Source organism: Streptomyces sp. SCSIO 30461, from assembly GCF_037023745.1.
Lineage (GTDB): Bacteria > Actinomycetota > Actinomycetes > Streptomycetales > Streptomycetaceae > Streptomyces.
The window spans coordinates 3,713,877-4,175,249 of sequence record NZ_CP146101.1 but is presented as its reverse complement, the minus strand read 5'-3'; the positions used below and the strand labels follow the sequence as shown (position 1 = coordinate 4,175,249).

The following is a 461,373-nucleotide window of genomic DNA, read 5'->3' as shown; positions in this document are numbered from 1 at the left end:
AGAGGGTGGGCCTCCAGGAGGGTGTTGATCTGGGCCTCCATTGCCCGGCGCTGGGTGTGGACGGCGGCCAGGGATGCGGCCAGAGAGGGGATGACGAGGTCGAGGGTGCCGGTGCCGGGGACGACAACGGTCTGCTCGTCGAGCGCGTCGAAGATGTCGTCGATCAGCCGCTGGGCCATGCGGGGGGCTTTCGGGCGGATCAGCTCAACGAGTCTGCGGCGGCCGGCCTTGCGCAGGGCGGCCGGGGAGCCGTAGCGCTCCAGCAGCCAGGTCACGGCGGGGTGGTCGAGGCGGGGGCCGAGGACGCGCTCCAGGCTGGGGTGGAACTGGGTGAGCAGGCCGCGTATCCGGTTGCTCGTGCGGGTGGCCTCGGCAGCAAGGTCCTGGTCGAAGCCGACCAGCACGGTCAGCTCGGCGGTGATCTCGTCGGTCAGTTCCAGCGAGCGCAGGGTGTGCGGCATCGTCCGGGCGGCGTCCGCGATGACCGCCGCGTCCTTCGCATCGGTCTTCGCCTCGCCCGGATACAGGTCGGCGATCCGCCGCATGGCGAGTCCGGGCAGGTAGGCGACCTTGCAGCCGGTGTCGCGGGCGACGGTCAGCGGGAGGGCGCCGATCGAGGCGGGCTGGTCCACGATCACCAGGACGGTGCCGAACTTCGCGGTCAGTTTGTCGAAGACGGCCCGCAGTTTCGGCTCGCTGTTGGGCAGCTGCTTGTCGAGGACCTTCTTCCCGGCCGGGGTGAGTCCGTGGCCGTGATGGCTGCTCTTGCCGACGTCCAGGCCGAGGAACACGCCCACGTCTTCGGTGTCGAACATCGCGCCCTTCCAGGGGAGTTGTCCAGGCCGGCCTTGGCAGTGGTGTCGTACGCGCGCATCCACGTTATGCAGACCTGCCGCCCGCGAGCTGTCCGGCGTTGCGCCGGACCGGGCGGTGGCCGGACCTCTCATCAGCGTCTCCGACGGCACCTCCCGGGCCCGGTGACACCACCCCCCAGGTCATCCGTTCGACAGGGGGACACAGTCATGCCGGGCCCGGAGGCCAGCGGCCCCATTGCGGAGCCGCAGAAAACATAACGGGGGAGAAGGCCGTCAAGCACACGGCATCGGTGCCGTGCACAGCCGAGCAAGACCACCCGTACCAAACGACGGCCACCACGGTGACCACCCAGCGACGCGGGGTACCCCACCAGACCAGGCTGGAGACCTCATCAGCGTGGCACACCGCGGTCCCGCCCCGCCAGCCTGCGCCACCGCGCCGACTCATCCGGATCGGACACCATAGAGTAAAACCCCGCAAAAGCAAGCAGGATCCGGCCGGGTGTACAGGGGTGCGCTCTCACCTATGCCGAGAACGCAGTGCAAGAGGTGTTCCCGAGTCCGGGCCCTTGCGCTTCCCGGCGCCGTGCCGCGAAGTGACGGGGGCGGGCTCATCCCTGAGCGTGGTCGGCGCATTGAGCGACGACGCCGCGGAGGCCGCCGGTTCGGGCGATCAGCTCTCGCAAGCCCGGTGGCGCGTGCGGTGGCGTGGCTCAGTCGCGGCTGTCCTTGTCGCTGCTCGGCCAGACGCCTGTCGCACGGTGCACGATCTCGGCCCCGGACCGGTCGATCACGCTGCGGACGACGGCGAATATGGCGCCCTGTACCGCAGCCGCCAGTAGGATCTCGCCCCATCCCCGGTCACGGTCGAGCGCGTCGGGCGCGTTGTCCTCGTGGCGGAGCGCCTTCCACGCCTTCTGGAAGGCGATTCCGGCAAGTGTGCCGCCGCCCCAGCTCAGGGCGAAGCCGACCGGCTTGTAGGCGAGCGGTACCTTTCCCCGCCTCTTGAGCTTCATCTTGTTCACGGGTCCCCTTTTTCATCGTTCATCGTTCATCGTTCATCGGGGGAGGATGTGCCCATCATGTCCCATGATCGATACTCCTCCGGGTAACCAGTGGGAGTCTCCCTTGCGGGGGCGGTCGGTCGTCGTCGGAAGCCCCACCGTACGTGGCCGTGCGGCAGCGTCGACGTGTGTCTTTCACCTGACCGACAGGGAGGCGCTCAAACCCAACGTGCGGCCCCGGGTGGCTGCCTCCTGGAACCGGCCGGTCTCCGGGAGCAGGGTCGGTGGGGTTCTGGTCAGAACGAGTTACGGCGCCGTGGACGCTGTGGACGCCCGTCCGGGTCGACGAGGGCGCGGTACAGCGGCATCGCGAGCGCCCGCTCCCAACGCGAGAGCCGCGGCGCCCGACAGGCGCGCAGACGTCCGGGCGGCCTGGGGCCCGGGCAGCCGCGTTCGTACCAGGAGTCCGGTGCCGCGGCGGCGGAAGTGAACGCATCGAACGTGCCTCCGGGGTCGCGTAGTTCGTCCGATGCCTCTCGATCGCGCGGTGCCTCCCGGCCCAGGTGCTCGCGTACGAGCAGCAGCCGCAGTTCTCTGGCGAAGCGGCGCGCGCCGTCGCCCAGTCCTCCGGGGTCCTGTGGTTCCCGGGTGTCCGCTGTGTCGTCCACAACGGCGCAGCTGAGTTCGGAGTCATGTGTCCAGGACCGCAGGTTGACGTTGTCCGAGCCGACTGCCGCCCACACGTCGTCGATCACGCAGACCTTGACGTGCACGTACACCGGTGTCCCGGCGTGGTTCACCACCCCGTACACCGCGACCCGGCCGACTGTGATTTCTCGGGGAGTTCACCGTGCTCTCGGCCATGGCGGCTGAGCCCGGCCGGGTGTTCACCCGCAAGCTGACCGAGGCACAGGGTGGGACGGTCTCGGTGGCGAGTACACCGGGCCACGGCTCCGTCTTCACCGAACGGCTCCCGCAGCGGGCTACCGTCCGGTGATCCTGCCGCGGCACACCACGGCGCGGCGGTCGGACTCTCAGGGCGCGCGGCGAGCGCGCCGGTTCAAGCGGGGAATCCGGTCGAAGACCGCGGCGAGCCTGGCGGCCTGGTCGAAGTGGGCCGCAGGGCGGGAGCGGTCACCGTCGAGGTGGGTGAGAGTCTCCATGCCGAGGTAGAACGCCACTGCCGCGCTCGCCAGCACGGGCACGCGTACGACGGACGTGAGCGGTTTGCCGCGCAGGAGTACGGTCAGCAGTTCCTCGGCCAGCTCCTCCCAGTTCCGGGTCTCGACGGCAAGTCGGGCGGCGAGCCTCGACTCGGGCCTGGCGCCGGAGTACAGCTCATGTACTGCGGCGATGTGCCCGGTCTCGACGTCCTCGTTGTACAACTCGCGCAGCCGCGCGACCGCGTGAGCGGCCCGGTCCGTACCGGACAGCTCGGTGCGATAGCGTCGGATCCGGGACGCGCTGGTCCGCATCAGGGCTGCCACCAGCAGATCGTCCAGGTCCGCGAAGTGGTAGTAGATCACCCCGGGCGCGAAGCCGCCGGTCTGGGCGATCGCCCGTGCGGTGGTACCCCCGTGACCATTGCGGACGAGGCAGGCGAGGGTTGCCTCGAGGACGCGGTCACGCGTGTCAGACAACGCGCACCGGCCGGACCCCGCGGGCGGCCGGGTGGCCTTCCAGTCGGCGCGCGAGTTCCGGCAGGTGATGGCTGGGCACTCGGGGGTAGAGATGGTGCTCCAAGCGGTAGGTGAGCTCCAGGAACACGGCGGGGATGATCCTCCCGCGCAGTGTGCGGGTCTGCGTCAACGGGGTGTCTCCGTAGTCGTGGTGCGGAAGGTACACGGTCAGAAGGGGGTACACCCAGCTCCCGACGATTGCCATCAGCGTATAGACCAGCACCCCTGGCGTGTGGGGGAGTAGCACCACTCCCGCGCCCAGGGCGGCGAACGGGGCCGTGGCTTCGGCGAGAAGCCAACGGCGGTCGCGCCCGCGCCGGTAGGACCAGAACCACAGGCGTACGAGAAACACGGGTCCGTAGGCGATGGCGCCGAGCAACGACAACTCGGCCGGATACCCCTCCGGGTCGTCGGCGTGCGGGAAGATCCGGTGGTGCTGGGTGTGCGTGGACCGGTACGCGTGTCCGCTCTCCAGCAGGACCAGCCCCATACCGAACAGCGCCCAGTCGGTGGCGCGGGGAGACAGGCCGAGCGTGCCGTGCACCACGTCGTGGGTGACGGTCACGACGGCGACGAAGACACCGAAGAGGATCAGGGGCGTCAGCCACCACCAGCCCAGCCGCACGGCGCCTGCGAAGCACAGCACGCCGGCGCCGGGACGGCAGAGGGCGACGATCCGCTGCCTGCGGGTGGTGACCAGGAGATCGTCGTCCAGGGCCGCGAGGGACGGCAGCACTGGTGCCGGGGGTCCGGACGCCCGAGGTGCCGGAGTGGCAGGTGTGACGGGAGTGGTGGATGGTTCCGGCTCGGCGGCCGGGTCGAGCGGAGTCATCAGGCCCATCCCTTCTCCTTCAGCATGCCGTCGGCGACGATGCGGCTGCCCAGCACGCAGGCGACCGTACCGAGGCCGGGCCAGGTCGAGTCGCCGACGAGCCACAGCCCGGGGCCACCGAGATCGTGCGGAACGGCGTGCTGGTTGGTGTTGCGCAGGTTCTGGCGCACTCCGCCCACTGCTCCCTCCGGACGGAAACCGAACCGCTCGTAGCTGAGTGGCGTCCCGGTCTGCGTGAACACGGCTCGCTCTCCCAGCCGTGGGTACACCCGCCGGGCCAGGCCCACCAGCCGCTCGCCGGCCTCCTTCTTGCGTTGCTTGTACGCGGTCCGATCGAGGCCGCGCCAGGCGGTGAGGTCGGTGTGGGTGGAGATCATCACCGCCCGGTGCCCGGGCGGAGCGCTGAGCGTGTCGCCTGGTGCGGACACGGAGACGAACATGTTGTTGCCGTCACCCAGAGGGCGGGCGTACGACTGCAGGACTTGGTGGTGTGTGAGGTCCTGGCCCGCCACCTCCGACTGCGGTACGCCGAGGAAGACCACGGTCGCACCGCCCATCGCGTCCGCGTCCCGACGCAGGTACGTCCGCAGTCTGCGGGCGACAGGGAGTCCCGCGCAGATCGACGCGGTCGTCGCGGCGGGGACCGCGCAGACGAGACGGCGGGCGTGCAGCAGACCCTGACGGGTGGTCAGCCGATAGGAGCCGGGGCCGCCTTCGACGCACGCGACGCGGCAGCCCACCCGGAGCGAGCCGCCCAGGCCCCTGTAGTGCTGCACGAGTACACGCCAGAACCCGTGCATGCCTCCGGTGTGCCTGCTGAGCCCCGCGCCACGGATGGTCACCCCGAGCGCGGCATTGATGAGAGGCGCGTCGTCGACGCCGGTGTGCACCGTGTCCTCGACCAGCATGCCGAGAAGCCCGACGAGCGCGTGGTCCTCCCGCAGGGAGTGGTCCCGCAGGGCGTCTCCCAGGGTCCGGTTCAAGTGGCGCGCGAGCAACACGCCGGGCATCCCGACGGCCCGCAGATCGCGCAAGGCGTCGGCAGGGCCGCGTACGGGAAGGCGTATGCCTCTCCGGCTGGCCTGCCAGAAGGTGTCTGCCAGGCGGTCCAGCAGGGCCCAGAAGCGGCGGTGGGCCTCGCTGTCGCCGAGCTTGCGCAACCGTTCGTCATGCCACGCGGTGTGGTCCCGGTGCAGCACGACCTCACGGTCCGGCAGGAAGACCCGGTAGCCGGGGAGTTCATATGCGTCGAGCGGTGGGATGCCTGTGGCTTCCAGCAGTTCGCCGCCGACGCCGCCGGGGCCGAAGTCGACCAGGGTGGTAGCGCCCACGTCGAAGGAGAAACCGTGCTTCCGGTAGTACCCGGCGCAGCCTCCCGCGTGGCCGTGTGCCTCCAGCACCAGCGTGGACAGTCCGGCCGCCTGTAACCGCAGAGCCGTCGCCATGCCTGAGATGCCGCCGCCTATCACGGCCACATCGGCATGCTCCCGAACGTTCTGAACGCTTGTTCTGAACATGCGTTCAGAATGGGCCGCTTCACTCATCGAGTCAAGAGCGTTGCCGAGGAACGGGTCGGCGGAGCAGGTGTGTTCTCTACGCCGTCCACTCGCGGACGGCCCCGGCCCCGTGTCCCGGCAGCAGCCGACCCAGGCCGTGCGGCGCGCCGTGACGGACGGATCCCGGTCAAGCGGGTCCGGTACCCGTCACGTCGAGTGCTGCCACGGGGTGGCGATCCCGAGGGGGCGCCACCGTCCTGTGCCCGTCGTACCACTGTCGCGAACCTCGCACACGGTGCGGCGGCCCGTCCGCCGCGCTCCGGTCGGCGCGGGACGTGTGTGCCCTGTTGCGTGATGTGCGGATGAGTATGCGTGGGCACACAGGTGAGTAGGAGTACTCAGGGCACAACGATCCATGTCATCCACAGTGGTGGGCGGAACGACGACAGGAGCTGACATGTCCCTCACCCGCAGCAGGACCGACCGACTCGACGGTGTCTCCGCACCCCGCAGGGGGCGGGCTGCCACAGCCGCCGCGGCCTGTGCGGCCGTTGCGGCGGCGGTCGTGCTCACCGGATGCTCCATCCAGGACGACATCTGCAGCGAAGGCGAGTACCCCGTGATCGCGGTGGGGGACACTGGTGCGGCCTGTGTCCCGGACAAGGAACAGCCTCCGAAGGGCTACGTCCGCTATCCGCAAGGCAAGGAGCCGAAGAAGGTCGACGACGAGTGGGACGAGTTCTGGCGTACCCACACGGTCGACGAGGAAGGCAGCATCATCGACGCGCCCGGCGCGAGCTGACCGCGGTCCTTCCCCACCCGCCGACGGCCCACCGGCCGTCCTCGTGACCGGCCGGCTTCAGAGCCCACTCGTTTGCCCGAGCGCGGGCATCGGAGTGTTCACCGGAGCCGGTCCGAACACCGCGTGGGACAGCACTCTGACGGGTGTCCGACGTGCGCTCGAGTGCACCCGACGTCGACCGAAGGCGGCCCGCTTCCTGCCGGCTCGGGCTCCTGGACCAGCAGGAGTCGCTGGTCCGCGGCATCGCCGCAGGGCCCGACGACCGCTGCGACCGGCGCTGTTCCCGCCACCGTGCCGGAGACGCCGAGACATCGCCCGTCCGCGGTCCGCACCCGGTAGTCCGCGGCACGTACGGTGCCTGAGACATGCGTATCGGCCGTCTCGAGCCGCTCGAAGCTGAACACCTGGGTGGCCATGTTGCTGCGGCAGTCGCGCCAACAACATCACCGCGGCGGCGATCACATAACCGGGGCCAGACGATCGAGACTTGCAGCTACCGTGACCGAGCCACCGTACCCTTCGGATGGATCACACACCGCGATCGTCACGTTACCGAGAAGCCAGAAGAATGATTCGATCGTCTTCCTGGAAATCGATCCTGACATCCTTGTCCGGATTGAGGTGGACTCCAAAACTCGGGGGCCGCCCCATCTCATCCGATTTAAAGTATCCCATGGCGATCCATCCGCTCCGCTGGGCCCGCTCAATTATCGAGGAAAAGAAAATTCTGCCCCACGGAAAAGGTGTGTCGGTGAGGAGTGACGAAGGGGATGCGTACAAAATTCTCGCATCCATCAGCTTTCCGAGAACTCTATAAGAGTAGGCGTGGCTGCCGATCTGGGATATGAGTCCAGCCGACAGAGAGTTGAGGTCCACGATGTCGACGGCGCCAAAAATGGCGGGGTAGTCAATCTGTGCCACTTCATACATCTCTGCGATCTTTGCCCCCCGAAATTCTTCTATATGGGAGAGCTTCATGAGCCTCGCAAGCGTGAGGCAGTCCGCTTCATTCGGTTCCAAACCCTCTTCGGCAAGCAGGATCACATGTGTATAGCCCCCCATGGGCAAGGCGTCGAGATCATCCAACTGTGAGATATCCACATCCAGACGGGAAACTTTTGCCCCATGTGATGACCGGGCCGGGCTTTCACTCTCTCCGGAATCATTCCTCCAATCCTCATCCCCATCCCCTTGAAAGGCGACATTGATCATCGAATCTCTACTCGTCGACTTATTGAGACGATCAAGAAGGGGACCCGCACGCTGGTTCCATCCAATGACAAGCACTCTACTTGAGTGAGCGCCGGCTTCGGTCAACCCCTCCGCAGAGGCAGCTCGGTCGATTGGATTGTCATGAGTGCGCGGCAAATTTGAGGAGGTTCCGATGTCTTCATATACGCGACTTCCCTCCCTGGATATGAAGACAATCTTGTCACCGCTGCGTATCTCGGTACCCAACGCAGGCGGGAGTTCAATGTGGCCTCCCGCACTCAGCAGGCCTATGGGTGTGGAATGTTTGTACCTGCGGGTTATGCTCCCAAACTGCAGTCCGTTCACGTTCGGGTCGCGTTTCGCGTATATTTCATTCTCTGCGAAATTTAGAACCTCTCGACAGAAGTCAGGGAAACCGGGAAGGTGGAGCGTACGCGCAGTGATCCGAGAGAGGCGATCATTGAGACGGATGATCTGCAGTTCGTCGCTCGCGAGTTGCAGCATCTCCGCAGTCTCCATATCCCACACCGCAACACGAGTGTGCACGGTCACCCTTTTCTCGATCTCAATTTGTCTGAGGTGTAGAAGGGTCTTCAGCAGGCGGGGACCTTCAAGCGGCATAAGAATGATCGATCGGGCAGTTGCAGGGCTGACCAGATCCAGGTCTGACCTGCGTGATGGGTCCCCAACACGGCAAATCAGCTTCTTGGAAGAGAACTCTGACGGGCGGGTGCGTATTCTATCTCCAACCTTCTCATTGGTTTCCTTGTCGGCAAGGAGGACGATCGAATGCGGCTGCTTATCCGCAAGCAGCTCTGAAATGACCCTGAACCCGAACTCGGACCATCCAAGCAGGAGAACGTGACCGCCCTCCATTACTTGAGACCTCCCCTTTTGGTAATCCAGGATACGTGAACGAACCCTGTAGTTTATCACGCCTATCATGGAGCTCAGGAAAAGCAGTTGAATCATTCCGATGAATATCTCTATGAGCCGCGTCTGCCATTTCTCGTCATACAATTTAGGGCGGCTCAGTCGAAATAGTTCAGCAATGTGAATCAGTGACTGATTCGTCCAGTCGTAGAAGAATCCATTTCCGGTAGGAAATGTGACGGCCACAAGGGAGCTGAATATGATGGTAACGGTTATGCATATGGCGACCAGGGCCAGAGAGAGTGCAATGAAGCCATGACTGACAAAAAACGTCTCCACATGATAGTGGAGTCGCCTCAACGTGAGCTTCTGCGATGTGAAGATCCGCATCCCCTGCCCTCTCCAATCTGCTGGACCGGAGCGAAGTTCGGTGCGCAACCCCTATTCGCCCTCCCTGTGACTGGAAAGCAGAAGCGTTGCTTGGCCAGTATCGCGCCCTGATCACCGATCGGCACCCTCGGGACTACTGCTATGAGTCCGCCAGGGCCCCGGTGAGTGCCTGGACCGTCTGGTTTGATCATGTGATGCCGTAGAGGGCGAGGACACGCGGGCGTTCGATGTGGGCTCGTCGTCCGGCGGCGGTGTTGACGTAGCCGGCGAGCTTGAGCGTGCTGCGGATCAGGTCGCGGAGGGCACGGACGGCCGCACCGTGGGACTGCAACTGGGCGGGCGCTGGACCGATGGCACCGGCGCCACAGAGAACGCGCTGTGCTTCGATGGCCGCATCACCAGGATCGGCCGCGAAATGCGGTGTCGCTGGTCCATGGTCGGCCCGCTGGCTCCCTGGGCGAGGCTGATTCCCGGCGGGAAGCGCGGATGTGCGCCGTTAGAGCGCGCCCGATCAGGGCAGTGGGCCTCATGACGATCTTGGAACACCGTGGAAGGTGAGTGCCGCACATGACGATACCCATCCGACGTCCTGGACCGACCCGCCGAGGCACCTTCAGTCTGAGACAGACGTCGCTCTGGTTTGCCCTCACCGGTACGGTGATCAGCGGATGCGGTCTGATGATCAAATCCCTCTTCAGGGTCTGGGGTATGGCGGGGGCGTTCGCGGGCATCTGGCTGATCGGTACGTTCCTGGTCTTCCTGGGACTGTGGGGTGGGCGCCGCAGGAAAGTCGGGCGGCTTGCCGCCGAATCCGCCCCGGAAGCAACGCGACCGACCGATGGGTCGTACGACTTCGCGTCGATGGACCCCGAGGCGTTCGAATGCGCGATCGCCGCTCTCTGCGAGCGCGATGGCTGTACCGAGGTTCAGGTGGTGGGCGGTGCGGGGGATCTGGGCGCGGATGTGCTGGGCATTGCGCCCGACGGACGGCGCATCGTCATCCAGTGCAAGCGGTACGGCCCCGTCAACAAGGTCGGGTCGCAGGACATGCAGCGTTTCGGAGGTACGTGCTTTGCCGTCCACGACGCCCAGATCGCGGCCGTGGTGACCACGGGGGAGTTCACCGGCCCGGCCGAGGAGTACGCCGAGCAGTGCGGCATCCTCTGTCTCGACCAATCCGTGCTGACGGCCTGGGCCCAAGGCCTGACCTCCCCGCTGTGGGCCTCGAACGACTCGCGTTGACTCGCGGCTCCTCGGCGTGGTGAAGGTCGCCGCCCTCGCCGGCGAGCACTTCCGCGGCGGCTGGGTCAAGGGCGATGGTGATCCTCTGGCGGTGTGGACGGCGACCGAGGCTCCCGAGAGGTCCTCCGGTGCCTCCCGCCGGGACCGCTACGGTCAGCCGGTGCGCACCGCGGTGATGGTGAAGCGTTCGACTTCGGCGACGTGCCCGCCGGTGGAGGCGACGACCGTGAGCACCGGGTCCCGAGCGCCGGAGAACGGGACGGTCACCTGCCAGGGCTGCTTGTCACCGCCCGCCGATGTGCAGCACGGCGAGGTGCCGAGCGGCCCGGTCGACGATGGCTGGCGCACCTGAACGCGGATGCTCTCGTCGACTCCGGAGATCCGGCCGCCTGTCCTCAACGGTGAGCGCGCGAGTGATCCGTATACGGGCGTGCTGAGAGAGAACGTCGTGTCGTCGGTGCCCACGACCTCCCACGGGGCGTTCGGGCCGGTGCCGAACCGCACGAGGTGGATCACTGCCGCGGTGCCGCCTTCGGTCCCCGTCGGTGCGACGCCGATGCGGGCGTGCCGACCGCTCACGGTACGCGAGGTGATCCGGTCGATCTCGGTGAAGTCCAGGTAGTCGCGAGTGAAGGAGAGCGCGGTGTCGGCCGGGTCGAGATGCCAGGGCTGGTGGCCGCTGGACGCGTAGGAACGTTCCCACGCCTGGGCCTGGGCGAGTGTGCTGAACGGCCACACGGGCTGGAGGCCCGATGAGCCCAGTGGTGGCGAGCTGCCGGGGCCGGGTGTTGCGGGGCCCTGTGTGGTCGATGACGTGGCTGACGGCGATGACGGTGTGACGCCGGTGCCCGTCGCTTCGGGGGTCGTCGATACGGCGGACGGCGATTCCGGCGTGCGCGCGGCCCCGCCCGAGCCGCTGCAGGAGGCAAGCATCAGGCCGGCCAAGGTGGTTGCCGCGAGGAGCCGAAACGGTAGCCGGATGTCCATGGGACCCCCAGGAGAGGTGAAGCCGACCGCCGATCGGCCCGTCCGGGCCATCGTCTCACCGGTCCGGCTCGTGTCACAGGGACCGCGTTGCGGTTCGCCGGATCAGCTGGACGGTCGATCGGATGTACGGGCACGCGGTCTCGGCTGCCTCCGGAACGGGTCGGCCGTGCCGGCTTCGCGATGCCGCCGGTCCGTCTCCCTGCAGAAAACCTCAGATCGCCGTGTCGCGGCCCCCGGGTTCCTCCCGCGACACCGAGGCAGCACCACTCGGGAAACGGTGCGGCCCGGGCGGCTGGCGAGCTCGACTCGCCGCCCGTGCGCAACGGTCACCGCGTGCGCGATGCCGAGGCCCAGGCCGGTGCCCCCGGTACTCCGTACCACTGGTTGACCGACACGGTGGGAGCCGCACTGCTCGGAGCGGGGGCGGCGATCGGCACCGCCGTGGTCTTCGACCTGGTGGGCGAGCGAGGCCGAAGGCAGTCGCCCTCCGCCGAGACCTTGAAGGAAGCGCGGTGAGGCCTGCGCTTGTGACACGGGATCACCGCCCGTCGTCCACACGCGGAGAGCCGACCCTCGCCGGAGCCAGGCTGCCCGGCCGACTGCCGGATCCTGCCGCCCCGCTGCTCCGGCGCCTCGGCTCCACCAGGACAATGGCATCGTATGAGCTCCCAATCGCCGTCCGGGCCGCTGAGTCGGCTGTTCCGTGCCGCCAGGGCGTACCCGCGCCGTGCACCTCTCACCTTCGCCTATGTCTGCCTGCTCCTGAGCGGACATGCCTGGCTCGGGTATGGACTCTCGGACGAACGGGCAGTCGCCCTGCTCGACTTCCTCAGCACCAACCCCGACAACCTGCGTGATCATCCGGTGGCGGCGCTGCTCGGCAGCGCGCTGTTCTTCGACGGCACGCTCACGGACGTCGCTTCACCGGACTTCATCGGCACCCTGATCACCTTGGGCCTCGGCGTCGGCGGCTTCCTGGCCTGGGCTGAGTGCCGCTGGGGCACGCTGCGTGCCGCGGCCGCCTTCCTCGGCGGACACATCGCGGCCACCCTGCTCACCGCCGTAGTGATCATCGTCGCACTGCGGCAGGACTGGTACCCGACCGCGGTACGGCAGGCTTCGGACTACGGCGTCAGTTACGGCGCCCAGACGGTGTTGGCGCTCGGCATACTGGCCATGCCGCGGCGGTACGGGCTTCCGTGGGCTGTGTTCGTACTCGCCTGGCCCATCGGGGGCCTGGAATGGATGGGGCCGCTGCCGGACTTCACCACTATCGGCCACATCGTCGCGGCACTCATCGGCTTCGGAATCGTCATCGTCTCGCGACTCGTGCGGTCACGGTCCCAGGAAGCGGGGCCGTCGTCTGCCCCTCACAGCGTCGTGCCGGACTCGGATGGACCGGGCTCGGACCGCGGCCCGGACCTGGCGTCACCCGCAGCGGAAACAGACAGCCCCTCCCCGCCGGCCGCGCCCACCGTGCAGCAGGCAGGTAGCCCGCGGCACTCCTGACCGACCGACGCGCCAGGAGCGGGGGCGGGCGGGTCGGAGTCTCGGGGGAAGTCTCCGATGAGCCGAGCGCGGTGTGGCCGAGGGTCGATTGTCGGGTTCGTCCACCGGACACCCCGGTTACCCTTCGAACGAAATTCGAACGCAAGTTCGCGTGTAGGCAAGGGGGGTGTCTCCGCGCATACTGAGCTGCGATGACAAAGAGACCTGCGCCCCGGCGCCACATGCCCACAAGCCCGTTCAAGGCTCCTGCTGAGCCACCCCTCAAGCACTTCGCGCCCGGGGATCGCGTCTCGCACGACCGGCACGGCCTCGGGAGGGTCGTCGCCATGGAACCGGCGAGTGAGACGGCCGTTGTCGACTTCGGTACGTACCAGGTCCGGATCGTCACCCCCTACAGAGGGATGCACAAGCTCTGACCCGCGCCGCCGTCCGACCGAGACGCATAGGCGCGTACCGCCCTCCACCTGAAGGCCCCGCCGGGGCGCTTCCTCGGCGAGCCCGAATCCTTCCGGGAAGTCTTCCCGGAACTCCCGCGGGCTGGATCGGACTCCGATTCGACCATTGCTCCGATCAACACGATCGCAGGTGTGCGGGCGTGCTGAGAGGATGCGGCCATGGAACCCTCGAAGACCATCCAGGAGCTGTGGAACCGCACGCAGGCACGGGACTGGGCGGGTGTGGCGGACCTGCTCGCCGCCGTTGTCGTCGTCGATTGGCCGGTCAGCGGTGAACGGATCCCGCCGCCAGGACCGCGGCACGAACCGTCGCAGAACCCCGGTCGCGATCGGCGGCCGCACCGAGGAGGCGTGGGTGGGCTTCACGGGTGCGGCTTCCCGCCTCGGTCGGTCAGGGCAGGACCTCGATGTACCCGTCGGTTCCGTGCACGCGGATCCGTTGCCCGTCCCGGATCAGTCGGGTTGCCTGATCCACGCCCACGACGGCCGGCAAGCCGTACTCCCGGGCGACCACAGCGCCATGGGTCATCAAGCCGCCCACCTCAGTCACCAGGCCGGCGATTCCGACGAACAGTGGTGACCAACTGGGGTCCGTGAAGGTCGTGACCAGGATGTCGCCCGCTTCGAGGTCGGCGTCCGCCATGTCGAGGATGACTCGCGCCCGGCCCTCGATGGTCCCGGCGGAAACAGGGAGGCCGATCAGGGCGCCGGCAGGTACGTCGTCGCGCCGGTACGCCCCGGTGATGGCCTCCCCATCCGACGTGAGAACCCGGGGTGGCGTGAGCGCGTGGTACGCGCGGAACGCCTCCTTGCGCTGCCGGACGAGCCGGTGATCCACCTGGTTCGAGCGAACGACGTCGTGGAATTCCTGGAACGTGAGATAGAAGGCGTCCTCCTGCTCGGCAAGCACACCGGCCCGCACGAGGCGCGCGGCCTCCTCCAGCAGGGCCTGCTTGTAGACGAAGTAGCGGCTGACGATGCCGTACTTGGGGTACTCCCGGTACCCGATGAAGGTTCGGACCCGGTCGATCATTCGCTTCGCCTCGTCGGCCTTCCGATCCCCGTCGGGCAGGTCCCGCAGGCGCGACAGCACCTCCTGTTCCTTCATCCGCGCCGTCTGCCGCCCCGACTCGAAGCGCCGCTCGGCGGCGCCCGGCTCGAAGGTCCTGATGTGGTCGAGGATCACGGGCACGAGCGTGGTGGGCCGCTCGCGCCAACGCGGCCTTGTGATGTCGATCTCGCCGACGCACCGCATTCCGTACCGGTCGAGGTAGGCCTCCAGGGCGTCACGCGCTTCCGTCCCACCGACCGGCTTCGCCAGTTCGTCCAGGAAGCCCTCGTCCTCGACGCCCTGCAGGAACGCCACCACCTCCGGCCATGGGCGGATCACGTCCGCGACGTCGAGCAGGTCCAGTCCCATCTCGGACGTGACGTTGCCGGGGGCGGACAGCGTGAGTGTGTCAGCGGCGTTCTTCTCGCCCAGCCATTCCTGCAGCTTGTCGTTGAGCCACCAGGTGGCTTCCATCCCCGCCATGATCGCCTGAGTACTCAGCGGATCGCCGAGGACACGCTTGTGTTCCTCGAAGGCCTCGAGCAGGAAGTCGAACAGCTCCGTTCCGGTCTTCGTCCGGATGCCGCGTTCCAGAGCCGCGATGGACACCCGGCTGCGCTCGACCAACTCAGCGACGATGGCCGGATCGGTCTCGATCGGGGTGGACACTCCCGCAGATCGTGGCTCGCCGGGCCCGGCTTCCGGGAGCGACGGGACGAAACCGTCGTGGTCGAGGACGGCTTCCAGCGCATCCCTGATCAGCGGATCGCCTTTCCCTATCGCGTCCAGGAGGTCTGCTCGGCTCGCGGGTGCGGACAGTCGCCGGGTGACGTCGACGAAGAGCCTTCCGCCGGCCTCGTGCATCGGCACCATGGTCGTCAGCTGCCACATGGAGAGCCCGAGGGGCTTCATGGGGTCGGTCATCATCTGGCCGTGGCCAACGGAGACGTATACGTGGTTCTCCTGGTCGCGGGCCTCGGGGACGGGGAACAGCGTCGTGATCGGACGGCTCTGGACGATCCGGAAGTCGTCATCGACCAGGCACCACTCGATGTCCTGGGGGCGGCCGAAGTGCGCTTCGATCCGCCGTCCGAGCCGCACGAGCCGTACGGCCTGCGCATCCGTGAGCGCCGGCTGCTCCTGGCGCTGCGGGTCGATCGCCACTACCCGCGTACCACCGTCCGGCAGGGCGTGAACGGCATGCCGCTTGGCGGCGATCGCCCTGGCGACGACAGCACCGTGTCGCACCGTGAAGACGTCCGGGTCCACCCTGCCGGATACGACGGCCTCGCCGAGGCCGAACCCGGCGTCCACGGTGGCGACCTTCCGGTTGCCGGTGACGGGGTCGGCCGTGAACAGGGTTCCGGCCGCATGCGGGACGACCATCCGCTGTACGACCACGGCCATGCGGACCGTGCGGTGATCGATGCCATTCCGCCGGCGGTAGGCCACGGCTCGCTCGGTGAACAGCGAGGCCCAGCACCGGCTGATGTGCCGGAGAACCGCCGTCGGCCCCAGGACGTTCAGGTAGGTGTCCTGCTGACCGGCAAAGGATGCCGTCGGAAGGTCCTCTGCCGTCGCGCTCGACCGGACGGCGTAGGCGGTGTGCTCACCGTGCGGGGCGAGCGCGCCGCTGATCGCTGCGGCCAGATCGGCTGGGATGGCAGTTCCTTCGATGGTCCGACGAATCAGCTCGCTGAGAGTGCGGATCGCCTCCCGGTCGTCGGGGTTCAGGCGCGACAACCGTTCGAGGCTGTCGCCGATCGACGGCGCCTCCGCCACGACCCGACGGAAGGCGTCCGTGGTCACACAAAAGCCGCCGGGCACGCGGATGCCTTCGATCCGCGAAAGCTCGCCCAGGTGGGCGGCCTTGCCACCGACGACAGCGGCGTGCGTGCCGGCGATCTCTCGGAGATCCAACACGTACGCATCAGTCATGGGCGGTACCTCCGAAACAGCCGTGCTCCGTTGCACGGGGGTGGTCGATCGAATCACCGGCGCCTCCGGTTCCGGCGCCCAAGCTCTGTGGCTTCCAGTTTCGAGGCCTCTCACCGCGGCGAGTCTCTTGCCGAGCACGTCCTCATCCTTCGTCGCCTTCTCCCTGACGAGTCGGCGGGCCGCTCCGCCCGACCGGGCGGAGCGCACTCCCGCACCCCGCGCGGGCGCCGAAACACCCGCGACCTCCTTGCCGACCCACCACGGTTCGATGTGACCACGGCCCGCGTGCGTCGACAGCAGCACTTGCGAGCCGTGCCCCCACTGTCGCTGTTTGTGGTGTCGGTCGACGATTCTGCGGCGTGACCCGGGTCTTGCGGCAAGCCCCCCGGCGCGCTATAAGTTGAAGACGGCAAGGAGGAAGCGCCCTCCTTGCCATTGCCATTGCCCTCCGCTGGGACCGACGACGGGACCCGACGAGCGCGCGGGGCCGCGGTCCCGGACGAACCGTGGGGCCACGCCCGGATCAAGCCCCTGCGCCCTGGAACCGTCCGCGTCACATCGACTCCACCCGGCGGACACGAGTGCGCCTCAGTCTGCGAACCCGCTTCTGATCCCGAGACGGGATGCTCGGTGCTGAGTACCGGTGGAGGAGAACGGCTCCCGCCGTGGGCGGGAGCCGCGGGCGTCAGATGTGTGTCCGGCGCCGACTGGTGTGTCCTGCTTCGCGATGGCTGAGCCGCATGAGGGCAAGGACCGTGTCGAGGTCGTCGCCTTGGCGCGGGTCGTCGGCCATGCGATTGCGACGGCGTATGCCGCAGCCGGTGCATTGGTGGACGATCATGTAGCCCTTGGCGGAGTGGTGCTCGACGGCGATCGGGCGCATGAGCGCGCGACAGTCTTCGGCACGGTCTCCAGGCGAGATGTCCACGTGCAGCGAGTGCAGGCAGTGCGGGCAGTGGTTGCGGTAGCTTCCGTTGACCAACGCCACGACCACCCCGCCGCAATTCTCGCAGGTGAAGCCGGTGGGCATGCCCGCGCCCAAGGAGGCCATCGACCAGGCGCTCGCATCCGTTCACCTGGTGAAGGACAATCGCATGGCCGCGCAGCGCATCAAGACGAACCTTGAAATCCTCAAGCGCGAGACCCGTGTGACCGACACCGAGGTCGTTCGGGTGCCCGCTCCCTGCACACGCGGTGCGGAAGAAGGCGAGCGTGGGTGCCACGGTGATGCCGCGACTGAAGCGCATGGGTACCGATGGGATTCCGGTACCGGATTCGGTACGCGAGTACGGGCAGCAGAAGGAGCTCAGGCTGCACCGCGACGGTCCGCGGTCCGCGGTCCGGGACGAGGCCATGACCAGTGCGTACGTAACCGGCGCGGTCAACGGCATCCTGCTCGGGCGGGACCGCTATCTGGCTCCCCGGCAGTGAGGCCCGCTGATCGACGGCAAGGACGTGTTCACTGAGGCGGTGACAGCCGCGTACACGAAGGCCGGCATGAAGGTCTCGTATATCGACGACTGGTACACGTACCACCTCGGCGCGGGCGAGGTGCACGGCGGTACGAACACCCTGCGGGACGCATCCTCCGCCTGGTGGCGGTCCTCGTAGGTTCGGACAGGTTCGTGCCAGGGCCGCATCGCCTTCGCCTTGGCGGGAGCCCTGGTCTCGGACTCGAAGCGGTCATGGGCGGTGGCATCACACCGGGGCGGTTCCACGCAGCGGAGCGCACCCACCGGATGGCGTCACCGACCTGGGACGCGCATTGGGTGGCGGGACCTTCTCAGAACGGTGCGGGGCACGGAGTGAAAGCGGCCGAGACATCCCCGACGAGGGCGGGGTCAGAGGGGTTGAGCGCCATGACGGGAGCGCCGGGCGCCAGGTCGAAGTGGTCGAGCTCGGCCCACAGCAGGTTGGGACTGGTGGCCAGTTCGAGGAAGTAGCGCTTGCCCGTGAGATCGCAGATGGTGCGGTACTCGGTGTTGTAGGTCGCGAACCGCCCCGACCGGTAAGGCGCGCCGAACGGGACGGAGGCATTGCGGGTGACGGCCAGGAGGGCGGCGACCGACTGCTGTGCGTCGGCTGCCTCGGGCAGCAGCGAGCTGAAGTAGGCGGCGCGCTGGAAGCGGTCGACCGGGTTGACATTTCCCGGGAGGGGCAGTTCGCTGTCGGGCTCGTCGTGGCCGAGCTCCCGCAGGGTGTTCACCTGCTCCTCAAGCAGGCGGAGTTGCTCGGCGTAGGCGGGTGCGTTCGTCATGATCGTGTACGTGCGACCGTGATGTACCTGCCATTCCCCCGCGATGCACTCGATGATCGCCGAGTCTCCGAATCCGTCCTCCAATGCCACATGGACCGTGGCAGCGAAGCCCCGCAACCCGACCGTCACCAGTTGGAAGGTGCCGAGCAGGTCCAAGGCCTCGTCGACGCTCCCGGCGCAGTCCAGCAGGTACTGGATCCAGAGGGCGATCTGGAGACCAGGACGGTCCGCATCGCGGGGGCCGGGGTCACTGTCGTCCAGATAGAGCATGTGCGCCGCCAAGCCGGCTTCGTTGATTCCGTCGGCCGTGCCCGCGCCGTAGACCGTCGTCACCAGGCTGCCGTAGTCGCTCGTCCACAGCAGGGGGTTGTCGGCGACCACCGTGGTGCCTGCCAGTTTGCCGCCGTCGCGCTTCAGCCCCTGGGGAAAGACGGTCAGGACCGGCTCGGTCGACTCCGGCCAGTCCATCGTGCGGCCGGTGAGAACGGCGCGGCCGTTCGTGTTCCACAGAATCCGCGTGCACATGACTCGTCCCTCTCGTGTGCGTCCCTTGTTGAGCCCAGGCACCGGAGGGCCATCGTGCCTCCGGACGACCCCGCGCCGCCTGTGCCTGTGCCTGTGCCTGTGCCTGTGCCTGAAGGATTGCCACCAGCCGGTATGCCTGCCACCTCACTGGGCGGAAGATACCTTGATCAGCCCTGTCGGGGCAGCGGCGTACGGTCCCGGCGCCGTGTGCCGATTCGGTGGGGGAGTGGGCCGGTCGTCCCGCGGGGCCGGTGCCGGACTGCCAGCGCGTCCTCCTGGTGCCCGGCGGCCTCGCGGGACACGCGCTAGTCATGCCGCGCCAGCGCCTCGCAGACCAGCGGTACCAGCACGCAGACAGCGGCCAGGACCGCGGCTCGCACATCCTCCAGCAGACCGCGGCCGGCTCGGAAGACCGGGCGAGGCTCAGCGGCAGAGGACATGGTGACGGCCTCCGTGTAACGCCCGAGGCCGGCGGCCTTCACTCGGCGGGACTGCGGGGCAGCCCGCCGAGCAGCGCACCCGCCGAGCAGCAGACCCGTGCTCGCAGGGCCCCCGGCGTGGCCATATGGGCCGACCTTGTGGCCGCGCGGGTGGTCGCCGCCGCTGCGGTCGAGGAAGGCATCGAGGGAGCGCGCGGTGAAGGATGCCGTGCACCGCACTCGCCTGAGGGCTGCCCCGTAGTCCGCGGTGGATCAGAGCGCGGCGTCAGATGTATGGGGTCTCCCCGGCCCTTGGGGCCGAGGGGACGCAGCGCAAGGCGGAGGGTCGCCCTCGTACTGGGCGTATTCGGGCGTTCGAGAACGCAGCGTGGGGGCACCTCCCGGCGAAGCCAGGGGAGTGCCGTAGCTGTCGCCGCGCGCCCGCCGGGGATTACGGGACAGCCCTCAATCTCCAAGGGTGTCGTTTCAGCGGAAGATGTGGACGTGCTCCTCGGCCCAGTCGTCGAACGTGCGTGGAGGGCGGCCCGTCAGATCGGTGATGCCGGGGCGCTGGTCGAGCGTCCACTGTGTGAGTTCATCGAGGCGGAGGGTGTATTCACGGAGCGCGAAGAGGGTGACCTCGATGCCATCGTCCGGCCAACCCTGCTCGCGCCAGGCATCACGGCAGGCTTCCGGAGCGAGGTCGACGGCGGTGATCGGGCGGCCCATGGCCCGGCCGATGCTCTCAAGGCGGTCGCGGGTCGCCAGTGGGGGCCCGACTGCTTCCAGGACCGCACCCACGTGGTCGGTGCTACGGAGCGCCGTCGCCGCAACGGCGGCCAGGTCCTCCTCGTGGACGAAGGGGTAGTGGCCGGTGTCGATGAACGCCTCGCGGACTGCCGCTTCGCGTCGCACGGTCTCCGGCCAGTCCGATCCCGTGGCCGGATAGGTACCTTCCAGGACCGCGCCCATCACCGCGGACGGACGGATGTGAGTCCACTCCATCCCCGACGCCTCGACGGCCCGTTCGACGGCCAACCAGAACCAAGTCTCCGGCGGGTAAGCCTCCTCGTACTCGGGCCCATGCGACGAGAGGGTGACGATCCGCCGTGTACCGGCCGCGCTGGCGAGGCCGAGGGCGTCCCGGACGCTGGCTGGTACCGCGCCCGCCAGGAAGAGGGTGTCCGCGCCGACGAAGGCCTCGGCCCGTTCCGTGGGCCGGGTGACAGAGCCTTCGAGCACCTCGGTGCCGACGGGCCAGTCCGCCACCTGCTCGGGCTCGGCCAGGACGCGGACGCGGTCACCGGCCGCGAGCAGGCACCGGGCGAGACGTCGGCCCACCACCCCGGTGGGGCTGCTGCCCGCACCCTTCCGAGCCTTCACGGCGGTCAGCAGATGCAACGAAGACGGGGCCCGCATCGAGTTCGCATCGGGGGCAGGCAGAAGGCCGGGCATGGCAAGCACCTCCGGTACAGACAACGGAGATCTTGCGCCAACTCCCTGTCGGGAGAGTGGTTGCGGATCCGGAGCGCCAAGAGTAGCGATGATGACGGAGGAGGTACAGAGCCTTTCCAGCCCCTGAGTGCCTGTTTCTGATCCCGGGGCGTCAGTCAACGCTTGGCACAGACACGCCCAGGGCGTGCCGATCCGATCGTTGGATGCTGTGGAGTCGGTCTAGAAGGCTGCTGAAAATCTTGTTGTGGGGGCGGTCCGCCGGTGGCGGGGCCGCCCTCCGTGCTTCACGGTGTGGCCGGGGTCAGGGTCCAGGTGCCGTCGGCGGCCACTTCGAGGCCGAGGTTGACGAGCCGTCGGAGGTTGAGGGCGGCGGCTCGGTTGCGGAGCCAGGTGTCGTTCTTGAGGGTGCCGAGGTAGCGCAGTCTGCGGTTGCCTTTGGTGGTCAGCCAGGCGATGCCGCGTTCGACGGGTGGCCGCCAGCGGCGGTAGGTGTCTTTCCAGGCGGGGTCGGTGGCCTGGGCACGGGCGTCGGCCAGGCGCTGGTGCTGGGGGTGGACTTGCAGGACGCGGCCGGTCTTGGAGGTGGTGCAGCGTTCGCGCAGCGGGCAGCCGGCACACAGCTTCTTGAACTGAGCCTGCCGCAAGCCGGTCTTCCGGGGCTTGCCGAGGGGGACGATGTGCCCGGCAGGGCAGGTGACCTGGCCGTTCTCGGTGTCGATGTGGAAGTCGTCGCTGGTGAAGCCGCCGGGCACGGCCGCGCGAAGCGGGGGTGGTTTGAGGACGGCGTCGTGGCCCTGCTGTTCGAGGTGGTCGCGCAGGTCGGCGGTGCCGTAGGCGGAGTCGCCGAGCACCTCGCACGGCTCGTCCTCGGCGGCGAGGAGGTCCTCGGCGATCTTCGCCTCGTGGTTCTCGGGGCCGCAGCCCGCGGCGAGGGCGACCTCGGTGAATAAGCCGGTCTCCGGCTCGACGGCGACGTGGCCCTTGAAGCCTTCCTGGTGGCGGGTGCGGTTCTTGTGGATGTGCCTGGCCTCGGGATCGACGGTGGACACCACGCGGTCGCGGACGGTCCCCTGGGTGATGCGCCAGCGCCCGTCGCGCCCGTCGGAGCCCTCGGCGGGCTCCACATCCTGGCCCGCGACCAGCGCCAGCAGGCCGACCGCGTTCGCGGCCCGCTCGCCCAGCTCCTGCTCGGGCAGGCGGCCCAACAGGTTGAGCGCGTCCGTGACCAGCGCGTCCACCAACCCGGCGCGGGCCTGCTCGTCGTCCCAGGCGATCTTCGGCTTGCCCGGGTCGGTGTAGTCGTGAGCGGTGCAATGCCCGGCGGCGACGCGGCCGGCGCCGGGGACCTCGCGGATCACCCGGCGGATCGCCGAGATCAGCTGGGTGACCGTGTCCTGGGTGGCCACCGCGTCGTCGAACACCGTGGAGTCCAGCGCGCGGCGCCGCTTCCCGCGCAGGATGCCGGTGGCGGCCACGACCTCCTTGACCCGGGTGAAGATCCGCCCCGGATCCGAGGACCGCTGCAGGCGGCGCCGGAAGTAGGTCAGCAGCGACGGGTCGAACGCCGTGTCGTTCAGCCCCAGTCCGCACGCCGCCTTCCACCGCAGGTCGCACCGCAGCTCCAGCACGGTCTCCACATCCGAGGTCCCGAACAGGCTCTGCAGCACCACCGCCGTCGCCAGCACCTGCGGCGGCAGGCTCGGCCGCCCGTTGGCCGAGGGGTACATGTCCGCGAACATCTCCGGCGGCAGCAGCCGCTCGCGGTGCTCGGCCAGGAACGCGAACACACTCCCTGCCGGGATCAGCTCCCGGCAGGTCTCCCACACATCCGGCCCGACCGTCTCCCCGGCCCATTCCCCCTGCACACACAGCAGTCTGGCCCCGCGGGGCCACCCGCGGGGCCCAAACCCGAGATTTTCAGTGATCTTCTAGCGACAACTCCCTCCCGGTACCGGGAGGGAGAACGTTTGATCTATAAATGCCTGGAGCGGGGCGCGGGTGGTCCTGCGGCAAAGATCTCTAACGGGTGGGATCTATCGGGCGTGCATCACCACTATCAGATCAGGAACGTGCCATGAGAGTGCCGACAAGAGGCCGAATATCCGGTTTGGCCAAGGTCGCATTCATTTGCGCCGCACTGACGGTGGCGGGGTGCACCGCCGAAGGTGATGTCGAGACGGTAAGCGGGATGACCCCGGAGGCAAGCGCCTACCTGACTTCCGCGCTGGATGTGATGGAGAAGCACTCCCTCGTCACAGCAGACGTGGACTGGCCAAAGGTCCGTCGGAACGCCGTTGCTCGTGCCCAGAAGGCACAGACACCTGCCGAGACCTATGGGGCGATCCGGCAAGCGTTGAGAGACCTAGACGACCGGCACAGCACCTTTTTCGACCCCCAGGAAGCGTCCCAAGCCCTGAATGCGCCGGCTGACGACCTGATGCTCCCCGAAGGCCGCCACCTCGCGGGCGCCATCGGCTATCTGACGCTCCCGCCAGTGCCGTCCGACCGTGTTGCAGCCCCGTACGTCCGCGCGGCGCGTTCGACCGTCAGCGCGCTCGACGAACAGGGCACCTGCGGCTGGGTCATCGACATGCGGAGCAACAGCGGCGGAGACATGTGGGGGCCGCTTGCCGCCGTGGGGCCTATTCTCGGCGACGGGACGGTCGGCGAAGCTGTCTACGCAGACGGCGAGAAGGCTCCATGGACGATCGAGAACGGCACACCCCGCCAGTACATTGACGAATGGGGCTCCCCTCCGTCTCTCGCACGGCCAATGCCGCCGGTGGCCGTGCTGACCAGCGGGAGGACCGCGAGTGCCGCGGAGGCAGTCACCATCGCGTTCCGAGGCCGGCCCAACACCCGCACGTTCGGGCAGCCGACCGCCGGTGTCCCGACCGCGAACGCCCCGTACGAGCTCTCCGACGGCGCGCTGGTCATCTTGACCGTGGCCCGCGAAGCTGACCGGAACGGGAACCTTTACAGCGGGCCCATCGCCCCCGACGTAAATGTCCCGGTTACGGGCGGACACGACCAAGTGTTGACGACGGCTACGGACTGGCTCAGAACTCAAGACGGCTGCCGCAAGGCTCCGTGACTACCGAGTGCTGGGCCTTGAACCCGGCTTTCGCGCCAGGTGATGCCGACGTCACCGTGCGATCGGAGCGGGATGTCGGGCAGAGGCGGTTCAGGCTCTTGTTCCCCGAGTGAGACGTCTGGTCATGAGGGTGATCGCGGCCCAGGTGATCAGGGTTTCGGAGTGTTGGACGAGTCGTTCGTAGTCGCGTGCGTGCCGGCGGGCGTGCATCATCCAGGCCCAGGTCCGTTCGACGACCCAGCGACGCGGCAGCACGATGAAGCCTGAGGAGTCCTTCGGGCGGCTGACGGTCTTGATCGTGAGCCCGAGGTGCTTCTTCGCCCAGGTCACGAGCTTGCCCGCGTAGGCAGAGTCTGCCCAGACGATGGTGATCTCCGGGTGCATGAGGCGGAGGCGGAAGAGGACTTCCTTGGCCGCGTGGCTGTCGTGAAGGTCGGCGGGAGTGACCATCACGAACAGGGGAAGGCCGCGAGTGTCGACGATGAGGTGCCGCTTGCGACCGTTGATCTTCTTGCCCGCGTCGTAGCCGCGGGAGTCCTTGCCGACGGTCTCGGCGGTCTTGACGGACTGGGAGTCGATCACGGTAGCGACCGCCCTTGGGCCTTTGCCCATGTCGCGGCGGATCCGCCCGGCGAGGTGGTCACGGATCTGGCCGATCACGCCGCAGGCGGCCCAGCGGGCCATGAAGCCCCAGACGGTCCGCCAGGGCGGGAAGTCGGCGGGCAGGGCCCGCCATTTGCAGCCGGTGTCGACGACATAGCGGATCGCGTCGACGATCTCGCGACGGGGATGCTTCTCCGGCCGGCCGCCGGTCGGAGTGTCGCAAGCCGGGGTCGGCAGCAGCGGTTCGATCAGGGCCCACTCGGCGTTCGACATGTCCGAGGGATAGCGGCGGCGACGCATCACGGTGTCCTTCAGGCCCCGGCTTCCCCTGCTTCCGGCCGGTCGGCCGGAAGCAGGGACTCACGGTTCAGGCGGTGGCGATGAGGTCGAGGGTGGATTCGATGGAGTTGAGCTGGGCGACGATGTGACGTACCCATTTGTCGTTCGGATGGGCGGCGGCGTGTGGGGCGACCGTGCCGGTGATGAACCGGCGGAACTCGGTCAGCTTCTCGTTGACCACCGCCCGCTCGTATGCCTCCAGGGCGGCCCGCTCGGCGCCGAGCTGATAGCCGTTCTCCCTGGTCCAGATCAGCGGCGGCCAGCCGTTGGAGGCGATGACGTCGCGTAGACAGGCCAGCCCGGCGCGGACCTGACTCGGGGACAGTTCGCTGGCGCGGACCAACTGAGGAAACACCAGCCCCGCGGGCCGGGCCTCGAACAGGACGAACCGGAGGGTGTCAGCATGCCGCTGCGCGGCTTCGCCCCGGCGCCGTGAGGCGCGGGGCATGACTACTGGCCCTGCAGCAGACGGGCGAGCTCGTCGTCCATGTCGACCTTGCCGGTGTCGACGGCGGTCTCGATCCAGTCGAGCGTCGCCCGTACTTTCGCGACGTTCCCGTGCACGATCGTGCGCTCGTCCTCGTCGAGCGTGCGGTCCCGCAGGCCAGGAACGGCCCGACCGGCCGCGGCGACGAACGAGTGGCAGGCGGTGACCAGGTCCAGGAACTCCACGGTCCGGTCGATGTGACGGACCGCCGGGGCCACCGGGCTGGTGTCCTCGAAGCGCTCGCGGGCTTGCCGGGACCGCTCGACCTGGGCATGGTTGACCTGGAAGCGGGCGGTGTCGTCGCTCATCGCCTTGAACGCGACGTCCGGCCTGCGCAGCAGGTTCGTGGCCGCAGTGGTGGCCACTTGCTCGTCGCGGGTGAACTCCTCCACCACCCGGGCCTTATCCACCGTGGTCACCTTGGCTGTCACCTCGGGTCGCTTCAGGAAGTCGCTGGTCACCGCCGCGGCGACCTGGTCGTCCTGAGCGAGCGTGTGGATCGCGGTGATCTTCTCCTTCGGCGTCACCGGTGTCTCGACCCGGTTCCCGACCCGTCGGCTGGCGTCGTCCGGCGTCCACCGGGCCTTGCCCCCAGGCGGTGTGAGGATCGCGGCGAACCGTTCCTGATCGTTCTCGATGTAGGCCAGGATCCGGTGAACGGTGTAGGAGACGCCCTTCTGCCGACGGCCAGCCGGCCAGCGCGAGGACGTCCACCTCGCCGACTTCACTGTGCTGAACTTCAGGCCGATGTCCTCGGCCAGCCGCGTGAGCGTCGTGGTCACCGACCACTCCGGGTCCACCGCTTGGTGGCCGCCCGGCTCCCTCATCGGCTCAATCTCCAGGGCGCGGTCCCCGATCGTGAACTGCCCGCGCGTCTGCTGTTCCACCACGTCCCGCAGCTCGGACACGATCTGCTCGTACCGCCGCTGGGAAACACTTCCGATCTTGTCGATCTCCTCCGGCATGGCTTTCACCACCCATGCGCGGGCCGGGGCACGGCACCTCTCGCCGTGACGGGACAGGGCCCGCTTCCTTCAGCCGAGAGTCAGACCGCAAATCGGAAGATCACAACGATTGACTGCAAATGACCGTCTGGTGACTGAAGTCGGACTCAGGATGCGTTCGCGATACGGTCACTGTGACCGTTCGCCGAACAGTTCCTTCCGGGCCCTCCAGGCCCTCACCTTGCACCGCGTCGAGCAGTACACGGCCGTCGACCTCCGGTCGACGCCAGCCACCCAACGGGCCCCGCACTGAGGGCACTCGACCTCGCCCGAACCGTCCCGCACCGCCGCCAGACGCTTGCGCAACCGCCGCTCCGTACGCCACTGCCTGGCACGACACGCCGACGAGCAGAACACCGCCTGCGGCCTCGCCCCCGGCCTCAACCGGTCGCCACAAGCCCGACAGTTCCTCTCCCCGGCCCGCCCGGTGCTCTCGGACACCACGCCAGCGATAGGACCCAAGGCTACTCAGAACCGGGGCTCAGAAACAGGCACTGAGGGATGGGCCCGGACGCAGCGCCCGGGGGCGGTAGGTCACTGCGCGGAGACCCCCGCTCCAGGTGGTCGAGGCACGGCAGTCACTCGAACGGAGCGCGGGTTCGGCGGCGCGGACCTGGGTGTCGACGCGGCGCCATGACGCCCTCGGGGACGAGAACGGGACGTCCGTTCGGCTGCTCCGGCCGCAGCCCATCCCCGCCAGAAAGCGACAGCGGCCTGTGTCCCGGTGGTCGGGGTGCTGCCGAGGTCGGCTTGGAGGATGGCTCCGGTGGCTGCACTCCCTGGCGCACCGGCCAGTTGACATGTGGTGTCGAAGGCGCCCGAGTCCGAGCCGACCGGCGTGTGCTCCGGATTGCGCGCTGCGATGGCGGCGAGCGGAGCCGAGAGCGGCCCGCTGCCGGCCCCGGAGAGAGGAGGCGTCGGTCGCCCCGATTCGCCGATTCCTGTAGCGGCCGGTCCGTCCACCATGCCGGGGATGCCCGGTAGGGCTCGGTCCGATGCCATACGCCGTTCACCGTGACGTGGCGCGCTCCGGGCATGTCGGGCCTAACCGGCGGGGGTACCGGAGCTGGGACGTCAACGGACTGGGGTAGGGGCGATGATGACGCAGGCCGCATCGGACGACACCTCGGTTACGGAAGCCGACGAGAGCGCGGTGCATGGCGGCCGGCCGACCAGACCGCTCGTGCGCGGACTGGCCGTGCTGCTGGCCTTCGCCGGGACCGTGGCGTTCAGCGTGGTCCTTGCCCGGCTCACGCTCGAGCCTTCGGCGGCCTCGGAGGCACTGACCCACAGCAACCTCCGTCCCGGGGACTCCATACGTGAGTACATCGGCCAGCCCGCGTTCCTCGACACGGTCGGACAGCTCGGTGGCAACGTGCTGCTGGGTGTTCCCTTCGGCGTACTTCTGCCGGTGCTCCTGCCGAAGGCGCGGGGTCTGCTGCGGGTGGCGGCGGTGACTGCCCTCGTCATGATCCTGGTCGAGGTGGCCCAGGGTACGCTGATCACCGGCCGAGCCTTTGACATCGACGACGTCATCCTCAACACCACGGGTGCGCTGCTGGGCTGCCTGTTGCTCGGGCGGCGCCCCGTCCGCGCAGGCGTGTCCTGTGGCAGCCCGTAGCGCAGCGCCTCACCCCGTTGGACTCGCCGCCGCCCCGCGAGGTTGTACGTCTGGGAGCCGCGGATCGGAGCATGCGTTGCTCCCCAGGACCGCGCCCATGCCATGAGCGTGGTGATCGCCTCCGTCGGAATGCTCCTGCTCCACGAACGGGGCATCAGGCTCTGAGGGCGCGGCCCTTGGATCGCGCGCCCACGTCGCCGTCGTCGCTCCCGGTCGCCGATGCCCGGCGCTGAACAGCGACACCCCGAGGGGCGGCCGTCGTGGTCCGCACCTGAACCGTGGCACGTCCCCACCAGGGCGAATCCGGAACGGGGCTCGCCAGGCCGCTCATCCATCCGCGTCCAACGCTCGGCCGTCGAGCGGGCAAGAAGCCGGCATCCTTCCCCCGCCCCGATCAAAACCAGGCCTGGCCAGCGGAAAACAAACGATCATGGGCGGTTGGGGTGTGGCTCTCAAGAGAGTTGATTTTTCATCAAATTCCGCTGTTGACAAGGATCTTGACAATGACAATGAGGGGCGCGAATGATGAGCGCGCTCCGCCGTGGTGGCCACCACCTGGCGCCGGGCACGCCGTTACGGCAGTACGGCCGGGGGGACGCCCGCGCTGCCGCGGAGATGTCGTTGACATCGTGACGCGCACCGCGAAAACGACCGAAGCGGAGCGATCTGGGGGGGGCGAAGCATGGCGGGAACGACGAAGACGTCGGCAGGGCAGACACGCGCCGGTGCCGCCTCGGACCGTGCACGCGCCGTACTGGCGGTCGGCGCCGGTACGGCGGGGGTGGCGATCGTGCCCACCGGGGGCGACGGCAGGTGCCACCGGCCCGGCGGAACCGCGGCGGGGCCGTCACTCCCGCAGGCGGTCCAAGGGCCCCTTCACCGGGCCACGGCCCAGCGGCGGCAGCCGACCGCCGCACCGGTCGGTCCGCGCACGCCGCTCAACGGTGGGGACTAGGCACGGCGATGCGATTCGAGGTACTGGGGCCGTTGAGCATCACGGACGGCATGGAAAGCGTCGTGCTCCCACCTTCCAAACCGACCAACCTGCTGGCCGCTCTGCTGTTGAATGCGAACGGCGTGGTGTCCGCCGAGTATCTGCAGCGAGCCATCTGGGGTGAGGAACAACCGGCCGCGGCGAAGGCGGCGCTGCAGACCTGCGTCCTGCGCCTGCGGCGGCTCTTCGTCAAGCACGGAGTGGTGGACACCCCGATCGAAGCGGTCCCCGGCGGCTACCGGATCAGCGCGGGACCGCGGAGCCTCGACGTGATCGGGTTCCGGGACGGGGTACGCCACGCAGCCCGTCTCGCCCACACCCCGGAGTTGGAGCTACGCGCGCTCAAGGATGCGCTGGCGTTGTGGCACGGCTCGCTGCTGGCCAACGTCCGCTCTGAGGTGCTGCACCGGGACGAGGCTCCGCGGCTGGTCGAGGAGCGGCTGCGCACCGTGCAGCGCGTCTGCGATCTCGAACTGTCACTCGGCCGCTGCGGGGAGGCACTGGTGGCGTTGTGGAGCGAGACACGTGCCCACCCCGGCAACGAGCGGTTCCACGAGCAGTTGATAGAGGCGCTGTACCGCAGCGGGCGGCAGAGCGAGGCGCTGACCGAATACCGGCGGGTCAAGGGGTACCTGCTCGCGGAACTGGGTGTCGACCCTTCCCCGGGGTTGCGCCGGCTCGAGTTGGCCATCCTCCGAGGCGACGACCTGGGGCCGTCGGCCGACGGCGTGCGGGCAGTTGCCGCGATCGGCACGGCGGATGTCCGCCGATCCCCGGCCGAGGACCGCGGCGACCCGCCGCTTCCGGTGGTTCCGGTGCCCCCCGTGCCCTCCTTCACCGGCAGAGCGGCCGAGACCGCCGCAATGGAGGCCGAGCTGACCGAGGCCCGCGACGAGGCCGTGACGATCCTGCTCTCGGGCGCCCCGGGTATAGGCAAGTCCGCACTCGCCCACCACGTCGCCCACCGGGTACGGGACAGGTTCCCCGGCGGGCGGTTGCACGTGCCGATGGTGCACCCCGACGGCCGGCCGCGCGACGCCACCGAGGCCGCCGCCGCGGTGGAGACGGCCTTGCGGGTCCGCGAACCCGGCGCTCCGGTGCTTCTCGTCCTGGACGACGTCGTCGACGCCGGCCAGGTCAGGCCGCTGCTCCCGGCAGTGTCCGGCGGGGCCGTGATCATCACCAGCCGCAGGGGACTCGCCGGCCTGGTGGCCACCCACGGCGGTCGCGTCCACCGACTGTCCACCCTCGAAGAGGAGGACGCGCACCGACTGCTCGTCGCCACCATCGGTGCCGAACGGGTCAAGCCGGAAGAGGCCGCGGCACGCCGACTCGCCGCGCTGTGCGGGTATTTCCCGCTCGCTCTGCGCATCATCGCGGCCAGGCTGCTGACCCGTCCCGCGCTCGGTCTCGCGGACGCCGCGGGCTGGCTGGCCGACGACCCGCTGGCCCGGCTCTCCCTGGCGGACGACCCGGGGCTGTCCGTCATCCGGGTGCTCGACGCCGCCCTCGACCGGCTCGCCCCCCGACTGGCCGACGCCTTCGTGGGGGTCGGCTCCCTGCCGGCGGCCGCCTTCCCGGCCCAGGACGGCGTCTCCGCCCTCGGTACCGGCGCCGCCGAGGCCGAGGAACTCCTGGAACGGCTGGTCGACGCCGGGTTCCTGGAAGAGGGGCCCCCCGGCCCCTACCGAGTGCACGAACTGCTTCGCGCGTACGCCCGCAGAGCCGCCGCAGCAGGCGGCCCACGCCCCGAGACCACAGAGAGAGCGTGACCCCCATGGTCGACACCACGTTCGACGCACTCGCAGCGACCCGGCCCCGCATACGCAGGGACGTGCTGTTCACCGAGACCCCCGGCGGCGTGCTGTTCCACAACGCGGACGGCGGCTTCCACCTCACGGGCCGCACCGCCTACCGCTTCGCCTCCCTCCTCGTCCCGCACCTTGCCGGACAGCACACCCTGGGCGACATCTGCGAAGGCTTCGGACCGCCCCAGCGCGCCATGGCGGCGGAACTGGTGAAGACCCTCTACGAGCGCGACTTCGCCCGCGACGTCCCTGAGAAGGACACCGCCGAACCGGGCGCCACGACCGGCCCGGCCCGCCGGTTCTCCGCACAGATCGCGTACATCGACCACTACTCCGACGGAGCGCCCGCGCGTTTCGCCCGCTTCCGGGACACGCGTGTCGCGGTCCTCGGCGAAGACGACGTCGCCCGCTGGTGCGCGCTCAGCCTGGTCCGCAACGGCTGTGCCCACATCGCCGTCACCACCGATTTCCCCGACGTGGCTCGCGAGGCCGGCGAACTCGACGCGGACGACAGCCCGGTGCGCATAGCCCGACTGCCCGCGGTGTCCGGGTGGCCGGAGCTCACCGGCTACGAAGTCGTCGTCGTCACCGGCTCCGAAGCGGCGGCCACCACCCGGCGGCTGCTCACCGAGGGCGTGCCCGACGGGCACACCCTCATCCCCACCTGGGGCTTCGGCGGACACACCGTCACCGGCCCGCTCGCCACCGCCACCTCCACCGGCTGTTGGACCTGCGCGGCCCTGCGGCTCGGCGGCAACACCGACGAGGGAGCCGCCGCCGATCTCTGGGCCACCGTCACCGGCAGCGTCACGCCCCGGGCAAGCCGGGTACTGCCGACCGGGCCCGTCGCCTCGATGACCGGCAACCTCCTCGGCTACGAGGTCTTCCGGCTCACCACCGAAGCCCTGCCGCCCGAAACCAGGCAGCAGGTCCTCGTGCAGGACCTGGAGTCGCTGGACGTCGTCGCCGAGCCTGTGCTGCCCCATCCCCGTTGCCGCCGCTGCGCCGCGCTCACCACCACCGGGGGCTCCCCGCTCCCCGACGAACTCGCTCTCCCCGCCACCGCGACCGTGGAGACCGCACGCGACGCCGAGACCCTTGTCGAGGACCTCAACCGGATCAGCGGCGCGCTGGTCCGTCCGTACACGGGAGTCTTCCGCCGCTACGACGACGAGCAGATCACCCAGACCCCCCTCAAGATCAGCCGGGTCGAGGTCGCCCTCGGAGCCGGCGTACGGCGCACGATCGCCGCCTTCGACGTGCACCATCTGGCGGGTGCGCGGATGAGGGCGCTGTACGCGGCTGCCGAGACGTACGTCGAGCATGTGGTGCCGGCCGACGCCGGGGCGTCGGGCAGGGACGTCGCCACCGCGCTCGGCCCCGATCGGCTGACGACCGGCGGCGGCAAGGGCGGGACGGTCACGTCGTGGACCATCGCGACCTCCCTCCTCACCAAGGAGCCGATCCGGGTCCCCACGGCCGCGGTACGTCCCTTCGGGGAGCACAACCGGGCCCGGTCGATCCTCGCCACCCGCGCGGGGGCCGGGGCCGGCCCCACCCCTCAGACGGCGGCGGGCCGGGGCCTGCTGTCGGCGCTGAGCCACGACGCCCTGCTGCGCGCGGTCCGCGGAGCGACACAGGTGCGGCTGCTGGCCGCCGACGAGGCGGACGACGCCCCGGAGTCGGTCTTCCTGCTCAAGTCGGCCCGCACCCTGGGCGTCGACGTCGAACTGCTCGACCTGGGCGAGGCCGCACGTACTTCGGCGCACACCGTCCTGGCCAGGGCCGCCGACGGCCGCTGGGCGGTCGGCGCCGGACTGTCCGGCCGGGCAGCGGCCTGCTCGGCTCTCCGCGATCTCCTGGGCGGGGTCCAACTGGCGGCGGAGGACCCCGGTACCGCGGTGGACCTCGGTGACCCGCTGCTGGGCGACCTGGCGCCGGAGACGATCGCGGTCACCGGCCGGCCGATGGCCGTGAACGCGGTCACGACGGACTTCCCGACGATCCTGGACCGCCTCCGGGCCGCCGGCCGGGACGCCCTCCATGTCCCGACGACCCCCGCCGACCTGCCGTCGGGTGGCATCAGCGCGGCCTACGTCCTCCTCACGACCGACCCCGAGGACGCTGCCCATGCCCGTGACTGACGCGACGCGCCGCCTGGAGCAGGAGCTGCACGTCGCACTCGCCCGGTACGGCGTCAGCGTGGAACTCGACGTCGCGCCCCTTGGTGTCCGAGACGCCTTCAAGGCGGACGGCGACCGCCGGTTCGCAGCCGTGCCCGTACGGCACTACGGCCGTCAGGTCATCGTCGGGCCGTTCAGCGGGACGGCTCGCGACGTGCGGCGCCCGTGCGGCCTGTGCCTGGACCGCCGCTGGCAGGCGGTCCGCTCCGTCCCCCTGCGTGAGGCGCTGGAACTGGGTGCCGGTACCCGGGCGGCGGGGGAGACCCCGTACCTGACCCCGTTCGCCGCCGAAGCTCTCGCGGGGCTGATCGCCGCCCGCGCCTCCGGTGGCACAGGGCCCGTCACCGGCGCCTACCCGCTCGTCCACGTCGTGGACCTGGAGACGCTCCGTTCCCGCGCCTACCCCTTGGTGCCGGACCCCGAGTGCCCCGCCTGCGCGGAGCCCGAACCCGACACTCCCGAGGCCGCCGTCCTGCGCCTGCGCTCCGCCCCCAAGCACCGTCCCGGCAGTTTCCGCGTCCGGGACGCCGGTGCCTACGACCTCCCCCCCGAGGCCTACACCAACCCCGTCTGCGGGTCCCTGGGGTCGTCCGTCGTCCAGGACGTGTCCTCCCTGTCCACCTCCGCCACCATCGGCTGCTTCTCCATGCGCTCGGGCGCCTACCTCCGGGAGACGTTCTGGGGCGGCCATGCCGACACATTCGCCCAGAGCATGCGCATCGGGGTCCTGGAAGGACTGGAGCGCTACGCCGGCATGCGCGCCCGCACCAGGCGGGCAGGGGTGCTGGACTCCCTGGAGGGCCTTCGCAATCAGGGCAAGGCGGCACTGGACCCCCGCCGTTGCGGCCTGTACTCCGACGCCTTCCACCGCGCCAACCCCGCCGTCGCACCGTTCCGTCCCGACCGCGAGATCCCCTGGGTCTGGGGCTATTCGCTCGCCGACCGGCAACCGGTCCTGGTCCCCGAGGTGCTGACGTACTACCACGCACCGGGGCTGGAGAACCGCTTCGTCCAGGAGTCATCCAACGGCTGCGCCTCCGGTGGCTGCCTCGAAGAGGCCGTGTACTGCGGCCTCATGGAGGTCGTGGAGCGCGACGCCTTCCTGCTCACCTGGTACGGCCGGGCCGCACTCCCCGAGATCGATCCCCGCACCAGCGCCCGCCCGGCCACCCGGGCCATGGTGGACCGGCTGGAGATGTACGGCTACGAGGCCCGCTTCTTCGATACCCGGATCACCTTCCCGATCCCGGTCGTGACCGGCGTCGCGGTACGCCCCGACGGCGGCCTCGGCCGCATGTGCTTCGGCGGCGGCGCCGGACTCGACCCGGAGGCCGCGCTTGCCGGTGCCCTGTGCGAGATCGCGACCGACGCGGTGAATCTCCAAAGCCGCACGGAGCGCGACTGGGAGCGACTGCGGGCCATGGCGGACGACTTCGACAAGGTCGAGGCCCTGCACGACCACCCGCTCGCGTACGGCGTCCCGGAGATGGGCGAACACGCGCACTTCCTGATCGGGGAGCCCGGCGCGCCCAGGAAGCCCCGGCGGTCCTTCACGGAGCTCTACGGCGCGGACGCGCGCTGTCCGGCGCCCGAGGTGTCGGACGATCTGCGGGACGACCTGGAGTGGTGCGTCAAGGCGGTCACCGGCGCCGGGTTCGACGTGATCGTGGTCGACCAGACCATGCCGGAACAGCGGGACCTGGGACTGACCACGGTCAGCGTGATCGTGCCCGGGCTCCTGCCGATCGACTTCGGCCGGACACGCCAGCGCGCGCTGGGCATGCCCCGCCTGCGCACCGCCCTGCGCGAGGCCGGGCTGCGTGATCACGACCTCGTACCCGCCGACTTCAACCCCGCGCCGCACCCTTTCCCGTGAGCGCCCCCTACCGACCGAGCCACCGAGGAGCACGTCATGGGATACGCCCAAGAGTACGCGGCCGCGATCATGCGGCGCGGGCGGGTCGCGATGGAACCCGCCGCATTCGTGCCTGATTGGGCCGACGGCCCCCGCAAGACCAAGTACTACCCGGGTGTGGACACCATGCCGCTGCCCGGCAGCGGCTATCCGGCGGACGCGTCGCTCGACCGGGGCCTGGAACTGGGCCCGGACGCCGGCCCGGCCGACGGGATGTTCGACCTGGAAGCGCTGTCCGGGATGCTGTACGACTCGTACGGGCTGACCGGCCGCCGCCTGGGTGTCCAGGCCAACACGGACCTCGCCAGTCTGCCGAGCTATCCGCTCGCCAACTGGTCCCGGGGCACGGCGTCAGGTGGCGGCCTCTACCCCGTGAGCGTCTACTGGGTCTCCGGCCCCAGCGGGCCCGTACCGCCTGGCGTCCACTACTACGCGACCCGCCACCACGCCATGCAGCGACTGCTGACCGGCGATGTGTCGGGCGAGTTGCGCGCGGCCCTGGGCGACACCGCCCCGGGCGCCGGTGCGACCGACCAGTTCGTGGTGCTCGCGGTCAAGTACTGGCAGAACGCCTTCAAGTACAACAGCTTCTCCTTCCACGCAGTCAGCATGGACGTCGGCACCGTTGTGCAGACCTGGCGCATGTGGGCCCGGGCCAGGGGCCTGGAGGTCGAGCCGCTGATGTGGTTCGACGAGGAGCGGCTGGCCCGGCTGCTCGGCATACGGACCGAGCAGGAGGGCGTCTTCGCGGTCGTCCCCCTGCGATGGCGCGGCGCCCGCACCACGTCGGCCCCTGTCCCGGCGGCCGTACGCCACCGGGACGCCGAGCGGTCTCGCACCGTGCTCACCTTCGACGCCGTCACGCGGATGCAGACGGTCACCGCCGAGCACGCCGCGCGGCGTCCCGCCTCCGGAGCGCTCGCCTCTGCCGCTCCGGACCCCGGACCGAGCCGCACCGAGGTCCCGCTGTCCGCACCCCGGCCGCTGGACACGGACGTGCGTACCGCGCTGCGCCGCCGCCGCAGCAGCTTCGGCCGCTTCGAGGTGGGGCGGCCCGTCGGCCAGGACCAGTTGGCGGCATGCCTGAAGGCCGCAATGGCGGGGGCCCGGCTCGGAGGGGACACCGGCACGGGCGAGACCCGGCTCGTCAACCTGTACGCCTTCGTCAACCACGTCGACGGCCTCGCCCCGGGCGCGTACGCCTACGACCCCGACGCCCACTGCCTCGGGTCCGTCACCGAGGGCAGCCCCGGTGCCTTCCTCCAGCGGAACTACTTCTTGGCGAACTACAACCTGGAACAGGCCGGGGCGGTGCTGGTGCCGACCATCCGCACCACCGCCGTGCTCGATGCCGTCGGCGACCGCGGCTACCGCCTCGTCAACGCCACCGTAGGTGCCGTGTCGCAGGCCGTCTACACGGCGTCCTCCGCCATGGAGCTGGGCTGCGGAGTCGCCCTGGGCTTCGACAACATCTCGTACATCGAGGAGCTCGGTCTCCAGGAGACCGGCGAGGCACCACTCCTGATCATGATGATCGGCCATGAGCGGCCCACCCCGGCCGACTTCCGGTACGAGATCGCCTGAGGGGGCCGAGATGCCGTTCATGCTCCGGGTCGCCGGGCTGCCCATCGACACCGTACGTGAGCTGCGCTGCCCGGACAGCCGCCGCTGGGCCGACGACGTCCTTGCGACCGGTGACCGACTGGGCGTTGCGGGCGCAGCACTGGGTGATCTGCTGCACCCTTTGATCGGGCGATGTGCCGAAGACGCAGGGCGCCGTGCACTGTTGAAGCTGCGCCGGGACGTCTTCAACAACCGCCTGCCGGGCGATGCCGAGGCGGCGCTGTCCCTGGTGACCGGCCTGGACCAGGCGGTGGGAGAGGCGTTGGCGGACTGGCTCGCCGCACGCCGCGGCCTCGCGGCCCGCAGCGCGCAGGGAGCGGGACTGCTCGCGGTCGAGACCGCCCGCAGCCGCGCCGCGCTGTGCCGACTGGCGGGCGAGGAGCGGTTGCGCAAGGGCCTGCTGCTCGCCTCACCCGCCCTGGACGCCCGACTCGACACCTACCTACGGAAGACGACTGCGGCGCCGGACGCCCGCCCGGACAGGAGGACTCGCAAGATCGAGCGTTCTCTGCTGTCGTACCTGTATCGGACGGCCTGTAAGACCAGCCCGTTCTCGACCTTCACCGGGGTCGCGTTCGGTGAGTTCGGCGAGCGGGCCGAGTTCGGTTGGTCCGGCGAGCGTGCCGACCTGCAGTCTCCGGCGGGCGGACTGGAGGTGAGGATCGCGCAGGAGTGGACCAGCCATCCCCGCCTGAACGTCGTGGCACTGCGCCGACTCGCGGAGACCGTCGTCGCCGACCCGGCCCGCCGCGCCGACCTGCCCGTGTCCCTGGCCTCCGGCTGGGGCAGGGACGGCGAACGGGTGCGCTATGTGCGCCGATGGGTGACGGCAGGCGACGACGACACGGCGGTCACCTTCGACGCGGTCAAGGACCGGCTGTTCTTTCTGCGCCGCAGCGGCACCCTGGAGAGGCTGCTCGGGCTCTTCGAGAAGCGGGAGACCGTGCGGTTCGCCGAGCTGGCCGACTGGCTCGCCGCCGACCGGGACGCCGGCGACGAGGAGTGCGCCCAGTACCTCCAAGCCCTGCTGGACGTGGGCATGGTGCAGGTCCCATGCCTGCGGACCGAGGTGCACGACACCGATCCGCTACGGGCGTTCCAGGAGTCCCTGCGGGACCTCGGCCGTCCCTGGGCGAGCACACTGGCCGGCCGGCTCGAAGCGGCCGCTGAGTGCGTCGACCGATTCGGCAAGGCCGCCCCGGCCGCCCGCACCGCGCTGCTGCGCGAACTGAGAGACGAACTGAGTTGCATTCAGCAGGAGTTGGGTGCCGAGAAGGGCAGAGTCCCGCAGACCGTGTTGTACGAGGACGTCGCGGCGGGCCCTCCGACGACCCTGGGGCCGAGACTGTGGGCCGAACAGATCGAGCATCCCCTGCGCCAGGTGGAGCGGATCCTGCCCGCCTTCGACCTGACGCTGCCGCAGCGCATCACCTTCAAGGGGTTCTTCCTCGCCCGGTACGGGCAGGGCGGCCGCTGCGACGACCTGCTGAAGTTGGTCCATGACTTCCACGAGGACTTCTTCGACCAGTATCTGAGCTTCACCTCCGGCCGCACCCCCTTCGATGCCCGAGGCCGCTACGTCCCCGAGGTGAACTGGCTGGGACTGCCGCAGCTGAAAGCACTCGACACCGCCCGCGAGACCTTCGTCACGAGGATGCGGGCCCTGTGGGACGCCAGGGACGGGGAAGAGCTCGTCGTGGACGACGCCCTCATCGACGAGGTCGCCTCCGCACTGGTCCCCGTGACAGCCGACTTCCTGCCCATGAGCCATCACCTCCAGTTGGCCGACCGCGGAGACGGCCGTCCGCTGGCCGTGCTCAACCGCTCATACGGGGGGCTCTCTTTTCCCTTCAGCCGCTTCACCCACTGCTTCGACGGCATCGAGGAGCGACTGCTGCGCCGGGCGGAGGACATCCGGCCGGAAGGCGCAGTCTTCGCAGAGGTGACGGGTGGCCCGGTAACCAGCAACCTCAACCTCCACGGCCGACTCACGTCACACGAGATCGTCTGCCCGGGGGAAAGCGGCACGCTGGACCCGCAGTTCCGCATCCCACTCGACAGCCTCTGCATCGAGCACGACGAGCGAGCCGACCGGCTGGTGCTGCGCTCGGTCCGGCTCGGCCGCGAGGTGGTGCCGGTCTACCTCGGCTACCTGGTGCCGCTCGCCCTCCCCGAACTGCCCCGCACCCTGCTGCTGCTCTCTCCGACGTCCATCGCACCGCTCGACGTCTGGGGCGGTGTCCCCGAGGGCGAGCCGGACGACGGCGTCACCGGACGGCCGCGCGTGAGACACGGCAGCGTGGTGCTCAGCCGCCGCAGCTGGAGCTGTCCGGCCGGCCGGCTGCCGCTGGCCGGGCCCTCTGTGCCGGACGCCGAACGATTCCTCGGCTGGCACCGCTTCCGGCGCGCACACGGTCTGCCGGACCGAGTGTTCGCCACCGTCTCGGACTCCGGTGCCCGGGGCGCCACCGCCGCGAAGCCACAGTACGTGGACTTCGACAGCCCTCTGTCGCTCTCCGCGTTCGAGGGGCTGATCAGGACGGCGGAGTCCCGGGTCGTGTTCCGGGAGATGCTGCCCGACGAGGACGCCCTGCACACCGTGTCCGACCGGGGCCGCCATGTCTCGGAACTCGCCGTGGAGACGGCGACCGCCGCCCGCACCGCAGGAAGGAACCACCACGGATGACGACGACCGGAACACGTACGGGCACCGGGGCCTGGCAGGCCACCCACGTCTTCTACGCCGCCAACCCCCGCCCCATGCTGCTCCACTGCATCCGTCCCCTTGTGGCCGGGTTGGAGGCGGACGGGCTCATCGACGGCTACTTCTTCATCAACTACTGGCTCGAAGGCCCCCATGTCCGCCTGCGGATCAAGCCCTCCTCCCCGGATGCGGAGGACGAGGTCCGGCGCCGTACCGAAGCGGCCGTCGACGCGTTCCTCGCGGAGCGCCCCGCCCTGTACGAGGTCGACTCGGGCTTCCTCAGCGAGTTCTACAACACGCTCTTCGAGATCGAGTACCCCGCCGGCGAGCGCGCCCGCTACACCGACGACCAGGGCCGGATGCGGCTGCGGCCCAACAACACCCGCAGCCCGACCGAGTACGAGCCGGAATACGGCAAGTACGGTGGTCCGGCCGGAATCGAGCTGGCCGAATGGCACTTCCGGCACTCCAGCGATCTGGTCATCGAGGCCTTCCGTACCAAGAACCTGCACCTGCGAACCGTGCTGCTCGGCACGTCGGCGCAACTGATGATGGTCATGTCCTGCTCCTTCCTGCCTGGCGACGACGAGCTGGCCGACTACCTGGACAGTTACTACGCGTTCTGGCACCGGGCCTTCCCCGGTACCGGCTTCATCGGCAGCGAGGAATACGACACGAACTACGCGGCCATGGCGCCGAAGCTCGCATCCCGCTTCGCCGCCGTCCGCAACGCCGTCGCCGGCGGAGACGACACGCCCCGTCTCCCCGCGTTCCTCGCCGACTGGGCCGATCACTGCGCCGAACTCCGGGACCGTGCCCGCACCCTGGCCGACGACGGCGACCTGGTGTTCCGGTCGTGGGACGGCGAACGCGACGAGCGCGTCACCGACCCCGCCGTGGCGCTGCCTCGCCTGCTCTCTCCGTACATGCATATGACCAACAACCGGCTGCATGTGACCATCCGCGACGAGGCCTACCTCGCCCATGTCCTGGGCCGCGCCCTGCGAGAGCCGCGATGACCGCCCCGACTCCCTCCGCCTTCACGGCGTACCGGCCTCGGCTGCGCCCCGGGGTCCTGATCAGCGACGCGTTCCTGCACGGCAGGAACACCGTGCACCTGATCAAGGACACCGGCAGCGGGCAGTCCTTCAAGGTGGGCGTCAAGGAGCACTTCCTCATCTCCCGTATGGATGGGCACCGCACCCTGGAGGAGATCGGCTCGGAGTACGCCCGCGCATACGGGCGCAGGCTCGCCGACGCCCACTGGCAGCGGTTGCTGGGCATGCTCGGCACCCGAGGGCTCCTGACCGACTCCCCGGCCGTCGCCGGGCCCCCGGCACCGGCACCCGAGCCACGCGGAGTGCTGCGCGGCAGTCTCCGGCTGGTCGCGGACGCGGACGCGACGACCGCGCGGCTGCACCGGGCCGTGCGCCCGCTGCTGTCACCGTGGTGCGTGGCACCGCTGCTGGTGCTGCTCGCCACCATGGAGGTCGTCCTCGCCTGGCACGTCGGCGAACTGCTCCTGGCCACCAGGGAACTGTTCACCGATCCGTTCCTGCTGACGGCCGCGGCGACCCTGCTGTGGCTGAGCACCGCCCTGCACGAACTGGCGCACGGGGTGGTCGCCCGGCACCACGGCGGCCACGTCCACGAGATCGGACTGCGCTGGCGGCTTCCGGTCGTCATCATGTACTGCACCGTCGACGACTTCCTCTATCTGGGCACCCGCCGCCACCGGATCGCCACGGCGGCCGCCGGTGCCGTCATGAACCTTCTGTTCCTGCTGCCGTTCTTCGCCGTCTGGTGGTACGCCCCGGTAGACGAAGGGACCCGAGCAGCACTCGCGGGAATCCTGTTCCTCGGGAGCGTACAGGCGTTCACCATGCTCGTTCCCCTGCCCCCACTGGACGGATACAAGATCGCCGCCCAGCTGGCGGGCGCCACCGAACTGGCCGCATCAACCCGGACGTATCTGCGGCTGGCCGTACGCCGGGACCCTGCTGCCCGGGAGTACCCGCGACGGGCCCGTGCCGCCTACACCGCGTACGGAATGAGCGTCCCATTCGTGCTCGGCGCGCTCGTCACGGCGGTCACCGCGATCGTCCACCACCTGCTCACCAACGGGTGAGCGCCGTCAAGGCACCGGCTCGCCACATGGTGAGCCGCCCGACAAGGAGAGACCCGTGAGCACCACTGATCCCACGTCCACCGCCTCACCCTCCGCACAGGACGGGCCGGCCATCGTCCTCGACTCCGTGCGCAAGCACTACGGATCCACCAAGGCTGTGGACGGCATCTCGGTGACGGTGGCACGCGGTGAGTTCTTCGGGCTGCTCGGTCCCAACGGAGCGGGCAAGACCACCCTCATCGAGATCATGGAGGGCCTCCGGAAGGCGGACTCCGGTTCCGTGTCGGTCCTCGGCAGGGCCCCCTGGCCGCGCGACGTCGGTCTGCTGCCGAGGGTCGGAGTCCAGACCCAGGCGTCGGCGTTCTTCGTCCGGCTGACGGCGCGCGAACATCTGCGTACGGTCGCCGCCCTGTACGGCGCGGGACACGCCGCCGCCGAACGGGCCCTGACGTCCGTCCGGCTGACCGACCATGGCGATGTCCGAGTGGAGGACCTGTCCGGCGGTCAGCGCCAGCGTCTCGCCGTCGCCGCCGCCCTCGTCCACGATCCGGAACTGATCTTCCTGGACGAGCCGACCGCGGCCCTCGACCCGCAGGCCCGCCGGGACCTGTGGCAGGTGCTGCGCGACCTGAAGGGTGCCGGCCGCACCATCGTCTACACCACCCACCACCTGGACGAGGCGGAGGCCCTCTGCGACCGGGTCGCCATCATCGTCGCCGGGCGTCTTGCCGCGCTGGACACACCTGCCCGGATGGTGGCCGCGGGCAGTCCGACCACCCGGCTGCTGGTGCCCGCCGGCCGGCTCACGCTGGAGGCGGCCCGGGGCATTCCCGGTGTGCGGGAGGTGGCCCTGGAAGGCGACACGATCGTTCTGGAGACCCTGGACTCGGGCCCTGTCCTGGCCCACGTCGATGCACTCGCCGGACTCCAGGGCGTACGGACCCGCACCGCCAGCCTCGAGGACGTCTACCTCGAACTGATCGGCAACGCCACGGAACCCGCTTCCACCGAGGCTTCGTAGCCGCTGCCATCGCGGCACCGCCCCCGCACCCCGTTTCACGCGTACACGAAAGAGATACGCCACCATGAGCGCATACGCCGCGTTGAGCCAGGCCGGATACCGGGCCTACGTCCGCGACAAGGCCACCCTCTTCTTCACCTTCGCCTTCCCTCTCCTCTTCCTCGTCGTCTTCGGCCTCATCTTCCACGGCAAGAACGTGGAGCAGAGCGGGCAGCCCTACATCAACTACATCGCGCCCGGCGTGCTGGCCTGGGGCATCGCCAACGCGGCCGTCTTCGGAATCGGGTTCGTGCTGATGCAGTGGCGCCGTGACGACCTGCTCCGCCTCATCCGCATGACCCCGGTGCGGCTCCCCGCCGTGCTCGCCTCCCGTTACGTCCTGGCGCTGGGCATCGGCCTCGTCCAGGCCGTGCTGTTCGTGGGGGTGGCGCTGCTGCCGTGGTTCGGGCTGCGCCTGGCCTCCGGATGGCCGCTGGCACTGCCGGTACTGTTCCTCGGCATCACCGCCTTCCTGGCGATCGGGGTGATCGTCGGCACATACGCGCAGACCCCCGAGGCGGTCGCCGCGATCGCCAACTGCCTGATGATCCCCATGGCGTTCCTGTCCGGCTCCTTCTTCCCGCTGGACGCCATGCCGGACTGGATGCAGACCCTTGCCAGGGCCCTGCCGCTGTACTACCTCGTGGACGGGACCTCCGCCGCCCTCACCGGCAGCGACGGCGTCGGCGCCGACGTCATGGTGGCCTGCGGGGTGCTCGCCGGCTGCGCCGTCCTCTTCGGAGCCATCGCGCTCAAGACCTTCCGCTGGAGCGACAAGTCATGACGGGCGTTGTGCGTGAGCGCGAAGAGGCGCCCCTGGACACAGCCAGGAGCCGACTGCAGTGCGAGCTCACTGCCCGCCACCGGACGGCGGCTCTGCCAAACCTCCCCGTACCCCTGGTCGTACCGCTCGGCGCCGCCGACACCCTCGGCTGCGGTGTCCCGGACCCGTACGCCGCCGAGCGGCCCGCGGCGAACATCCAGCTCACCTCGCGTGCCGTGCTCATCGGCCCCTGGGGTGGCGACGCGGGCGACATCGGTCGTATGGACGGCGGCACGCGAACGGCCGCCTGTGGCCAGTGCCTGGCCATGCGGTGGCAGCGACTGCGCAGCCGTTCGGAGCGGGAGGCGCTCGAACTGGGCTACCCCTCGTACGGCGCTGTCGACTGGCCGGTCCTCACCCCCTTCACCGTGGACGCCGTCTGGGCGGCATACCTGGCGGTGTTGCCGGGGACGCGCAGGGCCCCCGAGGGGTTCACAGCGGCGGACCGGTCCCTGCCGCAGGTGACCCGCGTCGACCTGGGCACCCTGGCCACCGCCACGTTCCCGCTGCTGCCCGAGCCGCTGTGCCCCGCCTGCGTGAAGGAGCGCCCCGACACGGCCGAAGCGGCCCGTATGACGTTCGCCCCCCGACCGAAGCCGAAACCGGACGGCTACCGCATCCGACCCCTGGACGCCTATCCGCTCCCGACCGCGGCCCTGGCCAACCCCGTGTGCGGCGCCATCGGCTCCGACACCTGGATCAACCCCGCTTCCACGACCACAGCACCGGTAGCCGGCACCCATTTCGTACGGGGCTACGCCGGACTGAACGACGTCACCTGGAGCGGACAGTCCAACTGCTACAACACCAGCAGGAATCTCGCCTACCTGGAGGGCCTCGAACGCTACGCGGGCACCCACAGGCGCCGCGGTACCGCCCCCGTCATGGAGGCGTACAGCAGCCTCGCGGCCGGCGGCGCGCGCGTCCTGAACCCCGTCGACTGCGGCTTCTACGCGCCGGAGACCTATGCGAAGGACCACCTGGTCAGCCCCTTCGACCCGGACCGGAAGATGCCCTGGGTGTGGGGGCACTCGCTGCGCGACGACCAGCCCGCCCTGATCCCCGCCCGGCTCGCCCACTACGGCGCGGGCGTCGACGCCGACAACTTCGTCTTCGAGTGCTCCAACGGCTGTGCGACGGGCGGCAGCCTGGAGGAGGCGATCCTCTTCGGGCTGCTGGAGCTCATCGAGCGAGACGCCTTCCTGCTCGCCTGGTACAGCAGGGCGCGCCTCACCGAGATCGACCTGGCGACCTGCCGGACTCCCGCGATCCACAACATGGTCGACCGGGCCGCACTGCACGGCTATGACGTCCACGCCTTCGACACGCGCATGGGCCCGGCCGTCCCCGTCGTCACCGCCCTGGCGGTCCGCCGCGACGGCGGATACGGGACGCTCTCCTTCGCCGCCGCTGCCGGCTTCGACCCGGAAGGCACGGTCGAGGCAGCCCTGTCCGAGGTGCTGACCTACATTCCGTACCTGCCGTACCAGGTGGCCGAACGGCGCACCGAACTGGAGGAGATGGCCCGGGACTACACCAAGGTCCTCCACTTGAAGGACCATGCCCAGCTGTACGGCCTGCCTGCCATGGCGGGCCACGCCGCCGAGTACCTGGACCCGACCGCCGTGCTGCCGCTCACCCGGCTGTATCAGGATTGGGAGGACCGCCGCCCGCGCACCGGGGACCTACTCGACGACCTGTGGCTGGTCCGCGACGAACTGTGCGGCGCCGGGTTCGACGTGATCGCCGTCGACCAGACGACTCCCGAGCAGCGCCGCATGGGCCTGCACACCGTCAGGACCATCGTCCCCGGGCTCCTGCCGCTCGACTTCGGCTGGACCAGGCAGCGCGCCCTGCGCATGCCCAGGCTGCGCGCCGGACTGCGGGACGCGGGCCGGCGCACGGATGAGCTGCCGGAAGCCGAGATCAAGACTGTCCCGCACCCGTTCCCATGACCGGAGAGGACGCAGGGGACAGTACGGACAAGCCCCTTCCCGTACGGAGATGGTACTCCGGTTCGGGAAGGGGCTGCCGTGCGCGCGTACTTGCTGTCAGGCGCTGCAGGAGGTGGTGCTGGTGGTGCTGGAGCAGGTCGAGGTCGAGGAGGACGAACACGAACCGGCGAGTACGACCTCGGCCGCGTCCGAGTAGTCCGAGATCTCGAAGGTCTCCGACTCCAACTCCAGGATCTCGTCGGCGAGGGTGGCGAGCTCGGTCTTGGCCATGATGATCTCCTTGGATACCGACTACGGGTCAACGCCGCCGGAGTCCTCGGCGGCCACGACCGCGGCGGTGTCACCCGGCGACACCCCCATCCCAACCCCAGCCACTGTCAGATCGGCCGCGTTCCGCTGCCAGAGCGCTGACATGAGGTGACAGCGGACCGACTCCGACCGCACATCCGGCCTCCGGGTGCTCCTCCCGCTGCCACCGGCGGCACCTGCCGCGAAGCCGGGAGCGGGCCGGGCCCCGGGCATAACCCCGTACCGACCCAGCGAGGTGGACACCCGTGACCCACGCAACCGCAGGAGCGACGTCGCCCGGCACCACCATCCTGCCTCCCGGGACCCTGCGTCCCGCTCTGGAGCTCTACATCGACCTGCACTCCCATCCCGAGCTGTCCGGCACCGAGCAGCGCACTGCCGGCACCTTCGCGGCCGCACTGTCCCGGCACGGCTACGCGGTGACCCGGGACGTGGGGGGCCATGGCGTCGTGGGCGTCCTGCGCAACGGCCCCGGTCCGACCGTTCTCCTCCGCGCGGAACTGGATGCCCTGCCGGTGACCGAGGGGACCGGTCTGCCCTACGCGAGCACGGTCCCCGGCGTCATGCACGCCTGCGGCCACGACCTGCACCTGGCAGCCGTCGCGGGGGCGGCCGGAGAGCTGACCAGGCTGTCGGACCGCTGGCGAGGGACCGTGCTGATCGTCGGCCAACCTGCCGAGGAGACCCTGACCGGCGCCCGGGCGATGCTCGACGACGGCCTGTACGACCGCTTCGGCCTCCCTGACCTGGCGCTTTCCCAGCACGCTGCCCCGATCCCCGCGGGCACGGTCGCCCATGCAGCCCCCGGTGCCCCACTCCTGTCGGGCAGTGTCACGCTCGATGTGGTGATCCACGGCCGGGGCGGCCACGCGGGCACACCGCACCTCACGGCCGATCCGGTCCTGGCGGCGGCGGCAGCGGTCGTCCGCCTGCAGTCGGTCGTGGCGCAGCAGACACACCCCGCGGAGCAGGCGGTCCTGACCGTGAGCGTTCTCAGAGCGGGTGACCGTGCCAACGTTACTCCCGACAGGGCGGAACTCACGCTGTGTATAAGGGCGTTCACTGACGAAGTCCTCACCAGGCTGAGCGCGGTGGCACAACGCGTCATCCGCGCCGAGTGCGAGGCCTCCGCCTGCCCCCGTGACCCCGAGTTCACGATCGCCGCACGCTCGCGTTCCCTGATCCCCGACCACTCCGTGACGACCGCGCTGCGCCGGGTGCACGAGAATCTGCTCGGCGCGCAACGCGTGGTCCGCACCCCGGCCACTACGGCCACCGAGGACTTCTCCTGCTTCGGCGAGGACGGCGTCCCCCTGGCGTACTGGCTGCTCGGTGTCACCGGTGCCGGTGCGTGGCGGGCCGCCCGCGCGGGGGGTTATCCGGTACCGCCCAACCATGCGCCGGGCTTCGCCCCTGACGTACGAACGGCCCTCCCGGTCGGTATCGCGGCTCTCAGGGACGCTGCACTTCACTACCTGGACAAGGCGGTCACATGACGACCGGACCCGACGCGTGATCGACCGCGCCCGGTCCGCGGTCGCTGCCCGGACCGGAGGCGAAGGCCACCGTGCGTTGACCTCGACAGGACACGCGTCACGGACTGCCCGAGGCGCGGGGGCGCCGACCGGATCAGAAGCCTCCGGTTCGCTGGCTCAGGTATGAAGGCGAATGGTCCGCCGATTTCGTCGGCGGACCATTCGCTGTGTGGGACTACGGGTGCTACAGGGAGATCTGCCACACCTGTGCGTAGTTCCACTCCGGGTTGCAGGTCCACAGGGTGAGCCAGGTGCCGTTGGCCAGCGAGTTGCCCTTGTTGGTGATGCACTTCGACCCGTTCAGCGTCCGAATGCGGTCGGTGTACTGGTCGAAGTCGGTATCGAACCGCTGCGGGCTGGAAAGCGAGTTGAAGTCACAGGTCCACAGAGTGAGGACGGCGCCGTTGGTGCCTGAGGCGTTGCCGCGCGGAGTCAGGCACTTGCCGCTCACGTCGTGGACGAGGAACATGCCCTGCCAATGCCACTTCTGCAGGCTGCTGCCCGTGCAGTCCCACGTGGTGACGACCGTGCCGTTGGCGGTGCTGTTGCCCTCCGGAGTGGCGCAGTTGCCCATGTTCCACAGCTTGGTGTTGCCGACCGCCTGAGCCGGGCCGGCGGCGAGGAAGCTGACCCCGACCGCGGTCAGGAGCGCTATCAGCGCCGACATTGCCTTGCGAATCATCTGCTGTCCTTCTTGATCCCAGGCTCGTTGGGGCCGACAAGCTCCCCCCACCCGGGTCGGCCGGAAGTGCCGAGTTCTCGGGCATGGGTGCGGGTGGCCTTCCTGAGCCATCATGGCGATACGGCGCCGAGTGCTGCCGTTGATGATCAAGGTGCCAGCGATTTGAGAACCTGTCAAAAATCGGACAATACGGAATTGATTGTTCCATGTGGCCGCTGATCTTGGAAGACGTTGTGGTGCGTTTCCGGCATCCGGCGGATGCGCCGCGCGTTCAGACCGTGCTGCGGAAGGCGTATGCCGTCTTGGGGTCGGACAGCGGTACCTGGGACCAGGCGGTTCGTCATCTCTTCGATGACGGTGGCGCGGACGGTCGGCCCGTCGCCACGCTCCACGATGGTCGCGCGCACCGGCGTTCCGGTGAGGTATCCGGTGGCGACGTCGGCGACCGATGCGAGAGGGCACGCCGGAGTCAACTCCTGTTCCTCCTCCACGGTGAACCCGGCGGCCGAGAGGCCAGCGCCCACGACGCCGGGGTATGCGTAACCGTGCGGAACCGTCGGGAGGAACTGCGGCGGGTCGATCGGAAAGGCCCGCTCCAGCCCGGCCTGCACCGCGGCTGCCAGGGTGTGCGTGCGGCGCCGCGCCGGGCTGCTCGGGTGCGCGGCGAGCGGGCGCATCGTGCCTGGTCGCAACGGCCTCGTCGCGGCATGGTGCGCCTCGTCGCTTCTACGTTGTGTGCGGTCCACTACCGTTGCGCGCGGCTGCGTCCCACGTGCCGTCCCGTTCCGTGCTCGGGCGGGCGGCGCGCACGTCATCTCAGGCTTTGTGGTGCTCGGGGACGTTGCGCGGTGCGGGGAGCTCGGGCGACCGCATCCGGAACAGCGGCAGGGCTCCGGTCAGTTCCATGACCCTGCGGCCTTGTTCCGGGAGGCCGGACAGTTCCAGCAGGAAGCCCTCGGCTCCGGAGCGCTGCCGTAGGCGCAACAGCATGGTGAGGCTGCTGGAGTCCATGAACGACACCTTGCTCAGGTCCAAGATGAGGGTGCTGTTGTGCAGTGCCAGGGGAGCGACAGCATGGGTGACGTGGGGGCAGGTGTCGATGTCGAGTTCGCCTCGGAGGGCGACCACCACCCGGTTGGGGAGGCGGCTGACGTTCACATTGAAGTCCTGCATGATTCAGACGGCCCCTTCGGGACGGAGCCCAGAACGGCCGGCTTCCAAACGGGTGGAAGCTCGCCGTTAGGCGCGCGGCCATCGGTGCCGCGCACAGCCGAGCAAGACCACCCGTACCCTCCGGCAGCCACTACGATGACCGCCCGGCAGCGCGGGGCACCTCACCAGACCAGGCTGGGAAGTTCCCTCAGCCTTGCACACCCGCCTCTGCTTCGGCGAGACCACACCAAATTTACTTTATGTCATATTCGCGGGTTTCGGCTGGGCCGGTTTCCGTCGTCGTCGTGCCGGCGGGTATCGTCGGCGCGCCGCCGCCCAGCCGCTTGCCGCTCGAGCATGGCGGCGAAGGTGGCCCACGCGGGCGCAGCCGGGTCGGTGCGGGCAGGTGCAGCGTGACCGAGCCATGCGGCACCTTCTCCGCTCTCGGTGTCTGCGTCCCCGCACACGGGGCCTCGGTCGCGCCCGGCTTTCACTTTGCAGGCTTGGAAGGCGGCTGTGGCCGGTAGTTGCCGTCAGGTCAACGGGCTCCTGCCGGATTCCTGCTCGCTTCCGCCGACCTGTGCAAGTGGAATGACCAACTGCGGTTCTGGTAGCTCTGTCGGACCACAGGCCGTGCGACGAACGACGCCCCCGGAGACCGGCTGGATGCGACCATCCTTATCGGAAGTCATCTCAATTGGTGTTCCCGCCTATCGGTGTAGGTGAGTCAGAATCTCATCGCTCACGGGATAGGGGCGTTCGTGCGGCAAGAGTTGCTGGGCGGCGTCCAGCTCTCCGCCCTGTACATGGGCGTGGATCGTGCGGGCCAGCGGCGTGACGTCGGCGATGGAGACGATCCACTCGTCGGCGTAGAGACGTGCGGCTTCCTCGGCGAGGCCGAGTTGTAGCGATCGGTGGGGTAGGGGCCGAAGATGCAGGTCGCGTTCGGGGTCCCATTGAACCCGGGCAGGAGCCCGCTTCAGTTGGCGCCTCCATGTGTTGCGGTCGGTGTGGAGTCCGTGCTCATAGTGGGACAGGCAGGCGTGCCGCAGTGCCCACTCGAAGCCTTCCCGGGTGATCTCGACGGCGAGGACATGCTCCTGACCTTCCTTGGTGCCCCACCCGCAGCGGTACATCATCCACAGAAATGACGGCTTGATCCACGTCATCCGGTCCCGCTGCCACACTGCCGGGAATCGACCGTCTCGGGCCGCCACCAGACCGATCTCCGGCGAGTATGCCTGGTAGACGGTGATCGTCGAGTTCGTGTGCAGGGCTCTGATCTGATGCTTGGGTTGTGTCACTGGATCAGGATGATCACACCGCTTCACGTGCACCATCGAATTACTGCGGCGTGGCGCCTCCGGGTCTGCGGTAACAGATGAGGGTGCAGGCGATGCTTGAGAAGGAGATCGCCGCACACCAGTCCTTCAAGTACGCGCTGTTCGACGCGGCGGAGAAAGCTCTGCTCGGCTGTGTCTACATCGACCCACCGGAGAGGCCCGGCCCGGACGGCGAGATCTCCTGGTGGGTGGTGGGCGAGCTGGTGGGCAGCAAGGTCGAGCAGGCCCTCGACGTGCTGGTGCCGCAGCGGATCGCCGCCGACTGGCCGTTCGAGCAGCCGCGCTTCCTCGGCCGCGAGATCTCCTGGTTGGACTGGCTCGCCCTGCCGGAGCATCCCATGGTTGTTGCTTGTACCGATCTCGAAGGCTGTCGATCGAACGGGAGTCTCGATCGGGTGACCGCGGCGGTTCCGCAGGCTCCGTCGGTACCGACCTGGGTCGGTACCGACGGCGTCGTGGACTCGCGCACCGAGACCGCTGCGGTGACCGGCTGGCTGTATGACCTGCAGCCTTGCTCGTCCTCGGGAGAGCCGGGCAGCGTTGCGCCCGGCTCTCCCGCCTGCGTGGCGAACGTAGAGGGTCAGCTCCTGGACCTACGGGAGTAATCTTGCTGTACTCCTGCGGCGGTCCGGTGTTACGGCCAGCCCTGCGTCACCTTGGCGGGTGCGGTGTTCCAGCTCTTGGGTATGAAGGTGATGATGTAGGATCCGCGGTCGAAGTCCGCGTATCCGGCGGACCAGCTGCGGAACTTGCTCTCGTACACCTTCATGGGGCCCATGCCGCCGTTCGGCGAGTGATAGTGGTTGGCGTGGGTCCACACGGTCTTGTCGGGATCTGCTTCGTTCTGGTCGCCGAACCATCCGTAGTCGAAGTTGACATAGCTTTCACCGGGGTTGCCGGGGCTGCGAGAGGTGTTCCTGTCCTCCGACATGTCGACCAGGCCGGTGCTCGTGCTGGGGCGGAAAGCGTTCGGGTCGCCGTACTTCCTCTTGTCGGAGGAGCTTTGCGGATCCTGTCCGCTCCAGAAGTGCTTGGAGTAGATGACCGCCTTCATCTTGGACGGGTCGTAATTTCCCCCATCCCTGCTCTTGAAGGAAGGCGTATTCCTGAGAGCCGCGTAGAAGTTCGATCGGGCGTCCTCGTTGAGCAGCGCGTCATTGCTCCTTGTGAGTTCCGCCTTGAGGTTGTTGAGGTACGTCCCCTCGTCGTGGGCGTCCTCAAGGGCCTTGTTCATGACGGACGCCACATCGCGAGCTCGCTTGAAGCCCTTGCCTTCGTCGAAACTCTCCTTGGCGATGCGCCCTTCGAACTCAGCCCGCGTCTCGCCTGCCCTGGGAATCGTGTTCTCCAGAGCGTTCGTGTACTTGTCCTCGTCGAAGGAGGCGAACGCCAGTCTGTTCGTCGGGTAGGGCCCTGAGTTGACCCAGGTGACACCCACACAACCGTAGGACAGCTGCTCTCGCTGCGCTTCGGTCATCTGCCGAATCTGGCCGTCGCGTTGGCTGTAGACCTGCTGCCACTTGCGTATGTAGTTGCTGATGCCCGTGGTCGCCCTGCCTCCGTAGGCCCGGTAGGCCTCGGGCATGCGGTCGAGGGGCTCGGCGGGAGGTGTTACCCTGCCGCCTGCCGCCGCCGCGGCCCTGAGAGATTCGACGGTACTCGGCAGCGACGGCCCTGAGGGCTTGCCGACCCGCCCCAGATTCAGTGCCAGCTCGTTCAGAGCATTGATGTGCCTGATGTCATCTGCCGTCAGACCGTGTTCCTCGGCGTAGGACTCCCTGTCCTCCCTCTCGCCCCTGTCGGCGGCTTGGCTGACAGACGGCATGAGACCAGCCGTACACATCAATACGCCCACCGTGGTGACAGCGAGAATCCTCGAGCGTTTGTGCATGGAAATCAGGAACTCCTTTGCGGTGAAACGTCGTGAAGAGATGGCATGCGGGAGGAGAGGCGCAGGGGTACGCGATCGAGATGCAGGGGATGGGCCCGATACAGTGGGGACGGTGAGTCGCCGGACAGACGGCCGCGCCGTCTGGGCCGACTGAGGCCACCACGATCAGGTGACGGTCCTGTCGGCCCGATCAGGCAGGGCGACGGCTCCCGATATGGGCCCCGAGACTTCGACGCGCTGCGGATCGGGTGGCACGGGCCGCATCAGCGGACCGCGGCGTGCGAGGCGGAACTCATGAAGCCGATTCCGTCAGGCACACCTGACCGGGGATGAACGGCATTGTGATCTATGCCCGTTGGGTGAGGGAAGCAGAGACGGCCCGCGTTGAGGTCAAGTGGAGAGACCGTCCTGCGGCTTCCTCGCTGGGTGACGGAGTCCGGCACCCCGGACCGGACTTCGCATAGACCTGGCCTACGGGGACACAGGCGTCTGAAGACGGCCCGTAGGCTGTCGGGTCCGTTTCGTGGAGGTTCGGTGCATCACATCTCGGCTTCCGCATGGGTGGTCTTGCCGTACGAGAAAGGATCATGTCCCGGTGCCAACCCTCGGACAACACGGTGGTTTGAGAACCGGCCACGCTGTCACATAGGGGGTATTCGGTCATCGCTCCGAGGCCGTCCGGCTCGGGATGCGGAGCGGCGGAGTTCTCCTTGCCCCCGGCACTCGGTCCGCGGTCGGGCGGAGACGAGTGACGTCTGGGACACGCGGAGCGTCGGACGACGGTGCTGCAGACTGGTCGAGGAGTTGGCGGAGCGGCCGCCTGACCAGTCGCAAGAGTCGCGGTCGGTACGCGGAGGGTCGGAGCCATGCGAATCACGCAGGCCCTCGGATACAGCAAGATCTCCGCCACTCGCCGCTGCGAGTCTTTGCCCGCTTCACTCCGCCGACGGTCTTGTCACTCGTGCCACCCGCCGGTGAAACGGCCGGTAAGGCGCCCTCTGCCCGCGGGAGACGAGTGTCGCGAGATGTCCGGTGTTCGGTGCACCTGTTGATGTTGTTCCAGATGCTGTCTTCTAAGGGCTGTCCCGTAGTCCGCGGTGGATCAGAGCGCGGCGTCAGGTGCGGTGCAACGCAAGGCAGAGAGTCGCCCTCATACTGGGTGTATTCGGGCGATTCGACAACGCAGCGTGGGGGCACCTCCCGGCGAAGCCGGGGGGAGTGCCGTAGCTGTCGCCGCGCGCCCGCCGGGGATTACGGGACAGCCCTTAGGTGATCGGGGCTGCGGTGTCCGAGGCGGGAGTGACGGCGTCCTGAATGTTGTGGTGGTGCAGCCAGCGGAACGCGTCGAGGCGGGCCTCGCCTGCGCGGTGCAGGTGTCCTCGGCCGCGGCGATGCCGCTGTCCGGGCCAGGCCAGCCCTTCGGATCGCGGACGTCTTTTCCCTGCTCGTCGAAACGCTTTGAAGTCCTGCATGTGCCGTTGCGGCTGCCCTATTGTGCGATGGCCTCGACGGTGTCCTCCGACTTGCGGGCCAGCAAGTGGGCGTCGAGGAAGCCCCGCTCAGAGGCCGGGTCGTGGAGCAGCCGGGCGAACGTGACGAGACCGGCCTGGGCCAGGAGCTCGGCGAACCGGTCCGCCGGCCAGCTGTAGGCGGGTGTCACCTTGTGGTCGAAGCGGACCGGCTCGGGCCCGTCGGTCGCGAAGAACGAGGCCAGGAGCAGGCCCTCTGGCGCCAGGACACGCGCCTGCTCGGCGAGCAGCGCGGGTAGTTCCCCAGGAGGGGTGTGGATCATCGAGTAGTGGGCCAGCACGCCGCCGAGCTTGCCGTCCTCGACTGGCAGGGCCTCCATTCGCGCCTCCTCGAACTGCAGCGCTGGATGGGCCCGCCGGGCGTGGTCGACCATGGCTGGAGAGAGGTCGAGCCCGAAGGCATCCAGCCCCAGGTCATGCAGCATGGCCGTCAGATGTCCGGGCCCGCAGCCGACATCGGCCGCCCGCGGACTCCCCGTCCCGCGCACCAGCTCGGCGAAAGTGCCGATCATGTTCCGTGAGAACGGTTGCGTCTCCAGCCGATCAGCGAACATCGACGCGTACAGCTCGACGACCCCGTCGTAGGCCGCCCTGGTCTCGTCCTGGTGCTCCACCACGGGATAGAAGCTAACACCCGCCGTTCGCAGCTGTTCTCCCGCCTCGTGCCGAATCCCGCGCCCGCGCTGCGGACGCGGGCTGATTGAGGCCTCCGTCTGGCTGGATCACACCAACGTGCTCCAGTGGCAGTAGGCCCGGTCCAGGGTCCGAGCCATGAACGCAAACGGAGAACTTGGAGACATCGAGCCCAAAGGCATGTATGCCTGATTCCCCGTCAGGGGTACGTGTGCGTACGGAAGGAGCAGTTCAGGGTGCAAGAGGGCGCTCTCATACACGACCACGCGATCGTCGGCGCCTACTTCGGTTACCCGGAGAACCGCTGCTCCGCAGCCCAGTTGTTCCGGGCCTGGGTGGGTCCCGAGGAGTTCCCCGCGATCCTGGCGCACTGGGCCGACATTCTGCGCTGACCACCCATGAGGCAGCGACCGCGATCCCGACGACCGCCGATCTCGCACTTCAGCACCCGCAAATCCTCGCACTCAGCTGCGTCTGCGTGAGAGCGACCAGCCGGAGCAGGTACCCAGTCCTGGCTTCGAGGACATGACGGTCGGTCTTTGGGCCCCCGAGGAAGTCGGGGGCCCACGGCAGGTTGATCACGAGCCGCCTGAGCACCATGTGAACGAAGGCAGTCGCTCTGCCTGCGACGGCAGCCCCAGGACGCAGTTCACGCGAACAGCCATGTCTCCTCCGCAGAGTCAGGCTGTCGGGCGTGAGTGCGAATTCAGCCTGCGCCACCTCTTCGGTGGGCGCGGCGACGGGATGGCCGGGGGTTCGGCGCTCTCTCTGGTGGCGGGAAGAGGCCTGGTCGCCTGAGAGTGCTGCCGCCGAGGTGAGATGCTGTCAGACCTCCGCGGAGTGAACTCGACCGGAAGAGCGGCGGGCCGGGAGGTCATCCAGTCGGACGTGATGCGGATCTCGGAGTTCGGCACCGCCAGCCGTATGTCGGGCAGCAACTCCATCAGCACCTCGATGCCCGTGTCGGCGATCGCACGGCCGATGTCCCCACCAGGGCAAGCATGAGGACCGCTGCCCAGCGCCAGGTGCGCGCGATTGCCGGCCATCGAAACGGAAAGGTCCGGGCGCTGTTCAGGATCAATATGGGCTGCAGCGATGCCCATCAGGAGCATGTCACCCCTCTTGATCTGCTGCCCCGCAAGCGTGTGGTCGGCCAAGGCCCAGCGGCCCGGGAGCACATTGAGGCTGGGGTTGTCCCACATCACCTGGTCGAGTGCCTCCGGCAGCGTCATGTAGCCGCCGTTGAGCCGTCCGCGGAAGCTGCTGTCGGTCAGCATCAATCGCAGCGTCTGGGTGAGCAGGTTCACCGTGTTCTGATGTGCGGCGACGAGGATCAGCCGCAGATGTTCGACCACCTCTGTGTGGTTGAGCGCGGACTCGTGACCGAGGATGCGGGTGGCCAGGTCCATTTCACCGGGCGAGTTGGCCTTGTACGCGACCAAGTCCTCAAGCACCCGGGTGACGAGACGGTTGCTCGCCGGCGCGGTGTCGCTGCCCCGGATCAGGTCGAGCGTCGGTTCGACGAGCAGCGGACCCTTGTCCGGGCTCATGCCGATGATCCGGCTGACGACCAGCATGGGCAGGCGTTCGACGAAGTCGCTGACGAGGTCTGCCCTTCCGGATTCCGAGAAGCGCGCGACGAGCTGCTGGGTGAAGTACTTGACGTACCGTCGCATACCGTGTCGGCTGATCGCATCGAGGCTGTCCACCACGGCGCTTCGCAGTCGGGCGTGCTCTGCACCGTCGACGAAGGCGCACATCGGCTGCCAGCCGACCATGGGAACGAGGGGAGAGTCCATCGGCACGCGGCCCTCTTGGAACGCGCTCCAATGACGGGAGTCGCGGGCATACAGCCTGGGGGTCCGCATGACGTCGAGATTCTCGCGGTACCCGAGCACCAGCCAGGCGGGGAGGTCACCATGCAGCAGCACAGGCGCCACCGCGCCGTACTGGCGACGCAGGTTCTCGTACGTTCCCGCAGGGTCGGTGATCTCCGCGAGGCGCTGTAGGCCGTTCCGACCGCCGTGGGCCGGGCAGCCGGGAGGCGGCGCGGCCCCGTCAGGCATCGTTGAGGGGTGGTGGGGGGTCAAGTCGGTCGCCTCCGGAGATGGCGAGTGCGTCCGTCACGAAGGCCGGACAGGGCACTCATGATCGTCATTGCATGCCGCGCGCAGCAGCCCTGAGCATCCGCTTCATGAAGCACATGTTCGGAAGCCCAGCGCAGCATATCTCTGTCCGTACCAGTCCGGATATGACGTCAAGCCTCCTGGCGGTCGAGGACATTGGGGCGCCAGGAGGCCTCTGTTCGATGAGTCCTGCGGACAGCCCTTAGCGGTGAGCAAGCTGAACCGGCGCGAAGGGGAACGCGCACTCGCCCCCTGCTGCTCGGCGTAGGATCCGCCGTCGTCATGCTGGGTGCCGCCCTCGCCCCCACCACAGCGTCGGCGGCAGCTGACACTGCGTCCGCATCGCCCAGGGCCGAGGCACCGGCTGCCGGGTTCTGGTCGTGCACGGTACCGCCCGGCCACACGTTCACCGGTACTCAGAGCAGCCTGGCCTGCTCCCCTAGCGGGGTCCGCACCATGTACTACGTGCAACTCCCCGCAGACGGCATGTGGGCGTGCACCACGATGCCCGGCTTCACCTTCACCGGCGCGCAGAACACCCTGGCCTGCTCACCCAGCGGGGTCCGCACCATGTACTACCTCAGGGCGCTCTGACAGACCAGCCGGTTCCCGCCCACCGGTAGCACAGGGCGGCGGGAACCGGCCGTATCACCGTGGACAGCCTTCACCGCACCGCACCAGAGGTGAGCAGGGCGACGGGCGGCTCACATGGTCATTGCGATCGCCCACGATCCTGGCGTTGACGGATGACCATGGGGACACGTACGGGGTGTGCCACGGCGGCGACCGCCTCCTTCGGAGGCTTGCTGCCGGGGACCGAACGGAGCTGCCATCGGGGCAGGATCGTCGCCAGGGTGATCGTGGCTTCCATCCACGCAAACTTGTCACCAATGCACTTGTGGGCGCCTGCGCCCAGGGGGACGACATGCTGCCGCGGTCGTGCTGCCGTCTCCTCGGGGAGCCATCGGCCGGGGTCGAATCGGTTCGGATCCGGGTACAGGTCGGGACGCCGGTGGAGTGCGTAGAAGCTGAGGAGAACCTCCGTGTCCGCTGGGATGGTGTAGCCGCCGATGGTGACTTCCTCGGTGGTACGTCGCATCGTCGCGACCACCCCGTGAAGGCGGATGACCTCGTCCAGGACGCGGCCGACGCTCGGCAGGCGTGGCACGTCGGCGAAGGTGATCTGGCGGTCGCCGATCACCTCATCGATCTCGGCCAGCAGTTCCTGCTCCACCTCAGGGTGCCGGCCAAGGTAGTACAGCGTCCAGGCGAGGGTTGACACGACGGTCTCGGACCCGGCGAAGAGCATCGTCGTCAGTTCATCGCGTACTTCCTGGTCAGTGAGACTCGCGCCGGTCTCGTCACGTGCGGAGAGCAGCAAGGACAGCAGGTCGCCGCGGGCCTCTGGTTCGGATGCCCGGGTAGCGGCGATGGCATCGTCGAATACGGCTCGCATGCGCGCCGAGGCCTGGTCGAACGCCTTCCAGATCGGGAACCTGTCGAAAGACTCCGGGGCGATCGCTCTGCGCAGCAGGTAGCTGTTGAGGAGGGGAACATCCTCTTGGACAGCCCGGATCGCCGGAGCACCGATATCGGCACCGAAGAGCGTCTTCGTCAAGACGCCGATGGCGTAAGAGCCCATCACATCATGAGCGTCGATGACCTGCCCGTCGCTCCATGAGTCAGCGAGCGCGCGTGCCTGCTTGCCAATTGTCTCGGCATAGCCCGCCAAGCGCTCCTTGTAGAACATGGGTTGGATCAGCCGCCGCTGCCGTCGGTGGTAGGCGCCGTCTGAGCTGGCCAGTCCGTTGCCGGAGAAGGAGCGGACCCGGTCGAACATGCGGCCTTTGTTGAAGGCCTTGCCGTTGACCAGCACTTCGTGAACGGCTTCGGGGCTCGTTACCAGGACCACAGGCATGGTGGCGACCTGAAGACGGAGGACAGGCCCCTCGGTGTGGAGGGATCTCAGAGCCCCCAGGGGATCGCGCAGCAGTCGCGGCAGGTGGCCGAGGCCCGGGACGCGCCCCTTGGCAACGGGTATGGCTGTCAGTGACACAGACGTTCTCTCCTAGACGATCAGAAGCCGGCGTTCGGCCTTGCGGCTGACGTGTGGTGGTGAAGCGTGTTCCCGGTCGAATCGAAGCCGTCGGGGGGTCTCCCTGCTGAGGCTGCAGCTGACCCACCTGCGGCTCTTCTGGTGCATCATCATCAATGGGAATCCGCATCTGCGCCAGCGACGGTTGCTCCGTCACCCTTGCCCGGCGTCCGGCTGGGGCGATGAACAAGAGGCACCCGGCGTTTGATCCTTGCGACGTGGGCTTGTTGCGCTCTGACGGAATCCGGGATCGGGGGTTCAGCCCCAGGGGACGTCCATCATGGAGAGCGCGGGGAAGAATGAAGCCATCCCCTCGCCGCTCGTTCACGCCGGCATCCCACGCGCAGTTGCTCGTGGTGGGCCCGCCAGGTGCGGCCGTCCTCCCTCGGATACCGCATCGGTGCTGCAGCGCATGCCGCTCCGTACCATGCCGTCTGCCCGGTCGCCGCGGTGCCGAACACCCGAGTGCCTCCCGCGCGCAGCTGGGTCACCGATGCGGGACCTTGGTGTGGCCGACCCATCGGCACGAGTGGGTGCTACTTGCTCAGGTTGTCTTGTCACGCCGGCTGTTGTCCGTCGCACCGCCCTGCCCGGACGATCCGGGCAGGACGACCGAGCAGAGGGCGGAGAAGCCGTTACAGCACGCCTTGGCGCAGGGCGAAGGCGACGGGCTGGGTGCGGTTACGCAGGCGGAAGCGGCTGGTTACTCCGCCGAACACGTGCTTGACGGTGCGTTCCGAGTAGTTGAGGCGTCCGGCGATCTCCGTGGTGTCGAGCCCCTCCGACAGCAGCCGTAGCACAAGGATCTCCCGCGGGATCAGCCCGGACAGGGTCATGCCGATCGGGGCGAGCACCTCGCCCTGGAGGGAACGGATCTTGTCAACGAGCCGGCCTTGGAACTCCGGCGGCATGCAGGCGGCACCCTTCGCCACGCTCCGGATGGTGTCCACCACCACGTCGAACCCGTGCACCGACCTCGGTCACGCTGCGCAGCCCCCTGCACGGCCCGCAGTACATAGGGCTCCGGCACCTGGTCCGAGACGAGGATGATCGCTACGCCCGGATTGCGGCAGTTCGCGGCGAGTGACTCAAGCAGTCGCATCGTCGACTCGCGTATCTCGTCCGCGAGGACGAGCAGCACATCGGCCTTCGGCCGCTGCGCCGGTGACAGGATGCGGAGTTCGGGGGTGTCCGGTCTGGGGAGACGCCAAGGTCCTCGGTAGCTGACTCCCTGCGTCGCTCGACCTCGGTGCGTTGGTCTTTCTTGCTGTGCGCTTGAATCGGGAAGGCACTGGGGAACGTCAGCCATACAGAAGGCGTTTCGGAATCATCGGGAGAAGGGGCAGGCGATCGTGGGCAAAGGGCCGAGTTGGGCACGTTACTCCTCCATGGTCATCGGGGTCCTGGTGCTCGTCTTCGGACTCTCGGCACTACTGGCCGATCAGCCGGGAGTCGGCAAGTGGGCTGTAGGTGGTGTCTGCATGGTCGCCGGAGCGAGTCTCATAACCAGCGCCTGCGTGCTCAACCGCCGCGATGCCGTCCGGTCGGCTGGTACGGGGCGACGCGACCTCAGGATCCGCCCCTCCCACGAGCGTTCGGCGTCGGACGACGCATTCCTGACTACCGTGCTCGGAAAGGCGCGTCCTCCCCGGCGTCGGGAAGAGCCGCCGCCTGAGAGGCAGGCACGGGGCCCTGTCACTGTTCTCAGCAGCAACAAGGACACCGAGTTCAGTCTGAACGAGTCCGGCATGCTTGTCCGGGACAAATGGCCCCGTCCTGGGGGAGCATTTCGTTGGAAGGTCCGGCTGCAACTGCATTGGGAGGACATTGCCTCCCTGGGGTTCGACTACGGCAGCCACGACTCTGTCGTGTCGCTGTGGGCGGTGCTTTCGCATGGTGATCAGCGGCAGCACATCGTGGACTCCCGCGCGTTCGCGGGCTCGCAGTGGCAGGAACTGGCTCTCAGCTTCGCGGACCTGACCAGCGGGCGCCTGGCCGTCGACCTCACCGGACGGGACCATCCTGGCATGCTGCGCGACTCCTGATCACGGGCCCGATCCGCTACAAGAAGGTCTGCGAGTTCGACGGCGCGGAGGGTGTGTTGACCGAACTAACTGCGATATTTGTGCAGGTCAGAAGCCGTTCTGCTAGCTTCCCGCCATGCCTGAGGAGCAAAGTCCCGGAAGGGATCTGAAGAGCTTTGTCCTGCCCGATGACTCTGCTGCGCAATTCGTGGCGGGGGTGGGGCCGGGTCGGTGATGATCGTCTCTGGGTCGCTTTCGTGCCGTGCGGCCGTGGAGGTGGGACGGGTGTCGATGCGGCCGGTGGGGCTGCCGGAGATCCCGGAGCAGACGGTGAGGGTGGCTCGGGCGGCGTTCCCGAAGGGGAGCCTGGCGATACGGGCCCGGGACCGTCTGGCGGGGATTTTCGCTGATGAGCCGTTCGCGGGGGCGTTCGGGGTGCGGGGTGCTCCGGGGCTGTCGCCGGGGGTGTTGTCGCTGGTCACGGTGCTGCAGTACTGCGAGGACCTCACCGACCGGCAGGCCGCGGTGATGATGGTGCGGGCGATCGACTGGAAGTACGCGCTCGGGATGGAGCTGACGGACACCGGTTTCGACGTGAGTGTGCTGTCCAGGTTCCGGGCCCGGCTCGCGGACAATGGCATGGAACGGGTGGTCTTCGACCGGCTCCTTGAGCACTGCAAGGACGCCGGCCTGGTGGGGGACGGAGGCAGGCAGCGTACTGATTCCACCCATGTGATCAGTGCGGTGCGGGACTTGAACCGTCTTGAGCTGGCAGGGGAGAGCGTGCGGGCGGCCCTGGAGGCCCTCGCGACTGCGGCGCCGTCGTGGCTGGCCGGCCGGATCGATGTGGCGGGGTTCGCCCAGCGGTACGGGTCCCGGGTGGATGGCTGGCGGATGCCGTCCTCGCAGACCAAGCGCGACCGCCTCGCCCAGGTCTTGGGTCAGGACGCCCTCGCTTTATGCCGGGCGGCCTGGGCCGCCGATACAGCCCTGGCCCACATCCGTCTTGGTAGCGCCGAGGCCGATCAATCTGGTCACCTCGTCCTCGGTGCTGCCGTCGATCGGGCTGACGTCGAGGTGAAGCCGGTTCTTCACGGTCTTGCCCTCGGGTACCTGGATGAACAGCAGGGTGGGTGGCATCTGACGGGCCCGAACATCCTGGACGGTCGGCACCCAGGAACCGATCTCGACCCTGCCCGCGCTCCGGTCGATCACCTTGAAGTCCAGGACCTCGCACCAGAAGGCCGCGAGCCTCTCCGGATCACGGCAGTCAACGACCAACTCGGTGAACCTACTTGTCATGACTCTCCCAGATAGTGCGGACGGGGCTCAGAGTATTGGCCAGATCGCCCGTCCGACAGATCCGCGATCTTCCTGACTGGCCCAGACGGACTGACCCGGCATCAGGTATGCGAGTAGCCCCTGGTAGGAACAGGTCTGCGAAGATCACGTTCCGGAACCCAGAGGCTTCACGCGTTGACCAGTATCACCTATACCGCAACACTCGACGTCGGTAGGGAGACCGCCGAGTCTCTCGCCCGACTCTTGCGCGAGCACCGCGAACGGCTCGGCACTCGCAACGGGACCCGCGCTCTGGGCGTCTTCAAGCAGGGTGTCCTGGTGCTGCGGTGGTTCGTCGACGGGACGCGGCTGGCCCAACTCGCCCGGGACAACGGGGTTTCGGTTCCCACCGCGTACCGCTACTCGCACGAAGGGCTGACCGTGCTCGCCGACCACGCCCCGGATCTGTCCACCGCGCTGGAACGGGCGGCGTCCGCCGGCTACACCCATCTCAACCTGGACGGCACCGTCATCCGTGCCGGCCGCGTCGCCGCCCCCGGCCCCAACGGCGCCGACCTCTGGTGGTCCGGGAAGCACAAGCACCACGGCGGCAACGTCCAGGTCATCTCCGCCCCCGACGGCTGGCCGATCTGGGTCTCCCCGGTCCGCCCCGGCCGCGAACATGACACCACCTGCTCCCGCACCCACGGCCTGGTCGACGCCCTCAACCGGCTCGCCTCCACCCTTGACATTCCCACCCTGACCGACCTCGGCTACGAAAGCGCCGGCGACGGCTTCCGCCATCCGGTCAAGAAGCCCAAAGGCGGCGAACTCGACGACGGGCAGCAGGCGTTCAACTCAGTCATCCGAGGCGTCCACGCGGTCGCCGAGCGGGCCAACGCCCTACTCAAGGTCACCTTCAAGGCCCTGCGCCGGGTCAGCCTCGACCCCAGCGGCATCACCCGGATCGCCCGAGCCGCCCTCGTCCTGCTCCAGATGGAACACGGGTGCACCACCTGGCCGAAGATCACGAACCGTCACGAGACGTTACCGAGAAGGGTTCACTGAACGGCCTCGACTCGAAGAGATTCGGAACAACCTGTACGGCCGCATCGACGAAGCCGAACGTGAGGGCTGGCTCGGTGAAGCAGAAGGTCTTCGCATCAGCCTCACGGCTGCAGAAGGGGGTGAGCGGGCCATGACTGAGGTCCGGGAGTCCTCCGTTCGGGACTCATGTCTTCAACCGAGTTGCCGGGTTCCCGCGTCTGCGCAGCGGCTGCGCGCTCTCCTGCGTCCGCTTGGTGCGGCCCTGTCGGTCGGAGCCATGGGGATTTCGCGAACGCCTGAGGAAGCAGCCCGTGACCACCGCACAGGCTGCGACGGTGTGCGCGGTCGTGGCGATCACGTCCGGGTCGCCGCCCGACTGCGCGGTGACGTACTTGGCTGCGCCTGCCGCGGCTACCGTGAGCCACTCCCAGCGGCCGTCCAGGGCCACGAGTGCGATGAGCAGCAGCGCGTACCAGGAGTAGCCGGGTGTCAGCAGGAGGAAGGCCGTACCGGTGACCAAGAGGGCGCCATGCCACGGGCGTCCGGGATCGCCGCGGAGCAGCACGTGCACGACGACACACAACATCACGACAGCGACGGCCGGGACCGCCCAACTGCCGGGCAGCACCAGCCGTAGCAGGGCGTAGCGGCTTCGGGCCGACGAGTCCTCGTAACCCTCCTCCTCGACGTACCCGCCGAGATAGCCGAGGACGGAGCCCTCCGAGAGAAGCACATACGGCAGATACGTCAGTGCGACAACGGCGGCGGCAGGGATCACGATTGCGGCGGCGTCTCGCCATCTGCGCACTCCGGAGAGCGCGCCCGGCAGCAGGAGCGCGGGCAGCAGCTTGGCGGCAGTGGCGGCTCCGAGAAGGGCGCCGCCCAGCGTGCGGTGCCGCGCGACGGCGGCGAGACCGGCCACACCCAGAAGCACAGCGAGGACGTCGGCGTGGGCATTGTTGACCGCTTCGATGGGCACTGCCGGGCACCAGGCCCAGTACGCGGCATCGCGCGGATCGCCCCGTCGGCGCAGCGCCAGCAGCAGCACGCCGGTCACGCCCACGGACAGCAGCGCACCTCCCATCTGCAGGGGCTTGTGCCGGGAGTCATCCGGGGAAAGCGCGTGGACCAGTACGAAATAGCCCTCGGCCACCGGTGGGTAGATGGTGTGGACGCGTGGCCTGTTGAGCCGAGTACATCGGATCTCGCCGACGGGGCCGGGGATCCGTGCGCGCTCCGGGCCTGCGCAATCCGTGCCCGCCGGGAAGAGCCAGGGATCCCGCAACTCGGCGAGGGCGGGGGAGGCGGGAGGGTGGTCGTAGGGGGAGATCCCGGCAGCCTGCACCCGTCCGTCCCAGGCGTAGCGGTACGAGTCGCTGCTGGTACGTGGGGGAGCCATGAGCCCTGTCGCAGCGATGATCACGGAGCCGCCGAGAACCATCGCCACTGCGTGGCGGACGGAGACCTTCCTCAGGAACCGGACCGCCAGCGCGAACAGCAGCCAGCAGGCCCCGTACCAGCAGGCCAGGCCGACGGAATCCGTGACGTATCCGTCGTGTCGGACGGTGAGGGCGAGCGTGATGGTGAGAGTGGCCAGCAGCAGACCGGTGACGAGAGTGCGAGGGTTGATCACGCTGCTCAGCGTGCCAGCCGATGCTCTCGTGGGCGGGCCGCCGACGTCGACGTCAGCGATTCGTAAGGTGTCGAAGCAGCACCGAATGCCCCGTTCGGGGGTGTGATGGTGCCATGAGATGGCGACGCACTGGATGGGAACGTGGCCTCGTGGCATCCCTCACGGATCGGCTGCGCGCGTGCAGGGGGCGACTGCCCGTCGGTACATGGCTACCGTCCTTCAAAGGACGGCTCCACGACCCCCGCACCGCGACTGCCGTCGGCCGTTGGTCGGCTATGGCGATCGTGGTGTGCTTCCTGACCGGGCTGGCAAGCCACTTCCTGCAGAAGCCGCCGGACTGGCTGCTGCCGCTGCTGCCGCCCCGTCCGGTCTGGGGATACCGACTGTCCCAGGGCCTGCACGTAGCAAGCGGAATCGCCGTGATCCCGCTGCTGATGGCGAAGCTGTGGATTGTGTATCCGCGGCTCTTCCTCTGGCCGCCGGCCCGCTCCGTACTGCACGCCCTGGAGCGGCTGTCGGTGGCGGCGCTGGTGGCGACAGCGGTGTTCCAGGTGTTCAGCGGGCTGCTGAACACCTTCCAGTGGTACCCGTGGCCGTTCTCCTTCGTGCCGGTGCACTTCGCGGTGGCTTGGATGCTGGTGGGTGCGCTGCTGCTGCACGTCGCGGTCAAAGCTCCCCAGATCAGGTCACATTGGACCCGAAGGTCTCCGGGAACGCTGGAGCTTCCGGCTGAGGACGAGCCCGACAGACGCTCGTTCCTGGCAGGGGTCGCGGCGGCCGTCGGCGCGGTCACCCTTGTGACGGTCGGTCAGTCACTCACCCCGCTGAAGCGGTTCGACCTGCTGGCGCCGCGCCACCCGGACCACGGCCGACAGGGACTGCCCGTCAACCGCACAGCCGCCGCGGCCGGACTCGGCACCGGGGTGGCGGTGGATCAGTGGCGCTTGTCGGTAGCTGGGCCCCGACCGTACGAACTCTCGCTGGAGGAACTCCGATCCATGCCCCAGCACACCGTCAGCCTGCCCATCGCGTGCGTTGAAGGCTGGAGCGCATCGGGCGACTGGACGGGCGTGCGGATCCGTGACCTGCTCGACCTGGCCGGGGCGCCGCCGGGCGCGCTGCTGCGTGTGGTGTCCCTGGAGCGGCGCGGGGCCTACCGGATCATGGAGATGGGCCGAGGATACGCACGCGACCCGCTGACGCTGCTCGCGCTGAAGCTCAATGGAGAGGTCCTCTCCCTGGACCATGGTTTCCCGGCCCGTGTCATCGCCCCGAACCGTCCCGGCGTACTCCAGACCAAGTGGGTCACACGGCTGGAGGTCCTCTGATGCGGATCTTCATGGGCGGGATCGGCCTCGTCGTGATGGGATTCGGAGCCTGGCTGCTCTTCGGCACGGGCGACGTGCGGGATCCATGGGACGTGGTGATCTGGCTGGGTGGGGCGATCGTCCTGCACGACGTCCTCATCGCACCCGTGGTTCTGGCGGTGGGTTCTCTGCTGGCAGTACTACCCGGGCGCCCCGTGATCCGAGCGGCCATGATCGTATGCGGCGCACTGACCCTGATCGCGCTCCCACCGCTGCTGCGCCCGGGTGCTCCGGCGAATCCGTCCGCGTTGCCGCTGGACTATGTGGACAACTGGCTGCTGGCCTCAGGTGTCGTCGCTGTCCTGGCCGCCACCGCGCTGATCCTGCCGCGCGCTGTGCGGGCACTGGCCGCGCGGCGGACGCGTCACCGCGAGGAGAGCGACGGGGCCGACAGTGACGACGCCGCCGGAGACGGCAGGCCATAGACCTCCGAGTGCCGTACGGCGCAAGCGGCTTCGCTCACCCGCGGGAGAGTGCCGCGAAAGTGCGACCTGAGACCCTCCATGGTGCCGCGTGGCTCCATCCTGCCTCGGCGGCGCAGCCGAGGAGTGCGGGCAGACCCAACCGGGCCCATGGGAAGACCCCACCGGGGATTCCCTCTCCGTCCACCACCCGGACGTCCACGCGCTCGTCGACATCCGCCGGGTCCACCTCGACTATCAGCAGGCCGGCTGGGGAGACCAGCTGAGCGATTCGGGTCAGCAGCACGAAGGGGTCGCCGCCGATGCCGATGTTGCCGTCGACGAGCAGTGCGGTGCCCCAGCAACCCTCCTGGGGCAGCGGATCGAATACCGATCGGCACAGTGCACTGCCGCCCGAGTCGACGGTGCGCGCGACGGCCACCGGGCTGACGTCGACCCCCAGACTCGGCCGGCCCAGCTCAGCCAGTGCGGACACGAGCCGTCCTGGACCGCAGCCGATGTCCAGGACGGGTCCCCGGCAGCGGTCCAGGACGGTCAGATCCGCCGCGTCAGGGGCCGCGCACCAGCGTTCCACTTCCAGCGGAAGCAGCCAGCCGTCCGGACGGCGCAGGAACAGCGGGCCCCGGCCGGTGCGCAGTGCTCTTGTGTAGGGATCGGCCCGCCAAGCAGTGGCGGGAGTCGATGTCGTGGGCACGGTGGTCGTCATCGAACCCCCGACCCGGTGAGCTGCGCTGCTGCCGCGGAGAAGCGGCTCCTCGGGGTTTGGGCGGCCACTCGCGGCACATCGCCGGGTGTGTCGACGTCCCTCAGTCGGGGAAGCTCGCCCACTGTCAGACCCGCGGTGACCAGTCGGCGACGCAGGACGGCCCCTGTTTCCGCTACGGACATGGGCACGCCCAGCAGCAACTCGGGGTTGGGCTCGGCCAGCCCCAATGCCCAGAATCCGCCGTCCTCGGCGGGCCCGATCGCAGCCCCGCTCCTGGCGAGTTCCAACCCGTGGGCGAGCAGCCGCGGTGTGACTTGCGGGGTGTCCATGCCGACCAGCAGGGCCGTTCCCGAGCAGGACGCGAACGCGGCCGCGAGCCTCTCGTCCAGGCCGCCCGCGACCTGCGGTACGACGTCGATGCCGTCGGGCAACCACGCCCCCGGCACTCCGTCGAGCACGAGAACGCGCCGTCCCGCAGGGGTGGCACGTACCGCCCGTAGAGTGTCGGCCAGAGCGGCCTCGGCCAGCGCAGCCGCCTGCTCGGGCGTGTAGAAGGGGGTGAGCCGCGTTTTCACCCGTCCGGGCACGGGCTGCTTCGCGATGACGAGCAGCGTGCTCATACCGCCTCCTCGAAGGGCGGCGACTCCACCAGCACCGCCCGCATGTCGTGGACCGTCTGCCATGTGCCGCGCCACGTGCCGGTCACCTTCGACCTTCCGGTCCTGGACAGATAGGGCACGTCCAGCTCCGTCACCCGCCAGCCCGCGTCAGCAGCCCGGACGACCATCTGCAGCGGGTAGCCGCTGCGCCGGTCGGTGAGGCAGAGGTCCAGCAGGTTTTCGCGGCGCGCCGCCCTCATCGGGCCGAGGTCCCGGAGCGACAGCCCGGTGCGGCGGCGCAGCATGCGCATCAGGGCCAGATTTCCGGCGCGGGCATGCAGGGGCCAGACACCACGCTCATGCGCAAGGCGCCGACCCAGGACCAGGTCCGCCTCGCCGTCCGCTACCCGTCGCACGAAGTCCGGCAGCAGCAGGGGGTCCAGCGTGGCGTCGCAGTCGCAGAAGCAGACGTACTCCGCCGCAGCGGCCAGCAGCCCCGCGTGACAGGCCGCGCCGAACCCGCGGCGCGGCTCGTACACCACCGTGGCGCCGAGCGAACGTGCGACCTCAGCGGACCCGTCGGTCGAACCGTTGTCGACGACGATCGCCCTCCAACCGGCCGGAATGCGCTCCAGGACCCAAGGCAGTGCCTCGGCCTCGTCGAGGCAGGGCAGAATGACATCCCCCATCGCACTCATCCGTTCGCACCCCTCAGCTCCGCCGTCGCGAACTCCGCCATGCCCGCGGTGAAGCCGACCACCGGCTTCCAACCCAGCTCCGCCCTCAGCCGTCGCGAGTCGGCGGTGATGTGGCGTACGTCGCCGAGCCGGAACTCGCCGGTCACCACCGGTGCGGGACCGCCGCACGCGGCCGCCAGCTCGGCCGCCATCTCTCCGACCGTGTGGGGAGTTCCACTGCCCGTGTTGTACGCGGTCAGCACGCCGGGCTGCCGGTCACCCACTGCCTCCAGCGCCAGCACGTTGGCGCCCGCGACATCCCGCACATGGACGAAGTCCCGCCGCTGGCGCCCGTCCTCGAAGACGCGTGGCGCCTCGCCGCGCTCCAGTGCCGAGCGGAAGAAGGACGCCACGCCGGCGTACGGGGTGTCGCGCGGCATGCCCGGTCCGTACACGTTGTGGTACCGCAGGGCCACGGCCCGGCTGTTCGTCGATCGTGCCCAAGCTGCCGCGAGATGTTCCTGCGCGAGCTTGGTCGTGGCATAGACATTGCGCGGATCGGCCGGGGCGTCCTCGCCCACCAGACCAGGCGTCAGCTCCCGCCCGCAGGTGGGGCACTCGGGCTCGAAGCGGCCGGACTCCAGGGCCGCGCCTGGCCTCGGTCCCGGGCGGACCGCCCCGTGGACCGGACACTCGTAGCGGCCCTCGCCGTACACGACCATCGAGGAGGCCAGCACCAGATCACGGACCCCCGCCTCCGCCATCGCCGCGAGCAGCACCGCGGTGCCCAGGTCATTGCAGGCCACATAGTCGGGCGCCTCGGCGAAGTCCTTGCCGAGGCCGACCATCGCCGCCTGGTGGCAGACGGCGTCGACCTCCTGCAGCGCCCGCACGACTACGCCGCGATCCCGCACGTCCCCTTGGATGCGGTCGGCGCAGGTCGCCATCAAGGGAGGAACCGGATGGACCGAGGGGAGCAGGGCATCCAGGACGACCGGCTCGTGGCCCCGCGTGGTGAGGGCGGCCACGACCTGCGCACCGATGAAGCCTGCGCCTCCAGTGACAAGTACTCGCATGTCGCTGACGCTACGGCGGGATTCGCGTTCTGCCCCTGCCCCACGCCCGGCCGTCACAGGTCCGTAAGGTCTGCCCGGCGGACGCCGGAGCGGGTGGTGACGACAGGGGGGTCGACCAGGCGTCGGGGTTGCCGCGTCCGGGCAACGACGCAGCCTGACAGCCCGCCTGCGCAAGGGATCACGTGACGGACGGCCTCCCGTTCTCGATCGGTACCGCTACAAGAAGCGCAGCACCAAGGCGGGGAAGGGCTCCTCAGAAACGAGCCCCGGAGCCGGCAGCCGATCGTCCCGCCGCATTCGGTGAACGTGCGGGCATCCGCCCCGCCCCGCCCCGCTCGGGTCGACGGTTCGCGTCCGGATTCCCGTCCGGCCGACGGCGCTGCCGCGCCCGGTGCGCGGATACCGGGCGGTCGTGCACGGACGCGGCTCATCGGGAATCCTGTTCGGGCTTTTCCCCCCCAGGCGGTGAGCATGCCTGCCGACAGGTCGGCGCACTCCTCCGACTCCAGGTAGCGGACCGCCCTGTCGATGGCCGCGTCATCGACGAGTCCGGTGGCCAGCATCGCCGCTCTGCTCCGCTCCCAGGTGTCCGCCCAGAAGCGGCTGAGGGCACTGCCCGGCAGGAGCGGGGCACATGGAGCTCGGCCGCGACAGGCGAGAGACCTGCCTGGCGCAGTAGTTGCGGGTATGAAGGTACCCAGGAGACATCGGTGCCGATACCGACCCGCAGCCCCCGCCACATCGCCCGCATGGCTGCCGTGTACGGCGTTCGCGGTGTGTGGCCGCCCGTCAGGTCGACGGCGTCGCTGAGCACCAGCACCCCACCGGGCTCCAAGAGCGCTGCCAGCGAGTCGATCACACGCTCGTGCTCGGGCAGATGCATCAGCACGAACCGCGCGTGGACGAGCCGGAACCGGCCGGGGTCGAAATCCGGGGCGGCGACATCGGCTTCGAGCACGTCGAGCCCGGGTCGCCGGGTCAGGAAGCGGACGTCACGGTCCACGGCGACTACATGCTCCACCCCGGCCTCGTCAAGGAGGCGGCGGGAGACCGTACTCGTGCCGGCGCCCACGTCGAGGCAGCGCCATCCGGGACCGGCCCCGAGTGCCCGCAGCCGTGCCAGGGTGAGGTCGTCGTAGGCGAGGGCCCCGAGGCCGATGCGCGCGCCCCCACCTGCCTCGTCGGGGCGGAAGACGGTCCGACCGTAGCGTCCGTCACCCGTCGGATCCTCCCGCGGAGCAGCGGTCACCTCGCCGCCGTCATGCCACGGAAGACTGCGGCGAGACCGGGACGCGGGACCGGGACGACCGACGAAGGACGAGGGACAAGCGAGGTGGCTACGGGCTTCATGGCCGGGTCTCCTCACACGACAGGGACGGTGCCGAGCGGCAGCGCAGCCGCCGCACGTATTGTCCACCGGCCCTCACGCGCCCCATCCGAGGCGCGCGGAGGCTCTAATGTCTTTGGCCGAGCAGGTACGCTCCGACGATCTGGCAGGAGATCGCCGCAGCGTTCTGCCCGCCGAACGGGTGGCCCCCGGCCTCACTGAAAGAAGGATTGCAGCATGGCGCTCGGCATCGCCGTCATCTTCGGCCTGCTCGTCCTGCTCCCACTGATGGCAACGCTGTCCTACGCGGTCGGGCGCAGAACCTCTACCCGGGTCGGCTGGTGGTGGGCAGCCGTCGGCATGGGCACCCCGACACTCCTGGTCGCATGCTGGCTCATCGCCGCGAACACCGGCACCGCCCCCGAGTCGGAGCCGGACAACTACTTCGTCGGCAACCCCTACGAGCCGGGCACCGAAGCAGCCGCAGACTATGACTTCGGACGGGACCTCGCCACCAAGCTGGTCGACAAGGGCGAGGGCCCCGGATCCGGCATGGCAGACCAGGTGACCCGCTGGTGTACCGAGCAACTGGACCGGGCCGTCGCTGACGGCGAGGAAAAAGTCACTGAGGCGATGGCCCAGGGCTGCATCTCTGCGGCTTAGGTGCTGTCCGGTTTGGCTGCTGTGGCGATGGTCTGACGTCGTTTGCCGGGTGTCTGATGCTGCGCGACCATCTGCGGCCCGGCAACGCCGGGTCGAACACGGTCGCCGACCCACGCCCCGCACGAACACCTCCTGGCCCTGGGTCAGCGCGTTCACCACCGCCTGGAGCCGGATCTCCAGCCTCCCGGCCGTCACCTGACGGCCGGCCCGACCCCGACGAAGAGCAGAACGGAGGACACCAGCACCACCCGGGCCCGTGGAACCCGGCGCAGCCGCAGCGACACGCGACGCACCCTGACCTCTCCAAGAAGACAAACCAGGGTAAACCGATCACCTCACAGAAGCCCGGTCATGGCTGACGGATCGAGGTGAACGTTCAAGGCATCGGTGCCGAACACAGCGCGCGGCACGGTTGCACCCCCATGTACTGGCTTGCGTCCGCCGCTGGGCCACCCCACCCGTCCAGGACGATCCCGAACCGGTCACGTGCGGGCCCTCGGAGAGGTTCACCTGGGACATTACCCGGTTGCCCGGTCCGGCCAAGGCCTTCTGGTTCCACGTCTACGCGATCATCGACATCTTCAGCCGCACACCGTCGTACTCACCGAAACAGCCGAACGGGTCGAGGAACTGCTCCGTGAGGCTGTTTCACGCGACGGTATCGTGCCCCGTATCGTCCATATGCTGGTGTCCTTGGTCCACACAGGAACAACAACCGGCCCCATTGTCCAACCGCTGCCCCGGAGCCCGGATGGGTGAAGACGCTACAGTCCCTGTCACGCTGAGCTCTCTGGTCATTGTGGCCAATGGCTACGTGGATGCCTATCTGTACATGGCTCACGGTGGCGTCTTCGCGGGAGCGCAGACGGGAAATCTGGTCCTGTTCTGTGTCGACCTGGCCCAGCCTCGATCCCACGGATCTCTTACGCACCTGTGGCCCATGATGGCGTTCGTCGCAGGTGTCGTCGTAGCCGAGTCGTTCCGTGGCATCTCGACAAAAGGCAATCGAACTGCCCGCTGTCCGCTGCTGTACGCCCTCGCCCTCGAAACCGCGGTGCTGTCCGTGATCGGACTGGCGCCCGGGGGCATTCCACAGACCGCAGTCACCACATCCATCGGATTCGTCGTCGCGCTCCAGGTCGTCTTCTTCCAGATGGTCAGACCAGCCACCTTCCTCACGGTCGCTATGACCGGGAACCTGACAAGGGTCACCGGCGCGGCGCTGACCGCACGCCGCACCCGGAGCCAGTCCGACCTGCGTCTCGCGGTCTTGTACGCGTCAGTCATCTTGTCTTTCGGCACGGGTGCCGCGATCGGCGCGCTGGTCACTGCCGCTATGGGAACACGGTCGTCACTGGTAGCCGCAGGGCTCTTTGCGGTGTCCTGGGCGTCGCTCCGCGTGATGGGCCCCGGCAAAACGAGATCCTCGGACGGCACCGGCACATGACGAAGCAACCGAGGGTCGGCAACGCACGACCGGCACTATGCCCCTGGCGACCACACACGGTGCCGTCGCCCCTGGAGAGCCACGGAATACGCGACTCCCGGTTGCGCGAGGTCGCCAGTTCTGGCCCCTCCAGTCCAGGTCGTCACTTTCCCCGAGTTTGCGCTGGACGGCCTTTCTGCGCGACACGCCACGGCAGCCCCGAGGCTGCTATGTCGTGTCAAGCTGCGTGAGCGAGTTCTTCTTCGTTGCCGAGTCGGTTCCGGTCGGCGGGCTCAAGGATCCAGAAGATCTGACGGCAGATGACCCGCTTGAGGCATCGCTGCGCGTCACGGGAGGTCTTCCCTTCGGCGAGCTCGCGCCCCTTGGGCCCGTGCCCGAGATGACTGGCCTGAAGGCTCTTGTCCCGCAGGGTGCGGCAGTAGGTGAGGTGGTCCTCGGCGGCTGCGGCGAGTTCGTGCGCGCGCTGGTAGTGGCGCTGGCCGGTGCCGTGTTCGTTCTCGTACATCGTCATCCACCCGGTGAGGTAGGTGAAGTCGGCGACGGCCGCGCGCGTCGCCCGCTGTACCTGCGGGGTGCCGCCGGCCCTCGGGTAGGGGCCGGCGGTGTTGGCGAGGAACGCGGCGGCCATGGGGCGTGAGTGGCCGGGGCAAGGCCGCCGAAGACTGGCCAGAAACAGCACCGGAGGGCTCACCCGCTTGCGTCCGGCGTGGCCTCGTCCGTCCGTTTCTGCACCCCGCGCAGCAGCCGGGCCGCCTGCGCCGGATCCGAGGCGACCAGCGCCGAACGGTGCCGGTGGACCCGCCGGTCCGCCAGTGTTCTCGCCATCTCATCCAGAGCCGGGGCCTGTTCGCCGTTCGCGGCCGGTGTGAGCCGGTCGGCGAGCGCACCGGCCAGCCGTCCCAGTGCCTCGGGCGTGGCCGCCGACAGCGCGAACGGCCGGGGGCCGCCCCCCGTCCCGCTGGCCGCGGGCGGGACGGGGCGCCCTGGACCAGGACGTGGGCGTTGGTGCCACCCACGCCGAAGGAGCTGACAGCCGCGAGCCGTGTGCCGCGCCGGGGCCAGGGTTCGTTGTCCGCGGCGATCCGGAACGGCGATTCCTCCAGCTCCAGCAGCGGGTTGGGGCTGCCGAAGTGGGCGGTGGCCACGAGCTGTCCGTGCTCCATCATCAGCGCGGTCTTGATCAGCCCGGCGACGCCCGCCACCACGCCGGTGTGCCCGATGTTTCCCTTCACCGCGCCCAGCCGACACCAGCCGGTGGCCTTCGAGGCGTCCCGGAACACCTCGGTCAAAGCCTGCACCTCGACCGGGTCGCCGAGTTTGGTCGCCGTGCCGTGCGCCTCGACGTAGTCGATGTCGGCGGGGTCGACGCCCGCCATCCGCTGCGCGGCGCGGATCACCTCGCTCTGCCCGGTGATGGACGGCGCGGTGTACGCCATCTTGTCCGAGCCGTCGTTGTTGACCGCCGTGCCCGCGATCACCGCGGCGATGCGGTTACCGTCGCGCAGCGCGTCCGCGAGCCGCTTGAGCACCACCACGGCGACGCCCTCGCTGGGCACGGTGCCTGCCGCGTTCTCGTCGAACGGCCGGCAGCGGCCATCGGGGGAGAGAATGCCGCCCGGTTCGAAGAGATAACCCCACTCGCCCTCGGGCATCACGGTGACACCGCCCGCCAGGGCCGCGTCGCATTCGCCGCCGACGAGGGCCCGTGCGGCGAGGTGGAGGGCTGTCAACGAGGCCGAGCAGGCCGTCTGGACGGTGAGCGCGGGCCCGCGCAGCCCCAGCTTGTAGGCCACGCGGGTGGCGAGGAAGTCCTTCTCCTGCCCGATGTAGAGGGCAAGTTCGCTCAGGGAGTCGTCCCTGCGAACGCCGACCCGGTCGGCCCCCGCGTACACGCCGACCCGGCCCGGGAACCGGACGGGGTCGAGCGCCGCGTCGTCGAGGGCCGTCGTGGCGCATTCCAGGAACACGCGCTGCTACGGGTCCATCGCCGCCGCCTCGGCGCGGCTGTACCTGAAGAACGCCCAGTCGAACCGCCGGGAGCCGGAGATGACGCCATGGCCGGGACGAAGTTGTCGCGGCGCACGTACTCCGGGTCGGCTCCCCGGGCCAGCAGCTGCTCGGTCGTGCGGCGGCTGATGCCGTCCACGGCGCCCGTGAGCGCTGCCCAGTACTGCCGGACGTCATCGGCGCCCCGTAGCCGGCAGGCCATGCCGACCACGGCCACGGCGTTCTACGTCGACACGGTCACATCCCTCCGGTCCGGCGCGGTGCGGTGGCTGCCGGACCCGGATCGACGTACAGATGATCGAGGCCGACATAGGAGAGGCTGGGTCCCCACACGGCGGCGTCGGCGGCGAGGCGGGCACTCGGGAACCGCTTCGCGAGCCGCCGCAGCAGAACGGCCGCTTCCAGCCGGGCGAGAGGGGCGCCGATGCAGTAGTGCGGTCCATGGCCGAGGACGAGATGCGGCTCCGACCGGCCGGCTCCGGTCCCGGCCCCGTCCGAGCCTGCCCCCGTGACCGGACATCCGCCGCCGGTCGTGCGGTCGTCCGGCCGGTCCCCGTCGGCGAGCAGTCCTTCCCCGGTGAGGCTGACGAGCACGAGGTCGCCCTCCTTCAGGTGCGCGCCTGCCACCTCGTGATCACGGGCGACGACCCGTCCGAGGTGCCGCAGCGGTGGCCGCTGTACGAGCACGGTCTCGACAAGTTCCTCCACAGCGCCAGGCCGCTGCTCGCGGACCGCGTCCCACACGGCCTGATCGCCCAGTGCCGTCAGCACGGTCGAGCCGAGCAGCGACGCGGTCGTCTCCAGGCCGCCGAACAGGTTCATCGCCCAGGTCGCCGTCGTACGGGCCCGGTCCTGCGGTGTGTCGCGGGGGAAGGCCGCCGGGGCGGATGCGCGGGACAGCGCCCGGGTCATCTCCGTCATGGCGCGATGGGCCTCCCTGGCGTGGTCCTGCCGGTACATGGCTCCGATGAACAGGGACAGCGTCCGCGACCAGCGGTGCGGTACCTCCGGCGGCTCGTCGACACCGATCACATCGGCCATGACCGTGCCGGAGATGCCGTCGGCGACCGTCGGCACCACGTCGTGCGGCCGGGCCGCGGCGAGGTCATCGAGGCATGTGTCGACGATCTGCTCGATACGCGGTGCGAGGGAGCGGACGTACGAGGCGGACATCACCCTTTGCACCGGGCGGCGCAGCGCGGTGTGTTCGGGGGCGTCGGCCTGTACGAACCACAGCCGCAGAAACTCGGTGAGTTCGCTGAATTCCTCGCGTGCGGCCTCTGTCATGTAGAGCTGGAAGGAGCGCTCGAAGGTCCCGGAGGTGAAGCCGGGGTGGTTGAGGATCTGCCGGGCCAGCCGCGGATCCGCGACGACCCAGCATTCCAGTCCCTCGTCCCACTCCGGGGGCCGCACGCCGTCGGGAGACGGCGGTGCGAGGGCGGTTGTCGCCGGTGTACGGGTCACCGGCCGGTGGCCTTCTCGACAAGCGCCCGCAGGCCCTCCGGGGTCGGCGAGAGCAGGAAGTCGCGCAGACGCACGCTTACTCCGAGCTGCTCCTTGAGCCTGCGCATCAGCCGAACGACGCCGAGGGAGTTGCCGCCCACCATGAAGAAGTCGGTGTCGGCCACGACGTCTTCGGGCGGCCTGCCGCCTTCGATCACCGCGGCGAACAGCTCGGTGATCTGCTCGGTGAGGTCCGCAACGGCCTTGTGCGGAGCCTCCTGCGCCCCTTCGGTGACAGCTGCCCCCGACCGGCCCGCCTGGGCGGCGGGCACGGCCCCCGCCGCGAGCGCACGCCGGTCCACCTTGCCGTTGGCCGTCACCGGCAGCCGGTCCACGACGGCCCACAGCGTGGGCACCATGTACGCCGGAAGCCGCTCCTGCAGCAGGGCGCGCAGGCCGACCGCGTCGATCCCGGCGCCGGCGGCCAGGACCACCGCAGCCACCAGGCGCTTCTCCGCGCTGTCGCCGTCCGTGACATGGACGACGGCGTCCTGCACTTCCGGGTGGGCGGTCAGGGCGTCGCTGATCGCGCTGAGTTCGACCCGGTAGCCGCGCAGCTTGACCTGGTCGTCGGCCCGGCCGAGGAAGCACGGCCGGCCGAGGCTGTCGATCCGAACGACATCGCCCGTGCGGTAGAGGCGTTCGGGCACATCGGGGGAGAAGACCCGAACGAGCGTGCGGTCCCGGTGTCGTCGCCGAAGTAGCCGTCGGCCAGTCCTGCGCCTCCCGCATACAGCTCGCCGACCGCGCCAGGCGGCACCACTCTGCGGCGCTCGTCGAGCACGTACACCCGGGTGCCGGGCACCGGCCGGCCGATCGGCAGGGGGCCGTCGACGTCCTCCGGCCGCCGAGCCGAGTGCGTGGTGGTGAAGGTGGTGTTCTCGGTCGGCCCGTAGCCGTTGGTGATGATCAGGCCAGGGTGACGGGCGAGCGCGCGCGCCGTGTGCTCGTGCGGCACCACGTCACCGCCGGTCAGCAACTGCCGCAGCCCGGCGAGTGAGTCCGGGGCGAACTCCTCGACAAGCCGGAACAGGCCCGCGGTGAGCCAGGCGACGGTGACCTCGCGCTCGCGCAGGAACGCTCCGAGTTCCGAGGGCGATGCCAGACCGGCCGGGTGCACCTCCAGGGTGGCTCCGGTCAGCAGTGCCCCCCAAAGTTCCAGAGTCGAGGCGTCGAAGGCCAGCGGCGAGAGCCGCAGCATCCGCGCGCCGTGGCCGAGTCGCACATACTCCGCCTCGTGGACAAGGCGGATCACGGCGCGGTGCGGAATCGATACGCCCTTGGGCTCACCGGTCGACCCCGAGGTGAAGGCCAGGTATCCCTGCCGAGCGGAGTCCTCCGGCGGGAACGGAACGGATTCCCGCGGCGGCGGCACCGTCCGACCAGCACGGTTCCCATGTCGCCACGGGGGCGGCGCCCAGCCCGGCGAGGCGGCTCGCGGCGCTCCCGGGCACCGGGCCGACGAGCGCGGCGGCCGGTTCGGCACGCGCCACGATCTTCGCGAGATGGCTGTCCGTCCCGCTCAGTTCCACACCGACATATGCGGCGCCCGCCCACTGCACACCGAGGACGGCCACAACCTCGGCGACCGAGCGGTCCACGCCGACGAGCACGCGGTCACCCGGCCGGACACCGGCCGCGCTGAGCAGGCGAGCCTGCTCGGCTGCCGCGTCCGCGAGCTGAGCGTAGGTCAGTTCGGACGCCTCGTCGCGTACGGCGACGGCGTCCGGCGTCCGGGCGGCCGTCTCCCGGAAGAGCGCGTCGAGCGAGGTGTCCGGGAAGTCCCGGCGCGTCTCGTTGATCGCGTCGAGCCGCAGGCGGCCCTCGGGGGAGATGCCGCGCACATCCTCCAGCCGGGCGGCCGGGTCCGCCACGAGCTCATCGACGGTGGCGCGGAAGTCGGCGAGCCAGGACCACGGCCTCGCGGCCCTGAGGGTGCGAGAAGTGGAGAAAGCGGTAGGCCGGCGCGGTCGACAACTCGAAGGGCAAGCGCCCCTGTTCGGCGCCGACCCGTCGTACGAAGGCGTGAAAACCGTCCACGGGGCCGTCGTGGGTGAAGGCCGTCACATCCGGCGCGTGGGCGGGCGGTACCTCGCGCACGACGTCGTCTCCGGACTCGCGGAAGACGGTTCTCAGGCCTTCGTGGCGGGCCACGGTCTCGGCCAGGGCCTTCGTGAGCTTCTCCCGGTCCAGTCGGCCGTCCTCGACGAAGCAGCTGAAGACCAGGTTGTAGGGGGAGCCGCCGGCCACCCGCTCGATGAGCCACATTCCGCGCTGCGCGGGGGAGACGGCACTGTCGTCGCCGGCGCCGTTGCGCTCGCCGGCCCCTTTCGCGGTATGCGTGGCACCACCCGTGGCACCCGCCTCCACGGGCGCGGCGCCGGCGAGTACATCGGCGAGGGGCTCGCCGCCCAGTAGCGCCTTCACCGCGACGCGAAGGCCCAGCTGCTCCTCGATCAGCGCCGCCAGCCGCATGGCGCGCAGTGAGTCCCCGCCCAGTGCGATGAAGGTCTGCGAGACGAAGGTCGCCGGGTCCGTCGCTGCGCCGAGAACGGACGCCGCGAGTTCTTCGCGGGTCATCAGACGGCCTCGTCGGCCGTGCGGCGGTTGCGGGCGGCGTCGAGCAGGCCGGCGTCCCTCGTGCCGACAGCGGCCGGAGCGGGCGCCGATGAGGGCGCCGCGAGAAGCTCGGCCTGGCCGTTCACGGTGGCCGAGCGGAAGAGGTCGACGGTGCGCAGCCCCCGCCCGGAGGCCTGGCTCAGCCGCTCGACGAGCAGGACGAGCAGCAGGGAGTCGCCGCCCGATTCGAAGAAGCTGACGTCGTCGTCGACCTCGTCGGTACCCAAGACCTCGCGCCAGATGGACCGTACGAGTTCGAGCCGCTCGGCCGGGTCGTCGAGGGCGATCGCGTCGATGGACTGTTCGAGCACGGTTTCCTCCGGGGAAGTGGCAAGGTCCGCGGCACTGCGCCGCAGATCCATCAGGAAGGCGGCGACAGCGGCGTGGTCGGTGACGTCCGCCGGGTAGTCCAGCGAGAGTTCCAGCCTGCGTCCCTGGGGGCTGTCGGCGATGCGGACGAATGCCGCGAGGCCGTACTTGATGTACAGCGGGTCGAGCGGACGGAGCCGGCCGGTGACACCGGGCGCGAGCCGGGGGTTGTGCGGCGCGTCGTCCAGATTGAGGAGGACGGGGGTCAGCGGTGGCCAGAGCGCGTTGCGGTCGGGGTTGAGCTCGGCCGAGATGGCGTCCAGCGGCACGTCACTGTCCATGAACGCCTCCATGCTGCCGGTCCGCGCCTTGCTCAGCAGTGCGCGCCAGGTCGTGTCCGTGTCGAGGGAGACGCGCAGGACGACCGTCGTGATGAACATGCCGATGACATCGGCGGCCTCGGGATGGTCACGCCCGGGCCAGGCGAAGGCGATCAGGAAGTCCCGCTGGTCGCTGCTGCGGGCCAGGGTCCCGGCCAGCAGGCGACCCCCAGCATGAAGGTGGTGCAGCCTTCCGCCGCCGCGACGGCCAGTGCCTCGGCCGTCCGTTCGGCGTCGAGGCGGGTGGTGGCGCTGGCGCCCAGGAATGACGTTTCTTCCCCGGCGGCGCGATCGAAGGGCAGCCGTACGTCGGTGGGAGCGCCGCGCAGCCGTTCGACCACTTCCTGGACCTGGGCGGCTGTCTCCTCGTCGGAGCGGGTGGAGACTATCGAGGCCGGATGCGGAGGGCTGCTCAACTCCGGTTCCGTTCCGGCGAGTCCGGCCCGGTAGATGGCGAAGATCTCTTCCAGGAGCATGGTGCGCGACGGACCGTCGAAGACGATGTGGTGCGAAGTGAGTACGAGGAGCGTGCGTTCGGCGTCCATCCGGATGATCTCGGCCCTGGCGGGTGCCTCGGTGGCCAGGTCGAAGGGGGTGGAGCACAGGGCTTTGACGAGGCGGTCGATCTCCTCCTCGCTCCGGCCTTCGGCCGCCGCGTCGAGGAAACCCGCAACGGCCGGGGACTCGTGGCTGCTGTACTCGACGCGCCGACGCTTCACGTCGAGCCGGAACCTGGCCCGTAGCGACGGGTGCCTGGCGAGCGCGCCCGGTCGCGGCCACGAGCAGCGCGTGGTTCACCGGGCCGGCGAACTCGACGACGGAAGGAACGAGTTGAGTCGGCCTCAGAAGCTCATCGCGATCCAGTGCCCAGAGTCCTTGCTGCATACGTGTCACGGGGTACCAAACGGCATCTTCCAATGATGTATCGGACAGCAAGAGAGAATCCCCCGAAGACTCACTTGGATAATAGAACCAGGAATGCAAATTCCCGTGTCGCGCCTTATTTCGAAACCATTGGGAACAGGAAAGTAAGTCCTGTCAACGGCCGGACAGTATCTCCGACCAACGGCTGAATGGCGCTAGCTGCCTGTCAATCGGCGTGTCAAGGGTGATCTTGTTCGGGTTGCGAATGCCGCTCGGACCAGCCGATTAGTGTTTCAGGCCACCTGGCTCAAAAGCGCCCATAGACCGGAAGTCGCGGTTCAAGCCCTGACGCACGTCCGAATCGTAGCGGTCCGGAAAAGTGATTGGTTCACGTTCCGGCAGTCGTCCTGTACGTTGTCCTGCGGCATGCCTCCAATCGAAATGAAGAAGGGGTCGCCCCGCACTCGGACGAAAGGACGACGAAAGCCTTGAAAGTCCACGACGCCGCGATTTCCGGATGCCCGGTCCACCCGGGACCGACCGACCTCGTCGACCCTCTGCTCTACAGCGATGGTGACGCGCACGCCGTCTGGCGGCGCATGCGGGATCTGAACACGCTGACCCGTCAGGAGGTGGACGACAGACGCGGGTTCTGGAACATCGTCGGCTTCGACGACGCCGAGCGAGTCCTCCGCGACACCGCGACCTTCACCTCGGAGCGCGGCACCATGCTCGACCTCCTGGGCACGGACGACCCGGCGGGAGGCAAGCAACTGGCCGTCACCGACCCGCCCCGGCACACCGAGATGCAGACTCGCCTGAAGAAGGCCCTCGCGGTCAAGGCCGTGGAGCGCCAGAAGGACATGATCAGGCCCCTGGTCCTGGACCTCATCATGCCGCTCACGGACGGCGGGAGCTTCGACTTCGCCGAGGCCATGCTGGCGATGCCGATGTCCGTGACCGGTACGATGATGGGCTTGCCCAAAGCGGACTGGCCCTGGCTCAGCCGGCTCACCACGGTGTGCATCGCCGCGGACGGCCCGGAGTACCAGGATCAGGGCGGCAGGGACGCCACCCTGGAGCGGGCGCACCGCGAGCTTTTCGCATACTTCCAGGACCTGATGCGGTTCCGCCGGAACGACCTCGGTGACGACCTGCTGAGTGTGCTGATCTCCACTGAGTTCGAAGGCCGCCACATGGACCCCGGGGAGATCGTGGCGAACTGCTACAGCCTGCTGCTCGGCGCGAACGTCACCACCCCGCACTCACCGAACTACGTCATGGCCGAGTTCATCGACAGCGGAGTGCTGGAGGACTGGGCCGCTCACCCGGAGGTCAATGCCACCGCCGTCGAGGAAACCCTGCGCTGGGCGTCTCCCGTGAACCACTTCCTGCGCTACGCGACGCGCGACGTCGAGGTCCGTGACACGCTCGTCTCCGCGGGCGACGCGGTGGTGGTCTGGCTCGGCTCGGCCAACCGGGACGAGACCGTCTTCCCGGACGCGATGTCCTTCGACATCCGCCGCAAGCCCAACAAGCACGTGGCGTTCGGCATCGGCCCGCACTACTGCATCGGCCACAGCGGCGCCCGGGTCACGCTGCGGATCCTCTTCGAGGAACTCCTCGGCCGGTTCGACGACTTCCGGCCGGCGGGCAAGCCCGAGCGGCTGGCCTCGAACTTCGTCTCCGGCTACAAGCACGTACCGATCACTGCCCGGCCCCGTGCCGGTGTACGGCGGCCGGGGTGACCTCTGTCATGCCCGCAACCCCGCCGGACACCCCGTGGCTGCGCCGCTTCCACCCTGCGGAGCCCGGTGCCCTGCGGCTCTTCTGCTTCCCGCACGCAGGCGGCAACGCCTCGTACTACTTTCCTTTCTCGGCCATGCTCGCGCCAGGGACCGAGATGCTGGCCGTCCAGTACCCGGGCCGCCAGGAGCGGTTCAACGAACCCTGTATCGAGAGCATGACCGAGCTGGCCGACGTCATCGCCGCCGAACTGGCCGACTGGACCCATGAGCCCTTCGCCTTCTTCGGGCACAGCATGGGAGCCACGCTCGCCTTCGAGGTGGCCTGTCGGCTCCGGGCCGAAGGCGCCGAGGTGTCCGCCCTGTTCGTGTCCGGGCGCCGCGCCCCGTCGATTCCCGCGCCGGGCTCGGTGCACCTCGCGACCGACGAGCAGCTCATCGCCGATATGAAGCTCCTCGGGGGTACGGACACGCGGATGCTGGACAATCCGGACCTGCTCGCCGCCATCCTCCCCGCCGTGCGCAGCGACTACGTCGCCACCGAGACCTACCGCTACCGGGGAGCTCCCCGTCTCGACTGCCCGATCACCGCGTTCATCGGGGACGTCGACCCACGCGTGGACGCGGCGATGGCCCGGGCCTGGGCCGATCACACGACCGGCCCGTTCCGACTGCGGGTCCTCAGCGGCGGTCATTTCTTTCTGGTTCCCCATCTCGGCACCCTCGTGGAGGCCATCACCACTTCCGTAGCGGGTGAACAAAAGGCTCACCTGGACGCATCAGTTCCGCATACCGTCGGTACCCCCTGAAGAGGACTCCCTCATGAAATACCGCGTTATTGGCAGCGACCCGGCCACCCGCCGTGAGGTGAGTGTGCTGAGCCTCGGCTCGATGCTCTTCGGAACGGTGACCGACGAGGCGACCTCGTTCGCCGTTCTCGACCGTTTCGTCGAGGCGGGCGGCACGTTCATCGACACGTCCAACAACTACGCGTTCTGGGTCAACACGACACAGGGCGGCGAAAGTGAGGAACTGCTCGGCCGCTGGATCCGCACCCGGGGAATCGGCGACGAGATCACGATCGCCACGAAACTCGGCGCCCGCCCGAACGCTCCGACGAACGGATTCAGCCTCGACATCGAGGGCCTTTCGACCAAAGTCATTCGTGAATCCGCCGAGCGCAGCCGGGACCGACTCGGCATCGAGCGCATCCACCTCCTGTACGCGCACGTCATGGATGAGAAAACCCCGCTCGAGGAGACCGTCGAGGCATTCGGCGAGATCGTCGGCGACGGGATCGCCGGCCTGCTGGGCGCGAGCAACCACTGGGCATGGCGGGTGGAGCGCGCCCGCACGCTGGCCGCCGAGGCGGGGGTGCCCGGCTATGAGGTGCTCCAGCACCACCACAGCTACCTGCGCCAGCGCATGGACGTACCGAGCCTGCGGTCACCCGACGGCAATCAAGGCCTCGTCGGCGGCGACCTGCTGAGCTATGTGCGGGCCAACCCTGAGCTCACCCAGGTTGCCTACTCCCCGTTGCTGTCCGGTGCGTACGTCCGTGAGGACAAGCCGCTGGGGCCGGGCTTCGAGCACGCGGGCACGCCCGCGAGGCAGGAGGCGGTGAAGGCGGTGGCCGATGAGACGGGCGCGACCGTCAACCAGGTGGTTCTCTCCTGGCTGATGGGAGGCGACATCCCCATCCTTCCGCTGGTCGGCGCGTCCTCGATCGCGCAGCTGGACGAGAGCCTTGACGCCGTGGACCTCGAACTGACCGAAGAGCAGCGGGCGAAGCTCGATTCCGTGAACTGAGCCGACGGCCATGGTCGGCCGAACGGCGATGGCCGCTCCGGTACGTTCCGGAGCTGGTCGTCGCCGGATCCGCGTGTCCGGGCTCGTCCGCACCCGCACGCTCGCCGCGTCGTCGTGGGGCGCCGAGGCTCCGCGTGGGCTCCTTCATCCACCGTGCTACCGGACGCACCCGACCCGCTCACCGATACGACCTGATCCGGAGGCACGCTGAGTATGGGGACATCGACCGAGAAGGAACGGCTGACACGGATACGCGACGCCGCCGATGACGCCCTTGCTGCACGTGCGGCCTATGAAGCGGCGCTGGACAACCTGGACCAGTCTCTGGCGGTGCCTTCCGGTGAGGGTCCCCGCGAAGGATCAGGCGCCTTGGAGCCCTCGCGGGCTGGCGTGCCGTCCGAGGCCGGGACCCATGCCGGGCCGACGCGTGCCAGCGGGGTGATCGGCGGTTCGAACGAAGTCTGACTTTCGCCCAGCTCAGGGACAGGTGCTGAATACGCCCAGCCTTCGTCGGCAGGAGTTCGGCAGAGCGCCACTCCTGCCGAGTCAGAGGTCCGGGCTGAAGGCGTCTGTGCCAGGGGTCCATCCCGACGTCTATCGCCTCACCGAAGAGGGCGGCTGTCCGTTTCCCACCTGCCCGCATATCGGTGGGGGATAGAAGATGCGTGCCTGGACCACCGCAGGGATGAGCCTTCACGGACAGACGGGCTGCGCGCCTGGGGCTCGGCTGGGTCGGTGGTGGGTGTCGGCTCGCGAACGGTGGAGATGCCCAGCAGGTCGCGGTGCAGGGCCACGATGTCCCGGTGCCACGAATGCGAGAGCAGCCGTGTATCCGGCGGCCGTTGTGGGGAACTCGGCATCGGCGAGCTGGCCGCCGTGGTCGGTCACCCCGGCGACGTGGAGGGTGTCGGCGTGGGAGTCCACCCCGCCGATCACCACGGGTTCAGCGGCTGCCTCGGTGTCCGTTCCTGTCATGCCGGAGATGCCTTCCTGACCGGAGGTGGCTCCGGCCGGGCGGGGCAGACAGGACAGCGACGGGGCCTCTGGCCAGGCTCCCATGAGGTCATGATCCACCCGGCCGGGGCCTCGGGAACGGTCCCCGGCAAGCCGGACAGACCAAGGCGAATGCGCTCCAGGTCGCCGATGACGCGTGCGGAGGCCAGGGGACGTTGGGCGCGGGGGAGGCTGTGGCCGGGCAGCCAGGACGCCGGCCGGGGGGTGCCGGGCGGCGGGTCCTGGCCCAGGGCTTCGTCGGTGAGGCCCGCCCAGATGTACTCGGCGACGTCGCCATCGACGTAGAGCACCGCGGGTGCTGCAGTGGGGAGTTGGGTGCGGGTGGCGATGAGGGCCTGGTCGACGATGTCCCCGGCGGCGCGTGCCTGGAGTGTCTCGTCCGCGGCGGCGCGGTATCCGCTGACGTCCCAGGCGAGGTCGGCGGCGTGCAGCGCGGTGGTGGCCGGGCTGTGGGGCTGCCACTGCCCGGCCTGGGGACTGTAGGCCCAGACCTGCCAGGGGCGTCCCTTCCGCCGGTGGGGCGCATGGCAGTGAGGGTTGCGGTGATCGGTGCCGGTTCGGTGGTGCGGCGCTTGCCGGGCGTGCGGCGCTGGGCGTGGAGGCGGACGTGGATGCCGATGTGCCACCAGTTCTTGAGCGGCGGTTTGCCGGGTCTTCGAAGTTAAGCGGTGCGTGCGTACATGACAGCTTCCGGGCGGACGGCCGACGCGGTGCGCTGCCCGTGCAATGACTGGCCTGACCGCCCTCCCGGTCGACGACCGTCGTATTGGCATGGCCATGCCGCACCGCTTAACTTCGAAGACCCGGTTTGCCGAACGCGGCACCGAGGCGGTGGTCGGTGGCGCCGACGGTGCTGAGGATCTCGCGCAGCACGTTCGTGGTCGAGCTGTCGAGGCCGCTCTGGCGGGAGGCGACCTTCTTTACGCGGTACTTCTCGTTGTAGGGCTTGCCCTCCCGGGTGAGGGTGGGGACCGGAGGCGGGGCCTGCTTGATGTACTGGGAGGCCGCTGCGAGGCGCGCGAGAGCCTGCTTGGTGGGCCACTTGCCGTCCTCGGCCTCGGCCTTCTCGCGGGCTTCGACACTCGGGTACCAGCGCTCGGGGTCCCAGTCGGTCTCGCAGATCGCCGCGACGAGCGTGTCCTTGCGGGTGTGGGGGCGAGCATGTGTGCCAGGTCCCGCTCGCGCTCCGCGCTGGTGCGTGGTCCGCGGCCGAGGGCACCGGCCTTGTCGTGGAGGAAAACAACCTCGATACGCCCGCCGACGGCGGCTTCGACGACGCCTTCGACGGCCCTCCAATTTTCGCCGAGGCCCCACTGGGCGGCGATCGCCGCCTTCACCCGGGCGCGGACCTCGTCGGTGCTCCACAGGACGGGGACGAGGAGGGTGCCCACGTCGGCGGCGTCCAGGGCGGCGGGGATCCGTTCGAGGGGGATCGGTCCGCTGACGCGTGAGCCGCTCTCGGTTGGTGGCACCTTGATGCCGGGGACCTCGATGAACACGGGGCTGCGGTGGTTGTACTTCTCGCACCGGGTGTCGATGGCCTCCTCGATGCGGGGGAAGAACTCCATGCCGTGTCCGCGGCCCAGGCCGGGGGTGCGGACGCTGGCCGGGGCGACGGCCCAGACCGGCCCCGGGGGTGTCGGCCAGGGCGTCGTCGGCGAGGTGCTCAGGGAAGGGGGGGGGCACGTTCGGGCTCAGGCGGGGCAGGGCGGCCAGGCGGCGGCTGGCGGCGACCAATCCGCCTGCGCGGCACAGACGTAGCCGAGCGCTGGATGCAGCATGAGGCGCAGCAGCCGCACCCGTCACAGCTACCCCAGGCCGATTCGACTCCCGTCCAGTTCCAGGGGGATATCTGGCCGTCCGCGAGGAAACCCTTGGCCATGGGGGGCGACAAGCGGCCTCCCCCCGCCGTGGCGGGTCCGTTCGGTCCGCACTCCGTTACGCGGCATCTTGCGACTGATCCCCAGATCCTTGCCGATGCCCTCGAAGGTGTGGCTTGGGACCGACAGGTACGGCGCGACAGCATCCGCCTTGAAGTCAGGCGAGCAGACCTTCATCACCGTGGGAGATTCTCCTCTCGGGGGCCGGTCCCGTGCCGCTCAGGCCGTTTTCATGATCGACAGGCCCAGCCGGCCACTTCGGGCATGTCGTCGCCATGCTTCTGGATCCATGCGTGGTGGCGGGAGCGAGCGTCGGACATGGTCTGCCGCAAGGCGGCTGCGCGCGGACCAAGGTCTGGTACACGATCGATGACGTCCATGACGAGCCGGTAGCGATCGAGGTCGTTGCGCACAACCATGTCGAAGGGCGTGGTGGTGGTTCCCGACTCGAGGTAGCCGCGCACGTATAGTCGGGATTGGATCGAGCGGCGGAATGTGAGGCGGTCGACCAGCCATGGGTAGCCGTGATTCGCAAAGATCACCGGACGGTCGCGGGTGAAGAGCGCGTCGAACTCCTCGTCCGGCATGCCCCGGGGATGATGCCCGGGAGGGATGAGCCGCGCGAGTTCGACGATGTTGATGAACCGCACTGACAGGTCGGGAAGGTGACGGCGCAGCATTCCCGCTGCAGCCACCGCCTCTAAGGTGGGAACGTCGCCGGCACAGGCGAGTACGACGTCCGGGATACGGCTGCCGTCGTCGGTACCCGCCCAGCGCCAGATGCCCGCGCCCCGGGCGCAGTGCTCGCGGGCGTGCTCGATCGAGAGCCAGTCGAAGGTGGGTCGTTTGCCGGTGACAACGACGTTGACGTTGTCACGACTGTGCAGTACCTGCTCAGTGACGGCAAGCAGGGTGTTGGTGTCCGGTGGCAGGTAGACGCGGACCACGTCGGGGCTCTTGTCGAGGACATGGCCGATGCCTCCGGGGTCCTGATGGGAGAAGCCGTTGTGCTCTTGTCGCCATACGTGAGAAGTGAGCAGGTAGTTGAGGGACGCGACAGGGGCTCGCCAAGGCAGCTGACGTGCTGTGTGCAGCCATTTGATGTGCTGGCTCATCATAGAGGCGACAATGTGAACGAATGATTCGTAGCAGGAGAACAGGCCGTGCCTGCCTGAGAGCAGATATCCTTCCAGCCACCCTTGGCAGGTGTGTTCGGAGAGGATCTCCATCACCCGGCCGTCACCGGACAGGTGCTCGTCGGTCGCCAGGATGTCGTCCTGCCACGCCTTGCCGGTGGCCTCGTAGACGGCCTGCAGACGGTTGGAAGTCGTCTCGTCCGGGCCCACCAAGCGGAAGTCGCGACGCTGCGCGGTGTCCTCCATGACTTTCCTGAGCAGTCCGCTCAGGACCCGAGTGGGCTCGTGCTGCGTGATGCCCGGCTCGTCCACAGCAACGGCGTACTCTTCCAGCGGTGGTACCGGGAGGGCCTGCAGTCTCGAACCGCCATTGGCGTGGACAGAGGCTCCGAGAGTCCGAGGGCCGTCCGGCACACAGGACAGCACCTCGTCGGTGGGCTTGCCGTCGTCGTCAAACAGATCCTCCGGCCGATAGGAACGCAGCCAGGTCTCCAACTGAGCAAGATGGCCGGGGTCGTGCCGTGCGTGGGGAAGGGGCACTAGGTGGGAGCGCCAGGTTCCCTCCACTGGGACGCCGTCCACCTTCACGGGGCCCGTCCAGCCTTTGGGAGTGCGCAGGACGAGTACCGGCCAGCGGGGGCGCTCGTGGACGCCGTTGCACCGAGCTGCCTGCTGGATGGCATGGATCCGGTCGACCGCTGTGTCCAGCGCGGAGGCCATGGCTTGGTGAACGTGGGAGGGGTCGTCACCTGAGACGTACAGTGGCTCATGTCCCAGGCCTCGGAGGAGATGGTCGAGTTCCTCTTCCGGCAGGCGGGCCAGCACGGTCGGGTTGTCGATCTTATAGCCGTTTACATGGAGAATGGGCAGCACAGCGCCATCGTGTACGGGACTGAGGAACTTATTGCTGTGCCAGGAGGCAGCCAGTGCTCCCGTCTCGAACTCGCCGTCGCCGATCACGCAGGCGACCAGCAGGTCGGGATTGTCCAGTGCCGTCCCGTACGCATGGGACAGCGAATATCCCAATTCCCCTCCCTCGTAGACGGCACCCGGAGTCTCCGGGGCGATGTTGGTGGGCACACCGCCAGGGAAGGAATACTGGCGGAACAGCCTGGCCATGCCCGCAGCGTCACGAGTAACGTCTGGATAGGTACGGGTGTAGGTGCCCTCCAGCCAGCAACCCGCGAGAACCGCCGAGCCGCCATGCCCCGGTCCCCAGATGCAGAGAGCGTCCTGCCCTCGACTGCTGATGACGCGGTTGAGATGGGTGTAGACGAGGGTCAGCCCCGGAGTTGTTCCCCAGTGGCCCATCAGCCGCGGTTTGATGTGCTCAGGGCGCAGCGGTTCACGCAGCAGCGGATTCGACAGCAGGTAGATCTGCCCGGCCGCCAGATAATTGGCGGCGCGCCAGTGCGCATCCAGAGCTCGCAGTTCGCTCTCGGCGAGGGGTGCGGCACTGTCGACGGTCGGGGTCATCTGCGGCTCCGGGAGTTGCGTCGTCGTTTATTGGGCCGGAGGGGTGTGCCGACACGCATGGGTTGGGATGGAAATCCGTATGCCTGTGGCTTCCTGCCAGCCCTGGCTGCAGCTCGACGAGACAGTGAAGGCCCGTTCGTCGACCGCGACAACTGCGGGCTGGCAAGAAACGTCCGCACCTTGACTGCGCAGGTACGGTGCGCGGAGGGGCGGTCGGGTGCAAATCCCCTCGCCGGCTTAGAGGTTGTCTCACGTGGTGATGGTGTGGGCTGCGGCATGATGTCTCTTCGTGGGTGCTGATCTGTCGCAGCGGCTGGTTCCTGACGGGTTATGGGAGCTGGTCGCACCGTTGCTGCCGTCGTTCAACTCCCGTCCGCAGGGCGGTGGGATCGCGCCGCTGGATGAGCGGGCTGTATTCACGGCGGTGGTGTACGTGCTGACCAGCGGGTGCGCCTGGCGACACCTGCCGGAGAGGTTCGGCGTCTCGCCCGCGACGGCGCATCGCCGGTTCACCGCGTGGACCCAGGCAGGGCTGTGGCGCCGACAGCACCGGTCGGTCTTGGACGAACTTGGTGTCCGGGGTGAGCTCGACTGGACCTGCGTGATCGTGGACGCGGCGTCGGTGCGGGCGAAAAGGGGGGTGCGTTCACCGGGCCGAATCCGATCGATCGTGGCAAGAAGGGCAGCAAGCTGCACGTGCTGTCCGAGGCCCCAGAGCATTCCGCTCGCCGTCGCGGTGTCCGGCGCGAACATGCACGACAGCCTGGCCCTCAAGCCGCTGGTCCGGGCCATACCCGCCGTCCGCTCCCGCCGCGGGCCGCGGCGGCGCCGACCGGTCAAGCTCCGTGCCGACAAGGCGGACTTCTCCGCCGAGCACCTGTCCTGGCTGCGTGAGCGGGGAGTCGTCCCGCGTATCGCACGGCCGGGCATCGAGTCCGGTGAGCGGCTTGGCCGGCACCGCTGGAAGATCGAGCGGTCGATCGCCGGGCTGTCCGGCTACCGCTGGCTCACCGTTCGGTACGAGTGAAAGGGCTCCCACTTCCTCGCCTTCCTCGGCCCCGCAGCCGCCCTCACCTGCTACAAGAAGCTCGCGAAACTCACCACGTGAGACACTCTCTTAGAGATCGAGTACCCAGAGGCCACAGGAAGGCCTTTCTGGTCTTTTCAGTCCCGGCACCACCAACTCAATTCAGGATTACCGGACTTTATATCGAGGTGCCCCGGTAAGGTCGGCTGCGGAGTACCTCTCGACAGCAGAAGAGAGGTCGCTGGTGCCACTGAAGTAAGCGTAGAGGTTCAGACCCGAATAAACGGTGACGACCGCTCGTGTGTCGCACAGTTGCGATAGCCTTGATGGCACGTTAGATAGTGCTTCTTGTCAAGAGCGAGTCACGATTTGGTGTGTGTACCGCGTGAGGCTGCCCTGCTGACCTCGCCTTTTCGCTTGAGGCGATGAGGTGTCGTTGATCGTCTGCTGTCGGGTGGCCGAAGCGATTTCGGTGTTCGGGCATGGTGGAGCCCCGGCGCGGTGGTCGGGTTCTCCGGGGTCTTTCGGGTCGTGGGTGGTCAGGGGTTTGCGGGGCAGTGTGGCGAGGCGGTGGAAGGCTGTGGCCGGTTCGTGTCGCCAGGGTCAGGTCGCCGAGATGCGCAAGCGCAGGTGTCGGCCGCCGCGGGTGAGGCGGGCGGTGAAGTTTCCCCGTGATCTTGGACACTCGTTCGTTATGTCGCGAGGTCGTGTTGGTGCCGCTGTCGGGTCTCGGTCGGGGTGAGGTAGTCGAAGAGCTTGTGCTTGCGCAGGTGGTGGCGGTTGTAGAAGGTCTCGATGACCCCGTTGCCCGATTGGGTGAATGCCTCTGATCTCCACCTTGGTGGGTGGTTCAGGGGTGGAGCCTCAGGTCGGGGGCTTGAGTCGCGAGGCCGTCTCGGACTCGGGACGGAGGGGTTGGGTGTCGATGCGGGCGGACTCGGGTCGGGGGGTGCCTGAGGGAACGAGGGTGGTGGCTTGGGCAGCGTTTCCCAAGGGGTGTTTGGCGATGCGGGTGCGGGACGCGCTCGGTCCTCTGTTCGGCGACGAGGTGTTCAGGTCCGCGTTCGGCGTGCGTGGCCGCCCCGGTGTCGCTCCGGGCCAGCTGGCGCTGGTCAGCGTGCTGCAGTTCGCGGAGAATCTGACCGACCGCCAGGCGGTCCACGCGGTGCGCGCGAGAATCGATTGGAAGTACCTGCTTGGCCTCGACCTGACAGACCCGGGCTTCGGTTTCACCGTGCTGGCGGGGTTCCGCGACCGTCTCCTGGCCCGCAGTCTGGAGGAGGAGATTCTGGATCTGCTCTGGAACGGCTCACGGAGCTGGGGCTGGTGGCAGGCCGGGGCCGGCAGCGCACCGACTCCACGCATGTGCTTGCCGCAGTGAGGGACCTCAACCGCCTGGAGTTCGTCGGCGAGACGCTGCGGGCCGCGCTGGAGGCGGTCGCCGTTGCCGCACCCCAGTGGCTCGCGTCCTGGATGCCCCCGGCCTGGCAGAAACAGTACGGGGCCCGAATGGACTCCTACCGGCTGCCAAGTGATGAGAACGAGCGGACCCAGCTCACCTGGCGCATTGCAGCCGACGGCTACGGTCGTCGACGAGACCCACGACCGGCTCCACGCCAAGCACCTGCTTCCCGACGAACACCTGATGGACGCCGGGCCGTCTACACGATCCGCTCCGGCGTGGAGGGCACGATCCACCAGGCCGTCACTGCCACTGGCGCTCGCCGCACCCGCTACGCAGGACTACGGAAGACCGCCCTCTCACACGTCCTCACAGCCACCGCCATCAACCTCATCCGCATCGACGCCTGGTGGACCGGGCAACCACTCGCCCCGACCCGGACATCACACCTCGCTGCCCTTGACCTCGCCGCATAAGCAAGCGGGCAACGGGGTCATCGAGATCTTCTACAACCGCCGCCGCCTGCGCAAGCACAAGCTCTTCGGCTACCTCACCCCATATCGGCCCCACCCATCGCCGTTCGGTCGGACGACGGCCCCTCTGACGGCCACAGTAGCGAGTGTCATGAATCAGGTGTGAGCCTCCACGAAGGAGTCACCTGATGAATACGACGATGGATCACCGGATCGAGACCTCCGGCAGCGTGTCGCTTGCCGTGGCTGACAGCAGTGTTCAGGGTGCCGACGTGAAGTCGATGCCGGTGTCTCAGAACGGTCTGTCCAGCGAGCTGCTGGAGGAGCTGGCCGCGCTCGCGGCCGAGAAGGTCCGCGGGGAAGGGCTGCGGCTGATGGGCGAGGGCGGGCTGCTGCCCGAGCTGGCCCAGCACCTGATGCAGGCCGCCCTGGAAGCCGAAATGGACGAGCACCTGGCCGCCGAGGCCGGCCGGAGCGGTGGGCGAGGGTCCCGCTCGGGCGGCAACATGCGCAACGGCTACCGGACCAAGAAGGTCATGACGGAGGTCGGTGCCGTGACGGTGCAGATCCCCAGAGACAGGCTGGGCACCTTCCGGCCCCGGATGCTGCCCGTGTACGCCCGCCGCACCGGCGCGCTGGACGATCTGGTGATCTCGCTGACCGCCAAGGGCCTGACCTCCGGCGAGATCGTCTCCCACCTCGCCCAGACCTACGGGATGACGACGACGAAGGAGACCATCTCCACGATCACCGACAAGGCCCTGGAGTCGATGGCGGAGTGGCGCACCCGCCCGCTCGATCCGGTCTACCCGTCGTCTTCATCGACGCCGTCCACGTCAAGATCAGGGATGGTCACGTCGCCAACCGGCCGATCTACGTGGCCGTTGCGGTCACCGCCGACGGCTACCGCGAGATCCTCGGCCTGTGGGCCGGGAACGGCGGGGAGGGCGCCAAGTACTGGCAGACCGTCCTGACCGAGATCAAGAACCGAGGCGTGCGCGCAAGGCCGCGGAGTTAAGCGCCGGGACCGTCCGTCAAGAGGGTGATCTCGCTGTATGCGGCGGATGTGGCAACGGGACCTCTGGTAGGTGAGGGATCGACCAAGATCTACTCGCCGAAGAGGTCCCGTTGACCAGCCAGTGTGCCACCACCGTGCCCGAATCCCATGGACGTGAAGAAGAACTCCTTCTCGCGCCGGGCCACTTGGGAGACCTGACTCGGTATCTTCCCGTTGAACTCGTCGATGCGGTCCTGGAGGAGAGCCGGGTCCTTGAGCGTCGGCGGCGTCTCCTTCCGTCACGCGTCGGGGTGTACTTCATCCTGGCCCTGTCCCTGTTCCCCGCGCTGGGCTATCTCCGGGTATGGGACAAGCTGACGGCCGGACTCGCGAGGCGGAACGCAAGCCGGCCGAGCGAGAAGGCCCTTCGTTGTCTGCGACGGCGCCTGGGGCCGGCTCCGCTGAAGGCACTGTTCGACGTGGTCGCCGGCCCCATCGCGCAGCCCACCACCCCAGGCACCTGCTACCGACGCTGGCGAACCGTCGCCTTCGACGGCTGCAGTGCCATCAAAGTCCCCGACTGCGAACGGAACCGGGCCTGGCTGGGCAAAGTCCAGGCCCGACTCGGTTGGGCCGGATACCCCATGATGCGCCTGATGACACTGTGCGAGACCGGCACCCGCGGGCTCCTCGGGGCCGAGTTCGGGCCGACGAATGAGTACGAGGCCGCGTACGCCCGCCGACTGCTGCGGTTGGTGAACGCCACCATGCTCGTCCTCGCCGACCGCGGCTTCGACGCGGACGACTTCCTGTCCGACACGGCGGCCACCGGCGCGCAGTTCGTCATCCGGATCACCGCCCGACGTCGCCCGGCCATCTTGGCGGTGCTACCCGACGGCTCGTACTTGACACGGATGGGCACGCTCAAGCTGCGGGTCATCGACTCGACGATCACCATGAGCACTGCGACCGGAGAGACGCTCTGTGAGCAGTACCGCATCGCCACCACGCTGCTGGATCACCGCCGCGATCCGGCCGAAACCCTGGTCGGGCTCTATCACGAACGGTGGGGTGCGACACGAAGTCGCACGAGATTGAGTGAACTACCTGATCGGAGGATCGACTTGATGTCGACAGCGTAGTTCCGGGCCAGTGCTCAAGGCCCGTCCCCACTTCGACATGCGTCGCCGGTAACGGCGGGGTGTGGAGCTCGAAGGAGAAGCCCAAGGGCCCCCGTGCCATCCGGGGATTACAGGCAAGGGGAAGACCGGACGGGTGAACGCAAGTGAACCCCTGATGATGCTTCGTGATCGTGGGCCCCGCCGATGGACTGCTCCAGCGGGGTGCAGGACTGGTCGCTGAGAAGCGGCAGGCGCCGGCTGAAGACCCAACGTCAGCCGGGAGAGCATCGCCGTCCCGGAGTTTAGGGGGCACCCACCCCGGTCGTATCTCACTCGTGTGGAACGTGGAAACCCCGCTGGGGTCCGGACGCGACAGCGTCCGGTCAGCCGACCGTAAGGAAGGCCCAACTCCCCAGCGGGCACAGGATGACCCAAGAAGCCAACGCCGGTCGCCGAAAGGCAGCGGGAAACCGGGGCAGATGACCAGCGCCTCCGCTGGTCGCCTCGCATAACCGGCCGGATACGGGCTCAGCCCGGACCCGCAAGGGTGCTGACGTGGGTCAGGTGGGCCTGTGAGGACCGGATGACCATCAACGCTGAAACCGAAGGGCAAGTTGGACACCGTGGCGACAACATCTCCCGTGGCGGACACCGTCCAGGACGACAGTGCCGTCACGGCGAACGGACCTGAGGACGACATCACCGACTGGCAGTCGATCGACTGGCAGGGCGCGGAGAACGAAGTACGGCGGCTGAGGCAGCGGATCTTCACGGCATCGCAGGCAGGGGACCTCAAGAAGGTCCGCAATCTCCAGAAACTAATGCTCCGCTCCCGCTCCAACACGCTGGTGAGCGTGCGGCGGGTGACGGAGATCAACGCTGGCCGCAAGACGGCAGGGATCGACGGCCGGGTTGTCCTGCTGCCCCAGGGGAAGGCCGAACTGGCCGACTGGATGCAGCACCGGGCAGCGCCGTGGAGACCCTTGCCCGTCAGGCGGGTCTATATCCCCAAGGCCAATGGCCGTCAGCGCGGCCTCGGAATTCCCGTGATCATCGACCGGTGTCTTCAAGCCGTGACGCTGAACGCGCTGGAACCCGAGTGGGAGGCACGGTTCGAGCCGAGATCCTATGGATTTCGTCCCGGCCGTGGCTGCCACGACGCGATCGGAGCGATCTTCCTGGCCGCCAAGGGCAAGAGCCCGAAGCGCCAGTGGGTCCTTGACGCAGACCTGGCAGCGGCGTTCGACCGCATCGATCACGACCGCCTCATGGCCTCGATCGGACAGTTCCCCGCCCGGGGGCTGGTCGAGCAGTGGCTCAAGGCGGGAGTACTCGACCGCGGCGTTCTCGCCCCGACCGAGGAGGGGGTTCCGCAAGGCGGGATCATCTCCCCGGCGCTGATGAACGTGGCCTTGCACGGGATGGAAGAGGCTGCCGGAGTCCACTACCGGCTCACCGGCCCACGGGCTGGTGAACTGGCAGTCGGCTCGCCGACTCTGGTCAGGTACGCCGACGACCTGGTGGTGCTCTGTCACAGTCGTGACGAGGCGCAACAGGTCAAGGAGCGGCTCGCCCGGTGGCTCAGGCCCCGGGGTCTGGCCTTCAACGAGGACAAGACGCGCATCGCGCACCTCGACGAGGGCTGCGACTTCCTGGGCTTCACCGTCCGCCGCTACCACGGCATGCTGCTGATCAAGCCGAGCAAGGCATCCGTGCGACGGATCCGGGCACGGCTCGCCGCCGAGGTGCTGGCCCTTCGGGGGCAGAACGCGGCGGCGATGATCGCCAAGCTCAACCCGATCATCCGGGGCTGGGCTGCCTACTTTCGGGGAGTGGTCTCCAGTGAGGTGTTCGCCTCGCTGGACAACCATGTGTGGAGGCTGGTCTACAAGTGGGCCCGCCACACACACCCGAACAAGCCGAACGGCTGGGTGACCTCCCGGTATTTCGGCCGGTTCAACGAGTCCCGGCAGGACCGGTGGGTGTTCGGTGACCGCGAGAGCGGCCGCTACCTCACCAAATTCGCCTGGACCAGGATCGTCAGACATCAACTCGTCGTCAAAGGGGCGTCCGTGGACGACCCGGCGCTGACCGAGTACTGGGCCTCGCGGCGACGCAGGAACAAGCCCCCGCTCAGCACGCGCCTGCTGAGTCTGCTCCAAGGACAGCACGGCCGGTGCCCGCTCTGCGGAACGCTTCTCCTGCACGCCGACCAGCAGCCGCAGAGCCCCCAGGAATGGGAGCAGTGGCTGCGGGCGATCCGGACGGCGGTACGCGCAAACGCGCTCACCGCCGAAGCGGACGGAAGCCAGTCCGACGATCCCGTCGCCTTCCGACTCACCCACGTTCACTGCCACCGCTGGCGCGGCGGCAGTGAACCACGCTGACCAGCCATTCTGGCTGCCCGTGGGCCTTCAGGGCCTGCTTGAGCCGGATGCGGTTAACGCCGCCCGTCCGGTTCTGAGGGGGGTGCGGCGCAGCAATGCGCCGCACCTACCCGACAACACGAATCGGCCTATTACGCGCTTCGGTACACGCTGCAGCACGGACTCGTGCTGCGCTCACAGGATCCCGCGGGCCTGGAACAGGAACTGTGGGCCCAGCTGACCATCTACCAGATCCTGCGGACGGCCATGGCGACGCCGTGGAGTGCCGCCCCGGGACCGACCCGGACCGCGCCAGCTTCACCATCGCCTTGGAGACAGCCCGCGACCAGCTCGTCCTCGCCAGAGCCGACGACCAACTCACCGGACAGAGCCTGCTGGTCGGCCGGATCGGAACGGCCCTGCTCATGGGGCTGCTTCCACCACGGCGCCTTCGTACCAGCGCACGCGCCGTGAAGGCGGGACGCAACCGATATCCCACCAGACCTGCCGAACTCAGACCACGACAGAGCAGGAAGATCACCGCACTGACCGTGGCTCTCCGCTCCGCACCCGCATGTCCACCCGAACCGCCGGAGAGGCAACCTGAGGACCTACGCAAGGCAGTCGCGGGCATCCGCCCCATGGGAGCCGGCAACAGGAACAGAGTCTTCCATCTCATGGCTGCCGATCCCGAACGCGCCTGGCGCCCACGAGAAGTCACCCTCGCGCTGGGTATCCACAGCACGAGGAGCTTCGCAACCCAGATGAGCCAGTGGGCCGCCGAGGGCCTGCTCAAGAAGATCGCCTACGGGACATACACACTCGCCGACGCATGGAAGACGACCCTCTTGACGGACGGTCCCGGCGCTTAACTCCGCGGCCTTGGGCGTGCGCGATGTGCTCATGCTGGTCTGCGACGGGCTGAGTGCCCTGCCTGACGCGGTCAGCACCGTCTGGCCCCAGACCGTCGTGCAGACCTGCGTCGTCCATCTCATCCGCGCCAGCCTGCGCTACGCCTCCCGCCGCGACTGGGCCGAGGTCGCCCGCGACCTCAAGCCCGTCTACACCGCCGTCAACGAAGAAGAAGCCCGGCAACGACTCGCCGACTTCGACGCCATCTGGGGCAAACGCTACCCCTCGATCGCCGGGACCTGGCAGCGGGCCTGGAGCGAATTCGTGCCCTTCCTCGGCCTGCCCGACGCCATCCGCCAAGTCGTCTACACCACCAACGCCATCGAGTCCCTCAACGCCCGCTACCGGCGCGCGGCCCAGGCCTGCGGGCACTTCCCCAACGAGCAGGCCGCCCTCAAGCGCCTCTACCTGGCCACCCTCGCCCTCGACCCCACCGGCCGCGGCCGCCAGCGCTGGAACAACCGCTGGAAGTCCGCCCTCAACGAGTTCGACGTCCTCTTCGACGGCCGCCTTACCGCCGGACGGGTGTAGTCCGAGCAGCCCACCGAACAACTCATAGGCCAAACAGACGAATCACACCTAATTCCTGATAGACCCCCACAGTATGCACACCGAGGGCCATCCCATGTGGGTCGGCGGTCACCGGCGCAGGTGACCGCCGACCCACGCTACCCGACATCACCCAATGAAGTTGAGTAGCGACAGACTGGCGGAGAGGGGAGACTGGAGGGGGCTCGGGAAGCAAGAGCGGAGCGTGTGTGGTGGCCCAAACTGACCGTTTCCGATGGCGGGCGGATGTGGATAGTCGCCACCTGGCAGCAACGTGGACACTGTTCCTGGCCGTGTTGGCGGGAGCCTGGATCGTTACGGTCCGGCTGGCCGTACGGATGGGCGTCGGTCCGGGGATCATGGGAATGACGGTGATTGCCTTCGTGGCCGTGTGGACGGCGATGATGGTGGCCATGATGCTGCCATCCGTTATTCCCGTGGCGGCAGCATGGTCAATTTACCGCGAAAGGAGTCCATCGCAGCTGCTGTGCGTCATGAGATCCGGCAGTTTCACCCTCGGATTCTTTCTCGTTTGGGCGGTTTTCGGATTTCTTGGATATGTCGCCTTTGCTGCAGCAGGGAATGCCGTTAGCGAGCATCCAGAATCCGGTCGATGGATTGGGTCTGCAATCTACCTATTTGCAGGCCTGTATCATCTAAGTCCGCCAGTGAGAAGGTGCGTGAGGCATTGTCGAAATCCGTTGGACCATGCATTTTGTGTCCATGCTGTGGATCGTTCGCGACTGCGCAGTGCGCAAGCCGGAAGTCGCCATGGTGGTCACTGCGTGGTTTGCTGTCTGGGCTTGATGTCGATCATGATTCCTCTCGGGATGATGAATTTGTTTCTGCTTGTCGCATTGACTGTATTGATCTTTGGCGAACTTTTCTTGACCAAAGGAGTCGCATTGCACAACATTGTCGGAGTGGCCCTGATTGCATTTTCCTTTCTTGCCTTTTTTGGAGGGGTTCTGCTGCCGGGTGTTTCGCCAATCTCGGGGGGGATGCAGTAGCCAGTGATTGCAGGGGAAGTTGGGATTCATGGGGTCCAAGAAGAAGTCGCAGTACGACGCCGAGTTCCGTGAAGGTGCGGTGCGCATCGTGGTCGAGGCCGGGAGGCCCGGCCGGGGAGGTTGCCGAGGAGCTTGGCATCAACCCGGGCACGCTGCACAGCTGGGTGTCGCGGTGGCGGCGCAACGGGACGACGTCCTCGGACCGGCCCGTGCAACCGACAGCCGCCAAGTGGCGGTGGCGGTCGGGTCGGGAGGCCGAGCGGGCCGAGCGGGCCGAGCTGGATCGACCCGTGGTGTGGATGTCCTGGTAGGGCACTGTCAGGGAGCCGCCTCCGGTGTGATGGTCACCTGTCTGGTCGATTCCTGGAGGGGCTGTTCGTGGAGACGGTGTTGTACCGGGGGTTCCGTTTCCCGCCGGAGGTCATCGCGCACTGCGTGTGGCTGTACCACCGGTTCGGCCTGAGCCTGCGTGACGTCGAGGATCTGATGGTCGGGCGCGGCATCGCGGTCAGCCACGAGACGCATCAGTGGACACGCCGCCGGTTCGGCCCCGCCTACGCGAACGCGCTGCGCCGACGCCGCCCGCGACCTGGGGACAAGTGGCACCTGGACGAGGCCTTCGTGAAGATCCAGAGCCGACAGCGCTACCTGTGGCGTGCGGTCGACGCCGAGGGCAACGTCCTCCCCGTCGGGGTACCCACTGGCCCGGGTGGTGGCGCTGATCGAGTCCGGGACGCATGTGGTCACCGATGCCGAGGTCGGGCATTACCGGTCCGGTGAACGGGGCCTGGCGGCCGAGCTCGCCCGCAGCCTGCGGCCGGGGATGCTGGTACTGGCAGACCGGGGCCTGCCCGGGGTGCATCTGTGGAAGCAGCTCGCGGCAACCGGCGCCGACCTGCTGTGGCGGGTGCCCAAGCTGTGGAAACTGACACCCGAACAGGTCCTCGCGGACGGTTCGTGGATCGCCACCGTGCACGGCGGCCGGGGCCGCAGCAGGCAACCGGTCCAGGACGTGCGCGTCCGGGTGGTCGAGTACGTCCTGGACGATGCCGGCCGCGCCCCGGACGAGCACTACCGACTCGCCACCACGCTCATGGACCCAACCGCGGCCCCAGGCCGGGAACTGGCCGCGCTGTACGCGGAGCGGTGGGAAGCGGAGACCACCCTGGCCGAATGGAAGACCACCCAGATCGGCTCCGGCAACGTGCTGACCAGCAAGAGCCCCGACCTGGTAGAGCAAGAGATCTACGCGCACCTGGCCGTTCACACCGCACTGCGGTCCCTGATGCACACCGCAGCCCTCCACCACGCCACCCCGATCGATCCCGACCGGCTGTCCTTCGCCGCCGCCCTGCGCGCCGCCCGCCGCAGCGTCACTTCGCTGACCGGCGCTTTTCCCCCCTGAGCACCTGACCGCCGAGATCACCCACTTCTGCACCGAGCTGTGGCAGGAAATCAACCCACCCCGACGGCTGCGGACCGTCCTACGCCAGGTCAAACGCAAGATGTCCAAGTTCCCAGCCTGGAACCCCGGCCGTCCCAAACCTGTACAGCCGACCAGGACGTCACACCAAGCAGTCAAGATCATCCCAGCCGTGAAACCGCCACCGGATCCCTAAAGTCAACGGCATTGAGGTTAAACGCAAGGCTCACCCAGGGCCCGCTGGGCTTCGGGAAGAGTATTGAGGTCTTGGCCTTCGTCAGTGCCAGGTCGATCGAGCCGAGCCAGGCGCCGTCCATCCTCGTGAAGTGCAGCAGGTGGCCGCCGGCATCGACAATCGCGATGTTCATCGCGGTTCCCGTCTTCTCAGCTGCGGTCTGAGCTGCGGCAGCGAGTCGAGTCGCGACATTCAGGCTCATGGTGGACGTGGTGTGGCCTTTCGTTGGGGTGAGCCGTTGCACGCGGTGGCCGACCCCAACGTTCCTGGGGCCGCCACCCGCAGGAACGTTGTGGCCAGAGCTGCTTTTCTCCTCAGTTGCTCCGATCCCGGAGGGTGTGGGGAGGCCATGGAGCATGAAGGTGTGGGGGCGCGATGCGGACGACTTCCGTGCCAGGTGGGACGGTTCGATCATGTGGCCCACCCGGTGCGGCCTTCGCCGTCGGCGCCAGTGAGGCTAGCGGGGCGAGGTTCCATGAGGCTGCGGTCAACAGCAGCGTGAGGACGGCGGCGATCCACCACGCCGTACGCCATGTCGCCACCCTCGCGAACGGCCAGGACCAGCAGTCCCGAGAACACGATCCCCGCGCCGATACCACCGAATCCCCCGTCGACCAGGTGCGGGGCCGACCGGCGCAAGCCGGACAACAGCGCCCCGACCGCATGGACGAAGGTGAGCGCGCTGGTGAACCCGGCGATGAGGCGCAGCCTTGACCAGAGGGTGACGTCCTGCGTGAGCGGCATCAGAGCGAGAGAGGCAGCCATCACGATCATCGAGGCACGCATCACCAGGCGGGAGGGGACCAGCCGGGGCGCGAAGCTGCCGGTCAGGTAGCCGACGTAGTTGGCTGTCGCCAGGTTCGCCCCGCTCGCGGCCGAGAGTCCGGCCTGGTCGTGCATCAACGGCAGGATCGGGGTGTAGACCAAGCGGCCGACCCCGTTGCTGGCGGCCAGCGCGCGGCTCCCTGGATCGCGATGGCCCAGGGAGCGGGTCCGAGAACCCGATGTTCGACAGGAGGCTGTTCGAGGGCGAGAGCCACGGAAGGGGGGACCGCGGGCACCCCACCTCGGATCTTCTGACAGACCGAAGCCGTTGCGGGCGCCGAGTGGGCTGCGTCGGCGGCCTTCTGCGGGCCACGGCCGTCGATGAGTGTCGTCCGGTCCGCTCCCGTGCCGTGGCTGCCGCCGGGGAAGACGACGACTGCGTCATGGCCGGCCAGGCGGCGAGTTCGCGTCGGCGATCAGGTCGCCGCTGACCGGTGTGGCGCCTGCGGCCCGGACGGTGTCCGTCTGCATCGGAGTGCGATGCAGACGGACACCTTGTCGTCTCAGCGGGCCTGGGTGTCGTCGACTCCTTCGACGATGAACACGCGGTAGTCCGCACCGGCCCGGCGGTGGGGCAGCGCTGCCTGGTAGGCCGGGCTCTCGTACCAGGCCCGCGCGTCCGCAACGCTCAGGAAGCGATGGATCAGCACACCGTCGAACGGCGCACCCTCCAGGGTTTCGATCGCCCCGTACCCGACGAGGGGTGTCACCTCGTGGCCAGCCCGGGCCGCCCGGGCCGAGCCGGAGTAGAGTGCCAGCTCGGCCGGGTCGGTCACGCGCTCGCGGAGCATGACCACGTAGGCGCTCACACGCCGCCCTTGTTGACCAGCTCGATCAGGGCGTCGGCTGCGGGAGCCGAGGAGGCCGGGTTCTGCCCGGTGATCAGCAGACCGTCCTGCAGGACGTAGGGCTGCCAGTCGCCGGTCTTGGAGTAGAGGCCACCGAGCTTGGTGAGTTCGTCCTCGACCAGGAAGGGGACGACGTCGGTGAGCTGGACGGCCTCCTCCTCGGAGTTGGCGAATCCGGTGACCTTCTTACCCGAGACAAGCGGGGTGCCGTCCTCGTTGACGGTGTGGCGCAGGACGCCGGGTGCGTGGCACACGAGTCCCACCGGTTTGCCGGAGAGGAGAGTGGTTTCGATCAGGCGCGCGGAGACGGTGTCCTCGGCCAGGTCCCACAGCGGTCCGTGCCCGCCGGGGTAGAAGACCGTGTCGAAGTCGCCCGCCGAGACCGAGTCGAGGCGCACGGTGTGGGCCAGTGCGTTGGTCGCCTCGGGGTCGGCCTCGAAGCGCCGGGTGTCGTCGGTCTGGAAGTCGGGTTCGTTGCTCTTGGGGTCCAGCGGCGGCTGCCCGCCCTTCGGGGAGGCGAGGGTGATCTCCCAGCTGGCCTCCTTGAAGCGGTAGTACGGCGCCGCCAGCTCCTCCAGCCAGAACCCGGTCTTGTGGCCGGTGTTTCCCAGCTCGTCGTGCGAGGTGAGGACGATCAGAACCTTCATGACACACTCCCTGTGTGATTAGACCAGTCTACTAATGACGCTGAAACTGGGTTCCCCATGACCGGACCGGGCATGAGACGCGGGCCTTCTACAGGTGCAGAAGCCTGCGGGTTGCCGCTGCGGCGGTGTCGAGCGGGGCCAGACTACGGTGGATCTTGGCCATGATGCTGGCGCCGAGCCACATGTCGTACAGGGCCTGTGCGACCTGGTGGGCTTCACCGTCGACCGAGAGAGAGCCGTCCTCCAGACCGCTGACGATCGTCCGCTCGATACGGTCGACGATGGCGCTCGTGCCTTCCTTCAGGGCCAGGCGCATCGACTCGGACAAGTCCGCGACCTCGGCGCCGAGTTTCACGGCCAGGCACTTGCCCTGGCAGTCCTCGATGCTCTGCGTTTCCCGCCACTGCTGCCAGTAGGCCGTCAGCCGCTCGGCCGACGACTGGCCGGAGCGGGCGAGAATACCGTCCATGTCCGTGAGGTAGTCCGCGAAGTAGCTCTTCAGGATCGCTTCACCGAAGGCGTCCTTCGAGGTGAAGTAGTGATAGAAGGACCCCTTCGGTACGCCGGCCTCCGCGAGCACCTCATTGATACCGACAGCCGAGTAACCCTTGCGGGCCATGATCCGCTGGGCCGTGTCGAGGATGATCCGACGGGTGTCCGTGGTGCGCGTGGCGACTGGCATGCAAGAACCGTAGCATCAGAGTAGACCAGTCGTCTAGCGGTCCACGGCCGGGCGCGCGATCTGACGGGTGTCCGCGTACTCGTCTGAGCTTGCCAGGCGCCTGGCGGAGCGCGGGTGGCTCCCCCTGGAGGCGTCGGGGGCCTTCAGTGCCGGCCGGCGGCCTGTGGCCGTGCCGGGCGACGGCTCATCCGCGTGACCATCGACCACCGGATCATCGCCTCGCTGGTGGCCGGCAACGTCTCGTAGTCCCGGGCCAGTCGGCGCAATGCATCAGCCACGCGGTTGGGTCGGCCGCGCGGCGAAGTGCTCGCCATCAGGGCGAGTCCTGTTCCGCGCGGCCTCCCGCCGAACCGGACATGACCGTTTCCCGGTCATCCGGCTCTCCAGTGACTACTGCGTGAGTGGTCTGGGGTCGTGCCTCCTTCCCGCGCCTGCCTACTCGTCCTCGGAATCGGACGCTGAGCGCAGCTGCCAGCCAGCCGCGTCGAAGACCTCCTGCGCGGTGGCGCGGTGGCGCTGCCGTACGAGCTCAGCGAAGCGCCCCTGCTCCATGCTCTTCATGGTCAGCTCCTGATGGTTCAGCAACATCGCCAGAAGCGCTGTCGAGGTCTCGATGACGTCGGTGAGGTGGTCGATCTCTTCCGAGTGGTCGGTCCTGGCGGGTTCGGTGAACTCAACAAAGCCAATCTCTGCGAACCCGGTCTCGTCGCTGCTGAACCGCCCCGGGTTCGGTAGAGATCTCAGATCGTGGTGATGACCTGGGGTTTCTTGAGTTCGGTGTAGTAGTTGGCTTCGTATTCGACGGGCGGGATGTGCCCTATCTCACCGTGGAGTCGGCGGTGGTTGTACCAGTCGATCCACTCGGCGGTGGCCAGCTCGACCTGGGAGAGCGTCCTCCAGGGGCGCTGGGGCTTGATCAGCTCGGTTTTGAACAGGCCGATCGTGGACTCCATCAGGGCGTTGACGCTCCTATAGCTGTCAACTGGCTGTATTGGGTGTCTGTGGAGCAGGTCGGAGCAGGTGGTAGACCTCGCGTATGACGTAGCGCTTGAGGCAGCGGATGATCTCGCGTTTGGTCTTGCCTTCGGTGGTGCGGCGGGCGACGTAGGCGATCGTGGGCTGGTGGTATTGCATCCGGACGATGACGGTTCGGTAGATCGCTGCGTTCAGCTGTCGGTGGCCGCCGTGGTTGATGCGGTGCCTGCCGCTGGTCATGCCGGAGCCGGTGGGCACGGGCGCGATGCCCGCAAGCTTGGCGAGAGCGGCCTCGGACTTGATCCGCTCGGGGTTGTCGCCGGCGACGACGAGGATTTCCGCGGCGGTGTCCACTCCGATGCCGAACGGTTCGAGAAGCTGCGGGGCGGCTCGCTGGACCAGGTCGCCGATCATCTTCGTCAGCTCTTTGGCCTCGGCGTCCAGGTACTGCCATCGCTTGGCGAGCGTGCGCAGTGTGTGGCGCAGTGCGTCTTCGGGTCCTTCCAGGCGGCGAGGACGCAGGGCTGCCAGCTGCCGTGCCAGGGCTACCTGTGTCTTTCCCGCGGTCTCCCGGCGCAGGGAGTCGGGGGCGTGGACCAGCATCGCCTTCATCGTGACCATGGCCGCGGCGCGCTGTTCGACAGCCTGGTCGTGTGCGACCTTGAGCCTGCGGATCATCTCTGCTTCGCCGTCGGCGCTCTTTGGTGTGGCGGTCGCGAACCCGGCGAGCACGGCGCGGGCGGCGTTCTCGGCGTCCAGGGTGTCGGACTTGCCGTTCATGCGCCGGAGCCGCCGGTCCGGGCGGCCGGCCTCGACCACCTTGTGGCCACTCCTGCGGAGAAACGATGTCAGTGTGGCGCCGTAGGAGCCGGTGCCCTCGATGCCGAACGCCAGGATTCTGCCGAACGAGGCTGCCCAGTCGTGCAATTGTTGGAAACCGCCCGTGTCGGTTGAGATGGTCAAGGTGGCCAGGATCCCGCCGATCGTGTCCATCACCGCCGCGACGTGGACGTGCTTGTGCGTGTCGACGCCGATCACGACATGCTCGGACCTGGGCTGCTCGATGGCCTGCACGATGTTCCTTCCGGTCGGTAGCGTGGGAGATCACGCTGTCGCCGGTCGGACGGACAGGACTGTCACGGGGACGCTTTTGATGAGTCGGCTCCAGGCTCTTATCAGGTCACGTCCGTCCGGCGGCAGCGCTTGCTGCGTGCCCGGCCAGGCGGTCGACAGATCAACGCCAGGACACCCGCGGGGTCAGTCGCAAGCAAGAGTCAGACCACCTCGGCCGGGGCTACCCGATCCTTGCGGGATCCGGTGCGAGAAGACTGACAGTCGTAGGCGTCACCGACGGATCCGATGCTCGCCGCGATGCCGGCGGCGTCCAGGTGTTCGGCGAGGCGGAAGCTCGTGTACTGCGACCCGGCGTCCGAATGATGTATCAACTCCCCTGGCTGGACGGGGTGTTGGTCGCGGTCGCGCTGCCAGATCGCCATCTCCAGGGCGTCCAGGACGAACACCGTCTCCTTCACCGTGGCGGCCGACCAGCCCACGATCCGGCGCGAGGAGGTGTCCACGACGAACGCGACGTAGACGACGCCGGCGAAGGTCTTCACGTGCGTGAAGTCGGCTACCCAGCAGCGGTTCGGGGCGCCGGCGACGAAGTCGCGGTCGACCAGGTCCGGGGCCCGCTCGGCCTGTCCGCCGGGGATCGTGGTGATGACGCGTTTGCCGCGCACCGCGCCCTGGATGCCGAGCTCGCGCATCAGGCGCTCGACGGTGCAGCGGGCCGCCGCATGTCCCTGCCGGTTCAGCTCGCGCCAGATCTTCCGGGCCCCGTAGACACGGTAGTTGGACGTGTAGACCTCCTGGATCCTCTCCTTGAGCTCCTCGTCGCGCACGGAACGGGCAGAGGGAGTTTCGAGGCGTTTCTTGTGGGCGTAGTACGTGGAAGGGGCGATCTGGCAGTCGTGTGCGGTGAGCGTTCTGCAGATCGGCTCGACGCCGCCGAAGCGGTCCCGGTACTCGTCGATGAACGCTACGAGCGCGTGTGTGGCCGGTCGAGCTCGGCCGCGAAGAAACTCGCCGCGGCCTTCAGGATCTCGTTCGCCCGCTTCAGCTCGGCGCTCTCCTTCTTCAACGCCTTGAGCTGGGCGGATTCCTCCGTCGTCGTCCCCGGCCGCGTCCCCGCGTCGATCTCGTACTGCTTCACCCAGTTCCGCAACGTCTCGCGGGAACCGATGTCGAGCTTGTCCGCCACCGCCTGCAGGGCGGCCGTCTCGTTCGGGTAGTCGTCGCGCACCTCGGCGACCATGCGCACCGCGCGACGGCGCAGCTCAAGCGGGTAACGGGAGGGTCGTGCCATGACTCAATCCTTTCACGGAATCGAGTCTCTACCTGACACGGGGCGGTTCACTGGACCAGTGCGTCGAGGAGTTCAGGGATACGGGCGTGGGCTCGCACGCCGGGCGAGCGGTCGCCCACCAGGGCGAGACGGGCTGTCCAGAAGTTCCCGGGTTGAGGCATGCGCACATCCTGCCCCAGTCATCGAGTTCAGCACCAACGATTGAGATTCATGGTTCGATAAGCAATACTGATGGGCATGGATCCGCACCTCCTCCGCACCTTCGTGGCCGTGGCGCGCTGCGGTTCCTTCTCCGAGGCGGCTCGTGAGCTCGGCTACACCCAGTCGGCCGTGTCCCAGCACATCGCCGCGCTCGAGAACGACCTCGGAACACTCCTGCTGCAACGGCGTCCGGTCTCTCCGACGGTCGCAGGCATCCGCCTACTGGAGCACGCCGGGCCGCTGCTGCTGCGACTGGACGCCGCCCGCGCGGACATCGCGCGTCTGACTGCGGCACCAGCCGCGCGCATCACCCTCGGTGTCTCACCGCTGGCCATGACGTCACGGCTCACCCTCCCTCTCGCCGGCATCCGCCGGACGCAGCCCCTCCTGGAGGTGGCACTGCGGGTGCTTGGCCGCGAAGCCGTCACCCACGAACTCGCGACCGGCACCCTGGACCTCGGCCTGATCGACGGCATGGCCGCCCCCAACGACCCGCTCCACCTCCCCGACATCGGCCCGCTCACCACGATGGCCGTCACCGAGGGACCGCTGGCCGTCGCGCTGCCCGCTCAGCACCCGCTTGCCGACCGGGCCAACCTTGACCTGGCCGACCTCGCCGACGCCCGATGGATCGACGCACCCGACACCGCAGTCCCTCTCGCACAGTTGCGCACTGCGAGCGGAACCAACGGCTATCGCGCGTCCCTGCGCTACGAAGGAACCGACATACGCGGGCTTCTCGCCCTCGCCGCCGCAGGACACGGACTCGCGCTGCTCCCCACGCACGCGATCGACGGCATGCCCGGCCTCAGCCCGGTCCCCATCTGCGCACCACGATTGGTGCACCGCACCGAGGTCCTCCACAGCAACACGTCGGACGGCCCCCTCGCAGTCCTCGCCACAGCCCTGACGGCAGCAACGCGATGACCGAGCGGCCACCAGAGCCGCACCCCTGGAACGGCGCCGACCTGCCGGGGCGCGTGCACGACCAGACCGCCGCGCGTGCCGAGAGCATTGCCGAGCAACTACGCCTCCATCCGAAAGTGAAGGCCGAGGATGAAGTCAACACCGTTGCGTTAGCGCCGTGAGCGGCTGTTGAGGCCGTGGGCGAAGAACGCGACGGTGGTGTGGACGGTGTAGTTCTGGGCCTTCTGGGGGTGCTGTCCGGCGTTCGGTCCGTACTTGCTGGTGGGGTTCTTGCGGGTGCGGGCCTTCACTCGTTGCCGTCGGTGGGCGGGCAGGAGGTCGCTCAGGGCGGCGTGGCCGATCGTGCCGACCAGGTCGATGGGGGTGCCGGGGAAGATTCCATGGCCGGCGGTGACGGTGTTGGTTGCGGCGGCCAGCAGGACGATGAAACTGATCCGTTCCCTGGGTACTTCCGGCCGTCCGGTCAGGGCGTCGTCGCTGGCGCGGATCAGGGCCTGGTAGGCGGTGAGCAGGGCGTAGACCTCCTGGTCGAGGCCGTCGGTGCTGCGGGAGCGCAAGACGCGGCCGTCGAGCATCGTGGCTTTGATCGAGAAATACGTGGTTTCCGCCTGCCACCTGCGGTGATATAGATCAACGAGCTCGGCGGCCGGGAAACGGACGGGGTCCAGCAGATTGGTGATCAGCCGCCACTGCTCGGTGCGGACGGTGCCATCGGCCAGGGTGACGGTGACGGTTGCCTCGATCACGCGCACCGGCAGCAGCACCGGCAGGACGCCGTAGCCGATGCGGGCGATATAGGAGCCGTCGCCCAGGTGCCCGGCGGGGGTGGGGACGCGGCGGGCCCCGGAGCGCACCAGGAACCGCGCCCCGCTCTGATGGACGGCATCAAGGAACTCGTTGCCATCGAAGGCCGTGTCGGCCAGCAGGAGCATCGTCTGGTCCAGGGAGGACAGAAGCCGTTTGGCATAGGGGAGTTCACCCTCGGACTCCGGTCCGAAAGCGGCGGCTATGAGCGCGCGGGTGCCGCACTCGACCAGGGCCAGCAGCCCGCAGGAGCGGATAGCCGAACTCCAGACCCTCCCCGGCCCGTTTGGGGTAGCGCCAGGTAAGCGTCTCGTCGTCGGGGGTGTGCAGCAGGGTCCCGTCGACGGCCACCGTGCGCAGGCCCCGCCAGAAGGACCCCTCCTGCCCAGGGCGGGCGACGGGCCCGGCAAGCGTCTCGAACAGACGCCGCAGAGGCGCGGCCCCCACCCTGCGCCTGGCCCGCGTCAGCGAGGAGACCACAGGACACACCAGGGCAAGCGGGGTCAGCGCGGCGGTCAGCTTGGACCACACCGTGCGGTACGAGCGGTGTTCGAACAGCGCGAGAGCGAGCACGAAGTACACCACCACCCGAGAAGGCAGCAGCCGCAGGCGCTTCTCGCGCCGGCCGGTCTCCTCCAGCACCGCGTCCACCAGCGCGAAGTCCACTATCTGGGTCAACTCCCCCAGATGACCCGGCGCGAACACACCCCGGGCTGTCTCGATCGTGGACGTGATGACAGACTTCTCCTGCAACGGGACCCCTGACCTTGATCGACTCTCTTCGCCGATCGTTGATCTATCAGGTGGTCCCGTTGCGCTGTTCAGCAGGACTTGACGTACAACTCAAAGACCAAACGCAACGGTGTTGTCGTTGAGGTTCCTCTATCGGACACAATCGACGGCCTCGGTCAGTACCCTGACGCGGTCACAACTGACCCCTCCTTCTTGAGTGGGCGTTAAGTCCGTTTCTGGTAGCGGCCTCGTCCGGGCTGTGTGAGGAAGCCTTGGCGGGTGGGGCGTCCGAGGCGGCTGCGGGTGATGTTGACGGATGCCTCGTCGGTGGGCATGCCGAGGAGTTCGTGCAGCTCACGGGCTCGGAAGACCTGGCCGGGGTGCTGGTTGAAGGCGTTCACGATGGCCTGGTAGGCGGTGTTCGTCTCGGGCGGATCGGGGTCGCCTCCAGCGGGTGCGAGTTCGGCGATGACCTTGGCGGTGGTGGCCAGGTCCGCGAGTCGCGCTTCGGTCTCGGCCAGGGCGGCGGTCAAGTGCTGGATCTGGTTGCGTAGTTCACCGGCCCGGGCGGTGGTCTCGTCGTGCTGGGCCTGGAGGCCGGCCAGGAGCTCGATGACGTTCACGCGGCCAGCCCGAGGGTGTCGCGCCAGGCCGGAGACGGTGTGGTGAGGCGGCGGGTCATGTTCGCGATCGAGGCCCAGTAGACGCGTGAGGCGGAGGTGTCGGGCCGGTGGTCGTACTCACGGGCGAGGCGGCGGTGCAGCATCAACGTGCCGTTGACCTGCTCCACGATCCACCTTTTCGGTTGCGGGATGAAGCCTTTTCCCTGGTCAGCGGGGTTGCGGCGGGCGATCTCGACGTCGATGCCAGCCAGGGCGCCGTGGATGAGGACCTCGTCCTTGAAGCCCTGGTCCACCAGGGCCTTCTCCAGGCGGTTGCCGCACCGCTCGGCAGCCTGGTCGAGCAGGGCGGTGCCGGCGGCGTTGTCGTGGGCGGATGCGGCAAGCACGACGACGCCGATGACCAGCCCCAGGACGTCGACGGCCAGTCCCCGCTTGCGGCCCGACACCTTCTTGTGCGCGTCCAGTCCCGTCGTGGTTTTCGGGACACCGGCGGCCGCGCGGACAGACTGGGTGTCGATGATCACGAGGGACGGGTCCTCTAATCGGCGGGCTCTCTCCCTCACCTGGCAGCGCAGGAGTTCCTGGATGCGCTGGTCGAGGCCGTCCTGGCGCCACAGCGTGAAGTAGTAGAACACCGCCGACCAGGCCGGCAGGTCGTGGGGCAGGTAGCGCCACTGGCAGCCCGTCCGGTTCTGGTAGAAGATCGCGTTCACGACTTCCCGCAGGTCGCAGGCCCCGGGATCACCGGTCGCCGACCGGGTCACCCGGTCCTGCTTCCACGCCGTGATCATCGGCTGTCGGGTAGCGGGGACGCATTGCTGCGTCCCCGCCCCCTCAGAACCGTGCGTGCCCGCTTTCCAAGCACACGGCTCAAGCAAGCCCCAAGGGCGTTCGCGGTGATGCAAAAACTGCGGTCCTCCTGCGCGTTCTGGCCCGAAGGCTGCGTTGGCAGGAGGCGTGTACGAGACGTGTCTGCGGTCCGTCCGGCGCGCCATGCCGCCCGTGGTGAGTGAGGTAGCTGGCGGCTACCGCTCGGCGGACGGTGTTCAGCCACCAGCGCTCCCATTCGTGCGGGGATTGCGGTGGCTGATGGGTGGTGAGGATGTAGTCCCCGCAGAGTGGACATCGGCCTTCCTGCCTGGCGAGCAGGTTCAGGTTGTAGTTGTCCAGCGGGGGTTTGACCTTCCTCCGCCTTTTGGCCCAGTAATCACGTAGGTCGGGATCGTCAGGTGATGCCCTGCCAGTGACCAGTTGGTGCCGGACGATATTCGTCCAGGAGAACTTGACCACGTGATAAGTGCCGCCGCTTTCGCTGATACAGCTACGATCGCCGAACACCCAGTAGTCGTTCCTGAACTTGTTGAATTTGCCGTAGTAGCGGCGCACGATCCACTTCTTCGGCTTGTTGGGGTGCGAGCGTCTGGCCCACTTGTAGGTGAGCCGCCATACGTGAGAGTCCAGACTCGAGAAGATCCGGCTGGACACCACCCCGCGGTAGTAGGCCGCCCATCCACGAATAATCGGGTTGAGCTTGGCGATGACCGCCACCACGTTCGATCCACGAAGGTTCCGCATCTCGTCCGTGAGCCTCTTCCGTAACCGCATGACCGCCTTCTTGCTCGGCGTGATGATCAGCTTGGAGTCGTGAAAACGGCGGAGAGTGAACCCCAGGAAGTCGAAACCTTCGGAGAGACGCACAATGCGCGTCTTCTCCTCGTTGAAGGTCAGGCCCCTGGGTGCCAGCCACTCCGCAAGCTGCGCCTTGACCTGCTCGGCCTGCTGCCGGGAATGGCAGCAGGCGACCATGTCGTCGGCGTATCGCACCAGTACCGGAGCCCCTCGCACCGTCTCCCCGGCACTACGGCCAGTTGTCAGGTAACGGACTCCGCCAGCTTCCTCCAGCCCATGGAGCGCGACGTTCATCAGCAACGGACTGATCACACCGCCTTGAGGGGAACCCTCTTCGGTCGGCGTGAGCAGGCCGTTCTCGACCACTCCCGATTTCAGCCATCCCCGAATCATTTCCCTGGCGGGGAATGACCCGATTGCTTCCAGCAGTGGTTCGTGGCCGATCCTGTCGAACGCGGCGGACAAGTCGGCGTCCAGAATCCATAGCCTCCTGGCCCGGGAGCCATTCAGCGCGGAAAAGAGAGCGCCGATGGCGTCCGCGCAACTGCGGCCCGGTCGAAACCCGTAGGATCTCGGCTCGAACCGCGCTTCCCACTCGGGCTCCAACGCGTTGCGGACACGCGCCTGATGGCACCGGTCCATAATCACGGGGATACCAAGCGGCCTTTGCTTTCCATTGGCTTTCGGAATGTACACGCGCCGGACCGGCAGCGGATTCCAGGACGAGCGCGTGCGGTGCACACGCACCGCCACATTCATCCTGGCCTCGGGTGACAGGGCAGTCTCCCCGTCGATCCCGGCCGTCCGACGCCCCGCGTTGCGCTGGGTCACCTGCCGCACGCTGATCAGCGTGTTCGACCATGACCTCAGCATCAACTTCTGCAAGGACCGGACCACAGCCCAGTCCTGTTCCCGCGTCGCCTTGAAGATCCTCTGCCGCAGCCTCGCTACGTTGTCCTCGTGGTGACGCCACGCGACGTCCTCCCAGTCGGAAGCGTCCTTGGGTCCGTTCACCGTGGTGTCCAACTTGTCCCTCGGTTCGGGAGGCCCTCGGCCTCGGATTTCAAAGGCTCACCAGCCCACGTCAGCTCCCTTTCGGAACCGGTCGCCAGGACCGGCATCCGGCCGGTTCCCCGTGACAGCCGCCTGGAGGGGCGGCCACATGTCCCGAGTCCCGCTGCCTTTCGGCCGCCGGCATCCGCTTCTTGGGCTTCCTGTCCCGCCGAGGGGTTCCGCCCCTCTTACGATCGGCCTACCGAGCCGAAGGGCTCGGACCCCGACGGGGTTTCCACGTTCCGCGCATACGAGATACGGCCGGGGTGGGCGCCCCCTACACCCCGGGGCCAGCGGTGTTCCCACGGCCGGTAGATCGTCACCAGCCGCCGCTCGCCGCCTCCTCCAGCGGCCAGGCCCTGCACCCTGGTCCTCGTCCCGTCTCCCAAGGCTTGGGCTAACGAGGCATCATCGGGGGTTCACTTGCGTTCGCCCGTCCGGCCTTCCCCTCGCCCGGTTGCTCCCCCAGACGGAGCGGGGGCCCTTGAGCTTCTTCCCTGGGCTTCGCACCCTCACAGGCAGGACCTGCGAGCGCACGCCAGGGCGGGGACTGATCTCGAACACTGATCAGGAACTTCGCATCCGGTCTATAACCGGCCTCCAATCTGCGAGTTCACTCGTAATGCGCGACTTCGTGTCGCACGGATCAACGCCCACTGCTCGTCCGATAAGTCGCTGGGGTACGGCTTTCTCTCCATGACCCGCATCTCAGCATGAACATGCCCAGCAGGTGTCCGGCATGGCGATCAGTACCACGATCGAGCGATCACGAACCGAGGAAGATCGGACTTAACGTCCACTGAGAGCCTTGAGTGGCACCGTCGACCTGGCCCTGCTCCCGCTGCCAATCGTGTCGCAGCGCTTCTGTCCGTGCTGGGCGGTCCGCCTCGGCTAGCGGCCCACCTACGCGCCGTCCACGACGTCGCGCATCAGCTGGTCGACTGGGTAGAGGAACGCTATCCCGCCGTGGCGATCGACCGGGAGGCGGCGCTGTTCGGGGCTGCGACGCACGACATAGGCAAGACGGTGCATCTGGCCGAGCTCTCCGGGCCCGGGTCGGCGCATGAGGAGACCAAGCGGGCTCTGCTACTCGAACGCGGCATCAGCCCAGAGCTCGCCCGCTTCGCCGCGACTCACGCGTCGTGGACGCGATCGGACGTCGTTCTGGAGGACCTCCTAGTGAGCCTCGCCGACAAGATCTGGAAGAACAAGCGCGTTCCCGACCTGAAGGACCTCGTCGTGGTGTGGCTGGCCGAGGCCACCGGCCGGCGGGTGTGGGAGGAGTTCCTCGCGCTCGACGAGGTCCTCTCCCGCATCGGCGACGAGGCCGACGAACGCCTGGCGTTCCAGGCGTCCTTTCCGATCCACACCTGAGGACTTCGCCGCCACCCTGGGTGCCAGCCTGGAGCGGAACGCGGGTGAGGTCAGGCGGAAGCGCTGTCCCACCTCGGGAGACCTTCATCACGGCGTCGACGATCTCACGCCGCGTGGCGTCCTTGGCAAGATAGCCCGGCCGTACCCTCCCCGACGGCGCGGAACACCACGGCGTCCTCGGTGTGCGCGAAGAGGATGATCACCCGTACCGGCAGGTCGTCCGGGGCTACGGCATGCAGCACAGCCAGGCCGTCCAGCTTCAGTGGGGGCGATCGACCGGTTTCGCTTCCTTATCCTGTGGTCCGTATTATGGAAACCGTGAAGGTTGAGGAGCATGCACCAAAATCTCCACGATCGTGCTGCTGCGCGTCTGCTGCGACCCTCCGGTCGGTCGGGGAATACCAGCTCCATTAGGCCACTCGCTCTTCCACGTACACGACCGATTGGTTTCTCTGCCATGCATCACAGGCCACTTCACCGGAGAGTCACGGCGTCAGCGAGTTCCATGCGTGCCGTCGGAACGGAAAGGGAGGGTGAACCGCCGCTCGAAATATCCAGCGTGAGCGCCGACAAAAGATGCGTAGTCGAAGCGTGGGCTGCACGCGAGGGATGGATGCTCGGCGACACAGATGTGTCCGCCTATGCGGCCGCTGATCCCGAAGCGCTCCTCCTCGGATGCCTCGACGGGGTGCCGGCCGCGTCGGTCCTGGCCATTCGGCACGGGGAGGATTTCGGTTTCATTGGCCTGTACATCACCCGGGCTGATCTTCGGGGCAGGGGCTACGGCAGACGAATGTGGCGAGCCGCTGTTGCCAGGCTGGAAGGACGACTGTTCGGCCTGGACGCTGTGCCCGAACAGCAGGAGGCATACATGCGTCTGGGCCTGCGTCCCTTTTGGTGGAACGTTCAGTTCTCCGGGATTCCGCAGCCTGCGAGAATTACACTCACGAGTGTCGAATTGGTCGCCGCCACAGCACTCCCTTTCGACGTAGTGGCTGCGTATGATCGAGAATATTTCCCGGTCACGCGGAATGCCTTCCTGGCTGAATGGATTGACATGCCCGGTGTGCAGAGTCTCGCTGCCCTCCATGAGGGCCGCATTGTCGGATTCGGGACATCTCGACCCTCTCACGGAACATGCTCACGGGTCGGCCCACTTTACGCTGACTCGTCCGAGATTGCTTCGGTCTTGTTGCGAAGCCTGGCTACGATGGCTCCGAACCGCGCGGTCGCAATCGATGCGCCCGAATCCAACCCATTGGCCAAGGCGACCATGGAGCAGCTCGGCTTGAAGCCTCGTGGCCGCACGGTACGGATGTACAACGGCACACCACCAACGGTGCGGCTCTCGGGAATTTACGGCACGACAAGCCTCGAGGCCGGTTGACCAGCTCGTAGGTCAAGCGGCGGGAAATTCACGCCACTCACCCCAGCTTCAAAGGAGTGGTTCGCATGCACGGCCGAAGAGACACACCGGTCCGCGTGGCGGTACTGCACAGAGGTGGTGGCTCCGCCGAGCTCGCCGAGATCGAACAGGCAGCTAGGGATGTCTGCCAACCTGTGATGTTCTTCGACCGATCGGTCGTAACGGAGGATTCCGCACTGGTCCGAGAGGCGGAGGCACTGTTCCCGGTCCGCATCTTTGATCTCCCTAAACTCATCGAATGCGTCAGGGAGGCGGAGGTAGAGGGCGTTACCACCTTCCACGACTGGGAGGTGCAAAACGTTGCCGCCGTGGCGTCGGCTCTCCGGCTACCGGGCCTCTCGACGGGGCCAGGTCCATGGGACAAGCTCACCCAGCGGACGCGCCTTGCTGCTGTCGGGCTGACGAAGGTCACGGCGGTGTCCGTCGACTCCCCGCAGACGTTCGCCGAGGCACTGGACAGGGTTCACCTGCCTGCCGTCCTGAAGCCACGACGTGGCGTGGGCGGCTCGGGTATCGCGTTCGTGGACAGCGAATCCGACGCCGACTACCAACTAGGGCACCGCACCAAGTGGTCCGACCTGCTTCTGGAAAGCAGACTTCCCCCATTCGAGCATCCGCGAACAGAGTGGCTCGCGGACTACGTCTCCGTCGAGATGGCCAGCACCCAAGACGACCATGTTCCAGTCGCGATCTTCGACAAGGCGCCCGTCTCCGTCCATCGGCACACCGGGCCGGATGCGTCCGACGCCGTCAGCGTCACCGGCGATCTGACCCCGACGATGCTGCCGCACATCGTTCGAATGCGCGTCCTCGATTACGTTCGGAAGGTACTCGACGCACTCCGTGTGCGGTGGTGCGTTACCCACACCGAGGTCAAACTCCTGCCGGATGCAGTCGATCTCATCGAGGTGAATGGGCGCGTCGGCGGCCATCTGCCCAGGTTGCTCGGGGTTCTTGGGGGGCCGAACCTCCTCACGATCGCAATGAACCTGGCACTGGCGCAGGAGCCTGAGATCCCCCCACTCGCCGACGGAGCGACTCAGGGGTATGCCATGGGACTGTTCCCGGCCTTCGGGGAAAGGACGGGAACCGTGCACTCAGCTGTTTCACGTGACCAGCTGGAACGGTACCCCTGTGTCATCCAGGTAGACGAGGTCGCCGAGCACGGGGCGCCACGTAGGGCCAGCGGATACCGGGTCGCGAACGTCGTCCTGCGCGCCGGTGAAGAGGAAGAACTCACCCTGGCCGTCACTGCGATCGCGTCGGGGATCGCCACACTCTTCAGTGCCGACGGACTTGATGAGGACCCGTGGTTCGAGAACTTCCGCTCAAAGAATCGTTGACGGTGGTGGGTGAGAAGCCGGATCTCAACCGATCATCGAACAGGTTTCCCGCCGGGGTGATCTTCCCGTTGTGCGCGCATGAAGACAGGGCCTCTCGGTAGCTCGGGGATGCGAATCTGACCGAGCAGCGCCGGGAGGCCCTAGGTGACTGGTGTTAAGCGGGTCGTCCTGGGCGTGCGGTGTCGCCGTTGGGGGTGTCAGGGTCGTGGTTGCTGGCTGGTGGTCGGGCGGCGTGTGGGTGGTTCGTGGCCGTCGTGGGGGCTGTTGAGGGCTTGGCACGGCCGCGTGCGGGTCGTTTGCATGGTCCAGGGCGCCCTCGGGACGGTCAGCCGGCGGCGACCGCCCACTTGTCACTGCCTGTGGACATGATTCCGAGCACGCCGAGCCGCGCGACGTTGACGGCGGCGGCCAGCAAGGAGAAGTCGGCGGCGATCTTGGCCCGGCCCCGCACCCGGGCGCGGCGTCCGCCGTGTCGCCGCCGCATCAGGTGGGCGATCTTGCGTTCGACCTTGGGGCGGGTGGCCCGGTAGGCGGCCAGCCAGACGGGGTCCGCACTGCGAGCCCGGCCCCGGGCCAGGTGTTCGGGCCTTGACCCCGCGGAGTGGACACCTGTTCGTGTTGTTATGCAGCGAGTGTCAGGGTAGCTGACTGCTGTTCGTAGACGTTCGGTGCCTTTTGTTCGTTCGCCGAGTGCCGTCGCCGGGTGTTGTAGCGGGTGGTCCAGCGGAAGACCGTCAGGCGGCAGTCGTGGGCTCCGTCGAAGCGGCGGGCGCCACGGAGCGTCTCGCGTTTGAGGGCGGCGTTGAACGACTCGGCGAGTGCGTTGTCCGCGCTCGTACCGATCGCGCCCATGGACTGCCGCACTCCCAACTCTGTGCAGAAATGGGCGAATTCGCGGGACGTGTACTGGGCTCCGTGATCGCTGTGGAAGACGGCGCCGGCCAGGCTGCCGCGGGTCGCTTCGGCGGCCCGGAGTGCGTCGGTGACGAGCGAGGTGCGCATGTGGTCGGCGAGCGACCAGCCCACCAGGCGGCGTGAGAAGCAGTCGATCACCGTCGCCAGATACAGGAACTCGCCGTCGCCCACCGGCAGGTAGGTGATGTCCCCGACGTACTTGGTGTTCGGCGCACTCGCGGTGAAGTCACGCCCCAGCAGGTCCGGCACTCGGGTGGCGGACGGCTCGGGCACCGTGGTGACCTGCCGCTTGCGCAGCCGCAGCCCGGCGATGCCGAACTTCCGCATGACCCGTCCGACGCGCTTGTGGTTCACCGGCTCGCCTTCGTCTCGGAGCTCGGCGGTGATGCGGGGGCGGCCGTAGGTGCCGTCCCATTCGGTGTGCACGGCCCTGATCCGCATCGCGAGCGCGGTATCGGCCCGCTCACGCGCGGCACGGGCCTGGCGGCCCGCCCGCCACTTGTAGAAGCTGGAGCGGGCGACCTCCAGCACGTGACACAACCGCTTCACGCTCCAGGCGCGGTGGTGGTCCTCGATGAACTGGAAGCGGCTGGTCACCAGGTCATCTCTTGTGCGAAAAACTTCGTCGCCTTGCGGAGAATGTCCCGTTCGGTGGCGAGTTTCTGCATCTCCTTGCGGGCTGCCGCCAGCTCCCGGCGCAGGGCCTCGTTCTCGGCCTGAAGCTCCTCGGCCGTCGGCGGGGAATCCACCGTGCTCTTCTCCGTGCTCGTCGTGCTGCCCCCGCCGCGGCGGGCCCGTTCGGCCCGCACCCAGTTACGCAGCGTCTCGCGGCTGATCCCCAGATCTTTGCCGATGCCCTCGAAGGTGTGGCTCGGGTCCGACAGGTACAGCGCGACAGCGTCCGCCTTGAACTCGGGCGAGTAGACCTTCATCACCATAAAAGATGCCTCCTACCCGGCCCCTGGCGGGGCCGGGCTCAGAGGTGTCCACCACTCGGGGACAGGTCCCTTCTTCGTGAGGGCCGATGGTGATGACGCGTCCGTTCCTGGCGGTAGTGCACTGCGCCGCAAGGGGGCAGGCGGCGCAGGCGGTCTTGAAGCAGGCCGTCCCACCGCCATCAGACTTCGGGCGGATCGCGGCGGTCACCTGGTTCGGGCAGGTGACCTGCCCTGCCTCCAGATCGATGGTGAAGGCGTCCTTGGAGAACCGCCCACCGGGCGCGTTGGCCGCCTGCACCTTGACCATCACCCGGGCGCCCGCGTCGTCCAGCTCGGCCAGCAGCGGCCCGGTCCCGTAAGCGGCGTCGCCGTAGACTTCGGCCCGCGCCTGGTCTGCCTGCTCGGCGGCAGGTGGTTGGAGAACGTCGGCGAGCAGGTCGGCGGCGGGCTCGGCATCGCCGGCGTTGCCCGCCGTGACCTCGGTCGCGGTGATGACCTCGCTGTCGGGTTCCTCGGCCACATGACCCTTGTAACCGTCGAAGGACCGGCGGACGGTCTTGTGGCCGTGCCGGGCCTCGGGATCAACCGTGGAGATGACCCGGTCCGCGGCCACCTTGCGGGCGATCTTGAAGACGCCCCCGTCCTGCTCCAGGTCCTGGCCCAGCACGGTGGCCAGCAACCGCGCGGCCTGGCCCACATCCCCGGGCACGGCCCGGCCGTCCAGCACGGTCAGCAGCGCGAACCCGTCACGGGCCCGCGAATCGATGAGGGCTTCCCGCTCGGCCGCGTCCGTCCAGTCGATGACCGGCTTGTCCGTGCTGGTGTAGGCGTCCCCGCTGGAGATCACCGCCCGCAGCTCGGCCCGCAGCACGTGATCGGCCGCCCGCAGCAGGCCGCGGATGGCCGAACGGATCAGCGTGATGGTGTCCTGCGTGGCCACCGCGTCATAGATCGGTGCCGAGTCCAGCACCCTCCTGCGGCCGACCAGTCCGGCCTGTGCAGCAACCTCTACCGTCCGCTCGAAGATCCGGTTCGGCCGGGCGGAAGCGGCAAGCCTCGCCCGCATGTCGACCAGCACGGTGTGCACGAACCCCGGATGGTCGAAGTCCAGCCCGCCGGCGGCGTACTTCCAGCGCACATCGAACGCGAACCGCTCGACCGCCTCGCGATCGGACAAACCCTCCAGACGCTGCAGGACCATCACGACCGCCACGATCATCGGCGGCACCGACCTGCGGCCGTCCTCGGCGAACAGATCGGCGAACATCTCATCGGGGAACAACGCCCGGCACTCGCGGTGCAGCACCGCGTAGATCGAGTTCGGCGCCAGCCGACCCTCGCAGAAACCCACTGTGGAGGAGAGCAACCCCGGCTGCATCGGAGTCCGGCCCACTGCCATCGCTCAACCTCTCCCCACACCCAGCGACCAACACCCCGCAGCCTGACACAGGACGAAGACCCAGCGCGAGCTCACACGATTAACACCAGTCACCTAGTGTCCTGAGTCGGTAGTTCATTGGTGGTTGTAGGGTTGGGGGATGCCGGGCCCGAAGCCGTTGTCGTTGGAGTTGTCCGAGCGCGAACGCCGCGTACTGCGAGGCTGGTTGCGTAAGCGGACCGCGGGGCAGGCTCTGGTGCTGCGCGCGAAGATCGTGCTGGCGTGCGCCGAGGGCCGCCCGAACGCGCAGGTCGCGCAGGAGCTCGGCATCTCGCGGGAGACAGTGCGCAAGTGGCGGTCCCGGTTCGCCGCCGACCGTCTTGAGGGGCTGGTCGATGCTCCGTGTTCCGGAGCCCCGCGCAGGATCACCGACGAGCAGGTCGAATCCCTGGTCGCCCGCACCCTCGACCAGGCGCCTCCATCGGGGGATTCGCACTGGTCGACGCGGTCGATGGCCCAGGCTGCAGGCATGTCGCAGTCGGCGGTCTCCCGGATCTGGCGGGCGTTCGGCCTCAAGCCGCACATCGTGCAGACCTGGAAGCTGTCCACCGACCCGCAGTTCGTGACCAAGGTCCGTGACGTGGTCGGCATCTACCTGTCCCCGCCAGAGAACGCCCTGGTCCTGGCGGTGGACGAGAAGTCGCAGATCGTGTGCCACGAACGCTGAAGGAGGCGTTGAGGTAGCTGCTTCTGGAAGCGGTGCTGTGTGAGAGATGGAGGTAGGTCCTCCGGGGTCGCCCTGCAGGGGGAGATCCCAAACCACCGCAGGCTGCGCCGGTTAAGTGCCGGGGTGGTGAGCGCTGCGGCAAAAGGCGCGACAGCGATCGCGTCAGGTATGGGTCAGAAAGGCGAGCGTGAGCGAACCGCTGATGACGTGTCGTAAATTTTCTCAGTGGCGTCGAAACCGGGGCATGATCTGGGCTCTGGGACAAGTCCGGGGGGAGCCTGCTGACTGCCCGGATGGCGTCCGGCATGGAGGCGGCGCGAGTCTGGCCCGGGCTCTTGCATGGAACGTGGGAACCTGTCGCCCCGATACTGCCGCCGGCCCGTTGGGCCGGAGGCGAGAGGGAGAACCCCAAGCGGACAAAACCGCGAGGAGTCGAGTACCGATGCGGGGCACGGGGGCGGACCGTCTCGTAGTAGCGATGAGGCCCGGTAATGCGGGCGGAGCGAAGGGGACGGATCGTCCGGATCTGCTTGGTGGCCAACCGGAGTGCCCGGGATGAACCAGACGAGCGGATCGAAGTCGTTCGAGATCTCGAAACACCTGGTGCTCGAGGCGTACTTGAGGGTCAAGGCCAACAAGGGCGCGGCGGGCGTCGACGGCGAGTCGATCGAGCAGTTCGAGGCTGACCTGCGGGGCAACCTCTACAAGCTGTGGAATCGCATGTCATCGGGCTGCTACTTCCCGCCGCCGGTACGGATGGTGGAGATCGACAAGCCGGGAGGACGCGGGGTCAGGGTCCTCGGCGTGCCGACGGTCGCGGACAGAATCGCGCAGACGGTGGTGGCGATGGTGCTGGAGCCGCTGGTGGAGCCTGTGTTCCACCCGGATTCCTATGGCTATCGACCCCGGCGTAGCGCACTGGACGCGGTCGAGGCGTGCCGGGAACGGTGCTGGAGAACGGACTGGGTGATCGATATGGACATCCGGGGCTTCTTCGACAACCTCGATCATGATCTCGTCCTCAAGGCGGTCGCCCACCACACCGACCAGCGGTGGGTCCTGCTGTATGTGGAGCGGTGGCTGAAGGCCCCGCTCCAGCGGCCGGACGGCAGCCTGCTCGCCCGGGACCGCGGCAGCCCGCAGGGCTCAGCGGTCTCACCCGTGTTGTCCAACCTGTTCATGCACTACGCGTTCGATGCCTGGATGGCCCGGGAGCACCCGGGCATCCAGTTCGAGCGGTACTGCGATGACGTGGTGGTCCACTGCCGCAACGAGGTCCAGGCGCATCGGGTGCGTCAGGCCATCGCCGAGCGGCTGGCCGAATGCGGGGGTCTGGAGCTGCATCCCCAGAAGACCCGCATTGTGTACTGCAAGGACAGGAACAGGCGTGGCTCAGCTGAGCACACCTCGTTCACGTTCCTGGGGTACGGGTTTCGCGTGCGCAGGCTCCGGACGAAGCGCGGGGAATACTTCTTCGGCTTCAATCCGGGGGTCAGTGACGAGGCCGCCAAGCTGATCCGGGTGCAGATCCGCCGTTGGCGGCTGCACTTGCGCAGTGACACGACCCTGGAGCAGCTCGCCCGGGAGATCAACCCGGTCGTGCGGGGCTGGATCAACTACTTCGGCCGGTTCCATCCGACCGCGTTGCGTTCCAGCCTCAACCCTGAACAGTCAGCGGAATTCGATGATCTGACGGCCCGGTAGCAGAAAAGGTGCCCTGAACTGCGAGGATGCGACTGTCGAGGAAGCATCGGGTGCAGGAGTCAGGACACCTTTCTGGTGAGCGAGCGTACAGGGTGGGACCGGGGCCTGGTCGTGAGGGCTGACGGGAAAGGTTTGGTCGGGCATGCCGGGGTGGTGTTGCTGCGGCGCCTTGCGGACCGGTCGGGGCTGACCGGGGCCCTGTCCGGGGTGTTCCCGACCGGCGGTCCGGGCTGGCGGGACCGGGCAGTGGTCCTCGTCCACCTGGCGATATCGATCGCGCTCGGCGCCCGCAGTGTGGCCGAGGCCGGACAGCTCGCCTGGCACCATGAGCGGGTGATGGGCCCGGGCGTCTCGGACTCCACGGTGCACCGCACCCTGAACCTGTGTGACGCCGACCGGATCGCGGCGATCAACCGGGCCCGGGCGCGGATCCGCCGTACGGTGTGGTCGTGGCTGGCGCTGCGGCCCGGCGGATTTCCCTGGCTGACCATCGCCGGGAAACGCCTGCACCACTGGGTGATCGTCGATATGGACGCAACGATCATCACGGCCGCCTCGAAGAAAGAGGGCGCGGCGGCGACCTGGAAGAAGAGCTTCGGGTTTCATCCTCTGGCCGCGTGGTGCGCGAACACCGGCGAGTGTCTGGCGATGCTGCTGCGGAGCGGCAACGCGGGCTCGAACACGGTCGCCGACCACAAGGCGGTGCTCGCCGATGCGCTCGCCCAGATCCCGGGCTCCTCGCGCGCGAAGATCCTCGTGCGGGTCGACGGGGCCGGCGCGACCCACGGCCTGCACGAACATCTCCTCGGCTTGAACACGCGTCGGCGCACGGTCCGCTTCACCACCGGCTGGACCATCACCGAGGCCGACGAGCAGGCCATCGCGAAACTGCCCGAGGCAGCGTGGGAGGCATCCCTCAACCAGGACGGCAGCGTCCAGGAGGGCTACTTCGTCGCCGAGTTGAGCGGACTGAACGGACGCGAGGGCTGGAGCCGGGGCCTGCGGCTGATCGTCCGCCGGGTCAGACCCTCCAGCCGCCACCTGGCGAACCTGACCGACTTCGAGAAGAAGACCGGCTGGAAGTACTCGGTCATCGCCACGAACATCAACAAGATGACCCGGGTCGTCGGCTCCCACCAGATCCAGTGGCTGGACGCCGTGCACCGCCACCATGCCGTGGTCGAAGACCGCGTGCGCACGAACAAGGCCATGGGCTTGCACAACCTGCCCTCGAAATCCTGGCAGAACAACACGAGTTGGATGCTGACCGCGAACCTCGCGGCCGACCTCGACGCCTGGCTCCGTCTCCTGGCCCTCCACGACCAGGACGGCCTCGCCGACGCCGAACCCGACACCATGCGCTTTCGGATCTACCACCTGCCCGCCCGCCTCGCCCACCACGCCCGCCGCCGGCACCTCCGCCTCCCTGCCGACTGGCCCTGGGCCAGGGCATTCGCCACGGCCTGGCGGCGTCTGACCGAGCTTTCCGCCGTCACCTGACGCGCGGACCCCGCCCCGACGAAGACCAGGAAGGAGAGACCGGCACCACCACCGGGACCGTGGAACCCGGCGCAGCCGCAGCGACACGCGACGGCCCCACCCGCCAATACGCGGGACAAACAGGGCGAGCCGAAGACGCTACCCGGCAGCGATCACCGCTGACAGATCGAGGTCAACCGCATCAACGACTATCTGGTGCGGTGGCTCGTCCGCAAGTACAAGCGGTTCCGGCACAAGCGAGCGCGGGCGCGAGAGGCGCTGGGCCGTCACGCGCGACGGTTCCCAGGACTCTTTGCCCACTGGAAGCTCGTCACGCCGTAACCGTGCACGACTGGACGATGGGAGCCGTGTAAGCCGAGAGGTTTACGCACGGTTCTGAGAGCGGCGGCGGGTGAAATCCCCGCCGCCGACTCACCCAGGCCCTGGACCGGTCCCAGCCGGTACTGCCGATGATGCCCGGAGTGCCGGAGCGCGCCACCCACGACTACGTTCGCGCCGGCACCACCACCCTGTTCGCCGCACTCGATGTGGCCACCGGCAAGGTGATCGGATCCCTCCACCGCCGTCACCGCGCCGAGGAGTTCAAGAAGTTCCTGATCAAGCTCGACAAGCAGGTGCCCATCGGGCTGGACATCCATCTGATCTGCGACAACTACGCCACCCACAAGACGCCGGACATCAAGAAGTGGCTGCTGGCACACCCCCGCTTCCACCTGCACTTCACCCCCACCGGGGCGTCCTGGCTGAACCTCGTCGAGCGATGGTTCGCCGAACTCACCAACAAGCAGATACGGCGAGGCGTCCACAAATCCGTCCCCGCACTGGAGAAGGACATCCGCGACTGGATCGCCGCGTGGAACACCGACCCCAAGCCCTACATCTGGACGAAGACCGCAGACGAGATCCTCGAACGCCTCGGCAGATATCTGAACAGAATTCCTGACTCAGAACACTAGCTACTCGGGTTGATAATCCGAACGAGCGACTGGAGTCTCCGCCGTCTCTGTCGGGGACTCCGCCTCGACGGCTGCGGGCGGCAGGGCGGAGGTTTGACTCGGAGGAAGCCACCGCCTGGTGGCCCCCGGCTCTTCCCGAACAGTCGGCGGATCACGGACGCGGCCCTGCGCCACATCGCCCTACAGGCCACGATGTCCTACGGCGTATCGGGCGCCACCAAGCTCGCCGGGCCGGGCTGGCGCGGCGGTCAGGCCATGGAGCAGGTGCTGCGCATGGAGTCGTACGGAGATCGCTGGGCCCACGCCCTGGTCGCCCGGCACCCGGCCCTGGGAGCGGCGCTCGCCGCCGCCAGGCGGTCGGTGACGATCTCGCGCCGCGCGTGGTGATCCACTGCCCGTAGGCATTCGCGAAGGCCACGCCAGCGACCCCGGCCAGGGCCTGCGTCCCTTACGCGACCCCGACGCCGCTGAGGACGACGAGGAAGAGGCCCGACATCCTGGGCGTATCCGGGACGTCAGGCCGTTCGTTCGCTGCTTGCTACCGGGGCCCTGTGGCCGGGGCGGGCGGGGTGCGCGGTCGCAGGCGCTCTCCCTGCGGCCCGAACATGATCAGGTACTCGACCGGGCCGCCGGGGCCGGCGTTCGCGACCCCGTGGGGATTTCGGGTGTCGAACTCCGCGACGTCTCCGGCACTCAGGACGAGGTCCTGGTCGCCGAGTGCGAGCCACAGCCGCCCGTACAGGACGCACAGCCATTCCCAGCCGTCGTGGGAGACCTGCCGGGGCCGCGCGGGCGGCTCCTGGACGGGAGGTAGGACGTGTTTGTGGGCGTGCAGGCCCCCGACGTACCGGGTCAGCGGCAGCACCGCCTTGTCATCGCCGAAACGCTGGAGCGCGGAGGCACGGGGCTCGGCCGCAGGAGCGGGTGCGGTGCCGGCCAGCTCGTCCAGTGAGAGGCCGTACTCCTTCGCCAACTGCAACACCACTTCCAGGGTGGGCTTGCGTCGGCTGGTCTCGATCCGCGACAGCGTGCTCGGGGAGATGCCGGTCGCGCAGCTGACGCCGGTGAGCGTGGAGCCGCGGTGTTCGCGTGCGGCCCGCAGCCGGGAACCCATCGACGCCAGCGTGTCGGCCACGTCGTCGCCTGCCACCCGCTCGGCCCCCTTCCGGACGTGCCGCTCCACCGTCCTGTCCTGCAAGTTTGCCAGAGTGGCAACGGTAATCGCGGTGGACGGTTGCTGCGCCGCATGATCGATGCGTACCTGCGTCCACCCGCGAACCGAGAGAAGGCCCCATGCAGCCCGAGACGTCCGCCGCACTCCGCCACCGCACCGTCGAGGCCCCTGCCGGGCGCCTGCACCTGGTCGAGCAGGGCACCGGCCCGCTGGTCCTGCTCGTGCACGGCTTCCCCGAGTCCTGGTACTCCTGGCGCCGCCAGCTCCCGGCCCTCGCCGAGGCCGGCTACCGGGCGGTGGCGCTCGACGTGCGCGGCTACGGCCGCTCCTCCAAGCCCGCCCCAACCGATGCCTACCGGATGCTGGACCTGGTGGAGGACAACGTCGCCCTCGTGCACGCCCTCGGCGAGGAGAACGCGGTGGTCGTCGGCCACGACTGGGGCTCCAACATCGCCGCCACCTCCGCCCTGCTCCACCCCGAGGTCTTCCGGGCCGTCGCCCTGCTGAGCGTCCCGTACACGCCGCCCGGCGGCCCCCGCCCCACCGACATCTTCGGCCAGATCGGAGGCCCCGAGCAGGAGTTCTACGTCTCCTACTTCCAGGAGCCCGGCCGCGCCGAGGCCGAGATCGAGCCTGACGTGCGAGGCTGGCTCGCGGGCTTCTATGCCGCCCTGTCCGCCGACACAATGCCCGCCCAGGGCGAGCCCGCCCCGCACTTCGTCGCCCACGGCGGCCGGCTGCGCGACCGTTTCCCCACCGGCCCGCTCCCGGCATGGCTGAGCGAGGACGACCTCGACATCTACGCCGGAGAGTTCGAGCGCACCGGCCTGACCGGCGCCCTCAACCGCTACCGCACCATGGACCGCGACTGGGAAGACCTCGCACCCCACCGCAGAGCCCCGATCAAGCAGCCGTCCCTGTTCATCGGCGGCACCCTCGACGCCTCCACCACCTGGATGTCCGACGCCATCGACGCCTACCCCACTACCCTCCCCCGCCTGTCGGCCTCCCACCTCCTGGAAGGCTGCGGCCACTGGATCCAGCAGGAACGCCCCGACGAGGTCAACAGCCTGCTGACCGACTGGCTCGCCACCATTCAGATCTGAAACAGGCGGGCCTGGCCGAGGCTTGTGTACACGAACAGCTCGGCCCGGGCACGGGCCATCCACCTTGATCGTGGACACCCCTACACTGGATCTTGAATTCAGGGAAAGGAGTCCCGAGTGGGGACCTGCAAGTACTCGGCGGAGTTCCGGGCCGACGCGTGACTCTGGTCCGTTCGTCGGGCCGACCCGTCTCGCGCATCGCCGCCGAACCCGGTGTGAGCCACGAGACACTGCAGCAGTGGATCAAGACCGCGGAGAAGGCTGAGCGTCCTGAGGCACTCGCGGAGTCCACAAAGGACGCGGAGATCGCGGGCTTGCGCAAGCAGGTCCGCGATCTCGAGATGGAACGTGACATCCTGCGCCGGGCGGCCAAGTGTTTTGAGGGCGAGACGAACTGGTGGGCTGCTTCGGGTTCGATGCCGACCGTCGCGACGCCTTTGGCGTGAAGCGGCTGCGCACCGTGCTGAACCTGTCCCGGTCCGGGTTCTACCGATGGCTGAAGACCGCGCCGGCGCGGGCAGCGAAGAAGGCCACCGACGCAGCGCTCGTCAGGCCAGGATCCTCCGATCCATGGGAACGGTCGGCACCTCCGCTGATAATGCCGCCGCAGAGTCGTTCTTCCCTCGGTCCGCGAAGTCCACCTTGTGCGCACGGCTGTCTCCGGATGCCGAGCGCACCGCTCGACTGCCCTGGCCACTGGACTGGCAACGCCACCACCGCATTCTCGCCGCTCTGGCAGCCGACGAGCCCGGTGGCCGGCTACCCGATGTCGCACCCGGCGTGATGTTCGCCCCCCTCCAAGCGTCAACGGCATTCCGTGATGGCAGGCCGGAGATGTCCGCGGAAGGCATTGTTGGTGGCGGCAGCGGTGTTGGTGGGGGTGGATCCTCATGTCGCCCTGACCGCGTCCGCCGGGGCTGTGCGCAGGGCCTGGCGGGTGGGGAGTTCGATCGTGAGGAAGGCCGTCGTCACGATCGTCGCCGCGACGGCGGGGAGCAGCCAGGCCGGGCCCGCTGGCCAGGGGCGGTCGAGGAAGCCCTGGCCGAGGAGCGCGAGGGGCAGGGCGGTTCCCCGTCAAGTTCAGCGTGTTGAGTACTTGCCTCCTCGGGACGGTGCTCGCTCAGGTGCCTTCTCGTGGCGGAAGACCTGTGGGTCTGATCGGGAATGAATGTTCTCCTCGGGGGGCGTCGCAAGCTGTGCCACGTCTCTTGTCCGGCGACGGAAGGTGCAGGGGGATAGGACTCGTAGCCGGTGTAACTGGCATGATCGCTACTCATGGACTCTGGCGGGTGGGGCACTCATGCGGTCGAGTTGGCTGCTGACCAAGTGGTCAAGCGGTTCTCCAGTGGGGGCGGCGGGCGTGCTGGGCGTGAATGGCGTGCTCTGACGTTGTTGGCCGCGTATGCGCCCGGGCTGGCTCCTGTCCCTGGCACTGCGGATCTTGCGGCTGAGGAGCCGACAGTGGTGATGTCCCGTCTTGCCGGTGTTCCTCTGCGGGGGTGTCCCCTGGGAGGCGAGCAGGTCAAAGCACTGGCCGACGCGGTGAGCGAGCTGCATGCCGCAGTGCCCGCCGACGTGCTTCGCCAAGTTCCTGTCCGGCCCGGGCAGCAGGACGATCTCATCGTCCAGCTCAAGGAGTGGGCCGTGACGGTTCGTCCTCGGGTCGACGGCTTGGTGGGGCGGGCCATGGACGATGGACTGCGGTGGCTGACCCAGTCGGGGCTGAGCAGCGACGACGCTTCGCGGGTCCCGCCGGTCTTCGGCCCGGGAGACGGTAACCTCGCCAACTATCTCTGGGATGGCTCCCGGGTCCGAGTGGTCGACTTCGAGGACTCGGGGCGCAGTGATCGCGCTTTCGAACTCGCGGAGATCACGGAGCACGTGGGCAGCTGGGTGGAGCACCCGCTCGATGTCCCCGCGTTTCTGGCCTGCTTCGACCTGGCCGCGGCCGAAGAAGCACGGTTGCGGGACTGCCGCCGGCTTCTCGCCCTGGTCTGGCTGTTTCTCCTGGCCTTCGACCACAAGAACGTCAGAAATCCACCAGGCACCGCGGAGCGGCAGGCTGATCGTCTGTGGCGATTGCTCGCCTGAGCTGCTCAGCGGGTGGGGTGGGGTTGTGTCGGAAGGACCCGCACTCTGTTGTCGGGGGTGGCGAGTTCGGCTCGTAGCTGGCGGTTCTCCACCGTGAGCTGGTGCACGATGCGGACCAGTCCCTCGCGGTCGGCCTGGAGCTGCGCGATCTCCTCTTTGTCATTGGCCCGGAGCTCTTTCAACTTGACGATCTGCTGCCGCAGCCGCTTCTCGCTGTCCGGTATCTGCCCGCGCTCCCGGACCTTGTCGTAGAACTCGATTTTCAGGTCCACGTGGCGCTGGGTGAGTGCGTTGCGTGGGAGCTGGGCTTCTTGGGCCAGAGCGACGATTGTCAGGGCTCCGTTGGAGTGTTCGGGGGTCCCGGCCAGGATGCGTTCCATGGCGGCGCGGATGCGGTGTCGGGGTACGACCTGAAGTGGCCCTGGCAAGATTTTCGTGAAGTCGGGGTGTGCCACCGTGCGCCGGTGACGCTCCGTCACTTGTGGCGGGACTGTCGTCGAGTGTGATGACCTCGTACGGATTGTGTCTCCGCACCTCGATGTGGTGCGGGTGGAGCGGGTGTGGGTGGCGGGCGGCGTGGTCCGCGTTGCGGCCTCCACGCGTGAGACGACGGTGGCCTGTCCGGATTGCGGCCGCGGTTCCGCGCGGGTGCACAGTCGCTACTGCCGCTCCCTGGCCGATGTCGCTGTCGGCGGGCGTCCGGTGCTGATCGAACTTTCCGTGCGGCGGCTGTTCTGCGACAGCCCGCGCTGCGACCGGCGGACGTTTGCCGAGCAGGTCGACGGACTGACCAAACGCTACCGACGCCGGAGCCCGCTGCTGCAGCATCTGGTGGAGATGACCGGCGTGCTCCTCGCCGGCCGCGGCGGCGCCCGGCTCCTGCAGATCCTGAAGGTGCCGCTGTCGCGGACCAGCGTCCTGTTCCACCTGATGCGCTTACCACTTCCGCCGGCTGCAACCCCGCGGGTCCTGGGCGTGGACGACTTCGCGCTGTACCGGGACGTCTACGGCACCCTGCTGGTGGATGGCGAGACGCGGTTGCCGATCGAGCTGTGGGAGGGGCGCGACGCGGAGCAGGTGACGGCCTGGCTGCGGACGCACCCCGGTGTCGAGGTGGTCTGTCGGGACGGGTCGCTGGTCTACCGCCAGGGCATCACCGAGGGTGCCCCGGAGGCGGTGCAGGTCAGCGACCGCTTTCACCTGTGGCAGGGGCTGTCGAAGCGGGTCGGGGACATCGCCGCCGCCCACCGCGGCTGTCTTGCCGCCGCGGTACCCGAGCCTGAAGCAACACCATCACAGGACGAACCTGTGGGACCGTCCAACCAGGCCGATACCCCGGCCCGGCGCCACGCGAAGCGGCTGTTCGAGGCGGTGCACGCGGTGACCGACACCGGCCGATCGATCAACGCCGCAGCCCGCGAGACGGGCTTAAACCGGCGCACCGTGAGCAAGTACGCCCGGGCAGCCACCTGGCAGGAATGCGTACGAACCAGCCGGCCCCGCCGGCCCACCAGCCTCGACCCCTACCTGGACTACCTGCGACAACGCTGGGAGGAAGGCGAGCACAACGCCACGGTGCTGCACCAGGAACTCCTCGCCAAGGGCTACCGCGGCCACTACCAGCGGATCAAAATGGCCGTCGCGCCGCTGCGCCGCGGCCTGCCGATCGACACGCCGCGCGAGCGGCCTCCCTCGCCCCGGCAAGTCGCCCGATGGATCACCACCACACCCTCCCGACGGAGCCTGCACGCCTCCGAGCAACTACGCCGGCTGTTCGAGCACTGCCCGGAACTGGACTGCACCCACGATCTGGTGCGCCAGTTCGCCGCCATGCTCGACACCCGCGACGCCGCCCCGCTGCCGGCCTGGCTCGAACACCTCACACGCTCCCGCCTCCCGCCCCTGGCGGGCCTGGCCAGCGCCATCCGGGAGGACCAGAGCGCGGTCGTGCAGGGCATCACCACCCCGTTCAGCTCCGGCGTCAACGAAGGCCGCATCACCGACCTCAAACTCCAAAAACGGATCATGGCCGGCCGCGCCGGAGTCCCACTCCTCCGCCACCGCGTCATCCACATGGCCATACTCCGACGCCACTACCAATAACAGAGCGTCACCGGCGCACGGTGGCACACCCCGACTTCACGAAAATCTTGCCAGGGCCCCTGAAGTGCAGAGCCGCGTACGGATAAACGTGCAGAGGGGTCAGGCGACTTCGTTTTCGCGCTCGATGGCCTTGAGGCGGTTCTTGAGCCGGTAGCTGGGGCCGTTGATGGAGATCACTTCGCAGTGGTGCAGGAGGCGGTCGAGGATCGCGGTGGCGAGGACCTCGTCTCCGAACACTTGTCCCCATTCGCTGAAGGTCTTGTTCGAGGTCAGGATGATCGAGCCCTTCTCGTAGCGCTTGGAGATGACCTGGAAGACCAGGTTCGCCTCGGCGCGTTCGAGGGGCTGGTAGCCGACTTCGTCGACCACGAGGACGCTCGGTCGCAGGTAGCTGCCGAGTTTGCTGGTCAGCCGGCCTGCAGCCTCGGCGGTCTTGAGGTTGCGGACCATGTCGTCGAGGCTGGTGAAGTAGATCGAGTAGCCGGCCCGGCAGGCGGCGACCGCGAGGGCGACGGCGATGTGCGTCTTGCCGACTCCGGGCGGCCCGAGCAGGGCGGCGTTCGCCTTGGCCTCGACGAACGAGAGGGTGGCGAGGTCCTTGACCTTGCGCGGGTCCAGGTCGGGTTGGAAGGAGAAGTCGTACTCGTCGATCGTTTTGTGGTGCGGCAGCCTCGATGTGCGCAGTCCGCTGCGGAAGCGGCGGTCGTCTCGGACGGCGAGTTCCTCGGACAGCACCAGGTCGAGGAAGTCGAGGTAGCCCAGCTTCCCCTCGTCGGCCCGCCGGGTGTACTCGTTGATGGTTTCCGCCAGGTGGGGCAGGCCGAGCTTGCCGGCCGTGCTGCGGATGCGGGTGCTGACCAGCTCGCTCAAGACGTTTCCTTCGTGCTCGGGTGGGTGGTGAAGGGGCGAGTGCCGGTCAGCTCGTCATAGACCGACAGCGGACGGCGGCCGACCTCGACGCGCGTGGCCGCGGCCCGGTTCAGCAGAGCCTGCAACGGGCCGGCTTCCTCGCCGCGGAGCTGCGGCCGGGACGGGATGTCGCCGGTGGTGGTCCGGCGTCCCTTGCCGGTGGGCAGGCCGTCCCAGTGCGTCTCCTTGACGACACGCACCCCGCGGCCGACCGCTCTCGGGTGCATCGCCAGCAGCGTCACGCCGTCCGGGCCAGGCACCGTGGAGTGCAGCATGACCTGTGACTTCGTGGCCCGGATCTCCACCAGCTGGCGTGGACGGACCCAGCGGGCGGGCACCGAGTAGAGGTTGCCGCCGAAGGCGACGAGGCAGTCCTTGCCGACCGGCCGCAGATGCCGCTCGGCCACCAGATACGGGGTGGGCGGCAGCGGTTTGAGGGCCGCGTGGTCGCGGGCGGCCCGCTCGCCGATGACCTCCCGGTGCGTCTTGTGGATCTGGGACCGCCGCTGCGGCACCCAGGCCGTGAAGGCGGCGTCCATCTCCTCGACGGAGGAGAAGGCCCTGCCGGACAGGACATGGTCACGGACGATCAGCACCTGGCGCCCGACGCGGCCCTTGCCGGTGGGCCGGTAGGCGGCCAGCACGTCGATGTCGAAGTCGTAATGACCGGCAAACCCGACCGCCTCCGGGTGCAGCGGAACAGCCTCGCCAGGGGCGACATGCCGACGGACGACGGTCTTGGTGCGGTCGTAGACGATCGTCATCGGCACCCCGCCGAAGTGGGCAAACGCCCGGCGGTGGCAGTCGAAAAAGGTCTGCAGATCCTGGCTGGTGGTAAAGCAGGAGAACGGATCCCGGGAGTAGGACAAGACCATGTGGAAGGAGTAGACCTTGCCGATGCCCATGTGGGCGAGGATCTTGCCCTCGTCGCCCCAGTCCACCTGAGCCTGGGCACCGGGGATGACTTCGAACCGGCGGTGCATCCCGGCCAGTTCCTTCGGCGTGATGCCGAGTTCCTCGGCGATCCGGGGGCGGGCTTCCTGAACGTAGAGCTTGGTCCGCTGGTAGTTGCCAGTGAACCCGTACTCCTGGGCCAGACGTTCGTGGATGACCGCGGCCTTCATCAGGATCTCCGCACGCAGCATCGAGTCGACCAGCGGCGCGAACTCGTCTATCACCCTCGCCCGCAGCCGCCCGTTCGGCAACCGGCGCGGAGGCGATACCGGCCCGTCGGCAGACAGGTATTTACTGACGGTCCGCCAGTTAAGCCCGGTCTCCTTCGCGACCTCCGACAGACTCATCGCCCCGGACTCGACCAGGCCGCGAAAACGCCGGAGTTCCAGCCAGCGCTCCGGGTCCAAGACCACGACCCACCCCCCTCTGCACCCCCTGAACAGGACAGGAAGCAGAGTGCCGGGCACCAGCCCTCAACACATCAAGAACTCTGCACATTCATCCGTACGCGGCTCTGCACGTTCACGGCCCTGGCAAGATTTTCGTGAAGTCGGGGTGTGCCACCGTGCGCCGGTGACGCTCTGTTATTGGTAGTGGCGTCGGAGTATGGCCATGTGGATGACGCGGTGGCGGAGGAGTGGGACTCCGGCGCGGCCGGCCATGATCCGTTTTTGGAGTTTGAGGTCGGTGATGCGGCCTTCGTTGACGCCGGAGCTGAACGGGGTGGTGATGCCCTGCACGACCGCGCTCTGGTCCTCCCGGATGGCGCTGGCCAGGCCCGCCAGGGGCGGGAGGCGGGAGCGTGTGAGGTGTTCGAGCCAGGCCGGCAGCGGGGCGGCGTCGCGGGTGTCGAGCATGGCGGCGAACTGGCGCACCAGATCGTGGGTGCAGTCCAGTTCCGGGCAGTGCTCGAACAGCCGGCGTAGTTGCTCGGAGGCGTGCAGGCTCCGTCGGGAGGGTGTGGTGGTGATCCATCGGGCGACTTGCCGGGGCGAGGGAGGCCGCTCGCGCGGCGTGTCGATCGGCAGGCCGCGGCGCAGCGGCGCGACGGCCATTTTGATCCGCTGGTAGTGGCCGCGGTAGCCCTTGGCGAGGAGTTCCTGGTGCAGCACCGTGGCGTTGTGCTCGCCTTCCTCCCAGCGTTGTCGCAGGTAGTCCAGGTAGGGGTCGAGGCTGGTGGGCCGGCGGGGCCGGCTGGTTCGTACGCATTCCTGCCAGGTGGCTGCCCGGGCGTACTTGCTCACGGTGCGCCGGTTTAAGCCCGTCTCGCGGGCTGCGGCGTTGATCGATCGGCCGGTGTCGGTCACCGCGTGCACCGCCTCGAACAGCCGCTTCGCGTGGCGCCGGGCCGGGGTATCGGCCTGGTTGGACGGTCCCACAGGTTCGTCCTGTGATGGTGTTGCTTCAGGCTCGGGTACCGCGGCGGCAAGACAGCCGCGGTGGGCGGCGGCGATGTCCCCGACCCGCTTCGACAGCCCCTGCCACAGGTGAAAGCGGTCGCTGACCTGCACCGCCTCCGGGGCACCCTCGGTGATGCCCTGGCGGTAGACCAGCGACCCGTCCCGACAGACCACCTCGACACCGGGGTGCGTCCGCAGCCAGGCCGTCACCTGCTCCGCGTCGCGCCCCTCCCACAGCTCGATCGGCAACCGCGTCTCGCCATCCACCAGCAGGGTGCCGTAGACGTCCCGGTACAGCGCGAAGTCGTCCACGCCCAGGACCCGCGGGGTTGCAGCCGGCGGAAGTGGTAAGCGCATCAGGTGGAACAGGACGCTGGTCCGCGACAGCGGCACCTTCAGGATCTGCAGGAGCCGGGCGCCGCCGCGGCCGGCGAGGAGCACGCCGGTCATCTCCACCAGATGCTGCAGCAGCGGGCTCCGGCGTCGGTAGCGTTTGGTCAGTCCGTCGACCTGCTCGGCAAACGTCCGCCGGTCGCAGCGCGGGCTGTCGCAGAACAGCCGCCGCACGGAAAGTTCGATCAGCACCGGACGCCCGCCGACAGCGACATCGGCCAGGGAGCGGCAGTAGCGACTGTGCACCCGCGCGGAACCGCGGCCGCAATCCGGACAGGCCACCGTCGTCTCACGCGTGGAGGCCGCAACGCGGACCACGCCGCCCGCCACCCACACCCGCTCCACCCGCACCACATCGAGGTGCGGAGACACAATCCGTACGAGGTCATCACACTCGACGACAGTCCCGCCACAAGTGACGGAGCGTCACCGGCGCACGGTGGCACACCCCGACTTCACGAAAATCTTGCCAGGGCCACGTTCACGTGTACGCCGACATGCGGTCGCGTTCGTTCAGGGCAGGGGTCATGGGGTGCTCTCCAGCAGGGTGATGCGGGTGCGGTCGTGTTCGTCGGCGATCGTGCGTAGCCGGTCGGCGTTGTGGCGCAGGCGGCCGCCGATGGGGTCAGGCAGGCGGCCGGCTCGCTTGTCCAGGACGGCGGCCCACTGACGGAGCTGTTCGGCGTGGTGGTCCGTCCGCGCGATGTTCGCGCAGGAGCTGACGCAGCGGTCCAGGCGGTGCTGTCACGTTGTCGTGTGCGTCTGATGGTGTGTCGGGGTGTGGTGGGGCTGGTTTTCGGGTCCTGGGTCAGGCCGCGGTGGACAGGCCGATGCTGCCGGTGATGTGGTCCCAGAGGGTGAAGCGGAGGGTCATCTCGAAGCGGTGCTGAGCGGCGGTCAGAAGATTCCGTCGGGGCCGGAAGTGGGGTGAGATGCCGCTGAACGCGGACAGGAACCGCTGGGCCGCGCCGGGTGAGCGGAAGTGCTTCATGGCGCGTTCCCGCTGGCGGGTGGGCTGGTGGCTGTTCTCGGCCCGGTTGTTCAGCCCCTTGTGGGAGCGGTGCTCGACCGAGGCCATGAGCTCGCGGTGGGCGACCCCGTAGCTCTTCAGCTTGTCGGTGACCAGCACCCGCGGGACGCGGCACTGCTTCTTCATGAGCCTGGCCATGAACCGCTTGGCGGCCGTCGCGTCACGGCGGGACTGCACGAGAACGTCCAGGACGTCACCGTGCTGGTCGACGGCCCGCCACAGGTACTGCCGCTCACCGCCGATCTTTACGAAGACCTCGTCGAGATGCCACTTGTCGCCCGGCTCGGGCCGGCGACGCCGCAGGCCCGCGGCGTATGCCTGCCCGAACTTCGCACACCAGCGACGCACGGTCTCGTAGGACACGGTCACCCCGCGCTGGAACATCAGCTCCTCGACCTCGCGGAAGCTGAGCGGGAAACGGAAGTACAGCCACACGCAGTGCGCGATGATCTCCGCCGGGTAGCGGTGCCCCTTGTACGACAGCGACGCGCTCTCCACGACAAGCCCCTCCCGAGCGTGATCAACTTGAAGATCATCTCACGCCGCCAGCCAACGTGACAGCGCCGTCCAGGGCAGTGGCGGTGGCCGGAGCGGCCAGGCTGCCCGTTTCTGCGTAGTACGCGCGCGCAGCCGCCGACTCTAGAGTTTGGTCATCTTGTCGTACGGGCTCAAGATCCGCATGCGCGCTGCGCCGAAGTCCACGAGTGCCGCGATTCCGTCCTCGATGCCGATCACACGGCCGAGGCCGTGCATGTCGTGTGTGACCTGGTCGCCCACGGCGAAGTGCTTGGGTGCCGGCGTGAGCGGGGCCTTGAAGGGGCTGGTAGGCAAATGACGCTTCGGTGCAGGAGGCTTTTTCATCGCCCCCAGTATGCGCTTACGGCTTGGGCCGGCGGCTGCCTCTCAGGGGTGGGCGCCGCTGATCGTCGGACGTCTCTTCAGCGGGAGCCGAGCCAGCCGGGTGGGCCGCAGACGGGCGTACCCTTCGTGGTGTCTACGGCGTTACATAGCGGGCGCCGAACCTTGGAGGTAATGCCTCGTGCTGATTGCTCAGCGTCCGTCGCTGACCGAAGAGGTTGTCGAGGAGTACCGCTCCCGGTTCGTGATCGAGCCGCTGGAGCCGGGCTTCGGTTACACCCTCGGCAACTCGCTCCGCCGTACGCTCCTGTCCTCGATTCCGGGTGCGGCGGTCACGTCCGTCCGTATCGACGGTGTCCTGCACGAGTTCACCACCGTGCCGGGCGTCAAGGAGGACGTCACCGACATGATCCTGAACATCAAGCAGCTGGTCGTCTCCTCGGAGCACGACGAGCCGGTCGTGATGTACCTGCGCAAGCAGGGCCCGGGTCTGGTCACCGCCGCCGGCATCGCGCCTCCGGCCGGGGTCGAGGTGCTCAACCCCGACCTGGTCCTGGCCACGCTGAACGGCAAGGGCAAGCTGGAGATGGAGCTGACCGTCGAGCGCGGTCGCGGCTATGTCTCCGCCGTGCAGAACAAGCAGGCGGGCCAGGAGATCGGCCGTATCCCGGTCGACTCGATCTACTCGCCGGTGCTCAGGGTCACGTACAAGGTCGAGGCGACCCGTGTCGAGCAGCGCACCGACTTCGACAAGCTGATCGTCGACGTCGAGACCAAGCAGGCCATGCGTCCGCGTGATGCCATGGCGTCGGCCGGTAAGACCCTGGTCGAGCTGTTCGGTCTGGCTTGCGAGCTCAATGCCGACGCCGAGGGCATCGACATGGGTCCGTCCCCGACGGACGCGGCTCTGGCCGCCGACATGGCGCTGCCGATCGAGGAGCTGGAGCTGACGGTCCGCTCGTACAACTGCCTCAAGCGCGAGGGTGTCCACTCCGTGGGTGAACTCCTGGCGCGTTCCGAGGTCGATCTGATGGACATCCGCAACTTCGGTGCGAAGTCGATCGACGAGGTCAAGGCGAAGCTGGCCGGCATGGGGCTGGCCCTCAAGGACAGCCCGCCTGGATTCGATCCCGTCGCTGCGGTTGGCGCCTTCGACGAGGACGATCGCACGAGCACGGGTTTCGTGGAGACCGAGCAGCAGTACTGAATGCTGTGCGTCCGGACCTCCGGGGACCAGGGCCGCAGCCGACTCCACGACGCGATCGAGGCCCTGGTGGACAACCCCAGGCAGTGGAACATCGAAGCCGACACGGAAGAGACCGAACGCGCGGTACTGCGCGCCCTGCAAGAACCGGTAGAGCAGATCGCCCGCCGCGCCAGAGGCGAACCCGTCGCCGACGATGACTGACCCCCGACGGCCTGCGTTGGGGCCTGAGATGTTTCCTGTGGTGACAGGGTGTGGGGGCGTGTAACGTCTGGGTCAGCTGTCGTGGTTCGGAAGTTCCCCTATGGCCCGCGCCGAAGGCGTGGGCGTTTTGCTGTGCTGTGCCGCAGGGACCAGGGCGATCACCTCCGCCTTCCGCATGGTGCGGAAGGCGTTCATCGACTGGAAGGCATAAGACATGGCTACGGGAACTGTGAAGTGGTTCAACGCGGAGAAGGGCTTCGGCTTCATCGCCCAGGACGGTGGCGGCCCGGACGTGTTCGCCCACTACTCGGCGATCAACTCCTCGGGCTTCCGTGAGCTCCAGGAGGGCCAGGCCGTGACGTTCGACATCACCCAGGGCCCCAAGGGCCCCCAGGCGGAGAACATCACCCCCGCCTGACCCGCACCACCCCCGCGCGCGGCGTAAGTAGCGTCCCGAACAACACCATCGGACCGCTTCCCTCACCCGGACGAACTAGGCTCCATACCGGCCCGTGCCGGTATGGAGTGCGCGGGATAGGCCCCGGTCCCCGAAATGCGGGACGCAGTACGGCCGGGGCCGCCCCCATACAACAGCACCACGCCACAGCCCACGCCAGCCCGAGCCCGGCTGGCCGCTCCAACTGCGCGCCGCTGAGCTTCGCTCGCCGGATCTTGCTGTTCGCCAGAAACAACCCGAGCCGGACCTCTGCCCCGTCCTCCAGGGCCTCGACCCAGGACGGCTGACGGGCCTCACGGAGCCGGTGCGGTCCCGGCGGTACTGCCCCCAGGGCGGCGCATCTTCGCTCGAACGCCGCAGAACGCGATGGAGACGGCTTGGCGCGCAAGGTGCCAGAGCCCGCATACCTTGCCGCAGGGGGTTGCTCCGAGGACGGTGGCATGGTCTAGGTGACTGGTGTTAAGCGGGTCGTCCTGGGCGTGCGGTGTCGCCGTTGGGGGTGTCAGGGTCGTGGTTGCTGGCTGGTGGTCGGGCGGCGTGTGGGCGGTTCGTGGCCGTCGTGGGGGCTGTTGAGGGCTTGGCACGGCCGCGTGCGGGTCGTTTGCATGGTCCAGGGCGCCCTCGGGACGGTCAGCCGGCGGCGACCGCCCACTTGTCACTGCCTGTGGACATGATTCCGAGCACGCCGAGCCGCGCGACGTTGACGGCGGCGGCCAGCAAGGAGAAGTCGGCGGCGATCTTGGCCCGGCCCCGCACCCGGGCGCGGCGTCCGCCGTGTCGCCGCCGCATCAGGTGGGCGATCTTGCGTTCGACCTTGGGGCGGGTGGCCCGGTAGGCGGCCAGCCAGACGGGGTCCGCACTGCGAGCCCGGCCCCGGGCCAGGTGTTCTTCGTGAGGGCCGATGGTGATGACGCGTCCGTTCCTGGCGGTAGTGCACTGCGCCGCAAGGGGGCAGGCGGCGCAGGCGGTCTTGAAGCAGGCCGTCCCACCGCCATCAGACTTCGGGTGGATCGCGGCGGTCATCTGGTTCGGGCAGGTGACCTGCCCTGCCTCCAGATCGATGGTGAAGGCGTCCTTGGAGAACCGCCCACCGGGCGCGTTGGCCGCCTGCACCTTGACCATCACCCGAGCGCCCCCTAGTGTTCACCACCCCCCGAGCCGCCGCCCACCTCGTAGCGCCCCCCGTCCGACGCCTGGACCTCCTAGTCCAGGACGTCATCGCCGGAGCCAACAGCGAACTCCACATCGGCGGCCCCTTCTGGAACCGCCACGGCTGCGACCTACTGCGCGAGGTCCTGCTGCCCGCCATCGCCGAGCGCCAGGTCGCCGTCCACTTCTACGCCCACGGTCGGCAACGGGAGTACTCGACCGCCGAAGTGGCCAAGGCGATCACCGCCGACCCGTCACACCCGGCGACCCTTTCCAGGAGTTACCTGGCGATGCTGCGCAACGGGTCGCATACCAACCCAACGTTGAGTGTGCTGGAGGGACTCGCCAAGTTCTTCGACGACCACCGCCCTGCGGGGACAGCATCAATCACAGTGAAGTCGCTAGTTTCCCAGGATGACCCTGATGACGAGTTGTTGCGCCAGCGGCTTGCCGACCATCAAGTGCGGGCGATTGCGATGAGGGCAGGCGAAATGACACCGGCCATGCGCAAACAACTACTCAAGATGATTGCGATCTTTGATCAGGGCAACACTCCCGAACTGAGTGCTGGAGAATAAGAAGGGACAGCGTGGCCGTACGCGAGCGCGAGCTCCGCCGGCAGTGCAAGCAGCTGCTGCGGAAGCTCAACATTCAATCTCCACTGCGCGTAGACGAGCTGTGTCGCAGACTCGGTGAACATTTGGGTAAACCCATCCGGCTGATTCCGTGGGCGCTGCCGGTTCCAGGGCCGTTCGGTCTGTGGATGTCCCGGCCAAACGAGGAGGTGATCTTCTATCAGAAAGAAACCACCCGTGTTCACCAGGATCACATCATCTTGCACGAAGTCGGCCATATCCTCGCTGATCATCAGGATGACGGAGACCCTGGCGGGGAATTGCCCGATCTCGGCCCGGACTTCCCCCGTGGCCTGATCAGCCGAGGCTTCCGCCGCACCTGCTACGCCGAGGATTACGAACGCGAGGCCGAACTGGTGGCGACGATCATCCAGGAGTGGGCAACAGTTATCGACTACATCAGTGCCCGTACACCTGAGGATCCGGCTCTGAATCCTCTGAGTTCGGCACTGAACCCCCCGTGGGGGTGGGCGTAATGTTCCAGGTGCCGCTGATCATCCTATTGGTTGTCGGGGTGTTATGGAGGGTCTTCGAATTTAGTGGGGGGTGCGGCGGTGACGGGCGCGCTCGCCGGTCACGCTGTGTGAGGTGGTTGGGGTGCGGGCGCCCTGGACGCAAGGAGCCCGCGGGCCTTCGTGATCATGGTTGTTGTCTAGGCAACCGATCATGAAACCCCACGGGCTTGAACAGCGACGATACCGGCATCAACGAAGCGGCAACGCGACTTCTGGGGCTGGAGGGGGTGAGTGTGACGCAGGTCAAGGACGACGGGGCGGGCGGTTCGACGGTGTACGTGGTCACGAGCGAGGACTCCGCCCGGGCCTGCCCCTCGTGCGGGGTCTTCGCCACCCGGCTGAAGGACTACCGCACCACCCGGCCCCGGCACCTGCCCTGCGGTGGACGCCCTGTGAGTATCCGGTGGCGCAAGGCACGCTGGTACTGCGCCGAACCCGCGTGCGAGCGCGGCTCGTTCACCGAGGCGATCCACGCGGTGCCCGCCGGGATGCGCACCACCACCGCCCTGCGCCGGGCGGCGGGGGCCGCGGTCTGCGACGGATCCCGCACCGTCGTGCAGGCCGGCCGCGACCTGTCCTTGAGCTGGCCCATCGTGCAGCGATGCTTCGAGGACTACGCCGCGACGGTCCTGCCCGAGACGCCGCCCGCGACCGAGGCGGTCGGGATCGACGAGACCCGGCGGGGCAAGCCGGTCTGGGCCCAGAACCCGGCCACGCAGAAGTGGGAACTGGTCGCGGACGCCTGGCACATCGGCTTCGTCGACGTGATCGGCGGGCAAGGACTGTTCGGGCAGGTCGAAGGCCGCAACGCCACCTCGGTCGCCGACTGGCTCAGCTCCCAGCCCGCATCCTGGCGGGCACAGGTGCGCTACGTCGCCATCGACCTGTGTTCCACCTTCCGCGCCGCCGTCCACCGTGCCCTGCCGCACGCGACCGTGGTCGTCGACTGCTTCCACATCGTGCAACTCGCCCAGCGCCACCTCGCCGACCTGCGCCGACGCCTCACCTGGCGGCAGCACGGCCGCCGGGCCCGCAAGGGCGACGGCATCTACACCGTCCGCAAACTCCTGCGCCGCAACAAAGAAGACCTCACCGAAGACCAACGCCTCCTCCTGAAGACCGAGTTGGAGTACATGGGCACCTACGGCCGGCAGATCCACGCGGCCTGGCAGGCCAAGGAACTCCTGCGCGACCTCCTCGGCCTGGCCGTCAGCCGCACCCACCACGCCCCCGACCGCTCCGCGATCTCCGCCGCCCGCCACCGCTTCTTCACCCACGTCGCCGACCACGCCCACCTGCACGAACTCCTCACCGGGCCTTGACCCCGCGGAGTGGACACCTGTTCGTGTTGTTATGCAGCGAGTGTCAGGGTAGCTGACTGCTGTTCGTAGACGTTCGGTGCCTTTTGTTCGTTCGCCGAGTGCCGTCGCCGGGTGTTGTAGCGGGTGGTCCAGCGGAAGACCGTCAGGCGGCAGTCGTGGGCTCCGTCGAAGCGGCGGGCGCCACGGAGCGTCTCGCGTTTGAGGGCGGCGTTGAACGACTCGGCGAGTGCGTTGTCCGCGCTCGTACCGATCGCGCCCATGGACTGCCGCACTCCCAACTCTGTGCAGAAATGGGCGAATTCGCGGGACGTGTACTGGGCTCCGTGATCGCTGTGGAAGACGGCGCCGGCCAGGCTGCCGCGGGTCGCTTCGGCGGCCCGGAGTGCGTCGGTGACGAGCGAGGTGCGCATGTGGTCGGCGAGCGACCAGCCCACCAGGCGGCGTGAGAAGCAGTCGATCACCGTCGCCAGATACAGGAACTCGCCGTCGCCCACCGGCAGGTAGGTGATGTCCCCGACGTACTTGGTGTTCGGCGCACTCGCGGTGAAGTCACGCCCCAGCAGGTCCGGCACTCGGGTGGCGGACGGCTCGGGCACCGTGGTGACCTGCCGCTTGCGCAGCCGCAGCCCGGCGATGCCGAACTTCCGCATGACCCGTCCGACGCGCTTGTGGTTCACCGGCTCGCCTTCGTCTCGGAGCTCGGCGGTGATGCGGGGGCGGCCGTAGGTGCCGTCCCATTCGGTGTGCACGGCCCTGATCCGCATCGCGAGCGCGGTATCGGCCCGCTCACGCGCGGCACGGGCCTGGCGGCCCGCCCGCCACTTGTAGAAGCTGGAGCGGGCGACCTCCAGCACGTGACACAACCGCTTCACGCTCCAGGCGCGGTGGTGGTCCTCGATGAACTGGAAGCGGCTGGTCACCAGGTCATCTCTTGTGCGAAAAACTTCGTCGCCTTGCGGAGAATGTCCCGTTCGGTGGCGAGTTTCTGCATCTCCTTGCGGGCTGCCGCCAGCTCCCGGCGCAGGGCCTCGTTCTCGGCCTGAAGCTCCTCGGCCGTCGGCGGGGAATCCACCGTGCTCTTCTCCGTGCTCGTCGTGCTGCCCCCGCCGCGGCGGGCCCGTTCGGCCCGCACCCAGTTACGCAGCGTCTCGCGGCTGATCCCCAGATCTTTGCCGATGCCCTCGAAGGTGTGGCTCGGGTCCGACAGGTACAGCGCGACAGCGTCCGCCTTGAACTCGGGCGAGTAGACCTTCATCACCATAAAAGATGCCTCCTACCCGGCCCCTGGCGGGGCCGGGCTCAGAGGTGTCCACCACTCGGGGACAGGTCCCACCCTCGCCGAGACCATCGAGCAGTGGTGGGACGGCATCGAGACCTACCTGACCACCGGCATCACCAACGCCGCCTCCGAAGGCAACAACCGCCTCATCAAGCTCGAAGCGCGTAACGCCTTCGGCTTCCGCAACCGCGCCAACCAGCGCCTACGCTCACGCTGTGCGACCACCCGCCGGAGCCGACGGCAGGCGCACCCCCACTAAATTCGAAGACCCGTTATGGAAGGGCACAGACCTGATGCGCGCCCCCCACAACCGAGTGCTGCGCTTCCTTGTCGCCTCGCTCGTGCTATTGATGGCCGGGGAGCTCCTGAGCCTGCCCGAGATCAACGAGGCGATCGACAGAGCCACGGCAGTCGGCCTCGGCAAGGTGGCGTTCAACGGCCTCTACATGTCCGGCCTCTTCGCCCTCGCCCTGGTCTTCGTCTCCGCCATGCGCGGCACGGAGGCCGGATACCGTCGGCACCTGCGGATCAATACCAGCCTGCTCGCCGGTGTCCTGATTGTCTTGGCCCTCTCCATGATCGCCACACCAGCAGGGTTGCGCGGCCACTCCTTGAACACTCCGGACATGGCACATCCAGCCATCGCCTCGTTCTATCTGGTCGGCAACGCCTACTTCGTCTATGCCTATCTTGTCTCCGGCCTGTGGGCTCTGCTCTATGCGCGCAGGGCGTCCCGACATCTCGGGCTGGGCCTGCTGAGCATGGTCGACACGACCGCGATAGATCTCTTCCTCGGTCTGGGCCTGGGCAAGGAGTTCCACCACGCCCACGGCCGCACCGGGGACGGCAGAACCGTGCACGACAAGCGCCTGCCGAACACCGAGCCGAAGTTGTTGGAGCTGTTCAGCAAGCTGGTGGCGAAGTTCGGCACGGTTCTGGTGATCGTGGACCAGGTCGCCAACATCGGTGCGCTGCCGCTGACGGTGGCCCGCGCGGCGGGCTGCCGGGTGGCCTACCTGCCCGGGCTGTCGATGCGGCGGGCCGCCGACCTGTATCCCGGTGAGGCGAAGACCGACGCTCGCGATGCCTTCGTGATCGCCGAGACGGCCCGCACGATGCCGCACACCCTGCGCGCGATCGACCGGGACGACGAGACGCTGGCCGCACTGACCATGCTCACCGGCTACGACAACGACCTGGCCGGCGAGGTCAACCGCACCACCAACCGGCTGCGCGGCCTGCTCTCCCAGATCCACCCCTCCCTGGAGCGGGTCCTGGGCAAGCGCCTGGCCTACCCCTACGTCCAGGCCCTCCTTCAGCGGCACGGCTCTCCTGCGAAGATCAGGAAGCTGGGGCGGGCCCGGGTCGAGGCCCTGCTCAAGGCACACGGCTCGCGCAAGGCCCACCACCTCACCACCGAGATCTTCGAGGCGCTGGACGAGCAGACCCTCGTCGTCCCGGGCACCGAGACGTCCGCGCTGATCATCCCCGGTCTGGCCGCCCGGCTCGGCGCCGCCCACGCCCAGCGCGGGCAGGCCGAGCAGGAGATCGCCGCCCTGCTGGAGGCCCTCCCTCTTTTCCACCTCCTGACGTCGCTGCCCGGCCTGGGCGTCAGGACCACGGCGGCCGTGATCGTCGCGATCGGCGACGGCACCACCTTCCCGACCGCCGGGCATCTGGCGTCCTACGCCGGTCTGGCCCCGGCCACGAAGTCCTCGGGCACCTCGATCCGCGGCGAGCACGCGCCCCACCGCGGCTACCGGCTTCTCAAACGGGCCCTGTTCCAGGCCGCGTTCGCCGCGATCGGCTGCAAGAGCGACCCGTCCTCCCGGATCTACTACGACCGGCAACGCGCACACGGCAAGACCCACACCCAGGCGATCCTCCGCCTGGCCCGCCAGCGCGTGAACGTCATCCACGCGATGATCCGCACCGGCGCCCTCTACGAACCACGCGTCCCCGACGACGTCGACCTCGCCGCCTGACGGCTTCACCGCCCCTGCCCACCAGGCCCCATCACACCCACGCACCGGCACGACCACTGGTCCTGCCGGCCACCGGGCTGCCCATCAGCCACCCGATCCGCCGGGAACGCCCCGCTGCGCGGGACGTTCCCGAAAACCAGGATCAACCCCTACAAGCCGACCCCACCGGGGTTGACGAAACAGATAGGGCCCCGCCTCCAACTGAGCGACGGGCTCGTCCGCTGGGTCTAGGCGTGATCCCCGGCGGCGGTCGGGGCCGGAAGGCCGCGAGGCGCGCGTTGAGCGTACGGGATTCATGGCGCGTCTGTGTGCCCGTGCGGCTGAGCACTGGTGAGTAGCGGTGTGGGGTGAGGGCCCCTGGCCGGGCGCGGCAGGGGCCCTCGGCGCGCTTCCGCGGAGGACGGAATCATGCACGCGTCGACTGGGCAACGAAGCCACCACTGCTGAGATACGGGACGGATGCTGTCCGGGTACGTAGCCGTTCTGCTCCAGCAGCGTGTCGATCACCGACTATCGGTGCGTTGGTGCCGGTCGTTAGCCTGTCGGTATGTCAGAGCGTGTCATCCCGGGGTGCAGGGGCGGCCTGATCACTTTGGGCGTCGCGGATGCTCTGTGGGCTGGCTTGACGGCCGGCGGCGCTGTGCCGACGGTGTCTGCGGCGTTGACCTGTTCTCCTGCCGACGCCCGGGCGGGGTACGTCCTGCTCGGCGGCTGTGTGGTGGCGACAGCGCAGGCAAACGGTGGCTCATGGGGTGTTCCGGAAGTTGAGGTGCGCCGGGCGGCAGCGGAACTGAACGCGGTGGAGATGGACCGCCGGGATCTGGTCCGCATCGGTCCGTTCCGTGGCGCGCCGAAGCAGGAACACATGGAGGGGATGACGCTGGGGTGGCGGCGGTGCATCACCCGGGAACTGCAGGAGCCGGGTGCCCCCGAGCGGGCAGCACGAGGTGAAGGCGGCCGGCCGTACCATCTGGCGGGGATCGACTGGCGGCGGCTGCTCGTGGAACGAGCCCGTGACGATACGGCGCGGACATGGTGGCTGCCGCGCGCCGTGGTCAAGCTGCTGGACGCGGCCGAGCACGCCGAAGCGCAGTGGCTGCAGGCTGCGCGGACCCGCCAGGAAAGCGCAGCCGTCACCGAGCCGCCTTCCCGCCGGGGGCAGGCCCGACCCGCTGTTGGCGGTCGGCAGACAGCGGGCCCCGACGACCCGACCGTCCCACTGCGCCCCTACAACGGGGAACTGCAAGGCCACTTGTACTCCGCACTCAGCAGGAAACCGGGCATGTCCCGCAAGGTGGCCGGGTGGACGTGCGCCGTCTGCCGCACCGCACCCGCCGCCGTCCTCGACCACTGCCACGAGCACGGCTACGTCCGCGCCCCCGTCTGCCACTCCTGCAACACGCAGGAACGCCCCGACCACCTGTACGGCAACGACATCCGCGTGGCTGACCACTACACACGCCTCTTTGACACCCACACCGCCGACTGGCTCTGCCACTGGCACCGCTGCCCCGGCTGCCGCGCCCGCACCACTCTGCCGCTGCCGCATCTCGCCGCCTGGACCGCCCACACAGCCTGCCGATCACTGCGCCCGACCCACCGCGACCCCTGCGGCTCCCGCGCGCGCAAACCCTGCGGCGTGCTCCGCGTGTCCTGGACGGGCAGTCACAACGCGCCCCGTTCCTGCCTACTCACGGTCGCCGTCGACTTCTGCCCCTCCGGCGAGCACCGTGTCCTGGCAAGGGTCCCCTACCGCGAAGCCGCCGAGCGGTTCGGTACGTGGCTGGCCGAGACCGCTCCTGCCGTGGCCGCCGCGGCCGGACCCGACCGCCTGGACGGCCTCCCCACCCGGTCCCGGCCAGTCATCGCGGACACCAGCAGCGAGGGCCTGGCGCTGTTCTCAGTGGGAGGCCCGACAGCGTCTGACCACAGTTCGAGTCCTGCCGGTCCTGCTGGGAGCACTGCCTGACGCCGTCCGCGCGTTCACCATGCTGTTCTGGTGACGGCCGGCGGGCGGGCTCTTCTCGGTCTGCGTCCGCGTCGTCACTCGTGTTGCTCGGCGTTCAGGGTTCCCTGTCTTCTTTCTCGTTGGTCGTAGGTAGGTAGTTGGCGGCTCAGTCTGGGATGCGTGGGGGTGTCGGTGCCTGTGTCTCTTGGCCGGGGGGCTCTTTGCGGTCGGTGAGGGATCCGGCCGCTCCGCATTCTCTGCATGCCGCTGCGCGGGGCTGGTGGAGTGCGGTGAGGGCTTGTTCCCGGTCGAGCGTCTGGGTGCTGGGTGTGCAGCCGATGACGTGGATGAGGGTGGCGCCTGGGTGGCCGGGGCGGTGGGGCAGGTGCTGGACTGTCCAGGCTGGCTGGTCTTTGCGCGGCGGATTACTGCCTATCTCGGACGCACGGAGGGTGGGCACGTGTTCGTAGGAGATGCCCGGGACGGGGCGCGCGTGCGTGGGGCTCACCCAGGCTCGGTGCTCGACCGGTTCCACACCGCCATCAACGGCGTCCTGCCATATGAGGACTCCCACCTGGTACCGCCAGCCGTCTTTCGTCTGGCGCCGGGCATGAAGCCGCGCCCGGATCTCATGACCGCCCGGCAGCGTGACCATGATCGGCGCCGCACCGCGATTGTCCTCTCTTTGCTCCCCGGTCACCGCTCTACATTCCTGTCCTTCGCGACATTGTCTGCCGCCATCATGCCGAGTCCTGACCGGTCGTCGGGTGCTCATGATGTCCATACCTTGATCTCGGGCTGATCCCGGTCATTCGTAAGATCGGAACACCCACGGTGGGGAGCTGAAGTGGCCGCATGTGCCGCGCAGACGTCACCACGGCGGGTAGACGCCCGAGCAGGTAGCCGGCCGCGAGCGCGGCGGTGACGGCGACGCCCATCACGACCACCCGGCAGGACACCCGGTGCGGGACGCCATGCCCGACCCTCTGGTTACCGATGAAGGCGACCACTGCCTCCGGAGCGTTCTCGGTCACTTCACCCAGAGGGGTAGGGTCGGCCCGGGACGCGGTACTGGCCTTGCGACCAGCCCGTTTCCCCGGGCCGCCCTCCGCACCCGCCGTGCCCGTTCCCGAGCAACGGGCGCTCCACAAGCCCGGTTGGACGGTGTTTCTCAGCCGGTGCTGGGCCACGGAGTGGGGATCTTCGTTCCCCGGTAGAGGTAGCGGACGGTCTTCACCCTCGCGGGGTCGAACAGTCGCACCTCCTCCGTGACGGGCCACCAGCGTCCACCGCAGTAGCGGCGGCGCAGGTCCTTCCAGTTGCTCCGGCGGAACTTCCTTCGCAGCCACTTGATGACCCGCTGCCAGACGAAATGACGCAGGTATCGGAAGGTGGCGTGCGAGACGCCGAAGCGGAAGTAGGCGGTCCAGCCCCGCAGCACCCGGTTGAGGCGGTGCAGCAGGACCTCCAGCGGCAAATTGGTGTCCTGTCGGCACACGTCTCTCACCTTGTCCTTGACCGACGCGAGCTATCTCCTGACCGCGCGGATGCGCGTGCGACCACAACTCGAGGTTCCCCGAACGCAGTCGGCCCCGCTCATCCAGGATGAGCGGGCCGTCGGTGCTGTTGTCATGGCGTATGCCGTTGACGTGGTGCACCGTCTCCGTCGGCAACAGCGGGCGGCCGAGCGCCTCCTCAACAGCTACACGGTGCTCGAACACGCTGCGCCGCACGCCATCGACGGTCACTGACAAGACCCTGTAGCCGTTCTTGTTGGTGTGTCCGCTTCCTGCCGGGGCGAAGGACAACTTAGGGACCAGCTCTTGACCCTCGCGCCATTGCCGGTAGTGGGCCGAGCAGTACCCCTTAGCGCGAACCGGCGAGTCGCACTCCGGCCCATGGCACTTGTCGGGGCGAGGGGTCTTCTCCTGAAAGTCCAGGCCCCCAGGATCTCCCTTGTGCCGCATCCGGCTGTAGTGCAGATCGCAGTACCCGCGGGCAACGTGCGTTCTGCTGCAGCCGTCCAGGGTGCAAGTCTTCTTCGTCTGAGTACTGATGGGGGTTGCGAGCGCATCCTTCTCCCCACGGAAGAGTCGCACGTAGTGGGCCTGGCAGCACCCTTTGCGCTGAGCCGGACGGTCGCACCCCTCCGCCCGGCAGGTACCGGTCTGTGCCGTGTATTCACGCACCTTTGCATCGGGGGTGCCGTACTTCCTCGCCCTGGCGTAGTGCATCCCGCACCAGCCGCTCGCCTTGTACCTCTGCGGCTTCTCGCAGCCTTCTATGGAGCACTTAGGCTCTGCCATTGGTGACTCGCTCCCATCGAGTTCGCCAAAGAAAACGGCCCGGCAAGGTGCGGTAACACCTTGCCGGGCCGCCCATCTCGCAACCAAGATCGTATCAAGGCTGGCGAGATCCAAAGCGGGTTGAACCTAATGGAGTCGACTCGATCCATTTACCGATAACGAACCTTTCGGGTCGGGGAATCTCGAGCGCTACGCGCACGGAGACGGACTCGCGGTCGTGGAGCTGGGCGCCCATGCCGAACGAGCCGAGCATGAAGTCGGTGTCCGCCATGGTCGCTGAAGCGTCGATCGGCAGGATCAGCGTGAGCTCGGGCTCGTGGACGACGAAGTTCGCCGGAGCCGCCGATCGTCTGGCCCGCTGGTACTGGGACGGCGGCGCCCTCGTCGAGGACGGCTTCTTCGACATACAGGACCAGCAGATGAGGCACTCCGCGTACGACGAATCGCCCGCCTTCGAGGTCGGCTTCAGCTTCGGCGTCACCGAGGGGCCAGAACAGTGACCGCGTAGCCTTTCGAGCCTGGTGCGTTACTCCGGTACTGGGGCGGTCCAGGCTTCCTGGAGGATCCGGGCCATCAAGTCATCCTGCTCTTTTGCGAGTTGACCAGCGTCGCGTCTGGTTCGGGCTTTGCACAGCCACGGGCCGATCATGATGCGTTCTCCGTCGATCTCGATCCATTCCCGTGCGCCGGGCGGGCGGTTCCAGTGCTCGACGAAGAGCTGGAGGATCTGCGCGTTCTGCTCGAAGGAACGACGTCGCCGCTTCGCTGTGGGCGGGCTCGCCGGCCTGGCAGGGGTCAGGGGGTTTGCGGGGGTCAGCTGCAGGCGGGTGAGGAGAGCTTGCTGAGCGGGGGCGAGGCGGTCCCAGGTGGAGAGCTGGCGGTGCAGCCAGCTTCCCGCCTTCACCTCGTCGATCACTGTGTCGCGGTGCAGGGCAGCCGGGCTGTTGCCGGCCTCGATGTGGCGGCGCAGGAGGTGGTACTTGCGATGCCAGTCGGGGCCGTGCGGGAGGGTCCAGTCGGGGTCGAGGGCGGCGAGCTGGACGTGGCGGTCGGGGTCGAGGCGGTTGTCGCGGGCGAGGGTGCGCTGGATGCCGAGGAAGCGGCCGCCGGGCTGGTGGTCGGGGATGGCGAGGTGGCCATACTCGGTGTGGAAGGCGGTGACGGTGGTGAGGTTGCCCTGCCAGGCGGCTTCGTGGTCGTCCCAGATCATGGCGAGTGCGTCGAGTTCGGCGATCCAGTCCTCGGTGAGGATGCCTTGTCTGCGGGCGGTGCGCTGGCTGGTAATGAAGGCGCCGAGCCGGTAGCCGTAGGCGTCTTCGTAGTCGGTGGGCACGCGCAGGTGGCGGTGTTCGGCGTGGAAGCGGGTCGCGGCCGCCAGGCCTGCCCGGCGGGGGGCGGAAAGGGCGGCGGCGTCGGCGGGCCAGGCGATCAGGTCCATGGCACGGGCGATGCTGTCGGGGTCGAGGGTGAAGTCGAAGCGGAAGCGGCGGGCCAGGAGCGTGCGGGTGCCCTGTTCCAGGCGGCGTTTTGCGGTGGTGCGGGGGGCGCGGGCGGCGATGGTCTGGTCGTGGTGGCGCAGGGCTGCTGTGACGAGCCAGAGGGCTTCGTAGGGGGTGCCGAGGAGGTCGGTGGGGTCGGCGCCGTGAGGGATGTAGGCGGGGACGACGAGGCTGGCGGTCTTTGCGGTCTGGGTGGGGGGTTTGCGTAGGGCGCGGCCGAGGGCCTGGACGATGCGGCGGACGCTGGCGGTGCGGTCGGCGAAGACGACGGCGTCGACGGCCGGCAGGTCGACGCCCTCCCCCAGTACTTGGGCGTTGGTCAGCACGGCGCGGTCGGCGGTAGCGAAGTCGGTGAGGATGTCGTGGCGCTGGCCGGGACTGTGGGTGCCGTTGATCGACTGGACTACCAGGTCGCTAATCCAGGCGGGACGTTGGTCGTCGGTGAGGGTGCGCAGGGTGTGGGGGAACTGGCAGGCGAAGTCGGTGGCGTCGGCGACCTGCTGGAAGTACACGATCACGTGGTGGAGGTCGTGTTCGGTCATCGCTTTGAGGACTGCCAGGTGCAGGGCGGTGGTGCGGCGTGCGGTCGGGCCGAAGCCGGAGTAGGTGTCGGGGGTGGTGAGGACGGTGCGCAGGTGGGTGTCGGTGATCGTGGGGACGACCAGTTGGTAGTCGGCGAGGACTCCGTCGTCGATGGCATCGGCGTGGCTGTAGGTGTGCAGGCGGGGGCCGAAGGTCTTGGGGTCCGCCATGGAGGCGACGAGGGCGGGGGTGTCCCAGGCGGGGGCGGTGGCTGCGGTGCGTTTGGGCTGGGGGCGGGTGGTGGGTGCTTCGGTTAGGCGGGGTGGGTCCCATTCGTAGGGGGTGGCGGTCAGGTAGAGGCGGCGGTCGGCTCGGATGCGGGTGTGGTCGTGCAGGAGGGTCCAGTCCTTGTCCCAGCTTCCCGCGGTGCGGTGTGCCTCGTCGACGATCAGGAGGTCGAAGGTCGGCACGGGAGCACGGGTGTGCTGGGTCTGTTCGATTCTCGGGAGGGAGTCAAGCGTGACGAAGACGGTGGCGTGCTCGTGCCGGGCCAGCCACGTTGCCAGGAACTCTGGGTTGTTGGTGCTGTGGACGGCTGCTCCGGCCAGGACCGGGTGCTTGGCTGCGGCCAGGGATGAGACGGCCATCATCGGTTCTGGGCGTCCGTCGTTGCGGGCTGTGCTGGCCCACTGCGAGATGAGGTCCAGGCTCGGCACGGCGATCAGCAGGTGTCGGGCGTCGAGGGCTTCGGCGGTCCGCAGCGCGGTGAGCGTTTTGCCGGTGCCGCAGGCCGAGACCATATGTCCGCGGATGTGTTCGCGTGCCAGGTGACGTGCCGCGCTGTCGACCGCCCGCTGCTGGTCCGGGCGTAGTGAGAGCCTGGCGGGGCGGGTGCGGGAGGCGGTGACGGCGGAGATCTCGGCGATGGGCTCCTCAGAGGGCATTGAAACAAGATCCTCAGTGCGCGATGGAGCGGTGGCCGGCGGGATCCATCGTGTCGGGTGTCCTTCGCTGAGTGGTGTTGTGAGCGGAGCGGGCCGGGTCGGTGGGTGCGGGTTGTGTCCGTGCAACGTTAGGGGATGGCGTGGGGCTGGGCTGCGGTTAGGCGAACAGGGCTTCTACCAGGACTGCTTGGAGCCTTCCTTTTTTTAGGGCGGTCGTGATTTCGGCTGCGGAGGGGTCTCCGGTGAGGCCGGTGCACAGGACCGCGCAGGGCGGCTCGTTCTGGGTCATCTTCCACATCGCGTCGGACAGAACGGTGGCCGGGACGCGGAAGGTCTGCGTCTCTTCAAGGGTGGGGCCCTCGTAGTAGATGCCCCTGAAGGTGCGGTCCTGGGTAGCAAAGACGGCCTTCCAATTCTGGTGGGCCTCGGGGACGGTCTCTCCCTGCCAGGTCGGCCAGATGAAGCGGCTTGGATCGACGTCGGTCTCGGCCAGGTGGGTGGCGGGGCTTACCACGATCACGATCACGTCGGTGCCCAGAGTGACTTCGTTGATGAGTTCGGTCAGGCGGTTGACCTGTACCTGTGAGGTGGGGAGTGTGACGTGGGTGAGGCCGATGTTGAAGGCAGGCAGCCGGCCGGGCGAGTGGGGCGGTGTCGTCATGATGCCGTGCTCCTGGTTGAGGTCGTTCGGTTCTTTCGTGCTTTTGGGCTGCGGTACGTCTGGTGATGTCTGCCGGGCTCGGGTTCCGGGTCTGTTGGGCGGGTGCGGCGGGCGCTGCCGAGAGGATCTGGTGCAGCTGTTCGTTCGGGGGGCGGAGCGCAGGGGCGCGCCCGTGGTCTGCCGGTTGGTCGGCGGTTCAGGGTGTGCGGTGCCGGTGGCGTGAGATCCAGCGCATGTCGAGGGCTTCCAGGGCGTCCAGTTGTTCTCGTGAGAGGGCCTGCGGAAAACGCCGCTTCTCGGCGAGCCACCTTCCCAGGGCGAAGGCGTCTTCGCAGGTGTAGTTGTAGGGAACGTCCAGGTGTTGGTGGCGGCAGCGGTAGGCGTAGGCGGCCTTCAATCCTCGGGCGAAGGCCCGTTGGGAAGCGCCGCGCGGGCGGCGCAGCAGGAGGGCCAGGGGGTGCTCGATGGGGAGGTCGCCCATGAGGTGGCGCTGGTAGTCCTCGAGCCCGGCGAGGTTGTCGATCTGCTCGGCCAGCCATTGGGTCAGCACAGGGGCGGCGCCGGTGAGTTGGTGTGGGCCGGGGAAGATCAGGGTCTTGTCGCGTGCGGCGGCGTGGGCGCGGGCGTAGGTGCGTTTCCATTCGGCTCTGCCTTTGGTGTTCCACCAGGGGTAGATCTCGTTCAGGGCCCGCTGGTAGCAGTGGGGCAGGCGGCGGGTGTTGGCTTCCTTTCGGCTGTCGGCGAGCCAGCGGCCCAGGTGCAGGCCTTGGTGGTGTTCGCCCCACCGGGGGGCGAGGTGTCCGTGGCGGGTGACGTAGTCGCGGGCGATGAGGAGTTTGCGCTCGATGCTGTGCGGGGGGTGCTCCCAGATCATGCCGAGGGTGTCCAGTGCTGCGATGCGTTCGGGTAGGAGCAGGCCGTTCTTGCGCATGGAGCGCTGTGCGCCGATCCACCAGCCGAGGTAGAAGCGGCCGCCGTGGAGGTAGCGGCTGGGGACGTCGAGGTGGCCGTTTTGGAGGTAGAAGTCTGTGGCGACCTCGAAGGCGGCCTCCCATACGCGGTTGGGGGCCATGACATCGTTCAGGTCGAGAACGGGGATGATCTCGTCGGCGCGTTCCGGGCGCGGGGCGATCTGGGGGGTGGCGGTGGGGTCGCTCGGGTACCGGAAGTGGTCGACGAGGTGGAAGGTGTGCTCGTCGTAGACGTCGAGGTCGATGAGGACCCGGTAGATCAGGTGGAAGGCGGTTTTCTTGACGGCCTCCTCGAGGGTTTCGCCGGGTGCCATGTAGATGGGGATGACGATGGTGGAGATCTTGTTGTCGCCTGGGGTCTGGCGCAGTGCGCGTCCGATGGACTGGATGATGTCGATGCTGCTGGTCTTGGGGTGGGCGAAGAGCAGGGAGTCGATGGCGGGGATGTCGACGCCTTCGGCGCAGCAGCGGCAGTTGGTGAGGACGGCCCGGCGGGGCGGCTGCTGTGAGGCGGGGGTGTTGAGGGGCGCGGAGGCGAAGTCGGTGTAGTTCTTGTGGCGTTCGAAGGGGGTCTGCCTGGAGCTGACGGTGCCGACCTGCAGGGGGGCGTGGTAGGCCGGGGGCATCAGGGCCGCGGTCTCGTGGAGTGTTTCGGCGAAGACGTCCGCTGCGGCGATGCAGGGGTGGAAGGTCAGCGTGCGGCGCAGGTCGTAGCGGTGCTGCGCGACCAGCAGGGCCACTTGAGCGGCTGCGGCACGCAAGGCTTCGCCGGTCCAGGTGTTCGCGGGAAGCCGGTTCAGGAGGCCCCGCAGGTCTTCGTCTCTGATCACGACGCCGGCGATGCGGTAGTCGGCGAGGAGCCCCTCGTCGATCGCCTCTCTCAGGGAGATGCGGTAGACGACGGGCCCGTAGATGCTCACGTCGTCCATGGAGGCGATGACGGTGTCCGCATTGATGCCCTTTTCGCGAGCTTTCTTCTCGTCGAAAACACGGGGCGTCGCGGTCATGTAGAGACGGTGGCGGGCGGGCAGCTTGTCGTCGTGGTGGATGCGGGCCCAGGGCTTGTCGTAGTCACCGGCGGTGCGGTGAGCTTCGTCGGCGACCACGACGTCCCAGCGGGGCAGATGGAAGTCGCGGTGGGCTTCGACGACCTTGTCCAAGGAGTCGTAGGTGCAGAACACGTTGAGCGGCCCTGGGGTGTCGGCTGCCTGCCAGGCCAGGTCGTCGGCGGTGCCCACCATGGTGAGGACGTCGGCCAAGTACGGGTCTGCCGGGTGGCTTGAGGAACAGACACCGAGGTAGCGGCCGGGACGTCCTTCGCTGTGCCATTTCGCGGCGGTCTGCTCAAGGAGTCGCAGGGAGGGGACTGCCACCAGGGAGGCGCCTTCGGGTGCGGTTTCCTGGACGACGTGCAGGGCCACCAGGGTCTTTCCGGTGCCGGTGGCCATGTAGACGCTGACACGGCGGTAGCCCTCGATGAAGCTGCTCGCGGAGGTGTCGACGGCGATTTGCTGGCCTCCGCGCAGGCGGGTCTTCAGGCGCGAGGCGGTCGCGGGGGCGGGGACGGTCGTGTCCGGGCGGATGCGTGTCGTCGTGGCCATGGTCCTCCCCCGGGTGACGGTGTGCACAGGCACCTGGTTCACAGGGTGGAAGGAGTGTGCGAGGCCGTGGCAGGGCGTTCGCCTGGGTTCACCTGAACGAGTGTCGGTGCTCTTGACCGCCTGCTGGCGGGCCCGTCACGGTGACCCGTGGTGACGGCTTCGGCGGAAGGGCAGCGGTGTTGGACGATCCCGGTCTGTACGGGCCTCGCCGGCCGCTGCCGCTGCGTGTGCGGCCGGTGCCGGGTGAGTCGACGGGGTCGTTCGTGAACCGGCTCGCGCACGCCAACGGCCTGAGCCTGGCGGCGTTCCTCGACCGCGTCGGACAGGGCGAGGCATCCGCGTACACCGAGCGGGTGGAGAAGTACCCGCAGTCCACCGAGATGTACGTGAACGAGGCGGGGCTGCGCTATCTGGCTGTCCTTGCTGACCGTGCGGCTGGTCTTCTGCAGCAGGATCTGCCCAGCCTGGGCGCGGAGCACCTGCTGCCAGGCAAAGAGGCGGCGCAGTGGTGGTGGCGCTGGGAGCCCGTGGCGGGGCACCTCGTGCGGTACTGCCCGCCGTGCGCTGATGCCCTGGGTGTCGGCAAGACGGTGTGGCTGATGTCGCCGGACAGCTGGCAGGTCTGTCTGCGGCACGGTTACTGGTCGGACGACTCCCGCGGCCGTGGTCCGGACTTCGTGCAGCTGGCCGAGCTGCCCGAGACGGTGACGGCGCACCAGGTGCGGCAGCAGCTGGCCGAACGGTGGGGGCCGGCTGGCGAGGAGTTGTTCGCCGATGCCTTCCAGGTGGCGGTGTACTGGTGGACGCGGATGCCGGACACCGTCTGCTGGGTTCGGCGGGCCTGGACGGCTGGACTGGACGCCTGGGAGATGCGGGCGGCCCCGCTGGTGATCTATCCGGAGGCCGTGGAACTCGCGCACGCCATGGTGGACTTCGAATCCGCGGGGCGGCGGGATACGGCGGACCGGTCCCGATGGCTTGCGGGCGTGGAGCAGTTGATGGCCGGGTGGGGGGTGGACGTGGTTGAAGGGCGTCAGGCGCTGCTGATGTGGCTGGGGCGTCACCGTAGGGGGGTGCCCGCGCCGTCCGGTACGGCGGGCCGAAACGGGCTGGTGCTTGGGGCGGGGCACAGCCGGATCGCGTCCCGGACCGGTCCGGTCAGCCGACGCTCGTGCCTGACCTGGCAGTTGGGCATGGCGGCTGCCGACATGTAGGCGTCATAAAAGCGGAGGGCTCACAACCATACGGTTGTGAGCCCTCCACCTTGTAGTAGCGGGGACAGGATTTGAACCTGCGACCTCTGGGTTATGAGCCCAGCGAGCTACCGAGCTGCTCCACCCCGCGTCGGTGAACACCACCGTTCGCCATGGCGGCAGGCGGTGAAGACCATTATGGGCCGGGGCCGTACGGTTGCGGATCTTTCTGATCCTCGAGGTCGGCCTGACCTGGCCGTAGGTGCGGCGTCCGGCGCGCTGGCCGTGACCCATTTCCCGGTCCGGAGCCTGTTGGTCCGGCAGTGGAATACTGGCCCGCCATGACACTGGCTCACGCCGCCACCAGTCGGCCCGTCGTGGACGTGGACGACCCCGCCACGTGGCCCCGGCCGCTGGCAGATCTCATCTACAAGATCGCCCACGAAGCCGAACTGGACGAGCCGGAGTTGTACGTCGACTTGGAGTTGGAGGACAGGGAGGCGCAGGTCCTCGACCTGCTCCGCGGCCACCTTCTGCGGGCGCAGCACTGCACCAGGCTGCTCGACCATGAGGCCGATGCGATTCGTGCCCATGGCCTGCGACCCCTGGATGCCGCTCTCGTTGATGACCGCCTGGATCAGGCCCATGAGCGGGGCTATCTGACCGCCGCTGAGCGGGAGGTACTGCGCTCCCAGAGCATGGTCGCCCCGGGGAGGCAGAGGATGGGCGATCGAGAGGGCCAGGTCTGCCTGACCCTCTCGGCCGAGGCCACCTCTCACGACATCGGCGGGGCGTGGCGGCTGCTGTCCTTCTGGGGCGGCGAGGCGATCTACTGGCAGCACTGCGACGACCCTGCCGGTCTTGCTCAGAGACTGCGCAGCCTGGGCCGGCCCACGCTGGTCACCGCCTACGTGGATCTCGCCAGTCCCGGCAGGCACCTCGTCTTCAAATCGGTGGTGCACACCTTCGTCGGCAAGGCCATCGGCTACGCCCCTGCCAACGCCGACGTCCTCTACCGCAACGCGATCCCGCCGCAGCACATCGAGTCCGTCGTCTTCCCCGGCGATCCCGCCTACGACCGGCTTCCGGGCCTGCCCACCGCTTGATTGACCGCTCCGGTCACCCCGGTGGAGTGTCCGGCATCCCTCCCCCTGGCCCGAGAGATGGGCAGCGTCTACGCGGCGAAGCCGATGTTTTTGACGTACTCGTACTGGCCCCACTGGGAGCCGAGATCGGGCAGGACATCGGCGGTCCAGGCGTCGTCCAGGCCCTGGTGGTCACCGGCCGCCCAGGACGCGACGATCTTGTCCCAGCGGCGCACGTTCATCGTCCGGTGAGCCACCACCCGCTGGAGCTGGCGCGCCACGCCGGACTGGTCGAGGGGGTGGATCTCCACGCGAGTGCCGCGACCCTCGCGGTTGAGGCGGGCGATGAGGTGGCGGGCGACGTTGCGGCGCCGCACCGCCCGGTAGGCGGCGTCGATGCGTTCCAGGTTGGCCTTCGAGGGACGGCGGGTGCCCTCCAGCCATGCCTTCAGCGTCCGGTCGCTCACGGTCAGTCCGGCGTCCTTGGCCGCCTGCCAGGCCCTGTCCGATGTCGTCAGGTAGTGCAGGCGTGCCATCAGGCCACGCCTGGCGGTCACCGGGGTGGCGATGTGAGCGGCGAGCCAGTCGAGCTGGCGGGCGACGGCTTCGCTGCCCTTGATCCCGCTCGCACCAAACTTCCCGAAGTCGATGTTCTTCTCCGGCATCTACTGCTTCTCCCCCGTGCCGGCTTCGGCATCGGTTCCGGCGGTGTACGTGTCCTTGACCTTGACCTCGGTAACACCGCGGCCTTCAGGGAGGACACGACGCCAGTCTCCGATGACGTGGAGTTCGTCGGTGCCCATCGCCCGTACGACCGTCAGTCCCGCGTCGTGGGCCTTGAGCGCCTTCATCCAGAGGTTGGCGAAGGCCTGGGAGCGAATGATGTGCATCCAGTCCGGGCGGTAGAGCTCCCGGTTGTAGTTCGACTCCCCCATCGTGGAGACGAACTTGGAGTACATCGCCTTCACGTACTCAAACGTCAGCCCGTCGCCGTCAGCGATCGCGGTGTCACGGGCGTCCTTGAGGGCGATCCGGAACTTCTCCAGGAGGTTCTCGGTGGCTCCCGAGGTGTACGACTCGTGGACCTCGGGCGGCTCGCACAGGCGGTACTTCGGGCCGGACAGGCGCAGCAGCAGGCGCAGGGTCGGCTCGGTGACCCACAGGGGGCCTGGTTCGTCGCGCTGGCCGATCGGGTTGGGCAGCACCGCGTCGTGCTCCCAGGTGGGCGGGGTGATCAGGTGGACTCCGGCGCGGCGCCGGTCGTGGGCAAAGCCCGTGGAGTGTTCCAGCTGGCCGAGCGGGAGGTGGGTCTTGAGGGCCGAGAGGTAGGCGCCGTTGATGTCGAGCGCGGTCACCTCGTGCCGACCGGGCGGGAGGGCGGTGCGGGTCCATTTGGGGCGCGCCTCCCAGATCTGGTCGGCGCCCTTGGAGGTCTGCTTCTTGAGGATGTCGGGGATCCAGGGGTGGGCGATCACGTCGTAGCGGGCGCCCTTGCGGGTCTCGTCCAACAGGCGCATCGCGTCCGGGATGGCCCGCTTTAGCAGGGCGGTGCTCGCGGCTTCGATATCGCCCTGGTGCTCGGCCAGCGCGGCGCGAACCGCTTCGTGGATCACGTCGCCCGGCCCGGACGGCTCCTGGAACGCCCGTCCGCGCGGGGCCGCATCTTTCCCGCCGGACGGGCGGGGCGGGCGTGCTGTACGCGGCATTTGAGCCCGGGCAGATGGCGCGGTGGGCGAGACCTTCGGGGTTTGTGCAGGGGTTGCCTGACAGCCGGAGGGGTCCAGATGCTGAGCAAACCCGGCCACACGCTGTTTGGCCGGACGACCGCACAGCACACACGACTCGGGCACGGCGAGCAGCTCCACCTCGTCCTCGTCCTGGCCGAGTTCCGTCGAAGACGAAGAGGCGACGGCCGCCGCAGCAGTGTCCGACGCCACGGGCTGCTCCTCAGCCGGCATCGCCGTGTTCTCGGTGGCGGTGGCGAGCTTGGCTTTCAGTCCGTCTAGCAGGTAGGCGTATTTGGTGCGGACCTCACCGGCCGGGTCGCGGCCGCTCTCCCACCCGCTGAGGGTGGACGGGCTCACGCCGAGCGCGCGTGCCACCTGCGCCTTGGACAGCCGGGCCCGCTCCCGCAGCTCGCGGCGCACCCGGCAGGGCGGGAGTTCGGCCTGCGGGCCGACGGCGTCGAGCAGCGAGTCGATCGCGTCGAAGTCGCTCACCGGCCTGTCCCCTTCGTCTCGGCCCGGGCGGAACGGCGCCGGTCGGCGGGCAGCACCTCGCACGCTCTGGTCGGACCCGCCAGCAGGTCCAGCGCACTGATGCCGTAGTGCGCGGCCAGGACGTCGACGTCGCGCAGACTCCATGAAACGGCACCCGACTGCCGGCGCGAGACCTGCGTCTGCGTCAGTCCCAGCACCCCCGCAACCGACCGCTGCGAGTCGCCCGTCACCTGCATCAATGCGGCCACCGTCAGCCGCAACGACTCCTCCAAGGCCAGTCCCATACCTCCAGCCTACCCGATCTGATGCAACTTTCGCATTTTAGTCAGCTTTTCACTACTAATAATGCAGGAAAGCTTTCAGTTTCCTGGGAGAGCTCAAGGTTCTCGGGCACGTGGGTGTCAGCGATCCAGGCCACCCCGATCACGCGGAAGCAAGCGGGCCGCGCGCCGGGCTTCCCGTTTCGCCCGGCGCGCCTCTTCCACCGCACGATCGGACAGGCACCGCGGGCACACGAGATCCAGGACACGGCGGCGCATGGCCCGGCGCAGCCGAGGCATGGGCGGTGGCGGCCACCTGCGGCAGTGACGGTGCACCGTACGCGCCCGGGTGCCCAAGAGCGCAGCGACCACAGAAGCGTTTCCGGCATAGCAGGCCAGAAGGAACGTCATCTGCGCCTGGTGACCGGCCGGGAATCGTGCGGCCAACTCGGACCGCTCTTCCGGGTGGAGGAAGGCATCGTGACGCTCGCAACGCGGCATCTTCCTGCTGTTCCGGGCGATACCCGGCGAACTGATGTCCATGACTTCAAGAGCCTGCCCGGGGCCGTCTGTGGACAGCGGACGGCTTCGACGCCGCGCGCCATCTCGCCACGCTGGGCTTCGTCGACACCGGGCAGTGGGTATGGGCCGGGGAGCGAAATGCCTACCGGAGCTGTGCGACACATCGGGGCGTCAACGCCTCCGGGAGAGGACCAGGAACCGGCGCGGGGCCGCCTGATACGCCACCGCCGTCGGGATGCTGGTTGATCCAGGACAGACCGCCGAGGTCGAGGCACCTGCGCGTGCGGGTGACGGCCACGTAGGCGAGGCGGGCTTCACCGTCGTCGATAGGGCCTGGGAGAGCGCAGCCGGTGTCGTCCTGCTGGTCGCTGTCCGGGGGCGGGGTGAAGTCGTCGGCGATCTTCACGCGGGCCCATTCGCGGCCTTTGGCCTTGTGGGCGGTCGAGACGGTCACCTCTGCCTGGTTTTCGGGGGCGAGCTGGGCGACGGCAGCCAGGATGGCGTCGGTGCCGTGGGTGTCCACAAGGTCGACCAGCGGCTGCAGGTCACGTCCGGCCGGGTCGTGGGCGGCGTAGTCCTGCAGGTCGCCCCAGGCGGTGAACAGAACGAGTTCGGGGTGGGTGGTGCGGCGACCTTCCTTCAGGTCACGGGCGGCCAGGGCCAGGGCGCGCAGGCTGTCTCCGCCCCCGACCAGGGCCACCCGGTACCCAGCGGCCAGGAGGTCCATGACCTGGGCCATGGCACCGACGTTGGTGCGGCACAGCACGGCGTCGGGCCGGGTGACAGGGCCGAGGTCGGTGGGCACGCTCTCGCTGCCGGTGAGGCGGATCGGGGCGTCCGCGATGGCCAGCCAGCGGTTGGCCTCCTCGGCGAGCTGAGGGCCGAAGCGGAAGGACTTCGACAGGGCGAGTTTGGTGCCGTCGAAGCCGGTCATGACGTCCTTGGCGCCGCGCCAGTGGTAGATGGCCTGGGCGGAGTCGCCGACCATGACGAGCTGGGCGTGGCTGCGCTGGTTGAGGAAGATCTGTTCGACGACGGGGTTGGTGTCCTGGGCCTCGTCGAGGAGGAGGAAGTCGGTGTCGATTTTCGGGGCCGTGAGGGACCAGATTTTCAGGTAGTGGTCGTGGTCGAAGCGGACCGCGCCGTCGCCGGGGTGCTGGAGGTCGTTCCATGCCTTGCTGGCGAAGGGCACAATGTGGGCGGCGAGTTCGGCGTGCAGGCCGCGGTCTTCAAGCCCGCGTAGGCGTGGGACGTGGTGGCGGGTGATGACAGGGTCGGCGCTGTGGCAGAAGCGGGCCACCGTGCGCAGAGCGGCGTTGGAGAGCGTTCTTTGTGACAGGTCGCGTTCGCCAATCCGAATGGCTTTGGTGATGCCGAGGGCCTGCCCGGTCTGCCAGGCGGGGCGGCGGGGGGCGTTGAGACGGTGGGTGTAGCGGTGGCCGACGGCGGCGTAGGCCAGGGCGTGGGCGGTCTTGCACAGGACGCTTCGGGGGAAGCGGGCAGTGGCGTCCTGTGCGATGGCCCGGTTGTAGGCGAGGTAGCGGCCGCGGCGCCGCGTGGCGTGGGCGAGCTGGGCCAGCGTGGTGGTCTTGCCGGTACCCGCGCCGGCTTGCAGGGCCAGGTGATCGCCGGCGTGGAAGGCGTCGGCCGCGGCGGCCTGTTCGTCGGTCGGCTTCAGCACGGCGCGGCTCCGGAAGTGCGGGTCAGGGCGTGTCCGACGGCCGCGACGAGATGGGCGGGGGTGGTGTGGGCGAGCAGCTGCTGCAAAGCACGGTCGAGGCGGTCGGCCTCATCGCTGGCGTGCTGGGCCAGGGCCCGGTGAAGGGCCAGCTCCACGAAGCGTTGAGGGGTCTGTGCTGCGCGGTCGGCCGCCGCCGCGATAGCGGTGTGTGCGGCGCTCGGGAAGGCCACGTTGAGGAGGATCTTGCCGCTTCGGTCGGGGTAGTGCGTGGTGATGACGTCGATGGGCAGCCGTGTGCCGATCCGGCGGCGCAGTCGGGTGAGGGCCTTTCCCGGGGTCTTGGCGCGTACGACGGTCATGAGCCGGGTGGCGTCGTGGTTGGCGGCGAGCGGCATCGTGCGGGCGGCGTGATGGAGTTCGGTCGCGGTGAGGGATCGGGTCAGAGCGATCTCCAGGGCGTGGTGCGCCATCGTCATGCCGCGCCTCCGGGGTCGTGCGGGAGACGGGTGCGGATGTGCGCTGCGTGCCGGAGGGGATCGAAGACCTGCCATCCGGCCAGCGTCAGGTCGGCGGCACCGTGGGTGACGGCGTGTGCGGGGCACCGCTGGATACGCCAGCGTCGCTGCTCGGCGTGAGGCAGCCAGCTGAGGTCGTAGACAGCCATCGTCTGTGCGGGCAGGACGAGTTGGCCGCGTCGAGGGCCGATGGACAGCAGTCTCCAGGCTCCAGCCGGGCTGTCCGGGGCCAGGACGGGGCGGAGGCAACGGTGGCGGTGGTTCGTCTGGGCTACGCAGCGGATGGCCTCCACAGGGCCCTCGGCGAGGTAGCAACCCAGCAGCATCCGCACGACCGGCCGGGCGGGGCGGTCGGTGTCGGCGGGCGCCGCACTGGCGGGGGGAAGCGTGGGGGTGAAGGCGCCGGTGTCGATCAGACGGCGGGTTCGGACAGCGAGTTGGCGGCGCACCGACTCCAGAGGCGGGCCGATCCGGCAGGTGAGCGTGCGCTGTGGGCAGAGCACAGCGTGCGGGATGCGGCACCATGCACTGCCGTCGCCGTGCGGGTGGGCGATGCCGGAGCTCAGGTGCCAGCGGCAGGAGCCGGGGACGTGAGCGGCGGTCAGTTCGGCGGGATGCAGGGCGATGGGCCGCCCGTCGGCGCGCTGGTAGAAGTCGATGCGGTTGCCGCAGCGACGGCAGCGGCCGCTCTGACCGGCGCGCAGCAGATGGCTGGGGCTGGTGGCGGCCACTCGCAGCGGACGGCGTACCGGCACCGTGCGGGGGCCGCCGTCCCAGTGGCAGCCAGTGGGGGCGGAGTTGGGGCGCATAGAGAGGACCGTGCCAAGCGACACGCCCCAGGAGCGGGGCAGGCCGGCGGACAGTCCCCCGCGCGGCCCAGCGATACTGAACGCCAGCACGATGCACCGCACGCGCGTTCTGCACGTGTTCGCCGGTCCGGGTGATTTACGCCGCGCGCCAGGCCTGGCGCGGCGGAGGTCAGGCCCCCTTGGATCCGGGCGGGGTGTGGTTGTCGCAGAGCGGGCCGAGCAGGTGCTCGATGGGGACGTCGAAGGCGTGCGCGAGGGCGTGCCAGGTGGTGACCGTGCCGGCGGCTCGGCCGTGTTCGAGGTCGATCAGCGTGCGCCGGGCCAGGCCGCTGCGGCCGGCAAGTTCGTCGAAGGTCCACTCACGCGCGTTCCTCAGCCGCGCCAGCGTCACACGCAGGGCATCGCGGTCAGGGTCGGGCGGCAAGATCGTCACCCCACCATCCGACGGTGCAGACACCTGCCCTGTCAGTGAGGATTTCTGCACTATCAGTGCAGGTGGGCGCACCGGATGCCCGCCCTGCGCGAGTGCAGGGATCTGCACTACGGTGCGGGCGGCTCCCGCGTACGTCCGGGAGGCCACCGCGCGAGGCCGACGCGGACCAGAACGGAGGAACAACGAGCCGATGCGGCTTGCCAGCACACACGCCACGGTGCAGCGCATCTGGACGGTGCACCTGCGCCCGCAGACGGGCGGGCCGGCCCTGACCTGTCCCCGCTGCGCACACAGCCCCGTCCTGCCGGCCGCCTCCGCCCGCTCGGCCGCCCTCACCCATCTGGCCCGCCATGCCCGCGCCGACGCGCTGCCCGGGCATCTGCGCACCTGCCAGTGCCGGACAAGAGGCTGCCACTGGCACCCCCGCCACCGCGGCTGCGCGGGGCCCGTCCTGCTCGCCCTGACCTGCGACCGCAGCGGGCGCGCATGGCGGCTGGCCGATGCCTGCGCCGCCTGCGCGGCGGCGATGAGCCACACCGCCGTCGTACCGCCCACCCTGCTCGGCACCGGTCACGCCCAGCTCACTCCCGGCACGCCCCGCTCTGCGCGCACCGTGCCTGTGTTCGGCCCGGCAGAACAGCAGCGCGTACGCGAAATGCTCACCTACCTCGCCACAGCGCTGCCCCGCTTCTCCTCCCCCGCCGCCCGGCTGCTCGCCCTGCAGTGCGCGCTTCGCGCCGATCACCACGGGCAGATCCGACTGCCCCACGGGTTCCTGCGCGGCATGCGGCTGCACGGCCGTGCAGAGCTGTGGCTCGAACTGGAGGACGCCGGCTGGCTGCACCGATCGGGACGCAAATGTTCTCCCGTCCAGGGGCAGCTGCTCGACGCCGCCGTCCTCCAGCAGGCCCCCGGACGCACCGCGCGCGTCCGCGCCGCCCAATGGGCCCTGCGCCCCACCCCGCTGGCCCTTCCGCCCGCCCTGTCCTCTGCTCTGCGGCTGACCGCGCTCGCCCTAGCCGCCCACAGCGCTTCCGGGGCGGGCGGTGGCGAGCTCGATGACCTCACCCGCCAGTGCGGACAGCCGCCTCAGCAACTGGAGGACCTCCTCGACCAACTGGTCCGCGCCCGCCTCGTGACCGCCTGGCACCATCATCACGACAGCGGCGAGGTCCGGTGGGAGCTGCCCGCACACTCTCCGCCCGGCGAAGATGCCGCACGAACCGAAGCCTTCTCACGGCAGCCGAAAAACAGTGCGTGACGGCCCGTAAGTTCTTCGGAAGCCCGGGCCGCTGCTGGGGCAGTGCGCCCCAGCAGCGGCCCGGCCGGCCCTCTCCTGCCGCCCCAGGGCGGGAGTGCTCAGCGGCGGGGAAGGGCCAGGAGGTTGTTGGTCAACCGGCCGTCGGCGCGGGTCTGCAGGTACTTCTCGCCGCGCGGCGGGGTCACCACGACGACCTCCGCCCGGTGGCCGCCCGCATCGCTCGTGTAGGCCTGGCCCTTCTTGTCTTCGATCCAGGTGACGATCTGCGCCCGGGTGTTGTCGCCGGTCTTGCCGTCCGCCGGGTTGGTCCACCACAGGTGGGTGATGTGCTCGTGCATGGTGCCGCCGGACAGGCGTACCGCGGTGATCTGGATGGCCATGGTTCTCTTCTGCCGGCCTTGCCCGACGGGGTTCCGGAGCCGGCGCCGGGACCCGTCACCCCGGTGCGGGGTGCTTCGCCTGGGACGGACGACGTAACTCGCGGGTAGCGCAATGGGAGTGTCCTGGAGGGGCTGGCGGGGTGTCAGGAGCAGTCGAGGCAGCGGTCGCTGCCGTCGGCGAACATCGCGGGCGGATGCTTGATGAAGCATCCCGGGCACAGGCGTTCGTTCACGCGCGGTGTGCATGCGCAGCGGCCGCACTCGGGGCAGTGGGGGACGCGGCAGGCGGAGCAGGCGGGATCGAAGGAGCGGTACTCCTCGTCGCAGTGTGCGCAGAGGTAGTCGCCTGCCTGGGGGCCGGTGTCCTTGGTGGGGGGCGTGAAGCGGCGCCAGGGGGCGGAGTCGGTGACGAGGACGGCGACCAGGTAGCTGCCCATCGGCGCGGTCTGCGCGTGCAGTTCCCGTCCCAGGATGCCGTCGCGGTAGCGGACTTGGGTGCGCCCTTGCGCGCGTCCGCGGCCGGAGGCGCGGGCCCGGTCGATGACCGGGATGTCGCCCTGGAAGCTTCCTCGGCGCAGGGGCGGCAGGCCGTGGGAGGCGGCGAAGGCTACTCGGCCGCCGTTATCGAGCAGGAGGATGTGTCCGGGTGCGGGCAGATGCTGGACGGCGCGCACGCATACGGCCATGCGGGAGGCGGCTCCCGCCCGCCACAGGTCGGCGACCGTGTCAGCGGTGGGGCCGGTGGCATCCAGGTGGTGGTCGACGAGCGGGGTGGGCAGCAGGATCTCGGCGGCGAAGGCGTCGCAGGCCGCGTCCTCCAGCTGCAGGCCGCCGTCGGACTGGCTCTCGAAGGCCGTCATCAGGTCGAAGCTGTTCTTCTGGAGGTGGTGGCCCAGCTCGTGCAGGGCGGTGAAGTCCCGGCGGGCGGGACTGGCCGCCTCGGCGACGGAGATCCGCGCAGGCGGCCCGACGTCGTAGGCGCCTGCCACACTGCAGCGGGAACCGGCCTGGCTTTCGGGGACGAGGTCGACGGTCAGCTCCGGCCAGGTCTGCAGTTCGGTGAAGGCCGAGCGCGCCAGGCGCTGCGCTGCGCCCGGGGTGTGCGTCTCCAGTTCCGCCAGCATCGCGGTGGCCTGGTGACGTGCAGTGGCTGCGAGTACGTAGTTGACCACAGCTGACCTCGCTAGTGCCGTGTCAGGCAACGTTCGCCCTGTCGACGACGGCGCGTAGGCGCCGGTCGCCGGCGTGGCGGTTTCGCCAGATGATGTAGCGGCGGATCATGCTGCCCTGTTCCTTGTGGTCGGCATGGTCGGTGCCGTCGAGGGTGAAGTAGCGCAGGGCGGTGAACTGGGCTTCGATGCGGTTGAGCCAGGAGCTGTTCGTCGGGGTGTAGGCGATCTCGACGTTGTTCGCCTCGGCCCAGTCCGCGACCCGGCGGCACCGCTTCGTGGTGAGGTGTGGCGAGTAGTTGTCACACACGATCGCGATGCGGACCTCGGGCGGATAGAGGCTGCGCAGGTAGCGGCAGAACTCCAGGAACTGGGTCCGCTTTTTGACCAGCTTGATGTGGCCGTAGAGCTTGTCCTTGGTCAGATCCAGGGCGGCGAACAGGTGCCGTACTCCGCCGTAGCGGTTGTAGGTCGCCCGCCGCCTGCGGCGTGGTTCGCGGTCGGGGTTCTTGTGCTTCCCGCCGCGCTCGGTCCATTGCCGGCCGGGGTGGGGCATCAGGTTGAGCGGCCCGAACTCATCCATGCAGAAGACGACTTCGGGCTCGCCCTTGTCGGGTATGACCTCGCCGTCGGCGATCGCGTAGAGGTGCTCGACCCGGGCCTTCTTGGCCGCGTAGTCCGGATCGCGGGAGGTTTTCCAGGTCTTCAGACGTTGAAAGGAGACGCCTTCCTCGCGGAGCAGGATGCGCAGTCCCTCGTGGCTGATGTCGTCGACCACCCCCTCGGCTACCAGGAAGTCCGCCAGCTTGGTCAGGCTCCAGGTCGAGAACGGCAGGTCGTGCTCTGTCGGCTTCGACTTCGCGATCTTCTTGATCTCGCGCCGCTCGGGCAGCGTGAACGTCTTCGGACGGCCGCCCTTGTACTTCGGATACAGCGACTCGAAGCCGTCGACGTTGAAGTTGTGGATCACATCCCGGACCCGGTCCGCGCTGGTGAACGACACCTCGGCGATCTTCACCACCGGCATGCCCTGCGCGGACAGCAGAACCATCTGGGCCCGCCGCCAGGTCACCACCGACCCGGTGCCCCGGCGGATGATCCGCAGCAGCCGCCTGCCCTCGTCATCATCGATCTCGCGTACCCGCACCCGCTCCACAGATCAGCAGCCTGACCGATCCGTGCAGCCCACACCCGGTCCATCGCCGACACCGGCATGCCGCCGCAACCACGCCGACTCCGCGGGCGTCAGATTCGGGTCATCCAGCTTCACCCGGACCACCTCCTGCATCCGTCCGGCCGGATCGGTCCGGCAACCGCTGCGGATACCGTGCAGCAACAGCCCCCGCCCCAGGCGGGCGGCGAAACCCGGCACCTCCGCACTGCCCACGGTCACGATGGTCATCGCCACATCGGCAGCCGGATCACCAGCGCCCGCATTGCACCAGTCGATCACCACCGGTCCCCGCCGGGTCAGAATGACGTTCCCTGGATGCAGGTCCAGATGCAGCACCCGGTCACCATCCGCCGTGCCGAACCGCCTGGGCAGCCACTCCGGCGCCGGCAGCGCATGCAGCCGATCGTGCAGGCGGCCCAGCTCCCGGCCGAGAGATCCCACCCGCCACGGACGCCGGGCCAGGACATCCAGCATCGTCGGCCCGGCCAGCCGCTCCAGAACCATGTCCGTTTCGGTGATCTCATACACCCGCGGCACCGGATACCCACATGCCGCAAGGTGCGTCATCAAGCGTGACTCCAGACCGGTGGGCCCCCCGTGCCGGTACCGCCGCAGCACCCTGGACTCATCCAGGGCATACACATCAGCATCCCGGCCCCGCGCGATCAACTCCATGCGGTGCAGTCTGCATTGACGGCCCAACCCTCGCCAACAGGGCGAACAATGCCTGACGCGGCACTAGTAGATTGTCGCACCTAAGTATGGCTCTGATTGGTGGAGTTGACGGTCGGGCAGTCTCCCCTCGTCGCTTCACTTCGGCCGGGCGGGGGTGCCATGTCGTCACAAAAGAAGTATCCGGTTGCCTTGAGTGCTGAGGATCGTCAGGCGTTGGTGCGGGTGACCACGACGGGAGTCCGCAGCGCGTCGATGATCAGACGGGCGCGGGTGTTGCTCGCGCTGGATACGTCGGTCGGCGAGGTCGATCCGCGGGCGGTGATCGCGGACCGGGTCGGGGTGTCGTGCGAGTCGGTCCGGCTGGTCTCGAAGCGGTACGCGGAGACCGGCGGCGATGTGTGGGCCACGGTCGGCCGGAAGGAACGCGCCTGCCCCCCGGTGCCCTCCCCGGTGACCGGTGAGGTCGAGGCGAGGCTGATCGCGCTGGCCTGCTCGACACCGCCCAAGGGCCATGCCCGGTGGTCGCTGCGCCTGCTGGAGAGGCACGTGGCGCTGATCGAGGACATCCCGAACCTGGACCACTCCACGATCGGCCGGGTTTTAAAAAAACGGAACTGCGTCCTCACCTGAAGAAGTGCTGGACCATCCCGCCACGAGCGAACGCGCAGTTCGCGGCCCGGATGGAAGACGTGCTGGCCGTCTATGCCCGGCCCTATGACCCGGCGCGTCCGGTGGTGTGCATGGACGAGAAGCCGTACCAGCTGCTCGGCCACGTCCGCGATCCGCTTCCCCCGCGGCCCGGCCGTGACCGCCGCGAGGACAACGAGTACGTCCGCTCGGGGACCTGCTCGATCTTCTGCTGGGTTGAACCGCTGCGCGGATGGCGACGCGTGGATGCCCAGCCCCGCCGGACCAAGGTCGACTGGGCGCACCAGGTCGAACACCTGCTGACCGTGGACTATCCCGACGCCGCCACGGTCGTGCTGGTGATGGACAACCTCAACACCCACACCACCGCCTCGCTCTACGAGGCGTTCGACCCGGGGAAAGCCTTCGCGCTGGCCCAGCGCCTGGAAATCCACCACACCCCCAAACACGGGTCCTGGCTCAACATCGCCGAGATCGAGCTCTCCGCGCTCACCCGCCAGTGCCTGGACCGCCGCATCGACGACCTCACCGTGCTCAACACCGAACTCGCCGCCTGGCAGCAGCACACCAACAGCAACCAGCGCCAAGTCGACTGGCACTTCACCACCGACGACGCACGCGTGAAACTACGCCACCTCTACCCAACCACACAGCAAAACTAAGCCGCGACAATCTACTAGTGCAGATGGAGTTCGAAGTAGCGGTCCGTTCTCGCACTCCAGTCGGTGGTGCTGCCTTCCTGGCGTGCCGCCAGGGCGTAGATGCCGAAGGCGGCACGGCGGCGGGCGTCGGGTTCGCTCGTCGCGGTGCGGGTGGCGAGGGCGCGTACCTGGGGGCGGCGCGAGGGGCGGCTGAGCTCGTGGATCACGGGGGCGGGCAGGGCCGGATTGGCCGCCAGGACTTTGTCGGCGCCGAGGCCGAGCGCTGTGGCGAGGTCTTCTGCCTGCTCGGGTGTGAGGGGGGCCTGTCCCCGCCACACCTCCAGGGCGTGGGGGGGCTGCAGATTCAGTTGTGAGGCCAGCTGTTTGATGGTGATGCCCCGCCGCTGCAGCAGTTCGGGCAGGGCTCCCGATCCCTGTGGCACCCACTGCGCAGCGCTCAGTTCGGCGAGGCTGTCGGCCAGGACGCCCCGGTACTCCGCCGCCGCGGCCGTGGGGTGCGGCGCGGTGCTCCCCCATGTCGCGCCCGGCGGCACTTCGTGCGGGAGTGCCGGGCCCGTGGAGGCGGGCAGCGGCACGGTCAACTGGCTGACCTGACGGTCCAGCACGTACCAGGGCAGGGGCAGTTGCAGTCCCCACCACAGGGCCAGCGGCTGCTCCAGTGTGGAGGCGCCAGCGGGCAGCAGCAGCGTGTCCGTGTCGGCGTAGCGTTCGAAGGAGACCGGAACAGCCTGCACCGTGTCGTCTGCGACTGCTGTGATCACCTGCAGTTGGATGGTGTCTTCCCAGACCGCTCTCCAGATCTGGCTGGGCTCAGGATCTCGAGGGGGCGCAGTGGCGACCTCTCGGACGGCGTCGGGCACTTTCAGTCCCGCCGCAGCAGCTACCAGCCGCTCGTAGGCGCTGCTCTGGGCAGGGTTCATCGTGTCTCCCCCCTCTCCTCGGCTGTGGTCCATCTGCGCATTCTCTTCTCACTGGATACGGACGACGTCACAGGGGCGGCTCAGGGGGCGGATCCTCACAGCGTCGTAGCAGTGCTCGCATGACTGCTTCCCGGTCACTGTCCTCGGACAGGGCAAGGCGGAGCGTTGTCTTCAGCCCTGCCAGAACAGCCCCGGCCTGGGCCTGTCCGATCTCCAGCAGCTGCGCGGCATGATGGACGTCTTCGTCCAGGTAGGGCAGCAGCAGGCGCTCGTTGGCCGTCAGCCGCTGCCAGATGTCTTCGGCGTTGCCGCTGACGCCCGTGGAGTCGGCAGGGGCCGCCGCCGTGCCGGTTTCGGCCGGATCGACGAGCGTCCCGTCGTCGGCGAAGAGCGTGGTGAAGCGGGCCGGGGCCAACAGCTCGAACCGTGACTCGAGGACCTTGGCGAGGTCTTCCTCCCGCACCGCCCCCTGAGCGTGTCCAAGGACCCGCGTGAGAACGGTCATGAGGGCTTGGACCGTTTTGCGGGGTGTGGGCCCGGAGTGATTCCAGCGGGTGATCCCGACACCGTCCACGCGTGTGGCCTCGGCGATGAGATCGTCGAGGTCGCCCTGCCACACCGCGTCCTCGGGCAGGCCGCTCAGTGCCCACCTCGGCGGGGAGCCCGGCCTGCGGCGGAAGGACGTGTCCTCGCTCATCAGCCGGGCGATGCGGCGGCGCAGTTTGCCCCGCGGGGTCTTCTTCGCCTCATCGATCAGGAAGTTCTTGATCGACGCGAGGAACAGCCGCTCCAGCGTGGCATCGCTGATGGCCAGCGCGAAGCAGGCGGTGACGAACTTCTGGCCTGAGCCCTCGCGGGTCAACATGGCCGTGATCACGTCGTAGACCGCGTCGTCGCTCCACTGCGTGTATCCCTCGGGCGGGGGAAACCCCGACGCACGGCGCACCTGGTGGACCATGCGCAGCAGCAGTTCCAGCGTCTTCGGCCCGGGCTCGCCCGTCTGCGACAGCTCTTCGTACGCTCCACCCGTCACCGGTTCACCCCCCGACCCGCCTGGACCGCGTGAACCAGGCTGCCTGCCTGCATACACCTGCCTTCTCAGTCACACCAGGCAACACGCCCTGGACCGGAACCGCAGGTGCTTTCGTTCGCAAGGGGCTTCTTCGCTCTTTCCCCCGGAGCGATCAGCGCAGGAGACCTCTTGGAGAGCGAAGCCGGCTTCCTGGCAAGCGAGTTCAACGGCCAGACCGGCACGCAGGACGCGGGCGGCCAGTACCCGACGTCCTGCCTTATCGCCAGCTTGTTCACCCTTTCAGGTGGATCCAGCGGGCGGTGAAGTTCTCGTAGCGCGGAAGCAGCACAGCATGGGATGCCGGGCTGCTGCGGCAGCGGTCATCGCCCCGAAGGGGCCAGGGATGGGTGAACAGGTGGCGGAAGACTGGCGATCCGGCTCTCGTCGGCCGCTGCCGGTACGGAGGCCGACGGCGGCAGGCGGATTCGGGCGTCGGCTGGCACCCGGTCAGGAACTGGGACTGGCGGCCGGGCAGGAGTGCGAGACCGTGCTGCGGCGCGACAAGAGGTGGCCGGGGTGAGAACGGTGCGCGCCTGCGACCTTCTGGACAGCGAGGCGGTACCAGGAACCGGGCAGGGTGTCGTGGCTCTGTACCGCGAGCCGTACGGGCCGGTGCACTCGTGCGGTGCGTCCGGGCTTCGGGGAGTGGCTCTGGAGGAGTTCGGGCCGGTGAGCGAGCCGGTGCCCTACCGGGGCCGCAAGGGCATCATCACCTACTGGCCGGTGGCGACCCGAGAGCAGACCGTGGTGTGCGGAAGTCTGCGGCAGTGGCGGCTCGCGGTGGAGCTGGACTTCGAGTCGGCCTGGGCGGCGTTCAGTGCCGGACCGGTGGAACTGCGGTGGCGGGCGGGGGGTCGTCTTCGCCGGTGGCGCCCGGATTTCCTGGCGCGCACGGCCGACGGCGTGCGTGAGGTGCTGGTGCTGAAGCCGTCCGGTCAGGAAAGCCTGCCCGTGGCAAGGCTTCAGGTGCTTGAGGAGGTGGCCCAGGCGGCCGGGTGGCGGGTGCGGCAGGTGCGCGAGCCGTCGGGGCTACATGGACGCAATCTGGGGTGGCTGGCCGGCTACCGGTTCCCCGTAGACGACGAGGAAGGCCAGGGGCGGGCGTTGCTGGAGGCGTTCAGGGAGCCGACGGGGCTGCGGGCGGGGGTGGCGGCGAGCGGGCTGGACAAGCTGACGGGTCTGGACCTCGCATACCGGATGCTGTGGCAGCGGCGGCTGCTGTTCGATATCGCGCGGCCGCTGTTGCCCGACGCCGTGGCCTGGACGGCCTGAAGGACCGGAAGGGGGCGCATGGCGGGATCGGGTGAGGGTCGGCTTGCGGGGTCGCTGTCCATCGGAGCGGGGGTGCGCTGGCAGGGGCGCGAGTGGGAGGTAGTGGCGTGGCAGGGGGCGCAGGTCACGCTGATGCCGCAGGACGGCGGCCAGGAGGTGCCCCGGGCGGTGTCGTACCGGTGGCTGGTGGGCGCGGAGGACTTCGCCGTCGTCAGCGGCAGTGGGGCACCGGCCGCGGACGGTGCGGCCCTTGGCGGGTGGGGGCGGCAGGAGGGCCGGGAGGAGGAGGCCGCGCTGTGGCAGGCGCGCATGGTGGAGATCGACACCGGTCTGGCGCCGGGCAGGAGTGAGCATGCGCGGGGATTCGGGCCGGGCACGACGCTGGCCCAGCGGTGCGCCGCAATGTCGGCGCGGCTGGCCGCCGACGGCGTCCGCTGCTCCCCCCACACCCTCGCCGACAAGCGGCGCAAGTGGAAAGCGGCCGGGGAGAACCCGGTCGTCCTGCTGCCCGGGCCGCGGGACAAACGGCCGGGGGGCTTCACCGACCCGCGGTGTCTGACCGCCATGCAGGAGGTGGTGGCCCGGCGCGCACACGCGTCGGACGTGACCATCGACGTGATCCGCGAGGAAGTCGAGGACCTGCTGCACTCGCGGTACGCCGAGGAACTCGGCTCGGCTGCCGTGGCGGCTCTGCTGCCCTCCCGTTCCACCTTCTACCTGCGGATGAAGGAGTCCGGCCTGGCCGATGCCCTGGGCCAGCCGACACGGGCCCGGGCCGCTCTGGCCTCCACCCCGCCGCTGCCCCATGGCGGGCGCGAGGTCGTGCTGCGGCCGGGACAGGTGACCCAGGCAGACACCACGCCGCTGCGAATTCTGGCCCGCGGCAACGACGGCCGGCCCACCGCCACGGAGCTGACCACGCTCATCGATGTGGCCAACCACAGCGCGTGCGCGCTGATGATCACGCCCAGCCGTCCCCGGGACGCCGAGAGCGGGCAGGCGGGCCAGGCGACCCGGGCGATCGACTTGACCCTGATGCTGGCCCAGGCTCTCGCACCCTGGCCGGTGATGCCCGGCTGGGACCCGCTCAGTGCGGCCGCCGCCTCCAGTCTGCCGTTCGGGGCGCTTAGGGCGGCGGACGAGCGGTTCACCGAGGCCACCGCCGCCCGCCCGGTCATCCGCCCCGAGCTGATCATCTACGACCAGGGCAGCCCCTATGTGAGCGAGCACTTCACCGAGGTCTGCGACCGGCTGCGCATCGCCCGCCGCCCGGCGCGCAAGAAGACCCCGACCGACAAGCCGCTCCCCGAGCACTTCTTCGTCACCCTCGCGCACCGCTTCAGTCAGCACGTCACGCACGGCTGGCAGGGCCGCAGCCACAAGAAACGCGGCCGCGGCATCGACCGCATGCCGCTGTACACGATCGCCGAGCTCCAGCAGATGGCCCAGGAGTGGGTGGCGCTGGAGTACCAGCAGACCCCCGACGCGGGGCTGCGCGACCCGTTCCGGCCAGGCGTCGTGCTGTCGCCCAACGAGATGTACGCGGTCCAGGTGGCCCGCAGCGGCTACCGGGCGGTGCCGCTCTCCCCCGCCCAGAACCGCTTCTTCCTGCTGCGGCAGTGGGTCATCCCCGGCAAGGGCGGCTTCATGATCGACTATCGGACCTATCAGCCCATCGCGCAGGACGCCGGGCACTACCGCGAGATCCTCCTGCGTGGTGACTCAAAGCTGCCCGGCCGGGAGAAGCAGTGGGAATGCCGCTTCAACCCCTACCGTCCCGAGCGGGTGTGGTTGTACGACCACACGGCCGACACCTGGGTGACCTGCGATTTCCGGCTCCGGCACCTGCTGCACGACCCGTGGACCGCGGACATGTGGCAGGAGCACGCCGAGCGGCACCAGGCGGCCGGCGGCAGCAAGCAGGACGAGGAGGCGATCGCCCTGTCCCTGGCGCAGCGCGACCGGCGTCGTCGCAGTCGCAGGCCGCCACCGAAGCGCGCCGGGGCCGAACCGCCTTTCCAGGGTCTGGAGTTGGAGACGGAGCAGCCGTCCCAGGACCCGTACGCGGGTCTGGAGGAGTTCGACCTGTCGACCCTGCGGCCCTACCCGGCACTGCCCATCTCCCCCATGGCACCCCCCTCTGCACCCGCCACGTCGTCGCTGCCCGTGGGCAGCGACGACGTGGGGCCGACTTCGGACAACGGGCGGGCTCCGCATCCGCTCGCAGCGCTCTTCCCCGATGACGGCGACGGCAGCGGGCCGCAGGCCCTCACAGCCGAAGCACCGGCATCTGCAGACGAGGTCGTCGACGCAGAGCTCCTCGACGACCCCGATCCGGACGATGACGAGGCCGAGAACGACGTATGGGATGTGTAGGCGACCTGGGGCAAGGGCCGTGAACGACGCAGCCGCAGTCCGGCCCCCGTGTGGGGCGGACGCGTCCTCCGGCCTGGAGGCAGGAACCGTGATGAGGGAGAAGCGTGATGAAGGCATCCGTCGAACTGCGTGATAAGCGTGAAGCCCGCCTGCGCCAGCAGCTGAGGGACACCCCGATGCGGCCTCTGCCGCTGTTCCAGCTCACCGGCTGGACCCACTTCGTCGACGAGGAGGTGAACCCGCCCGTCCTGGCGGCAGGCAACAGTCCCACCGAGGACAGGAAGACGGACGAACAGGCCATCGCCTACCACCGGCACCTGCGGATGGTGCCCACCGACGCGATGACGCACATGCAGAAGACGGTCGTCGAGGCGGTCCACCGCAACAGCGGGAGCCGCGAGGGCCTGATGGACCATGTCATCGACGGGCCCGCGGGCACTGGCAAGACCTGCCTGCTGCGGGCGATCGGACGCACCACCCAACAGGAGATCGAAGTCGCCACGAACGGCCGGCAGCCCAACACGATCCCGGTGGTGCACATCACCACCCCCGCGGACCCGGAGCCGAGGGTGAACTGGATCTGGGAGATCGGCTCCTACCTGGGTCTCAACCCCGAGCCGAAGAGCCTCACGGAAGTCCTGGAGATGCGCAGGCACCAGGATGTGACCCTGTCGGTCAACTACGTCCTGGAGACGGCGCAGACCCGTCTCCTGCTCGTCGACGACATCGACCGGTCCTCGCCACAGCAACTGGCCAACGTGCTGCCCTACTTCGACTACCTGCGCGACAAGCTGGGCATCTCGCTCATCTTCTGCGGCACCGGCGCCAGCCACCTCCTGCACCAGGCCCGCATCCTGGCCCAGGACCTGACCCGGGTCAGCGCGGAGAACCGAGTACGGCTCGCACAGGCGGGCCGCCCGGCGGATTCAGTCTCCCCCTCCCCCTCCCCCACCGCGCTCCTGCCCGTTACCTGGCTGCACCCCCTGCCCTTAGGCCTCAAGGCCGAGGAACAGGAGATGTTCCGGCGCGTACTGGCTAGCTTCGAGGCCGACTTGAGGCTGTACCGGCTCGAAGAAAACGCCCTCAGTAAGCACGCCGCCCAACTGCACCAGCTCACCGGCGGCTACTTCAAAGCCCTCAGCTACGTCATCTCCACTGCCGCCGTCATCGCGATCCACAGCGGCAGCGAGAACATCACCGAGAAAGAGCTCAAAGCAGCGACAGCCCAGCTCGGCCCCTGGCAACCAGCCGCAAACCAGCCATGAAGCCGGGCCGGCCTCCACCGCCGCCACCGTCACCGCGATCCGAAAGCGCTGCAGTTGCTTGCGAATCGCGCTGGAGGGGATCGACGCCGCAACGGCCCCGCTCGCCCCTGAAACATGGCGGGCAGCGGGCCGTTCGCCTCGTGGCATGAACTACCCAGTGGATCCGGTTTCGCCGTCGCCCGCACGAGCGCCGTCTGTCGGCACGTTGGCGTAATCGACCCCGGGAAAGAGCCGGATGCGGCTCTCATCGACGCGGACCCTGGCCGACCGGGGAGCGTCGTCCGAGAGGCGGCACAGCACGTCCGCTTCACGGCGGCCGTCCCTGGTGGTGTGCCAGGATCGCAACTGGCCGAAGCGACGTTTCCCGTCGGCGGCCTCTACGAACACGGGCGGGTCCGGGGCGCGTCCCGGCCCCTCGGTGACCTGGGCGAAGAAGCCTTCCTGGCGGAGCCGGGTGCACAGGTCCACCAGTGAGGATGCCTGGGTGCTTCCCAGTTCCATGCCGATCTCGAAGTGCTCTTGAAGACCGAGGGAGGACAGGTTCGCGCTGCCGAAGTAGCCGGTGGCGCGGTCGGCGACCACGAACTTGGCGTGCATGATGCCGGGGTTGGCCCCGGTCCACCAGTACAAGGACGTTCTTCCGTAGTCCGCGCAGTCTTTGACGAGGTCGTTCAGGGGTTGGGCCCGGCTGCTCGGGTCGTGGGCGTAGAAGTGGACGGCGACCTGGCGCTCGGCGACGGCGGGCAGCAGGACCTCCCGCAGTAGGTCGCAGCCGTGGCGGTTCCAGAAGGGGCCGCCGATGTGGAGTTCGCTGTTGGCTCCGGCGATGACGTCCTGGACTAGGAGGTCCAGGCGTCGGACGGGGGGCGCTACGAGGTGGGCGGCGGCTCGGGGGGTGGTGAACACCAGGGGGCGCTCGGATGGTGGTGCTGCGGGCGGTGGGTCAAGGCCGTCCAGGATGTCCAGGAGGACCTGGAGCTGGGAGAGGCGGGCGGGGACGAGCCCTGCGTGTCGGCCTGAGCCCAGTAGGCCGCACTCGGCGGCGAGCTGGCGTACGGCGGTAGCGTGATCGTCTGCGACCCCGTGGACGCGGAGGGCGTCAAGGGTGTCGGCTCTGGCGACCTGCCGTGTCCATTCGGCGGCTGTGGCGTAGCTGCCCGCGAGGCGCTCCAGGAGCTGGGCGAGCGGGACCAGCGGTCGCAGGTCGTCGGTCATGTGTGGCTCGAGGTGGCGGTGTGGCGGAGGAATTCAGCGGCGAGGCCTCGGTCGAGATCGTCGTTGAACAGCTGGCAGCCGAAGGTGAGGTAGACGCAGCGTTCGCAGCAGCGTGGTGAGGACTGATGGCACAGCGGGTCGTTCTCGCAGCTGAGCACGGAGTCGGCGGTGCTCTCCAGCCAGCTGAGCACGCGGTTGCTGAGCAGGGTCCACAGTGATCCGAGGGTGAATTCACGGACGTTGTCGGCGTAGATGGCGACGGTGAGTGCCTTCGTGACGACCCATTCGGCGAGCGTGTTCTCGGCCAGTCCTACTTGGCCGTCGTCCAGGGACCGAAGCAGGAGGTGGCCGAGGGTGTGGATGACCGTGTGCACGGTTGCTGCCGCGCGGGCGGCTTCCGGGTCGTCCTGGTCCGTGAACAGTTCCAGCAGCCGCCGGCGGGCCGCCGATTCGTCTTCGGCCGCCCCGGCGGTGAGTCCTTTGGCGTTCAGGAATGACAGGACGGAACGTGCGGAGAAGGTGACCAGGAGGGCTTCGGTGTCTGATGCTGCGACGTAGACCGGGTACTTTCCGTCGTGGTGGTACTTGTTGTGGAAGCCGGTCAGGACGCCCCGTTCGGGCTCGTGCTCTTCTCTGGTGTAGCCGAAGGCGACTCGGGCTACGGGGAACTCCCAGGTGACGGCGATCTCTGCGATCCCCAGGGTGCGGGCCTGCTCGCGGGCGCGTTCCGTGGTCTGCTGGGCCAGCCGGTCCTGGAGCTCGGCGAAGCGTGCACACTGGTCGTCGAGGGTGATGCGCTGGATCTGGGCGGGGTCGAAGACGGCTGCGCGTTCCACGAAGGGGCGGTCTGCACCGAGCAGTTCCCACCGCGCGTTGTCGGCGTCCGTACTGGGCAGAGCAGCCAGGCCGCTCTGCTCGGGGCCCATCATTCTGCGGATCTGCTCGATTGCCTCCTCCCCCATGTGGATCTGGCGCAGTTGTTGTTCTTTTTGCTGCCATTCCTGCGGGGACAGGCGCTGCACCGTGACGGTCTGGGCGGCGTCGCCGAGGCCCTGGGCCGTGGAGTCGATCAGGTTGAGGTAGTGGGCGGCCGCGATCCGGCCGCGCTGGGGGTGGCGTTGGTACTGCCGGAACTCGGAGTTGTCGATGTTGACGAGTTGGAGGGCGTGGACCTGGTAGGCGCGGGTGTCGTTGAACGTCCTTGCCCGCATCATGGCTCGGCCGGCGGCGTCCTTCCATTCGCAGCCGCAGGGGGACTGCGAGGTGCCCTGGAGCTTCGCGCCGCCGCAGCCTGGGCCGACGCAGCGCCAGAGGGCGGTGACGAAGCTTCCCGTGTTCTCAAACACGATGTGGTCGTAGCCGTGCGCGGGAACACGGCACTTGGGCACGTACATGGGGCGGATGCGTCCGCAGTTGTGCGCGTTGAAGTACGGGAGTTGCCGCAGCGGTGCGCTGCAGGTGCGGCACCGGGGGTCGGCCGCGAGTTGCTGGGCCTTCGCGTAGGTGCGCACGCGGCGGCAGGAGCGGCGGACGCATTCGAGGACGAGCGGGAACACCTCGAAGCGGACGAGGTCGGGGCTGACCAGGACGAAGTTCTGCCGCAGTCGGCCCTGCGGCACGGGCAGGGCGGCTCTGGCGTCTTCGCTCCAGCGCTCCAGGTAGCGGGAGATCTCGTCGTAGATGACGTCCTCGTTGAGTTTTTTGACCACGTCCCCGTCGACTGCCTGGACTCTGCCTCGCAGCCGCTGTTCGTGGCGGAAGACGGCACCGGGAAGGAAGGCGGTCATGGCCTGGCTACGGCTGCGGTTCATCCTCGCCCCCCTTGCTGTCGGAGGTGTTGGTGGCGAGCGCTTTGAAGGCGTCCTGGCTGCTGGTCAGTGACTGGAACGCTGTGCTCTTGTCGATGTCGCGGAAGCTGGTGAGCGGCTGTTGGAGGAACAGGTAGGCGGTGCGCTTTTCCTCTGCGCCCTTGTTGAGGTTGGGGCGTTCCTCCTGCCGCCAGGTGTCCATGATCCGCGCAACGAGGTCGTTCTCCAGGCCGCGCCCGTTGACGCCCTCCACGCGCTCGCGGTAGCAGGCTGGGATGCGTCGTTCCAGCCAGGGGTCGAGAAGTGGTCGTTGGGCGCTCCACCAGCGCTTGAAGTCTTTGGAGTAGTCGGCTCCTTCAGGTGGTGGCTTCAGCGCGGGGTCGCGGGCGGCGTCGTGGAGCAGCGCCAGCACGATGCCAGGCAGGGTGCGTCGGGCAGCGAAGTAGGCGTACTTGTTGACGGGCACGGGGGTGACCATGCGGTCGAGCAGGCGGTGGTAGCTCAGGAAGTTGGAGAACATGGAGCGTTCGCGGCGCGAGACGGGGTCGTAGACGGTGACGACGAGGCCTGCGTGGGTCCGCCCGGCCCGGGCGGTGACCTGGATGTAGTCGGCGGCGGTCGGCGGCATGCCGGCCAGGACCAGGAGGTTGAGGCGCTCGAGGTCTACCCCGTGGCTGAGCACGCTGGTGCCGACCAGGGCGCGCAGCCGCTCTCCTCGCGGGGTGTCCAGGTGCTCGCGTTGGACCCGGGCGATGGCCGCGGCGAGGTCGGGGACCGGGACTTCGCCGGTGAGCACCGCGTGCTCGACGCGGTCGAGTCCGGCGTGCTGCAGGTCGTCGGAGAGCTGGCCGAGCTCCTCGTCGAGCTGGGTGCCGTGCTGCTTGCTGTTCACATAGGCCAAGGAGACCTCGTACGGGAAGAGGAGCCGTGGGAGATCCGAGTCGGGTAGCCCGTGCAGGGCGAGGCGCTCGCGCAGGGCCTTGGGCTCCTCCTGGAGCCGGGCGATCTCGGTGAGGAGCTCGCCCTGCACGATCGCGGCGACGTCGGCTTTGCGGCGCTTGTGCGGGAGCACGCCGATGTGAACGCGCCGGAAGTCGGGCCGGGTGGTGGTGTAAAAGCTCTCGCCGAGTGTCCATCCCGGTGCGGGGAAGGCGCGGGGGCGGCGGCCGTAGAGCTGGCGGAGCTGGTCCTGGTACTGCTCGATGGTGGCGGAGGCGCCCAGTATCTTGCTGGGCAGGCCGCTGCCTGCTCCTGACTGGAGTTCAGCGATCATGCCTTCGTAGTGCGCGTTGAACGCGCCGAGCTCCTCCTTGAGGAGGTGCATCTCGTCCTGCACCGTCAGTGCCGGTACCGGGTCCTTGATCGGGCGGGCCGGCGGGTAGCCCTGGCTCGGCGCGGTGCAGTGGCTCGGTCCGGCCAGGCAGGCTCCAAAACGCGGGAAAGAGAAGTAGCCGTGCTCGGCGCAGCGGTGTCTCGGTCCGTGCTGGAACGCAGTGAACTCGGGGAACCAGCTGTGCCCGGTGAGTTTGTCGACGGTGGAGATGACGATCGCGGGCAGGGTGCGATAGACCTCGACGTCGCTAACGTGCAGGGGCAGGATCCGCTTGCAGGCGGCGCACTCGTGGTGCAGACGGACCGCGTCGGTATCCAGGCGCAGCCGTACGCTGTCGCGCTCGCAGTAGGGGCAGGTGATCACGAGCCGGTCGCGCAGGTGGTCTTCGGCGAAGGTCCCCGTCCGGGTGGCGGCGGCCTCGGTCTCCCAGCCGCGCCACCAGCCCCGCTCCCAGTGGAGGTCGTTGGGGCTGCCCGCCCCGCCAGCCAGGTAGCCGAGCGCGAAGGGGTCGTCGTGGGGGGATCCGATCCCGCGCTCGGCGCGGAGTTCTTCGGCGGCGATCAGCATGCGCAGGGTGCGGTCGAGTTGCTGCACGCTGAGCATGCGCAGCGGGAAGCGCAGCCAGGCGGTGACCCCTGCGTGTTTTCCTCGCAGCCGGTCGTAGAACAGGGCCGTGAGGATCAGTCCCAGGTACGCCTCGGTTTTCCCGCCGCCTGCGGGGAACCACAGTACGTCGGTGTGGTCGAGTTCAGCGCGCAGGTCTGCCCGCTGCGGGTGTTCGCGCACGGCGAGGGCCGGCAGGTGGGAGACGATGTAGACCAGCTGGAAGAGACGCCAACTGTCGTATGGGCGGCCGTCGTTGACGCGGGCGAAGACCTCGTTGGCGAGCTGGAAGGCGCGCTCGAGGTCCGGGTCCAGGTCCAGGCACTCGCGGCCGAGGCCGAACCGCCTGGCCTCGTCGTCGAACTGGGCGCGGTCGGCTTCGATGGCCTTGTGGTGCGGCAATTGCTCAGCAGCACGGCAGGCTGTGGCGAACTCCCGGGCGTAGCGGGCCATCGCGACCTCGACGGAGTCCAGGATCGGGGCCGGGTCGTCGGCGAGCTCGCGCCACCGCGGGTGCCGCACCCCGGCTTGGCGAGGCACGACGGTGCGTTGGACGTGGACGGGCAGGGTCTCGGTCCGAAGGCCGACGCCGTGGGGAACTGCTGCGCAGCCGGTGCCGCGACCGATCACCTCCGCCAGCTCCTCCAGGCGGTAGTCACGTGGGGCGAGGTGGAAGCGCTGAGGCACGATGCTGATGCCGTCCCCGGGCAGGACCGCGAAACGGCAGTCGTACACGGAGAGGTCCTGCCAGTCGCTCTGCGCCGTGTCGCTCTGGTTGTGCAGGGAGACGCGTATGAGGTGGTCGCCGCCGTCCAGGGCCTGGGCGTGCGCGGACAGCACCAGCTGGGGTGCGCAAGGAGCCGCGTCGCGGTCCAGCAGTGCCGCGACGTGGTGGTGGAATGCCTCCTCGTCGGCCATGGCCTCCGCGGGGAGCACATTGCGCCTGCGCCGCCCCTGGCGGCTCTGCGGCCCCGCGGTGAGCGGGCGACGGGCCTCGGGGCGGGCGAAGTGCGCGTCCACCGCGCGGCGGACCGCCCGGTCCAGCACCTGCTGGGCCTCGCTGAGCGCGTGCGGATCGAGGTCGCCTTCCCCGAGCGGCACTTCGATGACCAGGTCGGGCACGTGGACGTCGTGGCGGCGCCAGACGCCCAGCAGCTCTCCCGGTCGGGCCTGTGCGCCGGAGGCGTCTTCGTCGCCGCACAGGTACTCCATGTGCTCGGCGTAGCTGGCGATGTCCTCCAGGTAGAGGGCGAATCGGCAGTGGACGGCGAGCTGTGCGGTCCTGCGGCCGGGGGCGGTGCGCAGCCGGAAGTCGAGTGCCAGGACCGGGGGCGCCTGTGTGCCGCGCAGGGATTCGACGGGCCGGCGGCCCGGGTCGGCCGTCGCCTCGTCTGGTGCCGGGGGTTGTGGCGGCGGGACCGCGACGGCGGGCAGCACTCCGACGACCACGTGGTCGCGTGGTGTCCACGGGGGTTTGTGCGGGGCGCCGCTGCGGTCGGCGAGCCTGTCGGCGAGGACCTGCGTCAGGTGGTCGATCAGGACCGTCTCCCGCTGATTGTCCGCAGCGCTGTCGGGGTGCGGCGCCAGCGGGTTGTTGCGGGCATTGTTCACGGCGCCTCCTGTGGTGAGCTGCTTGCGCTGCGGGGGCCTGGCACGCGGCCCAGGACGGTTGTGGACACGCTCTTCTGGCCGCCGACGCTGCGGACGACGACCAGGTCGAACTCCTCGAGGACCTCCGAGACGTCGATCCCGGAGCACAGTGTCTTCAGCTGGCGCAGCGCGGGGCCTTCCGTGCCCCGTGCGGCCTCGGTCATCGCCGCCGCCGCGGTGTGGCCCAGCGCCCGGTGTAAGCGGCGTAGTTCCTCCGCCATACGGGCCAGGCGCTGCCAGGTGCCTCCTGCGGTCAGGCGGGTGTCCCGGGCCAGCAGGGCAACCCGGTGGATGTCTTGCGGGTCCTCCGGGGCGATGACGCTGCCGTCGGCCCATTTGCTCACGGCCTGCCATGACGAGACCTCGCTCCCGAGGTTCTTCAGGGCGGTGAGCACGTTTGGCCACGACCCTCGTTGCTCGTGCACGGTGGTGATGGCCTGGCGGAAGAAGCCGATCATCGTGTCCATGGCGGTCACTTCGGCGCTGTCGTGCATCACCATGACGAGCCGGTCGTGGAGTCTGGACTGCCCGTCGCCGCGTGCGCGCAGGAGCCGGCTGCCGGGGGTGAGCGCGGCCACGGGCACCCTGGCGTAGCGCTGGCCGATGAGGACATCGACTTGCTCGTCACTGCGCAGCCAGAGCACTGCCCCTTCGGGCTCGGTGAGCACGGCCGTGGCCGGCACCGGGCCGTCCGCCGCCACCGCTGTGGCACCGCGGCCGGGGGCCGCCGGGGTGCTGATGGCCCTGGCCGGGGCGTCGTAGTCCTCGAAGAGCGCCGAGAGGTCGAGGGCGAGCCGACTGTCGCGCTGGGGCTGCTCTTCTGGTGCAGTGGACGGTCTGGAGAGGTCGACGGGGCCGTACGCGATGGGCAGCGGGAGCGTCGCCGGCTCCGGTACCTCGCCCAGCCTGAGCACCGCGGCGGTCTGGCGTACCTGCTCGTGCCAGTCTTGCAGCGCGCGGCCGGATGAACGCTCCAGCCACGTGTACTCGCTCTGCTCCACCACGGCGACGTGTTCATCGGCAGCACCGGAGAACAGCACGCCGGTGCGCAAGGTCGAGGGGACACCCAGGTGAAGCTCGAACCTCGGCGAGGCGTCCCAAGCCAGGCGTTCCGTATAGGGCATCACGTGCAGCGCACCGGCTCTCCCGCCGGCGGCGGGCCCGGGCCAGGGGGCGAGCAGCAGGGAGTCGACATCACCGCCGAGTGCGTCTGCCAGCTCCTCGGCGACAGCCGCGGCGGCCGAGCGGGAGCGGGTGCGGACGAGAACGGGGACGCCTGCCCGATCGGCCCGCGCCCAATCGATCAGCGCAAGCAGCAGGTCCCAGCGCGGATTGCCGTCGTACAGCAGTTTATACAAGTCCAGCACGGCACGCCGGAGGTCGGGCCATTGGGTCTCGCGGAACAGCCCCCACGGCCCGGCGCGGCCCTCCAATGTCCCGCGGGACACCGAGCGGGCCAGCGCCCGTGCGCCGCTGCCGCGCCCCATCAGCACCTGCCAGGCGTCTTGCCTCCCGATCGAGCCCCAGCTGGACCACAGCAGGTTGAGCAGACGCACAGCGTCGGCGATCGGCTGTGGCCAGGGCTCCAACGTGTGGACACGTCGTGCTGCGACCACACCCATCACGACCGTCCGGTACAGCTCGGCGAGCTGCTCGTGGCGGTATACCGCCGCGCTTGGTGCGGCTGCCGGGCGGTGGGCGAGGAGGGCGTTGCTGGTCAGGGGGCCGTATGCGGGGCGGTGCCCGAGAGTGTGCCGCACGTCGGTGCGCAGCGCGGGAGTCCACGGCCACTGCGTCCAGGCCCGGCTGCTGCCCGGCTGGGTGCCCAGGTCGGCCACGGCCACGACGCGGGCGGCGTCGTGCTCACTCGCCCAGGCCAACGCGCGTTCCCAGGACTGGTCGTTGGCCATGCTGGTGCGGTCGATGACGACAGTGCCGACGCTGGTCCCCAGCGAGGGCCTGCCGAGCGCGGTGTTGAGGTAGAACAGCCCCGAGGGCGAGTCGACAGCTCTGGTGATCTTTCCTTGGAGGTCGACGACCCGCCCGTCACCGCGGATTCTCTGCATGCGCAGGGCTCGCGAGAGGTTCTGCCTGCCGATCGCCAGCTGTGCCAGCCGTACGGTGACGTTGGTGCGCAGTCCGACGATCACCACCGGTCCGTCAGGGACCGGGCAAGGTGATCCGCCGGTCAGCTCTGCCCCGCGCCGTATGAGCTGGAGGTAGATCCCGATCAGCACGGCCATGTCGTGGCGCCCGCGCGGGAGGCTCAGGTACACGCTGCGTTGATCACTCGATAATGCGTGGGACAACAGGGTCAGGGTGGCGCGGTCCAGCGGGCCGAGATCGACGGTGCGGCCGCGGTCCGTCATGCGAAGGGCCTGCACTCGCTCGAAGAAGTCGGCCGGGTCTGCGTCGGGAGGGACGAGACAGTCCAGATACGTCACGCGCGCCATCACCCACCTGGTATCCCCCCACTACCTGCCGTTACAGTAACGCACGTTGACAGGCCGTCACCTGCTCCTGGCCCAATCCGAGGGCGGTGGATCCGGGTTCGGACCACCGGGGGCGTACACATGAACGAGAAGCCAGGGGCGGGCCTCCCCCCGGTCTCACTCCTCGAGGCCGGGCCGGCGCCAGTGGAGTGGAGCCGGATCGCCGAGCACGAGTCGTGGCGCAAGGAGGTGCACCGGCCCGCGACCTACGTGCACAAGTGGTGGGCGAGGCGCCTGGGCAGCGTCGCACGCCACTTACTGTTGGCTGCCGTGTCCGGGCCGGACGACTCCGTTGCCGACGCCGCGGCCAGGCTGCGGGGGCTCGTCGTCTATGACCCCTTCGCCGGATCAGGCACCACCCTTGTCGAGGCGGCCAAACTCGGGGCCGCCATCGTCGGCCGCGACATCAACCCCGTCGCGACGCTCACCCAGCGGCAGGCGCTGCAGCCATGGAATCTCGAGGTGCTCGCGGACCTCTTCGGGCAGGTCGTCAGGAAGTGCGCCCGCCCCGTCCAGGGACTGCACCGCACCGCCTCCAACGAACCGGTCCTGCACTACTTCTGGGTGGCCCTCGCGTACTGCCCGGAGTGCGGCGAGGACGTGGAGCTCTTCACCACCCGGGTCTTCGCCCGCCACGCCTACCCGCGCAGGCACCCGCGCGCCCAGGCCATATGCCCGGGCTGCCGGGGCATCTGCGTCACCGACCTGAGCAAGGACGAGAGCGGGCACTGCCCCGCCTGCGGCATCACCTTCCCGTTCCAAGGAGCCGCCCGCGGAAGGTTCATGACGTGCCGTCACGGACACCGCACCCCTGTCATCGCCGCGCTGAACGGCGCCGCCCCGGAACGGCGCATGTACGCGAAGCTGGTGCTGCGCGCCGACGGCATCCGTGAGTACCGGGCGATCGACGACTTCGACCTCTGCCTGTACGACAAGGCGGCGAAGTCCCTCGCCGACACATCCCCCGATGAGCTCGTACGCCCGCTCGGCGCGCTGGAGGAAGGCGTCAGCACCATCCAGGCGCTGCGCTGGGGGTACGACTCCTGGGAGCGGTTCTTCAACGAGCGCCAGCGTTACAGCCTCGGACTGATCGGCGCGGCGCTGCGCGATCTGCCCGGGGCGTCCGCGGAACGCGAGGCGCTCATCGCATCGTTCGGCAGAACCGTCGAACACCACAACCTGTTCTGCTCCTACAAGGGAGAGGGTACCGGTCCGGTCCGCTCGGTCTTCCACAACCACGTACTGCGACCGGAGCGGTGCAGCGTCGAAGGAGACCCCTGGGGCGCCCAGGGGGGATCGGCCGGATTCTCCGGGGTGCTCACCCGGCTGCACAAAGCTGCCCAGTACAAGAGCACCCCGCTGGACTTCAAGGCCGAGGCCGACCGGATCCTCGCCGTCGACCAGTCCTCGCTGCCCGTCGCCCGCCCCCTGAGCACGACGTGGCAGCAGTTCGTGCGGAATCCCGCAACGGCCTACACCACCACCGGCGACGCCTCGCGAACGGATCTCCCCGACAACAGCGTGGACCTCATCGTCACCGACCCCCCCTACGTCGACAACGTCCACTACTCGGAACTGGCCGACTTCTTCCACGCCTGGCTCAGCGCCATGCGCCCCTACCAGGGCTACCCGGACATGCCCAGCACCCGGGCCGTCCAAGAAGTACAGAACGCCGCCCCTGATGGATTCCAAGCCACCGCAGCCCGCGTCTGGCGCGAGTGCCGACGCGTCCTCAAGCCAGGCGGCTGCCTCCTGTTCAGCTTCCACCAGTCGCAGACCACGGGCTGGTGCGCTCTGATGCGGTCGCTGTCCGACGCCGGCTTCACCGTTACCACCACCCGCGCCGTGGTCGCCGAAGTGGCGACCAGTCTCTCCAAGACCGCAGCGGCGGAGCCCAACCGCATCGACGTCATCGTGCTGTGCCGGGACGCTACCAGCACGTCTGCCGGGGCAGCCCCCGACCTCGGCCAGGCCGCCGCGCAGGCGCTGTCGGAAATCCAGGGCCTTAGGGGAGCCGGGCTGCAGGTGGGTCCCGGCGATGTCCGCACCGCCGTACGCGCCGCGGTCCTCGCGGCGGGAACACGCCAGGCAGCCGCCGACTGGGAGACCCTGCAAGCAGAGGCAGACCAGCGAGCCACGGCGGCGGTAGCGGAATTCAACACCACCTGACTCCCCCCGGTGCCGGTGCCTGCCACATCCCGGCCTGGCCCGGGCCAGCGAGGAGGACCGAGTACGGCCCCAGCACGCGGACCACCCGCCGGCGACTGCCCTCGCACTGCTGCCATTCGCCTGCCGAGGAACAGCGGGCCGTGTCGCACTGCTCACGACCGGCATTGTGGTCCGGCTCAGAGCCCGAGGCGGTCCTGCGGCGGCGTTGCGCGGAAGAAGGCACGCAGGGGTTCGTCGATGGTGCGTTCGCGGCCGGTGCCGACAGCAGCGGCGTCGAGGAGGGGTGCGAGGTCTTCAGTGTCGCAGGGGGTAAGGACGAGCCAGCGCAGAACAACCTGCCGCACGATCAGCCTGAGGTCACGCAGGGCGGCCAGTTTCTCGCTCTCCTCCTGGTCCTTGAGGACGTCCCCGTGCACGTACTTGGAGCGCGCGCTGTACGCCTCCTGCACAATTGTCTCGACCTGCTGGCGCAGGGACGGGGTAAGGAACAGAGCGGCTGCACGGGACCGGATCCTTTCGCTGACGCCCTCGTGCTTGTCGTCGGGGCTAGCCATCAGGGCTTCCAGCGTGATGACGTAGTCCAGGTGCAGCTCGTCAGCCTCCTGCTCCCACCCGCCGTAGTCGCTGTGAGTGCGCTGGTGGGCCTGCAGCAGGTGCCGGGCCGCGCGCTCCAAGCGCAGGGCGCGCCTCCTGGGCAGCCTTCGACTGCTGGTGGCGCCGTCCATGACGGCGTCGATCTTTGCGGTCACGGCGGAGCAGAAGGCTTGCAGGCGCGGGAGTTGAGCCTGGGTGACGTGGAAGGTGCCAGTCTCGCGGACCTCGACTTCCTCCTGCCTGCCGTCATGGTCCTCGTAGATCTGGAGGGTGGTGGGCACGTGGTTTGGGTGCAGCCCGAACTCGCGACCGCGTTCGACGTCGAACACCGCGTCGACATGCAGGAGTTCGGGACTCCACAGGATCAGGGGCAGCAGCGCCCTCCAGTGCCCGGCCTCCGGCCGCGGGCCGGTGAAATCGAACCAGGGTGCGCCACTGCGGTCCGAGGCACGGTCCGGATCGGGGGCGTGGACGAACGGCGCACCAGCCAGGAGACGGAGGTCGAGCCCGCCCGGCTGAAGGCCGTAAAGGGCGGGCATCGGGCTCAACTGCCTCAGTTCGTCGGCGGTGAAGGTCTGCAGGGTGTACCGGCCCAGCGGGATCCGTGCCCCCTCGGGGAGGTCGCCGCTCAGCAACAGCCAGTCCTCCACTGCCGGCGCAGGCGCCGTGCAGAAGGCGACGAAGCTGTCCGCAACCTCTTCCACCGGCACCGTCGCCCCCTGGGCAACCAGACGGGTCGCGTCCCCCAGCCTCGATCCGCTCAGGAGCGTGGACCATCGGGGCGCCCAGTCACCATCGGCCTTGCCGTACAGGTCCCGGTGTTCGGATTTCGGCGCGGCGCCCGCCACCGCGTTGATCACGGCATCGAACTCTGGCTGCATCGACAGTGCTACATCGGTGATTGCCTGGGGTATCGAGGGCAGGTCCCGAGCCTGTTCGAGCCAGGCGAGGACGGCCTGACGCAGTGGGGAGGTGTCTTCCATACGGCACGAAAATAGCGCACCCTCGCCGCCCGCCAGACCCAACCACCAGGTCACAGCTCCCGGCCTGAGCGACCGTTCCCGCGCTGTTCTGCAACTCGGACCGCTGCGCTGATCGGTGGCTGGCCCGCTGCGATCAGTTGTCGTAGCTCTTGAGCGTCTTCGAGGCACCGGTGGCCGACTTCAGGTAGTCGTTCTCCGACTTCAGGCTCTCGTTCTCCGCCGTCGACTCCGCCAACTGCACGACCAGTCCGGCAGCCATAGCCAGGAGCCCCTCGTGCTTCGTCTGGAGCTCCTCGTGCTCTTCCTGAAGCTCCTTGTACTTCCAGGTGAGGACCCCGATGGTGGTGGCGGCCAAAATGCTGGCGCCGACCTTAACCGCGACCTTGGCTTTGCCGAACTTACCTCCGGCTGGCCCGGCACCGTCCTTGCCGATACAAACGTGGCCCGTCTGGTGCGAGTGCTGTTGAGCCTCGCCGAGATGGTCGCTCTGATACGAGCACGATCCGCATTGGTAACGGGTCATCAGTTGTTCCTCTCCCCCAGGGAGAGGAGCTTGCCACAGGTCACGTGCCTCCGGCGGCCACTTGGTCATCCTCCGTACGCCCACCGACAGAGGCACCGGTGTACCGCGTGCTGCGCAAAGCGTTCGAGGATGGCAAGCATGAGCCTGGGGCCGCAGACTTCTATTACGGAGAGATGGAGATGCGCCGCCACGCCGACGACATCCCCCGAAGCGAGCGAAACCTTCTGACCGCTTACTGGGCGCTGTCCGGCTACGGCCTGCGCGCCTCCCCGGGCTCTGGGCTGGCTCGCCGCCGCCATGCTCGTCACCATCGTGCTCCTGATGAGCGTCGGCCTCCCCAAGGGACGCCCCGAAGCAGGAAGCGACCGGCACCGTCCCCGTCGGCGGAGGCACGGTCACCTTCGAGATCGACAAGGAAGAACCGCACAACCCCACGGGGAACCGGTTCACCGGCGAGCGTTTCGAGAAGGCCCTGAAAGTCACGCTCAACTCGGTGGTCTTCCGCTCCGCCGACCAGGACCTGACCACCGCCGGCACCTACATCGAGATGACCTCCCGCCTGGCCGAGCCCGTCCTTCTGGGCCTCGCGGTCCTCGCCGTCCGCAACCGCGTCAAACGCTGACCCACTGCCACCCGACACTGAAGCAATCGCTGCACCCGAACCCACATGAGCCATCGCGCGGAAGTTTTCTGCCTATGACGCGGAGTCGCTGCACCGGTGGACCCGCTCATGTACAAACAGCGGCGAGGGCTGCAGTCATGGCTGCGGCAACAGTGATGACCGCAGCAAACGTAGTGGCGGCCTGCTTGAGGGCGGTGGGGTAGCTGGCGCCGTCCAGGCGGGCGAGTACGGCGGCACCGACGGCGGCCAGCAGCGCGATCACGACGACCAGGGCGGTGGTGAGCAGTACGACGGCGACGTTCACGGCAGGCTCCCTGCGCACGGTGAGGTGTTGACATGGTCGAAGGTCGCGGAATCGGTGTGCGCCGGGGTTCGCCGGGAGGAAGATGAACAGCGGCGAACACATCACGGCCCGGGGGCGAGCACGTGCAGCAGAGCGAACACCATCCGGCACTGACCGAGCTGCGCAGGAGACTGAACGGTGGACTGGCCCGGGCCCGGCTCGACAAGACGCAACTCGCCACCCGGGCACAGCTGGGGCGTACGACCGTGTCGGAGGCGTTCGGGGCCGACGGGCGGGTGCCGTCCGAAAAGACGGTGGCGGCACTGGCCCGCGCGCTGAAACTCCCCGTGCAGGAGCTGCTGGAGCTGCAGCGGACCGCGACGGCCTCGGATGCGGGGTCCGGGTCGGGGCCGGGCAGGCCGATCGGTGAGTGGGAGCCGCACGCTCTGGAAGTCCACCCGGCCGGTCCCGCCCCGGCCGGTCCCGGTTCCGGCTCGCCGGAGCAGCGAGCCCTGCCCGGCTATGTGCCCCGCGAGCACGACCGGGTCCTGGCGGACGCCGTGCGCGAGGTCGGGGAGGGCCACAGCCGGATGCTGGTTTTGGTCGGCACATCCTCCACCGGGAAGACACGGGCCTGCTGGGAAGCCGCACAGGCGCTGGCTGAGAAGGGGTGGCGGCTGTGGCATCCCTTCGACCCGACCCGCGCCGAGGCCGCGCTCGACGACCTGCACCGCGTCCGGCCACGGACCGTGGTCTGGCTGAACGAGGCCCAGCACTACCTCGGCGACCCGAGGACCGGCGAACGGATCGCGGCCGCCGTGCACAGTCTGCTCGTCCAGCCGGAGCGTGGGCCGGTGCTGGTGCTGGGCACGCTGTGGCCCGAGTACGCCGCCCAGTACACCGCGCTGCCCACCCCAAACGGGCCGGACCCGCATAGCCGGGTCCGGGAACTGCTTACCGGCCGCACCCTCACGGTCCCCGACACGTTCGATGCTCCGGCTCTGGCCGCTGCGAACGTCCTCGCCAAGGGCGGCGACCGGCTGCTGGCCGACGCCCTCAACCGCGCCAGTGCCGACGGACGCCTGACACAGGACCTGGCCGGAGCCCCCGAACTCCTGCACCGCTACCAGAGCGGCACCCCGGCCGCCAAAGCCGTACTGGAAGCGGCGATGGACGCACGCCGCCTCGGCGTCGCCCTCCACCTCCCCCAGGCATTCCTCACCGACGCCGCCCTCGACTACCTCTCCGACATCGACCACGACCAGCTCACCGACGACTGGGCAGAAGCTGCCTTCGCTGAACTTGCACACCTGGTTCATGGGAAGCAAGCCCCCCTACGCCGCGCCAGCCCCCGCCCCCAGCGCCGCACGCCCGGAACTCCACCAATCGCCACGCCCCCCCACCCGACAGCGGGGCCGGTATTCCGACTTGCTGACTACCTCGAACAACACGGCCGCGCCACCCGCCGACGCCTGTGCCCACCCGCCTCTTTCTGGCAAGCTGCCCACACCCATCTCACCGACATGGACGACTTGCTAAATCTCGCTGAAGCAGCGCGATTCCGTTACCGCAACCATTGGGCATTGCACCTCCGACATCAGGCCCGCAGGCACGGGCCTGCTCTCGCTGAACGAGCCAAGAATCTCGCCAGCATCGTGGTGGCACCTGAACGGAGAAAGCCACACGAAGAGAGCACAACCAAAAGCTCCGGTGGACAGGTCGCGGACGCCAGCGAGGTGCCTCTCTTTTTGCTCGCGCAGCTGCACGAGAGGGCCGGGGACCAGGAATCGGCCGAGGATTTACCTCTCCAGGCCGCCGACGACGGCACCCCGGAGGCACTGTTTGCCTTGGCAAGACGGCGAGAGCGTACCGGGGATATAGGCGCTGCCGAGGCCTTCTACCAGCGCGCCGCGGATGCCGGCTACAGAGTCGCACTGGTGGCGCTGGGGTGGATCCGCGAGAGTTCTAACGACCTTGTCACAGCTGAAGCCCTCTATCAGAGGGCGAGCGACGCTGGCATTCCGGACGGCCGAATGAACCTGGCACGGATGCGGGAGCAAGCCGGAGACCGGGACTCGGCCGAAGCCCTGGCCCGACAAGCCGCAGACGCTGGCGACACCAGCGTTCTGGTCGCCCTGGCACGCATGCGCGAACAGGCTGGAGACAAAAAGGCCGCCGAGGCCCTCGCTGTGCAGGCCGCCGAGGCTGGGAACACCAGCGCTCTGGTCGCTGTGGCGCAGATGCGCGAGGCTTCAGGAAACCAAGACGCCGCAGAAGTCCTCTATCGATGCGTTGCCGACTTCGGCGGGCTCTGGCAGTTCCTGCAGGAGCGCTGGCCACATGGGTTGGACCCGGATGGCACTCCCGCACAGCCATGGGAATGAACAGCTGAGGCCTTGGGCCTCGTCGGAGGCGGGTTTCCGGCTGCCCACGGAGGTGAACGGGTGCTCACAGCCCTCGCCCCGGGACATCTCCCCGCAACCGTGGTAGGTGAGTTGGTGGCGCAGGTCCAGGTAGCAGCCAGCCGAACGCCGGGCTCGCCAGCGTTCCGGGTCATGTACTCCTCTGCTCGTCGTCGCCCACCAGTCGGCGAGCAGCTGCTGGAAGGCGAGCGCGGGGTGTCGGCGGCGGCCGCGTCGCCGGCCACGCCAGCCGGCTTACGTGCACTTCGTTTATGTACGGCACTACGCCGGGTGCCCCCGGGGAGGGTTCCGCCGCAGTGTGTCTTCACCCGACTGGGTGGCGCTCTCAGGGGCCATGCCCTCGTCCAGGCCCGCCGCCAGAGGGTCACGATTCAGACGACGCCGACAGTCATCTGGTCTGCGGGCTGGTCATCGCTCGACGCCCCAGCAAGGCAGCAAGGAAATACGTCCGGCTGGCTACCGAAAGCCGAGCATGGCGCGCCCGCCTAAGCCTGCGTGCAGCGTGGTCGCAGGATCGGGTCCCAGGCGAACCACTGCAGGTTCTCGGCACCAGTTCCCACAGCGACTCCAGCATGGGGGCGAGTAGCAGATGACGGTGCGTCACCGTGCCAGTTTTGGGCCAGTGTTGGATTGGACTCACTTTGTCTTTTTGTGGGGCGCAAGGGGCTTTGTGTATGCCTTCCTGACAGAGTGGATCTGCCTGGGTCCAAGGTCCGATGTGTCTCTGGGGAGGGCATGTGAGTGCCGGGGCGGGCGCTATGGCCCTGTTGTTCAGTGAAGCGGAAGGCCGCATCCGGGTATCGCTGGCTGAAGTGCCGGAGGGCACACATGCTCTGTCCGTGCCGGTACGTCGTGAGGGGATGAACCGCGCACCGCGTAATCGCCGGGGCTTGCTGCGCATTCAGGAAGTCGACCTGGTGACTGCGCGGGAGCAGCCGGCCTATGAACCTCCGGAGACTTTGGATAGCCGGCATCTGGTGTGGGTGCTCTCGGCGCAGCGGCGCTCTTGGGCCACGGTGGAGTCCCGTTTCGGAGACAGGGCGTGGGATGTAGCTCTGGCGCTGGTGCGGTGCGGAGGTGTGGTCCTACGCTGCGCGGTTGATGACGATCTCGAGCTCGCCGGTCCGATGGCATGGCGTCTGTCTCATTCGTGGGCATTGCAGGCGGATGAGTTGTTGCAGGAGCTGCGCGGATGGCGGGATCCCGATGAGGTACGCAAGGAACTGCTTGCGTTGATGGCGCCGGTACCGGAGTTGGAGCGGGAGCAGGTGCTGCTGGATGCCTGTCCGGCGGGTTCGCCGCTGAGGGTGCCGCAGGACAGTGCGATCGCGACCGAGGCGTGGACTGCCTATGAGGCGGCGGTGCGCGCGGCGTCTGTGTGGTGGCCGGCGTACCGGGACGGGGAGCGGTTGTCCGCCAAGGAGTTGGCTGGCCTTGCGTTGAGCGGGTCGAAGAAGTGGACCCCTCCACGGCAGGCGGCTTTCGAGAACCTGGTCGGAATGAGCTTTGACCTGGCGCTCGATGAGGCTGATGTCGATATTCGGATGCGGGGGCCTTTGCGGTGGCGGGTGGGGTCGGTGGCTGCCGACGCTGCGGTGGCCAAGCCGTGGATCGCTCTGCCTGCTGGCGCTCTGCGGCTGGTGGGAGAAGTCGAGCACGGCGGGCGGGGCGTCTTCTTGGTTGAGAACTCCGACACGTTCGAACGCGTGTGCGCGATCCCGGAGGTCACGTCGCAGTGGCTGTGCATCTGGGGCAGGGGGTACGTCACCAACAAGCTGGTTGCCCTGCTGGAGTGGATGCGTCCGGAGCGGATGGCCATCTGGGGAGACCTGGATGCCGATGGGATTGCCATCATCGATGATCTGTCCCGGCGCTTGGACCGCAAGGTGCATCCGGTGGGTATGGAAGTGGAGATGTGGCGTGCCGGCCCCTACCGGGATCAGGAGCCGGAGCAGTATCCGAAAGCGCGCGCGCTGGCGGAGAGGATGGCGGCGGAGGGGCCGGTGGAACTGCGGGCCCTGGCGGCGGAGATCGCGGTCTCGGGCGAATCGTGTGAGCAGGAGCCGTTGCACCGGAAGGTGCTGCCTCGCTTGGTTGGGCTGTTGGAGGCGGTGCCGGCCGGTGGGTGAACAGCTCGCATTCGGGGACGGCGATCAGGAGGATCTGGCGGCGGCTGTTCAGTTGGCCAACTGGCGGGCGTTCATGGCTCCCGTTGCTGAGGATGCTGGTGCTGTGGCGCAGCACCCGGAGGTGGCGCGGGTGGCGCTTGCGATCCTGAAAGTGTTTGCCGAGCATGCCGGGGCACACGGGCTGTCGAAGGCTGAGGTCGTGCAGGCATTGAAGGGCAATCCTTCGGGGTGGCCGGAGGAGCTGATCGATCGACGTTTGGCTGTCCTGATCCGGCTGGGGTTCCTTGAGCCCTATCTTCTGAAGTCCCATCAGGACCGGTATGTCGTGCGGCCTGCAGGGCTGGCGGGTGCTTTGGCGGCTGAACGGCTGGCGCAGCACGGGGGTGTTGACGAGTTGATCTTGCTGTTGGATCGGGCGAGGGCGGTGTTCGATCGCAGCAATCCCGACCCCGAGGCGGCTCTGGACTATCTGGTGTCGTGCCGGAACGCGCTGCGGGTTTTCGCTCTGGATTTGCAGCGGCAGATCGCTACCGGCACAACGGCCGAGTTGATGGAGTCCCATCGACAGCATGATCATCAGGGGTTCACGCGCCAGGTGAAGGAACTGAACAAGCTGGTCACGGACCGGTTCAGTAGTGACTGGGCGCTGGAGGAGGCTGGTTCGGCTCTGATCGAGGCGGAGCAGTTCTACCGTCTGCAGGTCATGGCCGCCGCGGACAAAGTGCTTGAGCAGGGCGGCGGCAGTCTGAACTTTGACGTGCTGACCGTGAAGGAGTACGACCACGCCGCGGTCCAGGGTGACGTCGAGCTGCTGTCGCAGGTGGGTACGGCGCTGGTCGCCGACGTGCCGACAGTGTGGATCGAGCCGGCTCAGCTTCTGGAAACAGTGGAGGGGTTCGCCCCGCGCTCTCGGGCACGCGTGCGGCCTCTCGTGGTCGAGGGCGACGACGAGGATGAGGACGATCCTTTGCAGTGGGCCGAGGATGCACATGCGCATTTACGGGAGCGGCGTCGGCTGCGGGCCGATGAGTTGTTGGCGGCAGACGAGGAAGTCGATCTCACGCAGGCGCTGGACGAAGCGGGATGGCCTGCGGCTGCGTCAATCATCACCGATGTGTTGGCGCTGAGTGACGATCCTGACGAGCCCTATGCGGTCGTGGTGGAGGACGGTTTGCTAGCCGATCCGGAGGCCTCCGTCACCTATCTGCACCCCCTGCGTCTTCGGCGCCAGAATGTGCCTCAGAGGTCCGATGGGGGTTCGGGTGGCTTCTGAACAGGACGCCATCCGTGAGGCGGATGAGGACAGAGCGTTTCAAGCAGCGTTGCTTCTGGGGCGGTTGCGGGCCGCTGGAGTGACGTCGGCCGAGACGACCGGTTCCGTGGCGGTTGCCGCTGCGGCCGCGGCCGCCCGGATCGGCCGCCGGGTGATCCGCGTGCACGGGGTAGGCCGGCTGGCCGATGTGCTGGTCTTGGGGTGGGACGGTGAGACGGCACCGGTTGCCGGTCTGTCGCCGGCGTTCCGGATTGGTTTGTCGCCGGTGCCGACCCTGGTATGGGCGGCGTGCCTGCGCGCGGCGTGGCCACGGCCTGAGCGCGCGCCGTTTCCGGGCGGGCCGTTTAGGCGTGCCGCCATTGTGGCGTTGTGTTCTCAACTGGGCGCGGACCGCGAAGCGGTGGAGCGGGCACTCGAGCGGACCTTGCCGGAGGCCGGCCTGATCTCCGTGGACGGGGACGAACTGCGGCTGGGGGCGGCCGTTGCGGCGTTTCCTGCTGTGGTGGTGGAGGGCCTGCGCCGCGGACACCATCTGTTGCCGGCTCCCATGGCGGATGAGCAGGCGAGCGGGGAGCCGGATTCGGCGGTGCCGCCGCATGAGGTCCGGGCCGATGCCGAAACGGCGCTTGAGATGTCCGATGGATATGTGGTGCGGTCAGTGATCGCCACACTGGAGACGGCTCGTCGGCCGGTGCCCCGGGGTGAGCTGCCGATGCTGGCTGATCCGGCGATACGGGCCGCGGTGGAGCAGGCATTGCTGCGGTGCGGGCGGCAACTGCTGCAGACAGCGGAGGGCAACTGGGTCACCGGGTTTTGTGACCCGCTCGCCGATGCCCTGGTGGCTGAGGAGGTCGGGACTCTCAACCCGGTGGACCGGGCCGTGTTGGCCCTGGTCCTGTTGCACACGGTGGCGATTCCGAGAGCTCGGGGACGGCACCGGCACAGCCGTTGGACGGGGGAAGCCCACACCGTCACCCTGGCGGAGCTCGCCTCCAACCGGCGGATCTCCAAGGCCGCGATGAGAACGGCGCTGCGCAGGCTGCGGGCGGCAGGCATGGTCGCTGAGACCACCACGGGCCGTTACCTGCCCGGCCCCGCGCTGGAGCGCATGAGCGAGGCCCGCAGCAACCTGCTCTGGGAGGACCTGATCCTGGTCGGTCGACCCGGCGGGCAGCTGGCCGCCGCCATCCGCCGACGGCGTGGCATCGAAGTCCCCGCGCCTCGCGGCGAGTTATCTGAGATCCCGACAGAGACGGACCGCATGTGAGTCAGCAGATCCCTAGTGCACGTGGCAAGCGGGGAGTGGTTGGTACCCGTCAGCTGGTCGCTGTCCAGACGTTCTCCATTGCCCGTTTGACCTCCCACCCGGTGGCGATCGTCCCCGGCACATTCGTCGCGGTGACCGGGCGGGGGCCGAAGGACTCCAATGAGTCGGGAAAGACCAGCTTCCTGTCTGCCCTGGCCCTCTTGCTGGGAGACCCGGAATGGCGCATGACGGGCGGTGGCTCCGTGCACGCACCCAAGCTGCTGTTCGAGCCCGTCACCGCCGGCGCGTCGCCAGAGGTGAACGAGGCTGCCTCAATCGGCTATGTGGTGGGCGTCTTCGCCAACCCCGACGATCCGCTGGCCAGCGCACACACCGTGTGGCTGCAGGTATCGGCCAAGTCACCGCACATCGAGGTACGGCACAACGAAGGGGTGCACCTTCTACTCGGCGGAGACGATCGCACCCAGCACGAGCTGGCTCCAGGGTTCTTCCGCGCCCTCGGTGGTAAACCCCTGGGGGCCACGGACTACGCGGAGGTCCTCTACGGCCGCGCCCCGCGTCTGCTGGCCTACATCATCAGCCGCGGCGGTATGAGGTCGCGGCCCTCTTTGCTGAAGCTGGATGCGGGCACCTTCACGCCCGTGCAGATCGGGGAGGCACTGCTCGATCTCACCGGCAAGGCCGGCATGCTCGCCACGGACGTACAGGCCCGCAAGGATCTGGCTAGGACGCAGAAGAACCTGGCCGACAAACGGGCCGATGCCGAGAAGTCCTGGCACGAAGAGGAAATCATCCTTCACTCTGTCGAAACCCGGCAGCGGGCCCGGGTGGAGGCCGGCCGGGCTCACCTCTTCTGGCGACTGGCATCGGCACGCGCCGCCCTTGATGCCGTCGTCTACGAGCGCCGGATCGGCAGCAGCCTCGCCCGTGTCGAGGATGATCTGGCAGCTCTGGCTGCGCGGCATGATGCAGTGCAGGGCCAGCTCACCAAAGCCCGCGACATCGGCCAGCTCCGGCAATCGGCCCGTTCCGCCCAGTTGCGCAGCGACGAGCATCAGCGGGAGGTGGAGGAGGCCAACGAGAAGGTGGGATTGCTTCGAGGCGACTTGAAGCGGGCGCAGCAGGATCACCGCCAGGCGCGGCAGCAGGCCGAGGACTACGCCGGCCCCTCCCCCACCGAGCTCGCCCAGCACGTCAGCGACCAGGAGGCGCGTCAGCTCGAGGTGAAAGCCGAACTCCTGCTGGCCGAGGAACGTGTCAGGGCGCTGGAGGGAGAGCTGGCCGAGGCCCAGGAGGGGCGCACCGGCCAGGCGGGGGCGGCATTGCGGGCCCTGGAGGGGGCAACGTCCCACCGGAGGGTGGGGCTGATTGCCACCACTCGCGTCCGTCCTGAGGCGCGGTCCCAGTGGGAGGCCCGCCTGGCGCCGTGGAGGGAGGCGGTGTGTGTCGCCTCCGATGCCCTGGAGGATGCCAGCCGTGCGGTGAGCACTCTGCCCGGGACCATCCTCATCTGCGGGCCGTCGAGCGAACCGGAAGCGGCAGGTTCCGGCGCCCCGGATGGCTTGCCCGAGGGCATCCTGGACGCCGACGGGCCTTGACCCCGAAGGGTGGACACCTGTTCGTGTCGTTATGCGGCAAGCGTCAGGGTAGCTGACTGCTGTTCGTAGGCGATCGGTGCCTGCTGTCCGTTCGCCGAGTGCCGTCGCCGGGTGTTGTAGCGGGTGGTCCAGCGGAAGACCGCCAGGCGGCAGGCACGGGCCCCGTCGAAGCGGCGGGCGCCACGGAGCGTCTCGCGTTTGAGGGTCGCGTTGAACGACTCGGCGAGGGCGTTGTCCGCGCTGGTCCCGATCGCGCCCATGGACTGCTTCACCTCCAACTTGGCACATATGGCCGCGAATTGGCGGGAGGTGTACTGGGCTCCGTGATCGCTGTGGAAGACGGCGCCGGCCAGGCTGCCGCGGGTCGCTTCGGCGGCCCGGAGTGCGTCGGTGACGAGCGAGGTGCGCATGTGGTCGGCGAGCGACCAGCCCACCAGGCGGCGTGAGAAGCAGTCGATCACGGTCGCCAGATACAGGAACTCGCCGTCGCCCACCGGCAGGTACGTGATGTCCCCGACGTACTTGGTGTTCGGCGCACTCGCGGTGAAGTCACGCCCCAGCAGGTCGGGGACCGGTGTGGCGGATGGTTCGGGCACGGTGGTGACCTGGCGCTTACGCAGCCGCAGTCCGGCGATGCCGTACTTGCGCATGACTCGTCCGACGCGCTTGTGGTTCACGCGCTCGCCGTCCTCGCGCAGCTCGGCGGTGATGCGGGGGCGGCCGTAGGTGCCGTCCCATTCGGTGTGCACGGCCCTGATCCGCTCGGCGAGAGCGACGTCGGCCTGTTCACGCGCGGCGCGGGTCGCGCGGCCGGCCCGCCATTTGTAGAAGCTGGAGCGGGCGACCTCCAGCACCTGGCACAACCGCTTTACGCCCCAGGCGCGGTGGTGGTCCTCGATGAACTGGAAGCGGCTGGTCACCAGGTCATCTCTGATCCCGCTGGCCAATTCCGGGCCGTGACCTTCAGGGCCTTCGGAGCGTTCGGGCACGGTGCGGTCGTCTTGTCGTCCCCGGCCGCATGGGAGTCATGGTGTCCGTGCAGCCGAAGCCTTGGCCGGAGGTACCGGAGGACACCGCGCGTGTGGCCCGGCTGGCCGCGCGTCGGGGTGAGGTGCCGCTGGCGATGCGCGTACGGGACAAACTCGGAGAGTTGTTCGCGGACGCGGAGTTCACCGAGGCGTTCGGCACACGTGGGCGGCCCGGGTGGTCACCGGGACGACTCGCCATGGTGACGGTGTTACAGATGGCGGAGAACCTCTCGGACCGGGCCGCGGCCCATCGGGTTCGTTTCGACATCTCCTGGAAGTACTGCCTGGGCCTGGGGCTTGACGAGCCCGGGTTCGACGCCTCGGTCCTCTCGGAGTTCCGCACGCGCCTGGTCGAACACGGCCTTGAGGAGCGGGTTCTGGATCTGCTGGTGGCCCGTCTCCGGGTAGAAGGGCTGGTCAAGGCGGGAGGAAAACAGCGGACCGACTCCACGCAGGTGGTGGCTGCGGTGCGGGAGTTGAACCGGCTGGAGCTGGCCGGAGAGGCCGTGCGGGCGGCGCTGGCGGCACTCTCCGCCGCAGCTCCGGGCTGGCTCGCCGCCGTGGTGGACGTTCCGTCGTGGGAACTGCGTTACGGACGCAAGGTCGATGAATCGTGGCGTCCGCCGTCGTCGAAGGCCAAGCGTGCGGCGATGGCGCTCGAATTCGGCAGGGACGGGTTGGGTCTGCTGCAGGCTGTCTACTGCGTCGGCTCGCCGGGATGGCTTCGAGAAATGCCCGCGGTGCAGGCTCTGCGACAGATCTTGGTGCAGAACTACCTGGTGGTGACCGATCATGATGGCCGGGAGGTGGTCAAGCGGCGGGAGGCGGACGCGGAAGGTCTGCCGCCCGGCAGATCGCGACTGACCTCTCCGTACGATCTCGATGCCCGCTACGGCGTGAAGGACGAGAAGTTCTGGGTCGGCTACAAACTGCACGTCAGCGAGACCTGCCTGGAACCCACCGCCGACTCGACCACAGCGCGCGGGAAACCGCAGACCGTGGCCGCGGTCCCCAACCTGATCACCCACGTGGAGACCACCGAAGCGACCGTGCCGGACATCCGACTCGTTGAGCCAGTCCATCAGGCACTGCGACGACGCGATGTGCTTCCCGGCGAGCACTACCTCGACTCCGGATACGCCAGCGCGGCCATGGTCGTTGACGCGCGGAAGGATTTCGGTGTGACCATGGTCACGCCACTGATGGCCGACGTGTCACGGCAGCAGCGGGAGAACCTCGGCTACCGTCGCGAGGACTTCATCGTGGACTGGGACAACCGCCAGGTCACCTGCCCGCAAGGTGCTGTAAGCCAGTACTGGCATCCCTGCACTCGCCGCGGGGACGCCATGATCGCGGTCCGCTTCGATCCGGCCGACTGCGACTCGTGTCCCACCCGCACGCTCTGCACCACCGCCGTCGGCAAACGCTACGGGCGGCAGATCGCACTCCGCCCTCGCGAGGTCCATGATCTGATCGAGGCCCACCGCGGCTCCCAGGACACAGACGGCTGGCGAGCCAAGTACGCCCTCCGCTCCGGGATCGAGGGAACCATCCATCAAGCCGTCCACGTCACCGGCAACCGTCGCGCGCGCTACCGAGGGCTGGCCAAGACCCACCTCGAACACGTCTACAGCGCCGTCGCCCTCAACCTCATCAGGCTCGACGCCTGGTGGAATGGCAGACCTCTCGACCGTCAGCGCACCAGCCACCTCACTCGCCTCGGCATCGCACTCGCCGCTTGAGTCGAATTGGCCAGCGGGATCATCTCTTGTGCGAAAAACTTCGTCGCCTTGCGGAGAATGTCCCGTTCGGTGGCGAGTTTCTGCATCTCCTTGCGGGCTGCCGCCAGCTCCCGGCGCAGGGCCTCGTTCTCGGCCTGAAGCTCCTCGGCCGTCGGCGGGGAATCCACCGTGCTCTTCTCCGTGCTCGTGCTCGTCGTGCTGCCCCCGCCGCGGCGGGCCCGTTCGGCCCGCACCCAGTTACGCAGCGTCTCGCGGCTGATCCCCAGATCTTTGCCGATGCCCTCGAAGGTGTGGCTCGGGTCCGACAGGTACAGCGCGACAGCGTCCGCCTTGAACTCGGGCGAGTAGACCTTCATCACCATAAAAGATGCCTCCTACCCGGCCCCTGGCGGGGCCGGGCTCAGAGGTGTCCACCACTCGGGGACAGGTCCCGACCCCCTGGCGGTGCCGTTCCTGCATGCCCTGGCCGATGCCACCGAGGTGGCGGTTCCTCCGCATGCCTGGCTGCCTGGGCTGGGGGTCCGCGTCATCGGAGGCTTCGAGAAGCCGATCGCCGGCCAAGAAGACATCTGCGCCCACCTTGAAGGGCAGCGGGACCAGGCCCGGGCCGAGTGCGCTGCGCTGGAGACCACAGCCGACCTGCACCGTCGCCGGATCGCCGAACTGCGCCGCGACATCAAACGGGCCGAGGCCCAAGAGCTCGCACAGCGGCTCGTTCCCAAGATCCGCGACCTCGAGGACACACACGCCCAGTGCGTTGCCGCGCTGCCCGGGCTGCGTACGTTGGCCAAAGAGGCAAGCGAGACAGCGCATGAGGCCCAGACGGCGTTCCTCACCGCGAAGGAGCGCGCAGACAAGCTCGAGGACGAACTGCGGAAGCTGAAGAACGACAGGACGCAGGCGACGCGAAGGAAGGAGAAGCTGGAGGAGCTCCGCAGGGGGTCAAGCACCGACCGGGCACGGATGATCTGGACAGGCTCTGAGGAGGAGGCTTTGGAGGAGCTCAACTGGAGCTGCCTGCCCGAGGACGAGCCCGGCGCGGAGCCGGCCGACGGCATCAACTCCTACGCCGTCGTACCACGGGACACCGAGCGCCCGCCCGAGGCCCGTACCTGTGCAGACCTTCGCAGCGAGAGCCGGTCCCGGCTGGCGGCGGCGCTGACGAGACTCGCCGCAGACACGGCAACCACCGGTGTGGCCACCGTGGAGATCGCCGACGCCCTACACCATCACGAGGCGCACACCCACGATCCGCACGACACCATCTTCCGTGGCTCGCTGACCGCGCTGAAGACATGGCTGGATGAGTACCAGGAGCGGGACGCAGGAGCTCGGGAGCAGGTGGAGGTGAAAAGACGAGAGCGGGAGGACGAACAGAGCTACCTCCACGACCTCGTCGAGGAGTCACGCCAGGCCCTCGAAGAAACCCAGGAGTCCATCAAGGAACGCGTGCACAGTGCCCTGGACCGCATCAGCAACCAGCTCAACATGCTGCACAGGAAAGAGGGATACGCAGCCGACCTGGTCTACAACGTAAGCGCGCCGGACAGCGCCGAGGACCAGTGGATCTGTCATGTCGTGCCCCGGTGGCAGCGCAACCCCGGCGGCTCCTTGCTGGCCTACGATGCGCCCACCAACACCGCTCAGGAGAAGCTGTTCTCCATCCATCTCGTCCTGGCCGCCCTGCTGGCCGCACCCGACGCGCGGGGGCGCGTCCTCATCCTCGACGAACTCGGTGACTCACTCGGCGCGGAGCACCGTCGTGAAGTGATCGCCGCACTGCGGGACGCCGCGCTGGAACACGGCATCACCGTGTTGGCCACCTGCCAGGACGGCCTGATGGCGGACGTAGGACCGATGTGTGGCCAGGTACTGCAGTTCCGCTACTACTCGAAATCCGACCCCTTGAACCGGCCCACGGCCATGTACGGCTTCGACGCCAACCGGCGCCGCGTCAAGCTCACCTTGGATGATCTCGTGGTCAGCCGATCCTGAACGACGTGTGCGCATCCGCCGACGGCCGTTGGCCCGACCCTCGGCAGCCACAGCCGGAGCACGGCTCTCGTCGTCGTCTTCGTCCTTGCACTCCTCGTCACCCGTCATCAGTGTCCTCAACGTCGTAAGGCTCCGCGGCACGCCCGTGACCGTAGTGCACTGCAACCGGACTAAATCGACCATGAGTTCACCGACCGGGCGCGTGCTTAGGAGCGCGTACTGGCACCCACCGGAAACGGTTCGACGGGCACTGCCAGATCCTTCTCCGGATCACGGATACGCAGAGATCAACCTCCTTGCACCAAGCCAGCCAGCCAACTTGTCACCACCGACCGCGCCCGCAGCCACGCCCTATGACCCACCCTCGCTCCCCCAAGCCTCCAGACCACCCTGACCAGCGCAGACTCGCTCCGCCTGATCCACCCGGCAATAGAGAATCCTTCGACGATCACCGGATTCCGGAACGATCACTGAGCTCGCACTTCAGGGGCTCTTGGGCTCTTGAACCTGCACGGAAACCCCAGCTCAGATCAATCCGCCACGACGGCTCGGGATCCTGCGACGATCACTAGATCAGCAGCTCAACGCATCACTCATGCAGTGATCCTTCGTGGATTTGTCACAGGCTGGCTCCAAGGCGATGCCGAGCGGGTACTTCAGCATCTGGTCGCGGACGGGTGGCTGCGTCTGCCCGGCACCATTGCCGAGGTGATGGCCTCCCGGTCCGAGGACCCCACCGCCATCACCGTCTCCACCCTCCTGCCCGAGCGGCCCCGCCCGTTCGGCTTCGGCAAGACCACCCGCGCGAGGATCTCCGGCTGGGCCCAGAAAGTCGTGGGCGACCGGAAGATCCGCAAGAAGAAGCTGGGTGCCACCGCCCGGCTCCTGGCCCTGTACACCGCCGCCCACGCCCGTCCCGACGGACGCCTCGGACACCCCGAGGACGGCGGGCTGCTCCTGGACCAGGTCGCCGCGTTCTGCGTCTTGACCCCCGATCAGGTTGGCGAGCACTCCGGGCTGCTGGTCGCCGCCGACTGGCTCACCGAAGCCGACACCGCCGGGGGACGGCTGCGCGGACAGCTCACCGAGCGCATCCTGCCACTGGGCGGGCTGCTGTAACCCGCCCCGCCCACCGTGCCGGCGGCCTCGCGTACCGCCACCCCGGGTGCGCGCACACAGCAGCGGCATCGGGACCGTCCGGAGCATGGGATCTGCTCAGGCCGGGTGACCACCACACGCCCCGCATCGGAGGTATGACCTATGTCAGGACCGGATCTGCCGCCGGCGACCGCGCCGATGACCGTGGAAGCGCTGATAGAGCGGTGGCCGACGGGGGCCGAGAAGGTGGAACTCATCCACGGAGTGATGGTCTTCGCCGGCCATTTCGACGAACGGGACCTCGAGACGGCCCGGCGCACCTATCCCGGCCGTCGCCCTGTCATCAACGCCGACGGCGGCCTGGAGATCCATCCGACCGGTCCCGGCCAGCCCGTCCCGCTCCTGGGCGATCCGCACCACCGCTGAGTCGCCCCGTCGTCCCGGTGGCCGATTGCACCGTGGCAGGGAACCGGCCAGGTGCGCTCCGGGGCCGTCACCCATACGGCTGAGGGTCGTTTCCGGTGTGGACCACCACATCGGATGCCAAGGAGGCCCAGTGGACCCGTCGTTTGTGCTCGAGCGGCTCGAATTCCAGCGGGGCGACGTCTGGTACGCCCGCTATTTCAGGGGCATGGTGACCTTCCTCGTGGGCCACTCCAAGGCCGGAAAGTCCACCGCGCTGGAAGCGCTGCTCTACCCGCTGGGCCTTCTCACGGCAACCGTCATGCCGGAGGTCCGCGGCTGCCAGCAGGTCCGGCTGATCTTCCGGGTTGCCGGAACCCGCTGGCAGGCCACCCGTAGCGGGTCGAACCCGCGGGCACGGGTGTCCTTGAAGAACCTCGACGACACCAGCGAGATCGAGCATCTGCTGCCGGTCGCGAGCGCGAAGGCCGGGGAGATGACGGCCGGCGCCTTCGTCCAGGACCTGCTCGGCCTGCCCCAGGCGGTCCGCGGGGCCACGCGTGTCACCCTGGACGACTTCTACAGCACCGTCATGGCGCTGCGGCAGAACACCATCGCCTCGGAGTTCCTCGGCGGAGGAAGGGACGAGGCGAGAATCCTTGCCCTGGAGGTGCTGCTGGGCCTGTGGAACGAGAACCTCGCCGGGCTGGAGAAGAACGCTTCGGAGACCGCGTCCCGGTACCGGGCGGCACGGTCCGCTCTGGCGGCGTTCAAGAAGCTGCGGGACAGCGGCGCTCTGGCCGATCCGGCCAGCGTCCGCGCCGCGTACGAGCAGAAGCAGCGCGAGCACCGCGCGGCGGCGCAGCGGTGGCAGGAGGCTGATGCGGCACTGAAGGTAGCCGTCGGGGAGCGCGGGCGGCTCGTCGCCCTGCACCAGGCGGCCGAAGTCCAGCGCAGGAAGACCGCCAAACAGGCTGTCGCCGCCCACACCAAGGTGAACGGCGCCACCGCCGAGCACGCGCGCGCCGAGGGCGAACTCGCCACCCTGCTGAAGCCCGCGCCGCAGGACTGCACCTGTTGCGGACAGCCCCTCCCCGACCGGGAGCCGGGCCTGTGCCGCCAATGCGGTCAGAGCCACGACGGCGTCGAAGACCGGCGCGAGCAGCAGATCGCCGCGGCCCGTGCGAAGGTGGACCGGCTCCTGCTCAAGCTGCGGGGCCTTCAGGAGGCGGCGGCTGCCGCCGCCGACCAGGCTGCCGAGGCGGATATGGCGGCCGCGGCCGCGCTCGCCGCCCGCGACACCTACGACGAGGGCCATCTCCAGCCCGCCCGCAAGGCCGCGCAACAGGCCGAGAAGGAGGCCCACGGCCTGAGCCGCGACGTCGCCCAGCTCAAGGAACGCCTGGAGTCGGCCGACTACATCAGCGCCCAGGAGCAGGTCATCAAGACGGCCAAGGAACAGATGGACGCGGCACAGGCCGCCCGGGACGCCGCAGTCACCGCCCACGACGTGCGCCGCAAGGAAGTCACCGGCCGCTGGTCAGAGTTCTTCCTTGCCCGGCTGAAGCAGATCAACCCCGACATCGAGACCGCCCACATCGACCCCGCCGACTTCACCACCCGCGTCAAGGAACAGCACACAGCCGACAAGACCTTCGCCGAGAGCTCAGTCGCCGGAAGCCCCAAGGTGGCCACCAACGTCGCGCTACTGCTGGCCCTGCGCGATCTCGGCCGCGTCGACCGCGACGTCCGAGTGCCGCCGCTGATGGTCATCGACTCGCCGCTGGCCGGCCTCGGAGCCAAGGGCCTGGACCACGACACCGGCCTACGCCTGATCGACACCCTCATCGACATCGCCGACGACCCCTCCCCCGACGGCTACGCCTGCCAGGTCATCGCCGCCACCAACGACCCCCTCCCCCGCCCCTATCCCGACGTGCGCGAAATCCGCATCGACACCGACAACCGCTTCTTCGACCACGCCCCACGCCGCGACAACTGACCATCTGTGCCCTGCACTTTCGTAGAAGAGCCCAGGGCGGCCGCCAGCCGTCGCCACGCCCAGATGGCCGACGCCCGCAGCGGCGCCACCGCCTGGAAAGGTGCAGCCGCGGGCCCGCCATGGGGCCCTCACCCGCCTCGCGGACGTACAACGAGGTCGGCACCCTTCCCGCCCGCTCGGCTGAAAGATGGTTGACGGGCTGAGCAGCCCGCCGTGGCTTTCAGCGGCGGGCTGCCTCGTGCAGGTGCTGGCGCAGCTGTGCGCGCAACTGCGCCAGGGGGGCGCTCGCGCCGAGCCTCCGCAGGAAGTCGGCGGCATCCCAGGTGATCAGGCCCCCCTGGCGGGAGAGGTACAGGCCGACCTGGTCGATGCCGAACTCGTCGTCGTAGTCCAGCAGGAGGTATCCGGCGAGCTGGTAGGTCTCCTCGCGGCCCAAGCGGCGGGGATCCTTGGTGGCTTTGCAGTCCAGCAGCAGGCCGCCGAGGATGTAGTCGGCGTCGGCACCGCCGATGTCACCGCTGCCGGCGAAGACCGGACCGCACACGCGGGCCCTTTGCGGTAGAGCCCGGAAGGCGGCGAACGGTCCCTCGGCGAGCCGCATCTGCTGGCCGATGTCGCACGCGACGTACTCGGGGACCGCCACGGTGAGGTCGTCCAGGGTCGTGGCGGGGGTGGCAGAGTTGAGCATGCTGAAGCGGCGGATCTCACCGGTGCGGGCGATGTCCTCGAAGAAGCCGGCAACGAAGCACAGCCGGATGAGCGCGTCCTCGTCCAGGCTGCCGGGGTCGGCGAGGTAGGCATCGACGGTGGCCAGCAGCTCCCGGCCTGCCGTGTGCAGTGCCTTGCGGGCCCCACGCGCCGGTGCGCCTCGCAGCGGTCCGGTCTCGTCAAGGAACATGACACCTGCGACAACGGCCAGTCCGAGCCGCCCGCCGAGGCTGAGACGGAGGCGGTAGTCGACGGCGTGCCCGAGGGCCGACCAGTTCGGGTACTGCACGTCGATCGGCGGCGCCGCATTCTGCGGACGCGGGGCCGTCTTCGGTGTAGACGGTGATGAGCCAGTCGCAGTGCTCGTCGTTCTCCGGCCCTGAGCTCATGGCTCTGTCCCTTCTGCGGGCTGTTGCCCGTCGCGTTGGTGGTTTCCGGTGGTTGGCGGCTGCCACTGCCGCCGTGAGAGGTGGTGCGCAGGGCCGGAGGGCGGTTGTTCGCCGCCCTCCGGCGGGGCCCTATCGGGGGCGTTGTCACGTTGTCGGGTGCGTGAGCGTCTGATGGTGTGTCGGGGTGTGGTGGGGCTGGTTTTCGGGTCCGGGTCAGGCTGTGGTGGGCAGGCTGGCTGTGCCGGTGATGTGGTCCCAGAGGGTGAGGCGGAGGGTCATCTCGAAGCGGTACCGAGCGGCGGTCAGGAGGTGGCGTCGGGGCCGGAGGTGGGGTGAGATGCCGCTGAACGCGGACAGGAACCGTTGGGCTGCGCGGACGCTACGGAAGCCTTTCATCGCACGTTCACGTTGCCTCGTTGGCTGATGGGAGTTCTCGGCCCGGTTGTTCAGCCCCTTGTGCGAGCGGTGCTCCACCGACGGCATCACCTCGCGGTGGGCCGCGCCGTAGGAGCGGAGCTTGTCGGTCACGATCACCCTCGGCACCGACCGGGTCCTCTTCATCAGCTTCCGGAAGAAACGCCTGGCCGCGGCCTTGTCGCGGTGGCTCTGGACCAAGACGTCCAGGACGTTGCCGTCCTGGTCCACCGCCCGCCACAAGTACTTCTGCTCGCCGTTGATCTTGACGAACACCTCGTCCAGATGCCATTTATCGCCCGGCCTGGGGCGGCGTCGGCGCAGTGCGTCGGCATAGGACTGCCCGAACTTCCGGCACCACCGCCGCACCGTCTCGTAGGAGACGACGACGCCGCGCCGGAGCAGCATCTCCTCGACCTCGCGGAAGCTGAGCGGGAACCGGGAGTACAACCACACACAGTGCGAGATGATCTCCACCGGGTACCGGTGGCCCTTGTACGACGGCGGCGTGCTCCCCACGCGCGATCCCCTCCCGAGCGTGATCAACCCGAAGATCATCTCACGCCACCAACCAACGTGACAGCGCCCTCTGGGGACCTGCACCGTCACGGCGCCGACCTCCGTCATGACCTTCTTGGCCCGGTAGCCGTTGCGCATGTTGCCGCCTGAGCGGGACCCGCGCCCGCCGACGCGGCCGGCCTCCGCGGCCAGGTGCTCGTCCATCTCGGCTTCCAGGGCGGCCTGCATCAGGTGCTGGGCCAGCTCGGGCAGCAGCCCGCCCTCGCCCATCAGCCGCAGCCCTTCCCCGCGGACCTTCTCGGCCGCGAGCGCGGCGAGCTCCTCCAGCAGCTCGCTGGACAGACCGTTCGGCGACATCGGCATCGACTTCACGTCGGCACCCTGAACACTGCTGTCGGCCACGGCAAGCGACACGCTGCCGGAGGTCTCGATCCGGTGATCCATCGTCGTACTCATCAGGTGACTCCTTCGTGGAGGCTCACACCTGATTCATGACACTCCCCCGAATTATGCGGAACCCGGGTCGGGACGGTAAACGAGGAGCATTGCCGCATCGTCCGCCAGGCGGCCGGCGGTGTGGCGGATCAATCCGCGGTGTAGTTGTTCCAGGAACTCGTGTGGGGTGCAGGTGTGCACCGCTTCCATGGCCTCGGGCAGGGCGAAGAAGTCGTTGTTGTCAGGGTTGCGGGCTTCGATCACGCCGTCGGTGTGCAGCAGCAGACGGTCGCCGGGTGCGAACGGATAGCTCTCCGCCTTGACGGGAGGACCGGGGCAGAGGTCTTCCAGGCCGAGGGGCGGCAGTGGCGAGGGAGGCATCAGGGCATGAACCTTGCCCTGGCTCAGTACCAGCGGAGGCGGATGGCCGCGGTTGACCACCTGGACCTCGGGTGTGTCGGACACCTGGGCTACGAGCGCGGTGACGAAACCCTCCAGCAGAGTTTCCTGATCGACCGCACCCGGCACGGCGCGCTCCTGTCGCAGCGCAGCCGCGCAGTGGTTCATCACCTCCGAGAGTTCCTCCTCGTATTGCGCGGTCACCCGGAAGGCGCTCAGCACGGCTGCGGCCGCGCGCACGGCAGGCAGTCCCTTGCCCCGGACGTCCCCCACGATCAGCCGGACCCCGTACCGGGTCTGCACAGCCTCGTACAGATCACCGCCAATCTGCGCCCCCGTCTCAGCCGCGAGGTACATGCTGGCCGCCCGCACCGGGCCCAGCCGGGCGGGTACCGGACGCAAGATGGCCTCCTGCGCTGCCACGGCGATCCGACGGACCTGGTCGAGCTCGCTCTGCCTGCGCGTACGTACAGCATTACTCATCGTGACACTGGCCAGGGACACCAGGAACAGACTCACAATGTTGCTGTAGTACGCCTGGTCATAGGCGGGGGACATCAGGTCGGTGACCAGGGCGAGAGCCGCTACGGAGAGAATGCCCTTCGGGCCCATCGTCAACGCGGCCACCGCCGGCATCGCGGTGAGAAAAGTGCCGGTGACCAGAAATTGTGCAGGTGAAAGCTCGATGCCCAGCGCGACCAAGACGACCACGAACGGCACGCACTGCGTGACTCGGAAAAGGGCCCGACTGTGACCGCCCAGGCCTGGCGGAGGGGCCGCGCGAAAGAGTGATCGCATGGATACAGCCTGCCTGGCTGAAACTGAGTGTTCTACTCACCGCTCTCGTGGCCTCCCTGGATATCCGGGAACCCATCACCGACAGCCCCTACCGCGCCGGTCAAGTACAGCGCTCAGGCCCGCCAGCTCCACCGCTGATCTGACCATCCCCTCGTAGCGTGGAGCCCGTGATTGCAGGGGAAGTTGGGATTCATGGGGTCCAAGAAGAAGCCGCCGTACGACGCCGATTTCCGTGAAGGTGCGGTGCGCATCGTGGTCGAGACCGGGAGGCCGGCCGGGGAGGTCGCCGAGGAGCTCGGCATCAACCCGGGCACCTTGCACAGCTGGGTGTCGCGGTGGCGGCGCAACGGGACGACGTCCTCGGACCGGCCCGTACAACCGACAGCCGCCAGTGGCGGTGGCGGTCGAGTCGTCGCAGGACCCCGGGCGGCCAAGCTCCATAAACCATCCAAGTGGCACAGCGTGATGTCAGCCATACCCCGGGTCCCCGGGTCCGCCGATCTTACGAGTGGCCGGCTCAGACCCGAGAAGAAAGGTAGGGCGTGATGTGTGCAAGCGATGCATGGGTGCGCCACGAAGTTCTGTGTGACCGAGTGGTGGTGCAAGACCACCGCCGCCGGGCCGTCGCAGCGGTCCGGTAGAAGCTGGGGGCAGTCCGACCCGGGGGACGCCGGGGAGGGCGGGAAGCAGCCCCGACAACGACGGGACGCGCCGGTACTGCCAGACGGTGCGGGTCCGGCAAGCGAGGCCAGAAGGTGTACGTGAGGAACCTGCGGTTAAAGCTCCGTAAGCGTTGTACCGGCTCCAACCTGGTGGATCTGGGCCGGGAAGCAGTACGCGGCTGCCCTACATGCGGGCCGCCGACTCCGGAATCCGAGAAGTATTCGGGTCCGGTGGCCGTGCCGAAGGACTGCGGCGTAGGCACGGCGAGGCTGTCGGGGCAAAGCAGGGCACCCATCCTGGCCGATCGGCACACAGGGAACGTGGGAACCATCCGAGACCGCCCCCGCACCGTTCTTCCAGGCCGGAAGTGGGGGCAGGCCCGTCGCCGGCTGGTGGTCTCGTGGTGGGGCGGAGGACCCGTAGTAGTCCGAGCGCGCGAGAGGCGCGTACATGGCGAAGGGGTCCAGCAAGTCGGCAGTGCGGAAGCTGGAATGCCAGGAGGTCGTTGGTGAATACCGACGAGCTGGAGGAGGTCGCGTATGTGGCCGAACGCCGGGTACTGAAGATCCAGGCCAAGCTGCACCGTTGGGCGGCGGAGGATCCTCTCCGCCGGTTTGATGACCTGCACAATCTCGTCTGCGACCCGGCCTTCCTGCTTGCAGGGTGGATGCGGGTACGGAGCAACAAGGGTGCGCACACGGCCGGAGTGGACGGCGTGACCGCCCATTACATCGAGGACGTGCGCGGGCTGGAAGGCTTCCTTGCGGAGCTGCGGGCCGAGTTGAAGGCCCGTACTTTCCGGCCCCTGCCGGTGCGGCAGCGTGGGATCCCCAAGGCGGGCGGCAAGGTCCGCTACCTGGGGATCAACACGATCCGTGACCGGGTGGTCCAGGCGTCCTTGAAGCTGGTCCTGGAGCCGATCTTCGAGGCGGATTTCCTCCCGTGTTCCTACGGGTTCCGCCCCAGGCGCCGGGCTCATGACGCGATCGCCGAGAGTCACTACCTGGCCTCCCGCTCTTATGAGTGGGTGGTCGAGGGCGACATCGAGGCGTGCTTCGACAACATCGGACACGCACCCGTGCTGGAACGGATGCGGGCTCGGGTCGGGGACAAGCGCGTGATGGACCTGGTGAAGGCGTTCATCAAGGCCGGGATCCTCACCGAGGATTCGGGACTGAAGGAGTCCAGGGCCGGTGCACCACAAGGCGGGATCTTGTCGCCCGTGATTTCCAATATCGCGCTGTCCGTGCTGGACGAGGCGATCGCGGAGGGACCTGGCGGACCGAAGTCGACTCCAAGCCGCAGATCTCACCGGCGGGCGACGGGAAGACCCAACTACCGGATCTGCCGGTACGCGGACGACTTTCTGGTGCTCGTCGCTGGGACCCGTGAGGATGCGATTGCCATCCGCGCCTGGGTTGCTGAGGTGCTCTCCCCGATGGGCCTGCGCCTGTCGCCGGAGAAGACGAAGATCACGCACATCGACGAGGGGCTGGACTTCCTCGGCTGGCGTCTCCAGCGCCACCGGAAGAAGGGCAGTGACCGGTACTACGTCTACACCTATCCGTCCAAGAAGGCGCTCGCGTCGGTCAAGGACAAGGTGAGAGACGTGTGCCGACAGGACACCAATTTGCCGCTGGAGGTCCTGCTGCACCGCCTCAACCGGGTGCTGCGGGGCTGGACCGCCTACTTCCGCTTCGGCGTCTCGCACGCCACCTTCCGATACCTGCGTCATTTCGTCTGGCAGCGGGTCATCAAGTGGCTGCGAAGGAAGTTCCGCCGGAGCAACTGGAAGGACCTGCGCCGCCGCTACTGCGGTGGACGCTGGTGGCCCGTCACGGAGGAGGTGCGACTGTTCGACCCCGCGAGGGTGAAGACCGTCCGCTACCTCTACCGGGGAACGAAGATCCCCACTCCGTGGCCCAGCACCGGCTGAGAAACACCGTCCAACCGGGCTTGTGGAGCGCCCGTTGCTCGGGAACGGGCACGGCGGGTGCGGAGGGCGGCCCGGGGAAACGGGCTGGTCGCAAGGCCAGTACCGCGTCCCGGGCCGACCCTACCCCTCTGGGTGAAGTGACCGAGAACGCTCCGGAGGCAGTGGTCGCCTTCATCGGTAACCAGAGGGTCGGGCATGGCGTCCCGCACCGGGTGTCCTGCCGGGTGGTCGTGATGGGCGTCGCCGTCACCGCCGCGCTCGCGGCCGGCTACCTGCTCGGGCGTCTACCCGCCGTGGTGACGTCTGCGCGGCACATGCGGCCACTTCAGCTCCCCACCGTGGGTGTTCCGATCTTACGAATGACCGGGATCAGCCCGAGATCAAGGTATGGACATCATGAGCACCCGACGACCGGTCAGGACTCGGCATGATGGCGGCAGACAATGTCGCGAAGGACAGGAATGTAGAGCGGTGACCGGGGAGCAAAGAGAGGACAATCGCGGTGCGGCGCCGATCATGGTCACGCTGCCGGGCGGTCATGAGATCCGGGCGCGGCTTCATGCCCGGCGCCAGACGAAAGACGGCTGGCGGTACCAGGTGGGAGTCCTCATATGGCAGGACGCCGTTGATGGCGGTGTGGAACCGGTCGAGCACCGAGCCTGGGTGAGCCCCACGCACGCGCGCCCCGTCCCGGGCATCTCCTACGAACACGTGCCCACCCTCCGTGCGTCCGAGATAGGCAGTAATCCGCCGCGCAAAGACCAGCCAGCCTGGACAGTCCAGCACCTGCCCCACCGCCCCGGCCACCCAGGCGCCACCCTCATCCACGTCATCGGCTGCACACCCAGCACCCAGACGCTCGACCGGGAACAAGCCCTCACCGCACTCCACCAGCCCCGCGCAGCGGCATGCAGAGAATGCGGAGCGGCCGGATCCCTCACCGACCGCAAAGAGCCCCCCGGCCAAGAGACACAGGCACCGACACCCCCACGCATCCCAGACTGAGCCGCCAACTACCTACCTACGACCAACGAGAAAGAAGACAGGGAACCCTGAACGCCGAGCAACACGAGTGACGACGCGGACGCAGACCGAGAAGAGCCCGCCCGCCGGCCGTCACCAGAACAGCATGGTGAACGCGCGGACGGCGTCAGGCAGTGCTCCCAGCAGGACCGGCAGGACTCGAACTGTGGTCAGACGCTGTCGGGCCTCCCACTGAGAACAGCGCCAGGCCCTCGCTGCTGGTGTCCGCGATGACTGGCCGGGACCGGGTGGGGAGGCCGTCCAGGCGGTCGGGTCCGGCCGCGGCGGCCACGGCAGGAGCGGTCTCGGCCAGCCACGTACCGAACCGCTCGGCGGCTTCGCGGTAGGGGACCCTTGCCAGGACACGGTGCTCGCCGGAGGGGCAGAAGTCGACGGCGACCGTGAGTAGGCAGGAACGGGGCGCGTTGTGACTGCCCGTCCAGGACACGCGGAGCACGCCGCAGGGTTTGCGCGCGCGGGAGCCGCAGGGGTCGCGGTGGGTCGGGCGCAGTGATCGGCAGGCTGTGTGGGCGGTCCAGGCGGCGAGATGCGGCAGCGGCAGAGTGGTGCGGGCGCGGCAGCCGGGGCAGCGGTGCCAGTGGCAGAGCCAGTCGGCGGTGTGGGTGTCAAAGAGGCGTGTGTAGTGGTCAGCCACGCGGATGTCGTTGCCGTACAGGTGGTCGGGGCGTTCCTGCGTGTTGCAGGAGTGGCAGACGGGGGCGCGGACGTAGCCGTGCTCGTGGCAGTGGTCGAGGACGGCGGCGGGTGCGGTGCGGCAGACGGCGCACGTCCACCCGGCCACCTTGCGGGACATGCCCGGTTTCCTGCTGAGTGCGGAGTACAAGTGGCCTTGCAGTTCCCCGTTGTAGGGGCGCAGTGGGACGGTCGGGTCGTCGGGGCCCGCTGTCTGCCGACCGCCAACAGCGGGTCGGGCCTGCCCCCGGCGGGAAGGCGGCTCGGTGACGGCTGCGCTTTCCTGGCGGGTCCGCGCAGCCTGCAGCCACTGCGCTTCGGCGTGCTCGGCCGCGTCCAGCAGCTTGACCACGGCGCGCGGCAGCCACCATGTCCGCGCCGTATCGTCACGGGCTCGTTCCACGAGCAGCCGCCGCCAGTCGATCCCCGCCAGATGGTACGGCCGGCCGCCTTCACCTCGTGCTGCCCGCTCGGGGGCACCCGGCTCCTGCAGTTCCCGGGTGATGCACCGCCGCCACCCCAGCGTCATCCCCTCCATGTGTTCCTGCTTCGGCGCGCCACGGAACGGACCGATGCGGACCAGATCCCGGCGGTCCATCTCCACCGCGTTCAGTTCCGCTGCCGCCCGGCGCACCTCAACTTCCGGAACACCCCATGAGCCACCGTTTGCCTGCGCTGTCGCCACCACACAGCCGCCGAGCAGGACGTACCCCGCCCGGGCGTCGGCAGGAGAACAGGTCAACGCCGCAGACACCGTCGGCACAGCGCCGCCGGCCGTCAAGCCAGCCCACAGAGCATCCGCGACGCCCAAAGTGATCAGGCCGCCCCTGCACCCCGGGATGACACGCTCTGACATACCGACAGGCTAACGACCGGCACCAACGCACCGATAGTCGGTGATCGACACGCTGCTGGAGCAGAACGGCTACGTACCCGGACAGCATCCGTCCCGTATCTCAGCAGTGGTGGCTTCGTTGCCCAGTCGACGCGTGCATGATTCCGTCCTCCGCGGAAGCGCGCCGAGGGCCCCTGCCGCGCCCGGCCAGGGGCCCTCACCCCACACCGCTACTCACCAGTGCTCAGCCGCACGGGCACACAGACGCGCCATGAATCCCGTACGCTCAACGCGCGCCTCGCGGCCTTCCGGCCCCGACCGCCGCCGGGGATCACGCCTAGACCCAGCGGACGAGCCCGTCGCTCAGTTGGAGGCGGGGCCCTATCTGTTTCGTCAACCCCGGTGGGGTCGGCTTGTAGGGGTTGATCCTGGTTTTCGGGAACGTCCCGCGCAGCGGGGCGTTCCCGGCGGATCGGGTGGCTGATGGGCAGCCCGGTGGCCGGCAGGACCAGTGGTCGTGCCGGTGCGTGGGTGTGATGGGGCCTGGTGGGCAGGGGCGGTGAAGCCGTCAGGCGGCGAGGTCGACGTCGTCGGGGACGCGTGGTTCGTAGAGGGCGCCGGTGCGGATCATCGCGTGGATGACGTTCACGCGCTGGCGGGCCAGGCGGAGGATCGCCTGGGTGTGGGTCTTGCCGTGTGCGCGTTGCCGGTCGTAGTAGATCCGGGAGGACGGGTCGCTCTTGCAGCCGATCGCGGCGAACGCGGCCTGGAACAGGGCCCGTTTGAGAAGCCGGTAGCCGCGGTGGGGCGCGTGCTCGCCGCGGATCGAGGTGCCCGAGGACTTCGTGGCCGGGGCCAGACCGGCGTAGGACGCCAGATGCCCGGCGGTCGGGAAGGTGGTGCCGTCGCCGATCGCGACGATCACGGCCGCCGTGGTCCTGACGCCCAGGCCGGGCAGCGACGTCAGGAGGTGGAAAAGAGGGAGGGCCTCCAGCAGGGCGGCGATCTCCTGCTCGGCCTGCCCGCGCTGGGCGTGGGCGGCGCCGAGCCGGGCGGCCAGACCGGGGATGATCAGCGCGGACGTCTCGGTGCCCGGGACGACGAGGGTCTGCTCGTCCAGCGCCTCGAAGATCTCGGTGGTGAGGTGGTGGGCCTTGCGCGAGCCGTGTGCCTTGAGCAGGGCCTCGACCCGGGCCCGCCCCAGCTTCCTGATCTTCGCAGGAGAGCCGTGCCGCTGAAGGAGGGCCTGGACGTAGGGGTAGGCCAGGCGCTTGCCCAGGACCCGCTCCAGGGAGGGGTGGATCTGGGAGAGCAGGCCGCGCAGCCGGTTGGTGGTGCGGTTGACCTCGCCGGCCAGGTCGTTGTCGTAGCCGGTGAGCATGGTCAGTGCGGCCAGCGTCTCGTCGTCCCGGTCGATCGCGCGCAGGGTGTGCGGCATCGTGCGGGCCGTCTCGGCGATCACGAAGGCATCGCGAGCGTCGGTCTTCGCCTCACCGGGATACAGGTCGGCGGCCCGCCGCATCGACAGCCCGGGCAGGTAGGCCACCCGGCAGCCCGCCGCGCGGGCCACCGTCAGCGGCAGCGCACCGATGTTGGCGACCTGGTCCACGATCACCAGAACCGTGCCGAACTTCGCCACCAGCTTGCTGAACAGCTCCAACAACTTCGGCTCGGTGTTCGGCAGGCGCTTGTCGTGCACGGTTCTGCCGTCCCCGGTGCGGCCGTGGGCGTGGTGGAACTCCTTGCCCAGGCCCAGACCGAGGAAGAGATCTATCGCGGTCGTGTCGACCATGCTCAGCAGGCCCAGCCCGAGATGTCGGGACGCCCTGCGCGCATAGAGCAGAGCCCACAGGCCGGAGACAAGATAGGCATAGACGAAGTAGGCGTTGCCGACCAGATAGAACGAGGCGATGGCTGGATGTGCCATGTCCGGAGTGTTCAAGGAGTGGCCGCGCAACCCTGCTGGTGTGGCGATCATGGAGAGGGCCAAGACAATCAGGACACCGGCGAGCAGGCTGGTATTGATCCGCAGGTGCCGACGGTATCCGGCCTCCGTGCCGCGCATGGCGGAGACGAAGACCAGGGCGAGGGCGAAGAGGCCGGACATGTAGAGGCCGTTGAACGCCACCTTGCCGAGGCCGACTGCCGTGGCTCTGTCGATCGCCTCGTTGATCTCGGGCAGGCTCAGGAGCTCCCCGGCCATCAATAGCACGAGCGAGGCGACAAGGAAGCGCAGCACTCGGTTGTGGGGGGCGCGCATCAGGTCTGTGCCCTTCCATAACGGGTCTTCGAATTTAGTGGGGGTGCGCCTGCCGTCGGCTCCGGCGGGTGGTCGCACAGCGTGAGCGTAGGCGCTGGTTGGCGCGGTTGCGGAAGCCGAAGGCGTTACGCGCTTCGAGCTTGATGAGGCGGTTGTTGCCTTCGGAGGCGGCGTTGGTGATGCCGGTGGTCAGGTAGGTCTCGATGCCGTCCCACCACTGCTCGATGGTCTCGGCGAGGGTGGGACCTGTCCCCGAGTGGTGGACACCTCTGAGCCCGGCCCCGCCAGGGGCCGGGTAGGAGGCATCTTTTATGGTGATGAAGGTCTACTCGCCCGAGTTCAAGGCGGACGCTGTCGCGCTGTACCTGTCGGACCCGAGCCACACCTTCGAGGGCATCGGCAAAGATCTGGGGATCAGCCGCGAGACGCTGCGTAACTGGGTGCGGGCCGAACGGGCCCGCCGCGGCGGGGGCAGCACGACGAGCACGGAGAAGAGCACGGTGGATTCCCCGCCGACGGCCGAGGAGCTTCAGGCCGAGAACGAGGCCCTGCGCCGGGAGCTGGCGGCAGCCCGCAAGGAGATGCAGAAACTCGCCACCGAACGGGACATTCTCCGCAAGGCGACGAAGTTTTTCGCACAAGAGATGACCTGGTGACCAGCCGCTTCCAGTTCATCGAGGACCACCACCGCGCCTGGAGCGTGAAGCGGTTGTGTCACGTGCTGGAGGTCGCCCGCTCCAGCTTCTACAAGTGGCGGGCGGGCCGCCAGGCCCGTGCCGCGCGTGAGCGGGCCGATACCGCGCTCGCGATGCGGATCAGGGCCGTGCACACCGAATGGGACGGCACCTACGGCCGCCCCCGCATCACCGCCGAGCTCCGAGACGAAGGCGAGCCGGTGAACCACAAGCGCGTCGGACGGGTCATGCGGAAGTTCGGCATCGCCGGGCTGCGGCTGCGCAAGCGGCAGGTCACCACGGTGCCCGAGCCGTCCGCCACCCGAGTGCCGGACCTGCTGGGGCGTGACTTCACCGCGAGTGCGCCGAACACCAAGTACGTCGGGGACATCACCTACCTGCCGGTGGGCGACGGCGAGTTCCTGTATCTGGCGACGGTGATCGACTGCTTCTCACGCCGCCTGGTGGGCTGGTCGCTCGCCGACCACATGCGCACCTCGCTCGTCACCGACGCACTCCGGGCCGCCGAAGCGACCCGCGGCAGCCTGGCCGGCGCCGTCTTCCACAGCGATCACGGAGCCCAGTACACGTCCCGCGAATTCGCCCATTTCTGCACAGAGTTGGGAGTGCGGCAGTCCATGGGCGCGATCGGTACGAGCGCGGACAACGCACTCGCCGAGTCGTTCAACGCCGCCCTCAAACGCGAGACGCTCCGTGGCGCCCGCCGCTTCGACGGAGCCCACGACTGCCGCCTGACGGTCTTCCGCTGGACCACCCGCTACAACACCCGGCGACGGCACTCGGCGAACGAACAAAAGGCACCGAACGTCTACGAACAGCAGTCAGCTACCCTGACACTCGCTGCATAACAACACGAACAGGTGTCCACTCCGCGGGGTCAAGGCCCCTCCACGGACGTCACCAGCATGGCACTCCCCTCCAAGGGCCACGTTGCCCTTGTGTGATCCGCGCAGCGTGGGGGCCTGTGCCAGACGGGACAGGTGCGACCGCGCGATGTGGCTAATCAGCCAGTATGAATCCCGCCTCCGACAGTCACGGCCGGTTTCTGCCCGCCGGCCTGTGCTGCCCACGAAGCCGCCCCACCGTGCGGGAGCACGTGCGGGGCGGCTCAGGAGGGAGTCGTTGCAGGCGGCGAGGCCCGTGTCCTGTTGCTGGTGTCCGAGATCTCGCCAGGCTCGACGTCGCTGAGCAGGTGGGCGGTCGTGCTACGCGACTGCCGCGGCGAACTTCACCGACGGGATGCCAGAGCCCACGGGGAGCTCAGCGAGGGGACGACGGGGGAGGCCGGAGACGATCCACAGGCGCATGATGTCGTGGGTGACCAGCTGCCCGGAGCCCGTTCCGTCCTCGTTGAGGATGTCGACCCTCAGCAGCACCCGTTCCCCGGATTCCCCCAGCGTCCAGAGATCCAGGAAGTACGGGCGTCGGCACGTGCGGAGGTTGCGGCGCTGGTTCTTCCACCGGAAGCTCACGATGCCGTCGGCGAAGGCGGTCAGCAGGAGGGCGCCAGATGCGTAGGCGGAGCGGCCGTCCCAGATCCACACCATGTGGCCGTGGTCCAGTTCGCGCCCCATGATCTTCGTCGGGGACATGCTCGCGTGCTGGATCTCCACCACGCATCCGTCGGCCGCGATCAGGTCGGCGATGTGGTTTCCGCGCCGCTGTTCGCGCTGGGACGCCGGCACCATGAGCTTCCAGTAGTCGTGCCACTGGGTCGAGGAGTAGATGAGGGGGAGGTTCATACCGCTCCCGCCAGGGTCTCCAGGTCGGCCTCGCTCATGCCCAGTTCCGCGGCGCCGATACCCATCGCGGCCAGTGCGTCCAGCCCGATCTTGGGGTTCTCCTTGATGCGCTCGTGAGCGCGCTGGAGAGCGTGGAGCTGGTTCTCCAGTTCCTTGTACTGGCCTGCGAGGATCTTGCGGAACTCCCGGCTGTCCTTCTCCTGCTGGCGCAGGTGCTTCTGGTTGGACTTGATGGCGAGGAGTTGCTTGGTCACCTCCACGATGCGGGCGTGTACCAGGTCGGCGGGCAGGAACGAGCGCTGCCCGGGGATGCTGGCCTCCCCGTCGGTCCCGGTGCCGCAGCCGCCGGCGCGGCCGGGCACCGTTCCGCCGCCGCAGAGTCCCGGAATCGGCGGCGTCGTCCCGCCGGGTTCCTTCGTGCCGCCGGCCGTGCCGCCTCCCCCGGCAGGGGGTGTATCGGGGCCGCTGTGCGCGAAGCGGACCATCAGGTCATGGTCCAGCGCTCCGAGGACGGGGCCGAAGACGACTTTGAAGTACTCGATCGCGGGCAGCTCGCCAGCCTGGACCGCGTCGAGCATGAGGTCCATGAACTCGCCGGTCCGCCGGTTCTTGTCACTGTGCTGCGCGAACAGCGAGCCGTAGTTGTCCGTGATCCACTGACGGGTCACAACCGACAGTGAGTTGAGGCGCGAGGCGGTCACCGCACACCTGCCTGTCCGGACGTCCGGGCCGAGTGCAGCCGCTGCGCCCAGTGCACGACGCCCTCACAGGCCTTCTCCAGGTCGTTGAGCATGTCCTCGTCGGCGATGTTGATGATCTGCTCGGGGTGCATCTCGACCAGGCCGTACAGCAGGTTCACCCGGCGCCGGAACTGCAGGACCAGCCGCTCGTCGGTCTCCTCGGGGGCAGAAGCGCTCTCCCTGTTGCCGGTCACCTGGGCCACCTGGGCGAGACTGTCGCGGATCTTCAGCTCCGCCATCGGATCGGCCGCGAAGGCCTCTACGAGGAACGCCGGTTCCATCACGCTCGCCATCACCGCCGACCTGACGTCGGGGCGGTCGAGCTGTTCCACGATCTTCTCGGCGGTCATCGCGGAGGCCGAGTTCGGAATCGGCCGCGCGCCGATCGCTGCGCGGAACTCCTGCGCCGTCACACGGCGGCGGCCAGGCTCCTGGAGCATCCGCAGCAGGATCTCCCAGCGGTCCTGGCGCCGTCGCGCGCGCCCCTCCCTCCCAAGCGCGTTCTCGGCCTCCCGGGTCTCCTTCGGCAGGGAGAACCCCAAAGCGGCCTCGCGGACGACTGAGTAGGAGACCGTGACGTCGGACTCGGCCAGCACCTGCCTGAGCGCGCTGTCACATCCTGCGGCCACGCCCCGGTACTCACGGGCCATCTCGGCGGTCATACCGATGTCCGCAGCGAACGCCCTGATCAGCTCGCGGGAGCCGTTGGAGGGCTCCTCGTTGCCCATCGGCGCGACGTCGAGCAGGAGGTCTCCGATCTCCAGACGCGTCCGTTGCTTCTCGCTCGTCAGGAGATCATCACGCGCTACGAGCTTCCGGCCGAGTTCCACCTGCTCAGAGGAGTACGCCAGTTCTGTTTCACGAGCACAGGGCTCGATCCAATCCGTCATGGCCCGGAACGTAGAGCGCGCCTCCGACAATTCCGGGGGCTGCGCAACACGAATGGCCTACCCGCTCCCCCGTGGGAACGAAGAAGTTGGACCGGACGGGTTGCCGGGCCGGTGTCGAGTGGACGCTGCTACGGGTCGAGAACACCGCCGCCCATCTGACCGAGCACCGTGGTGCCGACGGTCAGGGTGTGTCACCAGAGTAGTAGAAGCGGCAGCTCACTCCCGGGCCGGGCGCGCGGGGCTCGCCGGGACGCAGGTCGTACAGGGCACGGCCGCCGGGCCACCGGGAGAGCTCAGTCATCAGAGCGACGCCGTCGTCGACTTCCTCGGTGCGCCAGCCGTGGATGTCCAGCAGCAGGCCGTCCAGCGGGCCGTCGACCAGTTCGGCGTAGGTCCGGTGCGGCAGGGGGCCCGGGTTGGGGTCCTCGTGGTCGCGGCCGTAGACACGGCCGCTCAGCAGCTGCTCATCGCCGTTCATCCGGCCAGTCTGCCAACCGGCACTGACAGCGCGAGGCCCTTCCGGGCGCGCGCCTGGCCTCCCGTGGGGAGGACCGGGAGGGCGGCGCGGCCGCGCTCTACCGGGGGATTGCAGGGCGCGGCCGGGTACGCCTTCTCTGCCTGGGGTGGCGGAGTGGTCAGCTTCCCCGTCGGCGCGAGCCACGGCATCACGCCCTCCAGCGCAGCCTTGGCGTCCTTCATCTCCAGCCCCATCCACACGTCATCCAGTCTCCCGGGCCTTGCGGTCCGGCGGGGCGGGAAGCCGGAGGCCGCACCTACGGGTGGGAGCTGGGGATGAGCCGGTGGGGGCCGGTGACGGCGTAGGACGTAGCGTGGAGCGCCCACAGCAGACCCGCACACCCACGGTACGGCTCTGCTGTGGGCGCGAGGCCGTCGAGGTCCCGCTCGAGTAAGTCGCCAAAGCGCAGGTTGCGGCCACAATCGGCCCGTCCGCGATCACCCTATGCCTGATGGGCAGTCAGAAGCCGTTGTCGTACTGAACGTGAACGATGAGTTTCCGCAGTTCAGGCATGGTGTCGCCTTCGGTGAGGCAGTCTCGAACCGTCGGGTTGTCTCGTCGGTGGAGGTGCTGGATGGCGTCGGTCGTAGGTCTGCTGGAAGAGCGGGAGCTGGCTGCTCGGGAGCGGGTGGAGGTGCTGCGGGCAGAGGCCGACCGGGTCCTGGCTCTGCTCGCGGAGGCGGAGACGGGCTGGCAGGAGTGGGTGATCGCGCGGCAGCGGGTCGGCGAGGTGCTCTCCGCGACGCCGACAGCCCCGCGGGAGCCGGCTGTCGTGGAGGCCCCAGATGACGTGCAGGAGCAGGAGCCAGGACCCGCCGTGGCGGCCTCGGTCGGGGGTCGGGTGGTGCCGGTGCGGCAGCCGGGATCGGATCCGCAGACCCTGCCGGAGGGATACCGGGAGATCATGCGGGTGGTCACCGAGCAGGTCGGACCGGACGGCGGTTCGGCGACGGGCTGTCAGGAGATCGCGGCGGGACTCGGTCTGGAGCCGACACCGGCGCGTGTCGAGGCAGTGCGGCACCGGGCGAAGCGGCTGGTGACGCGGGGATGGCTGACCGAGCCGGTGCCGGGCCGGTTCACGTTCCCCGGCGGGCGAGGCGCCGGCTCATGAGCATGGTCATCGACCACAGCACCATCTGCTCGTGCACCACGGGCAGCGTCTCGTAGTCGCGCACCAGTCGTCGCGAGCGGAACAACCAGCTCAGCGTCCGCTCCACCATCCAGCGGCGCGGCAGCACCACGAACCCCTTGACGTCGTCGGACCGCTTGACGACCTGCACGGTGAGCTGGAGTTTCTGCTTCGCCCACCAGATCAGGGCTCCCGCGTAGCCGCCGTCGGCCCACACCAGGCTGATCTTCTTGTAGCGGTCGTGCAGGCGCCGCAGCAGTGGCACGGCCGCGTGCCGGTCCTGGACGCCGGCGGTGGTGACCATCACCGCGAGGAGCAGGCCAAGGCAGTCGACCACGATGTGCCGCTTGCGCCCTGCCACCTTCTTCCCCGCGTCGTATCCGCGCGAGGACGCGGGCGCGGTGGCGGCGGCCCGCACCGACTGCGAGTCGATGATCCCCGCGGTCGGCTCCGGATCGCGGCCGGCGTCCTCACGGACCCGGCCTCGGAGCCGGTCGTGCAGCTCGGCCAGTAGCCCGGTCGCGCCCCACCGGCGCGCGAAGGCGTACACGCGGTCCCACGCGGGGAAGTCGACCGGCATGGAGCGCCACTTGATGCCGTTGTCGACCGTGTAGCGCACCGCGTCCAGCATCTGCCGGTGGCAGTAGCCCTCCGGCTGACCGCCACGGCCCTCCAGCCACGCCGGGACCGGCAGCGCGTCGCGGACCACCGCCCACTCCGCGTCCGACATGTCCGACGGATACCTGGGCTCGCGGTCCGCATGGTCCCCCGCGTTCCCGAACCGGTGCGCGAGGCAGTCACACGACCGGGCAGCCGAGTTGGACGACACGGACACGGAAACGCAAGACTGCGACACAAGGGCCTCCTGGGCAGCTCGGCGTCTTCAACAACCCGGAGCTGCACAGGAGGCCCTGCCTTCATGCGCACACCCGCCACAGATCACCCGACCGAGGCGTCCCCGTCGAACCGACGTCCACCATGATCGGTACGACAACGGCTTCTCAGCTTGATATTTAACATTGCTCCCGTTTTGAGCGGAGATGTTCTGTTCGAGTTTCGAGGCGCTTCACGGTCTTCCCGGGCTCGTAGCGAGTAGCCGGTCTGCGGTTTCTTGAGCCAAGAGGTCGTCCTGGTCCGGGTCTTGAGGGTTTCGGCACGGCTGCGGGACGGGCGGTGGTCGCGCGGATGTGCCTGAACCCCCGGCGGACCCGGGCGGGGGTGAGTCGGTGTGCCGGGCGTGGTCTTTCCCAGGGGCGGCGGAGGTCCTCGGCGAGGGGGCGGGCGAGACGGAGCTGGGTGTGAACGGTGATGATCAGCCACGTCCATAGGTCGGCGACGGCCGGGTCGCGGACCTTCGGCGTGGTCCAGCCCAGGGTCTGTTTCCAGAACCTGAAGGTGTGTTCAAGATCGAACCTGCGCAAGAACGCTTGCCAGCGCACATCGATGTCTGTGCTGGTCATGCCGGTGCGCGAGGACCACAGCCAGACCGGCTTCGGATCGTGGTCGCCCGGTAGGTGGTCGACCTTCAGGCGGATCAACGTGCCGTGGATCAAAGGGAGTTCACCCTCGTGGTCGAGCCAGGGGCCGCGGGCCTGCAGCCGGGGGTGCATCCGGTCCCAGGCCAGGGCCTCGGCCCTGCCGTAGCGCGTGGTGTCGCTTGTTGTGGTGGCGTCGGGGCTGTGCCAGGAGTCCGGCTTGGCGAAGGTAAGGACGCCGCCGTGTTTGCGCGGCTGCCCGCCGCGCGGCCCGGAGCGGCGGGGGCCGGCGTCGCGGAGCATGACCCGGTCCGAGCGCAGCCGGCCGACGAGCTCGACGGGCAGGTCGGACAGGAGGTGGGCGAGGCGGCAGACGTCGTAGCCCGCGTCCGTCACGATCAGGACGTCCGGCATCCAGGGCTGCCAGTGCCCGGCCTGTACGAGGCGCACGAGGACTTCCCGGAGCTGGGCGGCGGTCACGGCGATGGCGTCGTCGGCCGGGCCCAGCCGGACCGCGTCCAGCACCGCCGTCCAGGAGGTCCGTCCTGTCTCCAGGGCGGCGACGATCGAGTACGGCCAGCCCGGGATCATCTGGTCCGAGCTGCGGCCACGTCCGTAGACGTGGCAGAACAGCAGGTCCGGGCTGGTGGGGGCGTCCGGGCGCAGCCAGTTGCTCACATCGACCGCGAGGACGATCCGTCCGTCGGCGGCCCTCGGCAGCGGGGTGGAGGCCAGCAGCCGACGCAGCCGGGTCGGCTCCAGCCAGCCGTTGTTCAACGCGCCGTACATCGCGCCGTGCCCGCGCGGATGCTCGGCGAGCAGCGTGAGTTCGGGCAGCGAGACCACCGGACCGTCCACACACAGCACGGCGTCCGTCAGGTCGAAGAGCGCGTCCGCGCGAGAGTAGAGGCAGTCGTAGAACTCAACCCGAAAGCAGGACAAGATACCCAACGCGTCACCTGCGGGCGCGTCGACGGGGACACTCATGGGCAGCGGCCGTTCTCTCGTGCTTCGTTACTCGACATCTCGAAGCGTGGAGAACGGCCGTCTCCGCTGTCCCCTGAAAAACCGCAGATCAGCAGGTCGGGTGACCTGCGAGGTTAAACATCAAGCTCAGTTTTGATGTCAGCTGCCGCGCACCTCATCCGGCTGACCTCGGGCTACATCGCGACCAAGAACGCGGCGGACGCTCGCTGCCCCTATTGCTGACATGCCGTCCGAAGGGGGTGGGCCATCGGCCGCCCCGATCCGCGCCTTGACCAGGGGCTATGCGGAGACCGCTGTTACACCACTCGGCGGGACACCATCCGGTCACCGGGGCGGGCGGCTCCGACGGATGCGCTCAACTGGCCAGCTGGAACGCTCAATCACACCGAGTTGTGCGGGTAGCCGGATCACATGAGCCGAAGCACGATAGTTGTCATCATCGGCCTCCGTTGACCTGCGGTTTCGACCGGACGAAGCAGCCTGGTTGTCACCGGTGAGGCAAGCGGTTCGTCACACGCCCTGACTCGGCAGCATTCCTGTCCCCGTCTACAGGAGGGTGTGTGACAGGCCGACAGTTCATTGGACCAGGTCTGTGTGTGGATGTTCGGGGGAGGTCGGGCAGACGTAGATCTGCATGTTGTCCGTGCTGCCTACTTCTACCCGCGTCGGCTGCGAGGGGCTCTGGCCCCGGTAGTGAGAGTCAGCCAGGGCGGCCTGGTCTTCCTGCGGCGCCCAGCTGCGACCTTCACCGCCGCCCCACTCAAAGGAAGCGATCGTCAGCAGCGGGACCATCTGCACCTCGCACACAGCGCAGTAGCGACGGTACGGGTCGGTGCGGCCCCACAGAGGCCAGCCGCCGACCTTCCAGCCGGGTGCGTTGCCCAGGTGAACGTGGTAGAACTCGCGCGGATACGCTGCGTAGGAGCTGTCCACGCCAGCGCTGGCTGCCTGCCACCTGCTCCAGTCATCCAGCATCAGCTGCAGCTCCGGGCTCAGATCCAGGCTGTTGGGGTACTCAGTGATCGCTTCTGGCGCCAGCACGCACGGCTCTGGCACGTAACCCGGATAGTCCGCCTCGTACGGTTCCGGTGGTGTGGCGAGGATGTCGCCGACCTCTGCTGCCGAGCGCCAGAACAGGGCGGTCGACGGCTTGTAATGCGGTTCGTGCTCGTACGGGCACCAGAGAACCTGAAGCAGATCGGCCTTCCCGGGCGGCCGCAACAGGGGTATGTCACGCAGGAACAGCTGAGCCACGGGCAACATCGGGACCGGGCATTCGGCGGGATAGGGAGGGCCGGCGTCGAGCCGCTCGGCGAGCCGCGCGGCATCGCGCTCCTTGAGCGCCTCCTCCTCGGGTGTGAGCGTGGCAGCCCGGCCGTCAGGGCGCCACCGGGACCGCAAGCGTCTTCCGAGCCGCACTTCGGTCGGTGACTCGCGGAATCCGGTGTCCACGTGCAGGTGCGCGTCTTCGCAGTGCGGCCACGGCTCCCCTGCCGGCCACAGCAACGGCCCCCCGACCGAGCTGTCCCCTACCGAAGGCGACCCCGGACGCGGATGCAGCCGCACCGCAGGCCGCGCCAACGGAGCCAGCTCGGGAAAGACCGCGGTCACCTGGACGGGCCTCGGCGGAGTAGTACGTACGAAAACCATGCCGGTGATCCTGCCACCAGCCACCGACAGTCCACTGCTGCCTCAATTGGCGTCAGCGTTGAGCTGGCTACAACGCCCACCAACCCCGGCCACGGTGACAACAAGTCTGCCTATGTGACAACTATCGGGCCTCGGCTCATCACACGAGTGGCGGCCGGGCCTTGGCCGGTACGGATTACAGATCGAACTCGACGTAGTCGATGTCGGTGAACTCCACCAGCAGGCCCTGGGCGCGGCGGCCGCGGTCCTTGAAGTAGATCTCCTGCAGGCCTTCGGCGGCGATGTTCTGGAGCTGCTGTTCGGTGGCGCGTAAGCATTCAGGAGGAATGCGGTTGGCCGGTACAGTAACGGTATGTGAGACGTGCTGGTCAGGCGGCTTGCTCGATCGGGGGCATCCAGAGGTTTCCGGTGAAGGCGCGGTGGATGGCCTTGAAGGCGCTCAGCCCGTGTTTGCGGGCGGAGTCGAGGTAGGAGCGCACAGCGAGCCAGGCCCTCGCACCGGTCTCGGACTGGTGACAGCCGGAGATCTTCAGCTGGGTCTTGACCGGTCGCAGCGCCCGCTCGCCGCAGTTGTTGGTGAAGGGCACATGCCGGGGGTCGTCTGCGAAGTGCAGGACTGAGTGGGCCTGGTCCCGCAGCCGTTCGAGCAGGTTGCGGCCCGGGGACTGTTTGCGGCCCGGCGCTCGGGGGTGCTCGGAGAGTCCGACGGTGATGCCCTGGTGGAAGGCGTCCAGGTGCAGCAGCGGGGCCTCGGGGGTGATCTCCCCGATCTCACCGGTACGTACACGCGTCGCCTGGGTGTTCAGCCCGGCCAGGGCCCACCGGATCTGCTGGTGCCGTTTCTGGTGGGGAAAGTCCTCTTCGGCGGCGGTCAGTTCACGGATCGGATGGGCGCCGCACAACTGGTGGGTGCGGTGCGGGTAGCCCGCATACAGGGACAGCGAGTCGTGGACCAGGACGCCGCGGTAGTTGGGCAGCACCCCGCCCGCGTCGGCGCCGGCGCGTGAACGCGGGGCGAGGTGGAGCAGGGTGAGGAAGTCGGTGCAGGCCACGTGCAGCCGGCGCCGCAACGAGCCGATGCGGGTGGTGGTCTCGTCCGCGTGCAGGATGTGCCCCATCACCAGCAAGGCCCTGATCAGGTTCACGGAGTCCGCGACCAGGTCGGCGGCCTCGGGAAGAAGACAGGCCACCCAGCCGGTGGAGACCTCCGCCCCGGTCACGTCCTTGATCAGCTGCGCGGTCCGCTCGACGGGAATGTGCTGGAAAACCAGCAGGTAGACGGCGAGCGCGCGCAGGTTCGGACCGTAGGAGGACGGGGACCCGGCGATATGCCCGGGCATCGGCTGGGCGGTGACCGTGCCGCAGGCACACCGGCAGCGGTGGGCCCGGTGCTCGGTGATCTTTACCGTGGACAGGGGGATGTCCCGGACCTGGCGCCGCTCGAAGCTGACGCTGTCGCTCTGGTCCAGTGTGCTTCCGCAGCCGCTGCAGGCCGCCGGGACATGGTCCTCGGTGGCGTCGGGCTTGTCGGTCATGGCCAGGCCCGACCCGTCGGCGCCGGGCTGACGGCCTCGCTTGCGTCCACTCCTGGGCTGCGGCTTCTTCTCCGGCCGCCCGAAGGTGTCCGAGGAGGGCGGCATCGAGGAGTTGCCCGAGTTCCGGCCAAGACGCCGCTCCAGCTCCGCCACCCGAGCGGTCAACCGCTCGTTGGCCACCGCGAGTTCGGCCGCCTGCACCTCTGCCGCTTCAACCCGCGCCTCTGCGGCCGCCACCTGCCGCTGGAGCAATCCGATCAGCACGAGGAGATCCTCACACGACGCAGACTCCAGAGCAGACGACATGACCCCGGATCCTGCCGCACCCGCCCCGCACCTGTCACATCATCAGGAGACGGACGCACGAACAACCTTCTGAATGCTTACCCTACGGCTCGGATCCCTTGGCCCGGTAGCGCGCCCCCGATCTTCCACAGCCGCGGATTCGCGACGGCGGAGGCTATGTCTTATCGAATGACCAAGCACGCTGATACGCTCCAGCCATGTCGCTCGAAATGCCTTCCCTGCCGCCCCGCCCCTATTGGAGCAAAGGTCAACTGAGCACTCTCCTCGCGGCATATCTCGGGCTGTTCGTCGTCAACGTAAACGTCCTGATCACCTATGTCGGGATCTTCGACATGCAGCTTGATCTAGGCATGGGGGAATCCGATCTGCAATGGCTCGTGGGGGTCTACAGCATCGGTATGGCATCGGCCACGATGATCAGCGCGACGCTGGCGGATGCATTCGGCAGTAAAAAAGTCTACGTGGTGAGCCTGGTCGTGTATGTCGCCTGCTCGTTGGTCGCCGCCGTAACGTCAAGCGTGCTTGTCCTGGTGGTGGCGAGAGGAGTTCAGGGGGTTTCGGCCGCTGCGGTCATTGTCACCTCGCTCGCCCTGGTGAGCAGGGTGAGCGCCACTCGGGAGGCCAGAACGAAGGCTGTCGGAAACTGGGTTGCCGTGGGAAGCGTGGCAGTGGCCATGGGGCCGCCCGTGGGAGGAATCCTGGTCCAGTTGATGGGCTGGCGCGGCCTCTTCGTCGCCACGGTTCCGCTGTGCGTCGTCGTGTTGGTCATCACACTTCGCTGGGTATCCAAATCACAATACGTGTGCATCCGCAGATTTGACTGGACGGGCCAGTTCTTCTTCGTCGCGACAGTGGCGTCACTGGCCTTCGCGATGATCCAGGGGCCGTCCTTCGGATGGCGCTCGAGCGTCACGCTCTCGCTGCTCGGGCTGAGTTTGCTGGGATTCCTCGCCTTTGTGGTCTGTGAATCCCGTGCCCGTCACCCCATGCTCGACGTCTCACTGTTCCGCAGCCGGTTGTACTCGCTCGCCGTGGCCACGGTGTTCTTCGCTGCCTTCTGCAACGAAGGGGCGTTCTTCGTCGTGATGCAGTATTACCACAGTATTCGAGAGTATTCCCCAGTGGTGATCGGGTTTCTCGTCCTTCCGTTCGCGGCTGGATATGCGGCGGTCGCTCTAAGGGTCGCAAGGCTGCGGAGGAGGTTCGGGCTGCGGCGTTTGCTCCTTTCAGGTCAGGCGGGTCTGCTACTCGGTCTGCTCGCCATGGTGTTCGGCTTTCCCGTAGGCAAGGGCACGGTCCTGCTCGGCATGGCCGTCGTCGGTATGGCTTCCGCCTTGGTCATCACTCCGGTTGTGGCACTGGTGCTGGAGGTCATGCCGCCGGACCGGTCGGGCATGGCATCCGGAATCGTGAACACCCAGCAGCCTCTGGGCGGGGCGATGAGCTTCGCCGCACTCGGGACGGTGATGACCGTGTGGTTGGGGGTCACCCTCGGCAGGGACATCGAGCAGGTAATTCCCGATCCGGCCGAGAGCATCGACGCCAGCCGGGAGATCATTCTGCATGCGGATCCACACACGCATGTGTCGATGAGCGCCTCCGGCACTCAGATCCGCTACTTCGACGCGCGCCTCGCGGACATCGCGGAGCGGAACTTCATCCAAGCCGGCCAGGTCAGCCTGGGCGTCGCGGCGCTCGTCGCCGCCGTCGTTCTCGCCGTGCTCTTCGCGGCGTTCCCCAGCGACGCGGACCACCCCTGAACCCGGCCCCGTGCGCCCAGGCGCCCGGTGACAACTTCAGCAGCAGTCTCGCGCCCGGGGCGGTGCGCTCGGTGTACGGGGCACCACTGCGTGCCGACAGCTCGAGCCCCTCACGCAGCAGATCCTCGGCCCTTGCGAAGTGCCTGGGCCACACCGCCGAGTCGGCGGCGTTGTACACCCCGCGGGCGGTGTGCCGGCGGATTCCGGGGGCGGGGTGGTCGGTGGGCGGCGACTTCAGTAGGTTCCCCCCTCGGGGTCACCGCAACTCATCACCAGCTCGGTGCGGTTGGCCCGCACCACCGTGCGGACGACTTCGTCACCGCTCTCGCCCGCAGCCTCTGCGGCGCCCTCGAGCCAGGCGCGGCGGTCGGCGATGGAGGAGCCTGGCCAATACGGCATTGCGAGCGCCGACGTGGCGCGTGCAGACAATCCGGGGCGCTCCATGCGAATCTCGGCGGAGGCCCGCTCCAACCCGGTCCACCCGGTGCCGCCCGTCCCGACCTGATTGCACAGCAGCAGTCCCAGGCCGAGGCCGACCTAGCCCGCAACACGGCGGGAGGGCCCTCATCCTCCACGATCTGCGGGAGCGCCTCGACGGTCTGGTCCGAAGCCCGTTGACAGCGAGCTCAGCCATTCGCGCTCGGCGAGCATGGCCGCATCGAGCGCTCTGGCCAGCGCGTCGTCGGTGGCTCGTTCCGGTGCCGGCGGCTCCGGCCGCTGGGACGAGTAACCACTCGGCCGTCTCCAATGCGAGGTTTATCGCAGCCTGCGCCCCCCAACCCCGTGCACTCACTCTGCCTGCCCCCTCACTGATGGTTCCCTCGGTGCCCTTGGACGTATGCCGGGTCTTCGAAGTTAAGCGGTGCGTGCGTACATGACAGCTTCCGGGCGGACGGCCGACGCGGTGCGCTGCCCGTGCAATGACTGGCCTGACCGCCCCCCCGGTCGACGACCGTCGTATTGGCATGGCCATGCCGCACCGCTTAACTTCGAAGACCCCGTATGCCGGCCCCAAGCGTGCCGCATCGCTCGTACGTTCAGTCGCGGAGTCGGGCAGGCCCGCACCCCGGGAGCTGCAGGGTTTGATCAAGTTCCGTAAGTGTCTGGATCGTTGGTGATGCCGAGGATGGGGAGTGCTTGTTCGGGTTCGTGGCGGATGGCTCGGGTGGTCTTGGCGATGTTGTCTGCGCCGAGGGCTTTCAGCACTCCGATGGCGAGGTTGCGAGGGGTGGCCATGGCGCGGGGTGCGGTTCCGGTGTGGACGGTGGAGGCGTCCTCGTTGAAGGTGACGTCCCTGATGTGGTGGGAGGAGTTTTCGATGCGTCAAGCAGGCTGCGCCTATGGGTTGTCTTCGCCGAGGAGTTCGGCGAAGCGGGGGTGGATGCGGGTGCGTCGCCCGCGTGTCTTGGCGAGGCGTTCTTCGAGTTCGGTGATCTTCTCTGGTGGGGTGTTCATGATCCATCGGTAGGGGTGCCGTGTCTCCTGTCGTCCGGTGAGGCGCCCGTCTGTGATCCATTTTCGGGCTGTGCCGAGGGTGCAGCCGAGGTGGGCGGCGAGGTCCCCCAGCCACCACTCGTGTTCCCGGGGCGCTTCGGCCGGGTCGACCGGCCATGGCCCCGTCTGGGCGGCAGTGGTCTGCCGTTGCGTTGGAGGATCTGTGCGACGGTTGGTCTTGATCACGGCGATGTAGTGGGCCTTCTTGGTCTCGACCAGCCAGGAGACGTTCGCCTTGACCGAGTGCAGGGCGTCGAAGGTGACAACGGTGCCGGTCAGGTCCAGCGGAGCCAGCAGCGGCTGGAAGCACGTGATCTAACCCGAAAATAACCACCTTCATCGCGGTCTTCCTCCCGAGGCCGTACGCGTTGGGCGCTCCATCTATGCGGCCTTCGTGGTGAGGGTCACCTCGTGGCCGAGAGCCTGGAGCTGACGCACGAGCCCTCTGGTCCGGGCGGCGGAATCGAGAACCCTCAGGTGGTGGTCGGATCCGAGGTCGTGGAAGCGGGCATCAGGATCGCCGAGCAGGTGCCAGACGATCACGAGCATCGAGCGGGCGACGGCCACCAGGGCCTTCCCGTGGCCTCGGCGCTTCACGAGCCGTTTGTAACGGGCCCCGAGGAACGTGTCGGTCCGGGCGGCAGCCATCGCGGCCTCGCCCAGCGCCGCCCTCAGCCAGGGGTTGCCCTGCCCGATGCCACCGGGGAGATTCCTTCCGGCGGACTGGATGGTTCGCGGGGAGAGCTTGGCCCAGGAGACCAGATGACCCGCGGTGGGGAAGATGGCCATGTCGAATCCGGCCGGCATCCAGCGGCCCCAGCTTCACCAACACGGCAGGGATGGGAGAAGATACAGCAGCAGGCACGGGCCACCTCGTGATCATCGGGCTTAGACACCACAATGATCACGAAGCCCGTGCCTGCCCTGCTATGCGCCCCAACTGGTCACAACCCGACCAGCCACACGCGCTCCCGGAACTTGCAACCGCCCTGCGGGAGCTGCCCTCGACCGGTTGCCCACGTCCTTCGCGCACGGCCCGGCCGGCCGGTAGGCGGACCGTGACGGCGCGGGAGCTGCGAGCTTCAAAGGGGATTCTCATCTCGCTCCCAGATTCGCCACATCCTCGTGTCCGATCTTCGAAGACGACACGGATCCCGGAAGCGGAGGAATGTTCCATGGTGACCAAGAGAGCTCGAGTGGGTCTCGCTATCGCAGGAGTCGCGAGCGTGGGGCTGCTGTTCCCCGCCGTGGCGCTCGCGGCGGACAACGCTCCGACCACTGCGACGGAGTCGACCGCGCCTTCCGGTGGCACGCCGAAGCCGCGTGAGGAGCACAGGGAGGCCCGGAAAGACCGCATGGAGGAGCGCCAGGAGGAACTGGCGGCCGCTCTGGCGAAGGAACTGGGCGTGTCAGAGGACAAGGTGAAGGCGGCGCTGGAGAAGATCCGCAGCGAGAAGCAGCAGGAGCACAAGGAGGAGCGCGAGAAGCGCCTCAAGGAGGCGGTGTCCGAGGGGAAGCTCACCCAGGAGCAAGCCGACGCCATCCTCAAGGCCGCGGAGAGCGGTGTCCTGCCCTGGGGCCCGGGCGGCGGCCACGGTCGGGCCCACGGCTGACACCGCGGACGTCCCTCCCCGAACCCCCGGGCGCGGGGCGGCCGCCGGCCCTGGCGGACAGGGCGGCCCACGACGGGTAGTCAGGGCTGTCCCGCCCGTTGGGGCCGGTGCCCCGGATGGGATTGATCCCGGGGAGTGGACACCGGGTTTCATGCGACGAGTGTCAGCGTACGTGTCGTGATCAGTTGTTGTTCGAACTCGGCTGGTGTGCGGTAGCCGAGCGCGGAGTGGCGACGGCGCCGGTTGTAGTACGAAAGCCAGCGGAACGGCTCGAGTCGGGTCTGCGCCTTTAAGGTCCAGCGGCGCCCGTGGAGCAACTCGCGCTTGAGGCCCTGGAAGAACGACTCGGCGAGGGCGTCATAACTCGATCCGATTCGGCCCATGCTGCGGCGGATACCGTGTCGGCAGCAGATGTCGGCGAAGGCGGCCGCACTGTACTGCTCAGGTTCAACCGGTCGTCGCAACGCCAGCTTGTCGGCCTGGCGTTCGGCGCGGGCGTCCTCGGTGGCCAGGTGCCGGTAGGAGCCAGCGCGGGATGCCCCGAGCACCCGGCAGATCCGCTTGACGCCGGAGTCGGCGCGGTTGTCGGAGATGAAGGGCCAGCGGCGGGGGCTCACTTCACCTCCCGGGCGAAATAGGCGGCTGCCCTGCGCAGGATCTCACGCTCCGGCCGCCACTCCTGCTCGGCTTTGAGCAGCCTGGCGTTCTCCGCCCGCAGGCGGGCCAGCCCCTCTGCCGCGCTGACGCTGCCGTCGCGGCCCTCGGGCGCGGCCTGGGCCTCGTCCTTTCGGACCCACGTCCGCGCCGACTCGGCGGTGATACCGAGATCCGCGGCCACCACCGCGTACGTCCGCTTCCCGGCAGCGGCGCGATAGAGCGCGACAGCGTCCTTCCTGAACTTCTCCGGATACGGAGACCTGCGTCCCACCCGGACATCCCCCCTGGACCATCAAGATCTCGTCAGGGTGTGTCCACTCCAAAGGATCAGCCTCAGTTCTCACGTCACCCTCCCGACCGTACCGGCACGCGTCATGGTGTAGCGCCCATCCGCAGGAACACCGAACTCGGTACCCCCGACTACCGGTCGGCGGTCCGGGCACGCAGTCGGCCCATGATGCCTGTGCGTTCCCGCGCAGCCTCCAGCTCGCATCGTGCCCGCTCGCGTATCGTGCCCGGGCCGCCCTCAGGAGGCTGGTAGCCGGCCGTGTCGGGTAGGCGGGGTCCACGTCCCTGCCGCATGACGGACACGCCCAGGACATCGCGCGCCGGGATTCAAGCCCACTCTCGGCATCGGTCAGGGCATCCAGTCCCACGCCCTTGGCGAGCACGAGTGCCAGCGGCGGACAGACATCACGTGCGGAGTCCCGCTCCTGGCGCGTCTCCAGGAAGTACGCGCGGAGCCGCTCGATCTTCGCCGCGACCGTGGCAGCCGGCTCGTTGTGGCAGTCCACCTCCACGACCGGCAACGGCACCCCATCCTCCGGGGCACGGAACACCGCGTCCACACGCAGACTGCCCGACGTGGCAAGCGGACCGGTCACCGGCAGCGCCACCCCTGCCTCCCAACCCCGCAGCTGCCCGACTTCCCGTGGCCACGCCTGGAGCTCCCGCACCGCAGCCGGAGACGGTCGGCGCCTCCCGGACGGGGCCGTCGGATGGGATCGGGGCACGGCGACGTGCGGGCGCGTCAGGCCGCTGGCGGAGGTCGGCGGCGACACCGGCCGCGGAGGAACCCCGCCACCCGACGTCTGGTATCCTCGGCACCCCGCGAGCGGCGACGCGGCCGTCCGGGTGGGGGGCGAACCCTTGAGGAGCACGGCACGGCGGCGTACGGTGAAAAACGGAGTACACCGTGTTTTCGATCTGGTGATGTCATGCGCGCTATCACCGTATGCGGGAGCGGAAGACCCGGTATGCGGATCAGTGAAATGCCAGATCCGTGCCCCCTGGATGACGAAGTCCTGGTGTCGGGACTGGAATTGGGAATCTGCGGGACGGATCGCGAAATCTGCTCCGGACACTTCGGCACACCGCCCCCCGGACGATCCTGGTTCGTCCTCGGCCACGAGGGCCTGGGCCGGGTGAGTCGGGCGCCCCCCTCGGCCCATCCCCTGCGCGAGGGAACCCTGGTGATCGGGGTGGTGCGACGGCCGGACCCCGAGCCGTGCGCGGCCTGCTCCGCCGGAGAGGCCCACGGGTGCCTCAACGGCCGCTACACCGAGACGGGCATCACCGCGCTCGACGGCTACGGCAGCGAGCTGTGGACGGCCCGGCCCGAGCATCTCGTCCCCGTCGCCGAGAACCTGCGGGATGTGGGCATCCTGATCGAACCGGCCAGCGTGGTGGCGAAGGCGTGGGAGACGATCGCCCAGCTGGAAGCCGGGTTCTGGAGCGCATCCGAGCGTGTGCTCGTGACGGGCGCCGGGCCCATCGGTCTGCTCGCAGCGCTGTTCGCCCGTCAGCGGGAACGGGAGATCCACGTCTTCGACCGCGACGGCGGGCTCCGGGCGGCTCTCGTGAGGGACCTGGGGGCCCATTTCCATTCCGGCCGTGCCGACGAGGTGGCACGCCGGGTCCGACCCGACGTCGTGGTCGAGACCACCGCGGCTCCGGAGGTGATCTCCGGCATCTCCCGAGGGCTGGCGCCCCACGGCGTCCTGTGCCTGCTCGGCATCGCCGCCGACGACGGCATGGCCGCGCCGGTGTCTAGCCGGTCCATGGTTCTCGGCAACCAGTCCGTCTTCGGTTCGGTCAGCGCGGGACCGCGGCACTTCCAGCAGGCGCAGGACGCCCTGCTTGCCGCCCCGGTGAACTGGCTGCCTAGGTTCGTCACGAGACGCCTTCCTCTGGAGGAGGCCGAGTACGCCATCCGCCACCACCCGGAGGACGTAAAGGTCTCCGTCGTGCTCGGGGACGCCTGAACCGATCCGACCCTCCCACACCAGGAGGCATCCATGACGCAGCCCCCGTACATCCGGATACCCGGGGCCACCGGGGTGCACCATCTCGGGCTGACCGTCCCGGACCTGTCGTCCGCCGTCGCCTTCTTCACCGAGGTCCTGGGAGCCGAGGTGCTGTACCGCCTGGGAACCGTCTCGGACCCCGACGGCTCGTGGATGTCCGACCACCTCCACGTGCACGAGCACGCAGCCATGGAGATCGCCATGCTCCGGTTCGGACCGACCACCAACATCGAACTCTTCGAGTACCGGGCCCCCGACCAGCGACGCCGCCATCCGAGGAACAGCGACTGGGGAGGTCATCACCTGGCCGTGTGGACGGAGGACTTCGATGCCTCGTTCGCCTACCTCGAACGGCAGCAAGGGGTGGTGCCGTTGGGGGAGTCCGACGTCGTCGACGGGGGACCCATTGCCGGTACCCGCTGGATCTACTTCTCGACGCCGGTGGGCCTGTACCTCGAACTCGTCTCCGCGCCGACCGGACTGGCCTATGAGGAGGACACCCCTGCCCGTCTGTTCCGGCCCGAGAACCCTGAGACATCCGCGGGGAAGGTCCCGTGAGCGCCGTCTGGGGTCCCGGGACCCCTCCCGTCGTGGTCGCGGACCAGGACGAGTACCGGGCCGACGTCGCCGTCGTGGGATCGGGAGCCGGCGGGGCGACGACCGCCTTGGCCTTGGCCGACAGCGGGGCGCGTGTCCTCGTCCTGGAGCGCGGCGACTTCCTCCCGCACGAGCCGGAGAACTGGGAGCCTGAGGCCGTCCTCGGGCAGCGGCGGTACGACACGACCGAGACCTGGAGCACTCCCTCGGGAGAACGCTTCCGGCCCATGGCCTACTACAACGTGGGGGGAGCAACGAAGATCTACGGCGCGGCGCTGGTCCGGATGCGCGAGAGCGACTTCGGCGTCGTCGAACACCTAGACGGCCTGTCACCGGCGTGGCCCTTCGCGTACACCGATCTGGAGCCCTACTACGGGGAAGCCGAGCGGCTCTTCAAGGTGCACGGGCGGAGCGGTGTCGACCCGACGGAGCCGCCCCGGAGCACTCCGTTCGCGTATCCGCCCCTGGCGCACGAACCCGTGATCGCCGAACTGTCCGCTGCGCTGGAGCGAGGGGGACTGCATCCGCACCACCTCGAACTCGGGATACAGCGCGGACCGGGCGAGCCCTGTGTGCGCTGCGGCACGTGCGACTGCTTCCCCTGCCTCGTGAGCGCGAAGAGCGACGCCGAAGTCGTGGCCATGCGGCCCGCCCTGCGAAGTGACACGGTCCGGCTCCTGACCGGGACGCGCGCCACACGCCTGCACACGGACCCCACGGGGAGACGCGTCACCGGGATCAGTGCTGTGCGCGCCGGACGCACGGTGCGGGTCCGGGCCGGCGTGGTCGTCGTGTCGTGCGGGGCCGTCAACAGCGCCGTGCTGCTTCTGCGGTCTCCCGCCGGGGCCGGGAACCACACCGTTGCCAACAGCAGCGGGCTCGTCGGACGCAACCTCATGTTGCACAACAACAGCGTGGTCCTCGCCGTCGACCCTCGACGCAGGAACACCGTGCGCTACCAGAAGACGCTGGCGGTGAACGACTTCTACCACGGTGGACCGGGATTCCCCTACCCGATGGGCAATCTGCAGCTCATGGGGAAGGTCTACCCGCCGGCCGTGGCGGGCCTCTACCCTTACGTGCCCGGTCCCGTCCTGGCCTGGCTGCTGCGGCGCAGCGTGGACTGGTGGGTCATGTCGGAGGACCTGCCGGACCCGGGCAACCGGGTCGTGCTCCGCGGAGGCAGGATCGTCGTCGACCGGCGGGCGAGGAACGTCCGCGCGCACCACCGGCTGGTGTCGACGGTGCGGTCCCACATGCGCGACGCCGGGTATCCGCTGACCTCGTTCCGCACCATGGGCCTCGCGGCCGTCGGGCACCAGTGCGGCACGGTCGTCGCGGGGACGGATCCCCTCACCTCGGTCCTCGACGGGTACTGCCGCAGCCACGACGTGCGGAACCTGTTCGTGGTGGATGCCGGGTTCTTCCCTTCGTCCGCGGCGGTCAACCCTACCTTGACGATCGTGGCTCAGGCCCTGCGCACAGCCCGGCATGGCGGCCTTCTGCCCGCCTGACGGATCCGACATCGGCGAGGGGCCGACAGACGGGAGGGACACCGATGGCCTCCACCCGCGTCCCACCGGACGTCCGACTGCCACCAGGTGGTCTGAGACGGGTCGTGCTGATCTCCGGGGCGGCCTCCACGGGGGTTCCTGTTCGACTATGACAGTTCGGTCGTCCACGGTGCCGTGGAGGCGATCCAGAGCCGGCACGACATCGCTCCCGGTCTGCTCGGCCAGGTCGTCGCCGCCGCTCTCGTCGGCTGTGCCGTCGGGGCGTCGACCGTCGGCAGGCTGGCCGACCGGTCGTGCTGTTCTTCGCGCTGCCCTGGGGTGCCGTCGTCTGGGTCCCGCCGGGCGAGATCTTCCCCGGCCGGATCAGAGCGGACGAGTTCGGTGTGGCCACGGCCGCCCAGTGGGCCGCGAACTGGGCCATCACCGTTTCGTTCCCGCCGCTGTCGACCTGGAATCTGACGCTCGCCTACGGCCTCTACGCGCTGTTCGCCACCGTGTCGCTCGCCTTCGTGTACGTCCGGGTGCGTGAGACGAAGGGCAGACGGCTGGAGCGCATCCGCTACGGAACGGCTGTGGAGGTCGACTGAGCCGGAGACGGGCGAACCCTTCCCGCGGTGGTCTGTGGGCAGACGCCCAGCATCCCGCCCCGGCGCGCGTCACCGCTGCGGATCCCGGGGGTCGGCTCCGGGTGCGGCACGGACACGACGGAGGAAGCGCCGCTGCCAGGGCTCCTCCACGGCCCGCGCATGGTACTCGAGGCCCATCTGCCTGGGGCTTCGCCTCCATGCCGGCCCGACTATCGGGCCGGCATGACACGTCGGAAAGGACTCCTATGCCGATCTTGACAGTTCCTCAGGGCACCCCGCCCGGCAACAGAAGCATGAACTTCCCATAAAACGCCTACCAGTTGGCTTAACCAGTCAGTAGCCTCACCGGACGTGACTAACGGAGCCAGCACCACCACGAGCCGCCGCACGGTCGTCAAGGCCGCTGCCGGCACCGCAATCGCCGGGTCAGTCATGACCGGCACCGCTTCCGCCTCCTCCGCTCTCACAACCGAACCGGCCCCTGTGTTCCTCCACGGAGTCGCCTCCGGGGACCCGCTTCCCGACGGCGTGCTCCTGTGGACCCGGGTCACCCCAACCCCGGATTCCGTGCCCGGTTCCGGCAGCGGCCCGGACACCGACGTGGACTGGGAGGTGGCGGAGGACAAGGAATTCGCCCGTGTCGTAGCCCGAGGCCGCACCACCACGACGGCCACCGACGACCACACGGTCAAGGCGGACGTACGAGGGCTCAGCCCGGCCACCGCCTACTACTACCGGTTCGCTTCCGGCACCGCGCGCTCCCCCGTGGGGCGCACCCGCACCGCTCCCGCCGCCGACTCCACCGCTCCCGGCCTGCGCTTCGGCGTGGTCTCCTGCGCCAACTGGGAGTCCGGATACTTCGCCGCCTACCGGCACCTGGCTGTCCGCGCCGATCTGGACGCCGTCATCCACCTCGGTGACTACATCTACGAGTACGGGACGGGCCACCTCCCGGCCGAGAAGTACGTCGTACGGCGGCACGAGCCCCGGCACGAGATCCTGACACTCTCCGACTACCGCATCCGGCACGCCAAGTACAAGACGGACGCCGACCTCCAGGCGATGCATGCCGCCCACCCGGTCATCGCGATCTGGGACGACCACGAGACAGCGAACAACAACTGGGCGGGCGGTGCCCAAAACCACACCCCAGGCGCCGAGGGCGACTACGCCGACCGCGCCGCGGCCGCCAAGCGGGCCTACTTCGAGTGGATGCCCGTGCGCACCGCCATCGAGGGCACCGTCTACCGCCGCCTGCGCTTCGGCAAGCTCGCCGACCTGCACCTGTTGGATCTGCGCTCGTTCCGTTCACAGCCTGCGTCGGTGGGCAGCGGCAAAGTCGACGACCCGAACCGTACGATCACCGGCCGAGCGCAGCTCGACTGGCTGAAAGCAGGCCTGGCGTCTTCGGACGCGACCTGGAAGCTGGTGGGCACATCGGTGATGATCTCGCCGATCGCCTTCGGCTCACTCGCGGCCCATCTCCTCGGGCCGCTCATCGAGGTGCTGGGCCTTGCCAAGGGAGGCCTCGCGGTCAACGTGGACCAGTGGGACGGCTACACGGACGACCGCAGGGAACTGCTCGAACATCTGACACACCAGGGCATCGAGAACACCGTCTTCCTGACCGGCGACGTCCACACGGCCTGGGCGAACGACGTCCCCGTGAAGGCGGCGACGTACCCGTTCTCCGAGTCGGCAGCCACCGAGTTCGTGGTGGCCTCTGTGACCACCGAGAACCTGGACGACGTCCTGCACGTGGCTCCCGGTACGGTCTCACGGGCCGCGAGCACCGCCATCAAGCTGGCCAACCGCCACGTGAAGTGGGCCGACCTGGACAACCACGGATACGGGATCATGGATGTGACGTCCGAACGCTCGCAGATGGACTACTACATCCTGTCCGACCGGACGCAGGCGAACGCAACGGCCACCTGGATCCGCTCCTACCGGACCCGCAAGGGCACGCAGCAGATCGAGCGGGTGAACCAGCCAGTGCGCTGACCCCACCGGGGCACCCGTTCCCCATGGGGCACTTCGGCGCCGTCGTCGGGGCCTGAGCCCCATCGTCCGGGCCGACGACACGCGCGCGTCTCTTCGAGGGACCGCGGGCAGGTCCCGTCGGCGGCGTCCTCACGACTGCACGACAGGCCGGCTTTCATCACGGCCGAGCTCGACCGGCCGTCGAAGCGCTCATAGCGTTCATCGACGAGTTCAAGAAGGTGTTCGGGGCGAGCCGATCTGCCGTGTGCTCTCCGACCACGGACTGAAGATCGCAACGAACACCTACTTCGCCACTTAGCTTGCGATTTAAGCTCAATGCCGTTGACTTTAGGGATCCGGTGGCGGTTTCACGGCTGGGATGATCTTGACTGCTTGGTGTGACGTCCTGGTCGGCTGTACAGGTTTGGGACGGCCGGGGTTCCAGGCTGGGAACTTGGACATCTTGCGTTTGACCTGGCGTAGGACGGTCCGCAGCCGTCGGGGTGGGTTGATTTCCTGCCACAGCTCGGTGCAGAAGTGGGTGATCTCGGCGGTCAGGTGCTCAGGGGGGAAAAGCGCCGGTCAGCGAAGTGACGCTGCGGCGGGCGGCGCGCAGGGCGGCGGCGAAGGACAGCCGGTCGGGATCGATCGGGGTGGCGTGGTGGAGGGCTGCGGTGTGCATCAGGGACCGCAGTGCGGTGTGAACGGCCAGGTGCGCGTAGATCTCTTGCTCTACCAGGTCGGGGCTCTTGCTGGTCAGCACGTTGCCGGAGCCGATCTGGGTGGTCTTCCATTCGGCCAGGGTGGTCTCCGCTTCCCACCGCTCCGCGTACAGCGCGGCCAGTTCCCGGCCTGGGGCCGCGGTTGGGTCCATGAGCGTGGTGGCGAGTCGGTAGTGCTCGTCCGGGGCGCGGCCGGCATCGTCCAGGACGTACTCGACCACCCGGACGCGCACGTCCTGGACCGGTTGCCTGCTGCGGCCCCGGCCGCCGTGCACGGTGGCGATCCACGAACCGTCCGCGAGGACCTGTTCGGGTGTCAGTTTCCACAGCTTGGGCACCCGCCACAGCAGGTCGGCGCCGGTTGCCGCGAGCTGCTTCCACAGATGCACCCCGGGCAGGCCCCGGTCTGCCAGTACCAGCATCCCCGGCCGCAGGCTGCGGGCGAGCTCGGCCGCCAGGCCCCGTTCACCGGACCGGTAATGCCCGACCTCGGCATCGGTGACCACATGCGTCCCGGACTCGATCAGCGCCACCACCCGGGCCAGTGGGTACCCCGACGGTCCCCCCGTCCGGGCCGCCGGCCGACCCAACGCCTCCTCGTTGGCCGCAGTGTCGGCCACCTCGAGCGTGGTGCCGTCGATCGCCATCAACCGCAGTCCCCGCCAGAACGCCCCCGGCGTCGACTCGTCCGCCACTCCCGGCCCCACCTGTGCCAACAGCTCACGCAACGGGGCGACACCGAGGTTCTTCCGCGCCCGGAAAACCGCTGCCTTGTCCGGGATGCGCCACCCACCCCACCCGCCATCCCGCCGGGCCGGCTCCGCCAGCTTGCGCAGCACCTCCCGGTACGGATCCGGGGAGAACAACGCCTTGCCGAGCATGAAGTACACCATCAGCCGCGCAGGTAACAGCCGGACCCGGGCCTCCCGCGACTCCGTCTTGGACAGGACCACATCCACCAACTCCGGCGGATAAACCGCCGTCAGGTCTCCCAACACCACACGGTCCACCAGCCGAACAGCCACGGACACCACCCCCTGTATCCGTTGAACCACCATCAGCAACCTATGTCAACGACATTGGATTTAAGCTCAATGCCGTTGACTTTAGGGATCCGGTGGCGGTTTCACGGCTGGGATGATCTTGACTGCTTGGTGTGACGTCCTGGTCGGTTGTACAGGTTTGGGACGGCCGGGGTTCCAGGCTGGGAACTTGGACATCTTGCGTTTGACCTGGCGTAGGACGGTCCGCAGCCGTCGGGGTGGGTTGATTTCCTGCCACAGCTCGGTGCAGAAGTGGGTGATCTCGGCGGTCAGGTGCTCAGGGGGGGAAAAGCGCCGGTCAGCGAAGTGACGCTGCGGCGGGCGGCGCGCAGGGCGGCGGCGAAGGACAGCCGGTCGGGATCGATCGGGGTGGCGTGGTGGAGGGCTGCGGTGTGCATCAGGGACCGCAGTGCGGTGTGAACGGCCAGGTGCGCGTAGATCTCTTGCTCTACCAGGTCGGGGCTCTTGCTGGTCAGCACGTTGCCGGAGCCGATCTGGGTGGTCTTCCATTCGGCCAGGGTGGTCTCCGCTTCCCACCGCTCCGCGTACAGCGCGGCCAGTTCCCGGCCTGGGGCCGCGGTTGGGTCCATGAGCGTGGTGGCGAGTCGGTAGTGCTCGTCCGGGGCGCGGCCGGCATCGTCCAGGACGTACTCGACCACCCGGACGCGCACGTCCTGGACCGGTTGCCTGCTGCGGCCCCGGCCGCCGTGCACGGTGGCGATCCACGAACCGTCCGCGAGGACCTGTTCGGGTGTCAGTTTCCACAGCTTGGGCACCCGCCACAGCAGGTCGGCGCCGGTTGCCGCGAGCTGCTTCCACAGATGCACCCCGGGCAGGCCCCGGTCTGCCAGTACCAGCATCCCCGGCCGCAGGCTGCGGGCGAGCTCGGCCGCCAGGCCCCGTTCACCGGACCGGTAATGCCCGACCTCGGCATCGGTGACCACATGCGTCCCGGACTCGATCAGCGCCACCACCCGGGCCAGTGGGTACCCCGACGGTCCCCCCGTCCGGGCCGCCGGCCGACCCAACGCCTCCTCGTTGGCCGCAGTGTCGGCCGCCTCGAGCGTGGTGCCGTCGATCGCCATCAACCGCAGTCCCCGCCAGAACGCCCCCGGCGTCGACTCGTCCGCCACTCCCGGCCCCACCTGTGCCAACAGCTCACGCAACGGGGCGACACCGAGGTTCTTCCGCGCCCGGAAAACCGCTGCCTTGTCCGGGATGCGCCACCCACCCCACCCGCCATCCCGCCGGGCCGGCTCCGCCAGCTTGCGCAGCACCTCCCGGTACGGATCCGGGGAGAACAACGCCTTGCCGAGCATGAAGTACACCATCAGCCGCGCAGGTAACAGCCGGACCCGGGCCTCCCGCGACTCCGTCTTGGACAGGACCACATCCACCAACTCCGGCGGATAAACCGCCGTCAGGTCTCCCAACACCACACGGTCCACCAGCCGAACAGCCGGGAGTGTCATGAATCAGGTGTGAGCCTCCACGAAGGAGTCACCTGATGAGTACGACGAGCGGCTTCGTCCTCAAAGACGATCCAGCCGTCACACGCCGCCGCGGTGCTCTTACCCGCGGCCATGTCTCCTTCTTCCAGACCTCGACCGCCGAGTCGTCACGTTCGATCGCCCGCCGGGCCGGCTGCTGCCAGGACCAGCCGTGACGCTTCAGCAGCAGCCACGTGCCCTCCACCGTGTAGCTCACATGGAACAGCCGGCCGATCAACGTCTTGATCCGCGCCAGCGTCCGCCGCTGATCAGCCCAGCCATGGACCAGCGGCCCACGTTCCAACTCCCGTTCCAGCCGCGCGATCTACGCGTCGCTGAGCCTCGGTCGCCTCGGCGATCCCTTCGACAGAACCCCCGCTTCACCGCGCTCGCGCCACTGGCGGCGCCACCGCTCCACCGACCGCTCGCTGACCCGCAGCGCGGCAGCGATCTCCCTGTTCTTCTGCCCGCCCTCGAAACGTTCGACGGCCTGCAGCCGCACCCGCTCCCTCGCGGCCCTCCCGACGTCGGTCAACCCGCCGCCCTGCGCGTACCTCACGCTCCAGGGCTACCGGAGCGGACCGGCCGCCGTCAGGCAAACGGCTCCGACATCACCCAATCAAGTTCAGTAGCGACTCGCGGTACTCGTCGTGCCGGTCAGGCGAATCGCCGGTGCTCATCGAGTCCAGCAGCGCGAGGGCACTCTCGACCTCCTGCTCGTCCAGCTCTGACGTCGGCCAGCCTCAAACGCATGCTCCAGCTCGCTGGTGGCGAGGCGGGCGCGCCCGGTGCCTTCCGCCCGTGGGGCAGGATGGAGACATGAATCTCCCCTCCGACGTTCCTCAGATGCGTGCCGGTGACGAGCTAGTTCTGCGGCCCTGGCAACTCGACGACCTGGACCTAGGGAGCGTATTGCGTCGTGATCATCAAGTGGTCCGGGTGAGATCTCTGAGCCAGATCATCGAGGCGCGTAGGTGGAGGCCGGCGAGGTAGCTGTCAGGGGTCTTGTCGTATCGGGTGGCGATGCCTCGCCAGGCCTTGAGCTTGTTGATCAGGCGTTCGACGGTGTTCCGCTCTTTGTAGAGGTCGGCGTCGTGGCTGACGGGTCGGCCGCCTCTGGAGCCCTTCTTCTTCCGGTTGGCGGCCTGGTCCTTCTTCTCCGGGATGACCGCCTTGATACGGCGTTTACGCAGGTGGGCGCGGTTTCCGCGGGACGAGTAGGCCTTGTCCCCGGCGACCGCGTCCGGCCGGGTGCGGGGACGGCCGACGGGTCCACGCACCCGTACCTTGTTCAGGACGGGGATGAACTGCGGGCTGTCGGCGGCCTGTCCCGCGGTCAGAATGAACGCCAGCGGGCGGCACTTGCGGTCGCCGGCGACATGGATCTTGCTGGTCTGCCCGCCCCTGGAGCGTCCGAGGAGGGCGGCCTTCAGCCGGAGTTTCCGCCGTCGCCGGATGCGCCGTCGCTCTTCCCGCTCGGGATCGCCTTCGGCCCCCTGCCCGGTTTGTTCGTCGCAGTCGCCCCCTTTGACCTGGTCTTCTCCGCCTCGGCGGCAGCCTTCTCCAAGGCTGTGAGGACGTCTTGGTCCAGATGCATCCCGGCTGCGTCGTGATGGGCCCGGGCGGTGGTGGAGTCGATGCTGACCAGGGACAGATCCACCTCACCCCGCTTCGCGGCTTCCGCGATCAGGCCCTCCATCAGGGCCCCGAAGACCCCGGCATCACGCCACTGCCGGAACCGGTTGTGGACGGTCGACCAGGCACCGAACTCCTGCGGCATCTCACGCCACTGCCCGCCCGTCTTGAACCGCCAAATCACGCCCTCGAACTGCTGCCGCAGCCGTTCCGGATACGGGCCGTACTCGCCGATCGGCACATACGGCTCGATGAACTCCCACTCCGCATCCGTCAGTTGCACTCGCGTCACCCAAGAAGGTCTACCCGTCCAGACCCTTCCGCGAAGGCAGATCCCGCACATTGATCAGGACGCAATACGCTCCCTAGTACGGGAGGCTGCGGATGACGCGTATATCCCGCTGATCACCACGGTCCCTGCCGTGTACTCCCGCGAGGAGGGCATAGCCTTCGTCCGCCGGCAGTGGCAGCGGACGACCGGAGGGACTGGGTACCCCTTCGTGATTGCCCGCGCCGCGGACGACCGTCCGCTGGGCACGATCGGGCTGTGGCTGAACGAGGTCTCGGAGGGTCGCGCCACGCTCGGCTACTGGGTCGCGAAGTCCGCGCGTGGCCACGGCGCCGCCTCGGCAGCTCTGCGGGCCGTCAGCGCATGGGCTCGCGACGAGCTGCGGATCCCCCGGCTCCAACTCTTCGTAGAACCGTGGAACACCGCGTCCTGTCGCACCGCCGAGGAGGCCGGCTACACCCGGGAGGGCTTGCTGCGCAGCTGGCAGAAAGTGGGGGCGGAGCGCCGCGACATGTACGTCTACGCGCTGACGGACGCCGAGCCTCAGTGACCCATATCCCGCGCCCTCGCCCGGCCCGGCTCTCCCGCACTGGGCGGGGGTGGCAGAGCTGAGCATGCTGAAGCGGCGGATCTCCCCGGTGCGGGCGATGTCCTCGAAGAAGCCGGCAACGAAACACAGCCGGACAGGCGCAGCCGGCCCCGGCCGTGGTGCACTACGTCCCCCGGCCGTGCACCGGCCAGTGCATCTCCCAGGAACGCGCCTGGGGCCGCGAGGCGGACAGCGCCTCCAGCCTCTGCGTGACCTGCGACGGCTACGTGTGTCTGGCCTGCGGCAAGGCCGAAGTCGGCGGCATCTTCGACTTCTGCGGCCGGTGCGCGGCGTTCGAATCGGAGATCGACCAGGAGCCGGACGCGGTCTGGGACGACGAGATCGACACCGGGCCCGAGCCGCGCATGCGGCTGACCGCGATGGTGAACCAGCTCGTTGCGGCCACCGGCACCACACACCGCGACGTCAACGCCCGCATCAACCGGACCATCGGGGTCCACACCCGCGTCGGAGCCGACGAGCAGGTGATCCGCCGCGCCGCCTGAGCCGCCCGCGACTGGCTCGACCAACTCCTCCCAAGTCCGCAGACGGACACCACCGCCCCACCCGACGTGCTCGATCCCGGCGGAAGGACGGCGACCGCGGAGCCCGCCGAGCACACTGCACGGGGCGAAGGCGCTGCGCTCGCGGGCGGCCGGGTACTACGGTCAGCGCCCATGGACACCCCCGCACCACGCCCTGCCCACGACGCCGTGGGCGAGCACGCCGAGCTGACCTGACCGTCCGCCTGACCGGCCAGAGCGCCAGGCGCCTGCGCCGCGCGGCCGAGATCCAGCAGCGGCCCATCGAGGAGGTCGCGGCCGAGTGCATCAGCGACGAGATGCACCGGGACGTGCACGGCACGCTGTACAGCGGCAGCGACGCGTACGCGGCCACCCTCGACGGCCTCGCCAAGCGCCTCGCACTCATCGTCCGCGAACTGGGCGCTCCGGCGCCGCCGCACACGTGATCGCCCAGGCAGCCGCCGAGAAACACGGGCCCCTGCCCGAGGAATGGCACCGGCGCATGCTCGAACAGCTCACCGAGATGTGGACCGGCCGCACCACCGAGTTCGGCCAGCGCCCCGACGGCTCCGTCGGCCCGCTGGAGGACACGAAGGTCCACGCGGTGGTCACCCCCGCGCAGTGGGATGCCCTGGCCCGCATCGGCGCATCCGGCAGCATCGCACTGGGCACGCAAAAGGCCCTCGAGGCCGGGATCACCGCCCTCGACCGATAGCCGGCCCGGCCGCGCCCCGGACGGGGGCTAGCATGGCGCGCTCCCCCACGAGAAGAAGGAGCCGATGCAGCCCGAACACTGCCCCTTCCACCGCCGCGAGGACGCCTGTGCGGCCACCGCCCGGCTGCTGGTCCAGGCCGGCCTGCTCGACCCCTCACCGCACGCTCCCGCCGTCGGCGGGACGGCGGTAGACGTTCCCCCGGTCCCGCCGCGTCCCGTCACGCTCGCGCTGATCGCCGAGCACATCAACGCCTGGGGCCGCGTCGTCATCGACCCCACCCTCCCGCACGCCGACATCACCGCGCTGGAGGAACGGTCCCTGCGCTATACCCTGCAGGCCCTGTGGGAAGCCGCCGGTGAGACCACCCGCGGCAGCATCCGCTCCACAGACGGCACCGCGGCAGAGTGGTGGCGCGTGAACTGCGCGCTGCAGGAAGCCCAGGCCGCCGCGCACCGCACCACCCTCGCCAGCACGGGCGACGACGCCCAGGCAGACCTGTGGTGGTACATCGCCCTGCTCCACCTCGGCCACGCCCGCACCCTGTGGAAAGACCACATCGGCCACACACTGCCGCAGTAACCGGGCGCTGCCCGACGCGCCGTGCTGACGGACGAAGCCAGGGATCAGAGAGCTTCGTCGTCAGCACGATCCGGTTGGCGTCTCCCGGCCGCTTCCCGGGCGGCAGCACTCCGCCGTGCGGCTCACACGTCCGCAGCGGCCAGAGCGGCACGCCCTTCGTCGGTGGGCTGCCGCGGCTGCCGTCGGCCGGCACCACGACACGGACCAGGCCCTGTTTCTACAGGCTGATCGAGACCCCGTACCACGCCATCTGCCGCTCGGTCCACGCCTCGTGGCCGGGATGATTCTCATCCATGCCTGGCTCGGCCGGGTTCAGCACCGGGAAACACTCGGACATCCACACCGGCCCGCCGGCCTGCGCGACCAGCCTCAGCAGGTCGCGTTCATCGTCGCTCAACACCATCCGCCGGGGTTCCACGTCTCCCGGGGTGTGCTGGCCGGCTCCTTTCCAGTCTTCGTCGGAGTGGGTCGCACCCGGTTCAGGGAACGGGGAGGGCGCCGAGTCGTCGCCAGGCGGTGGTGAAGGCGTCGGCCCACGGCCCAATGCCCGGAAGTTAAGCGGAAACGCCGCAGGTCAAATCGATGGGGTTGGGGAGCTTGTAGCTGCCGGGGCTGGTTCGTTCGAGGATGCCGTCCCGTACCCAACGGCATAGCTCGTTAACCAGACCACGGTGGCGGGCTGGGGGATACTCGAGGGCGTCGATGATCTCGCGGGCCTTCCAAGAGCGGTCCGGGTTGGCGCGCAGAAGCGCGATAGTGCGTTCCTTGCTGGTATGCCCGGCTCGTCCTGGGTGGGCTGGATCGGTCCAGGCGGGGGCCACCGTGTAAGTGCCGGGAGCGGTGCGTTCGAGCACCCCGGTGATCGCCCACTGGTACAACTGCCCGGCGATGACCTTGTGCTTGGGGTAGCCGAGTGCGTAGGCGATCTCCCGGGCGGTCCAGGAGCGGGCAGGGTGGGTCAGCAGCAGCTGGATGACCTGCTCCCTGCGCGACACTTGGGACGATGGATGCGGCCCGCCACCGGCGGGCGCGGGCGTTTCGGGGATGGCGAAGGGGACGTGCCCGTCGTGGATGTCGATGGCCAGGTTTGTGACGTTCATACTGGTCGTAGAGCGTTCGTCGTAAGCCCGGGACGCGTAGCGCGAGGTGCTGCACTTGACCTTCAGCGCGCTGACGCGCAGGCGCCGCGGAGGCATCGGGGACTCCAGCACGGCGGCGTCGATCGTCCCGTCAGCGGTAAGACCGGTGTACTCGATGCCGGAGGCGAGGGCCACCTGGTCGCGGGCGCATTCCAGGGCCACGGTGAAACTCATCCGGTCCGGATCCGCCCCTTCGCGGGCCAGGGCCGCGTCCGTCATGACCCTGCGCAGCAGTTGATAGACGATCAGGCCGGCCCACATCTCCTGCTCCAGGCTGGGCGGATCGCACGAGCGCAGGACCAGCCCTGCTTGCAGAGTGTGTCGCAGGGCGTAGAAGGCGGACTCGGCCTGTCGGGTAGGTGCGGCGCATTGCTGCGCCGCACCCCCCTCAGAACCGGACGGGCGGCGTTAACCGCATCCGGCTCAAGCAGGCCCTGAAGGCCCACGGGCAGCCAGAATGAATCGCCCCGGGTTTGATGGAGACATCGAAGACCCGGAAGGATGCCGATCATGGCTGCTCCCCGTAAGTACCCCGACGAACTGCGTGAACGCGCGACGCGTCTGGCGGTCGAGGCCCGCAAGGACCCGGTCGGCAGGGCCGGGGCGATCAAGCGCATCGCCGACCAGCTGGACGTGCACCCCGAGGCTCTGCGGGGGTGGGTCAAGCGGGCCGAGGCCGACGAGGGCGTCGTGCCAGGGACCACGGGCACAGAGGCCGCCCGGATCGCGGAACTGGAGCGGGAGGTGAAGGAACTGCGACGGGCGAACGCGATACTGAAGTCCGCCTCGGCTTTCTTCGCCGCGGAGCTGGACCGTCCACTGCGATGAAGGTCGCCTACATCGACCAGTACAAGGAGACGTTCGGCGTCCAGCCGATCTGTGACGTCCTCGCCGAGACGGACGCGCCGATCGCGCCGAGCACCTACTACGCCGCTCAGGGCCGTCCGCCGTCGGCCCGCAGCCTGCGCGATGCGGAGCTCACCGAGGAGATACGCCGGATCCACACCGACAACTACGGGGTCTACGGGGCCCGCAAGGTCCATGCCGCTCTGGTCCGCGAGGGACACAAGGTGGCCCGCTGCACCGTCGAACGTCTCATGCGGGCGGCAGGACTTCGCGGAGTGATCCGGGCCAAGAGCCCGCGCACCACCCGGCCCGCTCCCGAGACCGACCGGCCCGCCGACCTGGTCGAGAGGCAGTTCACCGCAACTGCACCGAACCAGCTGTGGGTTGCCGACATCACCTACATCAGAACCTTCTCCGGCTGGGTCTACGCCGCCTTCGTCATCGACGTCTTCTCCCGCATGGTCGTCGGCTGGCAGGTCGCTACCACCCTTTACACCGACCTCGCCCTCGACGCGCTGGAGATGGCGATCTGGCGCCGCCGGCACACCGGCGCCGACCTCACTGGTCTCACGCATCACTCGGACCGCGGCGTTCAATACCGTGCTATCCGCTACACCGAACGCCTCGCGGAAGAGGCTGCTGTGGCTTCGGTCGGCTCACGAGGCGATTCGTATGACAATGCCCTGGCCGAGGCGTTCAACAGCCTCTTCAAGGCCGAACTGATCCGCAACAAGGGACCGTGGACCGGCATCAACGACATCGAGATCGCCGTCGCCGAGTACATCGACTGGTTCAACCAGCGCCGCCTCCACGGCGAGCTCGGCCACATCACCCCGGCCGAGCACGAGGCTGCCTACTCCGCAGCTGAACCCCCTGCGTCACTCCAGAAAACCAGCTAACTCACACTCCACGAAACCCGGGGCTTGACAGAATGGCTGGTCAGCGTGGTTCACTGCCGCCGCGCCAGCGGTGGCAGTGAACGTGGGTGAGTCGGAAGGCGACGGGATCGTCGGACTGGCTTCCGTCCGCTTCGGCGGTGAGCGCGTTTGCGCGTACCGCCGTCCGGATCGCCCGCAGCCACTGCTCCCATTCCTGGGGGCTCTGCGGCTGCTGGTCGGCGTGCAGGAGAAGCGTTCCGCAGAGCGGGCACCGGCCGTGCTGTCCTTGGAGCAGACTCAGCAGGCGCGTGCTGAGCGGGGGCTTGTTCCTGCGTCGCCGCGAGGTCCAGTACTCGGTCAGCGCCGGGTCGTCCACGGACGCCCCTTTGACGACGAGTTGATGTCTGACGATCCTGGTCCAGGCGAATTTGGTGAGGTAGCGGCCGCTCTCGCGGTCACCGAACACCCACCGGTCCTGCCGGGACTCGTTGAACCGGCCGAAATACCGGGAGGTCACCCAGCCGTTCGGCTTGTTCGGGTGTGTGTGGCGGGCCCACTTGTAGACCAGCCTCCACACATGGTTGTCCAGCGAGGCGAACACCTCACTGGAGACCACTCCCCGAAAGTAGGCAGCCCAGCCCCGGATGATCGGGTTGAGCTTGGCGATCATCGCCGCCGCGTTCTGCCCCCGAAGGGCCAGCACCTCGGCGGCGAGCCGTGCCCGGATCCGTCGCACGGATGCCTTGCTCGGCTTGATCAGCAGCATGCCGTGGTAGCGGCGGACGGTGAAGCCCAGGAAGTCGCAGCCCTCGTCGAGGTGCGCGATGCGCGTCTTGTCCTCGTTGAAGGCCAGACCCCGGGGCCTGAGCCACCGGGCGAGCCGCTCCTTGACCTGTTGCGCCTCGTCACGACTGTGACAGAGCACCACCAGGTCGTCGGCGTACCTGACCAGAGTCGGCGAGCCGACTGCCAGTTCACCAGCCCGTGGGCCGGTGAGCCGGTAGTGGACTCCGGCAGCCTCTTCCATCCCGTGCAAGGCCACGTTCATCAGCGCCGGGGAGATGATCCCGCCTTGCGGAACCCCCTCCTCGGTCGGGGCGAGAACGCCGCGGTCGAGTACTCCCGCCTTGAGCCACTGCTCGACCAGCCCCCGGGCGGGGAACTGTCCGATCGAGGCCATGAGGCGGTCGTGATCGATGCGGTCGAACGCCGCTGCCAGGTCTGCGTCAAGGACCCACTGGCGCTTCGGGCTCTTGCCCTTGGCGGCCAGGAAGATCGCTCCGATCGCGTCGTGGCAGCCACGGCCGGGACGAAATCCATAGGATCTCGGCTCGAACCGTGCCTCCCACTCGGGTTCCAGCGCGTTCAGCGTCACGGCTTGAAGACACCGGTCGATGATCACGGGAATTCCGAGGCCGCGCTGACGGCCATTGGCCTTGGGGATATAGACCCGCCTGACGGGCAAGGGTCTCCACGGCGCTGCCCGGTGCTGCATCCAGTCGGCCAGTTCGGCCTTCCCCTGGGGCAGCAGGACAACCCGGCCGTCGATCCCTGCCGTCTTGCGGCCAGCGTTGATCTCCGTCACCCGCCGCACGCTCACCAGCGTGTTGGAGCGGGAGCGGAGCATTAGTTTCTGGAGATTGCGGACCTTCTTGAGGTCCCCTGCCTGCGATGCCGTGAAGATCCGCTGCCTCAGCCGCCGTACTTCGTTCTCCGCGCCCTGCCAGTCGATCGACTGCCAGTCGGTGATGTCGTCCTCAGGTCCGTTCGCCGTGACGGCACTGTCGTCCTGGACGGTGTCCGCCACGGGAGATGTTGTCGCCACGGTGTCCAACTTGCCCTTCGGTTTCAGCGTTGATGGTCATCCGGTCCTCACAGGCCCACCTGACCCACGTCAGCACCCTTGCGGGTCCGGGCTGAGCCCGTATCCGGCCGGTTATGCGAGGCGACCAGCGGAGGCGCTGGTCATCTGCCCCGGTTTCCCGCTGCCTTTCGGCGACCGGCGTTGGCTTCTTGGGTCATCCTGTGCCCGCTGGGGAGTTGGGCCTTCCTTACGGTCGGCTGACCGGACGCTGTCGCGTCCGGACCCCAGCGGGGTTTCCACGTTCCACACGAGTGAGATACGACCGGGGTGGGTGCCCCCTAAACTCCGGGACGGCGATGCTCTCCCGGCTGACGTTGGGTCTTCAGCCGGCGCCTGCCGCTTCTCAGCGACCAGTCCTGCACCCCGCTGGAGCAGTCCATCGGCGGGGCCCACGATCACGAAGCATCATCAGGGGTTCACTTGCGTTCACCCGTCCGGTCTTCCCCTTGCCTGTAATCCCCGGATGGCACGGGGGCCCTTGGGCTTCTCCTTCGAGCTCCACACCCCGCCGTTACCGGCGACGCATGTCGAAGTGGGGACGGGCCTTGAGCACTGGCCCGGAACTACGCTGTCGACATCAAGTCGATCCTCCGATCAGGTAGTTCACTCAATCTCGTGCGACTTCGTGTCGCACCCCACCGTTCGTGGTAGGGGCGGACGAGGGTGGCAGCCGGGTTGCTGGCGGGATCGAGCAGACTCGTGGCCAGCAGGTAGGAGTCACCGATCCGCTGGCCGTCGGCACAGGTGGCGGTGACCGTGGCCTCGATGATCCGCACGGGGCGGCCGTCGATGTGGGTGAGATAGGACCCGTCGGGCAGGACCGTTTCGACGAGTGGACGGCGGGCGGACCGGAGGCGGATCAGGTACTGGGCCCCGGTGGCGGACACCGCGCCGAGGAACGCGTCGGAGTCGAATCCCCGGTCGGCCAGCAGCAGCATCTGCGGATTCAGCGCCGGCAACAACGCCGTGGCGGCTGCCAGTTCACCCACCGCGCAAGGGCCCGAAGGCCGCGGCGAGCAGGCCGCGTGTGCCCGTCTCGCACAGTGCCGTCAGGCGCACTGCCGGGTAGCCGGCGTCTCCGAGTTGGTTGCGGGTCTTTCCCAGTACCGCACGCAGCCCCGGCCGGTCGGGGGTCCTGATCGAGCTGCACCCGTCGAAAGCCACGGTCCGCCACTGCCGATAGCGCACCCCGGGGGCGTCCGGCGGAGCCAGGGGCCCCGCCAGTACCTCGAACAGGAGCCGGAACGGTGCCGGTCCCAGTCGGCGTCAGACCTCCCCCAGCGCACGTTCCGAGGGGACGATGCGCAGGTCGGCCGGTAGGCCAGCGATGAGCTTGCCCCACACTCGCGCATACCCCAGCGACGGGAAGAGCGTCAGGGCCAGCACGAAATAGACCCCGACCCGCAAGGGCAACAGCCGCAGCCGCTGCTGAACCCGGCGCGTCTGGCCCAGCACGTCCTCCACGAGCTCGAAGGGCACGTACTGCGTCAACTCCCCCAAATGACCGGGCGCGTACAGGCCGCGGGCAGTCGTGATGGTGCGCGTGAACACCGAGATGGCACACTTGCCGGGCAACGGGACCCCCGAAGCAGGATTACTTGGTCGTTCTCCCTGCTTCCACCGGGGGTCCCGTTCCAGCTCCACCCAAGAGCCTTGCCTCGTAGCGACGTTGGCCTACGCTCCGAACCATCACGACGCCATGACCACGACCACTGGCGCCGATTTGACCTGCGGCGTTTCCGCTTAACTTCCGGGCATTGGCCCACGGCCAGGAGTGTTCGATCCGCGGCCATCGGCGACGGGCGTGTTTCGCCAGGCGGGCCGGGAGGTGGTAGAGGCGAAAGCGCATGGTGTCGGGCTCTGCGTCGGCGAGTTCGCCCTGGTCGTGCAGGGTCAGCAGCCGCAGCCAGGCGTGAAGGTCGGCGGCGAGGTTCGCGGTCAGCATCCACGCCTCGTTGACCGTCCAGGACTTCGAGGGCAGGTTGTGCAGGCCCATCGCCTTGTTCGTGCGCACCCGGTCTTCGATGACAGCGTGGTGGCGGTGCAGGGCATCCAGCCACTGAATCCTGGTGGGGAGCCGCGGATCCGGGGCATCTTGGAGATGTTCGTGGCGGTGATCGAGTACTTCCACACCGTCCGCTTCTCGAACGCGGTGAGGTCCTTTACGTGCCGGCCGGACGGCCTGCCCCGGCGGACGATCAGCCGCATGCCCTTGATCCACCCGTCCCGGCGGTTCAGTCCGGTCAACTCCGCTACGAAGTAGCCTTCCTGGACGCTGCCGTCCTGCTTGACCGAGGTCTCCCACGCGGTCTTCGGCAGGCGTGCGATGGCCTTCTCGTCGTCGGCGGTGACGGTCCAGCCGGTGGTGAAGCGGACCGTGCGGCGCCGGGTGTTCCGATCCCGCAGATGTTCGTGGAGGCCGTGAGTGGCCCCCGCGCCGTCCACCCGGATGAGGATCTTCGCGGTGGAGGCGCCGGTGAGCACCGGCGGGTGCTTGTCCATGCGGCTGCGACCAGCGCCTGCTCGTCCAGGTCGGCGAGCGCGCGGCGGGTCGTGGAGTCCGACACCGCCGGCCCGAACAGGCCCTGGTGGTGGGCCTGCAGGGCCTCCGCCTCGCTCAGGTTCCGTGCCCCCATCACGATCGCCACCGCGAGTTGCACCAGCACCGCACCTCGATCGCGCCAGCCGTGGCCGCCCGCCCCTGGCAGCACGGCCGCCAGTCCCGTACGGTCAGCCAGCCAGCCAGCCAGCCAGCGCAGCAGCACCGCACCCGCATACCCGATCAGCCCCTTCCCGTCGGCAGCCACGGACAGCCGCCGGTCCCACCCGGTAGTCTGCGTCACCAGAAAGGTGCCCCTGATCTCTCGCACGCTGCGAACTCGACACTCACATCGTCCCAGCTCAGGCGGCACCTTTCACTGTCAATCAGTCAGATCGACCTATTCCGCTGAATACCCAGGGTCAAACGGCGGCCACCGCGGGTAGCTGCGGCTGCTGCTGGGCGAGTTCCAGCTGCGTCGCCCGGTCGAAGCCGCACCGGTCGTACAGACGCGACACCACCAGCCCGACCAGGAACGCCCCGACCGCGTAAATGACGAGCACCGCCCAAGCCCGGCCCAGGCCGGACCCCAGCCCGTCGAAGAAGAGCAGCGAGCGGATCCCCTCCGTGACGTGCCGAGCCGGGAGTAGCTCACCCATCGACGCGGCGAACCCCGGCTGGGCCTCCACGGGAATCGTTGCGCCGGACAGCGGGACGCCGAGTAGTGTCACCGTCAGTAGCGCGAGCAACTGACCTGCCATGCCGAAGACCGCGAACAGCGCCAGCGTCAGCTGCGTGATCGCCGCGCACGCCATGCCAGCGAACATCCAGAGCTGCAGCGGCTGGTCCGGTTCCACGTCCAGTCCCCACACCGCGACGGCAATTACCGCGCTGCCCGCGGCAAATCCAGTGGCCGCGCCGATTCCCGCCTTCGCCGCGAAGGTCGAGGTACGGGCGATGCGAACGAGGGGCCGCAGCGTGCGGCGCGGCCCCATTTCCCATGCGCCGTAGCCGAGCGCGGCGTCGACCACCATCGTGAGCAGCATCGCGGGCAGCAGTCCGGCCAGCAGCACGGCGATCGTCAGATAGAGGGTCATGGACCCTCCCGCCGCGGCACCGGAGGTCGTCTGACCGGGCTCGGTGAGCGTGCGGACCGGGTCCTGGAGCAGCAGGAGCCGGGCGGCGTCGGGCCTGGCGGTGGCCTTGGCGGCCTGCATGCGCTCCGTGAGTTGTGTGCCGAGGCTGGCGGAGGTCTCCGCGGCGGTCTGCCGGGCGGCCTTCTCGGCCATCGAGGAGGCCACTCCTCCGGCGCCCTCGTTGGTGAGAACCGTCATCGTGGGACGTTCCGGCCGTCCGTCCGGCGCGACGAGGGACATCGCCTTTCGGCTGAAGTCGCGCGGAAGGACGAGTCCGGCATAGGCCTCGTCCCGCGCGAGCAGTTGCTCGGCTGCTTGCAGGGAGCCGACGGTCCGCCAGGCGACCCGGCCGTCGCGATGCGCGGTCCGTTCGATCTGGGTGCTGATGTCGCTGCCCAGCCGCACGCCGGAGTCTCCCGCGCGCACTCCCTCGTCGGCGTTGACAAGGACCAGGGGGAGGTCCCGGACGTTCGCCTGCGGATCGGATGCCGGTCCGATGTAGGCCATGGTGATCACTGCCGCGAGCAGGCTGCCGACGATCACTGCCAGCCAGCCGCGAGGTTGCTTCCACAGGGGCGTTGCTCGCACGAGGGCCGCCTTTCAGTACTTCGTATTCGTAAGTGGGAAGGAACCTGTTCAGGCGGCGGGTCCATGAGGCGCTGCGATCGGGCGTTCCAGTCCGAGCCGGGCCCAAAGCTGCCGGGGGCTCGCCGTCCGCTCGGGCAGCAGGGCGCGGTCCCGCAGCATCGGCACGGTCTCGTGTGCGAAGCGGAGCAATCCCGCGCTGCCGCCGGGGAAGCGGAGCAGGAGGCCGTCGGTGCGGCCGTCGGCGAGCGCGGCCTCGAGCCTCTGGGCCACCGCCTCGCCCGGTTCGAGGGCCACGGTGAATGTCTTGAGGGCGAGACCGGATGGGGCCGGCGGGCCCACGGTGCCGTCGGCCTGGCGGGTCGCCGAGGGGCTGGGGGGCCAAGAGGTGAGGACGAGCGGGCGTCGCCCTTTCCAGTGCTCGCCGACTTCGTCAATGAATGCTTCGGCGGGCCCGTGCTTCGGTCCGAACTGCCCGTCGGATTCAGCTCCGAGCTGCCCGTCGGATGCAGGTACGAACTGCCCCTCGGGTTCCGGGACGAGCCAGCCCGCGCGGCCGCCGCTGATGGTGTCGAGTGAGGCGAGCTCCCCTGCCAACCGCTCGGGTTCACCGGAGGAGCTGGGCACCTCGGCGACGAGGCCGAGGCGGTAGGTGCGGGGTGCGAGGCCCGCGAGTACGACGACGGGGTCCAGGACGGGTTCTTGGAGACCGGCACCGCGCTCGACTACGAGGGCGTCGATTCCGGCGTGCTCGGCGGCGACGGCAGCCTCGGTCAGCGGCCGCTGCCACGGCACGTTGTCCCTGGCGGGGTGTACGGCTGGCAGCGCGGCGAAGAGCAGCGGGACGTGGGGCGTCTTCAGTTCGGGCATGGGCGTCAGCAGTTCAGGCATGGATGCCTTCCGTGGCCGGGGCGTACGACCGCAGGCCGAGGTTCTGCCGCAGCGTGCGGCTCTCGTAGTCGTTGGGGAACAGGCCGCGCCGCCACAGTTCGGGGATCACGTGGTCCACGAAGTCGACGAGCGGTCCGGGCAGGGAGGGGAAGGACAGGGCGAAGCCGTCACAGGCCCGCAGCTCGAACCACTGCTCGATCTGGTCGGCGATCCGCGCGTGCGTGCCCGCGAGTACCTCGCCGTCCGGTTTCCCCCGCGCCGGATCCCGGTGGTGCACGACAAGGGGCGTCAGCTCTGCCCAGACGATCAGTTGCTCGGGCTGCCTGCCGTGGGTCGCGGCTTCGGCCTTGATCTCGGCGTAGCGGGCGCGGGCCGCCTCCAGGGGCAGCCGCCCGACGAGGACGACGTCGGCGTGACGGATGGCCAGGGCGCGTTCGGGGGCGGTGTCGGCCGTCTGGAAGAGCACCGGACGGCCCTGCGGAACCGGGACCGTGCTGGAGGGGCGGTCCTGCTTCGCGGCGGCCCAGAGGCCGTGGACCTTGTCGAGGAGTTCTCCGGTGATCTTGCGGCGCAGTTCGCCGTCCTCGGTCTCCTCTGCCGGGGAGTCCGGGTCTGGTGAGGGGGCGGGCTGCCAACCGGATCTGCCCGCCGACAGTACGTCCATCGAGGCGAACCTGCGGGCGATGGCCTCGGCCCGCCCGGGGGTCGCGGTGGTCGCGGCGGCGATGCCTATTCGGTCGGTGGCTCCGGCGAGGCCGGCGAGCAAGGTGGTGGCCTCGAACTCCTGGCCTGCGGCACTGTCCTGTGCGTCGCCCGGAAGCCGGAGCACTTCCGGTACGAGCAGGGTGTCCAGGCGTCCCCGCTCCAGCTCCAGGGCCAGGAATTCGAGGAACGGGTAGTCGTACGGGTCGGGTGGCGCAGGCGGGGCCGGCAGGCCCGTGTCCCTCTTTTCCCCTCCGTGCAGCCGCACTCCGAGTGAAAGCCGTCTGGCGGCTCCGTTGTGCATGTGTTCTCCCCCTGGGATCTGCGGTTGGTGCGGCTGGACCGTTCAGCGGGATCCGAAGAGCCGGACGATGCACTCCAGCCGCGCGATGTCCTTGGCACCGCGGGCGTACGTCGAGATGGCCAGCGGCGCCTGGAAGCGGCGGCGGGTCACGGCGTGCGGGACCGTGAACTCCCGCAAGCCGTCGGTTCCATGGATGCGGCCGAAGCCCGAGGCGCCCACTCCGCCGAACGGCAACGACGGCACGCCGGGAAAGGCCATGACGTCGTTGACGCTGACCATCCCGGAGTGCAAGGCGCGGGCAAGGGCGGTGGTTCCGCGGCGCGCGAAGAGTGACGCCCCCAGCCCGTACGCGGAGTCGTTGGCTCGGCGTACGCCGTCCTCGGCGTCCCGGACCCGGTTGACGACCAGGACGGGGCCGAAGGTCTCCTCGCGCAGGGCGGCGGAGTCCTCCGGGACGTCGGTGAGGACGACGGGGCCGAGCACATAGGGCGGGCTGACGGACTCGGGGCCGCCGACGAGCGCGCGGCCGCCGCGTTCGAGCGCGTCGTCGATGTGGCGGCGGATGATCTCGAGCTGTGCGGGCATGGTGATCGGGCCGAAGTCCTCGCGTGCGCATATCTGGCGCGCCCGCCCGGTCAGCCGGGCGACGAACCGCTCGTAGACGGCGTCGGCGACATATACCCGCTCGATTCCCGTGCACGACTGGCCCGCATTGGCGCAGCCGCCCCACAGAGCCGCTTCGACCGCCGCATCGACATCGCCGTCCTCCGCGACTACGAGGGCGTCCTTGCCGCCGAGTTCAAGGAGGACCGGGGTGAGGGAAGGGGCACAGGCGGCGAGGATGCGGGAGCCGGTGGCGCGGGAGCCGGTGAAGGCGATCTTGTCCACGCCCGATGTGCACAGTGCCGCGCCGGTGGGGCCCGCCCCGGTGGCGAGCTGGAGGACGGGGTGTTCCGGCACGGCCTCGGCGAAGGTGTCGACGAGCCAGCTCCCGCAGGCGGGGGTGAATTCGCTGGGCTTGAAGACGACGGCGTTGCCGGCCGCCAAGGCGTAGGCGAGGGAACCGACCGGGGTGAACACCGGGTAGTTCCAGGGGCCGATGACTCCGACGACTCCGTAGGGCTTGTACTCCAGGGATGCGGCCTGGTTGAACATCAGGGGTCCGGTGGTCATCCGCTTACGGCCGAGCACCCTGCGGGCGTGCCGGGCCGCCCAGTCGACGTGGGTGAGGGTGACGGAGAGCTCGATGACGGCGTCCGCGCGGACCTTTCCGTTCTCGCGTCGCAGCAGGTCGATGATCTCCGCGCGGCGGCGGGTCATGACGCGCTTCCAGGTCAGCAGTCGGGTCCGGCGGCCGTCGTGGCCGAGTGCGTCCCACCAGGCGGCGGCCTCGCGGGCCCGCTGGATCTTGCGCCGCACGGCTGTCTCGTCCTCGGCGGGGAACGTGCCGACCACCTCCCCCGACGCCGGGTTGAGGGAGATGAACTCCGCTGTTGCCGCGCCAATCTGAGTGTCCGTCATGCTGTTCTCCTTCACGGTGGGGCGCTGCAGGTGCCGTGGGCCGAGGCGATGTCCCTGGCGAGGGAGGCGATCAAGTCGGGGACGGTGTCGTCCCGCCAGGGGAAGAAGTGGCCGCCGTCCAGGACACGCATCCCTCGCCAGCGCTCCGCGAACGGCTCCCAGGCGGCGACAGCGTGCGGCGGGTAGACGTCATCGGACCGTCCGCTCAGCGCGAGGACGGCCACGGAAGCGGGGACCGGGTCCGCCGGGTCGGGGAAAGCGGCGAGGAGCCCGAGGTCGGCCCGCATGGTGCGCAGGACGAGTTCACGCATCGCGGGTGTACGCAGCACTTCTGGTGGGGTGACGCCGAGTTCCCGTACGTGGTCCAGGAGCGCGACCGGGTCGCCGGTCAGTGCCCGGCAGGCCGCCCGGTCCACGAGGTGGGCAGGAGACATGGCCGAGAGCACGAGTGCGGCGGGAGGAGTGCCGAGCTCCGTCAGGGCGCGGCAGAGCTCATAGGCGAGCAGGGCCCCCATGCTGTGCCCGAAGAGGATGGGGGGCGGTCCGGGGCGGGCCGCGAGTGGGACCAGGGTTTCGATGATCTCGGTGGCGCCGGCTGCGGGGGTCTCGGTCAGCCGTCTACCGTGGCCCGGTAACTCCACGGCGTGGAGTTCGGTTCCGGCGGGCATGGCCGGGCCCCAGTGCCGGTAGCTGCCCGCGCCGCCTCCGGCGTAGGGCATGCACAGGATCCGGGCGTTTGTCGTACCGTCAGGTGCGGGCGGCGACCACTGCTGGAGCCACGCGGTCACGGGGACGTCCCCTCGGGCCCGGTGATGAAGGCGTCGGGCCGGGCTCCGGACAGGAGCTCGTAGCCGCGTTCGACGATCCCGGCGAAGGCGGCCGGATCGCTGATCGACATGTCGTGTGCGCCCGGCACGTGGAACAGCCTGGCGTATCCGCCGGTGGCGCGGACCGCGCGGAGGAACTCGCGCTCCTGGGCGCGGAAGAGCCGGTCGCTCCGGGCGTTGACGAAGAGCACGGGGAGCCGGCAGCGCCCCGCGACGTTGAGGAAGTCACGCCGTGTGAGGTCCTCGACGACTTCGACGAAGGCGTGCATGGTGAGGCCGCCGGCCATGACGGCCCGGTAGCTGTCGGGGGGCAGCCGGCGCTGGAGTGCCCGGTCGTTGAGGCGGGCGGCGCGAGCCGGGCCGAGTCCCCAGATGGCGCGGGCGATTGTGCGGTAGACGAAGCCGGTCATCCGGTCGGGCCGGGCGGTGGAGCCCTGCGCCAGGACGGCGGCGGCCCGGTCCGGGTGCGCGGCGCCGTAGGCGAGGGCGACGTATCCACCGAGGGAGCCACCGGCCACCAGAGGGCGGCGGCCGGTGGCCAGAGCTGCCTCGTCCACGGCGAGCCCGACCCGCTCGACCGCCTCCTCCAGGCTGAAGGTACGGTCGCGTTGCGTCCCGTGCCCCGGCAGATCGGGGGCCGTGATGCGGAATCGGGGGGCCAGCCGGTGGGCATGCGGGTCCCACATCCGGGCGGAGACCCGGATGCCATGGACCAGCACCAGGGGAATACCCTCGGCGGGTCCAGCGGTCCAGATGCCGGGCCGGTCGGGGGCCGGAGTCAGTCCGGCAACTGGATCTCCCAGTCCGTCAGCACGCATCGATTCCCCCACCAGGCGTGGTGCGCCCGCGGACGGGCGGCAACCTAGAACGCAACGTTGCGTTGCATACTAGAAGGCCGGACCCACTAAATGCAACGCCACGTTGCGTTGTTGTAGACTCGGCGCCCGCACAGACGAAGGGCGTGAGCAGTGAAGGACAGGCGGGACTTGGAGGCCGGCGGACCGCGACGCAAGGCCGAGATCTTTACTGCCGCGCTGGACCTGCTGGGCGGTCTGGGATACGACGCCCTGACGATCGAGGGCGTGGCCCAGCGCTCCGGGGTGAACAAGACCACCATCTACCGCTGGTGGCCCTCGAAGTCCGAGCTGCTGCGCGACGCGCTTCTGCACTCGCATCTCCTGCAGTTCGAGCTTGCCGACACCGGCAGCCTGCACGGCGATCTGAACGCGCTCGCCGAGCGGGTACTGGCTCTGCTGGACGACGAGCACCGGCGGGCCGTCATCGAGGCGGCCCTGGTCGGCGCGGTGCGCCATCAGGCGATGCGCGGGCTCGTCGTCTCGTTCCTCGACGATCGGCTCGGACGGCACCAGCCGGTCTTCGAACGCGCGGTGGCGCGCGGCGAGCTGCCGCCCGAGGCCGATCCGGCGCCCCTCGTAGACGCCATGGCCGGGGCACTGTGGCTGCGCATCCTCGTACGCCGGGGCGAGGTCACCGGGACGTACACCCGCGACCTCATCGGACTGCTGATGGAGGGAGTCACGCGGACCGCGCAGACTCCTGGCGAACCTGCTCCGTGACCTGGCGCAGATGCGCCAGGACCTCGACGTACGAGCGGGTCGCCGAGACCTCGTAGTACGGCAGGTCCTGCGCGGCACAGTGCGCCCGCGTCAGCGGACGCACCTTGCGAAGGTTGGGCCGCGGCATGGCGGGGAAGAGGTGGTGCTCGATCTGATAGTTGAGCCCGCCGTAGAGGAAGTCACGGACCCGCGAGCTGCGGATGTTCCGGGAGGTGAGCACCTGCCGGCTCAGCCAGTCGGGCTCGGAGTCGCCGTCGCGGACCGGCATCCCCTTGTGATTGGGGGCGAAGACGCAGCCGAGGTACACGCCGAACAAGCCCTGATGGACGGCGATGAACGCGACCGCGAGAAGGGGGCCGAGCAGGGAAAAGACCACCACCGCATAGGCGAGCGCGTGCAGCGCGAGCAGGACCGATTCCGTCCGCGGCCGCCGGACCACTCCGCGCCGGATGGCGATCACGGACCCTACGCGCAGGCCGACCGCCTCGAGGTTGAGCAGCGGGAAGAAGAGCGGCGCCTGATGGCGTATCACGAAGGTCCGCAGCCGGTTGACGCCCTGAGCCTGCCGAGGCGAGAAGGCCACGACGCGGCGCAGGATATCCGGATCGTGATCCAGGTGGTTGGGGTGGTTGTGGTGCCGGGTGTGATGGCTCATCCACCAGCCGTAGCTGAAGCCCAGCAGCAGATTGCCGTGGATGAGTCCGAGCACCTCCATCGCACGGCGGTCGCGGGTGACCTGGGCATGGCCCACATCATGTCCGAGCAGGCCGGTCTGGCCGTACGCGAAGGCCAGCAGCACAGCAGCAATGAGCTGCCACCAGGAGTCGCCCAGCCACGAGAAAAGACCCCAGGCCGCGGCCAGGAGAGCGGTGTTGATGAGGAACTTGACGGCGTAATAGCCGGTGCGCGGGCGCAGCAGGCCCGCCTCGCGCACCGCCGCTTGCAAGGGGGCGAAGGAAACCGGGGCCTGAGCTGTCGTCATGGCTGTCGCCTCTCTCGGAAGGTTCATCGCTCCACGGCGTGCTTCAGCCGAAGAAGGGTGGTGCGCATGTCCGCGCGGTTGAGTCCAGCGCGGCGTTCCGCGGGCGTTCCGGTGAAGATGAGACCGAGCAGTTCGGTGACACGGGCCCCACGGCCTGTCCGCAGGTCCTCCCAGGATTCGGTGACCCTGGTGCCGTCGGCCTCGGGCGTGAAGCGATAGCCCCAGCGGGCCACGGGCAGGCCGAACGCGTACACATCGAACGTGAACCGCTCCGACGGCTCGGCGTGTACGACGCGGCACCAAGTAAACCAGACGAATGGGCCCTTGCGGTTTAGGCCGATGAAACTCCGGCCGGCCGCGACGGAGCCGCGCGGCCCCAGGACCACCCGGCATTCGGGGCTGTACTTGCCCATCGCCCTTACCTCGGAAACGGAATCATAGAGCTCCACTTGCGAGGCCTTCACGAAAACGCTTTGCTCAAGCTTCATCTGACGTTGCATCATTCCCCTTCTGAGTACGCTGGAACGCCCAGGAGCATGCGGTGCCGTGTGAAGTTAGCTGCTCCAAAGCTGCAAGGGCAAGAAGTACAGCCAGTCGCAACCACGGGCACCAACGCCGCATACAAAACCTCCCCGCTCACAGGTTTCTTCACTTGACGGGCCCGCGTCACCCACTTACGGTGGAACGAGTCGGATCGTTCCGGGCGAGAGGGAACGGCCCTTCGAGCTGCGGCACCGCGCCGCGGCACACTCGCATCGCCCTCTTCGTCCTCCGCGCATGCTCGCGGACGAAGACTTCGGCAGCATTCCATGGGGGAATAGAATGGCCAAGGCCGCATCTGCGGTTGCCTACGCAATCTGCGACACCACTTCCACGCATCGCCTTATCTGGCATTCCTGGAAACGTTGATGGATCCGCTCCGCGAGAAAGCCGCGGAGACTCAGCACCCGTGCACCGTCGCCTCCCACGACACCTTCCATGTGTCAGACGAATGGGAGTTGGCCACCTTGCCCGAAATCCTCGGCAGGGTCATGCGGGAAGTCGAGCTCCGCATTCCGCGCCTAAGCACATCCATGCCACTTTCAAGACGTCAGAGGGATGAATTGTGAGCGTCATCGACAAGTGCACCTCCTACAACCGGCCCAATGAGTTGAAATCCGCGGGCCTCTACCCCTACTTCCTCAACTTCGACGGCCGCGACGCGGGCACCGCACGCATGGCGGACGGCCGCGAGGTCGTCATGTGCGGCTCCAACGACTACCTGGGTCTTTCCACCGACCCCCGGGTGATACAGGCCGCCGCCCGGGCAGCGGAGCGCTACGGAGCGGGCTGCACGGGCTCCCGGTTCCTCAACGGAAACCTCGAGCTGCACGACCAGTTGGAGCGTGAGCTCGCCCAGTTCTTCGGAAAGCCCGCCGCCCTCGTCCTGGCCACCGGCTACCAGGCCAACCTCGGTGCGATCGCCGGACTGTGCGGGCCCGGCGACATCGTCTTCCTGGACAAGGAAGCCCACGCCTCCCTCATCGACGCCACGCGGCTGAGCCGAGCCAAGATCCAGTGGTTCGCGCACAACGACACCGCCGAACTCGCCGACAAGCTCGCCCGCGTCGCCGAGAGCAACAACTGCATGGTCGTCGTCGACGGCGTCTACAGCATGGAGGGGGACCTCTGCCCCCTGCCCGAACTCGTCGATGTATGCGGCCGGTTCGGGGCCACACTGCTCGTGGACGACGCCCACGGCGGCGGCGTGCTCGACAAGGGCCGCGGCACCGGATCGCACTTCGGGCTCACCGCCGACGTCCCGCTGATCACCCTCACCTTCTCCAAGGCGTTCGGCTCGATCGGCGGCGCGATACTCGGCGACGAAACCGTGATCGACTACCTGCGCCACAACGCTCGCAGCCTGATGTTCTCCGCGAGTGCCAGCCCCTCCAACACGGCCGCCGCCCTGGAGTCGCTGCGCATCCTGCAGGCCGAGCCCTGGCGTTGCAGCACGGTCGCCGGCAACGCGGACTTCATGCGGCGCGAACTGACCACCCTGGGCTACGAGGTGGGCGCGAGCGAGACGCCGATCGTGCCCGTCGAGACCGGCGACGACATCAGCACGCTGCTCGCCTGGAATCTCCTCATCGAGCAGGGCGTGTACGTCAACGCCGTGCTGCCACCGGCTGCTTCGCCCCGGCTGCGCACCAGCTACACCGCCGTACAGACCGAGGACCAGCTGCAGCGGGCGGTCGACGGATTCCGCGCGGTCCGCGACCAGGTGCTCCGCGCTCCCGCGCGGGTCTGACCGCCCCTCCGACCCGAGCTGAGACATCACATGCCCACTGCACTGATCACGGGAGCGACGGCCGGCCTCGGCAAGTCGTTCACCCGGGCCCTGGCGGAACAGGGCTACGAGCTGGTCCTCGTCGCACGATCGGAGAGGGACCTGAAGGAGCACGCCGATCTCCTCCAGGCCGGTCACGGCGTCGGCACCGAAGTCCTGCCCGCCGACCTCACCACCGACGAGGGCTGCGCGCGGGTCACGGCCAGGCTCGCGGCCGAACCGGTCGTCGACCTGCTCGTCAACAACGCCGGCATCGGCTACGAGAACTCGTTCCTGGAGACCGGCATCCAGGCCGAGGAACGCCTCCTCGACCTCAACGTACGGGCCGTGCTGCGGCTCACCGACGCCGCGTTGAGCGAGATGACCGAGCGGTGCTCGGGATCGATCATCAACGTCGCCAGCGTCGCGGGACTCGGCCCCGCCTGGCTGAGCTCCACGTACCCCGCGAGCAAGGCCTGGATCATCGGCTTCACCGAATCGCTGGCCGTCTCACAGCAGGTGCGCGCCGCGGGCGTGCGGATGATGGCGCTCCTGCCCGGCTACACCCGCACCGAGTTCCACCAGAGGGCCGGCATCCCGACCACCTTCCCGCCGCCCTGGCTCTGGCTCCACTCCGACGACGTCGTCCGCTCGGCCCTGCGCGACCTGCGCAAGGGCAAGGTGCTCAGCATCCCGAGCCTGCGGTACAAGACCGCCGCCTGGGGCCTGCGCCACCTGCCCCGGCCACTCTCGCGGCGGTTCGCGTGGGACATCAGCAAGACCGGCCACTGAACGCTCACGGCAAGACCTTCATGGGGGAAAACACAATGACGGGACCGGCGATATCACCGGCCACGGCAGCACAGGCCAAGCTCTTCACCCATCACCGGCTGTTTCCGGCCGACGCCTCCTTCAACCTCACCGGACTTTTCCGCGTTACCGGCCGGCCCGACGCTCAGCGGCTGCGTACCGCGCTCGACCGGGTCGCCCGCGGCATCCGAGCCCTCAACACCGTGTTCGAGTCCCGCGAGGGCGTTGTGTACGCCGTCCACCGCGAGCCCTACGAAGACCCCGACGCCCTCGTCCCGCTCACCGTCCTGCCGGGAAACGCCGAGGAGTCGCTCGCCCTGGATCTCGCCGGGCGCAGTGACACCCCGATTCCGCCCGGCGAGCGCCAGTACGACTTCCGCGTCTTCCAGGACGACGAGGCGGTCTACGCCACCTTAGTCTTCTCCCACCTCGTCAACGACGGCTACAGCTTCTTCAACTTCATCGCTGAGTTGGAGCGGGTCTATGCCGACCCTCAGGCGGAGCTCTCGCCGTCCACCCAGGACGATCCGGCGACGCTCGTCAAGCCCGTCACCGCCAGTGCCGACGCCCTCGACTTCTTCGCCGGCCGGCTCGCGGGACTGACTACCCTCGGCGACGACCGTCTCCAGGGCCGCCGCGACTCCTCCGGCGCGATCCTGGGCGAGGAGCGCACCCTCGAACTCGACGCGGAGCTGGGCGAGCTGGTCCGTTCCCGCACCAAGGAACTGGGCTGCACCCCCTTCGCGTTCTTCCTCGCCGCCTACCTCGTCACGTACGCCCGGGTCACCGGCGGACGTGAGCTCGTCACCGGCATCCCGCTGGCCAACCGGCGCGGACTGCGCCAGCGCCAGGCCTTCGGCTACTTCGTCAACACCCTCCCGCTCGCGGTGGACCTCACCGAGCACGGCACCTTCGAGGAGCTGTGCCGGACCGTGCAGTCGGCCAGCGTGGGCATGCTGCGCCACCAGGGCTTCGACCTGGGAGCCCACGCCCGCCAGGTCAACCCCCGGCTGGCCGGCGCCCTGCTCGCCCCCGACAACACCTTCACGTACTACAAGGAGCAGCTGCGCTTCAGGCTGCCGGACTGCACGGTGACGCCCGTCCCTCTCGCGCGCCGACTGGTGAAGTACCCGCTCTCGATGAACGTCGAGGACTCCGGGACCGCCTTCATCCTCAACGCCGAGTGCAGCGACGAGCAGTGGCTCACCGATCCCATGGGGGTGATGCGCCAGGTCCTCACAGTGGTGGCGCAGGACCCCAAACAGCGCATCGAGGAGATCCCGGCTCTGTCGGACGAGGCCGAGCGCGAACTGTTCGCCCTGGTCAACCCGGACTCCGGCGGCGAGCCCTTCGCGGTGCCGCCGTCGCTCGCCGCCTGGTTCGAGCGGACGGCGCGGGAACGCCCGCAGCGCATCGCGGTGAGCGACGGCGCCGATGAGCTGACGTACGCCGAGCTCGACGAACGGGCGGCCCGCATCGCCACGCGGCTGGCCGCCTCGACCGACGGCTCCCATGTCGGCATCGCCATGCGGCGCGGAGTCGACCTGATCGCCGTCATCCTCGCCACGCTCAAGGCGGGCAAGGTCTACGTCCCGCTCGACCCGCACTCCCCGGTCTCCCGGATCACCTCGATCCTGGAGAGCTTCCCGGACGGGCTGCCGATCGTGGTCGACGAGGAGCACTGGCCCTCACCCGTCGCCCGCTTCCTGGACGCGCGGGAGATGCTCGCGCCCCTTTCCGCCGACGCGCCCGCCGCGGCCCAGACGGTGCCGCAGGACCCGGACGCCTGCGCGTACATCATCTTCACCTCCGGTTCCACCGGCCGCCCCAAGGGCGTCCAGGTGACCCACCGCAACGTGATGCGTCTGATGCGCTCCAGCGAGGGCCACTTCGGCTTCGGCCCGCAGGACACCTGGAGCCTGTTCCACTCGTACGCCTTCGACTTCTCCGTCTGGGAGATCTTCGGCGCGCTGCTGTACGGAGGCCGGCTGGCCGTCGTCCCGGAGGACTGCGCCAAGTCACCCGACCAGTTCCGGGAGTTCCTCGTCCGGGAGCAGGTCACGGTCCTCAACCAGACCCCCTCCGCCTTCGGCCAGCTCCTGAAGGTCCTCGACCAGGGCGACGCCGAGCGGCTCGCCGTGCGCTACGTGATCTTCGGCGGCGAGGCACTGCGGTTCTCCTCCCTGAACGCCTGGTACGAGGTTATGGGCGAGCGGGCGCGGCTGGTGAACATGTACGGCATCACCGAGACGACCGTGCATGTCACCTACCACCCGGTCACCCCGGAAAGCGCCCGAACGGAGACCCTTTCGGCGATCGGCCGGCCCCTGCCCGACCTGACCGTGACGATCGCCGACCAGGACGGCAACGTCTGCCCGCCGGGCGTCCCCGGCGAGATGGTCGTCGGCGGCGCAGGCGTCTCCCTCGGCTACCTCGGCCTGCCGGAGCTGACAGCCGAACGCTTCCCCGTTCACGGCGGTCAGCAGGTCTACCGCAGCGGCGACCTCGGCGTGGTGCGGCCCGACGGCACGCTCGTGCACCTCGGGCGGATCGACAAGCAGGTACAGCTGCGCGGCTTCCGCATCGAACTCGGTGAGATCGAGACGGCGTTGCTCGCGGTGCCCGGCGTGCGCGAGTGCGCCGTCCGGCTCGACGAACGCGACCCGGACCATCCGCACCTGGTCGCCTTCGCGGCCGGTCTGAGCCTGCCCGAGACCCGCACGATCGTGCGGGCCCTCAGGGAGAAGCTGCCCTCGTACATGGTGCCCACGCAGCTCGTCCGCGCCACTTCGCTCCCCCTGACCATCAACGGCAAGGTGGACGACACGGCGCTGCCCTGGCCCGAGCACCCAGGAGCGGACAGGGAGCGAGGCGTGGCCGCCGCACCCGGCGGGCCCGGCAGCGACACGGAGGCCGCGGTCCGCGCCATCTGGAAACAGGTGCTCCCCGGGATCGAGATCGGCCCCGAAGACAACTTCTTCGACATCGGCGGCTCCTCCATGCACGTCGTCGAGGTCCACCGGCTGCTTCAGGAACACCTGCACGCACCGGACCTGGAAATGATCGAGCTCTACACACACACCACGGTGCGCCGGCTCGCGGCGCACGTCGACGTCGTGCGAGGGGACAGCCGATGAACCAGACCACTCGGTCGATGCCCGAAGCGTCCGGCAAGGCGGTGGCCGTCGTCGGAATGGCGGGCCGCTTCCCCGGCGCGGCGACGACGGACGAGCTGTGGCAGGGCCTGCTGGACGGTGTCGAGTCCGTCCGCCGGTTCTCCGACGAGGAGATGGCCGACGCGGGGGTCGCCCCGCAGGACATCGCCTCCCCCGGCCGGGTCCCGCGGGGCGCGGACCTCGCGGACGCGGACCTCTTCGACGCCGGCTTCTTCGGCGTCACCCAGCGCGACGCCCGCCTCATGGACCCTCAGCACCGGGTCTTCCTGACCTGCGCCTGGCAGGCCCTGGAGGACGCCGGCCTGGCCCCGCAGCACGCGGGCGGCCCGGTGGGCGTCTTCGCCAGCACCAGCATGAGCACGTATCTGATCGCCAACGTGCTGCGCTCGGCGGAGTACGCCGACGCCGCACTCTCGTACCCGGTACTGCTGGGCAACGACAAGGACTTCCTGGCCACCCGGGTCTCGTACAAGCTCGACCTGCGCGGCCCCAGCATGACCGTGCAGAGCGCCTGCTCCAGCTCGCTGACCGCCGTCCACCTGGCCTGCCAGGCACTGGCGCGCGGTGAGGTGCGGGCGGCACTCGCGGGCGGCGTCAGCATCACCTTCCCGCAGACGGCGGGCTACGAGTACCAAGAGGGCGGCATCCTCTCCCGCGACGGCCAGTGCCGTGTCTTCGACACCGAATCCGCCGGCACGGTCAAGGGCAACGGCTGCGGCGTCGTCGTCCTCAAGCGGCTCGCCGACGCCCTGGCGGACGGCGACCGCGTCTACGCCGTCATCCAGGGCTCGGCCGTCAACAATGACGGCTCGGACAAGATCGGCTTCACCGCGCCCGGCCCGGAGGGACAGCGGGCGGTCATCCGGGCGGCCGTCGAGGCGTCGGGAGTCCCCGCATCGCACGTCGGGTACGTCGAGACCCACGGCACCGGAACACCCGTCGGTGACCCGCTCGAACTGCGCGCGCTCAGCGTCGCCTACCAGGAGGCCGGCGGCCCCGCCCCGGACTGCAAGATAGGCAGCCTCAAGGCCAACATCGGGCACCTCGACGCGGCGGCCGGCGTGACGGGTCTGATCAAGGCGGCGCTCGCGCTCTTCCGCCAGAAGGTGCCGCGCCAGATCAACTACGCCACCCCCAACCCGCATCTGCGGCTCGACAGCCAGCCCTACGACGTGCCCACCGAGTCCGTGGACCGCTCCGCGGACGCTCCCCTCCTGGCGGCGGCGGTCAGCTCCTTCGGACTCGGCGGCACGAACGCACACGCCGTGCTCACCGCCCCGCCCGTGCGCGAGGAACCGCCCGCCGGACAGCCCGGGGTCCGCTACCCGGTCGTCCTGTCCGCACGGGACGCCGAGGCGCTGACGGCCCAGGCCCGGGCGCTGCGCGCACTCCTGGACGCACCGGAGCCGGCGGCCGTGCGGGACATCGCCTACACGCTGTTCACGGGCCGGGCCCTGCTGCCCGTGCGGCACTTGATCGACGCGGCCGACCACGACGAGCTGCGTGCGGGACTCGACGCGCTGCTCGCCGGGGCGCAGCCGGTGTCCGCGCTGCCCGCGGACGGCTGGGTCCACGGCCCTGCCCTCAAGATCTCCCTGCCGGGCTACCCCTTCCGGCAGGAGCGCCACTGGATCCAGCCCGAGAACCGGGCCGATGCGGTGGCGGCTGCGGCCCCCGTCGAATCCCCCGCGGCGGGGGCCGCGGAGCCCGTCGTCGCCGCCGTCGTGGAGACGGCCGACGACGACGTGCTGGAGCGCGTGGTCGAGACCCTCGAACAGGGCCTGGGGATGGTCCAGATCGCCCCCGACGACGACTTCTACGACCTCGGCGGGGACTCCATGCTCGCCGTGGAGGTCGTCACCACGCTGCGGGGCGTGTTCGGGATCGATCTCGACTTCGACGAGTTCGCCCGGCTGCGCACGCCCGACGAGATGACGGCCCACATCCGCTCGAAGCTCTCCGGCACCTCGGCGGCGTACAGCGGGATCACGGCGGTACGCGAGGGTGAGGGCACGCCCGTCTACCTGGTCCCGCCGGCGGGCGGCACCAGCTTCCTCTACTTCCGTCTTGCCGACCGGACACCGCCGGGTGCGCCGCTGCGCGCACTGTCCTTCCCCTCCGACCCGGCCCTGCGGCCCGGCACACTGCGCGAACTGGCGGCGCTCTACGTCGAGTGGATCCGCCGGGAGCAGCCGCAGGGCCCCTACCGCCTCGGCGGCTACTCCTTCGGCGGGAACGTGGCGTTCGAGATGGCGCTCCAGCTGCAGCGGGCCGGCGAACGCGTCGAGCTGCTGTTCATGCTCGACGCCCATGTGCCCGAGACGTACCTGGGCGGGTACCTGGACCCGGAGGAGTTCGAGGCGATCTTCCCCGTGCTGTTCGAGGCCGCCGCGGTGCGGGGCGTGGACCCGAAGATGCTGCGGGACCAAGGCTTCCTCGACCTGTGGCAGCACAATCACGGCCTGCTCAAGGGCTACTACCCCGACCGCCGGTTCACCGGGAACCTCCTGCTGCTCCAAGCCGAGGAGCCGGAGGGCGAGGCGCTGCTCGACGCGCTGCGCATGAACCCGCGCGACAAGTCCCTGTGGGGCGCCCACATCACCGGACAGCTGATGGTGGACAAGGTCCCCGGCAACCACTTCTCGATGTTCGACGAGGGCACCCGCATCACCCGGCTCGGTACCGCACTCGGCTCGGCCCTCGCGCTCTGTGACCAGGAAGGCTGACCGCGATGCTGAGTTATGGCTCCTATGTGGACGGGCAGGACCGGCCGGGCACCAAGTGGGTGTACACCGTGCGCGCCTCCGCCATGCTGCGTGACTTCTTCGGGTCCGTCAGGACCAAGCGTGGCCTGGAGAAAGGGGCGATGGCACCCGAGGACGCGCCGCCGGAGGTGATCGGGCGCTGCGCGGTGGCCGACGAGCACGAGGTGGAGGCCGCGTTGCAGTCGGCCGCGCGGGCGGCCGCCGAGTGGTCGGCCGCCCCGCTCGCGACCCGGATGCGGCTGGTCGAGGTCTTCCACGACCTGGCGCGCGAGAAGCACGACGAGATCGTCGACCTGATGATCTCGGAGGGCCACCCGTCGGTGCTGGCCCGTTGGGAGGCCGCCGGTATCCTCGCCAACACCTCCGCTCCGACAAGGGCATTCCTGGCTTCCCAGATGGAGCTCCGGGTCAGCACCGAGCAGCGGGAGCTGACGGTGCGCCGGGTCGCCGACGGAGTGGTCTGCCTGAACCCGCCGCAGAACGCGACGATCGCGAACGTACTGCTTGGGGTGTGGGCTCTAGCGGCGGGGAACGCGCTGGTGGTCCGGGCTCCGCGCAGTGCGCCGTTGGGCGTGATGCATATCCTGCGGGAACTCATCGCGCCGGCCCTGGAAGCCGTCGGCGCCCCCGCCGCGGCGCTCTCGGTGCTCTGCTCTGATGCACCCACCACCATGCGGGCGTGGCTGGAGAGCCCGCTCGTCGACGACGTCATGTACTTCGGCGGCAGCCGGCAGGGCATCGACTTCGGCGCCCGCTGCGTGGCCGCGGGCAAGAAGCCGGTCCTCGAACTCGCGGGCAACGACATCTGCGTGGTCTGGGACGACGCGGACCTCGACCTGGCCGCCGAGGCGCTCACCGAGGCGTTCTACGGCTCCGGGCAGATCTGCATGGTGCCCAACGTGGCGGTGGTGCACCCGGCTGTCGCGGACACGCTGCTGGCGAAGCTGGCCGAGCGGTCCGCCGCGATCCGTCCGGGCTACCCGGAGGAGCCGGGGACGCTGCTGTCCCCGGTGCTGCGCACCGATCTGTTCAAGGCCGTGCTCGACCAGGCCCTTGAGGGCGGCGCGGAGCTGGTCTGCGGCGGACGCAGGCTGGACGTTGAGAGCGAACCGGACGCGGTGGGCGGGCTGTTCCTCGAACCCACCGTCATCCGGGTCGACGGCCTCAAGGGGGCAAGGGACCTGGACGCTGTACGCCACGAGACCTTCTTCCCCCTGCTGCCGGTCGTCGTACCGGCGCCCGAGGAGACGCAGGGGCTCCTGGAGTCGGTGGTGAATTTCGTCAACTCCAACGAGTACGGGCTGCGCAACTCGCTGTGGGCCGGCAGCCCGCGGGTGATCGACCAGTTCGTGGCCGGCGTACGCAGCGGCGGGCTCCTCAAGGTGAACGACTCGCACATCGGGTTCCTGCCGGTCCTGCCCACCCACGGCGGTACGGGCCTCACCGGCGGCCCGGGCGGCGAGGCCAACTACCCGATGCTGCGCACCTCCCACCTCCAGGGCGTGAGTGTGGCCCAGGGTGTGCGCCCCACCGACGCTGTTTTCGCGGACCTCATGAAGGAGGCATCGGCCTGATGCGCGCGATGTACCACGCACGCGCTGCGTGCGAGAAGTACCTCCCGGGTCTCGCGGGGGAGCTCGAAGGAGTTCCCCTGGCGACGCTGGAGGCACCGGGCGGTCCCGGCCTCGCGGCCTTCCGCCGCAGCGGCGGACCGGGACTGCTCATTCCGGGCACGTACGGAGGCGGGGGCGCGAGCGCTCTGGACGCCGTGCGGGTCGGGCGGGCGCTGGGAGCGATCTCGCCCTCGCTCGGGGTCGCGGCCGCGATGCACAACTTCTCGGTGGCCAGTCTGGTCGCCCTGGTCGCCTCGGAGGACGCGGGCGGCCTGGAGTGGATGCTGATCGAGGCCATCGCCCGCGACCGGCTGCTCGTGGCCTCCGGCTTCGCCGAGGGCCGTACCGGCGCCGACATCCTCGACTCGTCCGTCACGGCGGTGCCCGTGACGGACGGCTACCTCGTCAACGGCGTTAAGAAGCCGTGCAGTCTGACCCACTCCATGGACCTGCTGACCGCGGGGATGACGCTGCCTGCCGCCGACGGGCAGGGCGGCAGCGAGCTGGGGGTGGCGCTGGTGCCGGCCCAGTCGCCCGGCATCACCCGCAAGCCGTTCTGGGGCGCCCCCTTCCTCGCCGGTGCGGAGAGCGACGAGGTGCACCTTGAGGACGTCCATGTCCCGCAGGAGCTGATGCTGCGGCCCCAGGTGGAGCTGGGGTCGGGTCTCGACACGCTGCAGACGGTGGGGTTCGTCTGGTTCGAGCTCCTTGTGACCTCCGCATACACCGGGGCCGTGGCCCGGCTCGCGGAGGCGGCGGTGGCCGGTGGCCGCGGCGGCGCTACCGACCGGGCCGCCCTCGTCACCGGCCTGGAGGCGGCCGCGGGCCTGGCCGAGAACATCGCGCGCCAGGTCGACGAGGGCCCGGTGGGAAACGACGAACTGGCCGCTTCCCTCACCGCGCGGTACGCCGTTCAGGACCTGCTGGTGGACGTCGCGGACCGGGCGGCGGAGGTGCTCGGCGGGCTGGCGTTCGCCTCCTCGCCCGATATCGGGAGCTTGCTGGCCGTCAGCCGGGCGCTGGCCTTCCACCCGCCGTCCCGAACGGCCTCCGCGCAGGCGCTGCTCGACCACTGCGACGGCGCCCCCCTGCGGGTCCGGTGAGCGGCCTGCAGGCGGCCCCGGCCGCCCCGCACACCGTGGGCCAGGCCGTGGCCGCCGGGTACAAGGCGCACCTGAGCCGGGGCCGCGGCAAGCTCGGCGAGATGTTCGGCGGGCACGTCGAGGTGTCCGCGTCCGGATCCCGGGTCCGCACGGCCGACGGCGGCGACTTCCTCAACGCCGGCGGGTACGGGGTCTTCCTCACTGGTGCCTGCCACCCCCGAGTGGTCGCCGCGGTCGAGCGGCAGATCCGTACGCTGCCGCTGGCCACACGGCTGCTGCTGGAGCCGTCCGCCGCCAGAGCCGCGGCGGCCCTGGCGGCGGTCTGCCCGGCGGGTCTCGAGCGGGTGCACTTCACCGGCTCGGGCGCCGAGGCGGTGGAGACGGCGCTGAAGATGGCCCGCAGCCTCGGTCACCGCCGCGTGATCGCGACGCATGGCGGCTACCACGGCAAGACCCTCGGCGCGCTGTCGGCCACCGGGAAGCCGCTGTACCAGGATCCGTTCCTGCCCCTGCTGCCGCTGGTCTCCCACGTTCCGTACGGCGACCCGGCGGCGCTGGCCGCGCGGATCGGGGCGGACGGCTCGGACGCCGTGGTGATCCTGGAGCCGGTGCAGGGCGAGGCGGGCGTCATCATCCCGCCGGACGGCTACCTCAAGGAGGTGGCGGACCTCTGCCGGCGGACCGGGGCGCTGTTTGTGCTCGACGAGATCCAGACCGGGATGGGTCGGCTCGGGGCATGGTGGGGGGCGGACCGCGAGGCCGTCGCGCCCGACATCCTGCTGGCCGGCAAGTCGCTCAGCGGCGGGGTAATCCCGGTGGCGGCGGCGATCGCCACGGAGAAGGCCTTCGCCGTCTTCGACCGTGATCCGTTCATCCACACCTCGACGTTCTCGGCAGCCCCGGTCGCCATGGCCGCCGCGGAGGCGGCGATCGACGTGATCCGGGACGAGGGACTGACCGCGCGTGCTGCGGAGCTGGGCGACACGCTCCTCGGCCGGCTTCGCGGGGCCCTGACCGAGCACTGCGGGCATCTGGTCCGCGAGGTCCGGGGAGTGGGGCTGCTCATCGGAGTGGAGTTCCACGACGCGGGCACGGCCGGGGAGTTCCTGCTGGAGCTGCTCGAACGGCACATCATCGTCAACCACTCGCTGAACGCGCACGCGGTCGTGCGCTTCACTCCGCCCGCGGTGCTCACTGGCGCGGAGGTCGACGAGCTGTCCGAGGCGGTCCGGGAGGCCGCCCGCGTACTCGGCGACCGCTTCCCGCCGACCACCGACACCACAAGGAGCAGCTGAGATGCGATCGGTAGAACTGGAACACCACAGCGCCGCCGTCGACGCACGGACCGCGTACGGGCTGGTGCGCGACTTCGGCCGCTATCCCGAGCTGGTCGACATCGTGCGCAAGGTGGCGGTCCACCCGGCGGACGAGACCGGCGCGGTCGTCAGCGACTGGGAGGTGGACTTCCGCAACGGCGTACTCGCCTGGTCGGAGGAGGACGTCTTCGACGACGCCGCCATGGCCATCTCCTTCCGGCAGACCTCGGGCGACTTCGAGTCGTTCGACGGACAGTGGGCCGTCGTCCCTGAGGGCCCGGACGGGGCCGGGTGCCTGGTCCGCTTCCAGGCCAAGTTCGATTTCGGCCTGCCAAGCCTGTCCGGGATCATCGACCCGGTGGCCGAGCGGGTGCTGCGCGAGACCATCGCGACCATCCTGGCGACCCTCCTCGGCGGGGAGGCCGGGTAGTGGACGCCGCCAACCGCTTCGAGTCCCGCACCACGTACTGGCTGCTGCGCGCCGAGTACCTCGCGGGACTGTTCATCAGCGCCTGGCTGCTGATCGCGCACTGGGACGAGGTGCGCTGGCCCGTGGCCGTCGGCCTGTTCGCATACATCGACCTGATCGGATACCTTCCGGGTGCCCTGGCGCATCGCCGGGCCAGGGGCGGCCCTGTCCCGCACGTGTACTACGTCCTCTACAACACGATGCACAGCTGGCTCACCGCCGGCACGGTCGTGGGCCTGTGGGCCTGGTCCTTCGGCTGGGAGTGGGCGCTGCTCGCCGTACCACTCCACCTGTGTGGGGACCGGGGTCTGCTGGGGAACTTCCTGAAGCCGTTCTCCGTGCCGTTCGAACCTCACGCCCACCCTGCCTTCACTGAACTGGAGGCGAGGTTGTCCACGACCCCGGCGTCAGGAGCCGAAGCTGATGCGACAGTCCGCCACCTGACACGGGAGCACATATGACAGTGGCCTCCCTCTCCCTCCCGGCGGGGCCCGACGCGGACCACGCGGTCAGAGCTCTGCGTCACTACAGCGACCACCCCAGCGGATACCTCGCCCTCAATCGCACCACCAGCTGGTACATGTGTCCTCGCGTGCCCGGCCTGATCGCCTATCGGCCGGGGCGACACCAAGTGGTGCAGTTCGCCGGGCCCTTCACAGCCCCGGAAAGCCGCGGGCGCCTTCTGGACGAGTTCCTCTTCCAGTTGCCTGCCGGGCGGTTTCACAAACCACTGCTCACGGCGGTACAACTGCACCGCCAGGATGTACCGCTGTACGAGGAGCGCGGCTTCGCCGTGAACCAGATGGGCAGCACGTATGGGATCGATCTCGGCCGGTTCAGCCTGCGGGGCAAGCCACTGGCGAAGATCCGGCAGAACGTCAACCGGGCCCGCCGCGACGGGGTGACCGTCGTGGAGACGGACCCCGGCGCCCTGGGCGAACAGGGTGAGCTCGACGCAATCGACGGCGAATGGCTGCGGGCAAAGGGCCGCCATGTCAAGGAGCTCCAGTTCCTGATCGGCGAGCGCGGCGGTCCCGGCGCTTCGCTGCGCCGCACGTTCCTTGCCCGGCACCGGGGCCGGACGGTCGGCTACATCACATACTCCCCCGTGTGGGGGAGCAGGCCGGGATGGCTGTACGACCTGACCCGCCGGTCGCCGGGGGCTCCGGTCGGGACCGTGGAGCTGATCAACCTGACTGCTTTGACCCGCTTCCAGGAAGAAGGTGCGGGTTGGCTGCATCTCGGGCTGACCCCCTGCGCCGGCCTTGAGGACCGGCACGAGTCGGCGTCCGCGAGCCGGGGCCTGGCGCGGGCACTTCGGCTGGTGACGGAGCACGGGCGGCTGGTCTACCCGGCACGGACACAGGAGGCGTTCAAGCTCAAGTGGGCTCCGCACGTGATCGAGCCGGAGTACATCGCCTTCCAAAACGGGGTACGGCTGCCCGCGGTTTGGCACCTGCTCAGGACCACCGGCGCCGTCTGACCCCCGACGACGGCACCGAGGCACTACGAACGAAAAAACGAAGAGGATCTGATCCCTATGACGACCACCCCCGTCGAGGCTGACTGGGACAACGCCCCGAGCGTGCTCGAAGGCGCCCGCACGCTGGAGCTCAGCCCGCAGGACTGCAATCTGCCGTACTGGCTTCGACATGTCGCGGGCACCATGCTGCGGAGGCTCTCGGATGGTTCGGTGCCCGATGCAGGCCCGACCGAGGCGGTCCGTACGCCAGGCCCACTGCGCGACGCCATCATCGACGAGTTCACTTTCCGTCACCTGGCAGAGGAGAAGGCCACCCGTGCCCTGTCGTTCGCGGTCTTCCACTCACCCGAGACCGATGATCTGGAGTTCTTCGCGACCCAGCTGATCGACGAGGCCCGGCACGCCCGCGCCTTCCGGGAGCATCTGCTGCGCTTGGACCTCTCTGCTGCCGAGATCGAGGCCGCGGTTGCCCACACCGCCGCGACGAGCGCTGCCGCAGTGCTCGACCCGCTGGAGGAATTCGGCCTCCAGGTCCTGCGCGACCAGGGCGATTTCCACGGCGGCGTGCTGGTCCTGACGGTTCTCGTGGAGGGCGTCCTGGCGCCCGCGGCCGAGCTGAGCGAGCGGAAGTGGCGCCCGCTCGACCCATCCGCGGCCTTGGTCGAGCGCGGGGCGAACATGGACGAAATCCGGCATCTCGCCGTCGGCAGCTCGGTCGTACGCCGCTACCTGACCGAGCACTCGGAGCAGCGCCCGCGGCTCCTGGACCTGGTCATGGAGGGCCGCCGCTTGTGGGAAAAACTCCCGATGCAGGAAGTACTTTTCCGCCGCGAGTCGCTCTTCCAGGAGGGTCTCGCCCAGCATGCCGGGCTCATCGGCGACTACGAGATCTGGCCCGGCCGACGGCTGGTGGACACCAGTATCGAGGAACGGATGGAGGCGGCCGAGCGCTGGTCGCGCGAGACGCAGGAGACCCGCCTGGAATACATGCTCCTCTCGGACGCCCCCCGATGAGCGCCCCGGCCACGAATCCCGGTGACGACCCGACCTGCTGGGAGGTGCTGCTGCCGCCACACGACGGTGACGGCCCGCAGCGGGTCGTCACTCAGCTCACCGAGCCGACCGCGGCACCCCGGGCGGTCGTGCTGATCTGGCCCGCCATGGCGGTCAATGCCTCGTACTACGCGCCGTTCTGCGCCGAGCTGGCGGAGCTGGGCATCGCCTCCGTGACCGCCGATCTGCGGGGGCAGGGCGAAAGCCGACCCCGGCCTGGCCGCCGCTCCCGCCACGGCTACCACGAACTCGCGTCGCGGGACTGGCCAGCGTTGGTGGCAGCGACCCGGGAACGCTTCGGCGAAGGCGTCCCGCTGTACCTCCTGGGACACAGCATCGGGGGCCAGGTTTCTGTGCTGTACGCGGCCCGCGAGCCGAAGGGCGTTGACGGTCTGATCTTCGTGGCCGCCGGGTCGGTGGACTTCCGGGGATTCCCGGGCGCCAGTGGGCTGCGGGTGTTGCTGAGCACCCAACTCGCTGCCCTGATCGCCTGGTTGTGGGGGTACTTCCCCGGGCACCGGCTCGGATTCGCGGGCAGGCAGCCAGCAACGCTGATCCGCGACTGGGCCAGGATCTCCCGCACCGGCCGGTTCCGGCCCTCGGGTGCCGACATCGCCTATGAGGAGGGATTCGCGTCCATACGGCTGCCCGTGCTCGCCGTCTCGGTCTCCGGGGACACTCTCGCTCCACCCACGGCGGTGGACCGGCTGTGCGCCAAACTTCCCTCGGCCGTCGTGGAACGATGGCATTTCGAACCCGGCGGTGGGGGCCGGGTGGACCACGTGCGGTGGGCCCGCAAGGGGGCACCGATCGCGGCACGCATCCGCGCCTGGGCCGACGGGCTGTGATGCTCCGCTCCGGAGGACGGTGGGGAGTGGGTCGCCTGGCGAACTCGTTGGTGCTGTACGCGGACTCGGCCGGGGCGCTCCGGGCTCTGACGTCCGTCCGAGCCAGGCTTACAGAGGCCGAGCAGGCTCGGGCCGCCCGACTGCGTTCCGCTGACGACCGTGACGACTACCTCGCGGCGCACCTGCTCGTACGGGAGTGTGCCGCGAGGTGGAGTGGGGTGCCGGCGGAGCTTCTGACGCTCCGCCAGCTCTGCCCTGGGTGCGGCTCTTCGGGCCATGGCCGACCGTATATCGCGGAGCTTCCCGGGATCTCCGTGAGCCTCAGCCACACCCGCGGTTGTGTCGCCGCCGCGACCGGGCTCGGCCCGGTCGCCGTGGACACCGAGAATCACCGGCGCCGCACGCTGCCGGAGGCCTCGCAGCACGAAGTACTGACGGCCGCCGACCACGCGGCCGTCGCTGCGGACCCTCGCCCGGACCTGGCCCTCGCCTTACGGTGGACGTACAAGGAGTGCCTGGTGAAGCTCGGCGCAACCGACTGGGGTCGACTGCGGGAAGCCGGGACACCGCAGGCCCTCCGGCCGGACGGCATTCCGGTCCGTACCGACGGGAGGTGGGCCGTCCAATGGGCGAACGAACGGGAATCTGCCTGCGGGACTGCGGTGACCGCCGGCGTTCCGGCACTGCTTGGGCTTGAAGCCATGAAAGTGGTTGAATACGCTCCAACACATGAAACGAGCCGTATCGTTCAATCCTGCGACTCCCGATACCAACCAACTCGGCATCACCAAGCGAGAAGCCAATGGGACAAAAGAGAACTCTGAATCAGATATCAGACCAATCCGGCACCCATGTACGGGACTTGGACGCACGTGAGCGGATTCTCTCCGCGACACTGCGGATCCTGGCCCAGGACGGCTACTCGAAGCTGACCATCGGCGGAGTGGCGGCCGAGGCCCGCGTGGGCAAGGCCACGATCTACCGGTCCTGGCCCAACAAGCCAGCCCTCGTCCTCGATGCGGTACGCGAGGAGCTTCCCGCGATACCGACGGATGATGTCGGCGACAGCGAGGCCGAACTGATCGCGGTAGCCTACTCGCTCGCAGACCTGTACTGCTCACAGAAGATCCGCATGGCACTGCCGGCGCTGGTTGCAGATGTCGCGGACGACTCCGGACTCCGCCGCCTCCTCACAGAGAACCTGATCGAGGGCCGCAAGGCATCCTCATACGAGGTACTGTCGCGGGCCGTCGAACGTGGCACCCTCCCCGATAATACGGACATCTCGCTGGTCCTCGACGCATGGGCGGGAACCATGCTGTTCCGCAGCCTGTTCTTCGGGGAAAGCGTCGACGAGCAGACCGTCCGGCTAATGGTCGCCGCCGCGATCGCTTCCCCGCCCCGACTCCCCCCGAACTGACGCGCCCCTGCCAGACGGCTCCACCAACCCCGGTGCGGTGTTCCGACCAGCGGAAGGCTTCCGCGAGGTCGGCGGGGTTGGGGACGACCAGGGGGTGGCCGTTCATCCAGCGGGCCTGCGGGGCGGCTCCCGTCTCGGATTGGACGCGGCGGTGGTAGACGTTCTCGGTCCAGGCCGTGAAACAGCCGGTTCATCTCCAGCAGGCTGTCGATCTGCCGTCCCGCCTGACCGCCACCGGAGGCGATCTCGACGACGAACTCGCTGTTCACGGTGCGGAAGAACCGCTCGATCTTGCCCCGGCCCTGTGGGCGGCCCGGGGTGGAGTGCACGAGCTTGATGCCGAGTTTCGCGCAGGCCCTCAGCAGCCACGAGTCCACGAACGCGGAGCCGTTGTCGACGTAGATGTAGCGCGGGACACCCCGCGCGGCCAGAGCCGGCCGCAGGGCCAGGCCAGGCGGACAGTGTCCTCGGCGAACCCCCAGCGATGTCCCATCACGGCCCGCGAGTGATCGTCCACAAACGCGAACAGATACGTTTTGCGGCCGGCGACCATCGGTCCGTGCAGGGCGTCCCCGGTCCACAACTCATTCGGGGCATCGGCCTCGAACCGTCCGAACACCGCGGAGGCGGCGGGAGCCTTCAACGCGTCCAGGCCCTCGCGGACGATCATCCGCTGGATGGTGCGTTCATCGGGCGCCCAGCCCCGCTGAGCTCCGATGATCCGGCGGATCTGCGCCGCCGACCGCGACGGGTTCTCCCTCTTCAGCGCCGCCGCCAGGTCCAGGACCTCCTGCGGCGTGCGGGGGCGGGACTGGCGCGGCGAAGGGACCAGGGCCTCGAACCCGGCCCGTTTCCACTCGTAGATCCAGCGGTCCAGGGTCCACCGGGTGATCCGCACCGCCCGGCCGTCCGGGTCGACATGGGTCATGGACGCCAGCTCCCGTACCAGTGCGCCGCGCTGGCGCCGCGACAGCGTCGGGTCGGCCGCCTCCCTGATCATCGCCGACAACGGCGACATCCGCCCCAGGATCTATGGAGTGCTCCTCAACGGATCCGGGGCCGGCGGCAACACCACCGTCTTCCCCGACACCGAGGGCGGTCGGTGGGACGGCACAGCCAGCGCGGAGCGCGCGGTGGGCCCGTTCCGGTTCCTGCCGTCCGCGTGGGAAGGCACCGGCAAGGACGCAGGCGGCGACCGGGTAGCCGATCCACACAACGCCGACGACGCCGCGCTCGGCGCCGCCGTCTACCTCTGCGGCAACGGACGCGACCTGGCCAAGCGGACACAACTCAAGGCCCCAATCTTCCAGTACAACCGCTCCCATGAATACGTCGCCAACGTGCTGAACTGGATCGACCAGTACACGGCAGCCTCCCAAGGCCCCGACCTGACAGACGTGTCAAGGAAAGTCCGCACCGTGCTCGAGGCAACCCTGGCCCAGCAGGGCGTGCCGTACTCGTGGAGCGGCGGCAACGCCCACGGGGCGAGCACGGGTATCTGCTGCTCCCCCAGCGGGAAGAGCGGCGCGCACATCAAGGGCTTCGACTGTTCAGGCCTGGTCGTCTACACCTACGCGAAAGTCGGCATCCTGCCGCCGCGTACCGCAGCGCACAGGCCGGCGCCGGGCGGCGCATCCCCGCTGGTGCCGGTCCCGGAGGGCTCAAGCCAGGCGATCTCGTCTTCTACGCCGACGCTCCCGGCCGCGACGCGACGATCCATCACGTAGGGATATTCGTGGGCAACGGGCAGATGGTCAACGCCCCCAGGCCCGGCGCTGTGGTCCGCCTCGATGCGGTTCAGTCAACGCCATGCCGGGATACGCGGGAGGGGCCAGGCTTCTGTGACCGCATTCCCAGCACGCTCGCCGCGCCTGCTGCTGACCGTCTCCGCGGTTTTGGCGGTGGCCGGGGTGATTCTTCTGACGGTGCCCGATGGCAGCTCTCCTCCCGTAGGCCGGTCACAGGCCGACCAGCCCGCGCGGACCTCATCCACGGCTTCGATGCAGACGAGTGCGCCACAGATGCCGCCTCGCGGCGAGGGCGTGGCCGGCGACGCCGCAATCCAGCAGTCGTTGGAGACAGCCTGGCCCGCCGACCTTGCTGCCGCTGACGAGAGCCAGCTCGTCGCGGCGGGACGTGGCCTGCTGCGGGCGGATGCCACCGGGATCGGCCGCGCACATTGGCCTGCGGTCTTCCCCGCCTCCCGGCAGGACCTCGCGCCGGCGTTCGCCACCGCCCGTTTCCGGATCCAGGCCACCGTCGCCCGCCGGGCCGGTGGACCCGACACGGCGGTGGTGCACCTGGTCTGGGCAGGCAGCAACCGCGGCGGAACCTTCACCGACCGGCGCGTCACCGACTGGCACTTCATCCGCACCACCACACTGAAGGGGGCGTCCACGTGGACTCCGCAGCCCCGTATCTGACCAGCCAGGCCTCCGCATCGGCATCCGGCCAGGTGATCGGCCTCGTCTCGGGCATCGTTCACACCATCGGCTGGGTGATCACCTACCTGCAGGCCGAGGCCAAGGAACTCGACAACGAGATCCTCGCCCTGGTGCGGCGGCAGGCCCCCTGAGCTTCTCGGCTTGCTCGGAATCGGGCCGATCACCGCCGCCCAGATACTGGTCAGCTGGTCTCACCAGGGACGATTCCGTTCGGAAGCCGCCTTCGCCTCTTTCGCCGGTCCCTGCCTCGTCCGGGCTGACCAACCGACACCGTCTCAACCGCAGCGGCGACCGGCAGCTCAACCGGGCCATGCACACGATCACCCTGATCAGAATGCGACTCGATCCCTCTACAAAGACGTACGTCGCACGCAAGATCGCCGAGGGGAAGACCTCCCGTGACGCGCAGCGATGCCACAAGCGGGTCATCTGCCGCCAAATCTTCAAGATCCTTGAGCGCGCCGACCGGAACCGACTCAGCAACGTCGAAGAACTCGCTCAAGCGGCTTGACACGACACGACATAGCAGCCTCGGGGGCTCAGCGGTTGAGGTCGAAGATGCGGATGCTGTGCTCGTCGTAGAGGTCGGGAGTGACGGTGGCGACGAGTGCGCCTGTGTCCCACAGGGGGAGAGTCTTGGCCGCATGTACTGCCGCGGCGGCTCCCACCGGCGTGCCGGCTCGATGGAGTTGCGCGATGGCGAGGGTGGCCGGGTAGTCGAGGTCGATGGTGTGGAGAACTTCGAGTTGTCCGATGTGCTCGGCGGTGCCCGGGTTCTCGAGGTCGGCCTGGAGTACGGCCAGGACGGGTACCCATAGGCGCATCTCGGGTTCGAGGTTGGCGCGGTGGATGAGAGCGGAGACCTGCCGGTTGCCGGAGAGGGCGAGCAGAGTGGCGGTGTCCAGGATGAGGTGGTGCAGGATCACGCGACATCATCCTGTGCCGACCGGGTGAACGCCTTGCGCAGGCGGCGGCCCATTGCGGCGCTCTCCTCGTCCGTGACCTCCGTGGCGAAATGCTCCGCCAGGTAGGCGCGCGTGGCTTCGGCGCGCTCGCGCCGCTCTTCCGCAGTCAGGCTCGACTCCGCGAACTCCTTGACCAGGGAACCGATGGAGGTGCCGCGGGCCTCGGCAAGAACAGCAAGGCGGTCCCGCACGTCGGCGGAGACCCGGATCATCGCATCAGCCATGGACGGCAGTATACATCGGCGTATACGCAGGGGGCGTGGCGTTGCGGGTCCGGCAGGACGCCGCGAGCCGATCTTCCACGCCTACTGCGCGGATGTCGCCACCGGCGAGCCGTTCCCGCCAGCGTCTGGCACAGACTCCGTCTGCAGAGGGCTGACGACCACTACCGGGGCGTGGCGGCCCCCGATGCTCCCCGGCCTCGCCGTCGAGCCGTCGCAGCGCAGGCGGACGCTCGGGGTGCGGTCGAGGCAGAGCATCAACCTCGATCGGTGCGCCGGAAGACCTCTGAACTCGGCTGGACCTGCCGCGGAGGGAGCGGCCGCTGCCTCGGCCTGGACGTCGGCAGTACCACGCCGGTCGCCTATCCGCCCGGTAAGCCCAAAGCGGCGCGGGTATTTCACCGTGCGCTACCGGGTGCTCCCCTATGTCTTCTCTGCGTTCATCGGCTCGATCTTCCTGGGTGTGGCCATCCTGATCGTCACGAGGGGCTGATTCGCGGGGCTACACGGAAAAGGGCCCCGCTGGCCTCGGGCGGCCTGGAGGAGGTCCGTCTGGCGCGTCGTCGCGGTGATCCGCGACATCGCCTGACAGTGCACTCCCAGTCCCTCCCGGGCTGGAAGCCTCAACCCGTGTCCATCGCAGGGGTGGCTCCCGTCGGCTGTCAGGAGGATCTCGGCGTGGACGTCTCATGTGTGGCTGCCCAAGGTGCTATTTGTCGCCTTATGACGAGAAGTCCGCTGGCCAGTTGCCCTCCGTTCTGTGTCGTTGATGGGGGTGATGTCTTCCACAGGGGCGAGTGCGTCCCCGAAGAAGGCCAACTGGTCCACTTCGGAGAAGAGGCCGGCTTCGACATTCCCAATCCCTCGGGGGCGAGGATGGATGCGAACGCTGTGCACCTTGCGGTGCGGCTGGCCGCTCCGGTGGACGCCGATGGCCGCCCGGGGCCGACCGTCCTGGATTGCCAGGGCTGCAGGGGTGACTGGTTCCCGCTCTCCGACCTTGCCACCTTGGATGCGCTGTCCACCCAGCTGAGCGCCGCGCTGACTACGGTCCTGCGGGCACGGACGCACATCAGCCGCGAGCAGCCCGAGGTCCGGCGGGTCGGTGGCCCGTTCGAGATCGCTGTGATCGACGGGGTCAGTGGGAAGAAGCTGATGGACACCGTCGTACAGCGCGAAGCCCGGATCAGCGAGGGCGCCTACTGATCCGGGCATACGTCCCACGGACGGCGTCCGGGGACAGAACATCTAGAGCCATACGGTCGCTGAGGAAAACGGTTGGACCTCGTCAGCCGCCGGACTGCTGCCGCATCAGGGCACGGCACCGACATCCTCATCCGCGCCGACAGCGCCGGATCCGCGAAAGCCTTCCTCGCCCACTTCCGCGACCTGCGGAAACAAGGAATCCGTACCTTCTTCTCGGTCGGATACGCCGTCACCGAGCCGGTCCGCCGAGCTGTCCGGGCCATGCCCGACCGCCTCTGGCGTCCCGCCCTGGACCAGAACGGGACACTGCGGGAGGGCCCCGAGGTCGCCGAACTGACCGGCATGGTCCACCTGGACGGCTACCCGGCCAGCACCCGCATCATCATGCGCCGCGAGCGGCCGCACCCCGGCGCCCAGCTGCCCCTGTTCGACCAGGACGAGGGCCTGCGCCATCAGGTGTTCCTCACCGACACCCCCGTACGCCCAGGGCGGATCCGCCCAGTTCCTGGAGGTCCGCCACCGCGGGCATGCCACCGTCGAAGACCACATCCGGTGCGGCAAGACCACCGGTTTCGGCCGCTTCCCCTCCCGCCACTTCACCAGTGATCCCAGGCGAGATCGTTCCGTCGGCTCCCGCCCCGCTGCAGACGTCCGTCATGCCCGTGAACAGCGCCACGAACAACTCTCTGAACAGGGAGGACACCCCGGGGGACGATAGGACAACGGGGTTGGATGGTCCGGCGGCGGAAGGAATACGGGGAAAGGCTGGGCTTGATCCGCTTTGACGGACATCGGAGATCAGGGGCTTCGGCCCCGGAAGGATGATGTCCATCATGGAGAGCATGAGGAAGAAGAAGCCGCGTCCTCGCCGCTCGTTCACGCCGGAGTTAAAGGCCGAGATCGTCGAGCTCTGCCGGCGGGGTGACCGGTCGGTCAGGTCGCCAAGGACTTCGACCTGGCCGAGACCGCGGTACGGGACTGGGTCAGGCAGGCCGGGGTCGACTCGGGCGAACGAGATGGCCTGACCTGCAGCGAACACGAGGAGCTTGCCGCGCCGCGACGGGAGAACCGCCGGCTGTGGGAGGACGTGGCTGGCGTTGCGACGACCGATTGAGTCCAAGCAGTACACCGGCCATGAATTCACCTGCCTGGCTGCACCCTCGCCTCCCCACCCATCCGGTCGCACGGAACGGTGGCAGCCACCCGGGGGCCGGCGAGGGAAAACGAGAATCGCTCGAAGCAACAATGCGCAGCCCCTCTGGGCCGGCTCCAGCACCAGACTCATTACGGGCTCCAGGCCCACAGATCATCGGCGTCGGACGGGCAGCCACCACACCACCCCATTTTCACGGCTGCGCCGACGTCCGGTATGCCGGATACAGAAACTCGTTCGTCTTCTCGCCGACGTCCAGCTGGGCCAGGACCAGGCCGGTTCATGCTCCAGTGCGGCGAGCAGATGGATCTTGCGGCCCTTCGCCTTGACCGCGCCGCGCAGGCTCTTGCCGTCCACTGCCAGGCCGCGCAGCCCGGTCGCCTCCGGGCGACGGTCGGCGAGCCAGCTCCCGACAGCCAGGTCCAGCGCGTCGCCGTCGATGCGGGCCAGCAGTCGGCGGACCGTGGTCTCGGCAGGCAGAACCCGCCTGGGCAGAAGCGGATCGGGGTCGGCGCCGACCTGTTCCAGCACATGCCCAGGAGCATCGGCGATCCATTCGCCGACCGCCAGCAGCGAGGGCGCTCCGGCCAGCACCGCGCACGCGGTGAGAGCGAGTACGACGGCCAGGCGGTGGCGCACCCCGCGCGGGTCACGCGGGTCGGGCACCTCGGCCAGCCGCTCCAGCAGGCCCGGAACCTCCCCGGGTCCTACCAGCGGATTCTCGCGCAGTTGGTCAAGGGCGGGCGGGATCAGCGATGATGCGTCGGCAGGCACGGTCTTCCACTTGGATCACGGGGCGTAGAGAACTTCCATGATCCTGGAAGCCGTGCCTGTCACGTTCCGGGAACACCACCAAGCTGATAATTCGTCATAAACCGGGCGTGACGCGACTACGCCGAAGCCTTGCCCCCGAACCACCCACCAAGGTGGAGATCAGAGGCATTCACCCAATTGGGCAACGGGGTCATCGAAAGCTGGTACAACTTGCAGCGGCTGCACAGCAGCCTCGGATACCGCAGTCCGGTCGGCTACGAAGCCCGCCTCGCGGCCTGACCACCACACCGATGGTGTCCGTCAAAGCGGAACAAACTCAGGCTCACCCTGTTCCTTTCCGGCTACGTCTCCACCGGTCGTGACTCCGCACACCGCATCGCTAGGTGGATGGTCTGGCTGTGGAAGTCGCACCTGGGCATGGCAGGACGGCTCATTCTTGGCACCGCGCTCTTACTGGGCACCGTCGCTACCTTCGGATCTGCTTTGTCTATCGGACATGCTGCCAGCGTCACGGACGGCAGTACGGGAGCGGTGCAGATCGCGAAACTGATCGTCTGCGGCTTTCCTCAGCGTAGGCATTGCCGTGATCATCAGCATCCAGGCCAGGTCATCGCTGTCGAAGTCGTCGGGGTCGACCTCCTCAACCTGGATCCACCGAGCGGTGCCTGCGCGGTGCCAGCCCAACGAAGAAGACGTGCCCTGTGACCTGCGAGGATGGGAGTTCTCTACGCTTCCAGCCCGCAGCAAGACAAGGCACGTCGTAAGTGAAATCTTCCCATACCGTCGCAGCGACCTTCGCGGCGTTCGATGACCCGAATCTCCTCGCGTACGGTGGGCTGGCTCCGGCGGTCCGACTGGCCGAGCGGTGCGGCCTGCCGGACCTGGCTGTCACGAAGGTGCGGCTCAAGGGTGTTGCGAACGGGGCCGGGGCAGCGGTCGGCGCGAAGGTGATGTCGCTGGTGGCGGGGATGCTCGCCGGAGCGGACAGCATCGACGACACGGATGTGCTGCGGCACGGGGCGGTGGCCAGGGCATTCGACGGAGTTCGCGCCCCGTCGACGCTGGGCACGTTTCTGCGGGCGTTCTCCTGGGGTCACGTGCGTCAACTGGAGTCGGCGGCACGGGCGTTCACCTGCAACCTCGCCGGACACTGCAATCTGCTGCCCGGCGGCGACCAGGTGGTGCACCTGGACATCGACTCCAAGGTCAAGCAGGTCTACGGGGCGGCCAAGCAGGGCGCCGAGCACGGCTACACCAAGGTGAGGGGCCTGCACTTCCAGATCGTCACCGCCTCCACTCCGCTGGCCGCGCCGGTAATCGTGGCCACCCGCCTGCGCAAGGGCTCGGCCGGCTCCGCCAAGGGCGCGGCCTCGCTGATCGCCGAGGCGATCAAGGCGGTGCGGGCGATGGGCGCCACCGGCACGATCGTGGTCCGCGGCGACTCGGCGTTCTTCTCCCACAAGGTCGTCGCCGCCTGCCGCCGCGCAGGCGCGCGGTTCTCCTTCGCCGTCGCGCAGCGCAAGAAGATCCGGGAGCTGATCGCCACCGTTCCCGAGGACGCCTGGACGGCGATCAAGTACCCGAAGGCGATCTGGGACAAGGACGAGCAGCGGTGGATCTCGGACGCGGAGGTCGCCGAGGTCGAGTACACCGCGTTCACCGGCAAGGCCAAGCGCTACCACGCCACCGCCCGGCTGCTGGTCCGCCGGGTCAAGCGCCTGAACGACGCCCACGTCCTGGACGGTCAGGGTGAGTTGTTCACTGTCTGGCGGTTCCATGCGGTGTTCACCGACCAGGTGCTGCCGCTGGTCGAGGCAGAAGCCGATCACCGCCGCCACGCGATCGTCGAGCAGGTCTTCGCCGATCTTGAGGACTCGGCCCTGGGGCACCTGCCCTCGGGGAAGTTCACCGCGAACGCGGCCTGGCTGACCCTGGCAGCCCTCGCCCACAACCTCACCCGGGCGCTGGGCGCGCTCGCCTCGGCCTTCCACGCCCGGGCCCGCACCGGCACCATCCGCCGCCAACTCATCGCGGTTCCAGCCCGATTGGCAGCCGGAGCACGCACCCTGACCTGGCACCTGCCGCAGCACTGGCCCTGGCGAGAGGCCTTCAGCGACCTGTGGACGGCCGTCGGCCACCGCCTGCGAACCTGACCACCCGGACGCCTGCCCGCCCACGACCAAGGACCTCGGAGACCCCGCCACCGGGACGGCCACCCGGCGACCACTCCTGCCCGCCAGCAGGAACGCCCCCGAATCCGCTCCGAAAATCACAGAGCCGCACTCATCGAATACGGCCCTGTGGATCCAGGCTCAAAGAAGCGGTCGATGGTGGCGGAGATGATCTCGGCCTTGTCGTCGGTCACGGCTGGTCCCTTCGGTGGACATGCTGCCGGTCGGTGCGTGCGGGTGCCGATGCGCGGGGACACGGATGTCACCCCCATGGCTCGCAGGCCGTTCTCGCCACCACTCCCCGTGCCCCAGTGACAACACTGGCCCGCGAGCACCTCGACGTCCGGCTTCGTTCGCGAGATTCGACAGCGGTTGTTCATCGTCTCGGGAGGCACCCGGATCAGAGCGAGGCCGATGTTCACGAGAACGGACAGCACCCGACCGTCGGCACCCCAGTCGGGGAGCGCGAGTCTCGGAATCAGGGCTTCACACCGCCGCCGGAGCCGGTTCTGTGGGCCGTCTGCGGCAATGTGGCCCGCGCTCGCTTGCGCCTGCTGCCAGGGCACCCACACCACGCTGCACACTTGGTCTGGTCAAGACGCAGGTAGATGTCTGAGCAGCACCGAGGAGAACCGACCGATGGACAGAGCCGGACGTCCGGATCGTAGAACGCTGCTGACCGGCGGACTCGTGGGCGCCGCGGTCGCACTTGCGGGGTGCTCATCGACCAGGGCCGCCTCGCCGGCAGCCAGCCCTTCACCCCAACCGCGCATCACCACGCCCGCCGCGGCATTCGCGAGGCTGCTGGAAGGCAACAAGCGCTGGGTGAGCGGAGATCTCCAGCACCCCGACCGGGATCCGGACCGGCGTCAGTTCGTGGCCCAGGAGCAGCAGCCCTTCGGCGCGGTCCTCGCATGTATCGACTCCCGAGTGCCGCCTGAACTCCTCTTCGACACCGGCCTGGGTGACCTCTTCGTGATGCGCACGGGTGGGGAGGCGGTCGGCCCGGTGGTCACCGGGTCCGTCGAGTACGGGCCCATGACGAGTGGCACCCCCCTCATCATGGTCCTCGGGCATCAGCGCTGCGGCGCCGTCAAGGCGGCGTACGAGTCCCTTCGTGACGGCGAACCCCTGCCCGGCAACCTGCAGGCGATCGTCAAAGCCCTCCAACCGGCGTACGAGCAGGCAGTCCGGGAGGGCGGCGCCGATCCGGTCGAGACCATGGCCCGCGCTCAGGTCACCCTGACCGCGGCCGATCTGCGCTCCAACCAGGACCTGGAGCCCCTCGTGGGAAGGGGCGCCCTCGCCGTGGTCGGCGCCTACTACTGGCTCGACACCGGCAAGGTGGAGGTCCTGGCCGGCGCGCCCTCCTGACCGGCCGGAGGAGTCGAACGGGCGTTTTGAGGCCGGTGACGATCCTGCTGGCCAAATGTGGGGTTATGCGGCGAGTGTGAGGTCGAGTCGGGCGAGGTGGCTGGTGCGTGTGTGGTCGAGGGGTTGGCCGCTCCACCAGGCGTCGAGGCGGATCAGGTTGAGGGCGACTGCGGAATAGACGTGCTCAAGATGGGTCTTCCCGAGCCCGCGATAGCGGGTCCGGCGGTTGCCGGTGACCGCGGTGGCTTGTCGGATGGTCCCTTCGACGCCTGCCCGCAGGGCGTACTTCGCCTGCCACGTCTGGTCCTGCTGGCGGTGTGGTTCGCATCGATGAGTTCTTGCAGCGGCTGTGGCCGCAGGGTGAGCTGGCGGCCCCAGCGGGTGGCGTTGGTGCATTCGGCTCTGACCGGGCAGGGGCCGCAGTCAGCCTGGTCGAAGCGGACCACGATCACGTCGCGGTCCTTCTGCCTGGCCGGGCTCCAGAACCGGCTGGCGGCGCCCTGGGGGCAGGTGGCCTGGCGGGCGTCCCAGTCGATGGTGAAGGCTTCGCGCTGGTAGCCGGCTTTCTCGCGCTGCTGGCGGGAGGTACCGCCCTGCAGCGGTGTGACTAGCGCGACTGCGAATGTGGTCAGGGAGTCGACGACGAGTTCGGCGCTCGCGTAGCCGGAGTCCAGGTAGTGCTCGGCGGGCAGCAGGTCCCGGCCATCGAGGGCCTGATGGACGGGCTCGACCAGTTTCACGTCGGGCACGGTCGCGTCCGTGGTCGCGACATGCGTGATCACATTCGGGACGGGAGGGCGTGCCCGTCGGCCGGGTCGCGGAGCCTCGTCGTCGGGCCGGGGCAGTTGGCAGACCTCGCTGATGTGCAGCTTGTACCCGGTCCAGTGCAGATCGTCCTTGACTCCGTAGCGGGCGTCGAGATCGTACGGCGAGGTCAGACGCACTCTGCCGGGCGGGAGACCGTCCGTGTCCGCCTCCCGCCGCCTGACCACCTCCCGCCCAGTACCGTCGGTGGTGATCAGGTAGTTCTGCACGGTGATCTGCCGCAGCACCTGGACTGCGGGCAGTTGACGCAGCCAGGCTGGCGCGGCCGCCTGGTAGACCGCCCGCAGCAAGGCCACCGCGTCGCGGCCGTAGTCCAGGGCGAGCTGGTCCCGCTGGGTCTGGGAGCCGGGCGGACGCCAGGACTCATCGATCCGCCGCCCGTAGCGGCGGTTCCACTCACCGGTTGCCAGGGCCTGCGCCACCCAGTCGGGGGCCGCAGCGGACAGGGCCTCCAGCGTGGCCCGCACCGTCTCCCCGGCCAGCTCCAGCCGGTTCAACTCCCGCACCGCCGCCAGCACATGGGTGGAATCGGTACGCTGCTTGCCTCCTGCCTTGACCAGGCCCTTCTCCTTCAACGCGGCCAGCAGCAGATCCAGCACACGCTCCTCCAAGCCGTGCTCGACCACCCGGGTACGGAACTCCGACAGCACCGACGCATCGAAACCGACGTCCTCCAGCTCCAGACCCAGGCAGTACTTCCACGACAAGTCGATCCGGACTCTGTGCGCGGAGGCACGGTCGGTCAGGTTCTCCGCCTTCTGCAGCACGGTCACCATCGCGAGGCGCCCCGGCGACCAGCCACGCCGGCCCCTGCGGCCGAACGCCTCGGCGAACTCCGCATCCGCGAACAGCTCACCCAGCTCGTCCCGCACCCGCATCGCCAACGGCAGTGCCCCGCGTCCTGCCACGGCCCGTGCGACCCGCGCCGTCGCCTCGGGGACCTCGGGCCACTCCTCCGGCCGCAACGACACCACACCACCCCCGGCAACCGGGAACGACAAGACCGGCCACCACAGTGCCAACGCCATCCCCCGACCCCAGGACACGACATTTGGCCAGCAGGATCGGTGACGGACGACCGGACCGCTCCCCGAGGCACTGCCTCGAATCAGCCCACACTCGGTATCACAGGCAGAGTCGACTACGGCGATGGCGCGGTCGACCCGCCGCGCGTTCGATGTGGTCGTGCGGCAAGCCGTCGACGAGGCACTGACGGACGGGGACGGCGAAACCTTCCTGTTGGCTGTGCAAGTGCGCACGGATGCCGTCTCGAGACGACTTCGGATGTCACTGCGGCCCTTCGCCGGCGGGGTTGCTCGTCGCTGCCCGGTTGGCTGTCCAGGTGTTCGCGGTCCCGGCTGTACCGCTACCCGTGGTGAGGTCCTCGCAGTCGAACTGGACGCTGCTCTGCGACACATTGCCGGTGATCAGGTTGCCGCCCTTGTCTTCGATGAGGATGCCGTCGCGCCCGCTGTTGGTCACGGTGTTGCCCGAGATGGTGGAGTCCGTCAGTGAGTTCGGGCTCACGTCGATGCCATCCTGGGCAGCATCGCTGATGGTGTTGTCGCTGATCTGCACTTGGTCGCTCCCCTGGGGCAAGAAGGTGACCGTGAGCACCCCTCCGTCGCTTCCCTGGATGTCGTTCCGCAGGACCTGGAGGTTGTGGTTGTCGTCGCCGATGACGATCGCGGGGACGGTGGTGCCGACGGCCGTGTTGTCCGTCACCAGGCTGTCGTTCGAGCGGAAGATGAACACCATCGCGCGGTCCTGGTGCGAGACGTTGTTGTTGACGTCGACCCGCAGGGTGTTCTGGTACTTGTCGAGGATGATCGCGCCGTTCTGGTGCCCGAAGAACACGTTGTGGTGGATCAGCGCGTTGTCCAGGCCCGGGTCGGAGTAGACGCCGTTGCCGGCCGCGGGCTGGACCCCGAAGCCGGCGTTGTTCAGGCGGGTGCAGTTGTTCGCGACCTCGGGCTGCGTCGCGCCGCTCGCGTTGAAGTACACCCCCACGGGGTTGCCCTGGATCACGTTGCCCGTGATCACGTAGCCGGAGTGGCTGACGGGGGTGAAGATGCCGTAGCCGCCGAAAGGCGTGCCCTTCGCAGTCCGGCGGGAGAGTGGACTGGACCGTCAGCGTGAGATCCGGCTTGTTGACGTTGACGATTTCGTTGTACTGAGGTTGAACTCGCGATGACGGCTGGTCGTGACAGTTCGTGATCCCTGCGGTATGCCGGGTTCATGAGGTACGCGCAGGGAGGCGGGCTGACGCCGAAGGGGCAACAGGCCCGGGAACGGGTGCGGTTGGAGGCAGGCGCGCGGTTCGGGCGGGGTGAGAAGACCGCTGAGATCGCGGCCGGGTTACGGGTCGGCAAGCGGCAGGTAGAGAAGTGGCGCCGGTCCTGGCGCGAGGGCGGCCTGGACGCCCTGCGCTCCAAGGGGCCGATGTCGGTGGAGCGGCTCTCGCCCCGGCAGTGGGAGCGTCTGGAGCGGGAGCTGGCACGGGGACCGCTGGCGCACGGCTGGGACGAGGGCCAGGGCTGGACACTGGTGCGGATCAAGACGCTGATCGGGCGGATGTTCCACGTCGGCTACACCGTGCAGGGTGTGTGGAAACTGCTGCGGCGGCACGGATGGTCCGCGCAGGTGCCCGCTCACCGGGCGATCGAGCGGGACGACGAGGCGGTCGAGGTATGGAAGGACGAGGTGTGGCCGCGGGTAAAAGTGCCGCGGCGGACCTGGGCGCCTACATCTGCTTCGAGGACGAAGCGGGCCAGGGGCTGAGGCCGCCGAAGGGACGTACCTGGGCGCCGCGCGGCCAGACCCCGGTGATGCGGGTACGCGGCAGCAACCGGGGCCGGGCCTCGGTGGCCGGCGTCGTGTGCTTCAAGCCCGGTGCCCGGCCGCACTTCTTCTACCGGCTGCACGTCTGGCGCGGACGCAAGGGCGAGCGCAAGAGCTTCGCCTGGAGGGACTACCGCGAGCTGATCGTGCTCGCGCACCACCAGCTCGGCACCCCGATCGTGTGGGTGTGGGACAACCTGAATGTCCACCTGACCGGCGAGCTCGCGGACTTCATCGCGGAGAACGAAGAGTGGCTGAGGGTGTTCCAGCTGCCCTCCTACGCTCCCGACCTCAACCCGGCCGAGGGAGTGTGGTCGCTGCTCAAACGGTCGCTGGAGAACTTCGCCGCCGCCAACCTCGATCACCTCGTCCGCGTCATGAAGCGCAAGCTGAAGAAGATCCAGTACCGCCCGCACCTGCTTGACGGCTGCCTCGCCGAGACCGGCCTGTTCATCGAACCGCCATGACCAACCCGCCCGCTATCGCGAGTTCAACCTCAGCAGTGCGGTGCGGGACTTGAACCGTCTTGAGCTGGCAGGGGAGAGCGTGCGGGCGGCCCTGGAGGCCCTCGCGACTGCGGCGCCGTCGTGGCTGGCCGGCCGGATCGATGTGGCGGGGTTCGCCCAGCGGTACGGGCCCCGGGTGGATGGCTGGCGGATGCCGTCCTCGCAGACCAAGCGCGACCGCCTCGCCCAGGTCTTCGGTCAGGACGCCCTCGCTTTATGCCGGGCGGCCTGGGCCGCCGATACCCCGGTATGGATCCGTGAGATCGAGGCCGTGGGCCTGCTGCGGCAGGTCCTCGTGCAGACCTACACCATCCGCAGCGACACGCGGGGACGGCAGGTGATCAGGAAGCGGGACGCCGACGACGGCGTCCCGCCCGGCCAACTCCGCCTGGCCTCCCCCTACGACACCGACGCACGCTGGGCTGCCAAAGGCGAAGACCTGTTTTGGCTGGGCTACAAGGTCCACCTCACCGAAACATGCGGCACACTCCCCGAAGCCGAAGCCGAAGCCGAAGCCGAAGCGGTAGCAGGAGCAGGGGTGCAGCCGAATCTGATTACCGACGTGCACACGACCGACGCGACCGTGCCGGGTGTGAAGGCGACCGCGCCGATCCAGCGCAAGCTCGCCGGGCACGGCGTGAAGCCGGCCGAGCACTACCTCGATTCCGGCTACCCGTCGGCCGACCTGATCACCAAGGCCATGAAGGACGGTATCCGCATGGTCACCCCGGTCCTTCTGGACCACTCCGCGCAGGCCAAGGCCGCGGAAGGCTTCGCCAAGAACGCCTTCACCATCGACTGGAAGGCCCGCCAGGTCCGCTGCCCCGCCGGGAAGACCAGCTCCCACTGGAACCCCGTCAAACAGCACGGCAAGGACGCCATCGTCATCACCTTCAGCGTCCTGACCTGCCGCGACTGCCCCTTCCAACAGCAGTGCACCACCTCGAAACCCGGGCGCCGCATGCTCACCCTCAGACCCCAGGAACTTCACGAGAACCTCGCCCGGGCCCGCGCCGAGCAGCAGACCAACACCTGGAAGAACAAATACGCCCTGCGGGCAGGCGTCGAGGGCACCATCAACCAGGCCCTCGACATCACCGACATCCGCCAGGCCCGCTACCGTGGCCTGCCGAAAGTCCGCCTCCAGCACGCCTTCTCCGCCACCGCGATCAACGTGATCCGACTCGACGCGTACTGGACCGACAGCCCTCTCCGGCGCACCCGCTCCAGCCGACTCGAACGCCTCGCCTACCAGCTCACCGCGTGACCCGCCACGAATTGCGCAGCAGAGTCGCGGATCTCGTCACGACCGTGGGAGTGTCATGAATCAGGTGTGAGCCTCCACGAAGGAGTCACCTGATGAGTACGACGATGGATCACCGGATCGAGACCTCCGGCAGCGTGTCGCTTGCCGTGGCTGACAGCAGTGTTCAGGGTGCCGACGTGAAGTCGATGCCGGTGTCTCAGAACGGTCTGTCCAGCGAGCTGCTGGAGGAGCTGGCCGCGCTCGCGGCCGAGAAGGTCCGCGGGGAAGGGCTGCGGCTGATGGGCGAGGGCGGGCTGCTGCCCGAGCTGGCCCAGCACCTGATGCAGGCCGCCCTGGAAGCCGAAATGGACGAGCACCTGGCCACCGAGGCCGGCCGGAGCGGTGGGCGAGGGTCCCGCTCGGGCGGCAACATGCGCAACGGCTACCGGACCAAGAAGGTCATGACGGAGGTCGGTGCCGTGACGGTGCAGATCCCCAGAGACAGGCTGGGCACCTTCCGGCCCCGGATGCTGCCCGTGTACGCCCGCCGCACCGGCGCGCTGGACGATCTGGTGATCTCGCTGACCGCCAAGGGCCTGACCTCCGGCGAGATCGTCTCCCACCTCGCCCAGACCTACGGGATGACGACGACGAAGGAGACCATCTCCACGATCACCGACAGGCCCTGGAGTCGATGGCGGAGTGGCGCACCCGCCCGCTCGATCCGGTCGTCTTCATCGACGCCGTCCACGTCAAGATCAGGGATGGTCACGTCGCCAACCGGCCGATCTACGTGGCCGTTGCGGTCACCGCCGACGGCTACCGCGAGATCCTCGGCCTGTGGGCCGGGAACGGCGGGGAGGGCGCCAAGTACTGGCAGACCGTCCTGACCGGGATCAAGAACCGCGGCGTGAGCGCAAGGCCGCGGAGTTAAGCGCCGGGACCGTCCGTCAAGAGGGTCGTCTTCCATGCGTCGGCGAGTGTGTATGTCCCGTAGGCGATCTTCTTGAGCAGGCCCTCGGCGGCCCACTGGCTCATCTGGGTTGCGAAGCTCCTCGTGCTGTGGATACCCAGCGCGAGGGTGACTTCTCGTGGGCGCCAGGCGCGTTCGGGATCGGCAGCCATGAGATGGAAGACTCTGTTCCTGTTGCCGGCTCCCATGGGGCGGATGCCCGCGACTGCCTTGCGTAGGTCCTCAGGTTGCCTCTCCGGCGGTTCGGGTGGACATGCGGGTGCGGAGCGGAGAGCCACGGTCAGTGCGGTGATCTTCCTGCTCTGTCGTGGTCTGAGTTCGGCAGGTCTGGTGGGATATCGGTTGCGTCCCGCCTTCACGGCGCGTGCGCTGGTACGAAGGCGCCGTGGTGGAAGCAGCCCCATGAGCAGGGCCGTTCCGATCCGGCCGACCAGCAGGCTCTGTCCGGTGAGTTGGTCGTCGGCTCTGGCGAGGACGAGCTGGTCGCGGGCTGTCTCCAAGGCGATGGTGAAGCTGGCGCGGTCCGGGTCGGTCCCGGGGCGGGACTCCACGGCGTCGCCATGGCCGTCCGCAGGATCTGGTAGATGGTCAGCTGGGCCCACAGTTCCTGTTCCAGGCCCGCGGGATCCTGTGAGCGCAGCACGAGTCCGTGCTGCAGCGTGTACCGAAGCGCGTAATAGGCCGATTCGTGTTGTCGGGTAGGTGCGGCGCATTGCTGCGCCGCACCCCCCTCAGAACCGGACGGGCGGCGTTAACCGCATCCGGCTCAAGCAGGCCCTGAAGGCCCACGGGCAGCCAGAATGGCTGGTCAGCGTGGTTCACTGCCGCCGCGCCAGCGGTGGCAGTGAACGTGGGTGAGTCGGAAGGCGACGGGATCGTCGGACTGGCTTCCGTCCGCTTCGGCGGTGAGCGCGTTTGCGCGTACCGCCGTCCGGATCGCCCGCAGCCACTGCTCCCATTCCTGGGGGCTCTGCGGCTGCTGGTCGGCGTGCAGGAGAAGCGTTCCGCAGAGCGGGCACCGGCCGTGCTGTCCTTGGAGCAGACTCAGCAGGCGCGTGCTGAGCGGGGGCTTGTTCCTGCGTCGCCGCGAGGCCCAGTACTCGGTCAGCGCCGGGTCGTCCACGGACGCCCCTTTGACGACGAGTTGATGTCTGACGATCCTGGTCCAGGCGAATTTGGTGAGGTAGCGGCCGCTCTCGCGGTCACCGAACACCCACCGGTCCTGCCGGGACTCGTTGAACCGGCCGAAATACCGGGAGGTCACCCAGCCGTTCGGCTTGTTCGGGTGTGTGTGGCGGGCCCACTTGTAGACCAGCCTCCACACATGGTTGTCCAGCGAGGCGAACACCTCACTGGAGACCACTCCCCGAAAGTAGGCAGCCCAGCCCCGGATGATCGGGTTGAGCTTGGCGATCATCGCCGCCGCGTTCTGCCCCCGAAGGGCCAGCACCTCGGCGGCGAGCCGTGCCCGGATCCGTCGCACGGATGCCTTGCTCGGCTTGATCAGCAGCATGCCGTGGTAGCGGCGGACGGTGAAGCCCAGGAAGTCGCAGCCCTCGTCGAGGTGCGCGATGCGCGTCTTGTCCTCGTTGAAGGCCAGACCCCGGGGCCTGAGCCACCGGGCGAGCCGCTCCTTGACCTGTTGCGCCTCGTCACGACTGTGACAGAGCACCACCAGGTCGTCGGCGTACCTGACCAGAGTCGGCGAGCCGACTGCCAGTTCACCAGCCCGTGGGCCGGTGAGCCGGTAGTGGACTCCGGCAGCCTCTTCCATCCCGTGCAAGGCCACGTTCATCAGCGCCGGGGAGATGATCCCGCCTTGCGGAACCCCCTCCTCGGTCGGGGCGAGAACGCCGCGGTCGAGTACTCCCGCCTTGAGCCACTGCTCGACCAGCCCCCGGGCGGGGAACTGTCCGATCGAGGCCATGAGGCGGTCGTGATCGATGCGGTCGAACGCCGCTGCCAGGTCTGCGTCAAGGACCCACTGGCGCTTCGGGCTCTTGCCCTTGGCGGCCAGGAAGATCGCTCCGATCGCGTCGTGGCAGCCACGGCCGGGACGAAATCCATAGGATCTCGGCTCGAACCGTGCCTCCCACTCGGGTTCCAGCGCGTTCAGCGTCACGGCTTGAAGACACCGGTCGATGATCACGGGAATTCCGAGGCCGCGCTGACGGCCATTGGCCTTGGGGATATAGACCCGCCTGACGGGCAAGGGTCTCCACGGCGCTGCCCGGTGCTGCATCCAGTCGGCCAGTTCGGCCTTCCCCTGGGGCAGCAGGACAACCCGGCCGTCGATCCCTGCCGTCTTGCGGCCAGCGTTGATCTCCGTCACCCGCCGCACGCTCACCAGCGTGTTGGAGCGGGAGCGGAGCATTAGTTTCTGGAGATTGCGGACCTTCTTGAGGTCCCCTGCCTGCGATGCCGTGAAGATCCGCTGCCTCAGCCGCCGTACTTCGTTCTCCGCGCCCTGCCAGTCGATCGACTGCCAGTCGGTGATGTCGTCCTCAGGTCCGTTCGCCGTGACGGCACTGTCGTCCTGGACGGTGTCCGCCACGGGAGATGTTGTCGCCACGGTGTCCAACTTGCCCTTCGGTTTCAGCGTTGATGGTCATCCGGTCCTCACAGGCCCACCTGACCCACGTCAGCACCCTTGCGGGTCCGGGCTGAGCCCGTATCCGGCCGGTTATGCGAGGCGACCAGCGGAGGCGCTGGTCATCTGCCCCGGTTTCCCGCTGCCTTTCGGCGACCGGCGTTGGCTTCTTGGGTCATCCTGTGCCCGCTGGGGAGTTGGGCCTTCCTTACGGTCGGCTGACCGGACGCTGTCGCGTCCGGACCCCAGCGGGGTTTCCACGTTCCACACGAGTGAGATACGACCGGGGTGGGTGCCCCCTAAACTCCGGGACGGCGATGCTCTCCCGGCTGACGTTGGGTCTTCAGCCGGCGCCTGCCGCTTCTCAGCGACCAGTCCTGCACCCCGCTGGAGCAGTCCATCGGCGGGGCCCACGATCACGAAGCATCATCAGGGGTTCACTTGCGTTCACCCGTCCGGTCTTCCCCTTGCCTGTAATCCCCGGATGGCACGGGGGCCCTTGGGCTTCTCCTTCGAGCTCCACACCCCGCCGTTACCGGCGACGCATGTCGAAGTGGGGACGGGCCTTGAGCACTGGCCCGGAACTACGCTGTCGACATCAAGTCGATCCTCCGATCAGGTAGTTCACTCAATCTCGTGCGACTTCGTGTCGCACCCCACCGTTCGTGATAGAGCCCGACCAGGGTTTCGGCCGGATCGCGGCGGTGATCCAGCAGCGTGGTGGCGATGCGGTACTGCTCACAGAGCGTCTCTCCGGTCGCAGTGCTCATGGTGATCGTCGAGTCGATGACCCGCGGCTTGAGCGTGCCCATCCGTGTCAAGTACGAGCCGTCGGGTAGCACCGCCAAGATGGCCGGGCGACGTCGGGCGGTGATCCGGATGACGAACTGCGCGCCGGTGGCCGCCGTGTCGGACAGGAAGTCGTCCGCGTCGAAGCCGCGGTCGGCGAGGACGAGCATGGTGGCGTTCACCAACCGCAGCAGTCGGCGGGCGTACGCGGCCTCGTACTCATTCGTCGGCCCGAACTCGGCCCCGAGGAGCCCGCGGGTGCCGGTCTCGCACAGTGTCATCAGGCGCATCATGGGGTATCCGGCCCAGCCGAGTCGGGCCTGGACTTTGCCCAGCCAGGCCCGGTTCCGTTCGCAGTCGGGGACTTTGATGGCACTGCAGCCGTCGAAGGCGACGGTTCGCCAGCGTCGGTAGCAGGTGCCTGGGGTGGTGGGCTGCGCGATGGGGCCGGCGACCACGTCGAACAGTGCCTTCAGCGGAGCCGGCCCCAGGCGCCGTCGCAGACAACGAAGGGCCTTCTCGCTCGGCCGGCTTGCGTTCCGCCTCGCGAGTCCGGCCGTCAGCTTGTCCCATACCCGGAGATAGCCCAGCGCGGGGAACAGGGACAGGGCCAGGATGAAGTACACCCCGACGCGTGACGGAAGGAGACGCCGCCGACGCTCAAGGACCCGGCTCTCCTCCAGGACCGCATCGACGAGTTCAACGGGAAGATACCGAGTCAGGTCTCCCAAGTGGCCCGGCGCGAGAAGGAGTTCTTCTTCACGTCCATGGGATTCGGGCACGGTGGTGGCACACTGGCTGGTCAACGGGACCTCTTCGGCGAGTAGATCTTGGTCGATCCCTCACCTACCAGAGGTCCCGTTGCCACATCCGCCGCATACAGCGAGATCACCCTCTTGACGGACGGCCCCGGCGCTTAACTCCGCGGCCTTGGGCGTGAGCGACGTTCTCATGCTGGTCTGCGACGGGCTGAGTGCCCTGCCTGACGCGGTCAGCACCGTCTGGCCCCAGACCGTCGTGCAGACCTGCGTCGTCCATCTCATCCGCGCCAGCCTGCGCTACGCCTCCCGCCGCGACTGGGCCGAGGTCGCCCGCGACCTCAAGCCCGTCTACACCGCCGTCAACGAGGAAGAAGCCCGGCAACGACTCGCCGACTCCTGGCAGCGGGCCTGGAGCGAATTCGTGCCCTTCCTCGGCCTGCCCGACGCCATCCGCCAAGTCGTCTACACCACCAACGCCATCGAGTCCCTCAACGCCCGCTACCGGCGCGCGGCCCAGGCCTGCGGGCACTTCCCCAACGAGCAGGCCGCCCTCAAGCGCCTCTACCTGGCCACCCTCGCCCTCGACCCCACCGGCCGCGGCCGCCAGCGCTGGAACAACCGCTGGAAGTCCGCCCTCAACGAGTTCGACGTCCTCTTCGACGGCCGCCTTACCGCCGGACGGGTGTAGTCCGAACAGCCCACCGAACAACTCAGAGGGCGATAAGAGCCAGTTCCCCACGTTTGATGCTGATCCGCTCCACCCGGTGGCGGGCTGCCTGCCGCGGATTCCACGCGGAGGGCCTCATCGGCGGGCTTCGACCGCTGACTCCCCGCCTCTCTGGAGGGGGTTCTGTCCGGTAAGTCCGCCTGCGGGCTCTCCGACTGGCCACGCAAACCAGGGCTAGTTGGCTCTTATCGCCCTCTCATAGGCCAAACAGACGAATCACACCTAATTCCTGATAGACCCACGACCGTGTCCCTTCTCCCGGGTGGTGTGGCCGAGGGGGACCTGGTTCCAGGACAGCGACTTGAGGAAGTCGTGCAGCTTGGGATGGTTGTCATTCACGATCGCGGTGTAGGGGGCTTTCTTCTCCCCGACGAGGAACTGCGCGTGCGCGTGCCGGGTGTGCCGGGCGTCGAACGTGACGGTGCGGCCGGCAAGGTCGAGCGATGCGAGAAGCGGTTCGAACTCGCTGATCTCGCCCTTCTTCCCGGCGACCTGCCGATGGTTCAGCGTCGCGCGTTCGCCGTGGGGTGGCGGCTGACAGCAGGTGCACCGCCCTGGCCGCCGCGGTGCGCGAGCCGCGCAGGCTCTTGCCGTCGACGGCGACCGCACGCAGTCCTTCGTGCCGGCTGGGGCGGCTGCAGTGTGTCGCGAGCTGTGCTCCCACCGCCGCGTCCACTGCGTCGCCGTCCAGACGTGCCAGGAGCCGGCCGAGCGTGGTCGCCCGTGGTGCAGCCCGCAGTCCCAGGCGGTGACGGACCTCGTCGGGCAGGTAGGCGGCATGCCGCGCGACGGCGGCGAGGGTGGTGGCGCCGGCGAGTACGGCGATCGTGCACAGCGCGAGGATCGGGCCGCGCTGGCGACGGCGGCCCTGTCGACGGCGCGGATCAGGCAGCACGTCGAGGACGTCGGCGAGGTCCGGCAGGCGGTCGGGATCGTGTCTCCGCCGGGTAGCGGTGGCCCTTGTGCGACGGCGACGTGATCTCCACGACAGGCCCCTCCCCACCACGACCAACACGAAGATCATCTCACCCACCGGTCAAGGTGACAGCACCTCGCCAAGACCACCCGAGCCATCCGCGACGAACCAGGGTGAGCACTCCCGAACCTGGGCGTATCTCCAACAGCTCGGATCCTTAATTAAGGAACTTGATCAAGGCCCTGCCCAGCAGACCACGTGGACGCGGTCGGGAAAAGCCGAAGACGAAGCAAGATCGTGTTACGAGTTCTACGGCAACACCGTTGCGTTTGGTCTTTGAGTTGTAAGTCAAGTCCTGCTGAACAGCGCAACGGGACCACCTGATAGATCAACGATCGGCGAAGAGAGTCGATCAAGGTCAGGGGTCCCGTTGCAGGAGAAGTCTGTCATCACGTCCACGATCGAGACAGCCCGGGGTGTGTTCGCGCCGGGTCATCTGGGGGAGTTGACCCAGGTCGTGGACTTCGCGCTGGTGGACGCGGTGCTGGAGGAGACCGGCCGGCGCGAGAAGCGCCTGCGGCTGCTGCCTTCTCGGGTGGTGGTGTACTTCGTGCTCGCTCTCGCGCTGTTCGAACACCGCTCGTACCGCACGGTGTGGTCCCAACTGACTGCCGCCCTGACCCCGCTGGCCCTGGTGCGTCCTGCGGTCTCCTCGCTGACGCGGGCCAGGCGCAGGGTGGGGGCCGCACCTCTGCGGCGTCTGTTCGAGACGCTTGCCGGGCCCGTCGCCCGCCCCGGGCAGGAGGGGTCCTTCTGGCGGGGCCTGCGCACGGTGGCCGTCGACGGGACCCTGCTGCACACCCCCGACGACGAGACGCTCACCTGGCACTACCCCAAACGGGCCGGGGAGGGTCTGGAGTTCGGCTATCCGCTCCTGCGGCTGCTGACCCTGGTCGAGTGCGGCACCCGCGCGCTCATAGCCGCCGCCTTTGGACCGGAGTCCCAGGGCGAACTCCACTACGCCAAGCGGCTTCTGACCTCCCTGGACGAGACAATGCTCCTACTCGCCGACACGGCCTTCGATGGCAACGAGTTCCTTGATGCCGTCCATCAGAGCGGGGCCCGGTTCCTGGTGCGCTCCGGGGCCCGCCGCGTCCCCACCCCCGCCGAGCACCTGGGCGACGGCTCCTATATCGCCCGCATCGGCTACGGCGTCCTGCCGGTGCGCATAATCGAGGCGACCCTCACCGTCACCCTGGCCGATGGCACCGTCCGCACCGAGCAGTGGCGGCTGATTACCAATCTGCTGGACCCCGTCCGTTATCCGTCCGCCGAGCTCGTTGAGCTCTATCACCGCAGGTGGCAGGCGGAAACCACGTATTTTTCGATCAACCTCGATCTGTCAGCGGTGATCGCTGCCGGGTAGCGTCTTCGGCTCGCCCTGTTTGTCCCGCGTATTGGCGGGTGGGGCCGTCGCGTGTCGCTGCGGCTGCGCCGGGTTCCACGGTCCCGGTGGTGGTGCCGGTCTCTCCTTCCTGGTCTTCGTCGGGGCGGGGTCCGCGCGTCAGGTGACGGCGGAGAGCTCGGTCAGACGCCGCCAGGCCGTGGCGAATGCCCTGGCCCAGGGCCAGTCGGCAGGGAGGCGGAGGTGCCGGCGGCGGGCGTGGTGGGCGAGGCGGGCGGGCAGGTGGTAGATCCGAAAGCGCATGGTGTCGGGTTCGGCGTCGGCGAGGCCGTCCTGGTCGTGGAGGGCCAGGAGACGGAGCCAGGCGTCGAGGTCGGCCGCGAGGTTCGCGGTCAGCATCCAACTCGTGTTGTTCTGCCAGGATTTCGAGGGCAGGTTGTGCAAGCCCATGGCCTTGTTCGTGCGCACGCGGTCTTCGACCACGGCATGGTGGCGGTGCACGGCGTCCAGCCACTGGATCTGGTGGGAGCCGACGACCCGGGTCATCTTGTTGATGTTCGTGGCGATGACCGAGTACTTCCAGCCGGTCTTCTTCTCGAAGTCGGTCAGGTTCGCCAGGTGGCGGCTGGAGGGTCTGACCCGGCGGACGATCAGCCGCAGGCCCCGGCTCCAGCCCTCGTGTCCGTTCAGTCCGCTCAACTCGGCGACGAAGTAGCCCTCCTGGACGCTGCCGTCCTGGTTGAGGGATGCCTCCCACGCTGCCTCGGGCAGTTTCGCGATGGCCTGCTCGTCGGCCTCGGTGATGGTCCAGCCGGTGGTGAAGCGGACCGTGCGCCGACGCGTGTTCAAGCCGAGGAGATGTTCGTGCAGGCCGTGGGTCGCGCCGGCCCCGTCGACCCGCACGAGGATCTTCGCGCGCGAGGAGCCCGGGATCTGGGCGAGCGCATCGGCGAGCACCGCCTTGTGGTCGGCGACCGTGTTCGAGCCCGCGTTGCCGCTCCGCAGCAGCATCGCCAGACACTCGCCGGTGTTCGCGCACCACGCGGCCAGAGGATGAAACCCGAAGCTCTTCTTCCAGGTCGCCGCCGCGCCCTCTTTCTTCGAGGCGGCCGTGATGATCGTTGCGTCCATATCGACGATCACCCAGTGGTGCAGGCGTTTCCCGGCGATGGTCAGCCAGGGAAATCCGCCGGGCCGCAGCGCCAGCCACGACCACACCGTACGGCGGATCCGCGCCCGGGCCCGGTTGATCGCCGCGATCCGGTCGGCGTCACACAGGTTCAGGGTGCGGTGCACCGTGGAGTCCGAGACGCCCGGGCCCATCACCCGCTCATGGTGCCAGGCGAGCTGTCCGGCCTCGGCCACACTGCGGGCGCCGAGCGCGATCGATATCGCCAGGTGGACGAGGACCACTGCCCGGTCCCGCCAGCCCGGACCGCCGGTCGGGAACACCCCGGACAGGGCCCCGGTCAGCCCCGACCGGTCCGCAAGGCGCCGCAGCAACACCACCCCGGCATGCCCGACCAAACCTTTCCCGTCAGCCCTCACGACCAGGCCCCGGTCCCACCCTGTACGCTCGCTCACCAGAAAGGTGTCCTGACTCCTGCACCCGATGCTTCCTCGACAGTCGCATCCTCGCAGTTCAGGGCACCTTTTCTGCTACCGGGCCGTCAGATCATCGAATTCCGCTGACTGTTCAGGGTCAAGGCCACGATGCTCGACGGCCGTGTCCTGCGCTCCCGCAGCACCGACGGCCTCGACCAGGAGGTCTACGCCCTGCTCACCGCCTACCAGGCTCTGATCCGCGCCGGCGACGACGCCCTGACCAGGCGGCCGGAAGTACCCAGGGAACGGATCAGTTTCACCGTCCTGCTGGCCGCCGCAACCGACACCGTCACCGCCGGCCATGGAATCTTCCCCGGCACCCCCATCGACCTGGTCGGCACGATCGGCCACGCCGCCCTGAGCGACCTCCTGCCCGCCCACCGACGGCAACGAGTGAAGGCCCGCACCCGCAAGAACCCCACCAGCAAGTACGGACCGAACGCCGGACAGCACCCCCAGAAGGCCCAGAACTACACCGTCCACACCACCGTCGCGTTCTTCGCCCATGGCCTCAACAGCCGCTCACGGCGCTAACGCAACGGTGTTGAGTTCTACGGTTTTTCCATGATGGCTTGAATTTCTTGGAACGGGTAGACCGATACATGGAAGCTCCCCTGGAACGGGGTGGTCAGGATAACAATGACCGCGACAATGCTGGCCAGGCTCAAGGATATTATTCCTGAAATTATCCCGTGAAATATTCGGGATTTTATGGGCATGAACCAGATGAGTGAGGTCATGATGATGACCCCAAGCCCCAGGACGAACCAGAGGGGCCCAGGTAGGGTACGTTGGGAGTAGAAAATGCGCTCTCTTCGACTCGACAGGAAATCTCCATAAGACGCGAAAAGGTCTTGCTGGATATTCGATCCCCGCCCCGTTGTCGGCTCGTATCCGCCGATGGCGCGCCCGATTTCTCGCGCTTGTGGTGAGCATGGATACAAAACGCTCTTACCCTCGACCATGGCCGGCCACTCGACATCTATGACGCATTTCACGTACACCTCGACACTATCTGCCACATCCGCAGAAGCGGGTTCTGGCAGACTCTCAGATATTCCATGTATGGAGATGAGTTCTGCAGCTTCCTGCTGGGTCGTGGACAATGCGGCCGAATATTGGTCGTAGGCAACCACCGTAATTAGCGCCATGAGGAGCCCGAAGAGTACAAAGCAGCCGTTGAGGATGAACTCCACAGTCTCCCGCAGATGAGGCTCATTCATCATCCTCGGATGGATTCCCCTCATGAGGGCCGTCCCCGCGGACGCAACAAGGATCGCGGCGGCCAATATGACAGCCCAGAGTGCCCAGTCCGGAATTTGTGTGATGTTCGGGAATTTCAAGGAACTATCGAGGTTCATCGCCATGCAGGACTCCGGATCTCGTTCCAAACGCGGCGTTATGCGATGGACTTATCCGCACAGGGGATTCAGGGCCGGGTATAGATGGGAATCCAGCGTCTGCGCCTGCAGGGGATCCGAACCCCATGCGGTCGTCTCTCATTGAACCCGGCTCATCACACTGCGCAACTCGGCGATTTAGTCGAGTCCGAGCACGAGCCGCAGCTCTCCAGAGCAGCCCCGGCTGCAGGGCCCCAAAACCGTGCCCGGCGTCGGGCTTCGCTGCCGATGTCGAACGAGTCGAGCGGCGCTTCGCCGTCCGCGTCCAAGCGGCGCCTCGGCAGGCGAGCGGCTGTTCCACCCTAAAGGTCCAAGGTCTTGCCCCCGGGGAGCTACCTGGTTCCCTCAGCGTTCGGACATCTGGGCGATGGGCAACAGCCCTGGCCTCCCCCGCCCGTCGTGGTTGCGTACCGCAGGTGATCGAAGTGCCGTTGCCGTCCCCCACCCCGCAGGTCAGGTTTTGGTCACGGAGCAGCCACACCCAAATCGGCTGGGAACCAAACCGAGTGAAGAGAGCTCGTCGTCCCTCGGGCGAGTCGCAGCTTGTCGGGCACCTAACGGCAGGTTTCCTCAGACGTGAGGCTGGCCTGGGACAGCGCCAGGAGACAGCTTGATCGTGATGCCGGTCCCACGCGCGATCCTCGATTAGTAGCCCGTCGGTGTGAAGGCGAGCCGGGTGCCCTCGGCAACGTCCGGAAAGGTAGTATCCAACGGCGTACCGCCGAGGCCCGAGGTGAACCGGTCGAGGGCTCAGTCCTGTAGAAGGCAAGCAACTTCAACCGCTTCTCTGCCGCGGGACACGTTCCGTCATACGCATCCCGCACATGGGCCCGTGACCGAATAATCACCCAGGGGGGTCGCCTCGAATGTCGCAACGCGCTTAGCGGGGCTTACGCTAAATATTCGAATCAAGTATTTTCACTGCAAGCAGCCAATTGGCTGTGGTCGCCATGAACCGGAATTTTTGCCAGAGAACGCCCACACCGACCAATGGTGAGTGACGGCGAAACCGCTACTGAACTTGAATTCGTGATGCTGAGGTTGAAAGGGTGGGGTGACAGGCGTGGTGGGCGGGCAGGAGATGGATGTACGTGCCGGGTCAAGACAGCACGTTCACGGGGGCGGCACTCACACAGGCCGCCATCGCATCCCAGTTCGGGATGGCGTCCCGCCGGGTGGTGCAGCCGATCAACGGACCGGAACTCGCAGGTCACGCCGGGCGCTTCGACCGGCTGGGGCACTCCCGGCGTCTGACCGGGTACTTTCGCGTGATGCGCTGACGGGGGAGATCGTCGCGAGCCAGGTACCGGAGGGCGGAGCGTGTGATCGCTTGCACCACCTCGCGGGACGCGACCCAGTTCGGTACTGTCGCGACATGGCTGACGACCCTGCTGGTGACGGTGTTCGCCTACTCCTCGATCGTCGGTAGCTACTCCTACGCGGAGGTGAACCTGTCGCTCTTCCACGCGGGGAAGGTCGCACGGACTTCCTTCCGACTGAGCACACTCGCGGCGGTCGGGATCGGTTCGATCCTGGCCCTCGACGTGGTCTGGGAATTCGTAGATGTCACCATGGCGGTGATGAGACTGGTCAACCTGGTGGCCATCGGTTTGCTGGGTCTTCGAATTTAGTGGGGGTGCGCCTGCCGTCGGCTCCGGCGGGTGGTCGCACAGCGTGAGCGTAGGCGCTGGTTGGCGCGGTTGCGGAAGCCGAAGGCGTTACGCGCTTCGAGCTTGATGAGGCGGTTGTTGCCTTCGGAGGCGGCGTTGGTGATGCCGGTGGTCAGGTAGGTCTCGATGCCGTCCCACCACTGCTCGATGGTCTCGGCGAGGGTGAGGAGTTCGTGCAGGTGGGCGTGGTCGGCGACGTGGGTGAAGAAGCGGTGGCGGGCGGCGGAGATCGCGGAGCGGTCGGGGGCGTGGTGGGTGCGGCTGACGGCCAGGCCGAGGAGGTCGCGCAGGAGTTCCTTGGCCTGCCAGGCCGCGTGGATCTGCCGGCCGTAGGTGCCCATGTACTCCAACTCGGTCTTCAGGAGGAGGCGTTGGTCTTCGGTGAGGTCTTCTTTGTTGCGGCGCAGGAGTTTGCGGACGGTGTAGATGCCGTCGCCCTTGCGGGCCCGGCGGCCGTGCTGCCGCCAGGTGAGGCGTCGGCGCAGGTCGGCGAGGTGGCGCTGGGCGAGTTGCACGATGTGGAAGCAGTCGACGACCACGGTCGCGTGCGGCAGGGCACGGTGGACGGCGGCGCGGAAGGTGGAACACAGGTCGATGGCGACGTAGCGCACCTGTGCCCGCCAGGATGCGGGCTGGGAGCTGAGCCAGTCGGCGACCGAGGTGGCGTTGCGGCCTTCGACCTGCCCGAACAGTCCTTGCCCGCCGATCACGTCGACGAAGCCGATGTGCCAGGCGTCCGCGACCAGTTCCCACTTCTGCGTGGCCGGGTTCTGGGCCCAGACCGGCTTGCCCCGCCGGGTCTCGTCGATCCCGACCGCCTCGGTCGCGGGCGGCGTCTCGGGCAGGACCGTCGCGGCGTAGTCCTCGAAGCATCGCTGCACGATGGGCCAGCTCAAGGACAGGTCGCGGCCGGCCTGCACGACGGTGCGGGATCCGTCGCAGACCGCGGCCCCCGCCGCCCGGCGCAGGGCGGTGGTGGTGCGCATCCCGGCGGGCACCGCGTGGATCGCCTCGGTGAACGAGCCGCGCTCGCACGCGGGCTCGGCGCAGTACCAGCGTGCCTTGCGCCACCGGATACTCACAGGGCGTCCACCGCAGGGCAGGTGCCGGGGCCGGGTGGTGCGGTAGTCCTTCAGCCGGGTGGCGAAGACCCCGCACGAGGGGCAGGCCCGGGCGGAGTCCTCGCTCGTGACCACGTACACCGTCGAACCGCCCGCCCCGTCGTCCTTGACCTGCGTCACACTCACCCCCTCCAGCCCCAGAAGTCGCGTTGCCGCTTCGTTGATGCCGGTATCGTCGCTGTTCAAGCCCGTGGGGTTTCATGATCGGTTGCCTAGACAACAACCATGATCACGAAGGCCCGCGGGCTCCTTGCGTCCAGGGCGCCCGCACCCCAACCACCTCACACAGCGTGACCGGCGAGCGCGCCCGTCACCGCCGCACCCCCCACTAAATTCGAAGACCCACAATGGCGGCAGGAACTTCGCCGTCTCTCTGTCGGTGACCCACAGGACCCCGGCTATCGCCGACTGCGCTATTCACGCTATGCCGACGATCACCTCCTGGGATTCATCGGACCGAAAGCCGAAGCCGAAGCTATCAAGGATCAGCTGTCGACGTTCCTGCGTGACCAACTCAACCTGGAACTCTCGCCGGAGAAAACTCTGATCACCCACGCCCGTACCCGGGCCGCCCGATACCTCGGCTACGAGATCATAACCCAGGGAAGTAACAGCAAGATTGTCCGTGGCCAGCGCGCCGTGAACGGAAAGATCGGGCTGCGTGTTCCCCTCGATGTGATCGCGGCAAAACGCACCCGCTACCGGAAACACGGCAAGCCGTGGCACCGGTCGGCCATTCAGAACCTTGACGACTACGACATCGTCAAGACGTTCGCAGCCGAATACCGGGGTGCTGTCCAGTACTGAGGTTGAACTCGCGATGACGGCTGGTCGTGACAGTTCGTGATCCCTGCGGTATGCCGGGTTCATGAGGTACGCGCAGGGAGGCGGGCTGACGCCGAAGGGGCAACAGGCCCGGGAACGGGTGCGGTTGGAGGCAGGCGCGCGGTTCGGGCGGGGTGAGAAGACCGCTGAGATCGCGGCCGGGTTACGGGTCGGCAAGCGGCAGGTAGAGAAGTGGCGCCGGTCCTGGCGCGAGGGCGGCCTGGACGCCCTGCGCTCCAAGGGGCCGATGTCGGTGGAGCGGCTCTCGCCCCGGCAGTGGGAGCGTTTGGAGCGGGAGCTGGCACGGGGACCGCTGGCGCACGGCTGGGACGAGGGCCAGGGCTGGACACTGGTGCGGATCAAGACGCTGATCGGGCGGATGTTCCACGTCGGCTACACCGTGCAGGGTGTGTGGAAACTGCTGCGGCGGCACGGATGGTCCGCGCAGGTGCCCGCTCACCGGGCGATCGAGCGGGACGACGAGGCGGTCGAGGTATGGAAGGACGAGGTGTGGCCGCGGGTAAAAGTGCCGCGGCGGACCTGGGCGCCTACATCTGCTTCGAGGACGAAGCGGGCCAGGGGCTGAGGTCGCCGAAGGGACGTACCTGGGCGCCGCGCGGCCAGACCCCGGTGATGCGGGTACGCGGCAGCAACCGGGGCCGGGCCTCGGTGGCCGGCGTCGTGTGCTTCAAGCCCGGTGCCCGGCCGCACTTCTTCTACCGGCTGCACGTCTGGCGCGGACGCAAGGGCGAGCGCAAGAGCTTCGCCTGGAGGGACTACCGCGAGCTGATCGTGCTCGCGCACCACCAGCTCGGCACCCCGATCGTGTGGGTGTGGGACAACCTGAATGTCCACCTGACCGGCGAGCTCGCGGACTTCATCGCGGAGAACGAAGAGTGGCTGAGGGTGTTCCAGCTGCCCTCCTACGCTCCCGACCTCAACCCGGCCGAGGGAGTGTGGTCGCTGCTCAAACGGTCGCTGGAGAACTTCGCCGCCGCCAACCTCGATCACCTCGTCCGCGTCATGAAGCGCAAGCTGAAGAAGATCCAGTACCGCCCGCACCTGCTTGACGGCTGCCTCGCCGAGACCGGCCTGTTCATCGAACCGCCATGACCAACCCGCCCGCTATCGCGAGTTCAACCTCAGCAACCGCAACCCAGAAAAGCGCGGCTTCCACGTCGTGAAAAGACGCTGGGTAGTGGAGCGGAGTATCGGCTGGATCATGATGCACCGCCGCCTCGCCCGCGACTACGAGACCCTCGCCACCAGCTCCGAGGCCATGATCCACATCGCCTCCATCGACAACCTCACCAAGCGCATAACGGACGAGACCACACCAACCTGGCGAGGAACCTACTAGGGCATACAGGGCAATACGCCTAGATCAAATGCCCTCTCAGAAGAGAGGCGGCCGTTTCTACACGCGGTAGGCAAGCACTCCGATCATGCCGGCTTGCTCGTGATAGGCATTGTGGCAATGCGTGACCCAGCGGCCGGGGTTGTCGGTGTCGAAGTAGCAATTGACAGTCTGGCCAGGGAGGACGATCACGGTGTCCTTGCGCGGGCCGGAGAGATCCCCGACGAAGAATGAATGGCCATGGAAGTGCATAGGATGCCACATGCCGGTCTTGTTGGTGTAGCTGATACTCACGCGCCGACCCTCCGTCAGGCCGGCCAGGGGAACCCGGGGATCGTATTTCTTCCCGTCCAGTGCCCATACATACGGGTCCATCTGGCCCGTCAAGGAGAGCCGGACGGTCTGATCGGCCTTCTGATCGTCAAGTCTCACGGCAGGCGTCGATTTGAGGTCGGACAGGTTTCCCCCTCCCACGAGTTTTCCATCCAGTTCGGCAGGGCGGGCTGAAGGTTTGGGCGCCTCCCCCGCGCCGGTTCTGACGAGAGAGAACGCTGACGCTCCCTTTCCTTCCGCAAGGGCAACGAGTGGAAATACTCCGTCCTTCAGAGTGACGAGGACGTCGTACCGTTCACCCATACCCAGGAGAATGCGGTCTGCATCCACCGGCTCGATGGGACTTCCGTCGGTGTGAGTCACCGTCATCCTGTGCCCGCCGAGGGCAACGAGGAAAGCGGTATCGGCGCCCGCATTGATGAGTCGGATCCTGGCACGCCGGCCAGGCTTGGAGGTGAACACCACCGGTGCGGACGGAACTCTCCCGTTAATCAGATAATAGGGGTAGTTCAAGTCGCCGGGATCTCCCCCCAGAAGCCGGCTATTCGCATCCGAGGGAAGCGTCACAGCCTCCACCAGGGCCTGCTGTTCTCCCTTGGTCGCCATGCCTCGTTTCAATTGAGCGTACACGCTCTCGGGTGTAAGACCGTCGACACCGTCGATCCAGTCGTCGAGTACCACGGTCCAGTCTTCATCGTACGACTGTGGTTCGTCCGGGTCCTCGATGATCAGCGGTCCGTACAGGCCATGGTCGAACTGAAGGCCTTCGTGGGGATGGTAGTAGTAGGTTCCCGGCGTGGTCACTACATACTCGTAAAGAAACGATTTCCCCATCTCGATTGGGTCCTGCGTCACATAAGGGACCCCGTCCATGTTGTTTCTGATGTCCAGGCCATGCCAATGTACGGTGGTGGGTGCCGGCAGACGATTAGACACGTCGGCCCGTACGGTGTCGCCGCGCTGCAGTCTCATTTCCCGTCCCGGAACTCTGCCTTCATAGCTCCAGGCGTTCACGACGACGCCTCCTAGGTCCACGGGCCCGACGGTGGCAATCATGGGAAACCGGTAGAACTTCCCGTTCCTGTGGCGCGCCTGATCGACTTTCTGAACCTGGGGTCCGTCCGGCTGGACATAGTTCGTGGCCGACGGTGATGCGCCACCCTCGCCCGGCTTGCCGCTCTGCGCACACCCCGCCAGGATGGACAATCCAGCTGCACTCAAACCAGCCTTGAGCAGAGGCCTTCTGCCGACAGGCTCCATCAGGGCATTTCCTTCCCTCTCGGGACAACCGGGGCATCGTCATGCTACTCGGTCGGATGGTGTTCCGCGTGTGAAGCCAGGGCTCGGGCGAGTTCCGGGGGTGGGCGGTTGGTTGGGCCGTGACCGGTTGGGGTGCAGAGCAGAGCAGGCACGGACTTCGTGATCATTGGGGTGTCGAAGCTCAACGATCATGAGGTGGCCCGTGCCTGCCGCTGCATCCTCTCTCATCCCGCCGGCGTTGGTGAGGCTGGGTCCGCTGGATCTCGGCCAAGTCGCCGACCTGCGGCCTTTCCTGGAGTTGGCGCCCGGCCCGCGTGCGAGGCAGGGCCGCTGGTACTCGCTGACCGCGATCCTCCTCGTCTGTGCCTGTGCGGCGGTGCCGGGAGCGAGGAGCGTCGACGAGATCGCCGAGTGGGCCCAGCAGGCCTCGGACACCGTGCTGACGGCCGTCGGTGTCCGACGGCATCCGCTGCGGTGGCGTCGTTCTCCCTCGCGGACCACGATCGGCCGCGTCCTGGCGGCCGTCGACGGTGACGCCCTGGACTGAGGCGTCCCCTCCGAGTAGCCGAGGGGATTCTCACCCAATGCCAGGAACTTACGCGGCACGGGGCTCTGCGGCGGGGCGGGGTGGATCTTGCTGTTCAGCTTCGGGGGGAACCTGCGTGTCGGCCGTTTCCGGTGTGGTGATGGTGAGGTCGCCGACGGTACTGGGCGGGAGGTGGTCAGGCGGCGGGAGGCGGACACGGACGGTCTCCCGCCCGGCAGAGTGCGCCTGACCTCGCCGTACGATCTCGACGCCCGCTACGGAGTCAAGGACGATCTGCACTGGACCGGGTACAAGCTGCACATCAGCGAGGTCTGCCAACTGCCCCGGCCCGACGACGAGGCTCCGCGACCCGGCCGACGGGCACGCCCTCCCGTCCCGAATGTGATCACGCATGTCGCGACCACGGACGCGACCGTGCCCGACGTGAAACTGGTCGAGCCCGTCCATCAGGCCCTCGATGGCCGGGACCTGCTGCCCGCCGAGCACTACCTGGACTCCGGCTACGCGAGCGCCGAACTCGTCGTCGACTCCCTGAACACATTCGGAGTCGCGCTAGTCACACCGCTGGGTCATGTCCCCTGTGGTGGTGTAGCCGGACCGATCTGGTCGTTGTTGGGGTAGATCTTGTCCATGCTGCCTTCGGGGAGGTAGCGGCGGGGGAAGGCGATCCACTCGTCGTGCATCTCGATGAGCACGGCGGTGGTGAGGCGTTCGAGTGCGTCGGGGTTGGGGAAGATCTGCACGACGTCGGTCCGGCGTTTGATCTCGCGGTTGATCCGCTCCAGCGGATTGGTCGACTGGATCTTCTTCCAGTGCCGATCAGGGAAGTCCGCGAACGCGGTCAGGTCCTCCTTCGCTTCCAGGAGCATGGACCTGACCTTGGGGAACTGGCGGCCGAGCATGTCGGCGACGGTGTCGAGCTGGGCCCGGACGGCTGCGGCGTCGGGCTGGGCGAAGATCGTGCGGATGGTCGCGGCCACCATTTCCGCGGAGTCCTTCGGGATCACCGCGAAGACGTTGCGCGGGAAGTGAACGCGGCATCTTTGGCGAGGCCGCCGCCCGGGCCGTGCTGGGCGGACGGCCTTGACCAGACCGCTGTGGTGGTCGGCGATGACCAGGCGGACCCCGGACAGACCGCGCTCGCGCAGGGAGCGCAGGAACTCGCTCCAGAACGCCTCAATCTCGTTGTCGCCGACCATCAGGCCCAGCACTTCGCGTCCGCCGTCCTCGGTGATGCCGGTGGCGATGACTACGGCCTGGGACACGATCTGATGGTTCACGCGGGCCTTGCAGTACGTCGCGTCCAGGTAGATGTAGGGGAAACGGGTGTGATCCAGCGGCCGGGTGCGGAAGGCGGTGAGTTCGGCGTCCAGCCCGGCGCAGAGCCGGGACACCTCGCTCTTGGAGATGCCGCTGTCAGCACCCAGCGCCCTGACCAGGTCGTCGACGCTGCGGGTGGACACTCCGTGGACGTATGCCTCGACGATGACGGCGTAGAGGGCCTGGTCGATGCGGCGGCGGCGTTCGAGCAGGCTGGGGAAGAAGGTGCCGGTGCGGACCTTGGGGATCGCCAGGTCCAGGTCCCCGGCCTGCGTGGTCAGTACTTTGTCGCGGTGACCGTTGCGCCAGGTCGTACGGGTGTCGGCGTGCTCGCCGGGCTCCGCGCCGATGTGGGCGGTGGCCTCGGCCTCGATGAGTTCCTGCAGGATCCGCTGGGCCAGGACCCTGATCAACTCGATTCCGTCCGCCGTACGCAGTGACTCCATCAGCCGGAGTAAGTCATGCTGGGACAAGGCCATCGTGTCACCTCTCTCAACGAGCTTCGCTACTCGGAGAGTTGCGCGATGGCCGCCTCATGACCAGGGGCTATGCGGAGATCGCTGCTACACCACTCGGCGGGACACCATCAGCAGCGCAGGGCGGTACCTCCCGCCGGCAGCGCGAGAAAGCCGGCTACCAGCGCGAAGCCTTCACCATCGACTGGGACGCCCGCCAGGCCACCTGCCCCCAGGGCGCTGCCAGCCGGTTCTGGAGCCCGGCCAGGCAGAAGGACCGCGACGTGATCGTGGTCCGCTTCGACCAGGCTGACTGCGGCCCCTGCCCGGCCAGAGCCGAATGCACCAACGCCACCCGCTGGGGCCGCCAGCTCACCCTGCGGCCACAGCCGCTGCAAGAACTCATCGATGCGAACCACACCGCCAGCAGGACCAGACGTGGCAGGCGAAGTACGCCCTGCGGGCAGGCGTCGAAGGGACCATCCGACAAGCCACCGCGGTCACCGGCAACCGCCGGACCCGCTATCGCGGGCTCGGGAAGACCCATCTTGAGCACGTCTATTCCGCAGTCGCCCTCAACCTGATCCGCCTCGACGCCTGGTGGAGCGGCCAACCCCTCGACCACACACGCACCAGCCACCTCGCCCGACTCGACCTCACACTCGCCGCATAACCACACATTTGGCCAGCAGGATCGGCAAGGCGTTCGCCGACAGGGACCAGAAGGACTGACCTGAATCGTCCACTCTATTTTTGTGTCAGACCCACCGCAGGCCACACCTGGAGATCCCGACTCAGGAAGTCGGTGATCGCCTGGGCGGCTGTGGAATCCTCCCACAGCACCCGGTGACCGCCCTGGAAGATCCCGATCTCGCAGTGTGCTAGCTGCGAGGCCATGGCGAACTGCCGTTCTGGCGGAGCGATGCCGTCGTATTGGCCGGTGACCAGTATCACCGGCATCGTCAGAGCCGGCAAGCGATCAAAGGTGTCATGCGCCTTCCTGGCGCCGAGCTGGCGCGCTTGCCCGATGCGCCGGTGGTCTTGGGCGCCGACCACGGCCAACGCGTCCCACTCGTCGCCCCAAGCCTGCATTTGCTCCGGATGCAGCAGTTGCCAAGTCCGGTCGTGCCGCGTGTCCCACAACTCGCACCTGCGCCTGTGCAGCTCGTCTCGACCCAGACCCGCGAGCTGATGAACCGGGTAGGAAGCGCCGCCCGCCCCACCGCTCGATGTATTCAGCAAGACAAGTTTGCGGACGCGCTCGGGATGTCGCAGAGCAAGTTCCTGGGCTACCATGCCGCCAAAGGAATAGCCGACGACGAAAGGCCGGTCCCAGCCGATGACATCCAACACACCACGGGCGTCATCTGCGTAGTCGGCCATCGTGTACGCGACGTCGGGTGCATCCGAGGAGCCCAGGCCTCGCTCGTCATAGGTCAGCAAGCGAAAAGTTTCAGCGAGCTGGGTCCTGAACGGGGAAACGGCGTCATGATGGAGGAGGTCGCCATCGGTACCGGCGAGAAACAAGAGTGGGTCCCCTGCGCCGCGTTCCTTGTAAAATAGCTGCAACCCGCCAGTCAAGGTCAAGTATGGCATAGGACCGCCCGAGTGGGTGCGGCACCGGCTGACGCGGCATGTCTCCCGACGACGGCGCGGATCCGGGCCAACACCCGTCGCCGACGGCGTCTAGGGTTCGCCAAGTGGTCGCTGTCGAAGCCACATTGCCGAACAGGGCACATTGCTCACGCAATGTCTTCATATCCGAAATGCAGTCACCATCGTAGGTGAGCATCACCGTCTACTCCCGCAGCGCGGGAAGATCATCTTCGCGCACTCTACGGAGTCTCATTGACGAAGTCAAGGAATGCCCGCGCGGGGAAAGACCCCGTCGGCCGCGCTCCGGTGTGCTGCGGAACGTCTCGACACGCTTACGGGCGGCGGGCTGCGTACAGCCGGTAGGAGACGTGGATGTCCGGCCTTGGTGAATCGATCGTCGTGACCGAGTCGATGGTGAGGCCGTGCTGGGCCAGGAGGCTTGTCCATAGCCGAGGTGTGAGCACCCACATGGCCACAGGGTGGTCTTCAGTTGTGCCGGGCAGCCAGGATCTCGGGGCGCGGGGTCACTTCGGACGACGGACCAATGCCGTGGGAGTTTGTGTGGAGTGCGGAGAAGAACAGTCGTCCACGCGACGACGCAAGTCCCTTGGCCAGGGCAGGCAGGAGTCGGTCGGGATCCAGGTACGGCATGGAGCAGACGGAGTAGATCAGGTCGTACGGCTCGGCATCGCGTTGGTCCACGGCGTCAGCGCATACCAGGCGCAGGCCGGGGGTGTTCGGGTAGCGCGTGAGGGCGCGCTGGTGCTGGGCGGGGGAGGCATCGACGGCAGTGGCCTCGGCGCCCAGGGCGGCCAGCCATGCGGCGTGTCGGCCGAGGCCGCTGCCGAGGTCGAGGACGCGCAACCCAGTCACGTCGCCGAAAGCCTCGATGCCGGGGCCGGTTTCCGGTAGGCCCCAGTCCCACTGGGACAGCTCGGGCAACTCGAGTCTTCTGGCGAGTTGGTGGTTACCGTAGGTGTTCCAGGTCTCAACGGTGCCCTTCTCGATGGTCACCGGGTGCTCCATCAGATCAAGGGGCGCGGGTCAGGGGCGCAGGGCGTAGCAGCGCAGGACATCGAGGTCGGCGGTGTGGGCGACGGACCAGCTTGCAGTGAGGATCTCGGCCTGGGCTGGGGTGATGCCGAGGCCCTGCAAGGGGTCGGTGGCTGCGCGGCGCCCGGCGATCTCGCTGACCACCCAGAACGTCCCGCCCGGAGCGAGGAGGCGGCGGACGCGGTCGAGGAAGGCCGCCTTGTCGCCGATCCACCGGTAGACGAGGCGGCAGGTGATGACCGCGTACGCCGCCTCCGGCAGGGCCCTGAGGTCATCGGTGGCAATGTCCATGCACCGCCAGACCGGATCGCGACCGGACCCGATGTCCTGAGCGGCGGCGAGCGCGACGGCGCTGGGGGAGCAGTCGATGCCGGTCGTGCGGTAGCCGAGTTCGGCGAGGCGCCTGGCGAGCGAGCCATCGCCGCAGCCTATGTCGAGGGCGGGGCGGTCGCGACCGAGGCCGAGGCGGTCTTCCAGCAGCCGGTTCTCGGTGTCGTCGAGCCGCCGGTAGCGGCGGCCTTGAGACCAGAGCCGCTCCCAGTAGGTCGCGGCCTGGGTGGACGCTGTGGTCACGACGGAGCCCCTTTACGGGCGGGCGGCACGGATGCGCCAGCAGGATCTTCCGCAACGTGCGGATAGGGGAAGCCAGCAGCAGTAGGACGGGGACGAGCTGCGCCTGCTGCTCATCAGAACGCGGACTTCGTCCAGTGGGAGTGCTGGCGCCTTGGGACGGCGAACCAGTGGAATGCGCCTGGATATCGCGGGGATCACCGGTTCAGTCCTTGCGCGGCCAGTCGAGGACGAGACGACTGTACGCCTTGTCGATGACGAAGCGCGGCTCGGTGGGGGTGAGCTTGTCGCGGACGTCTGCGGTGGCCATGCGGAAGGTGGGCTCGGGGGCGGTGTTGCCCCAGCCCTGATCCCAGGCGCGGATCTCGGAGGCGACGTGGTCGACGAGGTCGGCGGCCCGGGAGCCGTGGCCGATGACGCCGATCTCCCGGAACCAGCCCTTGTCGTCCTCGCCTTTCCGGACGGTGAGGTACGCCAGGCTGTCGTCTTGCAGCGCGGCCATCGCGCCCCAGCCGAACGAGGGCGTGTATCCGGGGCGCTGGCCCGGCAGACGCGACAAGCCGTTGGGCAGGACGTACGCCAGGTACAGGTACATCCACTCCAAGGGCGAGCCCTTGCGGGTTCCTGGTTCATGGCGGTGCGGATTGCGTCGCGGTTGACCTGCTGTTCGCTGAAGGTCTCCAGGTCGACGTTGCCCTCGCCTTCCATGGGGACGCGGGTGTAGATGTCGACGCAGACGCCCTTGCGCAGGGGCACGAAGGTACACATCTCGCAGGAGACGGTCTTCCAGGTGTCGCCGCCGCGTTCGAAGGCGAAGCTGCGGCTGATGCTGCCGCGGATCCGCATCGGGAGGACCAGGCGTCCGCCGGGGGCGAGCTGGTCGAGGAGCTTGACGGGGATGTCGCCCGCGCCGACCGTGAACTGAATCCTGTCGTAGGGCGCGTGCTCGGGAAGGCCAGAGGCTCCGTCAGCCAGTACGGCGGTGACGTTGGTGGCACTGGCCTGGGCAAGGTTTTTGTTCGCGCCGTCGATGAGGTCCTGGTCGACGTCCAGGGTCCGCACCTGCCCGCGGGGGGCCGCCCGGCTCGGGGCTGACGGCAACCGTCAGGCCCTGGCCAATTTCATCACTACCAGTCCCTGGGACCCGGCGCATATCCGGGCCCAGCTGGCCTGGCGGATGGAGGTGGCGATCAGGCCGAAGGCCGTGGTCTTCGACAATACCGGCTTCCTGAAGGACGGGACGGCCTCGGCGTGCGTGTCGCGGCAGTACACCGGCACCGCGGGCAAGGTCACCAACTGCCAGGTGGGTGTCTCACTGCACTTGGCCTCGGACCACGCCTCGACGGCGGTCAACTGGCGGCTGTTCCTGCCTCAGACCTGGGACCCCACCTCACCGAAAGCCGACCCCGGCAAGGTGGCCCGCCGCGAGCGGTGCGGCATCCCCGACGACGTCGGTCATGTCGAGAAGTGGCAGCTGGCCCTGGACATGCTCGATGAGACCCGCTCCTGGGGGATCGATGTGCCGCCGGCCGTCGCGGACGCCGGATACGGCGACTGCGCGGCCTTCCGGCACGGGCTGCAGGCCCGCGGCCTGAATTACGTGGTGGGGATCTCCACCACCATGTCGGCACAGCCCGCCGACGCAGTCCCGGTATGCGAGCCGTACTCGGGCCATGGACGACCGCCGGTGGCGAAGTACCCCGACCCTGCCCGGCCGGTGAAAGATCTGGTCATCGCGGCGGGCAGGAAGGCCGCACGGCCGGTGCAGTGGCGGGAGGGATCCCGGCCGGGCACCGGCCGCTGCGGGGTCAAGCGGATGTACTCCCGCTTCGTGGCCTTACGGGTCCGGCCCGCCGGACGCGAGATCCGCCAAGCCGCCGACGGCCCGGAACTGCCCGAGTGCTGGCTGCTGGCCGAGTGGCCCGCAGGCGAGAGCGAGCCGGTCCAGTTCTGGCTGTCCGACCTGCCCGAGGACACCGCGCTGACCACACTGGTCCGCCTGGCCAAGCTCCGCTGGCGGATCGAGCACGACTACCGGGAGATGAAGCAGGCCCTGGGCCTGGCCCACTTCGAAGGCCGCACCTGGGGCGGCTGGCACCACCACGTCACCCTCGTCTCCGTCGCGCACGCCTTCTGCACCCTGCAGCGACTGGCCCATGCCCCAAAAGACACGGCGCCGGCCTGAGCCTGTACCAGGTCGTCCGCGAGCTGCAGACACTCCTCGCAACCTGGACCGGCGCCTGCCCCGCCTGCCACCGCGGCATACCCACCCGCGCACCAACCTGACCAAGCGCTACTGGGCCCGCGTCAGGCAACGTTCGCCCTGTTGGCGAGGGTTGGGCCGTCAATGCAGACTGCACCGCATGGAGCCGAGCGCGCTTTCCTCGACCGGCAGGCCTCCATCCGCGCCTCGTCGAACCGCAGCGCCGGATGGGCCCGCCGGGCGTGGTCGACCATGCCCGGGGAGAGGTCGAGCCCGAAGGCGTCCAGCCCCAGGTCGTGCAGCATGGCCGTCAGATGTCCAGGCCCGCACCCGACGTCGGCTGCCCACGGGTTCCCCGTCCCGCGCACCAGCTCGGCGAAGGTACCGATCATGTTCCGCGAGAACGGCTGCGTCTCCAACCGATTAGCGGACATCGACGCATGCAGCTCGACGACCCCGTCGTAGGCCACTCGGGTTTCGTCCTGATGCTCCATCACGGGAAGCGAAGCTAACATCCGCGCACGTTCGCAGCTTCTCCGGCCTCGTGCCGACCCCCGCCCCTGGGGACCGACTGTCCCGTCACATGATCACGGGACAGGCCCTACAGCCCGCGTCACAAGATCAGCGCCAGAGCCCGTAATTCCTCAGGTCCTGACCTCGTCCATGTCTACTTGATCGAGGGCTTGCTTGTCTTGTCGGTGCCGCCTCCTCGGGGTCGTTTGTTGGGCCGGGCTGGGCCCGTTCATGATCACTTGGTGGCTGGTGTTGATCAGCCGGTCCAGGAGCGACTCGGCGACCACCGGGTTGGGGGAGATCGGATACCAGTCGCTGGGCGCCCGGTCAGCGCGGTCCAGCGCTTCCGTGCCGTCGGGCTCACGGGCGGACGCGGGTTGCCGGTCGCCCGCCCCGGCCCGGTGGTGCGGGCGAGGGGACGTCGTCGGCCACCCGGTCTCCCCGAGGGCCGGGAGGGTGGTCCCGTCCGGCCCGTCGCCTGTCGGCCGGACCTCGCCGGCCGCCGGCGGCGCGCCCAGTCCTTCCCGCTTCCGGAACGGAGCACCGGCGGTGACACCGGCGGCCGGACGGCACTTCTCCTGCGGCCCCCGTCACGCAAAGTAAAGGCGTGACCACTGGTGGCAACTCTTCCTTGCGGGAGACGTCGCCGTACGGAAACACCACTGCACGGGGCACCCATCACGCCGGGCGATGGGTGCCGCGGGGGGTCGTCCGCCATCGGTCGTTCCCGACGCGCGTCAGGACGAGCAAGGCGCGCAGTTCCAACGGCGGCCGGGAGTAGCCCGGCTGCGCCGGTGTCACAGCACTGCGGAAGGCGACGGAGCAGGTCACAGGCTGACGGCGCACCGGCCGCCGGGCAGCATCCGCCCGTACGGCCCACCGCTCGGACGATGCGGCAGACTTGGGCACCACCGGACCCCGGGCGCGGGGATCCCCGGAGCGAGGGAGCAGGCAGCATGAACACACCGGTCTGGGAACACCACCTGCGGCGCACCCTCATCTCCGGGACGGACGAGCCGCTGCTCGTCCTGGTGGCGGGGGCGGCCGGCACCGGGAAGAGCCACCTCGTACGCCGGCTCGCCGATCTCCCCGAGGCGGCCGGCGCCGAGTTGCTGACGTGGACGTGCGGCGAGGACGCCACCCCGCCCGACCCGACCGGGGACGGGCCCGTCCTGCTTCTGGTGGACGACCTGCACAGGGCGGACGTGGCCGAGCGCAATGCGCTGCGCCGTGTGCTGGAGCGGCCCCGGCCACCCCGCGCGACCGTGCTGCTGTACCGACCCGAGGAACTGCCCGAGCCGGGTCTTCCCCTGGGTGCACCACCCGTGCGCTACCCGCGGGAGCTGGTCGTCTTCGAGCACCAGATCGCACCGTGGGCCCCCGATCAGGTACGGCAGGCCGCCACGACCGCCCTCGGTGACCGCTGTACGCCCGAGGCCGTCGCCCGGCTGCACGCGCGGTCCGGCGGCGTGGCGCAGGTGGTGGTCGACCTGTTGGCGGTGTTGCGGGGGCACGACGCGCAGCGGTGCACGGCGGCCGACGTGGACGCAGCGGGCGTGCCCGTACGCCTCACCGAACTGGCTCTGAGCCGCACGGCCTCACTACCCGCTCCACAGCGGGCCGTGGCGTGGGCGGCAGCCGTGCTGGACGAGCCGGTGACCAGAGAGGAACTGCTGACGGTGGCCGCCGCGTCGGCAGCTCCTGGCGACGGCCCTGCGCGGAACCCCTCACCGGTGGGCAAAGGAGAGCGGAACCCGGCGCTCAACGCCGCGTTGGTCGCGGCGCTCGACGCGGCCGTTCTCACCGAGTACCCCGACCGCCGGTACGGACTGTTCGTCCCACTCGCCGCCCGGACCATAGGGCGGGTACTGCCCGGCCCCGTTCGCCAGGAACTGCATGCAAGAGCCGCCGACGTGCTCGTGCGGAGGCAGCCGGTGCCGTGGGCGGCGCTCGCGCGGCACCACCGTGAAGCCGGCCGGGTACGGGCCTGGTTGCGGGCCGTGGAACAGGCCGCGGACCTGGCCGCCGATGCCGGCGACCATCAAGCGGCGATCACGCTCCTGGAGCAGACCCTCGCTTCTCCCGACGTACCCCGGGGATCGCGGGAGCGGCTGGCGCCGCTGCTGGCCGGCATCGCCGTCGACGGACTGCGCTCGGACCAGACCGTCGATGTGCTGTCGCAGATCGTGGAGGACGGGAGCCTTCCCGCAGTGTTGCGCGGTGAGATCCGGCTCGACCTCGGACTGCTGTTGTGCAACCAGGTCGGCATGGGCGGCACCGGCTGGACGGAGCTGGAGCGCGCCGCTGCCGAACTGCGCAGTGAGCGACCGGCGTTGGCTGCCCGCGCCATGTCAGCCCTGGCAATGCCGTACTGGCCCGGCTCGTCCATCGACGTCCACCGCGCCTGGCTGGAGGACGCCGAGGTGGCCGCCGACGACAGTGGGGACGAGACCGTGCGCTCGGCCGTCCAGGCCAACCGCGCCGGACTGGCCATGAGTTGCGGCGATCCTGGGGCATGGGACCTGCTGAAGTCCCTACCCACCGACCATTCCGACCCCAGCATCCGCCGGCACGCCGCCCGCGGGCTGTGCAACGCGGCCGACTCGGCGATATGGCTCGGGCACCTCGGACGGGCCGAGAAGCTGCTGCACCAGGGCCGGGAGCTGTCCGCTCGAAGCGGTGCCCCGTACACCGAGCACACCGCACTCGGGGCGACGCTCCTGCTGGAGTGGTTTTCCGGGCGGTGGACAGGGCTCATCGAACGCTGCGAGGAATTCGTCGCCGCCACCGCGGACATGCCGGTCATCAGCGCCGACGCGCGCATGGTTCGGGGTCTGCTCGCCCTCGCGCAGGGCGACTGGGGTACCGCGCTGTCGTGGCTGTCCGGCTCGGACGCGTCGTCGGCCGAACACGCCGCCGCGCCGCACGCCGCCGCCACGTCCGGGGCTCTCATCCGGTTGGCGTTGGCACGCCAGGACATTCCCGCTGCGGCGGAGGAGGCCGGGAGTTCCTGGGCGAAGGCGGCGGCGAAAGGCGTGTGGCCGTGGGCGGCCGAGTCGGCGCCCTGGGCCGTTGAGGCGATGGCGCGCGTCGGCGAGCGGGCGGCGGCCCGGTCCATGGTCGAGGACCTCGCGACTGGTCTCGCCGGGGTGGACGCGCCTTCCGCGACGGCCGCGTTGAGCTGGAGCCGGGCGGTACTGGCCGAGGTGGAGGGCCGTCCGCTGGACGCCATCCCGCACTACCGCGACGCTGCCGCGGTGTTCGAGCAGGTACCGCGTCCGTACGCCCGGTTGCTGGCCGCCGAGGGCGCGGCACGCTGCGCCCTCGAAGCCCTCGGGGTGCAGGCCCCGGGGTCCGCGGAGCAGGGGGGCGACCCCGACGGGGCCGCCGCTCCCGCCGTCCATGAACTGGCCTCTTGCGCCGCCCGGTTCACCGAACTCGGAGCAGTGTGGGACGCTGCTCGGGCCCGCGCCGAGCTCCGCCGGCACCAGCCGGCCAGGGAGGGCCGGCCGCCGGGCCGCCCCTCCTACGGTGGCCACCTCTCCCCACGCGAGCGCGAGGTTGCCGAACTCGCGGCGACGGGGCTCACCAATCGGGAGATCGCGACGACGTTGCATCTGTCGCCGCGGACGGTCGAGCAGCACGTGGCCCGAGCCATGCGCAAACTGGGCACGCCCTCCCGCCAGGACCTCGCCGAGCGGTGGGAAGTCGCCGGGCGGCGCGCGTCGGTCGTGCCGGACGAGCCGGAGGGATCGCACGCCGTTCCGGCCCGCGCGCCCGGCATCGCATGACCTCGCCAGCCCACACACCCGCACCTATACACATATGCGTATCCGTATAGGCATGCACCACGGTGCGTAGATCAACCGTCCACGAACCCCGCATCCGGTGATCAATCGGACCGTCGAGCCCTGGTCAGGGATTAATCACGTATCCGTAGTGACCGCGACCCGGATATTCCGCATGCGGGATTCGACCGTAGGTTCGTTCCACGTGCCGGTCGACCGCGCATCCGCCGCCAAGGGGAGCGACTGAGACACGCGTCGACCGGCTGAAGCCGCGCACACGGGCATCGTCACGAGCACGATGCCCTGCCCGGTCCGGCCGCCCTCAACCCCCCCACCCTGATGCGGCCGCAGGGCCCGACTTGTCATGTACCGAACCTACCCACTTCGGTCGACCGGTCGGGAACAGACTGGAAAGGCAGCACCTTGAACGGTTCCAGACCCTTTCGCATATCCGTGCTCGCTGTGACCGCCACCGCACTGCTCACCGCAGGAGCCACAACCTCCACCGCCGCCCCGGCGCCCCCGGCGCCCTCCAACGCCGCTCCCGCGGCAGCCGCATCCCCGGCCAATGCCGACGCGCCCGTCGAACGTCTGATCGTCGGCTACAAGACCCGCGCCGCAGAGGCCGCATCGGACTCCGAGGCGGGCAAGGATGCCCGGTCCAAGGGCAAGAAGGCCGGTGAGTCCCTCGACTTCGACCGCCGTCTCGGCACCGGAGCCGCCCTCATCGACCTCGGCGGCAAGAAGGACAAGGCCGACATCGCCGACATCATGGACGCCTTCCGGGCCGACCCCGACGTCGCCTACGTCGTCCCCGACACCCGCGTGTACGCCACGTCCGTCACACCGAACGACACCCAGTACAGCAAGCAGTGGGACCTCTTCGAGAGCACAGCCGGTATGAACGTGCCCGGCGCCTGGGACAAGGCCACCGGGCAGGGCGTCAAGGTCGCCGTGATCGACACCGGATACGTGGCCCACTCCGACCTCGCGGCCAACATCATCAGCGGCTACGACTTCATCTCCGACCCGTCCATGGCCAACGACGGCGGCGGCCGGGACAGCAACCCGGCCGACCCGGGCGACTGGATGGACCGCGGCGAGTGCGGAACCGACAGCAACGGCCTGCCCGTGCCGGGGCAGGACATCGACAACTCCTGGCACGGCACGCACGTCGCCGGCACGATCGCCGCGGACGCGAACAACGGTAAGGGCGTGGCGGGCATCGCGTACGACGCGACGATCCAGCCGGTCCGCGTGCTCGGCAAGTGCGGCGGGACGACCGCCGACATCATCGACGCGATCACCTGGGCGTCCGGCGGCTCCGTGCAGGGCGTGCCGAACAACCCGAACCCGGCAGACGTCATCAACATGAGCTTCGGCGGCGAGGGCGGCTGCGACTCGGGCACCCAGAGCGCGATCAACGCGGCCGTGGACCGCGGCACGACGCTCGTCGTCGCGGCGGGCAACGACAACTACAACGCCGCCTACTACAACCCGGCCAGCTGCAGCAACGTCATCACCGTCGCCGCAAGCGACCGCCAGGGCAACCGGGCCTCGTACTCCAACTACGGGAGCGTCGTCGACATCACGGCGCCCGGTGGCGAGACCGCGGTGAGCGACTCCAACGGCATCCTGTCCACGCTCAACACCGGTACCCGCAGCGTAGGCAGCGAGACCTACGCCGCCTACCAGGGCACCAGCATGGCGGCCCCGCACATCACCGGCCTCGCCGCACTGTTGGTCGACGCCAACCCGTCGCTGACCCCGGCGCAGATCGAGTCCACCATCAAGAGCAAGGCCCGCACGCTGCCGGGCTCCTGCTCCGGCGGCTGCGGCGCCGGCCTCGCAGACGCGGCGGCCACGCTCGGCTCCAGCAGCACGACCGAGCCGCCCAGCGACTCGAACGTCTTCCGCAGCACCACCGACGTCAGCATCCCCGACAACGGTGGCTGGGTCACCTCACCGATCTCGGTGAGCGGCATCAGCGGCAACGCCCCGTCGGACCTGAAGATCGACGTCGATATCAAGCACTCCTACCGGGGTGACCTGGTCATCGAGATCGTCGCCCCGAACGGCGCCTCCGCGCGCCTGAAGGACGCCTCCGACGACAGCACCGCAAACCTCGTCACCACGTACACCGTCGACGCCTCCGGGGTGGCCGCCAACGGCACCTGGAAGCTGAGGGTGTCCGATGCCTACGCCGAGGACACCGGGTACATCGACTCCTGGAGCCTGACCTTCTGACGTACCGCTCCCGGTCTGCCGGTGCCCTCCTCGGGTACCGGCAGACCATGCGTGTCCCCGCGACGCCGTACGCCACTCGCCGGTGCCGTCGGGGACATCCGCGTCCGAGCACGGAAGCCGTGACCCCGCGCAACAGGGGCCGATCGGTCCGGAGCACACCTGGATGCCCAACGCGCGTGGTGTCCTGCTCCGCTGACCGTGCGTAAGACGGGTGAACCGGTGACGACGCACCCCGTACCGGCGACCTGCGGAGGGGACGCGCTCCTACCATGCGCGTATGAAGCACCCCGGCCACTCCGACGCCCGCGGGCCGTCCGCCGCCGACCGTGACTTCGTAGCCGCCCCGCCCTCCGCACGGATCACCAGCGAGGACGGGCACGTCATCTGGGACTGCGGAGCATACGGCTTCCTCGAGAACCCCGACTGCCCGGACACCGTGCATCCCGGCCTGTGGCGGCAGAGCCGACTGTGCGGCGAGGCAGGGGCTCTACGAAGTGACCGAGGGCGTCTACCAGGTCCGCAACCTCGATCTGTCCAACATGACCCTCATCGAGGGCACCGACGGTGTGATCGTCGTCGACCCGCTCATCTCCGCCGAGACCGCCGCGGCCGCGCTCTCCCTGTACCGCGTCCATCGAGGCGACCGTCCCGTCACCGCCCTGATCTACACCCACACGGACCACTTCGGCGGCGCCGGCGGCGTGCTGCCCGACGGGGCGGGGGACGTTCCGGTGTTCGCCCCCCAGGGATTCACCGAGCACTTGGTCAGTGAGAACGTCTACGCGGGCCACCGCCATGGCCCGCCGTGCCGCCTACATGTAGGGCGTCCTGCTCGACGAGTCCCCCACGGGGCGGGTCGGCTGTGGACTGGGGATGTCCGTTTCCAACGGCACCGTCACCCTCATTCAGCCCACGCGTGACGTCACCCGAACCGGTCAGGAGGAGACCGTCGACGGCGTGAGGTTCGTGTTCCAGCTCACGCCGGACACCGAGGCCCCGGCGGAGATGAACTTCCTCCTGCCGGAGCGGCGCGCGCTGTGCATGGCCGAGAACGCCACCCACACCATGCACAACGTGCTCACCCTGCGCGGCGCCGAGATCCGCGACGCGCGCCTCTGGGCCCGCTACCTCGACGAGGCACTGAACCTGTTCGCCCCGGAGGCGGACGTCGCCTTCGCCTCCCACCACTGGCCCACCGGGGAGACCGATGCCATCGCCGAGTTCCTCACGGCCCAACGGGACCTGTATGCCTATCTGCACGACCAGACGCTACGTCTGACCAACAAAGGGCTGACCGGTACCGAGATCGCCGAGCACGTACGGCTGCCGCCCTCGCTCGAAGCCAACTGGTCCCAGCGCGGCTACTACGGGTCGGTGAGCCACAACGTCAAAGCGATCTACCAGCGCTACATGGGCTGGTACGACGGCAACCCCGCACATCTGTGGGAACACCCTCCCGTCGAGCTCGCCCGCCGCTACGTCGCCGACTACGGCGGCCTGCCCGGGACGGGGACAGCCGACGACGGCTCCCGGTGAGGGTGCATCGGGCTTCCGCCGTTCGAAACGGGCGCCCCGGTCAGACACGCCGCAGCCGGAGCGTCACCAGTTCGAAGGGGCGCAACCGGAGGCTGATGCGGTTGCCGTCCCTGCTCGGGGCCGCCTCACCGTGGAGCGGGCGCTCCAGCAGGTCGACGACCGCAACGGACGCCACGTCGAAGCCGGCCGTCAGGGTGGCCCGGGTACGACCGCCGTGCGCCTCGTGGCACCGGACGACCACGTCTCCCGTGCCGTCGTCGGCGAGTTTGACGGCGGTCACGACCACCGCGTCCTCATCGACGCCGATCAGCGGCGCGACCTCACGGGCGCCGGTGAGCCGGCGCTGCGGAAGGTTGATGCGCCAGCCCTCGCGCACCGCGTCTGCGATCCCCCCACCGGCGACCATCGCGTGCCGGAACCGGTGGACGTCCTGGTCGGTCTCGGGGTCCGGGAAGCGCGGAGCACGCAGCAGTGAGACGCGCACGACGGTGGTCGTCCCGCCGTCCTCGTCGCGCACGGTCCGGGTCACGTCGTGGCCGTAGGTCGTGTCGTTCACCAGGGCAACCCCCCAGCCGGGCTCCTCGATGTGCACGAAACGGTGGTTGCACGCCTCGAACTTGGCAGCGTCCCACGACGTGTTGGTGTGGGTGGGGCGGTAGAAGTGCCCGAACTGGGTTTCGGAAGCATACCGTTCGGCGTGCACGTCGAGAGGGAAGGCGAGCTTCAGGAACTTCTCGGTCTCGTGCCAATCCACCTCCGTGTCGATGTCCAGGCGTGGCGCGTCAGGCGCGAGCGACAGCACCTGGACGACCTTCGACGCGCCGAAGGACCGGACGATCCGGACCGATACGCCGTCCTCCCCGGGTACCACGTCGTCGACGTCGACCAGGTCCGTGACGGTGTTGCGGTAGAACTCGTCGACGTCCCAGGCGTCCCACATGTTCGGGAAGTCGGGGTGGATCTGGAGCAGGTTCGCGGCGCTTCCCGGTGCCACTGCCTCACGCTCGGCCGTGAGGTCGTACGCGGAGACGACGAGCCCGCGGCCGTCCACCTCGACGCGCAGCCGCCCGTTGTCCAGGACGTAGCCGCCCTGCGCCCGGGAGGCAAGCGCGACCTCACCGGCGCTCCGGGGCGTGCCGGCTCCGCCCGCCGGCACGCCGTCCCGGGTGTGCGGCGTCGAATTGAACAGCAGCCTGGTCGTGCCCTCCCCGGCGAGCGAGCGCTGCGCGTTCTCGATGATCTCGCCGAGTTCCTCGGCCACACGGCGATAGGTGGCGCGTGCCTCCCGGTGCACCCAGGCGATCGACGATCCGGGCAGGATGTCGTGGAACTGGTGGAGCAGCACCGTCTTCCAGATGCGGTCCAGGTCCTCGTGCGGATAGGGCAGTCCGGTCCGCACGGCCGCGGTGGCAGCCCACAGTTCCGCCTCGCGCAAGAGGTGTTCGCTGCGTCGGTTCCCCTGTTTGGTACCGGCCTGGCTGGTGAGCGTCGCGCGGTGGAGTTCCAGGTACAGTTCGCCGACCCATACGGGGGCGTCGGGGTATTCGGCGGCGGCCTTGGTGAAGAACTCCCGGGGTGTCTCCCACACCACGGTCGCGGAGCCCTCGAGGTCGCGGAGCCGGGCGGCCTTGGCCACCATCTCACGGGTGGTGCCGCCGCCTCCGTCGCCCCAGCCGGTGGGTGCGAGGGAGCGGCGGGCGACCCCCTTGTCCTTGAAGTTGGCCGCCGCGTGGGCGATCTCGCTGCCCTTCATGGAGCAGTTGTAGGTGTCGACGGGCGGGAAGTGCGTGAAGATCCGGGTGCCGTCGATGCCCTCCCACTGGAAGGTGTGGTGCGGGAACTTGTTGATCTGCGACCAGGAGATCTTCTGGGTGAGCAGCCACTTGGAGCCCGCCGCCTTGATGATCTGCGGGAGCCCGGCGGCGAAGCCGAAGGTGTCGGGCAGCCAGGCCTCGTCGCTCTCGATCCCGAATTCGTCGAGGAAGAAGCGTTTTCCGTACACGAACTGACGGGCCATCGCCTCCGAACCGGGCATGTTGGTGTCCGCCTCGACCCACATGCCGCCGGCCGGCACGAAGCGCCCTTCGGCCACGGCCTCCTTCACACGTGCCCACACCTCGGGCCGGTGTTCCTTCACCCAGGCCCACTGCTGTGCCTGGGACATGGCGAAGACGAAGTCCGGTTCGTCCTCCAGGAGTGCGGTCATGTTGGACGTGGTCCGGGCCACCTTGCGCACGGTCTCGCGCAGCGGCCACAGCCAGGCGGAGTCGATGTGCGCGTGGCCGACGGCGCTGATGCGGTGCGCCGAGGCCGCGGCGGGAGCGGACAGGACCTCTGTGAGACGCTCCCTCGCCGCGTCGGCGGTGCCGCCGATGTCTTGGAGGTCCAGCGCGTCCAGGGCGCGTACCACCGCGCGCAGGACGTCGAAGCGCCTCGCGGACTCCACGGGGAGCTCGGCCATCAGCTCGCCGAGGACTTCCAGGTCCATGACGAGCTGCCACACGGTCTCGTCGAAAACGGCGAGGTCCATGCGTTCCAGCCGGTACTGCGGCTCGCTTCCGGCGGTCTCCCTGTCACCGAGCTGCGTGGGCAGGAACGGGTGGTAGTCGAGGATGACGGGGTTGGAGGCGGCCTCGATGTGCAGCCGGACCTCCTCACCGCCCTCTACGGGGGCACCGATGCGGACCCACTGGTTGCGCGGATTGAGACCCTTCACCGGGGTGCCGTCGGGACGGTAGACCAGACCCTCGCACTGGAAACCCGGCATGTTCTCGTCGAAGCCGAGGTCGAGCAGCGCTTCGACGGTGCGGCCGGCCCAGGCCGGGGGCACGGTGCCGGTGATGCGGAACCAACTGGTGCCCCACGGAGCGCCCCAGCGCGTTCCCGTCTCGATCGGTTCCACGTCGGCCGCGAGTCCCTCGGCCACCGCGACCGGCTCGCCGGGGGCGTGCCAGACGGCCACGTCGAGCGGCACGGACTCGGGGTACACGGCGGGGCGAATGCGCTCCTCCAGGACGCGCTTGAGGCGGGCTTCGACCAGGATGCGGTCGTCATGCATTGGAGTGCTCCGTGGGGTGAGGGTCCGGCTACCAGGTGTGGGTGGTCGTGAGCGGTGTCGAGACGGTGAACAGCTCCCCCACGGCGCGCAGTTCGAACCGCGCATCCCGCTCGCCCTGTGCGGGGGCGAGACCGGCTGCGTAGAAGGCGCACTGGCAGGTGCCGCCGAGGAAGCGGCGGGTGCCGTCGGGGAGAACGCGGTGGAGTTCGTAGTGTCGTACGGGGTCGGGCGCCGCCTGCCAGGCGAAGCGAAGACTGCCCTCATCGGCGTCGGTGACGCGCAGGTCGGTCGGCTCCGACGGGGTCACCGCCTTGTCGCGGACGGCGAGCTTCCCCAGGCGCCAGCGCACGGTGCCGGTGCCGGTCAGTCGGACGCCCAGCGCGTGGACGGTGCCGGACAGAGCGCCGAGTGACACGGTGGAGGTCTGCCAGCCGTCTCCGGGCCGCACCTGCACCGGCAGGTGGACGTACGGGGGCGCGCCTCCCGCGGAATCGGGCTCGGCGGTGGCAACGGCCAGTTCCACGGTGACGCTGCCCGCATCCGCCCGGTGGGTCAGCTCGACCACGGGGTCCGTGCAGAGGGGCAGCCGGGTGGCGTAGAGGTCCAGCGTGGCCGGGGCGTCCAGGGCGCCGTCGACCAGGACGCTGCTGCCGCCGCGCCAGGCGTCCGCGAAGTCGAAGGTGACGTCCGGGCGTCGACCGGTGGTGTGCACGACCCAGCGGCGGGACGGCAACCGGTCCTGGAGCCCGAGGTGGTTCCAGCCGGCTTCCGATGTGGCCTCGCCGTTCTCGTACCACTTCAGACCGTGTCCGGTGTTGAACGAAGAGGCGAAGGGGACGGAGGCCACGGTGGACCGGTCGGCGACGATGAGGGCGGGGGCCCGCCAGGATGCGCCGGTGTCCGGCCGGGAGGGGTCGAGGGAGGACCCGGTCCAGAACAGGTCGTCGGCGGCGTGGAAGTCGCCGGGCGTGCGGCTCGCCGGGAGGTGGTTGCGGGTCCACTCGGGACGGTAGAGGCCGACGGAGACCGTGTGCGCCGCGTCGGTCGGGACGATCGCGTCCCAGTTCACGAACGCTCCGGTGCCGCGTGCCTCGACGTCGATGCCCGCCCACAACTCGTAGCGGCTGCGCCCGAGCTCTTCGGCTCTCGTCCCCGATGCCGCCAGAGTGCCGCCGGACCATCGGAAGTCGACGAACATCGAATCGGCGTCCTGGAAGAACCCCTCGTTCTGCTCGTTCAGGGCGCCCTGCCAGCTCACCGATCCGTTCGCCGTCATCGCGTCGTACCAGGTGACCCGCTTGCCCCGGGCGGCGCCGAGGTTCTTGAGCTCGTGCAGGAAGCCGAGCATGTCGGCGGCGAGGGCGGCATCACCACCGCCGGTCTCGGCATTGACGAACCACCCGTCGAAGCCGTACGCCTCGGCGACGGCGACCAGTTGCGCGGCGAGCGGATAGCGTCCACCGGAGTCCTTCTGCACCAGGTCACGGGTCCACTGGAGCTGCCCGCCGTAGAGGGTGGGTGGCAGGAAGACGTTGCCGAGGACGGGGACCCCGTGACGGTGGGCCGCGTCGACCACGGGCGCATTGGGCGCGAGGATCAGCCCCTCGCCTGACGAACCTCCCCAGAAGACGAGTTCGTCGATGTACGCCCAGTGGGTCAGGGCGTAGTAGTCGGCGGTCGCCGAGCCCTGTGAGGGATTGCCCGCCGTGGGGGCGAAGGACACCAGCGACTGGATGCGGGCCCGGCCGGAGCGGGCGGTGGTGTTCGCGGGGGTCGGGGTGAAGCGCGCGGCGAGCGGCACGGACGCCGCGTTGAAAGCCAGATCCGCGTCGCTGTCGGCGCGCCACTCCTTCAGGCTGCGCCAGGTGATGCCGGTGCCGGGGCTGCCCGAGGGCAGGGAGTCGGGGTACCAGTAGGAGGCGTAGGGCTGGAGGCCCCCGGTCGCTGCGGTACCGGAGGCCGCCGCGGATGTGCGGGGTGCGGCGGACGCCGTACCGGACAGCCCCGGAGCCAGACCCGCAGCGGTGCTCGCCGCAGCGATCAGGACCGTGCGTCTGCTGAGGTTCACTGAGTGCTCCGTGTGGTGAGGGGACGGATTGTGGTGCGTGCGGTGGTACCGGCCGTCATCTCAGGACCTGATCGGGTGTGAGCACCTCGGTGATACCGCGTGCGGCGAGGTGGTCGGGGTCGGTGGCGCGGTCCACCAGCACGGTGGTGGGTCGGGCACCGTCAGCCGTCAGCCGGGCGAAGGCTTCGAACACGAGCCCGCCCGGAGCGCACGCCGAACGTCCCGACGTGGTGTCGACGACCAGGGCCGTGGTCCGGGTGGCGGGAGCCATGGGCCTGAACTGCTCGATGATCCGGGCGACGCTCTCCCCGGCGGGCTTGGTACGCCGGTCGTTGGTCAGCAGGCCCAAGCTGTACTCCAGTTCGGGGAAATCGGCCAGGTCGCGGCTGACGTCGTGCGAGCACCACCAGGTGATGCCCCACACCTCCGGGCAGTCGAGGACGCTCGCGATGGTGGCTTCGGTGAAGGCGGCGGCGTGCTCGGCGGGGATGAACGGGGCGGGCGCGCCGACCTCCTGGAGCCAGACCGGGCGGTGTGGGTCGTCGGCCCAGGCCTTGGACAGCTCGACGAGGTACGCGGCGTGGTGCTCGGTTGGGACACCGGTGCGGCCGTAGCGCTGGGCGGTTCCGTTGAAGACCCAGGAGTGGACGGCGGTCGCGCCGCCGAGCCGCGCCGAGTGCTCGGGGGCGAAGGGCTGGTCGTCCTGGTACCAGGCGGCGTCGTACGAGGCGTGCAGGTGGAGTCTGCCGGGGGCGCCGTCCTCGCAGGCGGCAAGCAGGCGGACGAGCCAGCGGGAGGCTTCCTCGGGGGTGATCCGGTCCGGGTCGGGGTGCGGTCCGGAAGCGAACTGGTTGACTTCGTTCCCGATCGTCATTCCGATGAAGTTCGGGCGGTCGGCCAGCGCGCCCGCCAGTCGGCGCAGGTACTCCGCCTGGGCGTCGACGACGTCCGGATCGGTGAAGATGTTCCGGCGGTGCCAGGTCTGCGTCCAGGCAGGCAGGAAGTCGAAGCTGGACAGGTGCCCCTGCAGTCCGTCCACGTTGACGTCGAGTCCGCGCTCGGCCGCTGCGTCGGCGAGCGCGACGAGCTGTTCGACGGCGCGCGGCCGGATGAGCGTCCGGTTGGGCTGGAAGAGCGGCCACAGCGGGAAGACGCGGATGTGGTCGAGGCCCAGGGCCGCGATGGAGTCGAGGTCGACGCGGACGGAGTCGAGGTCGAAGTCGAGCCAGTGGTGGAACCACCCCTCGCTGGGGGTGTAGTTGACGCCGAAGCGCACAGCAGAGGGCATGCCGGGAGTCCTCGCGGGTCAGGTAGGGCCGGATGGCGGGATGGCGGGTCAGCCCTTGACGGCGCCTTCGCCGACACCCCGGAAGAAGTAGCGTTGGAGGAGGGCGAAGAGCGCCATCAGAGGTGCCACGGCGATCATGGTGCCCGCGGCGACCAGTCTTTCGTCGTTGGCGAAGGTGCCGTGCAGGTAGTTGAGCCCGATGGTCAGCGTGAACTTCGACGGGTCGCTGAGGACGATCAGCGGCCACAGGAAGTCGTCCCAGGCGCCCATGAAGGCGAAGATCGCCACCACGGCGAGGGTGCCCTTCACGGACGGCAGCGCGATCCGAAGGAAACGCTGCCAGACGTTCGCGCCGTCGACGAACGCGGCCTCCTCTATCTCATACGGGACGTTGAGGAAGGCGTTGCGCATCAGCAGCACGTTCATCGCGGCGACGCAGGCGGGCAACAGCACGCCGATCAGCGTATTGTTGAGGCCGAGGTCGCGCATGGTGGTGAACTGGGCGATGATGATGCTCTCCACGGGCACCAGCATCGCCAACACGAACACCAGGGTGGCGGCCCGCCGGCCGGTGTAGCGCAGCCGGGCCAGAGCGTAGCCGGCGAGCGCGGATCCGACGCAGTTGGTCACGACGTTGGCGGTGGCGACCGTGAGCGAGTTGAGTGCGTAGTCCCATACGGGGATCGTCTCGCTGACGCGCTGGTAGTTGTGCAGGGTCGGTTCGCTCGGCAGGAGCGAGGGCGGAGAGCTGAAGATGTTCTCGTGCGGGCCCTTGAGGGATGTGGACAGCTGCCACAGGAAGGGTCCGACGGTGAGCGCGAGGACGGCCAGCAGCAGCGAGTAGCGCAGGGCGAGTTCCCACATGCCGATGCGTCGTCCGTGTTCGTCCCGGATCCTCGGCTCCCGGGCGGCGAGCGTCCCGCCCCACGGGGTCTCTTCGGTGGCGCTCACACCTCGTCCTTCCGGTCCGCACGCAGCACCAGCAGCATCAGGACGACGGTGACGAGGAAGACGACGACAGAGATGGCAGAGGCGTACCCGACCCGCCCGGTCAAGCCGGTGCCGGCGCGTTGCACCAGCATCACGAGGGTGGTGTCCTCGCCGGCCGGGCCGCCGTCGGGGCCCGCCATGAGGTAGACCTCGGAGAACACCTTGAAGGCGGCGACCGAGGACAGTGCGGCGACCAGCACCATCGTGGAACGGACGGCGGGCACGGTCACGGCGAGGAAGCGGCGAACAGCCCCCGCGCCGTCCACCCGCGCGGCTTCGTGCAGTTCACGAGGCACGTTCGCCAACGCCGCGAGGTAAATGATCATGTAGTAGCCGAGTCCTTTCCAGACGGTCACGGCCATGGCGCTCATCAGGAGCAGCCACTGGTCGCTGAGGAAGCCGACCTCGCCGACCCCGACGGCCTCCAGCACCGCGTTGACCAGGCCGCGTTCGTCCAGGAGCCACACCCAGATCAGGCCGACCACGACGATGGAGGCGACCACGGGTGTGTAGAAGGCCGAACGGAAGAACGCGACACCGGGGATGTTCTTCTGCACGAGCAGGGCCAGCAGCAGGGGCAGCAGCACCAGCGCGGGAACGACCCCGAGGACGTACAACGTGCTGTTGCGCAGTCCGATCCAGAACATCTCGTCGTCCAGGAGTTCCCGGAAGTTGGCGAGCCCGACGAAGGTGCCGGGACTCAGCGTCCGGCGGTCGGTGAAGGCGTTCACCACGGTGGACACGAACGGCTGGAGGACGAAGACGCTGACGACCAGCAGGCCGGGTGCCGCGAACAACCACGGGCTCAGCCGTCGCTGGCGACGCACTCGGGAGACGTGGCGCCGGGCCCGGGGGCGCGGCGTCGCCCCGGCGCCCGGTCGACGCGGAGCGGGGCCGGGACGCCGCTCCCCCGCGGCGGGGCGCGGCACCCGTTCGGTGCCGGAGGGGCTCGCCATGGCGGGTCAGCCCTGCTGCTTCAGCAGCCGGTCACAGATTCCGACAGCGTTGTCAAGCGCGGTTTCGGGGGTCTCCTTGCCCTGCATCGCCTTGGTGACCTCGTTGCGCAGCGCCGTCTTCATCTGCTCGCTGAACAGGACGGGCGTGTAGTTGGCGGCGTTCTTGAGGGACTTGGCGGCGGCGACACGCACCCGCGTCTCGTCGGTGCCGTCCTCCTGGGTGAAGTACGGGTCGTCCAGCGACCCGGCGGTGCTCGGGAAGATGGCGACCTTCTTGGCGAATGCCATCTGGTTCCGCGCGTCGGTGACGTGGCGGGCGAAGGCGACCGCGGCCGGGGCGTGCTTGGTGCGCGCGTTGACCATGACGCCCATGACGTACATGTTCACCTTGCCGGTGCTGGTGATCTGATCCGTGATGCCGATGTTCTCGTACAGGCTCGGCGCTTGCTCCTTGAACTTGCCGAGGTCCAGGGCGCTACCCGGGTTCATCGCGACGGCGCCGGTGAGGAACTTCTTGCCCGCCGACTCGGACGTCGCGGTCATCGCCTGCGAGTCGAGGGCCTTCGCGTCGTACAGCTCCTTGTACTTGGTCAACAGCGCGACGCCCTTGGTGTCGTTGAAGGTGAAGCCGGTGCCCTCCTCGTTCATGAGCGGGACGCCGTAACGGCCGAAGTCTTCGATGGCGGGGACGTTGGCGAGGGTGGCGACCTTTCCGTTGCTCTTCTCGGCCAGCTGCCGGGCCACGGTGAAGAGCTCGTCGTACGTCGTGGGCGGCTTGGTGGCGTCGAGGCCGGCCTGCTTGAACAACGCCTTGTTGTAGAAGAGCGGGCCGGTGTTGAGGTACCAGGGGAACGCGTACGTACCGGACATGCCCGGGACCCGGTGGCTCGCCCAGGCGCCTTCGAGGTAGTCCTTCTTGTACTGCGAGGCGGACGCGTCGAGGTCGAGCGCGAGGCCGGCCTTGGCGAGCGGCGCGACGAGGTCGGGCGAGACGTTGACGACGTCGGGCAGCGTGCCGCCGGCCGCATCGGCGCTGATCTTGTCGGCGTAGCCTTCGGCGGGCTGGTCGATCCACTTCACGTGCGTGCCGGGGTGCTTCTTCTCGAAGTCGGCGATCACACCTTCGAAGAACGGCTTGAAGTTGGCCCGAAGGTTCCAGGTCTGAAAGGTGATGTCGCCCTCGATCTTGCCGGAGGCGTCCGTCGAGCTGTCCTGACCCGGGCCACAGGCGGTCAGCGGCAGGACGAGGGCGACGGCGGCGAGCAGTGCTCTGCGGGGTATGGACACGGCGAAACGGCTCCCTTGCAGTGACGGCTGATGGGTGCAGGTGGTGGCGCAGCGACCTTGCCCACCACGTTTCGGAAAGTCAATGCATTGACGACAACTAAATGAGCTGGCGTGACATTAGCCCAGGTCAAGCGCGGCTGACCAGACACTTGCAGCATCTCACTAATGCGCTTTAGGATCCCTCACTCAAGCGCATTAGTGAGCTACCGGGAAGAAGGAGGGGGTGCAGTGCCAGCGAAGCGGTCACCCGCGCGCCGACCGACGATGAAGGACATCGCACTACGCGCCGGGGTATCCGAGAGCGCGGTCTCCTTCGCACTCAACGACCGGCCCGGGGTCTCCGACGTCACACGCGACAAGGTGCGCCGGGTCGCCGAGCAGCTGGGCTGGCGCCCCAGCACCGCAGCGCGCCAGCTGTCCGGTGAAGGGGCTGCCACGGTCGGCTTGGTGCTGGCGCGCCCGGCTGACACCCTGGGTGTGGACTCCTTCTACCTGCAGCTCATCTCCGGCATCCAGGAAGTGCTGGCGGAGCGCCAACTCGGCCTGCTCTTCCAGGTGGTCGAGGACGTGGCGGCCGAATGCGCCGTCTACCGGCGGTGGTGGGCCGAGCACCGTGTGGACGGGGTGCTGATGGTCGACCCGCGTGTCGAGGATCCCCGCCCGGACGTCCTTGACGAGTTGAGCCTGCCCGCCGTGATCATCGGAGGGGCGCCGGACCCCGGGCATCCGGGGCTGTCCACCGTATGGGCGGACGACGCGGCCGCGATGGCCGCGGCCGTGGAGAAGCTGTACGCGCTCGGGCACCGCCGGATCGTGCACATCGCCGGGCTGCCGGGCCTCGCCCACACCGAGCACCGCATCCGCACGTTGCGCGCGGAGGCCGAACGCCGAGGTCTGGTCGACGTCCGCTCGGTGACCACGGACTACTCCGACGCGGAGGGCGCCGCGGTCACCCGACGCGTGCTGCGGAGCGACCACCCGCCCACCTGCCTCGTCTACGACAACGACGTCATGGCGGTCGCCGGAGTGGCAGCCGCGGGCGACCTGGGCTTCTCCGTACCCGACGAGGTGTCGGTGGTCGCCTGGGAGGACTCCGCTTTGTGCCGGATGGTCAAACCCTGGCTGTCGGCACTCTCCCGCGACACGGTGGAGTTCGGCCGTACGGCCGCGCGCGAGCTGACCTCGCTGCTGGACGGAGGGCCGGCGCGGACGGTGCAGGTGCCCGTTCCGCGTCTGATCGAACGCGACAGTACCGGACCGTGCGGGGCGCGAGCCGGCTGACCCCGTCACCGAGGACCACCCGGCGCACGAACTCGGAAGAGCACGTGCAGCCCGGCCGGAAGAACGTCACCGCCGGTGGACGCTGACGGCATAGCCGCCGCCGTCATAAGGGTCGGCATCCCAGGTGGCGAAGCGGTCGACGAAGCTCAGACCGGCCGCGGTGCAGCAGTGATCGTACTCTCGCAAGGTGATGCTGGGCGGTACCGGCAAATGGGCCTCGTCCAGGCCGAAGCCGGCAACGATCAGACCACCCGGACGCAGGACCGAGGCCAGTCTCTTGAGCACCGTGGCTTCGGTACCGGAAGCGAGCAGCGGGAAGACATTCCCTGCGGCGACCACCAGGTCGAATTCAGCGGCGATGCCCAACGGCCCCGGATCGAACCCGGCCAGATCGGCATGGAACCAGGGCAGGCCCGGCGCCTCCTGCTGCGCCACGGCCAGCATCGAGGCATCACGATCCACCCCGACGCAGTCGTACCCCAGCTCCGCAAGCCGGATCATCACCCGCCCGGTACCGCACCCGGCGTCCAGCACCCGCGCTCCGGCAGGCACGAGCGCCGCGCACAGCCGCGCCTCGCCGTGCACGTCCTTGCCGCTTCCGGCCAGGGCCGTGAATCGTGCGGCGTAGTCCTGCCCGGACGTCCCCCCGGTCAACTCCTCCCAACGGCTCATGGAGGAAAGCATAGTCCGACCGTCTGTACCTCCACATGCCACCGGTGCGGGGCGCTGAGTGCCGCTGCCGTCCAGCGGTCGTGCACGTGCCGGCTCCCCCACCCAGGCCCCCGCGACCGCTTCCACGACATCGGGGCGCCGGCCTGTCGGCGGTGCTGCGGAAGCGGCTCACCAGCGGGCCCGGTGGAATGCTTCGCGTAACCCCTCAGGAGCTCGCGTGCGACGGGTGCCGTCGATCAGCGCGACGATGTCGTGCCTGCAGGGGTCGGCCTGCCTCGTCCGCATACCGCGCACGGAATCCGGCCGACGTTCCCGTCCGGCGGGCACGTCGGGGAAGATCACCCCGGACAGCCGACGTCAGTGCCGTGGGCCGCCTCACGGGTCCGTGTAGGAGAGGATGGCCAGCAGGCCCGGCTCCTCGCCCGAGTACGGGGTGCGCCAGTGCGGGATGCGGTTCCCGGCGAACGCGCGCACGCTGCCGTCGGCGTGCGGGTGCCCCAGCCGCTCGAACTCGGCGCACTCGGGCCAGAACCCCTTGTCGGCGACCACCTCGGCCAGGCGGTCCGGCGATGCGTCGCGCAGCGACGGTGCCCACCACATCGACGGCAGACGTTCGGTCAGGGCGATGCCCACGGTGACGGTCGCCTCGGCCGGGTCGGTGTGCAGGCCTTGGAAGTCGCCGTGGTGGTAGACGACCAACGAGCCGCCCCGGGGTACCAGCTGGGACATCCCCGTGGCCTCCCGCAGTGCTGTCAGCAGGTGCTCGTCGAAGGCGAGTTGTTGGAGCCGTGGCCCCGCCGGCAGGAGGCCGCAGTGTGCCGGGGAGGCGAATGAGCCGTCCCGGTGGGAGCTGACCTCGTCCCGCTCGTACGGGGTGGCCGTGCCGATCTGCTCGTGCGCCTCGGTGGCCGTGGCCTTCACCCGCTCGGCGTCCAGGACGCCGGGCAGCAGGACGCTGCCGTGCCGGTCCCAGTCGGCGCGGGCAGTACCGTGGCCGACGTGCGGGACGGTGTGCCCTGCCCCCTCTTCTCCGGTGCCGGACGCATCCGTGGCCTTCCGCGGGTGTGCGCGGAGGGTGCTCACCATGGCGTCGATGCCGGTGAAGCCGTGGTCGCGCAGGACCGCCGGCACGTCGCTCGCCCGCTGGACGCCCCAGCGGACGAGCACCGACCGGCACACGTCACGCAGGGCCGTGGGGTCGTTGACCGGAGGTGCGGCATCGGTGCGTGCGTCGGCGAGTGCCGCGAGCGCCTGGTGATAGGCGGGGCAGCCCTGGAGCCGTTCGATGAGTGGCGTCCTCCAGTCGACCCGGGGGTCAGCGAGCCAGAGCCGGACGGCGAGGAGGGGGCCTGCCGTCTCCCACGGCTGGTCGCGCTCCTCGTCTCGGAGCAGGGTGAGGGCGTCTCCGGCCTCGCTCGAGGACGACGGCAGGCCGAGGTCCGGCAGACGGGTGCTCAGGGCCCGGGCCAACGGCTCCCACTCCAGGTGGGTCCGGTCGTGGTCGGAGACGTCTGCGATGTCGCCCAGGGCGCGCCGTTGCTCTCCCACTGCGGCATTGCCCGACTGTGGCTGGGTCTGCAGCAGCAGGCACTCGGCCGCCACGCTCCGCTGGAAGGCCGGGTATTCGGGCCAGTCGAGCGCAAGCTGGGTCAGGACTTCGTCATCGCGCGCCAGCACCCGCTCCGACCCTAGGGTCTCGCGTTCGCCGTCCGGAGCCGAGAACGGCGGCGAAGTCGGGGTCCAGCGACGGAGATGGGTGGTCGTCGCCAGCTGTACCGGGGCTCCCCGGTACCGCAGGCCACCCGACGGGCCGCGGTCGGCCGCACGCATGTCGGACGTGAGCGTTGTGGCACCGGCGATGGCGAGCGCGGCGACGGCGTCGCGGTGTTTGACGCCCGGGCCCCGTGCGGCACAGTACGCGCGGAAGGAATCCAGCGCTGCCGCCCGGCAGCCCCGCCGCCGGGCGGCATCGAGAATGGTGAAGTCGTCGCGAGCGGTGAAGGGAAGGCTCTTGGCCGCCTCGACGACGGTACGGGCGGTCACCTGGTCGATGGCGCCTTCCCGGGCGGCTGCGCCGGCCGCATCCCGCAGGTCCACCAGGGCCCAGCTGGTCGGCCGGTAGGCGCTCTCGGCGTCGGCATGGGTCAGCGCCACCTCATCGTCACCGACCAGGACGCCGTCCCGGTAGCTGCGGAACACCTTCCCCACGCCCCGCATGCCGAACGCCTCGAGCTCCGCCGCGCGTAGTGCTCCCATGCTGGAAGCTCCGTACACCGTCACTCCCCGGTCGAGGAGGGCGAGCAGTTCCTTGTGACGAACCGCGCGTGACTGGAGGAAGACGCCGTCGATCACCACCAGGGTGTCTCCCGCGTCCCACTCCCACCGCAGCACCTGGTCCGCGGCGACCGGCCCGCGGACCTCTGCCTCGGGCAGCATGCGGTGGACGTCTTCCCTGCTGATGGTGGGTCCGGCGGTCACGACCAGTCTCGATGTGTGGTTCATGCCCATGCTCCAGTGTCGAAGGTGAGTCCCGGCGCGACGACGTGCACCACGGGGATGCCGTAGGCGGGTACGGTGAGATCGGCCCGGAGCACGGTGATGCCGTGCTGCGCCGCGACTTCCAGGAGTTCTTCCAGGTCGGCGTCGAGGTCGCGCGGACCGGTGGACGCCGTTCCGTGGGCCCCTGTCAGTTCTGCTACGCCGGGAACCGCTGCGCCTCCGTTCCCCGACTGCCGATCCGAGGTCCCGGACGCGTCGGTGAAGTCGTAGTGGAACACGCCGATGTCGTCCCGGGCTCCCGCCACCGCGGTCAGTCGCGACTGCGCAGCCTCGGTGAGGGCCCGGGACAGGGCCACGTCGGCGTCGGGGTGGGTGCCCGAACCGGAGAACCACCAGGGCACCGACGGGGACCATAGGCGGGCTGCGAAAGTGGGCACCCGAAGGTCGCAGGTGACATCGGTGATTTCGACGACCGCCCCGGCCTGGAGGAGTCGTTCCAGCACCGCGGACGCCGCCCCCGAACCGTCCGGTTCGGCCCGTACCGCCGACTTCCAGGGGCCTCCGGAACGTGCGGCGACGGCCAGGGAGTGCCGCTCCACGACCTCCAGCAGTCCGTGCAAGGTGGCCTCGGTGAAGTTGTTGCCGCTGGCCAGCCCGTTGCTGCTGGTCTGAACGGTCGGCGGTGCCCAGGATGAGCGCATGCGGAGGTCGACCACGACCGATTCCAGCGGAGCCCAGGTGGCGGTGTGCGCCGTCAGGTCCTCGACGGGACACCAGCGGATCCGTGTGGCGGGGCGCAGGGCGTGCCCTCCGAGCAGCGGCAGTTCGGTCCAGTCGTAGGTGAGTTCGGTGGCCAGCTGGGCCGGGGTCGCCACGGTGGTGTCCAGGGCGGGGTCCTCCGCGCAGTGCAACTCGAAGGACTCCATGGCGGCGGAGACGCGGGCCAACTCATGGGTGACGCCCTTGCCCTGTGAGACGGACAGGCTCATGGCGTTGGGCCGGATCGCCTGCCACACCGGGAGGCCGATGTCGTCCAGGAGCGTGACGTCCGCGACCCTGGTGATCCCGACCGTGCCCAGCAACGGCTGTAGGCGCTGCCAGGTCTCTTCCGGCGGGACGGACCGATGGGTGCCCTGCCACACCGAACTCCAGCGGTGCGGTGGCGCGGCGAAGTCGAGCACAGCGGTCATGGGGCTGCCTCCTCGGGGTGTCTGGATGACGACGGTGCTGCGGAACGGTCCTCCACCCGTCCCGCAGCACCGTCAGCTCGTCACTCTGCGGAGCAGGCGACGAATGTGCCGGTACCGAGTGCCTTGGCCACGGCCGCGTCCAGGTCGTTGTCGAACGTGGCGATGATGTCGTTGAGGTTCATGTCCTCGTCCTTTCGGTGTGTGTCGTGGGCGGGGAGAACGTCCCCTCCACCCTGATGTCCACGGTGCCGTGGGGAGGGGGGTGGTGCGATCCCCCAACGGGCCCATGCACCGGTGGAGGTCCGTGTCCGCCGACGGGGGTGTCCGATCGACGACGGATCCGCGGATCACCGACCGCGTCGGCTGCGAGAGGCACGATCCGGCCGGGAAGAGCTACGGCAACGGCCACGACGGGGAGAACACCCCGCGCACCGAGGCGACGGGCGGCCGCCGAACCAGCCCCGGCCCCGCCGGGGCCGGCCGAAAGCGCACGGAGCCACGCCGACGCGGGCGAATTCCGGCAGGCCGGGCTCCTCTTGGAGTCGGTCTCACTCGGGGAACCCGCCGGCGGGTTGCTCGTGCCCGGGCCGAGGGGTATGCGCGGCCGGAGGACGAGGCGCGTCCCTTGCGGCCGGGGAACGTTCCGCCGGGCGGCCTCGGAGTCGAGGCGAGAGGGCGAGGGACACGCCCCGGGAGTGGTGGGGGAACGCAGCCGCCGGGGGTCGCTACGCAGGCGTCGCCGCAGCGCCTTCGCCCGTGCCGCCCGCACGACCTCGGGCCGTGCGCGAGGCGCGGCCGAGCGGGATGCACAGTGCCGCACCGGTCAGCCCGGCCGCCAGTGTGGCGACGGCCAGGACGTGGCTGCCGTGTCGAAGACCCCACGCCGCCAGCAGGGGGGAGAGCGTTCCCGCGGCGGCGAGGACGGTGCCCCAGATACCGTGGTAACGGCCGCGTCCCCCCGGCGGCGTCATGTGCCGCAGGACGTGGGCGGTCGCGACGAACCACGCGATCTCCCCAGGGGCGCACGCCGCCGCGGCCACGATGAAGCCGGGCGTCGTATGCGCGAGCGCCGCCGCGGCCATGGGTACGGCGATGGCCACCGAAGCGACCGCCGCCATGGCCGGCATCGAGCGTCCGGAGGCGGCACGGCGGCTCAGCCACGGTGTCATGGCGGGAGTGAGCACGACGACGGAGACGGAGTTGACCAGGGCGGTAAGGCCGTAGGCCCCGGGAGAGAGGCCCCGGGCAGCCATCGTCATCGGCAGGGCCGCCGCAATGCCGACCAGGGCCGTCATCGTGGCCAGGCCGGAGCCGAGCAGGAGCACCAGATGCCTGGTGAGCCGGAGGCCGCCGCGTCGGTTCCTCTTCGCGCGCCCTGCGCGGTGCAGACGGTCGGCGGGCAACCGGCGCAGCACACCCACGGCGAAGAGCGCGCATGCCGCGGCGTTGATCCAGTAGAGGGCGTCGACGCCCAGTCCGGCGGCCAGCAGACCGCCGACGCCGCCGGCGACGAGGGCACCGCCGTTGACCACCAGTCCGTACCGCAGCGCGTTGAGCTTCGCGCGCCGCCCGGGTTCGGGTACGAGTTCGTCGATCGCGGCGCCGACCACCACGCGCGGTGTGTCGAAGACGAGGCCAAGCGCCACCGCTCCGGAGACCAGCAGGGCCGGCGACGTTGTGGCCGTGAGCAGAGGCATGACAGCGGCGGAGGCCAGCGCCGCCGCCACCAGCGTCGGCCGCCGGCCGAAGCGGTCGAGCAGTCGGCCGCACGCGACCTGTCCGCCCGCCCAGCCTGCGCCGAAGGCGGCGAGCACGACACCGGCGACCTCCGTCCCGTGGCCCTTCCCGGCCAGCAGATAGCTCAGGAACGGGTAGGCGAATCCGGCCGCGCGCAGCAGCAGCAACCCGGCCAGGAGCAAACGGAGTTCCGGCGGGCACCAGGCGCGGATGTCGGCGGCCCGGGTGCGGGATCGGGCCGCAAGGCCACGGATGCCCGCCTGCCGTGTGCCCTGCGTCATGGTACGAGGGCGACCGCTCCCAGCCGCGCGAGCGTCTTCACGGCCCTGACGGAGTCTTCGGGTGCGACGGTCGGTACGAACTGCCCTGCCGGCACCACAGTGCCCGCAGCACGGGACCGAAGGGCGTCGGCAACGGGTCGCGGCATGGCCACCGTCTTCCCGCCGAACCGCACACCGACGCGGTCACCGTCGGCGCTCGGTGTGAACGAGAAGTCGGCACGGGCGGCCCGCACGGCCGTGGCCGCGTCCGTCTTGTCCACGGCCGCGGCGGAGGCGAACCGGTGCTCGGCGGCGGTTCCCTCGGCGTCGCGGCCCTCGGCTGTCAGGCGTGCGACTTCCGTGCGCGGGTCGATCGCCCTGAGTCGGTCCACCAGGAGCTCGATCTGGTCCTTCAGAGCCGCCGCCTGTTCGTCCCAGGTCTCCTCGGCGAGATGGGGGAAGCCGCGGTGCTCCGCGTCGATCGGCAGCGTCGCGGCCACTGTGGACCGCAGCAGTTCGGGCCAGGTGCGTGGTGTCACGGTCACCGTGAGGTGGAGGGAGACGGTGTTTTCTGCGGCGGCTACGTGGGGGGTGCCGTTCGGGAGGTACAGCACGTCGCCGGGCTCCAGGGTCACGTCGAGGAGCGGCTCGCCCAGGTGCTCCGCCCGGTACTCCTCACCTACCTTGTAGGAGCGGCCGTCGGGCCGGGTGACCTGCGCCGTGGGCCAGACCCTCCATCGCTTCTTGCCGTGAAGGTGGATGACGAAGGTGTCGTTGGGGTCGTGGTGGATGACGAATCCCTGCTGCCCTGCCGGAGTGAGGAAGGCGAGGGAATCGCTCCGGGTCGCGAACCGCTGCGCCAGCATCGCGTTCAGCGCACGCAGGTTCGGCCGGAAGTGGTTCATGGAGTGCCACACGACGCTGGCTCCGGAGCGGAAGTGCTCGTACACGCGCTCCGGCACCACGCGGTCGGGTATGTACTTGCGCTGTACGCGCAGCGGTTGCGTGTAGGTGCCCTCATGGATCAGATCGCCGCGTTTGACCAGTCTCAGGTACTGCGTGCGCAGGGCCTCCTCGTGCAGGCACTCGTCCAGGTCGGCCACCGACAGCAGTTCCTCAGGCGGGCCGGTCAGTGCGCCTCTGCGCAGGAGCGGGGACCTGCCGAAGTACTCGGTGAAGAACTCGTCCTCGTCGCCGACGAGCGAGGCGAACGTGGGTACGTACATGGTGGCTCCTGTCCACGGGGTGTTCCGCCGGGAAGTCCGGGCGTTCGGAAAAGGGGGCGCCGGCGGCCGGAGGCGGCCCATGGCCGTACGGGCCGCCCCCACCCGTCGCCGCTAGGGAGCGTATTGCGTCGTGATCATCAAGTGGTCCGGGTGAGATCTCTGAGCCAGATCATCGAGGCGCGTAGGTGGAGGCCGGCGAGGTAGCTGTCAGGGGTCTTGTCGTATCGGGTGGCGATGCCTCGCCAGGCCTTGAGCTTGTTGATCAGGCGTTCGACGGTGTTCCGCTCTTTGTAGAGGTCGGCGTCGTGGCTGACGGGTCGGCCGCCTCTGGAGCCCTTCTTCTTCCGGTTGGCGGCCTGGTCCTTCTTCTCCGGGATGACCGCCTTGATACGGCGTTTACGCAGGTGGGCGCGGTTTCCGCGGGACGAGTAGGCCTTGTCCCCGGCGACCGCGTCCGGCCGGGTGCGGGGACGGCCGACGGGTCCACGCACCCGTACCTTGTTCAGGACGGGGATGAACTGCGGGCTGTCGGCGGCCTGTCCCGCGGTCAGAATGAACGCCAGCGGGCGGCACTTGCGGTCGCCGGCGACATGGATCTTGCTGGTCTGCCCGCCCCTGGAGCGTCCGAGGAGGGCGGCCTTCAGCCGGAGTTTCCGCCGTCGCCGGATGCGCCGTCGCTCTTCCCGCTCGGGATCGCCTTCGGCCCCCTGCCCGGTTTGTTCGTCGCAGTCGCCCCCTTTGACCTGGTCTTCTCCGCCTCGGCGGCAGCCTTCTCCAAGGCTGTGAGGACGTCTTGGTCCAGATGCATCCCGGCTGCGTCGTGATGGGCCCGGGCGGTGGTGGAGTCGATGCTGACCAGGGACAGATCCACCTCACCCCGCTTCGCGGCTTCCGCGATCAGGCCCTCCATCAGGGCCCCGAAGACCCCGGCATCACGCCACTGCCGGAACCGGTTGTGGACGGTCGACCAGGCACCGAACTCCTGCGGCATCTCACGCCACTGCCCGCCCGTCTTGAACCGCCAAATCACGCCCTCGAACTGCTGCCGCAGCCGTTCCGGATACGGGCCGTACTCGCCGATCGGCACATACGGCTCGATGAACTCCCACTCCGCATCCGTCAGTTGCACTCGCGTCACCCAAGAAGGTCTACCCGTCCAGACCCTTCCGCGAAGGCAGATCCCGCACATTGATCAGGACGCAATACGCTCCCTAGGGGACGTACTGGGTGATGAGGTCGTCCGTCTCGGACTCGATCAACTCGATGTCCATGTCCATGTCCAGATCCGTGTCCAGGTTCATGGCGCATTCCTTCCTGCGTGGGGATGGGACGACCGGCGGGGAGTCAGGATCCCCGCCGGTCCTAGGGCCATCGTGGCGCCCGGGCCCGGTCGGGCACCCCGGCCGATCGGTCGAAAGACCGGTGGAGCAGCCGCTCCTCCTCATGGCGGACAGGGGCCGCGGCCAACCACGTCTCGTGTCCGTACGGATGCCCTGAGTGCGTGTCGGCCGGATCCGCTCCGACATGCCCGCCGACCACCCGCCGTGCCGTGTGGAACCCAGCGCACGGGCAGCAGGACAGCGTCCCCAGAGTCGTGATCCCGTACGGCTCCACGGGCGGACGGGACGGTGTGCCCCATGCGTACACACGAGACCCGCATACGCGTCGTCGTGGCCGACGACCACCCGATATACCGCGAGGGCATCACCCAGGCGCTCAAACAGAGCGGGCTCATCGAGGTCGTGGCCGAGGCCCGGGACGGCGCGGAGGCCCTGGAACACCTGCGGACCCATCAGCCCGATGTCGCAGTGGTGGACTACAAGCTGCCCAAGCTGGACGGCCTCGCCGTCGTCCATGCGGCCGAGCGGGACGGTCTGCCGGTGCGTGTGATCGTTCTCTCCGCCTACACCGACGACTCGCTGGTGTTCCGGGCCGTCGGGGAGGGCGCCGCCGGCTACCTCCCCAAGGACGCCACACGGAGCGAGATCGTCGACGCCGCGATGAAGGCCGCCCGGGGCGGGACGGCGCTTCCCCCGGATCTCACCAACCGAGATGGTGGCCCCTGCACTGGGGATCGCCCTGTCGCCGTTCCCGGTGGTCCCGGCGATCCTCCTGCTGCTCACTGCGCGGGCGCGGGAGAACAGCAGTGCCTTCATCGCCGGCTGGACGGCCGGAGTCGCCGGTGCCGCCGTCTTGTTCACCCTGCTGACGTCCGTCGTCGAGTTCACGGGCAAGCCGCCCGCGGCAGTCTCATGGGGACGGATCGGCCTGGGCGGCCTGCTGATCCTCCTGGGCGCGATGCTGTGGAGGCGCAGGCGAACGAGGGCGGATCCGGCATGGATACGAGCCCTGGAGAGCACCACCTGGCCGAAAGCGCTGCGGCTGGGCCTCCTGCTCTCGGCGGTCAACCCGAAGATCCTGGTGCTGATCGCGGCCGGTGGCGTCGCGATCGGTTCGGCCCAGCTCACGACTGCGGGCAGGGCAGGCTCCATCGCCCTGTTCGCCGTCATCGCCTCCGCGGGCGTCATCCTTCCGCCCTTGCTGCGCCTCCTCGTCGGGGAGCTGATGATGCCGCCGTTGGAGCGGGCCAAGGACTGGCTCAAGGCCCACAACGCCGCCATCGTCGCGATCGTCATCGCCTTGATCGGGCTCCTGCTCGTGGTGAAGGGCGTGGGCGGGCTCTGACGCCGCCGTCCCGGCCGGACGCGCCCCTCGGGGCTACCCACCCGCTCCCCGGGCACGTCGGATCGCCGCCTGGCGCCTTCCCGGACCGTCCGTCCGCGCCGTCACACCGAACGACTGGGACGAGAGCGTCACCGGGGCCGGGAAGGGCACCGTAGTGGTGGTCGCAGACCAGCCTGAGGTACGCCGGGCCGGTCTGAAAGCGGTGCGTGTCGCGTCGATGGCCACGTGGTCGTTGCAGGGCGCCCGGCACATGGTGAAGCCGGCGCCGGCGAGGCCGTCGGCCGTGAACGCGTCCTGCGGCGCCATCGTCGCTCCTCAGCTCACGGCGATGGCGGCCACGTCCCGGCGCGGGCGGCACCGCATACGGGCGAGGAGCGCGTCGAGGTAGTCCTGCGAGGTGTTGAACCGGATCATGGCGCCCAGCGCGATCTCGCGCCCGGTCCGCGGGTCACCGGAGACCAGCGGGCCCACTACGTTCTTGAACCAGCCCGCCGCATGGCCGGTGTCCACGCCGATGTGGAGGTCGTGGTACACGATGCCGACTTCGTCCAGGTCGTGGCGCCGCCAGGCATCGACGACGCGCCGGAAGCGCCGGGGAGCGAGGTACTCGGTGACGCCGAAGTAGCCGACGGCCTTGTAGTAGTGGCGGCGGGAGAGCGCCAGGCAGGCGGAGATGTTGCCGGAGACGATCGCTTCCGGCATGAGGGTATCGCGCACGTAGGCGGCATCGGCTCCGACGGCCTCCAGGGCCTGGTCGAAGAGCGAGGTGTGCACCATGGCCGGGTTGCCGTTGCCCATCTCGTCCCAGTAGTTGGCGGCGATCTCCAGCTTCTCCCCGCCCCTGCCTGCCCACCGCATGAGGGCCAGGATGTCGTCGAAGCGCGGGTCGAGACTGGTCTCCTGCGTGAGCAGACGCAGGTCCTCCCACTCGCCCGACTCGGGAAGGTGCTCCTGGTACAGCGGGTGCCAGCCTGCCGGGTGGTCGCTGACCATGGCCTTGAGCCAGCGCACGTACGCGGAGCCCGAGTCGGGGTAGCCGGTGACAGCGCCCTTGGCTATCCGGGACAGCTCGTGGTCGAGCACGGCCCCTTCGAGCAGGGCCGCGACATCGCGCAGGACGGGCTGGAACTCTCGGTCGACCTCCTCCACGGCGACTGCGGAGTAGTCGTGGTCGTGGATGAACGCGAGCGCAGCGTGCACCTGGGCACGTGCCTCGTGGTCACCGTCCTCGTAGCCACGGGCCGTCAACGACCGGCACTCCTCGGCCAGCGCGGCACGGAAGGCGTAGTCCTGGGAGACCCGGGACAGCTCCTGCGGGGAATACCGGTCCAATCGCCGCAGGGCTGCGAGGAGCCCGCCGGAGGCGAAGCGGGGGGTGCTGTTCGTACGTCGGTCGGTGTGCATCACTTCAGCCTCGATCCACCGCGTGAATTCTGATCACGGGTGTCGGGCGGGTTCCGGGGGTTTCTTCGGAGTGCGGGCAGCGGTGATCGCCGGGTGGCCGTCCGGTACGGGGTCTCCGAGGTCTTTCGGGTCGTGGGCAGGCAGGGCGGTGGCGCGGGTCAGGTGACCATGCGCTGTCCGGTCGCTGTCCACAGGTCGGTGAAGTCGTCGGCCCAGCGCCGGTGCCTGGGCAGGTGGAGGGTGAGGCGGCGGGCGCCGGTGGCGATCCGGGCGGGGATGTGGATCAGGTGGCGGCGGATGGTGCCGGTCCTCGCCCGGGTGTGGAAGATGGAGGCGAGGCGGCCGACGGCCCGGGTGAGGTTGTAGGCGGTGGCGGCCAGGGTGAGCCAGGCGGCGTTCGCGGTGAACTTCCCCGAGGGCAGATGGCCGAGCGCGGAGTCCTCCAGGTCGGCGAAGACCTGCTCGACCTGGGCGTGTTCGCGGTGCATGGGTTCGGCCTGGGCCAGGACGAACGAGCTGTCGGTGAAGACGACGTGGTGGCGCCAGACGCCGAACAGCTCGCCCTGCCCCTCGGGCACGCTCTTCGGGTTCAGGCGCTTCACCCGGCGCACGATCAGCCGGGCAGTGGTGTGGAACGCCTTCTTCTTGCTGGTGAACGCGGTGAAGGGGACCTCGGCGATCTCCGCGTCGGAGATCCAGCGTTCCTCCTCGACATCCCAGACCGCGGCGGCGTACTTGATCGGCGTCCAGGCGTCCTCGGCGATGTGCGCGATGGCCTCACGGATCTTCTTCCTGACCGCGACCGCGAGCGAGAACCGGGCGCCGGCCTTGCGGCAGGCCTCGACGACCTTGTGGGAGAAGTACGCGGAATCGGCGCGGACGATGATCTGGGCGGTAATGCCCATCACCCGCACGGTGGCAAGGGCCTCGCGCAGCAGACTCGCCGCGCCCTTGCCGGAGTTCGCCGAGCCCTTGCGCAGCCTGGTGGCCACGATCACCGGAGGGCAGGTGCCCGTCTTGACCGTGACGATCTGGAAGTGCAGGCCGCGCTGCTTGGTGTAGCCGAACGAGGCGCCCTGCTTGGTCGGCCCGTAGACCTGCTTGACCTTGGAGTCGATATCGACGAACACGACCTCGTCCCCGGTGGGCACCAGGCCAGTGTGCGCGGCGAGATTGCAGGTGAACGCCCGTGTGGCGGACTCCAGTTGGCGCACGTGCCCCCAGGTGAACGCGCGCAGGAACGACCCCAGCGTGGATGGGGAGCGCACGCCGCCGAACAGGCGGGGCAGGCCGCCGTGGCGCAGCACGTCCAGGTCATCGATGCTGTCCGCCCCCGCCACCATCCCGCCCACGATCGACAGCGCCTTCGCGTCGGCGGCCGTCCCGGCACCGTTCTTCGCGCCGGTCAGCTTCACCTTCTCGGCCACCAGAGCTGGCAGGCCACACCGCTCGGCCAGCCGGACCGTGGGGACCAGCCCGGCATGCGCGATCAAGTCCGGGTCGTCGAACGCGGCGAACAGTCCCGCGGGCCTGTGGGTAACTCTCACTTACGAGGTGCCTTGCTTCGTGGGACTGATGAGGGCCTAGGAACTCCCATCATCCCAGGTCAGCGGGCACCTCTTCTTATTTCGTCGTCCACAGACCCACTATCGCGCGGTGGATCCAGGCTCAGATCTTCGTGGTGTGATCGGTTGTGGCCGGGTGGTGGTCGCCAGGGGCGGAGGTGGGCGGGTAGTGGGTCGCCACGCCGGTTGTAGTGGCTGACTGTCGCCCGAGTCTGGTGGAGGGATCGCCAGTGGTGCTGCTGCAGGTGGTAGGCGGGTTCGTGGTGGCCGACGAGGGCGGTGGCGGCGAGCACGCCGGCGAGTGCTGGGACGGTCAGACGGATCAGCGGTAGGCGCTCATCTCTCTCGCCGGTGTGGCTTTTCCCTGCTCATCGCCCTGTTCGGGTACGTGGTTGGAGACCGTGCCGTCCTCGGACGTGGCCTGCTGCTCGTAGTGTTGGGCGCGCTGGATGGTCAGGAAGGCCAGGGCGAGCATCGCGCAGGTGACGTGGCGGTGCCATGAGTTCCAGCGGCGGACCTGGTACTGGCCCAGCCCGGTGATCTGCTTCGCCTGCTCGTTGTTCTCCTCGATCTTCCAGCGCACTCCGGCCCGGCACATGGCCAGCGGCAGGGCGGCGTCGCGGCGGTGGTGCACGAGGAAGTAGGCGTACTCGAAGTCCACGCGCCCGCCCGCGAGCTGCTTCTTGTCGGTGGAGCGGCGAATCAGCAGGTGCTGGGCGAAGCCGTCGGCGGGCCGCTGGCCGGGCAGGAGCACGTCGGACCAGGCCCAGTCGTAGTACCGCTGCCCCTGGGAGCCCTCGCCCTGGCTGCGGCGCTCCCACCCGCCACGGGCGATCGCGTAATGCAGCAGGTCACCGGCCTTGGCCACGGCGGGCTGGTACGACTTGCCGGGCGGGCCGGCCACCGGCAGGCTGACCGGCACCCCCAGCACGTACGGGCAGGGCATTCTCATGCAGGAAAGCGCGCAGAGCGGGGTCCTTGCCGTAGTCGGCGTCGGCGGCCACCCAGCCAAAGGGCAGGCCGCGGCCGATGGCGCCGCGCAGCATCTCGATGCCCAGCTCGGGCTTGGTGGCGAAGGTGATCTCCTCGGGCATCCCCGCGTCCCGGCGGCGCGGCGCGTCCTGGGCCCAGACGGCGGGCAGGTACAGGCTCCGGTCGAAGAAGGTGTGCCCGCACTCGGCGGCGTAGGTGAGCATCACCATCACCTGGCAGTTGCGCACGTCCCCGGTAGACCCGCAGTGCTGGTGGGCCACCCCGACCGACCGGGTCCCCTTCTTGATGACCTGGGTATCGTCCAGCACCAACGTGGCCTGCGCATCCCCGAGGCGGCCGGCGATGGCCAGCCCGGCCTGGCGCATCAGACGGGCGACGCGCTTGCGGTCCACACGCAGGCCGTCGAGTTCGCGCAGGTCCGCGAGGATGCGCGAGGCGCCGTAGGTCCCATGGGACCGCTCGTGGTGCCCACGGATCTTCTCGGTCAGCTCGGCGTCCTCCCGATGCCGGCGGGAGGGGCCGCGGTCCTTCCAGGCGTAGTAGCCCTGCCGTGACACACCCAGCAGCCGGGCCATGAAGGAGACGTCGTGGTGTGCCCTGTTCTCGTCGATCAGCCGGTAGCAGATCACCGGCTGGTCTCCCGGACGAAGAAAACCGTGGCCTTGCGGAGGATCTCTTTCTCCTCGCGCAACTGCTTCACCTCACGGCGCAGCTGGGCGAGCTCCTCCTTCTCGTCGCTGGTCAGCCCCGGGCGCCCCCCGGCGTCCACTTGGTCCTGGGTGGCCCAGGTGCGGATGATCTGGGCAGACGGCTCGAACTCCTTCGCCAGCTCCTTCGGCGAACGGCCGGCCCTGACCAGCTCGACTATCCGGCGACGGAACTCCGGCGGGTAGGCCGGACGCGTCCTTGGCACGATGAACTCCTCCTTGCGGGACCCAGTGCCCCAAAATGGAAGGTTGTCCATCACACCGGGGCAACTTCAACGACACTCACGACGCTCCGTCACCACCGAAAGTGAGACAGGGCCGAACGATTTACAGTCCCCGGCCTGATCACCGAGCCGTCATGACCACGCCACCCGCCATCACAAGTTCAACCTCAGTAGTTGTATGCCGACCGCCCTGGATGAACTCCTGCGTGTTGCTAACGAGCTTTCAGTTGACTTGAGTACGATTAGCTCACTGTTGATCGGGTGTGGTGAGGAAACGATAGATGGTTTGGCAGCGGATACGGCTCGTGGTGCCGGTGTTTGAACCTTAGAGGGCTTCTCGCGTGGTGAGTTTCGCGAGCTTCTTGTAACAGCAACAGCTTAGGGCTGCCGCAAGCCGCTCGCTCGATTCGATCTGAGGAGGCCCGATGCGCGGGATGAGCTCTCGCTCTCGCAGCCAGGTGAAACGGTCGGCGGAGAAGTACGCGCGGGCCTGACCGGTCGGCGTGCCCGTGACCCGCAGCGGGAGCGGACGGCGGGTGTACCGCCGATCAGCCGCTTGAGGGCCAGGCTGTCGTGGGTGTTCGCGCCGGACACAGCGATTGGTCCAGGGAGATGTCCTGGGCCTCGGAACAGCACGTGCAGTTTGCTGCCCTTCTTGGCGCGATCGACCGGATCGGGCCCGGTCAGCGCACCCCCTTTTGAGGCTGGTCCGAGGCGGCATCGACGATCGCCGAGGCCCAGTCCAGCTCCCGGCGCGCACGTTCGTCTAAGGGCTGTCCCGTAGTCCGCGGTGGATCAGCGCGCGGCGTCAGGTGTATGGGGTCTCCCCCGGCCCTTGGGGCCGAGGGGACGCAACGCAAGGCGGAGGGTCGCCCTCATACCGGGTTTATTCGGGCGATTCGACAACGCAGCGTGGGGGCACCTCCCGGCGAAGCCAGGGGGAGTGCCGTAGCTGTCGTCGCGCGCCCGCCGGGGATTACGGGACAGCCCTTAGGACCACCCAGTGGAGCCGATGCCACAGCCCCGCCCGGGACCAGGCGTTGAACCGGCGATGCACCGTCGCGGGAGAGACGCCGAACGTCTCCAGCAGATGCCGCCAGGCACACCCGCTGGTCAGCACGTACACAACCGCCGTGAATAGGGCTCGCTCGTCACACGGAGAGGTCTCGTTCCCCGCGGAAGGGAGTTGAACGACGGAAGCAACCGAGCGACGAGCTCCCCGCGAACCAGCCGGCCCCAGCTTCTCCAAGCAGCCGAAGGGCCGGCGACGAGCGTCCGATGACTCTTGATGCGTCTGCCATGACGGCTGCCCAGAGAGCTGGAGGATTGATGAAACGTAACCGTAAACGACTTGAGGCAATGCGGAGCGGGCCTGCAACCTCAATGCTGAGCACCGCTACCTTCGCCACTGTGGCACTCATGGGCGGTGCCGCATTGCAGGTCGACTGGCCGTCATCGTTCAGGGAACTGGCGGCTGGCTCGGGCAGCAGTCAGGAGAAGAACCAAGCAACGCCGACCGGCGTAATCTCAGTTACTCTCACCGGGCCCACGGCGCTTGTGAGCGAGGAGACAGGGACCCTTCGCCTGAAAACCTCCGCTCCGACGCACGCAAAGATCACCGGCGGTAAGATCGAATGGCAAAGTCGTGCTGCGGGAACCTCCGTCTGGCGCACCTTCGAGATGCTGAAGCTTGGTCCTGAGGGACAGGCGTCGGTGCAGGTGTCGCCCTGGAAGGCGACCGAGTATCGGGCTATCCTCCACGACCGTCATGCGGTCACCAGGGTCAGTACCTCCTTTCAGGTCAGGACCCGTCCCGCAGTGGAACCGGTCGTTGTGCCGAAGCTCGTTGCGGAACCCCGTTTCAGTAGTTCTACCGACCCTGCGCGACGACCGCGTGCTGTCGGAACTGGCGCTCATGCGAGCGTCTCCCATGTCCCCGGTTCGGTGTGGGCACGCGTGATGGGTGTCTCCTACACCGCGGGTTGCCCGGTCGGGCGAGACGATCTTCGCTATGTCCAGGTCAATCACTGGGGTTTCGACGGGTACCGCTACCGAGGCGAGATCATCGTCCATGCGTCCCTGGCTCAGCAGACTGCGGCAGTTTTCACGGATCTGTACCGCCTCAAATATCCGATCCGGCAAATGCGCCTGGTGGATGACTTCGGCAAGGGCTTGGTTCAGGGCGCGAACGACTACTTGTCCATGAGCGCGGACAACACGAGTGCATTCAACTGCCGCTTTGTTGACGGCAGGGAGAGCCGCCGGGTACTGTCCCCGCACGCCTGGGGTCTGGCAATCGACATTAACCCCTGGGAGAACCCCTTCCAGACCAAGACGGGAGTCTTTCCCGACCGCGCTTACCTGGATCGCGACATTCCTCATATGGCTGTCCTAGGCAGCCGCAAGAGTCCGGCCGTCCATGCCTTTGAGAGCCGTGGACTACGATGGGGAGGGCGCTGGGTCGAGAGAGACTACCACCATTTCGAGACTCTCCACATCAAGCGGAAACAGGGGGTGAACCTGCCCACGTAGTGTGGAGACCGCGACCGGAGGGATAGTCGAAGGTCAAGGGATCCAGGAAGCGCATCTACAACGCGGAGTTCCGCGAGGGTGCGGTACGGATCGTGGCGGAGACCGGGAAGCCTATCCCGGAGGTGGCCGAGAAGCTCGGTGTGCATCCGGGGACGCTGCACAGCTGGGTGTCGCGGGCCAAGCGTAACGGCTCGCCGTCGTCGGACACACGGAGGATCGTCCGGCAGCGCTGGTGCTCGGTTCTTCGCGGGGAATCGGTGCGGCGACGGCGCGGGCACTGAGGGCGCAGGGGCATCGGGTGGTGCTGCATGGGCGGTCGGCGAGTGCGGCGCTGTCCGGGCTCGGGGGTGAGCTGGGAGTGCCGACGGTGGCGTTCGATTTGGCGGATGTGGCGGCGGCGCGGCAGGGCGTCAAGAACGTGGTGGCCGAGCACGGACTGCCACAGGTGGTGGTGTACAGCGCGGGCGTGAACCGGGTGGTGCCGTTCGAGGGCGCCTCGCGGGAGGAAATCGCGGAGGCTTTCGCCGTGAACGTGTGGGGTGCGGTGGGAGTGTTGCAGGACCTGCTGCCGAAGATGGTTGCCCGAGACGGCGGGGCGGTGGTTTTGGTGTCGTCGATCCGCGGCGTGGACGGCCTGGCCAGTGATCGGACGGTGTTCTACTCGATGGCCAAGGCGGCACTGGGCAATCTGACGGCATCGCTGGCCAAGCGTTTCGCGCCGACGGTACGGGTCAACGCGGTCGCGCCGGGGTTCACCGCCACCGACATGGTCTCGACTTGGGACGAACGCACCTGGCGGCAGGCCCCGGGGCAACCTGCTCGGCCGACCCGCGGAGCCGGAGGAGATCGCTGGGGCGATCGCGTTCCTCGCCTCGGACGCCGCCCGGCACATCACCGGCCAGACCCTGGTTGTGGACGGCGGCTATGGCCTGGCCGGAAAGTAGGCACCGGACGCGCCGGTGAATTGCACTCGAAGGAGTGACGGTCGTGCCGTCGCACCCGCCCCGCCGACCACGGGAGGCGCGAGGTCCGCAGGCAGGGGCGCCTCTGAGCCGATCGGGGAACGCGCCGGTTCGGCGCGCGCGGGCCGAACTGGGCTTCCGGATCTCGGTGAACCGCCTTGCGACAGTCACGCGGGAACCAGGTGGGAAACACGGACACCGATCGGACGATTACCGTGTACCTGGGCGCCCGCACGAACGTGCCCAAGGTCTGGGCACTTCAGCAGGCGGTCGGCAAGATGCACACCTCAGCGGTGAATTGGTCGTACGTGCACACCGGCCAGCACTTCGACCCGTGCCTGGGGCGGGAGTTCTGCCACGAGCTCACGCTGCGGGTAGACCGGTGGTTGCAATGCGGCAACGCCGCCAGTGACGCCGAGCAACTCGGTCGGCTCTGCACACTGGTGGAACGCGACCTCGACGAGCGCCCCGCGGAGGTGGTGGTGGTCGGCGATGTGAACTCTACCGTCGCCGCTGCGCTGGTCGCCGCCCGCCGGGGCACCCCTGTGATCCACCTGGAGGCGGGGCTTGCGCTCGCCTGACCGTACTCCGGAGGAGGCGAACCGCCGGATCGTTACCGCGTGCACGGACCATCACCTGGCGACTACTGCCGAGGCCGTAGCCGCACTGCGCGGCGAGGGCGTGCCCACTGAGTGCGTCCACTTCGTCGGCAACCCAATGGCCGAGGGTCCTGTCAGTGCGGTCGCCTGGCGAAGTCAGCGAACACTTACGACCGAGGCGGAGTCGGCAGAGCGGTCGGCGGTGACGAAGTCCGGTCTGCCGTCGCCGTTGAGGTCACCTGCCGCCACCCCGTAGGGGCCTGTACCGGTGGGGTAGGAGGTCCGTTCAGACCGTCCCCAACGGCTGTGCCGTGCGAGGACGGAGACCGTGTTGCTGTCAAAGTCGCAGGTGATGATTTCCAAGCTGCCGTCACCGTCCAGGTCTGCGGTGGTCACGCCGGTCGGGTTAATGCCGGTGCGCTTGGTGACGGCGGACCTGAAGGTGCCGTCGCCTCTGTTGAAGAGCAGCGAAACGGTGTTGTCGCCGCGGTTGGCCGTGATGATGTCAGGCTTCTCGCCAGCCCGCAGAGCGACGGCCGTCACGGAGCGGGGCTGGCGCCCGACCCGGTAGGCGACGCGAGATTCAAGGACTCCGTGGCCGTTGTTCCTGAGTACGGACACGGTGTTCGTACCGTTGTCAGCGGTGATGACGTCGACTCTGCCGTCGCCGTTCAGGTCGGCGGCGGCCACGGAGGTCGGATTGACGCCAGTGGCGTAGGCAACAGCGGGCTCGAAGGTACCGTCCCCCCTGTTGATGAGAACCGACACCGTACTGTCGGCGAAGTTCGAGGTGACGAGATCAGGCCCGTCCACACCGTTCAGGTCGGCGATGGCTGTGGACAGCGGTCGGGCCCCGACAGAGTAGTCACGGTACGAAGAGGACCCGTACGGTCCGTCGGCCCATGCAGGGCCGCCAACACACAGTACGGTCGCCAGCGTCGTGGCGGAGGCTCGCGCCCATCTCGCTCGGGCGGTCCGGCTGGTCCAGTCGGCCATCGGTCTCGCTCTCTCGTATCGCTCGCCCACCGGGTTTATCGGCGGGTCACTTCGACGTCCGTGGATTTCAACCAGGCAAGCCTGTGGTTGTATTGGACGCTGATATACCGCTCAGGTCCGGTAATGACCGTGTCGGGCGGGTCCGGGGAGAAGTCCTGGGCGGGTGTCGCCGACCTTGTGGCCACGTAGGCCTGCCCCTTGAGGATGGTGTAAACGCCCAACTGAACCTCCCCTCGTAGCGTGGAGACCGTGACCGGAGGGATAGTTGAGGGTCGTGGGATCCAGGAAGCGCATCTACAACGCGGAGTTCCGCGAGGGGGCGGTACGGATCGTGACGGAGACCGGGAAGCCGATTCCGGAGGTGGCCGAGGATCTCGGCGTGCATCCGGGGACGTTGCACAGCTGGGTGTCGCGGGCCAAGCGCAACGGCTCGCCGTCGTCGGACACGCCTGTGCAGGCATCGGCGGGGGCCGGCTCGGGTGGCCGTTTGCGGGAGGGTGAGCGGGCGGAGCTGGAGCGGCTGCGGGCGGAGGCCCGGGAGAAGGACAAGCGCATCCGCGAGCTGGAGATGGAGCGTGATGTGTGCAAGCGATTCGTGGCCTTGTGGGTGAAGTAGCTGATGCGGACCCGGCCGTCGCGGTCGGGGTGATCAGCAGCTGCAAGGCCGAGCAGAGGATCCCGCACCGGATAGCCTGCCGGGCGCTGGGCGTGTCCGAGTCCTGGTATTACAAGTGTCGGGACCGCGAGCCGACTGCCCGCGAGGTGCGCCGCCAGCACCTGGCGGAGGAGATCGAGGAGATCTTCCACCGGTCCGGCGGCACCTACGGCTCGCCGAAGGTGTTCATCGAGCTGGTACGCCGGGGCTGGCGGGTGTCGGTGAACACCGTCGCGAAGCTGATGGCCGAGCTCGGGCTGGCGGGCCGGAAGGTCAAGCGCCGCCGGTCGCTGACCAGGCCGGGCAGGCGGCCGGCCGCCCCGGACTTCGTGCGCCGGGACTTCAGCGCCGAGGAACCCGATCTTGTCTGGGCGGGCGATATGACGGAGATCGAAACTGGGGAGGGCAAGCTCTACCTCGCCACCGTCATCGATCTGTTCTCCCGCCGCCTGCTCGGCTACGCGATGGGCGAAAGGCATGACGCGGAGCTGGTGGTGGCGTCGCTCAACATGGCCGCGGCCACCCGTGGCGGCGACGTGCGCGGCGTCATCATGCACACGGACAGGGGCAGTGAGTACTGCTCGCGGCGGTTCAAGCGGGCCTGCCGCCGGCTCGGCATCGTGCAGTCGATGGGACGAGTCGGATCTTGTTTCGACAACGCTGTGAGCGAGGCGTTCAACAGCGTGCTGAAGGTCGAGTACGTCCACCGGCACACCTTCCGCACCCGCACCGAGGCCCGCATCAGGATCGCCACCTGGATCACCGACTTCTACAACGCCAGGCGGCTACACAGCGTATGCGGGTTCAAGAGCCCGATCGACTACGAACGTGACTACCGAGCCACTCTCGCCGAGGGACTGGCCGCATAGATCGTCTCCACGCTGCGAGGGGATTGACAGTTCGTCGGTGAGATCACTCGGGTACGGCTTGCGGTCACTCATCCGGCCACCCAAGCGAACCCCGAACGCCTGACCGGCAGACATGCTCCAACGTCACCCCATCGAGCGACACCAAACCCGGCATCACGGCGCGAACCGCACTCTAAGGAGCGGGCGACGTCCCTGATACCGGCGGCCAGTTGGGTCATTTCGCGGCAGGCGGCGGTGGGCTTGGCCAGGAGTTCGTGGTGCTCGGCCTTGAGGTTGTCGGGCCTGGTCAGCAGCATTCGGGCGAGTCGGCGCGGGGAGATGTGGCTGCGGTCGGCGTCCGCACGGCCTTGGTTGATGTACTTGTGCAGGAGGTTCAGGCAGCCTGTGAAGCCGAGGGCCTTGATCTCTTCGTAGAGGTGCTTGACGGGGATGCCGGGGTCTTCGGCCCGGCGCTTGCGCAGGTGCTCGCGGTAGGGGTCGACGAGGCTGGCCCGGTACTTGGGGACGCGGAGCATGCGCTCGGGCCGGTCGGCGCGGGCGTAGCGTTTGACGGTGTTCAGGGCCAGTTGGAGACGGCGTGCGCATTCGAGCAGGTCCACGCTCTTCTCGAGCAGGCCGTGGACCTGGTGCCAGCGTTCGAGGGTGGTCTGGGCGCGGGGCCCGTCGTAGATGGGCGCGTCCAGCACGGCGGCCCAGCAGGAACTGTGCGCCTTGGCCTCGCTCAAGGCGGCTTCGCGCAGGTTGTGTCACACATGCCACCGGTCCGCGACCTGCACCGCGTCGGGCAAAGCGCGCCGGATCGCCTCGGCGTAGGTCGCGGAGCCGTCACGGCACAGGATCTCGATGCCCGGATGCTCGCGCGGCCACGCCTCCAGCGTGTCGGCGGTGCGATCGGACAGCACGTCGATCCGCTCATGGGTCTCGGCATCGATCACCACGGTGGCATAGCGGTGCCGCCGGCGCAGAGCGAAGTCGTCGACGCCGATCACACGGGGCACCCGCCCGACGGGAAGTGGGATCCGCAGGAGCGTGCGCAGGGCCGTGTGACGTGACAGACTTACCGCCGATATCGCCAGCAAACGCGTCCCGGCCCCGGCCCGCTAACTCCTTGACCACGGCCTTGACCTGCCTGGTCAGGGGACGGTTCGCCGCTGATATCGGTCCAGCACCCCGGACACCTGCTCGCGGAAGGTGTGGCGGCAGCCGCGCGTGGGACACACCAGACGCCGCACCCGCACACGGACTACCACCCGACGCTCATCGACCGGCACGTCGGCCACTGTCCGCCAGTGATAGCCGTGCACGCGCGACGATGATGCCCCGCACACCGGGCAGACCGCAGTGTCCCGCGGGATCCGTGCCCGCACCATGATCCGCTCACCCTCATCGGTCACATCCTCGATGACCAGCAGCGACAGACCCGAGAACACCATCTTCACAAACTTGTTGACATCCTTCACGCGAGGGTCAACGACACTCACGACGCTCCGTCACCACCGAAAGTGAGACAGGGCCGTTCGATTGACAAACCCGTAAGGGACCGTCAATCCCCGTGTCGACGGCTGTGGGTGTGCAGAATAGGAGCGAGACGTTTACCGCCCCATTCCGTGGGGGGCTGGGTCACCGTCGCACGGTCATAGATGTGGACCGTGTTGTGAGCCTGATGATCTGGTCGGTAGCCCTCGCGGGGCAGAGTTGGGATACGCATGCCTAGTCCGCACCACCGATCGCGTCACCGCGGTCAGGGCGCAGGGTCGGCCCCTCCGGCGGCGAAAGCTCCACGCCCGAGGCTGGCCATGCTCTCCGCGTCCCTGGGCATCTTCGTCACCCAGCTCGACTTCTTCGCCCTCAACCTGGCACTGCCCCGTATCGCTTCAGAACTCGACACAACAGTGACAGACCTGCAGTGGGCGATCAGCGGCTACATACTGGCGCTGGGGGCGTTCCTGATCCCGGGCGGGCGGCTGGGGGACATCCTCGGCCGGAAGCAGATGTTGATGACGGGGCTGGCCGTGTTCGGTCTCTCCTCGCTCGGCGCCGGCCTCGCCTCCAGTGCGACCGCCGTCATCGTGCTGCGTTTCGCTCAGGGGGTGGGGGCGGGCATGTTGTTCCCGCTCTGCGTCGCGGTGATCACCGACGCCTTTCCCAAGGAACAGACCATGCGGGCGATCGGGAACGCGTACGGGATCGGTGCCATCGGTCTGGCGCTCGGCCCGGTGGTCGGTGGCGGGCTGACCCAGCTGATCACCTGGCGGCTGGTGCTCCTGATCAACGTCCCGGTGACCGCTGCGGCCATCGTCGTCGTGTGGGTGGGGGTGCGGGAGTCGCGCGACACCACGGTGCCGCGCTCGATCGACCTGCCCGGCTTGGCAGCCGTGGTGCTGGGCATCTCCTTGGTGACCTTCGGTATCGATCGCATGGATGAGTGGCCCCCCGGTATGGCGTGGGGCGTCTTCGCGGCCGGGGTCCTGCTGCTGGTGGCATTCGTTCTCCGGGAACGGGTCGCACGCTGGCCGCTGGTCGCGCTCGACCTGTTCCGCAATGTGCCCTATGTGATCGTCACCGTCATGACGACGGTTGCCAACATCGGCGTCACCTCCTCCATGTACTGCATTACGATCTTCCTTCAGGAAGCCGAGAAACACACACCGCTCGGGGCCGGTCTGATCTTCCTGCCAGTCTCCCTGGGCGCCGCTGTCGGCGGCCCGCTGTCGGGTTGGCTCGGCGAACGCTTCGACATTCCACACACCATCGCCGCCGCGACGCTCGTCGGCAGCCTGGGCACTTTTCTCGTCTCCCTCGCCGGAGGCTTCGGCACATTTCTGCCCGGCCTCGCGATGAACGGCCTCGGCTACGGCATCGGGTGGGCAATGGCAAGTGTCGGCACGCAGACGGTCGTCCCCCCTCAACGGGCCGGACAGGCATCGGGGGTCACGCTGAGCATCGTGATCGGAGTCGCAGGCATGCTGGTCGCGCTCACCGCAATGCTGATCGAGACCGGCACCCAGGGACAAAACCTCGCCATCGCCGTTGAGGCCGTGCTGCGCTGGATCGCATTCGGCAGCGCCGCTGCCACGATCGTCCTCGCATTGCTCGCCGCACGACTGATGCCACAGCGCGTCATCGCCTCCGCCGAGTGAACCCGGTGTACGGGGCGCTGCACGGCGGTCACGCATGGCAGCTGTAGTTCTTGATCACGGCTGCTCGCGACAGCAGTGTCGTTGCTGGTGGCAGGCGGTTGAGACGGCTTGGTGACGGCGCCGCCAGGCGATCCAGCGCAGGACGTGATCACGGTCGAGGGCGGGTGGGGGCAACAGGATGACCCGCGGGAGACGGATGAGCTCCGAACAGGTCAGCGGGACGAGCTCGGGCTGCCGCTCGGAGCTCACCGGACGACCCCTTCCAGACCATCGGGCACCGCTCCGGCCGCGTCGAGCTCCGCAGCCGCACGCGTGACTGCGTACGCGGGCCGTCCGCCCCGGAGGCCCGCAAGAACAGCCGAAGCCCTGATCGGGTCTGTCAAACGAGCGGTGTAACTGAGGTGGTTGGGGCTACTGACGAGCTGCGGAGAGCCGGCCGTCGAAGGTGATGTCGAAGGCGTTCAGGGCGGTCTTCCAGCGCATGGTCCAGCGGGCCTGGCCCTTGCCGGTGGGGTCCAGGCTCATAATGGACATGTAGACGCACTTCAAGACGGCTGCCTCGTTCGGGAAGTGGCCGCGGGCCTTGACCGCCCGCCGGATCCTGGCGTTCACGGACTCGATGGCGTTCGTGGTGCAGACGATGCGGCGGATCTCGGTGTCGAACCGCAGGAACGGCGTGAACTCCTCCCACGCGTTCTCCCATAGCCGGACGATCGCCGGATACTTCTTGCCCCACGCGTCGACGAACTCCGCGAACCGTTCGAGGGCCGCTTCCTCGGTCGCAGCCGTGTAGACCGGCTTGAGGAGCTTGGCGATCTTGTCCCAGTCCTGGCGGGCGGCATAGCGGAAGGAGTTCCGCAGCAGGTGGACCACGCAGGTCTGGACGGTGGTGCGGGGCCAGACGGTCTCGACCGCGTCGGGCAGTCCCTTCAGCCCGATGCCCCTATGGATGTCAAGCCGCGACGCTGCCGGGAACAGGTAGTGGCGCGGAGGCGATAGCCCGGTGGATTTCACGGGCGACGTATCTCTTGAGGCAGCGGATGACCTCCCGCTTCGTCTTGCCCTCTGCGGTGCGTCGCAGCAGGTAGGCGCGGGAGCGGTCCTCCCAGCGCAGGCGGGAGAGCACGATGCGGTAGAGGGCGGCGTCGGGCCCAGCTCGACACCGTCGCCGACATGCTCGGCCGCCAGTTCCCCAAGGTCAGGTCCATGCTCCTGGAAGCGAAGGAGGACCTGACCGCGTTCGCGGACTTCCCTGATCGGCACTGGAAGAAGATCCAGTCGACCAATCCGCTGGAGCGGATCAACCGCGAGATCAAACGCCGGACCGACGTCGTGCAGATCTTCCCCAACCCCGACGCACTCGAACGCCTCACCACCGCCGTGCTCATCGAGATGCACGACGAGTGGATCGCCTTCCCCCGCCGCTACCTCCCCGAAGGCAGCATGGACAAGATCTACCCCAACAACGACCAGATCGGTCCGGCTACACCACCACAGGGGACATGACCCAGCTTCGACAAGCCCTGCCACAGAGTACTGGTGGGCCGTCGGCGAGGTGCCTGCTGAGCAGGTCCTTTTCCCACGGCCCCCAGCCCGAACGACGCATGCGAGCTTTCCCCGCACGTCGCTCTCCAGTGACTACTCCGTGAATGCCGAGGCGGGTCTCTTGCCATGGATGGTCGCGTGGCAACTTCCGCAGATCACGAGGGTCTTGCGGTGCCGTGCGGCCATGAGATCTGCCCATGGCGGCCGATCGCCCGGTCGTCCGAGGTCGGCGAGCTTGGCGACGTGGTGGACTTCCACCTCGTCGATCCGCCCGCAGGACTCGCACCGTCCGGCGAGAAGCCGGGTGACGAACTCCTTGCGTTTGGTGTTGACCGGGGCCAGCCGACGGTCGTTGATGACCGTCTTCTTGTCCCGTCGCAGCGGGATCCCGCCGAACCGTCCGACCAGCGGTTTCCTGCCGTTGTGTTCGACGCGGGCCTCGAAGCACTTGCGTGGCCCGTGCGGTGTCGCGATGGTGGCCGTGTACTTGCGGGCCATTTTCTACACCGACGAGCGGTGCTTGTTGGCGGTAAGCATTCAGAAGGTTGTTCGTGCGTCCGTCTCCTGATGATGTGACAGGTGCGGGGCGGGTGCGGCAGGATCCGGGGTCATGTCGTCTGCTCTGGAGTCTGCGTCGTGTGAGGATCTCCTCGTGCTGATCGGATTGCTCCAGCGGCAGGTGGCGGCCGCAGAGGCGCGGGTTGAAGCGGCAGAGGTGCAGGCGGCCGAACTCGCGGTGGCCAACGAGCGGTTGACCGCTCGGGTGGCGGAGCTGGAGCGGCGTCTTGGCCGGAACTCGGGCAACTCCTCGATGCCGCCCTCCTCGGACACCTTCGGGCGGCCGGAGAAGAAGCCGCAGCCCAGGAGTGGACGCAAGCGAGGCCGTCAGCCCGGCGCCGACGGGTCGGGCCTGGCCATGACCGACAAGCCCGACGCCACCGAGGACCATGTCCCGGCGGCCTGCAGCGGCTGCGGAAGCACACTGGACCAGAGCGACAGCGTCAGCTTCGAGCGGCGCCAGGTCCGGGACATCCCCCTGTCCACGGTAAAGATCACCGAGCACCGGGCCCACCGCTGCCGGTGTGCCTGCGGCACGGTCACCGCCCAGCCGATGCCCGGGCATATCGCCGGGTCCCCGTCCTCCTACGGTCCGAACCTGCGCGCGCTCGCCGTCTACCTGCTGGTTTTCCAGCACATTCCCGTCGAGCGGACCGCGCAGCTGATCAAGGACGTGACCGGGGCGGAGGTCTCCACCGGCTGGGTGGCCTGTCTTCTTCCCGAGGCCGCCGACCTGGTCGCGGACTCCGTGAACCTGATCAGGGCCTTGCTGGTGATGGGGCACATCCTGCACGCGGACGAGACCACCACCCGCATCGGCTCGTTGCGGCGCCGGCTGCACGTGGCCTGCACCGACTTCCTCACCCTGCTCCACCTCGCCCCGCGTTCACGCGCCGGCGCCGACGCGGGCGGGGTGCTGCCCAACTACCGCGGCGTCCTGGTCCACGACTCGCTGTCCCTGTATGCGGGCTACCCGCACCGCACCCACCAGTTGTGCGGCGCCCATCCGATCCGTGAACTGACCGCCGCCGAAGAGGACTTTCCCCACCAGAAACGGCACCAGCAGATCCGGTGGGCCCTGGCCGGGCTGAACACCCAGGCGACGCGTGTACGTACCGGTGAGATCGGGGAGATCACCCCCGAGGCCCCGCTGCTGCACCTGGACGCCTTCCACCAGGGCATCACCGTCGGACTCTCCGAGCACCCCCGAGCGCCGGGCCGCAAACAGTCCCCGGGCCGCAACCTGCTCGAACGGCTGCGGGACCAGGCCCACTCAGTCCTGCACTTCGCAGACGACCCCCGGCATGTGCCCTTCACCAACAACTGCGGCGAGCGGGCGCTGCGACCGGTCAAGACCCAGCTGAAGATCTCCGGCTGTCACCAGTCCGAGACCGGTGCGAGGGCCTGGCTCGCTGTGCGCTCCTACCTCGACTCCGCCCGCAAACACGGGCTGAGCGCCTTCAAGGCCATCCACCGCGCCTTCACCGGAAACCTCTGGATGCCCCCGATCGAGCAAGCCGCCTGACCAGCACGTCTCACATACCGTTACTGTACCGGCCAACCGCATTCCTCCTGAATGCTTACTCCTGGACCGCCTCGCCAGCCACTTCGACCGCAAGGTCCACCTCGTGGTCGACGGGCACTCCGCCCACCGCTCAAGGAAGGTCTGCGGCTGGCTGGCCGACCATCCCGACGACGTCGAGCTGCAATTCCTGCTGCCGTACTCACCCGAGCTCAACTTCGACGAGCTGATCAACGCCGACCTTGAATACAGCCTGCCCAGGCAGCACCGAGCCCGAGAGCAAGTCGAACTTGCCGCCGAAACCCGCCGCTTCTTCCGCAGACGCCAGCGTCAGCCACACATCGTCCGCTGCTACTTCGGTGGCCCGCACATCCGCTGCATTCTCGACGAAAACCCCATGAGTTTCTGATCAGTAGGCGCTCTGTGCCGACGGACGGTGAGGCCGCCCCGTTCACTCGCCGGAGAACCGACCCGGACCGGGCACCAGGTCAGCGCGGACACCGCTGGCGATCTCCTGCGGGAGGAAGGCTTCAGCGGCGCGGCGGGAGGGCTTCCCACCGGTTGACTGATACAACATCAGACTTGCAAGTGTCCTTCCGGGACTTGCCCGAACCTTCCTCTGCCCTTCGGACTTGCTCGAGCCCTCCGTGAGTCCATGTCCGCCAGGCTCAAGGCAGGTTACCGGTCGGCGCCCCTTGCGGGGCAGACAGAGGGAGACCCGTGCCCAGTCCGCGTCGTCCGTGGCGTCAAGGCGGTCACGAAGGGGGGCCGGCTGTCCCCGCACAACAGTTGCAACCGCGCCAGATCCTGACGATCGTCGCGACGGGGCTGGGCGTCTTCCTGGTGGCCCTCGACGTGCTGATCGCGAACGTGGCCCTGCCCGACATCCAGCGGGACTTTGGCGTGGGCGAGTCCGGTCTGCAGTGGGTGGTCACGGCGTACTCCATCGGCATGTCCGTGTTCGTCATGGCCGCCGCCACCTTCGCCGACCGCTTCGGGCGCCGTCTCGTCTACGTCGTGGGGATCTCCGTGTTCACCGCCTGCTCCGTGGTCGCCGGCCTGGCTCCAGGCCTCGGAGTCATGGCGGCCGCCCGAGCTGCTCAGGGTGTAGCCGCAGCGGCGGTGACCGTGAGCTCGCTCGCCCTGGTGAGCTCCGCCTTCCCCGACAAAGGCGACCGGGCAAAGGCCATTGGGCTGTGGACCGGCGTGGCCACCATTGCCTCGCCCCTGGGGCCCACGCTCGGTGGCGTCCTCACCGAAGCCATCAGCTGGCGGGCTGTCTTCCTGGTCAATGTCCCTGTCGGCGTGCTGGCACTCGCCCTGACCTTCGGATACGTCGGCGAGTCCCGCGCGGAGCGCACCCGTGGCTTCGACTGGGGCGGGCAGGTACTGTTCGCCGTGTCCGTCGGTGCACTGGCATACGCTTTCATCCAGGGTCAGGACGTCGGCTGGACGTCGCCTCTCGTCCTGACGTTGCTGACCGTCGGTGTGGTCGGGTTTGCAGTCTTCGGCCGGTACGAGTACGGGTTGCCGAACCCCATGATGGACGTGAGGCTGTTCGGAAACCGCACCTACACCGTGGCCATCGTCACAGCCTTCTCCGCGTTCTTCGGCGTGTACGGCATGCTGCTGGTCGTCACACAGTACGTCCAGAATGTCGAGGACTATTCGCCTGAACTGGCCGGGCTGCTGATTCTTCCGTTCGCTTTCACCCTCATGGTGTTGTCGCCGGTTGCGGGCCGACTGGTCGCACGGTTCGAGGCTCTGCCGATCGCCAGAATCGGTCAACCCCTGCTGGTCGCGGGGCTGACCATCATCGCAGTGAGCATGCCGGTCTCGGTGTACCTGGTCGCAGCCGGTTTGTTCGTCACAGGCGCAGGCACCGCTCTGCTCGTCATCCCGATCACCTCTCTGGCCGTGGGGTCGGTCCCGCCGGACAGGGCCGGAATGGCCTCCGGTATCTTCAGTGCCCAGCGGGCCATCGGTTCAACGTTCGGCTTCGCGGTCCTCGGCACCATCCTGGCCGTCTGGCTGGGAGGCACCCTTGACGCCGCACTGCGCGAGGCGGTCCCAGAGACACAGGCTCGCCAGGCGGTCACCGACCGCATCATCAAGGAGGCCGACCCATACGCGTACGTCGCCGAGGTCGGACCAGGCAGGCCGCTGCCCGCACCCACTCCCGGCCAGCGCGAGGCCATCGTGACGGCGGCCAAAGAGGACTTCATCCGAGCCAGTCAGTTGAGCGTCGCCACCGGCGCGGCATTCTGCACCGTCACCGCAGTGCTGTTCTGGACCCTTGCGGGTGGTTCCCCAGCTCGCCAGAAGCCCGATGATTCCCCCGCATGACCAGCACCTCTCCGTTCACGAGTTCTGGGTTCTGGCTCAGCTTCCGCGACGCGACCACAGCCGCGTCCAGTCGGAGGCGTACGACCCGAAGCTGGACGTGGACTTCACCCCGATGCGCGAGTCGGCCCCGGCCGCGACCGGCTTCGGTCAGTCCACCTGAAAGGCCGGGCCGGTCGGCATCCTGGCACGAATCGGAGCCTCGGCACTCCGACCACCAGCTGCGTCGTCCCTCACCAGCCCTGCGCGGTGAGGGACGAGCCAGACGGGGCCGCAGACTGACCACGTCGGTCTCCAAGTCGCCGCTCGTTTGCTCGGAGGGTCTGTCAGGGGCTAAGAGCTCGCGCGGATAGGCGGCGAGTAGGGCCCGGCAGCAGGACAGGCACAGGTTCCGGGCGATCATGGAGTTGCGACGCTCTGTGATCATCGAGGAGACCTGTGCCTGCGCTGCCATCATGGCTGACCGAACCGCTATGGGACCAATTCGCCGCTCTGCTACCGCTGCGGTCGGAGTTCGACCCAGCCCATCCGCTGGGCTGCCATCGACGCCGTGTCGCCGACCGGATCGTGTTCGACAAGCTGCTGCAGGTCCTGCGCTTCGGCTGCTCCTACGAGGCGATCGCGGACTCGACCTGTTCGGCCACCACGGTCCGAAGCCGCCGCGACGAATGGATACGACTGGGCCTGTTCACCAGACTGAAGCAGATCGCGCTGGAAGCCTACGACCGCATCGTCGGTCTGATCCTCGACCAGATCGCGGTGGACGGCGCCATCACCAAGGCCCCGGGCGGCGGTGAGGCAGCCGGGCGCTCGCCTGTCGACCGGGGCAAGCAGGGCATGAAACGCTCCGGGATGACCGACGGCTACGGCATCCCGCTCGGCCGCGTCCTGACCGGCGCCAACCGCCACGACTCCCCGCTCCTGGCCCAACTCTCGACCTGCTGGACGGGCTCGGGCCCCTGCCGAACGACATCACCGTGCACCTCGACGCCGGTTACGACTCCGCCGCTACCCGCACCGAACTGGACCGGCGAGGACTGCACGGACAGATCGCCCACAAGGGCGAGAAGGCACCGATCCAGGCCAGCCGACGCTGGCACGTCGAGCGCACCCATGCCTGGCAGAACGCCTTCCACCGCCTGGCCCGCTGCTACGAACGCCGCACCATCGTGATCAACGCCTTCTTCGACCTCGCCGACACCGTCATCACCGTCCGCAGCCTCATCCGACGAGCCTGGACCACGCACCGCTGGGACCGCCGCCCACGGCTCCGCCGATGACTCAACTCTTCGCCTGCGGCTCCTCGTTCGTCTGCTGCACGCCGTCCAGATCGTCGGCGTAGTACTCGATCGCCCGCCGATAGTCCTGCACCCGGCGGTCGCCGCTGGTGGCGGTCAGCGTCTTCAGCAGCAGCCGCACCGCTTCCCGGCCCTCACCCTGGTTGTACAGCGCCATGGCCAGGAAGGCTTGCAGCGCCGGGTCGCCGGGGAACTCCTCAAGCCCACGCCGCAGCGTCTGAAACCGTGGGGTGTCCGGCTTCGCGGGCGCGGTTGCGTCGCCGGTGACAGGCGCGGGCGACGGTCTGGTGACAGCGTCGCCACCATGACCAGTGCAGGCCGTGGCGGATCCGCTCGGCCGGGGCGGGCTGGGGTGCTGTCACCGACAGCAGCCGGGCGATTTCATAGGCCGTGAACGCGATGGGGACGGTGCCGGTAGGGCTGGTGGGTTCGGCGAGGTTCCCCCTGTGTGGTGCGCGGGCGCGTCCAGGTTGGTGTGCAGGATCTCCGCGATGCGTTCGGGGCCGGGTGCGGGCTCCGCGTCGTCGCGCAGGGCGGCCGCGGCTTGGACGGCCAGGAAGGCCGCCGCGAGCTGGGCCAGGGTGATGTGCCGGTACCAGCCGTGGAAGGAGCGCACCTCGTAGTCGGCCATCCCGGCGGCCGACTTCGCGAGCTTGATCGCTTCCTCCACCCGCCAGCGGGCCCCGGGCACACGGACCAGCTCTTCCACGGTGGTCTCGGGCGGGCCCCAGGCCACGTAGTAGTCACGCCGAGTGGGTGTCTCCGGTCGCCGTCGGGCGATGAACCACCGCACCCACGCCCCGTCGCCGGTCTCGGGGGCGGTCTCGGGGTCGGGGTCGGGGTCGGGGATACGGCGTACCCACCACTGCCAGACGCGGGAGTCGAGCCGGGAGGGGCCGGCCGGCAGGGTGACCCAGTCGTCCTCGGCGGTATGCCGCTCCACCTGCATCGCGGCGTGCCGCCAGCCGGGACGGGGCAGTACCGTGTGGTTGGCCTGCGCATTCACCGCGTAGGGCAGATGGTTCTCCTCCAGGAAGGCGCGGGAGGAGCCGTCGCGTCCGTAGACCTCGTCAGCGGCCACCCACACCCGGCCCTCGGGAAGGTCGGGAACGATGCGGGCGATCATCCGCTCGGCCAGACGGGGCTTGGTGGCGAAACCGACGCTGTCGGGGACATGCGCGGCGCGCAGCGGGCCCGGTCCCCGGCCCATTCCCTGTGCAGGTAGATCTCCCGGTCGACCAGCGCTTGCCCGCGGCCGGTGGCCCAGGCGGCCATCACTCCGATCTGGCACGGGAAGGCCCCGCCGAGCGTGCCGGAGTACTGCCTGGCCACCCCGACCGAGGCCCGGCCCTTCTTGGCGAAGCCGGTCTCGTCGACCACCAGCACTCCCGCTCCGCCGGGCCCGGCGCCCCTCCCGCCGTCGTCCAGGCCGTCGATGACGTAACGGCGGGTGAAAACCCGCAGCTCATCAACGTCCCAGCGCGAGCGGTCCAGCAGATGCCGCTGCCCCCACGGCTCGGCGTCTCCGCCGTACTCGGCCAGCTGTCAGCCGTTCTTGCGTGACACCGGGGAGAGCAGGCCCCGGATGCACCGCGCGGCCCGCAACCGCAGATCAGCCCGCGGGAAGATCCCGCCGACCTCCACCAGCAGGTTCTCCAACTGATCGGAGAACCCCTCGGCCCGCTCCCGGTCCGTGACCTCCGGCAAGATGTCCAGTAACTCCGCCTTCATGAACGGTAGTTACCCGCACGCAGTGATCGTGGAACTACAGCGAAGCCGCTGATCTCCAACTGAAGGGACAGATCACCCGATTCTGGGGAGTGGGCTGTTTCCAACCTCAGCTTGAGCAGGTCAGTTGCAGGGCGAGGACGGCCTGGACGAGGCTCGTGATGCGGGTGGTGGAGCATCGCAGCTTGTGCAGGAGCCGCCAGGTTTTGAGGGTGGCCATGACTCTGCTGCGCAATTCGTGGCGGGTCACGCGGTGAGCTGGTAAGCGAGGCGTTCGAGTCGGCTGGAGCGGGTGCGCCGGAGAGGGCTGTCGGTCCAGACCGACCCGGCCCCACCCCCGCCACGAATTGCGCAGCAGAGTCGGCCATGACCTGTTCGACGAGCGCATGGATCCTTGCGTGCGGGCGGTTGGCGGCCTGCTGTCCTGAGACGTCACCGATCGTGCGGCAGGCCCGTCTTCCAGGCTGATGTCATTGGTTGAGTCGACGGCTGGTGTCTGCGGATGGCCGACTACGATGAACAGCCCTGTCGATGCACGGGGCGTGCTGGAGGGAGACGGGGTGAGGGAACAGGAGCCCTCGCGGCGACGCGGCCAGGGTGAGCTGGAGGGCGAAGTGCTGGCCGCACTGCGAACGGCGGCGGAGCCGGTGAGTACGGCATGGGTGCAGGAACGGCTTGGGCATGGCTTGGCCTATACCACGGTGATCACCATCCTCACCCGATTGCTGGCCAAGGGAGCGGTGTCGCGGGAGAAGGCGGGCCGATCGTTCGTATGGACGCCGAAGGCCGACGGGGCGGGCTTGGCGGCCCTGCGGATGCGGCGGGTGCTGGACGGGGAGAGCGATCGGGAGACGGTGTTGGCCAGGTTCGTCACCGGCCTGCCGCCGCAGGACGAGCAGGTGCTTCGGGAGCTGCTGGAGCGGGCCCGGGAAGCGGAGGAGTAGGGGCGGTCATGGGGGTCTTCGTCTTCCTGCCTCTGGTGCTGCCGCTGACGGCGTGGCCGGTTGCCCGGCTGGCTGAGCAGCATCTGCACCCCAGGGCGGCGACTCTGCTCTTGTCGGTCGTAGCGGGGGTGCTGGCGGTGTGCAGCACGCTGTGCCTGGGGCTGTTGATGGTGGTCGGCACCGCGCAGCTGCCTGGCAATCCGCTTCCGGACGGGTGGTCGGATCCGGAGGTGCGTGAGGCCGTCCCGTACGACGAGATCGCGGGGAAGGCCGCTATCCCCGTTCTGGTGGCGGTGGTGGTCGCGTGCGCGCGGGTGATGTGGCGCCATCATCAAGTGCGGCGCCGTGCTGAACGTGCCCTGACTAGCTGTTTTTCAATCCTCGTGTGTTCGATGGCGGTCCGTACGACGAGCTTGATCGTGTGATCTGGTGACGGGAGGGGATACGAGGACGAGGCCCCGTTCCTAGCGTGTCGGTTGTCTACGCCGAACCCGCAAGAAACAGAGCCTCGTTGTGTCTCACGCTACCGTCTGTGTTCCTGATCGTCCGCTGCCCGACCTCCGGTTCACGGCACCGTGCGACTGTCTCGCCCACCTGTACGGAAACGCCGGGGACCGTCCGCTGCGGGCCCGCTTCTACGCCACGGACCTGACGGACGAGGAGTGGCAGGTCATCCGGCGGGTGATGCCGCTGCCCGGCTGGCTGTGCGGGTGTGGTCCAGTCACGGTGAGCGACGCCGTCGTGGCTGACGACGTGCCGGTTGACGACATCATGCCCGGAGGAGAAGAACCCTCCGGGCTTGTCGGCCTCGAGAACGATCTCCATGCCGCCGGGGGTCGCGAGGAAGGTGATCTCCAGCTCGTGCATGGCGTGCGCGTACTGGGGGGCCGGGGCGAGTTCGATCTCCTGGTAGAAGGGCAGCTGCTGGCCGGTGCCGTGGATGTGCCCGTACTCCAGGTCTGCGGACTTGAAGCCGAAGCCGAGCTGTCCGAGAGCTTCCAGGATCGCTTCCTGCACCGGCAGCGGGCGTACCGCCAGCAGATCCAGGTCGCCCTTGTCCTTGGCGCCGGCCACGGACAGTTCGGTGCGTACACCGAGCATGATGCCCAGCGGCTGCCCGTACAGCTCCGTGATCGGCATCTCCCACGGCACGATGATCGCGAACGGCACGCTGTGATGCTCGCCCTCCCCGAGGCGGAAGCCGGCCGCGACGGGGAGGCGCCCGAAGGCGAACGTACCTTCGCTCTCCCCGTGGTCGCGCTCGGCTTCGATGTGGGCGACGAGTTCGAGGGTGATGTGGTCGATGTCGAAGTCGGCGTTCCCGCCCTTGAGGTGGACGTGGCCCGACAGCGTGCCGCCGGGCAGGACGGCACCAGGGTCGAGGACCGTGTCCACCGCGGGCCCGCCCACACCGAGCGAGCCGAGCAGCTTCTTGAACACCATCGTGGCGTTCACTCCTTCACGTGCGTGTGACTTAGAGGCCGCGCGGATAGGGATGCGGTCATGGTCGGTGGTTCGGGCGTTCGTCCCAGCGGTGAGTCGTCGATGCCTGCCGGATCAGACTACGCACGGTGATGATCACGTCGGCGAGGTCGAAGGATGCCTTGATGACGGTGGTGCGCCGCTCGTAGTAGCGGGCGGGGAGACTGCTTCGGCAGCCTGGATCACGAGGTGCTGCTCGCAAGTCTGGAGGAGAGAATCCACGATGGATGATTTCTGCGGCTGATCCGGTAGATGCTCAAGGCCGGGTATTTGGAGGACGGGCGGTGGAACCCCACGCTCAGCGGTGCACAGCAGGGTGGCGTGATCCTGCTGCCGGAACAGGCCGACTACCTGGTCTGCCGCGCACACGGCTTCCTGGCGGACCGCCCGCCCGCCGTGCCCGTCCTCAGTTGACCTCCCGCACTCTCGCAGCGGTCCGCTCGGCGAGCTCGCGGACGCCGTTCGCGGCGTTCCCCGAGAGCTCGCCGAATACGGCGTCGGCGGCCGCGAGGAGGGCACGGGTCTCCTCGGGGCGGCCCGCGTCGGCCAGGGCGAGGGTGAGCCGGTAGTGCTCCTCGGCGATGAAGCGGCCGAGGTTGACCCGCTGCCAGTGGAGCAGTGAGTCGTCGCCCGGGGTGGCCAGGGCGTCGCGCACGGCGGCCAGGCTGTCCGCCGCCTGCGGCAACCGGCCCGCCTCCCGCTCGAGGCGGGCCAGGGTGTAGCCGGCCGAGGCCCGGTCCCATGCCGTCTCCTGAAGGGCGGCGTACAGGCGCTGGGCGCGCAGCGCCTGGGGAAGGTCGCCGAGTTCCTCGAAGTCCCGGGCGAGCCAGTCCAGCGGATCCGTGGCCAGGCTGCGGGGCACCTTGGGGCGGCGGAGTCTGCTCTGGTCCATGAAGATGCTGTCGAGTTCGCGGATCAGCGTCACCCGCGCGAGGTCCGTCATCCCCTGGTCCCGCGCCAGGTCGGTCCATGTGGAGACCGGCTCGTCCGACGGGTTCGTCCCGAACATCGACTCGTCGAGCTCCCGCGCCCACTGTTGCAACTCGTCCGCGCTTGCACCCGGTTCCGGTATTTCGCTCAAGCCGCACGCCGTGTCGAAGTCCGTCTTCCGGACCTCAAGCAGCAGCGGCAGATCTCCGGTGTCCCCGGCCAGCCCCACCAGCACGGCCGCGAGCCGTCAGTTCGTCCGTCATCGACGACCGTGTCTCGTGCCGCAGCAGATGCCGCAGCAGCTCCAGATCGCCCTCGGCGCGGTCGAACTGCGCGGCCCGCAGGGTGATCCGGCGCCGCACCGGGTCCTCGGCGACTTCACGCCATGCCGTGCAGTCGCCCTCCCGCAACCGGGCGAGATCGGCGTGGCCCGCCGCGAGCACCGGCTCCCACAGCGGGGGACCGGCCGGGCCTATCCGGTCGTACGCACACCCCTCATCCGCATTGAGCAGTACGAACTCCGGCTCGGTGCGCAGCAGCGCGGCACGCAGCCTGCCCACCAGCTCGACCGGGGAGCGATTCGGGAAGCCCAGCACCGCCCGGAGCTCGGCACGCTCGTCGTCGATTCCGTAGTGCTCACGGATCTCGTCCTCGGTCTCCGCGACGCACGCCAGGATCTTCTCCTCGCTGTCGTCCGACGACATACGTGTGTAGCCGCGCCAGCCGGGCAGGCCGATCACGAGCTCAAGGGCCTCGTCGACACTGGAGCCGATGATCCCCGCGGCGCCCTCCGAATCGGCGTAGAGCACCGAGCCGTCCGCGCACACGAAGTACGTACCGCCGGTATCGTCCCCGGCTACCGTCTCCAGCGGCCCACCCGAGGCGAGGCGGACCTCCTCGACATGGCCGTGGGCGGCGCGGTCCAGGTCGAAGCCGAAGGGGAAGGCGGCCAGTTTGGCCAAGCGGCGGTCCTGCCGCAGCAGCCATAGCGCGTGATCGGTCACGTCACAGAAAGTAACACCGGGCACTGACAACGGACTCGCGGCCCCTGTAGGAGGCCGTGCGGATAGGGATGCGGTCATGGTCGGTGGTTCGGGCGTTCGTCCCAGCGGTGAGTCGTCCATGCCTGCCGGATCAGACTACGCACGGTGATGATCACGTCGGCGAGGTCGAAGAATGCGTCGATGACGGTGGTGCGCCGCTCGTAGCAGCGGGCGAGCCGGTGGAAGGCGTTCTGCCACGCGTGGGTGCGTTCGACATGCCAACGCTGACTGGCCTGGATGGGCGCCTTCGCGCCCTTGTGCGCGATGCGTCCGTGCAGGCCGCGTTCGCTGAGCAGCGCGCGGGTCTTGTCCGAGTCGTAGCCGGCGTCCAGGTGCACGGTGATGTCGTCGGGTAACGGTCCGAGGTCGTCCAGGCGGTCCAGGGTCGGTGCGAGCAACGGGGAGTCGTGGCGGTTGGCACCGGCCAGGACACGCCCCAGTGGAATGCCGTACCCGTCCGTCATGCCCGAGCGTTTGAGGCCCTGTTTGCCGCGGTCGACCGGTGAACGTCCGGCGGCTTCGCCGCCTCCGGGGGCCTTGGTGATGGAGCCGTCGACCGCGATCTGGTTGAGGACGAGACCAACGATCCGGTCGTAGGAGTCGAGCGCGATCTGCTTGAGCTGGGCGAAGACGCCGAGTCGTATCCACTCGTCGCGACGGCTTCGGATCGTGGTGGCCGAGCATGTTGTGTCGGCGATCGCCTCGTAAGAACAGCCGAAGCGCAGCAGTTGCAGCATCTTGTCGAAGACGATCCGGTCGCTGATGCGTCGACGGTGGCAACCGAGTGGATGGTCCGGGTGGTACTCCGGCCTCTCGGGCAGCAGCGCAGCGAATTGGTCCCAGAGCGGTTCGGTCAGCCATGATGGCAGCGTGGGCACAGGCCCTCCATGTGATCACAGAGCGTAGACAACTCCATGATCACCGGGACCTGTGCCCGTTCTGTTGCCGGTATCCCCAACCGCGCCTATCCGCGCGGTCTCTTACGAGGTGGCGCGACCGGGATGGACGCGTCACCGTGCGGGGGGATTACTTGGCCGCGCCCAGGGTCGACAGCGCTTTGGCCCAGCGGACGTACTTCAGCTCGGCGAGTTCGGCGACCGTGGTGACGCCGAAAGCCTCCTTCAGCAGCTCACCGTCGCGGTCGGACACTCCCTTCAGTGCCGAGACCGGGGCGGCAAGGATCTCGTTCAGGCTCTTGTCCGCCCATGCCTTGTCCAGATCGATCGATGCCACGTGCCCTCCCAGGCTGACGATGTTTCAGGCTGATCGCTTGCCGCCTGCGGGGAACCGGCCTCGGCCGCTACCCGTTGACCGCACGCACGGGTCAGGTGATGCACGGTTGCCGCGTCCCTCCTCTGGCAGGTGTGCGACCACAGGCAGTCGGGCATAACCCGAGCACCCCGTTCAATTTCTACACGACTGTAGAAGCATAGAGCGGGGTGACCCGCCGGGGGTGGCCAAATCGGCCACCCTCGCGAAAAGAGTCCGAAAACATCACAGAAACCCCAGGGTCATCTTGCGCTTTGCCGATCCTTTACTATTGAGGCCGGGAATGCCCGTCCCAGACCACCTCGTGCAGAAGGAGCAGCAGACCCGCAATGGGTGAACCTCCCAGTACCAGCCGTGCCATACCCCACCCGACGTCGAGCCTGGAATCGGGGGTGGCACGGTGACCGAGTTCCTACTGCTCCTGCTCGCCTTGACCCTCACGCTGGCGTGCGCGGTGTTCGTCGCGGCCGAGTTTTCTCTGACCACCGTCGAGCGCGGTGAACTGGAACGCGCCGCCGAAGCCGGGGAACGAGGCGCCGACAGCGCCCTCAAGGCCGCCAGGCGTCTCACCTTCCAGCTCTCCGGCGCACAGCTCGGGATCACGGTGACCTCGCTGGTCATCGGCATGCTTGCCGAACCCTCCCTCGCCGCCCTGCTGCGCGGCCCCCTGGAAGCGCTCGGGCTGGGAACTGCCGCGTCCTCGGTGGCGACCGTCCTGGGCGTCGCGATCTCCACGGTGGTGCTGATGGTGGTCGGTGAGCTCGTACCGAAGAACTGGGCGATCTCCCGCCCCTTGGCGGTGGCCAAGACAGTCGCGGCCCCGCAGCGCGGCTTCACCGCGCTCTTCGCGCCGTTCATCCGGCACCTGAACAGCACCGCCAACCGGTTCGTGCGGCGCTTCGGACTGGAGCCCACCGAGGAACTCGCCCACGCCCGCACCCCCGAGGAGCTCGTGGCCCTGGCCCGGCATTCGGCCGCACAGGGGGCCATCGAGGCGGACCAGGCGGAACTGTTCGTGCGCACGCTGCACCTGAGTGAGCTGACCACCGAGAACGTCATGACCCCCCGGGTGGACATGCAAGCCCTCGAAGCCCACGCCACCGCAGCCGATGCCGCGAACCTCACCCTCGCCACCGGCCTGTCCCGGTTCCCCGTCTACCGCGACAGCCTGGACGAGGTCATCGGCACCCTCCACATCCGCGACGTCCTCGCACTAGACGAGGACAAACGCGCGCTCACCCCGGTCACGGACCTGACCACGCCACCGCTGCTGGTCCCCGACACCCTGCCCGTCGACACCCTCCTCGGCCGACTGCGGGTCGCACGCACCATGGCCGTGGTCATCGACGAATACGGCGGAACCGCCGGCGTCGCCACCGTCGAGGACATCGTCGAAGAAGTCGTCGGCGAGGTCCGCGACGAACACGACCCCCACGAAGCCCCCGATCTGCTGCCCGGCCCCGCAACCGACGACGGCCGCCCCGTATGGGAAGCCGACGGCGGCATCCGTACCGACCAACTCGCCACCATCGGCCTCACCGCCCCGGACGGCCCCTACGAAACCCTGGCCGGCCTCATCGCCACCCGCCTCGAACGCATCCCCGAAGCGGGAGACACCGTACACCTCGACGGATGGGACATCACCGTCCTCGACGTCCACCACCACCGCGCCGACCGCCTCAACCTCACCGCCCCCGCCATGCAGGACGACCAGGCACAGGAGACCGTGCGATGACCACCGTGCAACTCCTCATCGGCGCCTTCACCCTGATCACCAACGCGTTCTTCGTCGGCGCGGAATTCGCCCTGATCTCCGTGCGCCGCAGCCAGATCGAACCCCGCGCCCAGGCAGGCGACAGACGCGCGAAAATGACCCTGTGGGGCCTTCAGCACCTCTCGGCCGTGATGGCCACCGCCCAGCTCGGCATCACCGTCTCCTCCCTCGTGCTCGGCGCCGTCGCCGAACCCGCCATGGCCCACCTGCTGGAACCCGTCTTCGAGGCCGTCCACGTACCCCAGGCCCTGATCCACCCGATCGCCTTCATCATCGCCCTGGCCCTGGCCACCTACCTTCACATGCTGTTCGGCGAGATGGTCCCCAAGAACATCGCCCTCGCCGCACCGCAACCGGCCGCGCTACTCCTCGGCCCACCGCTGGTCGCCCTCGCCCGCGCCGTGCGCCCTGTCGTCTTCGGCATCAACTCCTTCGCCAACACCCTCCTGCGGCTACTCAAAGTCGAGCCCAAAGACGAGGTCGAATCCGTGTTCACGGACGACGAACTCGCCCGCTTGGTCGCCGACTCCAGCCAAGCCGGACTCCTCGACCCAGCCGACGGCGAACGTCTCCGCGACGCCTTGGAACTCGGCACCCGCCCGGTCGGCGAAATCCTCGTACCACTGAGCCGCATGGTCACCGTCAATGACGCAGTCACCCCCGCCCAACTCGAACGCGCCGCCACCAGCGCCGGCTACTCCCGCCTCCCAGTCCTCGGCCTCGATAGCAGCGTGCTGGGCTACCTGCACATCAAGGACGCCCTCGGCATTCCCGAACGCCACCAGCCCTTCCCCCCGTCCGCATTGCACACCGTGACGCGGGTAGAGATCGACACCCCGCTCGATGACACCCTCACCGCGATGCGCACCGACGGCACCCACCTCGCCGCCATCACCGGCGACAAAGGCACCGTTCTCGGGTTTGTCACCATGGAAGACGTCCTGTCCGAACTCGTCGGTCCCACCACCTGACCAACCTCCTCACAGAGTCGAGAACAAGCGCAGGCGAGCGCCACAGGCGGGGCACGGCGAGGCTCTGCCATGTCGCATTTCATGCGCGTTCACCCTTGCCCAAGCTCGTAGCCCACACGAGCCGAACCACCCGCTGTGCGCCCTGGTCACCAGGACCTCACCCACGAGGAGCTCACGGGCCAGCTGATGCTCGCCTCTCCCGCTCCGGCCGACATACCGACGCCCTCGCCGCTTTCCACCACCTCCGGTACGCCCTGCGCGAGGGCCTGGCCACCACCCCGGGTCCGGACGTCCACCGCCTGACCACGGCCATCCTCACCGGCCACCCCCGCCTCGAACCGCCTCCCCCTCACCCTGGACGCGGTCCCCACCTCGTGGCCGCCTGACCGGCCGGGCCCGGCCCCATTCCGGCCTCCCCGGGCCCGCCCTTCACCCATGCGGTGCGCCCGGTCCCCAGGGATCCTCAGGAGCTCCCCAGGAAGGCACGGATCTCCCGGTTGAAGTCGGCGGGGTTTTCCCAGAACGCGAAGTGGCTGCCCCGCGAACGGAGGACCTTCAGGGTCGCTCGGGGAACGGCCGAAGCCACCCACCGCACGGCGGCCGTGGGGATCACGCTGTCGCTCCCCCCGAGGACGAGAGTGGGGAGGGTGATCCGGGGTAGGACGTCGCGCCAGTCCTGCATCACGTTGTCCAGCAGCAGCCTGCCGGCGTACTCCCTGGGCAGCAGGAGGTTCTGCCCGACGACCCACCGGCGGTCGGCCGTGCCGGCGGTCGGCGTCCACATGGCCTCCAGGAACTCCGCACTGAGCTTCTCGGCGTCCGAAAGCGGGTCGCGGAGTCCGGCGACGGTGCGGGCGATCTCTTCAAGCCCGTACAGGGCTCCCACCTCCTCGGCGAGCCCCTCCGGCCAGTAGGGCTGGCGGAGCAGCACCGCAGGCTCGTCGAAGAGCACCAGGCGCGCGAGACGGTCACCGCCGAACATCTCCCAGTGGCACCATGTGACCGCGCAGCCCATCGAATGGGCGACACAGGAGACGTCGGTGAGGTCGAGGGCGTGGACGAGCTGGTGCAGGTCCGTCGCCAGACGGGAGATGCGGTAGCCGTGGTCGGGCTTGTCGGACAGGCCGTGACCGCGGTGGTCCACGGCGACCACGTGGTGAGTACGGGAGAAGTCGTCGATCTGGTGCCGCCACTGCGCCGCCGTCTGCGACCACCCCGCGACCAGCAGGAGATCGGGACCGCTGCCCGCCTCAAGGTAGTGCAGCCGCACTCCGTCGTCCGTGGTGACGAATCCACTCCGTGCGCCGTCCGTCGCACTCACCTCCACCCGCTCCACACTGCCCTCTGATAAGGAGTCAGCATGCCCGGGGCAGCCGCCCGTCGGCGGGTTCACTGGGCCGTTCGGCCCAGGCGGGTCGCCCGGCGGCGGCACGAAGCCGGTCCGGACGGACCGTGACGGTGGACCCGGCCCGGTGGAATGCCGTGAATCCGGCGCGGTCCCGGTCGACGTTGCCCTGCGGTGGTCGAAGACAGGCAGCGTTCAGAAGAAGTACCCGGCGATCGTGCGGCTCTGGGAGAACGCCTGGGTCGAGTTCGCGCCCTTCCTCCAGTTCGACGCCGAAATGCGACGGATCGTCTGCACGACGAACGCCATCGAGTCATGAACGCGCGGATCCGAAAGGCCGTCTGGGCCGGCGTCTTCCTGCGGCCGCGGTCCCTTCACTCGGCTCGTATCCAGCGAGTACCAGGAGCTGCTCGCCGCGCCAGGTGGTCGCGTCCCGCGAGGTGGTGCAAGCGATCACACGCTCCGCCCTCCGGTACCTGGCTCGCGACGGCTCGCGACGATCTCCCCCGTCAGCGCATCACGCGAAAGCACCCGGTCAGACGCCGGGAGAGCCCCAGCCGGTCGAAGCGCCCGGCGTGACCTGCGAGTTCCGGTCCGTTGATCGGCTGTACCACCCGGCGGGACGCCATCCGCCAGGTGACCGCGGACACCCGCTGCGCGCGGCGGAGGCGGCCGGGCTCCGTCCCGCCCCAGCGCCCGCAGCCCGCCGGAAAGGCCCGGTCGGCCGTGTGGAGCGGGACTGGCGCGAGCGGTAGGAAGCCGAGAGGTGAGAAGCGATTCCGGTCAGCCGAGCCAGGCCCTCGCGACGCTGAACACCCTGACGTGATGACGCGCGACGGGCCGGGCTCAGCCGATGGAGAAGTCGGCGAACTCGACGTCGCTTAAAACCACGTGCAGGCCGTGGGCCCGGCGGCCCCACTCGCGGAAGTAGACGTACCCCAGCGCACGCGCGAGTATCACCGGCTGCTGCTGCTCACCCGCGCCGGCATCCCGAGCGGCGAACAACTCCCGGGCCACCTCCCCCGGCAGGTCCTGGGTGATCCGCCGTACCCGCGGGTCGTCCGACGATCCAGCTGGAGCCGCGAACCCCAGTCGTGCACGGGTATGGAAGACGAAGCCCTCCGCCTCTGCCTGGGCACGCCGACGGGCCCGTACCCGGGGCTGCCACCGAGCCAGGACCGTTTCCTCGATCGTCCGGACCAGCATCGGACCCGGCGGACGACGTACCTCGGATCTCTTTGTCACCCACGCTGCACAGTGCACTGCGAAACCCCGAGCACCGTGGCCACCTTCCGAGTGGAACCCGGTGCGTCACCAGCGGAAATCGCAGGCGGGCCTCAGTTCTTGAGGGAACGGGCCGGGTGCGCAACGCGCGCTCCAGCCCCTGCTCGATCTACCCCACGTCCGCCTCTCCAAGCGGCCGCTACGGCACTGATCACCGGATGCGCCTGGCGGTGGTCCACCGAGTTCGCCGCCACCGAAGGCCGCGCCCTGCTCGGTGTCGGACAGGCTCGCGGCCGCACGGACAACACAGTGCGCCGAACACCCCTTTTCGGCCGTGCTCTCCCATGCGTCGAGTCTGCCTTGCCCGGCTGCAGGGCTGCTGCGAAATCCGGTTCAACACACGACCGGTGGAGATGCTGGCACTTCACAGCCGTCCCATAAACAGTGACATATACCGACAATTCATCCTCCAGCGGGGGCGTCCGCCCTTGATGCAACATCACTTGCGGTCGCACGTTACCTGATTGAAACCTCTTGCTACCTAGCGGTAACAAAACAGTTCGTGCCACATTCACGCCCATCACCGGCCGGTGCACCCCCCCTTCTTCCCCGCCAAAGCAGGAGCTCCCACGCTCCCGCCTGGCCCAGTCCCCGGAGAGATCCCCTATGAGACGCTCCGCCCGCACCGCCACCCTCGTCGCCGCCCTGGTGGTGGCACCGCTGGTCACCACACCGCAGGCGCACGCCGCAACCCGCAACCCCGTCCTCTTCGTCCACGGCCTGAGTAGTTCGGCCAGCACCTGGAAGACCTGGGTCGGCAAGTTCAAGGCCGACGGCTACACGGACTCCGAGCTGTTCACGTGGTCCTACGACTGGAAGCAGTCCAATCTGACGACCGCCTCGCAGCTCAGTAGGAAGGTGGACGAGATACGCGCCACGACCGGCGCCACGAAGATCGACATCGTTGCCCACTCCATGGGCGCCCTCAACTCCCGCTGGTACGTGAAGTACGGCGGCGGCACCTCCAACGTGGACGACTTCGTGTCTGTGGCCGGTGTGAACCACGGCACCGACATGTCGCTGTTCTGCTCCTTCTACACCTCCTGTCGGGAGATGGTCGCCGGCAGCACCTTCCTCAAGACCCTCAACTCCGGCGACGAAACACCCGGCAGCGTCAACTACGCCACCCTCTGGTCGACCTGCGACGCCATGATCAATCCGGATGAGTCGGCGAAACTGGACGGTGCGACCAACACGTCCGTGGGCTGCAAGACGCACAACGCGATGAACGAGAACTCCGACAACTACGCCAAGGTCCGGGACTTCATCGCCTGACGGTCCGCCTCGTGCACGGCCTCGCCGACGGGCCGTGCACGGCGAACCCCGCAGGGACGGGCACTGGCGCAGTGCTCGCGGTTGACCGGCGCCCCGTTCGCGACCAGGGGGCTGTCTGCCGGTGGGCCGGGCGCGGTCCGGGCGGAGGGCGGATGCTGGAGTGTGCGCTGAGGGGTGGTGGCCCCGGTGCCCCTGGCCCCGAGAGGGGGCGGTGGGTGCCGGGGCCGCAGGGGAGGGACTACGGGTTACGTCTGGCGGGGACCGGGCCGGTTGCCGTGCCCCGGCCGGTCGTGCCCGGGTTTGCCGTTGTGCGGAGGCTTGGGCTGCGGTTTGGGTTTGTCGTTGGTGGTGGTGCTGGTGGCGGTGGTACCGCCACCGGCGATGGTGGCAGTGTTGGTGACCTGCTTCGGCACGCTGTTGGCGATCTGGACGGTGAGGGTGAGCGGCGGATAGCTCGCGCCGGGGGCGAGGACGTCGCTGCGGGTGCAGGACAGCGGGGTCAGCCTGCAGGTCCAGCCGGTGCCGGAGAGGCTGATCGGGGGCAGTCCGGCCGGGAGGGTGTCGGTCAGGGTGGCCGTGGAACCGCCGGTCGGCCCGTCGCCGGTGTTGGCGACGTAGGCGTAGGTGCGCCAGCGACCAAGGCGACCAGAGCCACGCACCGATCCACAGAGCTTTCCTCATGCAGGACTCAGGAACAGCCTCTCAGCCAGTTAGTGAACCTCTGGCCTCGAGTAGGGCATCGTGCAGGGTCACTCACCTGGGCATTCGTGGGACAGGCGGACGGCCTTCGCATGAGCATGCGTTCCATCACGCAACCGCACTCGTACGAAGGCCGTAGGGATGAGTCGCGGGAACAGTCGCGGCGCACGCGTTCCGGATCTGGTCGCGCCCTGGGCGATAGCGGACGGACGACAGCACCACCGCACCCCTCGAAGGCCCTCCCACCGGGCGGACACAGCCGCCTTCGAGTGCGGGACCAGCATCGGAAGCCCCACTGAAGCCGCCCACACACTCCACCCGTCGCGCAGCGCTGCCAAGGGCCTGAAACCGCCTGTCCGAGGCAGACCAGCCGACGGCCACTTCTCCGGACAGCACGGAGGCGGACGACACCGAGATCCACTCGGGCCACGAGAGACCGGAGCCTGCACTCCGCCGTGCCGCCACAGCCGGTGCCACCGATGAGCCGGTTTCCGACTCACACGCAGCCGCCGCGCCTGATCCGGAGGCGGCACCCTCAGAGTTTGGCCACCCCTTCGAAAAGCACGAGGACGCCGATGGCGGCGATCACCCCAGCCATGACCCCGGCGGCATGCTGCTCCAACCACTGTCTGAGCCTGCTCAGGGGGGCGAGGGTCCGGTCGCCCAATAGCATGTGGAGCACCACGGGCAGGGCAACAGTACCGGCGGCGCAAACGGTGAACACCGCGAAGGCCAGCACGGCCTTCGCGGTCGAAGGCTCCGTCGATCCGACGGCGAGGCCGGTGGCGGCGGACAAAATCAGGATCTTCGGATTGGCCAACGACAGCAGTAGTCCGAGCCTGAACGCCTTCGACGGGCTCGCATCGGCGAGCAGCCGCATCCATCCCGGTGCCGCCCTGCCGTGTCTGGTCAGCCATTGTCTGATCCCGAAGAGGATCAGGAGAGCCCCCAGCACCACCCTGGCCCAGGCGACCCAGGCGGGTCCCTCCGCCGGACGCTGGACGACGGAAGCCAGCGCGGCGCAGGAAACCGCCGGCACGACGATCCCGATGACCCATCCGGCCAGGAACGCACCGCCGGTGGCACGGGGGCGGGGGGTGAACTGCATGAAGAGGGCGGGGATGAGAGTGAACGGCGACAGGGCGATCACCATCGCGAAGACCACAACCTCACCGATCGCCACAGGCACCGCCTTCTGCCGCCTTCGTCGAATGTGCGTGCACGAACAGCAACCTCGTCTCGCCCGAGTTCGTCGGTGCCCGCGGCGGGGGCACCGGGCGATCTCCCGAGAATGCCACACGACACGGCAGATTCCACGGCATGGAGCGACGTCGGTCGCCCCCAGCCCAGGTCGCGTAGTGGGCGGGCCGCAGGCCACGAGGACCTCGGCGACCAACGCCCCGATGCCGTCCCACCGTCCCACGCCGACAGCAGGGTGGAAGTCCTGTGGCCGGTGCTGCGTGATAGGAGGCTGTTCACTTCGATCCCGCTGATCACGCAGGTGGCTTGACAGATGGGGATTCCCCCGGCTCTGGACCTGAAGGCCTATTCGGTACGCAGGGCTGTGGCGGCGGTCCGGGTCCTGGCGGCCCACCCCGCGGGCAGCAGGGCGGCTGTGGGCAGGCCGCCGAGTACGAGGAAGAGCAGTTCGGCTCCGTGGTAGACGGCAATGACGGAGTCGGGAAGGCTGAGCCCCGCGCTGTCGCCCATCGCGGGGATGACCCCAGCCGTACAGGGTGGGCCATGCCGAGCGGCACCCCCAGCGAACCGGCTGCGAGTCCGGTGAGCACGACCGAGGTGAGGACCATGGAGACGGTCTGACGGGGTGTCACTCCGAGCGCCTCGTGCACGCCGATCTCCCGGGTGCGCTCGCGGGTGTCGAGCAGCACGCCGTTGAGTACGCCGAGCGCGGCGACGACGAGCATCGGTGTGAGGGTCGCGGACAGTGCGTCGAGCATGGCGACCACATCACTGCCGTCGTCGAGCCCCCGGTCCGGGCGATACTCCCGAGTGCTGCCAACTCCTTCTCAGCGCGTCGACGCAATCGGTCACATCGGTGCACGGAGTGACGCGATGTGGTGACTCGTCTCCGTCAGATCGGGATGTGCGGGCTGTGAGAGTCGACGTGTCGGGAAGACCCGCCTGACTTGCTCATGCCGCAGGTCACGCTCACGCGGGCAGGCACAGGAACTGTATGGCCCCGCGGAGCGTGGTGTTCAGCTTCCGTTGGGTTGCCCGGCTGTCGAGGCGCACGTCGATGGCGCCTGGCAGCGTGCTGTGGGCGCGCAGGCCTCCGGGCAGCCGAGAGGTGTCCAGGCCGTCCCGCCTGGCGATGAGGACGCCGAGCTCATGACGGCTCAGGGCGTCGGTCCCTGCGAGATGGTGCATACCTGATGCGTCGCACTTCGCCAGCTCCAGAAGGGCGGCGGCCAGGTCGGCGACATGCACCGGGCAGCGGATGTCGTCGGTGAAGAGGGCTCCGTCGCGGGTGCCGGCGACGAGTTCGTGCACGAGGCGCTCGTGTACGGAACCGCCATCGCCGATGATCAGCGAGGTGCGGGCGACCACGGCCTCCGGGTACACGGCCAGGACTCCGGTCTCCGCAGCCGCCTTCGCTGCCCCGTACGGGGTGGTCGGGTCAGGCAGGCAGGCCTCGTCGTAGTGGACTCGGGCACCGGAGAAGACCGCATCGCTGGACACATGGAGCAGGCGGCTTCCGTACTTCGCGGCAGCCATCGCCAGCCGGACGGGTCCCTCCGCCGTCACCCCCCAGTCGGTCCTGCCACTCGACGCGTTGACGACGAAGCGCGGGCGTACGTCGGCCATGAGAGCGTCCAGGCGTCCAACGTCCCGCAGATCGAGGGGGTACCACGTGGCCTGCGCGGCATCGCCGCGCCTGGTCGCGTACGTCGCAGCCGTGGTGTGCCCCGCGACTCGCGCCTGTCGGACCAGCTCGGCTCCCAGGAAGCCGCTGCCGCCGACAATCAAAGCAGTCATGTGCGCAACGGTAGACCGGCCCGGTCGGCATCGGCGGAGGCCCGATTTCGCCATCGACAGACGCCGTTGGCGCGCACAGCACGCCAAGAGTGCTGGAACCGGCGCTGCAGTCGACGCAGCCACGCGATGTGCGCCTCCCCGGTGTGTGCCCGTCGGCCGTCGCCCGGGCTCACCAGCGGATTGCGTGGCCCTACGGTCCTTGGCCGTCCTCGTACCGTGCACGCACGCGCGATGCCGGCTGGGCGCCTTCCAGGCCCAGCTGCCCATAGCGCGTCACCACGACGGGATCCCAGAAGATCCAACCCACCGCGGTCTGCACGGACCGCGCGTTCCGTCGACTGACCTCGCACCACTCGCCTCCGGTCTCCTGACCGAAGCACGGTTCACCACTCATGGCTACACGCCTCCCGGCACGTGCCTCGCCGACTCGCCGAGTGCGAACAGGTCATCGCAAGACGCCCGACACCGCATCATGCGGCTTCGCAACGGCGGCGTCCAGGCCGCATGGACGCCGGACGACGCATCATCGACTTTGTGCATCGGCGGGTCTCCGATGGTGGGTGCTCGTCGAGCGCCACGCTCGACGAGCACCCACCGACACCCCGCCCGTCGACTGGCTCGCGGTCTGCCATTGGCGACGCCTGCGCTCCCAGCACCCTGATCGGGGACGGCAGCACGTGGACCGGGCATGTCGACCTCGGCACCGGCCGCTGCGGGAACTGTAGGACTGAGCATCGAAAGCCGCTGTGGTGTGAGTCGGGCTGCCCGAGAGCGCGCGCCTGCCGGGGGTCGCGGACGGACCGGGGATGAGCGCGGCCCCTGCTCCGCCAGGAGGAACTCAGGGACTGACCCCGACGATTCCCAGGGTTCGGATCGCACTGCAGAGCGATGCTTCATCCCATCGCTTCGGGCGAGTATCGAGACATCGGGAGCACAGAGGAGTGACTCCCACGAAGGACTCGCGAAGGAGCCCACCATGGCCGCACTTGCCCGCCCCCGTGACGGAAAGATGATCGGCGGAGTGTGCGCGGCACTCGCGCGGCGCTTCGGCACCTCCGCGACCACCATGCGGGTGATCTTCCTGGTGTCGTGCCTGCTGCCGGGCCCACAGGTCCTGCTGTACCTGGCTCTGTGGCTGCTGCTGCCGACAGACAAGAGCGCATCGACCACCTGGTGATCCGGCCCGAGCGGTTGCGCTCACGGCCCGCGAACACGGCTGTTGTTCACGGGCCGCGGGCAGATGCGGGGGCATGCGGCCGCGGGGCTCGTTCGCCTGCGGTCATCCATCGACTTCCGCGGCCGGGTGCGTCGTACTAGCCGGCGAGCTGGGCGTTGCTCCGCGGCGAAGGTGCTGACGCGGGTGTAGAGACCGGGGAGGCCCGGCTTGCCACAGCCGATGCCCCAGAAAGTGACGCCTGCGAGGACTCCGTCGACAACCAGCGGTGTGCCGCTGTCGAATTCGCAGGTGCCGACGCCTCCGCGGGTGAGATCGCCCGCGCACGCGTACTGCTGGGGATCGTACGCATCACCGTACGAGTCGGCTGTGGCGCAGGAGGAGTCAGCCGCCACGGGAACGGTCGCGGTGCGCAGCGCCCCACCGTCCAGGGCGCCGGATGAGGTGGTACCCCAGCCGAGGGCGTTTCAGGGCGTGGGTACACCGGCACCGGGCGGTCGGCCGCTCCCCCATGGACGCTTCGGGGCAGTCGTCGACCCGCGGTTCCTGCAGTGCGAATGCCGTGCATCTGCCACAAGCCCCGCAGCTGCGAGCAAAATTCGTGCCTTACCCCAGCGTCGGCGGCTCGACCGGCTCCAGAATCCGGTCGAGGTGGTACCGGAGCACCGCGATGGCGGACTCCGGGCCGCGCTGGCCCACAAGGATGCTGGTGCCCATGGTCGCCGCCATCGCAAGCAGGCTGATCGCCTCCGTGCGCACGTCGACACCGGGATCGGCGAGGCCCGCCGCCTGGGCCTGTCGGAGCAGGCCGGTCAGGGCGTTCTCGGCAGCGTCGGGGTTGTCGATGAAGGGCTGGGCGGCAAGCGCCTCGTCGGTCACGGACAGGATCGAGTAGGAGCTGTAGAGGAGATGGAAGGTGCGACTCTCCTCATCGGTGGGGAGCGAGGCCAGCAGCAGCGCCTCGATGGCCGCGCGGGGGCCCGGGTCGGTACCGGCCGCGCCCAGCCGAGCACCCACCCGCGCGGTGAAGTGCTCGGTCAGGTGCTGGAGCCCGTAGAAGAGCAGCTTTTCCTTGGTCTCGAAGTAGTACTGCACAAGCCGCAGGGACACACCGGCCTCTGCGGCGACATCGCGCATGCCGACGGCGTGCAGCCCTCGGCGCCCCGCGACCCGGATGAGCGCCTCGGCGATCTGGGCACGCCGTTCCTCGTGGTTCACGCGCTTTGGCATGTGCCGGTGTCTCCGCCCGTCGTGTTGGGGTCGCGTCCGGCTGGCCCCGGACTCCTTCATGGTACCGCCGTATCATTTTCATGATACATTCGTATCATGAAGAACGAATCCCTCTGGAGGTGCCCCGTGCCCGAGAACACCACTCGTGTGCGCCGCGATGTCGGCCGTTATGTGAGCGACAGGCTGCGCGACCGCTACTTCGCCGCATGCGACGCCGTCTACGCGATGGGCGCGCCCGCACGCTCCGAGAGGGACGTCGAGACCAGCTTCGGCACCACGCACGTGTACCGGTACGGCCCCGCCGACCCGGCCGCCGAGTCCCGGACACCGGTGGTCCTGATCCACGGGGCGGGCTCCTGCTCGGCGATGTGGTACCCCCAACACCCCCGCGCTCAGCGCCGAACGCCCCGTCTACGCGCTCGACACCCCAGGCGACGCCGGGCGCAGCGTGCACCGCGAGCCCATGTGGCAGCCGGAGCGCGCCGCCCAGTGGCTCGACGAGGCACTCGACGCACTGGGCCTCGAACGGGTCCACCTGGTCGGCTCCTCGTACGGCGGCTGGCTGGTGCTCAACATGAGTCACCGCCGGCCCGAGCGGCTCGCGTCGGTCACCGCCCTCGACCCCGGCGGTCTGGAGAAGGTCGGCCTGCGCTTCTTCACATGGATCTTCGTCAGCCTCTTCGCCAGCTTCGCCCCCAGGGCACTGCGCCCGCGCCTCGCCTCCTGGCTGGAGCAACCGGTCATCGCAGTCCCCGAGTTGCGGACGTGGATCCAGGCGGGCGCGCGCGCCTTCCGGATTCGCCGCCCCGCGCCGCTGCCGCTGAGCGAGGACGCACTGCGCTCCATTCGGACCCCGCTCTACCTCATCATGGGCAAGCGCAGCCTGCTGCTGCACCCGCAGCGGCAACTGGAACGAGCACCGAGGCTGATCCCGGGAGCACGCGCCGAGATCATCGCGGCGACGGGCCACGGCCCGCAGATCGACCACCCCGACGTCGTCAACGCCCGGATTCTGAGCTTCATGGAGGACGTCGACTCCCTCGACCCGGCCGAAGGGGGAGGCGGTGTCGACGCGTAGGACCTGTGGCCGGGAGGGTTCCAGGACCTGACCGTCGGCACGCTCGCCCTCCCCGGGCCAGGTTGCATTGCGACACCGACGACCGGTGAACGCGGTCGCCAGGGCCTGACGCAGGCAGCAAATGCCGCAGCAGGCCGAGCGGGAGACTCGCTCGCTCGCGGCCCACCGCCCGGGCCGGACGCTCGACCGACGTTCCGCGACCGGCTGCGTGCCCGTCCGTCCCCTGTCCGCGGCACGGCACGACACCACGCTTCCGGACGGTACGTCAGGGGCGGGCCGGAACCGAGGCCACGATGCGCGCTCGATCGCCCGAGCCTTGGCCTCGGCCACCGCGGGGTCCGGCGTCGTGAGGCCGTAGGTGGGGCTGATGCCGTTGGCCCCGACGTAGGCCAAGTCGATGACGAAGCCCGAAAGCATCCGAGTCGCCCAGTGGTCCACCGTGGCGGCGGTGCCACTGCGGACACGGCCGCCCGGGGCGAAGACCTGCACTCGCCGGTTGCAGCGGCGCAGGCGGCGCGGTGGGCTCCGCCGGGCAAGGTGTCCGACGAGATCAACCCCGCCGTCGCCGGCCGCCAGTCCGTCACCGACGCGCTGAAGAAGGCCCAGAGCCTGGCTGAGAAGGTCGCCGAGGAGCAGCGTTGAACCCGTCCCTGGGCATCCGGTCACCCGCCCGACCCCCCGCGCAACGGAACCGCCGCGGGCCCTGCCCGCCCTGTGGATGCTGCTGGCCTCGCTGCACTCCGAGCCGGACGCCGCCACCAATCCCCCGTCGCTCACCGCGCCACTCACCCTGGACGGCTACCACACCTTCTTCGGCACCGGCGGCGGCGCCGGCCCCTGGCCTCCGCTCATCAACTCGATAACCGCAGCAGTGACTTCGACCATCCTGGTCCTCGTACTCGCCCTGCCGGTGGCGTACGCGCTGTCCATCCATCATCGAGGCCGCCCAGGTCGACGGGGCCCGACTGCCGACCGTCCTCACGCGCATCATCGCCCCGGCGCCCAAGGTGACCGGCCCCGGTATCGCCGCCACCGCGCTGATCTGCTTCATCTTCAGCTGGAACGAGATGCTCTTCGCACGGGTCCTCACCGGCGTCACCGCCCAGACCGCACCCGTCTTCCTCACAGGATTCGTGACCAGCCAGGGCTTGTTCCTCGCCCAAATGTGCGCGGCCTCGGTCGTCGTGTCCCTGCCTGTGCTCGTAGCCGGCTTCGCTGCCCAGCACAAACTCGTCCAGGGCCTGTCCCTTGGAGCGGGCAAGTGAAGGCTGCGCTCATCGAGGCGCCCGGCAGAGTGGTCCTCGCCACCGTGCCCGATCCGGCGCCCGGCCCGCGCGAGGTGGTCGTCGGTGTCGCCGCCACCGGCCTGTGCGGCACCGATCTGCACATCCTCCAGGGCGGGTTCGCACCCGCCCTGCCCGTCACCCCCGGCCATGAGTTCGCCGGCGAGATCGTCGCCGTCGGCCGCGAGGTCATCGGACTCGCCGTCGACGACCGGGTTGCGGTCGACCCGTCCCCGCGCTGCCACGAGTGCCGCTCCGGCCGCGGCAACCTCTGCGAGCGTCGGCAGGCCATCGGCGTCACCGCGCCCGCAGGCGCGGCCGAGTTCGCCGTCGCCCCCGCGGCCAGCTGCCTACGGCTGCCGGAGCACGTCGATGTGGCGGACGCGGTCCTCATCGAACCGCTGTCCTGCGCGATCCGCGGCTACGACGTGCTCAGTGACAGCACCCTGGGCGCCGAGGTGCTCATCTACGGCTCCGGAACCATGGGGCTGATGATGCTGGAACTGGCCAAGCCCACCGGTGCAGCCTCCGTCGACGTGCTCGACGTCAACCCCTCGCGTCTGGCCACGGCCGCCGAACTCGGCTGCAGCCGCAGCGCGGCCCGCGCCGACGATCTCGACAAGCCGGACGGCTGGGACTTCGTGATCGACGCCACCGGCAACTCCCAGGCACCAACCGCTACGAGTTCTACCACCAGCGCACCGCCACCTTCCAGGCCAATCCGGTCATCTACGACCTCGACCGCTTCTGCGCGGTGTACGCCGGCGGCCCGGCCGCCGTGGTCGACCGCGCCGCGGCCTCGATCCTGGCCACCGCACGCGCCGCAGCGGCCCAATCCGCACTCGCGGTTGACCCTACTGTCCGGCAGGTGCGAGGCGCCGACCACGCCCGCTCCCTCAACCTGCTCCGACAACTGTGCGAGCTCGCGCACATCGTGAAGACCAGCGATGAGGACGCCGTCCAGTTCTGACCCCACCACGCTCCCGAAGTGGCCTGCCGCAAGCTCGCCGCCGAAGGCCGCCTGATCGTCCTGATCCGGGGAGCCCTGGGCAGCAGTGTGTTCCTGCCGCTCGAGGAGGGGGTGTCGGTACCGGCCGTGAGTGCCGAGGTCGTCAACACCATCGGCGCCGGCGATGCCTTCGTGGCCGCGATCCTGGCCCGCCTGTCCCGGGAGGGCGTGCTACGACGCCGGGCGCCCGCCGAGATCACCTCGCGGCAGGCACGCGCCATGCTGAACCAGGGGGCCCTGATGGCCGCCCGCGTCTGCGGACAGCCGGGCGCCGATCTCCCCTGAGCGGCCGGAATCCATCGGCATGACGGCATCGCCCGACGTCATGCGATGCCGTCATGCCGATGTGAACGCCGTCACGCACCCTGAGGTGTCAGCAGCGGACGGCGGTCACCAGTTCGCCGGTCGTCACCATGCGGGCGAAACCGCCACCGTGCAGCGAGACGGCACTCGCCCGGGCCAGTTCGCCTGCTGTCAGGTGCCAGCCGTTCGGCCCGGTCAGATCGAAGGTGTGGGTGGCGTCGAGGGCGACCAGCATGTCGTAGCCGAGGTTGCCGCCCATGCGAGCGGTGGTCTCCACACACATGTTGGTCTGGATGCCGGCCAGCACGACCTGGGATACGCCGGCCGCCTTGAACCAGGCGTCAAGGTCGGGAGTGCCGTAGAACGCCGAGTTCACGGACTTGGTGACCAGCAGCTCCGGCCCTCGGCCCTTGCCGCGCCTCCCTTCGACGTACTCCTTGAAATCGTTGCCCTCGCAGCCGATCCGCAGCGGCGAGCCGGGCTCGTCCGAGTCGTGCCGTACGAAGACGACCGGCCGATCCGACTCCTGCCAGGCCTCGATCAGCGAGGCGATGTTCCCGTCCGCTGCCGGGTTGTCGCGTGCTCCCCAGAATTCCGCATCGTCGAAGCCCTTCTGCACGTCCACCACCACCAGCGCGGCGTTCTGTGTGATCTCCATGCCCACGATCCTGCTGCCCCGTGGCGCCCGCTCACAGAGGGCGGGAGGACAGCGATCGATGGTTTACTGCCAGAATGACCCGACCGGTACCAGCTCACCGCATCGCGCTGCTCGCCTTCCCCGGTATCCGCGCCTTCGACGTCTCGGTGATCACCGAAGTGTGGGGGGCGGACCGCACCGGCCAGGGGCTTCCCGAGTTCGAATTGCGCCGGGTGGCGGCAGCGATCGAGCCGGTGCCGATGCGCGGCGGGCTCACCCTCGCACCGGACCGCACCCTCGCCTGGCTGCCTCGTGCGGAGCTGATCCTGGTGCCGGGCCTGGACGACCATGTCACCCCGGCACCCGAACCGGTCCTCGCGGCGCTGCGGCGTGCCCATGCACGGGGCACCACCATCGCCGCACTGTGCGGCGGCGCGTTCACACTCGCCCAGGCGGGGCTGCTCGACGGCCGCCGGGCGCTGACCCACTGGGCGCTGGCCGATGTCCTGCGGGAATGCCACCCAAAGGTGCGGGTCGAGCCGGACGCACTGTTCATCGAGGACGGCAATCTGTGGACCTCCGCCGGCACCGCCGCGGGCATCGACCTGTGCCTGCATCTGGTACGCGCCGCGCACGGCGCGGAGGCAGCCGCGACCATCGCCCGCTCCATGGTCACCGCGCCGTTCCGGACCGGCACTCAAGCCCAGTTCGTCGAACTCCCGACCGCTCACACCTCCCACGACGCGGACGCGCTGGCCGAGGTACGCACCTTCGCCTTGACGCATCTCGACGAGCCGCTGACCGTCTCTTCGCTCGCCGCCCGCGCCGGAATGTCCCCGCGCTCCTTCGCCCGGCACTTCACGGCAGCCACCGGTACCACCCCGCTGCGCTGGCTTCTGGACCATCGAATCGCGGCGGCGCAGAAGCTCCTCGAACGCACCGACCTGCCCATGCCCGAGGTCGCCCGACGCTCCGGTTTCGGCAGCGAAGTCACCATGCGCCAGCACTTCGCATCCCGCCTGGCGGTCAGCCCGCGCGCCTACCGCTCCTCGTTCGCCGAGCAACCGCCTCCTGCGCGGCGTCGCTGACCACTGGCCTCCATGGCGGTAAGGCCCCTGCGGTTCAGGACTCCGCGGAACTGTGCGTATTTCAAGTAGTCACCACGACCACACTCAAGAAGAGCGATGCCCGCACGCGCAATGTACGCCATTCGTACGTTACGTGGGGTAGGGTGCGGGATTCGGAGGTACCGCATGTCCGAGTTGTTCGACGCAGTCGACGCACTGGTCGCGTCCCGCGCTGCCCTCCCTCCGCCGGCGGAGCGCAAGCGGCTGCGTGCCGCGCACGGTCTGACGATCGACGAGGTGGCCACGGCACTGAAGGTGCGCCGGGCCACGGTCAGCGGCTGGAGGCCGGTAAGACCGAGCCGCGCCCGCCCGAGCGGGACGCGTACGCCCGGCTCCTGGACAAGCTCGCGGAGCTCTACCCCGCCCAGGACGACTCGGCCTCACCGGTCCAGGACATCACGACGCCGTCCGCCTTCCCCGACACACCCGCATCGGCGCGGACGCGTTCCCCGTTCTCGGATCCGACGGTCGTGGCCGCATCCGAGAACGGCCGGAGCGTTCCGACCTCCGCCGAAGCCGGCGCAGCAGCCGTGCCACGGCCCGGGCGCACCGCCGGACCGTCGGCGGTGCCACGCCGCCCCGGCGCACGGAAGGCGCTCCCGGACCCGGACGGGCCCCCGGCAGGCGGCACCGACCCACGATTCGAGAACGGTCCACTCGCCGTGGTCGATGTCGACAGCTCCGGGCAGGTGTCCGCTTACTGCGTCGGCGGCCTGGTCCTGGACGTGCCGGCCAAGTCGATCCCGGCGTTGGTGGACTGGACGCTGGCCGAGGCCCGACTCGGCATGGCCCGACTGCACCGCAATGGCCACGACGCCGATCCGGTGCTGGTCCTGACTCCGTCCGCGCTGGAGCGCTACGGACTGCCCGCCGCTCTGTCCGGGGAGGAACGACGCGCCGGACGACTCACGGACAGCCACAAGGTGGTCAAGCAGATCCATCGGGCCGGGCTCCGGCTGACCCAGCGCGGGTTCGGGGCGTGGGCACGCATCTATCGCGAGCCCGAAGGCTCCAAACGCCGCTGCGTCCAACTGTGCGTCCCGGCCTGGAACGCCCTGGACGCCCGCGAGTGGGACCGCAAGGACGACCCACGGCTGCCGACGATGCACCCGGCCGACCTCGCCCGCTACCTCGGCACGTACGCGGAACGGGTCACGACACCGCGCGGCACCACAGCGACGACCGGTCTGGAGCTGATGACAGCGCTGCGTCCGCCGACCCGCGCACAGAAGGACGAGGCCACCGGGGAGTTCAGACCGGCCTTCAACGAGGACGCGCTCACCGCCCTGTACGAGGTGGTGGAGTGCGAGGTCCCCGACGAACACCCCATCCTCAAGGGGAAGTTCGCCCGGCACCATCTGCGTACCCCCGCCGAGATGCTGATGGAGGAGCCCTACGACTGGTGCCGGCCGCTGACCGATGAGGAGTGCATGAACCCGTTCCTGGTCGCGGTCGACGTCAACATGTCCTTCGCCGCGGCGGCCAACGGGCTCACGGTCGGGCTGAACGGGCCGACCCGCATGAGCGGCAACCCGAAGTTCGATCCGTCGCTGCCGGGCTCCTGGTTGGTCGACCTGTCCCATGTGGACCTCTCCCGCGTGGACGTCGGCGGCCGGACGGTGGACGGCGACCGGCTCCCGTCCCCGTTCACTCCAAAAGGCGACCGCCCCACAGGCCCGGCCTGGTACGCCACACCGACCCTCGCCTACGCCAAGGAACTCGGATTCGAGGTCGCACCGATCGAGGCGTATGTACGCACCCGGACCGGCCGCTATCTGGACCCCTGGTACAAGCGGCTCCGCGATGCCTACGTCGCGACCATGGCCGACCTGGGCGTCACCACCGACTTGAGCGGCCAGGAGTTCCTCGACGCGATGGCCCGTTCCAAGAGCGTCGACCCGACGATGGCGCTGCTGGCGACCGCAATCAAGTCGACGGCGAAGGGCGGAATCGGCAAGCTCCGGCAGCGCAGCCGGGGCCAGGTGCCCTACTACGAGCCCTATCCGGCGCTGAAGCGGGAAACGTGGCGCCCCGACATCCGGGCCGCCGTGCTGGCGAACCAGCGGATCGGCATCCACCGCAAGCTGGTGAAGACGGCGGCCGCCGACTTGTATCCGGTCGCGATCGGCACCGACGCGGTCGTGTACCCCTCGCCGGGTCCGTCGCCGCTGGACGTCCTGCCGCACACCACGGAAGGCAAGCCGGTGCCGGGCACGTTCCGGCTGGGGATCTCGCCGGGGATGGTGAAGCACCAGGGCACGCAGAGCGTCCTGTGGGCGGAGGAGTTGTTCGAGGAACGCGGCGGCGTCGTCAACGTCGCCAACCTCATCAAGACCGATCCGACCGCCGGAGACGGAGAGTAGGAGCAGTAACAGGTCATGGCGGACTCGCTCGGGGGCAGCCTGGACCGCGCGCTGGAAGGGGCGTTCACCCGCCCCGCTCCCAAGAGCGCCCGGAAGCAGATGGAATACCTGGTCAAGCAGTTGAAGGGCACGAAGGCGGTCGCCCAACTGCTCGGGATGTCCCGGCGGCAGGTGGAACGCTACCTGGCAGGGCAGGCCAAGACGCCCCGCCCGGCGCTGGCCGCCCGGCTGGAGCGGGAGGTCAAGAAGCGGTGGCAGCCGCAGATCCGGGCCAAGGCCCGGAAGAAGGCATCGTCAACGGACGGGGTGGTCGTCTCGACCCGGGCTCGCTTCGGTTTCACCGCCGCACCGGGCACGACCGACGACGCCCGGATCCGCGACATCACCCAGGCCCTGCCGCCCCGCTGGGCGGACCGCCTCTTCACCGCTCGAGAGCAGGGCGCCGACGAGCGCCGGCTTCAGCAGATCGCGGCGGAGGGCCTCGCGGAGATGTACTTCCGCGCTGACAACACCCGAGCGCAGGGCCTCGGAGTGGAGTTCACCGACATGGAGCGGATCGACATCGACCTGTGAGCCTCCGTACGCGGTGGTGCCGATGGACCGCTCGCCTGTGACTTAGCGCTCTGCCTGGCGGGTGAGCGCTTGATTCGGCGAACAGGCCGTACGGCTGTCGTCCGGTGTCGGGACGCGGGCACTGTTCGACGGCGGAACGGTCTTCCAGGTCACACTTCCAGGCCCGGAACGCGGAGAGACGGTGGTCGTCCTCGAAGCCGGGGCGGGAGAGCGCGCCTACCCGTTCGATCGCCTCCCCGGTGCGGGCGGCCTTTCGCTTGGATCAGGCCGGATAACCGGATAAGGGGAACGCGTCTGGTGCCTGAGGCCTCCCCCGGCCTCACGGGGCCGAGGCTTGGGGCCTCCCCCGGCCTCAAGGAGCCGAGGCTTGGGGCCTCCCCCGGCCTCAAGGAGCCGAGGCTTGGGGCCTCCCCCGGCCTCAAGGAGCCGAGGCTTGGGGCCTCCCCCGGCCTCAAGGAGCCGAGGGGACGGATCGCAGGCCCATTCGCCGCACTGCCGAGCGAAAGCTTCGAGCCAATGCCGCGACATATACCTCCTCCCCTACCCCGGAGAGCGGATATAGTGATCATATGGCCGGACCGGTGCCTCCCCCCGTGGGTGCCGGTCCGGCTCATCCCATAGTTGTCGGAGGCCGTGAAGGTGCCAGAACGATGCCTGGCGGTGACATCGGAGCCTCGACGGTCATCGGTCGGATCGGTGGCATTCCCCGCGGTGCACGACCGGGCCGCTCGGAGACAAACCCTCACCGCGCCCCGCACACGGCCGAGCGACACCGGCTCTGCCGCCGCTCCCGGGCAGGTGGCAAGCCGGCGACTCGCAAGAGCGACAGTGCCTCCGAACAATCCATCGGTCAGCGGCACGTCGACCGCGACATGTCCTCGACGGGATCCCCGGCTCGCGGTGGTTGCGTACGCGCAGGAGGCGCCGAACGACGATGTGCCGATGGACAGGACGACCGTCCCGGTCGGCGCCGAACTCGTCCGTTCCGCCTGGCCGCACCCGGCACGCAAGGTGGTGCGGAGATTGGCCGTCGACTGAGTCATGTATGAGAACTCCCGCCATCACCCCGATACCGACCTCCACGCGCCCCGCCAGGAGCTGCGATCGCTGGACCCGAACGGTCGGCACCGGTCCGCCGACTCGCTGTGGACCTCGCTCAGGGAGCAGGTGGCGATCCTCTTCGCCACCTGGTCGATGACCCGGCTGATCCGTCGCGACCTGGGTCTCTCCGGTGTTCGCGACATGCAGGGGCTGATCGACGCGATCGCAGTGAAGCGCAACAAGCCGATCACCGTGACGCAGACGCCTCTGCCGCCTGAGGTATCGGCGTTCTGCGCGCGCGGGAGGGACCGCGACTTCATCGTGGTCGACTCGAACGCGAACGAGCTCACGCGTCTCCACGCGGAACTGCACGAGCTCTGGCATCTGTGGGAAGAGCATCCTGACGACGACGCCACCGGCCGGCCGATGAGTGAGACCACCGTGCGTCAGTTGCTGCCCGGGCTGAAGCCCGGACCGGTGCTCCAGGTCCTGACTCGGTCGCACTACGACAACGCTCATGAGCGCCGGGCCGAGGCGTTCGCCACCGTGATGCTCCAGCGGCACCTTCAGCTGCGGAGCGATCAGAAAAGGACGGGCTTCCTCGCCTCGGCCCTCACGCACAGGAGATCGGGTGTCTGAGCAAACCTCCACCCTCGTCTATCTGATCATGGCGGCGGCAAGTCTCGCGATCGCCCTCTGGAAGGGCATGGCGCTGTTCCGTGATCCGACGCCGACTCTGAGCCTGATCACGACGAACTTCCTGTGCTCGACGGCCATCTACGTGATGGCCGCTCCCTCGGTGTACGTGGTGATCGGGGAGGCGACCGGCAACCCCAGCTTCGCGACCCTCCCGGTATACATCGGCATCCTGGTCTGCTTCGCCCACCTCCATCTCCTCACCTTGCTGTGGAGTCCGATGCAGCAGCGGAGCCCGGCCACTCTGCGTCGACGGGTGACGCGTTGGGCGGCGCTCTACGGCCTCGCCGCACTCCTGATGGTCGCCACCTTCTGCTCGGCCGATCTGTCGGAGCCGGCGGATCCGCTCAAGTTCAACACGAACAACGCACGTGACCCCGTCACATTGCTCTTCCTGGCGGTCTTCCTGTCCACCCTGACGTGTTCGACTCTGAGCACCTTCAGGCAGTGCCGCGGAGTACGGCTCGACGACCCGCGGCTCCAGCACGCCGTGCGTGCTTTCGGGATCGCGATGCTCTTCGTCTTCGGTTACGTGGTCTGCAGTGTGCCGGCGGTCGCGTTCGCCGCCTCGGGCAGTCATGCGCTCGACGACGTAGGCGTCTGGGGATCCTCTTTCGGAGTGCTGGGCACGCTGATCGCCAGTTACGGGCTGTGCGGCGCGGCGGTCAGCGCCTGGCTGAAGGAGCGGCGCGACATCAGGGCGTTGCAGCCGTTGTGGGACATCGTGGTAGCCGGTGTGGATCCGGAGCTCGCGTTCAGTGCCACCAGTGCCCGCAGCCACCGACTGGCGGCGAATGTGACGTTCAACCTCCATCGCAGGGTGATCGAGATCCTGGACGGTATGCGCGTTCTTCGCCCGTGGGTGAGATCGGAACCCGTGGAGGCCGTGTACACCTTGCAGGAGCGGTCGGTCCACGAGGACGTCTGCACCGCCCGCCCGGTCCCTGAGCGGGAACTGCGAGCCATCGCCACCGCCGCCGCCCTGCGCGACGCGGCTGAGCGGCTCCAGACCGCGCAGCGGGGCGGCTCCAGCCGGCCTCAACCCCCGGACACTCCCGCCAGGCACCTCCTCGGGGAGGACACGCCCGCAGCAGACGAACGCGACCGGCTCCTGCACATCGCGCGAGTCCTGACGCATCCTCTGGTCGACGCGGCTCTGCAGGAGGTACGCGGCGATGGCGTCGCCGCCGCGACACGTGTCGGGAGAGCGCCGTAACCCGTCCTGGAGCACCGCTCGTCCGGTGCGCTCGGGCATGCCGCCGTGCGGTTGAGCACCGCACGATAGTGTCCCCGTGCCGCTGTTTGCGAAGGTGGCCAGGTGATCGGCGCGACGCGGCGCCGAGTCAGTCGAGTCATGGGCACATATGGGGGATTGTGTGCGACGAACGGTCGTCTTGGGTGGGAGCTTCGCCGGGCTGCTGGCCGCCCGCGTCCTCAGCGATCACGCCGACGAGGTCGTCATCATCGAGCAGGACGGGCCGGCGGTGGACGGCACGGGCCGCGGGGCTCCCCATCGGCAGCAGCTTCATGCGCTGCTCTCGATGGGGCATGTGCAACTCGAACGGTGGTTTCCCGGCATCACCGATGAACTCATCGGCGCCGGGGCGCGTCTGGGCGCCGGGACGGAGGTCCAGTTCTACGTGGACGGGGTCCTGAAGCCACCGCTGCCCCGCAGCCGCATGCTGGGCGCGACACGGACTCTGCTGGAAGGCCGTGTGCGCCGGCGGGTCCTGGCTCTCCCGAACGTCGTCCTCCGGCCCGGCCGGGCCGGAGATCTCGTGTTCGACGGAAGCCGAGTGTGCGGTGTGCGGTTCACCTCCGAGGGTTCCCCTCCTGCCACGGCGGCTGCCGGAGAGAGCCTGGCCGCAGACCTCGTCGTCGACGCGATGGGCCGGGCTAGTCGGCTCTGCGCATGGCTGGAGCGGAGGGGCTGGGCCGCACCGCCGCTCGACCGTATGAGGATCGACCTCGGCTACGCGACAGCGGAGTTCCATCGTGGCGACGAGCTCCCGGACACGGTCATCGCCCACTCCGCTCCCGGACCGGCCAGCGGGTACCAGCCGGCTGTCTGCGAGCCGGGGGCGCTCGCCGCGGTCGAGGGGAACCGCTGGAGCGTGGTGCTGGCGGGGTACACGGACCACCGGCCCGGCCGCGACCCTCATGAGTTCCGTGCGCGCATGCGGCGGTGCGTCGCTCCGCTTCGCGAAGTGGCGGAGCATTGCTCGATGGACGGGGACGTCCGCACATTCCCCTTCCGTGAGAGCCGGCGGCGGAACTTCGCGCTGCTGAATCGATTCCCCGGCGGCCTGGTGGCGGTCGGTGACTCGGTGGCCTCTGTGAATCCGATCTACGGGCAAGGCCTCACCCTGGCCACTCTGCAGGCTTCGGCGCTGTCCGCGTACCTGCGGAGCGGCGCCCGGGTCCATGAAGCCGCGTGGGGCTACTTCCGCAGGGCAGGTGTGGTGGTGGACGCGGCCTGGCAGGTGTCCGCGACCGCCGATCTCGCCCAGCCGCATGTGACGGGCCCGTACCCCCGCGGATACCCGCTCATCCGCTGGGCGGGTGACAGGATCGCGGCAGCTTCCGTGATCGATCCTTTCGTGAACGGCGCTTTCATGGACGTGGTGCACATGCGCAGCCATCCGAGGGCCCTCACCCGGCCGTCCTTCCTCCTGGAAGTCGCCCGGGTCATGCTCCGCAGCTGAGACCAGGCAGCCATCCCCGCACCCCAGACCCCTACGAAGGAAGCGAGCACGTCGTGCCAACGTGGTCCAGCACCCTCGATCAGGCAGGAGTCACGCAGTCCCTGCTTCGCCACGACTTCACCGAGCAACGCCGGCTGGTGGCCCGCTTCGCGCGAGCCGAGTACGTGGCAGTGCGGCTGCTGCTGCCGGCCTCGGCCATCCCTGATGTCATCGCCGCCACGGCGTTCATGCACCACACCGACAACCTCATCGACCAAGGCCCCCCGGTCGAACGGCTCGCGGCCCTCGTGGACTGGGAGCAGCGGGTGCGTGCGGCCCTGGACAGCGGTTCCACCGATGAGCCTGTGCTTCGAGCGCTGGTCGACACCGTGGGGCGGCGCCCCGGGCTGCGCGGGTATGCGAAGGACTTCCTCGCGGGCGCCCCTGCAGAGGTGAGGTGGGAGAGCTTCGCGACAGAAGACGCCTTTCAGCGCTATGTCGACACCTATTCACACCCTGCTTTCATGGTCATCGCCGGCCTGATCGGCCCCGCATCGGGGCAGGACGCCTACACGAGCGGGTGCCGCACGTTCATCGAGGCGAGCCAACGGCTCGACTTCCTGGAAGACCTAGCCGATGACCTGCGCGACGGCCGCATCGGCATTCCGCTGACAGCCCTCGCGCAGTACGGATTGTCACGCGCCGGACTGGAGCAGGAGCCCGCCCCCGACCGCGTCCGTGCACTCGTCGAGCATCAGGTGGCACTGGCCCGCCCGCGCTTTGCCGAGTCGCGTCATCTGATGGAACTGGTGGAACCACGGAACAGGCCGTTCATGAGGACTCTGGTGTCCCTTCAGGAGCTGCGATTGCGCCTGGTGGAGGAGGCCGGTCCCGCGCTGCTCCGCAAGTCCCCCCGGATACCGGTCGCCGGGGCGCTTCGCCTGCTGGCACGGGAGTACCGCGCTGCCCGCGTCATGAAGTAGCACGCCTCCATGCGCCCGCCGGGCGGCTGCCCATCGAACGCCCAGGGCATGGCTCGGCCGTTCGGCGCCGCCTTTCAGCAGGGCGGCAGGTCAGCGTGCCCTGGGCCCGGTGTCGTCGCCCGGGTGCTCGGGGTCCGGTCGCACGAGCCCCAGCACACCTTGGATCAGCGGAAGGATTCGGCGCCTGCTCTTGGGGGTGAGGGCCAGCATCGTGTCGGTGAGCTCGCGGACCTCTGGGTCGTCCCGCCCCGGGTCCGGTTGGTTCAGCGCGAAGGTGAGCGCGGCGCGCAGCTCGTCGCCCAGCCTGCCGGGGGTGGCGTTGGACGCGCTGCTGCGCATGGCCAACTGCGTGATGCCCTTGCCTTTCAGTAGAGCTGTGTGGGTGAGACTGTCGTGTACCGGTTGCAACGCCCTGCACAGCGCATCGCGGTCGCCCGCGGTGAAGAAGCCTGGCGGAACCTCGAAGAACCTTTCCAGGCCTCCGAGGACCTTGAGGCCCGGCATGCGCTCGCCTCGCAGCATGTAGCCGACCTGGCCGTGGGAGATACCCGCGCCCGCGGCGATCTCGTCGTGGCTGTACTGCTTGCCTCCGGGCTTGAGGCGCGTCTCGCGGAGGAAGACGAGCCGCTGCTGGAAGATCTCCGGAAGGCTTCTCGGCTCCACCTGTCCGCCACGGAGCATCGTCCGCACTCGGTCGACGGGGATGCCGGTCCTGTGGGAGATGTCGTCAAGCTCGATGACGTCGCCGTCCAGGCCCAGAACCGCGAGTAGTTCGTCGATCGATGCAATGACCTGAGCGAGATCATCCGCCTGCGCTGCATCAGGGGCGGCATCCATGGCCGTACGGTCTCCTGGTTCGTGGGCGGCGAGGACCGACCGCATACGCGCGGCCGCTTCGAGGCTACCCGCCCCGACCAGCCAAGTCACGCACACCGCAACAATAATGGCGGCGACATCTTGCGCAGCCGGAGGCTGCGGCCACCCGACGGGCACCTTCACCACAATTGTTGACAAGGAAGGCCCTGTGCAGCAGGATCATTCACGTCGCAGATCGCCTGGCGGTGTCTCGAACAGGCCACCACCAGCACGCATCGGCGGGAGTTCGTTCACTCCGTCGCCGCATGCCGCAGTACCGCGGTCGATTCTGATGGAAGCCGTCACGTCAGGCTACGGGGGTCTTGACGTGGCAGTTGAAGGTGCACGACTCAACAGGCCCGTCAGGTCATCGGCCGCATCCGCGCCGGCCTGCATCGCAATGCAGGTCGGCGCCATGGCGTCGCGTTCACGAGATCTGGAGGGACTCCTGCAATGCCGCTGCGCTGGGAAAGGACGAGCCCTGGGGAGCGACTCGCCCCGCTACCGTTCAGCCGCTTGAGTCGGGCGGCCACCTCTGCGGCGAGCACGGCCACGGCACTCCGTCCAACACCAAGGCGCCTGATAGATCTCAGTTTCGGTGAACGCCCTGTTGTAGTCGGCCACCTCTGATTCGACCGCGCGTACCGCGACCACCCGCTACCGCAGCGCGTGCCGTGCGATCTGCTCCTCGTGGAACGCGGCGAAGACGGGACTGAAGGAGGGCTCGTCTTCGACACGACGGCCACCCGGCGCGCCTTGGAAGGCACAGGGATCGAGCCCGGTCGTGGACGAGGAGTTGTTCAGGGTCTACGTGGACTACTTCGTCGGATCCGGATTCCAGCCCGCTCCCGATGGTCCGCACCTTCGCGGGACGCGACGGAGCACCATGCCGGGGCGCCGACGTCATGACCGTCGAGGTGGCCTGAACCGTCGGGGGGCGCCTGAGCCGCGCGAACGCAAATCCCCGTGGTGCTAGTAGTGCTTGGTCAGGTTGGTGCGCGGGTGGGTATGCCGCGGTGGCAGGTGGGGCAGGCGCCGGTCCAGGTTGCGAGGAGTGTCTGCAGCTCGCGGACGACCTGGTACAGGCTCAGGCCGGCGCCGTGTCTTTTGGGGCATGGGCCAGTCGCTGCAGGGTGCAGAAGGCGTGCGCGACGGAGACGAGGGTGACGTGGTGGTGCCAGCCGCCCCAGGTGCGGCCTTCGAAGTGGGCCAGGCCCAGGGCCTGCTTCATCTCCCGGTAGTCGTGCTCGATCCGCCAGCGGAGCTTGGCCAAGGACCACGCGCGGGGCGCGGGTTGGCTTCTGGTCCTGTTCGCACCGCTCGCCCTGCCCCTGCTGGTGATCCTGACCGTGAAGTACGGGGAGGCCGAGCTCTGGCTGTCCGGCACGGCCGGCCTGGTGTCCGCGGCGCACGCGGCCCCGCGCGCCGCAGAGTGGCGCCGGACACGGGCCGGTGGGCTGCGGGCGACACCGCAAGAGGTGGTGCTCGCCGCGCTCGAGACGGCGTTCGCTGCGGTGTCCGCCGGGTTGGTCGCGGTCGCCGCCGCCACGACTGGCTCACCGTGGCGCTGGCTGCTCTGTGCCGGCCTGGTATCCGTGGCCGCGGTGTGCATGGTGAGCGTTCGCGTGGCCAAGCGGGCGGCCGAGCGCGGCGTCCCGACCTCGCAGCGACCGGCCTTCGAGGAAGTCGTTTCCCTCATGGCCGAGATGGGCGAGATGGGCGAGATGGGCGAACAGGATCGTGCGGCGGTGCGTGAGGACCTGGACCTCGCCCTGGAAAGGCTCGCCGAAGCGGGCGTGATCAGCCGACTCAACTCGCCGAGGCGCACCACTCCCCGCTGGGAAGTCTCAGGCGTCGGCTCTGGGCGTGGGAACGGTCTCCGGCCCGTCAGGCGCGTTGAGACCGGAGGGCGGCACCGGCCCTTCGCGGTAGTCTGCGGTGGGGTGCTCGGTCCGGAGCGGGACCTTGCTGATCGGATCAGGTCTGCCCGGTGCGGAGCTCGTCGAGTTGTTCCGCGAGAGCCTTCGTCTCCGCGACCAGGTGCTCACGCGCCTCTTCCTGGGACCGGCCTCCCTTGGTCTTGAAGCCCTTTCCGAAGTGCGGTTCGAGTTGGGTCCACCAGCCGTAGTCGAGCATGGCCCAGGCTTGCGGGCACAACGGTGCCCGGGTTTTGGGCAGATAGCCGGTGTCGACCAGGGGGGCGTGGTACTTCCCGGGATCGCTCCCTTCGAGGTAGCAGAGGAAGTTGAAGACACGCTGCTGCGTGACGGGGTGATCGCTGGAGAATCCCTCCAGCGTCAGTTCGCCCTCCTCGCGGGCGAGTTCGTCGAAGAGGACGGCGGTCGCCAGTGAGGGGGCGGGTCCGACCTCGTTGACGGTGTAGAAGGACGCGAAGCCGTCCGCGGCGTCCTCCTCGAGACCGAGGTTGGCGAGCAGAAGCTGGCGTTGCAGCGCGTGGCCCATCTCGTGACCGAAGATGAACTGGGTCGACTGTGCGGTGAGGTCGTCGGCGTTGTAGTCGGCTTCCGGAAGCAGAGCGGGGCGTTTGACGGTCTTGGTCACCTTGCCGAGGACGTCATGGATCTGCTTCAGGAACCGCGGCGGGAGGTAGATCGTCCGCCCGTCGGGCTGGGTGACCGCGTCCGTGACTCCGGGCGGTACCTGGGGCGTGACTTTCACGATCAGGTCGTGGGGTAGGGCGACGGCGGTGTTCACCCAGTCGGCGAGCTGTTCGAGCACGCCGGACTTGCGTACCACTGCCACGGTCTGGCGCTCTTCGGGTGGGCTGGTGGCGTCCTGGTAGACGACCGTGACCTTGCCGTCCGTGGCGGCTTCGCCCACACCTCCGCAGGCCGTGGCCGCTGAACCCGTGACGAGCAGCGCGCAGGTGAGGCCGATGGCGGACTTGGCCGTGGCTGGCACTGGTGGGCTCTCTTCCGTGTCGGAGTGTCTCAGTGGTGTCCTACCTCGATGGCTGTGTTCGCCGGGAAGCCGAGGCTGCCATTACCCAGCGGTGCGGCGAGGCAGACCACGAGCAGAGCGCGCATGCCGTAGTCAATGAAGCGCTCCCGTATCTCGGTCAGGAAGAGAGTGGAGAGGCCCCATGGCTGCCCGAAGAGGACACGACAGGGCGTCGGGGCCGCCTCGGGTGTGTCGATCATTCGCCTCCACCGTCCGCCGGTTGCTCTGTGCCGCAATTGTGGCGGCGACTCAGGCCGGAGGGACGGTTCCGGGCCCCGGACCCGCACACGGTCCCCTGACCGGCGTACAGAGCGGGGCTCGGAGAACACCGGGAAGCGGAAGGGCGGGGCACATGGCGTGCCTCGCCCTTCCGCTCCATGAACGCTCCTCTCGGGTCACCCCGTGCGAGGCCGCCCGGGGAGGGGACGGTGCCACGGCTTGACGGTCACGGTGACGAGTGCCCTCGTCGCGGTCGCGCCACACGAGTCGGTGGCGACGGCGACGAAGGTGTGCTCACCGCGTGTGCCGGGGACACGTGCCTGGTTGGTCCACACCCACACACGCACACACGGCTACGGCGTGGAAGCGACCCGCGCCGCGTGGGGATGCGGGCCCTCGGCCTACGCCGACGGCATGCCCCACGCAGAACGACCGGCCTCCTCAGGCGTCAGTGACGCAGGGCAGACGTGGTGGTGGTGCCGCCGCAGCGCAGGTGGTCGGCGGTGACGGGGGCGCCTTCGGCGACGTTGCGGTCGTATGTGACCTTCCTGACCACGACGGGCTCGGAGCCGACGAGGATGTCGAAGACGTCCCCGGGCCGCGGGTCCGCCTTGAACCGTGCTCCGGGGAGGGCTGCGGCCAGTGTGGCGGCGTCCGCCTCCTGCCCTGCCGGGTAGGTGATGACCGGGGGTCCTGCGGGGCGTGCGGCCGGGGCCGACGCGGAGGTGTCCGTCACGACGAACTTGTTGCGGCGCAGCGCTGCGGCGACGGTGGCGTCGTCGACCCGTACGTTGATTCCCGCGGGGTTCGTCTCGGCGCGGGTGCGGGGGACGGGGAGGATACGGGTGTCACCGGTGATGGGCCGGTCGGCGCTCAGTGCCTCCCAGAGGGCTCGGGAGCGGGCCTTGTGCCACAGGAGTGTGGAGCCGACGCCTGCCACCCGGTGGTCGAAGTCGGAGATCGGTACGGTGGCGAACTCGGTCTGCGCGGGTGACATTCTGCCCAGTGCCCAGCCGATGCGGACCAGGTCGGTCAGACTCGTCCGTTCGTCCGTGCGTACGGACTGGAGAAGGGTCCGGGCCGTTCGCGCGGTGCTCACCGGGTCGGCGAGAGCGCCCCGGACGGTCAGGTCCTCCAGCATGGAGGCGAGCAGGCGCTGCTGGCGGCGGACACGGCCGAGGTCCCCTGGGCGGTTGATGTGCCGGGCCCGGGCGTAGCGCAGTGCGCCGTTGCCGTCGAGGCGGTGGGTTCCCGCGGTGATGTCGAGGCCGGAGTTCTCGTCCTTGAGTGGCTTGTCGGTGCACACCGTCGCCCCGCCGAGGCCGTCGACCGTCTGCTCGAAACCGGTGAACCCGGTTTCGAGGTAGTGGTCGACGCGCAGACCGGTGGCCTTCTCGACGGTGCGTACGGCGAGCGGGCCCCGGCCGATCTTGAACGCGCCGTTGATCTTCGCCCAGGGGCCGGGGTCGGTGGAGCCGGCCGGGGTCGCGTACTGGACGTAGCTGTCCCTGGGGATGGAGACGATGCTGGCGCGGCGTTCGTCCTCGGAGAGATGCACGAGCATCATGACGTCGGTGCACTCGCACCCTTTGCCACCGACGTGGAGCCGCCGCTTCTCGTCCGCGGACAGGCCGGCGCGGCTGTCGATGCCCACGATCAGGATGTTCGTGCCGCGGCCGGCGGGCTGGACCTCCTGCTCGGCGGTGGAGCCGGACTGCTCCGGGAGCAAGGGCGCGCCGGCCAGGGAGGACAACAGGGCCAGCCCGACGGCGAGTCGGCGCATCGCACACCCCCGGATGAGAGGTAAGGGAACAAGTGCGACCGTAGCGTGATGCGGTCCCGCGGCGGTGTCACGGGGCGATCGGCGCGCCGTCGGGGCCGTAGTGGTCACCCACGTTGTCCAATGCCGGGTTGGTACGCCCGGCCGGTCCTCGCGCGAATGCCCGCAGGAGGTTCGATGTGACGGTGCGGGTGAAGTCGCCGGCGCGGCCGTCCAGTCCGTGGTTCGCGCCTTTGCTGCCCTGCCCGGTCGCTTTCAGTGCCTCGACCCAGCGCATGGTGCCTGTGGCGAAGAGGCCGGCGCCGCCGTTCAGCGAGCAGTAGGCCATGTCGGCGTGCGAAGGACGCCCTTTGCACACAACAGGTGAATGGGCGAGGATCTCCAGTGGCCTGGGCGTGGGACGTGCCGGGTTCACACGGTCGAATTCGACACCGACGAGGTGGGGGAAGGAGTCACCCGGTCGGGTGCCGGATCCTTCGAGCAGCCAGTGGTCCGGGTGGGAGACCACGAGCGGCGCATCGACGGGGTAGCCGTCGTAGAGCACCCCGAGCAGGGAACTCTCCGGCTCCGAAGCGGGTTTGCGGCGGTAGTCGTTGGTGGGTGGCAGCCCCTGGCGGAATCCCGGGTCCTCGGCGTAGTCATCCTTGTAGCAGACCACGAGCCGGTCGGTGCCGACGGTCGTGGGCTCGAACCGGATCCGCCGGTAGCAGCAGTTGGCGCCGAGCACGGCCAGGTTCATTCCTCCGTCCCGTGCCGCGGCCACGTGCTGTCGCTGTTCGGGCGACCAGTACTCATCGTGCCCGAGCGACAGCATGGCCACGGCGCCGTCGAGCAGCCGCGCCTCACGGGCGATGTCCACTCCCGTGGCATAGGCGAGCGGCAGGCCCATCCGCTCCGCCAGCGCGACGAGCGGTGCCTCGTAGACGAAGTACTGACCGGCGCCGTACGCGTTGGCGTAGGGGCGGTCGAAGGACACCGCCAGTGCACGCGACTTCTTCTTGCCGTCGGCGCCCTTGTAGAGGTCGATGCCGCCCCAGGTGTTGTACGCCTGCCAGGTGGCGACCGAGTTGACCACCATCACCCGGCCCGCCGCGGACGAGGAGCGGATGGTCAGCGGCACATAGCGTTGCCCTTGTCCTTCGCCGGCGTCGAGTCTCAGCAGATAGCAGCCTTCCGGCCAGCCGGATGTGTCCACCTCCAGCGTGCGCCGCCAGTCGCAGCGCACCGTCCTCGTCCCCTCCGCGATCGACGGGGGAGTCTGGGCGTTGCCCCGGAGCCTTCCCGAGCGCCAGACGAGACGGGCCAGTGCACCTCCGTACCAGCCCATCCGGTAGGCCGACACCGTGAAGGTGGCGGCCGTGGTCGAGACGCGGAGAGCGGCAGGCCGGCCGGCGGGCACACTCGCCTGCTCGGCGAACCCCTCGATGGCATGCGGTGGGCCCGGCTGGACGATGCGCCAGTCGGAGGCTCCGGGGCGGCGGTTCTCCTCCCCCACATCGAACGCCTGCCCTCGATCTTCGCGGGAGTCGACGACGGAGGTGGAAGGCGTTCGGTGGCCTGCCGTCACGAGAGCGGCGGCAGCGAGTCCCAGTATCCGCCTGCGCTCCGGGGACCGCGGGCCCACCGCTCCGGGAACTCCGCCATCATGCTGAGCCATGGCACTCCTCAGCCGCTCGGCCCCGTGCTCTCCTCCTGTTGTAGTGCAGCGGTCCGCTTGCTCCCGGCATCGGCCCCGTCTCGGCGCGCCCGGCGGTACTCATGGTCGGGGCGGTGTCAGAGGTGGGTGAGCAGGAGATCCAGCGGCCGGGGTACGCGACCGAGATCCAGATGCGCGGTCAGTGCCCGGGCGTAGAGCACCTTGCGTCCGCTGTGCGTACCCATGAATCGCCGCAGTTGGTGTTCGATGGGGCGGGTCCGCTGGGCCGGCTGGCCCTGGAAGGTGCGGAAGGGACGGATCTCGCCCTGGGCCTCGATCACCTGCCGCACGCCCTCGGCTCCCAGGGCGCGGATCAGTTCGTCCTCCAGGTCCGCGTCGCACACGCGGAACCCGAGCGCCTCCAATCCGGAGGTCGTGAGACCGGACCCGATTCCGACCCTTTCCAGGTGGCGCCGGAAGTGGCGTTCCTCGCCGATGTCACAGAGCCCGGCGACGGGCAGGCCAAGCCCGGGTGGGCCGCACACGTCGAGGAAGCGCCCGATGTTCGTGGCGCCGCCGAGTGGTACGACCACGATGCCTTCCGCATCGAGGTCACGGCCTCGGCGTTTCGATCGCGGCCTGATCGCTGCCTCCTTCGACGAGCACGACCGTCCGTACGCCGCGAGCCAGTTCCCGCGCCGCCGATGCGGACGCGGCCGCGTCCGCTCCCCCGGCGGCCCATGCGGCCAGGACACGGCGGAATCGCCTCGACTCGTCCATGCCACCTCGCTTCCCCCGGCGTTCATGCTGGCACGGCGGGGATCAACCGTGCACATGGGTTTTCAGGCTGGGAAGGCAGAGCGCGGGCCGGGCTGGGCCGCAGAGCGAATCACAGTCGAGCAGAAATCATCAGCTCGCAAGACATTCGGACATTGATCGCATAGAGCGCACAGTGGGGCGCTTGCTCCGTTAGCGTTTCCGGCGTCCGGCCACCGGCCACCGGCCTCAGCGGACGGCTGGGACGGTCCGGGTGGCGGCATGCCGAATGGGGGCGAACGGGTGCGGGTACTCGCGCAGCGGTACGAGTTGGTGGAGACAGTGGGCCGCGGCGGGATGGGTGAGGTCTGGAGTGCGACAGACCGGGAGCTCGCACGTCGTGTCGCCGTGAAGGTGCTGCCGCCGGAACTCACCCGGTACGAGGAGTTCCGCAACCGCTTCCGCCGCGAGGCGCGTACGGTCGCCTCGCTCAGCCACCGGGGCATCGCGGTCCTCCACGACGTGGGCGAGGACACCGAGAGCGGCGAGGAGGGTGAGACCACGCCGTTCCTGGTCATGGAGTTCATCGAGGGCCGCACCCTGGCGCAGTTGCTCTCCGACGGTCCGTTCGCGGTCGAGCGCGCACTCGCCGTCGTGCGGGACATCACCGACGCCCTCGCCCACAGCCATGGACGCGGGCTGGTCCATCGGGACATCAAGCCGTCCAATGTGATGCTCAGCTCCGACGGCGACGTGAAGATCCTGGACTTCGGCATCGCGAAAGTCATCGCAGAGACCTCGACCCGGCTGACCGTGACGGGAATGGCCGTCGGAACCCCCGCGTATCTCTCCCCTGAGCAGTTGGAGGGCCGGCTCGTCGACGGCCGCTCCGACGTGTACTCCACCGGCTGCCTGCTCTACGAGCTCCTCACGGGACGGCCCCCCTTCATCGGAGACTCGCCGTTCGCGGTGATGAACCAGCACCTCAGCAAGGAACCGCTCAGCCCGTCGCTGCTGCGCCCCCAGATCCCCGCGCAGGTGGACGCCTTGGTCCTGCGGGCGCTGGCCAAGGGCTACGAGCAGCGGTACGCCAGTGCGGCCGAGATGCGGCTGGCGCTGACCGAAGCCCTGGAGCGCCGCCCTGCGGCGGCGCGTACCGCGGCCATCGGACCGGTGCAGACGGATACGGATACGGAGACGGCTCCCACCGAAGCCCAGGCGCAGGCGCCCACGCGGACGGCGGTCCCGCTGGCCCGAGTGTCACCGGAGACCGTGCTCCCCGTGCCGCCGGCCTACGCGCCGAACGCGGCGATCGCGGGCGCGGGCACGGGAAGCGCCGGTGCGACACCGACGACTGCGGACACGGTCGTAGCAGGTGTCGCACCGGCAACCGCCAAGCGCCGATGGTCAGTGCCCTACGACCGCGTGGTCGGGGCGTTCGGCATCCTCGCATCCGGCTTCGCGGCGCTCGCCATCGCGGAACCCGCCTACGCGGTGGCATGGGTGGCCGCCACCGTGCTCGGTCTTGGCGCATGCCGCTGGCTTCCCCTGACCTCCGCCCTGCTGTGGTGGGGCGCCGGAGGGCTGGTCTTCGCGGGCATCGAGGCCGGTGGCCGCGGCGAGGGGTACGACTACACCTCCGTCTCCGAGTCGGACTTCGACAGCACCCTCTACTCCTACAACCCGGACGACGGCTCGTACACGGAGCTTCCCGAGGACTCGTATGGTGACAGCGTCTTCGAGAAGAACTACGACGACACCTACAGCTCCGCGTCGGGCGAGACGAGCTACTACTACGACGAGTACGCCGGCCATGAGGCGCTGGGCCTGCCCGTGCTGCTGCTCGCGGTGCTCTGCCTGGCCAGAGCCCTGCATCCACGCCATCGATCGGTGGTCGGGGGCGTCTGCGGTCTCACCCTGGCCGGGCTCGGAATCGGCTGGCTGGCCTTCGACACGGCCCCGCAGACCGCTGTGTACTCGGTCGCATGGGGCTTGGTGATCGCAGGGTCCTCCGTCACCGAGGTACGGCAACGGCGCTCGCTGCGGTGGAGGAGAGCCGATGCCCGCCCCTGATGCGCTCGGCGTCCGGGTTTTCGAATTCTCCCCGGCCGATCATTCGACACATCATCGGGTTGTCGAGATGCATACGCGATTCCCCTATCTTCATCTCAGCGGCCGGGCGGGTGAACCCATACGGCGGCACACGCAATCAACGGACATGACGTCACGCACAAGGGAATGCGGCGCAGCCAACCGAGTGCAGCCACTTGGCAGGTGACGAAATATGCGTCCCCGTTCGAAGCGCCTCGCAGCGGCAGCCGTACTCGCCCTCTCGTGCCTCACGGGTTCCGCGTCCGCGAGAGAGGACCTCACCACTCTGGACCGGGGAAAAGGCAAGGACCGCACCATTGTCATCCACCTCGAGACGGCGGGTACCGGAAGTCCGACGTTCCTGCCCGATGCAGAGGAATGGGCCACGCCGTCGGCGGCCGGTCCTTCGCCACCGAGGGGCCTCCTTCACAACGGTCAACCCTACGACGTGCGTCACCGCGAGCGTGACGCCGGCACCCCACCCTCTGCCGGGGTAGCTACGCCCTCCCCAACGGTGAGATCACATGGGAGCATGCGCAGTTGGACTCGGACGCCACCCCGTACGACGTGGCCATCACGGGCGGTACCGGCAACCGCAAAGGGGCTCGCGGATACGTTCGTATCGAAAACACCGAGGAATTCGTCGGCGACTACTACCTGCACATCATTCTGTGAACGACTTGGTTCGCGCTTTCCCGAGATTGATTCGGGCGATGGACGAGCGCAAGAGCGAAGCCCCTGACACCGGGGTGGCAATCGAGATCAGCCACCTGGCGTCAGGAGCTTCGCCATTCCCGACAGTGCTTTCGCGGCGGCTTCGATCAGCCCTGGTTCTCCGTGTGGTCCGTTTCGATCTGGTTGACCTGAGCGCGCAGGATTTTGCCGCTGGTGGCGTCGACGTCGACGTTCGCAAAGCGCCAGTCGTTCTGGTTGACGATGTCGACGGACCAGACGGGGGTGTTGTCACCGCTGTCCAGATGGACGTCGGTGACGGTGCCCTGCTGCTTGTCGGTCGCGGTCTTGACCGCCTGCTCCGCGGTGACCTGGGCCTTGGCCAACATCCCGGCGACCGCGCGCTTGTCGTCGGCGTCCTGGTCGGTCTCCGGCTCGGACTGGAGCACCTGGCCGGACACCGCGTCCACCAGGACCCGGTGCACGGTGCCGTCCGCGGTCGCCACGTCGGCGGCCCACTCGGGGCTGCCGGGGCTCGGCGCGGGGCTGACGGTGCTGCCCCGCTGAAAGCGGGTCAGGTCGATCTCGACCAGTTCGCTCCCGGAGACCTCGCCGACCGCGATGCTCGCCGCCTTGTCCCACGTGATCTTGGCTGCGGGGAGCAGAGCCTTGAGTTCGGCAAGGTTGCCGTTGTCCTCGGAGGTGTCACCAGGGCTGGGAGAACTGCTGGCGTCGGCGGTCGGTGCCGCCGCCGAGCCCTTTGTCCCCTCGTCACCGCTGCACGCGGTGACGAGGAGGGCGCTGCAGACGAGGACACAGGTGGGAAGCGCGGCGCGCAGACGAAGCGTGGATGGCGATACGTTCATGTCGCCACGCGTAACCACCGATTCCGCTCGACAGACCGACCGCCCCGAACATCACCCGATCGTGTCTGCTCTCCAGATCAGGAGGGCGTTGTCGGCTCGAGCCGCCACATCCGGTGGTCCCAGCCGATGTCCTCGCGGGCGCGTACGTCCAGACCTGCACGCCGCGCCAGGGCCGGTGATGTGGTCGGTGTCGCGGATACCGGGGCCGAACGCGCACTTGAGCCGAAGGTGGTGCAGGACGGCGTCGATGCCGTCGAGGTCCGCCGCCGCGACCTGCTCCGACAGCAGGAGCGTGCCGTCAGCGGTATGGGCGGCGGCTGCCTTGGTGAGCACTCGGACGTCGTCGTCCGGCAGTCACTCCAGCCGGCGCGACATCAGCAGGGTGCCGGCGGAGCGCGGCGGTACGGGACCGGTCCCCGGCACGAGGGAGAAGGCCGCCGACACCGACGACAGTCGGGCTCAGAGCGAGGGCCGCGCGCAAGCCTGAGTGACGAGAGAGGAGCAGATCTCGCCCGCACGCACGGCCGTGGTCGACAGCAGGGTCGACGTGAGGCCATGGGTGTGTTCCGTACCGCCCTGGAGATAGATCCCCGCGGTCACGTTCGGCACGGTCGCCACCCGGTGGTCGCGACCCACCTCGATGAGGTCCTCCTCGTCGCGCAGGCAGAGTTTGCCGACCTCGCCGAGGTCGTCGCCGAGTCCCCGCGGCTGATAGCCGGTCGCGTGCACCAGCAGATCCGCGGCGAGCACCTCGCGTTCGCCCGTCGGGAGGAACTCGACGGCCACCCGGACGCCGGCAGCGTGTATGTCGACCTCCCGGATGCGGGAGACGTTCATCATGCGAAGGCGCTGCCTGCCCCGGACCTTCTCCCGGTACATCGTGCGGGACAGCGACTGGATCAGGTCCATGTCCACCACCGAGTAGTTGGTGCCCCGGTGGTAGTCGAAGAGCGACCGCTTCACGTCCGGTGGCGCACCGAAGTAGACGTCGACGGCTTCGGGGTCGAAGATCTTGTTCGCGAACGGGCTGTCGTCGGCCGGCGTGTAGCCGTATTTGGCGAACACCGAGCAGATCTCGGCGCCGGGGAAGCTGCGGTGGAGGAAGTCGACCGCCTCGGCGGCGCTCTGCCCGGCGCCGAGGACGACGACTCGGCGCACCGGGGTGCCGGAGCGGAGCAGATCGCCGACTCGGGGCAGCAGCTCGCTGTTGTGCCACACACGCTCGGAGAGCGCGGTGCCCGAGGGAAGACGCGGCTCAAGGCCGGTCGCCACCACGATGGCTCGGGTGCGGCGGACCGTGCGGTGTCCCGGTGAGGCCGGGTCACGGCTGAGGACATCGAACCAGCGGACCTCGCCTTCGTGTGCGACGGGGCGCACCGACACGACGTCCGCGGAGTACTCGACGAGGTGCCCGAGTCGCTCGGCGGCCCATTCGAGGTAGTCGTGGAACTCGATGCGCAGCGGGTAGAGGGTCTTCTGGTTGAGGAAGTCGACGAGCCTGCCCTGGTCGTGCAGATAGGCAAGGAAGCTGAAGTCGCTGGTCGGGTTCCGCAGGGTCACCAGGTCCTTGAGGAAGGACACCTGCATGGTGGCGTCGTCGATCAGCATGCCGCGGTGCCAGCCGAAATGCGGCTGGCGCTCCAGAAAGGCGGCGCGGAACCCTTCCGGGCCCGACAGGCCCGGAGTCGTCGCGGTGCGCTCCTGGATCGCGATGGCGAGTGCCAGGTTCGACGGTCCGAAACCGATTCCCACGACATCGTGGACGTGTTCGCGGTGGTGCTCCCGGTCGTCGTGCAATGTCGTCATCGCGTCATCGCCTCCCCCAAGGGGGTCTCGGTCCCAAAGGGTCATCGGTGCCACCGGAGTGGAGACACGGACTCCCCCGAGCAGACCCATGTTAGATAAGGTAAGCCTTACCTTTCAATGGCTGAGGAGGGCTCATATGCGGGTCGTCATGTTCGGCTATCAGACCTGGGGGCACCGGACGCTCCAGGCGCTGCTGGAATCCCGGCACGAAGTCGTCCTGGTGGTCACCCATCCGAGGAGCGAGCACGCCTACGAAAGGATCTGGGGCGACTCGGTGGCCGATCTCGCCGAAAAACACGGTGTGCCCGTGCTGCTGCGCAACCGGCCGGACGACGAAGAACTCCTGCGGGCGATCGAACGCGCCGCGCCCGACCTCATCGTGGCCAACAACTGGCGCACCTGGCTGCCCCCGGAGATCTTCGGCCTCCCCCCAAACGGCACGCTCAACATCCACGACTCGCTGCTGCCCGCGTACGCCGGCTTCTCACCGCTGATCTGGGCCCTCATCAACGGTGAGACGGAGGTCGGAGTCACCGCGCACCGGATGAACACCGAGCTCGACATGGGAGACATCCTGCTCCAGCGCTCGGTGCCGGTCGGAGCCACCGACACCGCGACGGACCTCTTCCACCGCACGGTGGACCTGATCGCTCCGATCGTGACCGACGCCCTCGACCTGATCGCGTCGGGGCGAGCCGTATGGACGCCGCAGGACACCTCGCAGTCGAGCTTCTTCCACAAGCGCTCGCTCGAGGACAGCCGGATCGACTGGAGCTGGCCCGCAGAAGCGCTCGAACGCCTCGTCCGCGCGCAGTCCGACCCATACCCGAACGCCTTCACACACCATCGGGGCGAACGGATCAGGATCCTCTCGGCGACCGTATCGAAGGGGCGCTACGGGGGCACGCCCGGACGCGTCTTCATCCGTGAAGGGGACGGGGTCGTCATCGTCGCCGGAGCCGAGGCGCGTTCGGGGCACCTTCCCGGGCTCGTGGTCGGTCGGGTGCGGACCGAGGACGGTACGGAACTCGCCGCGTCGGACTACTTCCGCACGATGGGGGGCTACCTGACAGCAGGGCCCTGATCCCCGCCCTCCACCGGTGCGCCGTCCGCGGTCCGCGGCGTGTGGTGACGGCCGACCGGGATCACCATCGGCGCGCCACTGACCGGGTCCTCCCCCACGACACAGCTCAGCCCGAAGACCTCCTCGACCGTCGAGGCGGTGATCACATCGGCGGGCGTACCCTCCCCCACGACGCGCCCGCTCTTCATGGCGATGATGTGGTCGGCGTAGCGGCAGGCGTGGTTGAGGTCGTGCAGCACCATCACGACCGTCCGGCCCTGGTTGCGGTTCAGGTCGGTGACGAGGTCGAGGACATCGATCTGGTGGGCGAGGTCCAGATAGGTGGTGGGCTCGTCGAGCAGCATCACCGGCGTGCCCTGGGCGACCGCCATGGCGATCCAGGCGCGCTGGCGCTGCCCGCCGGAGAGTTCCTCCACCGCGCGGTGCGCGAGCGCGGTCATCGACGTGGCGCGCAGCGCTTCACCCACGGCCTGTTCGTCGGCAGCCGACCACTGCCGCCACCAGGTCTGGTGGGGTGAACGCCCCCGCCCCACCAGGTCGATGACGGTCAGACCCTCTGGGGCCACGGGTGACTGGGGCAGTATCCCGAGCCGCTGGGCCAGCACACGGGTGGGAATGGAGTGGACCGAGCGTCCGTCGAGGTACACGGCGCCCGCCCTGGGCTTCAGCAGCCGCGCGAGGGCACGCAGCAGGGTGGACTTCCCGCAGGCGTTGGCGCCGACGATCACCGTCACACGGCCCGCAGGGATCGCCACGTCGAGGCCGTCCACGACGACCCGTCCGTCGTAGGCGAGGCGCAGTCCGGACGCACGCAGGTCCGGTCCCGCCGCGGGCGGTCGGGGGCTTCCCGTCTGCGTACTCGGTTCGGCCGTCCGCGTCGCCGTTGCCCCGCTGTGCCTCTCGTACGTCGATGACACGTTGTCAGCCTCCTGAGCCGGCACGGTTGGCACGGATGAGCAGCCACAGCAGTACGGGTGCGCCGAGCACACCGGTGACGATCCCGACCGGCAGCTCCGTCCCCGGGACCACCTTCCGGGCGGCCAGGTCGGAGAGCAGTACGACGAAGGCGCCGGTCAACCCCGAGGCCAGGGGCGGTGGGTGCACCGTCCCCGCCAGGCGCTGGGCGATCTGGGGGGCGGCGAGTGCGACGAAGGCCACCGGGCCGGCGGTGGCCGTGCCGAAGGCCACCAGGCCGACGGAGCACAGCAGCACGGTCACCCGGACGGTCTGCACCCGCGTGCCGAGGCCCCGGGCGACATCGTCGCCGAGTTGGAGCGTACGCATCAGCCGTCCGAGCAGTGCCGCCGCGGGGAGCAGCACGGCCAGCGTGAGGGCGAGCGGCCCGATCTGCTGCCAGGTACGGCCGTTGAGGTTGCCGACGAGCCAGCCGAGCGCCGCGTGGGCTTCGAACTGCCTGCCGCGCGCGAGGAGGTAGTCGGTGGCACTGGTGCAGATCCAGGCGACGCCGACGCCGACGAGGACGATCCGGTATCCGGTACTGCCGCGCTTCCAGGCCAGCAGGTACACCACAAGCGCGGCGGTGAGCGCGCCCAGCAGCCCCAGGGCCTGGGTCCCGAAGCCGGGATCCCAGCCGAGGACGATACAGGCGACGACGGCGGTGCCGGCGCCCTGGGTGATGCCCATCAGATCGGGGCTCGCCAGCGGATTGAGCGTCATGGTCTGGAGCAGGGCTCCGGAGACGCCGAAGGCGATACCGACGAGCAGCCCGGCCAGCACACGGGGCAGGCGCAGTTCGTGCACGATGAGCTGGGTGCCCGGGTCTCCGGAGCCCAGCAGCGCCCGCAGTACGTCGGAGAACGGGAGAGGCGTGTCCCCGACGGCGAGGCCGACCCAGAACAGCGCGGCCGTGGCGGCGCCGAGCGCGACGCAGACGATGAGCAGCCGGGGGCGCAGCACACCCGAGACGGGTGCGACGGACAGCCGGTACGTGAGTCGGCCCGGCGCACGGTCGAAGCGCCGCCTGGCTGGTGCGATGTCGGTCGTCATGGGTCACAGCTCCGCGGGTCCCGGTCGGCGGCGGCGTACCATCGCGATGAAGAACGGCCCTCCGATGAAGGCGACGAGGACACCCGCCTGGATCTCCTCCGGGCGGGCGATGAGGCGTCCAGCGATGTCTGCGGCGAGCAGCAGGCTGGGGGCGAGCACTGCCGAGAGGGGCAGCAGACGGCGGTGGTCGGGGCCGATTCCCGTGTGCCGCGCGAGGACGCGGGCGATGTGTGGGACGACCAGGCCGACGAAGACCACGGGGCCGATGACGGCGACGGCACCACCGGTGAGCAGGGTGACGGCCACGACTCCCTGGACGCGGACCGAGCCGACGCCGAGCCCCAGGGACCTGGCGACGTCCTCGCCGAGTGCGAGGCTGTTGAGCCCGCGGGCGCAGGCGATCGCGAGTACGCCACCGACCAGCAGGAACGGCAGCACTCGCAGCAGCACCTGCTGGTTCTGGTCGGCCAGTGAGCCCGCGGACCAGAAGCGGTAGCGGTTGAGGGCGTCGGGGTCGGTGAGCGCGACGGCGCTGGTGAGGGAGAACAGCAGGGACGTCACGGCGACACCGGCGAGGGCGAGTTTGACCGGGGTGGTGCCCGAGCGCCCCAGTCCGCCCAGCAGATGGACCAGGACACTCGCGGCCAGGGCTCCGGCGAAGGCGAACCAGATGTACCCGTAGACCGAGCCGAGGCCCAGGACCCCGACGGAGAGCACGACGGCGAAGGCGGCACCGGCGCTCACCCCGAGGATGCCGGGGTCCGCGAGCGGGTTGCGGGTGAGTGCCTGCATCAGCGCACCGGACAGGCCGAGGGCGGCCCCCGCCGCGAGGCCGAGTACGGTGCGCGGGAGTCGTACGGACCAGATCACGTCGTTCACCCGGGAGTTGGGCGGGTTGCCGGCGAGGGTGTGCCAGACCTGGTCGAGCGGGACATCGAGCGCTCCGTACGCCATGGACAGGGCGCACAGCGTGAGCAGCAGCGCGCTGGTGAGCGGGAGCAGCAGTGCGGCCCGACCTCCTTTCGCCGTGCGGGCGGGAGTCGACGTGCCGGGCATCCGCAACCTCCGCTCTGCCGTGGGCTTTTCGTCAGGATCCCGAGGCGCTCGATCCCGATGACAGGCCTCCAGTCCGATACAGGACGAGTGTGGCCGGAACTCCCCTCTCCGGGGAAGCCACCGACCCTCTGTGAATTAGGTAACCCTTACCTTAGTATGTCGCCGATCCCCCGGCCACGCGCCGGGACTCGACCTGTTCGGGGAGGGACGGCTACGTGTGCGGTTCCGAGGAAGTACTGGCCTACTGGCGACGGATTCTGACACCGCTTCCACAGGCGGTCACCCTCCCCACGGACCGGCCGCCGGCCCCGGAAGGCGCTCGGGAGCAGCGGACCAGCGGGCTCGACGGACCCGCCGTGCCGTCCGGCGCTCCCGATTCCGTACTGCTCGCGGCCTTCCTCACTCTGCTGCACCGCTACAGCGGCGCGACCGACCCGACCGTGCTGTACGACGGGCTTCCGCTGCGTGTCAGTCTCGAACACGCCTCCACCTTCCGGGAGTTCGAGCGCCGGGTCGAACAGACGCGTCAGGAGGCGGAGGCCCACCGGCTACCGCTGAGCGTTCTCGCCGATGAGTCGCGCTCCTGGGCGGGCGGCGGGCTGGGCATCCGCATCGCCTTCGGGACCGACGGGCGCCCGGCCGGAGATCTCCCCGAACCTCTGGACCTGCTGCTCGACGCAGCGGGCGGGATGTTACGGGCGACCTACGCGACCGACCTGTTCGACTGCGCCACCGTGGAACGCATGCTGCGCCACTACCTCACCCTGCTGGCGGACGCGGTTGCACGGCCGGGAGCACCCGTCGGCGCCCTGGAACTGATGGACGCGGACGAGTACCGGCGGATCGTGCACGACTGGAACGCGACCCGGCACACCGTTCCCGAGGCGACCTGGCCCGCGATGTTCGCCGAACAGGTGCGCAGCCGCCCCGGCGCCGTCGCCCTGGTGCTGGAGCACGAGCAGTTGACCTACGCGGAGTTGGACGAGCGGACGTCCCGGCTGGCGCACGCCCTCATCGCGCGGGGCGCGGGACCGGAACGGATCGTCGCCCTCGCGCTGCCGCGCTCCGTGGACCTGTTCGTCGCCGAGATCGCCGTACTGAAGTCGGGCGCCGCCTACCTGCCCATCGACCATGACTATCCCACCGAACGCATCGCGTACATGCTGGAAGACGCCACCCCCGTCTGCGTCGTGACCACTGCGCAGACGGCACGGGAACTCCCGGGGCCGGACGAAACGGCGTTGTTGGCGCTGGACTCGCCGGATACGGCCGCGGAGCTGGCGCGGCGACCCGCGCACGGTCCCACCGACGCGGACCGGGGTGCCCCGCTGTCGGTGCTGAACGCGGCCTACGTCATCTACACCTCGGGGTCAACCGGCCGTCCCAAGGGGGTCGTGCTCACCCACGGTGGTGTGGCCAAACTCGTCGCGACCCAGACCGCGCGGTTCGGGATCGGCCCCCACAGCCGTGTGCTGCAGTTCGCCTCGCCGAGCTTCGACGTCGCCTTCTGGGACCTGTGCCTCGGGCTGCTCTCGGGTGGCCGGCTCGTCGTCGTACCCGCCGAACGGCGCTTTCCCGGGGCCGAGTTGGCCGACTACGCCCATGAGCACGGCATCACCTTCATGATCCTGCCACCCGTACTGCTCGCCGCCATGCCCGACGACGCGCACCTGCCGCCGACGGCGACACTGCTGGCGGGCACGGAGCGCGTCTCGCCCGAGCTGGTGGCCCGCTACGCACGCGGCCGCTTGATGTTCAACGCCTACGGGCCGACCGAGGCCACCACCAACTCCACGCTCGGGTTGTGCGATCCGGACATCGGAAGCGGCTCCATCGTCCCGATCGGCGTGCCCGACCCCGGTACCAGGGCGTACGTGCTGGACCCCTCGCTTCGCCCCGTGCCGCCGGGTGTCATCGGTGAGCTGTATCTCGGCGGCGGCGGACTCGCCCGCGGATACCTGGGCCGGTCTGGGCTGACGGCCGAGCGCTTTGTCGCCGATCCCTTCGGAGAGCGCGGCGACCGCCTGTACCGCACGGGTGACCTGGTCCGCTGGACGGCCGACGGGAGGCTGGAGTTCCTCGGGCGGGCCGACACGCAGGTGAAGATCCGCGGCTTCCGTATCGAGCCGGGCGAGATCGAGTCCGTACTGCGGCGTCACCCGGCCGTCGGCGAGGTCACCGTGGTGGCCCGTGAGGACAGCCCAGGTGACCGGCGTCTTGCCGCCTATGTCGTGCCCGCACTCGACGGTCCGGTCGCCGAGGACCGGGACGCGCTGGTCGAAGGGTGGAAGGAACTGCATGAACTCTTTTACCGGGCAGCCGCTCCCGACGGGTCGAGGGACGACTTCGCCGGCTGGAACAGCATGTACGACGGACTGCCGATCCCTCTCGACGAGATGCGCGAGTGGCGTGCGGCGACCGTCCGCAGCATCCGTGGACTCGGTACCCCGGGAAAGGTGTTGGAGATCGGAGTCGGCAGTGGACTGATTCTCTCGCGGCTCGCTCCCCACTGCGAGGACTACTGGGGGACGGACCTCTCCCAGGAGGCGATCTCCGCATTGCGCGCCCGCGTGGACGCCGATCCCGGACTCGCGGGGAGAGTGGAGCTGCTGGCTCGTCCCGCGCACGATATGGAAGGGCTGCCATCCGGCTTCTTCGACACCATCGTCGTCAACTCGGTGGCCCAGTACTTCCCGAGTGCCGACTACCTCGTGGACGTGCTGCGCCGGATGACCCCGCTACTGGCCCCGAGCGGCCGGATCTTCCTCGGGGACGTGCGCAATCTGCGACTGCTGCGCACACTGCGCGCGGCGGTGGCAACCCGGCGCGCGGCCTCCCGGACCCCCGGGGACGGCGTCGACGAGAGCGCACTGCTCGCCGCGGTCGAGCGCTCGGTGCGCTGGGAGGGTGAACTCCTCCTCGATCCGGACTTCTTCGCCTCCCTCGACGGATTCCACTCGGAGATCCGGCTGAAGCGCGCCGCCCACCACAACGAGCTCAGCCGCTACCGGTACGACGTCGTGCTGCGCCCCGGGCGGCGGACCCGGGAGCTACCCGCGGAGCGGGAGGTCGGCTGGTCCGCGACCGGCGGGCTCACCGGGCTGGCACGGCTGCTCGACGAAGGCCGGCAGCGCCTGCGGGTCACCGGTGTCCCCAACGCCCGTCTCACCGACGACCTCGCCGACCTGCGGCGGCTGGACGGCAATGGGGGCACGCAGCACGGCCGGGGTGTGGACCCGGAGCACTTCCACGCGCTGGCCGCGGACCACGGCTGTCGTGCCGCCCTGACCTGGAACGGGAGCTCCGACGACGGAGCCTTCGACGCGGTCTTCGTGCCCGCGGGTCCTGTCGTGGACGGTCCGCTGGAGGGTCCGGTCGACGGCCTGTACCGCACCGCGGCGGCGCACCCACGCGCCAATCGACCGGCGCCCTTCCGTGACGTGGGCGCCCTGATGCGGACACTTCGCGGGTTCGCCGCCGGGCACCTGCCCGACTACATGGTGCCGTCGGCCTTCGTGCCCGTGCACGCCCTGCCGGTGACCCCCAGCGGCAAGATCGACGCCAGGGCGCTGCCGGTACCGGACCACGCGGCCATGAGCTCCGGACGTCCGCCGAGTACCGCCCGAGAACGGCTGCTGGCCCGGCTGTACGCGGAGGTGCTCGGGCTCGGTTCGGTCACCGCGGAGGACGACTTCCTCGCACTCGGCGGGGACAGCATCACCGCGATCCAGCTGCTGATCAGGGCTCGCATCGCCGGACTGCGGCTCACCGCGCGGGAGGTATTCCGGCACCGTACGGTCGAGGCGCTGGCGAGGGTGGCCGTGGAGCGCACCGCGGCACCGCAGGCGTCCGAGGCCTCATCGCCCGATGAGCGGGACGCAGCGGAAGTGGCGGTCGTCCAGGGAACGCATCCGCTGGCCGTCGAGGAACTGCTGCCCCTCACGCCACTGCAGCAGGGGTTCTTCTTCCATGCCCTGGCCGAGGGGCAGGACGGCGATCTGTACGTGGTCCAGCAGGCGCTCGAACTGGAGGGTCCGGTCGACGGAGCGGAGCTGCGGCGGTCCGTTCAACTGCTGCTGGAGCGCCACGCGCCCCTGCGGGCCGCCTTCCGCCAGCGGCCGGACGGCACCCCGGTGCAGATCATCGCCCGGGATGTGGAGTTGCCGTGGCGGGAGGTCGATCTCTCCGCGGATGACAGCGGGGCTCGGGCGTCCCTGAGCCGGGCCGTTGCCGGGGAGGAGCGGGACAGCGGATTCGACCTGGCCGTGCCCCCTCTGGTGCGCTGCGCGCTGATCCGCCTCGAGGCAGGTCACAGCAGGCTCCTGCTGACGTTTCACCACATCGTGGCCGACGGCTGGTCGCTGCCGGTGCTGCACCGCGAACTGATGGCGTGCTACGGCGTGCCGGTGCCGAGGCTCGAACCGGTCACGCCGTACCGCGAGTTCCTGCGGTCACTGGGCGCGCGGAAGGCCGAGCCCGCCCGAGCGGCCTGGCGTACCGCGCTCGCGGGGCTCGACGGACCGACCCGGCTGGTGGACGGCCCTTCCGGGAGCGGGCCACTGCGTCCGGGGCAGATACGGGTCGAACTGTCCGAACGGATCACCGCGCGCCTCGGCGAGCAGGCCCGGGCCTGCGGGGTCACACTCGGAACGGTGCTGGGGGCCGCCTGGGGGCTGCTGCTCGGACGGCTCACCGGACGCGACGACGTGGTGTTCGGCACGTCGGTCTCGGGGCGCGACGGCGAGGTGGACGGTATCGACACGATGGTCGGTCTGTTCATCAACACCCTGCCGACACGGCTGCGCTGGGCACCGGGTGAGGCACTCAGCGGCGTTCTGACCCGCTTCCAGGACGAGCAGGCGCGGCTGCTCGACCACCAGCACCTGGGACTGGCGGAGCTCCAGCGACTCGCCGGGCACGTCGGCGCGGGTGAACTCTTCGACACACTGCTGGTGGTGGAGAACTATCCGACGGCTACGGGCCTGCGGGACGCGTCGGGAGGCGTCGGGATCGCCGGCGACGAGTTCCATGACACCGTGCACTATCCGCTGGCCCTGATCGCACGGCCCGGGAAGCGTCTGGACCTGCGGTTCAAGTACCACGAGAACCGGATCGGCTCCGATGCCGTCCGCGCGCTCGGCGAACGGCTGGCCCGAATCCTGGAGGCGGTCGCCGCCGATTCGGCACAACCCGCAGGCCGGGTCGAACTGCTCGCCCCGGACGAGGCGCTGCATGCGCATCAGTACGGTGCGGAGCACACCGTCCCGCCCGGTACGCTCGCCACCGCTCTGGCGGCGCAGGCCGTCCGCGACCCGCACGCCGTGGCCGTGGTGTTCGACGAGCAGCACCTGACCTACGCCGAACTGGACGCGCGCGCCGAAGCGCTGGCCGCCCGGCTGCGGGAGCTCGGTATCGGTCCGGGCGCGTTCGTCGCGGTCGCCGTGCCCCGGTCGGTGGAGCTGATGGTGGCACTCGTCGGCGTACTGAAGTCGGGGGCCGGGTATCTTCCGCTCGATCCGGACTATCCGGGCGAACGCGTGTCGTACATGCTCGCCTCCTCCGGTACCACGACGGTGCTGACCCTGTCCGACTCTGTGGACCGGCTACCCTTGCCCGCGGGCACCGCCGTCCTGCTGCTGGACGCTCCGAACGGCCCTGAGGACGCGCCGGGGCTCCCGGTCGCCGGAGACGGACGGGAGACTCCTGCGGCGGTCCCCGACGATCCGGCCTATCTGCTCTACACCTCCGGGTCCACCGGTCGCCCCAAGGGCGTGGTCGTCACCCACCGTGCCATCCTCAACCGACTCGCCTGGATGCAGGGCGCCCACGGGCTGCGCGCCGACGACCGGGTGCTCCAGAAGACGCCGTCCAGCTTCGACGTGTCGGTGTGGGAGTTCTTCTGGCCCGTCGTGGAAGGCGCCGCCGTCGTACTGGCCCGACCGGACGGACACCGCGACCCGGCGTATCTCGCGGCGCTCGTCCGGCGGCAGCGCATCACCACCATGCACTTCGTGCCGTCGATGCTGGAGGCGTTCCTCCGTTCGGACGAGGTCACAGCCGATCCGTCCTGGTCCGCTTCGCTGCGCCGGGTGTTCAGCAGCGGTGAGGCGCTGCCACGCGCCGCGGCCCACCGCTGGCAGGCCCTCACCGGAGTGCCGCTGCACAACCTCTACGGCCCCACCGAGACCGCCGTCGACGTGACCCACCACCCCTTCGAGCCGTCCGTCGACGGCATGGGCTGCTCCAGCGTGCCCATCGGCCGCCCGGTGTGGAACACCGGTCTGCGCGTGCTCGATCTGTGTCTTCGGCCGGTGCCCGACGGGGTGCCAGGCGAGCTCTATGTGACCGGTGTCCAGCTCGCCCGCGGATACCACGGCCAGCCGACGCTGACCTCCGTGCGGTTCACGGCCGACCCCTTCGGCCCGCCCGGCACCCGGATGTACCGGACGGGTGATCTGGTGCGGCGGCGCGCGGACGGGGTGGTGGAGTACCTCGGCCGCACCGACCGGCAGGTCAAGTTGCACGGCAACCGCGTCGAGCCCGGCGAGATCGAGGCCGCGCTGCTGCGGGTCCCCGGGGTGGAGCAGGCGGCCGTCGCGGTTCGCGACGGTGCCCTCGTCGCCTACGTGGTGGCGCCGCGCATCGGGACCGATGACCAGGGTCAGCAGGTGGCACAGTGGCGGAACGCCCTGTCGGAGCTGCTTCCCCCCACCATGGTGCCCGGTGCCTGGGTCGTCATCAAAGCACTGCCGCTCACGCCCAGCGGCAAGCTCGACCACGCATCCCTGCCCGCGCCCAGGGCCGTACGGGCCGCGCCGCGCGCGCCGCGCGACGAGCGGGAGCGGGTGCTGACGGAGGTCTTCGCCAGGGTGCTGGACGTCCCGGATGTCGGCATCGACGACGACTTCTTCCTGCTCGGCGGCGACAGCATCAGTTCCGTCTCCGTGTGCAGCCGGGCCCGTCGCGCCGGTCTCGCGATCGGCCCGCGCGAGGTCTTCACCCACCGCACACCGGCGGCGCTTGCGGTGGCGGCCGGAGCCGTGCCCGCGTCGGAGACCGGCGAGCAGGCGGCGGTCGGCAGCGCGTTCACGCTGACGGCCGATGAGCGGGAGCGGATCGAGCGGATCGCCCCCGGCCGGGTCGAGGATGTGTGGCCACTCGCCCCCTTGCAGGAAGGCCTGTTCTTCCACTCGGCCTATGACGACGCGGCGCTGGACGTGTACACGGTCCATGAGTCGTTCGACTTCGCCGACCCGGTGGACGTCGAACGGCTGCGCCTGGCGGCGCGAGCACTGCTCGCCCGCCACCAGAGCCTGCGGGCCGGGTTCACCAGCGAGGGGCAGCGCCGTCCGGTGCAGTTCCTCGTGCGCGAGGTCGAGGAGCCGCTGCGCGAGGTGGATCTGACGGACCTGGCACCCGACCGGCAAGAGCAGCGTATGGCGGAGTTGCTGGAGCGGGAGCGGTCCCGTCGTTTCGACCTGTCCCGTCCACCGCTGCTGCGGATGCTGCTCATCCGGCGGGGCGGCGGGCTCGGGGACCGGCTGGTGATCGGACGTCATCTGATCCTCTGGGACGGCTGGTCAGCCTGGCTGTTCCTCGACCAGTTGTTCGCCCTCTACGAGAGCGGCGGCGACACCGGCGGCCTCGAGCCCACCGGCTCCTACCGGGACTATCTGAGCTGGCTGGAGCGCCAGGACGAGGGTCGGGCGACCACCGTCTGGCGTGCCGCCCTGTCCGGTCTGGAGGAGCCCACGCTGCTGGTGCCCGGGGTGTCCGGCCGTGGCCCCGATCCGGTGATCCCGGAGCTGCTGCACGCCGTGCTCGACACGGACACGGCCGCGCGACTGCGCACACTGGCCCGTGGCCGCGGACTGACCCTCAACACCGTGCTCAACACCGCCTGGGGACTGGCCCTGGCGAGTGCCACCGGCCGTACGGACGTGGTGTTCGGCGCCACGGTGGCCGGGCGGCCGAGCGAGGTGCCGGACGTCGAGCATGTCATCGGGCTCTTCCTCAACACCGTGCCGACGCGCCTGTCGTTCGATCCGCGCGAGCCGGTCCTGGACCTGCTGCTGCGTGTGCAGGCGGAGCGGATGGAGGTCATGCCGTACGAGTACCTCGGGCTCGGTGTGCTCCAGGCGGAGACGGGTCACCGCAGGCTGTTCGACACACTGTTCGTGCTGCGCAACGCGGACACGGAGGAACGACTCGCCGATCTGCGCGACCGCCACGGCGCTGAGGCCGTCGCCAATGTCGACGCCACCCACTATCCGGCCAACCTGATCGTCACTCCCGGGGAGCGGATCCGGGTCACCCTGGCCCACCGACCGGACGTCCTGGACCATGACGACGCACAGGGCCTGCTGGACCGGTTCGTGGTCCTGGTCGGGAGGCTGGTCGCGGCCCCCGCGGCGCCCGTCGGATCGCTGGACCCCCTGCTCAGGTCCGAGACCGCGGCGCTGGCCCGGGCGGAGGCGGACAACCGGCAGCCGGTGCCGCGCCAGACGGTGGCGGATCTGCTGGCCGCCCAAGCTCTTCGGACACCCGACGCGACGGCGCTGGTCTTCGGCGCAGCGACGCTGACATACGCCGAACTGGACTCCCGCTGCGACCGGTTGGCTCGCCTCCTCATCGCGCGGGGCGCGGGGCCGGAGAAGATCGTCGCGCTGGGCATACCGCGCTCGATCGACATGGTCGTGGCGCTGTTCGCGGTGCTGCGCACCGGTGCCGCGTATCTGCCGCTCGAACTCGACCATCCCGCCGAGCGGTTGTCCCTGATGCTGGCCGACGCGAGTCCGCTGCTCCTGCTGACGACTGCGGCGGTGTCACGGACGCTGGACGAGGGCACGGCGCGCGTGCTGCTCGACGACCCGCGGGTGGCCACCGAACTGGCCGGGCTGCCGGACGCGCCCGTACGGGTGTCGTTCGGCCTGGATCATCCGGCATACGTGATCTACACATCGGGCTCCACAGGCCGCCCCAAGGGGGTGGTCACCCCCTATGTGGGGCTGACGAACATGCAGCTCAACCACCAGAGGGAGATCTTCGCCCCGGCGGTCGCGGCTGCCGGTGGCCGCAGGCTGCGCGTCGCGCACACCGTGTCGTTCGCCTTCGACATGTCCTGGGAGGAGTTGCTGTGGCTGGTCGAAGGCCATGAGGTGCACATCTGCGACGAGGAGTTGCGGCGCGACGCCATCGCTCTCGTCGCGTACTGCGAGGAGCACCGGGTCGACGTGGTGAACGTGACGCCGACATACGCCCACCTGCTGATCGACGAGGGGCTGCTGGAGGGCCACCGCCCGCCCCTGGTGCTGCTCGGCGGCGAGGCGGTCACCGAAACGGTGTGGAACACACTGCGGGACACGGAGGGGACGTACGGCTACAACCTCTACGGGCCCACCGAGTACACGATCAACACGCTCGGCGGCGGCACCGGGGACAGCGCCACCCCGACCGTGGGCCGCCCGATCCGCGCCACCCGTGCCCGGATACTCGACACCTGGCTGCGTCCGGTGCCGGACGGCGTGGCCGGTGAGCTGTACATCGCGGGCACCGGACTGGCCCGCGGCTACCTCGGAAGACCGGGACTCACCGCCGAGCGCTTCGTGGCGGACCCGTACGGACGGGCCGGTGAACGTCTGTACAGGACGGGCGATCTGGTCCGCAGGCGCGCGGACGGCAACATCGACTTCATCGGACGCACGGACGACCAGGTCAAGATCCGCGGGCACCGCGTCGAGCTGGGTGAGATCGAGACCGCACTGGTGCGGCACCCGAGGGTGGCCCAGGCCGCCGTGGTGGCCCGCGACGACGAGTCCGCGCCCGGCACTCGGCGGCTGGTGGGCTATGTCGTCGCGGCCGAACCGGACGCCCGGGAGCGCTCGGCGGCGGAGCGTGACCAGGTCGGTGAGTGGCAGGAGATCTACGCGGCCGAGTACAGCACGATCGGGACGGCGCTGTTCACCGAGGACTTCGCCGGCTGGGACAGCTCGTACGACGGCACCCCCATCCCGCTTGAACACATGCGCGAGTGGCGTGAGGCGACGGTCCGGCGCATCCGCGAGCTGCAGCCGCGCCGTGTACTGGAGATCGGGGTGGGCTCCGGACTGCTGCTGTCCCGGCTCGCGCCGGACGTGGACGCGTACTGGGCCACGGACTTCGCGGCGCCGGTGATCCGGAAGCTGGGTGCGGACCTGGCCACGGCCCCTGAGCTGGCGCGGAAGGTGGAGCTGCGCTGCCAGGCGGCCGACGACGGCGAGGGGCTGCCCGCCGGGTTCTTCGACACGATCGTGATCAACTCGGTGGCGCAGTACTTCCCGAGCCTGGAGTACCTGGGCGAAGTGATCCGCGGCGCCATGGGGCTGCTGGCTCCGGGTGGGTCGCTGTTTCTCGGGGATGTCCGCGATCTGCGGCAGGCCCGGGTGTTCCAGGCGGGCATCCAGGCGGCACGGGCGTCCGACGGCGCCGCCCCCGACACCTTGCAGCGGGCGGTCGACCGGGGGCTCGCCCTGGAGAAGGAACTGCTCGTCGACCCGGACTGGTTCGCCACGCTCGGGGTCGGTGTCGAACTGCGGACCAAGGACGGCGGGCACCACAACGAGCTGACCCGGTACCGCTACGACGTCGTCCTGTACGGGTCGCCCGCCGACCCGGCCGATGTGCTGCGGCTCGATGACGCTCCGGCGCTCGACTGGGCGGGACCTGCGGACCTCGCCGTACGCCTCGAGGGTCGACGGCGGCATGCGGAAGCGCTTCGGGTGTGCCGGGTGCCCGATCCCCGGACGGCCGCCGATCTCACCGTGCTGGGCCGCCTGGACAATGGGCGGATGCCGGTCCGCACCGGGCCGGTCGGGGTGGAGCCGGATGAGCTGCACACCTTGGGCGGCGCCCATGGCTACCGCGTGCTCACCACCTGGTCGGATGAACCCGGTTTCTATGACGCCGTGTTCGTCCGGGGAGCCGAGCATGCGCGCACGGTGGGGCTCCACCGTCCGCGCCGCGACCGCGGTGGGGCGCCGTACGCGAACTCCCCGGCCGCGAACCGGGGCAACGGCGCGCTGGTGCGGCGACTACGGGAGGACCTGGGGCAGCGGCTGCCGGGCCATATGGTGCCTGCCGCGTTCGTCGTCCTCTCGGCGCTCCCGATGAACGGCAACGGCAAGCTGGACGTGCGGGCGCTGCCGGATGCCGAGCCCGCAGTGGTCCTGTCGGAGGGCCGTGGGCCCCACACCCCGGTGGAGGAGGTGCTGTGCCGCCTCTTCGCGGAGGTGCTGGGGCTGCCCCGAACCGGCGCCGAGGACGACTTCTTCGACCTGGGTGGGCATTCGCTGCTCGCCACCCGGCTGATCAGCCGGGCTCGTACGGAGCTGGGGGCCGAGCTCGCGATCCGGGATCTGTTCGAGGCGCCCACACCCGAAACGCTGGCGTTGCGGGCGCCGGACGGCGCGGCCGCGCGGTCACGGCGCCCCGTGCTGGAGGCCGCTGGGCGCCCCGAGCGGATTCCGCTGTCGGCGGCCCAGCGGCGGCTGTGGCTGGTCGAGCGGATCACCGGGAGTGGGTCCGCGTACAACTTCCCGCTGGTGTTCAGGCCCCGGGGTGAGCTCGATCCGGATGCCCTGCGGAGCGCGATCCGTGATGTGATGCTGCGCCATGAGTCTCTGCGGACACGGTTCGTGGTCGTGGACGGCGAGCCGTGCCAGTGGATCGTCCCCGCCGACCAGGTCGAGCCGGAATTCAGGGTGGTCGACTGCACGGAGGCCGAACTGCCGGCTCGGATCGCGGACGCGCAGCGCCGCCCCTTCGATCTGGAGGAGGGCCTACCGCTGCGCGCGGAGGTGCTGCGTCTGGGGCCCGGCGACCGGGTGGTGGCGCTGGTGCTGCACCACATCACCACCGACGAGTGGTCGGACCGGCCGTTCCTGGCCGATCTGGAGCGCGCGTACGGGGCCCGGGTCGACGGGCGCGAGCCCGGATGGACTCCCCTTCCGGTGCAGTACGCCGACTACACGCTGTGGCAAGAGCAGCTGCTCGCCGAGGTCGGGGAACGGCAGCTGGCGTACTGGCGCCGCACGCTCGACGGGCTGCCCGACGAGATCCCGCTTCCACTGGACAGGCCGGGTGAGGCCCGTGGCACGGGCCGGGGTGCGGTGGTGCGCTCGGTGCTGCCGGACGCGTCCGCTGCCGCGCTGAGGCAACTGGCGGCCGCTCACCAGGTCAGCATGTTCATGCTGTTCCAGGCTGCGACGGCGGCTCTGCTGCACCGGATCGGCGCGGGTGACGACATCCCGCTCGGCGCACCGATCGCCGGACGTACCGACAGCGCGGTCGACGAACTCGTCGGCTTCTTCGTCAACACGCTGGTACTGCGCACGGACGTGTCCGGAGACCCGGACTTCACCGAGTTGCTCGGGCGGGTCAGGGAGGCGGCACTGGCCGCGTTCGAGCATCAGGACATACCGTTCGACCGGGTCGTGGAGGCGGTGAACCCCACACGGGCAGCCGACCGCAATCCGCTGTTCCAGGTGATGCTCGGCTACCACCACCGGCCGGACGGGGACCCGGATCTGTTCGGTCTGCCCACCGAGTGGTCGGATATGGATGCAGGTGCGACCAAGTTCGATCTCGACTTCACCGTGGTCGATCACGGTCCCGGCCGTGACATCGGGCTCCTGCTGGAGTACGCCACCGATCTGAGCGACGAGGAGACGGCGACGGCCCTGCTCGCACGGCTGGTGAACCTACTGGAGCAGGTCGCCGCCGACCCCGGGCGGCCCCTGGGCATGCTGCGGGTGCTCACCGCCGAGGAGGAGGCAGCCTTCGCGACGCTGTGGAACGCCACCGAGCGGCCGGTGGAGGCCCGATCGATACCGGAGATCCTGGACGCGACCGTGCGGGCCCTACCGGACGCCCCGGCGCTGGTCGCGGGCGGCGAGCGGCTCACCTTCCGCGAACTGGCCGAGCGTGTCGACGCCGTGGCCCGACTGGTGCAGAGCCGCGGTGCGGGCACCGAGACGGTCGTGGCTCTCGCGCTGCCGAGGCCGCTGATGGTGCCCGCGATCCTGGGAGTGCTCAAGGCAGGCGCCGCGTACCTCCCCCTCGATCCCGCGTACCCGGCCGAGCGGCTGGACTTCATGCTCGGCGACGCGGGCGCGCTGTTCGTGCTGACCACCGAGGAACGGGCGGCGGGGCTCCCCCGGGGGTGCGTGCGCGTCCTGTTCGGCGACGCGCTGCCCGGTCGGTCGGCGGTCGCTTCGTCCTGGGCGCCGCCCGCACCGTCGAACGCCGCCTATGTCATCTTCACCTCCGGTTCGACGGGCAGCCCCAAGGGGGTCGTGTGCACCCACGGGGGGCTCGGCAACCTGTTCGCCGCGCACCGCGACGGTCTGATCGCCTCCGCGACGCGAGCCGCCGGCCGTGACCGGCTGCGGGCCGTCCACACCACGTCGTTCGGTTTCGACGCCTCGTGGACCCCGCTGATGTGGCTGCTCGCTGGGCATGAACTGCACATCGCCGACGAGGCCGTGGTCACCGATCCGGCCGAGCTGCCGGACTTGCTGGCACGGGAGCGGATCGACTACCTGGACGTGACACCGACGTATCTCAGCGAGCTGGTCCACCACGGATTGCTCTCGGACGGCGGTTTCGTGCCCGGAGTGGTCACCGTGGGCGGTGAGGCGGTCCCGGACGCCCTGTGGCAACGGCTCTGTGCGCTGCCCGGCGTCCAGGCGCACGACCTGTACGGACCGACGGAGTGCACGGTGGACGCCTACGGGCGGCACGGACCGGGTCCGGACGGGAGCGGTGCGTGGGCAGCCCCGCTCGGCAACGTCCGTGCCCATGTGCTCGACCGGCAGCTGCGGCCGGTACCGACCGGGGTGACGGGCGAGGTATATCTGGCCGGGGCCGGGCTGGCCCGCGGCTATCCGAACCGGCGCGGGCTGACCGCCGAACGCTTCGTCGCGGATCCCTTCGGCGCCACGGGGAGCCGGATGTACCGCACGGGCGATCTGGCCAGGCGCCGCCGGGACGGTGGGCTGGAGTTCCTGGGACGGACCGACGCCCAGGTGAAACTGCGTGGCTTCCGTATCGAGCCGGGCGAGGTCGCAACGGCCGTCGCAGGGCATCCGGAGGTGTCCCTGGCCGCCGTGGTGCTGCGCGAGGACACTCCCGGCGCCCCGAGGCTGGTGGCGTATGTCGTGCCGGCCGGTGACCGTGCGCCGGACGCGGCGGCGCTCCGTGAGCGGGTGGCAGCGGCTCTGCCCCCGCACATGGTGCCCGCCGCGTTCGTCCCGGTGCCTCGGCTGCCGCGCACAGTGAGCGGCAAGCTGGATGAGCGGTCGCTGCCCGCACCGGACTTCGCTGCGGCGGGTGCGGGCCGCAACCCCCGTTCGCCTCGTGAGGAGCTGCTGTGCGAAGCCTTCGCCGCCGTGCTCGAGGTGCCGGCGGTGGGGGTCGACGACGATTTCTTCGCCCTGGGCGGGCACTCCCTGCTCGCCATGCGGCTGGTGTCCCGGATCCGCTCGGTGCTCGAAGCCGAGCTGTCCCTGCGCACCGTGTTCGACGCCCCGACCGTGGCGCGTCTCGCCGAGCGCCTCTCCCCGGAGGGCACGGACGGGCCGGGGGCTCGGCCCGCGCCGGCCGTCCGGGCGCGCCCGGACCGGCTGCCGCTGTCCTCGGCCCAGCAACGGCTGTGGGTGCTCTACCGTGTGGAGGGCCCTGGTGCCACCTACAACATCCCCACCGCGTGGCGGTTGTCGGGCGAGCTCGATCCCGATGCCCTCCGGTCCGCCGTGCACGACCTCGTGGAGCGCCACGAGACGCTGCGCACGGTGTTCCCCGACGAGGGCGGCCGGGCCTACCAGCGGATCCTGGACGCGGACCGGGTACGCATCCCGTTCGAGGTGGAGGACGTCGCCCAGGAGCGGCTGTCCGGCCGGATGGCAGAGGCGGGGGCGTACGGGTTCGCACTCGACCGTGAACCCCCGCTGCGCGTGCATCTGTTCCGTACCGGTGCGGGCGAGTGGGCACTCCTGCTGCTCCTGCACCACATCGCGGGCGACGAGTGGTCGGAGCGTCCACTGCACCGGGATCTGGCCCTCGCCTATGCCGCCCGGAAGGAAGGCCGCGCGCCCGGCTGGGCACCACTGTCGGTGCAGTACGCCGACTACACGATGTGGCAGCGGGATGTGCTGGGAGACGAGCGGGACCCGGAGAGTCTCGCGGGACGTCAGATCGCCTACTGGCGTGGGGCACTCGCCGGTCTGCCCGATGAGCTGGCGCTGCCCGTCGACCGTCCGCGCCCCGCGGAGGCAAGCCATCGCGGCGGCAGCGTGGACCTCTCGCTCGACGCCGGACTCGCGGCGAAGCTGCGGCGGCTGGCCCGCGACAGCGGAGTCAGCGTGTTCATGGTGCTCCAGGCAGCGGTGGCGGCTCTGCTCACCAGGCTGGGCGCGGGACACGACATTCCGATCGGCAGCCCCATCTCCGGGCGCACAGACGCGGCGCTGGAGGATCTGGTCGGGTTCTTCCTCAACACCCTGGTGCTGCGCACCGACACCTCGGGCGATCCGACTTTCCGTGAGCTGCTGAGTCGGGTGCGGACCTCGGACCTGGCGGCCTTCGACCACCAGGATGTGCCGTTCGAGAGCCTGGTGGAGGCGGTCAACCCGGAGCGTTCACTCTCACGCCATCCGCTGTTCCAGGTCATGGTGGTGTATCTCGCGGCGGCGGGTGCGGACGGGTCGGGGCCGTCGGGTCATGGCTCGGGCGGGCTGGAACGACTGGAAGGGCTCAGCGCCCGGCAGGAGGAGGTGGCGCATGGCTCAGCCAAGTTCGACCTCTCCTTCGACTTCGTCGAGCGCGCCGACGGCAACGGGGTGGACGGCGTGCTGGAGTACAGCGCCGACCTGTTCGATCCGGCGACGGCCCGTTCCTTCGCCGACCGCCTACGGCGCTTCCTGCGGGCCGTCACCGCGGATCCGGACCTTCGCGTCGGGCGCGTCGGGATCCTGGACGCGGAAGAGCTCCGGTCCTTGCAGACCGGTTGGCACAGCCGCCCGCTCCCGGGTCCTGCCACCACCGTGCCCGCGCTGTTCGACGCCTGCGTACGCCGTTGGCCGAACGCACCCGCCGTGGCCTGCGAAGGGGTCGAGCTCAGCTACACGGCACTCGACACCCGCGCCAACCGCCTGGCTCGGCTGCTGATCGAGCGGGGCGCGGCCCCCGAGCGGATCGTGGCCCTGGCACTGCCGCGTACCGTGCTGTTCATGGAGGCGGTCCTCGCGGTCCACAAGGCGGGTGCCGCTTATCTGCCGCTCGACCCCGATGCTCCGGCGGAGCGCACCGCGCAAATCCTCGGCGATGCCCGACCGGTGCTCACCCTCACGACGGCACAACTGACCGGCACGCTGCCCGCTGAGACGGAGGTGCTGGCGCTGGACGACCACGCCACCGCTCAGCGGATCGCCGAGCTGGACTCCGTGGGAATCGGCGAAGCGGAGCGCACATGGCCGCTGAGCCCGCACCATCCGGCGTATGTGATCTACACCTCCGGTTCCACCGGCACACCCAAGGGTGTGGTGGTCACCCACGCGTCACTGGGGCATCTCTTCCACAGCCACCGCGAGACGCTGTACGCACCGGCTGTCGCCGCGACCGGCCGCAGGCACCTGCGCGCGGGGCACGCCTGGTCGTTCTTCTTCGACGCCTCCTGGCAGCCGCAGTTGTGGCTGCTGGACGGGCACTGCGTCCACATCGTCTCCGATGAGGTACGGCGCGATCCCGAGCTGCTCGGCGCCGCGGTCCTCCGGTACGGCTTCGACTTCCTGGAAGTCACCCCGTCGTATTTCGCGCAGATGGCCGAGAGCGGCTTGCTCGACGCTGCCATGTGCCCGCTCGCGGTCGTCGGTGTGGGTGGCGAGGCGGTACCGCTCGCGCTGTGGCGACGGCTGGCGTCGTTGCGGGGCACCGAGGTGTTCAACCTGTACGGGCCGACCGAGTCGACGGTGGACGCGCTGGTGGCACGGGTGGCAGACAGCGAACGCCCGCTTGTCGGGCGACCGGTGGCCGGCACCCGGGCGTTTGTGCTCGACGGCGGGCTGCGCCCGGTGCCGCCGGGGGTGACGGGCGAGCTCTATCTGGCGGGCGGTGGCCTCGCACGCGGCTATCTGGGCTGCCCGGGGCTGACCGCCGAGCGGTTCGTGGCCGACCCGTTCGGCCCCCCGGGGTCGCGGTTGTACCGCACCGGGGATCTGGCTCGCTGGACGAAGGACGGCCGCGTCGACTACCTCGGGCGGGCCGACGACCAGATCAAGATCCGCGGGTTCCGCATCGAACCGACGGAGATCGAGTCGGTGCTGAGTCGGCATCCCGCGGTCGGACAGGCACTGGTGACACTGCACCAGGACGACGGGCGCGGGCGGCTGGTGGCCTATGTGGTGCCTGCCGCGGATGCGGCCGTGGACGGTGCGGAGCTGCGGGGCCACGTCGCCGCCCATCTCCCGGACCACATGGTCCCGGCCGCCGTCGTCCCGCTCGCACGATTCCCCGAGTCGGCGAACGGCAAGCTGGACCGAGGCGCGCTGCCGGCCCCCGACTTCGCGGCGCTGTCCTCGGGCCGTCCTCCTCGCGATGAGCGCGAGGAGGCGCTCTGCGCCGTGTTCGCGGACCTGCTGGGGCTGGAGAGCGTGGGCGCGGACGCCGACTTCTTCGCCCTCGGCGGCGACAGCATCGTGGCGATGCAACTGGTCAGCCGGGCCCGCGCCGCAGGTGTGCGCATCAGCCCGCGGCTGGTCTTCCGGCACCGCACGGTGGCGGCGCTGAGCGCCGCCACCGTGGCCGTCGACGCCGCCGCCCCACGGGCCTGCGACGACGGTACGGGGATCGTGCCGCTCACCCCGGTGATGCACTGGCTGCGCGAACTGGGTGGGCCGATCTCCACCTATCACCAGGCGGCGCTCGTACGCACTCCGGCGGATCTCGATCTGCCGGGTCTGACGGCGGTACTCCAGGCACTGGCCGACCGGCACGACATGCTGCGGGCCACGCTGCGGCGGCCTTCTACCGCCAGTGCCGACGGCTGGTCGCTGGACGTGCCACCGGTCGGTGCGGTGGACGCCGGGTCCTGGATCGACCGGGTGGATGTGTCCGGGCTCGATGCCGGTGCCCTGGGCGGGGTCGTCCGCGAACAGGCCCTGGCGGCCCGCTCGCTGCTGGACCCGGACCGGGGTGTGATGGTGAGGGCGGTGTGGTTCGACGGGGGCGGCTCTCCGGGACGGCTGCTGCTGATGGCGCATCACCTGGTCGTGGACGGTGTGTCCTGGCGGGTACTGCTGCCCGACCTCGCGGCGGCGTGGCGGGATGTGTCGGCCGGGCGCCCGGTGCGGCTCGACCCGGTGGAGACCTCGTTCGCACGGTGGTCCCGGCTGCTGGCGGATCGGGCCCTGGCCCCGGAGCACGAGGCGCAGCTGGACCGGTGGGCGGAGGTGCTGGAGGGCGGTGGAGCGGCGCAGCTCCCCCTGTTGCGCACACCCGAGCCGGACCGCGACACCAACGCGACGGTGAGGGAGTTGGCGCTGCGGCTGCCCGCACGGCACACGGGGCCGCTGCTGTCGACGGTGCCCGCCTTCCTGGGTATCGGCGTCGACGACGTCCTGCTGACGGGGCTCGCTCTGGCGTTCGCCGACTGGCTTGGACGGAGCGGCGGTTCGGGGACCTCGCTGCTGGTGGATCTCGAGGCACACGGTCGGGACGAGGAATTCGCCGGGGACGGCTTCGACCTCTCCCGCACGGTGGGCTGGTTCACCAGTGTGTTCCCGGTGCGGCTCGACATCGGGCCGGTCGATCCGCGCGAGGCGATGGCGGGCGGTCCTGCCGCCGGTGAGGCGCTGCGCCGGGTCCGCGAGGCCGCTGCGGCGGTGCCTTCGGGCGGTACCGGTTTCGGACTGCTGCGGCATCTCAATGCCAAGACCCGCGAAGTGCTGGTCGGACACACGCCTCCGCAGGTCGAGTTCAACTATCTGGGTCGATTCGGGGTCCCGGAGGACACGGACTGGTCGTACGCTCCGGAGGAGGACGACGCGGACATCGGCCCCGGGCCTGCGATGCGGCAGGGGCATGCCCTGGAGATCAACGTGGTGGCCGAGAACCGGTCGGACGGGCCTGTGCTCGCCGCCCACTGGGCCTACGCGGAGGGGCTGTTGGCCCGTGAGACGGTCGAGGACCTGGCCGGAACCTGGTTCCGGGCACTGGAAGGTCTGATCGAATACGCGGACACGAAGAGGAGGGGCAGCTCATGACCAACCCGTTCGAGGATCCTGACGGCGTCTACCTGGTGCTCGTCAACGACGAGAACCAGCACAGCCTGTGGCCGGATTTCGTGGACGTACCCGCCGGCTGGCGGAGCGTCCACGGGCCTGCCGCGCGGCAGGCGTGCCTGGACTACGTGGAAGCACATTGGACCGATATGCGGCCGCGGAGCCTGGCTGAGGCAATGGACGGCTGACCACCGCACCGGATCACGGCGGTGCCGGCCGGGACGCTCCCGCGTCCCGGCCGGCACCTGTTCCCCGGTGGCGTCAGACCGTCAAGGTGCCGGTCGCACCGGGGTGCCCGGCTTCCCGTCGACGGCCGCCGAGAGCTGCGGGGCGAGTCGCTCGATCACATAGGGCAGACTGAGCACCGAGACGAACGACGTGGCGTTTCCGTAGTCGCTGGTCTCGTCGATGAAGACCTCCCGGCCCTCCTTCACCACTTTCAGGTTCTTGTACGAGGGGTCCGCGTGCAGTTTCGCCGTGTCCTTGGCCGGGTCACCGACGATCCACACGATCGCGTCCTGGTCGAGCAGGTCGGTGCGCTCCTTGCTGATGTTCGCGCCGAACCGGTCGCCGATCGCCTTGTCGAGACCGGTGGGCAGGGTGAGGCCGAGCCCGGTGAGGATGCGCGACCGCGAGTCCTGGGTGCCGAACACGAACATGCCCTCGTACGGTGTCGCCATCACCGCGGACGCGTTCTCTAGTCCGGGGTTCTCCTGGGCCGCCGCCGCGATCCCGCTCTCGGTGGACTCGACGGCCTTCACCGCCTCCGCTTCCCTGCCGATCGCGCGGCCGATGGCCTTCGTCTGCTCCTGCCAGGGAATCCCGTAGTCGTTGTACTCCTTCGGCTGGGCGACCACGGGGGCGAAGGCGGACAGCGACGCGTACTGCTCCCTCGTCAGTCCGCCGTACACGGCGAGGATGAGATCCGGCTTGAGCGCGGCGATTCTCTCCACCTGGGGTCCCGTCCCGGTGTCCGTGAGCACCTCGGGGATGTCACCACCTGCCAGTTCGTCCTGCGCCCAGGGCCCGATGGCGCCCTTGTAGCCGCCGAGCCACTCGGTGGTACCGACCGGCACCTTCCCCAGGGCGAGCACCGCGTCCTGGTCGGTGAGGCCGACGGTGACGATCCGCTTCGGTTCGGAAGTGATGGTGGTGCTGCCGTGCTTGTGCCTGATGGTGACGGGGAACGCGGATGATCCCGAGGCCGCTGCCCGGGAACCCGATCCGGTGGGACCGGGCGTGCCGGAGTCCGAGCCGCCACCGCACGCGGTGGCGGTGAACAGCAGAGCTGCGGAGACGAGCACGGCGACGAGCCGTGGAGCATTGCGGATACGGGGCATGGGCGATGGTTCCTCCGTGTCGGGCTCCGGTGGAGCGCGTGATGCGGGGGTCCGGGAACGTCTAGGGCGCGGGCTCGCGGCTGTCCGACCAGGCCTTCCAGAGCGCCGCGTACGGCCCGTGGGCGATGCGCAGGGTGTCATGGGTACCGGTCTCGACAACGCGTCCCCGGTCCATGACCACGATGCGGTCGGCAGCCGCGGCCTGGCTGAGACGGTGGGCGACGATCAGCGCGGTCCGGCCGTCGACGGCCCGGGCGACCGCCTTCTCCAGGGCGCGCGCACCGGCGCTGCCCGCCTCGGCGGTGGCCTCGTCGAGTATCACGAGAGGCGGGTCGGTGAGGACGAGTCGGGCCAGCGCGAGAGCCTGCCGCTGTGCGCCGCTGAGCCGGTGTCCGGCGTCACCGACCACGGTGGCGAGGCCGTCGGGCAGTGCCTCGGCCCAGCCGAGCGCGTCGACCCGGTCGAGCGCGGCGCGTAGTTCCTCGTCGGTGGCTTCGGGTTTGGCCAGACGCAGGTCGTCCGCGAGCGGGCCGGCGAAGACATGGGTCTCCTGGGTGATCAGGGCGATTGCGCGGCCCGCGACCGCTGAGCCGAGACCGGCCGGGGGCGCTCCGCCCACGAGGACCGCTCCCGTGGTGGGCGGCTGGATCCCGGCGACCAGCCGGGCGAGGGTGGTCTTGCCGGCTCCGCTGGCTCCGACCAGTGCGACCCGCTCGCCTTGGCCGATCGTCAGCTCGATGTCGTGCAGGACGGGATGGCCGGGCCGGTAGGCGTGGCTCAACCCGCGGATGGTGACGCCGACTCCGGCGACCGGGGCGGACGGCGCCGGGGCGGACGGCGCCTGCCCGGTCCGGTCGGTGACACCGACGAGCCGGGCGAGACTCGCGGTGGCCGACTGGGCGTCGTCCAGCAGGACGAGAGCGGAGTTGACCGGGGTGAAGAGACTGTGGAAGTAGAGTGCGGCGGCCGTCGCGGTGCCGATCGTGGCGGCGCTCTGGCGCACCAGCCAGTAGCCGGTGATCAGCACGGCGGCGAGCCCGAGGTACTCCGCGATGTGCAATCTGCTGTAGAAGCCCAGTACCAGCCGGACCCCGCGCATCGTCAGCCGCAGCACGGCCGACGACCGCTCGGCGACGAGCCGGGTGTGGTCCCGCTCCAGCCGGTAGGCGCGCACGGTGGAGTTCGCGCTGACGGTGTCGAGCAGCTGCTGCTGCTGGGCGCTGCCCGCCACCCGCTGCCGGGCATAGAGAGGGACGGCCCGTGCCACGTACCAGCGTGCGGTGTGCACCTGTACGGGGACGGCGACGAGGGCGGCGAGCAGGAATCGCCAGTCGAGCACGGCGAGCGCCCCGAGGGTGAGCACGATGGCGAGCAGCGAACGGACCAGTTCGGGCAGGGCGTTTCGGACTGCCTCGGCTATCAGGGACACATCGGCGGTGACACGGGCGGTCAGATCGCCCGCCCCGGCCTTCTCCACGCGGTCGAGCGGCAGTCCGAGTGCCTCTTCCACGAACCGCTCGCGCAGCCGGGCCAGTGTCGTCTCCCCCAGTCGGGACACCAGGGAGAGGCCGAGACCGGTGGTGGCGCCCTGGACCACGGCGACGGCGGCGAGGAGCGCGGCCGTCGTGGTGACGGCGTGGGCGACGGGGGTGGCGGATTCGCGGTCGACGGCCAGATCGACGATCCGGCCGAGCAGCGGCTGCACGAGCAGGCCCACCGCGGTCGCCGCGATCATGACGACGAGGGCGGTGATGCTCAGGCGCCTTTGCGGGCGTAGCAGTTGCGCGACCGCAGCCCGGGTCCTGGCGGGTGAGGCGACGGGCAGCAGGTGGTGGGAGGCGCCGTGTGATGCGCCCGTGGGAATGGTCATGTGAACACCGCCGCGCGGTAGCCGGTGTGCTCCTGGGCCAGGACCGCGTGCTCGCCGACGGCGTGGACCCGCCCCTCGTGGAGGAGCACGACCCGGTCGGTCACGGCGAGCAGCGCGGGGCTGCTGGTGACGAGCAGGGTGGTTCGGCCCTTGCGGATGTCCTTGATTCCGGCGGCGATCCGCACCTCGGTGACGGCGTCGACGGCCGTGGTGGGTTCATGCAGGATGAGTACGGGTGCGTCCGCAGCCAGTGCCCTGGCCAGTGCGACCCGTTGGCGCTGACCGCCGGAGAGCGACCGCCCGCGGGCGCCGACCGCGGTGTCGGCGCCTTCGGGCAGGGTGCGTACTACCTCGTCCGCGCCGGAGGCGAGGATCGCGGCTGCCGCGTCCGGTCCCGCGCGGCCCGTATCCGGGGTGGTGGCGGCGACGGTGACGTTGTCGAGCAGGGTCCCCTCGAACAGCTCGGCGTCGTGCTCGGCGACCAGGATCGCCCGGCGCACATCGGCGAGGTCCAGGGCGCTCAGCGCCCGCCCGTCGAGTTCGACGGCCCCGGTGTCCGGATCGGCGCGACGGCCCAGACAGTGCAGCAGCGCCGTCGCCGCGGCGGCGTCAGTGGTCACCACACCCACGGTCTCCCCGGGCCCGATCTCGATGTCCACGGCCCTCAGGGGCCCGTACCGGAGGCGGCGCAGCCGCAGTCGGCCCTCGGCGCGCCGGGCGGTGGCTTCCGAAACGCATGATTCGTTCCTGGGGACGGCGTGCTCTGCGGACAGCACCCCGGCAATACGGGCAGCCGACGCACGGCCCTGTGCCAGCTCGGCGTTGACCCAGGGGAACTCGGAGAGCGGGCCGATGAGGTAGAGGGCGAGCGCGACGCAGGTGACGAGTTCACCCGGCCCGATGTCGCCGCGTGCAGCCAGGCGCCCGCCGACCAGGGCCACCACGGCGATGAACACCCCGGTGAGACCGGCCACGACCCCGTGCTGCCAGGCGTCGGCGCGCGCCGCGCGCAGGGTGGCGGACAGGGATTCCCGGCTGATGCCCCGATAGCGCGCCACGGCGGCGGGTTCGGCTCCGATGCCCTTGAGGACCCGGAGTCCGGCCACGAGGTCGGCCGCGACTCCCGACGCCCGGGCCGCGCGTTCCTGCTCGGTCTCGCTGCGTCGCTCCAGCGGTTTGCTCAGCAGATGACCTGCCCACAGCAGCAAGGGGGCACCGAGCAGGACGAGCAGGCCCAGGGCGAGCGATACCCTCAGCAGCGCCACGGCGCCGACCGCGAGGCCCACGACGGCCCCGGTCCCGACGATGAGCGCCATGGTGGCCGCGCCGACGCGCCTGGCGTCCTCGGTCGCGATGTTCGCCAGCTCACCGGGCAACCGGCCGTCGTCGGCACCGCCTTCGGAGGCGAGGACCCGGCCGACCAGCTCGATCCTGAGCAGGTGGGCGGCGGTCACTGCGGCGCGCTCGCCGGCGTGGGCGCCGCAGCGGAAGCCGAAGGACAGCCCGATGTACACCACACCGAGCGCACCCAGCCAGAACAGCATGCCCGCGGGATCGCCCGCCAAGACGCCCTGTTCGATGGCGAGACCGATCAGGACGGGAACGAGGGCCTCGCCGCCCTGGTGACACGCTCCGAGAGCGGCACCGAGCAGGACATCGCGGCGTTGTCCGCCGATCGCGCGCCGGAGAACGGCGCGTGCAGAGAGATCCGCCTTCCCCACGCATCCCTCCGGGTCCGTTTTGCAGAGCACAGGAGTCCGTCAACTTAGGTTAGGCTAACCAGATTTGGCGTCCGTGGCTAGGGCGTGCTGCGAAAGTAGCTCCGTCCGCCCGCAGGGCGGGGCCTGCGGCGTCTGGTCCGTGCGATCGCAAGGCGGAGGATCATCCCCGTACTGGACGTACGTGGATGACTCCGACAACGCAGCGAGCGTGCGTGCCAGGCGTCGCGGGTCAGGAGGGACTCTCGCCACACGCCCTAGGTGACTGGTGTTAAGCGGGTCGTCCTGGGCGTGCGGTGTCGCCGTTGGGGGTGTCAGGGTCGTGGTTGCTGGCTGGTGGTCGGGCGGCGTGTGGGCGGTTCGTGGCCGTCGTGGGGGCTGTTGAGGGCTTGGCACGGCCGCGTGCGGGTCGTTTGCATGGTCCAGGGCGCCCTCGGGACGGTCAGCCGGCGGCGACCGCCCACTTGTCACTGCCTGTGGACATGATTCCGAGCACGCCGAGCCGCGCGACGTTGACGGCGGCGGCCAGCAAGGAGAAGTCGGCGGCGATCTTGGCCCGGCCCCGCACCCGGGCGCGGCGTCCGCCGTGTCGCCGCCGCATCAGGTGGGCGATCTTGCGTTCGACCTTGGGGCGGGTGGCCCGGTAGGCGGCCAGCCAGACGGGGTCCGCACTGCGAGCCCGGCCCCGGGCCAGGTGTTCTTCGTGAGGGCCGATGGTGATGACGCGTCCGTTCCTGGCGGTAGTGCACTGCGCCGCAAGGGGGCAGGCGGCGCAGGCGGTCTTGAAGCAGGCCGCCCCACCGCCATCAGACTTCGGGCGGATCGCGGCGGTCACCTGGTTCGGGCAGGTGACCTGCCCTGCCTCCAGATCGATGGTGAAGGCGTCCTTGGAGAACCGCCCACCGGGCGCGTTGGCCGCCTGCACCTTGACCATCACCCGGGCGCCCGCGTCGTCCAGCTCGGCCAGCAGCGGCCCGGTCCCGTAAGCGGCGTCGCCGTAGACTTCGGCCCGCGCCTGGTCTGCCTGCTCGGCGGCAGGTGGTTGGAGAACGTCGGCGAGCAGGTCGGCGGCGGGCTCGGCATCGCCGGCGTTGCCCGCCGTGACCTCGGTCGCGGTGATGACCTCGCTGTCGGGTTCCTCGGCCACATGACCCTTGTAACCGTCGAAGGACCGGCGGACGGTCTTGTGGCCGTGCCGGGCCTCGGGATCAACCGTGGAGATGACCCGGTCCGCGGCCACCTTGCGGGCGATCTTGAAGACGCCCCCGTCCTGCTCCAGGTCCTGGCCCAGCACGGTGGCCAGCAACCGCGCGGCCTGGCCCACATCCCCGGGCACGGCCCGGCCGTCCAGCACGGTCAGCAGCGCGAACCCGTCACGGGCCCGCGAATCGATGAGGGCTTCCCGCTCGGCCGCGTCCGTCCAGTCGATGACCGGCTTGTCCGTGCTGGTGTAGGCGTCCCCGCTGGAGATCACCGCCCGCAGCTCGGCCCGCAGCACGTGATCGGCCGCCCGCAGCAGGCCGCGGATGGCCGAACGGATCAGCGTGATGGTGTCCTGCGTGGCCACCGCGTCATAGATCGGTGCCGAGTCCAGCACCCTCCTGCGGCCGACCAGTCCGGCCTGCGCAGCAACCTCTACCGTCCGCTCGAAGATCCGGTTCGGCCGGGCGGAAGCGGCAAGCCTCGCCCGCATGTCGACCAGCACGGTGTGCACGAACCCCGGATGGTCGAAGTCCAGCCCGCCGGCGGCGTACTTCCAGCGCACATCGAACGCGAACCGCTCGACCGCCTCGCGATCGGACAAACCCTCCAGACGCTGCAGGACCATCACGACCGCCACGATCATCGGCGGCACCGACCTGCGGCCGTCCTCGGCGAACAGATCGGCGAACATCTCATCGGGGAACAACGCCCGGCACTCGCGGTGCAGCACCGCGTAGATCGAGTTCGGCGCCAGCCGACCCTCGCAGAAACCCACTGTGGAGGAGAGCAACCCCGGCTGCATCGGAGTCCGGCCCACTGCCATCGCTCAACCTCTCCCCACACCCAGCGACCAACACCCCGCAGCCTGACACAGGACGAAGACCCAGCGCGAGCTCACACGATTAACACCAGTCACCTAGTAGTGCTGCGACCGGATGGGTCCACAGCACTGGATGGGAGCGGAGAGTCGCCGTCTTGCCGGGGCGCCTCGCTGCCCGCGCCCCCAACGGCAGCGCCATCGACGGCCGCCGAGCCGTCCTTGAGCGGTCCCGCCCGGCGCGAGAGCGTCACGGGACAGGGAAGTTCCCCCGGGTGGGAGCCGGAACGCAGCGCCGCGGTGTCACCGCCCGGCACGGAGTAGAGGGCCGCCGCGCGGGGCGCGGCTGCGATGATCGCGGCCACCTGGTCGTACGGCACACCGGCTTGCGGTGGGCGCGTCGGCCCGGCGGGCAGGCTGGTCACGGGTGCCCGGCACGCGGGCCGCGCGTCTGCCGGTGGCGGCCATGCCGGACACGGGTGAGCAGCAGTTCGACCTGCTCGCAGATCCCTGAGGGGTCGGACACAGGTTCGGGAAAGGCGACCCGGACGTCCAGGTGCCCGCTCCGGAGTTCGTAGCGCAGGATGAACCCGTGGCGGTCCAGGGCGAGCGGGCGGATCCGCAGGGCACCGGGTGGCGGGAGTGGAGCGGCGGTTCGGCCCAACTCGTCGACGACATCGCGGTGAGCGTGGTCGAGGTGGCACAGCAGCGCTGCCTCCTGGGCCGCCAGGGGGTCGCACTGGGCGAGCACCAACTCGTCAAGGCCGACCACCTGGGCGCCCGCGTCCGTCTCGATGACGGCACGTGCCGTGTCGAGCCGGAGTACGAGGACCTCGGGGGACGACTGGATGTCGGCGGGGGTGAGCCAGCCGGAGAGCGCGACCCTGGCTCTGACCCGCTCACGGACCGCGACCGGCGCGATGTCCGTGAACTGCGCGAGCCCGGCGAGCACACCGCGCGGCGCGCTCACCGCCTCGGCGGCGAGGCGGCTGCCAGCGGGAGCGTGCAGCCGCAACCGCCCCTTGCCGTCGACGGTGTGCATGGCCGTCAGCTCGTAGAGGGTGCCGCCGGTCGCGAGAGTCAGGGAACCTGACGCAAGCACGACGGAGCGGATCCGCTCGGCGGCGGTGGGCTCGTCCACACGGACATCTGCGAGAGCCATCGTCACTCCTTAGGTTAGGCTTACCTAAGATAGCAGCTCGCGTTGTCGCGGAGACCGGGGTTCACCCGTACGGGTCGGCAGTTCCCGACGGGGCGGCTCTGCGCGGACGATCCGATGAGGCCGCGGAAGAGGGCTCAGAAGAGGGCGGTGCACCCCGCTCGGGAAGGCAGCTCCTGCTCCGTCCACACCGTTTTGCCCTCCCGGCCGTGCCGGGTGCCCCAGCGCGCGGTCAGCTGCGCGACGAGCATCAGCCCACGACCACCTTCGTCGGTGCTGCGGGCGCGGCGCAGATGCGGTGAGGTGCTGCTGGGGTCGGAGACCTCGCAGATGAGCCGGTGAAGGTGGATCAATCGCAGGGTGACCGGATCCCCGGCGTAGCGATAGGCGTTGGTCACGAGCTCGCTGACGATGAGCTCGGTCGTGAAGATCAGCTCGTCGAGGCCCCACTCGACGAGCTGCCGCTCCGTGAGCCCGCGGGCCTTGGCCGGTGCGGTGGGCTCGGCGGGCAGCACCCAGGTAGCGACACGCTCCGGCTCCAGCGTCCGGGTCCGTGCCAGGAGCAGCGCCACATCGTCGGCAGGCCGTGCGGGCAGCAGTGCGTCGACCACCGCCTGGCAGGTCACCTCCAGCGGCTCGGGCGGACCCGACAGCACGTCGCAGAGCCGGGCGAGCCCCGCATCGACGTCATGCCGCGGGCCCTCGATCAGCCCGTTCGTGTACAACGCCAGCGTGCTGTTCTCGGGCAGCTCCAGATCCACGGCTTCGAACGGCAGGCCGCCGAGCCCCAGTGGCGGACCCGCCGGAAGTTCCGGCACGCTCGCCTGCCCGTCCGGGGTGAGCAGCACCGGAGGCGGGTGCCCGGCGCGAGCCAGTGTGCAGAGCCTCGACACCGGGTTGTAGACGGCGTAGAGACAGGTGGCGCCGACGACCTGTTCGCTGGGGGTTTCCTGGCTCCAGGCCTCGTGCTCGACGGCGAGACGGGTGACGAGGTCGTCCAGGTGGGAGAGGACCTCGTCGGGTTCGAGGTCGAGATCGGCGAGTGTGTGCACCGCGGTACGCAGCCGACCCATCGTGGCGGCGGCGTTGATTCCGTGGCCGACCACATCGCCGACGACCAGCGCCGCCCGGGCGCCGGACAGGGGGATCACGTCGAACCAGTCCCCTCCCACCCCGGCCGCCCCGCCCGCCGGGAGATACCGGTGCGCGACGGCGACCGCCGGGTGCAGCGGGAACTCCCCCGGCAGCAGGCGGCGTTGCAGGGCGAGCGCCGTGCGGTGCTGCTGGGTGTAGCGGCGGGCGTTGTCGATGGAGACGGCGGCGAGCGCGGCGAACTCGCTCGCGAGCGTGAGATCGTCCTCCTCGAAGGGCTCGGTCACGGCGTAGCGCCACAGACACACCAGTCCCAGGACCAGACCACGGGCGGTCAGCGGGACGACCATCAGGGAGTGCGCGCCCAGCTCGCGGGCGTGGGCCGCCTGCTCCGCGTCGAGGCCTGAAGCACGCGCCTCGGGGTCGAACTCGGCGACCAGTATGGGGCGGCGGGTGAGCAGGGCCTTCGCCTGGGGCACGCCGGGCGGGAAGGTCCTGAGCGTGCCCACCGGGTACATCACCCGCTCCGGGTACGGCGCGGTCGATTTCAGCGCCGACCTGACCAGCAGGCCCTCTCCCCCGGGCAGAGGTTCCTCACCCAGGTCGACGGCCTGGAGGAGATCGACGGTCACGCAGTCGGCCAACCCGGGCACGGCCGCTTCCACCAGTTCGCGCGCGGTCGTCTCCACGTCGAGGGTGGTGCCGATCTTCTTGCTGGCCCGATTGAGCATCGCCAGCCTGCGCCGCGCGCGGTGCCGGTCGGTGACGTCCTCCACAAGCAGCGCCACACCCATCGCCCCACCGGATGCGTCGTCCAGCCGGAACGCGGAGGCCGAGACGTACCGCTCCCCGGCCTCGCCCCGCAACCGGCCGGGCTGCTCGGTGAAGATCATCGGAGCCCCGGTCTCCAGCACCTGCCGCAACCGCGCCTCGATCGTCTCCGCGTCCTCACGCACCAGGAAGTCGCCGATACGGTGACCGCGTGCCTGGTCCGGGGTGATCCCGCCGATCCCGGCGATCGCGCGGTTGATCCGCAGGATGGTCAGCGAGGGGTCATGGATGGTCAGACCGATCGGCGATTGCCGGAAGAGACCGTCCATCACCCGCCGGTCGAGCTCCCACTGGGCCACCTCCTGCGCCGGGGCACCGACCAGAAACCACTCGTCCCCACCGGCGCCGCGGGTCAGCCGTCTGACGCGCAGACCGAAATGGTGCCGAGTGCCGTGGTGGTCCCGCAGCGGGATGAAGCCGAACCAACCGCTGTCCGCGAGGCATGCCGCAGTGGCCTCCCGCACGAGGTCGAGGTCCTGTGGCTCGACCAGCAGCCCGGCTGCGGGGCGGCCGTAGACCTCATCGGCCGAGTAACCGAGCAGCGCCTGCGCCCGGTCGCTCCAGCCGGTCACCGATCCCCGGTCGTCCAGCACCGCAGAGGCGGCGCGACCCACGGAGAACGGGTCCTCCGGGCTCTCGCTGATCAGGGACACGGATCCGGCCATCACTCTCATGCTCCACCGGGTCCGTTGGATATGCATGCGGAATGCGATCTTTTCCTCCATGGGCCGCATGCTGGTGCCAGGGGCGGGGTGTGCCCGATGGAACCCGGGTGGTCCGGGAGGCGTCTGTCACCGTGAGCGGGTGGGCCGGTCCCGGACCACCCGGGTTCCACCGGGTGAGAGGAATCGGGGACGACGTGGTGAGCGACAAGGCCCGCAAGCTGTTCGGGGCGCTGGATCTCGATGCGAACGGAACCCTGACCCGCGAAGAGGTGATCACCGCGCTGCGCACGAAGGGCCCGCAGCTCGCCGCGTCGGGTGATCTGCCGTTCTGGGCGCTGGGCGACGCGGACTCGTCATCGGCCCTGTTCGACGCCGCCGACCAGAACGGCGACGCCCTGCTGACCCTGGAGGAGTTCGCAGCGGTGGTGGACCGCCGTTTCGGCTGGGGCTGACCGTATCGGGGTGACCCACCACCGCGACACGCACGGCAGCCTCCGCCACGCCCCGTACGGCCGCCGGCCGGGCCGGGCACCACACCCCGTACGGCCGC

General features: G+C 68.9%; 388 protein-coding genes, 1 tRNA gene and 56 pseudogenes (1 of these 445 cut by a window edge). 207 read left to right on the top strand and 238 right to left on the bottom strand.

Annotated elements, in window-relative coordinates; genetic code table 11:
• The 3 genes from V1460_RS18525 to V1460_RS18515 form a co-directional block, all read right to left on the bottom strand.
• Positions 1–815, bottom strand: the 5' portion of a protein-coding gene (locus V1460_RS18525; RefSeq protein ID WP_338674758.1) for an IS110 family transposase. 403 nt of this gene lie to the left of the window's left edge; only the first 815 of its 1,218 coding nucleotides appear in the window; the start codon lies at positions 813–815; its stop codon lies beyond the left edge, outside the window.
• A 713-nt stretch (positions 816–1,528) separates the two neighbouring features.
• Positions 1,529–1,831: a DUF4235 domain-containing protein gene (locus tag V1460_RS18520; RefSeq protein ID WP_338678096.1), complete on the bottom strand. Its 303-nt coding sequence runs from the start codon at positions 1,829–1,831 to the stop codon at positions 1,529–1,531.
• A gap of 284 nt (positions 1,832–2,115) precedes the next feature.
• On the bottom strand, positions 2,116–2,622 hold the full coding sequence (locus V1460_RS18515; protein ID WP_338674757.1) for a hypothetical protein: 507 nt from the start codon (positions 2,620–2,622) through the stop codon (positions 2,116–2,118).
• Between the two features lie 47 nt (positions 2,623–2,669).
• Here V1460_RS18515 and V1460_RS18510 point away from each other — a divergent pair, with 47 nt between their 5' ends.
• Entirely contained in the window at positions 2,670–2,816 is a 147-nt protein-coding gene (locus tag V1460_RS18510; protein ID WP_338674756.1) for a hypothetical protein, read from the top strand.
• Between the two features lie 37 nt (positions 2,817–2,853).
• Here V1460_RS18510 and V1460_RS18505 read toward each other — a convergent pair whose 3' ends face one another.
• From V1460_RS18505 to V1460_RS18495, 3 genes are read right to left on the bottom strand one after another with little or no spacing between them, the layout of a single operon-like run.
• The gene (locus tag V1460_RS18505) at positions 2,854–3,459 is read right to left on the bottom strand and encodes a TetR/AcrR family transcriptional regulator (protein ID WP_338674755.1); all 606 of its coding nucleotides are present in this window, start codon (positions 3,457–3,459) and stop codon (positions 2,854–2,856) included.
• Positions 3,452–4,339, bottom strand: coding sequence for a fatty acid desaturase (locus V1460_RS18500; protein WP_338674754.1), 888 nt, complete (start codon positions 4,337–4,339; stop codon positions 3,452–3,454). The genes V1460_RS18505 and V1460_RS18500 overlap by 8 nt, the downstream gene beginning before the upstream one ends.
• On the bottom strand, positions 4,330–5,847 hold the full coding sequence (locus V1460_RS18495) for an NAD(P)/FAD-dependent oxidoreductase (protein ID WP_338674753.1): 1,518 nt from the start codon (positions 5,845–5,847) through the stop codon (positions 4,330–4,332). The genes V1460_RS18500 and V1460_RS18495 overlap by 10 nt, the downstream gene beginning before the upstream one ends.
• 436 nt (positions 5,848–6,283) lie before the next feature.
• On the opposite strand from V1460_RS18495, the gene V1460_RS18490 reads away from it, so the two are divergent.
• Positions 6,284–6,628, top strand: coding sequence for an SCO0607 family lipoprotein (locus tag V1460_RS18490; RefSeq protein WP_338674752.1), 345 nt, complete (start codon positions 6,284–6,286; stop codon positions 6,626–6,628).
• 549 nt (positions 6,629–7,177) lie between these two features.
• Here V1460_RS18490 and V1460_RS18485 read toward each other — a convergent pair.
• A complete protein-coding gene (locus V1460_RS18485) occupies positions 7,178–9,103 on the bottom strand; it encodes a CASTOR/POLLUX-related putative ion channel (RefSeq protein WP_338674751.1) in 1,926 nt (641 codons plus the stop codon).
• Positions 9,104–9,290: 187 nt separating this feature from the next.
• Entirely contained in the window at positions 9,291–9,434 is a 144-nt protein-coding gene (locus V1460_RS18480) for a hypothetical protein (RefSeq protein WP_407077659.1), read from the bottom strand.
• On the opposite strand from V1460_RS18480, the gene V1460_RS18475 reads away from it, so the two are divergent.
• Positions 9,423–9,635 carry a DUF2804 domain-containing protein gene (locus V1460_RS18475; protein WP_407077485.1) on the top strand — a complete coding sequence of 71 codons (213 nt, stop codon included), beginning with the start codon at positions 9,423–9,425 and terminating at the stop codon, positions 9,633–9,635. The two genes, V1460_RS18480 and V1460_RS18475, sit on opposite strands and share 12 nt — an antisense overlap.
• 146 nt (positions 9,636–9,781) lie before the next feature.
• Entirely contained in the window at positions 9,782–10,345 is a 564-nt protein-coding gene (locus V1460_RS18470) for a restriction endonuclease (RefSeq protein WP_338674750.1), read from the top strand.
• A gap of 153 nt (positions 10,346–10,498) precedes the next feature.
• Here V1460_RS18470 and V1460_RS18465 read toward each other — a convergent pair whose 3' ends face one another.
• Complete coding sequence (locus V1460_RS18465) at positions 10,499–11,083, bottom strand: hypothetical protein (protein WP_338674749.1); 585 nt, start codon at positions 11,081–11,083, stop codon at positions 10,499–10,501.
• A 582-nt stretch (positions 11,084–11,665) separates the two neighbouring features.
• Here V1460_RS18465 and V1460_RS18460 point away from each other — a divergent pair.
• The 3 genes from V1460_RS18460 to V1460_RS18450 all read left to right on the top strand — a co-directional run bounded on the left by V1460_RS18460 (position 11,666) and on the right by V1460_RS18450 (position 13,257).
• On the top strand, positions 11,666–11,848 hold the full coding sequence (locus V1460_RS18460; RefSeq protein ID WP_338674748.1) for a hypothetical protein: 183 nt from the start codon (positions 11,666–11,668) through the stop codon (positions 11,846–11,848).
• A 144-nt stretch (positions 11,849–11,992) separates the two neighbouring features.
• On the top strand, positions 11,993–12,841 hold the full coding sequence (locus tag V1460_RS18455) for a rhomboid-like protein (protein WP_338674747.1): 849 nt from the start codon (positions 11,993–11,995) through the stop codon (positions 12,839–12,841).
• 191 nt (positions 12,842–13,032) lie between these two features.
• Complete coding sequence (locus V1460_RS18450; protein WP_338674746.1) at positions 13,033–13,257, top strand: hypothetical protein; 225 nt, start codon at positions 13,033–13,035, stop codon at positions 13,255–13,257.
• A gap of 430 nt (positions 13,258–13,687) precedes the next feature.
• Here the strand turns inward: V1460_RS18450 and rph are convergent, their stop codons facing one another.
• Both rph and V1460_RS18435 read right to left on the bottom strand, forming a co-directional pair.
• Positions 13,688–16,285, bottom strand: coding sequence for a rifamycin-inactivating phosphotransferase (rph, locus tag V1460_RS18440; RefSeq protein ID WP_338674745.1), 2,598 nt, complete (start codon positions 16,283–16,285; stop codon positions 13,688–13,690).
• Between the two features lie 685 nt (positions 16,286–16,970).
• Positions 16,971–17,336, bottom strand: coding sequence for an RNHCP domain-containing protein (locus V1460_RS18435; protein ID WP_407077484.1), 366 nt, complete (start codon positions 17,334–17,336; stop codon positions 16,971–16,973).
• Here V1460_RS18435 and V1460_RS36435 point away from each other — a divergent pair.
• The 3 genes and pseudogenes from V1460_RS36435 to V1460_RS36425 form a co-directional block, all read left to right on the top strand.
• Positions 17,314–17,406, top strand: a pseudogene (locus tag V1460_RS36435) (hypothetical protein); the annotation flags it as partial. The gene V1460_RS18435 and the pseudogene V1460_RS36435 sit on opposite strands and share 23 nt — an antisense overlap.
• Positions 17,407–17,497: 91 nt before the next feature.
• Positions 17,498–17,716, top strand: coding sequence for a hypothetical protein (locus tag V1460_RS36430; protein WP_407077658.1), 219 nt, complete (start codon positions 17,498–17,500; stop codon positions 17,714–17,716).
• A 39-nt stretch (positions 17,717–17,755) separates the two neighbouring features.
• Positions 17,756–17,896: a protein-arginine deiminase family protein gene (locus tag V1460_RS36425; protein WP_407077483.1), complete on the top strand. Its 141-nt coding sequence runs from the start codon at positions 17,756–17,758 to the stop codon at positions 17,894–17,896.
• 172 nt (positions 17,897–18,068) lie between these two features.
• Here the strand turns inward: V1460_RS36425 and V1460_RS18425 are convergent, their stop codons facing one another.
• From V1460_RS18425 to V1460_RS18410, 4 genes are all read right to left on the bottom strand, one after another.
• The gene (locus tag V1460_RS18425) at positions 18,069–19,067 is read right to left on the bottom strand and encodes a linear amide C-N hydrolase (protein WP_338674743.1); all 999 of its coding nucleotides are present in this window, start codon (positions 19,065–19,067) and stop codon (positions 18,069–18,071) included.
• 305 nt (positions 19,068–19,372) lie between these two features.
• The gene (locus V1460_RS18420; RefSeq protein ID WP_338674742.1) at positions 19,373–19,726 is read right to left on the bottom strand and encodes a hypothetical protein; all 354 of its coding nucleotides are present in this window, start codon (positions 19,724–19,726) and stop codon (positions 19,373–19,375) included.
• A gap of 246 nt (positions 19,727–19,972) precedes the next feature.
• Positions 19,973–20,941 (bottom strand): NAD(P)H-binding protein, encoded by a 969-nt coding sequence (locus tag V1460_RS18415; RefSeq protein WP_338674741.1) that lies wholly within the window; start codon positions 20,939–20,941, stop codon positions 19,973–19,975.
• 284 nt (positions 20,942–21,225) lie between these two features.
• Positions 21,226–22,806: an IS1182 family transposase gene (locus V1460_RS18410; protein WP_338671414.1), complete on the bottom strand. Its 1,581-nt coding sequence runs from the start codon at positions 22,804–22,806 to the stop codon at positions 21,226–21,228.
• Between the two features lie 242 nt (positions 22,807–23,048).
• Here V1460_RS18410 and V1460_RS18405 point away from each other — a divergent pair, with 242 nt between their 5' ends.
• Entirely contained in the window at positions 23,049–24,035 is a 987-nt protein-coding gene (locus tag V1460_RS18405) for a S41 family peptidase (RefSeq protein ID WP_338674740.1), read from the top strand.
• 90 nt (positions 24,036–24,125) lie between these two features.
• Here V1460_RS18405 and V1460_RS18400 read toward each other — a convergent pair whose 3' ends face one another.
• From V1460_RS18400 to V1460_RS18390, 3 genes are all read right to left on the bottom strand, one after another.
• Positions 24,126–24,938, bottom strand: a complete 813-nt coding sequence (locus V1460_RS18400; protein ID WP_338674739.1) for an IS5 family transposase — start codon at positions 24,936–24,938, stop codon at positions 24,126–24,128.
• Positions 24,939–25,005: 67 nt separating this feature from the next.
• Positions 25,006–25,425: a RacP protein gene (locus tag V1460_RS18395; RefSeq protein WP_338674738.1), complete on the bottom strand. Its 420-nt coding sequence runs from the start codon at positions 25,423–25,425 to the stop codon at positions 25,006–25,008.
• A 2-nt stretch (positions 25,426–25,427) separates the two neighbouring features.
• Positions 25,428–26,429 carry a DUF6192 family protein gene (locus V1460_RS18390; protein ID WP_338674737.1) on the bottom strand — a complete coding sequence of 334 codons (1,002 nt, stop codon included), beginning with the start codon at positions 26,427–26,429 and terminating at the stop codon, positions 25,428–25,430.
• Positions 26,430–27,567: 1,138 nt separating this feature from the next.
• Here V1460_RS18390 and V1460_RS18385 point away from each other — a divergent pair.
• The 12 genes from V1460_RS18385 (at position 27,568) to V1460_RS18330 (ending at position 45,282) form a co-directional block, all read left to right on the top strand.
• Positions 27,568–28,089: a VanZ family protein gene (locus tag V1460_RS18385; RefSeq protein ID WP_407077624.1), complete on the top strand. Its 522-nt coding sequence runs from the start codon at positions 27,568–27,570 to the stop codon at positions 28,087–28,089.
• A 682-nt stretch (positions 28,090–28,771) separates the two neighbouring features.
• Positions 28,772–29,044, top strand: coding sequence for a hypothetical protein (locus tag V1460_RS18380; RefSeq protein ID WP_338674736.1), 273 nt, complete (start codon positions 28,772–28,774; stop codon positions 29,042–29,044).
• 8 nt (positions 29,045–29,052) lie between these two features.
• Positions 29,053–30,855: an AfsR/SARP family transcriptional regulator gene (locus tag V1460_RS18375; RefSeq protein ID WP_338674735.1), complete on the top strand. Its 1,803-nt coding sequence runs from the start codon at positions 29,053–29,055 to the stop codon at positions 30,853–30,855.
• A 5-nt stretch (positions 30,856–30,860) separates the two neighbouring features.
• Positions 30,861–33,035 (top strand): TOMM precursor leader peptide-binding protein, encoded by a 2,175-nt coding sequence (locus tag V1460_RS18370; RefSeq protein WP_338674734.1) that lies wholly within the window; start codon positions 30,861–30,863, stop codon positions 33,033–33,035.
• Positions 33,022–34,950, top strand: coding sequence for a TOMM precursor leader peptide-binding protein (locus V1460_RS18365; RefSeq protein ID WP_338674733.1), 1,929 nt, complete (start codon positions 33,022–33,024; stop codon positions 34,948–34,950). Before V1460_RS18370 ends, V1460_RS18365 begins: the two co-directional genes overlap by 14 nt.
• Before the next feature lie 36 nt (positions 34,951–34,986).
• Positions 34,987–36,573 carry a SagB family peptide dehydrogenase gene (locus V1460_RS18360; protein ID WP_338674732.1) on the top strand — a complete coding sequence of 529 codons (1,587 nt, stop codon included), beginning with the start codon at positions 34,987–34,989 and terminating at the stop codon, positions 36,571–36,573.
• A 10-nt stretch (positions 36,574–36,583) separates the two neighbouring features.
• Complete coding sequence (locus tag V1460_RS18355; protein WP_407077482.1) at positions 36,584–39,298, top strand: lantibiotic dehydratase; 2,715 nt, start codon at positions 36,584–36,586, stop codon at positions 39,296–39,298.
• A complete protein-coding gene (locus V1460_RS18350; RefSeq protein ID WP_338674730.1) occupies positions 39,295–40,335 on the top strand; it encodes a lantibiotic dehydratase C-terminal domain-containing protein in 1,041 nt (346 codons plus the stop codon). The genes V1460_RS18355 and V1460_RS18350 overlap by 4 nt, the downstream gene beginning before the upstream one ends.
• Positions 40,332–41,444, top strand: a complete 1,113-nt coding sequence (locus tag V1460_RS18345) for a M50 family metallopeptidase (RefSeq protein WP_338674729.1) — start codon at positions 40,332–40,334, stop codon at positions 41,442–41,444. The genes V1460_RS18350 and V1460_RS18345 overlap by 4 nt, the downstream gene beginning before the upstream one ends.
• A gap of 55 nt (positions 41,445–41,499) precedes the next feature.
• Complete coding sequence (locus V1460_RS18340) at positions 41,500–42,465, top strand: ABC transporter ATP-binding protein (RefSeq protein ID WP_338674728.1); 966 nt, start codon at positions 41,500–41,502, stop codon at positions 42,463–42,465.
• Positions 42,466–42,529: 64 nt separating this feature from the next.
• Positions 42,530–43,288 carry an ABC transporter permease gene (locus tag V1460_RS18335; RefSeq protein WP_338674727.1) on the top strand — a complete coding sequence of 253 codons (759 nt, stop codon included), beginning with the start codon at positions 42,530–42,532 and terminating at the stop codon, positions 43,286–43,288.
• Positions 43,285–45,282, top strand: coding sequence for a TOMM precursor leader peptide-binding protein (locus tag V1460_RS18330; RefSeq protein WP_338674726.1), 1,998 nt, complete (start codon positions 43,285–43,287; stop codon positions 45,280–45,282). The genes V1460_RS18335 and V1460_RS18330 overlap by 4 nt, the downstream gene beginning before the upstream one ends.
• Positions 45,283–45,378: 96 nt before the next feature.
• Here V1460_RS18330 and V1460_RS18325 read toward each other — a convergent pair whose 3' ends face one another.
• The gene (locus V1460_RS18325) at positions 45,379–45,555 is read right to left on the bottom strand and encodes a thiazolylpeptide-type bacteriocin (RefSeq protein ID WP_338678094.1); all 177 of its coding nucleotides are present in this window, start codon (positions 45,553–45,555) and stop codon (positions 45,379–45,381) included.
• Between the two features lie 281 nt (positions 45,556–45,836).
• Here V1460_RS18325 and V1460_RS18320 point away from each other — a divergent pair, with 281 nt between their 5' ends.
• On the top strand, positions 45,837–47,087 hold the full coding sequence (locus tag V1460_RS18320; RefSeq protein WP_338674725.1) for an amidohydrolase: 1,251 nt from the start codon (positions 45,837–45,839) through the stop codon (positions 47,085–47,087).
• Positions 47,088–47,310: 223 nt separating this feature from the next.
• Here the strand turns inward: V1460_RS18320 and V1460_RS18315 are convergent, their stop codons facing one another.
• The 4 genes from V1460_RS18315 to V1460_RS18300 all read right to left on the bottom strand — a co-directional run bounded on the left by V1460_RS18315 (position 47,311) and on the right by V1460_RS18300 (position 50,300).
• On the bottom strand, positions 47,311–47,808 hold the full coding sequence (locus V1460_RS18315; RefSeq protein ID WP_338674724.1) for a ricin-type beta-trefoil lectin domain protein: 498 nt from the start codon (positions 47,806–47,808) through the stop codon (positions 47,311–47,313).
• A gap of 173 nt (positions 47,809–47,981) precedes the next feature.
• Positions 47,982–48,485: a hypothetical protein gene (locus V1460_RS18310; protein WP_338674723.1), complete on the bottom strand. Its 504-nt coding sequence runs from the start codon at positions 48,483–48,485 to the stop codon at positions 47,982–47,984.
• 139 nt (positions 48,486–48,624) lie between these two features.
• Positions 48,625–48,981 carry an STAS domain-containing protein gene (locus tag V1460_RS18305; protein ID WP_338674722.1) on the bottom strand — a complete coding sequence of 119 codons (357 nt, stop codon included), beginning with the start codon at positions 48,979–48,981 and terminating at the stop codon, positions 48,625–48,627.
• 689 nt (positions 48,982–49,670) lie between these two features.
• Positions 49,671–50,300 carry a DUF4291 domain-containing protein gene (locus V1460_RS18300; protein WP_407077481.1) on the bottom strand — a complete coding sequence of 210 codons (630 nt, stop codon included), beginning with the start codon at positions 50,298–50,300 and terminating at the stop codon, positions 49,671–49,673.
• 62 nt (positions 50,301–50,362) lie between these two features.
• Between V1460_RS18300 and V1460_RS18295 the strand changes: the two are divergent.
• Positions 50,363–50,641 (top strand): annotated as a pseudogene (locus V1460_RS18295) (N-acetyltransferase); the annotation flags it as partial.
• Positions 50,642–50,937: 296 nt separating this feature from the next.
• On the opposite strand, the gene V1460_RS18290 reads toward V1460_RS18295, so the two are convergent.
• The gene (locus V1460_RS18290; RefSeq protein WP_338674720.1) at positions 50,938–52,194 is read right to left on the bottom strand and encodes a protein-glutamine gamma-glutamyltransferase; all 1,257 of its coding nucleotides are present in this window, start codon (positions 52,192–52,194) and stop codon (positions 50,938–50,940) included.
• A 1,489-nt stretch (positions 52,195–53,683) separates the two neighbouring features.
• Positions 53,684–54,340, bottom strand: a complete 657-nt coding sequence (locus V1460_RS18285) for a class I SAM-dependent methyltransferase (RefSeq protein ID WP_338674719.1) — start codon at positions 54,338–54,340, stop codon at positions 53,684–53,686.
• A 252-nt stretch (positions 54,341–54,592) separates the two neighbouring features.
• On the opposite strand from V1460_RS18285, the gene V1460_RS18280 reads away from it, so the two are divergent.
• Positions 54,593–54,748 (top strand): hypothetical protein, encoded by a 156-nt coding sequence (locus V1460_RS18280; RefSeq protein WP_338674718.1) that lies wholly within the window; start codon positions 54,593–54,595, stop codon positions 54,746–54,748.
• Between the two features lie 288 nt (positions 54,749–55,036).
• On the opposite strand, the gene V1460_RS18275 is transcribed toward V1460_RS18280, so the two are convergent.
• Complete coding sequence (locus tag V1460_RS18275) at positions 55,037–56,422, bottom strand: cytochrome P450 (protein WP_338674717.1); 1,386 nt, start codon at positions 56,420–56,422, stop codon at positions 55,037–55,039.
• 342 nt (positions 56,423–56,764) lie between these two features.
• Between V1460_RS18275 and V1460_RS18270 the strand changes: the two genes are divergently transcribed.
• Positions 56,765–57,076 carry a hypothetical protein gene (locus V1460_RS18270; RefSeq protein ID WP_338674716.1) on the top strand — a complete coding sequence of 104 codons (312 nt, stop codon included), beginning with the start codon at positions 56,765–56,767 and terminating at the stop codon, positions 57,074–57,076.
• 118 nt (positions 57,077–57,194) lie between these two features.
• Here V1460_RS18270 and V1460_RS18265 read toward each other — a convergent pair whose 3' ends face one another.
• Positions 57,195–58,538, bottom strand: coding sequence for a cytochrome P450 (locus tag V1460_RS18265; protein ID WP_338674715.1), 1,344 nt, complete (start codon positions 58,536–58,538; stop codon positions 57,195–57,197).
• A gap of 674 nt (positions 58,539–59,212) precedes the next feature.
• A complete protein-coding gene (locus V1460_RS18260) occupies positions 59,213–59,509 on the bottom strand; it encodes a helix-turn-helix transcriptional regulator (RefSeq protein WP_338674714.1) in 297 nt (98 codons plus the stop codon).
• Positions 59,510–59,965: 456 nt separating this feature from the next.
• Here V1460_RS18260 and V1460_RS18255 point away from each other — a divergent pair, with 456 nt between their 5' ends.
• Both V1460_RS18255 and V1460_RS18250 read left to right on the top strand, forming a co-directional pair.
• Positions 59,966–60,622 carry a hypothetical protein gene (locus V1460_RS18255; RefSeq protein WP_338674713.1) on the top strand — a complete coding sequence of 219 codons (657 nt, stop codon included), beginning with the start codon at positions 59,966–59,968 and terminating at the stop codon, positions 60,620–60,622.
• Positions 60,623–60,835: 213 nt separating this feature from the next.
• Positions 60,836–61,249, top strand: a pseudogene (locus V1460_RS18250) (transposase); the annotation flags it as partial.
• Between the two features lie 309 nt (positions 61,250–61,558).
• Here V1460_RS18250 and V1460_RS18245 read toward each other — a convergent pair.
• Entirely contained in the window at positions 61,559–61,903 is a 345-nt protein-coding gene (locus V1460_RS18245) for a VOC family protein (RefSeq protein ID WP_338678093.1), read from the bottom strand.
• A gap of 174 nt (positions 61,904–62,077) precedes the next feature.
• Between V1460_RS18245 and V1460_RS18240 the strand changes: the two genes are divergently transcribed.
• Positions 62,078–62,950, top strand: coding sequence for a transposase family protein (locus V1460_RS18240; protein WP_407077480.1), 873 nt, complete (start codon positions 62,078–62,080; stop codon positions 62,948–62,950).
• Positions 62,951–63,113: 163 nt separating this feature from the next.
• Here the strand turns inward: V1460_RS18240 and V1460_RS18235 are convergent, their stop codons facing one another.
• Entirely contained in the window at positions 63,114–64,562 is a 1,449-nt protein-coding gene (locus V1460_RS18235) for a glycosyltransferase 87 family protein (RefSeq protein WP_338674712.1), read from the bottom strand.
• Between the two features lie 275 nt (positions 64,563–64,837).
• On the opposite strand from V1460_RS18235, the gene V1460_RS18230 reads away from it, so the two are divergent.
• Both V1460_RS18230 and V1460_RS18225 read left to right on the top strand, forming a co-directional pair.
• Positions 64,838–65,890: a molybdopterin-dependent oxidoreductase gene (locus V1460_RS18230; RefSeq protein ID WP_338674711.1), complete on the top strand. Its 1,053-nt coding sequence runs from the start codon at positions 64,838–64,840 to the stop codon at positions 65,888–65,890.
• Entirely contained in the window at positions 65,890–66,354 is a 465-nt protein-coding gene (locus tag V1460_RS18225) for a hypothetical protein (RefSeq protein ID WP_338674710.1), read from the top strand. Before V1460_RS18230 ends, V1460_RS18225 begins: the two co-directional genes overlap by 1 nt.
• A 34-nt stretch (positions 66,355–66,388) precedes the next feature.
• Here V1460_RS18225 and V1460_RS18220 read toward each other — a convergent pair whose 3' ends face one another.
• From V1460_RS18220 to V1460_RS18200, 5 genes and pseudogenes are all read right to left on the bottom strand, one after another.
• The gene (locus V1460_RS18220) at positions 66,389–67,057 is read right to left on the bottom strand and encodes a methyltransferase domain-containing protein (protein ID WP_338674709.1); all 669 of its coding nucleotides are present in this window, start codon (positions 67,055–67,057) and stop codon (positions 66,389–66,391) included.
• The gene (locus V1460_RS18215) at positions 67,054–67,677 is read right to left on the bottom strand and encodes a TIGR04282 family arsenosugar biosynthesis glycosyltransferase (protein ID WP_338674708.1); all 624 of its coding nucleotides are present in this window, start codon (positions 67,675–67,677) and stop codon (positions 67,054–67,056) included. The genes V1460_RS18220 and V1460_RS18215 overlap by 4 nt, the downstream gene beginning before the upstream one ends.
• Entirely contained in the window at positions 67,674–68,354 is a 681-nt protein-coding gene (locus V1460_RS18210; RefSeq protein ID WP_338674707.1) for a glycosyltransferase family 2 protein, read from the bottom strand. The genes V1460_RS18215 and V1460_RS18210 overlap by 4 nt, the downstream gene beginning before the upstream one ends.
• Positions 68,351–69,409 (bottom strand): NAD-dependent epimerase/dehydratase family protein, encoded by a 1,059-nt coding sequence (locus V1460_RS18205; RefSeq protein ID WP_338674706.1) that lies wholly within the window; start codon positions 69,407–69,409, stop codon positions 68,351–68,353. Before V1460_RS18205 ends, V1460_RS18210 begins: the two co-directional genes overlap by 4 nt.
• A gap of 443 nt (positions 69,410–69,852) precedes the next feature.
• Positions 69,853–70,658: pseudogene (locus V1460_RS18200) on the bottom strand (class I SAM-dependent methyltransferase); the annotation flags it as partial.
• A gap of 315 nt (positions 70,659–70,973) precedes the next feature.
• Between V1460_RS18200 and V1460_RS18195 the strand changes: the two are divergent.
• Together V1460_RS18195 and V1460_RS18190 are read left to right on the top strand one after the other, a co-directional pair.
• Positions 70,974–71,399, top strand: coding sequence for a hypothetical protein (locus tag V1460_RS18195; RefSeq protein ID WP_338674705.1), 426 nt, complete (start codon positions 70,974–70,976; stop codon positions 71,397–71,399).
• A 751-nt stretch (positions 71,400–72,150) separates the two neighbouring features.
• Positions 72,151–72,846, top strand: a complete 696-nt coding sequence (locus V1460_RS18190) for a YoaK family protein (RefSeq protein WP_338674704.1) — start codon at positions 72,151–72,153, stop codon at positions 72,844–72,846.
• 343 nt (positions 72,847–73,189) lie between these two features.
• On the opposite strand, the pseudogene V1460_RS18185 reads toward V1460_RS18190, so the two are convergent.
• From V1460_RS18185 to V1460_RS18140, 10 genes and pseudogenes are all read right to left on the bottom strand, one after another.
• Positions 73,190–73,489, bottom strand: a pseudogene (locus tag V1460_RS18185) (hypothetical protein); the annotation flags it as partial.
• 373 nt (positions 73,490–73,862) lie between these two features.
• A pseudogene (locus V1460_RS18180) lies at positions 73,863–74,807 on the bottom strand (polyketide synthase); the annotation flags it as partial.
• Positions 74,690–75,055, bottom strand: a complete 366-nt coding sequence (locus V1460_RS18175; RefSeq protein ID WP_338678091.1) for a hypothetical protein — start codon at positions 75,053–75,055, stop codon at positions 74,690–74,692. The pseudogene V1460_RS18180 and the gene V1460_RS18175, both read right to left, overlap by 118 nt.
• 35 nt (positions 75,056–75,090) lie before the next feature.
• Positions 75,091–76,317: a cytochrome P450 gene (locus V1460_RS18170; RefSeq protein WP_338674703.1), complete on the bottom strand. Its 1,227-nt coding sequence runs from the start codon at positions 76,315–76,317 to the stop codon at positions 75,091–75,093.
• Positions 76,314–76,853, bottom strand: a complete 540-nt coding sequence (locus tag V1460_RS18165) for a phosphopantetheine-binding protein (RefSeq protein WP_338674702.1) — start codon at positions 76,851–76,853, stop codon at positions 76,314–76,316. Before V1460_RS18165 ends, V1460_RS18170 begins: the two co-directional genes overlap by 4 nt.
• Positions 76,854–76,867: 14 nt before the next feature.
• The gene (locus V1460_RS18160; protein ID WP_338674701.1) at positions 76,868–77,731 is read right to left on the bottom strand and encodes an AMP-binding protein; all 864 of its coding nucleotides are present in this window, start codon (positions 77,729–77,731) and stop codon (positions 76,868–76,870) included.
• Entirely contained in the window at positions 77,643–78,230 is a 588-nt protein-coding gene (locus tag V1460_RS18155; protein WP_338674700.1) for an AMP-binding protein, read from the bottom strand. The genes V1460_RS18160 and V1460_RS18155 overlap by 89 nt, the downstream gene beginning before the upstream one ends.
• 4 nt (positions 78,231–78,234) lie before the next feature.
• Positions 78,235–78,936, bottom strand: a complete 702-nt coding sequence (locus V1460_RS18150) for a condensation domain-containing protein (RefSeq protein WP_338674699.1) — start codon at positions 78,934–78,936, stop codon at positions 78,235–78,237.
• Entirely contained in the window at positions 78,936–79,778 is an 843-nt protein-coding gene (locus tag V1460_RS18145) for a phosphopantetheine-binding protein (RefSeq protein WP_338678090.1), read from the bottom strand. The genes V1460_RS18150 and V1460_RS18145 overlap by 1 nt, the downstream gene beginning before the upstream one ends.
• Complete coding sequence (locus V1460_RS18140; protein ID WP_338674698.1) at positions 79,778–80,383, bottom strand: condensation domain-containing protein; 606 nt, start codon at positions 80,381–80,383, stop codon at positions 79,778–79,780. The genes V1460_RS18145 and V1460_RS18140 overlap by 1 nt, the downstream gene beginning before the upstream one ends.
• 633 nt (positions 80,384–81,016) lie before the next feature.
• On the opposite strand from V1460_RS18140, the gene V1460_RS18135 reads away from it, so the two are divergent.
• From V1460_RS18135 to V1460_RS18125, 3 genes are read left to right on the top strand one after another with little or no spacing between them, the layout of a single operon-like run.
• On the top strand, positions 81,017–82,276 hold the full coding sequence (locus tag V1460_RS18135) for a cytochrome P450 (protein ID WP_338674697.1): 1,260 nt from the start codon (positions 81,017–81,019) through the stop codon (positions 82,274–82,276).
• Between the two features lie 8 nt (positions 82,277–82,284).
• Positions 82,285–83,082 (top strand): alpha/beta fold hydrolase, encoded by a 798-nt coding sequence (locus V1460_RS18130; protein WP_338674696.1) that lies wholly within the window; start codon positions 82,285–82,287, stop codon positions 83,080–83,082.
• A gap of 13 nt (positions 83,083–83,095) precedes the next feature.
• Positions 83,096–84,082: an aldo/keto reductase gene (locus V1460_RS18125; RefSeq protein WP_338674695.1), complete on the top strand. Its 987-nt coding sequence runs from the start codon at positions 83,096–83,098 to the stop codon at positions 84,080–84,082.
• A 693-nt stretch (positions 84,083–84,775) separates the two neighbouring features.
• On the opposite strand, the gene V1460_RS18120 is transcribed toward V1460_RS18125, so the two are convergent.
• From V1460_RS18120 to V1460_RS18100, 4 genes are all read right to left on the bottom strand, one after another.
• Positions 84,776–85,057, bottom strand: coding sequence for a hypothetical protein (locus V1460_RS18120; RefSeq protein WP_338674694.1), 282 nt, complete (start codon positions 85,055–85,057; stop codon positions 84,776–84,778).
• Positions 85,054–85,722 carry an RNaseH domain-containing protein gene (locus V1460_RS18115; protein WP_338674693.1) on the bottom strand — a complete coding sequence of 223 codons (669 nt, stop codon included), beginning with the start codon at positions 85,720–85,722 and terminating at the stop codon, positions 85,054–85,056. The genes V1460_RS18120 and V1460_RS18115 overlap by 4 nt, the downstream gene beginning before the upstream one ends.
• A 163-nt stretch (positions 85,723–85,885) precedes the next feature.
• Positions 85,886–86,392 carry a hypothetical protein gene (locus V1460_RS18110; RefSeq protein WP_338674692.1) on the bottom strand — a complete coding sequence of 169 codons (507 nt, stop codon included), beginning with the start codon at positions 86,390–86,392 and terminating at the stop codon, positions 85,886–85,888.
• Between the two features lie 814 nt (positions 86,393–87,206).
• A complete protein-coding gene (locus tag V1460_RS18100) occupies positions 87,207–89,588 on the bottom strand; it encodes a phosphoketolase family protein (protein WP_338674691.1) in 2,382 nt (793 codons plus the stop codon).
• 289 nt (positions 89,589–89,877) lie between these two features.
• Here V1460_RS18100 and V1460_RS18095 point away from each other — a divergent pair, with 289 nt between their 5' ends.
• The 12 genes and pseudogenes from V1460_RS18095 to V1460_RS18050 all read left to right on the top strand — a co-directional run bounded on the left by V1460_RS18095 (position 89,878) and on the right by V1460_RS18050 (position 100,850).
• Complete coding sequence (locus V1460_RS18095) at positions 89,878–90,615, top strand: IS5 family transposase (RefSeq protein WP_338674690.1); 738 nt, start codon at positions 89,878–89,880, stop codon at positions 90,613–90,615.
• Between the two features lie 967 nt (positions 90,616–91,582).
• The gene (locus V1460_RS36420; RefSeq protein ID WP_407077479.1) at positions 91,583–91,996 is read left to right on the top strand and encodes a transposase; all 414 of its coding nucleotides are present in this window, start codon (positions 91,583–91,585) and stop codon (positions 91,994–91,996) included.
• Positions 91,993–92,493, top strand: a complete 501-nt coding sequence (locus V1460_RS36415; RefSeq protein ID WP_407077478.1) for a transposase — start codon at positions 91,993–91,995, stop codon at positions 92,491–92,493. Before V1460_RS36420 ends, V1460_RS36415 begins: the two co-directional genes overlap by 4 nt.
• A 185-nt stretch (positions 92,494–92,678) precedes the next feature.
• A pseudogene (locus V1460_RS18085) lies at positions 92,679–93,290 on the top strand (transposase); the annotation flags it as partial.
• Positions 93,269–93,508, top strand: a complete 240-nt coding sequence (locus V1460_RS36410; RefSeq protein WP_407077477.1) for a transposase — start codon at positions 93,269–93,271, stop codon at positions 93,506–93,508. The pseudogene V1460_RS18085 and the gene V1460_RS36410, both read left to right, overlap by 22 nt.
• Before the next feature lie 110 nt (positions 93,509–93,618).
• Positions 93,619–94,557 (top strand): annotated as a pseudogene (locus tag V1460_RS18080) (transposase domain-containing protein); the annotation flags it as partial.
• A gap of 692 nt (positions 94,558–95,249) precedes the next feature.
• Complete coding sequence (ltrA, locus tag V1460_RS18075) at positions 95,250–96,995, top strand: group II intron reverse transcriptase/maturase (protein WP_338674543.1); 1,746 nt, start codon at positions 95,250–95,252, stop codon at positions 96,993–96,995.
• Positions 96,996–97,201: 206 nt separating this feature from the next.
• Positions 97,202–97,846 (top strand): hypothetical protein, encoded by a 645-nt coding sequence (locus tag V1460_RS18070; protein WP_338674688.1) that lies wholly within the window; start codon positions 97,202–97,204, stop codon positions 97,844–97,846.
• Positions 97,847–97,859: 13 nt separating this feature from the next.
• Positions 97,860–98,417, top strand: a pseudogene (locus V1460_RS18065) (transposase); the annotation flags it as partial.
• Positions 98,418–98,647: 230 nt separating this feature from the next.
• Positions 98,648–99,445 (top strand): DUF2182 domain-containing protein, encoded by a 798-nt coding sequence (locus V1460_RS18060; protein WP_338674687.1) that lies wholly within the window; start codon positions 98,648–98,650, stop codon positions 99,443–99,445.
• Positions 99,446–99,823: 378 nt separating this feature from the next.
• Positions 99,824–100,135: pseudogene (locus V1460_RS18055) on the top strand (transposase); the annotation flags it as partial.
• Positions 100,136–100,154: 19 nt separating this feature from the next.
• Positions 100,155–100,850 carry an IS4 family transposase gene (locus V1460_RS18050; protein WP_338674686.1) on the top strand — a complete coding sequence of 232 codons (696 nt, stop codon included), beginning with the start codon at positions 100,155–100,157 and terminating at the stop codon, positions 100,848–100,850.
• 179 nt (positions 100,851–101,029) lie between these two features.
• Here V1460_RS18050 and V1460_RS18045 read toward each other — a convergent pair whose 3' ends face one another.
• From V1460_RS18045 to V1460_RS17995, 11 genes and pseudogenes are all read right to left on the bottom strand, one after another.
• Complete coding sequence (locus tag V1460_RS18045; RefSeq protein ID WP_338674685.1) at positions 101,030–101,305, bottom strand: heme-binding protein; 276 nt, start codon at positions 101,303–101,305, stop codon at positions 101,030–101,032.
• A gap of 209 nt (positions 101,306–101,514) precedes the next feature.
• Positions 101,515–102,003: a YbfB/YjiJ family MFS transporter gene (locus V1460_RS18040; RefSeq protein WP_338674684.1), complete on the bottom strand. Its 489-nt coding sequence runs from the start codon at positions 102,001–102,003 to the stop codon at positions 101,515–101,517.
• A 428-nt stretch (positions 102,004–102,431) separates the two neighbouring features.
• Positions 102,432–102,737 carry a DUF1330 domain-containing protein gene (locus V1460_RS18035; protein WP_338674683.1) on the bottom strand — a complete coding sequence of 102 codons (306 nt, stop codon included), beginning with the start codon at positions 102,735–102,737 and terminating at the stop codon, positions 102,432–102,434.
• Positions 102,734–103,423 carry a type 1 glutamine amidotransferase domain-containing protein gene (locus tag V1460_RS18030; protein ID WP_338674682.1) on the bottom strand — a complete coding sequence of 230 codons (690 nt, stop codon included), beginning with the start codon at positions 103,421–103,423 and terminating at the stop codon, positions 102,734–102,736. The genes V1460_RS18035 and V1460_RS18030 overlap by 4 nt, the downstream gene beginning before the upstream one ends.
• An 88-nt stretch (positions 103,424–103,511) precedes the next feature.
• The gene (locus V1460_RS18025; protein WP_338674681.1) at positions 103,512–104,105 is read right to left on the bottom strand and encodes a TetR/AcrR family transcriptional regulator; all 594 of its coding nucleotides are present in this window, start codon (positions 104,103–104,105) and stop codon (positions 103,512–103,514) included.
• A gap of 143 nt (positions 104,106–104,248) precedes the next feature.
• Positions 104,249–104,382, bottom strand: a pseudogene (locus V1460_RS18020) (IS5/IS1182 family transposase); the annotation flags it as partial.
• Positions 104,383–104,540: 158 nt separating this feature from the next.
• The gene (locus V1460_RS18015; protein WP_338674680.1) at positions 104,541–104,666 is read right to left on the bottom strand and encodes a hypothetical protein; all 126 of its coding nucleotides are present in this window, start codon (positions 104,664–104,666) and stop codon (positions 104,541–104,543) included.
• Between the two features lie 179 nt (positions 104,667–104,845).
• A pseudogene (locus V1460_RS18010) lies at positions 104,846–105,085 on the bottom strand (integrase core domain-containing protein); the annotation flags it as partial.
• A complete protein-coding gene (locus V1460_RS18005) occupies positions 105,084–106,154 on the bottom strand; it encodes an IS110 family transposase (RefSeq protein WP_338674679.1) in 1,071 nt (356 codons plus the stop codon). The pseudogene V1460_RS18010 and the gene V1460_RS18005, both read right to left, overlap by 2 nt.
• Positions 106,155–106,354: 200 nt before the next feature.
• Positions 106,355–107,113 carry an IS3 family transposase gene (locus V1460_RS18000; RefSeq protein ID WP_338677997.1) on the bottom strand — a complete coding sequence of 253 codons (759 nt, stop codon included), beginning with the start codon at positions 107,111–107,113 and terminating at the stop codon, positions 106,355–106,357.
• A gap of 5 nt (positions 107,114–107,118) precedes the next feature.
• Positions 107,119–107,445, bottom strand: a complete 327-nt coding sequence (locus V1460_RS17995; RefSeq protein ID WP_338674678.1) for a transposase — start codon at positions 107,443–107,445, stop codon at positions 107,119–107,121.
• Between the two features lie 237 nt (positions 107,446–107,682).
• Here V1460_RS17995 and V1460_RS17990 point away from each other — a divergent pair, with 237 nt between their 5' ends.
• Together V1460_RS17990 and V1460_RS17985 are read left to right on the top strand one after the other, a co-directional pair.
• On the top strand, positions 107,683–108,573 hold the full coding sequence (locus tag V1460_RS17990) for a LysR family transcriptional regulator (RefSeq protein WP_338674677.1): 891 nt from the start codon (positions 107,683–107,685) through the stop codon (positions 108,571–108,573).
• Positions 108,570–108,734, top strand: a complete 165-nt coding sequence (locus V1460_RS17985; RefSeq protein WP_338674676.1) for a hypothetical protein — start codon at positions 108,570–108,572, stop codon at positions 108,732–108,734. Before V1460_RS17990 ends, V1460_RS17985 begins: the two co-directional genes overlap by 4 nt.
• On the opposite strand, the gene V1460_RS17980 is transcribed toward V1460_RS17985, so the two are convergent.
• From V1460_RS17980 to ltrA (V1460_RS17960), 5 genes are all read right to left on the bottom strand, one after another.
• Complete coding sequence (locus V1460_RS17980) at positions 108,723–109,583, bottom strand: transposase (protein WP_338678087.1); 861 nt, start codon at positions 109,581–109,583, stop codon at positions 108,723–108,725. The genes V1460_RS17985 and V1460_RS17980 overlap by 12 nt on opposite strands.
• Positions 109,549–110,130 (bottom strand): transposase domain-containing protein, encoded by a 582-nt coding sequence (locus tag V1460_RS17975; protein ID WP_338673860.1) that lies wholly within the window; start codon positions 110,128–110,130, stop codon positions 109,549–109,551. The genes V1460_RS17980 and V1460_RS17975 overlap by 35 nt, the downstream gene beginning before the upstream one ends.
• Positions 110,131–110,333: 203 nt before the next feature.
• Positions 110,334–110,732 (bottom strand): hypothetical protein, encoded by a 399-nt coding sequence (locus tag V1460_RS17970; RefSeq protein WP_338674675.1) that lies wholly within the window; start codon positions 110,730–110,732, stop codon positions 110,334–110,336.
• Positions 110,729–111,523, bottom strand: coding sequence for an IS5 family transposase (locus V1460_RS17965; protein ID WP_338674674.1), 795 nt, complete (start codon positions 111,521–111,523; stop codon positions 110,729–110,731). The genes V1460_RS17970 and V1460_RS17965 overlap by 4 nt, the downstream gene beginning before the upstream one ends.
• A 79-nt stretch (positions 111,524–111,602) precedes the next feature.
• A complete protein-coding gene (ltrA, locus tag V1460_RS17960; protein WP_338674673.1) occupies positions 111,603–113,387 on the bottom strand; it encodes a group II intron reverse transcriptase/maturase in 1,785 nt (594 codons plus the stop codon).
• Between the two features lie 993 nt (positions 113,388–114,380).
• Between ltrA (V1460_RS17960) and V1460_RS17955 the strand changes: the two genes are divergently transcribed.
• Positions 114,381–114,788, top strand: coding sequence for a phosphohydrolase (locus tag V1460_RS17955; RefSeq protein WP_338674672.1), 408 nt, complete (start codon positions 114,381–114,383; stop codon positions 114,786–114,788).
• 104 nt (positions 114,789–114,892) lie between these two features.
• Here V1460_RS17955 and V1460_RS17950 read toward each other — a convergent pair whose 3' ends face one another.
• On the bottom strand, positions 114,893–115,030 hold the full coding sequence (locus V1460_RS17950) for a hypothetical protein (RefSeq protein WP_338674671.1): 138 nt from the start codon (positions 115,028–115,030) through the stop codon (positions 114,893–114,895).
• 371 nt (positions 115,031–115,401) lie between these two features.
• Here V1460_RS17950 and V1460_RS17945 point away from each other — a divergent pair, with 371 nt between their 5' ends.
• A complete protein-coding gene (locus V1460_RS17945) occupies positions 115,402–116,175 on the top strand; it encodes a GNAT family N-acetyltransferase (protein WP_338674670.1) in 774 nt (257 codons plus the stop codon).
• Between the two features lie 95 nt (positions 116,176–116,270).
• Positions 116,271–117,557, top strand: coding sequence for an ATP-grasp domain-containing protein (locus tag V1460_RS17940; RefSeq protein ID WP_338674669.1), 1,287 nt, complete (start codon positions 116,271–116,273; stop codon positions 117,555–117,557).
• Between the two features lie 325 nt (positions 117,558–117,882).
• On the opposite strand, the gene V1460_RS17935 is transcribed toward V1460_RS17940, so the two are convergent.
• The 3 genes from V1460_RS17935 to V1460_RS17925 form a co-directional block, all read right to left on the bottom strand.
• Positions 117,883–118,134, bottom strand: coding sequence for a transposase (locus V1460_RS17935; protein WP_338678086.1), 252 nt, complete (start codon positions 118,132–118,134; stop codon positions 117,883–117,885).
• A 44-nt stretch (positions 118,135–118,178) separates the two neighbouring features.
• Positions 118,179–119,404, bottom strand: a protein-coding gene (locus V1460_RS17930) for an IS3 family transposase (RefSeq protein ID WP_338678085.1) whose coding sequence is annotated in 2 segments (ribosomal slippage) — positions 118,179–119,092 and positions 119,092–119,404 — 1,227 coding nt in all. Because the reading frame shifts where the segments join, the coding sequence is not laid out codon by codon here.
• Positions 119,286–120,809, bottom strand: a complete 1,524-nt coding sequence (locus tag V1460_RS17925) for a transposase (protein ID WP_338674668.1) — start codon at positions 120,807–120,809, stop codon at positions 119,286–119,288. The genes V1460_RS17930 and V1460_RS17925 overlap by 119 nt, the downstream gene beginning before the upstream one ends.
• 139 nt (positions 120,810–120,948) lie before the next feature.
• Here V1460_RS17925 and V1460_RS17920 point away from each other — a divergent pair, with 139 nt between their 5' ends.
• The 5 genes and pseudogenes from V1460_RS17920 to V1460_RS17900 all read left to right on the top strand — a co-directional run bounded on the left by V1460_RS17920 (position 120,949) and on the right by V1460_RS17900 (position 126,062).
• Positions 120,949–121,515 carry an IS630 family transposase gene (locus V1460_RS17920; protein WP_338674667.1) on the top strand — a complete coding sequence of 189 codons (567 nt, stop codon included), beginning with the start codon at positions 120,949–120,951 and terminating at the stop codon, positions 121,513–121,515.
• A gap of 555 nt (positions 121,516–122,070) precedes the next feature.
• Positions 122,071–123,219: a group II intron reverse transcriptase/maturase gene (gene ltrA, locus V1460_RS17915; protein ID WP_338674666.1), complete on the top strand. Its 1,149-nt coding sequence runs from the start codon at positions 122,071–122,073 to the stop codon at positions 123,217–123,219.
• A 75-nt stretch (positions 123,220–123,294) separates the two neighbouring features.
• Positions 123,295–124,719, top strand: coding sequence for an IS1380 family transposase (locus V1460_RS17910; protein ID WP_338672180.1), 1,425 nt, complete (start codon positions 123,295–123,297; stop codon positions 124,717–124,719).
• A 416-nt stretch (positions 124,720–125,135) separates the two neighbouring features.
• Positions 125,136–125,675, top strand: a pseudogene (locus tag V1460_RS17905) (IS630 family transposase); the annotation flags it as partial.
• 93 nt (positions 125,676–125,768) lie between these two features.
• Complete coding sequence (locus V1460_RS17900; protein WP_338674665.1) at positions 125,769–126,062, top strand: hypothetical protein; 294 nt, start codon at positions 125,769–125,771, stop codon at positions 126,060–126,062.
• Positions 126,063–126,213: 151 nt separating this feature from the next.
• Here the strand turns inward: V1460_RS17900 and V1460_RS17895 are convergent, their stop codons facing one another.
• Positions 126,214–126,825, bottom strand: a complete 612-nt coding sequence (locus V1460_RS17895; protein ID WP_338678084.1) for a helix-turn-helix domain-containing protein — start codon at positions 126,823–126,825, stop codon at positions 126,214–126,216.
• A 143-nt stretch (positions 126,826–126,968) separates the two neighbouring features.
• On the opposite strand from V1460_RS17895, the gene V1460_RS17890 reads away from it, so the two are divergent.
• Both V1460_RS17890 and V1460_RS17885 read left to right on the top strand, forming a co-directional pair.
• Positions 126,969–127,955: an alpha/beta hydrolase gene (locus V1460_RS17890; protein WP_338674664.1), complete on the top strand. Its 987-nt coding sequence runs from the start codon at positions 126,969–126,971 to the stop codon at positions 127,953–127,955.
• Between the two features lie 158 nt (positions 127,956–128,113).
• A complete protein-coding gene (locus V1460_RS17885; RefSeq protein WP_338674663.1) occupies positions 128,114–128,401 on the top strand; it encodes a transposase in 288 nt (95 codons plus the stop codon).
• Positions 128,402–128,843: 442 nt separating this feature from the next.
• On the opposite strand, the pseudogene V1460_RS17880 reads toward V1460_RS17885, so the two are convergent.
• Positions 128,844–129,023, bottom strand: a pseudogene (locus tag V1460_RS17880) (hypothetical protein); the annotation flags it as partial.
• A gap of 207 nt (positions 129,024–129,230) precedes the next feature.
• Between V1460_RS17880 and V1460_RS17875 the strand changes: the two are divergent.
• Entirely contained in the window at positions 129,231–130,046 is an 816-nt protein-coding gene (locus V1460_RS17875; RefSeq protein WP_338674662.1) for a phosphotransferase, read from the top strand.
• Between the two features lie 5 nt (positions 130,047–130,051).
• Here the strand turns inward: V1460_RS17875 and V1460_RS17870 are convergent, their stop codons facing one another.
• Positions 130,052–130,426 carry a hypothetical protein gene (locus V1460_RS17870; RefSeq protein ID WP_338674661.1) on the bottom strand — a complete coding sequence of 125 codons (375 nt, stop codon included), beginning with the start codon at positions 130,424–130,426 and terminating at the stop codon, positions 130,052–130,054.
• Between the two features lie 142 nt (positions 130,427–130,568).
• Here V1460_RS17870 and V1460_RS17865 point away from each other — a divergent pair, with 142 nt between their 5' ends.
• Positions 130,569–132,149, top strand: coding sequence for an ISL3 family transposase (locus V1460_RS17865; protein ID WP_338673865.1), 1,581 nt, complete (start codon positions 130,569–130,571; stop codon positions 132,147–132,149).
• Between the two features lie 99 nt (positions 132,150–132,248).
• Here V1460_RS17865 and istB read toward each other — a convergent pair whose 3' ends face one another.
• The 5 genes from istB to V1460_RS17840 all read right to left on the bottom strand — a co-directional run bounded on the left by istB (position 132,249) and on the right by V1460_RS17840 (position 137,696).
• The gene (gene istB / locus V1460_RS17860; RefSeq protein WP_338674660.1) at positions 132,249–133,019 is read right to left on the bottom strand and encodes an IS21-like element helper ATPase IstB; all 771 of its coding nucleotides are present in this window, start codon (positions 133,017–133,019) and stop codon (positions 132,249–132,251) included.
• The gene (gene istA, locus V1460_RS17855; RefSeq protein WP_338674659.1) at positions 133,016–134,425 is read right to left on the bottom strand and encodes an IS21 family transposase; all 1,410 of its coding nucleotides are present in this window, start codon (positions 134,423–134,425) and stop codon (positions 133,016–133,018) included. Before istA ends, istB begins: the two co-directional genes overlap by 4 nt.
• A gap of 171 nt (positions 134,426–134,596) precedes the next feature.
• The gene (locus tag V1460_RS17850; RefSeq protein ID WP_338673865.1) at positions 134,597–136,177 is read right to left on the bottom strand and encodes an ISL3 family transposase; all 1,581 of its coding nucleotides are present in this window, start codon (positions 136,175–136,177) and stop codon (positions 134,597–134,599) included.
• Between the two features lie 436 nt (positions 136,178–136,613).
• Positions 136,614–137,333, bottom strand: a complete 720-nt coding sequence (locus V1460_RS17845) for an IS6 family transposase (RefSeq protein ID WP_338674658.1) — start codon at positions 137,331–137,333, stop codon at positions 136,614–136,616.
• 141 nt (positions 137,334–137,474) lie between these two features.
• Positions 137,475–137,696, bottom strand: a complete 222-nt coding sequence (locus V1460_RS17840; RefSeq protein ID WP_338674657.1) for a CarD family transcriptional regulator — start codon at positions 137,694–137,696, stop codon at positions 137,475–137,477.
• Between the two features lie 178 nt (positions 137,697–137,874).
• Here V1460_RS17840 and V1460_RS17835 point away from each other — a divergent pair, with 178 nt between their 5' ends.
• Both V1460_RS17835 and V1460_RS17830 read left to right on the top strand, forming a co-directional pair.
• Positions 137,875–138,900, top strand: a complete 1,026-nt coding sequence (locus tag V1460_RS17835) for a DNA-directed RNA polymerase subunit alpha (RefSeq protein ID WP_338674656.1) — start codon at positions 137,875–137,877, stop codon at positions 138,898–138,900.
• A complete protein-coding gene (locus tag V1460_RS17830) occupies positions 138,901–139,101 on the top strand; it encodes a hypothetical protein (protein ID WP_338674655.1) in 201 nt (66 codons plus the stop codon).
• 72 nt (positions 139,102–139,173) lie between these two features.
• Here V1460_RS17830 and V1460_RS17825 read toward each other — a convergent pair whose 3' ends face one another.
• Positions 139,174–139,317 carry a hypothetical protein gene (locus V1460_RS17825; protein WP_338674654.1) on the bottom strand — a complete coding sequence of 48 codons (144 nt, stop codon included), beginning with the start codon at positions 139,315–139,317 and terminating at the stop codon, positions 139,174–139,176.
• On the opposite strand from V1460_RS17825, the gene V1460_RS17820 reads away from it, so the two are divergent.
• Complete coding sequence (locus tag V1460_RS17820; protein WP_338674653.1) at positions 139,316–139,519, top strand: cold-shock protein; 204 nt, start codon at positions 139,316–139,318, stop codon at positions 139,517–139,519. The genes V1460_RS17825 and V1460_RS17820 overlap by 2 nt on opposite strands.
• 669 nt (positions 139,520–140,188) lie before the next feature.
• Here V1460_RS17820 and V1460_RS17815 read toward each other — a convergent pair.
• Positions 140,189–140,680 (bottom strand): transposase, encoded by a 492-nt coding sequence (locus tag V1460_RS17815; RefSeq protein WP_338674652.1) that lies wholly within the window; start codon positions 140,678–140,680, stop codon positions 140,189–140,191.
• Positions 140,681–140,697: 17 nt separating this feature from the next.
• On the opposite strand from V1460_RS17815, the gene V1460_RS17810 reads away from it, so the two are divergent.
• From V1460_RS17810 to V1460_RS17800, 3 genes are all read left to right on the top strand, one after another.
• The gene (locus V1460_RS17810) at positions 140,698–141,285 is read left to right on the top strand and encodes a hypothetical protein (protein WP_338674651.1); all 588 of its coding nucleotides are present in this window, start codon (positions 140,698–140,700) and stop codon (positions 141,283–141,285) included.
• 11 nt (positions 141,286–141,296) lie between these two features.
• Positions 141,297–141,818, top strand: a complete 522-nt coding sequence (locus V1460_RS17805; RefSeq protein ID WP_338674650.1) for a hypothetical protein — start codon at positions 141,297–141,299, stop codon at positions 141,816–141,818.
• 206 nt (positions 141,819–142,024) lie between these two features.
• Positions 142,025–143,179 (top strand): ISL3 family transposase, encoded by a 1,155-nt coding sequence (locus V1460_RS17800; RefSeq protein WP_338674649.1) that lies wholly within the window; start codon positions 142,025–142,027, stop codon positions 143,177–143,179.
• Between the two features lie 29 nt (positions 143,180–143,208).
• Here V1460_RS17800 and V1460_RS17795 read toward each other — a convergent pair.
• Positions 143,209–144,440 (bottom strand): IS3 family transposase gene (locus V1460_RS17795; RefSeq protein WP_407077412.1). Its coding sequence is split into 2 segments (ribosomal slippage): positions 143,209–144,114 and positions 144,117–144,440, totalling 1,230 coding nucleotides; the frame shifts between segments, so codons are not numbered across the junction.
• On the opposite strand from V1460_RS17795, the gene V1460_RS17790 reads away from it, so the two are divergent.
• The 4 genes and pseudogenes from V1460_RS17790 to V1460_RS17775 all read left to right on the top strand — a co-directional run bounded on the left by V1460_RS17790 (position 144,433) and on the right by V1460_RS17775 (position 148,412).
• Positions 144,433–144,717, top strand: a complete 285-nt coding sequence (locus tag V1460_RS17790; protein ID WP_338678083.1) for a transposase — start codon at positions 144,433–144,435, stop codon at positions 144,715–144,717. The two genes, V1460_RS17795 and V1460_RS17790, sit on opposite strands and share 8 nt — an antisense overlap.
• Positions 144,674–145,210, top strand: a pseudogene (locus V1460_RS17785) (MAB_1171c family putative transporter); the annotation flags it as partial. The gene V1460_RS17790 and the pseudogene V1460_RS17785, both read left to right, overlap by 44 nt.
• A gap of 9 nt (positions 145,211–145,219) precedes the next feature.
• Positions 145,220–146,443, top strand: coding sequence for an IS110 family transposase (locus V1460_RS17780; protein ID WP_338678079.1), 1,224 nt, complete (start codon positions 145,220–145,222; stop codon positions 146,441–146,443).
• 547 nt (positions 146,444–146,990) lie between these two features.
• On the top strand, positions 146,991–148,412 hold the full coding sequence (locus V1460_RS17775; RefSeq protein ID WP_338674607.1) for an endonuclease domain-containing protein: 1,422 nt from the start codon (positions 146,991–146,993) through the stop codon (positions 148,410–148,412).
• 145 nt (positions 148,413–148,557) lie between these two features.
• On the opposite strand, the gene V1460_RS36405 is transcribed toward V1460_RS17775, so the two are convergent.
• Together V1460_RS36405 and V1460_RS17770 are read right to left on the bottom strand one after the other, a co-directional pair.
• A complete protein-coding gene (locus tag V1460_RS36405) occupies positions 148,558–149,046 on the bottom strand; it encodes a DUF6233 domain-containing protein (protein WP_407077623.1) in 489 nt (162 codons plus the stop codon).
• A 516-nt stretch (positions 149,047–149,562) separates the two neighbouring features.
• Positions 149,563–149,889, bottom strand: a complete 327-nt coding sequence (locus V1460_RS17770) for a group II intron maturase-specific domain-containing protein (RefSeq protein WP_338674648.1) — start codon at positions 149,887–149,889, stop codon at positions 149,563–149,565.
• A gap of 16 nt (positions 149,890–149,905) precedes the next feature.
• Here V1460_RS17770 and V1460_RS17765 point away from each other — a divergent pair, with 16 nt between their 5' ends.
• Positions 149,906–150,142, top strand: a complete 237-nt coding sequence (locus V1460_RS17765) for a hypothetical protein (RefSeq protein ID WP_338674647.1) — start codon at positions 149,906–149,908, stop codon at positions 150,140–150,142.
• A 788-nt stretch (positions 150,143–150,930) separates the two neighbouring features.
• The gene (locus tag V1460_RS17760) at positions 150,931–151,197 is read left to right on the top strand and encodes a hypothetical protein (RefSeq protein ID WP_338674646.1); all 267 of its coding nucleotides are present in this window, start codon (positions 150,931–150,933) and stop codon (positions 151,195–151,197) included.
• A gap of 26 nt (positions 151,198–151,223) precedes the next feature.
• Here the strand turns inward: V1460_RS17760 and V1460_RS17755 are convergent, their stop codons facing one another.
• The 3 genes from V1460_RS17755 to V1460_RS17745 all read right to left on the bottom strand — a co-directional run bounded on the left by V1460_RS17755 (position 151,224) and on the right by V1460_RS17745 (position 156,895).
• The gene (locus V1460_RS17755; RefSeq protein WP_338674645.1) at positions 151,224–153,662 is read right to left on the bottom strand and encodes a Helicase associated domain protein; all 2,439 of its coding nucleotides are present in this window, start codon (positions 153,660–153,662) and stop codon (positions 151,224–151,226) included.
• A 157-nt stretch (positions 153,663–153,819) separates the two neighbouring features.
• Complete coding sequence (locus V1460_RS17750) at positions 153,820–154,323, bottom strand: hypothetical protein (protein WP_338674644.1); 504 nt, start codon at positions 154,321–154,323, stop codon at positions 153,820–153,822.
• A 196-nt stretch (positions 154,324–154,519) separates the two neighbouring features.
• Positions 154,520–156,895 (bottom strand): Helicase associated domain protein, encoded by a 2,376-nt coding sequence (locus tag V1460_RS17745; RefSeq protein ID WP_338674643.1) that lies wholly within the window; start codon positions 156,893–156,895, stop codon positions 154,520–154,522.
• Positions 156,896–157,071: 176 nt separating this feature from the next.
• Here V1460_RS17745 and V1460_RS17740 point away from each other — a divergent pair, with 176 nt between their 5' ends.
• A complete protein-coding gene (locus V1460_RS17740) occupies positions 157,072–158,109 on the top strand; it encodes a TniQ family protein (protein WP_338674642.1) in 1,038 nt (345 codons plus the stop codon).
• A gap of 56 nt (positions 158,110–158,165) precedes the next feature.
• On the opposite strand, the gene V1460_RS17735 is transcribed toward V1460_RS17740, so the two are convergent.
• Positions 158,166–158,239: transfer RNA gene (locus V1460_RS17735), tRNA-Met, on the bottom strand.
• Positions 158,240–158,429: 190 nt separating this feature from the next.
• On the opposite strand from V1460_RS17735, the gene V1460_RS17730 reads away from it, so the two are divergent.
• On the top strand, positions 158,430–159,194 hold the full coding sequence (locus tag V1460_RS17730) for a hypothetical protein (protein WP_338674641.1): 765 nt from the start codon (positions 158,430–158,432) through the stop codon (positions 159,192–159,194).
• A 68-nt stretch (positions 159,195–159,262) separates the two neighbouring features.
• Here the strand turns inward: V1460_RS17730 and V1460_RS17725 are convergent, their stop codons facing one another.
• From V1460_RS17725 to V1460_RS17695, 7 genes are all read right to left on the bottom strand, one after another.
• Positions 159,263–159,838, bottom strand: coding sequence for a transcriptional regulator (locus tag V1460_RS17725; RefSeq protein ID WP_189867209.1), 576 nt, complete (start codon positions 159,836–159,838; stop codon positions 159,263–159,265).
• Positions 159,839–161,392, bottom strand: coding sequence for a helix-turn-helix transcriptional regulator (locus tag V1460_RS17720; RefSeq protein ID WP_338674640.1), 1,554 nt, complete (start codon positions 161,390–161,392; stop codon positions 159,839–159,841).
• Entirely contained in the window at positions 161,389–161,676 is a 288-nt protein-coding gene (locus V1460_RS17715) for a helix-turn-helix domain-containing protein (protein WP_338674639.1), read from the bottom strand. The genes V1460_RS17720 and V1460_RS17715 overlap by 4 nt, the downstream gene beginning before the upstream one ends.
• A gap of 640 nt (positions 161,677–162,316) precedes the next feature.
• Positions 162,317–163,852: a UvrD-helicase domain-containing protein gene (locus V1460_RS17710; RefSeq protein WP_338678082.1), complete on the bottom strand. Its 1,536-nt coding sequence runs from the start codon at positions 163,850–163,852 to the stop codon at positions 162,317–162,319.
• A complete protein-coding gene (locus tag V1460_RS17705; protein ID WP_338674638.1) occupies positions 163,849–164,331 on the bottom strand; it encodes a hypothetical protein in 483 nt (160 codons plus the stop codon). Before V1460_RS17705 ends, V1460_RS17710 begins: the two co-directional genes overlap by 4 nt.
• Complete coding sequence (locus V1460_RS17700; RefSeq protein ID WP_338674637.1) at positions 164,328–165,179, bottom strand: DUF6083 domain-containing protein; 852 nt, start codon at positions 165,177–165,179, stop codon at positions 164,328–164,330. Before V1460_RS17700 ends, V1460_RS17705 begins: the two co-directional genes overlap by 4 nt.
• Before the next feature lie 169 nt (positions 165,180–165,348).
• A complete protein-coding gene (locus V1460_RS17695; protein WP_230193441.1) occupies positions 165,349–165,612 on the bottom strand; it encodes a helix-turn-helix transcriptional regulator in 264 nt (87 codons plus the stop codon).
• Between the two features lie 190 nt (positions 165,613–165,802).
• Between V1460_RS17695 and V1460_RS17690 the strand changes: the two genes are divergently transcribed.
• Positions 165,803–166,873 carry a hypothetical protein gene (locus tag V1460_RS17690; protein WP_338674636.1) on the top strand — a complete coding sequence of 357 codons (1,071 nt, stop codon included), beginning with the start codon at positions 165,803–165,805 and terminating at the stop codon, positions 166,871–166,873.
• Between the two features lie 98 nt (positions 166,874–166,971).
• Here the strand turns inward: V1460_RS17690 and V1460_RS17685 are convergent, their stop codons facing one another.
• From V1460_RS17685 to V1460_RS17670, 4 genes are all read right to left on the bottom strand, one after another.
• A complete protein-coding gene (locus V1460_RS17685) occupies positions 166,972–167,253 on the bottom strand; it encodes a DUF3892 domain-containing protein (protein WP_266469265.1) in 282 nt (93 codons plus the stop codon).
• A gap of 143 nt (positions 167,254–167,396) precedes the next feature.
• Entirely contained in the window at positions 167,397–168,425 is a 1,029-nt protein-coding gene (locus V1460_RS17680) for an ImmA/IrrE family metallo-endopeptidase (protein ID WP_338674635.1), read from the bottom strand.
• Positions 168,426–168,447: 22 nt separating this feature from the next.
• Positions 168,448–169,530, bottom strand: coding sequence for an IS630 family transposase (locus V1460_RS17675; RefSeq protein ID WP_338678081.1), 1,083 nt, complete (start codon positions 169,528–169,530; stop codon positions 168,448–168,450).
• Between the two features lie 51 nt (positions 169,531–169,581).
• On the bottom strand, positions 169,582–170,271 hold the full coding sequence (locus V1460_RS17670) for an aminoglycoside phosphotransferase family protein (RefSeq protein ID WP_338674634.1): 690 nt from the start codon (positions 170,269–170,271) through the stop codon (positions 169,582–169,584).
• A 189-nt stretch (positions 170,272–170,460) separates the two neighbouring features.
• On the opposite strand from V1460_RS17670, the gene V1460_RS17665 reads away from it, so the two are divergent.
• Both V1460_RS17665 and V1460_RS17660 read left to right on the top strand, forming a co-directional pair.
• Positions 170,461–170,901, top strand: coding sequence for a helix-turn-helix domain-containing protein (locus V1460_RS17665; protein ID WP_198602818.1), 441 nt, complete (start codon positions 170,461–170,463; stop codon positions 170,899–170,901).
• A complete protein-coding gene (locus V1460_RS17660) occupies positions 170,790–171,581 on the top strand; it encodes an IS630 family transposase (protein ID WP_338672555.1) in 792 nt (263 codons plus the stop codon). Before V1460_RS17665 ends, V1460_RS17660 begins: the two co-directional genes overlap by 112 nt.
• 14 nt (positions 171,582–171,595) lie before the next feature.
• Here V1460_RS17660 and V1460_RS17655 read toward each other — a convergent pair whose 3' ends face one another.
• Together V1460_RS17655 and V1460_RS17650 are read right to left on the bottom strand one after the other, a co-directional pair.
• On the bottom strand, positions 171,596–172,501 hold the full coding sequence (locus V1460_RS17655) for a hypothetical protein (RefSeq protein ID WP_338674633.1): 906 nt from the start codon (positions 172,499–172,501) through the stop codon (positions 171,596–171,598).
• Between the two features lie 67 nt (positions 172,502–172,568).
• Entirely contained in the window at positions 172,569–173,534 is a 966-nt protein-coding gene (locus tag V1460_RS17650; RefSeq protein WP_338674632.1) for a hypothetical protein, read from the bottom strand.
• Between the two features lie 168 nt (positions 173,535–173,702).
• Here V1460_RS17650 and V1460_RS17645 point away from each other — a divergent pair, with 168 nt between their 5' ends.
• The 4 genes from V1460_RS17645 (at position 173,703) to V1460_RS17630 (ending at position 178,486) form a co-directional block, all read left to right on the top strand.
• Complete coding sequence (locus V1460_RS17645) at positions 173,703–173,837, top strand: hypothetical protein (protein WP_338674631.1); 135 nt, start codon at positions 173,703–173,705, stop codon at positions 173,835–173,837.
• 252 nt (positions 173,838–174,089) lie between these two features.
• Entirely contained in the window at positions 174,090–174,845 is a 756-nt protein-coding gene (locus V1460_RS17640) for a TnsA-like heteromeric transposase endonuclease subunit (RefSeq protein WP_338674630.1), read from the top strand.
• Between the two features lie 18 nt (positions 174,846–174,863).
• Entirely contained in the window at positions 174,864–177,221 is a 2,358-nt protein-coding gene (locus V1460_RS17635) for a transposase (RefSeq protein WP_338674629.1), read from the top strand.
• A 107-nt stretch (positions 177,222–177,328) separates the two neighbouring features.
• Positions 177,329–178,486 carry an ATP-binding protein gene (locus tag V1460_RS17630; RefSeq protein ID WP_338674628.1) on the top strand — a complete coding sequence of 386 codons (1,158 nt, stop codon included), beginning with the start codon at positions 177,329–177,331 and terminating at the stop codon, positions 178,484–178,486.
• A gap of 150 nt (positions 178,487–178,636) precedes the next feature.
• Here V1460_RS17630 and V1460_RS17625 read toward each other — a convergent pair whose 3' ends face one another.
• Genes V1460_RS17625 through V1460_RS17610 form a run of 4 tightly spaced genes read right to left on the bottom strand, consistent with a single transcriptional unit; the run spans position 178,637 to position 187,548 of the window.
• Positions 178,637–179,701, bottom strand: a complete 1,065-nt coding sequence (locus V1460_RS17625; RefSeq protein ID WP_338674627.1) for a phospholipase D-like domain-containing protein — start codon at positions 179,699–179,701, stop codon at positions 178,637–178,639.
• The gene (locus V1460_RS17620) at positions 179,698–181,512 is read right to left on the bottom strand and encodes a hypothetical protein (protein WP_338674626.1); all 1,815 of its coding nucleotides are present in this window, start codon (positions 181,510–181,512) and stop codon (positions 179,698–179,700) included. The genes V1460_RS17625 and V1460_RS17620 overlap by 4 nt, the downstream gene beginning before the upstream one ends.
• The gene (locus V1460_RS17615) at positions 181,496–185,056 is read right to left on the bottom strand and encodes a helicase-related protein (protein WP_338674625.1); all 3,561 of its coding nucleotides are present in this window, start codon (positions 185,054–185,056) and stop codon (positions 181,496–181,498) included. The genes V1460_RS17620 and V1460_RS17615 overlap by 17 nt, the downstream gene beginning before the upstream one ends.
• A complete protein-coding gene (locus V1460_RS17610; protein WP_338674624.1) occupies positions 185,053–187,548 on the bottom strand; it encodes a hypothetical protein in 2,496 nt (831 codons plus the stop codon). The genes V1460_RS17615 and V1460_RS17610 overlap by 4 nt, the downstream gene beginning before the upstream one ends.
• A 120-nt stretch (positions 187,549–187,668) precedes the next feature.
• Here V1460_RS17610 and V1460_RS17605 point away from each other — a divergent pair, with 120 nt between their 5' ends.
• Positions 187,669–189,756 carry a DNA methyltransferase gene (locus V1460_RS17605; RefSeq protein WP_338674623.1) on the top strand — a complete coding sequence of 696 codons (2,088 nt, stop codon included), beginning with the start codon at positions 187,669–187,671 and terminating at the stop codon, positions 189,754–189,756.
• Between the two features lie 176 nt (positions 189,757–189,932).
• Here V1460_RS17605 and V1460_RS17600 read toward each other — a convergent pair whose 3' ends face one another.
• A complete protein-coding gene (locus tag V1460_RS17600; protein ID WP_338674622.1) occupies positions 189,933–191,333 on the bottom strand; it encodes a hypothetical protein in 1,401 nt (466 codons plus the stop codon).
• Between the two features lie 133 nt (positions 191,334–191,466).
• On the bottom strand, positions 191,467–191,856 hold the full coding sequence (locus tag V1460_RS17595; protein ID WP_338674621.1) for a hypothetical protein: 390 nt from the start codon (positions 191,854–191,856) through the stop codon (positions 191,467–191,469).
• An 80-nt stretch (positions 191,857–191,936) separates the two neighbouring features.
• Between V1460_RS17595 and V1460_RS17590 the strand changes: the two are divergent.
• A pseudogene (locus V1460_RS17590) lies at positions 191,937–192,478 on the top strand (hypothetical protein); the annotation flags it as partial.
• A 106-nt stretch (positions 192,479–192,584) separates the two neighbouring features.
• Here V1460_RS17590 and V1460_RS17585 read toward each other — a convergent pair.
• Positions 192,585–192,782 carry a hypothetical protein gene (locus tag V1460_RS17585; protein ID WP_199218996.1) on the bottom strand — a complete coding sequence of 66 codons (198 nt, stop codon included), beginning with the start codon at positions 192,780–192,782 and terminating at the stop codon, positions 192,585–192,587.
• A 122-nt stretch (positions 192,783–192,904) separates the two neighbouring features.
• Here V1460_RS17585 and V1460_RS17580 point away from each other — a divergent pair, with 122 nt between their 5' ends.
• The 5 genes from V1460_RS17580 to V1460_RS17560 all read left to right on the top strand — a co-directional run bounded on the left by V1460_RS17580 (position 192,905) and on the right by V1460_RS17560 (position 201,451).
• Entirely contained in the window at positions 192,905–195,145 is a 2,241-nt protein-coding gene (locus tag V1460_RS17580; RefSeq protein ID WP_338674620.1) for a hypothetical protein, read from the top strand.
• Positions 195,146–195,942: 797 nt separating this feature from the next.
• On the top strand, positions 195,943–197,313 hold the full coding sequence (locus V1460_RS17575; RefSeq protein ID WP_338674619.1) for a Wadjet anti-phage system protein JetD domain-containing protein: 1,371 nt from the start codon (positions 195,943–195,945) through the stop codon (positions 197,311–197,313).
• Positions 197,306–198,586, top strand: coding sequence for a hypothetical protein (locus tag V1460_RS17570; RefSeq protein WP_338674618.1), 1,281 nt, complete (start codon positions 197,306–197,308; stop codon positions 198,584–198,586). Before V1460_RS17575 ends, V1460_RS17570 begins: the two co-directional genes overlap by 8 nt.
• Complete coding sequence (locus tag V1460_RS17565; RefSeq protein WP_338674617.1) at positions 198,576–199,853, top strand: hypothetical protein; 1,278 nt, start codon at positions 198,576–198,578, stop codon at positions 199,851–199,853. Before V1460_RS17570 ends, V1460_RS17565 begins: the two co-directional genes overlap by 11 nt.
• An 86-nt stretch (positions 199,854–199,939) precedes the next feature.
• Positions 199,940–201,451: a hypothetical protein gene (locus V1460_RS17560; RefSeq protein WP_338674616.1), complete on the top strand. Its 1,512-nt coding sequence runs from the start codon at positions 199,940–199,942 to the stop codon at positions 201,449–201,451.
• Between the two features lie 29 nt (positions 201,452–201,480).
• On the opposite strand, the pseudogene V1460_RS17555 reads toward V1460_RS17560, so the two are convergent.
• Positions 201,481–202,383: pseudogene (locus V1460_RS17555) on the bottom strand (IS3 family transposase); the annotation flags it as partial.
• A gap of 95 nt (positions 202,384–202,478) precedes the next feature.
• Between V1460_RS17555 and V1460_RS17550 the strand changes: the two are divergent.
• Entirely contained in the window at positions 202,479–204,221 is a 1,743-nt protein-coding gene (locus V1460_RS17550; protein WP_338673826.1) for an IS1182 family transposase, read from the top strand.
• On the opposite strand, the gene V1460_RS17545 is transcribed toward V1460_RS17550, so the two are convergent.
• Positions 204,173–204,583 (bottom strand): transposase, encoded by a 411-nt coding sequence (locus V1460_RS17545; RefSeq protein ID WP_407077476.1) that lies wholly within the window; start codon positions 204,581–204,583, stop codon positions 204,173–204,175. The two genes, V1460_RS17550 and V1460_RS17545, sit on opposite strands and share 49 nt — an antisense overlap.
• Positions 204,584–204,665: 82 nt before the next feature.
• On the opposite strand from V1460_RS17545, the gene V1460_RS17540 reads away from it, so the two are divergent.
• The 4 genes from V1460_RS17540 (at position 204,666) to V1460_RS17525 (ending at position 209,718) form a co-directional block, all read left to right on the top strand.
• On the top strand, positions 204,666–206,216 hold the full coding sequence (locus tag V1460_RS17540; RefSeq protein WP_338674615.1) for a hypothetical protein: 1,551 nt from the start codon (positions 204,666–204,668) through the stop codon (positions 206,214–206,216).
• A 600-nt stretch (positions 206,217–206,816) separates the two neighbouring features.
• Entirely contained in the window at positions 206,817–207,335 is a 519-nt protein-coding gene (locus tag V1460_RS17535; RefSeq protein ID WP_338674614.1) for a hypothetical protein, read from the top strand.
• A 141-nt stretch (positions 207,336–207,476) separates the two neighbouring features.
• Positions 207,477–207,740, top strand: coding sequence for a hypothetical protein (locus tag V1460_RS17530; protein ID WP_338674613.1), 264 nt, complete (start codon positions 207,477–207,479; stop codon positions 207,738–207,740).
• 130 nt (positions 207,741–207,870) lie between these two features.
• Positions 207,871–209,718, top strand: a complete 1,848-nt coding sequence (locus tag V1460_RS17525; protein WP_338674612.1) for a hypothetical protein — start codon at positions 207,871–207,873, stop codon at positions 209,716–209,718.
• 220 nt (positions 209,719–209,938) lie between these two features.
• On the opposite strand, the gene V1460_RS17520 is transcribed toward V1460_RS17525, so the two are convergent.
• The 4 genes and pseudogenes from V1460_RS17520 to V1460_RS17505 all read right to left on the bottom strand — a co-directional run bounded on the left by V1460_RS17520 (position 209,939) and on the right by V1460_RS17505 (position 213,293).
• Positions 209,939–210,715, bottom strand: coding sequence for a hypothetical protein (locus tag V1460_RS17520; RefSeq protein ID WP_338674611.1), 777 nt, complete (start codon positions 210,713–210,715; stop codon positions 209,939–209,941).
• A 313-nt stretch (positions 210,716–211,028) separates the two neighbouring features.
• Positions 211,029–211,787, bottom strand: coding sequence for an IS6 family transposase (locus V1460_RS17515; RefSeq protein WP_338678080.1), 759 nt, complete (start codon positions 211,785–211,787; stop codon positions 211,029–211,031).
• Positions 211,788–211,823: 36 nt separating this feature from the next.
• Positions 211,824–212,018 (bottom strand): annotated as a pseudogene (locus V1460_RS17510) (transposase); the annotation flags it as partial.
• A gap of 237 nt (positions 212,019–212,255) precedes the next feature.
• Positions 212,256–213,293 carry a PP2C family protein-serine/threonine phosphatase gene (locus V1460_RS17505; protein ID WP_338674610.1) on the bottom strand — a complete coding sequence of 346 codons (1,038 nt, stop codon included), beginning with the start codon at positions 213,291–213,293 and terminating at the stop codon, positions 212,256–212,258.
• Between the two features lie 279 nt (positions 213,294–213,572).
• Here V1460_RS17505 and V1460_RS17500 point away from each other — a divergent pair, with 279 nt between their 5' ends.
• The 3 genes from V1460_RS17500 to V1460_RS36400 all read left to right on the top strand — a co-directional run bounded on the left by V1460_RS17500 (position 213,573) and on the right by V1460_RS36400 (position 216,984).
• Positions 213,573–213,926, top strand: coding sequence for a transposase (locus V1460_RS17500; protein ID WP_338674609.1), 354 nt, complete (start codon positions 213,573–213,575; stop codon positions 213,924–213,926).
• 625 nt (positions 213,927–214,551) lie between these two features.
• Complete coding sequence (ltrA, locus tag V1460_RS17495; protein WP_338674608.1) at positions 214,552–215,979, top strand: group II intron reverse transcriptase/maturase; 1,428 nt, start codon at positions 214,552–214,554, stop codon at positions 215,977–215,979.
• A gap of 387 nt (positions 215,980–216,366) precedes the next feature.
• Positions 216,367–216,984 (top strand): DUF6233 domain-containing protein, encoded by a 618-nt coding sequence (locus tag V1460_RS36400; protein ID WP_407077475.1) that lies wholly within the window; start codon positions 216,367–216,369, stop codon positions 216,982–216,984.
• 145 nt (positions 216,985–217,129) lie between these two features.
• Here V1460_RS36400 and V1460_RS17490 read toward each other — a convergent pair whose 3' ends face one another.
• From V1460_RS17490 to V1460_RS17475, 4 genes and pseudogenes are all read right to left on the bottom strand, one after another.
• Positions 217,130–218,551, bottom strand: a complete 1,422-nt coding sequence (locus V1460_RS17490; protein WP_338674607.1) for an endonuclease domain-containing protein — start codon at positions 218,549–218,551, stop codon at positions 217,130–217,132.
• A 547-nt stretch (positions 218,552–219,098) separates the two neighbouring features.
• Positions 219,099–220,322, bottom strand: a complete 1,224-nt coding sequence (locus tag V1460_RS17485) for an IS110 family transposase (protein WP_338678079.1) — start codon at positions 220,320–220,322, stop codon at positions 219,099–219,101.
• A gap of 9 nt (positions 220,323–220,331) precedes the next feature.
• A pseudogene (locus V1460_RS17480) lies at positions 220,332–220,868 on the bottom strand (MAB_1171c family putative transporter); the annotation flags it as partial.
• Positions 220,825–221,103: a transposase gene (locus V1460_RS17475; RefSeq protein WP_338678078.1), complete on the bottom strand. Its 279-nt coding sequence runs from the start codon at positions 221,101–221,103 to the stop codon at positions 220,825–220,827. The pseudogene V1460_RS17480 and the gene V1460_RS17475, both read right to left, overlap by 44 nt.
• Between V1460_RS17475 and V1460_RS17470 the strand changes: the two genes are divergently transcribed.
• A protein-coding gene (locus tag V1460_RS17470) for an IS3 family transposase (protein ID WP_407077412.1) occupies positions 221,102–222,333 on the top strand; the annotation gives its coding sequence in 2 pieces (ribosomal slippage) (positions 221,102–221,425 and positions 221,428–222,333; 1,230 coding nt in all). The two genes, V1460_RS17475 and V1460_RS17470, sit on opposite strands and share 2 nt — an antisense overlap.
• A gap of 357 nt (positions 222,334–222,690) precedes the next feature.
• Here V1460_RS17470 and V1460_RS17465 read toward each other — a convergent pair.
• From V1460_RS17465 to V1460_RS17455, 3 genes are read right to left on the bottom strand one after another with little or no spacing between them, the layout of a single operon-like run.
• Positions 222,691–223,227, bottom strand: coding sequence for a hypothetical protein (locus V1460_RS17465; protein WP_338674606.1), 537 nt, complete (start codon positions 223,225–223,227; stop codon positions 222,691–222,693).
• Positions 223,224–223,928 (bottom strand): hypothetical protein, encoded by a 705-nt coding sequence (locus tag V1460_RS17460; protein ID WP_338674605.1) that lies wholly within the window; start codon positions 223,926–223,928, stop codon positions 223,224–223,226. The genes V1460_RS17465 and V1460_RS17460 overlap by 4 nt, the downstream gene beginning before the upstream one ends.
• A complete protein-coding gene (locus V1460_RS17455) occupies positions 223,925–224,857 on the bottom strand; it encodes a hypothetical protein (protein ID WP_338674604.1) in 933 nt (310 codons plus the stop codon). Before V1460_RS17455 ends, V1460_RS17460 begins: the two co-directional genes overlap by 4 nt.
• A gap of 71 nt (positions 224,858–224,928) precedes the next feature.
• Between V1460_RS17455 and V1460_RS17450 the strand changes: the two genes are divergently transcribed.
• Positions 224,929–225,060: a hypothetical protein gene (locus V1460_RS17450; RefSeq protein ID WP_338674603.1), complete on the top strand. Its 132-nt coding sequence runs from the start codon at positions 224,929–224,931 to the stop codon at positions 225,058–225,060.
• On the opposite strand, the gene V1460_RS17445 is transcribed toward V1460_RS17450, so the two are convergent.
• Together V1460_RS17445 and V1460_RS17440 are read right to left on the bottom strand one after the other, a co-directional pair.
• Positions 225,039–225,335: a hypothetical protein gene (locus V1460_RS17445; protein ID WP_338674602.1), complete on the bottom strand. Its 297-nt coding sequence runs from the start codon at positions 225,333–225,335 to the stop codon at positions 225,039–225,041. The genes V1460_RS17450 and V1460_RS17445 overlap by 22 nt on opposite strands.
• The gene (locus V1460_RS17440; protein ID WP_338674601.1) at positions 225,332–225,568 is read right to left on the bottom strand and encodes a hypothetical protein; all 237 of its coding nucleotides are present in this window, start codon (positions 225,566–225,568) and stop codon (positions 225,332–225,334) included. The genes V1460_RS17445 and V1460_RS17440 overlap by 4 nt, the downstream gene beginning before the upstream one ends.
• A 380-nt stretch (positions 225,569–225,948) precedes the next feature.
• Here V1460_RS17440 and V1460_RS17435 point away from each other — a divergent pair, with 380 nt between their 5' ends.
• Complete coding sequence (locus V1460_RS17435; RefSeq protein WP_338673853.1) at positions 225,949–226,485, top strand: hypothetical protein; 537 nt, start codon at positions 225,949–225,951, stop codon at positions 226,483–226,485.
• Here the strand turns inward: V1460_RS17435 and V1460_RS17430 are convergent.
• From V1460_RS17430 to tnpC (V1460_RS17410), 5 genes and pseudogenes are all read right to left on the bottom strand, one after another.
• A complete protein-coding gene (locus tag V1460_RS17430; RefSeq protein WP_338673854.1) occupies positions 226,451–227,233 on the bottom strand; it encodes an IS5 family transposase in 783 nt (260 codons plus the stop codon). The two genes, V1460_RS17435 and V1460_RS17430, sit on opposite strands and share 35 nt — an antisense overlap.
• Positions 227,234–227,516: 283 nt before the next feature.
• Positions 227,517–228,965, bottom strand: a complete 1,449-nt coding sequence (locus tag V1460_RS17425; protein WP_338674600.1) for an NF041680 family putative transposase — start codon at positions 228,963–228,965, stop codon at positions 227,517–227,519.
• Between the two features lie 576 nt (positions 228,966–229,541).
• The gene (locus V1460_RS17420; protein ID WP_338672614.1) at positions 229,542–230,615 is read right to left on the bottom strand and encodes a hypothetical protein; all 1,074 of its coding nucleotides are present in this window, start codon (positions 230,613–230,615) and stop codon (positions 229,542–229,544) included.
• Positions 230,616–230,790: 175 nt separating this feature from the next.
• Positions 230,791–230,922, bottom strand: a pseudogene (locus V1460_RS17415) (XRE family transcriptional regulator); the annotation flags it as partial.
• A 61-nt stretch (positions 230,923–230,983) separates the two neighbouring features.
• Complete coding sequence (gene tnpC, locus V1460_RS17410) at positions 230,984–232,414, bottom strand: IS66 family transposase (protein ID WP_338674492.1); 1,431 nt, start codon at positions 232,412–232,414, stop codon at positions 230,984–230,986.
• Between the two features lie 239 nt (positions 232,415–232,653).
• Here tnpC (V1460_RS17410) and V1460_RS17405 point away from each other — a divergent pair, with 239 nt between their 5' ends.
• On the top strand, positions 232,654–234,216 hold the full coding sequence (locus V1460_RS17405; protein WP_338674599.1) for an MFS transporter: 1,563 nt from the start codon (positions 232,654–232,656) through the stop codon (positions 234,214–234,216).
• Positions 234,217–234,450: 234 nt separating this feature from the next.
• Here V1460_RS17405 and V1460_RS17400 read toward each other — a convergent pair whose 3' ends face one another.
• The 3 genes from V1460_RS17400 to V1460_RS17390 form a co-directional block, all read right to left on the bottom strand.
• Positions 234,451–234,645, bottom strand: a complete 195-nt coding sequence (locus tag V1460_RS17400; RefSeq protein WP_338674598.1) for a hypothetical protein — start codon at positions 234,643–234,645, stop codon at positions 234,451–234,453.
• A 657-nt stretch (positions 234,646–235,302) separates the two neighbouring features.
• Entirely contained in the window at positions 235,303–235,452 is a 150-nt protein-coding gene (locus V1460_RS36395; RefSeq protein ID WP_407077474.1) for a hypothetical protein, read from the bottom strand.
• A gap of 639 nt (positions 235,453–236,091) precedes the next feature.
• Positions 236,092–236,499 carry a transposase gene (locus V1460_RS17390; RefSeq protein WP_338674597.1) on the bottom strand — a complete coding sequence of 136 codons (408 nt, stop codon included), beginning with the start codon at positions 236,497–236,499 and terminating at the stop codon, positions 236,092–236,094.
• Between the two features lie 386 nt (positions 236,500–236,885).
• On the opposite strand from V1460_RS17390, the gene V1460_RS17385 reads away from it, so the two are divergent.
• A complete protein-coding gene (locus V1460_RS17385; protein ID WP_338674596.1) occupies positions 236,886–237,323 on the top strand; it encodes a hypothetical protein in 438 nt (145 codons plus the stop codon).
• 149 nt (positions 237,324–237,472) lie between these two features.
• Here V1460_RS17385 and V1460_RS17380 read toward each other — a convergent pair.
• A pseudogene (locus V1460_RS17380) lies at positions 237,473–238,251 on the bottom strand (integrase core domain-containing protein).
• Between the two features lie 946 nt (positions 238,252–239,197).
• Between V1460_RS17380 and V1460_RS17375 the strand changes: the two are divergent.
• The 6 genes and pseudogenes from V1460_RS17375 to V1460_RS17355 all read left to right on the top strand — a co-directional run bounded on the left by V1460_RS17375 (position 239,198) and on the right by V1460_RS17355 (position 244,988).
• The gene (locus V1460_RS17375) at positions 239,198–240,244 is read left to right on the top strand and encodes an alcohol dehydrogenase catalytic domain-containing protein (RefSeq protein ID WP_338674595.1); all 1,047 of its coding nucleotides are present in this window, start codon (positions 239,198–239,200) and stop codon (positions 240,242–240,244) included.
• 33 nt (positions 240,245–240,277) lie between these two features.
• Entirely contained in the window at positions 240,278–240,844 is a 567-nt protein-coding gene (locus V1460_RS17370; protein WP_338674594.1) for a VOC family protein, read from the top strand.
• Complete coding sequence (locus tag V1460_RS17365; protein ID WP_338674593.1) at positions 240,841–242,397, top strand: GMC family oxidoreductase; 1,557 nt, start codon at positions 240,841–240,843, stop codon at positions 242,395–242,397. The genes V1460_RS17370 and V1460_RS17365 overlap by 4 nt, the downstream gene beginning before the upstream one ends.
• A 44-nt stretch (positions 242,398–242,441) precedes the next feature.
• Positions 242,442–242,688, top strand: a pseudogene (locus V1460_RS36390) (MFS transporter); the annotation flags it as partial.
• Positions 242,689–242,690: 2 nt separating this feature from the next.
• Positions 242,691–242,984, top strand: coding sequence for an MFS transporter (locus V1460_RS17360; protein WP_407077473.1), 294 nt, complete (start codon positions 242,691–242,693; stop codon positions 242,982–242,984).
• A gap of 351 nt (positions 242,985–243,335) precedes the next feature.
• Positions 243,336–244,988: an alkaline phosphatase D family protein gene (locus V1460_RS17355; protein WP_338674592.1), complete on the top strand. Its 1,653-nt coding sequence runs from the start codon at positions 243,336–243,338 to the stop codon at positions 244,986–244,988.
• A gap of 541 nt (positions 244,989–245,529) precedes the next feature.
• Here V1460_RS17355 and V1460_RS17350 read toward each other — a convergent pair.
• The 4 genes and pseudogenes from V1460_RS17350 to V1460_RS17335 all read right to left on the bottom strand — a co-directional run bounded on the left by V1460_RS17350 (position 245,530) and on the right by V1460_RS17335 (position 250,149).
• Complete coding sequence (locus V1460_RS17350) at positions 245,530–246,714, bottom strand: IS4 family transposase (RefSeq protein ID WP_338672683.1); 1,185 nt, start codon at positions 246,712–246,714, stop codon at positions 245,530–245,532.
• Between the two features lie 287 nt (positions 246,715–247,001).
• The gene (locus V1460_RS17345; RefSeq protein ID WP_338674591.1) at positions 247,002–248,204 is read right to left on the bottom strand and encodes an IS4 family transposase; all 1,203 of its coding nucleotides are present in this window, start codon (positions 248,202–248,204) and stop codon (positions 247,002–247,004) included.
• A gap of 28 nt (positions 248,205–248,232) precedes the next feature.
• A pseudogene (locus V1460_RS17340) lies at positions 248,233–248,781 on the bottom strand (winged helix-turn-helix domain-containing protein).
• Between the two features lie 367 nt (positions 248,782–249,148).
• Positions 249,149–250,149 (bottom strand): annotated as a pseudogene (locus tag V1460_RS17335) (IS5 family transposase).
• Here V1460_RS17335 and V1460_RS17330 point away from each other — a divergent pair.
• From V1460_RS17330 to V1460_RS17310, 5 genes are all read left to right on the top strand, one after another.
• On the top strand, positions 250,109–250,696 hold the full coding sequence (locus tag V1460_RS17330) for a GNAT family protein (RefSeq protein ID WP_338674590.1): 588 nt from the start codon (positions 250,109–250,111) through the stop codon (positions 250,694–250,696). The pseudogene V1460_RS17335 and the gene V1460_RS17330 overlap by 41 nt on opposite strands.
• A gap of 155 nt (positions 250,697–250,851) precedes the next feature.
• Positions 250,852–251,241 (top strand): hypothetical protein, encoded by a 390-nt coding sequence (locus tag V1460_RS17325; RefSeq protein ID WP_338674589.1) that lies wholly within the window; start codon positions 250,852–250,854, stop codon positions 251,239–251,241.
• Between the two features lie 335 nt (positions 251,242–251,576).
• The gene (locus V1460_RS17320; RefSeq protein ID WP_338674588.1) at positions 251,577–251,705 is read left to right on the top strand and encodes a hypothetical protein; all 129 of its coding nucleotides are present in this window, start codon (positions 251,577–251,579) and stop codon (positions 251,703–251,705) included.
• A complete protein-coding gene (locus V1460_RS17315; RefSeq protein ID WP_338674587.1) occupies positions 251,702–251,974 on the top strand; it encodes a hypothetical protein in 273 nt (90 codons plus the stop codon). The genes V1460_RS17320 and V1460_RS17315 overlap by 4 nt, the downstream gene beginning before the upstream one ends.
• Before the next feature lie 64 nt (positions 251,975–252,038).
• Positions 252,039–252,554 (top strand): hypothetical protein, encoded by a 516-nt coding sequence (locus tag V1460_RS17310; RefSeq protein WP_338674586.1) that lies wholly within the window; start codon positions 252,039–252,041, stop codon positions 252,552–252,554.
• A gap of 217 nt (positions 252,555–252,771) precedes the next feature.
• Here the strand turns inward: V1460_RS17310 and V1460_RS17305 are convergent, their stop codons facing one another.
• Together V1460_RS17305 and V1460_RS17300 are read right to left on the bottom strand one after the other, a co-directional pair.
• Complete coding sequence (locus V1460_RS17305) at positions 252,772–252,957, bottom strand: hypothetical protein (protein WP_338674585.1); 186 nt, start codon at positions 252,955–252,957, stop codon at positions 252,772–252,774.
• A 151-nt stretch (positions 252,958–253,108) separates the two neighbouring features.
• Positions 253,109–253,954 carry a hypothetical protein gene (locus tag V1460_RS17300; protein WP_338674584.1) on the bottom strand — a complete coding sequence of 282 codons (846 nt, stop codon included), beginning with the start codon at positions 253,952–253,954 and terminating at the stop codon, positions 253,109–253,111.
• A gap of 249 nt (positions 253,955–254,203) precedes the next feature.
• Here V1460_RS17300 and V1460_RS17295 point away from each other — a divergent pair.
• Positions 254,204–255,438, top strand: a protein-coding gene (locus tag V1460_RS17295) for an IS3 family transposase (protein WP_338671464.1) whose coding sequence is annotated in 2 segments (ribosomal slippage) — positions 254,204–254,483 and positions 254,483–255,438 — 1,236 coding nt in all. Because the reading frame shifts where the segments join, the coding sequence is not laid out codon by codon here.
• 40 nt (positions 255,439–255,478) lie between these two features.
• Here the strand turns inward: V1460_RS17295 and ltrA (V1460_RS17290) are convergent.
• From ltrA (V1460_RS17290) to V1460_RS17235, 12 genes are all read right to left on the bottom strand, one after another.
• Positions 255,479–257,224, bottom strand: coding sequence for a group II intron reverse transcriptase/maturase (gene ltrA, locus V1460_RS17290; protein WP_338674583.1), 1,746 nt, complete (start codon positions 257,222–257,224; stop codon positions 255,479–255,481).
• 620 nt (positions 257,225–257,844) lie between these two features.
• Complete coding sequence (locus tag V1460_RS17285) at positions 257,845–258,270, bottom strand: transposase (RefSeq protein ID WP_338674582.1); 426 nt, start codon at positions 258,268–258,270, stop codon at positions 257,845–257,847.
• Complete coding sequence (locus V1460_RS17280; protein ID WP_338674581.1) at positions 258,263–258,469, bottom strand: hypothetical protein; 207 nt, start codon at positions 258,467–258,469, stop codon at positions 258,263–258,265. Before V1460_RS17280 ends, V1460_RS17285 begins: the two co-directional genes overlap by 8 nt.
• A gap of 78 nt (positions 258,470–258,547) precedes the next feature.
• A complete protein-coding gene (locus tag V1460_RS17275; RefSeq protein ID WP_338674580.1) occupies positions 258,548–258,832 on the bottom strand; it encodes a transposase domain-containing protein in 285 nt (94 codons plus the stop codon).
• Between the two features lie 43 nt (positions 258,833–258,875).
• Positions 258,876–259,277, bottom strand: a complete 402-nt coding sequence (locus V1460_RS17270) for a transposase (protein WP_338674579.1) — start codon at positions 259,275–259,277, stop codon at positions 258,876–258,878.
• Entirely contained in the window at positions 259,220–259,783 is a 564-nt protein-coding gene (locus V1460_RS17265; RefSeq protein WP_338674578.1) for a hypothetical protein, read from the bottom strand. The genes V1460_RS17270 and V1460_RS17265 overlap by 58 nt, the downstream gene beginning before the upstream one ends.
• Positions 259,784–260,242: 459 nt before the next feature.
• The gene (locus V1460_RS17260; protein ID WP_338674577.1) at positions 260,243–261,544 is read right to left on the bottom strand and encodes an ABC transporter permease; all 1,302 of its coding nucleotides are present in this window, start codon (positions 261,542–261,544) and stop codon (positions 260,243–260,245) included.
• 48 nt (positions 261,545–261,592) lie between these two features.
• Positions 261,593–262,432, bottom strand: a complete 840-nt coding sequence (locus V1460_RS17255; protein WP_338674576.1) for an LLM class flavin-dependent oxidoreductase — start codon at positions 262,430–262,432, stop codon at positions 261,593–261,595.
• Positions 262,425–263,438, bottom strand: coding sequence for an LLM class flavin-dependent oxidoreductase (locus tag V1460_RS17250; RefSeq protein WP_338674575.1), 1,014 nt, complete (start codon positions 263,436–263,438; stop codon positions 262,425–262,427). Before V1460_RS17250 ends, V1460_RS17255 begins: the two co-directional genes overlap by 8 nt.
• 42 nt (positions 263,439–263,480) lie before the next feature.
• Complete coding sequence (locus tag V1460_RS17245) at positions 263,481–264,959, bottom strand: aldehyde dehydrogenase family protein (protein ID WP_338674574.1); 1,479 nt, start codon at positions 264,957–264,959, stop codon at positions 263,481–263,483.
• 11 nt (positions 264,960–264,970) lie between these two features.
• Positions 264,971–265,747, bottom strand: coding sequence for an alpha/beta fold hydrolase (locus V1460_RS17240; protein WP_338674573.1), 777 nt, complete (start codon positions 265,745–265,747; stop codon positions 264,971–264,973).
• On the bottom strand, positions 265,744–266,604 hold the full coding sequence (locus tag V1460_RS17235; protein WP_338674572.1) for an alpha/beta hydrolase: 861 nt from the start codon (positions 266,602–266,604) through the stop codon (positions 265,744–265,746). The genes V1460_RS17240 and V1460_RS17235 overlap by 4 nt, the downstream gene beginning before the upstream one ends.
• A 150-nt stretch (positions 266,605–266,754) precedes the next feature.
• On the opposite strand from V1460_RS17235, the gene V1460_RS17230 reads away from it, so the two are divergent.
• Positions 266,755–267,363 carry a TetR/AcrR family transcriptional regulator gene (locus V1460_RS17230; protein WP_338674571.1) on the top strand — a complete coding sequence of 203 codons (609 nt, stop codon included), beginning with the start codon at positions 266,755–266,757 and terminating at the stop codon, positions 267,361–267,363.
• Here the strand turns inward: V1460_RS17230 and V1460_RS17225 are convergent.
• Both V1460_RS17225 and V1460_RS17220 read right to left on the bottom strand, forming a co-directional pair.
• Entirely contained in the window at positions 267,323–268,345 is a 1,023-nt protein-coding gene (locus V1460_RS17225; protein ID WP_338674570.1) for an acyl-CoA desaturase, read from the bottom strand. The genes V1460_RS17230 and V1460_RS17225 overlap by 41 nt on opposite strands.
• Before the next feature lie 23 nt (positions 268,346–268,368).
• Positions 268,369–268,848: an SRPBCC family protein gene (locus tag V1460_RS17220; RefSeq protein WP_338674569.1), complete on the bottom strand. Its 480-nt coding sequence runs from the start codon at positions 268,846–268,848 to the stop codon at positions 268,369–268,371.
• 602 nt (positions 268,849–269,450) lie between these two features.
• Here V1460_RS17220 and V1460_RS17215 point away from each other — a divergent pair.
• The 14 genes from V1460_RS17215 to V1460_RS17155 are packed head-to-tail and all read left to right on the top strand — an operon-like array spanning position 269,451 to position 286,709.
• Positions 269,451–270,635, top strand: a complete 1,185-nt coding sequence (locus V1460_RS17215) for a pyridoxal phosphate-dependent aminotransferase family protein (RefSeq protein WP_338674568.1) — start codon at positions 269,451–269,453, stop codon at positions 270,633–270,635.
• Between the two features lie 30 nt (positions 270,636–270,665).
• Positions 270,666–271,445, top strand: coding sequence for an SDR family oxidoreductase (locus V1460_RS17210; RefSeq protein WP_338674567.1), 780 nt, complete (start codon positions 270,666–270,668; stop codon positions 271,443–271,445).
• A 35-nt stretch (positions 271,446–271,480) separates the two neighbouring features.
• Positions 271,481–274,600, top strand: a complete 3,120-nt coding sequence (locus V1460_RS17205) for an amino acid adenylation domain-containing protein (RefSeq protein ID WP_338674566.1) — start codon at positions 271,481–271,483, stop codon at positions 274,598–274,600.
• Positions 274,597–277,365, top strand: coding sequence for a beta-ketoacyl synthase N-terminal-like domain-containing protein (locus V1460_RS17200; protein ID WP_338674565.1), 2,769 nt, complete (start codon positions 274,597–274,599; stop codon positions 277,363–277,365). The genes V1460_RS17205 and V1460_RS17200 overlap by 4 nt, the downstream gene beginning before the upstream one ends.
• Before the next feature lie 5 nt (positions 277,366–277,370).
• A complete protein-coding gene (locus V1460_RS17195; RefSeq protein ID WP_338674564.1) occupies positions 277,371–278,978 on the top strand; it encodes an aldehyde dehydrogenase in 1,608 nt (535 codons plus the stop codon).
• Entirely contained in the window at positions 278,978–280,120 is a 1,143-nt protein-coding gene (locus tag V1460_RS17190) for an acyl-CoA dehydrogenase family protein (protein ID WP_338674563.1), read from the top strand. The genes V1460_RS17195 and V1460_RS17190 overlap by 1 nt, the downstream gene beginning before the upstream one ends.
• Positions 280,117–281,415, top strand: a complete 1,299-nt coding sequence (locus V1460_RS17185; RefSeq protein ID WP_338674562.1) for an aminotransferase class III-fold pyridoxal phosphate-dependent enzyme — start codon at positions 280,117–280,119, stop codon at positions 281,413–281,415. The genes V1460_RS17190 and V1460_RS17185 overlap by 4 nt, the downstream gene beginning before the upstream one ends.
• 1 nt (position 281,416) lies before the next feature.
• Complete coding sequence (locus V1460_RS17180) at positions 281,417–281,866, top strand: SRPBCC family protein (RefSeq protein ID WP_338674561.1); 450 nt, start codon at positions 281,417–281,419, stop codon at positions 281,864–281,866.
• Positions 281,866–282,366, top strand: coding sequence for a hypothetical protein (locus V1460_RS17175; protein ID WP_338674560.1), 501 nt, complete (start codon positions 281,866–281,868; stop codon positions 282,364–282,366). Before V1460_RS17180 ends, V1460_RS17175 begins: the two co-directional genes overlap by 1 nt.
• The gene (locus tag V1460_RS17170; RefSeq protein WP_338674559.1) at positions 282,363–283,388 is read left to right on the top strand and encodes a DUF2156 domain-containing protein; all 1,026 of its coding nucleotides are present in this window, start codon (positions 282,363–282,365) and stop codon (positions 283,386–283,388) included. Before V1460_RS17175 ends, V1460_RS17170 begins: the two co-directional genes overlap by 4 nt.
• Before the next feature lie 57 nt (positions 283,389–283,445).
• Positions 283,446–284,402, top strand: a complete 957-nt coding sequence (locus V1460_RS17165) for a VlmB-like protein (RefSeq protein WP_338674558.1) — start codon at positions 283,446–283,448, stop codon at positions 284,400–284,402.
• Complete coding sequence (locus tag V1460_RS17160) at positions 284,399–285,289, top strand: alpha/beta fold hydrolase (protein WP_338674557.1); 891 nt, start codon at positions 284,399–284,401, stop codon at positions 285,287–285,289. Before V1460_RS17165 ends, V1460_RS17160 begins: the two co-directional genes overlap by 4 nt.
• Complete coding sequence (locus V1460_RS36385) at positions 285,184–286,113, top strand: 4'-phosphopantetheinyl transferase family protein (RefSeq protein ID WP_407077472.1); 930 nt, start codon at positions 285,184–285,186, stop codon at positions 286,111–286,113. The genes V1460_RS17160 and V1460_RS36385 overlap by 106 nt, the downstream gene beginning before the upstream one ends.
• A gap of 38 nt (positions 286,114–286,151) precedes the next feature.
• Positions 286,152–286,709, top strand: a complete 558-nt coding sequence (locus tag V1460_RS17155) for a TetR/AcrR family transcriptional regulator (RefSeq protein WP_338674556.1) — start codon at positions 286,152–286,154, stop codon at positions 286,707–286,709.
• 358 nt (positions 286,710–287,067) lie between these two features.
• On the opposite strand, the gene V1460_RS17150 is transcribed toward V1460_RS17155, so the two are convergent.
• Entirely contained in the window at positions 287,068–287,637 is a 570-nt protein-coding gene (locus tag V1460_RS17150; protein ID WP_338674555.1) for a DDE-type integrase/transposase/recombinase, read from the bottom strand.
• On the opposite strand from V1460_RS17150, the gene V1460_RS17145 reads away from it, so the two are divergent.
• From V1460_RS17145 to V1460_RS17120, 5 genes and pseudogenes are all read left to right on the top strand, one after another.
• Entirely contained in the window at positions 287,636–288,436 is an 801-nt protein-coding gene (locus V1460_RS17145) for an NlpC/P60 family protein (protein WP_338674554.1), read from the top strand. The two genes, V1460_RS17150 and V1460_RS17145, sit on opposite strands and share 2 nt — an antisense overlap.
• A 114-nt stretch (positions 288,437–288,550) precedes the next feature.
• Positions 288,551–289,132 (top strand): hypothetical protein, encoded by a 582-nt coding sequence (locus V1460_RS17140; RefSeq protein WP_338674553.1) that lies wholly within the window; start codon positions 288,551–288,553, stop codon positions 289,130–289,132.
• On the top strand, positions 289,108–289,284 hold the full coding sequence (locus V1460_RS17135) for a hypothetical protein (protein WP_338674552.1): 177 nt from the start codon (positions 289,108–289,110) through the stop codon (positions 289,282–289,284). The genes V1460_RS17140 and V1460_RS17135 overlap by 25 nt, the downstream gene beginning before the upstream one ends.
• A gap of 10 nt (positions 289,285–289,294) precedes the next feature.
• Positions 289,295–289,460 (top strand): annotated as a pseudogene (locus V1460_RS36380) (transposase); the annotation flags it as partial.
• A 3-nt stretch (positions 289,461–289,463) separates the two neighbouring features.
• Positions 289,464–289,664 carry a hypothetical protein gene (locus V1460_RS17120; protein ID WP_338678398.1) on the top strand — a complete coding sequence of 67 codons (201 nt, stop codon included), beginning with the start codon at positions 289,464–289,466 and terminating at the stop codon, positions 289,662–289,664.
• 28 nt (positions 289,665–289,692) lie between these two features.
• Here the strand turns inward: V1460_RS17120 and V1460_RS17115 are convergent, their stop codons facing one another.
• On the bottom strand, positions 289,693–290,079 hold the full coding sequence (locus V1460_RS17115) for a hypothetical protein (protein WP_338674551.1): 387 nt from the start codon (positions 290,077–290,079) through the stop codon (positions 289,693–289,695).
• Positions 290,076–290,342 carry a hypothetical protein gene (locus V1460_RS17110; RefSeq protein ID WP_338674550.1) on the bottom strand — a complete coding sequence of 89 codons (267 nt, stop codon included), beginning with the start codon at positions 290,340–290,342 and terminating at the stop codon, positions 290,076–290,078. Before V1460_RS17110 ends, V1460_RS17115 begins: the two co-directional genes overlap by 4 nt.
• Positions 290,343–291,215: 873 nt before the next feature.
• On the opposite strand from V1460_RS17110, the gene V1460_RS17105 reads away from it, so the two are divergent.
• Positions 291,216–291,545, top strand: coding sequence for a hypothetical protein (locus V1460_RS17105; protein WP_338674549.1), 330 nt, complete (start codon positions 291,216–291,218; stop codon positions 291,543–291,545).
• 72 nt (positions 291,546–291,617) lie between these two features.
• Positions 291,618–292,143, top strand: a pseudogene (locus tag V1460_RS17100) (IS1380 family transposase); the annotation flags it as partial.
• Between the two features lie 708 nt (positions 292,144–292,851).
• Here the strand turns inward: V1460_RS17100 and V1460_RS17095 are convergent.
• Positions 292,852–293,472, bottom strand: coding sequence for a transposase family protein (locus V1460_RS17095; protein WP_338674548.1), 621 nt, complete (start codon positions 293,470–293,472; stop codon positions 292,852–292,854).
• 764 nt (positions 293,473–294,236) lie between these two features.
• Between V1460_RS17095 and V1460_RS17090 the strand changes: the two genes are divergently transcribed.
• Positions 294,237–295,625 carry an IS1380 family transposase gene (locus V1460_RS17090; protein ID WP_338673281.1) on the top strand — a complete coding sequence of 463 codons (1,389 nt, stop codon included), beginning with the start codon at positions 294,237–294,239 and terminating at the stop codon, positions 295,623–295,625.
• Positions 295,626–296,282: 657 nt separating this feature from the next.
• A complete protein-coding gene (locus V1460_RS17085; RefSeq protein WP_338674547.1) occupies positions 296,283–297,017 on the top strand; it encodes a carbonic anhydrase in 735 nt (244 codons plus the stop codon).
• A 63-nt stretch (positions 297,018–297,080) separates the two neighbouring features.
• Here the strand turns inward: V1460_RS17085 and V1460_RS17080 are convergent.
• Positions 297,081–298,618: pseudogene (locus tag V1460_RS17080) on the bottom strand (transposase).
• Positions 298,619–299,129: 511 nt separating this feature from the next.
• Complete coding sequence (locus V1460_RS17075; RefSeq protein ID WP_407077471.1) at positions 299,130–299,885, bottom strand: right-handed parallel beta-helix repeat-containing protein; 756 nt, start codon at positions 299,883–299,885, stop codon at positions 299,130–299,132.
• A gap of 195 nt (positions 299,886–300,080) precedes the next feature.
• Here V1460_RS17075 and V1460_RS17070 point away from each other — a divergent pair, with 195 nt between their 5' ends.
• The 5 genes and pseudogenes from V1460_RS17070 (at position 300,081) to V1460_RS36375 (ending at position 303,369) form a co-directional block, all read left to right on the top strand.
• The gene (locus tag V1460_RS17070) at positions 300,081–300,623 is read left to right on the top strand and encodes a winged helix-turn-helix domain-containing protein (RefSeq protein ID WP_338671432.1); all 543 of its coding nucleotides are present in this window, start codon (positions 300,081–300,083) and stop codon (positions 300,621–300,623) included.
• Positions 300,533–301,150: a transposase gene (locus V1460_RS17065; protein WP_338671433.1), complete on the top strand. Its 618-nt coding sequence runs from the start codon at positions 300,533–300,535 to the stop codon at positions 301,148–301,150. Before V1460_RS17070 ends, V1460_RS17065 begins: the two co-directional genes overlap by 91 nt.
• 49 nt (positions 301,151–301,199) lie before the next feature.
• A complete protein-coding gene (locus V1460_RS17060) occupies positions 301,200–302,456 on the top strand; it encodes a transposase (protein ID WP_338674545.1) in 1,257 nt (418 codons plus the stop codon).
• 92 nt (positions 302,457–302,548) lie between these two features.
• A pseudogene (locus tag V1460_RS17055) lies at positions 302,549–303,106 on the top strand (transposase); the annotation flags it as partial.
• Between the two features lie 23 nt (positions 303,107–303,129).
• Complete coding sequence (locus V1460_RS36375; protein WP_407077470.1) at positions 303,130–303,369, top strand: transposase; 240 nt, start codon at positions 303,130–303,132, stop codon at positions 303,367–303,369.
• On the opposite strand, the gene V1460_RS17050 is transcribed toward V1460_RS36375, so the two are convergent.
• The 3 genes and pseudogenes from V1460_RS17050 to V1460_RS17040 all read right to left on the bottom strand — a co-directional run.
• Entirely contained in the window at positions 303,366–303,959 is a 594-nt protein-coding gene (locus V1460_RS17050; protein ID WP_338673861.1) for a hypothetical protein, read from the bottom strand. The genes V1460_RS36375 and V1460_RS17050 overlap by 4 nt on opposite strands.
• Before the next feature lie 257 nt (positions 303,960–304,216).
• Positions 304,217–305,962, bottom strand: coding sequence for a group II intron reverse transcriptase/maturase (ltrA, locus tag V1460_RS17045; RefSeq protein ID WP_338674543.1), 1,746 nt, complete (start codon positions 305,960–305,962; stop codon positions 304,217–304,219).
• 692 nt (positions 305,963–306,654) lie between these two features.
• Positions 306,655–307,593 (bottom strand): annotated as a pseudogene (locus V1460_RS17040) (transposase domain-containing protein); the annotation flags it as partial.
• A gap of 127 nt (positions 307,594–307,720) precedes the next feature.
• Between V1460_RS17040 and V1460_RS17035 the strand changes: the two are divergent.
• A pseudogene (locus V1460_RS17035) lies at positions 307,721–308,236 on the top strand (transposase); the annotation flags it as partial.
• A gap of 261 nt (positions 308,237–308,497) precedes the next feature.
• Here V1460_RS17035 and V1460_RS17030 read toward each other — a convergent pair.
• Positions 308,498–308,884, bottom strand: a complete 387-nt coding sequence (locus V1460_RS17030; protein ID WP_338674542.1) for a hypothetical protein — start codon at positions 308,882–308,884, stop codon at positions 308,498–308,500.
• A gap of 112 nt (positions 308,885–308,996) precedes the next feature.
• Positions 308,997–309,299, bottom strand: a pseudogene (locus tag V1460_RS36370) (hypothetical protein); the annotation flags it as partial.
• 322 nt (positions 309,300–309,621) lie between these two features.
• On the opposite strand from V1460_RS36370, the gene V1460_RS17020 reads away from it, so the two are divergent.
• Positions 309,622–310,617, top strand: a complete 996-nt coding sequence (locus V1460_RS17020; protein ID WP_338674540.1) for an IS4 family transposase — start codon at positions 309,622–309,624, stop codon at positions 310,615–310,617.
• Positions 310,618–310,755: 138 nt separating this feature from the next.
• On the opposite strand, the gene V1460_RS17015 is transcribed toward V1460_RS17020, so the two are convergent.
• Positions 310,756–312,180 carry an IS1380 family transposase gene (locus tag V1460_RS17015; protein ID WP_338674539.1) on the bottom strand — a complete coding sequence of 475 codons (1,425 nt, stop codon included), beginning with the start codon at positions 312,178–312,180 and terminating at the stop codon, positions 310,756–310,758.
• Positions 312,181–312,309: 129 nt separating this feature from the next.
• Here V1460_RS17015 and V1460_RS17010 point away from each other — a divergent pair, with 129 nt between their 5' ends.
• Complete coding sequence (locus V1460_RS17010; protein ID WP_338674538.1) at positions 312,310–312,735, top strand: hypothetical protein; 426 nt, start codon at positions 312,310–312,312, stop codon at positions 312,733–312,735.
• A gap of 17 nt (positions 312,736–312,752) precedes the next feature.
• On the opposite strand, the gene V1460_RS17005 is transcribed toward V1460_RS17010, so the two are convergent.
• Entirely contained in the window at positions 312,753–313,568 is an 816-nt protein-coding gene (locus V1460_RS17005) for a hypothetical protein (protein ID WP_338674537.1), read from the bottom strand.
• 1,124 nt (positions 313,569–314,692) lie between these two features.
• Here V1460_RS17005 and V1460_RS17000 point away from each other — a divergent pair.
• Both V1460_RS17000 and V1460_RS16995 read left to right on the top strand, forming a co-directional pair.
• Complete coding sequence (locus V1460_RS17000; RefSeq protein ID WP_338674536.1) at positions 314,693–314,881, top strand: hypothetical protein; 189 nt, start codon at positions 314,693–314,695, stop codon at positions 314,879–314,881.
• A 42-nt stretch (positions 314,882–314,923) separates the two neighbouring features.
• Positions 314,924–315,232 carry an alanine:cation symporter family protein gene (locus V1460_RS16995; protein WP_338674535.1) on the top strand — a complete coding sequence of 103 codons (309 nt, stop codon included), beginning with the start codon at positions 314,924–314,926 and terminating at the stop codon, positions 315,230–315,232.
• Here the strand turns inward: V1460_RS16995 and V1460_RS16990 are convergent.
• A complete protein-coding gene (locus V1460_RS16990; protein WP_338671528.1) occupies positions 315,229–316,578 on the bottom strand; it encodes an ISL3 family transposase in 1,350 nt (449 codons plus the stop codon). The genes V1460_RS16995 and V1460_RS16990 overlap by 4 nt on opposite strands.
• 222 nt (positions 316,579–316,800) lie before the next feature.
• Here V1460_RS16990 and V1460_RS16985 point away from each other — a divergent pair, with 222 nt between their 5' ends.
• The 4 genes and pseudogenes from V1460_RS16985 to V1460_RS16970 form a co-directional block, all read left to right on the top strand.
• Positions 316,801–317,199: a hypothetical protein gene (locus tag V1460_RS16985; protein WP_338678076.1), complete on the top strand. Its 399-nt coding sequence runs from the start codon at positions 316,801–316,803 to the stop codon at positions 317,197–317,199.
• A gap of 61 nt (positions 317,200–317,260) precedes the next feature.
• Entirely contained in the window at positions 317,261–317,803 is a 543-nt protein-coding gene (locus V1460_RS16980) for a winged helix-turn-helix domain-containing protein (protein ID WP_338671432.1), read from the top strand.
• The gene (locus tag V1460_RS16975) at positions 317,713–318,330 is read left to right on the top strand and encodes a transposase (RefSeq protein ID WP_338674534.1); all 618 of its coding nucleotides are present in this window, start codon (positions 317,713–317,715) and stop codon (positions 318,328–318,330) included. Before V1460_RS16980 ends, V1460_RS16975 begins: the two co-directional genes overlap by 91 nt.
• Before the next feature lie 34 nt (positions 318,331–318,364).
• Positions 318,365–318,577, top strand: a pseudogene (locus V1460_RS16970) (transposase); the annotation flags it as partial.
• A 57-nt stretch (positions 318,578–318,634) separates the two neighbouring features.
• Here V1460_RS16970 and V1460_RS16965 read toward each other — a convergent pair.
• Positions 318,635–320,167, bottom strand: a complete 1,533-nt coding sequence (locus V1460_RS16965) for a multicopper oxidase family protein (RefSeq protein WP_338674533.1) — start codon at positions 320,165–320,167, stop codon at positions 318,635–318,637.
• Positions 320,168–320,369: 202 nt separating this feature from the next.
• Here V1460_RS16965 and V1460_RS16960 point away from each other — a divergent pair, with 202 nt between their 5' ends.
• Positions 320,370–320,714: a transposase family protein gene (locus V1460_RS16960; RefSeq protein ID WP_338674532.1), complete on the top strand. Its 345-nt coding sequence runs from the start codon at positions 320,370–320,372 to the stop codon at positions 320,712–320,714.
• A gap of 171 nt (positions 320,715–320,885) precedes the next feature.
• Entirely contained in the window at positions 320,886–321,335 is a 450-nt protein-coding gene (locus V1460_RS16955) for a hypothetical protein (protein WP_338674531.1), read from the top strand.
• Here the strand turns inward: V1460_RS16955 and V1460_RS16950 are convergent.
• On the bottom strand, positions 321,284–322,513 hold the full coding sequence (locus V1460_RS16950) for an IS256 family transposase (RefSeq protein ID WP_338674530.1): 1,230 nt from the start codon (positions 322,511–322,513) through the stop codon (positions 321,284–321,286). The two genes, V1460_RS16955 and V1460_RS16950, sit on opposite strands and share 52 nt — an antisense overlap.
• A 56-nt stretch (positions 322,514–322,569) precedes the next feature.
• On the opposite strand from V1460_RS16950, the pseudogene V1460_RS36365 reads away from it, so the two are divergent.
• Positions 322,570–323,162: pseudogene (locus V1460_RS36365) on the top strand (transposase).
• 74 nt (positions 323,163–323,236) lie between these two features.
• Here V1460_RS36365 and V1460_RS16935 read toward each other — a convergent pair.
• The 6 genes and pseudogenes from V1460_RS16935 to V1460_RS16910 form a co-directional block, all read right to left on the bottom strand.
• The gene (locus V1460_RS16935; protein WP_338674528.1) at positions 323,237–324,085 is read right to left on the bottom strand and encodes an alpha/beta hydrolase; all 849 of its coding nucleotides are present in this window, start codon (positions 324,083–324,085) and stop codon (positions 323,237–323,239) included.
• A gap of 332 nt (positions 324,086–324,417) precedes the next feature.
• Positions 324,418–324,555, bottom strand: coding sequence for a hypothetical protein (locus tag V1460_RS16930; RefSeq protein WP_338674527.1), 138 nt, complete (start codon positions 324,553–324,555; stop codon positions 324,418–324,420).
• 16 nt (positions 324,556–324,571) lie between these two features.
• Positions 324,572–325,099 carry a class I SAM-dependent methyltransferase gene (locus tag V1460_RS16925; RefSeq protein ID WP_338674526.1) on the bottom strand — a complete coding sequence of 176 codons (528 nt, stop codon included), beginning with the start codon at positions 325,097–325,099 and terminating at the stop codon, positions 324,572–324,574.
• 30 nt (positions 325,100–325,129) lie between these two features.
• Positions 325,130–325,711 carry a class I SAM-dependent methyltransferase gene (locus V1460_RS16920; RefSeq protein WP_338674525.1) on the bottom strand — a complete coding sequence of 194 codons (582 nt, stop codon included), beginning with the start codon at positions 325,709–325,711 and terminating at the stop codon, positions 325,130–325,132.
• A gap of 202 nt (positions 325,712–325,913) precedes the next feature.
• Positions 325,914–326,312 (bottom strand): hypothetical protein, encoded by a 399-nt coding sequence (locus tag V1460_RS16915; RefSeq protein WP_338678397.1) that lies wholly within the window; start codon positions 326,310–326,312, stop codon positions 325,914–325,916.
• A gap of 197 nt (positions 326,313–326,509) precedes the next feature.
• Positions 326,510–326,770: pseudogene (locus tag V1460_RS16910) on the bottom strand (methyltransferase, FxLD system); the annotation flags it as partial.
• On the opposite strand from V1460_RS16910, the gene V1460_RS16905 reads away from it, so the two are divergent.
• Positions 326,739–327,893, top strand: coding sequence for an IS701 family transposase (locus V1460_RS16905; protein ID WP_338674524.1), 1,155 nt, complete (start codon positions 326,739–326,741; stop codon positions 327,891–327,893). The pseudogene V1460_RS16910 and the gene V1460_RS16905 sit on opposite strands and share 32 nt — an antisense overlap.
• Positions 327,894–328,070: 177 nt before the next feature.
• Here the strand turns inward: V1460_RS16905 and V1460_RS16900 are convergent.
• Positions 328,071–328,408 (bottom strand): annotated as a pseudogene (locus tag V1460_RS16900) (class I SAM-dependent methyltransferase); the annotation flags it as partial.
• Positions 328,409–329,380: 972 nt separating this feature from the next.
• On the opposite strand from V1460_RS16900, the gene V1460_RS16895 reads away from it, so the two are divergent.
• From V1460_RS16895 to V1460_RS16880, 4 genes are all read left to right on the top strand, one after another.
• Positions 329,381–332,215 (top strand): LuxR C-terminal-related transcriptional regulator, encoded by a 2,835-nt coding sequence (locus V1460_RS16895; protein WP_338674523.1) that lies wholly within the window; start codon positions 329,381–329,383, stop codon positions 332,213–332,215.
• 450 nt (positions 332,216–332,665) lie between these two features.
• A complete protein-coding gene (locus V1460_RS16890; protein WP_338674522.1) occupies positions 332,666–334,459 on the top strand; it encodes a S8 family serine peptidase in 1,794 nt (597 codons plus the stop codon).
• Between the two features lie 494 nt (positions 334,460–334,953).
• Entirely contained in the window at positions 334,954–335,379 is a 426-nt protein-coding gene (locus V1460_RS16885) for an MBL fold metallo-hydrolase (protein WP_338674521.1), read from the top strand.
• Complete coding sequence (locus V1460_RS16880; protein WP_338674520.1) at positions 335,333–335,995, top strand: alkyl sulfatase dimerization domain-containing protein; 663 nt, start codon at positions 335,333–335,335, stop codon at positions 335,993–335,995. Before V1460_RS16885 ends, V1460_RS16880 begins: the two co-directional genes overlap by 47 nt.
• A 40-nt stretch (positions 335,996–336,035) precedes the next feature.
• On the opposite strand, the gene V1460_RS16875 is transcribed toward V1460_RS16880, so the two are convergent.
• Genes V1460_RS16875 through V1460_RS16850 form a run of 6 tightly spaced genes read right to left on the bottom strand, consistent with a single transcriptional unit; the run spans position 336,036 to position 345,642 of the window.
• Positions 336,036–339,053, bottom strand: a complete 3,018-nt coding sequence (locus V1460_RS16875) for a glycoside hydrolase family 38 C-terminal domain-containing protein (protein ID WP_338674519.1) — start codon at positions 339,051–339,053, stop codon at positions 336,036–336,038.
• 28 nt (positions 339,054–339,081) lie between these two features.
• A complete protein-coding gene (locus V1460_RS16870; protein WP_338674518.1) occupies positions 339,082–341,121 on the bottom strand; it encodes an endo-beta-N-acetylglucosaminidase in 2,040 nt (679 codons plus the stop codon).
• Positions 341,122–341,176: 55 nt separating this feature from the next.
• A complete protein-coding gene (locus tag V1460_RS16865; protein ID WP_338674517.1) occupies positions 341,177–342,409 on the bottom strand; it encodes a glycosyl hydrolase in 1,233 nt (410 codons plus the stop codon).
• A 48-nt stretch (positions 342,410–342,457) separates the two neighbouring features.
• On the bottom strand, positions 342,458–343,360 hold the full coding sequence (locus V1460_RS16860) for a carbohydrate ABC transporter permease (protein WP_338674516.1): 903 nt from the start codon (positions 343,358–343,360) through the stop codon (positions 342,458–342,460).
• Positions 343,357–344,355 (bottom strand): sugar ABC transporter permease, encoded by a 999-nt coding sequence (locus V1460_RS16855; protein ID WP_338674515.1) that lies wholly within the window; start codon positions 344,353–344,355, stop codon positions 343,357–343,359. The genes V1460_RS16860 and V1460_RS16855 overlap by 4 nt, the downstream gene beginning before the upstream one ends.
• Positions 344,356–344,361: 6 nt before the next feature.
• Positions 344,362–345,642: a sugar ABC transporter substrate-binding protein gene (locus V1460_RS16850; RefSeq protein WP_338674514.1), complete on the bottom strand. Its 1,281-nt coding sequence runs from the start codon at positions 345,640–345,642 to the stop codon at positions 344,362–344,364.
• A gap of 228 nt (positions 345,643–345,870) precedes the next feature.
• Between V1460_RS16850 and V1460_RS16845 the strand changes: the two genes are divergently transcribed.
• Positions 345,871–346,923 carry a LacI family DNA-binding transcriptional regulator gene (locus tag V1460_RS16845; RefSeq protein WP_338674513.1) on the top strand — a complete coding sequence of 351 codons (1,053 nt, stop codon included), beginning with the start codon at positions 345,871–345,873 and terminating at the stop codon, positions 346,921–346,923.
• 66 nt (positions 346,924–346,989) lie between these two features.
• On the opposite strand, the gene V1460_RS16840 is transcribed toward V1460_RS16845, so the two are convergent.
• The 6 genes and pseudogenes from V1460_RS16840 to V1460_RS16815 form a co-directional block, all read right to left on the bottom strand.
• A complete protein-coding gene (locus tag V1460_RS16840) occupies positions 346,990–347,595 on the bottom strand; it encodes a class I SAM-dependent methyltransferase (protein ID WP_338674512.1) in 606 nt (201 codons plus the stop codon).
• Between the two features lie 375 nt (positions 347,596–347,970).
• Positions 347,971–350,097, bottom strand: a complete 2,127-nt coding sequence (locus V1460_RS16835) for a TfuA-like protein (protein WP_338674511.1) — start codon at positions 350,095–350,097, stop codon at positions 347,971–347,973.
• Complete coding sequence (locus V1460_RS16830; protein ID WP_338674510.1) at positions 350,094–351,284, bottom strand: YcaO-like family protein; 1,191 nt, start codon at positions 351,282–351,284, stop codon at positions 350,094–350,096. Before V1460_RS16830 ends, V1460_RS16835 begins: the two co-directional genes overlap by 4 nt.
• A 725-nt stretch (positions 351,285–352,009) precedes the next feature.
• Positions 352,010–353,302, bottom strand: a complete 1,293-nt coding sequence (locus V1460_RS16825) for an MFS transporter (protein ID WP_338674509.1) — start codon at positions 353,300–353,302, stop codon at positions 352,010–352,012.
• Positions 353,299–354,507, bottom strand: a complete 1,209-nt coding sequence (locus V1460_RS16820) for a JmjC domain-containing protein (RefSeq protein WP_338674508.1) — start codon at positions 354,505–354,507, stop codon at positions 353,299–353,301. The genes V1460_RS16825 and V1460_RS16820 overlap by 4 nt, the downstream gene beginning before the upstream one ends.
• A gap of 137 nt (positions 354,508–354,644) precedes the next feature.
• Positions 354,645–355,645: pseudogene (locus V1460_RS16815) on the bottom strand (IS5 family transposase).
• A gap of 499 nt (positions 355,646–356,144) precedes the next feature.
• Here V1460_RS16815 and V1460_RS16810 point away from each other — a divergent pair.
• Positions 356,145–356,492: pseudogene (locus tag V1460_RS16810) on the top strand (response regulator transcription factor); the annotation flags it as partial.
• Positions 356,493–356,559: 67 nt separating this feature from the next.
• Positions 356,560–357,192, top strand: a complete 633-nt coding sequence (locus V1460_RS16805; protein WP_338674507.1) for a GAP family protein — start codon at positions 356,560–356,562, stop codon at positions 357,190–357,192.
• Between the two features lie 33 nt (positions 357,193–357,225).
• On the opposite strand, the gene V1460_RS16800 is transcribed toward V1460_RS16805, so the two are convergent.
• The 7 genes and pseudogenes from V1460_RS16800 to V1460_RS16770 form a co-directional block, all read right to left on the bottom strand.
• A complete protein-coding gene (locus tag V1460_RS16800) occupies positions 357,226–357,498 on the bottom strand; it encodes a hypothetical protein (protein WP_338674506.1) in 273 nt (90 codons plus the stop codon).
• Between the two features lie 9 nt (positions 357,499–357,507).
• Positions 357,508–358,596, bottom strand: coding sequence for an iron-containing redox enzyme family protein (locus V1460_RS16795; protein WP_338674505.1), 1,089 nt, complete (start codon positions 358,594–358,596; stop codon positions 357,508–357,510).
• 158 nt (positions 358,597–358,754) lie between these two features.
• The gene (locus V1460_RS16790) at positions 358,755–360,143 is read right to left on the bottom strand and encodes an IS1380 family transposase (protein ID WP_338674504.1); all 1,389 of its coding nucleotides are present in this window, start codon (positions 360,141–360,143) and stop codon (positions 358,755–358,757) included.
• Between the two features lie 340 nt (positions 360,144–360,483).
• On the bottom strand, positions 360,484–361,029 hold the full coding sequence (locus tag V1460_RS16785; RefSeq protein ID WP_338674503.1) for a hypothetical protein: 546 nt from the start codon (positions 361,027–361,029) through the stop codon (positions 360,484–360,486).
• Positions 361,013–361,783: a transposase gene (locus V1460_RS16780; protein ID WP_338674502.1), complete on the bottom strand. Its 771-nt coding sequence runs from the start codon at positions 361,781–361,783 to the stop codon at positions 361,013–361,015. The genes V1460_RS16785 and V1460_RS16780 overlap by 17 nt, the downstream gene beginning before the upstream one ends.
• Entirely contained in the window at positions 361,780–362,067 is a 288-nt protein-coding gene (locus V1460_RS16775; RefSeq protein ID WP_338674501.1) for a transposase, read from the bottom strand. Before V1460_RS16775 ends, V1460_RS16780 begins: the two co-directional genes overlap by 4 nt.
• Before the next feature lie 1,009 nt (positions 362,068–363,076).
• A pseudogene (locus V1460_RS16770) lies at positions 363,077–363,334 on the bottom strand (transposase); the annotation flags it as partial.
• A 170-nt stretch (positions 363,335–363,504) separates the two neighbouring features.
• Here V1460_RS16770 and V1460_RS16765 point away from each other — a divergent pair.
• The 6 genes and pseudogenes from V1460_RS16765 to V1460_RS36355 all read left to right on the top strand — a co-directional run bounded on the left by V1460_RS16765 (position 363,505) and on the right by V1460_RS36355 (position 366,434).
• Positions 363,505–364,617 carry a M15 family metallopeptidase gene (locus V1460_RS16765; RefSeq protein WP_338678075.1) on the top strand — a complete coding sequence of 371 codons (1,113 nt, stop codon included), beginning with the start codon at positions 363,505–363,507 and terminating at the stop codon, positions 364,615–364,617.
• 53 nt (positions 364,618–364,670) lie between these two features.
• Positions 364,671–364,898, top strand: coding sequence for a transposase (locus V1460_RS16760; protein WP_407077622.1), 228 nt, complete (start codon positions 364,671–364,673; stop codon positions 364,896–364,898).
• Positions 364,850–365,392: pseudogene (locus V1460_RS16755) on the top strand (SDR family NAD(P)-dependent oxidoreductase); the annotation flags it as partial. The gene V1460_RS16760 and the pseudogene V1460_RS16755, both read left to right, overlap by 49 nt.
• A gap of 40 nt (positions 365,393–365,432) precedes the next feature.
• Entirely contained in the window at positions 365,433–365,561 is a 129-nt protein-coding gene (locus tag V1460_RS36360) for an SDR family oxidoreductase (protein ID WP_407077621.1), read from the top strand.
• Between the two features lie 200 nt (positions 365,562–365,761).
• The gene (locus tag V1460_RS16750) at positions 365,762–366,160 is read left to right on the top strand and encodes a UDP-N-acetylglucosamine 2-epimerase (protein ID WP_338674498.1); all 399 of its coding nucleotides are present in this window, start codon (positions 365,762–365,764) and stop codon (positions 366,158–366,160) included.
• Positions 366,147–366,434 (top strand): UDP-N-acetylglucosamine 2-epimerase, encoded by a 288-nt coding sequence (locus tag V1460_RS36355; RefSeq protein WP_407077469.1) that lies wholly within the window; start codon positions 366,147–366,149, stop codon positions 366,432–366,434. The genes V1460_RS16750 and V1460_RS36355 overlap by 14 nt, the downstream gene beginning before the upstream one ends.
• Here V1460_RS36355 and V1460_RS16745 read toward each other — a convergent pair.
• Positions 366,335–366,991, bottom strand: a complete 657-nt coding sequence (locus V1460_RS16745) for a VCBS repeat-containing protein (protein ID WP_338674497.1) — start codon at positions 366,989–366,991, stop codon at positions 366,335–366,337. The genes V1460_RS36355 and V1460_RS16745 overlap by 100 nt on opposite strands.
• Positions 366,992–367,448: 457 nt before the next feature.
• Between V1460_RS16745 and V1460_RS16740 the strand changes: the two genes are divergently transcribed.
• Together V1460_RS16740 and V1460_RS16735 are read left to right on the top strand one after the other, a co-directional pair.
• Positions 367,449–367,790 carry a transposase gene (locus V1460_RS16740; protein WP_338674496.1) on the top strand — a complete coding sequence of 114 codons (342 nt, stop codon included), beginning with the start codon at positions 367,449–367,451 and terminating at the stop codon, positions 367,788–367,790.
• On the top strand, positions 367,778–368,698 hold the full coding sequence (locus V1460_RS16735; protein ID WP_338674495.1) for an IS3 family transposase: 921 nt from the start codon (positions 367,778–367,780) through the stop codon (positions 368,696–368,698). Before V1460_RS16740 ends, V1460_RS16735 begins: the two co-directional genes overlap by 13 nt.
• A 170-nt stretch (positions 368,699–368,868) precedes the next feature.
• Here the strand turns inward: V1460_RS16735 and V1460_RS16730 are convergent.
• Positions 368,869–370,131 (bottom strand): annotated as a pseudogene (locus V1460_RS16730) (ISL3 family transposase); the annotation flags it as partial.
• 273 nt (positions 370,132–370,404) lie between these two features.
• Here V1460_RS16730 and V1460_RS16725 point away from each other — a divergent pair.
• The gene (locus V1460_RS16725; protein WP_338674494.1) at positions 370,405–371,838 is read left to right on the top strand and encodes an MFS transporter; all 1,434 of its coding nucleotides are present in this window, start codon (positions 370,405–370,407) and stop codon (positions 371,836–371,838) included.
• 411 nt (positions 371,839–372,249) lie between these two features.
• On the opposite strand, the pseudogene V1460_RS16720 reads toward V1460_RS16725, so the two are convergent.
• Positions 372,250–372,774, bottom strand: a pseudogene (locus V1460_RS16720) (transposase); the annotation flags it as partial.
• A gap of 210 nt (positions 372,775–372,984) precedes the next feature.
• On the opposite strand from V1460_RS16720, the pseudogene V1460_RS16715 reads away from it, so the two are divergent.
• Positions 372,985–373,344 (top strand): annotated as a pseudogene (locus tag V1460_RS16715) (transposase); the annotation flags it as partial.
• Between the two features lie 132 nt (positions 373,345–373,476).
• Here V1460_RS16715 and V1460_RS16710 read toward each other — a convergent pair.
• Entirely contained in the window at positions 373,477–373,881 is a 405-nt protein-coding gene (locus V1460_RS16710; protein WP_338674493.1) for a hypothetical protein, read from the bottom strand.
• Between the two features lie 154 nt (positions 373,882–374,035).
• Here V1460_RS16710 and tnpC (V1460_RS16705) point away from each other — a divergent pair, with 154 nt between their 5' ends.
• From tnpC (V1460_RS16705) to V1460_RS16685, 5 genes and pseudogenes are all read left to right on the top strand, one after another.
• Positions 374,036–375,466: an IS66 family transposase gene (tnpC, locus tag V1460_RS16705; RefSeq protein ID WP_338674492.1), complete on the top strand. Its 1,431-nt coding sequence runs from the start codon at positions 374,036–374,038 to the stop codon at positions 375,464–375,466.
• A gap of 40 nt (positions 375,467–375,506) precedes the next feature.
• Entirely contained in the window at positions 375,507–375,872 is a 366-nt protein-coding gene (locus V1460_RS16700) for a transposase (protein ID WP_407077620.1), read from the top strand.
• Between the two features lie 380 nt (positions 375,873–376,252).
• A complete protein-coding gene (locus tag V1460_RS16695) occupies positions 376,253–377,809 on the top strand; it encodes a DHA2 family efflux MFS transporter permease subunit (protein ID WP_338674490.1) in 1,557 nt (518 codons plus the stop codon).
• A complete protein-coding gene (locus tag V1460_RS16690; protein WP_338674489.1) occupies positions 377,793–377,969 on the top strand; it encodes a hypothetical protein in 177 nt (58 codons plus the stop codon). Before V1460_RS16695 ends, V1460_RS16690 begins: the two co-directional genes overlap by 17 nt.
• A gap of 275 nt (positions 377,970–378,244) precedes the next feature.
• Positions 378,245–379,086: pseudogene (locus V1460_RS16685) on the top strand (IS5 family transposase).
• A 1-nt stretch (position 379,087) separates the two neighbouring features.
• Here V1460_RS16685 and V1460_RS16680 read toward each other — a convergent pair.
• From V1460_RS16680 to V1460_RS16660, 5 genes and pseudogenes are all read right to left on the bottom strand, one after another.
• The gene (locus V1460_RS16680; protein ID WP_407077619.1) at positions 379,088–379,318 is read right to left on the bottom strand and encodes a tetratricopeptide repeat protein; all 231 of its coding nucleotides are present in this window, start codon (positions 379,316–379,318) and stop codon (positions 379,088–379,090) included.
• Between the two features lie 144 nt (positions 379,319–379,462).
• Positions 379,463–380,314, bottom strand: coding sequence for a hypothetical protein (locus V1460_RS16675; protein ID WP_338674488.1), 852 nt, complete (start codon positions 380,312–380,314; stop codon positions 379,463–379,465).
• Positions 380,227–380,568, bottom strand: a complete 342-nt coding sequence (locus tag V1460_RS36350) for a transposase (protein WP_407077618.1) — start codon at positions 380,566–380,568, stop codon at positions 380,227–380,229. Before V1460_RS36350 ends, V1460_RS16675 begins: the two co-directional genes overlap by 88 nt.
• An 81-nt stretch (positions 380,569–380,649) precedes the next feature.
• Positions 380,650–380,835, bottom strand: a complete 186-nt coding sequence (locus tag V1460_RS16665) for a hypothetical protein (RefSeq protein ID WP_338673571.1) — start codon at positions 380,833–380,835, stop codon at positions 380,650–380,652.
• A 106-nt stretch (positions 380,836–380,941) separates the two neighbouring features.
• Positions 380,942–381,052: pseudogene (locus tag V1460_RS16660) on the bottom strand (IS5/IS1182 family transposase); the annotation flags it as partial.
• 295 nt (positions 381,053–381,347) lie between these two features.
• On the opposite strand from V1460_RS16660, the gene V1460_RS16655 reads away from it, so the two are divergent.
• The gene (locus V1460_RS16655; RefSeq protein ID WP_338674487.1) at positions 381,348–381,776 is read left to right on the top strand and encodes a BlaI/MecI/CopY family transcriptional regulator; all 429 of its coding nucleotides are present in this window, start codon (positions 381,348–381,350) and stop codon (positions 381,774–381,776) included.
• Positions 381,777–381,784: 8 nt separating this feature from the next.
• Positions 381,785–382,138, top strand: a pseudogene (locus V1460_RS16650) (M56 family peptidase); the annotation flags it as partial.
• Positions 382,139–382,256: 118 nt separating this feature from the next.
• Here the strand turns inward: V1460_RS16650 and V1460_RS16645 are convergent.
• Together V1460_RS16645 and V1460_RS16640 are read right to left on the bottom strand one after the other, a co-directional pair.
• A complete protein-coding gene (locus V1460_RS16645; protein ID WP_338674486.1) occupies positions 382,257–383,219 on the bottom strand; it encodes a sporulation protein in 963 nt (320 codons plus the stop codon).
• Between the two features lie 58 nt (positions 383,220–383,277).
• A pseudogene (locus tag V1460_RS16640) lies at positions 383,278–383,415 on the bottom strand (IS5/IS1182 family transposase); the annotation flags it as partial.
• 5 nt (positions 383,416–383,420) lie between these two features.
• Between V1460_RS16640 and V1460_RS16635 the strand changes: the two are divergent.
• A pseudogene (locus tag V1460_RS16635) lies at positions 383,421–383,582 on the top strand (RNA-directed DNA polymerase); the annotation flags it as partial.
• An 82-nt stretch (positions 383,583–383,664) separates the two neighbouring features.
• Here V1460_RS16635 and V1460_RS16630 read toward each other — a convergent pair.
• The 4 genes from V1460_RS16630 to V1460_RS16615 all read right to left on the bottom strand — a co-directional run bounded on the left by V1460_RS16630 (position 383,665) and on the right by V1460_RS16615 (position 386,464).
• The gene (locus V1460_RS16630) at positions 383,665–384,423 is read right to left on the bottom strand and encodes a hypothetical protein (RefSeq protein WP_338674313.1); all 759 of its coding nucleotides are present in this window, start codon (positions 384,421–384,423) and stop codon (positions 383,665–383,667) included.
• Positions 384,374–385,192 (bottom strand): hypothetical protein, encoded by an 819-nt coding sequence (locus V1460_RS16625; RefSeq protein ID WP_338674314.1) that lies wholly within the window; start codon positions 385,190–385,192, stop codon positions 384,374–384,376. The genes V1460_RS16630 and V1460_RS16625 overlap by 50 nt, the downstream gene beginning before the upstream one ends.
• Before the next feature lie 74 nt (positions 385,193–385,266).
• Entirely contained in the window at positions 385,267–386,109 is an 843-nt protein-coding gene (locus tag V1460_RS16620; protein WP_338674315.1) for an IS5 family transposase, read from the bottom strand.
• 148 nt (positions 386,110–386,257) lie between these two features.
• The gene (locus V1460_RS16615; RefSeq protein ID WP_338674485.1) at positions 386,258–386,464 is read right to left on the bottom strand and encodes a hypothetical protein; all 207 of its coding nucleotides are present in this window, start codon (positions 386,462–386,464) and stop codon (positions 386,258–386,260) included.
• Positions 386,465–386,900: 436 nt separating this feature from the next.
• On the opposite strand from V1460_RS16615, the gene V1460_RS16610 reads away from it, so the two are divergent.
• The 3 genes from V1460_RS16610 to V1460_RS36345 all read left to right on the top strand — a co-directional run bounded on the left by V1460_RS16610 (position 386,901) and on the right by V1460_RS36345 (position 389,631).
• Positions 386,901–388,235, top strand: a complete 1,335-nt coding sequence (locus V1460_RS16610) for a hemolysin family protein (RefSeq protein WP_338674484.1) — start codon at positions 386,901–386,903, stop codon at positions 388,233–388,235.
• On the top strand, positions 388,232–389,245 hold the full coding sequence (locus V1460_RS16605; protein ID WP_338674483.1) for a hemolysin family protein: 1,014 nt from the start codon (positions 388,232–388,234) through the stop codon (positions 389,243–389,245). The genes V1460_RS16610 and V1460_RS16605 overlap by 4 nt, the downstream gene beginning before the upstream one ends.
• 95 nt (positions 389,246–389,340) lie before the next feature.
• On the top strand, positions 389,341–389,631 hold the full coding sequence (locus tag V1460_RS36345) for a BTAD domain-containing putative transcriptional regulator (protein ID WP_407077468.1): 291 nt from the start codon (positions 389,341–389,343) through the stop codon (positions 389,629–389,631).
• Between the two features lie 77 nt (positions 389,632–389,708).
• Here the strand turns inward: V1460_RS36345 and V1460_RS16600 are convergent, their stop codons facing one another.
• On the bottom strand, positions 389,709–390,566 hold the full coding sequence (locus V1460_RS16600; RefSeq protein ID WP_338674482.1) for an alpha/beta hydrolase: 858 nt from the start codon (positions 390,564–390,566) through the stop codon (positions 389,709–389,711).
• A 220-nt stretch (positions 390,567–390,786) separates the two neighbouring features.
• Here V1460_RS16600 and V1460_RS36340 point away from each other — a divergent pair.
• Positions 390,787–390,921: pseudogene (locus V1460_RS36340) on the top strand (transposase); the annotation flags it as partial.
• Positions 390,922–391,436: 515 nt separating this feature from the next.
• On the opposite strand, the gene tpg (V1460_RS16590) reads toward V1460_RS36340, so the two are convergent.
• Positions 391,437–391,796 carry a telomere-protecting terminal protein Tpg gene (gene tpg / locus V1460_RS16590; protein WP_338674480.1) on the bottom strand — a complete coding sequence of 120 codons (360 nt, stop codon included), beginning with the start codon at positions 391,794–391,796 and terminating at the stop codon, positions 391,437–391,439.
• A 684-nt stretch (positions 391,797–392,480) separates the two neighbouring features.
• Between tpg (V1460_RS16590) and V1460_RS16585 the strand changes: the two genes are divergently transcribed.
• Complete coding sequence (locus V1460_RS16585) at positions 392,481–393,149, top strand: triacylglycerol lipase (protein WP_338674479.1); 669 nt, start codon at positions 392,481–392,483, stop codon at positions 393,147–393,149.
• Positions 393,150–393,394: 245 nt separating this feature from the next.
• On the opposite strand, the gene V1460_RS16580 is transcribed toward V1460_RS16585, so the two are convergent.
• From V1460_RS16580 to V1460_RS16555, 6 genes and pseudogenes are all read right to left on the bottom strand, one after another.
• Positions 393,395–393,808 carry a hypothetical protein gene (locus V1460_RS16580; protein ID WP_338674478.1) on the bottom strand — a complete coding sequence of 138 codons (414 nt, stop codon included), beginning with the start codon at positions 393,806–393,808 and terminating at the stop codon, positions 393,395–393,397.
• 575 nt (positions 393,809–394,383) lie between these two features.
• Positions 394,384–395,031, bottom strand: a complete 648-nt coding sequence (locus tag V1460_RS16575) for a GAP family protein (protein WP_338674477.1) — start codon at positions 395,029–395,031, stop codon at positions 394,384–394,386.
• A gap of 362 nt (positions 395,032–395,393) precedes the next feature.
• On the bottom strand, positions 395,394–395,558 hold the full coding sequence (locus V1460_RS16570; RefSeq protein WP_338678396.1) for a hypothetical protein: 165 nt from the start codon (positions 395,556–395,558) through the stop codon (positions 395,394–395,396).
• An 89-nt stretch (positions 395,559–395,647) separates the two neighbouring features.
• Positions 395,648–395,773: pseudogene (locus V1460_RS16565) on the bottom strand (FtsX-like permease family protein); the annotation flags it as partial.
• A gap of 244 nt (positions 395,774–396,017) precedes the next feature.
• Positions 396,018–396,845, bottom strand: coding sequence for a sugar nucleotide-binding protein (locus V1460_RS16560; RefSeq protein ID WP_338674476.1), 828 nt, complete (start codon positions 396,843–396,845; stop codon positions 396,018–396,020).
• 190 nt (positions 396,846–397,035) lie between these two features.
• A complete protein-coding gene (locus V1460_RS16555; protein ID WP_338674475.1) occupies positions 397,036–397,239 on the bottom strand; it encodes a hypothetical protein in 204 nt (67 codons plus the stop codon).
• Positions 397,240–397,821: 582 nt separating this feature from the next.
• On the opposite strand from V1460_RS16555, the gene V1460_RS16550 reads away from it, so the two are divergent.
• On the top strand, positions 397,822–398,022 hold the full coding sequence (locus V1460_RS16550; RefSeq protein ID WP_338674474.1) for a PspC domain-containing protein: 201 nt from the start codon (positions 397,822–397,824) through the stop codon (positions 398,020–398,022).
• 20 nt (positions 398,023–398,042) lie between these two features.
• Here the strand turns inward: V1460_RS16550 and V1460_RS16545 are convergent.
• A pseudogene (locus V1460_RS16545) lies at positions 398,043–398,468 on the bottom strand (trypsin-like serine protease); the annotation flags it as partial.
• Between the two features lie 157 nt (positions 398,469–398,625).
• Positions 398,626–399,249: a TetR/AcrR family transcriptional regulator gene (locus V1460_RS16540; protein WP_338674473.1), complete on the bottom strand. Its 624-nt coding sequence runs from the start codon at positions 399,247–399,249 to the stop codon at positions 398,626–398,628.
• Positions 399,250–399,375: 126 nt separating this feature from the next.
• Here V1460_RS16540 and V1460_RS16535 point away from each other — a divergent pair.
• Positions 399,376–400,327 (top strand): annotated as a pseudogene (locus V1460_RS16535) (alpha/beta fold hydrolase).
• 354 nt (positions 400,328–400,681) lie between these two features.
• Here V1460_RS16535 and V1460_RS36335 read toward each other — a convergent pair.
• Positions 400,682–400,765, bottom strand: a pseudogene (locus V1460_RS36335) (transcriptional regulator); the annotation flags it as partial.
• Here V1460_RS36335 and V1460_RS16525 point away from each other — a divergent pair.
• The 4 genes and pseudogenes from V1460_RS16525 to V1460_RS16510 all read left to right on the top strand — a co-directional run bounded on the left by V1460_RS16525 (position 400,757) and on the right by V1460_RS16510 (position 402,904).
• The gene (locus V1460_RS16525; RefSeq protein WP_338678395.1) at positions 400,757–400,969 is read left to right on the top strand and encodes a hypothetical protein; all 213 of its coding nucleotides are present in this window, start codon (positions 400,757–400,759) and stop codon (positions 400,967–400,969) included. The pseudogene V1460_RS36335 and the gene V1460_RS16525 overlap by 9 nt on opposite strands.
• Before the next feature lie 61 nt (positions 400,970–401,030).
• Positions 401,031–401,592, top strand: a pseudogene (locus tag V1460_RS16520) (carbohydrate ABC transporter permease); the annotation flags it as partial.
• Positions 401,589–402,548, top strand: a complete 960-nt coding sequence (locus V1460_RS16515) for an alcohol dehydrogenase catalytic domain-containing protein (protein ID WP_338674472.1) — start codon at positions 401,589–401,591, stop codon at positions 402,546–402,548. The pseudogene V1460_RS16520 and the gene V1460_RS16515, both read left to right, overlap by 4 nt.
• A 50-nt stretch (positions 402,549–402,598) precedes the next feature.
• Complete coding sequence (locus V1460_RS16510; protein ID WP_338674471.1) at positions 402,599–402,904, top strand: PfkB family carbohydrate kinase; 306 nt, start codon at positions 402,599–402,601, stop codon at positions 402,902–402,904.
• Positions 402,905–402,992: 88 nt separating this feature from the next.
• Here the strand turns inward: V1460_RS16510 and V1460_RS16505 are convergent, their stop codons facing one another.
• On the bottom strand, positions 402,993–403,580 hold the full coding sequence (locus V1460_RS16505; protein ID WP_338674470.1) for a cysteine hydrolase family protein: 588 nt from the start codon (positions 403,578–403,580) through the stop codon (positions 402,993–402,995).
• 74 nt (positions 403,581–403,654) lie between these two features.
• Here V1460_RS16505 and V1460_RS16500 point away from each other — a divergent pair, with 74 nt between their 5' ends.
• The 7 genes and pseudogenes from V1460_RS16500 (at position 403,655) to V1460_RS16470 (ending at position 413,026) form a co-directional block, all read left to right on the top strand.
• Positions 403,655–404,647: a helix-turn-helix domain-containing protein gene (locus V1460_RS16500; protein WP_338674469.1), complete on the top strand. Its 993-nt coding sequence runs from the start codon at positions 403,655–403,657 to the stop codon at positions 404,645–404,647.
• Positions 404,648–404,812: 165 nt separating this feature from the next.
• Positions 404,813–407,049, top strand: a pseudogene (gene tap / locus V1460_RS16495) (telomere-associated protein Tap).
• Between the two features lie 15 nt (positions 407,050–407,064).
• Positions 407,065–407,622, top strand: coding sequence for a telomere-protecting terminal protein Tpg (gene tpg, locus V1460_RS16490; RefSeq protein ID WP_338674468.1), 558 nt, complete (start codon positions 407,065–407,067; stop codon positions 407,620–407,622).
• A 1,041-nt stretch (positions 407,623–408,663) separates the two neighbouring features.
• Positions 408,664–409,302 carry a hypothetical protein gene (locus V1460_RS16485; protein ID WP_338674467.1) on the top strand — a complete coding sequence of 213 codons (639 nt, stop codon included), beginning with the start codon at positions 408,664–408,666 and terminating at the stop codon, positions 409,300–409,302.
• Complete coding sequence (locus tag V1460_RS16480) at positions 409,295–410,575, top strand: MAB_1171c family putative transporter (RefSeq protein WP_338674466.1); 1,281 nt, start codon at positions 409,295–409,297, stop codon at positions 410,573–410,575. The genes V1460_RS16485 and V1460_RS16480 overlap by 8 nt, the downstream gene beginning before the upstream one ends.
• 160 nt (positions 410,576–410,735) lie before the next feature.
• A complete protein-coding gene (locus V1460_RS16475; protein WP_338674465.1) occupies positions 410,736–412,064 on the top strand; it encodes a hypothetical protein in 1,329 nt (442 codons plus the stop codon).
• Between the two features lie 53 nt (positions 412,065–412,117).
• Positions 412,118–413,026, top strand: a complete 909-nt coding sequence (locus V1460_RS16470) for a squalene/phytoene synthase family protein (protein WP_338674464.1) — start codon at positions 412,118–412,120, stop codon at positions 413,024–413,026.
• 90 nt (positions 413,027–413,116) lie between these two features.
• Here the strand turns inward: V1460_RS16470 and V1460_RS16465 are convergent, their stop codons facing one another.
• From V1460_RS16465 to V1460_RS16435, 7 genes and pseudogenes are all read right to left on the bottom strand, one after another.
• Entirely contained in the window at positions 413,117–413,863 is a 747-nt protein-coding gene (locus V1460_RS16465; RefSeq protein ID WP_338674463.1) for a helix-turn-helix transcriptional regulator, read from the bottom strand.
• Between the two features lie 1,105 nt (positions 413,864–414,968).
• Positions 414,969–415,154, bottom strand: a pseudogene (locus V1460_RS16460) (IS701 family transposase); the annotation flags it as partial.
• A gap of 704 nt (positions 415,155–415,858) precedes the next feature.
• Positions 415,859–416,803: a DUF4344 domain-containing metallopeptidase gene (locus tag V1460_RS16455; RefSeq protein WP_338674462.1), complete on the bottom strand. Its 945-nt coding sequence runs from the start codon at positions 416,801–416,803 to the stop codon at positions 415,859–415,861.
• A gap of 29 nt (positions 416,804–416,832) precedes the next feature.
• Positions 416,833–417,042: a hypothetical protein gene (locus V1460_RS16450; RefSeq protein ID WP_338674461.1), complete on the bottom strand. Its 210-nt coding sequence runs from the start codon at positions 417,040–417,042 to the stop codon at positions 416,833–416,835.
• 467 nt (positions 417,043–417,509) lie between these two features.
• Complete coding sequence (locus V1460_RS16445; RefSeq protein ID WP_338674460.1) at positions 417,510–418,844, bottom strand: LCP family protein; 1,335 nt, start codon at positions 418,842–418,844, stop codon at positions 417,510–417,512.
• Positions 418,845–418,911: 67 nt separating this feature from the next.
• Positions 418,912–420,498 carry a N,N-dimethylformamidase beta subunit family domain-containing protein gene (locus tag V1460_RS16440; protein WP_338674459.1) on the bottom strand — a complete coding sequence of 529 codons (1,587 nt, stop codon included), beginning with the start codon at positions 420,496–420,498 and terminating at the stop codon, positions 418,912–418,914.
• Between the two features lie 116 nt (positions 420,499–420,614).
• Positions 420,615–421,257, bottom strand: a pseudogene (locus tag V1460_RS16435) (TOPRIM nucleotidyl transferase/hydrolase domain-containing protein).
• 258 nt (positions 421,258–421,515) lie between these two features.
• On the opposite strand from V1460_RS16435, the gene V1460_RS16430 reads away from it, so the two are divergent.
• Together V1460_RS16430 and V1460_RS16425 are read left to right on the top strand one after the other, a co-directional pair.
• Positions 421,516–423,306 carry a serine/threonine-protein kinase gene (locus V1460_RS16430; protein ID WP_338674458.1) on the top strand — a complete coding sequence of 597 codons (1,791 nt, stop codon included), beginning with the start codon at positions 421,516–421,518 and terminating at the stop codon, positions 423,304–423,306.
• A gap of 558 nt (positions 423,307–423,864) precedes the next feature.
• On the top strand, positions 423,865–423,999 hold the full coding sequence (locus V1460_RS16425; RefSeq protein ID WP_338674457.1) for a hypothetical protein: 135 nt from the start codon (positions 423,865–423,867) through the stop codon (positions 423,997–423,999).
• Between the two features lie 146 nt (positions 424,000–424,145).
• Here the strand turns inward: V1460_RS16425 and V1460_RS16420 are convergent, their stop codons facing one another.
• The 3 genes from V1460_RS16420 to V1460_RS16410 all read right to left on the bottom strand — a co-directional run bounded on the left by V1460_RS16420 (position 424,146) and on the right by V1460_RS16410 (position 426,668).
• On the bottom strand, positions 424,146–424,862 hold the full coding sequence (locus tag V1460_RS16420) for a PepSY domain-containing protein (RefSeq protein WP_338674456.1): 717 nt from the start codon (positions 424,860–424,862) through the stop codon (positions 424,146–424,148).
• A 51-nt stretch (positions 424,863–424,913) separates the two neighbouring features.
• Positions 424,914–425,195, bottom strand: a complete 282-nt coding sequence (locus V1460_RS16415; protein ID WP_338674455.1) for a hypothetical protein — start codon at positions 425,193–425,195, stop codon at positions 424,914–424,916.
• Between the two features lie 126 nt (positions 425,196–425,321).
• On the bottom strand, positions 425,322–426,668 hold the full coding sequence (locus V1460_RS16410; RefSeq protein ID WP_338674454.1) for a SidA/IucD/PvdA family monooxygenase: 1,347 nt from the start codon (positions 426,666–426,668) through the stop codon (positions 425,322–425,324).
• Positions 426,669–426,804: 136 nt separating this feature from the next.
• On the opposite strand from V1460_RS16410, the gene V1460_RS16405 reads away from it, so the two are divergent.
• Entirely contained in the window at positions 426,805–427,752 is a 948-nt protein-coding gene (locus V1460_RS16405) for a methionyl-tRNA formyltransferase (protein ID WP_338674453.1), read from the top strand.
• On the opposite strand, the gene V1460_RS16400 is transcribed toward V1460_RS16405, so the two are convergent.
• From V1460_RS16400 to V1460_RS16390, 3 genes are all read right to left on the bottom strand, one after another.
• A complete protein-coding gene (locus V1460_RS16400; RefSeq protein ID WP_338678074.1) occupies positions 427,731–428,567 on the bottom strand; it encodes an ABC transporter ATP-binding protein in 837 nt (278 codons plus the stop codon). The two genes, V1460_RS16405 and V1460_RS16400, sit on opposite strands and share 22 nt — an antisense overlap.
• Before the next feature lie 106 nt (positions 428,568–428,673).
• On the bottom strand, positions 428,674–429,759 hold the full coding sequence (locus V1460_RS16395; protein WP_338674452.1) for an iron ABC transporter permease: 1,086 nt from the start codon (positions 429,757–429,759) through the stop codon (positions 428,674–428,676).
• 3 nt (positions 429,760–429,762) lie between these two features.
• Positions 429,763–430,815, bottom strand: a complete 1,053-nt coding sequence (locus V1460_RS16390; protein WP_338674451.1) for an iron ABC transporter permease — start codon at positions 430,813–430,815, stop codon at positions 429,763–429,765.
• 215 nt (positions 430,816–431,030) lie between these two features.
• On the opposite strand from V1460_RS16390, the gene V1460_RS16385 reads away from it, so the two are divergent.
• Together V1460_RS16385 and V1460_RS16380 are read left to right on the top strand one after the other, a co-directional pair.
• Positions 431,031–450,110: an amino acid adenylation domain-containing protein gene (locus V1460_RS16385; protein ID WP_338674450.1), complete on the top strand. Its 19,080-nt coding sequence runs from the start codon at positions 431,031–431,033 to the stop codon at positions 450,108–450,110.
• The gene (locus V1460_RS16380) at positions 450,107–450,316 is read left to right on the top strand and encodes an MbtH family protein (RefSeq protein ID WP_338674449.1); all 210 of its coding nucleotides are present in this window, start codon (positions 450,107–450,109) and stop codon (positions 450,314–450,316) included. The genes V1460_RS16385 and V1460_RS16380 overlap by 4 nt, the downstream gene beginning before the upstream one ends.
• Before the next feature lie 81 nt (positions 450,317–450,397).
• On the opposite strand, the gene V1460_RS16375 is transcribed toward V1460_RS16380, so the two are convergent.
• The 6 genes from V1460_RS16375 to V1460_RS16350 form a co-directional block, all read right to left on the bottom strand.
• Positions 450,398–451,468, bottom strand: a complete 1,071-nt coding sequence (locus V1460_RS16375) for an iron-siderophore ABC transporter substrate-binding protein (protein WP_338674448.1) — start codon at positions 451,466–451,468, stop codon at positions 450,398–450,400.
• Between the two features lie 61 nt (positions 451,469–451,529).
• Positions 451,530–453,338 (bottom strand): ABC transporter ATP-binding protein, encoded by a 1,809-nt coding sequence (locus V1460_RS16370; RefSeq protein WP_338674447.1) that lies wholly within the window; start codon positions 453,336–453,338, stop codon positions 451,530–451,532.
• Positions 453,335–455,059, bottom strand: coding sequence for an ABC transporter ATP-binding protein (locus V1460_RS16365; protein ID WP_338674446.1), 1,725 nt, complete (start codon positions 455,057–455,059; stop codon positions 453,335–453,337). The genes V1460_RS16370 and V1460_RS16365 overlap by 4 nt, the downstream gene beginning before the upstream one ends.
• Positions 455,060–455,498: 439 nt before the next feature.
• Entirely contained in the window at positions 455,499–457,082 is a 1,584-nt protein-coding gene (locus V1460_RS16360; RefSeq protein WP_338672703.1) for an IS1182 family transposase, read from the bottom strand.
• A 415-nt stretch (positions 457,083–457,497) separates the two neighbouring features.
• Positions 457,498–458,238, bottom strand: coding sequence for a DUF2470 domain-containing protein (locus V1460_RS16355; protein ID WP_338674445.1), 741 nt, complete (start codon positions 458,236–458,238; stop codon positions 457,498–457,500).
• Between the two features lie 134 nt (positions 458,239–458,372).
• Positions 458,373–460,823 (bottom strand): SpoIIE family protein phosphatase, encoded by a 2,451-nt coding sequence (locus V1460_RS16350; protein WP_338674444.1) that lies wholly within the window; start codon positions 460,821–460,823, stop codon positions 458,373–458,375.
• Positions 460,824–461,020: 197 nt separating this feature from the next.
• On the opposite strand from V1460_RS16350, the gene V1460_RS16345 reads away from it, so the two are divergent.
• Positions 461,021–461,275 (top strand): EF-hand domain-containing protein, encoded by a 255-nt coding sequence (locus V1460_RS16345; protein WP_338678073.1) that lies wholly within the window; start codon positions 461,021–461,023, stop codon positions 461,273–461,275.
• Positions 461,276–461,373 lie beyond the last annotated feature (98 nt).

What these genes read in the sequence shown, in the direction of transcription:
- V1460_RS18520 (WP_338678096.1), bottom strand. Translation starts at nt 1,831, where the DNA reads ATGAAGCTCAAGAGGCGGGGAAAGGTACCGCTCGCCTACAAGCCGGTC.
- V1460_RS18500 (WP_338674754.1), bottom strand. Translation starts at nt 4,339, where the DNA reads ATGGGCCTGATGACTCCGCTCGACCCGGCCGCCGAGCCGGAACCATCC.
- V1460_RS18495 (WP_338674753.1), bottom strand. Translation starts at nt 5,847, where the DNA reads ATGTTCAGAACAAGCGTTCAGAACGTTCGGGAGCATGCCGATGTGGCC.
- V1460_RS18490 (WP_338674752.1), top strand. Translation starts at nt 6,284, where the DNA reads ATGTCCCTCACCCGCAGCAGGACCGACCGACTCGACGGTGTCTCCGCA.
- V1460_RS18485 (WP_338674751.1), bottom strand. Translation starts at nt 9,103, where the DNA reads ATGCGGATCTTCACATCGCAGAAGCTCACGTTGAGGCGACTCCACTAT.
- V1460_RS18470 (WP_338674750.1), top strand. Translation starts at nt 9,782, where the DNA reads ATGATCAAATCCCTCTTCAGGGTCTGGGGTATGGCGGGGGCGTTCGCG.
- V1460_RS18455 (WP_338674747.1), top strand. Translation starts at nt 11,993, where the DNA reads ATGAGCTCCCAATCGCCGTCCGGGCCGCTGAGTCGGCTGTTCCGTGCC.
- V1460_RS18450 (WP_338674746.1), top strand. Translation starts at nt 13,033, where the DNA reads ATGACAAAGAGACCTGCGCCCCGGCGCCACATGCCCACAAGCCCGTTC.
- rph (WP_338674745.1), bottom strand. Translation starts at nt 16,285, where the DNA reads ATGACTGATGCGTACGTGTTGGATCTCCGAGAGATCGCCGGCACGCAC.
- V1460_RS18435 (WP_407077484.1), bottom strand. Translation starts at nt 17,336, where the DNA reads ATGGCCTCCTTGGGCGCGGGCATGCCCACCGGCTTCACCTGCGAGAAT.
- V1460_RS18425 (WP_338674743.1), bottom strand. Translation starts at nt 19,067, where the DNA reads ATGTGCACGCGGATTCTGTGGAACACGAACGGCCGCGCCGTTCTCACC.
- V1460_RS18415 (WP_338674741.1), bottom strand. Translation starts at nt 20,941, where the DNA reads ATGCCCGGCCTTCTGCCTGCCCCCGATGCGAACTCGATGCGGGCCCCG.
- V1460_RS18400 (WP_338674739.1), bottom strand. Translation starts at nt 24,938, where the DNA reads ATGCGTCGCCGCCGCTATCCCTCGGACATGTCGAACGCCGAGTGGGCC.
- V1460_RS18395 (WP_338674738.1), bottom strand. Translation starts at nt 25,425, where the DNA reads ATGCCCCGCGCCTCACGGCGCCGGGGCGAAGCCGCGCAGCGGCATGCT.
- V1460_RS18390 (WP_338674737.1), bottom strand. Translation starts at nt 26,429, where the DNA reads ATGCCGGAGGAGATCGACAAGATCGGAAGTGTTTCCCAGCGGCGGTAC.
- V1460_RS18385 (WP_407077624.1), top strand. Translation starts at nt 27,568, where the DNA reads ATGACGCAGGCCGCATCGGACGACACCTCGGTTACGGAAGCCGACGAG.
- V1460_RS18380 (WP_338674736.1), top strand. Translation starts at nt 28,772, where the DNA reads ATGGCGGGAACGACGAAGACGTCGGCAGGGCAGACACGCGCCGGTGCC.
- V1460_RS18375 (WP_338674735.1), top strand. Translation starts at nt 29,053, where the DNA reads ATGCGATTCGAGGTACTGGGGCCGTTGAGCATCACGGACGGCATGGAA.
- V1460_RS18370 (WP_338674734.1), top strand. Translation starts at nt 30,861, where the DNA reads ATGGTCGACACCACGTTCGACGCACTCGCAGCGACCCGGCCCCGCATA.
- V1460_RS18365 (WP_338674733.1), top strand. Translation starts at nt 33,022, where the DNA reads ATGCCCGTGACTGACGCGACGCGCCGCCTGGAGCAGGAGCTGCACGTC.
- V1460_RS18360 (WP_338674732.1), top strand. Translation starts at nt 34,987, where the DNA reads ATGGGATACGCCCAAGAGTACGCGGCCGCGATCATGCGGCGCGGGCGG.
- V1460_RS18355 (WP_407077482.1), top strand. Translation starts at nt 36,584, where the DNA reads ATGCCGTTCATGCTCCGGGTCGCCGGGCTGCCCATCGACACCGTACGT.
- V1460_RS18350 (WP_338674730.1), top strand. Translation starts at nt 39,295, where the DNA reads ATGACGACGACCGGAACACGTACGGGCACCGGGGCCTGGCAGGCCACC.
- V1460_RS18345 (WP_338674729.1), top strand. Translation starts at nt 40,332, where the DNA reads ATGACCGCCCCGACTCCCTCCGCCTTCACGGCGTACCGGCCTCGGCTG.
- V1460_RS18335 (WP_338674727.1), top strand. Translation starts at nt 42,530, where the DNA reads ATGAGCGCATACGCCGCGTTGAGCCAGGCCGGATACCGGGCCTACGTC.
- V1460_RS18330 (WP_338674726.1), top strand. Translation starts at nt 43,285, where the DNA reads ATGACGGGCGTTGTGCGTGAGCGCGAAGAGGCGCCCCTGGACACAGCC.
- V1460_RS18315 (WP_338674724.1), bottom strand. Translation starts at nt 47,808, where the DNA reads ATGATTCGCAAGGCAATGTCGGCGCTGATAGCGCTCCTGACCGCGGTC.
- V1460_RS18310 (WP_338674723.1), bottom strand. Translation starts at nt 48,485, where the DNA reads ATGCGCCCGCTCGCCGCGCACCCGAGCAGCCCGGCGCGGCGCCGCACG.
- V1460_RS18305 (WP_338674722.1), bottom strand. Translation starts at nt 48,981, where the DNA reads ATGCAGGACTTCAATGTGAACGTCAGCCGCCTCCCCAACCGGGTGGTG.
- V1460_RS18300 (WP_407077481.1), bottom strand. Translation starts at nt 50,300, where the DNA reads ATGGTGCACGTGAAGCGGTGTGATCATCCTGATCCAGTGACACAACCC.
- V1460_RS18290 (WP_338674720.1), bottom strand. Translation starts at nt 52,194, where the DNA reads ATGCACAAACGCTCGAGGATTCTCGCTGTCACCACGGTGGGCGTATTG.
- V1460_RS18275 (WP_338674717.1), bottom strand. Translation starts at nt 56,422, where the DNA reads ATGCCTGACGGGGCCGCGCCGCCTCCCGGCTGCCCGGCCCACGGCGGT.
- V1460_RS18270 (WP_338674716.1), top strand. Translation starts at nt 56,765, where the DNA reads ATGCTGGGTGCCGCCCTCGCCCCCACCACAGCGTCGGCGGCAGCTGAC.
- V1460_RS18255 (WP_338674713.1), top strand. Translation starts at nt 59,966, where the DNA reads ATGGTCATCGGGGTCCTGGTGCTCGTCTTCGGACTCTCGGCACTACTG.
- V1460_RS18245 (WP_338678093.1), bottom strand. Translation starts at nt 61,903, where the DNA reads ATGACAAGTAGGTTCACCGAGTTGGTCGTTGACTGCCGTGATCCGGAG.
- V1460_RS18230 (WP_338674711.1), top strand. Translation starts at nt 64,838, where the DNA reads ATGGCGATCGTGGTGTGCTTCCTGACCGGGCTGGCAAGCCACTTCCTG.
- V1460_RS18225 (WP_338674710.1), top strand. Translation starts at nt 65,890, where the DNA reads ATGCGGATCTTCATGGGCGGGATCGGCCTCGTCGTGATGGGATTCGGA.
- V1460_RS18220 (WP_338674709.1), bottom strand. Translation starts at nt 67,057, where the DNA reads ATGACGACCACCGTGCCCACGACATCGACTCCCGCCACTGCTTGGCGG.
- V1460_RS18215 (WP_338674708.1), bottom strand. Translation starts at nt 67,677, where the DNA reads ATGAGCACGCTGCTCGTCATCGCGAAGCAGCCCGTGCCCGGACGGGTG.
- V1460_RS18210 (WP_338674707.1), bottom strand. Translation starts at nt 68,354, where the DNA reads ATGAGTGCGATGGGGGATGTCATTCTGCCCTGCCTCGACGAGGCCGAG.
- V1460_RS18205 (WP_338674706.1), bottom strand. Translation starts at nt 69,409, where the DNA reads ATGCGAGTACTTGTCACTGGAGGCGCAGGCTTCATCGGTGCGCAGGTC.
- V1460_RS18195 (WP_338674705.1), top strand. Translation starts at nt 70,974, where the DNA reads ATGGCGCTCGGCATCGCCGTCATCTTCGGCCTGCTCGTCCTGCTCCCA.
- V1460_RS18190 (WP_338674704.1), top strand. Translation starts at nt 72,151, where the DNA reads ATGGGTGAAGACGCTACAGTCCCTGTCACGCTGAGCTCTCTGGTCATT.
- V1460_RS18175 (WP_338678091.1), bottom strand. Translation starts at nt 75,055, where the DNA reads ATGGCCTGCCGGCTACGGGGCGCCGATGACGTCCGGCAGTACTGGGCA.
- V1460_RS18150 (WP_338674699.1), bottom strand. Translation starts at nt 78,936, where the DNA reads ATGACCCGCGAAGAACTCGCGGCGTCCGTTCTCGGCGCAGCGACGGAC.
- V1460_RS18130 (WP_338674696.1), top strand. Translation starts at nt 82,285, where the DNA reads ATGCCCGCAACCCCGCCGGACACCCCGTGGCTGCGCCGCTTCCACCCT.
- V1460_RS18125 (WP_338674695.1), top strand. Translation starts at nt 83,096, where the DNA reads ATGAAATACCGCGTTATTGGCAGCGACCCGGCCACCCGCCGTGAGGTG.
- V1460_RS18120 (WP_338674694.1), bottom strand. Translation starts at nt 85,057, where the DNA reads ATGACAGGAACGGACACCGAGGCAGCCGCTGAACCCGTGGTGATCGGC.
- V1460_RS18100 (WP_338674691.1), bottom strand. Translation starts at nt 89,588, where the DNA reads ATGACCCCGACCGTCGACAGTGCCGCACCCCTCGCCGAGAGCGAACTG.
- V1460_RS18045 (WP_338674685.1), bottom strand. Translation starts at nt 101,305, where the DNA reads ATGAGCCTGAATGTCGCGACTCGACTCGCTGCCGCAGCTCAGACCGCA.
- V1460_RS18040 (WP_338674684.1), bottom strand. Translation starts at nt 102,003, where the DNA reads ATGCACGACCAGGCCGGACTCTCGGCCGCGAGCGGGGCGAACCTGGCG.
- V1460_RS18030 (WP_338674682.1), bottom strand. Translation starts at nt 103,423, where the DNA reads ATGAAGGTTCTGATCGTCCTCACCTCGCACGACGAGCTGGGAAACACC.
- V1460_RS18025 (WP_338674681.1), bottom strand. Translation starts at nt 104,105, where the DNA reads ATGCCAGTCGCCACGCGCACCACGGACACCCGTCGGATCATCCTCGAC.
- V1460_RS18015 (WP_338674680.1), bottom strand. Translation starts at nt 104,666, where the DNA reads ATGAAGAGCATGGAGCAGGGGCGCTTCGCTGAGCTCGTACGGCAGCGC.
- V1460_RS17995 (WP_338674678.1), bottom strand. Translation starts at nt 107,445, where the DNA reads ATGGCACGACCCTCCCGTTACCCGCTTGAGCTGCGCCGTCGCGCGGTG.
- V1460_RS17990 (WP_338674677.1), top strand. Translation starts at nt 107,683, where the DNA reads ATGGATCCGCACCTCCTCCGCACCTTCGTGGCCGTGGCGCGCTGCGGT.
- V1460_RS17985 (WP_338674676.1), top strand. Translation starts at nt 108,570, where the DNA reads ATGACCGAGCGGCCACCAGAGCCGCACCCCTGGAACGGCGCCGACCTG.
- V1460_RS17965 (WP_338674674.1), bottom strand. Translation starts at nt 111,523, where the DNA reads ATGATCACGGCGTGGAAGCAGGACCGGGTGACCCGGTCGGCGACCGGT.
- V1460_RS17945 (WP_338674670.1), top strand. Translation starts at nt 115,402, where the DNA reads ATGCTCGGCGACACAGATGTGTCCGCCTATGCGGCCGCTGATCCCGAA.
- V1460_RS17925 (WP_338674668.1), bottom strand. Translation starts at nt 120,809, where the DNA reads ATGGCAGTGGGCCGGACTCCGATGCAGCCGGGGTTGCTCTCCTCCACA.
- V1460_RS17920 (WP_338674667.1), top strand. Translation starts at nt 120,949, where the DNA reads ATGCCGGGCCCGAAGCCGTTGTCGTTGGAGTTGTCCGAGCGCGAACGC.
- ltrA (WP_338674666.1), top strand. Translation starts at nt 122,071, where the DNA reads ATGAACCAGACGAGCGGATCGAAGTCGTTCGAGATCTCGAAACACCTG.
- V1460_RS17890 (WP_338674664.1), top strand. Translation starts at nt 126,969, where the DNA reads ATGCAGCCCGAGACGTCCGCCGCACTCCGCCACCGCACCGTCGAGGCC.
- V1460_RS17875 (WP_338674662.1), top strand. Translation starts at nt 129,231, where the DNA reads ATGGACTCTGGCGGGTGGGGCACTCATGCGGTCGAGTTGGCTGCTGAC.
- V1460_RS17870 (WP_338674661.1), bottom strand. Translation starts at nt 130,426, where the DNA reads ATGGAACGCATCCTGGCCGGGACCCCCGAACACTCCAACGGAGCCCTG.
- V1460_RS17840 (WP_338674657.1), bottom strand. Translation starts at nt 137,696, where the DNA reads ATGAAAAAGCCTCCTGCACCGAAGCGTCATTTGCCTACCAGCCCCTTC.
- V1460_RS17830 (WP_338674655.1), top strand. Translation starts at nt 138,901, where the DNA reads ATGCTGTGCGTCCGGACCTCCGGGGACCAGGGCCGCAGCCGACTCCAC.
- V1460_RS17820 (WP_338674653.1), top strand. Translation starts at nt 139,316, where the DNA reads ATGGCTACGGGAACTGTGAAGTGGTTCAACGCGGAGAAGGGCTTCGGC.
- V1460_RS17825 (WP_338674654.1), bottom strand. Translation starts at nt 139,317, where the DNA reads ATGTCTTATGCCTTCCAGTCGATGAACGCCTTCCGCACCATGCGGAAG.
- V1460_RS17815 (WP_338674652.1), bottom strand. Translation starts at nt 140,680, where the DNA reads ATGGTCAAGGTGCAGGCGGCCAACGCGCCCGGTGGGCGGTTCTCCAAG.
- V1460_RS17780 (WP_338678079.1), top strand. Translation starts at nt 145,220, where the DNA reads ATGGTCGACACGACCGCGATAGATCTCTTCCTCGGTCTGGGCCTGGGC.
- V1460_RS17775 (WP_338674607.1), top strand. Translation starts at nt 146,991, where the DNA reads ATGTCAGAGCGTGTCATCCCGGGGTGCAGGGGCGGCCTGATCACTTTG.
- V1460_RS36405 (WP_407077623.1), bottom strand. Translation starts at nt 149,046, where the DNA reads ATGGTCACGCTGCCGGGCGGTCATGAGATCCGGGCGCGGCTTCATGCC.
- V1460_RS17760 (WP_338674646.1), top strand. Translation starts at nt 150,931, where the DNA reads ATGCCGAACGAGCCGAGCATGAAGTCGGTGTCCGCCATGGTCGCTGAA.
- V1460_RS17755 (WP_338674645.1), bottom strand. Translation starts at nt 153,662, where the DNA reads ATGCCCTCTGAGGAGCCCATCGCCGAGATCTCCGCCGTCACCGCCTCC.
- V1460_RS17750 (WP_338674644.1), bottom strand. Translation starts at nt 154,323, where the DNA reads ATGACGACACCGCCCCACTCGCCCGGCCGGCTGCCTGCCTTCAACATC.
- V1460_RS17745 (WP_338674643.1), bottom strand. Translation starts at nt 156,895, where the DNA reads ATGGCCACGACGACACGCATCCGCCCGGACACGACCGTCCCCGCCCCC.
- V1460_RS17730 (WP_338674641.1), top strand. Translation starts at nt 158,430, where the DNA reads ATGACACTGGCTCACGCCGCCACCAGTCGGCCCGTCGTGGACGTGGAC.
- V1460_RS17725 (WP_189867209.1), bottom strand. Translation starts at nt 159,838, where the DNA reads ATGCCGGAGAAGAACATCGACTTCGGGAAGTTTGGTGCGAGCGGGATC.
- V1460_RS17715 (WP_338674639.1), bottom strand. Translation starts at nt 161,676, where the DNA reads ATGGGACTGGCCTTGGAGGAGTCGTTGCGGCTGACGGTGGCCGCATTG.
- V1460_RS17705 (WP_338674638.1), bottom strand. Translation starts at nt 164,331, where the DNA reads ATGACGATGGCGCACCACGCCCTGGAGATCGCTCTGACCCGATCCCTC.
- V1460_RS17700 (WP_338674637.1), bottom strand. Translation starts at nt 165,179, where the DNA reads ATGCGCCCCAACTCCGCCCCCACTGGCTGCCACTGGGACGGCGGCCCC.
- V1460_RS17690 (WP_338674636.1), top strand. Translation starts at nt 165,803, where the DNA reads ATGCGGCTTGCCAGCACACACGCCACGGTGCAGCGCATCTGGACGGTG.
- V1460_RS17685 (WP_266469265.1), bottom strand. Translation starts at nt 167,253, where the DNA reads ATGGCCATCCAGATCACCGCGGTACGCCTGTCCGGCGGCACCATGCAC.
- V1460_RS17670 (WP_338674634.1), bottom strand. Translation starts at nt 170,271, where the DNA reads ATGGAGTTGATCGCGCGGGGCCGGGATGCTGATGTGTATGCCCTGGAT.
- V1460_RS17655 (WP_338674633.1), bottom strand. Translation starts at nt 172,501, where the DNA reads ATGAACCCTGCCCAGAGCAGCGCCTACGAGCGGCTGGTAGCTGCTGCG.
- V1460_RS17635 (WP_338674629.1), top strand. Translation starts at nt 174,864, where the DNA reads ATGGCGGGATCGGGTGAGGGTCGGCTTGCGGGGTCGCTGTCCATCGGA.
- V1460_RS17630 (WP_338674628.1), top strand. Translation starts at nt 177,329, where the DNA reads ATGAAGGCATCCGTCGAACTGCGTGATAAGCGTGAAGCCCGCCTGCGC.
- V1460_RS17625 (WP_338674627.1), bottom strand. Translation starts at nt 179,701, where the DNA reads ATGACCGACGACCTGCGACCGCTGGTCCCGCTCGCCCAGCTCCTGGAG.
- V1460_RS17620 (WP_338674626.1), bottom strand. Translation starts at nt 181,512, where the DNA reads ATGAACCGCAGCCGTAGCCAGGCCATGACCGCCTTCCTTCCCGGTGCC.
- V1460_RS17610 (WP_338674624.1), bottom strand. Translation starts at nt 187,548, where the DNA reads ATGGCGCGCGTGACGTATCTGGACTGTCTCGTCCCTCCCGACGCAGAC.
- V1460_RS17605 (WP_338674623.1), top strand. Translation starts at nt 187,669, where the DNA reads ATGAACGAGAAGCCAGGGGCGGGCCTCCCCCCGGTCTCACTCCTCGAG.
- V1460_RS17600 (WP_338674622.1), bottom strand. Translation starts at nt 191,333, where the DNA reads ATGGAAGACACCTCCCCACTGCGTCAGGCCGTCCTCGCCTGGCTCGAA.
- V1460_RS17595 (WP_338674621.1), bottom strand. Translation starts at nt 191,856, where the DNA reads ATGACCCGTTACCAATGCGGATCGTGCTCGTATCAGAGCGACCATCTC.
- V1460_RS17575 (WP_338674619.1), top strand. Translation starts at nt 195,943, where the DNA reads ATGGCCCTGTTGTTCAGTGAAGCGGAAGGCCGCATCCGGGTATCGCTG.
- V1460_RS17550 (WP_338673826.1), top strand. Translation starts at nt 202,479, where the DNA reads ATGGTGTCCGTGCAGCCGAAGCCTTGGCCGGAGGTACCGGAGGACACC.
- V1460_RS17545 (WP_407077476.1), bottom strand. Translation starts at nt 204,583, where the DNA reads ATGGTGATGAAGGTCTACTCGCCCGAGTTCAAGGCGGACGCTGTCGCG.
- V1460_RS17530 (WP_338674613.1), top strand. Translation starts at nt 207,477, where the DNA reads ATGTCAGGACCGGATCTGCCGCCGGCGACCGCGCCGATGACCGTGGAA.
- V1460_RS17515 (WP_338678080.1), bottom strand. Translation starts at nt 211,787, where the DNA reads ATGATCTTCGGGTTGATCACGCTCGGGAGGGGATCGCGCGTGGGGAGC.
- V1460_RS17500 (WP_338674609.1), top strand. Translation starts at nt 213,573, where the DNA reads ATGGGGTCCAAGAAGAAGCCGCCGTACGACGCCGATTTCCGTGAAGGT.
- V1460_RS36400 (WP_407077475.1), top strand. Translation starts at nt 216,367, where the DNA reads ATGGACATCATGAGCACCCGACGACCGGTCAGGACTCGGCATGATGGC.
- V1460_RS17490 (WP_338674607.1), bottom strand. Translation starts at nt 218,551, where the DNA reads ATGTCAGAGCGTGTCATCCCGGGGTGCAGGGGCGGCCTGATCACTTTG.
- V1460_RS17485 (WP_338678079.1), bottom strand. Translation starts at nt 220,322, where the DNA reads ATGGTCGACACGACCGCGATAGATCTCTTCCTCGGTCTGGGCCTGGGC.
- V1460_RS17465 (WP_338674606.1), bottom strand. Translation starts at nt 223,227, where the DNA reads ATGAACCTCCCCCTCATCTACTCCTCGACCCAGTGGCACGACTACTGG.
- V1460_RS17455 (WP_338674604.1), bottom strand. Translation starts at nt 224,857, where the DNA reads ATGACGGATTGGATCGAGCCCTGTGCTCGTGAAACAGAACTGGCGTAC.
- V1460_RS17445 (WP_338674602.1), bottom strand. Translation starts at nt 225,335, where the DNA reads ATGAACGGCGATGAGCAGCTGCTGAGCGGCCGTGTCTACGGCCGCGAC.
- V1460_RS17440 (WP_338674601.1), bottom strand. Translation starts at nt 225,568, where the DNA reads ATGGGGCTGGAGATGAAGGACGCCAAGGCTGCGCTGGAGGGCGTGATG.
- V1460_RS17435 (WP_338673853.1), top strand. Translation starts at nt 225,949, where the DNA reads ATGGCGTCGGTCGTAGGTCTGCTGGAAGAGCGGGAGCTGGCTGCTCGG.
- V1460_RS17430 (WP_338673854.1), bottom strand. Translation starts at nt 227,233, where the DNA reads ATGTCGGACGCGGAGTGGGCGGTGGTCCGCGACGCGCTGCCGGTCCCG.
- V1460_RS17425 (WP_338674600.1), bottom strand. Translation starts at nt 228,965, where the DNA reads ATGAGTGTCCCCGTCGACGCGCCCGCAGGTGACGCGTTGGGTATCTTG.
- V1460_RS17420 (WP_338672614.1), bottom strand. Translation starts at nt 230,615, where the DNA reads ATGGTTTTCGTACGTACTACTCCGCCGAGGCCCGTCCAGGTGACCGCG.
- V1460_RS17405 (WP_338674599.1), top strand. Translation starts at nt 232,654, where the DNA reads ATGTCGCTCGAAATGCCTTCCCTGCCGCCCCGCCCCTATTGGAGCAAA.
- V1460_RS36395 (WP_407077474.1), bottom strand. Translation starts at nt 235,452, where the DNA reads ATGGCCACCCCTCGCAACCTCGCCATCGGAGTGCTGAAAGCCCTCGGC.
- V1460_RS17390 (WP_338674597.1), bottom strand. Translation starts at nt 236,499, where the DNA reads ATGGCCATCTTCCCCACCGCGGGTCATCTGGTCTCCTGGGCCAAGCTC.
- V1460_RS17385 (WP_338674596.1), top strand. Translation starts at nt 236,886, where the DNA reads ATGGTGACCAAGAGAGCTCGAGTGGGTCTCGCTATCGCAGGAGTCGCG.
- V1460_RS17375 (WP_338674595.1), top strand. Translation starts at nt 239,198, where the DNA reads ATGCGCGCTATCACCGTATGCGGGAGCGGAAGACCCGGTATGCGGATC.
- V1460_RS17370 (WP_338674594.1), top strand. Translation starts at nt 240,278, where the DNA reads ATGACGCAGCCCCCGTACATCCGGATACCCGGGGCCACCGGGGTGCAC.
- V1460_RS17345 (WP_338674591.1), bottom strand. Translation starts at nt 248,204, where the DNA reads ATGACACTCCCGGCTGTTCGGCTGGTGGACCGTGTGGTGTTGGGAGAC.
- V1460_RS17330 (WP_338674590.1), top strand. Translation starts at nt 250,109, where the DNA reads ATGAACTCCCACTCCGCATCCGTCAGTTGCACTCGCGTCACCCAAGAA.
- V1460_RS17320 (WP_338674588.1), top strand. Translation starts at nt 251,577, where the DNA reads ATGCACCGGGACGTGCACGGCACGCTGTACAGCGGCAGCGACGCGTAC.
- V1460_RS17310 (WP_338674586.1), top strand. Translation starts at nt 252,039, where the DNA reads ATGCAGCCCGAACACTGCCCCTTCCACCGCCGCGAGGACGCCTGTGCG.
- V1460_RS17305 (WP_338674585.1), bottom strand. Translation starts at nt 252,957, where the DNA reads ATGGTGTTGAGCGACGATGAACGCGACCTGCTGAGGCTGGTCGCGCAG.
- V1460_RS17300 (WP_338674584.1), bottom strand. Translation starts at nt 253,954, where the DNA reads ATGTGGGCCGGCCTGATCGTCTATCAACTGCTGCGCAGGGTCATGACG.
- V1460_RS17270 (WP_338674579.1), bottom strand. Translation starts at nt 259,277, where the DNA reads ATGGGCCTGCACAACCTGCCCTCGAAGTCCTGGACGGTCAACGAGGCG.
- V1460_RS17265 (WP_338674578.1), bottom strand. Translation starts at nt 259,783, where the DNA reads ATGGACAAGCACCCGCCGGTGCTCACCGGCGCCTCCACCGCGAAGATC.
- V1460_RS17255 (WP_338674576.1), bottom strand. Translation starts at nt 262,432, where the DNA reads ATGCCTGAACTGCTGACGCCCATGCCCGAACTGAAGACGCCCCACGTC.
- V1460_RS17250 (WP_338674575.1), bottom strand. Translation starts at nt 263,438, where the DNA reads ATGCACAACGGAGCCGCCAGACGGCTTTCACTCGGAGTGCGGCTGCAC.
- V1460_RS17245 (WP_338674574.1), bottom strand. Translation starts at nt 264,959, where the DNA reads ATGACGGACACTCAGATTGGCGCGGCAACAGCGGAGTTCATCTCCCTC.
- V1460_RS17235 (WP_338674572.1), bottom strand. Translation starts at nt 266,604, where the DNA reads ATGCGTGCTGACGGACTGGGAGATCCAGTTGCCGGACTGACTCCGGCC.
- V1460_RS17225 (WP_338674570.1), bottom strand. Translation starts at nt 268,345, where the DNA reads ATGACGACAGCTCAGGCCCCGGTTTCCTTCGCCCCCTTGCAAGCGGCG.
- V1460_RS17220 (WP_338674569.1), bottom strand. Translation starts at nt 268,848, where the DNA reads ATGATGCAACGTCAGATGAAGCTTGAGCAAAGCGTTTTCGTGAAGGCC.
- V1460_RS17210 (WP_338674567.1), top strand. Translation starts at nt 270,666, where the DNA reads ATGCCCACTGCACTGATCACGGGAGCGACGGCCGGCCTCGGCAAGTCG.
- V1460_RS17205 (WP_338674566.1), top strand. Translation starts at nt 271,481, where the DNA reads ATGACGGGACCGGCGATATCACCGGCCACGGCAGCACAGGCCAAGCTC.
- V1460_RS17200 (WP_338674565.1), top strand. Translation starts at nt 274,597, where the DNA reads ATGAACCAGACCACTCGGTCGATGCCCGAAGCGTCCGGCAAGGCGGTG.
- V1460_RS17195 (WP_338674564.1), top strand. Translation starts at nt 277,371, where the DNA reads ATGCTGAGTTATGGCTCCTATGTGGACGGGCAGGACCGGCCGGGCACC.
- V1460_RS17190 (WP_338674563.1), top strand. Translation starts at nt 278,978, where the DNA reads ATGCGCGCGATGTACCACGCACGCGCTGCGTGCGAGAAGTACCTCCCG.
- V1460_RS17180 (WP_338674561.1), top strand. Translation starts at nt 281,417, where the DNA reads ATGCGATCGGTAGAACTGGAACACCACAGCGCCGCCGTCGACGCACGG.
- V1460_RS17170 (WP_338674559.1), top strand. Translation starts at nt 282,363, where the DNA reads ATGACAGTGGCCTCCCTCTCCCTCCCGGCGGGGCCCGACGCGGACCAC.
- V1460_RS17165 (WP_338674558.1), top strand. Translation starts at nt 283,446, where the DNA reads ATGACGACCACCCCCGTCGAGGCTGACTGGGACAACGCCCCGAGCGTG.
- V1460_RS17160 (WP_338674557.1), top strand. Translation starts at nt 284,399, where the DNA reads ATGAGCGCCCCGGCCACGAATCCCGGTGACGACCCGACCTGCTGGGAG.
- V1460_RS36385 (WP_407077472.1), top strand. Translation starts at nt 285,184, where the DNA reads ATGGCATTTCGAACCCGGCGGTGGGGGCCGGGTGGACCACGTGCGGTG.
- V1460_RS17145 (WP_338674554.1), top strand. Translation starts at nt 287,636, where the DNA reads ATGGACGCCAGCTCCCGTACCAGTGCGCCGCGCTGGCGCCGCGACAGC.
- V1460_RS17150 (WP_338674555.1), bottom strand. Translation starts at nt 287,637, where the DNA reads ATGACCCATGTCGACCCGGACGGCCGGGCGGTGCGGATCACCCGGTGG.
- V1460_RS17120 (WP_338678398.1), top strand. Translation starts at nt 289,464, where the DNA reads ATGCACACGATCACCCTGATCAGAATGCGACTCGATCCCTCTACAAAG.
- V1460_RS17110 (WP_338674550.1), bottom strand. Translation starts at nt 290,342, where the DNA reads ATGGCTGATGCGATGATCCGGGTCTCCGCCGACGTGCGGGACCGCCTT.
- V1460_RS17105 (WP_338674549.1), top strand. Translation starts at nt 291,216, where the DNA reads ATGGATGCGAACGCTGTGCACCTTGCGGTGCGGCTGGCCGCTCCGGTG.
- V1460_RS17085 (WP_338674547.1), top strand. Translation starts at nt 296,283, where the DNA reads ATGGACAGAGCCGGACGTCCGGATCGTAGAACGCTGCTGACCGGCGGA.
- V1460_RS17070 (WP_338671432.1), top strand. Translation starts at nt 300,081, where the DNA reads ATGAGGTACGCGCAGGGAGGCGGGCTGACGCCGAAGGGGCAACAGGCC.
- V1460_RS17065 (WP_338671433.1), top strand. Translation starts at nt 300,533, where the DNA reads ATGGAAGGACGAGGTGTGGCCGCGGGTAAAAGTGCCGCGGCGGACCTG.
- V1460_RS36375 (WP_407077470.1), top strand. Translation starts at nt 303,130, where the DNA reads ATGGCGGAGTGGCGCACCCGCCCGCTCGATCCGGTCGTCTTCATCGAC.
- V1460_RS17010 (WP_338674538.1), top strand. Translation starts at nt 312,310, where the DNA reads ATGCTCGACGGCCGTGTCCTGCGCTCCCGCAGCACCGACGGCCTCGAC.
- V1460_RS17005 (WP_338674537.1), bottom strand. Translation starts at nt 313,568, where the DNA reads ATGGCGATGAACCTCGATAGTTCCTTGAAATTCCCGAACATCACACAA.
- V1460_RS16980 (WP_338671432.1), top strand. Translation starts at nt 317,261, where the DNA reads ATGAGGTACGCGCAGGGAGGCGGGCTGACGCCGAAGGGGCAACAGGCC.
- V1460_RS16975 (WP_338674534.1), top strand. Translation starts at nt 317,713, where the DNA reads ATGGAAGGACGAGGTGTGGCCGCGGGTAAAAGTGCCGCGGCGGACCTG.
- V1460_RS16965 (WP_338674533.1), bottom strand. Translation starts at nt 320,167, where the DNA reads ATGGAGCCTGTCGGCAGAAGGCCTCTGCTCAAGGCTGGTTTGAGTGCA.
- V1460_RS16950 (WP_338674530.1), bottom strand. Translation starts at nt 322,513, where the DNA reads ATGGCCTTGTCCCAGCATGACTTACTCCGGCTGATGGAGTCACTGCGT.
- V1460_RS16935 (WP_338674528.1), bottom strand. Translation starts at nt 324,085, where the DNA reads ATGCCATACTTGACCTTGACTGGCGGGTTGCAGCTATTTTACAAGGAA.
- V1460_RS16930 (WP_338674527.1), bottom strand. Translation starts at nt 324,555, where the DNA reads ATGTGGGTGCTCACACCTCGGCTATGGACAAGCCTCCTGGCCCAGCAC.
- V1460_RS16905 (WP_338674524.1), top strand. Translation starts at nt 326,739, where the DNA reads ATGAGGTCCTGGTCGACGTCCAGGGTCCGCACCTGCCCGCGGGGGGCC.
- V1460_RS16895 (WP_338674523.1), top strand. Translation starts at nt 329,381, where the DNA reads ATGAACACACCGGTCTGGGAACACCACCTGCGGCGCACCCTCATCTCC.
- V1460_RS16880 (WP_338674520.1), top strand. Translation starts at nt 335,333, where the DNA reads ATGTCCGTTTCCAACGGCACCGTCACCCTCATTCAGCCCACGCGTGAC.
- V1460_RS16875 (WP_338674519.1), bottom strand. Translation starts at nt 339,053, where the DNA reads ATGCATGACGACCGCATCCTGGTCGAAGCCCGCCTCAAGCGCGTCCTG.
- V1460_RS16865 (WP_338674517.1), bottom strand. Translation starts at nt 342,409, where the DNA reads ATGCCCTCTGCTGTGCGCTTCGGCGTCAACTACACCCCCAGCGAGGGG.
- V1460_RS16855 (WP_338674515.1), bottom strand. Translation starts at nt 344,355, where the DNA reads ATGGCGAGCCCCTCCGGCACCGAACGGGTGCCGCGCCCCGCCGCGGGG.
- V1460_RS16840 (WP_338674512.1), bottom strand. Translation starts at nt 347,595, where the DNA reads ATGAGCCGTTGGGAGGAGTTGACCGGGGGGACGTCCGGGCAGGACTAC.
- V1460_RS16835 (WP_338674511.1), bottom strand. Translation starts at nt 350,097, where the DNA reads ATGAACCACACATCGAGACTGGTCGTGACCGCCGGACCCACCATCAGC.
- V1460_RS16830 (WP_338674510.1), bottom strand. Translation starts at nt 351,284, where the DNA reads ATGACCGCTGTGCTCGACTTCGCCGCGCCACCGCACCGCTGGAGTTCG.
- V1460_RS16825 (WP_338674509.1), bottom strand. Translation starts at nt 353,302, where the DNA reads ATGACGCAGGGCACACGGCAGGCGGGCATCCGTGGCCTTGCGGCCCGA.
- V1460_RS16820 (WP_338674508.1), bottom strand. Translation starts at nt 354,507, where the DNA reads ATGTACGTACCCACGTTCGCCTCGCTCGTCGGCGACGAGGACGAGTTC.
- V1460_RS16805 (WP_338674507.1), top strand. Translation starts at nt 356,560, where the DNA reads ATGGTGGCCCCTGCACTGGGGATCGCCCTGTCGCCGTTCCCGGTGGTC.
- V1460_RS16800 (WP_338674506.1), bottom strand. Translation starts at nt 357,498, where the DNA reads ATGGCGCCGCAGGACGCGTTCACGGCCGACGGCCTCGCCGGCGCCGGC.
- V1460_RS16795 (WP_338674505.1), bottom strand. Translation starts at nt 358,596, where the DNA reads ATGCACACCGACCGACGTACGAACAGCACCCCCCGCTTCGCCTCCGGC.
- V1460_RS16765 (WP_338678075.1), top strand. Translation starts at nt 363,505, where the DNA reads ATGGGCGGTGCCGCATTGCAGGTCGACTGGCCGTCATCGTTCAGGGAA.
- V1460_RS16725 (WP_338674494.1), top strand. Translation starts at nt 370,405, where the DNA reads ATGCCTAGTCCGCACCACCGATCGCGTCACCGCGGTCAGGGCGCAGGG.
- V1460_RS16710 (WP_338674493.1), bottom strand. Translation starts at nt 373,881, where the DNA reads ATGGCCCGCAAGTACACGGCCACCATCGCGACACCGCACGGGCCACGC.
- V1460_RS16690 (WP_338674489.1), top strand. Translation starts at nt 377,793, where the DNA reads ATGATTCCCCCGCATGACCAGCACCTCTCCGTTCACGAGTTCTGGGTT.
- V1460_RS16675 (WP_338674488.1), bottom strand. Translation starts at nt 380,314, where the DNA reads ATGGGCCGGGGACCGGGCCCGCTGCGCGCCGCGCATGTCCCCGACAGC.
- V1460_RS16665 (WP_338673571.1), bottom strand. Translation starts at nt 380,835, where the DNA reads ATGAAGGCGGAGTTACTGGACATCTTGCCGGAGGTCACGGACCGGGAG.
- V1460_RS16655 (WP_338674487.1), top strand. Translation starts at nt 381,348, where the DNA reads ATGAACAGCCCTGTCGATGCACGGGGCGTGCTGGAGGGAGACGGGGTG.
- V1460_RS16645 (WP_338674486.1), bottom strand. Translation starts at nt 383,219, where the DNA reads ATGGTGTTCAAGAAGCTGCTCGGCTCGCTCGGTGTGGGCGGGCCCGCG.
- V1460_RS16605 (WP_338674483.1), top strand. Translation starts at nt 388,232, where the DNA reads ATGACCACCGTGCAACTCCTCATCGGCGCCTTCACCCTGATCACCAAC.
- tpg (WP_338674480.1), bottom strand. Translation starts at nt 391,796, where the DNA reads ATGCTGGTCCGGACGATCGAGGAAACGGTCCTGGCTCGGTGGCAGCCC.
- V1460_RS16585 (WP_338674479.1), top strand. Translation starts at nt 392,481, where the DNA reads ATGAGACGCTCCGCCCGCACCGCCACCCTCGTCGCCGCCCTGGTGGTG.
- V1460_RS16570 (WP_338678396.1), bottom strand. Translation starts at nt 395,558, where the DNA reads ATGGGCGACAGCGCGGGGCTCAGCCTTCCCGACTCCGTCATTGCCGTC.
- V1460_RS16560 (WP_338674476.1), bottom strand. Translation starts at nt 396,845, where the DNA reads ATGACTGCTTTGATTGTCGGCGGCAGCGGCTTCCTGGGAGCCGAGCTG.
- V1460_RS16555 (WP_338674475.1), bottom strand. Translation starts at nt 397,239, where the DNA reads ATGAGTGGTGAACCGTGCTTCGGTCAGGAGACCGGAGGCGAGTGGTGC.
- V1460_RS16550 (WP_338674474.1), top strand. Translation starts at nt 397,822, where the DNA reads ATGGCCGCACTTGCCCGCCCCCGTGACGGAAAGATGATCGGCGGAGTG.
- V1460_RS16540 (WP_338674473.1), bottom strand. Translation starts at nt 399,249, where the DNA reads ATGCCAAAGCGCGTGAACCACGAGGAACGGCGTGCCCAGATCGCCGAG.
- V1460_RS16505 (WP_338674470.1), bottom strand. Translation starts at nt 403,580, where the DNA reads ATGGAGATCACACAGAACGCCGCGCTGGTGGTGGTGGACGTGCAGAAG.
- V1460_RS16500 (WP_338674469.1), top strand. Translation starts at nt 403,655, where the DNA reads ATGACCCGACCGGTACCAGCTCACCGCATCGCGCTGCTCGCCTTCCCC.
- tpg (WP_338674468.1), top strand. Translation starts at nt 407,065, where the DNA reads ATGGCGGACTCGCTCGGGGGCAGCCTGGACCGCGCGCTGGAAGGGGCG.
- V1460_RS16485 (WP_338674467.1), top strand. Translation starts at nt 408,664, where the DNA reads ATGTATGAGAACTCCCGCCATCACCCCGATACCGACCTCCACGCGCCC.
- V1460_RS16465 (WP_338674463.1), bottom strand. Translation starts at nt 413,863, where the DNA reads ATGGATGCCGCCCCTGATGCAGCGCAGGCGGATGATCTCGCTCAGGTC.
- V1460_RS16450 (WP_338674461.1), bottom strand. Translation starts at nt 417,042, where the DNA reads ATGATCGACACACCCGAGGCGGCCCCGACGCCCTGTCGTGTCCTCTTC.
- V1460_RS16445 (WP_338674460.1), bottom strand. Translation starts at nt 418,844, where the DNA reads ATGCGCCGACTCGCCGTCGGGCTGGCCCTGTTGTCCTCCCTGGCCGGC.
- V1460_RS16440 (WP_338674459.1), bottom strand. Translation starts at nt 420,498, where the DNA reads ATGGCTCAGCATGATGGCGGAGTTCCCGGAGCGGTGGGCCCGCGGTCC.
- V1460_RS16430 (WP_338674458.1), top strand. Translation starts at nt 421,516, where the DNA reads ATGCCGAATGGGGGCGAACGGGTGCGGGTACTCGCGCAGCGGTACGAG.
- V1460_RS16420 (WP_338674456.1), bottom strand. Translation starts at nt 424,862, where the DNA reads ATGAACGTATCGCCATCCACGCTTCGTCTGCGCGCCGCGCTTCCCACC.
- V1460_RS16410 (WP_338674454.1), bottom strand. Translation starts at nt 426,668, where the DNA reads ATGACGACATTGCACGACGACCGGGAGCACCACCGCGAACACGTCCAC.
- V1460_RS16405 (WP_338674453.1), top strand. Translation starts at nt 426,805, where the DNA reads ATGCGGGTCGTCATGTTCGGCTATCAGACCTGGGGGCACCGGACGCTC.
- V1460_RS16395 (WP_338674452.1), bottom strand. Translation starts at nt 429,759, where the DNA reads ATGACGACCGACATCGCACCAGCCAGGCGGCGCTTCGACCGTGCGCCG.
- V1460_RS16390 (WP_338674451.1), bottom strand. Translation starts at nt 430,815, where the DNA reads ATGCCCGGCACGTCGACTCCCGCCCGCACGGCGAAAGGAGGTCGGGCC.
- V1460_RS16380 (WP_338674449.1), top strand. Translation starts at nt 450,107, where the DNA reads ATGACCAACCCGTTCGAGGATCCTGACGGCGTCTACCTGGTGCTCGTC.
- V1460_RS16375 (WP_338674448.1), bottom strand. Translation starts at nt 451,468, where the DNA reads ATGCCCCGTATCCGCAATGCTCCACGGCTCGTCGCCGTGCTCGTCTCC.
- V1460_RS16370 (WP_338674447.1), bottom strand. Translation starts at nt 453,338, where the DNA reads ATGACCATTCCCACGGGCGCATCACACGGCGCCTCCCACCACCTGCTG.
- V1460_RS16360 (WP_338672703.1), bottom strand. Translation starts at nt 457,082, where the DNA reads ATGGCAGTGGGCCGGACTCCGATGCAGCCGGGGTTGCTCTCCTCCACA.
- V1460_RS16355 (WP_338674445.1), bottom strand. Translation starts at nt 458,238, where the DNA reads ATGGCTCTCGCAGATGTCCGTGTGGACGAGCCCACCGCCGCCGAGCGG.
- V1460_RS16350 (WP_338674444.1), bottom strand. Translation starts at nt 460,823, where the DNA reads ATGGCCGGATCCGTGTCCCTGATCAGCGAGAGCCCGGAGGACCCGTTC.